Origin of the sequence: Pseudomonas sp. JUb42, from assembly GCF_024807945.1 — a bacterium.
Classification (GTDB): Bacteria; Pseudomonadota; Gammaproteobacteria; order Pseudomonadales; family Pseudomonadaceae; genus Aquipseudomonas.
The window spans coordinates 1-359,966 of sequence record NZ_JANUFD010000008.1; the positions used below are offsets into that span (position 1 = coordinate 1).

Consider the following 359,966-nt stretch of genomic DNA (forward strand, 5'->3'; position numbering starts at 1 on the left):
ACGTTGATAGGTTGGGTGTGTAAGCGCTGTGAGGCGTTGAGCTAACCAATACTAATTGCCCGTGAGGCTTGACCATATAACACCCAAGCAATTTGCTTAAGAAGCGAGTTGCGGTGTATGAAGACGCACAAACCGAAAGTTTGCGGCTTACAAATACCGATATCACATACCTGATTTGCTGAAACGAGACCATCTGGTCACGAGTCAGTACCCGAATTTCTTGACGACCATAGAGCGTTGGAACCACCTGATCCCATCCCGAACTCAGTAGTGAAACGATGCATCGCCGATGGTAGTGTGGGGTTTCCCCATGTGAGAGTAGGTCATCGTCAAGATTAAATTCCGAAACCCCATTTGCGAAAGCAGATGGGGTTTTGTTTTTGCGCGGGAAAAAGACATTTTCGTTTCTATGCACCGCTGGTAGGCATGGCTATTATGCGTGCCTCATTGTCAGGCGATAACTAAATGCTGAGATTGCTCAGGCTTCTCGCTGATGGCGGATTCCATTCCGGGGAGGTCCTGGGGCGGGTTCTGGGTGTCAGTCGCAGTGCCGTCTGGAAGCAGCTGCAACTACTCGAGGGCGAGCTGGGTATCGAGATCCACAAGGTGCGTGGCCGAGGTTACAAACTCGCGCGCCCGGTCTCTTTGCTCGATGCTGAGCGTCTTGCACAGCGCCTTGATGTTCTGGGTTGGTCCGTTCGCGTCCTGGATAGTGTTGACTCTACCAACGCCGAGGCTGCGCGCCTTATCGGTCAGGGTAATGCCATGCCTGCGTTGGTGCTCGCCGAGCGGCAGACCGCAGGGCGGGGGCGGCGGGGTCGCACCTGGGTCAGCCCGTTCGCAGAAAATCTGTATTACAGCCTTGTGCTGCGTATCGATGGTGGTATGCAGCAGTTGGAGGGGCTGAGCCTGGTTGTAGGGCTCGCGGTCATGCACGCACTGCGCGATGCGGGTGTCTCCAAGGCCGGGCTGAAGTGGCCCAATGATGTGCTGGTAGAGGGTCGCAAGATTGCTGGCATTCTCTTGGAGTTGATGGGGGATCCCGCAGATGTCTGCCATTTGGTCATTGGTGTCGGCATCAATGTAAATATGCAGGCGACTGCAGAGGTCGATCAGGCCTGGACTTCCGCTAGCCTTGAGGTGGGTGGCCTGATTGAACGCAATGACCTGGTTGTCAGCCTCAGTGAGAAGCTGGAGAGATACCTTGCGCTGCATAGAGAGCAGGGCTTCGCTGCCATTCAGTCCGAGTGGGAGCAGAACCACTTGTGGCAGGGACGTGCCGTGAGCCTGCATGCCGGGTCCGGGGTAATTGAGGGGAAAGTCTTGGGTATCGATGCAGTGGGGGCGTTGCGCCTTGAGGTGGCGGGCGTGGAAGAGCGATTCAGTGGTGGTGAGCTCAGTCTGAGGCTGCGTGATGATTCTTGAACTCGATTGCGGCAATAGCTTCATCAAGTGGCGTGTTATCGAGGGTGCTGCGGTGCTGGCGGGCGGGGTTGCCGAGTCTGATACGGCGCTGCTTGCTCACCTGGGTGGGTTGTCTCGGCTCAATCTGAGTCGATGCCGACTGGTCAGCGTCCGTACCCACGAAGAAACCGAGCGGCTGATCCAGGTGCTGAAGGAGGCGTTTACCATTGATGTGGTCTGCGCTCTGCCGATGCAGATCCTGGCAGGCGTTGAGAACGGCTACGACGATTACGCAAGGCTGGGGCTGGACCGCTGGCTTGCGCTGGTCGGCGCCTTTAATCATGCCCGCAAGGCCTGTCTGGTGATCGATCTGGGCACGGCGGTGACTTCCGACTTCGTGGATGCCGAGGGGCGCCACCTCGGCGGCTTTATCTGCCCTGGCCTGCCGCTCATGCGCAACCAGCTGCGTACCCACACACGGCGCATTCGCTACGATGACGCGGCGGCTGAGCTGGCTCTGACGAGTCTCTCGCCCGGGCGCTCCACGGCTGAGGCGGTCGAGCGTGGCTGTTCGTTGATGTTGCGCGGCTTCGTCGCAACCCAGGCCGAGATCGCCCGAGAATATTGGGCTGATGATTTCGCTATTTTTATCACTGGCGGCGATGCTGGTCTGGTCGATGGTGTGCTGCCTGGTGCGCTGGTGGTGCCGGATCTTATCTTCATGGGGCTGGCCCTGGCCTGTCCGTTTTCCTGAGGTCTTTATGCGTTGGCTATTTCTGCTGCTGTTGATGCTGAACGGCTTTTATTACGTCTGGCAGCAGCAAGAGGCTCCGCTGCGAGCTAAAGAGATACTGCCGCTGTCGCTGGCTCGATCTGCTCAGCAAGATATTCATTTGCTCAGCGAATCGGATGTCGGGCGTGAGCAGGGCGCTGAGGCTGAGCAGAAATGCCTCTATCTCGGCGGCTTTACTCGCCAGGAGGATGTTCGGACTGTCGAGCAGCGGCTGATCAGTCTGGATATACAGACGCAATTCAAGGCTCTGCAGAGTGCGGGTACTGCGACTTATTGGCTGCGTGTAGGCCCGGAAAGTCGCCGTTTGGTGGATGACGTATTGATCCAGGGGCTGAGCAAAGACTTCCCGCAATTAAAAAACAAAATAATGTCGTGTGAAGGTGTTGCAACTGCAGATTAGTTTGCATAGAATGGCGCCCGCTTCGCAGTGCGGTATAAGTTGTAACAGGCAATGCGAAACAGTCAACAGATGTAACCTCATAATTTTTATGAGAAAAAGGTTGACAGAAGGGCAGTAAGCATTGAGAATGCTGCCTCGCTTAGGAGGGGTTCCCGAGCGGCCAAAGGGATCAGACTGTAAATCTGACGTCTACGACTTCGAAGGTTCGAATCCTTCCCCCTCCACCATATTCAAGCGTGAGCTGTAGGTTGTGCGGGTATAGTTTAGTGGTAGAACCTCAGCCTTCCAAGCTGATGATGCGGGTTCGATTCCCGCTACCCGCTCCAGATTACAGATTGTGCAAAAGTGTTTCGCTCTTGTAGCTCAGTTGGTAGAGCACACCCTTGGTAAGGGTGAGGTCAGCGGTTCGAATCCGCTCAAGAGCTCCATTATCAAAGGCAGATATGAAAATATCTGCCTTTGTTTTAGGCGGTCGATCCGAGTGTCGATCCTCTAGGTTTGGTGGGTTGTCTGGTGTTGCCGGAGTGGTAAATGCGGCAACCCGCTGAATAGATGTTGAAAAATTATTTTCAGGTCAGCATAATGGTCGGCCTGATTTTGCTTTTAGGTCAGTAGCTCAATTGGCAGAGCGACGGTCTCCAAAACCGTAGGTTGGGGGTTCGATTCCCTCCTGACCTGCCAGATTCACTCAGTGTTATCTGGCTTTCTTTTCACAGGATCTTCGTAGATGACTCCCAAAGCTGAAGCCCAAGACTCACGTTTTGACTTGCTGAAATGGCTGCTGGTGGTCGTTCTGGTTGCCGTAGGTGTAGTTGGTAACCAGTACTTCTCTGCGCAGCCGATCCTGTATCGCGTCCTCGTATTGCTTGTCATAGCTGCTGCTGCCGGCTTCATTGGTCTGCAGACTGGCAAGGGCAAGGCTTTCTTCGTTCTGGCGAAAGAAGCGCGCACCGAAATTCGTAAAGTCGTATGGCCCACCCGCCAGGAGACTACTCAGACCACTCTGATCGTAGTCGCTGTTGTGCTGGTGATGGCCTTGCTGTTGTGGGGGCTTGATTCCCTGCTCGGCTGGCTTGTTTCTTTGATTGTTGGCTAAGGGTGTCCCGTGGCTAAGCGTTGGTACGTAGTGCATGCTTATTCGGGTTACGAGAAGCATGTAATGCGCTCGTTGGTCGAGCGCGTGAAGCTGGCTGGCATGGAAGACGGCTTCGGTGAGATTCTGGTCCCTACCGAAGAAGTCGTTGAAATGCGCAACGGCCAAAAGCGTAAGAGCGAGCGGAAGTTTTTCCCTGGCTACGTGCTTGTCCAGATGGACATGAATGAAGGCACCTGGCACTTGGTGAAAGACACGCCTCGCGTCATGGGCTTCATCGGTGGTACTGCCGACAAGCCTGCGCCGATCACCGACAAAGAAGCTGAAGCCATTCTGCGTCGTGTTGCCGATGGTAGCGATAAGCCGAAGCCGAAGACTCTGTTCGAGCCGGGTGAGGTTGTTCGCGTCACAGATGGTCCGTTCGCTGATTTTAACGGCACTGTCGAAGAAGTTAACTACGAGAAGAGCCGCATTCAAGTTGCCGTGCTTATTTTCGGACGCTCTACTCCGGTAGAGCTTGAGTTCAGTCAGGTCGAAAAGGTCTAACTGAGCAAGAATCCCATACCCCGCAGCCCTGGCTGTGGGGTTTTTTCGTCACCGGGATAAACGTGCAAGTAACCGGGGAGCCTTAACTGGCGTTCGAACCCGTAATTGGAGTGCCTCATGGCCAAGAAGATTACCGCTTACATCAAGCTGCAAGTGAAGGCCGCTCAGGCTAACCCAAGCCCGCCAGTCGGTCCTGCTCTGGGTCAGCACGGCGTGAACATCATGGAATTCTGCAAGGCTTTCAACGCCCGTACTCAGGGTCTTGAGCCAGGTCTGCCGACTCCAGTGATCATCACTGTCTACAGCGACCGCAGCTTCACTTTTGAAACCAAAAGCACCCCGGCTTCGGTTCTGCTGAAAAAAGCAGCTGGCCTGACCAGCGGCTCGGCTCGTCCGAACACCGTTAAAGTCGGTACCGTGACCCGTGCTCAGCTGGAAGATATCGCGAAAGTTAAAAACGCGGATCTGACTGCTGCTGACATGGAAGCAGCCGTGCGTACCATCGCCGGTTCTGCTCGTTCCATGGGCCTCAACGTGGAGGGTGTGTAATGGCTAAGCTGACCAAACGTCAAAAGGCAATCGCCGGCAAAATCGAAGCAGGCAAGGCCTACAACTTCGTTGACGCTGCTGCACTGCTGACCGAACTGTCCACCGTTAAATTCAGCGAGTCCGTAGACGTTGCTGTAAACCTCGGTGTTGACCCGCGTAAATCTGACCAGGTTGTTCGTAGCGCTACTGTGCTGCCACACGGCACTGGCAAGACCGTTCGCGTTGCTGTGTTCACCCAGGGCCCAGCTGCTGAGGCCGCTCTGGCTGCCGGCGCTGATCGCGTTGGTATGGACGATCTGGCTGCCGAAATGAAAGCCGGTGACCTGAACTATGACGTCGTTATCGCATCCCCTGATGCAATGCGCGTTGTAGGTCAACTGGGTCAGGTTCTGGGTCCACGTGGCCTGATGCCTAACCCGAAAGTCGGCACTGTTACTCCTGACGTTGCTAACGCCGTCAAGAATGCCAAGGCTGGCCAGGTTCGTTATCGCACCGACAAAAACGGCATCATTCACACTTCCGTTGGCAAAGTCGGTTTCGACGCCGTCAAGCTGAAGGAAAACGTTGAAGCCCTGATCGCTGATCTGAAGCGTATCAAGCCAGCTTCCTCGAAAGGTATCTACGTCAAGCGCGTTACCCTGAGCACCACTATGGGCCCAGGTCTGGTCATCGACCAAGGCTCGCTGGACGCGTAACACAGAACGGTGCGCTTGATTGCGCACCGCTCGAAAGATTGGGGTCCCTGCCTGGCGGGGGCTATCCAAGACCGTAGGCGGCGCAAGCCTTAAACCTCAAGCCTACGCAGATGGTGCTCCCGGTTCCTTACCGAATCAGACACCAAAACGACATCCGGCTCCGGCCAGATGAAACGGTAACAAGCAGGAGTTAAACCCGTGGCAATTAAACTCGAAGACAAGAAGGCCATCGTCGCTGAAGTCAACGAGGCTGCCAAAGTCGCTCTGTCTGCTGTCGTGGCTGATGCCCGTGGCGTGACAGTAGGCGCGATGACCGGACTCCGTAAAGAGGCTCGTGAAGCTGGCGTTTACGTACGTGTCGTACGTAACACCCTGCTCAAGCGCGCCGTTGCTGACACTCAATACAGTGTCCTCAACGATGCGTTCACCGGCCCGACCTTGATCGCGTTCTCCAACGAACATCCAGGCGCTGCTGCCCGTTTGTTCAAAGAGTTCGCCAAAGGTCAGGACAAGTTCGAGATCAAGGCAGCTGCGTTCGAGGGCAAGTTCCTCGCAGCTAATCAGATCGACGTACTGGCAACCTTGCCGACCCGTGACGAAGCAATTTCCCAGCTGATGAGCGTGATTCAAGGCGCTACCAGCAAATTGGCTCGTACTCTGGCGGCAGTTCGCGAACAGAAAGAAGCTGCTGCAGCCTAAGGCCGCACACCTCTTCTCGCGTATTTTTGTTTATTTCGAAGGCCGCATAGGCCCTCACACAATTCAGGAATTAGAGTCATGTCTATCTCTCAAGACGATATCCTCAACGCCGTAGCTGAAATGTCTGTTCTGCAGGTTGTTGAGCTGATCAAAGCTTTCGAAGAAAAATTCGGCGTTTCCGCCGCTGCTGCTTCGGCAGGTCCTGCTGTAGCTGCTGCTGTTGTTGAAGAGCAAACCGAATTCAACGTCATGCTGGTTGAAGCTGGCGAGAAGAAAGTTAACGTGATCAAGGCAGTACGTGAACTGACCGGTCTGGGCCTGAAAGAAGCCAAGGCAGTCGTTGACGGCGCACCAGGCATCGTTCTGGAAGCTGTCGCCAAAGACGCAGCTGACAAGGCTAAAGCAGCCTTGGAAGAAGCAGGCGCTAAAGTCGAGCTGAAATAAGTATCGACTTTGCGTAACCAGCCGAAGCGGTAAGCGGAAGGCTGATGGCTGGTGGCTTTTGCCACCGGCCTTTTTCCGTTCTAGACAGCTGATCAGGTCAGTGTCTTTAACGTGCAGGAACCGCCAAAGAGGCGGCGCAAACCAAGGGGTTTGCACGATTTTCTGGCTGCTCCCGTCGGGAGAAGCCAAACAAGCAGGTGACCAAGCTGGGGAACGCTGATGGCTTACTCATATACTGAGAAAAAACGTATCCGCAAGGACTTTAGCAAGTTGCCGGACGTAATGGATGTGCCGTATCTCCTGGCCATCCAGCTGGATTCGTATCGCGAATTCCTGCAAGCGGGAGCGACCAAAGATCAGTTCCGCGACGTCGGTCTGCATGCAGCCTTCAAATCCGTTTTCCCGATCATCAGCTACTCCGGCAATGCTGCGCTGGAGTATGTAGGTTATCGCTTGGGCGAACCGGCATTTGATGTCAAAGAGTGCGTACTGCGCGGTGTGACTTACGCAGTACCTCTGCGGGTCAAGGTCCGTCTGATCATTTTCGACAAAGAATCGTCGAACAAAGCGATCAAGGACATCAAAGAGCAAGAAGTCTACATGGGTGAAATCCCCCTGATGACTGAAAACGGTACCTTCGTAATCAACGGTACCGAGCGCGTTATCGTCTCCCAGCTGCACCGTTCGCCTGGTGTGTTCTTCGACCACGACCGTGGCAAGACGCACAGCTCCGGCAAGCTGCTGTACTCCGCGCGCATCATTCCTTACCGCGGCTCGTGGCTGGACTTCGAATTCGATCCAAAGGACTGTGTATTCGTCCGTATCGACCGTCGTCGCAAGCTGCCGGCTTCTGTATTGCTGCGCGCGCTCGGCTATACCACTGAAGAAGTGCTTGATGCCTTCTACAGCACCAACGTATTCCACGTTAAGGGCGAGACCCTGAGCCTGGAGCTGGTGCCTCAGCGCCTGCGTGGTGAAATTGCCGTTCTGGATATCCAGGATGAAAACGGCAAGGTGATCGTTGAGCAAGGCCGTCGTATTACTGCGCGCCACATCAACCAGCTGGAAAAGGCTGGCATCAAAGAGCTGCAAGTGCCTCTGGACTACGTCCTGGGCCGCACTACGGCCAAGGTGATCGTGCACCCGGCTACCGGCGAAATCATTGCTGAGTGCAACACCGAGCTGAACACCGAGATCCTGGCCAAGATTGCCAAGGCTCAGGTCGTTCGCCTCGAAACGTTGTACACCAACGATATCGACTGCGGTCCGTTCGTCTCCGACACCCTGAAGATCGACTCCACCAGCAACCAACTGGAAGCGCTGGTCGAGATCTATCGCATGATGCGTCCTGGCGAGCCGCCAACCAAGGATGCTGCCGAGACCCTGTTCAACAACCTGTTCTTCAGTCCTGAGCGCTATGACCTGTCTGCGGTCGGCCGGATGAAGTTCAACCGTCGTATCGGTCGTACCGAGATCGAAGGTTCGGGCGTGTTGTGCAAGGAAGATATCGTTGCCGTCCTCAAGACGCTGGTCGATATCCGTAACGGCAAAGGCATCGTCGACGACATCGACCACTTGGGTAACCGTCGCGTTCGCTGCGTAGGCGAAATGGCTGAGAACCAGTTCCGTGTAGGTCTGGTCCGTGTCGAGCGTGCGGTCAAAGAACGTCTGTCGATGGCGGAAAGCGAAGGCCTGATGCCTCAGGACCTGATCAACGCCAAGCCAGTCGCTGCTGCGGTGAAAGAGTTCTTCGGTTCCAGCCAGCTGTCTCAGTTCATGGACCAGAACAACCCGCTGTCCGAGATCACCCACAAGCGTCGTGTCTCTGCACTCGGCCCTGGTGGTCTGACTCGCGAGCGCGCCGGCTTTGAAGTCCGCGACGTACACCCGACGCACTACGGTCGTGTCTGCCCGATCGAAACGCCGGAAGGTCCGAACATCGGTCTGATCAACTCCCTGGCGGCCTATGCGCGCACCAACCAGTACGGCTTCCTGGAAAGCCCGTACCGCGTGGTGAAGAACGCACTGGTCACCGACGAGATCGTCTTCCTGTCGGCTATTGAAGAAGCTGACCACGTCATCGCTCAGGCTTCGGCCACGATGAACGACAAGAAGGTGCTGATCGACGAGCTGGTAGCCGTACGTCACCTGAACGAGTTCACGGTCAAGGCACCTGACGACGTAACCCTGATGGACGTTTCGCCCAAGCAGGTAGTCTCGGTTGCAGCCTCGCTGATCCCGTTCCTTGAGCACGACGACGCCAACCGTGCGTTGATGGGTTCGAACATGCAGCGTCAAGCGGTCCCGACCCTGCGCGCTGACAAGCCGCTGGTCGGTACTGGTATGGAGCGCAACGTTGCGCGTGACTCCGGCGTTTGCGTCGTGGCTCGCCGTGGCGGTGTGATCGATTCCGTTGATGCCAGCCGTATCGTGGTTCGCGTTGCTGATGATGAAGTAGAGCCGGGCGAAGCAGGTGTAGATATCTACAACCTGACCAAGTACACCCGTTCGAACCAGAACACCTGCATTAACCAGCGTCCGCTGGTGAGCAAAGGTGATCGTATCCAGCGCAGCGACATCATGGCTGACGGTCCGTCGACCGATATGGGTGAGCTGGCTCTGGGCCAGAACATGCGCATCGCGTTCATGGCCTGGAACGGTTTCAACTTCGAAGACTCCATCTGCCTGTCCGAGCGTGTGGTTCAGGAAGATCGCTTCACCACGATCCACATTCAGGAACTGACCTGTGTGGCGCGTGATACCAAGCTTGGGCCTGAGGAAATCACTGCCGACATCCCGAACGTGGGTGAAGCGGCACTGAACAAACTGGACGAAGCCGGTATCGTTTACGTCGGTGCTGAAGTTGGCCCGGGCGACATTCTGGTCGGTAAGGTCACGCCAAAAGGCGAGACCCAACTGACGCCAGAAGAAAAACTGCTGCGCGCCATTTTCGGTGAGAAAGCCAGCGACGTTAAAGACACTTCCCTGCGCGTGCCAACTGGCACCAAAGGTACTGTCATCGACGTTCAGGTCTTCACCCGTGACGGCGTTGAGCGTGACGCTCGTGCACTGTCCATCGAGAAGTCCCAGCTGGACGAGATCCGCAAGGATCTGAACGAAGAGTTCCGTATCGTTGAAGGTGCGACCTTCGAGCGTCTGCGTTCCGCGCTGGTCGGTCGTATCGCCGAAGGTGGTGCTGGCCTGAAGAAAGGTCAGGACATCACCAACGAGATCCTCGACGGTCTGGAACATGGTCAGTGGTTCAAACTGCGCATGGCCGAAGACGCGCTGAACGAGCAACTCGAGAAAGCCCAGGCTTACATCGTTGATCGTCGCCGTCTGCTGGACGACAAGTTCGAAGACAAGAAACGCAAGCTGCAACAGGGCGATGACCTGGCACCGGGCGTTCTGAAAATCGTCAAGGTTTACCTGGCAATCCGTCGTCGCATCCAGCCGGGCGACAAGATGGCCGGTCGTCACGGTAACAAGGGTGTGGTCTCCGTGATCATGCCGGTTGAAGACATGCCGCACGACGCCAACGGTACGCCGGTCGATATCGTACTGAACCCGTTGGGCGTACCTTCGCGTATGAACGTTGGTCAGATCCTCGAGACTCACCTGGGCCTCGCGGCCAAGGGTCTGGGCGAGAAGATCAACCGCATGCTCGAAGAGCAGCGTAAAGTTGCTGACTTGCGCAAGTTCCTGACCGAGATCTACAACGAGATCGGCGGTCGTCAAGAGAACCTGGAAGACCTTAGCGATAAGGAAATCCTGGACCTGGCGAAGAACCTGCGTAACGGCGTGCCGATGGCGACTCCGGTGTTCGACGGCGCCAAGGAAAGCGAAATCAAGGCAATGCTCAAACTGGCTGACATGCCAGAGAGCGGCCAGATGCAGCTGTTCGATGGTCGTACCGGTAACAAGTTTGAGCGTCCGGTCACCGTTGGCTACATGTACATGCTGAAGCTGAACCACTTGGTGGACGACAAGATGCACGCGCGTTCCACTGGTTCTTACAGCCTGGTTACCCAGCAGCCGCTGGGTGGTAAGGCTCAGTTCGGTGGTCAGCGTTTCGGGGAGATGGAGGTGTGGGCGCTGGAAGCATATGGCGCGGCATACACCCTGCAAGAAATGCTCACAGTGAAGTCGGACGATGTGAACGGTCGTACCAAGATGTACAAAAACATCGTGGACGGCGATCACCGTATGGAGCCGGGCATGCCCGAGTCCTTCAACGTGTTGATCAAAGAAATTCGTTCCCTCGGCATCGATATCGATCTGGAAACCGAATAACACGTGACGCGAATGGAAGAGGGCGGTGACGCCCCCTTCCTGCTCCGCCAGGAGGAAAGGCCTTGAAAGACCTACTGAATTTGCTGAAAAACCAGGGTCAAGTCGAAGAGTTCGACGCCATCCGTATCGGATTGGCCTCGCCTGAGATGATCCGTTCGTGGTCGTTCGGTGAAGTTAAAAAGCCGGAAACCATCAACTACCGTACGTTCAAACCTGAGCGTGACGGCCTGTTCTGCGCCAAGATCTTTGGCCCGGTAAAGGATTACGAGTGCCTGTGCGGTAAGTACAAGCGCTTGAAACATCGTGGCGTGATCTGCGAGAAGTGCGGCGTTGAAGTTGCACTGGCCAAGGTTCGTCGCGAGCGCATGGCTCACATCGAGCTGGCTTCGCCTGTAGCCCACATCTGGTTCCTGAAATCGCTGCCGTCCCGTATCGGCTTGCTGATGGACATGACCCTGCGTGATATCGAACGCGTTCTCTACTTCGAGAGCTATGTCGTTATCGATCCGGGCATGACCACTCTGGAAAAAGGTCAGCTGCTCAACGACGAGCAGTACTTCGAAGCGCTGGAAGAGTTCGGCGATGACTTCGATGCCCGCATGGGTGCCGAGGCTGTCCGCGAGCTGTTGCACGCTATCGACCTGGAACACGAGATTGGCCGTCTGCGCGAAGAAATTCCGCAAACCAACTCCGAAACCAAGATCAAGAAGCTGTCCAAGCGCCTGAAGTTGATGGAAGCCTTCCAGGGGTCCGGCAACCTGCCTGAGTGGATGGTGTTGACCGTTCTGCCGGTTCTGCCGCCAGATCTGCGTCCACTGGTCCCTCTGGATGGCGGTCGCTTCGCGACTTCCGACCTCAACGACCTGTATCGTCGAGTGATCAACCGTAACAACCGCTTGAAGCGTCTGCTCGATCTGTCCGCTCCGGACATCATCGTGCGCAACGAAAAGCGTATGTTGCAGGAAGCCGTCGACGCACTGCTCGACAACGGTCGTCGTGGCCGCGCTATCACCGGTTCCAACAAGCGTCCTCTGAAATCCCTGGCTGACATGATCAAGGGTAAGCAAGGTCGTTTCCGTCAGAACTTGCTCGGTAAGCGCGTTGACTACTCCGGTCGTTCGGTAATTACCGTTGGTCCGACCCTGCGTCTGCACCAGTGCGGTCTGCCGAAGAAGATGGCCCTGGAACTGTTCAAGCCGTTCATTTTCGGCAAGCTGGAAATGCGTGGTCTCGCTACCACCATCAAAGCTGCCAAGAAGATGGTCGAGCGCGAGCTGCCAGAGGTTTGGGACGTTCTCGCTGAAGTGATTCGCGAACACCCAGTGCTTCTGAACCGTGCACCTACTCTTCACCGTCTGGGCATCCAGGCGTTTGAACCGGTGCTGATCGAAGGTAAGGCTATCCAGCTGCACCCTCTGGTCTGTGCTGCGTACAACGCCGACTTCGACGGCGACCAGATGGCTGTACACGTACCGCTGACGCTGGAAGCCCAGCTCGAAGCGCGTGCGCTGATGATGTCGACCAACAACATCCTGTCGCCAGCGAACGGTGAGCCGATCATCGTTCCTTCCCAGGACGTTGTATTGGGTCTGTACTACATGACCCGTGAAGCGATCAACGCCAAGGGCGAAGGTCGTGTGTTCGCGGATCTGCAGGAAGTTGACCGTGTATTCCGCGCCGGCGAAGCCGCGCTGCATGCCAAGGTCAAAGTGCGGATCAACGAAACCGTCAACGACCGTGACGGCGGCAGCGTGAGCGGCACCCGTATTGTCGACACTACCGTCGGCCGTGCGCTGCTGTATCAAGTTGTGCCAAAAGGTCTGTCGTACGACGTCGTCAACCAGCCGATGAAGAAAAAGGCGATCTCCAAGCTGATCAACCAGTGCTACCGCGTGGTTGGTCTGAAAGAGACCGTTATCTTCGCTGACCAGTTGATGTACACCGGTTTTGCCTACTCGACGATCTCGGGTGTTTCCATCGGCGTTAACGACTTCGTTATCCCGGATGAGAAAGCTCGCATCATCGACGCCGCTACCGAAGAAGTTAAAGAGATCGAAAGCCAGTACGCATCGGGCCTGGTTACCCAGGGCGAGAAGTACAACAAGGTGATCGACCTCTGGTCGAAGGCGAACGACGAAGTTTCCAAGGCAATGATGTCCAACCTCTCGAAAGAGAAAGTTGTCGATCGCCATGGCGACACCGTTGATCAAGAGTCCTTCAACTCGATGTACATGATGGCCGACTCGGGTGCGCGGGGTTCCGCAGCACAGATTCGCCAGCTGGCCGGTATGCGTGGTCTGATGGCTAAGCCGGACGGTTCCATCATCGAAACGCCGATTACTGCGAACTTCCGTGAAGGTCTGAGCGTACTCCAGTACTTCATCTCGACTCACGGTGCTCGTAAGGGTCTTGCGGATACCGCGTTGAAAACCGCGAACTCCGGTTACCTGACTCGTCGTCTGGTAGACGTGGCGCAAGACCTGGTTGTTACCGAGGTCGATTGCGGCACCGAGCACGGCCTGCTGATGACGCCGCACATTGAAGGCGGTGACGTTGTAGAGCCATTAGGTGAGCGCGTACTGGGTCGAGTAATCGCCCGTGACGTATTCAAGCCAGGCACCGAAGAAATCATCGTTCCTGCCGGCACGCTGGTAGACGAGAAGTGGGTTGAATTCATCGAGCTCAACAGCATCGACGAAGTGATCGTGCGTTCGCCGATCAGCTGCGAAACCCGCTACGGCATCTGCGCCAAGTGCTACGGCCGCGATCTGGCCCGTGGTCACCAGGTGAACATCGGTGAAGCTGTCGGCGTAATCGCTGCACAGTCCATCGGTGAGCCGGGTACCCAGCTGACCATGCGTACGTTCCACATCGGTGGTGCGGCAAGCCGGACCTCCGCTGCTGACAGCGTTCAGGTGAAGAATGGCGGTACCGTCCGTCTGCACAACCTGAAGCACGTAGAGCGTGTTGACGGTCACCTGGTTGCGGTGTCCCGTTCGGGCGAACTGGCAATTGCCGACGACTTCGGTCGTGAGCGCGAGCGCTACAAGCTGCCGTATGGTGCTGTGATTTCCGTGAAGGAAGGCGACAAGGTCGACGCTGGCTCCATCGTGGCCAAGTGGGACCCGCACACCCACCCGATCGTTACCGAAATGAAAGGTACCGTGACCTACGTGGGCATGGAAGAAGGCATCACGATCAAGCGTCAGACAGACGAATTGACCGGTATGACCAACATTGAAGTTCTGGACGCCAAAGACCGTCCTGCTGCCGGCAAGGACATCCGTCCAGCCGTCAAAATGGTGGGTCTGGATGGCAAGGATCTGCTGCTGCCAGGTACTGACGTACCGGCTCAGTACTTCCTGCCAGCCAACGCCCTGGTCGGTGTTGCGGATGGTGCGCAGATCGCGATCGGTGACGTTATCGCTCGTATTCCGCAGGAAACTTCGAAGACCCGTGACATCACCGGTGGTCTGCCGCGTGTTGCCGACCTGTTCGAAGCTCGTCGTCCGAAAGAGGCGTCGATCCTGGCAGAAGTCAGCGGTACCATCGCCTTCGGTAAAGAGACCAAGGGCAAGCGCCGTCTGGTCATTACGCCGAACGACGGTAGCGATCCGTACGAAGAGCTGATTCCGAAGTGGCGTCACCTGAACGTCTTCGAAGGCGAACAGGTTAACCGCGGTGAAGTTATTTCCGACGGCCCTAGCGATCCGCACGACATCCTGCGTCTGTTGGGTGTGAGCGCACTGGCCAAGTACATCGTCAACGAGATTCAGGACGTTTACCGCCTGCAAGGGGTAAAAATCAACGACAAGCACATCGAGACCATTCTGCGTCAGATGCTGCGTAAAGTTGAGATCTCCGAATCCGGCGACTCGAGTTTCATCAAGGGCGACCAGATGGAACTGACACATGTACTGGTAGAAAACGAGCGTCTGAGCGCGGATGATAAATTTATCTCCAAGTTCACTCGCGTACTGCTGGGTATCACCAAGGCATCGTTGTCGACCGAATCGTTCATCTCCGCGGCTTCCTTCCAGGAAACTACCCGCGTACTGACCGAAGCGGCCGTTACCGGCAAGCGTGACTACCTGCGCGGCTTGAAAGAAAACGTGGTCGTGGGTCGTCTGATCCCGGCTGGTACAGGTCTGGCCTATCACAGCGAGCGCAAGCGTCGCCGTGAAATCGACAAGCCGCTGCGCGTAAGCGCCAGCGAAGTCGAAGCCGCCCTGACCGAAGCGTTGAACTCGAGCGGTAATTGAGAATAGAGCCTCGCTCTTTTCCTCTCGGATCTGGTGGTTGATACCGCCAGATCCTTGAAGACAAGATCGGGGCTCTGTCTTGACTGGGGACAGGATCCTCTTTAGACTCTTGTACCCCTAAATTTGGCGGAACTCGCGTTCTGCCATTTTGCTTTTCTTGTAAGACAATAGCGTCGCAAGACAACAGTGGAGCTAGTAGATGGCAACTATCAACCAGCTGGTACGTCAGCCGCGTAAGCGTATCGTCGAGAAATCCGACGTGCCTGCGCTGCAGAACTGCCCGCAACGTCGTGGCGTATGCACTCGTGTGTATACCACCACGCCGAAAAAACCTAACTCGGCACTGCGTAAAGTATGCCGCGTGCGCCTGACCAACGGTTTCGAGGTTTCCTCGTACATCGGCGGTGAAGGCCACAACCTGCAAGAGCACAGCGTGGTACTGATCCGCGGCGGTCGTGTAAAAGACTTGCCAGGTGTTCGTTACCACACCGTTCGCGGCTCTCTGGATACCTCCGGCGTTAAAGGCCGTAACCAGGGTCGTTCGAAGTACGGTACCAAGAAGCCGAAGTAGTCTTCGGTTTCCTGTGACAAAAAGCAGATTTCTATTTTTCTGAGTCGATAAGAGTAAGGTCGGGCGCATCCTCAAGAGGGTGGTGGTCCCGAGCTAACCTGAAGACCGTTTGAGGGCTTATCCATGCCAAGAAGACGCGTAGCAGCCAAGCGCGAAGTGCTTGACGATCCAAAATACGGAAGCCAAATCCTGGCCAAGTTCATGAACCACGTAATGGAAAGCGGCAAGAAAGCCGTTGCCGAGCGTATCGTTTATGGCGCGCTGGACAAGGTTAAAGAACGCAAGAACAGCGACCCCCTGGAAATCTTCGAGAAAGCTCTCGACGCCATCGCTCCGCTGGTCGAAGTGAAGTCGCGCCGTGTAGGCGGTGCTACTTACCAGGTTCCGGTTGAAGTTCGTCCGTCCCGTCGTAATGCTCTGGCAATGCGTTGGCTGGTAGACTTCGCGCGCAAGCGCGGTGAGAAGTCTATGGCTCTGCGTTTGGCTGGCGAACTGTTGGACGCCGCCGAAGGTAAAGGTGCTGCGGTTAAGAAGCGTGAAGACGTGCACCGTATGGCTGAAGCCAACAAGGCTTTCTCGCACTACCGCTTCTAATTTCAGCGTCACTAATTTTGCGAGGGCTTTATGGCTCGTACTACTCCGATTAGCCGCTACCGTAACATCGGTATCGTTGCTCACGTGGATGCTGGTAAAACCACCACCACCGAGCGCGTCCTTTTTTACACTGGCGTAAACCACAAGATGGGCGAGGTGCATGATGGCGCCGCGACCATGGACTGGATGGTGCAGGAGCAAGAGCGTGGTATCACTATCACCTCCGCTGCGACTACCGCTTTCTGGTCGGGTTCTGTAAAGCAGCACAAAGACAGCTACCGCTTCAACATCATCGATACCCCTGGCCACGTTGACTTCACCATTGAAGTAGAACGTTCGCTGCGCGTACTCGACGGTGCTGTCGTAGTGTTCTGCGGTACTTCGGGCGTTGAGCCTCAGTCGGAAACCGTATGGCGTCAAGCCAACAAATACGGCGTTCCACGTCTTGTTTACGTAAACAAGATGGACCGTGCTGGTGCCAACTTCCTGCGCGTGATCGGTCAGATCAAGCAGCGTCTGGGTCACACTCCGGTGCCAATCCAGTTGGCTATCGGTTCGGAAGACAATTTCCAGGGTCAGATCGATCTGATGACCATGGAAGCTGTTTACTGGGACGACGCTGACAAAGGTATGGCTCCACGTCGCGAAGCTATCCCTGCTGAACTGCAGGAACTGGCTGACGAGTGGCGCAGCAACATGGTTGAGGCGGCTGCCGAAGCCAACGAAGAGCTGATGAACAAGTATCTCGAAGGTGAAGAACTCACCAACGAGGAAATCAAGGCCGCTCTGCGTCAGCGTACTATCGCTGGCGAAATCGTCCTGGCTGTTTGCGGTTCTTCCTTCAAGAACAAGGGTGTTCCCCTGGTTCTCGACGCCGTTATCGATTACCTGCCGGCCCCGGTCGACATTCCTGCCATCAAGGGTTCCGACCCGGATGACGAGACTGTTGAAATGGAGCGTCATGCAGACGACTCAGAACCGTTCTCGGCTCTGGCGTTCAAGATCGCTACCGACCCATTCGTGGGTACTCTGACCTTCGCTCGCGTTTACTCGGGCGTGTTGAGCTCCGGCGACGGCGTGATCAACTCGGTCAAAGGCAAGAAAGAGCGCGTGGGTCGTATGGTGCAAATGCACGCCAACACCCGTGAAGAGATCAAGGAAGTACGCGCTGGCGACATCGCGGCCCTGATCGGCATGAAGGACGTCACCACTGGTGATACCCTCTGCTCGCTTGAAAAACCAATCATCCTGGTTCGCATGGACTTCCCGGAGCCGGTTATTTCGGTTGCCGTAGAGCCTAAGACCAAGGACGACCAGGAAAAAATGGGTATCGCTCTGGGCAAACTTGCTCAGGAAGACCCGTCTTTCCGCGTCAAGACTGATGAAGAGACTGGTCAAACGATCATCTCTGGCATGGGCGAGTTGCACCTGGACATCCTGGTTGACCGGATGCGCCGTGAGTTCAACGTCGAAGCCAACATCGGTAAACCACAAGTTTCCTATCGTGAGAAGATCACGAAGGCTTGTGAGATCGAAGGCAAGTTCGTTCGCCAGTCCGGCGGTCGTGGCCAGTTCGGCCATTGCTGGATCCGTTTTGCTCCTGCTGACGAAGGTCAGGAAGGTCTGCAATTCGTGAACGAAGTAGTAGGTGGTGTGGTTCCTAAGGAATACATCCCGGCTATCCAGAAGGGTATCGAAGAACAGATGAAAAACGGCGTTGTTGCCGGTTATCCTCTGATCGGCCTGAAGGCTACCGTTTTCGATGGTTCTTACCACGACGTCGACTCCAACGAGATGGCGTTTAAGGTGGCAGCCTCCATGGCGACCAAGCAACTGGCTACCAAAGGTGGCGGTGTTGTACTTGAGCCGATCATGAAGGTTGAAGTTGTTACACCTGAGGACTACATGGGTGACGTGATGGGTGACCTGAACCGTCGTCGTGGTCTGATCCAGGGTATGGAAGATACGGTTTCTGGCAAAGTGATTCGCGCCGAAGTGCCGTTGGGTGAGATGTTCGGTTATGCGACCGACGTTCGCTCCATGTCCCAGGGTCGCGCGAGCTACTCCATGGAATTCTCCAAATACTCCGAAGCTCCGTCGAACGTCGTCGAAGCTATCGTTAAAAAACAAGGCTGATTCAGCCCTCACTTTAGGCTAGGAGTTCACTGTCGTGGCTAAAGAAAAATTTGAACGTAACAAACCGCACGTCAACGTTGGCACTATCGGTCACGTTGACCACGGTAAAACCACTCTGACCGCTGCTCTGACTCGTGTCTGCTCCGAAGTTTTCGGTTCGGCTAAAGTCGACTTCGACAAAATCGACAGCGCACCAGAAGAAAAAGCTCGCGGTATCACCATCAACACCGCTCACGTTGAATACGATTCGGCCGAGCGTCACTACGCTCACGTTGACTGCCCAGGTCACGCCGACTACGTAAAAAACATGATCACCGGTGCTGCCCAGATGGACGGCGCGATCCTGGTTTGCTCGGCCGCCGATGGTCCGATGCCACAAACCCGTGAGCACATCCTGCTGTCCCGTCAGGTTGGCGTTCCGTACATCGTTGTCTTCCTGAACAAGGCTGACATGGTTGACGACGCTGAGCTGCTGGAACTGGTTGAAATGGAAGTGCGCGATCTGCTGAGCACTTACGACTTCCCAGGCGACGATACCCCGATCATCATCGGTTCGGCTCTGATGGCTCTGAACGGCCAAGACGACAACGAAATGGGTACCACCGCAGTCAAGAAGCTGGTTGAGACTCTGGACAGCTACATCCCGCAACCAGAGCGCGCAATCGACAAGCCGTTCCTGATGCCAATCGAAGACGTGTTCTCGATCTCGGGTCGCGGTACTGTTGTTACCGGTCGTGTTGAGCGCGGTATCATCAAGATCCAGGAAGAAGTAGAAATCGTAGGTCTGCGTGACACTACCAAAACTACTTGCACTGGCGTTGAGATGTTCCGCAAGCTGCTGGACGAAGGCCGTGCTGGTGAGAACTGCGGCGTTCTGCTGCGTGGCACCAAGCGTGACGACGTTGAGCGTGGCCAGGTTCTGGTCAAGCCAGGCACCGTCAAGCCGCACACTCAGTTCGAAGCTGAAATCTACGTTCTGAGCAAAGAAGAAGGCGGTCGTCACACTCCTTTCTTCAAAGGCTACCGTCCACAGTTCTACTTCCGTACTACCGACGTAACTGGTAGCTGCGAACTGCCGGAAGGCGTAGAAATGGTTATGCCAGGTGATAACGTTAAAGTTTCCGTTACCCTGATCAAGCCAATCGCAATGGAAGATGGTCTGCGTTTCGCAATCCGTGAAGGCGGTCGTACCGTCGGCGCTGGCGTCGTAGCCAAAATCATCGCGTAAGCGTTGATTCAAAAAAGAAGCCCCCGCCTAGCGGGGGCTTTTTTATTGGGTTGACACCCTTAAAGCCGGTCTATAGAATTGCGCCTCCTTTAAACGGGCGTATTGCGCTCGGTGGGAACAGCAATCTGGAGTCTGAATCCAATGCAAAACCAGCAAATCCGTATCAGGTTGAAGGCTTTTGACCATCGCCTGATCGACCAATCCACCCAGGAAATCGTGGAAACCGCGAAACGTACTGGTGCTCAGGTGCGTGGTCCAATTCCACTGCCGACCCGTAAAGAGCGGTTCACCGTTCTGGTTTCTCCGCACGTCAACAAAGACGCGCGCGACCAGTACGAGATCCGCACTCATAAGCGCGTTCTGGACATCGTCCAGCCAACGGATAAAACCGTTGATGCTCTTATGAAGCTTGATCTTGCGGCCGGCGTGGAAGTGCAGATCAGCCTCGGCTAAGACTTGGGTCTTAGTCGTGTAACGCTCTGAAATGGGCGGCCATAGCGGGTGAAAGCCCCGTACACTCATGAGGTTTACAACATGACTATTGGTGTAGTCGGTCGTAAATGCGGTATGACCCGTATTTTCACCGAAGAAGGTGTCTCCATTCCGGTTACGGTCATTGAGATCGAGCCGAATCGCGTCACTCAGTTCAAAACCGAAGAAACCGATGGCTATCGTGCAGTGCAAGTCACTGTCGGTGAGCGTCGTGCTTCGCGTGTTACAGCTGCTCAGGCTGGCCACTTCGCTAAGGCGAACGTAGCTGCCGGTCGCACCGTAATGGAATTCCGCCTTGAAGAAGGCGATTACCAAGCGGGCGACCTGATCAGCACTGAAATCTTCGCCGCTGGTCAACTGGTTGATGTAACCGGTCAGTCCAAAGGTAAGGGTTTCCAGGGCACGATCAAGCGCTGGAATTTCCGCGGGCAAGATAATACCCACGGTAACTCCCTGTCCCACCGCGTCCCAGGCTCTATCGGCCAGTGCCAGACTCCTGGTCGTGTATTCAAGGGCAAAAAAATGTCCGGTCATATGGGCGCTGAGCGCGTGACCGTGCAGTCCCTGGAAGTAGTGCGCGTGGACGCTGAACGCAATCTGTTGTTGGTCAAGGGTGCCGTTCCAGGCGCTACTGGCGGCAATCTGGTTGTACGTCCAGCAGCCAAGGCTCGCGGTTAAGGGGAAGCTGACATGCAATTAAATGTAAATGACGCTCAAGCAATCGAAGTTTCCGAACTGACATTTGGCGGCGAATTCAACGAGACGCTGGTTCACCAGGCAGTCGTGGCCTACATGGCTGGCGGTCGTCAGGGTAGCAAGCAGCAAAAGACCCGTTCCGACGTTTCCGGTGGCGGTAAGCGCCCATGGCGTCAGAAGGGTACTGGCCGTGCTCGTGCCGGTACTATCCGTAGCCCAATCTGGCGTGGCGGCGGTACCACTTTCGCAGCTCGTCCACAGGACCACTCTCAGAAGCTCAACAAGAAGATGTATCGCGCAGCTCTGCGCTCCATCCTTGCTGAACTGGTTCGTACTGATCGTCTGGTCGTGGTTCAGGATTTCGCCGTTGAATCGCCGAAAACCAAAGACCTGCTGGGCAAGTTGAACAACATGAGCCTGACCGACGTTCTGATCGTGTCCGACTCCGTTGACCAGAATCTGTACCTGGCTGCTCGTAACCTGCCGCACGTAGATGTACGTGACGTTCAAGGTTCCGATCCAGTTAGTCTGATCGCATACGACAAAGTGTTGATCACTGTGTCGGCCGTGAAGAAATTCGAGGAGCTGCTGGGATGAACCAGGAACGCGTATTTAAAGTTCTGCTTGGCCCGCACGTTTCCGAGAAGGCTACGGTTCTGGCAGACAAGAAAGGCCAGTTCGTTTTCAAGGTTGCAACTGACGCAACCAAGCTGGAAATCAAGAAGGCCGTCGAAAGCCTGTTCAGCGTGAAAGTTGAGCGTGTTACTACCCTGAATGTTCTGGGTAAGAGCAAGCGCACTGCTCGCGGTCTGGGCAAGCGTAATGACTGGAAGAAGGCAGTTATCTCCCTTCAGCCAGGCCAAGATCTCGATTTCAGCAGCAGTGCTGAGTAAGGAAGGGGTGCATCATGGCAATCGTTAAATGCAAACCGACTTCCCCTGGCCGCCGTTTTGTGGTCAAGGTGGTCAACCAGGAGCTGCATAAAGGCGCTCCTCACGCACCGCTGCTCGAGAAGAAATCGAAGTCTGGTGGTCGTAACAACAATGGCCGTATTACTACCCGTCATATCGGTGGTGGTCATAAGCAGCATTATCGTCTGGTCGACTTCCGTCGCAACGACAAGGATGGCATCGCTGCCACCGTCGAGCGTATCGAATACGATCCAAACCGTACTGCTCACATCGCACTGCTGCTGTACGCAGACGGCGAGCGTCGTTACATCATCGCGCCTAAAGGCGTGAGTGCTGGCGACCAGCTGATCGCAGGCGCTCTGGCTCCAATCAAGCCAGGCAACGCTCTGCAACTGCGCAACATCCCAGTGGGTTCTACCATTCACGGCATCGAACTGAAGCCAGGTAAAGGTGCACAGATCGCTCGTTCCGCTGGTGCTTCGGCTCAGCTGATCGCTCGTGAAGGTGTCTACGTTACCCTGCGTCTTCGCTCCGGTGAAATGCGTAAAGTTCTGGCTGAATGCCGTGCAACGCTGGGCGAAGTCTCGAACTCCGAGCACAGCCTGCGTTCGCTGGGTAAAGCTGGTGCCAAACGCTGGCGTGGCGTTCGCCCAACCGTTCGTGGTGTTGCCATGAACCCGGTTGACCACCCACATGGTGGTGGTGAAGGTCGTACCTCTGGTGGTCGTCATCCGGTATCGCCGTGGGGCTTCCCGACTAAGGGCGCGAAGACTCGTGGTAATAAGCGTACCGACAAAATGATCGTCCGTCGTCGCAAGTAAATAGAGGGATACGACAGTGCCACGTTCTCTGAAAAAAGGTCCTTTTATCGATCTTCACCTACTGAAGAAGATCGAAGTGGCGGCGGAAAAGAACGATCGCAAACCGGTGAAAACCTGGTCGCGTCGTTCGATGATCCTGCCACAAATGGTCGGTCTGACCATCGCAGTACACAACGGTCGTCAACACGTCCCCGTTCTCGTGAACGAAGACATGGTCGGCCACAAACTGGGCGAGTTTGCCGGTACCCGCACATATCGTGGGCACGTGGCTGACAAGAAAGCCAAGCGTTAAGGGGTTAGGAAATGGAAGTAGCCGCTAAGTTGTCGGGCGCTCGAATCTCCGCCCAGAAAGCCCGCTTGGTCGCCGACCAGATCCGCGGGAAGAAGGTGGGCGAAGCGCTCAACCTGTTGGCTTTCAGCAGTAAGAAAGCCGCCGAGATCCTGAAAAAAGTGCTGGAGTCGGCCGTAGCCAACGCCGAGCATAACGAAGGCGCAGACGTTGATGACCTCAAGGTCAGCACCGTTTTCGTCAACGAAGGGCGTTCGCTGAAGCGCATCATGCCACGTGCCAAAGGCCGTGCTGATCGCATCGTCAAGCGGTCTTGCCATATCACTGTCAAGGTTGCTGACAAGTAACGGAGTCGAAGAGATGGGTCAGAAAGTACATCCCATTGGCATTCGCCTGGGAATCGTCAAGGAGCACACCTCCGTCTGGTACGCAGACGGTCGGACTTATGCGGACTATTTGTTCGCTGATCTGAAGGTGCGTGAGTATCTCCAAGACAAACTAAAAAGCGCGTCCGTCAGCCGTATCGATATCCATCGTCCGGCTCAGACAGCACGTATCACCATCCACACCGCTCGCCCAGGTATCGTTATCGGGAAGAAAGGTGAAGATGTTGAGAAACTGCGTCAGGACCTGACCAAGCAAATGGGTGTGCCTGTGCACATCAATATCGAAGAGATCCGCAAGCCGGAACTCGACGGTATGCTGGTTGCGCAGAGCGTAGCTCAGCAGCTGGAGCGTCGTGTAATGTTCCGTCGCGCCATGAAGCGCGCTGTACAGAACGCCATGCGCATTGGTGCCAAAGGCATCAAAATCCAAGTGAGCGGTCGTCTCGGCGGTGCTGAAATCGCACGTACTGAATGGTATCGCGAAGGTCGTGTGCCATTGCACACCCTGCGTGCCGACATCGACTATGCCAACTACGAAGCTCACACCACTTATGGTGTGATCGGTGTAAAGGTTTGGATCTTCAAAGGCGAAGTAATTGGTGGTCGCCAAGAAGAACTGAAACCACAAGCACCAGCGCCTCGTAAAAAAGCTGCTAAGTAAGGGGTACGCCAAATGTTGCAACCTAAGCGTACGAAGTTCCGCAAGCAAATGACCGGTCACAACCGTGGCCTGGCACTGCGCGGTAGCAAAGTCAGCTTCGGCGAATTCGCTCTGAAGTCTGTTGCTCGTGGTCGTCTCACCGCTCGTCAGATCGAGTCAGCGCGTCGTGCTCTGACCCGTCACGTAAAACGTGGCGGCAAGATCTGGATCCGTGTATTCCCGGACAAGCCGATCTCCAAAAAACCTCTCGAGGTTCGTATGGGTAAAGGTAAGGGTAACGTGGAATATTGGGTTGCCCAGATTCAGCCAGGTAAAGTCCTGTATGAAATCGAGGGTGTTACTGAAGAGTTGGCGCGTGAGGCTTTCGCCCTGGCTGCTGCAAAGCTGCCACTCGCCACCGCTTTTGTTAAACGGACGGTGATGTGATGAAAGCGAATGAACTTCGTGAAAAATCAGCACAGCAGCTGAACGAGCAACTGCTCGGCTTGCTGCGCGACCAGTTCAATCTGCGTATGCAGAAAGCAACTGGCCAGTTGGGGCAGTCTCACCTGCTCTCGCAAGTTAAGCGTGACATCGCTCGCGTGAAGACTGTGCTCAACCAGCAGGCAGGTAAGTAATCATGGCTGAAGCCGAAAAAACCGTCCGTACGCTGACTGGCCGTGTTGTCAGCGACAAGATGGACAAGACCATCACCGTTCTGATTGAGCGTCGCGTTAAGCACCCAATCTACGGTAAATACGTTAAGCGTTCGACGAAGCTGCACGCGCACGACGAAACCAATCAGTGCCACATCGGCGACAAGGTCACGATCCGTGAAACCCGTCCGCTGGCCAAGACCAAGTCTTGGGCACTGGTTGATATCCTCGAACGTGCCGTGGAAGTCTAAGGACTAGGGGTCGGAGAAATTATATGATTCAGACTCAATCCATGCTCGATGTGGCCGATAACAGCGGCGCTCGCCGCGTTATGTGCATCAAGGTGCTGGGTGGCTCCCATCGTCGTTACGCTGGTATCGGTGACATCATCAAAGTTACCGTCAAGGAAGCAATTCCTCGCGGTAAGGTGAAAAAAGGCCAAGTGATGACTGCTGTTGTAGTCCGCACTCGCCATGGCGTCCGTCGTGCTGACGGCTCCATCATCCGCTTTGATGGCAACGCTGCTGTTCTTCTGAACAACAAGCAAGAGCCGATCGGCACCCGTATCTTTGGGCCAGTGACCCGTGAACTTCGTACTGAGAAGTTCATGAAGATCGTCTCGCTCGCCCCAGAAGTGCTGTAAGGAGATCCGACATGCAAAAGATTCGTCGTGACGACGAGATCATCGTGATCGCCGGCAAAGACAAAGGTAAGCGCGGTAAGGTGCTCAAGGTTCTCGCTAACAACCGTCTGGTTATTAGCGGTCTGAACCTGGTTAAGCGTCATACCAAGCCAAACCCTATGTCGGGCGTGCAGGGCGGTATCGTCGAAAAAGAAGCTCCACTGGACGCTTCTAACGTCGCCATTTTCAACGGCGAAACCAACAAGGCTGACCGCGTTGGTTTCAAAGTAGAAGACGGCAAAAAAATTCGTGTCTTCAAGTCGACCCAAAAAGCGGTTGATGCTTGAACACTGCTAGGTAGATGAGACCATGGCACGACTGAAAGAGATTTACCGGAAGGAAATCGCTCCGAAGCTTAAGGAAGAACTTAAGCTGGCGAACGTGATGGAAGTTCCGCGCGTTACTAAAATCACCCTGAACATGGGTCTGGGCGAAGCGATCGGCGACAAAAAAGTCATCGAGCACGCTGTTGCTGACCTGGAAAAGATCACCGGTCAAAAAGTCGTTGTGACTTACGCTCGGAAATCCATCGCTGGCTTTAAAGTCCGTGAAGGTTGGCCGATCGGCGTCAAAGTGACTCTGCGCCGCGATCGTATGTACGAATTCCTGGATCGTCTGCTGTCGATCTCCCTGCCTCGGGTTCGCGACTTCCGCGGCCTGAATGCCAAGTCCTTCGATGGTCGTGGTAACTACAGCATGGGCGTTAAAGAGCAGATCATCTTCCCGGAAATCGACTACGACAAGATCGATGCTCTCCGCGGTCTGGACATTACCCTGACCACCACTGCCAAGAACGATGATGAAGGCCGCGCTCTGCTGCGTGCTTTCAAATTCCCGTTCCGCAACTGATTGGAGTAGGAAAATGGCCAAGAAGAGCATGAAGAACCGTGAGCTGAAGCGTCAGCTCACCGTTGCCAAGTACGCCACTAAGCGTGCAGCGCTCAAAGCAATCATCGTTGATCTGAACGCAAGTCCAGAAGCACGTTGGGAAGCTACAGTAGCTCTGCAGAAGCAGCCACGTGACGCAAGCGCTTCGCGCATGCGTAACCGCTGCCGCATCACTGGTCGTCCGCACGGCGTTTACCGCAAGTTCGGCCTCGGCCGTAACAAGCTGCGTGAAGCTGCAATGCGTGGTGATGTACCAGGTTTGGTTAAAGCCAGCTGGTAATGCGCGTTTCTCGCTAGATTTCGGCCGGCCGTCTCGACGGTTGGTCGGATTCGAGCCTGAATCTGAATCAAGCCCCTCATGGGGCTTGATTCATTTCTGGGGTAGGTCTAGAATTGCCGGCTCGCCTGAGCCCGTGTTTTTCATTTGCCCGGAATTTCTCGGCGATAAGCTGTAGCCGCAAGGCTAATTATTTTGTATTAGGAGCGTCTAGCCCATGAGTATGCAGGACCCGTTAGCGGACATGCTAACTCGTATCCGTAATGCCCAGATGGCTGAAAAGCCCGTCGTAAGCATGCCATCTTCCACGTTGAAGGTAGCTGTAGCCAAAGTCCTGAAAGACGAAGGTTACATTGCGGGTTATCAGATCAGCAGCGAAGCAAAGCCTTCGTTGTCCATCGAGCTGAAGTACTTCGAAGGCCGTCCGGTCATCGAAGAAGTGAAGCGCGTCAGTCGTCCAGGCTTGCGTCAGTACAAGTCCGTCGATGAGTTGCCAAAAGTTCGTGGCGGCCTCGGTGTGTCTATCGTCTCCACCAACAAAGGTGTGATGACGGATCGTGCTGCGCGCGCTGCCGGTGTCGGCGGCGAAGTGCTTTGCACAGTGTTCTAAGGGGGGATAAGCATGTCACGCGTAGCTAAGAACCCCGTTAAGTTGCCATCCGGCGTCGAAGTCAAACTCGTCGGCCAGCAGCTTTCGGTGAAGGGTACCAAGGGTACTCTGGAACTGAACATCCATTCGTCCGTTGAGATCGTTGAAGAAGCCGGTGAGCTGCGTTTCGCTGCTCGCAATGGCGATCAACAAACTCGCGCAATGGCCGGCACCACTCGTGCACTGGTTAACAACATGGTCCAGGGCGTAAGCCAAGGCTTCGAGCGCAAGCTCCAGCTGGTCGGTGTTGGTTACAAAGCGCAAGCAAAAGGCACAGTGCTGAACCTGGCTCTTGGCTTCTCGCACCCAGTGGATTACGAATTGCCGGAAGGCATCACCGCTGAGACTCCCAACCAGACCGATATCTTCATCCGGGGTATCGACAAGCAGTTGGTTGGTCAAGTGGCCGCTGAGATCCGCGACTTCCGCCGTCCTGAGCCGTACAAAGGCAAAGGTGTGCGTTACGCAGACGAAGTCGTCCGCCGTAAAGAAGCCAAGAAGAAGTAGGGCATAGCAAATGACCGTCAAAAAAGTTACCCGACTGCGTCGCGCTCGCAAAGCACGCCTGAAAATGCACGAACTCGAAGTCGTGCGTCTCTGCGTGTACCGCTCTTCGCAGCACATTTATGCCCAGGTCATTTCGGCCGACGGCAGCAAAGTCCTGGCGAGCGCCTCGACTTTGGACAAAGAACTGCGTGATGGTGCCACTGGCAACATCGACGCGGCCACTAAGGTTGGCCAGCTGGTCGCTACACGTGCGAAAGCCGTGGGCGTCTCGCAAGTGGCTTTCGACCGCTCTGGCTTCAAGTATCACGGTCGCGTCAAGGCGCTGGCTGATGCTGCTCGTGAAGCTGGGCTGGAGTTCTAAGTTATGTCAAATAACGACCAAAAGCGCGACGAAGGCTACATCGAGAAGCTGGTTCAAGTTAACCGCGTAGCCAAAACCGTTAAAGGCGGCCGTATCTTCACTTTCACCGCGTTGACCGTGGTGGGTGATGGTAAGGGTCGTGTAGGTTTCGGCCGCGGCAAGTCCCGCGAAGTGCCAGCTGCTATCCAGAAAGCGATGGAAGCTGCTCGTCGCAACATGATCCAGGTTGATCTGAACGGCACTACCCTGCAGTACGCAATGAAGTCCGCCCATGGCGCTTCGAAGGTGTACATGCAGCCTGCTTCTGAAGGTACCGGTATCATCGCTGGCGGCGCTATGCGTGCTGTCCTCGAAGTTGCTGGCGTTCAGAACGTTCTGGCTAAGTGCTATGGCTCGACTAACCCAGTGAACGTGGTTTACGCCACTTTCAAGGGTTTGAAAGGCATGCAGTCTCCTGAATCCATTGCTGCCAAGCGTGGCAAGCGTGTTGAGGAGATCGTCTGATCATGGCTACCGTTAAAGTAACGCTGATCAAAAGCATGACCGGCCGTATCCCTAACCACAAACTGTGCGTTAAGGGTCTTGGTCTGCGTCGCATCGGTCACACTGTAGAAGTCCTGGATACTCCCGAGAATCGCGGGATGATCAACAAGGCTTACTACATGCTGCGTGTCGAGGGTTAATCGATGAAACTCAATGATCTGAGTCCAGCGCCGGGTTCCCGTCGCGAAAAGCATCGTCCGGGCCGTGGTATCGGTAGCGGTTTGGGTAAGACTGGTGGCCGTGGCCACAAAGGTCAGACCTCCCGCTCCGGTGGCACCATTGCTCCAGGCTTTGAAGGCGGTCAACAGCCGCTGCATCGCCGTCTGCCTAAGTTCGGTTTCGTTTCCCTGAAGGCCATGGATCGCGCAGAAGTGCGTTTGTCCGAGCTGTCTAAAGTGGAAGGCGACATCGTTACTGTGCAGTCCCTGAAAGATGCCAACGTGATCAACCAAAGCGTACAGCGTGTGAAAATCATGCTGTCCGGTGAAGTTACTCGCGCTGTCACTATCAAAGGTATCGGCGCCACCAAAGGTGCGCGTGCGGCTATCGAAGCAGCTGGCGGCAAGTTCGAGGAATAAATGGCTAAGCAAGGTGCTCTCTCAGCGCTCAGCAAAGGCGGGTTGTCCGAGCTCTGGGCTCGACTGCGTTTTCTGTTCCTGGCGATTATCGTCTACCGGATCGGCGCGCATATCCCAGTTCCAGGCATAAACCCGGACCGGCTGGCGGACCTGTTTCGACAGAATGAGGGGACCATTCTTAGCTTGTTCAACATGTTTTCCGGCGGCGCGCTGGAGCGGATGTCGATCTTTGCACTGGGGATCATGCCGTACATTTCGGCATCGATCATCATGCAGTTGATGACCGCTATCAGCCCGCAGCTGGAGCAGTTGAAGAAGGAAGGTGAGGCTGGCCGTCGCAAGATCAGCCAGTACACCCGCTATGGCACCGTTGCCCTGGCACTGGTTCAAGCCACCGGCATGTCCGTTGGCCTGGCCGGTCAGGGTGTCGCGTTTTCTGGTGGTCTCAGTTTCCACTTTGTAGCAGTCACCACCTTCGTGGCGGGCGCACTGTTCATGATGTGGCTGGGCGAGCAGATTACCGAGCGCGGTGTCGGTAACGGTATCTCGATGTTGATTTTTTCGGGTATCGTCGCCGGTCTTCCGAGGGCAATTGGGCAGTCTTTCGAGTCTGCACGTCAGGGCGATATCAACATTTTCGCGTTGGTTGCCATCGGTTTGCTGGCAGTAGCGATCATCGGTTTCGTGGTGTTCATTGAGCGTGGTCAGCGGCGAATAGCCGTTCACTATGCCAAGCGTCAGCAGGGCCGCAAGGTCTTCGCTGCGCAGACCAGCCACTTGCCGCTGAAAGTGAACATGGCTGGGGTAATCCCGGCTATTTTCGCAAGCAGCATCTTGCTGTTCCCGGCTTCGCTGGGTTCCTGGTTTGGTCAGTCTGAAGGTATGGGCTGGTTGCAGGACATCTCGCAGTCGATCGCTCCTGGTCAGCCGTTGAATATTCTGCTGTTTAGTGCAGGGATTATTTTCTTCTGCTTCTTCTATACGGCGTTGATGTTCAATCCGAAAGACGTAGCGGAAAACCTGAAGAAGTCCGGTGCCTTTATTCCGGGTATTCGTCCAGGCGAGCAGTCGGCGCGCTACATTGATGGCGTTCTGACTCGTTTGACCCTGTTCGGTGCTCTTTATATGACGGCCGTGTGCCTGTTGCCTCAGTTCCTTGTGGTTGCAGCAAACGTTCCGTTCTACCTTGGCGGGACCTCGTTGCTGATCGTGGTCGTGGTTGTGATGGACTTCATGTCCCAAGTACAATCGCACCTCGTTTCGCACCAGTACGAATCCCTGATGAAGAAAGCCAACCTGAAGGGCTACGGCAGCGGCATGCTGCGCTGAAGCACCCATAAGGTTCGAGGAGTTGGTGATGAAAGTTCGTGCATCGGTTAAAAAACTGTGCCGCAACTGCAAAATTATTCGCCGCGAAGGTGTTGTTCGAGTAATTTGCAGCGCGGAACCACGTCACAAACAGCGCCAAGGCTGATTGTGAGCTGTGCTTAAGCCCAGCAGCTAGTGCGCTGCTGGGTTGATTATTTGTTACTACAGCGATATTATCTCGCGCCCTATTTCTTGGCTTCCGGGGCGTAGGTAGCTGTCAATTGGAGTCCCACTGAATGGCCCGTATTGCAGGCGTTAACATTCCAGATAACAAGCATACTGTTATCTCGCTGACCTACATTTATGGTGTTGGTCGCACAACTGCACACAAAATCTGTGCAGACACCGGGGTTAACCCGGCGGCAAAGATCAAAGATCTGAGCGACGAGCAGATTGAACAGCTGCGTGGCGAAGTGGCGAAGTTCACCACTGAAGGTGACCTGCGTCGCGAAATCAACATGAAAATCAAGCGCTTGATGGACCTGGGCTGCTACCGCGGTCTGCGTCATCGTCGTGGTCTGCCAGTACGCGGTCAGCGTACCAAGACCAACGCGCGTACTCGCAAAGGTCCGCGTAAGCCGATCCGCAAGTAATCGCACCAGCGCAACGACAGGAATTTAGTCATGGCAAAACCTGCTGCTCGTCCTCGTAAAAAAGTTAAAAAGACGGTGGTTGATGGCATCGCCCACATCCACGCTTCTTTTAACAACACAATCGTCACCATCACCGATCGTCAAGGTAACGCGCTTTCTTGGGCTACCTCCGGCGGCTCGGGTTTCCGTGGTTCGCGCAAATCCACCCCGTTCGCTGCTCAAGTAGCCGCTGAACGTGCTGGCCAAGCTGCGCTGGAGTACGGCCTGAAGAACCTCGACGTTAACGTCAAGGGTCCAGGTCCAGGTCGTGAGTCTGCTGTCCGTGCTTTGAACGGCTGTGGCTATAAGATCGCCAGCATCACCGACGTGACGCCAATCCCGCACAACGGGTGCCGTCCGCCGAAGAAGCGCCGCGTGTAATCCAGGAGACTGTAAGAAATGGCTCGTTACATTGGTCCAAAATGCAAATTGGCTCGTCGCGAAGGCACTGATCTCTTCCTGAAGAGCGGCGTCCGCGCACTTGAATCCAAGTGCAACATCGAAGCAGCTCCAGGTATCCACGGCCAACGCCGCGGTCGCCAGTCCGATTACGGTACTCAGCTGCGTGAAAAACAAAAAGTTCGTCGTATCTACGGCGTCCTTGAACGTCAGTTCAGCGGCTACTACAAAGAAGCTGCCGGCAAGAAAGGCGCAACAGGTGAGAACCTGCTGCAACTTCTGGAATGCCGTCTGGACAACGTCGTCTATCGTATGGGCTTCGGCTCTACTCGTGCAGAATCCCGTCAATTGGTTTCGCACAAGTCGGTCAGCGTTAACGGCAAAACCGTTAACATTCCTTCGTACCAGGTTCGTGCTGGTGACGTGGTAGCTATCCGCGAGAAGGCTAAGAACCAACTGCGCATTGTCCAAGCTCTCGATCTGTGTGCCCAACGTGGCCGCGTAGAATGGGTAGAAGTAGACACTGAAAAGAAATCTGGCGTCTTCAAAAGCGTTCCAGCTCGCAGTGATCTGTCCGCCGACATCAACGAAAGCCTGATTGTCGAGCTCTACTCCAAGTAAGGGCTAGAAAATAGGTGCATCCATGCAGATTTCGGTAAATGAGTTCCTGACACCCCGCCACATTGATGTGCAGGTTGTCAGTCCAACCCGCGCCAAGATCACTCTCGAGCCTCTCGAGCGTGGTTTCGGCCATACCCTGGGCAACGCGCTGCGCCGCATCCTGTTGTCCTCCATGCCCGGCTGTGCAGTAGTCGAGGCCGAGATTGACGGTGTACTCCACGAGTACAGCGCCATCGAAGGTGTACAGGAAGATGTCATTGAAATCCTGTTGAACCTTAAAGGTCTGGCTATCAAGCTGCACGGTCGAGACGAAGTTACGCTGACCTTGTCTAAGAAGGGTTCGGGGGTGGTTACCGCTGCCGATATTCAGCTGGATCATGATGTCGAGATCGTTAACCCCGATCACGTAATCGCTAACCTGGCGTCTAACGGCGCCCTGAACATGAAGCTCACCGTAGCTCGTGGTCGTGGTTATGAACCAGCAGACTCGCGTCAAAGCGATGAAGACGAAAGCCGCAGCATTGGTCGCTTGCAGCTGGATGCTTCGTTCAGCCCGGTTCGCCGTATCGCATACGTGGTGGAAAACGCCCGTGTCGAACAGCGTACCAACCTGGACAAACTGGTTATTGATCTGGAAACCAACGGTACTCTGGATCCTGAAGAGGCTATCCGTCGTGCTGCAACCATCCTGCAACAGCAGTTGGCTGCATTCGTCGACCTCAAAGGTGACAGCGAGCCCGTTGTAATCGAACAGGAAGACGAGATCGATCCGATCCTGCTTCGTCCGGTTGACGATTTGGAACTGACCGTACGTTCGGCCAACTGCCTCAAGGCGGAGAACATTTACTACATCGGCGACCTGATTCAGCGCACCGAAGTAGAACTGTTGAAGACTCCGAACCTGGGCAAGAAATCCTTGACTGAGATCAAGGATGTCCTGGCCTCCCGTGGTCTGTCCCTCGGCATGCGCCTCGACAACTGGCCGCCGGCAAGTCTTAAGAAGGACGACAAGGCTACGGCCTGATCGTCGTAATCACCGAACGTAGTGTTTGGTAAGGAATGAACCATGCGTCATCGTAAAAGTGGTCGTCACCTGAGCCGGACTAGCTCCCACCGTAAGGCCATGTTCCAAAACATGGCGGTGTCGCTGTTCGAGCACGAGCTGATCAAAACTACATTGCCGAAAGCTAAAGAACTGCGTCGCGTTGCTGAGCCGCTGATCACTTTGGCAAAAACAGACAGCCTGGCTAATCGCCGTCTGGCTTTCGACCGTACTCGTTCGAAAGAAATCGTTGGTAAGCTGTTCAACGATCTGGGCAAGCGTTATGCAACCCGTGAGGGTGGCTACCTGCGCATCCTCAAGTGCGGTTTCCGCGCTGGCGACAACGCGCCTATGGCGTACGTCGAGCTGGTTGATCGTCCTGTCGGCGGTGAAGCTGTATCCGCTGAGTAAGACGTCAGTCTGATCAGAAAAAACCGGGCCTAGTGCCCGGTTTTTTTATGTCTGAAATTAAATAAAACTATCAGCTGTTAATAATTAATGAATTTGATGGTGGGTCATGGCTCATTGATACTTCTCCTCAAGCCGTCTTAGCCGGGCCGCACAGGCCAACAGGAGATATCACATGAGTCAGAACAAGATCCTCACCACCGCTGGAGGCGCCCCAGTCGCCGATAACCAGAACTCCCGCTCTGCCGGTCCTCGCGGCCCGTTGCTGCTTGAAGATTTCCACCTGATCGAGAAGCTGGCTCACTTCAACCGCGAAAACATCCCTGAACGCCGTGTGCACGCCAAGGGCTCGGGTGCCTACGGGACCTTCACTGTCAGCCGCGACATCAGCCAGTACTCCAGCGCCAAGCTGTTCGACACTATCGGCAAGCAAACGCCGATCTTCCTGCGCTTCTCCACTGTCGGTGGTGAGCGCGGTTCGGCTGATACCGAGCGCGATCCACGCGGCTTTGCCGTGAAGTTCTACACCGAAGAAGGCAACTGGGACATCGTCGGCAACAACACCCCGGTGTTCTTTATCCGCGATCCGCTGAAATTCCCTGACTTCATTCACACCCAGAAGCGTCAGCCGCAGACCAACCTGAAGAACGCTCAGATGATGTGGGACTTCTGGTCGCATTCGCCTGAGGCACTGCACCAGGTCACCACGCTGTTCTCTGATCGTGGCATCCCTGACGGCTATCGCCACATGCATGGCTTCGGCAGCCACACGTACAGCCTGATCAACGCGGCCGGTGAGCGCTTCTGGGTCAAATGGCACTACAAGACCCTGCAAGGCATCAAGAACCTCAAACCCGCCGATGCCGCACGCATCGCCGGTACTGACCCGGATTACGCCCAGCGCGACCTGTTCGAGGCCATCGAGCGCGGTGACTTCCCGAAATGGCGCGTATGCATCCAGCTGATGACTGAAGCCCAGGCAGCAGCGCACCATGAGAACCCGTTCGACGTGACCAAAACCTGGTCGCAGAAGGAATACCCGCTGATCGAAGTCGGCAAGTTGGAGCTCAACCGCAACCCGCTGAATTACTTCGCTGAAGTCGAGCAGGCGGCGTTTGGCCCGAGCAACATGGTGCCTGGTGTCGGCTTGTCGCCGGATCGCATGCTGCAAGGTCGTGTGTTTGCGTACGCCGATGCCCATCGCTATCGCATAGGCACCAACTACCAGCAACTGCCGGTCAACCTGCCACGTAGCCCGGTCCACAGCTACCAGCGTGACGGTGCCATGCGCTTTGGCGATAACGGCGGCGGCGCTCCAAACTACGAACCGAACAGCTACAGCGATGCGCCGAAACAGGCACCGCAGTACGCCGAGCCGGGCCTGGCCTTGAGTGGTCTGGCTGATCGTTACGATCATCGTGAAGACGGCGATTACTTCAGTCAGGCGGGCAAACTGTTCAACCTGATGAGCGCCGCGCAGAAGGCCGAACTGATCGGCAACATTGCCGGGACCATGGCCAGCGTATCCAGTGATGTGGTGCAGCGTCAGCTACAGTATTTCTTCAGGGCTGATCCTGCTTACGGTCAAGGCATTGCCGATGCTTTGGGTGTAAAACTCGCGTAACTGGAAGTGATAAACAGAACCGCCCTCATTTGGGCGGTTTTTCGCATCCAATGGTCGATTTTCGCCGCTTTTAATCAATATTTTGCCTTTTTTAGAGTGACCTCCAAGAGCGCTTGGTTCAAACTGCAACCTTTCAAGCAGGGAGATGTAGGGCGATGCAAGGTCACCCCGAAGTAATCGATTACCTCAACACGTTGCTGACGGGCGAACTGGCTGCTCGTGACCAATATTTCGTTCACTCGCGCATGTACGAAGATTGGGGTTTCAGCAAGCTCTTCGAGCGCATCAACCACGAGATGGAAGAAGAGGCGCAGCACGCTGACGCCCTGATGCGTCGCATCCTGATGCTCGAAGGTACGCCGCGCATGCGCCCGGACGACCTTGACGTCGGCACCACAGTGCCCGATATGTTCGCTGCCGACCTGCGTCTGGAATACAAGGTTCGTGCTGCGCTGTGTAAAGGCATCGCACTGTGTGAACTGCACAAGGATTACGTCAGCCGCGACATTTTGCGCGTGCAACTGGCCGACACCGAAGAAGATCACACCTACTGGCTGGAAAAGCAGCTGGGCCTGATCAAGTCCATCGGCCTCGAGAATTACCTGCAGTCGCAGTTCTGATTCTTGCGGTTATAAAAAAACGGCGGTTATCGAGAGATAACCGCCGTTTTTGTTTGCAGGGAGTTTCGACTTTTCCTGTGGGAGCGAGGCTTGTCCGCGAAGGCCACCACACGGTATGTCTGAGACACCGCGCCGTGTTTTTCGCGGGCAAGCCCGGCTCCCACAGGGTTGGTCCTGTGAACTACGCCCTGTCCCGTAGCAACAACGGTTTCAGGTAATGACCGGTGTAGGACTGCTCCATCTCCGATACCTGCTCCGGCGTGCCCACCGCGATGATCTGCCCGCCCTTGGAGCCGCCTTCCGGCCCCAGGTCGACCAGCCAGTCCGCAGTCTTGATCACGTCCAGGTTGTGCTCGATCACTACTACTGTGTTGCCGTGGTCGCGCAGGCGATGGAGGACGTCCAGCAGTTGCTGGATATCCGCAAAGTGCAGGCCGGTAGTCGGCTCGTCGAGGATATACAGGGTCTTGCCGGTATCGCGCTTGGACAGCTCGCGGGACAGCTTGACGCGCTGCGCCTCGCCACCGGACAGAGTCGTCGCCGACTGCCCCAGCTTGATGTAGGACAGGCCCACATCCATCAGGGTTTGCAGCTTGCGCGCCAGGGCCGGGACGGCGTCGAAGAACACCCGCGCTTCTTCGATGGTCATTTCCAGCACTTCATGGATGCTCTTGCCCTTGTATTTGATCTCAAGGGTTTCGCGGTTGTAGCGCTTGCTCTTGCACACGTCGCACGGCACGTAGATATCCGGCAGGAAGTGCATCTCCACCTTGATCAGACCATCGCCCTGACAGGCCTCGCAGCGCCCACCCTTGACGTTGAAGGAGAAGCGCCCCGGCCCGTAGCCCCGTGAGCGGGACTCCGGCACGCCGGCGAACAGCTCGCGAATCGGTGTGAACAGCCCGGTGTAGGTCGCCGGGTTGGAGCGCGGCGTACGGCCGATCGGGCTCTGGTCGATATCGACAACCTTGTCCAGATGTTCCAGGCCCTTGATGCTGTCGTGGGTCGCCGCTTCCAGGGTCGTGGCGCCGTTCAGCGCGGTAGCACTGAGGGGGAACAGGGTGTTGTTGATCAGCGTCGACTTGCCCGAACCGGAAACCCCGGTCACGCAGGTCAGCAGGCCAATCGGAATTTCCAGGTCGACATTGCGCAGGTTGTTGCCGCGTGCCCCCTTGAGCGACAGCGACATCTTCTTATTGCGCGGCGTGCGCTTGGCCGGGACCTCGATCTTGACCCGCCCGGACAGGTACTTGCCGGTCAGGGAGTCAGGGTGAGCCATGACCTCGGCAGGTGTACCTTCAGCAACGATGGAGCCGCCGTGTACACCGGCCCCCGGGCCAATATCCACCACGTAGTCAGCCAGACGGATCGCATCCTCGTCGTGCTCCACCACAATCACCGTGTTGCCGATATCGCGCAGGTGTTTGAGGGTGCCGAGCAAGCGATCGTTATCGCGCTGGTGCAGGCCGATGGACGGTTCATCGAGGATATACATGACCCCCACCAGACCCGCACCGATCTGGCTGGCCAGACGAATACGCTGGGCCTCACCGCCGGACAACGTGTCGGCGCTGCGGTCCAGGGTCAGGTAGTCGAGACCGACGTTGACCAGGAACTGCAGACGCTCGCGGATTTCCTTGAGGATCTTGTCGGCGATTTCGCCACGACGGCCGGTCAGTTTCAGCACGCCGAAGTATTCGGTCGCATCGCCAATCGGCATATTGGTCACGGCGGGCAGGGTCTTTTCCCCGACCCAGACGTGCCGCGCCTCCCGACGCAGGCGGGTGCCACGGCAGTCCGGGCACGGCTGGGTGCTGAGGAACTTGGCCAGCTCCTCGCGCACGGTGGCCGACTCGGTCTCCCGGTAGCGCCGCTCCAGATTCGGCACGATCCCTTCGAACGGGTGTGCACGCTTGACGATATCGCCGCGGTCGTTGAGGTAACGGAAATCGACGTTCTGCGTGCCGCTGCCATTGAGCAGGATCTTCTGCGTGTCGGCAGGCAGCTCCTTGAACGGCACTTCGAGGCTGAAATCATAATGCTTGGCCAGGGAGCCGAGCATCTGGAAGTAGTAGACGTTACGCCGGTCCCAGCCGCGAATCGCGCCCTCGGCCAGGGTCAGCTCGGCATTGACCAGACGCTTGATATCGAAGAACTGCTTCACGCCCAGGCCATCGCAGGTCGGGCAAGCGCCGGCCGGGTTGTTGAAGGAGAACAGCTTGGGTTCCAGCTCGCTGATGGCATGGCCGCAGATCGGGCAGGCGAAACGCGCAGAGAAGATGATCTCTTCGCCGGGTTCGTCGTCCATCGGCGCGACCAGGGCAATGCCGTCGGCGAGCTTCAGCGCGGTCTCGAAAGACTCGGCCAGACGCTGCTGCAAGTCATTACGCACCTTGAAGCGGTCCACCACCACATCGATGGAGTGCTTCTTCTGCTTGTCCAGCTTCGGCAGTTCGTCGAGCTCGCACAACCGGCCGTTGACTCGCGCACGCACGAAACCCTGAGCCCGCAGCTCTTCGAACACCGACAGATGCTCGCCCTTGCGCTCGCGGATCACCGGGGCCAGCAGCATCAGCTTGCTGCCCTCCGGCTGTGCCAGCACCAGGTCGACCATCTGACTGACAGTCTGGGCTTCCAGGGGGATGTCGTGATCCGGGCAGCGCGGCTGGCCGACGCGGGCATACAACAGGCGCAGGTAGTCGTAGATCTCGGTGATCGTACCGACAGTGGAACGCGGGTTGTGGGAAGTGGACTTTTGTTCGATGGAAATCGCCGGCGACAGGCCTTCGATGGTGTCGACGTCCGGCTTCTCCATCATCGACAGGAACTGGCGGGCGTAGGCGGAAAGCGACTCGACGTAACGCCGCTGACCTTCGGCATACAAGGTGTCAAAGGCCAGGGAAGACTTGCCGGAACCGGACAGGCCGGTGATCACGATCAGCTTGTCCCGTGGCAGGGTCAGGTCAATGTTCTTCAGGTTGTGGGTGCGGGCCCCACGAATCAGGATCTTGTCCAAGGCTGGCCTCGCTCGGCGGGCGACGAAAACGTGGGAGTATACGGTCAAATACTGGATGGATGCACACTATTGCCACCCAAGATGAAAACTGTGTCATAAACCGGACAATGGGACGCGGCAAAGCGTCGCGTATGTGCCGTGCAACGATGGGACTGGTAGAATCGCCGCCGGTTCACACGAGGTTTATCCATGCACGATCCCCACAGCGAACGCATGAGTGGTGGCGAGACCCGCGCAGCGGGCGGCCTGGCCCTGGTTTTCGCGTTCCGTATGCTCGGCATGTTCATGGTGCTGCCAGTGTTGGCAACCTATGGCATGGATCTGGCGGGCGCGAGCCCCGCACTTATCGGCCTGGCCATTGGTGCCTACGGGCTGACCCAGGCGGTGCTGCAAATTCCATTCGGGATCATTTCCGATCGCATCGGCCGGCGTCCGGTAATTTACCTGGGGCTGATCGTCTTCGCCCTGGGCAGCTTGCTCGCCGCACGTTCCGACAGCATCTGGGGTGTAATCGCCGGTCGCGTCCTGCAAGGCGCCGGTGCGATTTCCGCAGCCGTAATGGCATTGCTCTCCGACCTGACCCGGGAGCAGCACCGCACCAAGGCCATGGCCATGATCGGCATGACCATCGGCGTGTCGTTCGCCATCGCCATGGTGGTCGGCCCCCTGCTGACCCGTGCCTTTGGTCTCTCCGGCCTGTTTATGGCGACGGGCGGCATGGCTCTGTTCGGCATCCTTATCGTCGCCTTCGTCGTGCCCAAGGCCAACGGCCCGCTGCAACACCGCGAATCCGGCGTCGCCCGCCAGGCGCTGGGGCCGACCTTGCGCCATCCGGACCTGCTGCGGCTGGATTTGGGTATCTTCGTATTACACGCCATGCTCATGTCCAGCTTCGTCGCGCTGCCCCTGGCCCTGGTAGAAAAAGCCGGTCTGCCCAAGGAACAGCACTGGTGGGTGTACCTGACGGCGCTGCTGATTTCCTTCTTCGCCATGATCCCTTTCATCATTTATGGTGAGAAAAAGCGGCAGATGAAGCGCGTACTGCTCGGCGCGGTTGCGGTACTGATGCTCACCGAGCTGTATTTCTGGGCCTTTGGCGACAGCCTGCGGGCGTTGGTGATCGGTACGGTGGTGTTCTTCATCGCGTTCAACCTGCTTGAAGCCTCGCTGCCGTCACTCATCAGCAAAGTGTCACCGGCTGGCGGAAAAGGCACTGCCATGGGGGTTTACTCCACCAGCCAGTTCCTCGGCTCGGCGGCAGGCGGTATCCTCGGCGGCTGGCTTTTGCAGCATGGTGGTGTGGGTGTCGTGTTCCTCGGCGGCGCAGTGCTCAGCGCCATTTGGCTCGTTTTTGCTGTTACCATGCGCGAACCTCCGTACGTCACGAGCCTGCGCATGCCGTTGTCGCCCGAGGCGCAACGTGACGCAGGTCTCGTTGAGCGCCTGCTGGCAGTGGCAGGTGTGACAGATGCGGTAGTGGTGGCCGAGGAGGCCGCCATCTATATCAAATTGGACAAAGAACTATTGGATCGCCCGTCCCTCGAACGACTGATCAATCCGTCGTCGCAGACGTGCGAAGCCTAGGAGAACGTTATGGCCCGTGGGGTTAACAAAGTCATATTGGTCGGCACATGCGGCCAGGATCCCGAAGTTCGCTACTTGCCTAACGGTAACGCCGTGACCAACCTGAGTCTGGCGACCAGCGAACAGTGGACTGACAAGCAAACCGGACAGAAGGTCGAGAAGACCGAATGGCACCGTGTCTCGATGTTCGGCAAGGTTGCCGAAATCGCTGGCGAATACCTGCGCAAGGGTTCCCAGGTCTACATCGAAGGCAAGCTGCAGACCCGTGAGTGGGAAAAAGACGGCATCAAGCGCTACACCACTGAAATCGTCGTCGACATGCAAGGCACCATGCAACTGCTGGGCGGCCGTCCACAGGGCGAAGGCGCTCCACAGGGCCAGGGCGGCGGCAACTACGGCAACTCCGCTCCGCGTCCACAGCAGCAGTCGCGCCCGCAACAGTCGGCGCCACAGCAGCAGCCACAGCGCGAATCGCGCCCGGCGCCGCAACAGGCTCCACAGCCTGCGCAGGATTTCGACAGCTTTGATGACGATATTCCGTTCTGATGACTGCCTGAGACTACTCAGCAGGATCCAGATCCGAGCCCCCGCAACGCGGGGGCTTTTTCGTTTCAAATTCAGACAAATCATTCTCGCGACGATGTCCCTGGCACCGCGCTGCCCTGTAGGAGCTGCCGAAGGCTGCGAAGGGTTCTATCAGATACACCGCTTTCACAGCCTTCGGCAGCTCCTACAAAATTGCATTTCAATTGCGGTGTTTACGTCGTGCTTGATTGATGCTGCCACCACACCGCGGCACCCTCGCACTCACCCCGGTCGCACCATTATCCCCGGCCGTACCTGCTCGTCATACTCCTGCTCAGTAATCACCCCCAACGCCAGAGCCGCTGCCTTGGGCGATACTCCCTCCGCTGCCGCCTTGCGCGTGATCTGTGCCACCACGTCGTAGCCCAGCAGCGGATTGAGGGCGGTGGCAATCAACAGCGAGTGATCGATGTTGCTCTGCAGCTTCTCGCGGTCGAGGTCGAGGTCCTTGAGCAGTTTTTCGGTAAAGATCGTCACGCTGTGGCTCAGCACGTCGATGGATTGCAGGAGATTGCTGATCAGCACCGGTTTGGCCACGTTCAGTTCGAACAGGCTCGATGCCCCGGCCATGGTGATGGTGCTGTGATTGCCGATCACTTGCATGGCGGCCTGGGCCAGGACTTCGGCGATGGTGGGGTTGCGTTTGCCGGGCATGATCGATGACGTCAGGCCATCGTCCGGAATCAGCAGTTCGCCAAAGCCACAGCGTGGGCCGGAGCCGAGCAGGCGCACGTCGTTGGCCAGTTTGGTCAGGGACACGGCAATGACGTTGAGCACGCCGGACACCTCGACCAACGCATCATGAGTGCCCATGCCTTCGAACTTGCAGGGATTGGGCGCGAAGGGTTGGCCGGTGAGAACGCTGATGTGTTCGCAGAATTTACTGTCGAAGCCCACCGGCGTATTCAGCCCGGTGCCGACTGCCGTGCCGCCCTGGGGCAGTAACAGCAGGCGCGGCATACAGGCCTTGATCCGGTCGATGCCATGGGCGGCCTGATGGGCGAAGGCGCCGAAGGCCTGGCCCTGGGTCATGGGCACGGCGTCCATCAGATGGGTGCGGCCGATTTTCAGTACGTCGGCCCATTCGTCCGCCTTGTTTTGCAGCTCGTCGCGTAGTTGTTCCATGGCCGGCAACAGGCGGCCGGTCAGTTCGCCCACCGTCGTCAGGTGCATGATGGTGGGGAAGCTGTCGTTGGAGGACTGGGAGCGATTGACGTGATCATTCGGATGCACGGGCGAACGAGTGCCGAGCTCGCATCCGAGGATCTGGTTGGCGCGGTTGGCGATGACTTCGTTGGCATTCATGTTGGTCTGGGTGCCGGAACCCGTCTGCCAGACCGACAGCGGAAAGTGCGCGTCAAAGCGCCCCTCGGCCAGCTCGGTGGCTGCCTGCACGATTGGCCCGAGCAACTGTTCGGGCAATACGCCCAACTGGAAGTTGGCCAGGGCGGCAGCGAGTTTGTGCTGGCCCCAGGCCCGGACCAGGCATTGTGGAAACATCTCGCGACCGGCACCGAAGACCGCCAGCGCCCGCTGGGTCTGTGCGCCCCAGTAGCGGTCGGCCGGGATGGCTACCGGCCCGAACGAATCCATCTCTATTCGATTATTCGACATTGAAAACCTCTGCAATCAGATACCCACAGCTCAGCTTAAAGCGCTGCGCCCGGCGCCCGGCCAAACTGCTCCTGATACTCTTTCTGCGCGGTTTCCTCGGAGAATTCGCCCGCCCATTTCGACACCACTACGGTCGCCACGCTATTGCCGATGGTGTTGCAGGTGGCGATGGCCATGGACATGAAGCGATAGACGCCGAACAGCAACGCCAGGCCTTCGGCAGGCAACACGCCGATGGCGGTCACGGTGGCGGCGAACACTACAAAGCTGCCACCGGATACCGCCGCTGCGCCCTTGGAGGTGACCAGCATGATGGCGACGATGCCCAGTTGATGCTCCCAGCTCAGATGCACGCCGTAGGCGTTGGCGATGAACAGCACGCACATGGACATATAGATCGAGGTGCCATCCAGGTTGAAGGCGTAACCGGTGGGCAGCACCAGGCCGACGCTCTGTTTGGAGCAACCGAACTTCTCCAGTTTTTGCAGCAGGCGTGGCAGGGCGCTTTCCGAAGAGGCGGTGCCAAGCACGATGAAAATCTCGTCCTTGATGTACTTCAAGAAGCGCCACAGGCTGAAGCCTGAGATCCGGCAAACGGCGCCGAGCACGACGAAGATGAAGAACAGGATGCCGACGTAGAACATCAACACCAGGTTGGCCAGGGACATCAGCACCGCAGTGCCATTGCTGCCCACGGCGTAGGCCACCGAACCAAAGGCACCGAGGGGCGCGAACTTCATGATCAGGTTGATGAACTCGAAGAAGCACTCGGAGATCCGGCTCAGGCCGTCTTCGATCACCGCTCGGCGCTCAGGCTTGAGGGCCAGCAGGGCGAAGCCGAACAACACCGAGACCACCAGCACTTGCAGCAACTGACCGCCGGCGAAGGCGCCGACGAAGTTGTCGGGGAAAATGCCGTAGATAAAGTCCAGGGTCGAAGTCGGGCCGTGGCCTTTGGCGACCGCCGCCGCCGAGGCTGCCGCCGTAGCGCTGCTGGGGTGGGCGTCATGCATGCCGGAGCCGATCTGCAACAGATTGCCCCACACCAGGCCGATGGCCAGGGCCACGGTAGACACCACTTCGAAGTAAATCAGCGCCCGCAGACCTACCTTGCCGACGCGCTTTATATCGCCCGCCGAGGCAATGCCATGCACCACGGTGAAGAACACCAGAGGCGCAACGGCAGTCTTGATCAGCTTGAGGAAGATATCGCCGAGGATACGGAATTGTGCCGCCAGTTCCGGCACTAAAAAGCCGAAGGCGATGCCGAGGAACATGGCCGCGATCACCTGAAAAGTGAGGTCGCGGTAAAACGGCTTTTTCTCGATGGAAGCCATGTGTGTACTCTCATTTGTTCTTATGGGGAGTTACAGCAACTGCTTGGCGGGCCCCGGCTTGCCGCGGCCCTGGGTGTTTCAACGCTTTACCGAACCCTCGTTGGCCAGGGCGTAATCGACCATCTGCGGGGCCAGGCCCAGATAATTGGCCGGGTCGGTGAGGCGCTTGAGTTCTTCGATATCCAGTTGCGCGGTGGCTTCGCCCTGGGCCAGCAGGGCGTCGAGCAGGCTGATGCGCTGGTCGTTGGCCATGCGGCACGCGGCATACACCACGTCATGGGCGACCTGACGGCCAAGTGCCGGGGCCAGACCCATCATCACGGCCTCGGCGACGATCAGGCCCTGAGTCATGTCGAGGTTTTCGCGCATGCGCTCGGTGCGTACTTCCAGCCCCGCCAGCATGAATTTGGCCTGGCCGAGGGATGCGGCGCTGAGGGCAAAGGCTTCAGGAATGGCGATCCACTCTGCCTGCCACGGGCCGGTGGAGCGCTCGAAGTCCTGGATCATGGCATCGAGCATCAGCCCGGCCTGCTGGCGCACGCCCTTGGCGGCGGCATACATCAGTTCGCAGGAAATCGGGTTGCGCTTCTGCGGCATGGTGCTGCTGGCGCCACGGCCTTTGACGAAGGGCTCGTACACTTCGCCCAGTTCGCTGGTCATCATCATCATCACGTCCAGCGCGACCTTGCCGAGGGAGCCGGTCACCAGACCGAGGAAGTTCAGGGTCTCGGCCAGGCCATCACGGGCCACATGCCAGGTGGCCTGAGGCACGCCCAGACCCAGTTCGGCCATCAGCGCTTGCTGTACTTCCAAGCCCTTGTCGCCCAGGGAGGCCAGGGTCCCGGCGGCGCCGGCGAACTGGCCGATCTCCACCCGTGGGCGCAACTCGACCAGGCGCTCGGCGTGACGGTCGAACATGCTCAGCCAGACCACGCACTTGTAGCCGAAGGTGATCGGCAGGGCATGTTGCAGATGGGTACGACCGGCCATGGGCGTATCGCGATAACGCTTGGCCAGTTCGGCCAGCAAGCCGCGCACCGCCTGAATATCGCGCTCGACGATGGCCAATGCCGCACGCACCTGCAGGACGACAGCCGTGTCCATGATGTCCTGGGTGGTAGCGCCCCAATGCACGTAGCGGCCCGCTTCGCCGCAGATTTTCGACAGTTGTTCCACCAGAGGCAGGATCGGGTAGCCGACGATTTCGGTCTCGTGCTGCATCAGCTTGAGGTCTAGCGCGTCGAATCGCGCCAGTTCGGCGATTTTCTCAGCCGCCCCGGCAGGAATCACGCCGCAGCGGGCTTCAGCCTTGGCGAGGGCAATTTCGACTTCGATATAACGGCCAATAAGCGCCTCGTCGGAAAACACGGCACGCATTTCGGCAGTGCCGAACATATCGCGGAACAGGACGGAGTCGAAAACGGTACTGGACATGGTAACCTCTATTTGTTGTTTTTAACCGTACATATTAATATATGTTCGGACATATGATTGCCACCGTTCTGGTAAGCTGTCAAATCAACCGGGAGGTACCTGATGGAAGGCGATGGGCTGAAGCGCTACGCACATGTAGCGAAGGATTTGATGGAGTCGATCGGCAGAGGCCGCTATCCGATCGGCTCGTTGCTGCCCACGGAGTTCGAGCTGTGCGCCATCTATCAGGCGAGCCGCCATACCGTCCGCGCGGCGATCAGCCAGCTGGAAGGCCAGGGCATGGTCTCGAGAAGAAAGCGCGTCGGCACCCGGGTCGAAGCCTCCCAGCCGAGCAGCGGCTACACCCAGGCCATCGCCTCGGTGGCGGACCTGGTCAACGTTGCCGAATCCCACGTTCGGGACATTCATGGCGTCCGACATTTCGTCGCGGATATCGCCCTGGCCCGGCGCCTGGGCCTAGAGCCGGGCGGCCATTACTTTTGCGTGTCGAGCATCAAGGTCGACCGCAACGAGCGCGATGCGCCGCTGTGCTGGACCGATGTCTACGCCGACCGGCAATACGACGAAGTCATCCCCCAAGCCCATGAGCATCCCGACGAACTGATCGCCGCACTGATCGGCCGGGCGTTCTCACGGGATATTCATTCGGTCGATCAAGAGGTCAGGCCGGTGCAGTTGTCGGCGGAAATGGCGGCGAGCCTGAACGCCAAGCCGGGGTCGCTGGCGCTCAATATCATTCGTCAGTATCGCGATGGCCAAGGTGGTTTGATTGCGGTTTCGGAGAACTTCTACCCGGCCGACAGGTTCACCCTGACCATGCAGATGAAGCGCGATGGGATGTAAGTTCCGAACTCGAACCCCGTACCAGGGCGTCCCCTCGCACTAATTGCGGGCACCACAAAAATAAATCCCGCAGCAGATCCTGCTGTAAAGGCGGTGCTAAACAGCATGTGCCGAACTGGCCCGCGCCTGTGCCGAAACGGCAATTGCCCGTAAGCAGGCCGTGATTCAACTTTGCCATCAACCGACTAGGTGACGATGGGTGAGGTGAGTTGATGAAAGGCATTGGTTTCAGTCGCAAAATTTTGATCGCCGCAGCCCTGATCGTCATTCTGGCCTTCAGTGCGTTTATTGCTGTCACCGACTACCGGCAGCGCCAGACCTTGCGCGGTGACGTCGACGCCAAGCTGCAGCAGCTGGGCATGTTGACCGCCCACGATATCCGCACCTGGCTGGAAAGCCGTATGCGCCTGATCGAGACCCTGGGCCAGCGCCTCAATGTCGAAGGGACTGACAACGCCAGTCTGCTCAAGACCATCAACCTGCCGGTGTATGCCGAGAACTTTCAGCTGATTTCCTACGGCGGCAGCGACGGTTCGATGTTCTCCCTGCCGGACAGCGTGCGCGCCCCGGACTACGACCCGCGCGTGCGGGTCTGGTACAAGGCGGCGCAAGAGCGCAAGCAGACGGTATTTACCGAACCCTATATCGCCGCATCGTCCGGGAAGATGGTGATGACCGTCGCGACCCCGGTGAAATATCAGGATCGTTTCGGCGTGGCCTGCGCCAACCTGTCCCTGGACGACTTGAGCAAGCTGATCAACACCCTCAATTTCGATGGCCATGGCTACGCCTTTATCGTCAGCGCCGACGGCAAGGTGTTGGTACATCCGGATGGCAAGTTCATCCTCAAGGATCTCAAGGACGTGTTCGGTACGGGCACGCAACTGCCTGCGCCGGGTGTGCGGGAGATCAGCGGCGCCAATGGCTCGCAGTTGGTGTCTTTCACTCATGTCGATGGGCTGGCGTCGGCCGATTGGTACGTGGCGATGGTCATCGACCAACAGGCTGCGTTTTCCATGCTCAGCGAGCTGCGCACTCTGGCAATCACGGCCACCCTGATTGCGGTGGTGATTATCATCCTGCTGCTCGGCGTGCTGATCCGCTGGCTAATGCGCCCGCTGCACGCCATGGGCCAGGCCCTGGAAGACATCGCCAATGGCGAAGGTGACCTGACCCAGCGCTTGCCGATCAATTCCCGGGATGAGTTCGGCGCGCTGGCGCAGTCGTTCAACCGTTTCCTCGAGTTCATTCAGATTTCGATTCGCGATGTGTCGGGCACCAGTTCCGCGCTCAATCAGGTGGCGGCCCAGGTGACCCGTGTGTCGCGCACGTCCATGAGCAATTCCGATGAGCAGGCGCGGCGCACCGAGAGCGTGGTGTCGGCCATTCACCAGTTGGGCGCGGCCTCGTCCGAGATCGCCCGTAATGCGGCGCTGGCGTCCCAGAGTTCGAGCCAGGCGCGAGCGCTGGTCGATGACGGGCAACAAGTGGTCGGCATGACCATCGAAGCGATCAATCGCTTGTCGAAAAACATCGACAAATCGCGCATCACCATCGAAAACCTCGCCACCCAGACTGGCGATATCGGCCAGATTCTCGAGGTCATCACCAGTATTTCCCAGCAGACCAACCTGCTGGCCTTGAACGCCGCCATCGAAGCGGCGCGGGCAGGCGAGGCGGGTCGGGGCTTTGCCGTGGTCGCCGATGAAGTGCGCAACCTGGCGCACCGCACCCAGGACTCGGCGCGGCAGGTGCAGGGGCTGATCGAGCAGTTGCAAGTCGGCGCACAAACCGCCGTGACGACCATGACCGAGAGTCAGCGTGAGAGCGAAACCAGCGTGACCGTGGCCAATCAGGCCGGCGAGCGGTTGAGCAAAGTGGCCCAGCGTATCGGCGAAATCGACGCGATGAACCAGACGGTGGCCGCCGCCACGGAAGAGCAGACCTGCGTGGTGTTGTCAGTCAACGACGACATCGCCCAGATCGACGCCCTGAACCGCCAGGGCATGGCCAACCTGCACTCGACCTTCGACGCCTGCGCCGAGCTTGAGCGCGAGGCCGTGCGCTTGCAGGGGTTGGTGGGGCATTTCAGGATCTGAGCGCACAGGTGTGTGTCGACCCGATTCGCGGGCAAGCCTCGCTCCAACAGATGGCGCTATCCGTTGGAGTGAGGCTTGCCCGCGAAGGCCTTGACGCGTTATGTCGGACACAACGCGTTGCCAGGTTCGCGGGCAAGCCCTGCTCCAACGGGTAGGGCGATCTGTTGGCGTGATCGGGCGGCATCCAACAGTGCGGCTCCCTCCTCAATGCGAATGCCGTGGCGCGCCGCTGCGGGCGATGACTTTCATGTGCAGGGTCGCCGGTTCCAGGCAGCCGCCTGTGGATAACTGGCCCACCAATTGCCGGTAGAGTTCCTGCCAGGGCGTTTGCGACGGCGGGAAGCTGGGCGTCCATTCGCTGCGGCGTTGCGCCAGTTCCTCCTCGTCCACCAATAGGTTTACCGAGCGTGCGTTGAGGTCGACGCGCAGGCGGTCATTGGTGCGCAGCAGCGCAATACCGCCCCCTACGGCGGCTTCCGGGGACATGTTGAGGATCGACGGGCTGGCCGAAGTACCGCTCTGGCGACCGTCGCCAAGGCAGGGCAGGGACTCGATGCCGCGTTTGATCAGGGCCGCAGGCGGGTCCATGTTCACCACTTCGGCGCTGCCGGGATAACCGACCGTGCCGGCGCCGCGAACCACCAGAATGCAGCGCTCGTCGATATCCAGTTCCGGGTCGTTGATGCGCGCGTGGTAATCCTCCGGCCCCTCGAAGACGATGGCCCGTGCTTCGAAGCTGTTCTCGGCGCCGGGTTCGGACAGGTAAGTCTTGCGGAACGCCTCGCCTACCACCGACATCTTCATGATCGCGCTATCGAAGAAATTGCCGCTGAGTACGATAAAGCCCGCGCTGTGTTTGAGCGGCGCGTCGTAGGGCAGGATGACGTCAGCATTGCTGGACAGGGAATTGCGCACGATTTCACCGATGCTCTTGCCGCTGACGGTGGCGCAGTCTTCATGCAGGCGCCCGGCCTTCTGCAGCTCGTGCATCACTGCAGGCACGCCGCCTGCGCGGTGGAAGCCTTCGCCCAGGTATTTGCCGGCTGGCATGCAGTTGACCAACAGCGGCACGTCCATGCCGATGCGTTGCCAGTCATCGAGGCTCAACTCGACGCCCATGTGTCGTGCGATGGCAATCAGGTGTGGCGGGCAGTTGCTTGAAGCGCCCAGTGCCGAGGCCACGGCGATGGCGTTCTCGAAGGCTTCGCGGGTCATGATCTGCGACGGCCGCACGTCTTGCAGCACCAGTTCGCAGATGCGCTTGCCGGTGGCATAAGCCATTTGCCCACGCTCACGATACGGGGCCGGAATGCTGGCGCAGCCGGGCAACGACATGCCCAAAGCCTCCGCCAGAGCGTTCATCGACAGGGCGGTGCCCATCGTGTTGCAGTGACCCACTGAAGGCGAGGCCGCCGTGGTCATTTCCATGAAGCCTTCGTAGTTGATCTCTTCGGCGGCGAGCAGCTTGCGCGCATGCCAGAGCACTGTGCCGGAGCCGATCAGTTCGCCCTTGTGGTGGCCGTCGAGCATCGGCCCGCCAGACAGAACGATGGCGGGCAGGTCGGTGGTGGCCGCAGCCATCAGGCACGCCGGCGTGGTCTTGTCGCAGCCGGTGGTCAGCACCACGCCATCCAGGGGGTAGCCGTGCAGGATTTCCACCAGGCCCAGGTACGCCAGGTTGCGGTCCAGGGCGGCGGTGGGGCGGCGGCTCTGTTCGGCGATCGGGTGGACCGGAAACTCCATCGGGATACCCCCCGCGTCGCGGATGCCGGCCTTGACCCGTTGGGCCAGTTCGATGTGATGGCGGTTGCAGGGCGTCAGGTCGCTGCCGGTCTGGGCGATGCCGATGATCGGCCTGCCGGACTGCAGTTCGTCCCGGGTCAGGCCGTAGTTCATGTAACGCTCGACATAGAGCGCGGTCATGTCGGCGTGGTCAGGGTCATCGAACCATTGCTGGCTGCGCAGGGGGCGTTTTGGGGGCAAGCTCATGATTGATGTCTCTCTTGTATTTATTGTGATTCGGTCGTGGCCGGTGGCGCTTGGGCTCAGCGGGTCAGTACGCCACGGGCAACCAGATTACGCAGCAGGGCGCTGACCCCGAAGGTCCAGGGCGTGGCCGCATCACTGTAGGTTACGTGGTTATGCAGGGCGCCGAGACGCGGACTGCTGATGCGCACCTGATCACCCTGCTTGTGGGTGAAACCGGCGCCAGGATGATCACGGTCTTCGGTAGGGGCGAACAGGGTGCCGAGAAACAGCACGAAACCGTCGGGATACTGGTGGTTGGCGTTGAGGGTTTGCCCGGCGATGTCCTGCGGGTCGCGGCTGATCTGGTCCATGGAGCTGGCGCCGTTGAGCAGATAGCCATCGCTGCCACGCACTTCGAGATCGATCACGCAGTTGCGCACGTCATCAAGGCTGAACTGCTCGTCGAACAGACGAATGAACGGGCCAATGGCGCAGGAGGCATTGTTGTCCTTGGCCTTGCTCAGCAGCAATGCGCTGCGACCTTCGAAGTCGCGCAGGTTGACGTCGTTGCCCAGTGTCGCGCCGTGAATCTGCCCGCGACTGTTGACCGCCAGCACCACTTCCGGCTCCGGGTTGTTCCACTGCGAGCTGGGGTGAATGCCGATATCGGCGGCGCTGCCCACGGCGGACAGGATCGGTGCCTTGGTGAAAATCTCGGCGTCGGGGCCAATGCCCACCTCCAGATACTGCGACCACATGCCTTGTTCGATCAGCAGTGCTTTGAGGCGCATGGCCTGCTCGGAACCCGGTTTGACCGCGCGCAGATTGTCACCGATGACGCTGCGCACCGTGGCACGCACCCCTTCGGCCCTGGCCGCGTCGCCGCCGGCTTTTTCCTCGATGACCCGCTCGATCATGCTCGCGGCGAAGGTCACGCCCGCGGCCTTGATCACTTGCAGATCCAGCGGCGGCAACAGGAAGGGCTTGCTCAGGTCGGCGTGGGCACCGGTATTGGCCAGCAGGTCTTCAGCGCTGCAAATAAAGCGGCCGGGGACTTCACGCACGGCCTTGAGTGGCGAGTCACTTTCCAGCAAGTCGCTCAGGGTGGCGAAATGCGCGGACAGGTCGAACACACCGTCGGCGCGCAACACCACGGGCGACGGCCCGGATACTTCGCCTGGCACCCAGGCACGGCCGATCAGTGTGGCTGACGGGCTGTCGTCGGGCAGGGTGTTTGCGCAGGTCAGTCTTATTGTTGTCATGGTGAAGAATTCCAGGGCCATAAAAGCTGCACGCTAGGTGGGCGCGCGGATAAACTCCAATGGCATATTCTCAATTATTGATAACCTGGCGTTATTGCCGGGCGGGGCGCTCCCATGTCGGACTTGTCGTTCTCCAACTTCTGCAACTGGCTGAAATTCCGGCATCTGGTACTCATCGATACCCTGGGCCGCACCCACAACATGCATCTGGCCGCCCAGCAGATGAACCTCAGCCAGCCCGCCCTGAGCAAGATGCTCAAGGAAATCGAAAGCCTGTTGGGTTTCACCCTTTTCGAACGCCTGCCGCGCAGCATGCTGCCCACGGCTCTGGGCGTGCAGGTGGTGCGTTATGCACAACTGGCGCTGAACGACGCGCGTACTTTCGTCGAGCAAATCAATAACCTCAGTGCCGGTGGCCATGGTCATCTCAAGGTGGGCGGTATCTTTGCCGCGACGGCCGTGGTGCTTCCTCAGGCTATCGTGCAGATCAAGGAGCGCTGGCCGTTGCTGGCCATCGAAGTGGTGGAGCAGACCAGCGACCACCTGATGGAAATGCTCGAAGAGCGCACGCTGGACCTTGCCATCGGCCGCTTCACCGACCAGGCCCAGCAACAACGCTACGACTTTCAGGAACTGGCGCCCGAGCCCTTCTGCATCGTGGTCAACAGCCGCCATCCGCTGTGCGATGCCGGGCCAATGACCCTGCAGCAATTGGTCGACTGGCCATGGATGCTTTATCCCAAGGGCACGCCGATTCGCGGGCGCATGGAGCAGGCGTTTGCCAGTGCCCAAGTGGATGTGCCGAGGAACACCATCGAAACCATTTCCATGCAGACCTTCCTCAAGGTGCTGCAAAGCGGCCCCATGATCGGCATGCTCCCCGACGCCATGGTGGCGCCGCATCTGGAGAGTGGCCTGCTGAAGATTCTCGATACGCCGCTGTACCTGACGCCCCAGTATTACGGGATCCTCACCCGTAAAGGCGAGCGCCTGAACGGCCCGGCGATGGAGTTTGCCGACATTCTTTTGGAGAACGCACGCCTGGCCCGGCAAGAGCAGGAGGGGCGTGGTGTAAGTCAATAACCAGACGTTATCAATTAATCCAAAAATGCCATTGGGATTGAATCGGACGCAGGCTTAGATTACCGGCCAATAACTATAAATGGTCAGGTATTCCCCATGTCCGATTCGTCCGGTCACAACTTCATTGCGGGTCGTCGCAGCGCGGCCGGCTCGGTGATCCTGCACAGCGTCGATGCCCGTACCGGGCACGCCTTCAGCGCTTTTCACCAGGCCACGCCGCAAGAAGTGGATGCCGCCTGCCTCGCTGCTGCCAGCGCCTATCCTGCCTACCGCGGCCTGCCCGCCGCCCGCCGCGCCGAATTTCTTGATGCCATCGCTGACGAACTGGATGCCCTTGGTGATGATTTCATTGCCCTGATCGGCCGGGAGACGGCTCTGCCAGCGGCGCGCCTGCAAGGTGAACGAGCGCGGACCAGCGGCCAGATGCGCTTGTTTGCCGCCACCCTGCGCCGTGGCGACTTCCAGGGTGCGCGGATCGATCAGGCACTGGCGCAGCGGACCCCGCTGCCGCGTGTCGACCTGCGCCAGTGCCGCCTGGGTGTCGGCCCGGTGGCGGTATTTGGCGCCAGTAACTTTCCGTTGGCGTTTTCCACCGCAGGCGGCGATACCGCCGCCGCACTGGCTGCCGGTTGCCCGGTGGTGTTCAAGGCCCACAGCGGGCATATGGCCACGGCCGAGCAGGTTGCTGCGGCGATCATTCGCGCGGCGGAAAAAACCGCCATGCCAGTTGGCGTGTTCAACATGATTTTCGGTGGTGGCGTAGGCGAGGCGCTGGTCAAGCACCCGGCGATCCAGGCGGTCGGTTTTACCGGTTCGCTCAGGGGTGGCCGCGCGCTATGCGATATGGCTGCTGCCCGGCCTCAGCCGATTCCGGTGTTTGCCGAAATGAGCAGCATCAACCCGGTCATCATCCTGCCCGAGGCGCTGGAGGTTCGCGGCGATGACATCGTCAGGGAGCTGAGCGCGTCGGTGGTGCAGGGTGTCGGGCAGTTCTGTACTAATCCGGGCCTGGTCATCGGCCTGCGCTCGCCAGCTTTCGACGGGTTTATCCAACGGCTTGCCGATGCCATGGCCGACCAGCCGACCCAGACCATGCTTAACGCGGGCACCTTGCGCAGTTATCAACAGGGTTGCGCCGCCTTGCTCAAACATTCCGGTGTTCGCCATCTGGCCGGTCAGGCGCAGGAAGGCAGCCAGGCTCAGGCGCAACTGTTCCAGGCCGACGCGAGCCTGCTATTGGACGGCGATGTGCTGCTGCAGGAAGAGATTTTCGGCCCGGCGACCATCGTTATCGAGGCGGCGGATATGCCGCAATTGCTGCAGTGTCTGCACGCCTTGCAGGGGCAACTGACGGCGACCCTGATTGGCGAGGCGGATGAACTTGGCCGCTGCGCCGAGGTGGTCGAAGTGCTGGAGCGCAAGGTCGGCCGGATCCTGATCAATGGTTACCCGACCGGTGTCGAGGTCTGCGAGGCCATGGTTCATGGCGGCCCTTATCCGGCCACATCGGATGCCCGTGGCACCTCGGTGGGCACCCTGGCCATCGATCGTTTTCTGCGCCCGGTGTGCTACCAGAATTTCCCTGATGCGCTATTGCCCGACGCCCTCAAGAACAGCAATCCGCTGGGCCTGACGCGCCTGGTCGATGGCCAGTTGACCGAGAAAACGCTGTAACGCAACGCCGCCTGGCCCCGTGCCCGGCACAGACCCATTCAATAAAAACAATCAGGCATGTAAACGTGCCCAAGGGTTAATCCCATGCAAACAAACGCCGAATACCAAGGCGCCAACGCGCCTGTTCACGACAGCGCCTTCGAGGACCGGACCTATCGCAAGGTCATCCTGCGCATCCTGCCGATCCTGTTGCTGTGCTACATGGCGGCCTATCTGGACCGGGTCAACGTAGGTTTCGCCAAGCTGGACATGCTTAGCGATCTGCAATTCAGCAACACGATCTACGCCTTGGGCGCCAGCGTATTCTTCTGGGGCTATTTCATCTTCGAAGTGCCGAGCAACATGTTGCTGCATCGCTTCGGCGCACGTTTCTGGATCGCCCGCATCATGCTCAGCTGGGCGGTGATCTCCATTGCCGTTGCATTCACCGCGCCTCTGGCGACGCTGTTTCACATCGAAACCAGCAGCATGTTCTACGTCCTGCGCTTTCTGCTCGGCATCTGCGAGGCCGGTTTCTTCCCCGGCGTGATCCTGTACCTCAACTACTGGTTCCCGACCCAACGGCAGAGCCGCGTGATGTCCGGTTTCCTCATGGCCATGCCCGTCAGCCTGACACTGGGCGGCATGGTCTCCGGCTGGCTGATGAGCAGCATGGCCGGGATCCAGGGCATGGCCGGCTGGCAATGGATGCTGATCATCGAGGGTATCCCGTCGGTCATCATGGCGTTCGTGGTCATTGCCTGCCTGTGCGACAACATCGACAAGGCCAAGTGGCTGTCGGCGGCAGAGAAAGCCATGCTCAAGGCCAATCTGCAGACTGACAGCACGGGCAAGGTGACCCGTATCAGCGAAGTCTTCCTCAACCCGCGGGTGTGGCTGCTGGTGCTGATTCTGCTGACTTTCAACACCGGCTTCTATGGCCTGGCGTTCTGGATGCCGTCGATCATCAAAAGCACCGGCATCACCAGTACCGTGCAGATTGGCCTGCTGACCGCGATTCCTTACGGTGTGGCGACGGTGATCATGCTGCTCAATGCCCGGCATTCCAACCGGACCGGCGAGCGTCGCCTGCATGCGGCGATTCCGGCTTTCATCGGTTGTATCGGCCTGATCCTCAGTGCGTTTTTCGCCCATAACCTGGTGCTGTCGGTGCTGTTCCTGACCGTGGCCGCTTCGGGGATTCTCAGCCTCATGCCGATCTTCTGGACCCTGCCGGGCTCGCTGCTGTCGGGCGCCGCTGCTGCGGCCGGGATCGGCATGATTAACGCCATCGGCAACCTGTCCGGGTTTACCGGCTCGATGATCACGGCTGTGGCCGAGAACCTGACCGGCGACATCAATAACGGCACCTACGTGCTGGCGCTGTGCCTGTTGGTCAGCGGCGGGCTGATCCTGGCGATTCCTGGCAGCATGCTGGGCAGGAAAGACGACGCCCGGCCGGTGCTGCCCACTTCTCTGAATATGGAAAAAGCCTGATGAAGAACAAGCGCGTGCTGATCACTGCGGGCGGCCAGGGCATCGGCCTGGCCAGCGTCAAGGCCTTTGTCGCCGCTGGCGCGCAGGTGATCGCCACGGACATCGACATTCGCGCGCTTGAAGCCATCGAAGGGCTGCAGGCCCTGCGTCTGGACGTGACCAGCCCCGAGGACATCATTGCCGCCAGTGAATCGATCGGCGCCATCGATGTGCTGTTCAACTGCGCGGGCTACGTGCATTCGGGCAGCATTCTTGAATGTGACGAGGCGGCCTGGAGCCGTTCTTTTGAGCTCAACGCCACGGCCATGTACCGCATGATCAAGGCGTTTCTGCCGGGCATGCTGACTCGTGGCGGTGGCTCGATCATCAATATGGCGTCGGTGGCGTCCAGCGTAAAAGGCGTGCCCAATCGTTTTGCCTACACTGCCAGCAAGGCTGCGGTGATCGGTCTGACTAAGTCTGTGGCTGCGGACTACATCGGCCAAGGCATTCGCTGTAACGCCATCTGCCCAGGTACGGTAGATTCACCTTCGTTGCGCCAGCGAATTGCCGAACAGGCCGCGCAACAGGGTGTCGATCAAGCGCAGATTTACCAGCAGTTCGTCGGCCGCCAACCCATGGGCCGCCTCGGCAGCGCTGAAGAAATCGCGCAATTGGCTGTTTATCTGGGCTCTGATGCCTCTTCTTACACAACCGGCGCCGTGCACATTATTGATGGCGGCATGAGCATCTGACCCCGGTTTGCCCTTTGACAGGAACAGGAGACCTCCATGAAATTGCTACGTTACGGCGACAAAGGTGCGGAAAAGCCCGGCCTGCTCGATGCCAACGGCCGGATCCGTGATTTGTCCGCCCATGTTGCCGATATTGCCGGTGATGTCCTCACTCCGTCCGGTCTGGCTGCCTTGGCCGCACTGGATCCGGCCAGCCTGCCACTGGTGGCCGGGCAGCCGCGGATCGGTGCCTGTGTAGGGCAGATCGGAAAGTTCGTCTGTATCGGTCTGAACTACGCCGACCATGCCGCCGAAGCCAATATGGAGGTGCCCAAGGAGCCGATCATCTTCAACAAGTGGACCAGCGCCATCAACGGTCCCAACGACGACGTGGAGATACCGCGCGGCTCGGTCAAAACCGACTGGGAAGTCGAGTTGGGCGTGGTGATCGGCAAGGGCGGGCGCAATATCGACGAAGCCAATGCCCTGGAGCATGTGGCCGGTTACTGCGTGATCAACGATGTGTCCGAGCGTGAATGGCAACTGGAACGCGGCGGCACCTGGGACAAAGGCAAGGGCTTCGATACCTTCGGCCCCATCGGCCCTTGGCTGGTGACCCGTGACGAAGTCGCCGACCCGCACAACCTCGACCTGTGGCTGGAAGTGGACGGCCATCGCTATCAGCAGGGCAACACCCGCACGTTGATCTTCAACGTGCCGCAACTGGTGGCCTACCTGAGCCGCTGCATGAGCCTGCAACCGGGCGACGTGATCTCCACCGGCACGCCGCCGGGCGTCGGCATGGGTGTCAAGCCGCAGCCGGTGTTCCTGCGCGCCGGGCAGCGTATGCGCCTGGGGATCGAAGGCTTGGGCGAGCAGCAGCAGTTGACGGTCCAGGCAGACTAAGCGTTCAGCCATTTCTCGTAAGCGGCCGGCCACTCCATCGTGGGGGTGCCCGGCCTGCCCAGACCAAAGCCATGGCCACCACTGGCATAGCGGTGCATCTCCACGGCGACATGGTCATGTTCGCAGGCTGCGGCCATGATCAGGGTGTTGGCCGGGTCGGAGATCGGGTCATCTTCCGCTTGCGCCAGGAACATGCGTGGCGTGCGTGAGGTGACCCGGGTCTGCACCGACCACTTGGCATCCTCGGCCTCAGGGGCATGAGGCCCGACCAGCAGTTTATGGGTCGAGGTCTTGTCGTAGGGCGGCAGCAGGGTGATGATCGGGTAGATCAGGGCGGCGGCATCGGCGACCGCCGGGGTCGAGTCCAGATGATCCCGGGGCGCGTAGGTTGCTTCGCCCGTCGCGGTGACGGCCATGCCGAGCAAATGCCCACCTGCGGAAAAGCCCAGCACACTGACCTGTTTTTCCCGGCTGCGAATAATGCGCAGGGCACGTTGGGCGTCTTGCAGCGAGACCTTGTTGCCGTCTGCCCAGCCTTCACCGGGTAGGCGATAGCTGAGCACATAAGCGGTATAGCCTCGTGCCGTCAGCCACTGCGCAGCGGGCCAGGCTTCCATGCCCATCTCCATGCGTTTATAGCCACCCCCTGCGGCGACCAGTACGGCCTTGCCGTTCGGGCGCTCGGGTTTGAAGACTCGCAGTGACGGGCGAGAAACGTTGGTCAGCGCGCCTTTGGCCGAGACAATTTCATCGCCTGTCGGGCCGCCACCCCCAGGTGGAGTACCTGCCCACAGGAGGATTTTTGCACCTTCGCTGTCAGGGATAATCAGGCTGGCGTTGGCCATGGACATGCGCAGCGCGATCAGCGCGGCGGTCGAGCAGGTGAGGAAATTTCGACGGTTCATACGGCCCCCAGAAAATATTTCGAAATATCTACCATGGAACGGCGGGGTGGGGATGCTTTTCGCGGGTTTGTTCAGCCAAGCGACTGTATCGCAATACACCTTCGCAGGCAGGGCGTTAGCAAATACTGTGGGAGCGAATTCATTCGCGAATTGGCCCTCACATCCCATGCATTTTTATCGTCTGTCATTCCGCTTTCGCGAATGAATTCGCTCCCACAGAGTTGCGGTGATTCAGTAGGATTTACGTTCTTTGATAAGGGCGGTTTAAGCCTCAGGCGCAAATGTTTCATTGGCACCCGCACACTCAATCAACCACTGCTTCAAGATCGCAGCCGCCGGGCGCAACGCGATCTGACGATGGTGGACCAGGTAGTAACCCTTGTTCAGCGGCAAACGCAACTCCAGTGGCTCACACAGCGAGCCGTTTTGCCGCTCGGTCTCGGTCAGCACCGCGCTGCTGAGGATGACTCCCTGACCATGGCGCGCCGTTTCGATGGCCAGGATCGATTGATCGAAATGCTGGCAGGGAATGGCCGCGATCTGCGCTTCGGTCAGCTGCGTGTAGTGCTTGAACCAGGGCTGCCAGTGGGGCAGCAGGGTGGTGTTGAGCAGCGTGGCGCGGACCAGATCCTCGGGGCGCTGCAAGTCGAGTTTGCGCGCGTATTCCGGCGAGCAGTACAGGCGCGCTTCATCCTGGTGGAGCAGGGTCGAGTCGAGGGTCGGATCCTTGCCATCGAAATAGCGGATCGCCAGATCAACCCGATCACGCTCGAAGTCGACCAGTACCGTGGACGCACTCAGGTGCAGGGAAATATCCGGCCTGAAACTGAGGAAGTTACCCATCCGCGAGGCAAACCACTTCGCCGCCAGGGTCGGCGGCATGGACAACCACACCTCATTCACGTTGCGCAGACGCAACTCGTTGCTGGCCTGCTGGATGCGTTGCAGCGCCGGCTGAATCGCCGCCCAGTAGTTCAGCGCATCGAGGGTCGGCTGCACCTGGCGCACCGAGCGGATGAACAGCGACATGCCCAGCCACTCTTCGAGTTTCTGGATCTGCTGGCCGACCGCGCCCGGTGTGACATGCAGCTCATGGGCCGCAGCGCTGAAGCTGTTGTGCTTCATCGCCGCATCGAACGCGAGAAGGGCCTTAAGTGGCGGGAGATGTTTCATGGTGAAGTTTTTCTACGCTATGGAGGTTTTTTAATCGTTTGCCGCGCTCAGTCTCAACCACGTAGATTGCCAGATCAATGCCTATCCAGAGTTTGCCATGAACAAGTTTGCCTATCCTGCCTTTGCCCTGCTCGGGGTGATCTGGGGGACCAATTTCATTTTTACCAAGTGGGCGTCCGAGCTGATTTCGCCCATGCAGATCGTCTTGCTGCGGGTGATCTTCGGTTTCGTCCCGGTGCTGATTCTGGCGCTGTCGCGGCGGGCGTTGCAGTGGTCTCATTTGCGCTATGTCCACCACTTTTTCGTCATGTCACTGCTGGCCACGGCGCTGTATTACCTGGCGTTCGCCAAGGGTGCGGTGCTGCTGCCTTCAGGTATTGCCGGAATGCTCAGCGGCGCGATTCCGCTGTTTGCCTTCCTGACTGCCTTTGTTTTCTTGCGCCAGGAACCGATCAATCGCCTGACGGTGGCAGGGTTGTTGATCGGGTTTGTCGGCGTGCTGCTGATCGCCCGGCCGTGGAGCGCTGCGGGTGACGGCGTTTCGGTGACGGGCGTGCTGTATATGGTGGCGGGGTCGTTCAGCCTGGGCTGCTCGTTCGTCTACGCGCGTAAATTCCTCATGGACAAAAACCTCTCGCCCCTGGCCCTGTGCACCTACCAGATCGGCCTGGCGCTATTGGTGCTGCTGGCGACCACCAACTTTGATGGTATCGAACGCATCACCACTGATCATGTGGCATTGGGCGGCCTGATATTCGGCCTGGGCATCAGCGGCACCGGTGTAGCCTACGTGCTGTATTACTTTCTGGTGCAGCAGTTGGGTGCGCTCAAGGCCGCCGGTGTGACCTACATTCCACCGGTCGTGGCCCTGGCGATTGGCGCCCTGCTGGTTCACGAACCCTTGAAGATTCAGGACGTGCTGGCGCTGGGGTTCATCATCGTCGGGGTCTATGTGCTGCAAACCGGCAAGACCGCGCCCTTGCCCGCGACGGCGGTGGATACATGAGGGTGACCGGGTTTTGATTGCTTGCCCTGGGCAAAGGCACTAGCGTGAGCGTCCGCGCTTTTACCTTCCCCAAGGAGGCGAGGATCAAGGCCGCTTTCGAGCGGCCTTTTTTATTGGCGCAGTGGCTGCGCATTTGTGCTGCAAACAGGCAATCTGTAGGACCGGCTTTAGCCGGGAGGACGCTCTCGCGGCTAAAGCCGCTCCTACGCAGAGAAGCGTTCTACTCAGCCAACCACCCGTCTATACCGCTCTCCCATCTCTCGAATCTGCTCATTCTTTGAAGCCAATAACACCGGCCCGGCCGCCTCCAAAAATCCCGGCGTCGCCGTCTCCAGCGCACGCCCCAGCCACAAGCAGGCGTCGTCGTATCGACCCTGTTCGGCCAATACGGCGGCATGGTTGTACTGCCCGCGAAAGTCCCCGCCCTCAGCTGCCAGCAGATACCAGTGCTGCGCCTGTTCCTCGTTGCGTTCCACCACCACGCCCTCATGGTGAAAGCGCCCCAGCAGGTTCATGGACTTGGCGTGGCCCATGGCGGCGGCCTGTTGGAACAGGGCGTAGGCGGCGCTCATGTCTGGCGCCACACCGCGACCACGGGTCAGCAACTGGCCGTAGTTGTACAACCCCCAATCCAGCCCGAGGTCGGCGGCCTGCCGGTAGTGCTGCGCCGCGCCCGTCAGATCGATCTCGCAACCCCAGCCATTCTCCAGGCAGCGCCCGACCATATTGCCGGCCATGGCATGGCCCTGCCGGGCAGCGATGCGAAACCAGGTCAGGGCCAGTGCCGGATCACGGGCGATGCCGGTGCCGTCGAGCAGCAACTGGCCGAGGGTGGTCTGGGCATCGAGGTCTCCCAGTTCGGCAGCGCGCATGACTGCCTTGGCGTAAGCGCGGGGGTCGTCGTGGATCGAGCGTTGAGTGTTCATGAGTGGCCGTCAGATGGCGCAGGGCGGGGCGAATCCCGGCCTGTATCGGATTTGTAGTATGTCAAAAATATTTGTTACAAATTACTTTGTTTGAGATTGGTTTTCAATTACGATCGCGCCGCATTTACATTTCGGGGAGGAAATTAAATGACTTCAAGAACGGATTCGGCGCTGCTTTCACAGCGTCATTTGCTGGCATCTGCGGTCGGGTTGGCCGTCGCAGCGCAAGCAGGTTTTACCTACGCAGACGACGCTGTGAAAAAGGGCGCCGTAGAACTGGGCGCAACCAGCATTGAAGGTCAGGCCGACGCCACTGGCGGTGGTTACAACCCGGTGGCGCCGGCTTCGGCCAAGTACACCGAGCCACTGCGCGATACCCCGCAGACGATCACCATCATCCCCAAAGAGGTGATCCAGGATCAGAACCTGCTGACCATGCGCGATATCCTCAGCACCGTGCCAGGCATCACTTTTGGTGCCGGTGAAGGTGGCAGCGGCTACGGCGACAGCATCAACCTGCGTGGTTTCTCGGCCAGCAACGACATCTACGTCGATGGCGTGCGCGACAGCGCCCAGTACAGCCGCACCGATCCGTTCAACCTGCAACAAGTGGAAGTGGTCAACGGCGCAAGTTCCGTCTACTCGGGTTCAGGCTCCGTGGGCGGGACCATCAATATCGTGACCAAGCAGCCCGAGCTGCATGACAAGACCACGATCAGCGCCGGTGTCGGTACCGACAACTACAAGCGCATCACCCTGGACAGCAATCAGAAGCTCAACGACACCACCGCGTTTCGTCTGAACCTGATGGCCCACGGCAACGATGCGCCGGGTCGTGACTACGAAGACTACGAGCGCTGGGGTATCGCCCCGTCCATCGCCTTCGGCCTGGGCACCGACACCCGCGTCACCGCCAGCTACGAGCACCAGAAAGACGACAACCTGCCGCAATACGGTGTCCCGATCTACAACGGCAAGCTGCTGCCGGGCGTAGGGACCAGCGATTACTACGGCTACCACAACATGAACAAGCAGGAAATCACCACCGACGCCTTCAGCCTGAAGCTCGAGCATGATTTCAACGACAATGTCTCGGTACGCAACTTCAGCCGCGTGGCCCGTGTCCGTCAGGACCTGCGTGCATCCGGTCCGGAAGGCGCGTCCACCGCCTGCCTGGCCAGCGGTCGTCAGCCAAATGGTGCCGCCTGTGCCGCCGGCCTGGCGCCGGGCTACTTCCAGCCAAGCGGCGGTTCCCTGGGTAACGCTCGGGACACCGAGAACAAGATCTTCACCAACCAGACCGACGTGACCACGCGCTTCGCCACCGGCTTCATCGATCACACTCTGGTGACCGGTGTGGCGCTGACCCGTGAAGAGTACGAGGCCAATACCGGCAACTGGCTGCGTACCGGTTCCGGCGCAACCATCGTTCCGCCACCGGTGAGCATCAGCGACCCTAACTCCTACTGGGCTGGGGCGCACAACTTCGTGCGCAGCGCCCAGGTCAACGGTGAGCTGAACAACCGCGCCGCTTATGCTTTCGATACGCTCAAGTTCAACGAGCAATGGGCGCTCAACGGCGGCGTGCGCTATGAGCGTAACGACGGCAGCTCGGTCACCGACGCCTATGCCACCAACGGTGTGGTAACGCCAGGTTCGCGCTTCCACAACACCGATGACCTGACGTCCTATCGTCTGGCCTTGGTCTACAAGCCGGCGGAAAACGGCAGTGTCTATGTCGCCTACGGCAACACCAAGACGCCGTCCCAGGCCACCGTCAATGGCGGTTGCTATACGGCGGCGCGGGGTACGACTGCGGCGTCCAACAACTGTAATGCTGATCCGGAGAAATCCATCAGCTACGAAATCGGCACCAAGTGGGACTTCTTCAACAATGCCCTGTCCCTCACCGGCTCGGTATTCCGCAACGATCGCACCAACTACAAAGTGGCCAGCAACGACCCGAGCAACCTGACGGGCGAGCAGACCCTTGATGGCCAGGCACGCGTCGATGGCGCTTCCCTGGGGCTGACGGGCGCGATCACGGATAAGTGGAAGGTCTTCGCCAACTACACCTACCTGCACACCGAAGTGCTGCAGAGCGTCAGCGATTTCACCAAGCTGACCACCGGTGTCGATGCGCAGAAGGGCAAGCCGCTGACCTTCACGCCGAAGAACGCTGCGAGCATCTGGACCACCTACGATCTGCCGTACAACTTCCAGGTCGGCTACGGTCTGACCACCCAGAGCAAGCAGTACCTGGCCAGCGCCGATGCCGCACCGACTTCGTCGGGCTACACCGTGCACCGCGCCATGGTGGCCTACAAGGTCAACCGCAACCTGGGCCTGCGTCTGAACGTCAACAACCTGTTCGACAAGGACTACCTGACCCGCATCCGCAACAACGGCTGGGCGACACCGGGCGATGCCCGTGCCGCGGTGCTGTCGGCTGACTACACCTTCTAACCGACGCCGTAACAACACAAAGCCCCTGCGGTTGTAGCCGCAGGGGCTTTGTTGTTAATACCCGTTAGAGCGAGGCTTGCCCGCGAACCAAACGGCGCGGTGTATCAGACAAACCGTGTTTAGCCTTTCGCGGGCAAGCCTCGCTCCAGCGGGATTACGACGCTACGCTACAGCTGCCGTCGGCTTCTCCCCCGCCAACCCCTGAGCCAGCGCCGCCAACACCATCTCGCCCATACGCGTACGGGTCTGCACGGTAGCGCTGGCGCGGTGCGGTTGCAGCACCACGGTTTCCAGCTCGAACAGCTCGGTCGGTACGTTCGGCTCGTCGACGAATACATCCAGGCCAGCCCCGGCAATCGAGCCGGTCTGCAAGGCGGCGACCAGATCCGGTTCGTTGACCAGGCTGCCCCGGGCGACGTTGATCAGGTAACCCTCGGCGCCCAATGCGGCCAGAACCTGGGCATTGATAATGCCCTTGGCCTTGTCGGCAGCGGCGGCGACGATCAGGGCGTCGCTCTGGCGGGCCAGTTCGACCAGGTCCTGAACGAAGGTGTAAGGCACGTCATCCATGGCGCGCAGGTCGGTGTAGCTGATCGGGCAGCCGAAGGCAGCGGCGCGGGTGGCGACGGCGCGGCCCACTCGGCCCAGGCCGACGATGCCGACCCGCATGCCGCTGAACTGCCGCGCCAGGGGAATCGGCGCCAGCGGTGTCGGGCTTTTTGGCCAGGCGCCGCTGCGCACATAACGGTCGGCGGTGTTCAGGCCACGACAGGTGGAAATCAGCAGGCCGATGGCCAGGTCGGCGACGTCTTCGGTCAGGGCACCGATGGTCGCCGTAACATGAATGCCACGGTCGCGGGCATAGGCCAGGTCCACGGCATCGGTGCCGACGCCATTGACCGCAATCACCTTCACTGCGGGCAATTGCTCCATCACCGCACGGGTAATGCCGGTATGGCCGCCGGTCACCACGGCGGTGATGTTGGCGCCGTGCTCACGCAAGTAGGCGGCCTTGTCGGCTTGCTGGAAGTACGGGCGCACGGTGTACAGCTCGTTCAGGCGCGCGTTGATCTCGGGGATCAGGATCGGGCTCAGTTGCAGGACTTCAGCTTTCATTGGTTATCGCTCACAGAGTTCGGGGTCGATCAGCCACGGCCGACAAACGGCATGTTGGTGGCCATGACGGTCATGTTCAGCACGTTGGCCGACAGCGGCAGCCCGGCGATGTAACGCACGGCATCGGCGATGTGTTTGACGTCGATCATCGGCTCCACAGCGATCTCGCCGTTGGCCTGGCGCACGCCCTTGGTCATGCGCACCGACAGCTCGGTGAGGGCGTTGCCGATATCGATCTGGCTGCAGGCGATGTTGAACTCGCGGCCATCCAGGGCCAAGCTCTTGGTGATACCCAATACTGCGTGCTTGCTGGCGGTATAGGGCGAGGTGAACGGGCGCGGGGTGTGGGCGGAAATCGAACCGTTGTTGATGATCCGGCCACCTTGCGGCGACTGCTTGCGCATCAGGCCGAAGGCCGCGCGGCTGCACAGGAAAACGCCGGTGACGTTGGTGTTGATCACGTTCAGCCAGTTTTCCACCGGCAGCTCGTCCACCGGCACGGCAGGGGCGTTGACCCCGGCGTTGTTGAACACCACATCGACGCGGCCATAGACCTCTTCAATGGTAGCGAACAGCGCTTCGACACTGGCCGGGTCACGCACGTCGCTGGACACGGCCAGCACTTCGCCGCCTTGTTCACGGGCCAGAACTTCCAGTTCCTGCAACGGTTCGATGCGGCGGCCGGTGACCACGACCTTGTAGCCATCAGCCAGCAGGCTCAGGGCCACAGCGCGACCGATGCCGCTGCCAGCGCCGGTGACCAGGGCGATTTTCGGGAGGGTGTTGTCAGTCATTGTTCTATCTCCTGCTTATCGTTTGGATGGGTCAGGCGGCGCGACGCCCACCGACACGTACTTCGAGTTGGCCGATACCGGCAATGCCTGCGGTGATCACGTCACCGCTTTGCAGCGAATCCACACCCGGCGGCGTGCCGGTCATGATCAGATCGCCGGGCAGTAGTTGAATGGAACGAGACAGGCGGCTGACAATTTCAGCCACCGTCCAGATCTGGCTTTCCAGGTCCGAGCGCTGGCGCTCCACGCCGTTGACGCTCAACCACAGGGCGCCCTGATTGGGGTGGCCCAATTCACTGGCCGGGCGGATCGGCGTGATCGGTGCCGAGCCGTCGAAAGCCTTGGCCGCTTCCCATGGCTGGCCGACAGCCTTGGCCGCCATTTGCAGATCGCGGCGAGTCATGTCCAGGCCAGCAGCGTAGCCAAAGACATGCTCCAGCGCCTGGGCTTCGTCGATCTCGAAACCGCCTTTACCGATGGCAACCACCAGTTCGATCTCATGGCAGAACTGCTCTGTCTGGCTTGGAAACTCCAGCTCGCCGACGGCATCGATCACCGCTGTGGCGGGCTTCATGAAAAAGGCTGGCATTTCCCGCGGTGCATTCTGCGAATCGCCCCAGTGGTAGTTGCGCCCCAGGCAAAACACCCGAGCAACCGGAAAGCGCGCGGTGCTGTTCTCCACCGGCAGGCTGCGCACGTGCCCAGGTTCAAATACGTAATCAATCATGTTCATTCCTCGGGCGAGTCCAGCCGTCAGTGATCAGCCTACGGGATCGGTGACGAGCAAAGTTGGACAACACGGTGTTCAAATTGGAGTAAAAACGGCGAAGTGCAGAGAAGAAAAAGGCGTACTCGCGTACGCCGTTGCCCATAGGGGGAGGGCATAAGGTCTCACTTGCTTACAACGGATCCGTTACTACGATTTCAGTTCGATGCGGTAGATCTTGCCCAGCAGCAGCGAGTAGGACAGGGTGCCGATCGCCGCCACGCCGCCGATAAACCAGAAGGCGTAGGCAAAGGTCCCGGTGACATGCAGGATCTGGCCGATAACGATGGGCGTGACGATCCCGCCGATGTTGGCTGCCAGGCTGGTGATGCCGCCGGTCAGGCCGATCAGTTCCTTCGGTGCGATTTCCGATACCGCCGCCCATGAGGACGAAGCGATACCCTGGGCGAAGAAGGCGACGGTCAGCAGGGCAATGCACAGCTCGTTAGAGTCAGTGAAGTTGACCAGCATGATCGACATGCCCAGCGCCGAACCCACCACCAATGGCAGCTTGCGCGAGATTGACAGGGAGAAACCGCGACGGATCATCCAGTCGGCAATCACCCCGGCCAGCAGCACGCCGACGGTCGCGCCAATGAACGGCAGGATGGCGAAGATACCGACCTTGACCATGGTCAGGTGGCGTTCTTCGATCAGGTAAGTCGGGAACCAGGTCAGGAAGAAATACAGTGCCGAAGTGCTGGCAAACTTGCCCAGGCAGATGGCCCAGATCTGACGATATTTCATCAGCTCGACGATCTGTGCCCACTTGAATTTGTTCTTGTCCTTGCTGGCCTTGACCAGTGCGCCGCCGTCCTCGATGTAGGCCAGCTCTTCCTTGCTGACTTTCTTGCAGAACATCGGGTCGCGATAGACGTACAGCCAGATGATGCCGAACACCACGCCGACGATCCCGGTGCTGTAAAACACGTGGCGCCAGTCGTAGGTCGTGGCCAGCCACAGCAGTGCACCGGTGAAGAGCGCCGTACCCAGGTACTGGCCGCACACGTAGATACTGCTGGCGGTGCCGCGTTCCTTGGCCGGGAACCACACCGTCACGGCGCGGCTGTTGGCCGGGAAGGCCGGGGCTTCCATGGCGCCGATGGCCAGGCGCAGGCCGAACAGCGAAGCGAAGCCGCCGGCAAAGCCTTGGCACACGGTGACCGCCGACCAGGAGATCAGCGAAGCACCGTAAGTGAAGCGCGAACCGAAGCGGTCGGCGATAAAGCCGGCGGGCACCAGGGCGAAGGCGTAGGTCCAGGCGAAGGCGGAGAAGATCAGGCCCATTTCCACTTTGTCCAGGCCAAGGTCCTTGGCCATGAACGGTGCGGCGATGGAGATGTTCACACGGTCGACATAGTTGATGATGGTAGCGATCAACAACAGCGAGAGCATGAACCAGCGACGACGGGAGGGCAGACGAGCCGGTGCTGCTGCCGCGGGTGCGGCGACACGGGCGTCGATAGCCTGAATGTCAGGATTCGACATGGGTGTTTCCTCATTGTTTTTATTGGTGTCGGAGAAGCCTCTTCAAGTTATCGTACGACCACGCAAATACAACCGAGCGCTTAGAACGTTTTTGGATTTCAAGCCGGACGCGTTGATGTTTGTCCAAGAAATCCGCGACGGGCCGGACCGTGCAGAAATCCGTCAAAAATTGACGAGAGCTTCGTCTTAGAGCCTTCGTAATGTGACAGAGAGAATATTTATTCTTGGACACTGTCAGACCGTGGCGTGAAGATGTTTTCACGGAAAACGTCGTCTGACATGTGACAAGATTGGCCGCCGCTGAAGACTTCTTGACGCGCTTCCCTGGCAAGCGCATCAGATAGCTCGTCATCGACGCGGCGGCTATTCGAACAAGAGGTCCCGAGATGGATTCAGCGATTCAAGTGCCCACCTACGGCATGCAACAGCGCAGCGAGCGCCCCGACTTTTACATTCGCGACAAACACGCCCGCAGCGCCGAGACCGGGCCGCATCGTCACGAGTATTTCCAGATCCAGGTCAACCTGGGTGGCGATACGGTGCAGCATATTGGCGGCGTGGTCCGGCCGTTTCCGCGTAATGCCCTGGCGTTTATCCTGCCGCACAAACTGCACCTGATCCCGCACCCGGACGACGGAAATTTCCTGCTGATCAACTTTGCCCAGACCTTCCTCATGCCGCAGCTGCAATGCGACCCGCTGGACCTGGAAGACGTACCCATTGCCCTGGCGCCGGAGCTGTCGCCGTTTCGTTTTCAGGAGAGCCTGGATTTCATTCTCGATCAGGCCGACTTCGCCGAAATCGAGACCTTGCTGATGCGCATGCGCAGGCTCGATCAACAGCGCCAGTTCGGCACCCGGGAGATTCTCAAGGGTTGCCTGCTGCAACTGATCGGCACCGTTTGCGAGCGTTTTGCCGAGCAGATCAAGGTGCTGGCCGACGACAACGCCGCCGAGCGCAGCCGCCGCGATGCGTTGGCGCGGATGTCGGAATACGTGCGCAAGAACCTCAGCGACCCGGACCTGAGCCTGAAAAAAGCCGCTTCCGCCGCCTTCCTCTCACCCAACTACCTGACCCACTGGCTGCGCAAGGAAGTGGGCAAGACCTTCAGCGAGCTGGTACTGGAACGGCGCATGCACCTGGCCCGCACCCTGCTGCTCAACGACACCAAACCCGTAGGCGAAATCGCCCGGCTGTGCGGTTTTGCCGACGAAGCCTACTTCTCCCGGCGCTTTCGCAACGCCCACGGCATGCCGCCGGGGCAGTTTCGCAAGCAGCGGGATGTGTAACTCCAGCTGAATTGAAAGGTGATTCTGTGGGAGCGAGGCTTGCCCGCGAATTGAACGACGCGGTCGGCCAGGCACACCGCGTCGAGGCTTTCGCGGGCAAGCCTCGCTCCCACAGATCGGGTGCTGGCCGTTAGTGCCGCGCTTCGGCCTGGGTCAGTGAACGCTCAAGCAAGGTTTTGAGCCCTTGCCCCAGGTGCACAACCGAAAACGCCAGATCGCGTTTCGGGCCGCAGTCCTGGTCAGCGGATTCATAGGCAACGGCCAACAAACACCGCAGCATATCGCAGGCCTGGGTGAGGTTTTGTTCGAGGGTTTCTGGGGGATCGGGGACTAGTGTGGACATCGCATTATTTCTCTAAATGGGCCACTCGCTTATCGGTCTCAAGGACAAGCAAGGTGGCGGCTGTGTGCGGGTTGAGACCCGAGAGAAATAAGCAAAGCTCGGCCAGACCGAAGTCTGCCCGCAACAGCCGCCATAGAAGGCTTGCGCTGCGAATTTCTAAAGCCGGGGTCTCAATCCCGACCACTGGTTTTCAGTGGCGGGGCGCAGACTAGTCGGGGAAATTCACAGGCACAATGCGGTCGGGATTGTTTAGGAAACTTCACTCAAGAGAAAGAGACGCGTCCTGCAAATTCGTCACATTTGATGTGGTGCAGATTGTATTTCAATCGCCTGTAGACCCACCCTGACAATGACCCTGGTAGTGGCGTAATCTCGCCCCCGGCACAAGCCGTCCGGGAAACGCCCTTCCATGAACAAGTCGCCGTTGATCTGTTGCACGCTGCTGGCCGCTGCGCTAATCGCGGCCCCGGCAATGGCCTACGAAAGCGAAAACGCTATCCCGCTGGATTTCGGTCTGGAGGCGGGTGGGGCGGTGGAGCAGGGTTTGAGCATCAAGTTCGACGGGCGCGACGTCAGCATTGCGACCCGCCTGACCAACAACGCCAATACCGCGCAGAAGATCGGCTGGTACGCCAATACGCCGCATTTCGCTGTGCTGGGTGAGGGTGAGGAGTACGCGGACAAATCCTTTGCCGATATCAATGCGCGCTTCAATGGGCAGCCGAGCAAGGCGGCGGTCTATCAGCGCGGCTATTTCATGGGCCGGGATATCACCTCCGAGCTGGCCAGGGCCGGGCTGGGGCCGTTGCCGGATTTTCAGGTCGACAGTAAACGCTTGACCGTGCAGGGCCTGCACCCCGAGCAGTGGCAGGGTTATGTCGCCTATGCATGGCATGAGAATTTGCTGCCGGGGGCGTCGGGCAATATCAATGTGAGTTATCGCGCCCTGCCTTTTTTTGCCTTGGCCAGCCTCGACTCGGCGCCTTTCAATCAGATCGTGCAGCAACACTGCGGCGACCCCGACGCCGTCCGCCAGCGTTTACAGCAGGCGGCGGGGGCGATCACCGAGGTCATGGTGGAAAGCTACGAGGTGCCGGTGAGGTTCATGCTGATGCGTGATGTGCCGGTGGAAATTGTTCAGCCGCCGCGTAACTGGCAGCAGGCGCAACCGCTGGTGTCGCTGGTGTGCGGATTGAGCAATCCGGGGTTGCAGGCTTCCCTGTCCGGCACCGTCGCCAACGCCAATCTGAGCCTGTCGGTGTTGGTCATTTCCGCCCTGGCCAACGAGCATTTGCAGCAATGAGGGGCGCTGCTTTCCTGCTTGCCGGCCTGTTGCTGGCTCAAACAGCCGCAGCAGACGTCACGCCCTTTGATTATCAGTTGGGCGCAACCCAAGTGACCGAGGACGGCCAGCAGATACTGATCCATGCCGCGCCGCCGCTCACCATCGCCATTCTGCCGGGCGGGCACAACTGGCCGCTGCTGTCGCTGGGCGAGGACGGGCGGATTTACGCGGGAGGCAAGGTGCTTGATGCCGCGACCGGGCAACTGCTGAAACAGAGCGACGCGACCTTGTTGCTGGCCCATGGCGTCGAGGTCACGGCGTTGTCCGGCGGCTATCGTGTGCGACGTGAGGGGCGGGAGTGTCACCTGACATTGGCGCAGTTGCGCCTTGGTCCAGGCAAGACTGTGCTGCAAAACCTGCAGGACGGCAACCTGATGCTGACGGCCAGCGAAAACGGCCTGTTGGCACTGGTCACGCAGTTTGGTGCGCAGGGTCGGGCCGATAATTACCGGATCGAAAGCATCGATGCGCGGACGTGCAAGGTGACGCTTGGCAAGAATCTGGGCAATCCGGATCTGTTGATCGAGTTGGGGCATTCTGCCAAGGGCGGCTGGTGGTTGACCGGCTCCATCGAGCAGACGCTGTTGCGCTCCAGCGATGGTCAGCAATGGCAGCCGCTGAAGTTGCCTGAGGGATTGTCTTCGCTGATCAGCAGCTATGTGGTCGACAAGGACGAAATCTGGCTGGCGGCGATTCTTCCTGACGATATGCCCAGCCCTTATCTGTTGGTGTATTCGGGGGATGGCGGGCGGCACTGGCGCACTCTGCTTCAGGATGACCCGCTACTGGCCAAAGTCCCGGCGCCATGGCTGGAAGGGCAGAAACGTCGGATTGCGCAGCCTTGAGGCAATTAAAAGAGGTGGAATGATATTCGTGGGACCGACTTAAGCCGGTCCCACAGAAAAACGCGGGTACTTTTTACAGACCCAACTCTGACAACCCCGGATGATCATCCGGCCGACGGCCCAGGGGCCAGTGGTATTTGCGCTCGGATTCCTTGATCGGCATGTCGTTGATGCAGGCAAAACGGTTGGCCATCAGCCCGTTCTCGTCGAACTCCCAGTTCTCGTTGCCGTAGGAGCGGAACCAGTTACCCGAATCGTCGTGCCATTCGTAGGCATAACGCACGGCGATGCGGTTGTCGGTGAAAGCCCACAACTCCTTGATCAGGCGGTAATCCAGTTCCTTGGCCCACTTGCGCGTCAGGAAACCCTTGGCTTCTTCGCGGTTGTTGGCGAACTCGGCGCGGTTGCGCCATTTGGTGTCCAGCGTATAGGCCAGGGAGACTTTTTCCGGGTCGCGGCCGTTCCAGCCGTCTTCGGCCAAGCGCACCTTGAGGATGGCCGATTCGCGGGTAAAGGGTGGCAGCGGTGGACGGGTGGCAGGGGCGGACGTCATGGCAGCGATACCTCGGGCAGGAAAGGTCATGGGTGTTTGGCAATAGCGTTTTGCAACAGCATCCGGGCAACCTCGCGTGCACTATCGGCGGCGCTGTAGTCGCCCATCACGCGGGCCAGGGTGATGGCACCGTCGATCAGGATCAGCAGATGTTTGGCCAGAGCCTCGGGGTCCGTCGCGGGCAGTTGTCGGCACAGTTGCAGGCAGTAATCGAGCAGCTTCTGTTTATGTTCCTTGGCCACCAGGCGCACCGGATCGGCGGGGTCGCCGATTTCACCGGCGGTGTTGATAAAGGCACAGCCGTGGAAGCCTTCGGACTCGAACCAGCCCTTGAGCACGCTGAACATATTGAGGATGCGACCCTCGACTGTTTCAGCCTTGTCGGACTCGCTGCGAAACCAGTTCATCCAGCGAATATCCCGCGCGCTCAGGGCCTGGGCGGCGATGTCTTCCTTGGTGGCGAAGTAGCGGTAGATGCTCTTGCGCGCCACCCCTGACGTGCGCACCAGCAGGTCCATGCCCATGGCGTGGATGCCGTTGCTGTAGATCAGTTGCTCGGCGGTGGCGAGCACCTTGGCTTGTACGGGAGAGGTCGATGTCTTGTTCATGGTGCGAAAGGTAGAACGATCGTTCTACCTCGTCAAGCAGTTTTTGCGCTGGCCTGTGGGAGCGAGGCTTGCCCGCGAAAGGGCCGCTACATCCGGCACATGATCTGTGGCAGAAACTTGGCCTTCGCGAGCAAGCCTCGCTCCCACAAAGTGCTTGCCAGCCTGAGATATTTACAACTTGAACCGCGCCATCTGCGAGGCCAGATGCTCGGCCTTGGCCGACAGTTGCAGGCAGTCCTGACGGCAGTTTTGTACGTCCTGGGCGGTGGACTGGGCCAGGTCGGCGATGCCCTGGACATTACGGTTGATCTCTTCGGTCACAGTGCTTTGCTGCTCGGTGGCGGCAGCGACTTGATGGTTGCGGTCGGTCAGTTCCTCGACGTGCCCGGCAATGGCGTCCAGAGAATCTCCGGTGCGGCGACTGGCTTCCACGCCCGTGCCGGTGGCGGCCTGGCCGGCGCGCATGGAGCTGACCGCCTGATCGGCGCCGTTCTTCAGTTCACCCATCATCTGCTGGATTTCCGTGGTCGCGCTCTGGGTGCGACCGGCCAGGGTGCGCACTTCATCGGCGACCACGGCAAAGCCGCGGCCCATCTCCCCGGCACGGGCAGCTTCGATGGCGGCGTTGAGGGCCAGCAGGTTGGTCTGTTCGGAGATGCTGCGAATCACCGTCAGTACCTGATCGATGGTAGCGATCTGTGTGGCGAGGTTTTCCACCGCTCCGGCGGCGCTGCCGACACTGTCGGACATACCCTGGATATGCCCGATCGACTGGCCGACTACCTGCTTGGCCGACAGCGCTTCCTTGTGGGTATTACGCGAGACGTCGGCGGCGGCGCCGGCATTGCGGGCGATTTCCTGCACGGTCAGGCCCATTTCATGGACGGCGGTGGCGACCATATCGGTCATCTGTTGTTGCTGGATCGCACGGGCCGAGGTGCTGTCGACCACCCGCGCCACGTCCACCACGCTATGGCGCAGTTGTTCGCTGGTTTGCAGGGCGTCGCCGATCAGCAGGCGCAGGCTGGCGATAAAGCGGTTGAACCCACGGGCCAGGTCGCCCAGTTCGTTCTCCCTGTGATCGTCCAGACGCCGGGTGAGGTCGCCTTCGCCGCCGCCGATATCGATCAGCGCGTTGGTCACCTGGCGGATCGGCCGCACGATGCCACGGGCCATCCACACCACGAAGCCGAGGAACACCATTACCACCGCCAGACTGATCGCCGAGATCAGGGTCAGGGCCTGCTTGGCCGGGCCGTAGACTTCGTCCAGCGGCACTTCGCTGACCAGGGTCCAACCCAGGGATTGCACGGGGCTTGCCACGGCGACGTAGGCTTCGCCGCTGCGCAGGAATTCCTGAGCGCTACCGGCGCTGCCGTGGTTCAGCAGGGTCTTGGCGGTGTCTGCGCCGACCAGTTGTTCGAGAGTCTGCCTGTCATTGAAGTCGGCATTGGGATGCACCTTGATCTTGCCGTCGGCGCTGACCAGATACACCTGACCCTGCTTGCCGAAATGGAAGTCGCGGACCATCTGCGACAGCGCCGTCATGCTGAAACCCAGGCCCGCAACCCCGACCACGTTGCCGTTGTGCTCGATGCGCTGGTTGATGAACAGGGTCGGGACCTTGTTGCTCTTGTCGATATCGATCTCCAGCGAGCGGGCCTTGCCGCTGTCCAGGAACGAATAGAACCAGGCGTTCTGCGCCGCGCCGCGCTGCAAGGTGCGGTCCACGCCCTTATTGGTGAAGTAATGGCCGCTGTCCCTGGCGACGATGAACGTGGTGAGTGCGTTGTGCTGTTGCTGGATTTTCGCCAGATAGCGAATGAACGCCGGTTGCTGCCCTGCATCTTCACCGCTGCCTAGCCATTCGCCGACCAGGGTGTTATCGGCGATATCGCTGGCGGCGGTCAGGGGCGCTGCCAGCAGTCGTTCCAGATCATTACGGATGGCCTCGACGCTGGCGGGCATGGCCTGTTGCAGCAGGTAACGGTCGGTGAGTTTGTTCAGGGCAAAGGCATAGATCGCAATCACGATCAGGCTGCTGATCAGCAAGGCCGCACCCATGCTCAAGGAAAGTTGCCACTGAATACTTTTTCGCCACACAGGCATAGGAAACTCCACGGAAAGCTTGCGCTAACACAACCACGGTTAAAGGGGACTGAAGCCTTTCAGCAATAAGCAGGCCATAAAGCTGTTCAAGTGGTCAGCTTTCCGTGCTTTTGAGGTGTGCGGGCCTTGTTATAGAAGGCTTGAACCGTTTGGCGGATTTAGCCGAGGGGTAAAGCGACACATCGAGGTGCACCCGTTTTGGGGCAAATGGCCATCTTGTGAGGGCGAGGCTTGCCCGCGAAGGGGCGTGGGGGAGTGCCTGTTCCTGCCAAACACGAATCGGCCGTCTGAATTGAAACGCGATGACAGCCCGGTGCCAGGAACACGCGGGCAGTTCCCACACACAGCTGCGGCCAATAGCGAACTTGGCACGCAAATAAAGATCAGTTCCTGTGGACCGTTTTTTTGATGGCCCCTGATGAAGGAGGACCCGCGTGTTTTCGAACTTCAAGTCTCTTGTACTGCTCTGCGTCCTGTTCGCTGCAGGCAGTTGCAATCTTCAGGCGGCCGATGCGCCTGCTGCTGCGGCACCGCCTGCATCCGCCCCTGCTGCCGCTGCGCCAGTTGCTGCTCCAGCCCCGGCACCGGCCCCCGCCCCCGCTGTGGAGCCGGCCAAACCGGAAATCCTCGTTCAGGGCGGCCTGCTCGGGGCGATCAGTTCCGGTATCGATACGGTGCAGGACAATCTCGACCTCAATGGCAATGTCATCGATACCTGGCGTCTGCGTGCCGATCTCGCTGCCGATGAGTTGGGCGATCTGGTCAACAAGCCGAGCAAGCGCTCGCCCTGGGGAGTCATTGGGGACTTTATTGCGCTGTCGGTGGTGTGGATCGGCGCCTTTGCCGTGCTGACGACCCTGGGCCACTTGCTGGTGCGCCGGGTAAGCCGTCGGCCCTGGATAGTCAGGCATCCGCGTGTGCAGGCCCTGCTGAGCTACCTGCTGCCCTATACGCTGCCAGCGCTGATCAGCCTGCCGTTGACGCTGTATGTCAGCCATTTCCTGCCGACTTCCATCGGCCGCGCTCTGGCCCTGTGCTTCGCCTACGCCACCAGCAGCGGCATCGTTTCCACTTCGGTGCTGCTGTGCGTGATCGTGATGTTCAACTACGGTCACAAGCGCGCCGCCGTCGGCATGATCCGCCGCTATGCGCCAAGGCCGTTGTTCATGGTGGGCTTTCTCGCGGCTTTGAGCGACGCCCTGACCAGCCCGCAGATTTCCCGCCAGTTGGGCGATAACGTCACCACCAGTGCCGGGGTTTTCGCCGGGTTGTTTGCTTCGGTGCTGTTCTGCCTGCTGATCATCAAGGTGCGCCGCCCCATCGCCCATCTGATCCGCAACCGCTCCCTGAGTACCCGCTTGCGCCGCCCGGCCTTGCAGGAGTCGCTGAAAGTCTTTTCCAACCTCTGGCATTTGCCGATCCTGCTGATGATTCTGGTGTCGGCGGTGCACCTGATCGGCGCCGGGGAGGACAGCCAGAAGGCCCTGCGTTGCGCCTTGCTGACCACGGTGTTGCTGATCAGTACGGTATTTCTCAGTACGGTGTTTCAGCACTTATTCAAGCCGACGGATCAGGCCGAACGTCACGGCAATATCTACAAGACCCGCCTGCTGGACCTGCTTTATGCGCTGCTGCGTATCGTCCTGGCGCTGTCCTTTATCGAAATTCTCGGGCGTATCTGGGGCTTTTCCCTGTTCGAATTTGCCCGGCGCAACACCGTCGGCCGGGTCATCAGCGATTCGCTCAGCAGCATCGGCCTGATCCTGCTGGTTACCTGGCTGTTGTGGGTGGTGCTCGACACGGCGATTCAGCAGGCGCTCAAACCTCCCACCAGCAGCCGCTCGGCGCGCCAGCCGAGCACGCGGACCAAGACCATCCTGCCGCTGCTGCGCAATGCGATCAAAATCGTTCTGGTGGTGATTTGTGCCATTACCACCATGGCCAACCTGGGGATCAACGTCGCGCCGCTGCTGGCCGGTGCCGGGGTGGTCGGTCTGGCCATCGGTTTCGGCTCGCAACAACTGGTGCAGGACGTGATCACCGGGTTGTTCATCATCATTGAGGACACTTTCTCGGTGGGCGACTGGGTGGTGCTCAGTACCGGCCACTCCGGAACGGTGGAGAGCCTGACCATTCGCACCGTGCGTCTGCGTGACGGCAAGGGTTTCGTGCATTCGGTGCCTTTCGGCCAGATCAAGGCGGTGACCAATCAGTCCCGGCAGTTCGCCTATGCGTTCTTCTCGGTGCAGTTCACCTATGACTCGGATATCGACTCGGCCCTGTCGCTGATCCGCGAAACCGGCAACTCCATCACCGAGGACCTGCTGCTCAAGGGCAACTTGCAAGGGCCGCTTGAAGTGTTCGGGGTGGATCGCATGGATCTCAACGGCGTGGTCCTGACCGCGCAGTTCCGAACGTCCTCAGGTGGACAGTACAGTGTAGGAAGGGCCTTCAATGAACGTCTGAAGAAGCTGGTTGATAAGTCAGACGATGTACGGTTCGCCCAGACTTATCCACAGACCGTGCTCAGCCCCTACGGCGGGCCGGGCGCCCAGCCACTACCGGCCGTCGAAGGCCCGCCAGCACCGCCCGCGAACAGTGGGGCGGCAACGGTTGGGGGATAAGCCTTGACGTGTTATGTTTGCAGGCGTTTTTCACCCTGAATTCCGGACCGAGCCTGCTGACTCTATGCGAATGCGCCTTATGCTGTTGGGCGGCGGGAATGCCCTCGGGCAGGCGCTGATTCGCCTGGGTGCCGAGGAAGACATTGGCTTCCTCGCACCGCGTCCGCCGCAAGACGGCTGGGACGCTGCGAGTCTGACGCAACTGCTTGATGACACCCGCCCCGATGCACTGATCAACCTTGCCTACTATTTCGACTGGTTCCAGGCCGAAACAGTGAGCGAGACCCGTCTGGCCAGCCAGGAACGCTCGGTCGAGCGTCTGTCCGAGCTGTGCCAGCACCACAATATCGTCCTCGTGCAGCCCTCCAGCTACCGGGTGTTCGACGGTTCCCGCGCCACTGCCTACAGCGAAAAAGATGAGCCGGTGCCCCTGGGGCTGCGCGGCCAGGCTTTGTGGCGGATCGAGCAAAGCGTGCGTGCGGCCTGCCCGCAACATGTGCTGCTGCGTTTTGGCTGGCTGCTCGATGACAGCGCCGATGGCGTGCTGGGTCGTTTCCTGACCCGTGCCGAGTCTCCCAATGAGCTGCTGATGGCCGATGACCGTCGGGGCAACCCTACGCCCATCGACGACGCGGCCCGGGTGATCATTTCCGTGCTCAAGCAACTGGACTGCGCCGCGCCGCTGTGGGGCACTTACCACTATGCCGGGCACGAAGCGACTACGCCGTTGGCGTTGGGCCAGGCGATCCTGACCGAAGCCCGGGCCTTGCACCCGCTGGCTTTGGAAGCACCGACAGCCCAGGCCCACGCGGCCTTCGCCGACGCCGCTGAAGAGCCCCAGCACGCCGTACTGGCCTGCAAGAAAATTCTCCACACTTTCGGCATCAAGCCGCGCGCCTGGCGTGCGGGTTTGCCCAGCTTATTGGATCGTTACTACCGCCATGTCTAACGCACCTGTTCTGGTTACCGGCGGCGCCGGTTTCATTGGTTCTCATCTGGTCGATGCATTGCTTGCCAAGGGTTACGCCGTGCGCGTGCTCGACGACCTGTCCACCGGCAAGCGCAGCAATCTGCCGTTGGACAATCCCAAGGTCGAGCTGATTGTCGGCGATGTCGCCGATGCCGCCCTGGTCGCTCGTGCCGCTGAAGGCTGCCAGGCCGTGGCCCACCTGGCAGCGGTGGCATCGGTGCAGGCGTCTGTGGATGACCCGGTCAAGACTCACCAAAGCAACTTCATCGGCACCCTTAACGTCTGCGAAGCCATGCGTCAGGCTGGCGCCAAGCGCGTGATCTATGCCTCCAGCGCGGCGGTGTACGGCAACAACGGTGAAGGCCAGGCCATCAGCGAAGACACGCCCAAGGCGCCGTTGACGCCTTACGCTTCGGACAAACTGTCTGGCGAGCACTACCTGAACTTCTACCGTCGCCAGCACGCGCTGGAGCCGGTGATTTTCCGCTTCTTCAATATCTTCGGCCCACGCCAGGACCCGTCGTCGCCTTACTCCGGCGTGATCAGCATCTTCGCCGAGCGTGCCGAGAAGGGCGTGCCGATTGCTGTCTTCGGTGACGGCGAGCAGACCCGCGACTTCTTCTACGTCGGCGATCTGGTCAAGCTGCTGGTGCAGGCACTGGAATTGCCAGTGGCCCCGGAAGATGCGATCAACGTCGGCCTGAACAAGACCACTTCGCTCAATCAGTTGCTCAAGGCCCTGTCCGAGGTGATCGGCCAGTTGCCAGCGGTCAGCTACCAGGCGGCCCGCCCGGGCGATATCCGCCATTCACGAGCCAACAATGCGCGTCTGTGCCAATTGCTGGTGCTTGAAGAGCCGACGCCGCTTGTTGACGGTTTGGCGCGGTTGTTGGGGCGCTAGATCGACCTGTCCCGTTGGAGCGAGGCTTGCCCGCGAAGAGTGATTACGCGGTGCACCTGGCGCACCGCGCCATCCAATTCGCGGGCAAGCCCGGCTCCAACGCATCAGGTTTGACTGCTTACCCACTCCCGCACCCGTCCGTACGGATAATCTTCCAGCCCGGCAAAGCCGCTTATCCCCCGTGCCTTGAGCCTGGTAAACAACGGCACCGTGATGCCGCATAAGAAGCGTGTCAGGCATTCCGCGCTCGGCTGCTCGCCTTTGTAGTCCCAATACTTGGCGATGAACTCGCCGCACAGCGCCTGAAAATCCATTGTGTGCAGGTCGTCCAACGCAGGTGGTGCCGGCAGCCGGGCGACTTTCCCCGCACACACAGAACAATGCCCGCAGCGCTGCGGCGCCTGATGGTCGCCAAAGTAATCGGCCAGCCGCCGGCTCAGGCATTGTTCGCTGGCAAACAACTCAAGCATCGCGTGAATACGCTGTATCTCGCTGTTTTCGTGGCTGCTGAAGTAATCATGCAGTTCGACGCTGAGCGTCTGGGCGTTGAAACCCCCGGTCAGCACGCTGTAGACCTCGGTCATCTGCTTGCTTTCCAGCTCGATCCAGCCCTGCTCCTGAAAGTAATCCAGGGCCTTCACCACGCGCCCGCGTTCGGCCTGATAGCGCTGATACAGCGCGTCGAAGTCCACCGTGGCCCAGGTCCGTGCCCTTTTTGACGTCTCAATCAATGCCTGGACGAACTGCTGACGCTCACCGTCGAAGCGCTGGATCAGCGCATCGGGTTCAAGCAGGAACTTGAAGCGGTACTCGGCGTAATAGGCGTAACGCGGGGCGATCAGGCCGCGCAGTTCCAGTTGCACCAACAGGGTCTTGAGCGGCAACTGGCGCACATTGCTCTGCTCGGACAGCGGCCCGAGGAGGAACTCCCACTGGCCGTGGGGCGCTGCATCGCGCAGTTCATCCAGTACGTGACGGATCCCGGACAGCTCCGGTGTATCGCCGTAGACGAAGTTTTCCAGCACATTGAGGCTGTCGCGATTGGCCAGGACCAGACAGTCTGACGCAGCACCATCACGCCCCGCCCGGCCAATTTCCTGGCTGTAGTTCTCGATGGACTTGGGCAGGTCGAAATGCACGACGTTGCGGATATCGCTCTTGTCGATGCCCATGCCGAAGGCGATGGTGGCGACGATGCAGTTGAGTTGCCCGGCCATGAACTGGCGCTGGATGGCTTCGCGTTGCTCGTTGGGCAGCCCGGCGTGATAGGCACTGGCTTGCAGGCCGTTCTGCTGCAGATGCGCGGCGATAAACTCGGCGGTTTTCTGCAGGGTGACGTAGACGATGGTCGGCTGCCCGGCCTTGGGCGCGAGCCAGTCAACCAGGCGCTGGCGCTTGTCCCGTCCGGCCACGGGTTCCACCAGCAGGTTGAGGTTGGCGCGGTAGAAACCAGTCGTGACCACATCCTGCGGCGCAATGGCAAAGCGCGCCTGCATATCGGCAATCACCTGGGGCGTTGCGGTGGCGGTCAGCAGCAGCGCTTGGGGGATATTGAACTCGCGTTGGTAGTCCGGCAGTTTCAGATAGTCGGGGCGGAAGTTATGCCCCCATTCGGAGATGCAGTGGGCTTCGTCGATGACCAACAGGGAAATCGGCACCTGGGCGATAAAGTGGCGAAAACGCTCGTTCTTCAAGCGCTCCACCGACACCATCAGGATCTTCAATTCCCCCGCCCGGGCCTGGGCCATGACCCGAGCGACATCCTCGCGACTCTGCGCCGAATCGATACTGGCCGCAGCGATGCCGTGACGATGGAGGAACGCCAATTGATCCTGAATCAACGCCAAAAGGGGCGAAATAACCAGGGTCAGATGGGGCAGCATCAAGGCGGGCAACTGATAGCAGAGAGATTTGCCGGATCCCGTAGGGAAAATCGCCGCCGCCGAGCGTCCGGCCAACACGGCACTGATGGCCGCCTCCTGACCGGGGCGAAACTGTGAATAACCGAAGACCTGTTGAAGACGCTGGTACATGGGCTGCCACTCCATTGGCTGCTGTCAGAGCCCAGCACCATAGATCGGTACGCACCCCTGAGAAACCGCCAAAGCGTTACAAAAGAGCAGGCAGGATACAGCGTGATCATATGGCGAAGCCGATTTCGTTGGAGCGAGCCCGTACTTACAGAGCAATAAAAAGGCACCGCGAAGGTGCCTTTTTTGTTTGGACGGGCTGCTATCAGAACTTGTAGCCCACACCCACCATGTAGACCCATGGGTCGATATCCACGTCCACTTTGGTCTTGCCGACGCTCAGGGCCGATGGGCCGTCGACGCTGGCCTTGGTGTCGATATCGACGTACCAGACCGAGGCGTTGAGCATGATGCGATCAGTGAGCATGTAGTCCATGCCGACCTGTCCAGCAAAGCCAACCGAGTCCTTGAGCTTCAGGTTGCTGAAGCCTTCCTGTTTGCGGGTGCCGCTCAGGTCGGTGTCGAAGAACTTGGTGTAGTTCAGGCCGACGCCCACATAAGGCTGGAACTTGGAGGCCGAATCCATTGGGTAGTATTGCAGCGACAGCGTCGGTGGCAGTTGTTTCACGTCTGCCAGCTTGCCATCCAGGCCAGCGCCCAGGCCCTTGACCGAAACGGTGTGGCTGAACGGAGTGGCCGCCAGCAGTTCAACACCAATGTGGTTGGTGATCATGTAGGCGAAAGTCAGGCCCAGTTGAGTGGAGTTATCAACCGTTGCCTTGGTGCCGGAAACCTTGGCCCCGTCCAGCTTCACGTTGCCGCTGTCCTCGTTTGGAACGACCCGTGCAGCGCCTGCGCGGACGATGAAATCACCCGGCTCGTGGGCTTGTGCAACGAGCGGAGTACTGAGGGCAAGCGCGACAAGGGAAGCGCTGAGCAGGGACTTGTTCATGGTGGCTCCAGAGAACGTTTCAAATTGATACGTTCATGTTACGGAGCGGCACAAAGCGGATTTTGACTCAGCTCAATGAAAGGTGTGGCGGCTCAGGAATCCGGCAACTCATAGACCAGAATCTTGTCTGCTTCCATTTCGTACCCGGCAGTCGCCAGCTCACTGCTGGAGGTTTTGACCTTCATCGGCCCCTCGATCCAGTACGGCTGGTACAACTCATCGACCTTCACGCCCAGTTCACTGGTGACATGGACAATCTGGTTCGGCGGCGGTGGCGGCACATGGATGCAGGCACCGAAATATGGCACCAGCAGAAACTCGGTGACGCGACCTTCCTCGCTGACTTCCAGCGGCACGATATAGCCCGGCAGGCGCACCTGCTGGCCGTCCAGCGCCTTGACCATCGGTGCGTCGGGGGCCAACTGGTGGGCGGCCGGTGACGACTCCACCGACAGCGCGTCGGACATCTTCGACAGATCGTGGAGCGGCGTCATCACCGGCGCCACCTTGGGTGCGTCCGGCGGGACCATCTCTTCCCAGGTCAGCAACCGCGTCTGTGCGGCCCATAACGAGGGGCTGGCGATCAGGGCAAGGACGAGCAACAAACGATGTATTCGCTTGCTCTTCATAAGCTATCTCTCGTTATTGGTGTCTGTGGGAGCGAGTTTTGTGGGAGGCATTTATGTGGGAGCGAATTCATTCGCGAAGAGGTCGGTACATTCGACGCATCTTCATCGCCTGGAACACCGCTTTCGCGAATGAATTCGCTCCCACAAATTCGCTTCCATAAATTCCCACAAGTTGGCTCCCACAAAGCCATCAGTTACTTCAGTTGGTTATGTTTTTACAAACGAATCGACAAGCCATCGGCCAGTGACTGGCGATAGGCGCGCCATGCGGGCACCACGCCCATCAGCAAGGCAGCAAGCAGAATGCCGCCAAGCAGCTGCCATTCATAGGCGCTCGGCAGCGATAGCGGCAAATACAGGCCGTAATTGGACTGCACATAACCCTGGGCCACGGCTATCCCGGCATACAGCAAGGCCAGGCCGCTCACCGCGCCTGCCAGGGCCAGGGCAAAGGCTTCAAGGATCAACAGACTGGCGACATGCCAGGGCCGCGCGCCCACCGAACGCAGGATCGCCATCTCGCGGCGACGCTCGTTGAGGCTGGTGAGGATCGCCGTGAGCATGCCGATCAGGCCGGTCAGCACCACGAACAGCGAGATCACGAACAACGCCTGCTCCGCAGTGCCCATCAGGCTCCACAACTCCTGCAAGGCCACGCCCGGCAGAATCGCCAGCATCGGCTCGCCGCGGAATTCATTGATTTCCCGCTGCACTGAGAAGGTCGCGATCTTGCTGTTCAGGCCGAGCATAAAAGCAGTGATGGCGGTGGGCGTCAGGTCCATGTTGCGCGCTTGATCAGCCGATATCCGCTCGTTGCCACGGGCCGGCACACCGTTATGCCAGTCGATATGAATCGCCTCCATGCCGCCGAGGCTGATATGCAGCGTGCGATCCACCGGCGTGCCGGTGCGCTTGAGGATGCCGACCACGGTGAACGGCTTGTCATCGTGCTTGACCAGGCTGATCACCGCCACGCCATGGGACAGCACCAGTTTGTCGCCGAGCTTGTATTTCAAGGCATCGGCCACTTCAGCGCCGAGCACTACTTCGAATGGATCGGTGGCAAACGGCCGACCCTCTGCCAGTTCCAGATGTTGCTGGCGTCCGAACTGGTAGTGCTCGAAGTAGGACTCGTTGGTGCCCATGACCCGATAACCGCGATGGGAGTCGCCCAGGGAAATCGGGATCGCCCATTTCACCTGCTTGTCGTTGGCGAAGTGCTCGAAGCTGTCCCAGCGAATATTGTTGGTGGCATTGCCGATGCGAAACACTGAATACAGCAAAAGGTTGATCGAGCCCGAACGCGCGCCGACGATCAGGTCGGTGCCGCTGATGGTGCTGGCAAAACTGGCGCGGGCTTCTGTCCGTACCCGCTCCACGGCGAGCAACAGGCACACCGACAGGGCAATGGCGAAGGCGGTGAGGAAGGCCGTGAAGCGGCGGTTGGCCAGACTGGCCATGGCCAGGCGCAATAAATACATGTCAAACCTCTGAAGCGACGGCGGCGCGGTTTAGCTCGGCCAGGGACAGATTACGGTCGAACAGCGGTGCCAGGCTCTGGTCATGGCTGACAAACAGCAGGCTGGCTCCGGCTTCGCGGCACTCGGCAAACAACAGGCGGATAAAGGCTTCCCGGGCGTCGGCATCCAACGCAGAGGTAGGCTCATCGGCAATCACCAGCTCCGGTTGGCCGATTAGCGCACGAGCAGCCGCGACCCGCTGCTGCTGGCCGATGGACAGCGAGTCGGCACGGCGCGCCAGCATGGCCGGGTCTGTCAGGCCCAAGTGAGCGAGCAGGGTGGCCGCTGCCTGATCGACGCTGCCATGGCGCGTTACGGCCCGGGCGGCGCGGCTCTTGGAGAAGTGGCAGGGCAGCTCGACGTTTTCCCGTACCGAGAGAAACGGCAGCAGGTTGAACTGCTGGAAAATATAGCCGGTGTGATCGACGCGAAAACGGTCGCGGGCGCCGGCGGCCAGTTGCGTCAGCTCCTGACCGAGCAGGCGGATGCTGCCACGGTCAGGCCGCTGCACGCCGCCCAGCAGGCCGAGCAACGTGGTCTTGCCGCTGCCGCTGGGGCCCTTGAGAAACAGGGTTTCCCCCGGCTCCAGGCGGAATGCCGGAATATCCAGCAACGGCGCCTGACCCGGCCAGGCGAAGCTCAGTTCGGACAGCTCGATAAGGGCCTGATTGCTCATCAGAATTTGAACGAGGCTTTAGCCGGGGTCGCTTCGGCACCGAACTGACCGCGTGGGGAAACCGCCTGCACGAGGATTTTCTGTGTGGCCGGGAAGTCCTTGAAGATCTGGGTCAGGTCCAGCTTGGTGATCACACCGGGCGCATCGCAGACGAAAACATAGTGGCCATGAATTTCGCTGTGCTCGTGATGCTCGCCGGCTTTGGCATCGTCGTCATGGTCGTGATCCTCGACCTTGTCACCGAACAACGGGCTTTCCAGCTTCTGCGACTGCACCGAGCAATGCGCCGCTTCCGGCACGCTGAACAGGGCGTGGGATTTTTGCAGGAACTCACGGGCGGCGACGATCTTGGCCTTGTCTTCCGGCGTACTGGCTTCGTGCTCGAAACCGACGATATTCATCGACGGGCTGTCGAACTCGAATTCCAGGGTCCGGCCGTCCAGCGCCACGTCCAGCCGCCCGACACCGTGCTCATGGGCGCCGAGGCTGCCGTGCTCGTGGGCATCGGCGGCCATCGCGGCGGTCAGGGGCAGAAGGGTCAAGGGCAGGGCGAGCAGCAGACGGCGCATAAAACAGACTCCGGACATAACTGAATGAAAATCGTTATGTGATCTTATAACAATTATCCCGGCCGGTGACTGTGAAATTTAACCCTGCACGTCCCACGGGCACACTCGGCGCATTTGGCTGGCCAAGGTATACACCGGTTGACGTCCGGCGTGAGATGTCCAGCGTAGATGCTCTATCAAGCGATGTTCATCGGGTGTCAGGAAGGCAAAGCCCAGGCGCTTGGCCTCAAGCAGGGTTTCAAGGTGGCGGGTGGATTTGCAGGGTTTCATGTTGAGGCTCCTTGGCATTCTTGTTCAGGAGCTGCCGGGGAGAGGGTGGCAGCTGTACGCGGGTTCGCAGACCGATCATCTAGCAACTCGGCACATCCGAAGATGTCCCACGTACAGCCGCCATAAGGCATTACGTTAATGCTAGATCGTTCAGGCTGCGAAACCCGATCGTTGCTGTGGCAACGACCGGCGCACATTACGCATCCGGGATTGGCGTGGGGAGGTAACAACGGCGATTCAAAACGTAGGAAAGATCTGCGTTGACTGCTTCGCGGACAAGCCTCGCTCCAACAGATCGCCGCTTGCTCGTTGGAGCGAGGCTTGCCCGCGAAAAGAACGACTCGGTATCCCAGGCCAGACACATTCCGCCACGCAAAGCTCCCGCAGCCGCTCAAGGCTCAGACTAGATTTCCAATCTCCAAAAGCCCCTGGAGCAAAGGAATGCCTCCTCTTTACCAAACCCATAAAACCCGCATCGGTCGCTACAGCGAAGAGGGCCGGATTTATCTGCTGACCTCCATAACAAAAAACCGCGAGAGATTTTTCTCTGACTGGCGAGTGGGCAGTCTTCTTGGAAAACAATTCGAACAGGCCACCTACGATAACCTCGCAGGCTCATTGGCCTGGGTCGTGATGCCGGATCATTTTCATTGGCTGGTCGAGCTTAAGACGATGCCCCTGAATGATCTTGTCGCCAGAGTTAAATCCAAAGGGAATCATCTGGTGAATAAAACGTTGGGCCGAAGCGGCAGTATCTGGCAACGCGGCTTTCATGATCGAGCGTTACGTCAGGAAGAGGATTTGAAGGCTGTGGCGCGCTATATCGTACTTAATCCCGTGCGTGCCGGACTGGTTCGGCGGGTAAGCGACTATCCGCTGTGGAACGCGATCTGGGTCTAAACCGAGTCGTTTTCTTCGCGGGCAAGCCGCGCTCCAACGGGTTACCGAGCTTGTTCGCGAAGGCTATTGATCAGGCGTGCAAAAACCATTTCTCCCATGCCATATATATGCCCAAAGCCAAGCACAGAAAATATGAAAAGTAATGTGGAATAAGAAGCCATCTCTTGAGGTTTTTAGGGAGGCTTTTTACTTCGTTCATATCCAGGCAGTCAGTGTTGTGTCGGAATTTGGTAAAGCCAAATATCAAGGTGATGTAAATCAGGCGCTGAGTCCTTGCTGTGACGCCAAAGCCACTCCAGTGTTGTTTGTTTGAGTTAACCATAGGGCAGTTTTTCAGATGATTTTCTATTTCTGGAAGTTTGAAGTAGATCACAAATAGCGTGGTACCTATTTGAATAAAAAACAGAATGAAAATTATTGCGCCAATCCATCGGTAATCAAGCTCGTTCAATTCTGCATTTCCTTGTAAAGGATTTCACCCATTCCGCTTCCGCCCTCAGCTAAACCCATGCCAACTCCCCATCCCCCTGCAGCTCCGCCTACGATTGCGCATCCCAATAGTGCCGCCCCGTGGCGTACTCGTGCTTTCTCGCATATTGCGATTAATATCCTTTGCCCAATTATTCCTCCCGCATAACTTCCTGCCACCCCTCCGACAAACTTCCCCGCCTCCACATACTGCGCCCGCTCACACTGCTCCAGCGACCCCGCCCGGCAAGCCTCCTTGATCTCCAGCGAGGTATTGGCAAAGTCCAGCGCAATCCCTACAAAAGTCCCGTTCTTCAGCGCGTTGGATAAGCGGCTAATCCCTGTTATCCGCTCGGCATACCCGGCAATCTCGCCGTGGTGCATGTAGCTCTTGGTGCTGATGCCGAGTGTGTGCTTGATAGAGTCGCTTTTCCGCAGGCTGGTGCCATATTGCGCTACACCTTGCAGTTGCTGATCCAGCTGCCGGTAGAGATGCTGGCGTTTGGCAATAAAGTCATTGGCGTTCGATACGGCACCTTTGCTTCGATGCTGTTGATACAGACCTTCGATACGCTCAAGGGTCTGTTTGACCTGGCTCAGGTGATGGCTCCAGCCACTGGTGCTGCTGCCTATGCCGATGGATCCATAGGTCAGCAGGCTTTGCAGCAAGTCATAATTTTCGACCAGATGTGTATCTGCCGCTGCGGGGTTGTTTTTCAGGGCCAATTGCACGGTCCTCGCATGTAGCATCAGTCGAGCTTCGTCGAGGGTGCAGGAGTCGGTGATATCAAACTTGCTATCGCTGCCGACAATAACGATCTGCCCGGGTGTGACGAACTCGTCAATTGATAAATGTTGATTCAATCTGTCGAATCGCTTGCGCCCCTCGTTGGATAGATTGATTCGGTTTTTTATACTGTTGTAAGAGGCTGTCTGGTTATTGATGAAAGCATAGGTGCTGGACATATCTGGTCATATTCGTGCGCATGAGGCTTGAGAGCGAAATATAAGCAGCACTGTTAACCCTGTCTTGGTAAGCGTCGTCGTTTTAATGAATTTCGGAAGTTGCCTACAAGTAGCGGTTAATCATTCCTGCAAAAACCTGCCGGTCATGGCAGCATATCCTCCTGTAAAACGGAGAACCCCAGACATGCTACGAATTCGCGGAACCATCGGCGATTTGCCGGTGGATTTGACCCTGGAGCTGGACGACGGTGATTGGGCTCAGTTGGGCGCGCAGTTGCAGGCGGCCAAGCCTGAAGTGGCTGCTGCGACGGCGACGCCGGGCAGGCCTTTGAGTCAGGACGATGTGATCTGGCAGACGGCCAGGGAGCTGCTGCGCCAGGCCGGGCAGATGAGTGGGCCGGATTTGCTCGCGCAACTGGAAGGGCTGACGGGCAATACCGCAGCAGGCAAGCGCCTGTTAGTGAGGTTGCGGCATAGCCCGCAAGTGAAGGTGGAAAGCAGCGCGGATACGCCGGTGTATAGCTGGGTGTAACCTGAAACAGCTCTTGTGGGAGCGAATTCATTCGAGAAGAGACCAATACATTCCCTGGATTTCTATCGTCTGAAATGCCGTCTTCGCGGATGAATCCGCTCCCACAGGTTCGCCGCCTTTTTGGGCGTTTGTTCGGCGATTAATACAACGCCGCAAACAACTTGCGTCGATACGCCGTCACCAACGGATGGTCATTGCCCAGCAGGTCGAACACTTGCAGCAGGGTCTTGTGCGGCAGGCCGTCGGCGTAGCTGCGATTGCGGATAAACAGTTTCAGCAGGCCGTCCAGTGCCGCTTCGTATTGCTGGCGGGACAGGTGCTGAATGGCCAGTTGATGCGCGGCTTCGTCATCCAGCGGGTTCTGCGCCAGGCGCGCCTTGAGGTCGGCGGCATCGGGCAGGCTGGCGGCTTCGGCGAGGAAGGTCAGTTGTGCGCGGGCGCCGGCCAGGTCGGCCTTGTGCTCGTCGCTCTTGACTGCATCGAGCACGGTGCGGGCTTCGCCCAGTTCGCCGCGTTCGGCCAGGCAGCGCGCGTAGAGGATCAGCGCGGCAGCATTGGTGTTGTCTTCGCTGAGGATCTGCTTGAGCAAGGCTTCGGCTTCGGCGAAATGGCTTTCGCTAAAGGCACTCTGGGCCAGTTGCAGCGGATCAACCTCGGCCGGTGGCGGCATAACGACGTGCTGTTCGAGGATCTTGCGGATCTCCGACTCCGGTTGCGCACCGGCAAAGCCATCTATCGGCTGGCCGTCCTTGAACAGCACTACGGTAGGCAGGCTGCGGATGCCGAAGCGGGCGACGATGTCCTGCTCGATATCGCAGTTGACCTTGGCCAGCAGCAATTCGCCCTGATAACTCTCGGTGATTTGCGCCAGCAGCGGCATCAGCACCTTGCAGGGCGCACACCACTCGGCCCAGAAATCCACCAGCACCGGTTGATCGAAGGATTTGTCCAGCACCAGTTGGTCGAAGGTCGCAGTGGTGACGTCGAAGATGTACGGGGTGTCCTGGCTCATCACAAGTCTCGGGAATCTGAATGCCGTCAACTATAAAGGCCGCGAGGCTTTGCTGAAAGCGGCGAATCAGTCAGCGGTCCGTTGCGTGTGATAGAGGCTGACGTCGCGGAACTCATGGGGCTCGGCCAGATCGGGCAGGGTGTGGGCGTGGAGCATGCCCAGGCGCCGGTAGGCCGGGTGGGCAAAGTCGCGGACCCGCGAGTCTGCCACCAGGGCTTCACGGCCACGGCCGAGGAAGGCATCAAGCAGCGGCAGGTTGGCGCGGTCGTAGAGCACGTCGGCGACCAGGATCAGGTCGAAACGGTCGGCTTCGGCGAAGAAGTCTGTCGAATAACCCAGCTCCACCTGATTGAGCGCGGCATTGGCCCGGCACGCAGCAATGGCCAGCGGGTCGAGGTCACAGGCCACCACTTCCAGGGCGCCGGCCTGTTTCGCGGCAATCCCGGCCACGCCCGAACCGGCACCGAAATCCAGCACGCGCTTGCCGGCGACCCACTCGGGCTGCTCGGCGAGAAAGCGCGCCAGGGCCAGGCCACTGGCCCAGCAGAAGCTCCAGTAAGGCGGCTCGTCGAGGATGCGGCGGGTTTCTTCGGGGCTGAAGGCGCGGTCCATGTTGTCGGCGTCGATCAGCCACAGGCGCAGATCAGTACCCGGCAGTGGCGTGTCCACCAGCCGGGCGTCACCGAGCAGTTCGCTCAATGCATGTTGCAGCTCGATCACGGCGCCGTAACGAACTGCAGAGCGCCGAGGGCCTGGGTGTTGGCTTCCTGAATGCGTACCGACGGCAGATGCAGGATCAACTGGCCGGACTGGCTGGCACGACCGCGCAATTCAACGCGAGCGCCAGCCGGGAAGGCTTCGGGGTTGAAGCGCAACTGGAAGGGCAGGGACTGGTTATTGCCGAGCAGTTTGGTGCTCGACAGCAGTTTTTGCGGACGATTGCGCTCATCGATCACCATCAGCGCCAGCTCGACTTCGGCACCCTTTGGCACGCCGAGCAACTGGCCGCTCAACTCGCGCTGATAGGGCAGCAGTGGGCCGGGACCCTCCGGCAACTTGATGGCCTGGGTCGCGGAAGCGGGCTTGGTGGCGGGCTTGGGCGGCTCGGTGCTGCTACAGGCGGCCAGCAGGCCTGCCAGACAGAGCAAAACAAGCGGTCTGAGGGTCATGAACAGCTCCAGCAAAAACAAAATACGAAGGACAGCAGCAACCGCTCGAATGACAGGTATAGGCGATACGCTGATGTATCGCTGTGCTGGGCGTCTATATACCGCAAAGCCGCAGCGTTGTCTCGCCAGCGGGATAGACAGCATCGCGGCTTGTGCTCAAACGGCAACAGCCCCTACCATGACCCACCTTTTTTTTATTGTTGCCTGCCACCATGCACTGTCCCTTCTGCGGTGCCAACGACACCAAAGTCATCGACTCACGCCTCGTCGCCGAGGGTGAGCAAGTCCGTCGCCGTCGCGAATGCCTGGCCTGTGGCGAGCGTTTCACGACCTTCGAAACCGCCGAACTGGTGTTGCCGCGCCTGATCAAGCAGGACGGCAGCCGTCAGCCGTTCGACGAAGAAAAGCTGCGCGCCGGCATGCAGCGGGCGCTGGAGAAGCGTCCGGTCAGTGTCGAGCGCCTGGAAGCGGCGTTGGCTCATATCAAGCACAAGCTGCGCGCTACCGGCGAGCGCGAAGTCAAATCCCTGGTCGTGGGCGAGTTGGTCATGGCCGAGCTGCAAAAGCTCGACGAAGTCGCCTATATCCGTTTCGCCTCGGTTTACCGGCGCTTCCAGGACCTCAACGAATTCCGCGAAGAAATCGACCGTCTGGCCCGCGAGCCGAATAAAGAGTGAGTGCCCGCTTGACTGAACAAAGCGCTTTGGATGTCCACTACATGGCTCGTGCGCTTGAGTTGGCGCGCAAGGGTATTTATTCCACGCATCCCAATCCGCGGGTCGGCTGCGTCATCGTGCGTGAGGGCAAGATCGTCGGCGAAGGCTGGCATGCCCGCGCCGGCGAGCCCCATGCCGAAGTCCACGCCCTGCGTCAGGCCGGCGACAAGGCCCGTGGCGCTACCGCCTACGTGACCCTTGAACCCTGCAGCCATTTTGGCCGCACGCCGCCGTGTGCCGATGCGCTGATAAGCGCTGGCGTGAGCCGGGTGGTCGCGGCCATGCAAGACCCCAATCCCGATGTCGGCGGTCATGGCCTGTTGCGCCTGATGAACGCGGGCATCGCTGTGCAGAGCGGTGTGCTGGAAGCCGAGGCGCGGGCGCTGAACAAAGGCTTTCTCAAACGCATGGAAAAGGGCCTGCCCTACGTGCGAGTCAAACTGGCCATGAGCCTGGACGGGCGCACCGCCATGGCCAGCGGCGAAAGCCAGTGGATCACCGGCCCCGAAGCCCGTGCTGCGGTGCAGCGTTTGCGCGCTCAATCGAGTGTGGTGCTCACCGGTGCCGATACCGTGCTGGCCGACCGAGCCCGCCTGACCGTACGCCCCGATGAGCTGGGCCTGAATGCCGAGCTGACCGCCTTATGCGTCACCCGTCCGCCGCTGCGCGTATTGATCGACGGGCGCCTGCGTGTGCCGTTGACCGCGCCCTTCTTTCAGGAAGGCCGTGCCCTGGTCGTGACCTGCGCCGCGGCATCGGCCCGCGTGCGCTATCACGAGGAAGGCCACGAGATGCTGGCCATGGCCAGTACGGCCGGGCATGTCGACCTGCGCAAACTGTTGGTTGAGCTGGCTTCCCGGGGCGTCAACGACGTGCTGGTCGAGGCCGGGCCGCGACTGGCCGGGGCTTTTACCCGCCTGGGTCTGGTCGATGAGTATCAGATTTTTATTGCGGGCAAGTTCATGGGCTCCTCGGCCCGGCCGCTGCTGGATCTGCCGCTGTCGCATATGAGCGAGGCGAAGGAACTGCAAATCGTTGAAATGCGCGCAGTCGGTAATGACTGGCGAGTCATTGCGGTACCTCGGCCCGCACCCGGCGTATAATTTTCGGCTTTCGCTTATAGCGCTGGCTTTGTTCTCCTGGAGGACCTCATGTTTACCGGCATCATTGAATCCATCGGCAGCATTCGCGCCCTGACCCCCAAAGGCGGCGATGTCCGCGTTTACGTGGAAACCGGCAAGCTCGACCTGGGCGACGTCAAACTGGGCGACAGCATCGCGGTCAACGGCGTCTGCCTGACGGCGGTGGAGCTGCCAGGCGACGGTTTCTGGGCTGATGTCAGCCGCGAAACCCTGGACGTGACCGCGTTCAACGAATTGAAAGCGGGCAGCCGGGTCAACCTGGAAAAAGCCCTGACCCCGACCACGCGCCTGGGCGGCCATTTGGTCAGCGGCCATGTCGACGGCATTGGTGAAGTGATTTCCCGCGAGGAAAACGCCCGCGCCATCCAGTTCCGCATCCGCGCGCCGCGCGAGCTGGCCAAATACATTTCGCACAAGGGCTCGATCACCGTCGACGGCACCAGCCTGACCGTCAACGCGGTCAACGGCGCCGAGTTCGAACTGACCATCGTGCCCCACACCCTGGCCGAGACCATCATGGCCGACTACCGCCCAGGTCGTCAGGTCAACCTTGAAGTGGACCTGTTGGCCCGTTACCTGGAGCGCCTGCTGCTCGGTGACAAGGCTGCCGAACCGACTTCGGGCGGCATTACCGAAAGCTTTCTGGCCGCCAACGGCTACCTCAAATCCTGAATTGAAGGGGGTGCCTTGTGGCGCTCAACAGCATTGAAGAACTGGTAGAAGACATTCGCCAGGGCAAAATGGTCATCCTCATGGATGACGAAGACCGCGAGAACGAAGGCGACCTGATCATGGCCGCCGAATGCGTGCAGGCCGAGCACATCAATTTCATGGCCAAGTACGCCCGTGGCCTGATCTGCATGCCTATGACCCGTGAGCGCTGCGAAAACCTCAAGCTGCCGCTGATGGCTGCGCGCAACGGTTCCGGTTTCGGCACCAAGTTCACCGTGTCCATCGAAGCCGCCGAAGGCGTGACCACCGGTATCTCCGCCGCTGACCGTGCCCGCACTGTGCAAGCCGCTGCTGCCAAGGACGCCAAGGCTGAAGATATCGTCAGCCCCGGGCATATCTTCCCGCTGATGGCTCAGGCCGGCGGCACCCTGTCCCGCGCCGGTCACACTGAAGCCGCGTGCGATCTTGCGCGCATGGCCGGTTTCGAGCCAAGTGGCGTGATCTGCGAAGTGATGAACGATGACGGCACCATGTCCCGTCGCGCCGAGCTGGAAGTCTTTGCCGCCGAACACAACATCAAGATCGGCACCATTGCTGACCTGATTCACTACCGCATGATCCACGAACGTACCGTTCAGCGGATTGCCGAGCAGCCGCTGGACAGCGAACTGGGTCAGTTCAACCTTGTGACCTACCGCGATTCGGTGGAGGGCGACGTCCATCTGGCCCTGACTTTGGGCAAGATCTGCGCTGAAGAGCCGACCCTGGTTCGCGTGCACAACATGGACCCGCTGCGCGACCTGCTGATGGTCAATCAGCCCGGCCGCTGGAGCCTGCGCGCCGCCATGAGTACGGTGGCCGAGGCCGGCAGCGGTGTTGTGCTGCTGCTTGGTCACCCGCTGGATGGCGACGTGCTGCTGGCGCATATTCGCGAAACAGCCGGGCAGACTGTGGTCAAGACGCCGACCACTTACAGCACGGTCGGTGCCGGTTCACAGATCCTGCGTGACCTCGGGGTGCGCAAAATGCGCCTGATGAGTTCACCCATGAAGTTCAATGCGATATCCGGTTTCGATCTGGAAGTTGTAGAATACGTGCCCTCCGAATAAATCCGGCGGGCGCCGGGCTGTGAAAACCTTCGCGTTTTCACAGCAAATGCTGCCTGCTGTTACGATTCGTGGCCTAAAATCCATAAAAACACGCCGAACTGGCGTGTTTGCTCTTTATAAAGACGAGACTCTCGCGAATGACTCTGAAGACCATCGAAGGTAACTTCATCGCTCCCCAAGGTCGCTATGCCCTGGTGGTTGGCCGTTTCAATAGCTTCGTCGTGGAAAGTCTGGTGAGTGGCGCCGTTGACGCCCTCGTCCGCCACGGCGTCAAGGAAAGCGACATCACCATCGTTCGCGCACCGGGTGCCTTCGAGCTGCCGCTGGTCGTGCAGAAAGTCGCCCAGCGCAGCGAATTCGCTGCCATTGTCGCCCTCGGCGCAGTCATTCGTGGCGGTACTCCGCACTTCGAATATGTTGCAGGCGAGTGCGTCAAGGGTATCGCCCAGGTCTCCATGGAGTTCGGCGTACCGGTTGCCTTCGGCGTGCTGACCGTTGATTCCATCGAGCAAGCCATCGAACGTTCCGGCACCAAGGCCGGTAACAAAGGTGCCGAAGCTGCCCTGTCCGCCCTGGAAATGGTCAGCCTGCTGGCGCAGTTGGAGGCCAAGTGATTTCCGACGAAAGCGATCAATTCAACCCGCGTGACCCCAAGTCTCCTGACGCTGCCAAGGGCAAGAGCGCCAAACGTCGCGAAGCGCGGCAGCTGGCAACCCAGGCGCTGTACCAGTGGCACATGGCGAATCACTCCCTGACTGAAATCGAAGCGCAGTTCCGCGTCGACAATGATTTCAAGGATGTCGATGGCGTTTACTTCCGCGAGCTGCTGCACGGTGTGGGCACCAACAAGACCGAGATCGACACCGCTCTCAAGCCTTGCCTGGACCTGACCATCGAAGAGTTGGACCCGGTCGAACTGGCCATCCTGCGCCTGTCCACCTACGAGCTGCTCAAGCGCGTTGATGTGCCGTACCGCGTGGTGATCAACGAAGGCATCGAGCTGGCGAAAGTCTACGGCTCCACTGACGGCCACAAGTTCGTCAACGGCGTGCTGGACAAACTGGCCCCGCGCCTGCGTGAAGCCGAGGTCAAAGCCTACAAGCGCTGAGGTTGGCGCAAGGCTGGAGGCGCGCCGCGAACACGACTTGTGGGAGCGAATTCATTCGCGAAGGCGGTATTTCAGGCGATAGATAAGGTCGTCTGTACGAGCCTTTTCGCGAATGAATTCGCTCCCACATGTTTTGTCGAGCTCATGCGCTGTTTAACGAGATTGAAATGGGCGAGTTCGAACTGATCCGCAACTACTTCGCCGCTGCGCCCTGTGCTCAGACGGGCGAAGGTGTTGCTCTGGGCATTGGCGACGATTGTGCGCTGTTGACCCTGCCGCCCGGCGAGCAACTGGCGGTGTCCACCGATACCCTGGTTGCCGGGGTGCATTTTCCTGAGGTCTGCGATCCTTTCCTGCTGGGCCAACGTGCCCTGGCGGTATCGGCGAGCGATCTGGCGGCCATGGGCGCCGCACCTTCTGCCTTTACCCTGGCCCTGACCTTGCCGTCAGTCGATGCCGGCTGGCTGCAGGAATTTGCCCGTGGCTTGAATGTCATGGCTCAGACCTGTTCGTTGCGCCTGGTCGGCGGCGACACCACGCGCGGCCCCCTCAGCCTGACCCTGACTGTCTTCGGTCACGTTCCTGCCGGTCAGGCCCTGACCCGCAGCGCTGCTCAGGTGGGCGACCTGCTGTGTGTCGGTGGCGATCTCGGCGAGGGTGCGGGTGCCCTGGCACTGGTGTTGAACCAGCGCACGGCCCCGGCAGCCATCAGCGAAACCCTGCTGGCCCGTTACTGGTCGCCACAGCCGCAATTGGCTCTGGGCCAGGCGCTGCGGGGCAAGGCTACGGCGGCGCTGGATATTTCCGACGGGCTGTTGGCCGATTGTGGGCATATCGCGTTGGCCTCCGGCGTGCGCCTGCGCATTGAGCGCGAGCGTCTGCCGCTGTCAGCAGCATTGCTTGGTTTGTTGGAAAAAGACGCCGCACAACGGGCTGCCCTGAGCGGCGGCGATGACTATGTACTAGCGTTCACCTTGCCGCCGGAGTTTTTGTCCGGGTTACTCGATGCCGGTTGGCCGATCCGGGTCATCGGCGCTGTCGAAGCGGGGCAGGGTGTGGTGCTGACCGATGCCGATGGGCAGGACATCACTCCGTTGACGCGGGGTTATCAACATTTTCGGGAGACGCGGTGACAGATCAGCCAAATCAGGTTACGGCCCAGGCCGTGACGCCGTCGGTATGGAGCAATCCCTGGCACTTTCTGGCCTTCGGCTTGGGCTCCGGCACCCTGCCCAAGGCCCCTGGCACCTGGGGCTCGCTGGTCGCGGTGCCGTTCATGCCGCTGTGGCAGATGCTGCCGGGCTGGGGTTACGGCTTGATGCTGGTGCTGACCACGCTGTTCGGCTTCTGGCTGTGCGGCAAGGTGGCAGACGATCTGGGCGTGCATGACCACGAAGGCATCGTCTGGGATGAAATGGTCGGCATGTGGATCACCCTGTGGGACGTGCCTCAGGGCTGGTACTGGCTGTTGGCGGGCTTCTTGATGTTCCGTTTCTTCGACATCCTCAAGCCGTGGCCGATCAGCTGGATCGACCGCCATGTGCACAGTGGGACGGGCATCATGCTCGATGATGTGCTGGCCGGTGTTTTCGCCTGGCTGGGTGTGCAAGCTTTGATCTGGGGAACGCATTTGCTCTAGGAGAGCATCATGAGCAGTCGCAGATGGTGGATGTTGTGCTGGTCGATGTTGTCGACGCTTTTACCCATCTTCCCGGCGACGGCTCAGGAGCATTCGTCTGCGCCCGTGATCAGCGAGATCTTCCTGGTCGGTGAGCCGCGCAGTGACTACACCGACATTGATGGTCGCGGCCTGGGCTGGGACATCCTGCGTCTGGTGTTCGAGCCGCGCGGGATCACGGTAAAAACCAACTCCGCCTCTTATGTGCGAGCCGTCGGGCTGGTCAAGCAGGGCGCGGTGGATGCCTGGGTCGGCTCCTACGCGGCCGAAACCAACGGCGTGCTGTACCCGCGATGGCATTTCGACGCTGATCGCATCTACGCCCTGGGGTTGGCCAACAACCCGGCGCCGAGCCTGATCAACCTGCGTCACTACCGCCTGGCCTGGATACACGGTTATCAGTATCAGCGTTACTTGCCCGGTGTCAGCCGATTCGAAGAAGTGTTGCGGCGCGACAATGTGCTGTCGATGTTGCAGCACTCGCGGGTGGATTTTTATATCGACGCGCAGCCGGAAGTTGATTTTCTGCTCAGCCAGACCCCGAGACCAGACCTTTATCTGGCGACTTATCTGACAGATCTGCCGCTGTTTTTGGTGTTTTCTGACACTGATAAAGGCCGGATCCTACGTACGATCTATGACGAGCGTATGGAGCAATTGATCGTCAGTGGCCAGTTGCGGCCGGTCTTCGAGCGCTGGAAACGCCCTTATCCCTTCGAGGAAGCGGGCATGCAAACCAGAGGTTCGAGCAAATGACCAATCGATCTTATTGATCTGAATGCTCAATAATTCGGCATAAGCGTCTGTAGGAACCTACTGTTACAATGCCGCCCTGTTAATCCACACCCTCATACAGATCAGGAGCACAAGGTGCCCGTCGTATTTGTTGCTGCTTCCAAGCTGCCTACCCCTTTTGCGCAATTCACCATGCATGGCTTTCTTGAGCAGGCAACCGGGCGTGAACATGTCGTTTTGAGCCTCGGCGATATAGCTGACGGTGCGCCCGTGCTCGGTCGCGTGCATTCGGAATGCCTGACCGGCGATGCCCTGTTCAGCCAGCGCTGTGATTGCGGTTCTCAGCTCGAAGCCGCCCTGCGTGCCATTGCGGCTGAAGGTCGTGGTGTATTGCTCTATCTGCGTCAGGAAGGTCGTGGCATTGGCCTGATGAACAAAATCCGCGCCTATGAGCTGCAGGATGGCGGTGCCGACACCGTTGAAGCCAACGAGCGCCTGGGTTTTGCCGCCGATCAGCGTGACTACGCTATCTGCCTGCCGATGCTGCAGCATCTGGGCGTCGAGTCGCTGACATTGATGACCAACAACCCGCGCAAGGTGAAAGCCCTGACGGACATGGGCATCAAGGTCGCCAAGCGCGTACCGCTGCACACCGGCCATAACCCGCACAACAAGCTGTACCTGGCAACCAAGGCCGGCAAGCTTGGCCACATGATGGGCAACGAGCACCAGAGCGAGACCGACAAGGCGTGACCCGCCACAACAGACGCCGCCGTTTGGCTCTGGCCTGGTGGTGGCAGTTGCTGTTGGTTGTGTTGCCGGTCGTAGTCATCAGCCGTTGGTTCGGCGCTTCTCAAGCCCTGGCGCCGTTGCTGGCAATGCCCGCCTTTATCGTCGGGATCAGCTCGATGTTTGTCAGCCTGCGCCCGTTTGGCCGCTACAAACACGCCCTGATCGCTACCGGCAAAGCCCTCGACACCCCTGAAGAAGATGCCGCCTGGCGCAACCTTGATGCTGCCCGCCGCAGGGCGCTGCTGGCTGCCAGTCTGCCTGCATGGATTGCCGCGATAGCGGTGTTTACCGGGTTGGAAACCGTGCCGCTGTGCCTGCTGACACTGTCCAGTGTGGTGTTGTTGTATCTCTACCGGATACCGCGGCAGCTGGCCTGACGTTCATCTGGTAATTCACTCCAGTGGGAGCGGATTTATCCGCGAAGGCGGCGTTGAAGTCGACAAAGATACGTCGAATGTCCTGGCCTCTTCGCGAATGAATTCGCTCCCACAATGCTCCCACCATTGACTCTTGCCTGGTTATTTCAGCCAATCAACGCCAACCGCTCATTGATCGCCGCTTCAATTCCCGCCTCATCCAGCCCGCACTCGGCCAGCATCTGCGCAGGCTTGGCATGTTCGACGTAGGCATCCGGCAAGCCCAGGTGCAGCACAGACTTGAGGATGTTTTCCCGCGCCAGGAACTCGCTGACAGCGGCGCCAGCACCGCCCATGACGGCGTTCTCTTCCAGGGTTACCAGTAGCTCGTGATTGGCAGCAGCTTCGCGGATCAGGGCTTCGTCCAGCGGTTTGACGAAGCGCATGTCGATCACCGTGGCATCCAGTCGCTCGGCGACTTTCAGCGCTTGCGCCAGTTGTACGCCGAATACCAGGATGGCGACGCCCTGGCCGTTGCGGCGAATCACGCCCTTGCCGATTTCCAGCGGCTCCAGACTGCTCTCGATCACCGCGTTTGGGCCGCTGCCGCGTGGGTAGCGCACGGCGGCGGGGCCGACGAAGTGGTAGCCGGTGCTGAGCATGCGGCGCAGTTCGTTTTCATCGCTCGGCGTCATGATCAGCATGCCGGGGATGCAGCGCAGATAAGACAGATCGAAGCTGCCTGCGTGGGTCGGGCCGTCTTCGCCCACCAGACCGGCGCGGTCGATGGCGAACAGCACGTCGAGGTTCTGCACCGCCACGTCATGGATCAACTGATCGTAGCCGCGTTGCAGGAAGGTGGAGTAGATCGCCACCACCGGCTTGCTGCCTTCGCAGGCCATACCGGCGGCCAGGGTCACGGCGTGCTGCTCGGCAATGGCAACGTCGAAATAGCGCGTCGGGAAGCGTTCGCTGAACGCCACCAGATCAGAGCCTTCCTTCATGGCCGGGGTGATGCCGACCAGCCGTTCGTCGGCAGCGGCCATGTCGCAGATCCAGTCGCCGAACACCGCTGAATATTTCGGGCCTACGGCCTTTTTCGGCGCGGCAGCCGGTGCGTTGAGCGGATCGAGTTTGGTAATGGCGTGGTAGCCGATCGGGTCGACTTCGGCCGGGGCGAACCCCTTGCCCTTCTTCGTCACCACATGCAGGAACTGCGGGCCCTTGAGGTCACGCATGTTGCGCAGAGTGGCGATCAGGGTCGGCAGGTCGTGGCCGTCGATCGGGCCGATATAGTTCCAGCCCAGCTCTTCAAACAGGGTGCCGGGGACCAGCATGCCCTTGGCGTATTCTTCGGTGCGCCGGGCAATTTCCCAGGCGCCGGGCAGGCGTGACAGCACTTTCTTGCTGCCTTCGCGCATGCTGGCATAGGTGCGGCTGGAGAGGATCTTGGCCAGGTAGTTGGACAGGCCGCCGACATTGCGCGAAATCGACATGTCATTGTCGTTGAGGATGACCAGCATGTTGGCGTCGACTTCCGGCGCGTGGTTCAACGCCTCGAACGCCATGCCGGCAGTCAGTGCGCCGTCGCCGATGACGGCGATGGCCTTGCGCTCGCTGCCTTGCAGGCGGGCGGCAATGGCCATGCCCAGGGCGGCGCTGATGGACGTGCTGGAATGGCCTACGCCAAAGGTGTCGTACTCACTCTCGCTGCGACGCGGAAAGGCGGCAATGCCGTCCTTCTGGCGCAGGGTCGACATGCGCTCGCGACGACCGGTGAGAATTTTATGCGGGTACGCCTGATGACCCACATCCCAGACCAGGCGGTCGTCGGGGGTATCGAAGACGTAATGCAGGGCGATGGTCAGCTCGATCACACCCAGCCCGGCACCGAAATGCCCGCCGGTCTGACCAACGGTATAGAGCAGCTCCAGGCGCAGTTCATCGGCCAGGGCTTCCAGCTCGGCTTCTCCCAACCGACGCAGCCCGTCCGGCGTTTGCGCACGGTCGAGCAGAGGCGTGGTCGGGCGTTCGCGGGGAATCTCTTTGAACGTCGTGGGCATCAGGCGAATCGTTATAAGTAAAAGAGGCGGCAGTTTACCTGATGCAGCGCGGGCTGCCCATGAAGGTGCGCTTATGGATGTGCGTGACTAACCCTGTGGGAGCGAATTCATTCGCGAAGACAGTATTTCAGACCATGAATTAGCGTCGGCTGTACTGGCTTCTTCGCGAATGAATTCGCGCCCACAGGGTTCATTGTTACGTCTCAAGAGCGCGCTGGATCAGCTACGCCGCTCAACAATAAACCGCGCCAGCGCCCGCAGTGGCTCGGCGGCTGTGTCGAAAGGTCGCAGGGCGTCGAGGGCCTGGTCGCGCAGTTGCAGGGCGTAAGCCTTGGCCGCGTCGAGGCCGAGCAGGGCCGGGTAGGTCGGTTTGTCCCGGGCGATATCGGCACCCTGGCGCTTGCCCAGGGTCGCGGTATCGCTTTCGACGTCGAGGATGTCGTCCTGCACCTGGAAGGCCAGGCCGATGGCCCGGGCGTAGGTCTGCAGGGCCTCGAGCTGGCTTTGATCAGCCTTGCCACTGGCCAGGGCGCCGAGTTTGACGCTGGCTTCAATCAGGGCGCCGGTCTTGTGCCGGTGCATAAAGGCCAGGGCGTCTTGATCAAGCTTGAGGCCGACCGAGCCGAGGTCGATAGCCTGACCACCCACCATACCGGCGGGACCTGCGGCAAAGGCCAGGGCATCGGCCATCTGCAGGCGGGTTTCGGCGTTCTGCGGGCTCAGGCTGGCATTGAGCAGGGCACTGAAGGCCAGGCTTTGCAGGCCGTCACCGGCGAGAATCGCACAGGCTTCGTCGAAGGCTTTATGCGTGGTGGGCTGGCCGCGACGCAGATCGTCGTCGTCCATGGCGGGCAGATCGTCATGCACCAGGGAATAGGCATGGATCAGCTCCACTGCGCAGGCCGCGCCATTGGCTTGCCCAGCATCAGTGCCCAGGGCTTCGCAGGCGGCGTAAACCAGCAACGGGCGCACGCGTTTGCCGCCGTTCATCACGCTGTAGCGCATGGCGGCGTACAGGCGGGTCAATTCAGGACTTGGGGCTTCGAACAGGCTCTCCAGCGCCGCATTGACGCGGGCCTGACTGCGAGCTTGATAGTCAGCGATCATTCGGGTTGTTCCGCATCGAAGGGTTCTTCCGCCAGTTCGCCGTCGCGTTCGAGCAGGATCTGCACTTTCTGTTCGGCCTGGGCCAGCGCGCTCTGACAGTCGCGCGTCAGGCGGATGCCCTGTTCAAAGGCGGTCAGGGAGTCTTCCAGCGACAGCTCGCCGTTTTCCAGACGCTCTACCAGCGTTTGCAGGTCGGCGAGTGACTGTTCGAAATCCAGTGCAGCTTTCTTGCGGGCCATGGCGGGTATTCCGGTAGAGGTTAAACCGGCGCGACACTAGCAGAGCATGGGCTTTGGGGCAAATGACATGGGGGTAGGTTGAGCACCTGTGGGACCGGCTTTAGCCAGGAAGGCGCAGGCAAGAGCGATACATTTCTATCGCCTGCCTTGTCCTCTTCCCGGCTAAAGCCGGTCCCACAATGAGCCTATTTGATACCCAGCCGCCGATCCAGGGAGATCGCCCCCGCACCGCGACTGATGATGATCAGCAGCAAGCCGGCCCAGGACAGGTGGGTCGGCCACGCATCGGGATAGACAAAGACTTCGATAACCAGGGTCATGCCCAGCAAGGCCAATGCCGACAGTCGGCTGAACAGCCCGAGAATCAGCAAGACCGGGAACAGGTGCTCGGCATAGGCCGACAGATGGGCGGCGAGTTCCGGGGAGATCAGTGGCAGGTTGTATTCCGTGCGAAACAGCTCGTAGGTGCTGTCGGTGATGGTCAAAAAGCCCTCGACCTTGGTCCGCCCGGACATGATGAAGATTGCGGCAATCGAGATCCGTGCCACCAGCGCCAGGGTCGAGTCATTGATAAGGCGTTGCAGGCGGTCGGCCACGGTATTCCAGAGGACGAGCAGGCGGGGCGGATTCATGGTGTTCTCCAGGGCTCAGTGAGCGGCAAAGACATCGGCAGCGATCAGGCGGCTGAGCATGTTCATCAAATCAAGGTCGGGCTCTGCCTGGGTGGCGTGTTCAGCCGCGTCTTCCAGGGGCAGATTGGCGGCGCAGGCGTCGAGGAACGCGCATTCGCCCACGCTCAGCGGATACCAGGTAATGAACCCGGTACTGCGGCTGATCAGCGCACCTTCGCCGACCCAGTCCAGTTCGGCAGGCACGTCGGTCTGTTCGCGATTGCAGCGCCAGATGGTGTAGGCCGGCTGAGTGGCAAACCATTTCCAGCGAGCCGTGGCGCGCAATTTGAGCCTTACGCTGGCCAGTAACTCCGGTTCGATGGCCGCAAAGGCAGCGACGTCGAGGGCGAGTTCGTCCTCGGCACCGTGCGCTTCGTTCCACAGCAGGTCGAGGCGCGCGACATTGCCCAGGTAAGGCAGATCCCGAGCGTGCTCGAAGGCATCGAGGAAATCCGGGAAGCCTTTGCCGTAGTTCAGCAAGCGCGCATCGGTGGGCGGCGACAGGCGTACATAGCGCGCCGCAGCGGCTTGCATCCATTCGGTGCCGACCAGGCGTTCCACCGTGGGGAAGTTTGCCAGCAGGGCGTCGCTGGCGCCTTTCATCACGGTGTTGCGATACACCAGAAACCCCGACTGTTCAGTCAGTACCGGCAAGGTTTCGGGGTCCTTGCCATACAGGGCGCTGATAAAGGCGTCCTGAAAACCGGCCAGTGACAGGTTCATTGTGCGGTCTCCAATTGCAGGTGCCGGTGGGTGTCCAGCAGGTTCTGGGCCCGATTGCGTTCGATCATCAGTTCATCGAAGGCAGGGATCTGGTCATCGCGCTCGATCAGCGTCGGCCTTGGACCAATGCGTTTGATCAAGCGCTGATAAAGCGACCAGACCGCGTCGCTGACGGGGCTGTCGTGGGAATCGATCAGCAGGTTCGAGTCGCCAGGGTCAGCGGTGTGACCGGCCAGATGGATTTCCATGACCGCATCGGCGGGGAAAGCATCCAGGTAACTGGCGGCGTTGAAGCTTTGGTTGTGCGCGCTGATAAAGACGTTGTTGACGTCCAGCAGCAGCCCGCAGCCGGTCCTGTTGCTCAGCTCGGTGAGAAAATCGAGCTCGCTCCAGTCATGGCCGTCGAGCCTTAAATAGTGGGTCGGATTTTCAATCGCAATCCGGCGCCCGAGGACGTTCTGGGTGCAATCAATGTTGTCGACGATCCGTTGCAGCGCTTCATGGGAGCGCGGAAACGGCAGCAGATCGGGGTGGTACTGGCCTCGCCAGGTTGACCAGGCCAGGTGTTCCGACATCAGTGCCGGTTGAACGCGATCGGCAAGCGCCTTGAGCCGTTGCAGGTGGGACAGGTCCGGCGGGCAGTCGGCCGCCAGGGACAGGGATACACCGTGCAGGGACAGCGGGTGCCGGCTGCCAATCGCTTCAAGCCAGGCCAGTCGGGGACCGCCGTCAACCATGTAGTTTTCCGGATGGACTTCAAACCACAGGCCGCTGGAGGTGCAGTCGAGTGCGTGCTCGTAATGCTCTGCCTTGAGGCCAAGTCCGGCGCCCATCTTTATGGAAGTTTTCATGATCGACGTGTCCCTTGATGTGGCGGGTTACATGGCTTCCAGAGTACCGTGGCCGTTCGGCGTCTTGATCGAGGTGCAGGTGCCGGCTGGAACGTTTTTCCAGGAGTTGGCCTGATAGTCGGTTTTCGAGGTGCCGGCACACGTGGTGCCTGCGCCTGCTTTGCAATCGTTCTTGCCAGCCATGGAAACGCCGTAGCATTTTTCCATTGCCGCTGGTTTTTCGGCAGCCATGACAGAGCCGGCAGCAACGGAAGACAGGGCGATGGCGATAGCGGCGATATTCATAGTTTTCATGGTGTTTCTCCGAGGATGTAGGTAGTTGGTCAACAGTTCAGCGAATTTGTCGCTGTGCTTGCGATCCGAGAAGTAATTCGTCGTGAAACGCCAACCGGTTACAGCACTCGAAAAAAATTTTTGAAATATCGTGAAAAAATTTGCGCCGGGCAGGGTTTCTCAGTTCACTGCCCACCTTGCGCTCAGTGAGTGCGCGCTCATAACGCGCTTAGTGAGAAGAACAATTAAAAAATTTCTAACTTTTGTGTAACCAGGGCGATTGATGGACCGAACTACACATAACGAATCGTTGCGCAGGCGAGAGATCGATCTTCAGACGCTCTTCCTGTCGGGGCTCAAGGGCAATCAGGCGGACTACGCGCGTTTCCTGCGAGAGTTGAGCACGCACCTGCGTGGTTTTCTCAGGGCACGGCTGCTGCGTCAGCCGGATGAGATAGAGGATCTGCTGCAAGAGATCCTCCTGGCAGTGCATAACGGCCGCCAGACCTATCAATCCGAGCAGCCGTTGACGGCCTGGGTGTTTGCCATTGCGCGCTACAAGCTGGCCGATTTCTATCGTTCCCGCTCGCGGCACGATGGGCTCAACGATTCCATAGATGATACCGAGGAGCTGTTTGCCGAGCCCTGTCTGGAACCGGCTCAGGCGAGTCGCGATCTGGACAAGTTGCTCGAAGAGCTGCCGGACAAGCAACGGCTGCCGATCGTGCACGTCAAGCTCGAGGGGCTTTCCGTGGCGCAGACGGCGCAGTTGACCGGGCTTTCCGAGTCGGCGGTAAAGATTGGCGTGCATCGCGGCCTCAAGGCCCTGGCGGCCATGATCAGAGGTAAATGATGAACACAGACGATCTTATTTCCATGCTCTCGACAGGAGTCGAACCCGTTGATCCCAAGGCGATTGCCAAGCGCTTCAGCCTGGCGATCCTGATTGGCGGTGTGGGCGCGTTGTTGGTGATCCTGCTGCGCTTCGGCGTGCGACCTGATCTGGCCGAAGTGGCGACGACCCCGATTTTCTGGGCCAAGATCGCCTTTCCCTTGAGCCTGATGGTGGGCGCGCTGCTGATGGTGACGCGCCTGTCGCGCCCTGGCATGACGGCTGGCGGCGGCAAGCTCTGGGTGACCCTGGGCGTGGCGGCGATCTGGGTTGGCGCGCTGTATGGCCTGGCCGTGGCGCCGGCCGATGAGCGCGTGGCCATGGTGCTGGGCAAGACCTGGAAGGTCTGTGCCTTCAATATCTCGCTGCTGTCGATACCGGGCTTTATCGCCGTGTTCTGGGCCCTGCGTGGCCTGGCGCCGACTCAACCGAGGCTGGCCGGAGCCTGCGGCGGCCTGCTCGCCAGCTCCCTGGCGACCCTTGCCTACTGCTTGCATTGCCCGGAAATGGCCGTGCCGTTCTGGGGCATCTGGTATCTGCTGGGCATGTTGGTGCCGACCCTGGTCGGCGCTGCCATGGGGCCGCGTTGGTTGCGTTGGTAAGTTACATCTGCAGGTTACATCTGTAGGCGCTTTAGCCTCGAGGGCGCTCTCCCGGCTAAAGCCGGTCCTACAGGCGCTCTCACCATACCGCCGTATCTCAATCTACGCTGCCATCGCCGTTGACGATGGCAAGCTCGCCAATGACTGATTTGCCGCCCCGGTTCGCCCTCCTAGTATCGCAGTGACTGCCTTTTCATCACTGCGAGCCGCGAACCATGAAGAATTTCCGTATCGGCCAGATCGTCCCCAGTTCCAACACCACCATGGAAACCGAAATCCCGGCGATGCTGACGTCGCGCTATCCGCTGTTTCCTGAAGAGCACTTCACCTTTCACTCGGCGCGTATGCGCATGATGAAAGTCAGCCCCGAAGAGCTGAAGAAAATGGACGTGGACAGTGATCGCTGCGCCCTGGAGTTGAGTGATGCGCGGGTCGATGTCATGGCCTATGCCTGTCTGGTCGCGATCATGTGCCAGGGGCCGGGCTATCACAGTGTGTCCCAGGCACGCCTGAGCAAGGCCGTGGAGTCCAATCAGGCACCGACCCCGATTCTTAGTTCGGCTGGCGCGCTGATCGACAGCCTGAATCTGATGCAATACAAGAAAATCGCCATTATCACCCCCTACATGAAGCCCCTGACCCAACAGGTGATCGATTACATCGAAGCCGCCGGAATCGAAGTCACCGACTCAATCAGCCTGGAAGTCTCGGACAACCTCGCCGTCGGCCGCCTCGACCCGATGGATCTGGTCGCCCACGCCGACCGCCTGAATATCGGCCAGGCCGATGGCGTGGTGCTGTCGTGCTGCGTGCAGATGCCTTCGCTGCCTGCCATCCAGGTGGTGCAGGATCGCCTCGACAAGCCGGTGCTGTCGGCCTCGGTGGCCACGGTCTACCAGATCCTCAAGACCCTGGGCCTGGAAGCCAAAGTGCCGAATGCCGGGTATTTGTTGTCGGGCGCGTTCTGAGTTTCATCCGAGCGGGTACTATGACGCTCCGATTTTGCTGAACGAGTGAATAATCCAGGGCCATTGGTGTGGGAGGCAATAACTGCGGGAGCTAATTTTGTGGGAGCGAATTCATTCGCGAAGGCGGCATTTCAGGCGGTAAAGATGCGTCGAATGAGCCGCCCTCTTCGCGAATGAATTCGCTCCCACATTATTCGCTGCCACAGAATTAACCGCCCACAAATATCCCCCATTCATTCGCTCCAGGCCTGGAGCCAACCACCGCATGAAGCTCGACCCCGTCTCGCTGCGCCTGTTCGTCAGTGTCATAGAAAAAGGCACCATCGCTGCTGCCGCCAAGCGTGAGCACATTGCGGCTGCGGCGGTGAGCAAGCGTCTGAGTGAATTGGAGGCATTGCTCGATGCGCAACTGCTGGTGCGCAGTAACAAGGGCATCACGCCAACGGCAGCGGGGGTGTCGTTGTTGTATCTGGCGCGCAGTGCGCTGAATAACCTCAACGATATCGTTGTGCAGATGCGCGACTACGCCCATGGCCTGCGCGGTTCGGTGCAGGTACTGGCCAATATTTCCGCGATCACCCAGTTCATGCCCGCCCTGATCCGCTCGTTCATGGATCGCTACCCGCTGATCGACATCGCCCTGCAGGAGCGCGAAAGCCTGGCGATTACCCAGGCCGTGGCCCAGAACCAGGCCGATATCGGCATCTTCACTCGCCTGCCCCACGGGACGGACGTCGAGGTCTACCGGTTTCGCGAAGACAAACTGGTCCTGCTCGTCCCCGACAATCATCCCTTGGCCGGGCGCGACAGCGTGCGTTTCGAAGAAGCTCTGGATGAGCCATTCGTGGCCCTGCGAAGCGGCACGCACCTGAATTTCCAGCTGATCAAGGCGGCCAACGACGTCGGCCGCTCGCTGAAAATCCGCATGGAAGTGTCCAACTACGACGCCCTGGGCCTGATGGTGCAGGCCGGTATTGGCCTGGGTGTCATGCCGCTTGGCAGTGTCGGCCTGTACAACCTGGCCAATATCCGCACCGTCGACCTCGACGAACCCTGGGCCCGGCGTGAGCTGAGCCTGTGTGTGCGCTCACGGGAAGGGTTATCGAGTGCTGCACGGTTGTTTTTTGACCATTTGCTGAACGATCAGGCGCGTTAAACCGTAGGACCGGCTTCAGCCGGGAGGGCGTCTTTGAAGCGGATTGAAGCTCTCCCGGCTAAAGCCGGTCCTGCCGTCGGGTGTTTGCTGTGCGACGGCACGGTGTTATCAACGCCAGTCATGACTCCAACCCGGCCGGGCAATCAATTGCTCGTAGAGGGTAATGTCCGACGGGTTATCCACTTCTACCCAGCCGCCACGAATGGCCACGGCCGCGATGGGCGTGCCTTTGTCCAGCAGGTGCCGCAAGAGGCTGGTCATGTCCAGCTTGTCGATCTGCTCGGCCGTCAGTCCGGCAAGCAGAGCCCTGACCTGCTGCCAGCCTTCAGGGGTGAATTTGAGCAGGCCCATGTACTGGCCTTCGATCTGCTGACGGTCGACGGTGCGCTCGCCGATGGCCAGCAGTTGGCCGTCGGACTGGCGAAAGCTTTCGGCATCGCTGAGCGGATCGTCGAAGCGTGCCGACCACAGCGACCACCAGTCCAGGTCATAGGTCATGGCCAGCGGCGCGGGAGAGTCGATCAGGCTCTGGATAATATCCGGGCGGTAAACGATATCGCCGTAGCAGACCAGCATGGGTTCGGTTGCCAGCAGGGCGTCGGCGCGCAGCAGGCTGCGGACCATGTTGCTGCCGGCCCAGTGCGGGTTGTACAGGCGGCTGTCGCCGTAGGGCTCAAGCGCTTCGTGGCAATAGCCGCTGACCAGATGCACCTCGCTGACCCCGGCACTGTGTAATGCCGCTATCTGCCACTCAAGCAGCGGCTTGCCTGCCAGTACCGTCAGGGGTTTGGGTTGTGCGGCGGTGATGCTGCCCAAACGGGAACCGCGCCCGGCGGCGAGAATAATGGCTTTCATATCGATTCACTCAAATAACCATCGGCACAGTTGCCGGTCGGGCTCGCTTAAGGAGGCTTCGCGCTCGGGATGCCACATGACTCCGGCGATTTTTTCGCTGACATGCACCAATGCTTCGCAGGCGCCCAGCTCATCAAAGGCCCATGGCCGCAATGTGGCCGGTATGGGAGTGGCCAGGCGGTTGCCGTGGAAGGAATTGACCGAGCGAGGCACAGCGGGCAGGTTCAGCCAGGGCAGGTCGTCCGTCGTCGGAATGAGCAGATGTCGCTGGGCCACATGCATGCTGCGATCGGCTTCGGCCAGTTGCCCGCCAAAGAACAGCTGGATCAATTGCAGCCCCCGGCAGACGCCCAACACCGGCCATTGCCGGGCAATGCAATGGGCCAGCAGCGCCTGCTCAGTGGCGTCACGCAGTGGATCGCTGCCGACATCGTCGCCGCCGCTGAAAATGACTCCTTCAATCCCATGAGCCTGGGCGTAGGCCACGGTCTGTTCGCCAAGATTGGGCAGCAATTGCCAGTGATGGCCCACGCCCAGTTCGGCGAACAGCCGATACCAGTCCCTGGCCAGGCCGTCACGGGGTTCGTGATAGCTGTGGGGTGATGACTGGCGCAGGGTGATGCCGATCTTTCTCATGGGCGCTGGTTTTTCATAGTGGTCGCAGGGTCTTGTCCTGGCAGTCCAGGGCGATGCGCGTGCTGCGCACCAGGCGATTGAACAATTGCTCGCCGCAGCCAATGGCCGCCGGGATGCCGAACTCGGCACAGCGTATCGCCATATGCGAGTTGGCGCCGCCATATTGCGTGACCAGTCCGGCAATGCCCCGGGTGAAGACCCAGTCATAGCCGGGGTCGGCGTTTTCGATGCAGACGATACGGCCTTGCAGCGAGGTCGAGGCCGGTGAGTTCTGGCTCAGTTTCACGCCCGGTGCTTCGATGGCTTTCTGGGTGACGAAGTTGGGCAGGCTGCGATGCAGGGGCACAACGAATACGTCATCTATGCCGCCGATCAAATGCCCTAGCTTGAGCGACACGCCCTGCTCGTAGCTGTTGCGCGCCTGGGTCGCCCGCTCCAGCAGGACCCGGTCGAGATCGTCCATCAATGGCACGCTGAGGGTATCGAGCAGGCCGTCGATATTCAGGAATGACAGGTCTTCCCGCGCGAGGCCAACCTCGCCGCCCCAACTGACCAGCAGTTTCAGGGCGTCGGACAGGTCGCGGGTAAACACCAGCTTGGCGTATTCCCGCGCCTGAATCGCCTGGCTGGCGTAGCTCAGCAATTGCTCCGTGGATATTGGCCAGCCTTGTTCGTCCAGCAACTCTTGCAGGGCCTGACGTTCGCTGGCGTGCAGTTCGAACGCCGCGGTCTGGGCGTCGGAGTCGAACCATTGCACCGGGTCGCTGGTGAACAAATCATTGCGTTCGTCGTAGCGCAACGAGGTGATCTCGTAGGTGCCTGGGCGCAGGTGACCGAATTTTTCCAGGAATTGCGGCAACGACGCCCTCTGGGCGCAGACCGCAGCGTATTCGCCGGTCAACTGCGTGGTGACTGTGGTGATCGATTGCTTCCAGGCTTGCAGACGCTCATCGCTCAGGGCGCCACGACGATTGGCCGAGCGCATCAGGGTTTCGGCGATAAAACCGTGGCGGGCGAGAATAGCGAACTGCAAGGTGCCGTCTTCACGGCATTCATGCAGCAGACGGTTGATGCTTTCCAGGCTGATGCTTTGGGGTTCGGCACTGCGCGCGCGTTGCTGAGCTTCACGGGCATGGATGCGTGCCAGGGCCTCTGGCAGCGACCCCGGCCCCTGGCCTGACACGGCGCGGCAGGTCAGTTCGTCAAGCGCCGCGCGGTAGGTGACGTATTCATCCGCGTCCAGGACATCGTCATAGCGAGTGGCGAAATCGGCGTCGAAGGTGAAGTCCAGGCAGGTGGAGACGATGTCGAACTCCACTTTGTCGTGCCACTCCGGATTGTCCCGCAAGCGGGCCAGCCAGGCGTCGACCAGTTTTTCGCAGAGCGCCGGGGCAAGCCCTGCGGGCAGGAACGAGTTGAAGCTGCAGCGCACATCGATATACGGATGATGGCCCAGGGTCACCATCAACACCTGGCGCGGTGGTGAGTAGTAGCCCATCAACCGGCGCGCCTGACGCCAGGTCGAATCGGTGACCAGCAGCCGATACAGCGAGGCCGCCAGCGGACGCGGGGTGGTGCCGATGATTTCCGCCGGGTTCCAGTCCGGCATCACACCGAGCACGGTGCTTGCGCCATACAACCCGGCCTGTGGTGCCAGGCGTCGGGTCAGAAAGCTGCGCACATGCTCCAGTTGCCGGGCAACGCGGCGTTCGGTGACCGGGTGCCAGGTGTTGCTCAGGGTGATGCGCCGTACCTGCAGCACGTACACCTGCTGATTGCGGCCCACGGCAAATTCAATGTCCAGCGGCACCCGGCCACACAGGGCTTCCAGCTCACGACAGGCATCCAGCACGGCCTGGATGCGCGCCGAACGCACCACCGCGCGTTCGGTATCGCGGTAGACCAACACGGTCTTCTGAATGCCGACGCCACCGGTGATGGTGTCAGTCAGGCCGCTTTCATCATCGTAATTAAGCACGTAGTACGGCGCGCCATGCTCCAGGTCATAGGTCATGACCACGCCACTCATCTGCAAGTCCGTGAGCATCGGCTGGACCAGCACCTGATTGCCGTCGGCCTGATGCCCGGCGAAGGAGGCGATCACCTGATCAATGGCCGCCCTCAGCTCGCCAGCCACCGTTGTCGAAACGTTCAGGCAACTGGTGAAGGCACCGGCCATGGAGCTGGCTGCGCCGTCTTCGTTCTTCGCGCTGCTGCGCACGATCACACTGGCGCCGTGCTCCATTCGGGCAATGGCCGCCAGTACCGATTCCGGGTCCCGCTGCCAGTCGGCGGCGGTGAAGTAATGCAGCGGCAGGATCTTTGAATTGCACAGCAAGGGCTGCAAGCGCTTGAGGGTTTCGGATTTGGTGCCGAACTCGATACTCATGTCTGCGTCTCTTGCTGGTCCACGGCGAGCAAGGCCAGGTGTTTGAGCAAAGGATGAATGATGAAATAGGGCGGTGCCTCGGCCTGCAACGGCGCCTCTGTCAAAGGCTTGAGGCTGGCCGGATCCTGACGCCAGGCGGCCACGACCTGCACCAGCAGATCGGCGCGGATGGCGTTGTCGTAGACGTAGTCCACATCCAGGCCGGCAGGTGGCAGTGGATAAACCTTGCGCGCCAGCACGGGGCCTGTGTCAATGGTTTCATCCAGCAACAGGGCGCTGGCGGCGCATTGGCGTTGTTCAAGGATCTGGTAGTAGATCGTCGTGCTGCCACGGTAGTCCGGTAGCCAGCCGGAATGGATATGCAGCACCGGATAGCGTTCGAGCAGGGTGGCTGGCACCAGCTGGCCGCCGTAGCCGGAGTAGACCAGCAGGTCCGGCGCGGCCTTCTCGACGCAGGCGAGCAGGGCGGGATCGTCCAGGTTGTCGGCGGTGCAGGTCACATGGGGCCAGCCCAGGCGCGCCAGGCAGGTGCTCACGTCCTCCTTGAGGTCCGGCAGAAACAGGCCCTGCGCTTTCGCCGCCTGCCAGGCGCGGGCAGTGTGGGGCGTGCTGTTGGATTGGCCGTAGACCAGCACCTGGTCGGGCACGATGCCAGCGGCATGCAGGGCTTGCAGATAGGCGACCGAGCGGGCGGTTCTGGCGCACAGCAGTACCAGGTGTGATGAGTTCATGGACCCAACTCCGCAATCAATTGCTGTTCGGTGGCGAGAATCCAGGCCAGGTAAGCGGCCTGGCGCGTATCGAGTCGGGCTCGTTGCGAGACCAGGGTATCGTTGAGCTTGAGCAAGGCACTGAGGTAATAAGCGGCACCTGCCGAGCGCCAACCATGAATCATGCATTCAGCCAGCAGCAGGTAGGGTGTCAGCGCCAGGAAGTCGCTGTCGGGCAGGGCCCGGTGGGGCGCAGCCAGTTCATAGCCGGTATGCAGGCGCTTGCTGACTTCGAACTTTTTCAGCAAGCGCGGCAGCCAGTACCGGGCCTGGTCGTCGTCGGCCAGGGGCGTGACACGCAGCGTCAGACAGATTTGCTGCAGCAGGGCGCTTATCTCGTTTGCCGAAGCGTTGGCGCACGCGTTCAGCGCCGGCAGTGCAGGTGCAGGCAGCTCTGCGCAGGCGGCCTGGCGCGAGTCGCGCCAGGCCCGGACAAACGCTTCGCCCTGAAAGCTGGCATAGCGATAGGTCTGCGGATTGCTCAGCAGATCGCCGTCGCTGTAGGGATAGTTCAGGTTCACGAGGCGTACCCACTGATCCGGCGAATCTGCGCCACATAGCCCGGCAGGTCGTCCGGCACCTGGCTGTTGTGCAGCACCAGGTCCGGTGTCACGGGCGGGCGGTATTCGATATCCACCCCCACCACATGAGCCTGTTCGCCACGCAGGGCCGATTGATAGAGGCCCTTGTCATCGCGCTCGATGAGGATGTCGAGCGGCACATCGACAAACACTTCCCGATAGCCGGAAAAGCGCTGGCGATTGTCATCGCTGACGTCCTGAAACATCGACAGGATGCAGCACACGACATCAATGCCCTGGCTGTCCAGCCAGCCACACAATGCCTGGATGCGTTCGGCATTGACCCGGCGCCCGGCCAGGGTATAAGCGTCGGCGCGCAGGTCATGGCGAAACAGCGCCCTGATCTCATCGCCATCGACGAACACGGTCTGTGGCCGTTCCTGTTTCAGACTGGCGTACAGCGCCCGTCCAATAGTGGTTTTGCCAGCCCCGGAGAGGCCGACCAGCCAGATGACCATGGCCTTTATCCTTGCTTGAGTAAGGTTTCGATATTGCACAGCGCCATGACGGCCATCTCAGCGGAAAAGCCGTAGCTGTTGACGAAGTATTTGTGCCGCAAACCCTGGCGAACCTTGGCCTGGGTCGCCCACAACGTCTCATCAGCGAGCAGCGCGGGCAGGCTCCAGCGATCCTGTTCGTCGACATTGATGATCTCTTCGCGCAGCAGAATATCCGGCGAGTCATCGCCGGTGTGGGCATCTTTCTCCGCGCCGGGAACGTTCAGCAGCAAAAGATTCTTGTCCAGGTACAGTGCACCGAACGCTGTACCACCATAGTCGGCCACTACGTAGTCGGCGCAGCGAAACAGGTTCAGGTTGTCATAGACCGTGACGATCACCGCCGTAAAGTCATAGCGCTCGAGAATGGCCAGAACCTCGGGTTCGGCTTCTACCGACAGTGGGTGCGTCTTGACGATGACGTTGTAATCGTTGCACAGCGCAGCCATGGCGTCGGCATATCGGCTGATAGACGACAGGTCCATCCAGGTGGGCAGCCACAGCACAGTCTTTTTTGCCGGGTCCAGGGTCAGCCCCGGCGGCGATACGCCGAGCAGTGCTGGCTCGCGGAAATATTCGTCATAACGCGGGTAGCCCATCTGGAAGGTCACGGCGTCACAGCATTGCTTCAGCCGTTCGGCCTGCCAGGGGCCGAAGCAGAGGATCAGGTCGTAGTCGCTGTTCCAGCTGGAAAAGTTGTGCTTGGCCTTGCCCAGGGCGTACATGAAGCGCACCCGACGATGACCCAGGACGTGGATGATCGGCTGGTCCATGTGGTGATACATGCTCAGGTTGGATACGACGATGTCGTAGCGGTACCCGGACTCGATCACCGTCTCGCTGTCAAAGCAGCGATAGCCTGCTGCATTGGCCAGCGCCCGGGTATTGGCGCGCTCGCTGTCGGTGCCGTGCAAGACAATGTCGAAGGCCTCGCTGCCCAACAGTCGCCACACCGCCTGGTAATGGTTGAATATTTCGGCGGCGTGCACAAAAAAAGCGACCTGTGCGAAATCCTTACTATTCATGAGTTGCTTCCTAGCGAGCAGAGAACTGATTCAGGGCACTGATGACGTAGTCCTGTTCCGCCTCTCCAAGGGTTGGATAGATGGGGAGTGACAGGATGCGCTCGTGCAGGCCCGCAGCGATCATGACCGGGCTCAGCGCCAGCTCTGCGTAAGGTCTGTGCCGGGGAATCGGCAGCGGATAGTGGATATTGGTCTGGATGCCCTGTTGCGCCAGATGCTCTTTCAGCGCGTCGCGCTCAGGGCAATCGACCACGAACAGGTGCCAGGTATGGGCGGCGCGCTCTGTCACCCTCGGCAGGCCGATCAACGGATTATTCACCCGGCTCAGGTAACGCTCGGCCACCCGGCGACGGCGCTCGGTGTCAGCGTCCAGATGCTTGAGCTTGACGTGCAGCATCGCGGCCTGGATTTCGTCCAGTCGGCTGTTGATGCCCGGATAGTCGTGCTGATACTTGATGCTTGAACCGTAGTTGCCCAGGGCCCGTACCAGTCTGGCCAACTCGGCGTCGGCGGTGACCACCGCCCCGGCGTCGCCCAGGGCGCCAAGGTTCTTGCCGGGGTAGAAGCTGAACGCCGCTGCATGTCCCCAGCTCCCGGCTCGCCGGCCGTTCAAGCGTGCGCCATGGGCCTGTGCGCAATCTTCCAGCACCAGCAAGCCATGGCGTTCGGCAATGGCCATCAGTTCGGGCATCGGCGCAAGCTGGCCGTACAGATGCACGGGCAGCAGGACCCGCGTTTTGCTGCCGATAGCTGCCTCGACCGCGACGCAGTCGAGGTTGTGGGTGTGGGGATCGACATCCACCAGAATGGGCGCAAGGCCGGTTTCAACCACCGCCGAAACGGTGGCAATGAAGGTGTTGCTCGGCACTATCACTTCATCGCCGTCCTGCAACTTGCCCTGTTCCTTCCAGGCCCGTAGCACCAACACCAGTGCATCCAGGCCGTTGCCGGTGCCGATGGCGTGGGCAACCTCGCAATACTCGGCGAAGGCTTGCTCGAACCGGGTCAGTTCGACCCCGCCGATATACCAGCCTGAATCGATGACCCTGGCGCAGGCCGCCTTCAACTCATCCGCGTATTCGTGATTGACCGCCTGCAGGTCGAGGAAGGGAATGTTCATCGTCATGCCGTCACCATGGCCAGGAAGGTTGGGTAATCGCGTACGTAGTCGGCTTCGTCGTAGAGATTGTCGGCCAGTACCATGAGCACGCAGTCGGCGGAGAAATCGTACATCTCCCGCCAGATAAAGGATTCGATCAGCAACCCCTGATTGGGGTTATCGAGGCGAATGTCGATTTTTTCCGTGCCGTCATCCAGCATGAAACGGCACGAGCCACGCACGGCAATGGCCACCTGCTTCAAGGACTTGTGGGCGTGATAGCCGCGACGTACACCCTCGCCTGTATCGAACATGTAGTAGACGCGCTTGACCTGAAAGGGAATGTTTTTGCCTTCCTCCAGGGCGATCAGTGAGCCGCGCTCGTCACCATGGGCCTGCAACTGCAAATAATGGACTTTCATGATGTCGTTCCGCTGTAGGGGACCGGCACGTCCTTCGTGAGCCAGGCCACGATAGTGTCGGGTTCGATCGTGTATCCCTTGTAGTAGATCTCTCTGGAGTCAGATGTCTGTGCCTGATAGGGGATGTAGTCCATTTCAACTCCGACAATGGCCGCCAGATTGGAGAAAAACGAAATCGCTCCGGCTTCTTCGGCCATCCAGCACAACGCCCTGGCGCCCCGGGTGGCGAAGATGATGTTGGTCCAGGCCGCACCGGTCGGGCCGATGATGATATCGGCATTGGCCATAATTGCGACCTGGTGATGGATGTCCTGTTCTTCCATGTACACGCAGACGAACCCCAGGGGTTCGAGCCTGGCCAGGATTTCGCTCTGATTGTAGGGGCGCAGGAACCCTTTGCGGCCGAGAAAGACCCGCTTGGGCAGGCTGCCTGGGTCAATGTCGGCGGCCAGGGACAGGGCCTTGCCGCGCAGGAAGTTGATCGACTCAGGCCGGGCAAAACTGTTCTCGGCGATGCTGCGTGATTCGCCCTTGTAGTTGGTAATGCAGTTGTTCGGCGCGCTGACCAACAACAGGTCCGTGACGCAATACGCGGCCACGCTCTTGAGAAACACCACCGGCCGCGCACTACCAATGGCCCCGATCAACGCCTTGATAGCGGGAATGTTCTGGCTGTGCCCGGAGATCAGCAGCGGGTAGTCGTCGTACTCGCCCGGCAGTTCGCCGATGAATTGCAACTGGCTGAGGATTTCCAGCACCCAGTGATAATAGTTGACCTCACTGCCACCCGTGACCAGCAGGCCTTTCTCAATAAGCTCTGCCTGGGGCGCCTGGCGGACCAGCGCCAGGGTCTGGCCGTGATAGAGCAGGTGCGCGCCGCTGTAGTCGGCCGCTGTGCTTTTCGCCGTGACGACCCGTTCGGCGACCAAGCGCCCGCCGGGCAGAATCACCGAGCGGGAGACCGAGCACACCTGACCGTTTATGAAGTGGTAAAGCGCTACTTCCGGCAAAGTAATAGCGGTGGCTGCGACCTCATGGGCGACAAAGCGCGGGCCCTGCACGCTGCCGGGCTGCGCCGGGCGCAAGACCTGCACCTTATGGCTATCGGCTTCATCGAGCCAGCACAACGCAAAACGGCGAACGTCGCGCTGCCGGGAAAAAAACAGCCGATACAGCAGGTCTGAAATCAGCCCCGGCTGCCTACACATCAGGGCATAACCCCAGCGCTCCAGCTGTGCAATCAAACGCTGACGGGGGCTGGCGGCAGTCAATTGATTGTGGAAAATGCTGATCTGTTCTTCACGAATCGCCAATTCATTGACCAGTTGCGGATAAATCTCGCGGTAGTAGTCACTGGCGATAATGATCTGGTCGAAGTGCAGCTGGTGCAGGTGCTGTGGGTTGTGAATGGTCTTGCCGAACAACGCCTGCCCATGTTTTTGCTGGTTGTTATCCAGGAAACCGACCACGTTATAGCGGCCACGACAGCTCTTATAGAAGTTGATCCCGCCCGCGCCGGTACCAAAAATCAGGATGCGTGAGTTTTTTTGATTTGCCGCTACCGCCATACATAACCTCTTGGCACCCGTGCTACCAAGCGTCAAAAAAAAGCCGGATAAGCTTTGCCCGATGCGCCTGGACTCAGGGCAGTGCAGGGATCATGCCGCTCAGGCCAAAGCCGGCAGGTTCTCCCGGGCCCAGCGGCTGACGAGGTGCTTATCCAGGCAATATTCTTTTGAGTAGAGCTGGCGAGAGTCTCTGGTCCCGGCCACGTAATGAATGTAATCGAGGTCAACGCCCACCTTGTCCGCCAGATTGGAGAAGCACGACAGCTCGCCATATTCTTCGGCCATCCAGCACAATGCCCGTGTGCCTTGAGAGGCAAAGAGGATGTTCGTCCATGCCGCCCCCGTCGGCCCGACGACCACCTCGGCATTGGCCATAAGGGCCACTTGCTGGCTGAAGTCCAGCTCTTCCATATACACGGTGGTGAAGCCCAAGGGGCCGAGGAGCGAGAAAATGTCGGCCTGATTATAGGTGCGCAGATTATGTTTTCTGGCCATGAATACCCGCTTGGGCAGGGTGCTGACGTCGATCGCGCTCGCCAATGGCAGCCCTTTGCTGCGCAGGTAGTCGAGGGACTCCTTGCGGATAAAGCCGTCCTCGGTACGGTTCCCGGCAGCGTTTTTCAGATTGGCGATCAGGTTGTTCGGTGCATTGATGAACAGCAGGTCGCCGACTTCATACGAGACCTGTGCGTCGAGAAAAACCAGTGGCCGATCGATATTGAAAGTGGCGAGGTAACGTTTGATCGAGGGGATTTTCTGGCTAAACCCAGAGATCAGGATAGGGTAGTCGGCATAGTGCGCCGGCAACTCGGCAATGAATTGCAGTTGCGAGAGGATTTCCACAATCCAGTGGTAGTAGTTGGTCTCGGTCAATCCGTTGATCAGTACGCCTTTTTCGAGCCGGACCTGCGGGTGCTGAATGATCAGACCATGGCTGTCCGTATGATAGAGCAGATGGCCGTTGCCGTAGTCGGCGTTATCCATGGTCGCCGTCAACACGCGCTCAACTATCAGCTGTTCGCCCAGTTGCTCGTCGCGCAGGACCACCGAACGCGAAACCGAACAGGCCTGAGCGTGCTTGAAGTGGTAGAGGGCGACTTCCGGCAACTGAATATCGACGGGCGCTACCTGTTCGCCGAAAACCCTCGGGCCCTGCACTTTATCCGGCCGGTCTGGCCGGAAAACATGCACTTTGTTGTCGTGCAGCGTATCCAGCCAGCGCAGCGGCAGGCGCTTGAGGACGGGCTTGGCGCTGTTGCCATGCGTCAGCGAAAACAGCCCATGAAAGATAGCAGAGCCCAGACCCGGTTTTTCACACAGGCGCTTATGGCTCAGGCGTATCAGGTGCTGGCGCCACTGTTTAAAACGGCTTGGGGGCTGCGGTGTTTCGGCGTGGGAAAAACCGATTCTCTGCTCATCGACGGCCAGTTCATCGAGCAACTGCTGGTTGATCTCGCGATAGTAATCGCTGGCGATGATGATCTTGTCGAACGCCAGCGTATGGACGGATTGCGGCGCGTGGATGGTTTTGCCAAATAACCGCTGGCCATGTTTTTGCAGGCTGTTATCGAGAAAACCCAGCACCTGATAGCGCTGGCTATAGCTCTTGTAGAAATTGACCCCGCCAGAGCCTGTCCCGAAAATCAGGATGCGCGGTTTATTTCCAGAGCCTGCTGCCATTACGACCTCGTTTCAATCCTTGTTGATGATGTTGCCGCGAATCTGCGCCACCCCTTTGTCATCCAGATCACGGCGGGTCCTGATGGGTTTCAGTTCGCCCTTGATCCGGCTGTTGATGGCGTCAATGCCGGTTTTCTGCACATTGCCATTGGACTTGCCCAGCAAGTAACGCAGTGACAGGCGGAACTGTTCCGACTCATGGGTCACCGGGCGGGTGCCATGCAGGGTGCAGTTATGCCACAGCCCGACATAGCCGGGGCCACCGATCAGCGTTTGATCGATGCACGCAATACTGTTGCCCTGATCATCGCTGTAGACCCACTGGTCGTCATGCCGGTGCTCGAGCCGGTGCGGGAACAGCGTGGCACCCAGTTGATGGGTGCCTGGCATCAGGTGCAGCGGTGAATCATGCTCACTGACGTCGTGCAGGTAGACATACAGGGTCAGAAAAGTCGAAGGATCGAGTTCCACCCGGCCCTGGGGCCAGTCGATGATGTCCTGATGGAAGTCGATGCCACGAAAGTACGTAATGTCGCGAAACGGCTTCTTGATATAAGGCCCGAGGTTCGCCACGTTGACGTCGCGGATTCGCTCCCTTATCCAGTCCGGCAGCCAGGCTTGCGGCACGCCGCACACGGCCTTCTTGATCACCACTTCATAGTCGTCGCCCAGCACATGGTCGAGAACCGCCTTCAACTGTGGGTCCTGCTCGATGAACTGCAACTGCTCCTCGAACTGGCTGAGGAAGTTGAAGGTCTTGGTCGGGTTGGCGTTAAAGTGATTTTCCTGGGCCAGATACTCGGCCTCACTCATGAACAGGTCGCCGTTGAAGGCACGAGCGGCAATCATGTCGCGATACAGAGCCTGGGTTCGCTCGACATCAAGGATCTCGCCGAACAGGTGCGCACCTTGCTCCGTCAGGTTGTTGAGGCAGCTTTGCATGTTTCCACTCGCTCATCGTTGCTGGCAGTGCTTGAATATTCTTATCGGCGGGCGCCGGTGTAAATGAACGTGGATCAAGGAAATATTTAATAGCGCTCGTCGTATTCCCGCCGCTGGCCTGCTGCTTCTGGACAGGGCGATCGGTGATCGTCAATATTTGCCACCGTAATGAAATAAAGCCGTAGAGACCGCCGAGCAATGATCATCATCGCAGGAAAGAACAATATCGCCGTGCACGGTCTGGAACTGGCGCTCAGGCATTTTCCTGCAGAACAACTGGCGGTGGTCTGCAATAGAAATGAACCCGGTGCAGATCACTGGCAACGCTCGTTGCGTCAGGCGGCAGCCCGATGGGGCGTAAAGGAAATCAGTCTTGAGGCGGCCTATGACCTGGCCACCCAGGCTTTTATATCCCTGGAGTTCGATCAACTGGTCGTGCCGTCGCGTTTTTCCATCGCGAACATTTTCAATATCCACTTCTCCAGACTGCCGGAATACAAAGGCATGTATACCTCGGTCTGGCCCATCCTCCATGGCAGGGATGAGGCGGGCGTGACACTGCACCATATAGAGCCTGGCATCGATACCGGCGATATCGTGGACCAGCAGGTATTCCCGATTGCCGACTGGTGGACGTGCCGGGACCTGTACCTGGCGTTTACTCAGCAGGCGAGTGAAGTTCTGGATCGCTGTTTTTTACGCCTGATCAATACTCGGGTTGAGGGTCGACCCCAACCGGCGAACGGATCAAGCTACTTCTCGAAATCGTCCATCGACTACTCGAACCTGCGGATCAACACCCTGGCCACCGCCTGGGAGTGCGTGACGCAGATCAGGGCCTTTGCCTTTCGCGAGTATCAATTCTTGAAGTGGCAAGGCCGCCCTGTGGTATCCGCCACGGTTCTTGCCGACAAGTCTCTGCGTAAACCGGGTTTTGTCCTCGCTGAAAACGACTATTACGCAGACATTGCCACCATTGATTACAACGTTCGCTTTCATTTCGACAAGCTTGCGGACATGCTGGCGGCCTGCGAATGCGCGGATATGCAGGAAGTCATCCGGCTGCAAGGGAATATCGCGGGTTATAACGATGCCAACGACAAGGGCTGGACGCCGCTTATCGTTGCCAGTTATGCCGGCGCCTATGACGTGGTGAACTGGTTATTGAAGAAAGGTGCATCGCCGGTCAGGCCCAATAACAAAGGGACCACACCGTTGATGTACGCGAAGGATGCGTATTTTTCCGGGCGCTGCCGCCGCACGTTTTTCCTATTGCTGAAAAACGCCGCAGAGCTTGAGACATACGACTATGCAGGGAAGAAGTTGTCAGATTATCTGAACGGTGAGCAATACGCACAATTGCTTGCCCCTCGCCAAGGCTGAGTTGATAGTTAGTTTATGGGTGAAGTAGGCCTATGTGGTTCAAACAAAAAGAGCGTGTCTATGTTTTTGGTGCCAGTGTCGGAGGCATCAATTTTTACAAGCGCCATGGGCGGCAATATGAGGTACTCGGCTTTGTCGATAACAGTGCACAAAAGCACGGGCAACTGGTACTGAATAAGCTGATCCACGCACCCGGCGAATTGAGCCAACTCAGTTTCGACAGGATCGTCATTGCCAGTGATTATTATCCGGAGATTTTCCCGCAGTTGATCGGTCTGGGTATCGATGAGAAAAAAATTGATATTCATCACCCGTCCATGGAGGCGAACTCGCTGGGTCAGCGTTTGCGCCATCGCGCCTGGATACTGTTCCAGGAGCTGATTTGCCTGCGTCCGGGGATGCTGTCGGACCTGCTTTATCAGCATTATCTCAAGTGCCGCAGCAGCGTCAAAAAACCGGTAAAGCGCTTCAATCTGCAATGGCTGGACACGACCGATGAGTTCAAGGTGTATGTGTTCCGCCGCGCCTTACCGGGTTCAGTCCAGGGCCCGAGGTATGTCGGCCAGAACGTGGCGCCGGTAAAAGTCACCTTGCCAGAGGTGGCGCTGCATCGCTTTCGCCAGGGCCAGGTGGGCTCGGTTTCGCGATCGGTGCTGTTGCCGGATCAGCGCGTGCTGCAAGAACGAGTTACTACGACCACGCCAGGCAACGCGGATTACTCCGTCGGTGACATGATTTTTCATGGTCGGCGTCTTGCACTGGTAGCTGTTGGCGAGCCGGAGCCTGTCGATAAAGGCATCTTGATCAACGGTATTAGCGAGGGCAATTATTATCACTGGGTCGTGGAAGTGCTGGCGCAATTGCAGTTCGTTGCAGAGTTGCCTGCGCAGTATGCCGATTACCCGATTCTGATTTCCGGCGGTAGCCAAAAAATACCGTCGATCAAGGCCATGATCGACGGGCTCGGTATTACCCGGCCCTTTATCTATCTGCAGACCCACCTCAACTACCGGGTTGATGACCTGCTGTGGATTGATGCCCCCAACAACATGATTCCTAACTTCAAGGCCAGCCACGGTTATCACACCATCGATAATTTTGGTCGGCGCGACTCCATCGAATACCTGCGTGAAAATGCCTTGAGCCTGGTGGCGGGGCTCGACATGACCGACCTGCCCAAGCGGGTATTTCTTGCGCGCAAAGGGTTCCTGCGGCGTTTTAACCAGCAGGACGTCATCGAGCTGCTTGAGCCCTATGGTTTCGCCTGCGTTTACATGGAAGACCTCGATGTTCATCAGCAGGTGGCGATCATGGCCAACGCTGAAGTGGTCGTGGGGCCGACCGGGGCGGCATGGACTAACATCATGTTCGCCTCTGCGGGTACCCAGGCGCTGTGCTGGATGGCTGAGGAGTATGGCGACCTGTCGTGTTTTTCCAACCTCGCGGCCATTGTCGGTGTCGATCTGGAGTTCGTCCGTTATCGCACCGGCGCCCATAACTCCCATGAGCTGTACTACAAGGAATATGTGCTGGACGTCTCTGTGGTCAGGGCTTGGCTGGAGCAGCACGTACCCGGCCGCGACGGCTTGCTATTAGCGAAAGCGACGAACGGCGTGTAGGCTTCGGCAGTCGATGTTGTGTTTTTTCTGGAGTGGCCATGGATCTTCAAGCGAAATCCATTCGTTTACGGCTGATCGAAGCGACAGATGCCGAGTTTGTCCTGGATCTGCGGTTGGACAAGCGCTACAGCGAGTATCTGTCGAGCGTCAATCCAAGTGTCGCGGCACAGCGCGCCTGGATCGAGAGCTACAAGGACGACGAGCGCGCCGGGCGCCAGTTCTACTTCATTATCGAAAACAACAACGGCGTGCCCTGTGGCACCGTGCGTATCTATGACCTGCGCGAGGATTCATTCTGCTGGGGCAGCTGGATCCTCAACGCCGACAAGACCCGTTATGCGGCACTGGAAAGCGCATTTCTGATTTATCAGATCGGCTTCCAGCAAATGGGCTATCACAAGGCCCACTTCGATGTGCGCAAGGGCAATGACCACGTCATCTCCTTCCACGAAAAGATGGGCGCCGTGCGCACCGCAGAAGATGAAGAAAATCTGTACTTCGAGATCAGCGAAGCCGCCGTTGCGCAGTTCCGGGAGCGTTTGTTGAAGAAGCTGTAGGCATTACCCAACGATACTAATAAAAAGGACGTGCCATTTGAATCGCCTTGGCAAGGTGCTGTTCGTTGCCGCTCTGTTGTTGTCTGGCGGCTGCGAGGCGCGAGACAAGACCGCTCCGCCCTCACCCCTCCAGGTTCAGCCAGCGGACCGGGATCGGGTCCGCTTCGATCTGTTCACCCCCGACGCGCCCCTGGCCAGCGGTTGGCGTGTCGCGGTTCAGGCCACCTATAACTCGGTCAACCTGACGGATCCCGGCACCACCCTCACGACGACAAGTCGACGCAATTGCCGGCCGGGCAGCAATGTGGTGTTCGTACCGGTGCCCAGCTTCAGAAAATGCGAAAGCATGGTCATTCGATCTGAATCGATGCAGTTGCCTGCCAGCCAGGTCAGCCTTGCCGGTGAGCGCAGTATCGACGTGGACTTTGCGCCCCTGCTCAAGGTGCGCGGCGCTGAGTATCGGATCGCTTCGCTGAACCTGAGTCTGCTGCCCTGTGCGCAGTGCAAGCCGATCACCCAGGACGTCACCACCGACTGCTATACCGACGAGCGCCAACCGGAAATGCTCACCCGGCAATTCCTGCTCAACTACCGCAAGGGCGTCAGCAGCAATCCCAAGGCTGCGCAGTGTGGGCTGGACAAAGGGGACTGGCCCGCCTGGACAACCCGGCAAAGCGTGCAAGAGCGCATTCGCAGTCACTTCGGTGAAAAAAACGCGATGATCAGCAGTGAGCTGCTCGACAGCTATGGGCTGATTCCCACGCCCGACAAAGGCTGGGTCTACAACCCTACTGCGAACCTGAAAGATTTCTCCTACTTGTGCTTGCGACCTGCTGCCACGACCTATCGGGCTCGCCTGGAAAAATCCACGCAATGGCCCTACGACCCCAACGTCGAGGTCAGCATCACCCTGGATGACCACGGCGGCATCTGCCTGTACGACTTGCGTGGCACCGATACCGGGAAATACACCTCGGATGTGCGGATCGTCTACGTGTTCATCGACGGTCATCTGCGTCAGGTAGTGACCGACGAGCCGAAGGATCTGCGGCGTACCTGGCGTTGGGTGGACGATCAGCCCATGGAGTACATCCAGCGCGAAAACCACACCTCGGTGGCTGGTTCAGACGATGTTCTTTACTGGCATAAAATCGCTGCCCAGTATTGGCCCAAGCAGATGGACTACAAGCCGGACTTCAAGGCGTTTGCCCAACAACAGGCGTTTGCCCAGGCGCTGATCCAGCGCTATCCACCGCAACTGCATGACACCGCGCAAACCTCCGTCAAACCCTGACCGTTGGAGCGAGGCTCGCCCGCGAAGGCAATGCTCCAGGCTCAGGGAATGTGTCTGGTGTACAGACCTCTTCGCGGGCAAGCCTCGCTCCAACGGTTCGAATAAATTTTCTACCTGTGTAACCAATACCCGTGCTCGAGCGAATTAACCCTCGTCAGCCTGACGTGAATTCTTGAGCACACCCCCCATGATTGATAAATCGCAGCGCTTGTTCAGCTTCGTTGCTGGCGAACAGGGTCCCTGGTCGATCCAGAGCAATACCGCCGTGGTGGGGGAGTCTTTACCGGATGCCGCGTGTCTGGCCGTCATCGGCTATACCGAGAGCGTGCCGGAATCGGCCTCGCAGTGGTCCCTGCGGGGCGTCACCAGTAACGAGCGCTACGTCACCCGCGATGAAAAAACCGCCCTGGTTGCCCGGCAAGCTGAGCTGGGCCGTCCTGCAGCGGATCGCGGAGCGTTCATTGCCCTGCGCAAGAATCCGCAATGGTGGGCACTGACCCAGGATGAGCGGCGCAGCATTGTCGAGGAACAGTCACGGCACATCGCCGTGGGCATGAACTACCTGCCGGCCATTGCCCGGCGCCTGTTTCATTGCCGCGATCTGCCCAGCGCTCAGCCCTTCGATTTTCTTACCTGGTTCGAATTTAACGCCGCTGATGCCGGGGCTTTCGACGAGTTGCTGGGGTTGTTGCGCGGCACGTCGGAGTGGCGGTTCGTCGAACGCGAAGTGGATCTGCGCCTGATCCGGGGGCGCTGCGCATGAACACATCCGTCAGAGGCAAACTGATCGCCGGTTTTGGCGCCGTGCTGTTATTGACCGCGCTGCTGACCTGCATTGCGCTGTACAGCGTCAAGCAACTCACTACCCGAAGCGAGGCATTGGTCGACAGCATCTCCCTGGACAGTCAGATCGCTGCGGTGCGCCTGCAGGAAAACGAGTTCGACCGCACCGGCCAGAGCCAGGCCGTGGATGCGTACAACCGGGAAATCGGCAAGCTCGACACCCTCGTCGACAAGGTCCGTATCAGTGCCGGTGAAGACGGTCGCGGCGCCGTCGAGCGCATTCGCACCGTGCGCAAGACCTATGAACAGACCTTCAGCGATTTCGTTGTAGCGCGTAATCAGGCCAGGCGCGCGCAGAGTGAAATGAACCCGGTGATCGAAGATATTGCCAGCAAGCTGAACAAGGTCCTCAACAGCCTGTTCGAGACCCTGGGCAGCAACCCTGCCAGTGGCATCGCGCCGCTGCAGACGGCGGTGGAGCTGCAAGGGCTGATGAGCGCCCTGCGCGACGAGGTACGCAACTACATTGCCAACCCCACCGATCAGGCCCATCAGCATGTGGCGGCCAGCGTCGATCACATCCGCCAGCGCGGCAACGACCTGTGGGAGCTGCTGCCCAGCGATGATCTTCAGCAGCAACTGGTCGATGCCCTGCAGGCCGTGCTGACGTATCAGGACCGGGTTGCCGAGTTTCGCGACAACCTGCTCAAGAGCCAGAAGGCCAAGCAGTTGATGCTCGATCAGGCCGACGAGCTGCAGACCTTGAGCGCGTCCATTTATCAGCAGCATGTTGAAGGCCGCAGCCACGATGTGCGCATGGCTCAGGGCGAGTTGTCCGTGGCTGCCGTGCTGGCCTTGCTGTTGGGGCTGGGTGCGTCATGGCTGATTACCCGGCAGATTGTGCCGCCGCTCAACCGTGCCCTGACCGTGGCCCGGCAGATTGCCGCCGGCGATATCACCGGCAAGCTCGATAGCCATACCAAGGACGAAATCGGCCAGATGATGGGCGCCATGCAGGAAATGGCCGAGCATCTGCGCCAGCTCATCAGCCGCATCGGTGGCGGCGCCCAGCGCCTGACCTCGGCCGCTGCGGCGCTGTCGGTGGTGACCTCACAGAGCAATGCCGGCGCCACTCTGCAACGCGAGCAGACCGCGCACGTCACCCATGCGGTCGCCGATATGGTCGCCAGTGCCCAGCACGTCGCGGAAAACGCCCGGGACACCACCCACGCCACGCACGTCACCGAACAGCAAACCATCGAAGGCAATCGCATCATTGCCCAGGCGCTTGAGCATTTCGACTTGTTGGTGGCCAACGTCGCCCAATGCGGGCAGGCCATGACCCGCCTGCGCCACGACAGCGAGCGCATTGACGGCGTGCTGGGAGTGATTCGTGCCGTAGCTGAACAGACCAACCTGCTGGCGCTCAATGCTGCCATCGAAGCGGCGCGGGCGGGGGAGAGCGGTCGCGGCTTTGCCGTGGTGGCCGACGAAGTGCGCGGCCTGGCCCAGCGTACCCAGCAGTCCACCCAGGAAATCGAAGGCTTGATTCTGTCCTTGCAGGAAGGTGCCAAGGACGCCACGGCGCTGATGCAACAGAGCGAGGATATGAGTAATTCCAGCGTGGAACTTGCCCGTGCGGCCGGGCAGGTGCTGAGCGAGATTCGTGATTCGGTGGCGTCCATCCACAGCATGAACATGAGTATTGCCACGGCGGCCGATCAGCAGACCAGCGTGTCGCGGCAGATCAGCAGCAGCCTGGTGCGGGTGCGGGACATCGCCGACGAATCTGCTGACAATAGCCTGAAAACCACCGAAGCCAGTGACGAGCTGTCACGCCTGAGCGGCGAGCTGACGACGCTGGTGCAGCGCTTCAAGGTGTCCTGACATTTTCTGTGTGGATAGGGGGCGGGCAAGTTCTGTGGGAGCGAATTCATTCGCGAATGGGGCATTTCAGTCGCTGAAAATGCGTTGGATGTACCGGCCTCTTCGCGAATGAATTCGCTCCCACTGAATTCGCTCCCACAACTGCAGAGTTCGCAGCCTCGGGATGGAGTTATTGCGCAGGGGAGTCTTTCGATGCCGTCAGCCTGTCCAATCCCTCGCGCAATCGCGGCAACGCGAAATCAATGAACCTGCGCATCTTCAGCGGCATGAATCCCCGTGACGCATGCACCAGGCTGATCGGCATCGGCTCCGGTTCGAACGTGCGCAGGATGATCCGCAGGCTACCGTTTTCCACCGCATCCGCCACTTGATAATGCAGCAGGCGGGTCACGCCGACACTGCGCACGGCCGCCTGCATCGCTGCTTCAGCGGTGGAGACCAGCAAGCGTGGGCGGATCGGCACTTCTATGTCGTGCGCCCCGGCCGGTAGCGGGAAGCGCCAGCTCATTGCCGGCAGCGGCGTATCGACCTTGACGCAGGGCAAGCCCTCCAGCACCTGCGGGGTCTGGGGTTCGCCATACTTGCCCAGCAATGCCGGGCTTGCGCACATCACCGAGCGCATCACGCCAATCCGGGTTGCCACCATGCTGCTGTCAGGCAACCGGCCGATGCGCACGGCCATGTCGACGTGATCGTCGACCAGATGGATATTGTGATCGGCGAGCACCAGCCGCACGTTGATCTCGGGAAACTGCTCGAGGAAATCCGTCACCACCGGCAACACATGCAACCGCCCGAACAGGACCGGTGCGGTGAGCACCAGCTCGCCCTTGGGCTCCTTGAACTCCCCGGCCGCTTCCCGCTCGGCGTCTTCGACCTGTTCCAGAATGCGTCGTGCTGCGGCGACGTAGGCGACACCTGCGTCAGTGAGAGTCAGTTTACGTGTAGTCCTGATCAGCAGACGAGTACCGATCAATGCCTCAAGGTCCGAGAGTTTGCGGCTGAGCGTGGGCAGCGGAACATGCAGGGCGCGGCTGACCGCCGACAGGCTGCCTTTCTCCGTCACCATGACCAGCAGTGACATGGCCTCGAAGCGATCCATTGAGCTCTTCCATTTTTTGGCAGGATGGTTCTCGATATTAGTGAATTATCTTTATATGTGAAAGGCGGCACTATTTCGGTCAAGGAGCTGATGACAGCTCGAAACCCTTGAAAGGAAATAGACCATGTCCATTAACAAGTTGTTGGCAGCGTCGGTACTGGCGACTGCATTGATCGGCACCAACGCCCAGGCGGCAGCGGCGCAACCGGTGGTCAGCCACCACACCGTCGACGTGCAGGGCGTGAAGATTTTTTACCGTGAAGCCGGTGACCCCAAGGCGCCGACGGTGCTGCTGTTGCACGGTTTCCCGACCTCGTCCTTCATGTATCGCGAGCTGATTCCAAAACTGGCCGACCGTTATCATGTGGTCGCCCCGGACATGCCCGGCTTCGGTTTCTCTGACAGCCCGGATCGCGGGAAATACGCCTACACCTTCGACAACCTGGCAAAAACCATGGACGGCTTTACCGAAGCCCTGGCGCTCAAGCGTTATGCGATTGAAGTCTTCGACTATGGCGCCCCGGTCGGCTGGCGCCTGGCAGTGGCGCATCCGGAACGCATCACGGCGATCATCAGCCAGAACGGCAACGCCTATGAGGAAGGTCTGAGCGAAGGCTGGAACCCGATTCAGCGTTACTGGAAAGACCCGACCGCCGAGAACCGCAACGCCCTGCGCGAGATGCTCAAGCCCGAGTCGATCAAGTGGCAATACACCCACGGCGTGAGCAACCCCGACAGCGTAGCGCCAGAGGCTTACACCCTCGACGCGGCCTTCGTTGCTCGCCCGGGCAATGACGAAATCCAGCTCGATCTGTTCGGCGACTACGCCAATAACGTCAAGCGTTACCCGGAATTCCAGGCCTACTTCCGCAAGTATCAGCCGCCGCTGCTGGCGGTCTGGGGTAAGAACGATCCGTTCTTCCTGCCTGCCGGTGCCGAGGCGTTCAAGCGTGACGATGCCAAGGCAGAAGTGCACTTCTACAACACCGGCCATTTCGCGCTGGAGACCGATGTCGAGGCCATTGGTGGCGAGATTCATCGGTTCCTGGATCGTACTGTCGGCAAGGCGCACTGATACCAACAGGGACGCAGGGTCGCCGGGTGAATTGTGGGGGGGATTGTGGGTGGGATTGTGGGAGCGAATTCGCTCTCATCAAACAACGCGCAACTTACTGAATAGCAAAGACTTTGTGGGAGCGAATTCATTCGCGAAAGCGGTTGCAGGCGATGAAGCTGCATCGAATGTATCGGCTTCTTCGCGAATGAATTCGCTCCCACATTGCCTCCTGCCCCGGTCAGTGTTTGCTGCATGACAGCGCGGCGGCGTAGACGGGGGGGGGGCTCCCACAGAATCCATTTCTACAGAGTTCGCCCCCAACAAAATCGCCCGCCGGGCCGTTATTTACCCGGTTTGACGAAGCGCAGCGTCAACCGATCCGACTCGCCAATCGCCACGTACTTGGCCTTGTCCTGATCCCCCAGTTTCAGCGACGGCGGCAACGTCCAGACACCGCCTGGGTAGTCCTTGGTGTCCTTGGGGTTGGCGTTGATTTCGCTTTGATCCTCAAGCTTGAAACCTGCATCGGTGGCCAGTTTCACCACGTAGTCGGTGGGCAGGTAGCCGCTTTGCTTGATGCTCTCAAGATCGGCGCCGTCCTTGGCACGGTGGTCAACCACGCCGAGCACGCCGCCCGGTTTCAGCACCTTGAAGAACGCAGCGAACATCTGCGGCGCGTCATCAGCCATCACCCAGTTATGCACGTTGCGGAAGGTCAGCACGCGGTCGGCTGAGCCCGGTTTGCCGAACGCTGGCGCCTTGGGGTCGAACTCGACAAAACCGGCCTTGGCATAGTGGGTTGGATCGGCCTTGAATTTCTGCTTCAGGCCATCGGCGGATTTCTTGTAGTAATCACCCGAGGCCGGCGCTTGCAGGGCGGCGATGTAATGGCCGTGGTCCTTGAGCAGCGGCGCAAGAATTTCGCTGTACCAACCGCCGCCGGGGGTGATTTCGATCACGGTCTGGTTATGCTGCAGGCCGAAGAATTTCAGGGTCTGCTCAGGGTGGCGATAGCCATCACGCACGCTGTTTTCCGGCGCGCGCCATGGCCCGGCCAGCACGCTGGCATATTGCTCGTCGGTGATTTTTGCTGCGGCCGGGGCGGCCTGGCTGAGGCTTGGTGCGAGGAGGGTGGCGAAGGTCAACGCCGCTAGCGTACGGTTCATGATCGTCCTGGCAAAAGTGCATGTGCGGCCGACGTTAGCACGGGGCTTCAGGGTGGGGATCACACATTTTCTGCGGTCGTCCAAACCAAAGGTTCTATAGCTCGATGGCAATAAGAGACAGGCTTGCTCTTGAACTACAGGATAGAGTTTGGCGAAAGAACATCTTCTCCAACGGAGCAGGCTATGACGCTCAGTTTCATAAAGATGCACGCCCACGGCGATGACTTCATGGTGGTCGACCGGCGCGGCCAGGTTGACCTGATCACCCCTGAAATAGCCAGACGCCTGGGCGATCGCCATTGCGGCATCGGTTTCAATCAGTTGGCGGTCGTCCTCGATTGCGCGGATGCAGCCGCGCGGCTGGTGTTCTGGAACCCCAACGGCACGCAGCTCAATGCCTGCGGCAGTGCCACCCGTGGCGTGGCCGACCTGTTGATGACTGAGGCCGGTACTTCCTCGGTCGTGCTGCGAACCCACCGCGGCCTGCTGACCTGCCACCGCGAAGCCGATCAACGCATCTCGGTGGATATGGGCAAGCCGCTGCTCGACTGGCAGGACATTCCCTTGGCGGAAGCCACCGACACCCGGCTGCTGCCTCTGCCCGCGACCCCAACGGCGTGCAACATGGGCAATCCGCACTGCACCTATTTCATCGACGACCTGACCACCCTCGATATCGCGGTGATGGGCGCGGAGATCGAGATTCATCCGTTGTTTCCGGAAAAAACCAACGTGCATTTCGTCCAGATCATCGACCGTGGACATATCCGCCTGCGCATCTGGGAGCGCGGTGGCGGCATTCCCATGGGCTCCGGCTCATGCTGCTGCGGCGCAGTGGTCAACGGCATTCGTCGCGGGCTGCTGGATAACACGGTGGAAGTGGAGTGTGACGGCGGCACCCTGAAGGTGAGCTGGGACGGCAGTGGCGGGGTGATCCTCACCGGTTCGGTGGAGCCGATACAGTCCGGGGTCCTGGCCGAGCATTTTTTGCGCGCCTGAAAGCGGAACCAGTCGTGATTCCTGCCAATCGGTCCGCTCATTCCGACGGGCCGGGGAACTCAGGGGGACCTGGCCGGACCAAGCAGTGTCTGCCACCCGGCTGTGCCGCAAGAGTTCATAACCATGCAAACCAACAAGACAAGGACCGTCCTGCTGTCGACTCTGGTCGTCGGCCTGTTGCTGGCAGGGGGGTTGACCTACGCCTTTATGGCCGGTCGCTCGGAAGATGGGTTAATCAGCGGCGAAGAGTTCGCTCCCGATCAGCTCAATGAGGGCGGTCTGGATGATATCGCCACCCTGTCGTTGCCCGATGCGCAGAAGCGCTTGAATTTTCTGATCGCCGATACCCGTGACTCCCTCAATGCGCTCAACCGGCTGAGTAGCCTGACCCTGAAGATCACCCCGGTAAAAGCGACGCCCGTTGATCAAGTGGCGGTCGTGCCAGCCTATGACGAGCTGATCAAACCCTTCACCGGCAAGGATGTCGAAGCGGCTCTGGCTGCACTTGCTCCAGGCGCGGTGGATTTTCGTCAGGTGATCGATGTGCCGGGCTCGGTGGCCAAATGGAACACTCAGGCGCTGGATGCCATCTGGAAACAGGCAGCGGCCGCCAGTAATGAGTCGGTGGAGCGCTACCGCTTCAAGCGGGTTTATTTCCGCGACGGCTCTGAACAGGACTATTCGGCGGTACAGGCCCGAGCGCAGGCCGATGATGAGGAAACCGGTTATTACAGCAGCGATGCCGAACTGAATACGGCCAAGCCCATCGATAAAGTCAGCGTGGAAGTCAGCTATAAAAGCTACCCCGGTTATCACAAGGTCGTGCTGGATAAAGACCACCCGCAAGTTACGGTGGGCAGCGAGCGCTATCGCCTGACGTCGCTGCAGGATAACGCCGCCGCGCTGATGATCTCCACGCCCAGGGCCGACAGCTTTGCCGTGCAGGGGCTGGATGAGTCAGGCAAACGCCTGCGCAGCAGCAGCTCCAACTCCAGCACTCTGCCTTCTGACGAAGAAATGGCCAGCCTGCGCAAGTTGTATGACGCACTGCTCAAAGTAAAAGCCAACTTCAGCCAGTATCGCGACAGCCAGAGCCTGCAGGATGAACTGCAGAAACTTGCGGTCAGCCTTCAGCCCGCTGCAGGCAGCCTGAAGAATATCCAGGCCGAATACCGGTATGACGACACGCCCGCCAGGGTCGAGATAGTGGTCTACGACCCGGTACAAGTCAGCAAGACCGAACTTATGCTGTCCAATCGCGTGCCGGTTCAGGATATTTATATCGCTCACGATCAGAAAACCGATCTGGTCGGCTTCGTCGATGCCAGTGGCGCCTGGAAAATAAAGCCTACTTTTATCGGCATCGACTACCTCGATATCGCCAGCGTTTATCGAGTGGTGACCGGAAAAAGATCGATCAACGACGAAGTGTCCGAGATCCTGGTCAAGTACTACTACTTGCAACCCGGCACCCTCAACTTCAAGGTGCTGCCTTTTGAGGGAATCGAAGAGCAGATCAACGATGACCTGATGTTGGTCCAGCGCAACACCAATGGCCCTTACGGTATCTACAGCATGAAGAAACAGGCCTTCACCGTGCCGATGAAGTTCGTCAACGCGAAGGTGCAAGACAACATTATGGTGGCCCGACTGGGTGACAAAACCTATGAGGCCAAGCCGACTTACGGGGCTTTTACCCTCGACGGCAAGGAAATCCTGCCACCGCGCTTTGGTGGCGTGCGCCAGTACGAAGGCTTCCTGTACACCACCTCAGCTGATGACAAGCGCCATGACCTTTACGACCTGAGCGGCAATAAAATCAACCCGGCCGGTTTCGATGTATTGGGCGATTTCGCGGCCGGGCAGCCGCTGCTGATACAAAACAGCAAGACCCGGGCCTTTGCCTTTATCGACCAACAAGGCAAGAGCCTGCCCTTCAAGTTGCCCTATGACGAGGTGCAGCCGTTCTCCAATGGCATGGCCGTGGTGCGCAAGGGTGAGCGCTATGGCGCTATCGATATGCAGGGTGCGCTGAGCGTTCCGTTGAACTACCTGTCGATCCGTCCGTTTCAGGCGCGTCTGGCGGCTGCTGTACCCGAGGAAGGCTTTGATGGCCTGGTCTTGATCGACAAGCACAACCAACTCGTCAAAAAACTCGGCGGGTACAACACCTACAGCGTGTCGGCCAACAACAATGACGCGCAGTACAGCATCTACGACCCGGAGAAAGAGGGGCGGATATTGGTGTATGACGCTGACGGCCAGCAGATTAACAGCTACGAGATCGAAACCGATTCGAGCAGCGAGGGCGATAGCGACGAAGCCGAGCAGGCTACCGATGCGGTTCGGGCTGAGTGAGGCGCAGGGCTGATATCGCAGGTCATAGGTTGGAGAGAGGCTTGCCCGCGAATGCGTTAACGCCGTGGGTCTGGCATACCGCGTCGCTCACTTCGCGGGCAAGCCTCGCTCCAACAGGACTATGGTTGATCGATGAACCGGTCCTGCATATGCAATTTATAATCTAAGCGCAAGTGCAGTTTCACTTGCGTTTCATCTTCTGATGCTGTTCAGGCTAGTTTCGATTGATCGGGATTATCTACTCATATTTTTTTGGATCCAAAACTAAAGTCCTTCGATGTATAGCCGATAGCCATTATCTAATAAACACAACTAACGCCCCTTAGGGATTTGACTTAGGGCTTTTATTGGAGAAGGACGTGAAGTTATCCCATCGGTTAATTATCCTGGTACTGACGGCCATTCTCGGCCTCGCGATCATCGGCGGCCTGGCCTTGAACACCCTGCACGCCACCATGCAGGACGACAAGCGCAATGAAATCCACACCGTGCTCAGCCTCGCTGCGCAGCAGGTCGGTTATTTCCAGGGTCTGGAAAAAAGCGGCAAGCTCAGCCGCGCCGAAGCACAGGCTAAAGCGGTCGAAGCCCTGACCAATATGCGCAACGGCTCCAACGCCTATGTCTGGGCGCGGGGCATCGACGGCATGGGCTTGGTTCATGCCATCGCCGACAAGGTCGGCAAGATCGATATGGGCAAGGCGGCTAACGGTAAAACCAGTATCCAGAACTACATCGATAATCTCACCACGGCCAAGTTCTATTACTACGATGACTTCACCAAGAACCCCGATACCGGAGAAATGGCACCGAAGATAAATGGTGTCACACAGATACAAGACTGGAACTGGTTTGTCGGCTTCGGCGTGTTTGTTTCTGATATTGAAAAAGCTTACTGGCGGCTGGCATTTAACTTCATCATTATCGGCCTGGTCGTAATAGTTGCTGTAGTGGTCGTTGCCTGGCGTATTTCCCGGAGCATCTACAGCAGCCTGGGTGGCGAGCCGTCCTATGCCGCCAGCGTGGTCGGCAGCATCACCAATGGCGACCTGAGCCAGACGATTGTCCACAGCTCAGGCAAACTCAGCCTGCTTACCAGCGTGGCGCAGATGCAGAAGAACCTGCGGGAAATGATCCACTCCATCCAGCAGGGCGCCGTCGAGCTGGGCCACGCCGCAGTGGGCCTGTCGGGGCAGATGCATCAACTGGACTCGGCGTCCCAGCAAACCTCCGACGCCACCACGGCCACGGCGGCCGCCATCGAAGAAATGTCCGTAACCATTGAGCACATTTCCTACAGTGCCGGAGAAACCGAAAAGAACTCCGCCAGCTCCACCCAACTGGCCGCCGAAGGCGAGCAACTGGTCAACGACGCCGCCAAGGCCATTCAGGATGTGTCGGTCAGAGTCGAGGAGGCCTCGGGCATGATCGAAGGTCTGGTCAAACGCACCCATGAGATCGACAGCATTGCCAGCGTCATCAAAAACATCGCCAGCCAGACCAACCTGCTGGCACTCAACGCTGCCATCGAAGCGGCCCGTGCGGGAGAGCAAGGCCGCGGTTTTGCCGTGGTCGCCGACGAAGTACGCAACCTGGCCCAGCGCACCTCACTGGCCACGGAGGAAATCACCAGCATGATCACCTCCATCCAGAATGACACCGGCTCCGTGGTCATCAGCATGAGCGCCGTCACCCCGCAGGTGCTGCAAGGCGTGCAGATGGCTGAAAAAGCCGCCACCGCCCTGCGTGACATCAACCGTGAAGCGTCGGCCACGCTTGTGCAGGTCCGTGAGGTCGCTACCTCCACCACCGAACAAAGCCTGGCCAGTGCCAGCGTCGCGGAAAATATCGAGCGTATTTCCAATATGGTCGAAGCAACTGCGGAATCGGTAGGGCAGGCCAATAGCAATGTGCAGTCGCTGGAGCGGCTGGCGCAGGAGTTGAAGACGTCGGTTTCTCGGTTTGTGTTGTAGGGCGAGAGCTCTGGCGTGAGATTTGTGGGAGTCGGCTTGCTGGCTCCCACATGATTGTGTGCTGCACGGCAAATATCCACTAACCGGATACCCCCTGTGGGAGCGAGACTTGCCCGCGAAGAGGTCAGTACAACCAACGCACTTTCGGAATCTGAAATATTGCCTTACAAGCAGTAGAGATGATTCACGCTATAGCGTGTGGCCCATCGCGCGGCAGAACAAAAAAATGACAGTCCCGTAATTGCTAGGACCCAAGTCATTTATGAACCGTAATACGTATCGCACACCCTCATCACGGCCAGGCTGTCGCAAATGCCGTCTCCAACAGCGCCTCAGCGCGCGCAACCTCTCGGCACCCTTCGCCTCAGGCTGCGATTCCCGGACAAAATTGCAGGTCGTCAGCGCCATGTACGAGTACATCATCAAGAGCTGGGACGAACTGCCGGACCGGAACAAAAAGGCGCTTGGGTTTGACTTTGTTGTGGGTAGCGAGGGGGAGGAGGCCGCGCTGAATCATATGGCGCGGCTTTTTATTGAGTATGCGCAGCTGTCATTTGGGCGGGCGTTGGTGGCGCGGCGCAGGCGATTGCGGTTGGATGGGGGGGCAAGGGCTATGCCGAGAGGGGGCCGTTTCTCGTCTGGATTAAAAACTGACGATTTCCCAGAGTAGTCATTTCCCGATGAAATAGGTGAAATGGCTTTCTGTTATGCATTAAAAAGCCGGCTTGTGGCCGGCTTCTAGTGGGCAATCTTGGAATATTTTTGGTAAACCGCAATCGCCTGCAAAGGGTGCCCTGAAGGGCGTTGTCTGGACGGGGTCGGTGTATCACCGAACCCGTTGTTGCAGCCGTCGCCGTGTGGGTGGCGGCTGCGTAAAACGTGGCGCGCATGATACGGGTGTTTGTCGTTAATGGACAGTGCTGAAATGTTACAGATCAGGGGAAAGGTGTTTCCTGTCGGCGGTTGAAGGTGGACCACCAGAACACCCAGCCGAGGATGCGCAGTTGTTGTTGCTCCAGTTGCTTGGCATTGAGGTATTCGTCGGGGTATTCGTGGTGGTTGTGGCTGCGCAGGCGCAGGCCGCCAGCGGGGCGGCGGTAGAGGTAGGCGATGCGCAGCATGCCGCTATGTTCCACGGCGTACATTTCGCCGTCGATGAGGCGGGTCTGGCTGCGGTCGACGCCAATCAGGGAGCCATCCTGGATCTTGTCGGCCATGTTGCGACCGGTCATTGGCACGCAGAAGGTGTTGACCATGTCGATGTTCATGGCTTGCAGAATGTATTGCGGCAAGCGGATTTTTTTGCCGGGGACGGGGACTATCACTTCTTCGTCCGGTTGGCGTTGGTGGTTGGGGTCGCGTTCTTTATAGAGGAGGATTTCCGCGTCACCGCGCATCAGGCCTCGGCCTTGATGGTGCAGGTGCACGCTGTCGCCGCCGTGGTTTTCGTTGGCGGATTCGCTGGGATGCTTGGGGCCTTCTCCGGTTTTCAGCCAGCGAGCGTTGACGGTCAGTAGTTCAGCCACCTCGTCCAGACGAGCCAATGGAATGCCGCGCTTGAACCAATTGTTCACGTGTTGCGGCGTGACCTTGCGGTTGGCGGCGAAGTCCGTTGCAGAGAGATGGCACTCCCGCAGGAGGGCACGTAGTCGATCACCTGATGTATTCATGGGGTGGGAGTTTACGAGGCTCTTTGCCCTGTTTAAATAAACATGGCGTTCAAATGTGCGAGGTATCAAGTTGCAGTTTGATGCAATGGACTACAAGGTTTTTACTTGGTTGTAGGAAACTTCTGTAATTGTCTTGCAGGTGGTAAATAGTTGAATTTGATAAGGCGTCGTGTTTTCTGCATGTCACGCGATGTTTAAGGCGCGTATTGTCACGCTGCAAGTTTCAACGGTTGTTTATTGAAAGTGCATTGTTTCCATTTTGCAGGTAATACAAAAGCGCGGTTTGGGGCCGGACGGGAGAGGATAGAAATGAGGTGTGCAGGAGGGACAGCACCTTCGGAGCGCTCATGGCGAGCGGCTCCGAGGGTTTGCAGCAGGTATCAGCCTTTGTAGGCGGCTACCGATTTCATGATCTCGGCGCGGGCTGCATCAGCGTTGCCCCAACCGTCGATCTTCACCCATTTGCCTTTTTCGAGGTCTTTGTAGTTCTCGAAGAAGTGCTTGATCTGTTCCAGCAGCAGTGGCGGCAGGTCGGTGTACTCTTTGACGTCGACATACAGCTGCGACAGTTTGTCGTGCGGTACTGCGATGACCTTGGCATCGCCGCCGCCGTCGTCAGTCATGTTCAGGATGCCGACCGGACGGGCGCGGATCACCGAACCTGGAGTGACCGGGTAAGGGGTCACGACCAGCACGTCGAGGGGGTCGCCGTCGTCGGCCAGGGTGTTGGGGATGAAGCCGTAGTTGGCCGGATAGAACATCGGGGTGGCCATGAAACGATCAACGAACAGGCAATCGGATTCTTTGTCGATTTCGTATTTGATCGGCGCGTGGTTGGCCGGAATTTCGATCGCGACGTAGATGTCGTTCGGCAGGTCTTTACCAGCCGGAATCTTGCTGTAGCTCATTGGGCATTGCCCCCTTAGTTTGACCAGACAGGTTTCGGCTGATTAAGCCAAAAAGTGGGCCGGATTATAGGCATATTCCACGGGCGTTGCCATGCGCGACGTTAGTCCCTAGACGTTGGTAGCGTCGGGGTTGCGGGGCAGTGCGTTCAGGCGGGCCAGGGTGTCTTGGCGATAGAAGGCGCTCAGTTGCGCGTAGACCTTTGGATAAGCGGTCATGAGCAGGTCGGGGGCGCTGAAGAAGTATTCGCTGGTGACGGCGAAGAATTCGGCGGGGTTTTCCGCGGCATAGGGGTCGATGGCGGTTTCGCAATCGGGGTCGTGATCGAGCTGGCGGTTAAGGTCGTCGTAGGCGCTTTGCATGGCGTCGGCCCAGTCGCTGGTGCGCATGTCGCGGTGCAGCGGCGGCAGGCCGTTGGCGTCACCGTTGAGCATGTCGAGCTTGTGCGCCAGTTCGTGGATCACCAGGTTATAGCCGTCCCAGCCGCCGCTGCTGAGCACGCCCGGCCAAGCCAGGATCACCGGACCTTGCAGCCAGGCTTCGCCGCTGTGCTCGCCATCCCACTCGTGTTCGATACCGCTGGTGTCGCGATGGCGCTGAGGGCTGAGGAAGTCGTCCGGGTACAGGACGATCTCGTGAAAGCCCTGATACCAGTTGAGATCACCGAGGTTGAGCAGCGGCAGTTGCGCCTGGGCAGCGAGAAACAGGCGCTGCTCGTCGTCCAGTTCAACGCCAGGCAGTGCGGTGAGTCGTTTGGCGAGAAGGAACAGCACGCTGTTGTCGCGCAGCCAGCCGTCCTGTTCTGCGCTGAGGCCGTCGAGGATCGGCAGGCGTTCGCACACCCGTTGCCACACTTGCGGGGCAACGGGGTGCCTGGTCAGCGTGCGTCGCCGCCGCCAGTCACGCAGCGACCACATGCCTTAGCGGGCGTCGGCGGTGCGGGACATGCGACTGCGGACGAAGCCGATGATCATCGGCAACAGTGAGATGAGAATGATGCCCAGGACCATGAAAGTCAGGTTTTTCTTGATGAACGGGATATTGCCAAAGAAGTAGCCCAGGGTGACCAGCCCGCCGACCCAGAGGATCGAGCCCAGGACGCTGAAACCGAGGAAACGCGGGTAAGACATGCGCCCGACACCGGCGACGAATGGCGCAAAGGTGCGGATGATCGGCAGGAAGCGCGCCAGGGTCACGGTCTTGCCGCCGTGGCGGTCGTAGAACTCGTGGGTACGGGTCAGGTAGTCACGGCGCAAGATTTTCGAGTCGGGGTTGCTGAACAGTTTTTCCCCGGCGGTGCGGCCGATGATGTAGTTGGTGCTGTCACCCAGGACCGCCGCGAGCATCAGCAGGCCTGCAAGTACTATCGGGTCCATGCCGCCACCGGCCGCCACAGCGCCGGCGATAAATAGCAGGGAGTCGCCGGGCAGGAAGGGCGTCACGACCAGGCCTGTCTCGCAGAAGATCACCAGAAACAGGATCGCGTAGACCCAGGTGCCGTATTGATTGACGAGCATATCGAGGTAAACGTCGAGATGCAGGATAAGGTCGAGGGGGTTGAAATCCATGGGGGCACCTGTGTCGATAGCCCATACCGGGCCGTGCGCTGAAAAAGTACTACTGGGAAGTGGGCGACATTATAGAGGGAGACGATGTGAAGAGGTTGTCGGCAATTGCGTAATGGGATGTGAGATTTTTGTGGGAGCGGATTTATCCGCGAAGAGGGTGTTTCCGGCGCCAGAAATGCGTTGGATGTACCGGGATCTTCGCGAATGAATTCGCTCCTACAGAATGTGCTCCACGGAATCAGCCCCGTGATCAGTACTTACGCCTATTCGTTGATCGGCAACACATAGTTCTTGAACTGAGTGTCTTCTTTGAAGCCAATCGATTCATAGACCTTTTGTGCTACTTCGTTGTTGCTGCTGGTGGACACCCGCATGCGCACGGCATGGGATTCCTTGGCCATTTTCTTGGCCTGCTTCATCAGGTGGTCGGCGACCAATTGGCGGCGGGCGTCTTCGGCGACGTAAATGTCGTTGAGGATCCACACGCGCTTGAGCGACAGCGAGGAATAGCTGGGGTACAGCTGGCAAAAGCCCAGCAATTTGTGGTCGTCATCGTCCGGCAGGGCCAGGTAGATCACTGACTCTTCCCGGCGCAGGCGTTTTTCCAGGAAGCTGCGGGAAGAATCAGGGTAAGGCAGTTCGCCATAAAACTCGCGGTATTTGACGAACAGGGGGGTCAGCAAGTCCAGGTGGTCGAGAGTGGCTTGAATGATCCGCATGGTGGGGCCTCAACTTCTCTGTGGGCGTTTGCGCGATGCTGCCCAATGGCTTTAGAAAGCGCAATCTAATGCTTAATCCGATGGCGCCGCGAGCAGGAAATTACCACTACTGCCATTGGCGGGTGTATCAGTGTCCAGTGTTTGCAGTTGCGCCTCATCTTTGAGGTGCACGCCGGAGAGTTGACGGCGACAGGCCTCACGCATCAGATAAAGCAAGCGATGTGCCGCCATGGCATAACTCAGGCCTTCCAGGCGCACATTGGAAATGCAGTTGCGGCTGGCATCGGTCAGGCCGATTTTTGGAGCATAGGTGAAATACAGGCCCAGGCTATCCGGGGAACTGAGGCCGGGGCGTTCGCCAATCAGGATGACCACCATTTTCGCACCGAGCAGTTCGCCGATTTCATCGGCGACGGCGACTCGGCCCTGTTCGACCATGATCACCGGCGACAACGACCAGCCTTCGGCCTGCGCCTGCTCTTCCATGCGCGCGAGAAACGGCAGGCTGTGATTGTGCACGGCCAGGGAGGACAGGCCGTCGGCGACGACGATAGCCAGATCGACACCACCGGGATGAGCCTGGGCGTATTCGCGCAATTGTTCGGCCGAGTCGTCATTGAGGCGACGGCCGAGGTCCGGGCGTTGCAGATAGGTGTCGCGATCACTGGCGGCGCTGTGCAGTAGCAGGCTGTCGCGGCCCTTGGCGGCCAGTTGCTCGCGCAGACCTGTGTGATCAAACGGCAGGTGCACGGCGTCGCGGGCCAGGGCGTGGGCGAGCTGGAAGTCCAGCTGCGCCTGGGTCGGCAGGCTGGTGCCGGTGCGGCCAAGGGCGATGCGCGCCGGGGTCAGGCGGCGCAGTTCCAGCCAGGGATTGGGCGGATTCACGTCGCGCCCGCTCATGCCAGATGCGCCAGTGCGTGGCGGAAGGCCGGTGGCAGACTGTCGCCGAAGCGTACCTGACCATCCGCCTGGGTGAAGATGCCCATGCGTTCCAGCCAGGCTTCGTACTCCGGCGCCGGGCGCAGGCCGAGGGTCTGGCGGGCGTAGAGGGCGTCGTGGAACGAAGTGGTCTGGTAATTGAGCATGATGTCGTCGGAGCCAGGGATGCCCATGATGAAGTTGATCCCGGCCACACCCAGCAGGGTCAGCAGGGTGTCCATGTCGTCCTGATCGGCTTCGGCGTGGTTGGTGTAGCAGATGTCGCAGCCCATGGGCACGCCGAGCAGCTTGCCGCAGAAGTGGTCTTCAAGCCCGGCGCGGATGATCTGTTTGCCGTTATACAAGTATTCCGGGCCGATAAAGCCGACCACGGTGTTGACCAGAAAGGGTTTGAAATGCCGGGCGACACCGTAGGCGCGGGCCTCGCAGGTCTGTTGATCAAGGCCGTGGTGGGCGTTGGCTGATAGCGCGCTGCCCTGGCCGGTCTCGAAATACATCAGGTTCTGCCCCAGAGCGCCGCGATTGAGGCTCAGGCCAGCGTCGTAGCCTTCCTGCAGCAGCTTGAGGTTGATGCCGAAACTGGTGTTGGCCGCCTCGGTGCCGGTGATGGACTGGAACACCAGATCCACCGGCACGCCACGGTTAATCACGTCGATGGAGGTGGTGACGTGGGTCAGCACGCAGGATTGCGTTGGAATGTCGTAGCGCTGGATGATCGCGTCGACCATTTCCAGCAGGGCGACGATGGATGAGGTGCTGTCGGTGGCCGGGTTGATGCCGATCATGGCGTCGCCGTTGCCGTACAGCAGGCCGTCGAGAATGCTCGCGGCGATACCGGAAGGGTCGTCGGTCGGGTGATTGGGTTGCAGGCGCGTCGACAGGCGGCCGCGCAGGCCGATGGTGTTGCGAAAGCGGGTAATGACGCGGATTTTCTGCGACACCAGGATCAGGTCCTGCACCCGCATGATCTTCGACACGGCGGCGGCCATTTCCGGGGTCAGGCCAGGGGCCAGGGCGCGCAGGCTGTGTTCGTCGGCGGCATCGCTGAGCAGCCAGTCACGGAAGCCGCCGACCGTCAGGTGACTGACCGGGGCAAAGGCGACGGCGTCGTGGGTGTCGATGATCAGGCGGGTGACTTCGTCGCTTTCGTAGGGAATCAGCGCTTCGTTGAGGAAATGCTTGAGCGGGATATTGGCCAAAGTCATCTGCGCCGCGACCCGTTCGCCGTCATTGCTGGCGGCAACCCCGGCCAGCATGTCCCCGGAACGCGCCGGGCTGGCCTTGGCCATGACCTGGCTGAGGCTGTCGAAGCGGTAGGTCTGGGCGCCGACAGAATGGGAAAAGCTTGCCATACAGATTCTCCATGACGGCCTGCGGTGAGGCGGGGCCTGGTCTTTGGACAAGGGTAAGCAATTAATACTCCATCGAGGCGTGGGGCGCCAATTGTGGGGCAGGCGGTGATGAATCGAGTGATTCAGGGCGGTGAATGAGGCACCGACGCTCCGTGTTGGTGCGCCCCGTGTGGGAGCGATGCTTGCCCGCGAAGTCGACTTTCGACTCACAGAAATCTATTGAATTTACTGCCCCTTTCGCGGGCAAGCCTCGCTCCCACAGGGCCAGCGTCAGGAATGACAATGGCCCCCGCAGGAGCCATTGGTTTCAAACAACAGGACTTATCAGAAGAAGCCCAGCGGATTGGTGTCGTAGCTCACCAGCAGGTTTTTGGTCTGTTGGTAATGTTCGAGCGCGATCTTGTGGGTTTCGCGACCAACGCCGGACTTCTTGTAGCCACCGAACGCGGCGTGTGCCGGGTACAGGTGGTAGCAGTTGGTCCACACGCGACCGGCCTTGATGGCGCGGCCGACGCGGTAGGCGCGGTTGATGTCGCGGGTCCACAGGCCGGCACCCAGGCCGAACTCGGTGTCGTTGGCGATGGCCACGGCTTCGGCTTCGTCCTTGAAGGTGGTGACGCTGACCACCGGGCCGAAGATTTCTTCCTGGAACACGCGCATCTTGTTGTTGCCTTTGAGCAGCGTCGGCTGGATGTAGTAGCCGGTGGACAAGTCACCTTCCAGTTTCTCGACCTTGCCGCCGGTCAGCAGCTCGGCGCCTTCGCCCTGGGCGATTTCCAGGTAAGAGAGGATCTTGTCGAACTGTTGCTGCGAGGCCTGGGCACCGACCATGGTGTCGGTATCCAGCGGGTCGCCGCGCTTGATTTTCAGGACTTTCTTCATCACCGCTTCCATGAACTGCGGATAGATGGATTCCTGAACCAGTGCGCGAGATGGGCAGGTGCAGACCTCGCCCTGGTTGAAGAAGGCCAGTACCACGCCTTCTGCGGCTTTTTCGATGAACTCGGGTTCAGCGCTCATGATGTCTTCGAAGAAGATGTTCGGCGATTTGCCGCCCAGTTCCACGGTGGACGGGATGATGTTTTCCGCCGCCAGTTTCATGATGTGCGAGCCAACCGGGGTCGAGCCGGTGAAGGCGATCTTGGCGATGCGCTTGCTGCTGGCCAGGGCTTCGCCGGCTTCACGGCCGTAGCCTTGCACGACGTTGAGCACGCCCGGCGGCAGCAGGTCGCCGATCAGTTCCATCAACACGCTGATGCCCAGCGGGGTCTGCTCGGCTGGCTTGAGCACGATGCAGTTGCCAGCAGCCAGGGCCGGCGCGAGTTTCCAGGCGGCCATCAGCAGCGGGAAGTTCCACGGGATGATCTGGCCGACCACGCCCAGTGGTTCGTGGATGTGATAGGCCACGGTGTTGCCGTCGATTTCTGCAGCGCTGCCTTCCTGGGCACGCAATACGCCAGCGAAGTAGCGGAAATGGTCAACGGCCAGGGGGATGTCGGCGTTGAGGGTCTCGCGCACGGCCTTGCCGTTGTCCCAGGTTTCGGTGATGGCCAGCAGTTCCAGATTGGCTTCGATGCGGTCGGCGATTTTCAGCAGGACCAGCGAACGCGCCTGCACGGAGGTCTGGCCCCAGGCTTCGGCTGCGGCATGGGCGGCATCAAGGGCTTTTTCGACGTCTTCGGCAGTGGAGCGAGGAAATTGCGCAATCAGCTTGCCGTTGACCGGAGAGGTGTTCTCGAAGTACTGGCCTTTGACAGGTGCCACGAATTCGCCGCCGATGTAGTTGCCGTACTGGGTCTTGAAGGTAACGAGCGAGCCTTCGGTGCCGGGGTGGGCATAACGCATGTTGATATCTCCTGGTTCTTGTTTTTAAGGGGGATAGCTTTACGGGGGTAGCTTCGAGCTACGGTACGACTACGCGCAATTTGCGCTTGCCAAAGCGTAGAGCAAAGGCCGGGCCACTGCCGGGAAAGGCCATGTTTTCAAGGTTTTTATCCATTGTCGTGGCGGCTTATGAACAGCGTTGTCGCGAGTCTGATACAGCCATGAGTGACACTTTGTACCGTTGCTGGCACAGCCAGTGACTCGCCGGTCAGCGCGCATTGCAATGCGCGGCGTCGTGGAGGATGCTGGGCGGCAACTCCTCGGGAGAATAATAAAAAGTGCACAGCAATCATCTGACCCGCCATGCCCAGCAAGTCCTCACGGTCGCCGAGGGCAAGGCCCATGTGACCGGCCCCGGCAGCGATCCTTCGATTGCCCGCTCCTGGCTGCGTTGCCTGGAGGACTATCACCTCGACCCCGCCCACGCCAATGCGCCCACCGTGCTCGAACATGAGCGCGTGCTGGAAAGTCGCGGGCGCCTGCATCAGGTCCTGCAGATAGCCGGTGGCGAGATGACCAGCCTGCATCAGCAGCTGTCCGGCGGCCATGCGGTGCTGCTCACCGATGCCCGTGGGGTGATCCTCAATTGTGTCACTGCGCCTGCCGAGCGCAGTATTTTCGAGCGCGCCGGGCTGTGGCTGGGTGCTGATTGGAGCGAGGCCTGTGAGGGCACCAATGGCATCGGCACCTGCCTGGTCGAGCGCCAGTCCCTGACCATTCATCGCGACGAACACTTTCGCGGCCGTCATACCGGGCTGACCTGCTCGGCCAGCCCGGTGTTCGACCCTCATGGCGATCTGTTGGCGGTGCTGGATGTGTCGTCGGCGCGCCAGGATGTTTCCCGGCAGAGCCAGTTTCACACCATGGCCCTGGTCAATCTGTCGGCCAAGGTGATTGAAAGCAGTTATTTCCTCAGCCATTGCGATGATCAGTGGCTGCTGCGCTTCCATGTTCAGGCCGAGTCCGTTGGGCTGTTCAGCGAGGGCTTGCTGGCGTTTGACGGCGAAGGGCGGATTACCGCGCTGAACCAGAGTGCGATCAACCTGCTCGGTTTGGGGCGCAGCCATATGCTGGGGCAGTCGGTGGAGCGCTATTTCGACTGTTCGCTGGATCAACTGCTGTCTCGCGCCAGCGCCGAGGCCCTGGCCTGCTGGGCCTTGCGCACTCGCGATGGTCGTGGTTTTTTCGCCTCCCTGCGCGCTCCGGCCGCCACTGCGCCTGCGGCTTATGCGCCGATCCTGGCAAAACCTGCGTTGGTCCCGGTGCGTGCTCCAATCGGCATCTGCCTGGAAGACGCCGCGCTGCAAACCGCTTTTCGCCGTTCGTTGCGGGTGTTCGAGCGTGACGTGCCCTTGTTGGTCAATGGCGAAACCGGTTCCGGCAAGGAGGCTTTCGCCAAGGCCGTGCATCAGGCCAGTCTGCGCAGCGACAAACCCTTCGTCGCGCTCAACTGTGCGGCTATCCCGGAAAGCCTGATCGAAAGCGAGCTGTTCGGTTATCGAGGCGGCAGTTTTACCGGTGCGCGCAAGGAAGGCATGCGCGGCAAGTTGCAGCAGGCCGATGGTGGCACGCTGTTTCTCGACGAGATCGGCGATATGCCACTAGCTTTGCAGACCCGCTTGTTGCGGGTCCTGGAGGAGCGCATGGTGGTGCCCATTGGCGGCGAGGCCCAGGCGGTGGATGTGCGGATCATCAGCGCGACCCACCGCAATCTGTTGGAGCGGGTCGGCGATGGCAGTTTCCGCGAAGACCTTTATTACCGTCTCAATGGCCTGGAAGTCGCTTTGCCACCGTTGCGCGAGCGCAGTGACAAGTCCGGTCTGCTGGATTTCCTGTTGGCCCAGGAGGCGGGCGGGCAGGTGGTCAGCCTCGATGACTCGGCGCGGCAAGCCCTGCTGGCATTTAACTGGCCGGGCAATGTCCGCCAGTTACGCACGGTGTTGCGTACCTTGACGGCCTTGAGCGAGGACGGCCGTATTGGTCTGGATGACTTGCCCGCCACTATCCGTAACGGCAGTGTCGCTGCGCCATGTGCGGCAGCGACTGACCGCCCTCTGGAAGAGGCTGAGCGCAGCGCTTTGCTCGCGATACTGGAGAGCCAGCGCTGGCACATGAGCCATTGCGCCCAGGAACTGGGGATCAGCCGCAATACCTTGTACCGCAAGCTGCGCAAGCACGGCATCGAGCGCTGAGGCGACGATCGGGGAGCGATTTCTGCTAACCTGCGCCCATGTTTTCAGGGGTTGGTCATGCATATTCATATCCTCGGTATTTGTGGCACGTTCATGGGTTCGCTGGCGGTACTCGCCAAAGAGTTGGGCCATAAAGTCACTGGCTCCGACGCCAACGTCTATCCGCCCATGAGCACTCAATTGCAGGCGCAAGGCATTGAGCTGACCCAAGGCTACGATGCCGCACAACTCGATCCGGCACCGGATCTGGTGGTCATTGGCAATGCTTTGTCCCGTGGCAACCCGGCAGTGGAGTACGTGCTGAACAAGGGCCTGCCTTATGTTTCCGGCCCGCAGTGGCTGGCGGACCATGTACTGCAAGGGCGCTGGGTCCTGGCCGTCGCCGGTACCCACGGCAAGACCACCACCAGCAGCATGCTGGCCTGGGTGTTGGAGCACGCGGGCATGAGCCCGGGCTTCCTGATCGGCGGTGTGCCGCAGAACTTTGCGGTCTCGGCGCGTCTGGGTGGCACACCCTTCTTCGTGGTCGAGGCCGACGAGTACGACAGCGCCTTCTTCGACAAGCGCTCCAAGTTCGTCCACTACCGCCCACGCACCGCGATCCTTAATAATCTTGAGTTCGATCATGCCGACATCTTCCCGGATCTTCCGGCGATCGAGCGGCAATTCCATCATTTGGTACGGACTATTCCGAGCGAAGGCCTGGTGATTCATCCGACCACCGAGCCTGCTCTGGCCCGCGTCATTCAAATGGGCTGCTGGACGCCAGTACAGACCACCGGCCAGGGCGGTCAGTGGCAGGCGCGTCTGCTCAGTGAAGACGGCTCGCGTTTCGAAGTGCTGTTCGACGACCAGGTACAGGGCACGGTCGATTGGGATATGACCGGCCAGCATAACGTTGCCAACGCCCTGGCGACCCTGGCGGCGGCGCGGCACGTCGGTGTTGTGGCGGCTCTAGGTATCGAAGCCCTGAGCGCTTTCAAGAGCGTCAAGCGGCGGATGGAAAAGGTCGCCGAGGTGCGCGGCATCACCATTTATGACGACTTCGCCCACCACCCGACGGCTATCGCGACGACGCTGGACGGCTTGCGCAAGAAGATCGGCGACGCGCCACTGATTGCGATCATCGAACCGCGTTCCAACTCCATGAAGCTCGGCGCTCACCGCGATGGCTTGCCGCAAAGCGTGCAGCAGGCTGATCAGGTGGTCTGGTATTCCCCGGCCAATCTGGGCTGGGATCTGGGCGCTACGGCGGCATTGTGTTCAGTGCCTGCGGTGGTCTGTGATTCCCTCGAAGCCATTATTGCCCGAGTGAAAAGCCAGGCGCAGCCGGGCACTCACGTAGTGATCATGAGTAACGGCGGCTTCGGCGGCCTGCACGGCAAACTGGCCGAGGCGCTGCAATGATCGGCATGAACGGCCCCGAGCGCATCACCCTGGCCATGACCGGTGCCTCGGGGGCGCAGTACGGTCTGCGCCTGCTCGATTGCCTGGTGCGGGAGGATCGCGAAGTGCACTTCCTGATCTCCAAGGCGGCGCAACTGGTCATGGCCACTGAGACCGATGTGCGCCTGCCGTCCAAGTCGAGCATGATGCAAGCCTTCCTCACCGAGTACACGGGCGCCGCGCCGGGGCAGATTCGCGTGTATGGCCGCGATGACTGGATGTCGCCGGTGGCCTCCGGTTCCGGTTCGCCTGCGGCCATGGTGGTGGTGCCCTGTTCTACTGGCACCCTGTCGGCGATTGCCACGGGCGCCTGCAATAACCTGATCGAGCGCGCGGCGGATGTCACCCTCAAGGAGCGCCGCCAGTTGATTCTGGTACCGCGCGAGGCGCCGTATTCCAGTATTCATCTGGAGAACATGCTCAAGCTGTCGAATATGGGCGCGGTCATCCTGCCGGCCTCGCCTGGTTTCTATCATCAGCCGCAAACCATCGACGACTTGATCGACTTCGTCGTTGCCCGGGTGCTCAACCTGCTGAATATTCCCCAGGACATGCTGCCGCGCTGGGGCGAGCGTCATTTCGGCACCGATGAATAGGCTACTGCTGGCTGCGTTGATGCTGATGACGGCGGGCTGCGCCAGCGTCAGTACTCTGGACGCCGCAAAACCCGGTGCGCCGGTGGTGTACTCGGGCACGCGCCTGGACCTGTATGTGATGCAGGGCGGATGCTGCGCCAAGGACCGTTTTGGCACTGAGGCGCCACGCTACCCGGCTCTGGATCTGCCTGGCAGTGCCTTGCTTGATACCTTGCTGCTGCCGTTGTCGGTGCTGACGGTGTTGGGGGTGGGGTTTCAGGCGAGTGGGGGGTTGTAACTCACTGTATTGCCGTGCCGAATGTCATGTCAGGCGAATTCTGTGGGAGCGAATTCATTCGCGAAGAGGCCGGTATGTCCGATGCACTTCTATCGTCTGGAATACCGCTTTCGCGAATGAATTCGCTCCCACATTTGCTGCACGAAGCGAATTATTTCCCCAACCTGCGCAACTCATCCGACTCGACAACCCTTACCCCTTCCTGTTCTTCCAACGCCAGTCGCCAAAGTGCCCGGGCCAAATGGCAGGCTTCGATGGCGCCGTATTTGCCGGGGATCAGCTTGGCGATAGGTGCGGCCAGTTGCTCGGCCCAGCGGGTTTCCGTGCGATTGCCGACCAGCAGCGAGGGGCGGGCGATGGTCAGTTGCGGCCAGTCCTGGGCTTCGAGGGCTTTTTCCATCTCGCCCTTGACCTGGCTGTAGAACACGCTGGATTCAGGGTCGGCGTTCACCGCGCTGATCACCAGCAGGTGCCGCGCGCCGAGTTCGCGAGCGCGTTTGCCAAAGGCCACGACCAGATCCAGGTCGATGGCGCGAAAGGCTTCCTGCGAGCCCGCTTGTTTGATGGTGCTGCCCAGGCAGCAGAAGGCGATATCGACCTGGCCGTGCAATTCGGGCAGCAGACTGGCCAGTTCGCCGACGGGGTTTTCCAGATGCGAATGCTCGGCCAGGGGCCTGCGGGTCGGGGCCAGCACGCGGCTGACCGTGGGTTCGCTGAGCAAGCGATCGAGCAGATGTTCACCGGTCAGGCCGGTGGCCCCTGCGAGCAAAATGTATTGCGGCGTCAAGTACATAAACTTTCTCCTTGATCGTTACAGCTTAGGCGCCTTAGTGACTTGCGGTGGTTTTCGCTTCCTTGCGCACCATTGTCGTTGTGTTCAGGGCCCGTTCCGCCTGGGTTTTGCGCAGCAGCTGCCAGTGCGCGATGACCCCTTTGGGCGCCCAGATCTGCGGTTCGGACGCTTCAAAGTTGTCAGCGATCTCGCGCTTGGCCACTTCGGCCCTGGCTTCATTGAACGCTTGTTGCAGGTCATCTGTTTCGACCAGCGCCTTGGCGAATAGTGCGTCGCCAAAGTAAGTGAAGTCCGCTTCCTCGGAGCAGCCGAAGGACACGCGGTCGGCCCGCGAGGCGGTGATCACGGCGGTGCGTTCGTCTTTGAGGGCTGGAATGAAACCGCCGGAGTAGCAGGCCGAGATCACGACGACTTTGTCGCGGTTCTTCAGCGGGGCCATGACCGCTGCCAGATCGTCGGCGGGCAGGTCGGCGAGTTCCAGGCGCGGCTGGTCAAGGACCAGTTGGTGATCGTGGGTGCCGTGGCTGGTCAAGTAGATGAACACCAGGTCTTCCGGACCGGTGCGCATGGCCAGGGTCTGGATGGCGCGGCTGATGTTCTCGCGGGTCGCCATGGGTCGGTCGCCCATGTGATCGCGATGGTTGACCAGGGTGATCTGGCCGGTGGCGCCGAAGCGCGAGGCCAGCAGGTTGTTGACGTAGTCTGCTTCGCGCATGAACACGCTCTGCTTGCCGTCGCCACCGACGACCAGGCTGTATAGCTCGACCGCCGGAGTGGACACCGGGACGGCGGCCAGGGCTTTTTCCAGCAGCGGGCCCTGGGCCAGGATGCCTTCTTCCAGCGGGTCGGGGAGCAATTTGCCAAGGCCATCGCGCACGCGCTGGCCATTGGCCCAGGTGCCGCCTTGCACGCTGCCGTCAGCGCCGATCAGCACGCCCTGGCCGTCGTAGGCATCGTCGTCGAACTCGCCGATATAAAGGCTGCCATCGGCCAGTTGCAGGCGGCCTTCGCCGGAATAACGCCAGTTGTTGAACTGGCCGACGTAATGGCTGCCATCGGCGCCGATCAGCTCGCCCTTGCCGTTGAGTGCGCCGTCCTTGAACTGGCCGACCCAGACGTCGCCGTCGCTGTTTTCGTAACGGCCTTTGCCATTGAGCTGGTTGTTGTGGAAACCGCCAGCGTACTGGTCGCCATCGGCGCTGTTGAAGTTGCCGTTGCCTTCCAGCTGGCCGTTGACGAATTTGCCGCTGAACTGATTGCCGCTGCCGTCGCTGCGCTGGCCTTCGCCATTGGGCTTGCCGTGGGCGAATACACCTTGATACTGGCTGCCGTCTTCGAGCTCGAGGCGACCGAGGCCGTCGTACTGGTCGGCCTTGAACGCGCCCCGGTAGGTCAGGCCGCGTTCCTTGAGGGTGCCTTCGCCATCGCGGCGACCCTGCTTGAAGCCGCCGACATAGCTGCCGGTGCCGGTGGTCAGGGTGCCCTGGCCGTCGAACAGGCCGTTGAGGAAGCCGCCTTTGTAGATGTCACCGTTGCTCGCGTGCCACTCGCCCTGGCCATGCCATTGGCCATTCTGGAACTGCCCGGCATACCAGCTGCCGTTGGGGTAGTCGACCCGGCCCTTGCCTTGCAGCAGGCCATTGACCACGTCACCGCGATAGCGGCCGCCGTCGGGCAGGCGTGCGTCAGGCGGCGATAGCGGTTCGCCATTGCCACAGGCAGCAATCAGAAGGGTCAGAGCGAGTGGAGCAAGCGCGCGCATGTCGGATCCCGAAAAAAGTAATTCAGGCGTGATCGAGCCAGTCGCTCATTCACAGCCGGGGGGGAGTATGCCGCAGCGGGGAAGAGGGACGAAACAGTCAGAACCGACTGTTTCGTGTTTTAAGGGTGTTACACGAAGCACAACGACAGGGGTTCAGCGATGAATGCAGGCTTGTCCTGGCCTTCGATTTCCAGTGTTGTAGTGGCTTTGAGCAGCCATTGGCCGGGCTTTTTCTCGGTGACTTCGGTCAGTTCGACTTTTAGACGAACGCGCGAGTCGACTTTCACCGGTTGGATGAAGCGCACGCTGTCCAGACCGTAATTGACCACCATTTTCAGACCTTCGGGCAGAACCAGCAGATTCTCCATCAGTTGCGGAATCAGCGACAGCGACAGAAAACCGTGGGCGATGGTGCCGCCAAAGGGCGTCTGTGCGGCCTTGACCGGGTCGACGTGGATGAACTGATGGTCGCCGGTGGCCTCGGCAAACAGGTTGATGCGTTCCTGATCGATGGTCAGCCATTCGGAACATCCCAGTTCCTTGCCGATATAGTCCTTGAGCGCTGCTGCAGGTACGTAGGGCATTGATCTCTCCATGGGGTGCGTCTGTTTTTATTGGGACGCCTGCGTAACGGTGCGGGCGATACTCAAGATCAGCATGCGCACGGCAGTTGGTCAAGGTCGCTTGGCTATGCGAATGGCTAACCATAGACAGTGTGCAGCCGTGCTTATAATGGGCCGCGAATTTGTCGGAGTTGTTTTTATGCTGCTACGGGGCCTGACCTGGCTGGTGCTGTTCCAATTGCTGGGCACTGCACTGAACCACCTGTTCTTGTCGATTCTGCCGGGGCCGATCATTGGCCTGGTCTTGCTGCTGGGCTACCTGATGGTGCGCGGCGAGGTCAGTGAGCCCGTCAGCGTCGCGGCAAGCAGCCTGCTGCGTTATCTGCCGCTGCTGCTGGTGCCGCCTGCGGTGGGCATCATGATTTATGCCACGGCCATCGCCGAAAACTTCTGGGCCATCGCCGGTTCGCTGGTGCTGTCCCTGGTGATTTCCCTGACCTTCGTCGGCTGGCTCATGCAAAAACTCATCGATCGTCGGACGCAGCAGCATGAATCTTGACTGGCAGGGCGCCTGGGCGTCGGTGATTCACCATCCTTTGTTCGGTATCGCTCTGACCCTGGGCGCTTATCAATTGGCCATGGCCTGCTACGAGAAAACCCGTTGGGTGTTTTTCCAGCCGGTGCTGGCCTCGATGTCGGTGGTGATCATCATGCTGGTCAGCTGCGGGCTGGATTACGCCGAATACCGTAAGAGCACGGAAATCCTCGGCATTCTGCTGGGCCCGGCGACGGTAGCCTTGGCGGTGCCGCTCTATCTGAATCTGCGGCGCATTCGGCAGCTGTTCTGGCCCATTTTGACTACGCTGGTGGTGGGTGGGGTATTCGCCACGGGCCTGTGCCTGCTGATTGGCTGGCTGCTGGGGGCCAATCACATGATCCTGATGACCATGGCGCCCAAGTCGGTGACGTCGCCCATCGCCATGCTGGTGGCCGAGCAGATGGGCGGTGTCGCAGCGCTGGCGGCGGTGTTCGTCTTGATTACTGGCGTGATCGGCGCGATATTCGGCCCGGCCTTGTTGACCTGGGCCGGTGTGCACAGCCATGCCGCGCGGGGTATGGCGCTGGGCCTGACCGCTCACGCGGTGGGCACTTCCGTGGCCTTGCAGGAAGGTGAGGAGTGTGGCGCCTTTGCCGCCCTGGCGATGAGCCTGATGGGCGTGGCAACGGCGCTGTTCCTGCCATTGACCGTGTCTCTGCTTGTTTAAGGGTTTGAATATGACGCTACCGCTTTTGCCGCTGTTTCCACTCAATGCTGTGTTGTTTCCGGGGTGCGTGCTCGATCTGCAATTGTTCGAGGCGCGCTATCTGGACATGATCGGCCGCTGCATGAAGCAGGGCGAAGGGTTCGGCGTGGTCTGCATCACCGAGGGCAGCGAAGTGGGCGAACTGCCTGCCGGCTTCTCGCAGATCGGTTGTGAAGCCTTGGTCACTGACTTCCAGCAGCAGGACAACGGCCTGCTGGGTATCCGGGTCATGGGCGGCCGCCGTTTTCGTGTGCACAGCGCCGAGGTGCAACGCGACAAGTCGCTGATCGCTCAGGTGCAGTGGCTTGAAGAGCCCGCAGAACAACCACTGCAGGAAGAAGACGCCGACCTGCTGGCGTTGCTGACTGCGTTGGCCGAACACCCCATGGTTGCTGCCCTGAATATGGGTCTCAATGCCAGCGGCCAGCAGTCCCTGAGCAATCAACTGGCCTATCTGCTGCCGTTCAACGAGAACGACAAGGTTGACCTGTTGGGTATCGATGATCCTGAAGAGCGCCTCGACGCCATTCAGGACCTGCTCGACGAGATGCAGGGTGACCTTCAGCCGTGAGCCTCGTATTGATAACGCGCCAGCGCATGGGGCAGTTCCAGCGCGCCGCAGATGGCGAACAGCGCCAATAGCAGCGGCAGGACCAGCCACCAGACCCGAATGGGCATCGCCGGCAGTGAGGTATGCCGCTGGACGATGGCCAGGCTGGTCGCGCAGGTGAAGAACGCCAGCAGCATCCCCGCCAGCACATCAGTCGGCCAATGCACGCCCAGATAGACCCGCGACATGGCGATCGATGCTGCCGGAATGCAGCCCAGCAGCAGCCAGGTCAGGCGCAGGCGCGTCGGTTGGCCGCGTCCGGCCAGTACCGCCAGGCTCATGAACAGCGCGAATGCCGCTGAAGAGTGGCCGCTGGGCATGCTGTAGGTGGTCAGCGGGTCGAGCAGGACTTCCGGGCGGGCGCGGGCGAAGAGCATTTTCATCGCGCCGTTGCACAGGGCCGCGCCTACGGTGGCGCCGGCGGCGAACAGCAGATGGCGCCACTGCCGGGCGATGGCCAGGGCCGCCACCAGCAGGGCGCCGGCGGCGAACTGAGTCCTGAAATCGCCCAGGCGGGTCACGATCACCACGAAGGTTTGTGCGACATCACTGCGGTGTTCCTGCACCAGAGTCATCAGGCCCTGGTCGAATTGCGGCAGGTACGGCCAGCCGAGAAACACCGCCAACAGCAAAATCAGGCTGGTCAGGGCAATCAAGGGCGTGGCGTAGCGTTTATTGCGCAGGCTGGCCTGGATGCTCAGCCCCAGCAGCACCGCCAACCCGCCTGCGACCACTGCCGTCTGCGGCCAGAAACCCTCCGGCAGTGGCAAGCGTACCGCCGCACCGGCGGCCCAGCCGGGAATCAGGTAGACCATCGACCAGCCAGCCGCCGCGACGATGCTGACGGCGATGAAGCGTGGCAACGGCATGTCGAACATGCCCGCGACCATGGGCAGCATGGGCCGCAGCGGGCCGATAAAGCGCCCGACCAGCAGGCTGGCAATACCGTAACGCTGGAAGTAGGTCTCGGCGCCGCCGATCCACTCCGGATGATGGCGAAGGCCGGGCAGGCGGCGGATATTCTGATGGAAATAGCGACCGATAAAGTACGACACGCCGTCACCCAGCAGGCCGCCAAGGAAGCCCAGCAGCAGGACTTCCTGCAATGGCAGCACGCCACTTCCCGCCAGCGCCGCCACGGCGAACAACACCACGGTGCCAGGTACGATGATCCCGGCAATCGCCAGGCATTCGGTAAAGGACACCAGGAAAATCGCCACGGATAGCCACGAAGGGTTGGCCGCCAGCCAGGTGGTGATGCTGTCGAGCCAGGGCCCCATGGATCAGTTTCCTTGAACGGTTAAAAAGTAGTCGCGACCTTCGACCTGACCGCGCCGCAGCGGGTTCCGCGTACAAAAGGCGGCGTGGTCGGCGTCGACGAAGCGGTACATCAGGTGTTCGTCGCGGCCTGCGGGGATGCCCAGGCGGGTGGTCTGGATAATGGCTGTCGGCATGAGCCCGACATCCTCGACGTACAGTCGCTGCAGATCAAAGCGCCGGGCGTCCCAGTCCGGGACCTTCAGGCCCAGGGCCTTGCACAGCAGCGTCTGGCCGGCACACAGGCGTTGCGGCGTACGCATTGCGCCGCTGGCGTCGGGGTTGTTCAGTTGCATCTGCGCCAGGCTGTTGGCATCTGACAGGGCGTCGAGCCAAGGGTAGGCGGATTTGATCAGCACGGCATTGCCCGGTCCTTCGGCGCTGAAGTTCAACGAATCGCCTCCCCGGGAGTAGTACATATAGATGTGGCCGCCGTCGAGAAACAGCGCCCTGCGTTTTTCGGTATAGCCCAGTGAGGCGTGACTGCCACGTTCGGCGCAGTAATAGGCCTCGGTTTCGATGATGCGTGCCGACAGCCACAGCTCGCCGACCTTATGCCGGATGATCTTGCCCAACAGACCCCGGGCAAGGATCTGGGCATCGCGGTTGAAGAACTCATCGGGGAGAGCGTTGGGCATGGCGGGCGCTGCCTGGGCGGACGGGATCGCGATCTTACCAAGGGTCGTCTTAATTGCAGCTGAATCGCGCCGCGACATGCTTTTACAAGTTGTTTCGACCATCCGCCTGTCTGCGCTGTCGTTAGTCACGCTTGACAGCTATAATCCGCCGCTTTCCTCTTTGCCAAGACCTCTGAGACCATGACTGAGTCCGTTCTTGACTACATGACCCGTCTGGGCCGTGCTGCCCGCGAGGCTTCCCGCGTCATCGGCCGTGCCAGCACTGCGCAGAAAAACCGCGCCCTGCTCGCCACCGCTGCCGCCCTGGATGCAGCCCGTGAGCAGTTGTCTGCCGCCAACGAGCAGGACTTGGCCGCCGGTCGCGCCAATGGCCTTGAAGCGGCCATGCTGGAACGCCTGAGCCTGACCCCCGTGCGCATCGACAAGATGATCGAAGGGCTGCGTCAGGTGGCGAACCTGCCGGACCCGATCGGCTCGATCCGCGACATGAATTTCCAGCCCTCCGGTATCCAGGTCGGCAAGATGCGCGTGCCTCTGGGCGTGGTCGGGATCATCTATGAGTCGCGTCCGAACGTAACCATTGATGCAGCGAGCCTGTGCCTGAAGTCGGGCAACGCCACTATCCTGCGTGGCGGCTCCGAGGCGATTCACTCCAATCGCGCCATCGCCGCCTGCATCGAGCGCGGTCTGGCCGACGCCGGCCTGCCGCCTGCGGTGGTGCAAGTAGTCGAGACCACCGATCGCGCGGCGGTCGGCGCGCTGATCACCATGCCCGAATACGTCGACGTTATCGTCCCGCGTGGCGGCAAGGGCCTGATCGAGCGCGTCAGCCGTGATGCCCGCGTGCCGGTGATCAAGCACCTGGACGGTATCTGCCACGTTTACGTCAGCGCCCATGCCGACCTGAGCAGCGCCCAGCGCATCTGCTTCAACGCCAAGACTTACCGCTACGGTATCTGCGGGGCCATGGAGACCCTGCTGGTGGACCAGACCATCGCGCCGGACTTCCTGCCGCAGATGGCCGCCCAGTTCCGCGAAAAAGGCGTCGAACTACGCGGTTGCGAGCGTACCCGGGACATCATCGATGTGATCCCGGCGACTGAAGAGGACTGGCACACCGAGTACCTGGACGCGATCCTGTCGATCCGCATCGTCACCGGTCTCGACCAGGCTATCGAACATATCAATCACTATGGTTCGCACCACAGTGACGCCATTGTCTCCGACCATCAGGCCCAGACTCGCCGTTTCATGGCTGAAGTCGACTCCAGTTCGGTGATGATCAACGCCCCGACCAGCTTTGCCGACGGTTTTGAATACGGCCTGGGTGCCGAGATCGGCATTTCTACTGATAAGCTGCACGCCCGCGGCCCGGTAGGGCTCGAAGGCCTGACCTGCGAGAAGTACATCGTCATCGGCGATGGCCAGCAGTTGCGCGGACAGGAGCCAGCCTGACTTGAGCGAGCCCGGAAAGCCCCGACGCATTGGCATGCTCGGTGGCACCTTTGATCCGGTGCATATCGGACACCTGCGGGGCGCGCTGGAAGTGGCAGCCCTGCTTGAACTCGATGAGTTGCGCCTGACGCCCAGCGCCCGGCCACCTCATCGGGATACCCCCAGCGTTTCGGCGCAGGACCGTCTGGCGATGGTCCAGTGCGCAGTCGCCGGGGTTGCACCGCTGACGGTGGATGATCGCGAACTGCTTCGCGACAAGCCGTCGTACACCATCGACACCCTGGAATCGATGCGGGCCGAGTTGGCCGCAGAGGACCAGTTATTCCTGTTGCTGGGTTGGGACGCCTTTTGCGGGCTGCCGACCTGGCATCGTTGGGAAGCCCTGCTGGAGCACTGCCATATCGTGGTGTTGCAGCGCCCGGACGCCGACAGCGAGTCGCCCGACGCCATGCGCAACCTGCTGGCGGCGCGCGCCGTCAGCGATCCGAAGGCCCTCAAAGGGCCGGGCGGACACATTACATTCGTCTGGCAGACGCCGCTTTCGGTGTCTGCCACCCAGATCCGCCAACTGCTGGCCAGCGGTAAGTCGGTACGTTTTCTGGTGCCAGACGCGGTACTGGCCTACATCGATGCACACGGGCTGTACCGTGCGCCGAACACTGATGGGACGACCTGAGTACGCTTTTTCGACTAGCGTTCAGGCTTTCCACATAAATGAGTTGAATGAGTTTTATATGACAAAGCAAAAAATCTCCGTTTCCGGCGAAGAGCTGGTTGAACTGACCAAAGCAGCCCTGGAAGACGTCAAGGCCCAGGACATCCTGGTCATCGACGTCAAGGACAAGCACAGCCTGACCGACTACATGGTCATCGCTACCGGTACCTCGAATCGCCAGATCAACGCGATGCTCGATAAGGTCCGCGAGAACGTCAAAGCCAAGGGCGCACAGCCTCTGGGCGAAGAAGGCAAGGGCGAAAGCGACTGGGTCCTGCTGGACCTGGGCGACGTCATCGTGCACATGATGACCGCTGCGGCACGTCAGTTTTACGACCTGGAACGCCTGTGGCAGGGTGCTGAGCAGAGCCGTGCAGCCAGCGGTGCGCACCACACTCCTGGTAACGAATAAGGCATACGACCGTGCGACTGCGTCTGATCGCCGTCGGCTCCCGCATGCCCAAATGGGTGGAAGAAGGCTGGCATGAATATGCCAAGCGTCTGCCATCCGAGCTGGCGCTGGACCTGGTGGAAATTCCGCTCAATACCCGTGGCAAGAACGCCGACGTGGCCCGCCTGATCCGTCAGGAAGGCGAAGCCATGCTGGCCAAGGTGCAACCGGGTGAGCGGATCGTCACGCTTGAAGTCAACGGCAAGCCCTGGAGCACCGAGCAGCTGGCGGCGGAACTCGACCGCTGGCGCCTGGATTCGCGTACGGTCAACCTGATGGTCGGCGGCCCCGAAGGGCTGGCGCCGGAAGTCTGTGCCCGCAGTGAACAGCGCTGGTCGTTGTCGCCGCTGACCCTGCCGCATCCGCTGGTACGCATTCTGATCGGCGAACAGATCTATCGTGCCTGGACCGTTCTGTCCGGGCACCCCTATCACAAATAGCCTGCGTACCTCGCCGAAATGTCTCAGCCGATCCGCCTAAAAGACCATGAGAAAGACGCCCGTCTGGTGCGCGGCCGGGTCGTGGTCGGTGCAGTGGCCGTGGTGGTGCTGGTCTGCGTGCTGATTGCGCGGCTGTATTTCCTTCAGGTCATTCAGTACGACTATCACTCCACGCTGTCGGAGAACAATCGGGTGCATGTGCAGCCGATTCCGCCCAGCCGTGGCCTGATCTACGACCGCAACGGCGTGGTGATCGCGGATAACCGGCCCAGTTTCAGCCTGAGCATGACCCGCGAGCGTTCCGGCGACTGGGCGCAGATTCTCGATACCATCGTTGAAGTACTGGAGCTGACCCCGGACGACCGGATCATTTTCGAGAAGCGCATGAAGCAGGGGCGTCGGCCATTCGAGCCGGTGCCGATTCTGTTCGAGCTGACCGAGGAGCAAATCGCCCGCATCGCCGTTAACCAGTTCCGCCTGCCCGGCGTGGAGGTGGTGGCGCAATTGGTTCGGCATTACCCGCAAGGCGCGCATTTCGCGCATTCTGTCGGCTATATGGGGCGAATTGCCGAGAAAGAGCTGAAAAGTCTCGATCCGGTCAATTACAGCGGCACCCACCATATCGGCAAGACCGGTGTCGAACGTTTCTACGAAGACGAGCTGCATGGTCAGGTCGGCTACGAAGAAGTCGAGACCAACGCCCGTGGCCGCGTGCTACGGGTGCTCAAACGGACCGACCCGGTGCCGGGCAAGGACATCGTGCTGAGCCTGGACATCAAGTTGCAGGAAGCCGCCGAGAAAGCGCTGGACGGGCGGCGTGGTGCCATCGTGGCCATGGATCCGGCCACTGGCGAAGTACTGGCCATGGTCAGTGCGCCAAGCTTCGACCCCAACCTGTTCGTCACCGGCATCAGCTTCAAAGCCTACGCCGAACTGCGTGATTCCATCGACCGTCCACTGTTCAACCGCGTGCTGCGCGGCCTGTATCCGCCCGGCTCGACGATCAAGCCGGTGGTGGCGATTGCCGGTCTGGACAGCGGCGTGGTGACGGCCCAGACCCGGGTGTTCGACCCCGGCTACTACATGCTGCCCAACTACGATCACAAATATCGCAATTGGAACCGCACCGGCGATGGCTATGTGGATCTGGACACCGCGATCATGCGGTCCAACGACACCTACTTCTATGATCTGGCCCACAAGCTGGGCATCGACCGTCTGGCCAACTACATGAACAAGTTCGGCATCGGCCAGAAGGTCTCGCTGGATATGTTCGAAGAGTCCCCCGGGCTGATGCCGTCGCGGGACTGGAAGCGCATTACCCGGCGCCAGGCCTGGTTCCCCGGCGAAACTCTGATCCTCGGGATCGGCCAGGGCTATATGCAGGTCACGCCGCTGCAACTGGCCCAGGCCACGACGCTGGTGGCCAACAAGGGCATCTGGAACCGGCCGCATCTGGCCAAGACCATCGACGGTGTGCCGCCGGTTGACCCGAACCCGATGCCCAACGTGGTGCTGCACGACCCGACGTCGTGGGACAAGGTCAATCATGGTATGCAGCAAGTAATGCACGGCGCCCGGGGCACCGCGCGCAAGGCGTCCATCGGTGCGCAATATCGCATTGCCGGCAAGAGCGGTACAGCCCAGGTCGTGGCCATCAAGCAGGGTGAGAAGTACGACCGTTCCAAGGTTCAGGAACGTCATCGCGACCACGCCCTGTTCGTCGGCTTTGCCCCGGCCGATGCGCCGAAAATCGTCGTTGCAGTGATGCTGGAGAACGGCGAGGCCGGTTCCGGCGTCGCTGCACCCGTGGTCCGCCAGGTGATGGATGCCTGGTTGCTGGGCCCGGACGGCTTGCTCAAGCCTGAGTACGCCAGCTCTGCCAATCCGGAGGCTGCGGCCCGTGAAGAGTAATTTCGATCGCATCCTTTCCAGCGATGACGTGATGCGGCGTCGCGCGACTTTCCTGCAGCGCATCCATCTCGATGGCCCGCTGTTGATCCTGCTGCTGACTTTGGCGGCGGGCAGCCTGTTCGTCCTGTACTCGGCCAGCGGCAAGAACTGGGACCTGCTGATCAAGCAGGCCAGCTCGTTCGGTATCGGTCTGGTGGCAATGGTCACCATCGCCCAGCTCGAACCGCGCTTCATGGCGCGCTGGGTGCCGGTCCTGTATGTGATCGGCGTGCTGTTGCTGGTGGTGGTGGACGTAATGGGTCACAACGCCATGGGCGCGACGCGCTGGATCAACATTCCCGGAGTGATCCGCTTCCAGCCCTCGGAATTCCTCAAGATCATCATGCCGGCGACCATTGCCTGGTACCTGTCCAAGCGGACCCTGCCGCCGCATCTCAAGCACGTAGTGCTGAGCCTGGGGCTGATCGGCGTGCCGTTCATCCTGATTGTGCGTCAGCCCGACCTGGGCACTTCGCTGCTGATTCTCGCTTCGGGGACCTTCGTGCTGTTCATGGCCGGCCTGCGCTGGCGCTGGATCATCAGTGTGATCGCCGCTGCGGTGCCGGTGGCCGTGGGCATGTGGTTCTTCATCATGCACGACTACCAGAAGCAACGGATCCTGACTTTCCTCGACCCGGAGAGCGACCCGTTGGGCACCGGCTGGAACATCATCCAGTCCAAGGCAGCCATCGGTTCGGGCGGGGTTTTCGGCAAGGGCTGGCTGCTGGGCACCCAGTCGCACCTGGACTTCCTGCCGGAAAGCCACACCGACTTCATCATCGCGGTACTGGGCGAGGAGTTCGGTCTGGTCGGCATCTGCGCCTTGCTGGTGATCTACGTCATGCTGATAGGCCGTGGCCTGATGATCACCGCCCAGGCCCAGACGCTGTTCGGAAAATTGCTCGCCGGCAGCCTGACCATGACGTTTTTTGTTTACGTTTTCGTCAACATCGGTATGGTCAGTGGCCTGCTGCCGGTGGTGGGCGTGCCCTTGCCCTTCATTAGTTATGGAGGAACTTCGCTGGTGACACTGCTGTCAGCGTTTGGGGTTTTGATGTCGATCCATACACATCGTAAGTGGATCGCACAGGTTTGATTAAGGTGAAGAATTCAATGCGGGAAATGCTCAACCGGGCGGCGCGGTTTGCCCCTCTGGTCGGCCTGGTCGGTATCCTTGGCCCTGCGCAGGACGCAGCGGCCGGGGAATACGAAGGTTCGCCCAAGGTGGCCCAGTTCGTCGGTGAAATGACCCGCGACTACGGCTTTGCCGGCGAACAGCTGATTGATGTGTTCCGCGAGGTCGAGCGCAAGCAGGCGATTCTCGACGCGATCTCCCGTCCTGCCGAGCGGGTCAAGACGTGGAAGGACTACGGCCCGATGTTCCTCACCAGTGCGCGGATTGCCCGCGGCGTGGACTTCTGGCGCCAGCACGAGGCGGCCCTGGCCCGTGCCGAGCAGGAATATGGCGTTCCGGCCCAGGTGATCGTGGCGATTATCGGTGTCGAGACCTTTTTCGGCCGCAATACCGGCAACTATCGGGTGATGGACGCGCTGTCGACCCTGAGCTTCGACTATCCGCCGCGCGCCGACTTCTTCCGCAAGGAGCTTCGCGAGTTCCTGCTGCTGGCCCGTGAGCAACAGGTCGATCCGTTGACCATCAAGGGTTCCTACGCTGGTGCCATGGGCCTGCCGCAGTTCATGCCGAGCAGTTTTCGCGCCTATGCGGTGGATTTCGACGGCGATGGCCACATTAATATCTGGAGCGACCCCGATGACGCCATCGGCAGCGTTGCCAGCTATTTCAAGCAACATGGCTGGGTCGCGGGCGAACCTGTGGTCAGTCGCGCTACCATACGCGGCGACCGTGCCGAAGAGGGCCTGAGCCCCGGTATCGAGCCAGTAAAGACCGTTGGGGAGTTGCGAGCCCTGGGCTGGGCGAGTCATGATGCGCTGCGCGACGACCTGCCGGTCACCGCGTTTCGCCTGGATGGCGACAATGGCCCGGAATACTGGATGGGTCTGAAGAATTTCTACGCGATTACGCGATATAACCGCAGCGTGATGTACGCCATGGCCGTGCATCAGCTCTCTGATTTGCTGGTTCAAGCCCGGGGCGTCAAGTAATGCGATCATTGTCGATTCGCACATCAATCAAGGTTTTGGCCTACGCAGCATTGGGTCTGTTGGTTGTCAGTTGCACCTCCACGACCAGTCGTTCGCCGCAGCAGGGTAATGCCATCCGCTCGAAACCGGGCCTGGATATCAACCGTGCCCACAAGGACGGCGCGCCGTGGTGGGATGTCGATGTCTCGCGTATCCCCGATGCCACGCCAACCCTGCACAACGGCCCGTACAAGGCCAACCCCTATACGGTGCTGGGCAAGACCTATTTCCCGCTGAGCGACTCCAAGCGCTACGTGGCTTCGGGCACGGCGTCCTGGTATGGCACCAAGTTTCATGGCCAGAACACCGCCAATGGCGAGGTGTATGACCTGTATGGCATGAGCGCGGCGCACAAGACCCTGCCGCTGCCCAGTTATGTGCGAGTGACCAACCTGGACAACAACCGCAGCGTGATCCTGCGGGTCAACGACCGTGGTCCGTTCTACTCCGACCGCATCATCGACCTATCCTACGCCGCGGCGAAAAAACTCGGTTATGCCGAAATCGGCACCGCAAGGGTCAAGGTCGAGGGGATCGATCCGCAGGAATGGTGGGCCCAGCGTGGTCAGCCAGCGCCGCTACTGGTTGATCAGCCGCAAGTCACGGCCCAGGCTGCCGCGCCGGCCCTGACCGCCTCGACCGGCACCATTGAGCAGTACACGCCGCCGCCTCAACAGCACGCGGCACCGGCCGTACCCATCCAGATCGACGCAAAAAAAAACGCTTCAGGACCGCAATCTGGTCTGTTAGTCCAGGTGGGCGCTTTCGCCAATCCGGACGCTGCGGAACTCCTGAGGTCGAAATTGAGCGCGATGGTGCAAGCGCCAGTATTCGTGAGTTCAATAGCACGCAATCAGCAGACGCTCTACCGGGTTCGGATGGGGCCAGTCGGCACGCCGGGTGAAGCCCAGCAGCTGCAGAACAGCGTTCGGTCGGCCAATCTGGGCCAGGCCAGCGTGATTCCTGCGGAGTAATTGAAGGTTTTACGGTTGCCTGTCCGACATGAGTTGCCATAAGAGCAAGCGTCACAGGCAACTGTTCACAGGATCGCCTGTCGAACAGGGGGTCTTGTCAGCCGGGGTAATAGCCTGGCGCCGCAGGTCGCGGAGAGCGCCGACGCTTTCACCGACCTGATCAGCTTTGCCCGCGAGGGCATGTTTGCCCATTAGCATTTTCGAGAGACGGATGAACATCACCACCTTTGCAAAACGCCTTTGCCTGCTTGTACCGCTGATCATCACCCCGGCCGCCTGGGCTGCCGAGCAGATGACGCCTTCCGCCCCGCAACTGGCAGCCAAGGCCTATGTGCTGATGGATGCCAACAGCGGCAACGTGCTGGTCGAGAACAACGGTGATCAGCGCCTGGCCCCGGCCAGCCTGACCAAACTGATGACCGCCTACATCGCGACCCTGGAAATCCGTCGTGGCCAGATCGGCGAGAACGATCCGGTGACCATCAGCGAAAACGCCTGGCGTACCGGTGGTTCGCGGATGTTCCTCAAAGTGGGCAGCCAGGTGACCGTCAGCGACTTGCTGCACGGCATCATCATCCAGTCCGGCAACGACGCCAGCGTCGCGGTCTCCGAGCACATCGCCGGTAGCGAAGATGCGTTCGCTGACATGATGAACAAGACGGCCGGCGACCTGGGCATGACCAACAGTCACTTCATGAACCCGACCGGTCTGCCGAACCCTGATCACTACTCGTCGGCGCACGACATGGCGCGTCTGGCCCGGGCGATCATTCACGAAGATCCGGCGCACTACGCCATCTACTCGCAGAAGGAATTCTTCTGGAACGGCATCAAGCAGCCTAACCGCAACCTGCTGCTGTGGCGCGACAAGACCGTGGACGGCCTGAAAACCGGTCACACCGAAGAAGCCGGTTACTGCATGGTGTCCTCGGCTGTACGTGACGGCATGCGCCTGATCGCCGTGGTTTTCGGCACCAACAGCGAACAGGCCCGTGCGGCTGAAACCCAGAAGCTGTTGACCTACGGTTTCCGCTTCTTCGAAACCCAGAGCTTCTACCAGAAGGGCACTGAACTGGCCCAGGCCACCGTCTGGAAAGGTACCGAGCGTCAGGTCAAGGCCGGCCTGGCCGAAGACCTGACCATGACCATGCCTAAAGGCGAGATGAAGAAGCTCACCGCCAGCATGAGCATGAACCCGCAACTGGTCGCGCCTATCGCCAAGGGCGACGTGATCGGTAAAGTGGAAGTGAAAATGGACGACAAGGTGGTACACAGTGCCAACCTGATCGCCCTCGATGGTGTCGAGCAAGGTGGCATTTTCCGCCGCGTGTGGGATAGCATCCGCCTGTTCTTCTACGGCTTGTTCAACTGATTTTATCCAGTAGGCAATGCCGCACCGCGCGCCCGCCCTTATCCAGGGCGGGCGCGTCCGTCTTCACGGCTTGTGAGACCTTTACTGCCATGACAGAGCCAGACGTCAAGTCGCACAAAATCGAGTTTCCCTGCAATGACTACCCGATCAAGGTGATCGGTGATACGACTGTGGGGTTCAAGGACATGGTTATCGAGATCCTTGGCAAGCACGCCAAGCTCGACCTCAATACCATGGCCGAACGCCAGAGCAGCAACGGCAAGTACACCACCGTCCAGTTGCACATCATCGCTACGGGCGAAGACCAACTGCGCGATATCAATAGTGCCCTGCGCGCTACGGGTGTCGTGCATATGGTGCTCTGATGACCGATGCTGTCCTGGGCTTTCGCGAGCTTGGCCTGCTGGACTACGAGCCGACGTGGCAGGCCATGCAGCGTTTTACCAACGAGCGTGGCCGCGAAACTGCGGATGAAATCTGGCTGGTCCAGCACCCGCCGGTCTTCACCCAGGGACAGTCGGGCAAGCCGGAGCATGTTTTGCTGCCTGGCAATATTCCGATAGTACAGGTCGATCGTGGTGGCCAAGTGACCTATCATGGGCCTGGGCAACTGGTTGCGTACCTGATGCTGGATGTAAGACGCTTGGGTTTCGGTGTGCGTGATCTGGTCAGCCGGATTGAACGCAGCCTGATCGGGTTGTTGGCTGATTATGGCGTCAACGCCTTCGCCAAGCCCGATGCACCGGGTGTGTATGTCGATGGAGCGAAAATCGCATCCCTGGGACTGCGGATTCGCAATGGCTGTTCCTTCCACGGGCTGGCACTGAACGTGGATATGGACCTTGAGCCATTTGGACGGATTAATCCCTGCGGCTATGCGGGGCTGGCAATGACCCAGCTGCGCGACCATGCAGGCCCGATTGAATTTGCCGAGGTAAGTGCCCGGCTGCGCGCGCAGCTCGTCAAACACCTCGACTATGCTGAGCAGACGACCCTAACGGGCGGAATCGACTGATATGACTACTGCTACTGATACTGCGCAAAGCGCTGTGCAAACCCTGATCCCGACGCTCGATGTCTCTGACCGTGCGCCCCGCCCGAAAGTCGAGGCCGGTGTAAAGCTGCGCGGTGCCGAGAAGGTTGCGCGTATCCCGGTGAAGATCATTCCGACCGTTGACCTGCCGAAGAAGCCGGACTGGATTCGCGTGCGTATCCCGGTTTCCCCCGAGGTCGACCGCGTCAAGCAACTGCTGCGCAAGCACAAGCTGCACAGCGTCTGTGAAGAAGCGTCCTGCCCGAACCTGGGCGAGTGCTTCTCCGGCGGTACCGCGACTTTCATGATCATGGGCGATATCTGCACCCGTCGCTGCCCGTTCTGCGACGTCGGCCACGGCCGCCCGAAAGCACTGGACGTGGACGAGCCGAAGAACCTGGCCATCGCCATCGCCGACCTCCGCTTGAAATACGTAGTTATCACCTCGGTTGACCGTGACGACCTGCGCGACGGTGGTGCCCAGCACTTCGCCGACTGTATCCGTGAAATCCGCGCGCTGTCGCCTAACGTGCAGCTGGAGACTCTGGTCCCGGATTACCGTGGCCGCATGGACGTCGCCCTGGAAATCACCGCTGCCGAGCCGCCGGATGTGTTCAACCACAACCTGGAAACCGTGCCACGCCTTTACAAGGCTGCGCGTCCGGGTTCGGACTACCAGTGGTCGCTGACCCTGCTGCAACGCTTCAAGCAGATGGTGCCTCACGTACCGACCAAATCCGGACTGATGCTGGGTCTGGGCGAGACCGACGAGGAAGTCATCGAAGTCATGCAGCGCATGCGCGAGCACGACATCGACATGCTGACCCTGGGCCAGTACCTGCAACCGTCGCGCAGCCACTTGCCAGTACAGCGCTTCGTGCACCCGGACACCTTCGCCTGGTTCGCCGAGGAAGGCTACAAGATGGGCTTCAAGAACGTCGCGTCGGGGCCGTTGGTGCGTTCCTCGTACCACGCTGACGAACAGGCCAAGATCGCCAAGGCGATGCTCTGATCCTGATTTGAAGCGATAAAAAAACGGGCCGGATATCACTATCCGGCCCGTTTTTTATTGCCTTGGCTGAGGTGGGACCGGCTTTACCACCTCAAGGCTGACGCAGCTTGTCGAGCAACTCATGTGTCGGATAGCCATCAGCGGGCCAGCCCAGGGACTGCTGGTAGCTGCGGATCGCCTTGCGCGTATTGGCGCCGATAATGCCGTCTGGGGTGCCCGCGTCGTACTGGCGGGCTGACAGCAGGGATTGCAGCTCCATGCGCTCTGTGCGGCTCAGGGGCAGGTCACCGCGTGGCCATTCGCCCTGGATGTAACCACCGCCCTTGAAACGGTCGGCCAGCAGGCTGATTGCCAGCGCATAGGAGGTCGAGTTGTTGTACTTGAGAATGGCGCGGAAGTTATCCAGAACCAGGAACGCGGGGCCTCGGTAGCCTGCGGGCAATACCAGTGCCGCCTGCTGTTGCATCGAGCCGACGGGCAGCGGTGCGCCGTTAGGCAGCTTCAGGCCCAGCTGTTGCCATTCGGCGACGCTCTTGCGGGTCGCGGCGTCGGCCAGGGCATAGTCGAAACCCTGGGCCAGTTGCACCTCAAAGCCCCAGGGCTGGCCAGTTTGCCAGCCGTTGCTCTGCAGATAATGAGCCGTCGAGGCCAGGGCATCGGCCGGCGTGTTCCAGATATCGCGGCGACCGTCGCCGTCGAAGTCCACGGCGTGGGTGTTATAGGTGGTGGGGATGAACTGGGTCTGGCCCATGGCCCCACCCCAGGAGCCGAGCATCTGTTCCGGCTGAATGTCGCCGTGTTGCAGGATCTGCAGGGCGGCGAGCAACTGGTCCTGGGCAAAGGCGCGACGGCGGCCTTCATAGGCCAGGGTCGCCAGGGAACGGATCACGTACTGGGTGCCCTGGAACTGACCGAAGCTGCTTTCCATGCCCCATACCGCCACCAGCGCCTGGCGATCTACGCCATAACGCTGCTCGATGCCTTGCAGCACATCCGCGTACTGCGCGAGCAGGGCCTGGCCCTTGCGTACGCGTACTGGCGAGATGGCGCCGTCGAGGTATTCCCACACTGGACGGGTGAACTCGGGTTGGCTGCGGTCGGCCTTGACCACGCTCATGTCCGGCGTGACTCCTGCGAACGCGCGGTCGAACAGATCGGCACGAATGCCTGCTTTCAGCGCATCCACGCGAAAGCCCGCTTGCCAGTCGGCAAAGCTGATCGTGGGGGTGAAATCGAGGGCGGTATCCGGCGCGCTGTTGGGCATTGGCGTGACCGGCAGAACCGGCAAGGCGGGTTGTGCGGTGGGCAATGTTGGGAGCGGTGTAGCGACGGCGGCGGTGGGTTTTTCAGCGCAGGCGACCAGAACGACGAGGCTGGAAGCAGCGAACAGCTGGCGGATTGGCCAACGACGGGAAAAACAAGAGGGCATGCTGGGGTCCAAGGGATTGCCGATAGGTGCAGACCTTAACACGGCTGCCCGTGGAAAGGGCCCTGAGCGGCGTTTCGTCGCTTTTCAGGCCGCCAGAAAGTCAGAAGCCTCCCAGCTTTTAGACTGGAAGGCTTCGCGGCGGTAGCTGCCTTTGCCCTTGGTGGGTTGTTCCTGTCGGCTGCGGAACAAGGGCTGGGCGACGATGGACTTGGCCTTGTTCGGCCGTTTCTTGGGCTTGCTCATGGCGGATGCTCTCTGTGCAGGTGGGTGATGCGGAGGCAATCATCGGATACAGCAGGGATTGTGTCTAATAGATGTGTGCTATGGCTTTTGTAAACCTTGGGGCGGGTTCTGTAGGAGTGAATTTATTCGCGAAGAGGTCTGCAGAAACGATAAATATGTGGGGGCTGGAATGCCGCTTTCGCGAATGAATTCGCTCCCAAAAGATCGCCTACGGCAGGGACAGGCGTTGCCCGGCCATCAACAGCACCAGGCGGCTCAGGCTGCTCCACGGTGAGCCAGGGGCCTGGCCCTTGATCTGTGCGTCAATCTGCTGGGCGTCCACCAGCAACTGGTTCCAGCGCTTGGCTGAAAGGCGTTGCAGGGCTTTGCTCATCAGCGGTTTGCGCTTGTCCCAGATCGGCGGGCGGGCGGAGCTGAAGGCTTTGTCCAGGGGCACGCCCTGGCTGAACTGCATGGCCAGGTTGGCCAGCACTCGCAGTTCACGGGTCAGGGCCCAGAGAATGACCGGCGTCTCGACCCCTTCGCCACGCAGGCCTTCAAGCATGCGCAGGGCATGCGCCGCTTCGCCGTTGAGCACGGCATCGGTCAGGCCGAAGACGTCAAAGCGCGCGCTGTCGGCCACGGCCGCTTGCACGGTCTCGACGGTAATCTGGCCGTCTTCGGCCATCAGCTTGAGCTTTTCGATTTCCTGGGCGGCGGCCAGCAGGTTGCCTTCGACCCGGGCGGCAATCAGCTCGACCGCGTCCTGGCTGGCCGCCAGGCCGGATTGCGACAGGCGCTGGCGAATCCATTGCGGCAACTGGCCGACATCCACCGGCCAGATCTGCACGAACTGGGTCTGCTCGCCCTCGACCAACGCCTTGCCCCACTTGGTCTTCTGCGCGCTGCCATCGAGTTTCGGCAGGCTGATCAGCAGCAGGGTGTCTTCGGCAGGGCGGGCGCAGTATTCCATCAAGGCGGCGGCACCCTTGTCGCCGGGTTTGCCCGAAGGCAGGCGCAGTTCCAGCAGGCGGCGTTCAGCGAACAGCGACATGCTGGCGCCCGCCTGCAACAGCGTACCCCAGTCGAAACTGGCGTCAGCGCTGAATACCTGGCGTTCGTCGAAGCCCTGTTGGCGGGCGGCGGCGCGGATGGCGTCGGCGGCTTCCTGGCACAGCAAAGGGTCGTCGCCACTGATCACATAGACCGGTGCCAGCGTGCCTTGCAGGTGTTTGCCGAGTTGTGCGGGGGCGAGTTTCATCGGTCAGACGAGGCAGGGGCCGGCGAACCGGCCCCCAAGCCTTACTTGGACGGGATTTCGAGAGGCGACTGCTGTGGCGTCTCGTCGCGAACCTTCTGCGCCTTTTCCAGGGCTTCGGCTTCGGCGCGAGCGACGTCATCGGCGCGCTGTTGCAGGGTCTGCAGGCGCTCAGGCGTCAGCTGTTGCAGCTGGACTACCATTTTCTGTACCAGCTCGTTACGCATTTCGCCACGGATCTGGTTGGCTTCCTGGTCGGAGCCGATCAGGTTGTTGCCGTCATGCACGTAGATTTTTTCCACTTGCACATGGTCGGAGACCAGCAGGCGATCCTTGAAGCCATGGAGCTCGTAGTTCAGTGTCGAGGTCAGGGCGTATTCGGCCGAGCGCGACGAACCCGAGTAGCTGGCGGTGCGCTGGGTTTCCGGCTCGCTGACCAGGATCAGCTTGTATTCGGCGCCGGTGTAGATCTTCACACCACTGCCTTGCAGTACCCGACGCAGCAGGTTGACGGTATCGCCATAGGCGTCACGCGCCGACAGATCCAGCTCCTTGAGCGTGATCTCGGTCGATCCAGTGCCGCGCAGCTGGAAACCACAGGCGCTCAGCACAACGGCGAGGCCGATAACCAGCAAGTTGCGTTTGATCATTTGATGCTCCCCTTGAATCCGTTTGGGCCGGCTTCGCGACCCTTGGCAGTTTGTTCGGCGCCCGGTCGGCCGGGCGCCCGATCCCATCAACTTGCGACGATATTGACCAGCTTGCCAGGGACCACGATCACTTTGCGGATCGTCAGGCCATCGAGAAAGCGCAGGACGTTTTCATTGGTACGAGCAGCCGCTTCGACTTCTTCGCGGCTGGCGCTGGCAGGCATTTCGATCTGGCCGCGCAGCTTGCCGTTGACCTGAATCACCAGTTGCAGGCTGTCCTGAACCAGCGCGGTCTCGTCGAGCACTGGCCAGCCAGCGTCGATGATCGGGTCGGCGTGGCCCAGGGCATTCCACAGTTCGTGGCAGATGTGCGGCGTAATCGGAGCCAGCAGCAGGGCCACGGTTTCCAGGCCTTCCTGCAACAGGGCGCGGTCCTGGGGGGTCGCCTGCGGAGCTTTTTCCAGCACGTTCATCAGCGTCATCACCTGGGCGATGGCGGTGTTGAACTTGTGGTTCTGCCCGACATCCTGACCGGCTTGCTTGACGGCCAGATGAATCGAGCGACGGATCGCTTTCTGCTCATCGTTCAGCGACGCCTTGTCCAGGGCGCCTGGCAGGCCGGCGCTGACGTGGGCCTGGGCCAGACGCCAGACGCGCTTGAGGAAGCGGTGCGAGCCTTCGACGCCGGAGTCGGACCATTCCAGGCTCATGTCAGGCGGCGAGGCGAACATCATGAACAGACGGCAGGTATCAGCGCCGTACTGGTCGATCATCGACTGAGGATCGACACCGTTGTTCTTCGACTTGGCCATCTTCTCAGTGCCGCCGATCTCGACCGGCAGGCCGTCGCTGATCAGTTTGGCGCCGATGATCTTGGCCTTGCTGTCACGCTCCAGCTCGACATCGGCCGGGTTGAACCAGGTCTTGCTGCCATTGGCTTCGAGACGGTAGTAAGTCTCGGCGATGACCATGCCCTGGGTCAGCAGGTTCTTGAACGGCTCGTTCGACGTGACCAGGCCTTCGTCGCGCATCAGCTTGTGGAAGAAGCGCGCATACAGCAGGTGCAGGATCGCGTGTTCGATACCGCCGATGTACTGGTCAACCGGCAGCCAGTGGTTGGCCGCTTTCGGATCGACCATGCCGCCTTCGTAGTGAGGCGAGGCATAGCGGGCGAAATACCAGGATGATTCGACGAAGGTGTCCATGGTGTCGGTTTCACGCTTGGCCGCTGCGCCGCATTTCGGGCAGATGCACTCGTAGAACTCGGGCATGCGCGCCAGGGGCGAGCCAGCGCCGTCCGGCACCACGTCTTCCGGCAGCTTGACCGGCAACTGGTCTTCAGGGACTGGCACGTCGCCACAGCTGTCGCAATGGATGATCGGGATCGGGCAGCCCCAGTAGCGCTGACGGCTGATGCCCCAGTCGCGCAGGCGGAACTGGGTACGGGACTGGCCAAGGTTTTTCTTGATCAGCGCCACTTCCATGGCGTCGAAGGCGCCGGCGAAGTCCAGGCCGTCGAACTCGCCGGAGTTGATCAGTTGGCCGTGCTCGCCATAGGCAGCCTGCCAGGGCGCCGGGTTCTCGTCACCGGCACTGGTGCGCACCACGGACTTGATCGGCAGGTTGTACTTGGTGGCGAACTCGAAATCACGCTCGTCGTGCGCCGGAACCGCCATCACCGCGCCGTCGCCGTAGTGCATGAGCACGTAGTTGGCGACCCATACCGGCAGTTTCTCGCCGGTCAGCGGGTGCTCGACGAACAGCGAAGTCGGCAGGCCTTTCTTTTCCTGGGTGGCGACGTCGGCTTCGGCGACGCTGCCGCTCTTGCATTCATGGATGAACGCTTGCAGCTCAGGATTGTTGGTGGCAGCCAATGTTGCCAGTGGGTGCTCGGCAGCCACTGCAACATAGGTTGCGCCCATCAGGGTGTCCGGGCGGGTCGTGAAGACTTTCAGGGCACCGGCTTCGCCGATTGACGCCTGGTCGTACGGGAACTGGACTTCCATGCCGCGGGACTTGCCGATCCAGTTGCGCTGCATGGTCTTGACCTGTTCAGGCCAGCCCGGCAGTTCGTCGAGGCTCGACAGCAGCTCATCCGCGTAGGCGGTGATCTTGAAGTAGTACATCGGGATTTCGCGTTTTTCGATCACCGCGCCCGAACGCCAGCCGCGGCCATCGATCACTTGCTCGTTGGCCAGGACGGTCTGGTCGACCGGGTCCCAGTTGACGGTGCCGTTCTTGCGATAGATCACGCCTTTTTCGAACAGGCGAGTGAACAGCCATTGTTCCCAGCGGTAGTAATCGGGCTTGCAGGTAGTGACTTCCCGGGACCAGTCGATCGCCAGGCCCAGACTTTTGAGCTGGGTCTTCATGTAGGCGATGTTTTCGTAGGTCCACTTGGCCGGGGCGACGTTGTTCTTCATCGCGGCGTTTTCCGCCGGCATGCCGAAGGCGTCCCAACCCATGGGTTGCAGGACGTTCTTGCCCTGCATGCGCTGGTAGCGCGCGATCACGTCACCGATGGTGTAGTTGCGCACGTGGCCCATGTGTAGCTTGCCGCTGGGGTAAGGAAACATCGACAGGCAGTAGTACGTGTCCTTGCCTGGCTGTTCACTGACTTCAAAAGACTTTTGCTCTTCCCAGAATGTTTGGGCGGCGGCTTCGATTTCGCGGGGCTGATAGAGTTCGTGCATGGCTACTTTTGACTAAAGAATGTTGACCCTTGACCTCTTCATGGCTTCGCCGAGTCTGGTCGGCACCGCTTGCCGGACATTGAAAACTGCCTGTGCGGTGCGTTCGGGCTCAAGTGAGCGGAAGTGGAATGACAGGAAGCGCCGTAGCATACATGAGCGCCGACTATCGAGGGAAACCCTGATTGCTGTTGCAGGCCCTTGCGCCGCCGTCTGTCGCGGCATCACGTGGGTTTTGCAGGCGGCGCTAAGCTCATATGTCGAGGGTATGTCTTATCTTCGGCGAGGTGAGCGGATGACAGAGTGGCAGCGCACAGTAACAAACCCTGAGTTGTACGAAAGCTTGATCAATCGTCTGGGGTTGGCTCTGGAAACAGCGAAAACAGCGTTTCGACTGCGTGATGAGTCGCCCGCTGTCGTGGAATTGCGAGGCTTGAGCCGGGCTGAGTTCGAATTGATCGAGGCCTATCTTGAAAAGGGCGTCATGGCAGCCAGCGACATTGCCAAAGAAAGACCGCGTGAGGCCATGGCGCCACCTGCCATGGCGCAGCGTTCTGCCAAGGTGTTCTGGCTGGCCGATCAACGGCGCGCACAGGCGGCAGCCAAGGCAAAGCGTTACAGTTCGGGTTCCAATCTCAAGCGTTAATCCTTCGCGGGCCGCGAGCCTGCCTGATAAGCATTGTTGCTTAGCGTCAATCCTTCTAGGCTTCGGGCATCCATGGAGATGCCTGATGCCTGTTCGATATTTGCTCAAGACTCTGTTCCTGCCGCCTGGCGGGCTTTTTCTGTTGCTGCTGCTGGCCTTGTTCCTGCACCGGTCACGTCCGCGTCTGGCGGCGTGTTGCTTCGCCCTGGGCCTGGGCGGGCTGTGGCTGATGAGCCTGCCGGTGGTGGTGCAGTGGGCGGCAGGCAAGGTGGAGACGGTCCCGCCGCTGCCCCTGGGTGAGTGGACAACTCTGGCCCAGCGTGCCGATGCCATTGTGGTGCTGGGCTCGGGGCGCGAGCGCAGTGATCCGACCTGGGGCGAAGATATTCCCACGGGCGGGGCGCTGGAAAGGATGCGCTTTGCGGCACGGCTATCTAAGGATTCCGGCCTGCCGATCCTCACTACCGGTGGGCTGCATTACGGCGAGCCACCGAGTGAAGCGGCGATCATGGCCAAGTCCCTGACCAATGATTTCGGCACAACGGTACGCTGGCAGGAAGGCCTTAGCCGCACGACCTGGGAAAACGCCACGATGAGCGCGGCGGTGCTGCAGCCGCAGGGGATCAAACGGGTCATTGTCGTGACCCAGGCTGCGCACATGCGGCGGGCGCTGTGGTGCTTCGAGAAGGCCGGGTTCAGCGTGATCGGCGCGCCGGTGGGTTTCCTGAGTGCCGATAACGGCAGATTGTTCGGCGGCTGGCTGCCTGAAGCGCAGGAGTTGTCCAATAGCGGGCAATTGCTCAATGAGGCGGCGGGGATGGTGGTTTATCCGTTGATTTATCGCTGATAGCTTCGGCTGTTGCTTAGCACATACCGGGTAGGTGGGAGTGAATTCATTCACGAAGCCGGTGTTTCGGGCGATAGAGATGTATCGCCTGTACCAGCCTATTCGCGAAGTGAGTTCGCTCCCACAATTCGCTCCCACAGAAGTTTCCAGGCTTCAGGTGCTTATGCGCAGTTTGACCGGGACCAGAAAGTCTCCCAATCAAACCGTCTTGGCAATCCGGCTCGCCACCAGTGCCCAGGCAAAGATCAGCCCGCTGAGAATCAGCAGCGGCCAGGAGCGCCAGCGCAGGTACGGGGTCAGTTGATGCATGGGCGTGACTTCGCCATAAAGCACGCCTTGTTCGAACTGCGGAATCTGTTCGGTGATCTGCCCGAACGGGTTGATCAGTCCGGTTACGCCGTTGTTGGTGGCACGAATCATCCAGCGTCCGGCCTCCAGAGCACGCATCTGCGCCATCTGCAGGTGTTGCAGCGGGCCGATGGAGGTGCCGAACCAGGTGTCGTTGCTCACAGTCAGCAGCAGGTCGCTGCGCTTGGCCAGGCCTGCGGCAAACTCGGGGTAGACCACTTCGTAGCAAATGAACGGCGCAATCTGATAACCCTTGGCCTGGAGCAGCGCCTGATCGGCGGGCCCGCGGGCGAAGTCGGACATGGGCAGGTCGAAGAAGCTGATCAGGCCGCGCAGCAGGTCCTGCAGAGGCACGTACTCGCCGAAGGGCACCAGTTTCTGCTTCAGATAGGTGCCGTCGCCTTCGCCGACCACAGTGATGCCGTTGTAGTAGCGGTACTCGCCGCGTCCACCTTTCTGGCGGATCGGCACACCGGTAATCAGCGCGGCATGGCGGTCGGCGGCGAAGCGGCCCATGACTGACAGGAAGCCCTCGGCGGACTCCTTGAGCACCGGCACGGCGGTTTCCGGCCAGACGATCAGGTCCACGGGGCGGGCGGTAAAGGTCAGGTCACGGTACAGCGCCAGTTGGGCGTTGAGCTGCTGCGGGTCCCATTTCATGCTCTGGGCGACGTTGCCCTGGATCGCCGCGACTTTCAGCGGCGCGCCGGACGGCGAGGTCCAGGCATGGTTTTTCAGTGCCAGACCCGCTACCCACGGGGCCAGCAGCAAAACCACGCCCGCAGCCAGGAACGATTTGCGCTCGCGCAGACGCCACAGGTTGCACAGCAGGGCGGCGGTCAGGGCCAGGCAGAATGAGATGAACCACATGCCGCCCATGGGCGCCAGGCTCGACAGCGGGCCATCGAGCTGGCTGTAGCCGGAGTAAAGCCAGGGGAAGCCGGTGAGGAACCAGCCGCGAAACATTTCCTGGGCAAACCACAGGGCAGCAAAGGCCAGGGCGTCGGCCAGGGGCGCCTCACTGCGGCGGATCCAGCGCGCCCACAGCCACGCAGGCAACGCGAAGAACCAGGCAATAGAGGCGGTGAACAGCAGCATCAGGAAGCCGGCAAGCAGCACCGGGGCGTCGCCGTAGGTGTGGATGCTGACGTAAATCCAGCTGGTGCCCGCGCCGAACAGGCCGAAACCGTAGCACCAGCCGCGCCACAAGGCCTGGCGCGAACTCAGGTCGCGCAGGCCGAGGTAGAACACGATCAGTGCCACCAGCGCCAATGGCCAGATATTGAACGGGGCCAGGGCCAGGGTGGTCAGGCCACCAGCCGCCATGGCCAGCAGGTTACCGGGCCAGCCGGGGCGGGTGATCCAATGCATGTACTACGTTCCTTGGCAGGATTTAAAGCTTAAGAGCGCGAGATCGGACTCAGGCGCAGCAAGTGAATACGACGGCTGTCAGCGCTCAGGATGCGGAAACGATACGCACCGATTTCGGTGATTTCGTTACGCTTGGGCAAGTGGCCGAAGGCATTCATGACCAGGCCGCCCACGGTGTCGAACTCATCGTCGGAAAATTCGCTGTCGAAGAACTCGTTAAAGTTCTCGATGGGCGTCAGTGCCTTGATCAGGAAGTCGCCGCTGGGCAGTGGCTTGATGTAGCTGTCTTCTTCGACGTCATGTTCGTCTTCGATATCGCCGACGATCTGTTCCAGTACGTCTTCGATGGTCACCAGCCCGGCCACGCCGCCGTATTCGTCAATGACGATGGCCATGTGATTGTGATTGGCGCGGAACTCACGCAGCAAGACATTCAGGCGCTTGGACTCGGGAACGAAAGTCGCCGGGCGCAGCAGCTTCTTGATGTCGTCGCTGTCGCCGTCTGGCTTGAGGATCAGGGGCAGCAGGTCCTTGGCCAGGAGCACGCCGAGCACGTCGTCGTGACTCTCGCCAATCACCGGGTAGCGCGAGTGCGCCGCGTCGATGACCGCCGGCAGGAACTCGCGGGGTGTCTGGCTGGCCTTGATGCTGATCATCTGCGAGCGCGGCACCATGATGTCGCGCACTTGCAGGTCAGCCACCTGGATAGCGCCTTCGACGATGGCGAGGGCTTCGCTGTCCAGCAATTTGTTCTGATGGGCTTCGCGCAGCAGCTCAAGCAGCTCCTGGCGGTTTTTCGGCTCGTGGGCAAAAGCCTGGGTGAGTTTACCCAGCCATGACTTTTGCCCGTTGCTCGATCGGTCTTCGCTCATAGCCCTTACTCGTGGTCCTTGCTTGGTGTTTCTGAATGGGGGTGTTCGTCGCTTTCGTCGTCGGCATAAGGATCCGGATAGCCCAACTCAGCAAGCAACTCTCGTTCCAGCGCTTCCATTTCTTCGGCTTCTTCATCATCGATATGGTCGAAACCCAACAGATGCAGACAACCGTGAATGACCAGATGAGCCCAGTGGGCGTCCAGTGCCTTGCCCTGTTCGGCGGCTTCCCGGGCCACGACGGGCACGCAGATAACCAGATCGCCAAGCAGGGGGATATCCAGCAGATCATCGGGAACGTCGGCGGGGAAGGACAGCACGTTGGTCGCGTAGTCCTTGTGCCGCCAGGTGTTGTTCAGTTCGCGGCCTTCGGCTTCGTCGACCAGGCGAATGGTCAGCTCCGAGTCGGCGCTGCGCGCACGCAGGCCCATTTCGCACCACTGGCGAAACCGGGCTTCGGTGGGGGCGTCAGCGTCGCTGGCGATTTGCAGATCCAGCTCAAGCATCGCGGCGCGTATCCCGGTTGAAACCGTTGGTCTCGTCGCTGACGCGGCCTTCGTAACGCTCGTAGGCTTCGACGATGCGCTGCACCAACGGGTGGCGCACCACGTCCTTGGGCTTGAAGTGGGTGAAACTGATGCCCGGCACGTCCTTGAGCACCTCGATGACATGGTTCAGGCCCGACTTGGTGCCCTTGGGCAAGTCGACCTGGGTGATGTCACCGGTGATCACGGCGGTTGAACCGAAGCCGATACGGGTCAGGAACATTTTCATCTGCTCGACGGTGGTGTTCTGACTCTCGTCGAGAATGATGAAGCTGTTATTAAGGGTACGACCGCGCATGTAGGCCAGGGGCGCAACTTCAATCACCTGCTTCTCGATCAGTTTGGCCACGTATTCGAAGCCGAGCATCTCGTACAGCGCGTCGTAGAGCGGACGCAGGTACGGATCGATTTTCTGCGCCAGGTCGCCGGGCAGGAAGCCGAGCTTTTCGCCCGCTTCGACCGCCGGACGCACCAACAGGATGCGACGGATCTGCTCGCGCTCCAGGGCATCCACCGCACAGGCCACTGCCAGGTAGGTCTTGCCCGTACCCGCAGGGCCGATGCCGAAGTTGATGTCGTTGCCGAGGATTTCCTTCACGTAGCGCTGCTGATTCAGGCCGCGCGGGCGAATCATGCCTTTCTTGGTGCGCAGGGCCACGCCGGGTTCGGCGGCCGGATGGTTATCCAGGCCTTCGACGCCGGATTCCTGCAGGAACAGGTGAACCATGTCCGGAGACAGCTCGGTGCCCTTGGTCTCGCGATAGAGACGACGCAGCAGGTTCTCGGCTGAGGTGGTGTTCTGGCGCGTGCCGATCAGTTCGAATTGATTACCGCGGTTGCGGATTTCAATTTCCAGGCGTTGCTCGATCAAGCGCAGATGCTCGTCGAATTGCCCGCACAGATTGGCGAAGCGATGGGCCTCGAAGGGTTCGAGGATGAAATGATGAGGTTCTATGGGTGCGTTCAAGGTTGTTTTTAGCCGCCCGACGGCAATGGATATGGACCGAAGGATAACCCCGGCAAGGTATGTGGGAAAGCTCTGACTTCTCTAAAACGTGTCAGAGCTTGCCGCTTGCCGGTGTCACATCAGCAGCGAACCGCGCAGGGAGTGGGGTTGCGCGTCATCGATGTGTACGTCGACGAACTCACCGATCAGCTTCGGGTTGTCGCAGCGGAAGTTGACGATGCGGTTGTTTTCCGTGCGGCCCTGCAGTTCGCCAGGGTCTTTCTTCGAGTAGTCGGTGACCAGGATGCGCTGGGTGCTGCCGACCATTTGTCGGCTGATCTCGAAGCCTTGCTGATTCAGACGATGCTGCAAGGCGGCCAGCCGCTCTTTTTTCAGCGATTCCGGAGTGTCGTCCTTCAAATCGGCCGCCGGAGTGCCGGGGCGCGGGCTGTAGACGAAGGAGAACGAGAAGTCGAAACCCACGTCCTGAATCAGCTTCATGGTGTTGTCGAAGTCTTTCTCGGTTTCGCCGGGGAAGCCGACGATGAAGTCCGAACTGATGCTGATGCCCGGCACGGCAGCCCGGAGCTTGCGCAGCTTGGACTTGTACTCGAGGGTCGTGTGGTTGCGCTTCATCGCCGCCAGCACGCGGTCCGAGCCCGACTGCACCGGCAGGTGCAGGTGTTTGACCAGCTCCGGGACTTCGGCGTGGGCCTGGATCAGGCTGTCGGAGAACTCCAGCGGGTGCGAGGTGGTGTAGCGGATACGGTCGATGCCGTCGATGGCGGCCACGACGCGAATCAGGTCGGCCAGGTCAGCCTGGCGGCCGTCGGTGGTGGTGCCGCGGTAGCCGTTGACGTTCTGCCCCAGCAGCGTCACTTCGCGCACGCCGTGTTCGGCCAGGTGAATGACCTCACTGATGACGTCATCGAACGGGCGGCTGACTTCTTCGCCGCGGGTATAAGGCACTACGCAGAAGGTGCAGTACTTGCTGCAGCCTTCCATGACCGAGACATAGGCGCTCGGGCCATCGACCCGGGGCTCGGGCAGGTGGTCGAATTTTTCGATTTCCGGGAACGACACGTCGACCTGGGGCAGGCGCGTGACCCGAGCGGCGTCGATCATTTCCGGCAGGCGGTGCAGGGTCTGCGGGCCGAATACCACGTCCACGTAGGGCGCGCGATCACGAATGGCGGCGCCTTCCTGGCTGGCCACACAACCGCCGACGGCGATGACCATCTCCGGGTTGGCCAGTTTCAGTTCACGCCAGCGGCCCAACTGGGAGTACACCCGGTCCTGGGCGCGCTCGCGGATCGAGCAGGTATTGAGCAGGATGACGTCGGCATCTTCCGCGCGAGCGGTGACTTCCAGGGCTTGATGTTCGCCCAGCAGATCGACCATGCGCGAGCTATCGTACTCGTTCATCTGGCAACCGTGGGTTTCGATATAAAGCTTCTTGGCCATGCTTGATCATCAGGTGATTCAAAGAACCGCGCATTATAGGGACCGCGCTTGCGGGTTCCTAGCGTCGTCTGGCGAATGGGCATATAGTTCGCCTCTTCTTTTTTACCGTGCCGATCAATACCCGCCTGCCATGACCAAACGCGAAGCTCCAATCTACAAGGTGATTTTCCTCAATCAGGGACAAGTGTTCGAGATGTACGCCAAGCAGATCTATCAAAGTGATCTGTGGGGGTTTCTGGAGGTGGAGGAATTCGTCTTCGGCGAGCGCACGACTGTTGTGGTTGATCCCAGCGAAGAAAAGCTCAAGGCGCAGTTCGAAGGCGTCGTGCGCAGCTTCGTGCCCATGCATTCGATCGTGCGCATCGACGAGGTCGAGCGCATGGGCACGCCGAAGATCAGTGAAGCGCGCGTTACCAGCAATGTGATGCCATTCCCCATGCCGATGCCGGAGAAGTAACCGGCCTCAGTTCTGCTGGGGCTGCAGTTGCGGTGCCAGTGCGGGTGCCGCAGCGCCAGGCGCCGGGGCCGTGCTGTTGGGATCAGGCAGGGGCGCGAAGGGCGAACGGCCTTCGGCGGATTGCAGCTCTTGCAGGTAATTGCGGAAAATCTGGCCCAGCACCTGGGTAGCCACTTCCAGCTCGTCACGGCGCATGTGCGATGACACTTCATCCGCGCTGTCCAGCGCATCTTCAGAACCATTGACCGCTGCCATCTTCAGCACGATGTAGGCCTGAATATTGTTGGCCTGCACACCTTCGCCCTTGAAGAACATCAGGCCAAGCTGGTACTGCGCCTGGGCATGGCCCTGCAGCGAGGCTTTCTCAAAGAAATTGAGCGCCTGCGCCAAGTCACGAGGGGCGTGTTTACCGTCGTAGTAAAATTCACCCAACTCGTATTGCGCCTGCGCATCCCCGGCCTTGGCGGCTTCCTGACAGGCAGCCAGCGCCGTCGGCAGGTTGTCCGGCTGGGTATTGAGGGTGCAGCGACCCACCGCTGGGATCAACAACGAGTTGCCACCTGCATTCGCCAGCAGGGGATGAATAAGCAACAGGCAGCCCAATGCAAGGGTGCGGCCGGTGCGGTTCATGGGAATCGACATACCTCTGAAAAGGTGCGGGCGTACCCGTCCAGCTAAACGTGCTGGCTGCGCATTATGAAATAAGCGGGGCCAACCTTACAAAGTCTTTACGGATTTTCTGCTGCGCGGGCTTGAAATGCCTGTTTTCATTGATGATTGGTGACCTGTAGGAGCTGCCGAAGGCTGCGATGCGCTTCTCATGACAGAACGCAATCGCAGCCTTCGGCAGCTCCTACAAGGTTTTCCAGGCTTATTTCAGCGCCGCAAACGCCTTCTCGGCCGCATCGAGGGTCAGTTTCAGTTCGGTTTCGCCGTGGGCGATAGAAGTGAAACCGGCTTCGAACGCGCTCGGCGCCAGGTACACGCCACCTTCGAGCATCAAGTGGAAGAAGCGCTTGAAGCGTTCGGCATCGCTGGTCATGACGTCTTCGAAGGTAACGATGGCGGCGGAGGAGCTGAAATACAGACCGAACATGCCGCCCGCCTGGGTCGTTACGAACGGGATCCCGGCGGCGTCGGCGCGCTCTTGCAGGCCAGCGAGCAGGCGACGGGTGTATTCGCTCAACTCTTCATGGAAGCCCGGACGGCTGATCAGGCGCAGGGTAGTGAGGCCCGCCGCCATGGCCAGGGGGTTGCCCGACAGCGTGCCGGCCTGATAGACCGGGCCCAGCGGGGCGATATGCGACATGATTTCGCGCTTGCCACCAAAGCAGCCCACCGGCATGCCGCCGCCGATGATCTTGCCGAAGGTGCTCAGGTCCGGCGTTACGCCGTAGTAAGCCTGGGCGCCGCCGAGGGCAACGCGAAAACCGGTCATCACTTCGTCGAAGATCAGCACCACGCCGTATTGATCACACAACGCGCGCAGGCCTTGCAGGTAGCCAGGAGCAGGCGGCACGCAGTTCATGTTGCCGGCAACCGGCTCGACGATGATGCAGGCCACATCCTGACCGACTTCGGCCAGCAGGGCGCTAACGGCTTCAAGATCGTTGAACGGTACGGTCAGGGTGTGCTTGGCGAACGCAGCAGGTACGCCCGGCGAGCTCGGCACGCCCAGGGTCAGGGCGCCGGAACCGGCCTTGACCAGCAGGCTGTCGGAGTGACCGTGGTAGCAACCTTCGAACTTGATGATGCTGTCGCGACCGGTGAAACCACGGGCCAGGCGGATGGCGCTCATGGTCGCTTCGGTGCCGGAGCTGACCATGCGCACCATTTCCATCGACGGAACGATGGCGCAGACCAGGTCAGCCATCTCGGTTTCCATGGCCGTCGGCGCGCCGTAGGACAGACCGTGCTCCAACTGATTGCGCACCGCGTCCAGCACTTCCGGATGGCTGTGACCGAGAATCATCGGGCCCCAGGAGCCGACGTAATCGACATAACGCTTGTCGTCTTCATCGGTGACATAGGCGCCGACCGCATGTTTGAAGAACAACGGCGTACCGCCCACGCTCTTGAAAGCGCGAACCGGTGAGTTGACGCCACCGGGGATGTGTTTCTGGGCGTTGGCGAACAGGGTTTCAGAACGGGACATGGTCGGGTCTCTGCTGGTGAACCGGAAAGTCTGGTTACGCCCGGCGGGGCGAGAGGAGGGGCACTATAACAAATGCCGGGGGGCTGCTGCCGGGCGAGAATGCCGCAGGTTGGATTGATAGGAGCGAAGTGGAAGGCCAATATTGCGGTAGTGAGTTGTGGGAGCGAATTCATTCGCGAAGGGGCCAGTACATCCGCCAAATTTGCATCGGTTGAGAAACCGTCTTCGCGAATGAATTCGCTCCCACATAATAGGCTCCATATTTTTGTCATCGTGCCCATAGTGGTGGAAACCTATCGATCCAGATGTCCGAATCCAGCCAGACTTTCGCCGAATGCTGGATTACAGTTCGAGCCATGAACACTCTTGATCCCGAAGTCTGCTACGCCGCCTTTGTCGCCCGCGACCGCCGTTTCGATGGCTGGTTTTTCATGGGGGTGTCATCGACCGGTATCTATTGCCGCCCGATGTGCCCGGTGCGGGCGCCCAAAGCGGTCAATTGCAGCTTCTACCCGAACGCCGCAGCAGCCGAACAGGCCGGTTTCCGCCCATGCCTGCGTTGCCGCCCGGAACTGGCGCCCGGTCATGGCCTGATCGATATGTCCAGTCGCCTGGCCCAGGCAGCGGCGCGGCTGATCGAGGATGGCTATCTCAATGGTCGCAATCTGGTCGCCCTGGCGGCGCGGGTCGGGGTGACGGACCGGCATTTGCGGCGGATCTTCGAGGCCGAGTTCGGTGTTTCCCTGCTCGATTATGTGCAGACCCAGCGGCTCCTGATCGCCAAGCGCCTGCTGACCGACACCGGCCTGTCCATGGCGCAAGTAGCCCTGACTTCGGGGTTTGGCAGCGTGCGGCGCTTCAATGACGTGTTTCAGGCGCAATACGGGCTCAATCCCCTGCGCCTGAAAAAAACTGTGCATGTGCCCGGCGCCGCCACTCTGCGCTTCGAGCTGTCCTACCGGCCGCCCTATGCCTGGCACGGCGTGCTGGCCTTTCTCGCTCATCGCAGCATTGCCGGGGTCGAGCACATTGATGAGCAATGTTACGCCCGCACTCTGGAAGTCGAGCAGGCTGGCAAGCGCGTGACTGGCTGGGTCAGTGTGACTCATGCGCCGCAGCGGCACGCCTTGGTGGTGACGGTTTCGGCCTCGCTGCAAAGTGCAATCGTACAAGTACTGGCGCGTTTGCGGCGTTTGTTCGACACCGGTTGCCGGCCCGATCTGGTGGACGAGCATTTGCATCTGCTGTCCGCCGATTTACCCGGCATGCGCGTGCCGGGGGCGGTGGATGGCTTTGAAATTGCCGTGCGTGCGGTGGCCGGCCAGCAGGTTTCCGTGGCCAGGGCGCGGGTCGTGCTGGGGCGTATCGCGGAGCGCTTCGGTACTCCCGTCGCGGATGCGCCCCATGGTCTGACCCACGCCTTTGCCATGGCCGAGGCGCTGGCTTCACTGGATGCGGAAGAACTGATCACCACCGGCCTGATCCGTATTCGCGCCGAGGCGATCATTGCCGTCGCCCGGGAAGTCGCTGAAGGGCGTGTCGTTCTGGAGCCATTGGTGCCCCTGGAGGAAACCCTGGCGGCCCTGCGGCATATTCGCGGTATCGGCGAGTGGACGGTGCAATACATCGCCATGCGCGCCCTGGGCTGGCCCAATGCCTTTCCCGAGGGGGATGCGGTACTCAAGAAACATCTCGCGTGTGCCTCGGCCGCGCAACTCAATGAACACGCCAGTCAGTGGGCGCCCTGGCGGGCCTATGCCACGGTGCATGTCTGGCGTTTATACGAGGAGGCAAAGCAATGATTCCCGGCTATCTGGTCGCAAGCCCGTTGGGCGACATCGCCCTGCGCGCCGAAGATGACGCCCTGACCGGCGTGTATTTCGTCGGACAGAAGTACTACCCCGAGCTGGTCCTGGTCACCGACGTGCGCCAGGTACCGCGAGTGATCAGCATGGCTCAGGAACAATTGACCGAGTTCTTTGCCGGGCAGCGCCGTGAATTCGAACTGCCCCTGCGCTTTCGCGGTACGCCGTTTCAGGAGCAGGTCTGGCGTGAGCTGGCGCGCATCCCCTACGGCGAGTTGTTGTCCTATGGCGGCATGGCCAAAAAGATGGGCCTGAGCGCCGGGCATTCCCGGGCGGTCGGCACAGCCAATGGCAAGAACCCGATCTCGATCATCGTGCCTTGTCATCGGGTGATTGGTGCCAGTGGCGACCTGACCGGTTATGCCGGTGGCGTCGAGCGCAAGCGCGCCCTGCTGGCGCTGGAGAACAACAACGGTCTGGCTGAGTTGGCCTTCGAGCTGGTCAGCCGCAACTGACCAGCGGGTTCAGGCTTATTTTCTCAGCAGATCATTGAACGCCCTGGCGCGACGGGTGACTTCCTGCGGGGTATCTGCGCCGAACAGGCCATGCACCACGGCCAGCAGATCGGCGCCATGGGCAACCAATTGCGGCGCGTTGTCCAGGGTGATGCCGCCGATCACTGCAATGGGCAGGTGGACCTTGGCCCGCACCTGCTCCAGCAGCTCCAGTGGTACGGCCGGGGCATCGGGTTTGGTTTGGGAGTTGAAGAAGCGTCCGAAGGCGACATAGCTGGCGCCATCGGCCTTGGCCCGTTCAGCCAGCTCCAGTTTGCCGTGACAGGTCGCGCCGACTATCGCTTTGTGCCCGAGCAGCGCCCGGGCATCCGGCAGCGAGCCGTCGGTCTGCCCCAGATGCACGCCCACGCCCAGGCGGGCGGCCAGCTCGGCGTCATCGTTGATGATCAGCTGGGTCTTGTAGCGCTCGCACAACTTGAGCAACTCGCTGGCCTCGCGCAAGCGCCGCGAATCGTCGCCGCTCTTGTCGCGGTATTGCAGCAGGGTGACGCCGCCCTCAAGGGCAGCCTCGACGTAAGACAGGAATTTGCCAGCCAACAATTGGTTGTCGGTAATGGCGTACAGGCCACGCAGTTTCATAAAGGTGCCTCATGACGTGGCGTTACGAGCAGAAATCCAGGGGCAGGCGGCGGGGCACGAACTGCCCTTTGCCCAACTGTTCAGCGTCGCGTAACGTGCGCCAAGTGTAGTCCAGCGCCGTCTCGACGGCGCTGACCAGATCCTGTCCAAGTGCCAGGCGGCCAGCCAGGGCGCTGGCCAGGGTGCAGCCGGAACCGTGGTAGCTGCCGGGCAAACGCTGGCAGGTGAAAGTGCGCGTCGTGCCGTCGCGGCTATACAGGCGGTTATGGATCTCCTGCTCGTCGCCGTGACCGCCGGTGATCAGCAGATGCTCGACGAAAGGCAGCAATTTGGCCGCGCATTCGTCCGCCGAGCCTTGCGGCAGTTCGGCGAGAATCCGTGCTTCGGGCAGGTTGGGCGTGGCGATTTTCGACAGCGGCAGCAGGCGCTCGCGCATGGCATAACCGACTTCGTCCTTGCCCAGACGACCACCGCCACCGGCACGCAGCACCGGGTCGCAGACCAGCGGCAGATGTGGGTGCGCCTGCAACAGTTCGACGACGGTGTCGACCATCTCTAGAGATCCGAGCATGCCCAGCTTCACTGCCGCAACGGTGGAGTCGTTGAGCACGGCATTGGCCTGGGCCAGGACCCACTCGCGATCCAGCACGCGAAAGTCGCTGACGTTAACGGTGTCTTGCACGGTCAAGGCGGTCACTGCCGGAGCGGCATGGCAACCCTGGGCGAGCAGGGCTTCGATATCTGCCTGCAGACCGGCACCACCACTGGGATCGTGGCCGGAAAGGCAGAGGACAACGGGGCGAGAATTATAGATAGTCATGGCGCGCGAGCTTACCACTAAACCTTTTTCCGGGCCGCTGGGGGGCGATGGATTTTTTTTCCGCGAAAAGTGGACGTCGATCATCCATGAAATGTCTTTTTTGTCCGTTGATGTTCTTGAAAGGCCCGTACTAGAGCCTTCCGTTACAAATCAAAACATTACGCTATTCCCGCGTAGAGCGGCTATGCTTGAACTTTCGCGCTTTTCCAGTGGCAAGATGCACATGCTATTACGCTGGGTTAAACAGGTCATGGAGGGGCCTTGGCACAACCAGCCGTTGTTTAAGGTTGTTTGACGCTTATTCCAAAAACAGGAGTCTGCCGATCGTTTCGCTTCACAAGGACAGGAAGACGAACCGCGTTATCAGGCAGGCCAGGCTGGGGCCGTATGCGCTATTTGCTGATAATCCTGGTCGCCTGGCTGCCGTTGCTGGCTGCTGCCGTCGAGTTCGACGAGCACACCCGCACGATGGTGCTGGGCCACGCCGTTCAGGTACTGGAAGATCCAGGCGGTCAGGCATCGATCCAGGACGTCAGCTCGGCTGCCATGGCCGCAGCTTTCCGGCCGTTGCAGGCCGACGCCCTCAACGCGGGCTTCTCCAGCTCAGCGTTCTGGCTGAAAGTCGAGCTGCTGTATCGCCCCCAAAACCTTGCGATTCACCGCGACTGGCTGCTGGATGTGGCCTATCCGCCGCTGGACTACGTCGACTTGTACCTGCCCGACGCTAGCGGGCAGTTGCAACTGGCGGTACGCACCGGCGACATGCTGCCGTTTGCCAGCCGCCAGATCCGGCAGAACAGTTACCTGTTCGCCCTGCCATTGCACCCTGGCGAAGCCATGACCCTGTACCTGCGGGTCGCCGGCCATGGCTCGATCCAGGTGCCGCTCAACCTGTGGTCCAGCCACGCCTTCCTGGAAATGCAGCCGTCGCGCATTTATGTCTGGGGGCTGAGCTATGGCGTGCTGTTCGGGTTGCTGGTCTACAACCTGTTCATCTACTTCGGCGTGCGTGACCGCAGTTACCTGTATTACCTGATGTATATCGCCTCGTTCGGCTTTTATCAGGTCTCGGTAAACGGCACCGGGGTTGAGTTTCTCTGGCCGAACAGCCCATGGTGGACCAACGCGGCGACGCCGTTCCTGGTTTCAGCCTCGGTATTCTTTGCCTGCCAGTTTTCCCGCACCTTCCTGCAGACACCCAGATTGGGAGAATGGGTCGATTGGCTATTGCGCCTGGTAATGGGCGCGGCGGTCGGGGTCATGCTGCTGTCGTTGCTGCCCGATTGCACCATTGCCTTGCGGCTGGTGACTGCGCTGGTGATGTTGTTCGCAGTGGTGATTCTTTCGGCGGGCATCGTCGCCTTGAAAAAGGGCGTATCCCTGGCGCGCTATTTCGTCGTGGCCTGGTCGATCTTTCTGCTGGGCAGTCTGATCCACGGGTTGATGCTGATCGGCTATCTGCCCAATACCGTGTTTACCCTGTACATCTGGCAGATCTGTTCCGCGCTGGAAGTGGCGTTGTTGTCGCTGGCCCTGGCAGCACGGATCAACCTGATGCGCGCGCAACAGGCGCAGACCCTGCTCGAAGCCGGTCAAGCCCTGGAGCAGTTGAACCTGGAGCTGGCCACCAGCAACCGTCTTAAAGACGAATTCCTCGCGACCCTGACCCACGAACTGCGTACCCCCATGAATGGCGTGATCGGCTCCCTCGAATTGATGGAGACGGTGGAACTCAGCGAGGAGCTTGCCCAGTATCAACAGACCGCTGCCGGTTCCGCCCAGGACATGATGGGCATGATCAATGGCATTCTGACCCTGACCGAATTGCAGGCCGGTCGCCTGCATGCCGAGCAGCAGCCTTTCTCTGTGGCGCGGCTGTTCGCCCAGTTGCATCGTCAGTTTCTGCCCGCAGCCCAGGCCAAGGGCCTGGCATTGCTCGTGGCGCGGGAGGCGCAATTACCCGATGACCTGCTCGGCGACGCCGCGAGGTTGCGCCAGTGCCTGGAGTGTCTGCTGGACAATGCGATCAAATTTACCCGCGAAGGCTCGATCCAACTGCGTGCGGGCGCGGAGTACGGGCCCAACGGCGATGCCTGGCTGCTGCTTGACGTGATCGACAGCGGCATCGGTTTTGACTGTAAGCATGCCTCGACCCTCTACCAGTGTTTCTTCCAGGTCGACGGCTCAATGACCCGGGAGCACGGTGGTCTGGGGATAGGCCTGGCCATTTGTCGGCAATTGATCGAATTGCAGGGCGGACAGTTGAGCCATCAATCGATGCCAGGGCAGGGCAGTCGATTTACCCTGCGTTTGCCGTTGAGGTTTGGCCAATATGTGAGTTTGCCCCTCAAGCAGAACGCCATTAACTGAGTTGGCGTTTTTCTGTAGGAGCTGCCGAACGCTGCGAATGGAGGTATCTGACCCACCGCTTTCGCAGCCTTTGGCAGCTCCTACAGGTCATCCTGGGCATCTGGGCCGGATTCAAGCGCCGTGCAACTTCAATAACCCCCTCTACTTCGTCCTGAATGGCACTTTTTAATGCCATCCGCCCATGCTTCACTTCGACTCTTGCCGAATCGCCAGGAGAACCGCCATGAACCTGCATCAATTCGCCGAAACCCACGAAGTCACCAACCAGCCGCCGTCACTGGACGGCCTGAACCTGTGGCGCGCCGATCTGCCGTTGCAGGCCTGGACCCAGCGTTTCGGTGCCGGTTGGGCGAGTTCGCGGATCGATGCCTACGGTGCTCTGGCCGGTGGCCCGTTGATGGAGGCGGGGTTCCTGGCCAATCAGAACAAGCCGGTCTTTGCCAGCCATGACCGCTATGGCCATCGCATCGATCTGATCGAATTTCATCCGGCCTATCACCAGTTGATGAGGGCGGCGGTCGAGCATGGCATCCCGTCCCTGCCCTGGACCGACCCGCAGCCCGGCGCCCATGTTGCTCGCGCCGCCATGAGTTATATGCACAGCCAGGCCGAAGCGGGCAGCGGTTGCCCCCTGACCATGACCTTCGCCAGCGTCCCGGCCCTGCGCCTGCAACCGGACCTGGCCGAGATCTGGCTGCCGAAAATCCTCGCCCGCGAATACGACCCGCGCAATGTCGGCATCGAACACAAAGGCGGCGCGACTATCGGCATGGCCATGACCGAGAAGCAGGGCGGCACCGACGTTCGCGCCAATACCACCAAGGCCTGGCCGGTGGGCGCGGGTGGGCCGGGGCAGGCCTATGAGCTGGTCGGACACAAATGGTTCTGCTCGGCGCCGATGTGCGATGCCTTCCTCACCCTGGCCCAGACCGATAAGGGCCTGACCTGCTTCCTGCTGCCGCGTCATCGCCCCGACGGCAGCCGCAACGAGTTCTATATCCAGCGTTTGAAAAACAAACTGGGCAACTGGTCCAACGCCTCCAGCGAGGTGGAGTTTCGCGGCGCCCTGGCCTGGATGATCGGCGAAGAAGGCCGCGGCGTACCGACCATCATCGAGATGGTGGCCATGACCCGCTTCGACTGCATGATCGGTTCCAGTGCCCTGATGCGCCAGGCTCTGACCCAGGCCACCCACCATTGCGCCCATCGCCAGGTCGGCGGGCGGCTGCTCAGCGAACAGCCCTTGATGCAGAACGTCCTCGCCGACCTGGCCCTGGAAAGCGAAGCGGCCCTGGCCTTGAGCCTGCGCATGGGCCGAGCGCTGGATCATCTGGATGACTCCCACGAAGCACGCTTTACCCGGTTGGTCACGGCGGTGGGCAAGTACTGGATCTGCAAACGGGCGCCCGCCATGATCAACGAAGCCGCCGAGTGCATGGGCGGTGCCGGTTACGTCGAAGACAGCATCCTGCCGAGGCTGTATCGCGAGGCGCCGGTCAACTCGACCTGGGAAGGCTCCGGCAATGTGCAGTGCCTCGACGTGCTGCGCGCCTTGTCCAAGGAGCCCGGCGTGCTCGATGCCTTGTTCGATGAGCTGGGCGACGGCCATGGCGACCGGCGTCTGGCTGCGCATATCGGCCATTTGAAAGCGGCATTCAAGGACACCGGCGATATCCAGTACCGCGCCCGTCAGCTGACTGAAGACATCGCCCTGGCCTTGCAGGCCAAATTGCTGCTGGAGGCGGGGAAGGCCTGCGTCAGCGACGGCTTTATCGCCGGACGTCTGGGTGAGGGTGGGCGGGTATATGGCGCATTGCCACGAGGTGTCGATGTCGAAGCGTTGGTGGCGCGGGCTTTGCCGCAGGTGGCATGATGAGGGCCTGCAAGATCAGACAGGATGCGTAACGTGACCGAAGCTTTTGTTGTCGTTGAAACCGCCGAGCAAGCCGTGGACCGGCTTGCCGAGCTGCATGACCGTGGGACCAAGGCCCTGAGCCAGGCCCTCAAGCGCTATCTGAAAGACCGTGTCGAACCCGATGCCGAGCAGCGTGCGCTGTTTCGTTATCCTGAATTGCGCCTGACCTACGTCGCTCATGGCGAAGTGCCTACGACCACACGGGCCTACGCCAAGGTGCAGTTGCCCGGTACTTACAGCGTCACCGTGACCCACCCCGCAGCCTTCCGCAAATACCTGCTGGAACAGCTGCGCCCGCTGATGAATGATTTCACCGTCACGGTCGAAGTCGGCGTCAGCGAGCAGAATATTCCGTACCCCTACGTGGTTGAGCAGGGCGATGAACTGGCTGGCTCCGGCGTCACGGCTGCCGCCCTGGCCCGGGTTTTCCCAAGCACCGATTTGTCCGCCGCCACCGATGGCATCGCCGACGGTCTGTACGACTGGGCCAACACCGACCCGCTGCCCCTGGCCTTGTTTGACGCCGCGCGGGTGGATTTCTCCCTGCGCCGTCTGGTGCATTACACCGGCAGCGACTGGCGCCATGTGCAGCCGTGGATCCTGCTGACCAACTACCACCGCTACGTCGACCAGTTCATCCTCCACGGCCTTGAACAGTTGCGTGAAGATCCGCGATTTATCCGCATGGTCCTGCCGGGCAACGTCGTGGTCGACAAGAGCATGGACAACGGCGAAGCCCAGGCCATCGTCGCCGGCGTGGTCTGGCACCGCTACCAGATGCCCGCCTATCACCTGATCGCCGAAGACGGTCACGGCGTGACTCTGGTGAACATTGGCGTCGGCCCGTCCAACGCCAAGAACATCACCGACCACCTGGCCGTGCTGCGTCCGCATTGCTGGCTGATGATCGGTCACTGCGGCGGCCTGCGCCAATCCCAGACCATCGGCGACTACGTGCTGGCCCACGCCTACATGCGTCGCGACGGCATTCTTGATCGGGTCCTGCCGCCGAATATCCCGATTCCGGCCCTGGCCGAAGTGCAACTGGCCTTGCAAGAGTCTGCAGCGCAGATCACCGGCGAGCGTGGCGATGAGCTGAAAAAACGCCTGCGTACCGGCACCGTTTTGACTTACGACGACCGCAACTGGGAGCTGCGCTGGGCCCAGGAGCGTCCGCTGATCAATCTGTCCCGCGCCGTGGCCGTGGATATGGAAAGCGGCACCATCGCGGCCCAGGGTTATCGCCTGCGCGTGCCGTATGGCACCTTGCTTTGTGTCTCGGACAAGCCGCTGCACAGCGAAATCAAGCTGCCGGGCTCGGCCAACGCATTCTACGAGCGTGCGGTCAGCCAGCACTTGAAGATCGGTATCGCCGCCCTGGACCTGTTGCGTGCACAGCTGAACTCGTTGCACTCACGCAAACTGCGCAGTTTCGACGAGCCGCCGTTCCGTTGATTGCCAGCTAGAGAGAGGGCCACTACAGTGGCCCTCTTTGTTTGCAATGATCCGAAACGCCCATGTCCCGCATCCAACGCCCCGCTCCCCGTCGCCCTGCTGCCGCCGCCCCTCGTCGCGTTGCCAAGGCCCCGCCTGCCGAACCCCGGCTGATCCTGTTCAACAAACCCTTCGATGTGCTGACGCAATTCAGCGACGGCGAAGGGCGGGCGACACTCAAGGACTTTATCGAGATCCCCGGCATCTACCCGGCCGGGCGTCTGGATCGTGACAGCGAAGGTCTGTTGCTGCTGACCAATGACGGCCAGTTACAGGCGCGGATTGCCGATCCCAGGCACAAACTGGCCAAAACCTATTGGGTGCAGGTCGAGGGCGAGCCCAGCGAACAACAGCTTCAGCAATTGCGCGATGGCGTCGAACTGAACGATGGCCCGACACTGCCCGCCCAGGCGCGACAGTTGGACGAACCCGAGCTGTGGCCGCGTAACCCGCCGGTGCGTTTTCGCAAAAGCGTGCCGACGAGTTGGCTGGAATTGATCATCAAGGAGGGGCGCAACCGTCAGGTGCGGCGTATGACCGCCGCCGTGGGCCTGCCAACGCTGCGGCTGGTGAGGGTCAGGATCGGCGATTGGAGTATCGAAGGACTGGATCAGGGGCAGTGGCGGGAAGTACCGGCGAAACTGTGATCAGTGGCCGGATTCGATCCAGGCGATCACCACGCTTTTGATGACGAAGGCGAACACTCCCAGGCCCAGGGCGAAGAACAGGATAAAAGTGCCGAACTTGCCGGCCTTGGACTTCTTCGCCAGATCCCAGACGATAAAGCCCATGAAGCCGATCAGGACCGTGACCAGGATGGTCATCATCCATTCTTCGAAAACCGCAGGATCCATCACCCATCTCCGCTGGCGAAATGCGCGGCAATTATAGGCGCTTGCGCATAATCGGTGCCTGCGGCTGATGTACGCAGGGTGGGGTATTGAAAATGCCTGATCCGTTGGAGCCGGGCTTGCCCGCTAAGAGGGCGGGACACTCGATACATCTTCATGGCCTGGAATACTGCTTTCGCGGGCAAGCCTCGCTCCCACAAGGCCTTATTTCAATCCTGCCTTGCGCGTTAGGTACGCAAATGCGTCAACGGCAATTCCGTGCTCGCCAGGACTTGATTGAGCACAAAGCTCGAACGTACGCTGGTCACACCCTCGATGCGGGTCAGGTGGCCGAGCAGCAGTTTCTGGTAATGATCCATGTCCGCCACCACCACCTTGAGCTGGTAGTCGGCATCCATGCCGGTGACCAGGCTGCATTCCAGCACCTGGGGCAGGTTGCGGATCTGTTGTTCGAAGTGCTCGAAACGCTCTGGCGTATGCCGGTCCATGCCGATCAGCACGTAGGCCGTCAGGCTCAGGCCAAGCTTCTTGCGATCCAGCAGCGCGACCTGGCGGACAATATAGCCGTCGTCTTCCAGCTGCTTGACCCGCCGCGAGCAGGGCGATGGCGACAGGCCGATACGCTCGGCCAGTTCCTGATTGGAAATGCGGGCATCACGCTGCAATTCCGCCAAAATGCTCAAGTCATATCTGTCGAGTTTGCTCACGAGATTCCCCTTTATTGGTTCGATTGCGCTGAATTATTTATCTTTGGGTAAAAATTGCGCAAGTGCTATTTCATTGAGCAATATTCGCAATCCGCTGCCGCACGCAAAAGCCTATTCTTTTTCACAGAATCACTGCCCGGACACAGCGTCCAGCGCGGCCCGCCGAATCAGGCCAGCCGCAACCGCCAACCCCAAAGAGTTGGGCAGGTTACCGGGCTACATACTGTCCAGAAGACGGCATGAGGTGAGCCGACGCCAGAAGCGTTGAGCCAGGACGAAATTCCCAAAGGGGGCCAGACGTGGCCCCCTTTTTCTTTATCTGTACGCTTTGTTCGTGACACCGCTTGCGGCCTGCTAGAGTGCGGCGAACGACGCACCATTCGTGCAGTCCAACCCCTATCTATTGTCGTTTGGCAGTGAGGCAAGCATGAAATCGGGCATCTGGCAGTTGGCCGGTGTAACTCTCTTGTGTATGAGCGTCGCTGCTCAGGCACTGGCGGACGATCGCGACGATTCCCATCGTCAGGATCAACTGCGTGGCGAGCGTCGCGAGCAGAACAATAACGCGCAGCAACAGCAGCAGCGCCAACAGCAGCAACAACAAAACCAGCAGCAACAGATCCAGCGCCAGCAACAACAGCAGGTGCAGCAGGTCCAGCAAAACCAGGAACGGCAGATTCAGCAGCAACAGAATCAGCAGCGCCAGGTCGAGCGCCAGCAACAGCAGCAAATCCAGCAGAATCAGCAAAACCAGCAGCGCCAGATTCAGGAACAACAGAATCAGCAGCGTCAGGTTGAACGCCAGCAACAGCAGCAGATTCAGCAGAACCAGCGCAATCAACAGCGGCAGATCCAGGAACAGCAGAACCAGCAGCGCCAGAACGAACGCCAGCAGGCGCAGCAACGCCAGAACAATCTGCCGATCCAGGGCGGCCCGCGCGAAGCCTGGCAGACTCAGCCACCGCGCCAGGGCGATTACCGGGATATCCCGCGCAATAACAATAACTACCGGCCCAATGATCATTGGCCAGGACGCCCCGACGGCCATGGCAATGGCTGGGGGCCTGGCCCGCAGTATCGACCGGGTTACGAGATCGACCGGGTGCCGGGCGGCTACTCGCGCATTCCGTATCGCGGCCAGGACTACTTCTATTCAGGCGGCTATTGGTATCGCCCACAGGGCCCACGCTATGTCGTCGTGACCCCGCCCTACGGTGCGCGCGTGCGCAGCCTGCCGTCCTACTCCAGTGAGGTTTGGGTAGGCGGCGCGCTGTTGTTCCTTGCGGCCGGCACCTACTACGCGTATCAGGCCGATACCCAGGATTATGTCGTCGCCGCTCCGCCGCCCGGTGCCGATCAGGGCTACGCCCCAGCGCCGCAGCAAATTCAGCAGCAGCCGGTACAACAGGGGCAGCAGCCGGGGACGCAGTACGATCCCCAGTTCTCCACGGTCAACGGTCAGAGCCAGGAGCAGATGGGCCAGGATCGTTACGAGTGCTACAGCCTGTCGGTGCAACAGACCGGCCTGGACCCGGCCAATGTCACCTATCAGCCGGATCCGAGCCTGATTGACGCCTATCGCCGCTCGATGACCGACTGCCTGCTCAAGCGCGGTTACAGCGTCAACTTCAACTGACGACGGGCTTGATCACCACTTCCTGAGGGTCGGCGTGCACCAGCACTTCGGCCTTCGGGTATTCACGGTTGATCGCTTCGGCGGCGCGGTCGCACAGACCGTGGGCCACCGACAGGGTCAAATCCCCCGGCAACTCCAGATGCAACTGCACGAACCAGTGGTTGCCGGAAATGCGCGTGCGCAAGTCATGGGCGCCGAGTACGCCGGGCACGCTGCGCGCCAGTTCCAGCATACGCGCGCTGACGTCTACGGGCAGTTCTTCATCCATCAGTACCGACACGGTTTCCTTGGCGATGGAGAAGGCGCTCCAGAGGATATAAACAGCGATCCCCAGGCCAAACCAGGCATCCAGTTGCTGCCAGCCAAACCAGGCCAGCACCAGCGCGCACAAGATGCTGATATTGAGCAACAGATCGGAGCGATAGTGCAGGGAATCTGCGCGGATTGCCGCCGATCCTGTTTCCTTGACCACCCGATGTTGCAGGGCCAGCAGGCCTACGGTCAGGGCGATGGAAAACAGGATCACAATGATGCCCAGGCCCGGCGCGGTCAGCGGCTCGGGATGCTGGATGCGCTCGACTGCCTGAAACCCGATCAGGAACGCACTCACCGCAATGAACAGCGCCTGGGCCATGCCCGACAGCGCCTCGGCCTTGCCGTGCCCGTAACGGTGATCGTCGTCAGCGGGGCGCAGGGCATAGTGCACCGCCAACAGATTGAGAAACGAGGCGGCGCCATCAAGCAGCGAGTCGGTCAATCCGGCCAACAGGCTGACGGACCCACTCAGCCACCACGCCACGGCCTTGGCAATGATCAGAATACTGGCGACGGCCAGGGACGACCGGGTTGCAAGGTGCAACAGGCGAGCGTGTTCAGGACTGGTGCTCATGACGCTTCCTTACAAGGCTCAGGCCGAGGGCGACAGACCGAACATGGCCAGTTGTTGCACGCTGCCCTTGTGCTGGATCAGGCGCGGATCGTCCAGCGGCAGGCTGCGGCCCAGCTCGGTTTTGAGGATGGCCTGCAACTTGACGTTATCGACACTGCCGTCGGCATTGATCGCCGGTTGCAGTTTTTGCGGATCAACTTGGGATGTCTGATTGTTGGGGAAATAGATGGCACCGGTGGTGAAGTCGATGCCGAAGGCGATCAGGCCGGGGATGATATAGAACAGCAGGCCGATGGCGTCGAACGCGGCAATCGCCGGGTCGATATGGCCGTCGATCTGGCCACGGCGTTCAGGATAGAAAATGCTGCCGCAAGCGGTCAATTGAGCAAGCAGGGTGGCGACCAGCACGCCGCCGAGGACACGGGATTGAATGCGCATGAAAAGCTCCTGATGAACGAAAGAACGCCAATATACAAGCAAGGTTAAGACTGTGGGTGATTGCCCGTTGTTCAAGTGACTCCGTAGAAGATCTCGACCCGTCTTCGGTACCATGTAGTCGTGTAGCAAACCCTCCAGCTGGGCTGGGAGCAAATCTTGTGGTAGCGAATTCATTCGCGAACAGGCCGGTACATCCGACGAATTTGTATCGTCTGAAATACCGCTTTCGCGAATGAATTCGCTCCCACAGAGTACTTGTGATTCGGTAGGGAACGCGTTGTTTGATAAGCGCCGCCCCTTGCAGCAGTTCTGGGAGTGATCAAGCAGGCCTCGTATACTCTGCGGCCAGCCCTGGAGCCTGCATGATTTCTCTACCCATCGACGCCGTTCTACCGCAGTTGCGTGACGCCCTGGCGACGCGCCATGAAGCCGTGCTCGAAGCGCCCCCCGGCGCCGGCAAGACCACCCGTGTGCCCCTGGCCCTGTTGCACGAGCCCTGGTTGGCCGGGCAAAAGATTCTCATGCTCGAACCCCGGCGCCTGGCGGCCCGGGCGGCGGCTGAGCGGCTGGCGTCGGAGCTGGGTGAGAAGGTCGGGGAAACCGTCGGCTACCGCATTCGCCTTGAAAGCAGAGTAGGCCCGAATACCCGCATCGAAGTGGTCACCGAAGGCATCCTCACTCGCCGATTGCAGGACGACCCCGCACTGGAAGGCGTGGGGTTGCTGATTTTCGATGAGTTTCACGAACGCAGCCTCGATGCCGATCTTGCCCTGGCCCTGAGCCTCAACGGCCGAGAGCTGCTGCGCGATGATCAACCGCTGAAAATCCTGCTGATGTCAGCGACCCTGGAAGGCGAGCGCCTGTCGACCTTGCTCGACGACGCCCCAGTGATCCGCAGCGAAGGCCGCATGTATCCGGTGAGCATGCAGTGGGGGCGGCCGTTTCAGCCGGGAGAATTCATCGAGCCGCGCGTGGTGCAGACCGTCCTCGATGCCTTGAATGATCAGACTGGCAGCCTGTTGGTATTCCTGCCGGGGCAGGCCGAGATCCGCCGGGTCAATCAACAGCTGGCCGAGGCGTTGGGCGAGGGCAGCAATGTCATGCTTTGCCCGCTACATGGCGAACTGGACTTGAACGCGCAACGTGCGGCCATCGAGCCTGCGCCCGTCGGCAAGCGCAAAGTGGTGCTGGCGACCAATATCGCCGAGACCAGCCTGACCATCGACGGTGTGCGCGTGGTGATCGACGCCGGGCTGGCCCGGGTGCCGCGCTTCGACCCTGGCAGTGGCATGACCCGCCTGGATACTCAACGCATCTCCCGCGCCAGCGCAACCCAGCGTGCCGGTCGCGCCGGGCGCCTGGAGCCGGGGGTGTGCTATCGCCTGTGGTCCGAAGGCCAGCATGAGCAACTGGCCGCTTATGGCGCTGCAGAAATCCTGCAGGCCGATCTGGCCGGGCTGGCCCTGCAATTGGCGCGTTGGGGCGTGGCGCCGGGGCAACTGATCTGGCTGGATATCCCGCCCGCAGCCGCTTATGCACAAGCACAGGATCTGCTCGGGCGCCTGGGTGCCCTGAGTGGCAAGCCGGGCGCCGAGCGCAAACTGACTCCCCATGGTCAGGCCATGGCCGAACTGCCAGCCCATCCGCGCATCGCCCATCTGCTGCTGCGCGGTCAGGCGCTGGGGTTGGGCAGTTTGGCCTGTGATGTGGCGGCGCTGTTGGGCGAGCGCGATATCCTGCGCGGCGCCGGTGCCGACCTGCATAGCCGCCTCAATCTGCTGTCCGGCAGCGAACGTGCCGGACGCGGCGGGCAGGGTGGTGTGCAGCGGGCCAAACAACTGGCCCGGCAATACCGCAGCTACTTGCGTGGAGCGGCCAACGAAGCGGTCAGCGATCCGGATCACCCGCGCTGGCTCGGCGCGCTGCTGGCCCTGGCTTATCCCGATCGTGTCGCTCAGCAACGCCGTGAGGGCGGCGCCGAATACCGTCTGGCGAATGGCCGCGCAGCGCTGTTTGGCGAAGTCGATGCGCTGATGAAAGAGCCCTGGCTGGTGGTCGCCGACCTGGGCAGCCGCCAGGGCCAGCGCGAAGAGCGCATCTACCTGGCCGCTGAGTTCGATCCGCTGCTGTTCGAGTCGGTATTGGCTGAGCAGGTGGTCATTCTCGACCAGCTGGATTGGGATGAACGCGAAGGCGTATTGCGCGCCGAACGCCAGCGGCGGGTCGGCGAACTGATCCTCAGCCGCGAACCCTTGCCCGGTCTCGACGACGCCGCCCGAGGCCAGGCACTGCTCGGGCTGGTGCGCCGCAAAGGTCTGGAACTGCTGCCCTGGACCCCGGAACTGCGCCAGTGGCAGGCCCGGGTCGGCCTGCTGCGCCAGCTTGATTTACACAAGCAAGCCAGCAGCGAGTGGCCTGACGTCCGCGACGCTGCGCTGCTCGACAGTCTGGAAAGCTGGCTGCTGCCCTACATTGGCAAAGTCTCGCGCCTGAGCCACTTCGGCAACCTCGACCTGTCCTCGATCCTGCACAACCTGCTGCCCTGGCCGTTGCCGCAACGCCTGGAAGAACAGGCGCCGCACCATATCAGCGTACCGTCCGGGTCTTCGATCCGCCTGGACTACAGCGAACACCCGCCGATCCTCGCCGTACGCCTGCAAGAACTCTTCGGCCTGGCCGATACCCCGTGCATCGCCGGCGGCCGCCAGATCGTCAAGCTGCACCTGCTCTCCCCGGCCCGCCGCCCGGTGCAAGTCACCCAGGACCTGGCCAGCTTCTGGCGCACGACCTATGCCGAGGTGAAGAAGGATTTGAAAGGGCGTTATCCCAAGCATTATTGGCCGGATGATCCGTTGGTGGCGGAGGCGACGGCGCGGATCAAGCCGCGTAAGGCCTGAGGCGGTGGTATGGCAAATATGGGTTTGTTGGAGCGAGGCTTGCCCGCGAAGATGTCAGCACATTCACTACATATACTGCGCTGATACATACCCAATAACCGAAAATCAGTGGAAGCGAATTCATTCGCGAAGTGCGATTTCAGACGATGCAAATGCCTCGGACGTACAGGCCTCTTCGCGAATGAATTCGCTCCCACACGATTTGCCTCCTGCCCCGATTAGTGTTTGCTGCGTGACAGCGCGGCGTCGTAGACGGGCGGGATCTCCCACAGTATTTGCTCCTGCGGTTACGGCGTTCCCGGCAACAAAAACCTTCCAACCAACGGCAAGTGATTGGATATCAACAAGGTGTCCTCACGCCTCACCCTGGCATCAATACGCTTGAGCAGCGGGCTGTAGAACAGGTAATCCAGGGTGCGGTCCGGGCCGTTGACCCGTGGGTCGTTGGGGAAGTGGGTCAGCCACTGTTCGCGGTCTATGCCGCTGGCTTCGTCGTTGCTGGGGATCATCGGGTATTTGTCCCAGAGCAGGTGCAGGTCGCTGTCGGCTGAGTAGCGGCGGCGCTGTTCCGGGGGCAGGCGCTGGTATTGGCTCAGGGGCAATTGGTTGAAGTCGCCGCCGATCAGCCAGGGCGTGCCGTTGCTTTCCAGTTTGTCGAGCAGGCCGACGGTCATCTGGATTTGTTGCAGCGGCGTGTCGTCGTCGAGGGTGAAGGTATTCAGGTGAGTATTGATGACTGCCAGTTCCCGACCGTCGCCTAAAGGCAGGTAGCTGACCAGCAGGGCGCGTTTGGGGCGGAACTGCCGGCTGATGGGGTCGGTGGCGAGGATCGGCAGTTGCAGGCGTTCGGCGTGATTGATGCGGTAGCGGCTCAGGGTCGCCAGTTTCATGCCGACGCTGCCCATGATGTGGCGGTTCGGTACGAAATCGGCCTTCCAGTAGAAAGCTTCGGTGCTGCATGGGTATAGATCGACGACCCGCTCCTGCAAAAGGGCCAACTGGTTCTGGTAGTCGGTGCTCTTGGCACCGTCGTTGACCTCCTGTAGCAGGACGATATCCGGCTGCTCGTCGCGAACGACCCGGGCCACTTCGTCGAGGTTGAAGGCGGTGTCTTCCGGGGTAGGACGCTCATCGGTGCCGCTGCCGTCCGCCAGGTCGTACCAGAATACGTAGCGCTTGCCGCCCAGGTACTGGATGTTCCAGGTCATGACTTTCAGCGCCTGCCCCGGCACCAGGGGCGGCGCCTGCGTCTCGGCACTGCAACTGACCGGCAGTTTTTCGCGATTGGCCGGGTGCCAGGTCAAGCTGTAGATCGCAGCCCCGGACAGGCCGAGTAATAGCAGCACAAGCAGGACGTAACGGGGTAGTCGGGGCATCGGCTCATGGCTGTTCGCGGACTATTAGTGGCTCGAGCATAGCCCAGTCGAGCCGCGATGACAGCCCTCAGGCGTTGGCCGGTGGCTCGGTGATCAGCATGAACAGGCGGAACATCACCACACTGGTGAACAGTTGCAGGAAGCTGCTGGTGCTGTCGATGAGCAGGGTGACCACGGCATTCTGCGGGTCTGGCAGGATCATCAGGCTGAAGCGGCCCAGCAGTACCAGGGGCAGATAGACGCACAACAGGCAGACCAGGATCTGCACGAAATGGCCACGGGTCAGCACCGCGCTCTGGCGCATGGCCGCCAGTGGCGTCAGGCCACGCAGTACCAGCAGGTACTCGGCAAAGGCCAGTTTGATCATGATCCACACGCCGGGCAGGATAAACAGTGACAGCCCGGCCATGATCAGCAAGGTGCTCATGGCCGACAGCAGGGCGAAGGTCGGCCACAGGCGCAGGGCCAGTGCCAGCAGATCGCGTTTGCGCGGCGTGTCGCCGTGGCTGCGGGCGTCGAGAAACAGGATCAGTGCGCCGGTGTAGAGCGGGTAGAACAGCAGGCCGATGATCACTTCATAAACGCTGGCGGCGTTGTCCGACACGTTGCTGTCGAGCACTTCCTTGGTCAGGGCTTCGAGGGCGACCAGTGGCAGGCAAAGCACGATGATGCTGGCCAGGTTGCGCCGGGAAAAATACAGGGCGTCACGAATAACGTTCAGCGGGTTCATGGGCTTCCGGTCAAAGGCTATAAAAAAGCGGCTGGACACTTTAGCCCATGGCCTGTGCCGAACCAAGGACAACGGTCCTTGAGGCTGCGTGTGGCATGGGCCTTCTTAACTTTTTATTTAACCTATTGAAAGGCCCCGCCACGGCCCCATTACCCCGGTGACACAGGGCCATTTTGACCCTGCGACGATTTCCAACGGCAATCTAACGAGGTCGCCATGAATAGCGAAGAGCAAACCCTGATCGATGGTCTTTTCTCGAAACTGAAAAGTGCCGAAGCCGCTTCAGCCCCCCGGGACGCCCAAGCGGAAGCGCGGATCAAGGAGCATCTCAGCCAACAGCCTGCTGCCCCGTATTACATGACCCAGGCGATCCTGGTGCAGGAAGTGGCGGTCAATAAGCTCAACCAGCAGATCCGTGATTTGCAGGCGCAGTTGCAGCAGGCCCGTGCCCAGGCTCAGCCGGCCCCGGCCCAGAGCGGTGGTTTCCTGTCGAGCATCTTTGGTGGCGGTTCATCGCAGCCGCAAGCCCCTGCGCCTCAGCCGTCCTCCGGCGGCTGGCGCGATGGCCCGGCGAGTCCACCGCCTCAAGCCAATTACGCCGCACCACCACCGCAACAGCAGGCTGCGGCCCCGGCTGCACCCTTTGGCAGCGGCTTCCTCGGCGGCGCGCTGAAAACCGCAGCGGGCGTGGCCGGTGGTGTGATGCTAGCCGAAGGTATCAGCAGCCTGTTCCACCACAACAGTCAGCCTCAGGAGATTGTTGAAATCATCGAGCAACAACCGAGTCAGGCCAGCGACGCTGGCTTTGGCAACGGTGGCGGTGGTTGGGGCGACGAGAGCCAGCGGGTCAGCAACAACGACTCGTGGGGCGGCGGCAATGGCGGCGGTTTTGCCGACAGCGGCTACGACAGCAATGATGGCGGCGGTTTCATGGATGATGACGATTCGTTTGTCTGAGTTCCTGATTTCGAGGTAAATCCTTGTGGGAGCGGATTCATCCGCGAAGGCGGCATTCCAGTCGATAGAAATGCATTGGATGTATTGGCCTCTTCGCGAATGAATTCGCTCCCACAACTCGCTCTCGGTGTCTTCCCGATGGCATCATCATTCTCCTGCAACATCCTCAAACTGGCATACTGGGCGTCGATTCCGCTCCGGGATCCTGCTTCATGAGGATGTGCGGTGAAGAAGATTGCGGTATTTGCCGATGTACAAAACCTGTATTACACCGTGCGCCAGGCCCATGGCTGTCACTTCAACTATGCGGCGCTGTGGGCTGATATCAGCCAGCGCGGGCAGATAGTCGAAGCCTATGCCTACGCCATCGACCGTGGCGACAGTAAACAGCAGCAGTTCCAGCAAATCCTTCGCAACCTGGGGTTTATCGTCAAGCTCAAGCCATACATCCAGCGCAGCGACGGCTCGGCCAAGGGCGATTGGGATGTGGGCATCACCATCGATATCATGGACGTCGCGCCTCAGGTCGATGAAGTGGTGCTGGCCTCCGGTGATGGCGATTTCGACATGTTGCTTGAGCGCATCATCGCCAAGCATGGCGTCGAAGCCGTGGCTTATGGCGTGCCCGGCCTCACCGCCAACTCGCTGATCCGCGCCGCCAGTCGTTATGTGCCCATCGAAGGTGCGTTGCTGCTGAAAAACTGACGTTCGCGTCTGTCTTGTATTTGCCTGCCAGGAAGGTTTTACCCCGTGTTGGAACGTATTGCGGTCATCGACTTTGAAACCACGGGCATGTCCCCGAACATGGGCTGCCGGGCGACGGAAATCGCCGTGGTGATCATGGAACAGGGGCGTATCGTCGAGCGTTACCAGAGCCTGATGAATGCCGGTGTGCGCATCCCCGGCTTTATCGAAAGCCTGACCGGCATCAGCAACGCCATGCTGCGCAGCGCACCGCCCGCCGCCCAGGTCATGCAGGAAGTCGCCGAGTTCGTCGGCGCGACGCCTCTGGTGGCGCATAACGCTTCCTTCGACCAGAAGTTCTGGGACGACGAACTGGCCCGCATCCAGCGCCAGCGCGTGCAGGCCTTTGCCTGTTCCATGCTGCTGGCCCGTCGCCTGATGCCGGAAGCACCCAACCACAAGCTCGGCACCCTGACCCGGTTTGCCGGCCTGCCCGATACCGGCAAGGCGCACCGGGCCATGGCCGATGCGGAAATGGCCGCCAACCTGATCGGCCACCTGGCCCTGCAACTGCGCCAGACCCATGGTCTGAGCGAAGTGTCCCATCCGCTGCTGTGTTCGCTGCAGAAGGTCCCGGCGGCGAAGATTCGCGAGACGCTCAAGCGTCATCGTGGTGCCTGAATCACTGCAACACCCGTAGGAGCGGCTTTAGCCGCGAGGGCGCCCTCCCGGCTAAAGCCGGTCCTACAGTCCGTCTTCCTTATAAAAATAACTGTCGATCCGAGTCTTCCATGCCTTCTGCCCGCCGCTTTCCCTTGCTGCTCATCGGTGCCTTTTTTGCCTTGTACGTAATCTGGGGATCGACCTATCTGGTCATCCGCATCGGTATCGAAACCTGGCCGCCCCTGTTGCTGGCCGGTTCGCGTTTCACCATCGCCGGGACCCTGCTGTATGCCGTGCTGCGCTTTCGTGGCGTGCCGTCGCCGACCTGGCAGCAATGGCGTGCGGCGGGGATGATCGGCTTTTTGCTGCTGGTCTGCGGCAATGGCGGCGTCAGCCTGGCCGAGCATGCCGGGGTCGCGTCGGGCGTCGCTGCGCTGTCGGTGGCGGTGGTGCCGCTGTTCACCCTGATCTGCGGGCTGTTCTGGGGCCATCGCAATACCGGTCTGGAATGGGCGGGGATTCTGCTTGGTCTGGTCGGCATGATCCTGCTCAACCTCGGCTCCAATTTGCAGGCCAGCCCCTATGGCGCGGCGCTGGTAATCTTCGCGGCGGCGACCTGGGCTTTCGGTTCGGTGTGGAGCCGCTACCTGCCGTTGCCCGCAGGGCCCATGGCCAGTGCGGCGGAAATGATTGTCGCCGGCGTGGTGATGCTGGCGGGCAGTGCGCTGATAGGCGAGCACATGGAGCATTCGCCGGGCGTCGCCGGCTGGGCGGCGTTGGCCTATCTGGTGGTGTTCGGCTCCATCGTTGCGTTCAGCGCCTACATGTACCTGCTGAAAAACGTACGTCCGGCGGCGGCCACCAGCTATGCCTACGTCAACCCCGTGGTGGCGGTGCTCCTGGGTATTGTCTTCGCCGACGAACACATCGGCATGGCGGAAAGCGTGGCGATGACGGTGATTATCAGTGCCGTGGTGCTGATCGGCCTGCCTCAGTGGCGCAAACCCAAGACCGTCTGAGTCGGGCGGGCGCAGGCTAGACAAGGTAATATGGCGCCCATTGCTTCAATGCGCTGAATTTTCCTGACGGTATTACCATGACTTTCGCCTCCCTCGGCCTGATCGACCCCCTGCTGCGCGCCCTTGATGCGCTCGGCTACCAGACTCCGACTCCTGTTCAGGCCCAGGCCATTCCACCGGTCCTGGCCGGGCGTGACCTGATGGCCGCGGCCCAGACCGGCACCGGCAAGACCGCCGGTTTCGCCCTGCCGCTGCTGCAACGCCTGACCATGGAAGGCCCGAAAGTGGCCGCCAACTCAGTGCGTTCGCTGATCCTGGTGCCGACCCGCGAGTTGGCCGAACAAGTCCACGAAGCCATCCGTCAGTACGCCGAACACCTGCCCCTAAGCACTTACGCCGTGTATGGCGGAGTCAGCATCAACCCGCAGATGATGAAGTTGCGCCGTGGTGTCGATGTGCTGGTCGCGACGCCGGGCCGTTTGCTGGATCTGCATCGGCAGAACGCGGTCAAGTTCAATCAGGTCGAGACTCTGATCCTCGACGAAGCAGACCGCATGCTCGACCTGGGCTTCTCCGAAGAGCTGCGCAGTGTCTATGCCGCGCTGCCGAAGAAGCGCCAGACCCTGCTGTTCTCGGCGACTTTCTCTGACGCCATTCGCCAGTTGGCGACCCTGATGCTCGATAACCCCCTGAGCATCGAGGTCAGCCCGCGCAACGTGGCGGCGGCGTCGGTCAAGCAGTGGGTGGTGACGGTCGACAAGAAGCGCAAGCCCGAGTTGTTCATCCACCTGCTCAAGCGTCTGCGCTGGAGTCAGGTGCTGGTGTTCGCCAAGACCCGTAACGGCGTCGATCAACTGGTCGAACGCCTGCAGGGTCTGGGCATCAACGCCGACGGCATCCATGGCGACAAGCCCCAGGCCACTCGCCAGCGCGCCCTGGATCGCTTCAAGCTGCGTGAAGTGCAGATTCTGGTCGCCACCGACGTCGCCGCCCGCGGCCTGGATATCGACGACCTGCCGACCGTGGTCAACTTCGACCTGCCCATCGTCGCCGAAGACTACGTCCACCGCATTGGCCGTACCGGTCGTGCCGGTCTGACCGGGGAAGCGATTTCCCTGGTGTGTGCCGATGAAGTGGAGCTGTTGGCTGCCATTGAAGTGCTGACCCGTCAGACCTTGCGGCGCGAAGACGAGCAGGGCTTCGAACCCGAGCACCGTGTCCCCGAGACCGATGCCAGCGGGCAGATCCTGAAAAAGCCGAAGAAACCGAAAAAGCCCAAGACCGGCGGTGGCGGCAAGCGCAACCTCGGCAAATGGGTCGACAGCGGCGAAGTCGAACCTCAGGCCCCGGTGGCCAAGCCGGTGCGCAAAGTGCCGGTGTTCAACACCGGGCCGCGTAAGCGTAAGCCTTGATGGAACTGCGCTGAAATATCCGTTAGGTGCGAATCTGTGGGAGCGAATTCATTCGCGAAGAGGCCAGTACATCCAATGCACTTCTATCGCCTGGAATGCCGTCTTCGCGGATGAATCCGCTCCCACAATGATTCCCCCCATTCACGTCATTGTACGTTCGCGCAACCACTCTGCCACACCCAACCCCGCTATTCGCCCACTGGCAAAACACCCGGTCAGCAGATAACCGCCGGTCGGTGCTTCCCAATCGAGCATTTCTCCGGCGCAGAACACGCCCGGCAGGTTTTTCAGCATCAGACGCTCGTCCAGTGCGGCGAAGCTGACGCCTCCGGCGGTGCTGATGGCCTCGTCCAGCGGGCGAGTTCTGATCAGGGTCAGGGGCAGGGCCTTGATCGCCTGGGCCAGGCGCGCCGGGTCGCTGAAGGTGGCGGCGTCGGCCAGTTCGCGCAGCAACGCCGCCTTGATCCCGTCGATGCCTAACTGGCTGTGCAGGTGCTTGGCCATGGAGCGCGAGCCGCGGGGTTTGTGCAGGGCTTTTTCGACGGCGGCCAGGGGCTTGTTCGGCAGCAGGTCGATGCTGACGGTTGACGAGCTGTCACGGTTGATCTGCTCGCGTATCGGCGCCGACAGCGCATAGATCAGGCTGCCTTCGATGCCGGTTTCGGTGACCACGCATTCGCCCAGGCGTAGCGTCTGGCCTTGCAGACCGATGGCGACGTTTTTCAGCGGTGCCCCGGCAAACTTGCTGCGCAGCAGCTCGCTCCAGCCGGTCACTTCGAACCCGCAATTGCTCGGCTGCAACGGTGCGATCTCGACTGCGCGTTGTTGCAGCCACGGTCGCCAGGCGCCATCGGAACCCAGACGTGCCCAACTGGCGCCACCGAGGGCCAGCAGGGTCGCGTCAGGCTTGATTGCCAGTTCGCCATCGGGATGAGCGATACGCAGGCTGCCATTGTCATTCCAGCCCAGCCAGCGATGCCGTGTATGAATATTTACACCGGCTTCGCGCAGGCGTTTGAGCCAGGCACGCAGCAGCGGCGCGGCCTTCATATCAGTCGGGAAGACGCGTCCGGAGCTGCCGACAAAGGTCTGGATGCCCAGCTCATGAATCCACTGGCACAACGCCTCGGCGCCAAAGCTGCGCAGCCACGGCGCAACCTGGGGCGCGCGCTCGGCGTAGCGCGAGAGAAAGGCCGGGTAGGCTTCGGAATGGGTGATATTCATGCCGCCGACCCCGGCCAGCAGGAACTTGCGGCCCACCGAAGGCATGCCATCGTAGACATCCACTTGCAGGCCTGCCTGACTCAAGACCTCGGCCGCCATCAACCCGGCAGGGCCGCCGCCGATAATGGCGATGGAGGGGCGGGGCGTCAGAGCAGGCTGGGACATGGCGGGATGATCGAAGGCAGTGGGGGTGGGGCATTCTACCTGATGGGTGATTTTGGTGTGGGAGCCGCCTTGGTAGCGACCGAGTGCGCAGCGCTCGCAATAGCTTCAGTGATTGATCTGGCCTCATCGCCAGCAAGCCGGCTCCCACAAATATCATTCCATGACAAATTGATGTGGATTATTACAACCCCTCCGACAGCCAAACCCGCTGCGCACTGTGATGCAGTATCCCGTGGCGCCGCGCCAATGCTTCGCGGTCTTTGCTATAGCCGCCGCCAATCACGCCCATGACCGGGATATCCCGGCCCAGGCAATGACGCATCACTGCCTCGTCGCGGGCGGCGACTCCGGCATCGGTCAGGCGCAGGTAGCCCAGGGCATCGTCCTGATGCACATCGACGCCGGCGTCATACAGCACCAGGTCCGGCTGATAGAGCGGCAGCAGGTAATTGAGGGTTTCGTTGACCACCTGCAGATAGTCGGCGTCGCCCATGCCCATGGGCAGCGGGATGTCCCAGTCGCTTGTGGCCTTGCGTGCCGGAAAGTTCTTTTCGCAATGCAGGGATACGGTGATGGCGTCTTCGGTATCGGCGAGGATCCGCGCCGTGCCATCGCCCTGATGCACATCACAATCGAAGATCAGTATCTTGCCGACCCGGCCGCTTTGCAGCAGATAGTGGCTGATAATGGCCAGGTCGTTGAAGATGCAGAAGCCCGCCGGGTAGTCATAGTGGGCATGGTGGGTGCCGCCCGCCAGATGGCAGGCCAGGCCATGTTGCAGGGCCTGCTCGGCGGTCAGCAGCGAGCCGCCCACGGCACGCACCGTACGTCGCGCCAGATCTTCGCTCCAGGGCAGGCCGAGGCGGCGCTGGTCCTCGCGGGACAGGTCGCCGTCCATGTAGCGGCGGATATAGCCGGGGTCATGGGCCAGGGCGAGAATGTCGTCCGGGCAAACCTCTGGACGAAGCAATTGAACATCCGTGGTCAGGCCGCTGTCGATCAAGTGGTCGCGCAGCAAACGGAACTTGTCCATCGGGAAGCGATGGTCGGGCGGGAACGCGGGACTGTAGTCGTCGTGGTAGATCAGTGGCAGGGACATTTGGCGTGCAGGGCAGGGACGAAGGCTGATCTTGCCAGCATTGGCAGACAACGCACAGCCTTTAGCGAAATCACCGCGCTACACTTGCCCGCACACACTCACTGGCCGGTTATGGGAGCAAACCGATGGAGCCGATACTCAGACTCGACAGTGCGCGATTGGTGATGCGCCAGTGGCGGGATGATGATTTACCGGCATTCGCCAAGATGTGTGCCGACCCCCAGGTCATGCGCTACTTTCCGGAGCCTATGACCCGCCTGGAAAGCGCCGCACTGATCGGGCGCATACGCGGGCACTTCGCTGAACTGGGCTTTGGCTTGTGGGCACTGGAGCGCAAGGACTCCGGAGCCTTCATCGGCTTTACCGGGCTCGGCGTAGTGGGCTTCGAGGCACCTTTCGCCCCGGCCGTGGAAATCGGCTGGCGCCTGGCTCGGGAGCATTGGGGCTATGGCTATGCCAGTGAAGCGGCCTGGACTGCGCTGGGTGCCGGTTTCGAGCGCCTGGGGCTGGACGAAATCGTCTCCTTTACCGCGCAAGCCAACGAACCGTCGCAGAAAGTCATGCAGGCCATCGGCATGCAGCGCGATGGCGAAAATGATTTCCAGCACCCGAATGTTCCTGAGGGGCACCCCTTGCGGCCCCATGTGCTGTATCGGATTACTCGCGAACAATGGCTGAACACCCTGCAAGCTTGATCGGGATCGTGGCGCTAAATTCTGTATGATTTCGCCATGAGTTGCGCAGGCACATGCCCCGTCAGAGGCGACCCTGCGCTAAATGTCGATTGCCGCCTGTGCGTGTGCGGCTGAGCGAGGATGGGCCATGAGCCAAGTGTTGGATGATCTGGTTGACCTGTTGGCGCTGGAGTCGATCGAAGAAAACCTGTTCCGCGGTCGCAGCCAGGACCTGGGCTTTCGTCAACTGTTTGGCGGCCAGGTGCTGGGCCAATCGCTGTCGGCGGCCAGTCAGACCGTAGAAGACGAACGCCATGTGCATTCGTTGCACGGTTACTTCCTGCGCCCGGGTGATGCCCAGTTGCCGGTGGTTTATCAGGTTGACCGGGTACGCGATGGCGGCAGTTTCAGCACGCGTCGGGTCAGTGCGATTCAGAAAGGCCAGCCGATCTTTACCTGCAGCGCGTCGTTCCAGTACGACGAGGGCGGGATGGAGCATCAGACGCAAATGCCGCAAGTGGTCGGCCCGGAAAACCTGCCATCGGAGCAGGAACTGTTCCGCCTGCGCGCCGAGCAGATTCCCGAGCGCTTGCGCGACAAGCTGCTGTGCCCCAAGCCCATCGAGTTCCGCCCGGTCACGGTTACCGACCCGTACAACCCGCAGCCCGGCGAACCGGTCAAATATGTGTGGTTCCGCGCCGATGGCAGCCTCGCCGATATCCCGGCCCTGCACAAATACCTGCTGGCCTATGCCTCGGACTTCAATCTGCTGACCACCTCCCTGCTGCCCCACGGCAAGTCGGTCTGGCAGAAGGACATGCAGATCGCCAGCCTCGACCATTCCCTGTGGTTTCACGGTGACCTGCGCGCCGATGACTGGCTGCTTTACGCCATGGACAGCCCCTGGGCGGGCAACTCCCGTGGGTTCTCCCGTGGCAGCGTGTACAACCGCGCCGGGCAACTGGTGGCGTCGGTGAGTCAGGAAGGGCTGATCCGCCATCGCAAGGATTGGGCATGAGCGCGTCCCGGCGCTTGAGTGATATCCGCCACTGGGTGTTCGACATGGACGGCACCCTGACAGTGGCCGCCCATGATTTTCCGGCGATCAAACGGGTGCTGGGCATTGCTCAGGAGGAAGACATTCTCGGTCATCTGGCCGCACTGCCTGCCGAGGAATCGGCCGCCAAACACGCCTGGTTGCTTGATCACGAACGCGAACTGGCGCTGGCCTCGCAACCGGCGCCGGGTGCCGTGGAACTGGTCCGGGACCTGGCCGGACGCGGCTATCGCCTGGGTATCCTGACCCGCAACGCCCGCTCCCTGGCCCATATCACCCTCCAAGCCATCGGCCTGGCCGACTGTTTTGCCGTGGACGACGTGCTGGGCCGCGACGAAGCCCCGCCCAAGCCTGACCCTGGCGGGCTGCTGCATCTGGCGGCGAACTGGCAGGTCGAGCCTGCGAACATGGTCATGATTGGCGACTACCGCTACGACCTCGACTGCGGCCGCGCAGCCGGGGCGTACACCATCCTCGTCAACCTGCCGGAAAATCCCTGGCCGGAGTTGACCGACAGCTATGCGCTGGATTGTCAGGTGTTGCGCACGATGTTGGCTGACACATAAAAGGGATCGCGCCCGTCTTCAATGCGCCAAACACCGAACCATAGGACCGGCTTTAGCCAGGTGGGCGCTCTCGTGGCTGAAGCCGCTCCTACAGGGTTAGTGTGTTTGTTCAGTTGGCCTAGTTTCTCAAGTAGTTGATTATTAAAGTCTTTATCCTCCGTTAAAGCCTCCGGATTGCCCCGCTATAAAACCGACTAATACCAAGTTGTGAATTGCATGAGTGCTGTCAAAAGGATGTCATGGATCCAGGACAGAGAGCGGCTACTCGGATGAGGCTCTCGGATAATCAGACGGTGGACGGATTCGCTCATGAATACTCACGGAATGCTTCGGGCAAGTACTGCGTTGGCTTTGGTTATGGCGGTTTGCCTTGGTGGTTGCAGCAGCGGCGGTGGAGGATCGAAAAGTCACGTGGATTCAGCGTCGCCGACTTCAACGTCGGCAACGGATGGTTCGGGATCCGGCACAGGGTCGGGCTCTGAAACGGCAACTGATGGCGTGGCGGGCAGTGATGGCTCGGGCGGCATCGGGGTCATTCCGGATACTGGCGGCTCAATGGCCGGTGGTGGCGGCACCGGGACTGGGACCGGTACCGGCGGCGGTGGTACGGGTGGCGGCACAGGCGGTGGTGGCAGTACCACTACTCCTACGACGCCCACTACGCCAGTGCGCACCAACGCACGCTTCGCTACCGCCAACACCAGTTCTTCCAGCGGTGATGTACTGGGGCAATTGGGCGATACGGTGGTTGGCATTGGTGGCACCTTGTCGGGCATGTCCCTGGCGGGTAATACCGACCTGACTGGTGGTGCTGGCGGGTTGGTCGCTTCGGTGGGCTTTGCCACCAACAGCCTCGGCAGCGGCCTGACCGACGGCTTGGGTACTCTGGGCACCGACAGCAATGCACTGGGCGTGACCCTGTCCAGCGTCGGCACGGCTACTGGCGATCTTGGCGGCGGCGTTTCCTCACTGGGCAAGGGTGTGTCGGCCTTTGCCGCAAACTCGCAGATTGAACAGGTGCCATTGGTGGGCACAGTGGTTGGCAAGGTCGGCGATGTAGTCGATGGCGTCGGCCAGAAAGTCACCATGCTCGGCGACACCCTCAGCACCGCCACTACCAGCGGGCCTTTGGGTTCGACCACACAAGCTGTTGGCAGCCGTCTGGTGCCGGTGGTGGCCATGCTCGAATCGACCACAACCAAAGTGGGTGATGCCACAGGGCTTGGTGCGCCAGTGAGTGGTGCGCTGCAACAGATTCAAGGTGCGTTGAACAATGCCGGATCGCGGGTGGGTTCTGACCTGAACAACCCGACCATGGTCGGCCTGGGCGGCACGCTGGCCGGGTTGGGTAACGTAGCCGGTGCAGCCGGGGGTTATCTGGCCGCTGGCACCGGCGCACCGCTGCCAATCGGTGGTGGCACCGGCGGTGGCGCAGGTCTGCCGGGTGTACCGGGCGTGCCGGGTATTGGCGGCGTCGGCCTGATAGAAAGCGTCGGCGGCTTGGTGGCCGGTGCAGGTAACGGCCTGAATGCAGGCAGCAGCAACGGCGTGCTCAGCGCGGCAGGCATCAACGGCGGTGCAATCGGCCAGACCGTGGCTTCCCTGGGCACAGTGGTCGGTGGCAGCGGCGTCGCCAATACCTCCATCGCGGCTCCGGTGACCGCCCTGACCACCAGCGTCGGTGCAGCGGTAACGCCAGTGGTCAGCGGCGTCGCCGGTCTGACTCAGCAAGTGGGCGCGGCCACGGGCATCGGCGCACCGGTCAACGGTTTGCTGAGCCAGGTGGGCGGCGCGGTCAATAACATCGGTACCCAGGTGACGGCCAGCAGCAGTAATCCGGTGGCCGGTGCAGTGGGTACAACGGTCAGCAGTGTCGGTAACACCGTGGCGCAAGTCGGCGGTCTGGTTACGGGTGCCGGTGGCGCGGCAACAGGTCTCGGCGGGGTGCTGGGTGTTGTAGGTGGTAGCTTGGGTGGCGGCAGTGGTATCGGCAGTGGTTTGCTGAATAGCCGTAAGTAGGTTCGCTGTAGTTTTGTGGTGAGCGAGTTTTCCTACAGCACCTAAGCTTGTTCAGGCAGGGAGTCGTAATGGCACCCTGCCTTTTTTTTGCTCAAGACCGCTGCTTTTCTGGATCATGGAGTGTCCTTATGCGCGTTTGCCTGCCGATGCTGCTTGCCAGCGTCACCCTCTGCCCTGGCCTGGTTCTGGCCGATACCCTTCCTGCATTTCTCAACAGCAACGATCAGCAGCGCAACCTGCCGCAGCCCAACCTTCCCGCCGATGCCTACCGCCCGGTGACGCCGGCCTTGCAGGTACCAGCGCCTACACCGCCCCAGGCCGCGCCGCTGCTGATGAGCACAAAGGTGACGGTGAACAAGATTCGTATCGAAGGCGGTACGGTGTATCCGTTGGAGGAGCTGGGCGCTGCCTATACCCCGCTGATCGGCCACGAGGCGACGCTGGAGCAATTGATTGAGGCGACCCGTGGCCTGACCCGGCGTTATCAGGACGACGGCTACCTGCTGTCCTACGCCTTCCTGCCACCCCAGGACTTCAAGGACGGGCTGGTGCGGGTGGTGCTGGTGGAAGGCTATGTGCGGGATTATCAGCTTCAGGGCGATGTAGGACGGGTCTCGGCCTACCTGCAGGAACTGGTCGACAAGATTCGTCAGGAACGCCCACTCACCCGCAAGACTTTCGAGCGCTACACCGCCCTGATGAGCCGCGTGCCCGGTGTCACCCTGCAAGCCCAGGTGCCACCGCCCGGCACTACCGACGGCGCCACGACGCTGGTTGCCACGGCGTCGCGCAAGCCCGTCACCAGCAGCCTCAGCCTGACCGATGACAGCCGCAAGGGCCTGCAGGCGTTGTTGGGCGTGAGCAGTAACTCGCAGACCGCCATGGCCGAGCAATTGGCCTTCAGCGGGCTGGTGCCGCCGGGCAAGGATCAGGAACATTACTATCGTCTCGATTACAGCCAGTACCTCAACGCCGAAGGCACGCAACTGAGTCTGTGGGCCGCCCGTTATCGCAGCGACCCCCACACCAATGTCAGCCTCGGTAACGGTATTGAACTGGAGCAGCATCGCGAGAACGACCGCTTCTCCATCGGCATCAGTCACCCGCTGATTGCGGGGCAAAACCAGTGGCTCAGTGCCGGGGTGCGCCTGTACGGGGTCAACGATCGCACTCGCTATCAGGTGATCGGTCTGCCTTTACAGATCGACACGCGGGTCAACAGCCGCGCTGTAGCCTTTGAGGGCGACTGGCGCAAGTCCGACGCCAGTCAGCTGCGCATCCTCAGCGCCGGGGTCTACCAGGGCTTGCATGGCATGGGCGCCAAGGCCGATGACCGTCAATACGACCTCGACTTCTTTCGCGTGCGCCTGTCCGGCGTGCAGAGCGACAAGTTTCTGCAGAACTGGCAGGGCGTGGCGTCGGCGGCGTTGTACTGGAGCAACGACAGCCTGCCGGACAGTGAACGGGCGCAGTTTGGCGGGCAGAATTTCGGGCGCGGTTACTCCACCGATCAGGCTTCGGGTGACAAGGGCTGGGGCGTGGCTTACGAGTTGAACTACAGCTTCAACCGCGACGGCAATTGGCTGAAAGTCGTGCAGCCCTACGTGGTGCTCGATGCGGCCAAGGCCTGGTTCAATACCTTCGAGGTGCCGACCGCAAAGATGTCATCAGCGGCGCTGGGCGTGCGTTTTGGCGACGCGCGGTATTACAACATTGCCCTGGAAGTGGCCAAACCCATGTCCGATATTGCTTTGGACAGCCTGAACCGCAGCCCGAGGCTGACCTTGAGTTTCAGTTATCAGTTGTGAGCAACAAGAGTGACACTTAACGAATGTGGGACCGGCTTTAGCCGGGAAGACAATATGGCAGGCGATAAAAATGTATCGATCCTGCCTGCGTCTTCCCGGCTAAAGCCGGTCCCACAGTTATAATTCAAGAGTGATCAGGGGTTACTGCCCGACCTGATAAACCCGCGGCACGGGAAACAGGTTATTGAGGGTTTCGATCAGGCGGACGTGGTAAATGGGTTTGCGGAAAAGATCGAGGACCTGCAGGCGCAGCATGTCGCTGACATCTTCCATATCGGCGTGGCCGGAAGTAACGATCACTGGCAGGTGCTGACGGGCAGTGTGTTCGCGCAGGCGACGGATCAACGACATGCCGCTTTCTTCGGGCATGCGCAGATCGGTAATCACCAGGGCAATGTCGGGATGCTTGGTCAGTTGTTGCAGCGCCAGCTTGACCGAGGACGCCGTAAAGCAGCAAAAACCCTCACCTTCGAGCAGTTCTGCCAGCTCTTCATTGGCGTCCTCTTCATCGTCAACGAGGAGCAGTTGTTGGCGTGTCGGTTGGACGGGCATCGAGATTACACCTGAGTCTAAGGTTAAACATCAGTGATGGTCAGGATCCTATGCCTGTCAGTGCGGTGGTGATCCTGCCGAAAATTGCAGTGATCTGAGTACCGACGCCAGGCATCAGACCAATCACTACCAAGGCAACCATGGCAACAATTACCACATATTCAATAGCGGACGCACCCTCTTGGTCTTTGATGAATCGCGTGATGCCGTTGCTGATTTTAGTAAAGGACATATCATTTCTCCTTGCGCCTCGTGGCGCCGGTAATTCAAGTGATACGCGCCACTCTCCCCGACGCATCCACAGCATTGACCGCTGAGCTCAAAGCCACAACCGTAATAAAGCATTAATCACAAAGTTATATATCCCCCGCGATTTCTATAAAGGGGGTTACTCATAACGCGGTGGAATAAAAAGCCGATTTTGCCCTCGTATGATGGCGCTTTGAATGGTTTGGTCTATTTTCAAAGCCAGATGGATGGATGTTCATCACGACCGGATTGCAATGCTGGCCAGTCGGGCCGGATTGTCGTGCAGTGGCAAAGGGAGGGCCGTCATGAACACTCGCATTACCATGGGCCTCGCAATCCTGCTGCTAATAGGCGCCTTGCTGGCTGGCTATTGGGGGGTTGTCCTGAGCCGTCAACCCGAGGAGCCCGCCGTGGCCGCTCCGGTTACCCAGACACCACAGGCCACTGTCGCCGCCGTTGCTCCGCCACCCCCTGAAGATCCCCTGCGTCAACCCGTGGTCGTGCTGGTGCGCGATGTTGTCGCCTATGTGCCGATCAAGGCCGAAGACCTGGTGGTAGAGAAGCTGAAAGTGGCGCCCGTCGGCAGCTTTGGCTCTGTCGACGAAGTGCTCAACCGTGTCAGTTGGCGCGACTTGAAGGCCGGGACCTGGCTCAATGCTGAAAGCTTTGCCGCTGGCGGCACCCTGGCCCGAATGATTCGGCCCGGCGAGCGTGCCCTGGGGGTGAGCGTCGATGAGGTGACGACCCTGGGCGGACAGTTGAGTCCGGGGGACTACGTCGACGTACTGCTTTATCTGCCTTCAGACATCGCTAACCCCGATCGCTCCAGCCAGGTTGTCGTCCCGGCGCTGCGAGTATTGAGCATTGGTGAATTGCTGGGGCCTACCAATGACGGTCAGCCGGCACAGAACATCAGCAGCAGCGACCGCCAGCAACTAGAACAGCGTCGGGCAGCGGCGCGTACTGTGGTGCTGGCGGTTCCGGAAAGCCTGGTCACCCGGCTCATGCTGGCCGCGCAAAGCGGCACGCTGCGCCTGGCCGTACGCAGCAGCGATGAGAAGAACCTGGAACATTATTGGGCCAACAATAATGCGGCCGAGCGAGATATTGCCCTGCGCCTGGACACCGAAAAGCGCGGTCTGGTGCCTTATAACAAGCTCAGCATGAGCAGCCCGGTGCCGCTTCCCGCCGCGCCGGGTGCAGCACCAGCAGCACCGCGCCAGGTGCCCGTCATACGTGGCGCCCAGGCGGCGCAGCAACCGACTCCGACTCCCTGATTACGCAAGGATTGCCTTTGATGAGTAGCCGTTTCGTACCTGTTGTGACGTCGTTGGTATGGGCTGTAGTGGTAGCGGGAACAGGGATGAGCTCGGCCTCGGCGGCCACGGCCGGGTGTGCCGGGTTGTCAGCCCTGCCTGGCGCGATCGAAGTGGGGCAGGGGATACAGCAGAATATCAATTCGCCTGTGGCGATTACCCGGCTGGCCATTGGCGACCCGAAGATCGCTGATGTGGTCGCCGCTGGAGACAGGAATGTCCTGCTCACAGGCGTGGGGCCCGGCGCTACGACCCTGATGGTTTGGACCGACTGCTCGCCATCACCCCGGCAAAGCATGGTTTTCGTGCGCGGCAAGGCGACCCGCGATATCACTCAGGCGGCCGATGACCCATCGCTTCCCAGCCAGGTCCAGACCGATATCCGCTTTGTCGAGGTCAGCCGCACCAAGCTGAAGGAGGCCAGTACCTCAATTTTCGGTCGCGGCTCAAACAACTTTCTGTTCGGTTCGCCAGGGACTGTGCCAGGTACCACGGTTACACCGGGCACGGTGGGCAAAACGCTGTCCAATATTCCGTTGAATAATGAAAGCTTCAACATCATCTGGGGCGGCGGCAGCAGCAAGGTGCTGGGCATGCTTAACGCCATGGAAGGCAGCGGTTTTGCCTACACCCTGGCGCGGCCCAGCCTGGTGGCGTTGAGCGGGCAGAGCGCGAGCTTTTTGGCCGGTGGCGAGTTCCCGGTGCCGGTGCCTAATGGTACGGGCGATCAGATCACCATTCAGTACAAGGAATATGGTGTGCGCCTGACCCTGACCCCGACCGTGGTCGGTCATGGTCGGATTCTGCTCAAGGTCGCGCCCGAGGTCAGTGAACTGGACTTTACCGCCGGCATCGTTCTGGCCGGAACTTCGGTGCCAGCGTTGAACATCCGCCGCACCGATACCAGCATTGCTCTGGCCGATGGTGAAAGCTTCGTCATCAGCGGCCTGATCAACACGCGCAATACCGCGCAGATCAACAAATTTCCCGGTCTGGGTGATATCCCGATCCTCGGTGCCATGTTCCGTAACTCACAGGTCAACAATGACGAGCGCGAGTTGCTGATGATCGTCACCCCGCACCTGGTCCAGCCGCTGGCCGCCAATGCCCAGTTGCCATCGCTGCCGGGCGAAGCGCTGCGCAATTACGATCCGAGCTTCCTGCGTCTGTACTTCCTGGAAAACGGCAATTTCGAGCGCCGTAACGGGTTATCCCAATGAGTCAGAGCCTGAGCCAGACCTTTCTGGCAATCACCCGCAACAGCACCGACCTTGAATGGTTGCAGGGTGCCCTGGCGCCTTTGGGCCAGGTCGTCAGCGCCGGTGCTGGCACCCTTGACGAACTGTTGGCGCTGATCGACGTGACCTTCGCCAGCCTGGTCTTTGTCGGCCTGGACCGCGAGCATCTGATGAACCAGAGCGCTCTGATCGAAGGGGCGCTGGAGGCCAAGCCGATGCTGGCCATCGTCGCGCTGGGCGATGGCATGGACAACCAGTTGGTGCTCAACGCCATGCGTGCCGGAGCACGGGATTTCGTCGCCTACGGTTCACGCTCCAGTGAAGTGGCTGGCTTGGTGCGGCGCCTTAGCAAACGTCTGCCGCCGGTGGCGCCGAACCCGAACATGGGCGGGCTGTCGGTGCTCTACGGCGCCCAGACCGGCGGTGATGGTGCGCTGATAGCCACCCACCTGGCCCTGGTGGTGCAGAAGACCGGGCAGCGCGTGCTGCTGATGGACCTGGGCCTGTCCCGAGGCGACAGTCTGGCGATGATGGGGCTGGAGTCGTCGTTCAGTTTCGGCGACGCCCTGCGTCATTTGCGCAGGCTTGATGCGACCCTGATCGATAGCGCCTTTACCACAACCGATGCCGGGCTGCGCATCCTGGCCTACACCGCCGACGATGACTCCTTGGTGCAGTCCAGCGCCGCCGAGCTGTACATGCTGCTCAGCTCGCTGCGACAACACTTCCAGCACGTCATCGTCAATCTGGTCGGCCAGCCCGACAGCGACGCCTTGCGCACTTTCGTCAGCCACTGCGACCAGTTGTTCTGGTACACCGACCAGAGCGTCATGGAGTGTCGGCGCAATCTGGCGGTGCTCAATCTGTGGCGGGAAAAAGGCATGAAACTGCAACACGCGAGCATGTTGATCGACCGCTACCTGCGTTCGGTGGCGCCGAATATCGAAACGCTGGAAAAAACCTTCGGCCTGCCCATCGCGGCTGTGCTGCCGTTTCACCCGGAGCTGCGCATGAACGCCAAGAATCAAGGGGTCACGCTGTTCGATCTGGCTGCCCGGGATTCTCTGAGCACCGGTCTGCGTCAGCTTGGCGAGAAACTGGCCAGTCACTCGACCGCCCAGGACAAGCCCGTCGCGAACTGGCTCCAACGGCTATGGAGGAACAGGTAATGCCGGAAAAACTCTTTGGGGTCTCCTCACGCGCTGGTCAGGACGACGAAGGGCAGGGGCTCAAGCTTGTGATGCATCGCTACATCATCGATGCCATTGAAGAGAGCGGCCGCAATATGCTCGAGGGCTCGCGACCGGCCCTGGCGCAGTTCGTCATGGATCGGGTGGCTGATTATGTCGCGCGCATGCGCCTGGCGATTTCCCGTTATGAAATGGAGCGCCTGGGCGAAGAACTGGTGGACGAACTCACCGGCTACGGCCCGCTGGAAGTATTGCTGCGCGATACCACGGTGACGGAAATCCTTGTTAACGGGCCAAGCAAGGTCTTCGTCGAGCGCAACGGCGTGCTGCACCACACTGACCTGCGCTTTATCGACTCCAACCACGTCGAACGGGTCATGCAGCGCATTCTGGCGCCCATGGGGCGGCGTCTGGATGAGTCATCGCCCATGGTCGATGCGCGCCTGCCCGACGGCAGCCGGGTCAATGCGATCATCCCGCCGATTGCCCTGGACGGACCATGCCTGTCGATACGGAAATTTCGCAAGGACATGCTCAAGAGCGCGGATCTGGTGGCTATGCAGACCATCGATCAGATGATCTTCGACTTCTTTGCCGACGCGGTAGGCAAGCGTTGCAATATCCTGGTCAGTGGCGGTACCGGTACCGGCAAGACCACCATGCTGAACGTCCTCAGCCAGTTGATCAGCCCGCAACAACGCTTGGTCACGATCGAAGACGTGGCCGAGCTGCAACTGAGTCACCCCCACGTGGTGCGCCTGGAAACCCGCCCCCCGAATGCCGAAGGCCATGGCGAAGTCCGCGCCAGCGACCTGATTCGCAACGCCCTGCGGATGCGTCCGGACCGCATCATCCTCGGCGAGATCCGTGGCGTGGAAGTGCTGGACGTATTGACCGCGATGAACACCGGCCATGATGGCTCCATGAGTACTGTGCACGCCAACAACGCCCAGGATGCTCTGCTGCGTCTGGAGACTCTGGTCGGCCTGACCGGGCGGCAGATTGCGACCAGTACTTTGCGGCAGATGATCTGCGCGGCCCTTGACGTGATTATCCAGCTGGCGCGCATGCCTGACGGTCGTCGTTGTGTGAGCGAAGTAGTGGAAGTGGTGGGCATTCGCGATGACGTCTACGTGACCAACACGCTGTTCCGTCTGGACAAGCGCAATAACGTTGGCTTTCAACGCGAAGCCATGCACGCAGCGGGCGAAAAGCTGCGTTCGCCGGATTACTGAGTTGACCGAGGAGATCGCGCTATGAGCAACGGCGTGCTGCTGCTCGGAATGACATTCGTGCTGTTGCTGAGTGGATCGATCTATCTGTTCCGTCACGCCATGACCGCCGGGGCCCGCGAGCGGGTGTTACAGCGTCTGAGTGAGGGGCAGCCGCAGCGTATAGCGCATCAGCCAGGTTGGCAGTACTTGGAGCGTGTTTTCTTGCAGGCTGGGCTGGGGCGGCCTTCGGGGCGCATCAAGTGGGTCATATTGGCCTGGATCCTGAGTATGGTGGTGGGTCACCAATACTGGGACTGGCTGGGTCTGACCATATTTTCCGTGGCGACACCGCTGGCGCTGCGCATTTTCATTTCCTGGCGGTATCGCAAGCGGGTGCGGCGCATGATCGAGCAATTGCCGCAGATGCTCGATTACACCGTGCGTAGCCTGAAGTCCGGCCGCACCCTGGTCGATGCGGTATTGCATGGCATCGAGGCGGCCAACGAGCCGCTCAAGGAAGGCATGAGCCGTATTCCACGCAGTGTGCAACTGGGCGTCAGCCTGCCGGATGCGGTGCAGGATTTTGCCGACCTGTACGAGTGCGACGAATTTCGCCTGTTTTCCCTTGGCCTGCGGGTCAATCATCGCTATGGCGGCAATGCCAGCGAACTGATGGAGAACCTGATCCGGCTGATTCGCGACCGGGAACAGGCCGCGCGCCAGTTGCGGGCAATGACCGGTGAAACACGCATGACGGCTATGGTCCTGGGCGCTTTGCCGGTCCTGATGACGGGCTACTTCATGACCGTCAATCCCAGTTACCTGATGCACATGTGGGAGGACAGCACAGGCCAGACGATGCTGATAGTGGCATTTGCCATGCAGACAGTGGGCTCACTGCTGTTGTGGCGCATGTTGCGGAGTATTTGAGATGGTCGTGTTTATCAGTGTCGTAATGCTTTTTCTGGCCGCACTGCTATTGATTTCCGGCCTGGCGCGGCAACGGCGTACCGAGCGCCTGGTGACCCAGCGCTTGCACGGCATAGTGATCCGCGAGAGTCGTCTGGGCAGTTGGTTGCGGCTTTTGGGCGACACCCCGATTGGCCAGCGATCCATCAGCCTGGACAGTGAAACCCAGATCCTTCTCAACCGCGTGGGTTGGCGGCGCGCCAGTAAACGCTCGCTGTTCGCGGCCTGTCAGGTCGGCGTTCCGCTGGGTGGGATGATTTTCGGCATTGTGCTTCAGGTGCTGTTCTTCGACGACGAAATTCCGGTGTTCATCCTGCCTGTATGCGGGATGGGCATCGGATACCTGTTGCCCAAGCGAATTCTCGTTGCCGTCGCCGCCAATCGACAGAAGCGCGTTGTGATCGAAATCTCCACGTTCATACCGCTGCTGCGCATCCTGTTCGAATCCGGCATGGCTGTGGAACAGGCCTTGCGGGTACTCAGCAATGAGGGCAAGGACTTGTTGCCAGTACTGTCCTCGGAAATCCAGGTGGTACTCAGTCGTGTCGATTCGGGTCTGGAGTTGGGAGAGGAACTGGGCAAGACCGCGCAACTGCTGGAAGTGGATGAATTCAGCGATACCTGTGTGATTCTCAATCAATTAATCCATCAGGGCGGCGGGGCGATGAAGTCGCTGCTGTCGCTTAAGCAGTTGCTGGATGACCGGCGTATGACTCGTCTGCAGGAGTACATCTCCAAGCTGTCGGCAAAGATGTCGGTGGTGATGATGGTGCTGCTGTTTCCTGCGTTATTGATCGTTCTGGCCGGGCCGGGCTTTACCGCCATCAGCAAGGCATTTGGAGGTTCGTAGTGGTATCTATCAAGAGCGTCATAGTGTTAGCCGGGTTGTTGGCTCTGGGAGGCTGCGCCAGTGACGGCAGTGCGCCCTGGCTGGCTGCCGCTGGCAGTTGCAGCAAGCTTGCCGCTGATGACGAAATGAAGCTGAACCTGGCCCAGGACATGGCCGGTGAAGGGCGTCTTCATGCCGCCCTGGCCAATCTTGAAGGCTTGCCGGATAGCGTCGATGTGCGTTTGCGCAAGGCGCAGATATTGCGCCAGTTGGGGAGCAGCGACGCGCAACCGCTATACCGCAGCCTGCTCGCCACCTGTCGTCGCGACGAGGGCGAGCATGGTCTGGGGCAACTGGCGGCGGCGCGAGGTGATAATGACGAGGCCCTGATTCATTTGCTGGCCGCAGTGAAGTTGGCGCCGACCAACGAAAAGATCCGCAATGATCTGGGGGTGGTTTACCTCAACCAGCTCAAGCTCGAGCAGGCGCGCTTCCAGTTTCTTACCGCCATGGAGCTCAAGCAGTCCGACTCCCTGGCCGCCGAGAATCTGCTGACTATGCTGCTGTATCAGGATAACTGGAGCCAGGCAGCCGAATGGGTCACCCGTAATGGCCTGAGCCCGGACCAGTTCAACGATGCCAGGGCCCGGGCCGAGGCCTTGAAGAAACCCGTCGCTGTACGGCCAGCCGTAGTTGAGCCTGTCGCCGCCGTGGCCGGGCAGAGCACGCTCAAATGAGCAGGGAGAGGGTTATGAAAATGGCAGTGATGGGCATCGTCAGTCTGATGGCATTGGCGCAGGGCGTCTGGGCCGCCGAGAAAGGTGACTCGCCCTGGCAGGAGCAGACGCAGAGTTGGCTGCAATTGCAGTCTCAGGGCCGACAGGCGTCACCGACGCCGCAAGCCGCCACCCCGGCGGAGCGCGAGCAGAGCATGCAGCGTTGGCTCGACAGCTATAAGCATGAGATTCCGGATTTCTTCGAGCAGAAAAAAGGCGGCAAGACGGGGTCTGATGGCTGAGTCGGGGTTGGCAGCAGATCCCGCCTGGTCTTTGGCGCCGTGCTGTCGTACGGCAAGTCCTCTAATTTACCGTCACTCGCTGCCGCGCCGAAGGGTTGCCCGGTGACAGGGCCAGCGCCAGTTGCGTGCGGTTATGCATATGGGTCAGGCGCAGCACCTGCGACACATATAGCTTCACGGTGTTTTCGGTAATGCCCAGCTCGCAAGCGATCTGGTAGTTGGTCTGGCCCTTGCCGACCAGTTTGGCGACGTCCAGCTGGCGCGGTGACAACTGATCGAAAATCGCCGGAATCTCGACCTCGGCCTCGTGCTCGCCCGATTGCGTAATGACCACCCGGGTGCGTTTCTTGTCCAGATCCTGATACAGATCATCGATGGAGGCCGCCAGGTTTTGCAGTTTCTCGTTGAGCTGGCCCAGGTTATTCAAGCCCTTTTGCCGCTCTTGCAGCTCGATCTCCTGACGCTGGATGCCTTTGAGCACGTCCTCCAGATCGACCGGCTTTTGATAGTAGTCTGCGATACCGGCGCGCAGGGCCTTGATCACGTCCTGTTTTTCCGCGCGGCCGGTGAGCATGATGGATTCGAAGACCCGCTGTTTACCCGCCAGCAGCTTCATGGCTTCAACCAGTTCGATGCCGTTCAATTCGGGCATGTCCAGGTCACACAGCACGATGCCGATTTCGGCGTCCTCACGAAACCGCTGCAGGGCTTCCCGGCTTGAACTGCATGGGACGCAGCGGTAACCGCTGCTTTCGAGGAAATCGGTGAGTTCCTCAACGATCATGATCTCGTCGTCGACGACCAGTATTTTCACAGTCGAATGCATGTTCACGCAGTACTCCATGTTTGCGAGGTACAACTGACCGGGGTGCGGGGTAGCGGGCACCCTTCGCCATACGCCGAGTCGCAATCCATTACTCTTTGTATCGGGTTAAACGTAGTCGCACTTTACTACTATGTACATAGCACGGTCCTACGATTGCGACTGGCGGATCAGCAGGTCTGCGAGGATAAAACCGGCAAACAGGAAGGGTGCGAATGGATATTTTTTTGACGTGGGGTCATTCAAAAGACGGTATCGCCCGGCAAGTCCCTGACCGATAAAGGGCCAGACTTTCTGACGCAGTGCCAGCCACAGCAAGGTGACGACGGCGGCGCCGATAAAGCTGCCCAGTACATGCAGGTGATCGGTCAACAGCGCGAGGGCTGCCATCAGTTTGACGTCCCCGGCGCCCATTCGCCCCAGTGCGTAGCCAGGCAGGGTGAACAGCACCGCCAGCAACAATGCCCAGCCACCCTCACTGGCTGGCGCGCCAAGCCAGGTCTGGCCTTGCAGCAGCAGGTAGATCAGCGCCAGGGCGGCGACGCCGAGGGTCAGGGTATTGGCGATCTGTCGTTGCCGGGCATCTTGTTCGGCACAAATTGCCATCCATATGAGTAGGAAAAGTAATTCCATCTAGTAAAAAACATCCTGTTTTCTGGAGAGGACCTATGCTCATTATCGGTAGGCACTGTCAGGGTAGACGTCGGCATGCAATCAACCCCACGGAATTTCTCTGCTCATCGACAGAAAGGCGCTGCCGCAATCGAATTTGCGGCGGTATTCATCGCTTTTTTTGCGGTTTTTTACGGGCTGGTCAGTTACTGCCTGCCTTTGTTGATGATGCAGTCATTCAATGCGGCCGCCAGCGAGGCGGTTCGCCGTAGTGTGGCCTTGAGTCCGAGCATACCGAACTATCAGACCTTGATCATAAGCCAGGCCAGGAGCGTGCTGACCACCCAGTTGAACTGGCTGCCTACGGCTTTGGCTTTTAATCTCACCACCGATGCCGATGTCAGCTATAGCCCTGCGGGCGTACTGACGGTGAAAATCAATTACCCCACCAGCAGGATCAATCAGGTCATTCCCTTCCTGGTTTTGCCGGGAATTGGCCAGGTGCCGAACCTCCCAGCCACGTTGTCCGCACAGGCGAGCATGCAACTTGTCCCTTAATAAAGTGATGCTGAACCGTCTGCTGGGACGTAGCGAGTCACCGGCAACCAACCCTGCGGATCTGGCGAAAGTCGAGCCTGCACAGATCAGCGCCGAGCTGTACATGGTGCTGGACAACGATGGCCGTGTGCTCAATGCCAGTGCGCAACTGCGTAGCCGATTGGGCATGCCGACGCCCATTGTTTCCGCCCAGCGCCTGATCACCTACCTGATGCCCAATAGCGCCATGGTCGTCGAGGGTGTGCCGGAGGACTGGATCGGCCACATGCTCGATATCGACTTCAAGGCTTCGACCGCCAATACCCTGCACACCCGTGGCTGGATCCAGCACCATGACGGCGGCTGGCTCCTGCAATTGCTCGATATCAGCGACCTGATGGAAGAGGCCAGCGTCGCCCGCAGCCGTCAGCAGTGCCTGCGTTTTGCCGGGCAGGTGGCCGAGCAGATTCGCGTGTGCAATTTCGACCGGCTGGGCCAGGTGGTCTCCGAGCAACTGGAAGAGCTGGGTCAGCGCTGGAATGTGCCGTGCATGGCGCTGGTCTTGCCCGAAGCCAGCGGTATCGGCTGGCGGGTCTTCGCCCAGTACCACGCCCATACCGCCCCCGAACTGTGGCAACCGGGCCAACGGCTGGGCACCGAGCTGGATCTGTTCGACGGTGGTCAGCCCCACCAACTGACCTTCGGCAACAATCCGCATCTGGCACCGATGCAGACCATCTTCGGCAATGCCGATGGCTTCCTGCTGCCCCACAGCCGCGAAGGCGTGGCGAAGGCATGGTTGTTGTTCGGTTTCTACAATGCCGCCAGGCAAGCCCCGGATCTTGGCGAGCGCGAGTGGCTGAATCTGTGTTCGGCCATCGGCGGGCCAGTGTTGTTTCGCCAGTCCGAACACCAACACCGTCACCATATCGAGCGCCTGAGCGTCCTGCAGGACCTGCTCGGCACCGGTTGGTGGGAGTGGTTGCCCAACGACGAGGTGCAACTGGCGCCGCAATTGCTCGATAGCCTGGGCCTGCATGGGCGGCTTGATCGTCTGTCGCGGCCGGACTGGCTGGCGATGATCCACCCGGCTGATCGCGAAGAGTTGAACAGCCGCCTGCTCGAGCTGCGGGAAAACGACACCCCGCTGTTGCTCTGCGTGCGCCTGCGCAGCCTTGACCCGGACCAGGCGCCCGTGTGGTTTCGTATTCAGGGCCAGTCGCTGATCAGTGGTCAGAGCCGTCGGGTGCTGGGTTTCATGCTCGATGTCAGCGATATCAAGAACCAGGAAACCGAAGCCGCCGCTGCTCACGCGCGGCTGGACAACCTGATCGCCAGCTCCCCGGCGGTTATTTACGTGCAGCGCTACGATCAAGGCAGCCTGGAGCCGACCTTTTTCAGCGCCAGCCTGACGCCAGTGCTGGGCTGGAAACTGGCCGATTGCGTTGACGGCCAGTTGGCCGAATACATTCATCCGGATGACCGTGATATCTGGTTCGAGCGCACCCGCCTGTTGCTGCGTGAAGGCTTCGTCAGCCGTCGTTACCGCCTGCGCGGGCGCGACGGCGTCTATCATTGGTTGCTCGACGAAGCGCGCCTGCTGCGCGATGACCTGGGCATTCCGGTGGAAGCTGTCGGCCTGTGGCTGGATGTAACAGAGGCGACCCTGGCCGCCGAACGGGTCCGCGAGAGCGAAGAGCGCTACCGGATCCTGGTGGAAGACTCCCCGGCGATGATCTGCCGCTACAGCCCGGAGTTGATCCTCAGTTTTGGCAACCGGCCATTGGCCAATTATCTGGAGTGCACCACCGAGCAACTGGCCGGGGTCAACCTGGGTGACTGGTTCTCGGCCGAGCAGCGCGAAGACTTTCTTCAGCGCATCGCCCAACTGACGCCGGAGTCGCCCATGAGTACGGCGGAAATCTGCCTGGAGTTACCGGGTCGCGAACATGCCTGGTGGGTCTGGGCTGACCGCGGTGTGTTTGATGAACAAGGCAAACTGGTAGAGATCCAGGCCGTCGGGCGGGATAACACCGACGTGCGTCGCTCACGCATGCAGCTTAACCAGAGTGCAAAAATGGCGACCCTGGGCGAGATGGCCACCGGCCTGGCCCATGAGATCAATCAGCCGCTTAACGTCATGCGCATGGCTGTGGTCAACGTGCTCAAGCGCCTGAACAACGGCATTGTCGACCCGGAATATCTGATCGAAAAACTTAACCGTATCGATGCCCAGGTGCAGCGTGCCGGCAAGGTCGTCGACCATATGCGCGTGTTTGGTCGCCGTTCCGAGGTTCAAGAGCAATTATTCAACCCCAACGATTCGGTCGAAGGCACCCTGGGAATGCTCGCCGAGGGCATGAAAGGCAAGGGTGTCGAGTTGCGCGTGGGCGAGCTGGGCGAGCCGGTGCAGGTCCGCGGCCATGGCGATCAACTGGAACAGGTGATCATCAACCTGATGGTCAACGCCCGTGATGCGTTGCTGTCACGCAAGGAAGGCAATCCCGAGCTGCAACCCTGGATCAGCCTGCAAACCGGGCGGGACACGCAGAACTTCTTTATCTATGTGGAAGATAACGGCGGCGGCATCGACCCACGGCTATTGGAAAAGATCTTCGAACCCTTCTTCACCACCAAACCATCGGGTATCGGCACCGGCCTGGGCTTGTCGGTGAGCTATGGCATCGTCCAGCAAATGGGCGGTTTGCTGAGCGTCAGCAATTCCGGCGAGGGCGCGCGGTTTCAGATCAGTTTGCCGATCAGTCAGGGGTGATCAGGGATACAGTTAGTCCTGTAGGAGCGCTTGGTGAGAGCAGTTGTGGGAGCGAATTCATTCGCGAAAGCGGCATTCCAGGCGACGAATACTCATCGAAAGTAACGGCCTCTTCGCGAATGAATTCGCTCCCACAAAAGTGTCATTTGATTCAGTCCGCTATGCAGTGTTTGAAGGCCCGGCCGCAGATCCTTCGTCAGCCATGAAATTCACGGCTAAATCACCAGCGTCGCCTGGCCAATATTGCAGCTCATATTGGCGCCCAGATTGACCGGGTTGAGGGTCACTCCCAGACTGGTCAGCAGCGGGTCAAGTACACCGGTCAGCAGCGGCGACAGGGTGCTGTTGATGGTGCTGTCCAGGCTGCTGGTGATGGTGCCCAGCAGGGATTCCGCGCCACTCATGAGCGAACCCAGCACATTGTTGGTGGGCGGCGAATACATGTGCACCTGTACCCCGGCGATGGTCCCTGCCAGCAGGCTGCTGGGCAGTGTGGCGTTCGCTGTCAGGGGGAAGAACGGATCGGTATTGACCTCCGGCAGTTGGCTGGGGGTTGATGGCGCGGTGTAGGTAAAGTTGGTGGACGTGCTCTGCACCTGGCCGATCGGGCTGTTGACGCTTATGCCCAAGCCGCCGCCAGTGAATGATGTCCGTGGGCCACATGTCCCTATTCCCAGAATTTTTTTGCATACCGAGCTACCAATATCCAGAACCGGGAGCGGAAGGGCGACGACAGCATTGGGGTCAGTGCTGGCGGGGAAGGCTGCCGCTGAACTGATTTGACCGATTTTCAGGTTCAGCAGTGCGCTATCGGTATGAGTCGTCAGGGTCTTGTTGGTATTGCTGGTACAGGTATAGCCGGTGACGTAACTCTGGGCGCTGGAGGTGGAAATACTTACGTCGATCTGCGGGCCGGCGCTGCCCGTTGTCAGCCACTTGAAGTCATACATCGTGCAGCCCGCACCCACCAGACAGGCAACCGATTCGATGGTGGCGGCCAGATTCAGACTCAGAACACTATTGATCACTGGCGTCAGGGGTGTAAGGAGGTTGGTCGCGGCGTTTAGCAGCGGCGTGATGACGCCGAGCACCGGCAAGTTGATCGACAGTAACGCCCGGGTCTGAGCGGTACGTACGAAAATCCGGTTGGCCCCCGTAGGGTTGCTCGGGTCAATCTTGCTCGGGTCGCCAATGGCCGAGATCTGCGGCGTCTGGATCACCTGAACCCTGGCGGTGACCTGAGCCACGCCAGGCACATTCAACTGCACGGCGGACATCAAGCCATTTTTCTTGTTGGCGACCTGCACCAGGCCCTGGACCAGGTCGAATACGCGCATATTGGTATTCAAGGCCGCCAGATTGCTGCCGCTTTGTACCTGCAACAAATCCCCCAGGGCGATGGTGGTTGAGCCGGCTGCGGTCTTGATGGCATTCAGGCTGGAAATAGTGGCCGTAGCCGCCAGGGTATTGTTGGGGTCGAGGACGCTGATTGCGCTCTGGATCAACTGGCTGACCGAGATATTGGTAGTGAGCAACTGGGTGTAGTCGCCGACCTTGAGATTCAAGTCGGTACTGAGCCGGGTCAGGTAGCTCAGCAGGTTCAGGTTAGTGTCCACCAAGCCCTGCCAACCGGCGACGCTGAGGTTCAGGCTGCCGCCGAGCAGGCCGCCGATCAATGGGTTGAGGACGGCAGCGTTGGCCGAGCTGAGCGTCATGGCCGCGCTGCGCAGGGTCAGTTGCACCAGAGGTGCAGCAGGTTGCGCAACTGCGGTGGCTTTCATCGAAATGATCGGCTCGATGGGGGTACTGGAAAAATACGATGCAACGCCTGAGGCAATGCTTCGGGGCACGGGATGCGTGACGACTACCTGAATGGCTTCGTACTTGCTCGCGTCGGTATTGAACGTGCGCATCCCGCTGGCATCGACTGACAGGTTGCCGCAAAGAGTCGTCATTGTGCGGCCATCGTTGCCCTGGACGAAATCATTGCGAATGCCGCTTTGCGTCGCAAAGGCGACGGCACTGGCCGTGGTGGCAGGCAGACAATTGCCATGACGGCCCGCCGCTTCCAGTGCGGCCATATCGGCGACCCGTTGCAGGCTGCGCCGCTCCATGTACAAGCGTCCGCTATCGAGCACGACGAGCATACATAGCAGCGCCAGGGCCAGGGTTCCGGCCGCCATCAATCCGATGGCGCCACGCTGTTGCAGATGATTCAGGGGGGACATCCAGCACTCCTTAAGTCTCGCCTAACTCCTCACCTGTGAGCAGGAGTGTAGTAAAGAGATTGATAGGGTGCTGGCTAAATGACAGATGGGCCGGGGTTTTGCCGTAGTACCGTAGGACCGGCTTTAGCCGGGGAGGCGCCCTCGCGGCTAAAGTTGCTCCTACAGCCTGACTCTGCATGGCTATCGCGGCGGATACTGGCTCAGGATCTTCGCCACCGTGGTGCGGATCGCCGTATCGCGCGCCACCGGATCTGGGTTGTCGTTGAGGATCTGCTCGGTGCTGCCACGCCACACCAGTTTGCCGTCCTTGCCGTCGAGCAAATCGATCTGCAGGGTGGTCACCTTGTATTCGACGCTGCGGGTTTCGCTAGTGACCGGCGGATAGCCCCAGTAGCCGCCCCAAGGACCGCCCCAGCCTCCACCGTATTGGCTGCTGACCAGTTGCTGGCGGTTCTCCACGACCACCCAGGTCTGTACTTTTAGGTCTGGCGTCGTACCGGCCGCAGCCATGCGCAGGCCACGTTGATCCAGCTGCCCGGCCACGGCCTGGCGGATGCGCTGTTCGGTCAGGTCGCTTTGCAGGCGCGGGTCATTGGGCTGGAATTGCACGCCGGGCTCTTTCCAGCTCCAGCTGCGATAGCCGCCGAAGTCGCGCTGGGTGTCGAAGTCGCGGTTGACCCGTGTGGTGTCGCAGGCACTGAGCAGCAGGGCAACACCCAGTACGGCAAGGTAGCGGAACATGGCAGTTCTCCGAAAAGTCAGGCTGGGGGATAAGTGCTCAGGGCGCCTTGTACGGCGTCGCGCAGGGCTTTGCCGCGTTGTGCCTGGTCGCCAGCGACAGCGGCTTCGGCACGGGCGCTCCAGACGGGTTGGCCACTGCGGCCATCGAACAGGCTGACAGTGACGACGATCACTTGCTCCTGATAAGTGCGTACCACCGGCACCGTGGCATAACCGCCGTAGCCATTGCGGTAGCCGCCGTAGTACGGGTCATAGTCGTCGTCCCTGACCTGACGCAGACGGGTTTCCGGATGCAGTTCGGCACTGACATACAGGTCGGCGCCCTGGGGATTACGCCCGGGGCGCAACCCGCGTTGGTCCAGGCCATTGCTGACGGCTTCGGCGATCTGCGCGGGGTCGGCCCAGGTCGAGCCGACGGGCAACTGGCCGTTTAGCCAGGCCCAGTCGCGATAACGCCCATAGTCCCGAGGGGCCGCTGGATAGGCGCTCAGGTCCAGGGTATTGGCGGCCTGGGCCGGGGCGGGCGGTAGAGGACTGGAACTGGCGACGTACGGGTTTTCACTCTGGCAGGCGGCCAGGCCCAGGGTCAGGACGAGTGTGGCGAGGCGGGATTTCATGATGGTCTCCTTGGGCCTCTCTTTTTAATGAAGGTAAAGCGAACTCGTTGGAGCGAGGCCTGCCCGCGAAGGCATTTAAAAGGTGTCGAATATGTATCTGGCTCACGGGCCCTTCGCGGGCAAGCCTCGCTCCAACAAGCGTTGTACTTGTCTCTCTAAATCGGGCGACACACCCAATGCAGATAACGCCCCAACCCGGCATAGGCCGGATGGCGGCGGTGGGCCAGTTCCATTTCCAGCAGGTCCGCCAGATCGGCCTTGGCCTGGAACTCCACCGGCATATAGTCGTGGAACACGCGCACACCACTACGGGTTTGGACTTGCCACAGCGGCTCAAGTTGCGCCGCCAGATCACGCGGATCAAGGGGTTGTTGCGGGGTCAGGCTCTGCTTTTCCCCGGCCATGTCATTTTTGCGCATCTTGCGGAAATGACCCTTGAGCAGGTTGCGGTAGATCAGCGCGTCACGGTTGTAGAAAGCCAGGGACAGCCAGCCATCGCGACGGGTCAGTTGATGCAGCACCGGCAGGATCGCGTGGGGCTCGGCCAGCCATTCCAGCACGGCGTGGCACAGCACCAGATCGTAGGGCTCGGTCAGTTGGCCGAGCAGCTCCTGCCAGGGCGCCTGAATGAAGGTTGCGCTCTGCCCGGCGTCGGCGAAGCGCTGGCGGGCGCCTTCGAGCATGGGTTCGGCAGGCTCGGCCAGGGTCACCTGATGACCGCGTTCAGCCAGCCACAACGACATATGGCCCAGCCCGGCACCGATATCCAGTACCCGCAGCGGGCGGTTGGGCAGGGCTTCGAGCAGGTCGGCCTGGAGTACCGCCAGGCGAATCGCGCCTTTTGCGCCGCCGTAGATTTTCTCGGCAAAGCGCGTCGCCAACTGGTCGAAATGACGGTCACTCATTTGGCGAACCGCCGTTCACTGTCGGCGAGCTTGCTGCGCACCACTTCGTCCATATTCAGCCCAAGTTCGCTGCACATCAGCAGCAGATAGAGGACGATGTCGCCGATTTCCTGCCCGGCATGAGCCAATTGATCAGGCGGCAACTGCTGGGACTGTTCCGGGGTCAACCACTGGAAAATCTCTACCAGCTCGGCCATTTCGACGCTGGCGGCCATGGCCAGGTTCTTGGGGCTGTGAAATTGCCGCCAGTCGTTCTGGTCGCGAATACGGTGCAGGCGTTGGGTGAGTTCTTCGAGATTCATGCGGGAGGCTCCTTGAGGCGCATAGCTTCAAGGGGAACCGGTCGCGAAGCAAGCCTGGTTTGTGCCGCTTGCCGACCGGTTCAGGCGCTATTCAGACGCCGTACATTCACTCAGAGCGGAGTGAACAGGGCCTTCTGGCCTTCAGGGGAGGTGAAGATAGCGTCGCCGTTATGGCCGACCCCCGGCACTACGACCAGGTGCTGGCTGGTCCCCTCGGGATGACGCTTCTGCAAATACTCGAAGTAGTTCTGGCCACGGTTCAGCCGTGACGAACCCTGGGCTTCGGCGCCGCAGGACTTGTCCAGCGCCGGATGGTTGGGATCAGTGTCCAGCTGGCCGAGCAGGTAGGTGATATCGCGCTTAACATAGTTCTGCTCGATAACCGCCGGGGTTTGTTGGCCGGCGTAGAACGGCAGTTTGTTCAGGCCGTATTTCCAGTCGTTGAAGCTCGGGCAGGTCGCCGCCGTCACTGGCAACGGCCGCTGGGCGTCGAGATAGGCATAGGACGAGGAATTGGCGATCACATAGCGCAGGTGGATGCCTTCCTTTTTCAGCAGGGCATCTTCACGGCCGCCGAGAATCGCATAACGCTGCACCACCTGGGCGCCGCTGGAGTGACCGGCGATCACGATTTCCTTGAGGTTGGGGAACAGCTTGCTGTCGCTCAGGCGTTTGAGGATATGGTCCAGTACCACGAACGAACTGATCGGCTTGGGCCCGACCGCGGTGTCACCCGCCATCCAGTTGTTTTCGTGCCAGTGCAGGATTTTTTCCGGCAGGTGGTGGGCAACGATGTCTTTTTCATCGAGGAACTGTGGCGAGATCAGCAGGGTTTTCTGCCGCTGCTTGGACTGGTTGGCCGCGCGCTCGATGCTGCGCAAGTAGGTCGGTGCGTTGCGCAGGCGGCCGTGGATGACGATGACCACGCGCTGAATCTGCGGCTTGGGTTTGACCCACTCCTGACTCAGGCCCAGGGTGGCCTCGACGCCATTGATCACCAGTCGATCAGGGCTGATCGATTGGACCGCGTGGTCCTCGGCGTGAGCCGTGGCGCTCAGAAGGGTGCCCAACATCAGGACCAAAAGCGGTTTCATCATTGATCAAAGGCTCTTTGCGGCGAACGTGTCGCACTGATTGATTTGACCCTGGGCAAAACCGGTTTTGAACCAGCGCACCCGTTGGGCCGACGTCCCGTGAGTAAACGAGTCAGGCACAACCCTACCCTGACTTTGTTGCTGTAACCGGTCATCACCAATGGCGTTGGCCGCGGTCAGGGCCTCTTCAATATCACCCGGCTCCAGCCAGTTCAAACGCTTTTGTGCATGCCATGCCCAGACCCCGGCCAGGCAATCGGCCTGCAGTTCCTGGCGCACCAGTAAACCATTGCTGCCTTCCATGCGCTGGCCCTGTTGCCGGGCCGTCTGAATTTTGGCTGAAATACCCAGTAACGTCTGCACATGATGGCCTACTTCGTGGGCAATTACATAGGCTTGCGCGAAGTCACCGGCTGCCTTGAAGCGCTGGGACATTTCCCGGAAGAAATCCAGGTCCAGATAAACCTGCTGATCGGCCGGGCAATAGAAGGGGCCGCTCGCCGAAGACGCCAAGCCACAGGCTGACTGTACCCGGCCACGAAACAGCACGAGCGTCGGGTCTTTGTACTGGCGGCCGCTCTGGGCAAAGATCGCCCGCCAGGTGTCTTCGGTGTCGCCGAGGATAGCCCGGACAAAGTCCGTCTGCGGATCGTTGGCGGCCGGTGCCTGTCGGGTTTGCGGGCTGACGCTGGTGGACTGCTGCTCCATCTGCCCGGCCAGTTGCCCGAGAATCTGCATCGGGTCCTGGCCGGTCAACAGCCCGAACGCGACGATCAACACCACCCCGCCCAGGCTCAGGCCCTTGCCGCCGATCCTGAAACCACCGCCGCCACCGCCACTTGCGCCGTCCTGAGCATCGACTACGTTGTCGCTGCGCCGACCTTTTTTCCAGAGCATGGGGGAGTCCTTTCGGGAGGGATGTAAGAGAGTGTTGCTCTTAGACAGGCTTGGCGCCAGTTTGATCGTCGGGGGAGGTAATTGTCGGACCGGCTAAAGCCGGTCCCATAGGGGAAAGCTTACTTATGCTCGCTTTTCACCGAGTTGATAAACGCCTGCATCGCCGAAGACTGGATGCGGTGGCGCCGGGTAATCAGGCCGTACGGTGGCAGGCGTGCTTCGAACTTGATCGGCAGCACGGCCAGTAGATCGCGGCCTGCATAGTCTTCCACCACCGACACCGGAGTGACGCCGAGCATGTCGGTCTGCTGGATCAGCGACAGCAGGGTCATGATCGAGGTGGTTTCGACGATGCTGTTGGGGATATCGACCCGGGCGTTATGGAACACCTGATTGATGATCGCGCGCATGGGGCTTGGGTGCTGTTGCAGCACCCAGGTCATGTTCTGTAATCCGGCCCAGCCCAGATCGCTGGCCTTGGCCAGAGGATGGTGGGCGCCGGCAATCACACACAGTTCTTCTTCACCGAGGCCGTCGAACAGCAGTTCTTCGGCACGCACGCCTCCGGGAATACGGCCCAGAACCACATCAAGCTGGTCCTGCAACAACGCCTGCACCAGTACATCACTGGTATCGACCTGAATGCTCATGGACAGGCGCGGATGGCTTTTCTTCAGGTCGGCGATGGTGCGGGTCAGCAGCCCCGAGGCCAGGGCCGGGATGGCGCCGACCGTAACCCGGCCCAGGTTGCCGGATTCCAGGGCCACCAGTTCTTCGCGCATGCCGCTCAGTTCGGCGAACACCATGCGCGCGTAATAGATGACGGTTTCACCGAAGGGCGTGGCGCGCATGCCCCGTGGCAGCCGTTCGAACAGCTCGACGCCGAGCAAATCCTCGGCTTCATGGAGCATCTTGGTCGCTGCCGGTTGAGTCATGCCGATATTGTCGGCGGCCCGGCGCAGCGAGCCCAGCTCCTGCAACGCCAGCATCAACCGCAACTGGCGCAGGCGCAGGCGGCTGTGGATCACGTTGGCGTCGGGAATTCGGGTCATGGAAGCAGGCTCGCAGTAAAGACTGGCGCGAGACTGACAAGAAATATCAGCCGTTGCCAGTCCTTTGCCCCTTATAAGATCGATTTTGGTTTCGCCGGATGGCGCGCCCGCCAGCCAATGGCATGCTGGATGGCGCCAGAGATCAGCGGCCAGAACAGCATGATCAGCGCCGCCGTAGTCAAGCTGCCCACCAAGGGATTGGACCAGAAGATGCCCAGTTGCCCGTCAGAAAACAGCATCGACTGGCGAAAGGCGTCTTCGGCCTTGTCTCCCAGCACCGCCGCCAGCACCAAAGGCGCAATCGGGTAGCCGAGTTTCTTGAACAGATAACCCAGGGCGCCGAACCCCAGCATCAGGCCGACATCGAACAGCGAGTTATGCACCGAGTAGGCACCAATGGCGCAGACCATGATGATGATCGGCGCAATGATCGAGAACGGGATGCGCAGGATCGAGGCGAACAGCGGCACCGTTGCCAACACCACCAGCAGGCTGACCACATTGCCCAGGTACATACTGGCAATCAGGCCCCAGACAAAATCATGTTGTTCGACAAACAGCGTCGGTCCGGGGTGCAGGCCCCAGATCATCAGGCCGCCGAGCATCACCGCCGCCGTGGCCGAGCCAGGAATGCCCAGGGTCAGCATTGGCAGCAGGGCGCTGGTGCCCGCAGCGTGGTCGGCGGTTTCCGGGGCGATGACGCCTTCGATTTCACCCTTGCCGAAATTATCGCGGTTCTTCGAGAAGCGCCGGGCCAGGCTGTAGCCCATGAACGATGCCGCCGTCGGGCCGCCGGGCGTAATACCCATCCAGCAACCGACCAGGGTGCTGCGCACGATGGTCAGCCAGTAACGCGGCAGTTTCGCCCAGGTGCGCAGGATCACCATCGGCGTGATGCGCGCATGCTCGCCGCGGAACACCAGTCCTTCTTCCACTGTGCAGAGAATCTCGCCGATGCCAAACAGGCCGATCACCGCCACCTCGAAACTGATGCCGGTCATTAGGATCGGTTGGTCGAAGGTCAGGCGCAGGTTGCCGGACACGGTGTCCATGCCCACCGCCGCCATGGCGAAGCCGATCATCATCGACACCACGGTCTTGAGCGGCGGGTTCTTGCTCATGCCAATAAAGGTGCAGAACGCCAACAGATACACCGCGAAGAATTCCGGTGAACTGAATGACATGGCGAATTCGGCGATACGTGTCGACAGAAAGGTCAGCAGCAGAACACCGGCCAGGGCGCCGATCAGCGCCGAGCTGAATGCGGCGGTCAGGGCTTCGGCGGCGCGGCCTTCACGGGCCATGGGGTAGCCATCAAAGGTGGTCGCCACCGAGGACGGCTCACCGGGGATATTGAACAGGATCGAGGTGATCGACCCGCCAAACAGCGCGCCCCAGTACATGCACGACAGCAGGATGATGGCCGAGACTGGCGACATGGTGAAGGTCAGCGGCAGCAACAGTGCCACGCCATTGGGCGCGCCCAGGCCCGGCAGCACGCCGACCAGAATGCCCAGCAGCACGCCGATCACCATCAGGCCGATATGGCCGGGCGTGAGGATCAGGTTCATGCCTTGCAGCAGGGAATCGAATTCGCTCATTGCAAGGTTCTCCCGGCCAAGGCCAGCCAGTCGCCGAGGGGGCCGGCATCCAGCGGCACCTTGAACCACAGGGCGAAGATCAGGTAACTGGCCAGTACTGCGCCGCCGGACACCGAACAGATCATCAGCTTGCCGTAAGGCTTGGCCCTGATCCGGTCGCGCCACATGAACCAGGCGATAAATACCGCCGAAGCCAGGTAGATGCCGACAAAGGGCATCGCCGCGACAAACAGGGCAATCGGGATAAACACCGACAACACCTGGCGAAATTGCCCACGGCTGATGAAGGCTACGCTCAGCGCACGCCAGCGAATCAGGGTCAGTACGCAATTACCGAGGCTGGCGCAGCTCAACAGCAGGCCGATGTAAAACGGGAAATAGCCCGGTTCAGGCCCGGCGTCGCCCCAGCCGATGCCTTGGTCAAGGCTGCCGTACATCACCACGACGCCGATCAGCAGGGTGAACAGGGCCAGGGCGAACTCGACCCAGCGGGTCGCGACCAGCGCGGATGTTGCAGAAGAATGGGACATGGTGGTTCACCTCCAAGCGAGCGGCTGCCGGACCAATACCCGGCAGCGGGCTGAATCAGTCACGCAGCCAGCCGGCATCCTTGAACACCGGGGTGACCCGGGCAGTGTCCTGCTCGATATACGCGGTCAGTTGATCGCCTTCGAGGAAGGTCGGCACCAGGGCGTTTTGCGTAACGTAAGCCTTGAATTCCGGCGCCTGGGAGACCTTGCGCATCAGCTCGATATAGAACGCGCGCTGCTCGGCGGTGACATTGCCGGGCATGAACACGGTGCGCGGGAAGCGGTATTGCTCCACGCCCAGCCCCTGTTCGTGGCAGGTGGGGACATCGGCCCAGGCTTTGTCACCGGCGACTTTCTCGCTGTAGCCCATGCGCTCCTTGCTGAATACGCACAGCGGCTGGACCTGATCACCACGCCACTGACTGATGCTTTCGCTGGGATTATTGACGTTGGCGGCGATATGTTTGCCCGCCAACTGAGTCGCCGCTTCACTGCCGCTCTTGAACGGGATGTACACCAGCTTGCTGCCGGTGGTCTTGTTCAGCAGCAGGGTCAGGGTCTGGTCAACATCCTTGGACTGGCTGCCGCCCATGCGCAGTTTCGACGGGTCGGCCTTGACGGCCTCATAGAAGCCCTTGGCGTCTTTCCAGGGCGCGTTCTTGTAGGTCCAGAGGATGAAGTCATCCTCGGCCACGGCGGCGACGGGGGTCAGCTCCTGCCATTGATAGCCGAGCTTGGATACCAGGGGCAGCAGATAGATGTTGTTGGTGCCGATCACCAGTTTGTCGGCATCGCCTGCGGACATCTTCAGATCAAGAAAAGCCTCGGCGCCGTTGCCGCCGCCCTTGTTCAACACCACGGTGTTGACGTCCAGCAGCTTGTGGGTGGTGATGATCGACTGGATCAGGCGGCCCAGTTGATCGGTGCCGCCACCAGGTCCGCCAGCGACGACGATCTCGACATTCTTGTCCGGTTGCCAGGCAGCACTGGCCAGGGCGGGGAGGGTGGCTGCGGCAAGCAGGGTGCAACCGAGTAAAAAGCGCGAGGTACGGCGAAAGGGCGCTGTGCGCATGGTGGGGCCTCTCTTTTGTTGTAATTGTTTTTTGAGTGATGTGTCCGACATGGGTGTCGGCAAATCTTGAGGCGAGTGTGGGAAGGTGCGGCGCTGGCGTCTAGTCAAAACATCACATACGCCGATAACCTCAGGTTATGGCAGGAGGCGTCATGCATCACTAAAGACGAGTGGCTGTGGGAGCAAGGCCTGGCCGCCAATGACGCACCGCGATATGCCAGTAATTTCATGTTGTCCCGTTCGCGGGCAAGCCGCGCTCCCACAGGCATGGCGATTTGAATAAAGGGGAGGTGCTATGCACTGCGGTTATCAGCGTATGTGTATTTTTGATTAGACGGTTATCACCCGCATCCCGATAGTGAGCGCCATGACGCCGCACCGACCGGTATCAACAACAAGAACAATAAATAGAGGTAAGCACCATGGCTCGTTCCAGTGCCCCCGCGCAGCTGTCGCCTATCGAAATCGACCCTGCCACAGCCGGTCCGCTAGCCGCGACGGCGCGCGCCACCACTGTGCGCTGGCGGATCTTCGCAATCATCTTTCTGCTAACCATGGTCAACCTGATCGACCGGGTTTCGCTGTCCATCGCCATGCCGACCATTGGCAAGGAATTCTCGCTGTCGCCGAGCATGCAGGGCCTGATTCTCAGCAGTTTCTTCTGGGCCTACGCACTGTTGCAGATCCCCGGCGGCTGGCTGATCGACCGCTTCGGCCCGCGCCGGGTAATTACCTGGTCCACAGGCTTGTGGGGCACCTTTCAAGTGTTGGCCGGTTTTGCTACCGGTGGCGCGTCGCTGCTGTTTGCACGGATGTTTCTCGGGGCTGCCGAGGCGCCGCTGTTTCCTTCCGGCGGCAAACTGATTTCCCTGTGGCTGGCCCCCAGCGAGCGCAGTCGCGGTGCAGTGATGATGGACAGCGGCAGCCCGTTGGGCGTGGCGCTGGGCGGCTTGATCATCGCTTATCTGATTGCCACCCTCGACTCCTGGCGCATGGCGTTCGTGATTGCCGGTCTGGCGACGTTGGTCTTGGGCTGGGTGTCGTGGCGCTACCTGCGTGACGACCCTTCGGTGCATCCGCTGGTCAACCCGGCTGAGCTGGCGAAGATCAATGCCGGTCGCGCCACGCCTGCTGCAGAGGCCGCCCGGGCGCCGGTCAAGGGCCTGGGCATCGCTGCCCGCTCGCTGACAGGGCTGCTGCTGGGGCGTTCCAGCTGGGCAATGGTCTATTTTGGCCTGCTGACCTGGGGCCCGAGTTATCTGGCCCAAGCCCGTGGTTTCGATATCAAGGGTATCGGCGCAGCCACCTTCGTGATCTTTATCTGCGGCGCCCTGGGTTCGTTGACTGGTGGTTTTCTCTGTGACGGCCTGATCCGCAAGGGCGTGCGCCGGGGCCTGGCGGTCAAGGGCCTGCTGACCTTCTCCGGGTTGATTGCCCTCGGAGCGCTGTTGCTGCTGCCGACCCTGAGCAACCCGATTGCCGCCGTGGCGCTGCTGGCCATGACCGCCTTCTTCCTGATGTGGGGCAGCCTCTACTGGAGCTTCCCGGCCCTGCTCGCAGCACCGGCCCGGGTTGGCCTGATTGGCGGCGTGATGAACCTGGCGGGCAGCATTGGCGGCATCTTCGTACCGATTCTGGTCGGGGTGATCCTGCAGTTCTTCGGCGGCTTTGGTGCAGTGCTGGCGTTCTTCGCCATCTGCGCGGCGCTGTTTGTCATGGCCACGCTGTTCATCAGCCTGGACGGTCAGCGTGAGGTGGCCGATGTCTGAGTTGTGGAACGGGCCCATTGTCGATGCCCATCATCATTTCTGGGACCCACAGCGCAATTACCATCCCTGGCTGGCCGAGGGCGTGAATATCCCGTTTCGCTACGGTGACTACTCGGCGATCAAGCGTCGCTACCTGCCGCCGGAATATTTTGCCGATGCCGGCGAGCATCAGGTGGTGCAGACCGTTTATGTCGAAACCGAATGGGACCCCAGTGACCCTATCGGTGAGACACGTTTCGTCGAGCAACTGATCGCCCGCTACGGCGTGCCCAATGCCATCGTCGCCCAGGCCTGGCTGGACCATCCTGATGCCATCGACGTGCTCGCTGCCCAGGCCGGGTTCAAGGCGGTGCGCAGCGTGCGGCATAAGCCCGGCGGCCCGACTTCACCTGCGCAGGTCGGCAGCGAGCGCAGCCTGATGAGTGACGAACACTGGCGGCGCAGCTTCGCCGCGCTGCGAGGATTGGGTCTGCATTTCGATTTGCAGACTCCGTGGTGGAACCTGCCGGAAGCCGAACTTCTGGCGCAGGATTTCCCCGACACGACGATCATTCTCAACCATGCCGGGCTGCCGTCGGACCGCAGCGAGCAGGGCCTGGCCGGCTGGCACGCGGCGATGGCGCGGTTGGCTGAACAGCCCAATGTGGCGGTGAAAATCTCCGGCCTGGGCCAGCACTGCAAGCCCTGGCGCGCCGAGGACAACGCCTGGATCGTTCGCGAGATCATCGCCATGTTCGGCGCGCACAGAGCGATGTTCGCCAGCAACTTTCCGGTGGACAGCCTGTGCGGCTCGTTCGATGACATTTACAGCGGCTTCAAGCACATCGTCCGCGACTTGCCTCGCGCCGATCAGCAGCGGCTGTTCTACAGCAATGCGCGACGTATCTACCGTTGCGAGCCTTCAGCCAGCGCGCAGACGCGGCCTGAACCTATGAGGAATCAAGCATGAGCAAGACCCGAATTGCGATGGTACTGGGCGACCCGGCCGGCATCGGCCCTGAGCTGATTGCCAGGCTGTTGTCCGAACCCCTTGTGCGTAGTCAGGCCTCGGTGATCCTGATCGCCGACGAGAGTGAAATGCGTCGAGGCATGGATATCGCCGGCAAGGAATTCCCTTATCGCCGCGTGGCGTCTCTGGACAACCTCGACTTCAGTGACGATACCCCGCTGTTCTACGATTTTCGCGGCGATGCCACCGGTGAGTTTGCCCGCAGCGAAGCCAGTGTGATTGGCGGGCGCTATTGCCTGGACACCCTGAAAATTGCTGTCGAGCTGACCGCCGCCAAGACCACCGACGCCGTGCTGTTCGGGCCGCTGAACAAGACCTCGCTGCATATGGCCGGCATGGCCCATAACGATGAACTGCACTGGTTCGCCGAACTGCTCGGCTTCGACGGGCCATTCTGCGAATTCAACGTACTGGACAACCTGTGGACCTCCCGGGTGACCTCCCATGTCGCCCTGTCGGCGGTGCCAGGCATGCTCAGTCACGACCGCGTGGTCGAAGCCATTCGCCTGATCGACACTGCCCTCAAACGTAATGGTCTGGAGCGTCCGCGCATCGGCGTCTGCGGCCTCAATCCGCATAACGGCGACAACGGCTCGTTCGGCCGCGAAGAACTGGACATCATCGGCCCGGCCGTCAAGACCGCTATCGCCCAAGGCATTGCCGCCGACGGGCCGTATCCGGGGGACACCATCTTCCTTAAGGTGCAGGGCGATGCCAGCGCCTTCGACGCAGTGGTGACCATGTACCACGACCAGGGTCAGATCGCGATCAAGCTCATGGGCTTCTCCCGTGGCGTGACGGTGCAGGGCGGCCTGCCGATCCCTATCACCACCCCGGCCCACGGCACCGCTTTCGATATCGCCGGGCAGGGCAAGGCCAACGTCGGCGCGATTCGCCAGGCGTTCGAGATTGCCTGCCGGATGGGGCGGAGCAGCTACTGACTCAAAGGGTTTGCCTGTATGTGTGTGTGACTCGCAGTTTTGCCGCAGAACGGTTTGTATAACGTCTGCGGCTTTTTTTTGCCTGCACTGGTGCTTTGGATCGCGAACCCAGAGCAACTGCAGGAGCGAATTCATTCGCGAAGAGGTCAGTCCATCCGATAGATATTAGTCGCCAGGAATATCGCTTTCGCGAATGAATTCGCTCCCACAATCCCCCCGCAATGTTCGCGTTCCGGATATCTACATATAACTCTATTCGTACTCATGACCTTCGACCGATCACCTGTAGCTATCACTGGATACGCATAAGTGATTAGCGGCGCTTATCGGTAACTGGCTAAATCTCCCCATCGACTCGTCGACAAACAACTACAAAAAGCCCGTCCTGCCTTATGCAGGACATACCGGCACCAAGGAACACCTCCATGGCAAATCCTGTCTCTGCTCAGGCTCTTGACCGAGCCATCTCCAAAAGCCGCCTGCGGCTGCTGCCCTTCCTGATTCTCATGTACATCCTGGCCTTCATCGACCGTTCCAACGTCGGTTTTGCCAAGGCTGCGCTGTTGGCCGATACCGGCCTTGGGGATGCGGCATTCGCCTTTGGCGCCAGTATCTTCTTCATCGGTTATGCCTTCTTCGAAGTGCCCAGCAACTACATGCTGCACAAGCTGGGCGCCAAGGTCTGGCTGTGCCGCATCATGGTTACCTGGGGGCTGGTGTCGGCGGCGATGATGTTCGCCCGCGACGCCAATACCTTCTATGTCCTGCGCTTCCTGCTGGGTGTGGCCGAGGCCGGTTTCTTCCCTGGCATCATCCTGTACCTCACCTACTGGTTCCCGGCGCAGAGCCGTGGCCAGGCCCTGGGCATGTTCTATTTCGGCCTGCCGCTGGCACTGGTCCTGGGCAGCCCGCTGTCGGGCTGGCTGCTGGAATTCCATGGCGTGTTCGGCCTGAAGAACTGGCAGTGGCTGTTCGTGGTCGAGGGGCTGATGGCCTCGGTGGTAGGTATTGCTGCGTACTTCTATCTGGTCAATCGTCCAGCCCAGGCCAGTTGGTTGAGTGACGAAGAAAAGCACGCGCTGCAAACCGCCCTGGCTGAAGAAGACGCGAAGAAAAAAGACAGCAGCCCCCACGGTTTCCTCAGCGCCCTGCGTAACCCGCAAGTGCTGAAGTTCTGCCTGGCCTACTTCACCGTACAAATGAGTGTGTATGGCGTGGTGTTCTACCTTCCGACCCGCATTGCCGGGCTGCTGGATGGCCATATCGGCCTGAACGTCGGCCTGATCACGGCGATCCCGTGGATCTGTGCACTGATCGTCACCCGTGTGATCACCCGCTACGCCGACCGCACCGGCCAGCATCGCCGTCTGGCGGTGTGCATGCTGACCATGGCCGCCTTGGGCATCGCCGCCTCGGCCCTGGGTACGAGCATGGTGCCGGTAGTCCTGGCGTTTTGCTTCGCCGCAGCCGGTTTCGTCGCCGTCCAGCCGCTGTTCTGGACCATCCCCACCAGCTACCTCAGCGGCGCCGCCGCAGCCGGCGGGATTGCCCTGATCAACTCCATCGGCAACCTCGGCGGCTTCGCGGCGCCGAACCTGAAAACCATCATGGAAAGCCAGTTTGCCGATCCCCGTGCCGGCATGTTCGCCCTGGCTGCGGTCGGCATCATCGGCGCCATCCTGCTCTCGCGGCTGCATCGCCAGAGCCCGAACACCCCTTCATCCCAGCACGAACCGGTACAGGTCGGCTGATAACCATCAAGCAGTAGCAAGGAAACTGTCCTTATGAAAATCAAAGCGATCCGTACCCGCGTCTTCGAATGGAAAGGCAAGGTCGTGCCACCGCAAGCGCACTTCTGCACCAACGCCAGCGACATCCTGTTCGAACGTGGCGATGCCATGGGCTCCTTCCGTTTCCACGGCTGGCTGGTGGTGGAAGTCGAGACCGACAGCGGCATCGTCGGCGTCGGCAACTGCGCCCTGGCGCCGCGCGTGGCCAAGGAAATCATCGACACCTACCTGGCACCCATCGCCATCGGTGAAGACCCGTTCGACAACGAATACATCTGGCAGAAAATGTACCGCCAGAGCCACGCCTGGGGCCGCAAGGGCATCGGCATGGCCGCCATCTCGGCTATCGATATCGCGATCTGGGACATCATGGGCAAGGCCGTCAACAAGCCGGTGTTCAAGCTGCTGGGTGGTCGTACCAAAGAGAAGATCTGGACCTACGCCTCCAAGCTCTACGCCAACGACAACCTCGACCTGTTCCTGGAAGAAGCCCAGGGCTACCTGAACCAGGGCTTCACCGCGCTGAAAATGCGCTTCGGTTATGGCCCCAAAGACGGCCCGGCGGGCATGCGGCGCAATATCGAGCAAGTGCGCGCCCTGCGTGAACTGGCCGGCCCGGACGTGGACATCATGCTCGAGTGCTACATGGGCTGGACCCTGGAGTATGCCCGCCGCATGCTGCCGAAACTGGCCGAGTTCGAGCCGCGCTGGCTGGAAGAACCGGTGATTGCCGACGATATCGAAGGCTACATCGAACTGAAGAAGATGGGGATCATGCCGATCTCCGGCGGCGAGCATGAATTCACTTCCTACGGCTTCAAGGACCTGCTGGAGCGTCGCGCCGTCGACGTGATCCAGTACGACACCAACCGCGTCGGCGGCATCACCGCTGCGCGCAAGATCAACGCCATGGCCGAAGCCTGGTCGGTGCCGGTCATCCCCCATGCTGGGCAGATGCACAACTACCACCTGACCATGTCCACCACAGCCTCGCCTATGGCCGAGTTCTTCCCGGTGTTCGACGTCGAAGTCGGCAACGAGTTGTTCTATTACGTGTTCAAGGGCGAGCCGCAGCCGGTCAATGGTTATATCCAGCTGGACGACAACAAACCGGGCCTTGGTCTGGAAATCTCCGACGAATACCTGAGCGACTTCAACATTATCGAGTGATCGAGAGCCTGGGGAATATCTGCCAATTTGTGGGAGACCTGTGGGAGCGGATTCATCCGCGAAGAGGGTGGTGTGTCCGATGGCGGGTTGCCGTCAGGTATACCGTTTTCGCGAATGAATTCGCTCCCACAATTGGCGCTCACATTTGGCCCACAGTTCTCTCCCGCAAAATTCCAGGAGGCCGTTCATGCGCCTGATTCAATTTGAAAACACCCAAGGCCAACGCCAGGTCGGCGTCGTCAGCGGCGAGCGCCTTGAGGTTGTGCGCAACACTCTAAGCACCCGCGAACTGGCCCTGGCGGCCATTCGCAGCCAACGCAGCCTGCAGGACGAAATCGCCAGCCGTGGCACCGAGCCCGGCCCGGACTACGCCGCGCTGCGACAAAACCGTCAGATCCTGCCACCCTTGGACCACGAAGACCCGGCTCACTGCCTGATCAGCGGCACCGGCCTGACTCACTTGGGCAGCGCCGCAGCCCGCGACAAGATGCATCAGCATGACGGTGAGGTCGAAGCGGGCATGACCGACACCATGAAAATCTTCAAATGGGGCATCGAAGGTGGCAAGCCTGCAGCGGGCCAGGTCGGCGCGCAGCCGGAGTGGTTCTACAAGGGCGACGGCAGCATCGTCGTGCGGCCGGGGGCTGACTTCCCGGTGCCAGCCTTTGCCGAGGATGCCGGTGAAGAGCCGGAGCTGACCGGCCTCTATGTGATCGGCGACGACGGCCAGCCCTATCGGCTCGGTTATGCCTTGGGCAACGAGTTCTCCGACCATGTCATGGAGCGGCGCAATTACCTGTACCTGGCCCATTCCAAGTTGCGCTTCTGCGCCTACGGCCCGGAACTGCGGGTGGGCGAGCTGCCGCGTCATCTGTCCGGCATGAGCCGGGTGCTGCGCGACGGCCAGGTGCTGTGGGAAAAGGAATTCCTCAGCGGCGAAGACAATATGTGCCACAGCCTGGCCAACCTTGAGTACCACCATTTCAAGTACAGCCAGTTCCTGCGCCCCGGCGACGTGCATATCCACTACTTCGGCACCGCAACCCTGTCCTTTGCCGACGGCATCAAGGCCCGCCCCGGCGACCGCTTCCAGATCAGCCTCGACGCGTTTGGCGCGGCGCTGGAGAACGGCATTGGCGAAGGTGAACGGCCTTTGGCGATTGGCCAGATCAAGGCGCTTTAGGAGCGGGACGGAGTGGCAACAAATTCTGTGGGAGCGGATTTATCCGCGAAGAGGCCGATAGGGACGATGCCTCTTTATCGTCAGAAATACTGCTTTCGCGGATGAATCTGCTCCCACAAAGAATCCTGCCATTCAGTTAGTTATCTGTTTGATCAGAGGTACTGTTGATGTCTTCACCCTTGGGCCACAACTTCATTGGCGGCCAGCGCAGTGCCTTGGGCGCGATCCAGCTGCACAGCCTCGACGCTACAACGGGCGAAGCCTTGCCCCATGCCTTCTTCCAGGCCACCGAGGCCGAAGTCGACAGCGCGGCCAAGGCTGCCGCTGCGGCGTATCCGTTGTACCGCAACCTCAGCGCCGAGCGTCGTGCCGAATTTCTCGACGCCATAGCCGACGAACTGGACGCTCTGGGCGATGATTTCGTCGCTCTGGTCTGCCGCGAAACCGCCTTGCCGAGTGGCCGCATTCAGGGTGAGCGCGGCCGTACCAGCGGGCAGATGCGCCTGTTTGCCAAGGTATTGCGTCGGGGCGATTTCTACGGTGCGCGCATCGACCGTGCCTTGCCCGAGCGCGTGCCGCTGCCACGTCCGGACCTGCGTCAATATCGCATCGGCGTTGGCCCGGTGGCGGTGTTCGGCGCCAGCAACTTTCCCCTGGCGTTCTCCACCGCTGGCGGCGATACCGCGTCGGCCCTGGCCGGCGGCTGCCCGGTGATCGTCAAAGCCCACAGCAGCCACATGGCCACCGCCGAACGCGTCGCCGAAGCGGTGATTCGCGCCGCCGAGCGCACAGGCATGCCTCAGGGCGTGTTCAGCATGGTCTTCGGCAATGGCGTCGGTGAATGGCTGGTCAAGCATCCACTGATTCAGGCCGTTGGCTTCACCGGTTCCCTGCGCGGCGGTAACGCCCTGAGCAAAATGGCCGCCGAGCGCCCGCAGCCGATCCCGGTATTTGCCGAGATGTCGAGCATCAACCCGGTGTTCGTTCTGCCGGATGCCCTGCGCAGCCGGGGCGAGCGCATTGCCGCCGAGTTGTCCGGTTCGGTCACCCTGGGCTGCGGTCAGTTCTGCACTAACCCGGGCCTGGTCATTGGCCTGCGCTCGGCTGAATTCAGTCTGTTTGTCGAGCAGTTGAGCGCGCAGATGAATGACCAGCACCCGCAAACCATGCTCAATAGCGGTGCCCTGGTCAGCTATGGCAAAGGTCTGGAACATCTGCACGGTCACGCGGGCGTCCGCCATCTGGCCGGCCAGCCGCAGCAAGGCAAGCAGGCCCAACCGCAATTATTCAAGGCCGATATCAGCCTGCTGCTCAATGGCGACGAACTGTTGCAGGAAGAAGTCTTCGGCCCGACTACCATCGTCATCGAAGCCGAGGACGAAACCCAACTGCGCGCTGCGCTTGGCGGCCTGCGCGGGCAACTGACGGCGACTGTGATCGGCGAAGCGGACGAACTGACCGCCCATGGCTGGTTGCTGGATGCCTTGCAGGAAAAGGTCGGCCGCGTGCTGCTGAACGGCTACCCCACCGGGGTGGAAGTCTGCGACGCCATGGTCCATGGCGGCCCGTACCCGGCTACTTCGGACTCACGGGGCACCTCGGTCGGCACCCTGGCCATCGACCGCTTCCTGCGCCCGGTGTGTCTACAGAACTACGCAGACGCGCTGCTGCCCCCGGCCTTGCAGAATGCCAACCCGCTGGGGATTCGCCGGTTGGTGGATGGTGAACTGACGGATCGGGCTATTTGATAGTGGCAGGAGCCAGCTTGTTGGCGAGAGGGCTGTGAGGCTCGCTCATTGCCTTGCGAACAAGTTGGATCCTGCTAACCTCTGTCTGGTTTTAATCTGCAATGACCATGAAGTAGAATATAAACGAAGAAAGTACAGCAACACTTTCGTAGGCGTAAGCCGCTAAAAGTTGGATGCGTAACTTTTTCGGTATTTTCTTTTCTTCATCTTTGCCTAAAAAGCCGTTTCGGTGTAGCCGACGAGCCATAAGGATTGTGACTACAATCATATTCAGTCTCATTTGCCGTCCGATGAAACCGGAGCCCCATACTGTACGGTTCCATTCGACAGACTCGTTGCCGTCCAAATGATGCTCTAACTCACTCAACTTTCCGTATTGAAAATAGCCTGTGAAGCCGAAGCTTATGAAAATATTCAGAGCGATAATCATACCTATCGTAAACTCCGTATCTGTCATTATTTCGGTCTCCACTCGTAAAGCTTCTCACCTGCCGTCTCGCCGAGACCTTCACCCACTTTTCCGCCTATGTACCCTCCCGCGATGCCGCCAATGATGCCGCAGGCCAGAGCGCCCCAGCCCACTGACGGTATCGTAAAAACCGCAACACATGTCGATACGGCGCTTGCAGCCCCCCAACTGCCACCTTTCATGCCAAAACCCACACCCAGCGCCAATTTACCCCCCTCCACATATGCCGCCTTCTCACACTTCTCCTCCCGCCCCACCGAACACGCCTCTTTCAACTCCAACCCAGACGCCACGACATTCAACCCGATGCCAACTGCGGTGCCGTGCTTCAGCAACTTTGCCGTGCGCGCTATACCTTCCATACGTCTGGCGTAATCGCGCATCTCGCCGGTATGCAGGTAGCTTTTGGTGGAGATGCCGAGCATTTTTTTGATCGAGCCTCTGTTCTGCAGTCCGCTTCCCCAGCGGGCAACGCCTTTGAGTTGTTCGTCGAGGCGGGCAAACAGCACCTGACGTTGGTTGATGAACTCCTGGCGGGCGATGGGTGTGCCTCGGGTGAGCGATAGCTTGTGCAGCTTCTGGATGTCGTCGAGGGTTTTTTCGATGGCGGTCAGGTGGTTGCTCCAACTGCCGGAAACGGCGCCGATGCCCAGTGAAGCGTGGCCCAGCATACGTTGCAGGACATCGTAGTGCTTCAGCGCCAGGCCATCGGAGCCCAGGGAGTTATGGCTGATCTGATGGCTGACATGCTGCGCCATGCGCATGAACTCGGCCTCTTCGAGGGTACAGGAGGGTGTGCTGCTATCCGGCACGATGACCATTTCCCCCGGCATGACCACGCGATTACGGATATGGATATTCAGCGTATCGAATTTATTGCTGGCGCCCAGTCGGGATTTGATCGTGTTATCGCCCTGCATTTTATCGTTGATGAACGAATAAGCCCTGCTCATATCTTGTACTCCCTGTAAGTGGAAGTGCGAGGTTATGAAAGCCAAGAGGGGCTGGCGATAGTGCTGGCGGGATTTGTCGGCTTTTCCGAAAGTGCCTACGAACTAAAGTTATATTTCCTACAAATTTATTAGAGGAATAATATTCAGTAATACACGTCGACTGTAATTGCGAGAAAAAGTAGACATAAATACCACCTGCATGACCTGCCAAATCTCTAACTTGCGCGCCATCGTTGCCAAAGCAACGAGCGGATTTGACGATTCGTTGCTGTAATCGCGTAGCGCTGTTGAGTCTTTGTTCAAACACTGTGTTTGCACGATAGTTTCATGGCAGCTGTGTGTGGGAGATCTTCGGATCTGCCGGTTCCTACAGCCCGGTTCGTCAACCCGCACACAGTTGCCACCCAATCCGTTTGACGAGGATGAAGGTGGTATCGATTTTCTGTAGGAGTACGTTATGAACCAACTTAACCCATCCGACCGCTACCTCCCCCTTACCCAATCCGGCCAAGACTCTCCCATCCTGCTGCTCGATACCCAGGCGCCCCTGACCGAGCTGCATGCCTATACCAGCCTGCGATTCAGCCTGGCCGCGCACTTTCTCGATGGCCTGGCTTGCGCCGATGGCGATGAACATGATTGGAGTGCTATTGCCGGGACGTTACATTTGCTGATGCAGGAGGCGTGTGCGGTGGATCGGGTTATTGAGCAGCGGTTGTGGCGCGGTTGTGAGGCAGGCATTGCGCCGGATCTTGCGCTTTAGCTGCATTCTGTGGGACCGGATTTAGCCGGGAAGGCGTATTCCCGGCTAAAGCCTGTCCCACAGTTAGCTCTTTTCAGCGTCTGACCAACAACACCCCGGATTCCATATGGTGGGTATACGGAAACTGGTCGAACAGGGCGCAGCGCTCGACACGGTGGGTATCGTGCAGTTGCGCAATATTGGCCGCCAGGGTCTCCGGGTTGCAGGAGATGTACAGGATATTGTCGAAGCGCCGGGTCAGTTCGCAGGTGTCCGGGTCCATGCCGGCGCGGGGCGGGTCGACGAAGACGCTGCCGAAGTCGTAGCTTTTCAGGTCTACACCTTCCAGGCGGCGGAAGGGGCGTACTTCGTTGAGGGCCTGGGTCAGCTCTTCGGCGGACAGGCGCACCAAGGCGACGTTATCCACCGCGTTGTCGGCCAGGTTGCTCAGGGCGGCGTTGACCGAGGTCTTGCTGATTTCCGTCGCCAGCACTTTGCGCACACGCGTCGCCAGCGGCAGGGTGAAGTTACCGTTGCCGCAGTACAGCTCCAGCAGGTCATCCGTGCGCTCGCCCAGGGCTTCAAACGCCCAGTTGAGCATCTTCTGGTTCACAGTGCCGTTGGGCTGGGTGAAGGCGCCTTCGGGCTGACGGTAGCTGTAGGTGCGACCGGCGACTTCAAGCTTTTCGGTCACGTAATCACGACCAATCACCACACGCTGTCCCTTGGAGCGGCCGATCAGACTGACGTCGAGGTCGGCGGCCAGCACTTGGGCGGCGGCTTTCCAGGCATCGTCCAGCGGGCGGTGATAGCACATAGTGATCATCGCATCACCGGCCAGGGTGGTGAGGAAGTCCACCTGGAACAGCTTGTGATTGAGGATCGGGTCGGCTTCCCAACGGTCGCGCAACACCGGCATCAGCGCGTTGATGCGCTGGCTGGCGATGGGCAGGCCGTCGAGCAGGATCGGCGTTTTGTTATCGCCGGGGGCGAACATCGCGTAGTGACGCTTCTGCGCCTCGCGCCACAGGCGGAATTCGGCGCGCAGGCGGTAGTGCTCGCGGGGTGAGTCGAAAATCTGCGGCTCGGGCGCGTCGAACGGCGCCAGCAGCTCGCGCAGGCGGATGGCTTTGTCTTCGAGCTGACGGTCGTAGCTCGCGGGGTCGAAGGGAACACTCATGCGTTGAACCAGCCCAGCTTGATCACGAACAGGATCGACAGGATCACCAGGGCCGAATTGAGCTCACGCGCTCGGCCGGAGAGGATCTTGATCGCGGTCCAGGAAATGAAGCCAAAGGCGATGCCGTTGGCGATGGAATAGGTGAACGGCATCGCCAGGGCGGTGATGACCACCGGGGCGGCGACGCTGATGTCGTCCCAGTCGATTTCCGCCAGGCCCGAGGTCATCAGCACGGCGACGAACAGCAGCGCCGGGGCCGTGGCGAAGGCCGGTACGCTGCTGGCCAGGGGCGCGAAGAACAGCGCCAGCAGGAACAGGACGGCGACGACGATGGCGGTCAGGCCGGTGCGGCCCCCGGCGCTTACGCCCGCAGCGGATTCGATATAGCTGGTGGTCGTAGACGTGCCCAGCAGGGAACCGGCCATGGCGGCGGTGCTGTCGGCGATCAGGGCGCGGCCCATTTTCGGCATGTGGCCGTTCTTGTCCATCAACCCGGCGCGCTTGGCGACGCCGATCAGGGTGCCGGAGTTGTCGAACAGGTCGACGAACAGGAAGGCGAAGATCACGCTGACCAGACCGATATCCAGGGCGCCCTTGATATCAAGTTGCAGGAAGGTCGGGGCCAGGGATGGCGGCATCGACATGATCCCGCCGAACGGGCTGAAGCCCAGGACGATGGAAACGATGGTCACGGCGAGGATGCCGATCAGCACGGCGCCGCGCACCTGGAGTTTTTCCAGGGCGACGATCAGGAAGAAGCCGAGGATCGCCAGCACCGGTGCCGGTTTGGCCAGGTCACCGAGGCCGACCATGGTGGCCGGGTTGCTCACCACGATTTCCGCGTTATGCAGGGCAATCAGCGCCAGGAACAGGCCGATACCGGCAGCAATGGCCGAGCGCAGGGGCAGGGGGATGCTGTTGATGATCCATTCGCGGATGCGCAAGATCGACAGGATGAAGAACATCACCGCCGAGATGAACACCGCGCCCAGGGCCACTTGCCAGGTATGGCCCATGTGCAGGACCACGGTGTAGGTAAAGAAGGCGTTGAGGCCCATGCCCGGTGCCAGGGCGATCGGGTAGTTGGCGATCAGGCCCATGACCGTGGAGCCGATGGCCGCAGCCAGGCAGGTGGCGACGAACAGCGCGCCCTTGTCCATGCCGGTGGCGCCGAGGATGCTCGGGTTGACGAACAGGATGTAGGCCATGGCCAGGAACGTGGTCACGCCCGCGAGAATCTCGGTGCGCACGTTGGTGTTGTGTGCCTTGAGTTGAAACAGCCGCTCCAGCATGTCTGGCTCCCCTGGACGCCATGGCGTCGTGAATGAATCGACTCCAACAGCAAAGCACAGGTCGCCGGGGCGGTCTGGGCATTTTCCGTGGGTCAGAAAAAGCCGCGCATGATACCAGTAGCGCGAGGCGATGGCTGCGGCGGATCATCAGTTGTCTGCACGCCAGTGCCAATCCCGCGACGGCGCTGTCAAGATCGCAAAACCGTCAATGTCGCCAGAGTGCAAACACAGGTCGCACTGGTGCGTTTCGCGCCCCTTGCCGCTGCGTAATTTGAGGCCACGCAGCAACATCCGCATTGCCGCTGATTGAAAGCTCACTGCCACACGAACGAGCCAAAAAATAACGAGCCGACCCGAGGGAGCACGCATGAAGAGATTTATTCGTCATATCAGTTGTGGTGTTTTGATGTTGAGCAGCACTGCGCTGCTGGCGGCAGAACCGGCCAAGTGCCAGAACGTACGTATGGGCGTGGTCAACTGGACCGACGTGATCGCTACCAGCGCCATGGCTGAAGTCCTGCTCAAGAAACTGGGCTACGAGGTCAAGCAGACCAGCGCCGCCCAGCAGATCGTTTTCGGCGGCCTGCGTGATGATCGCCTGGACGTGTTCCTCGGTTACTGGAAACCGGCGATGGACAAGAACATTGCCCCTTTCCTGGAAGCCAAGCAGGTCAAGGTTCTGGAAAAACCAAGTCTGGCCGACGCCCAGGCAACCCTGGCAGTGCCTGACTACGTGGCTGCTGGCGGGCTGAAAACTTTCGCTGATATCGCCAAGTTCAAAGACAAACTCGGCGGCAAGATTTACGGGATCGAGCCCGGTACCGGTGCCAACGGCAATATCAAAGGCATGATCGACAAGAACCAGTTCGGCCTCGGCGGTTTCCAACTGGTCGAGTCGGGTGAGGCCGGCATGCTGGCTGCAGTGCAGCGCGCGATCAAGCGCGGTGAGTGGGTAGTCTTTGTGGGCTGGACCCCGCATCCGATGAACATCAATATGAAGATCGAGTACCTGACCGGCAGTGAAGATGTGTTCGGTCCGAACGAAGGCGCAGCGACCGTTTCGGTGGTTACCGCCCCTGACTACGCCACCCGTTGCCCGAACGTCAGCCAGTTGATGACCAACCTGACGTTCACCGCCGCCCAGGAAAGCGCCATGATGGTGCCGATCATGGACCGCAAGGCGCCGGATGACGTTGCCAAGCAATGGCTCAAGGATCACCCTGAAGATCTGACGCGCTGGTTGGCTGGTGTGACTACTTTTGATGGTAAGGATGCTGCGCCGGTTGTGACGGCGGCGATCAAGTAAGGTTTTTCGAGACCAATGTGGCCCTGTGGATATGTCTGCAGGGCCACTGCTCGTCCCAGGTAATGCATAATTTACTGAGCCACTGAAATTCTTGTGGGAGCGAATTCATTCGCGAAGAGGCCATCAGAATCGGCGCATTTTTTCGCCTGAAATGCCGCCTTCGCGAATGAATTCGCTCCCACGAAGGCGTATCAGGGACATTGCGGCAGGCAGGAGCGCTGAATGACTCATCATCCATACCCCCTTTCCCCCGAACTGACCGAGTTCGTTCGTCACAGCCTGACCTTTACCGTTACCGAACCTGGCATCAGCGGCCAGCGCGACGCCTATTCGCGTATGTGCCGAGCCTATACACCGCCGCGCCCGCAGGGTTTGCAGGTCGAGGATTTCACCCTGGCCGGGGTCAAGGTGCGGCGTTACCGTCCCGATGACTGGCCTGACAACGAAGCTGCGCCTTGCGTGCTGTATCTGCACGGCGGCGGCTGGGTGGTCGGCGATCTCGACTCCCATGATTTCGTCACTGCCGCCCTGGCCGCTGACCTCGGTGCCGTGGTCATTGCCGTGGATTATCGCCTGGCGCCGGAGCACCCTTTCCCTGCGGCATTCGACGATTGCCTGGCCGTCTGGCGCGGTCTGCGTGAGCAAGCGCACAACCTCGGCATCGACCCGGTGCGCATGGCGGTGGCGGGGGACAGTGCTGGTGGCAATCTGGCCGCCGCGCTCTGTCTGGCCTTGCGCGATGCCGGGGAACCACAGCCGCTGGGCCAGGCCCTGATCTATCCGGGGCTGGGCGGTGCGGCGAGCCTGCCGTCACGTCATGAGTGCTTTGACGCGCCGTTGCTCAGCAGCGCGGAGGTGGATGAATATCTGGGCTTGTATCTGAGCGAACCGGAGCACTGGCGCTCAGCCTATGCCCGGCCGCTGCTGGCCGAGGACTTCAGCCACCTGGCCCCGGCGTTTATCGCGGTGGCGCAGTTTGATCCGTTGCGTGATGACGGCATTGCCTATGAACAGGCGTTGCGCACGGCGGGCGTGCGGGCGCGGCTGGAGCTGGGCATGGGGCTGATCCACGGCTGCCTGCGCGCCCGTGAGGCAGCAGAGGTGGATGAGCTGTATGAGCGGCTGGTGGGGGCTTTGCGGGATTTTCTTTGGTAATCAGCAGAGCGCGTTGGAGCGAGACTTGCCCGCGAAGAACGATAATGCGGTGAATCAGCCCCACTGCGGTGACTGATTCGCGGGCAAGTCTCGCTCCAACGGTTGCTGAGCGCCCTCAGGCCGTTTGTTTTTCCGCCTCTTCAACGATATCGCGCATCCGGTCACGTTTGGCCAGGCCGGGGAACAGTTTCATCCAGATCCCGGTGACTGCCAGGGTGCCGACGCCGCCGAGCACGACGGCCGGAACCGTGCCGAACCAGTGGGCGGTCATGCCGGATTCGAACTCGCCGAGCTGGTTGGAGGCGCCGATAAACAGGCCGTTCACCGCGCTGACCCGGCCGCGCATTTCGTCCGGGGTTTCCAGTTGCACGAACGAGGCGCGGATCACCATGCTGATCATGTCGGCGCCGCCAAGCACCGCCAGTACGACCAGGGAAAACCAGAACGAGGTCGACAGACCGAAGGCGATGGTCGCCACGCCGAACACGCCTACCGCCGTAAACATCACCCGCCCGACATGCCGATCCACGCTATAGCGCGCCAGCCACAGGGACATGCCCAGGGCGCCGATGGCCGGTGCCGAACGCAGCATGCCCAGGCCCCAGGGGCCGGTCAGCAGGATGTCCTTGGCGAATACTGGCAACAGCGCGGTGGCGCCGCCCAGCAATACGGCAAACAGGTCCAGGGAAATGGCACCGAGAATATCCGGACGGCTGCGGATGAAGTGAATCCCCGCCATCAGTGATTCCAGGGTGGCCTTGTTCTTGTTCAGCGGCGTCTGCCGGGCAGGCAGCGTCAGCATCAACGAGCAGGCAATCACATACAGGCCGACGGTCAGGCCGTAGACCCAGTTGCTGCCGAAAGCGTAGAGAAAACCGCCCAGCGCCGGGGCGATGATGGTGGCTGATTGCTGGGCCGACTGTGCCGATGCCACGGCCCGGGGAAACAGGCTCGCCGGGACGATGCTCGGCAGCAAGGCCTGGGTGGTGGGCATCTCGAACGAGCGGGCCATGCCGAAGATGAACGACAGGATAAAGATCATTTCCCGGGTGACGCTGTTGGTCATGCTGCTGACGAACAGGACCAGGGCAATCAGCGCCTGTGCCGACTGGCAGATCGCCGAGACGATACGCCGGTCATAGCGGTCGGCCACATGCCCGGTATGCAGCATGAACAGCACGCGGGGAGCGAATTGAACCAGTCCGACCAGACCCAGGTCCATCACATTGCCGGTCAGTTGATAGAGGTTCCAGCCAATGGCGACGGTAAGCATCTGAAAACCGCTGGCGGTAAAGATGCGGGCAAACCAGAACGCGACGAACGGACGATGGTGGCGCAACAACACGGGCGCTTGGGTCGGCATGAGCAACAGCAGCCTGAGGTGAAGGAGGGGGGAGGGGAGAATATCATTTTGTAACAATAAATTGCGTGAAAAACCTGTCAGCTTTAGACCCGAAAGTATGGTTTCAAGCACCGAATGTATGGTCGTCGGCCTTCGCGGAAAGTGTTTTCATGGCCCCGGATTCAAGCCGTTTGCGGGGGTGAGACAACCTGCCACGCGGCAAACGACCACATAACTGCCGGGAGGAAATAGGACTACGCTTTTAGCGTTGATTGATCTGCATCAATACGCCAGCAGGCGTGCTGTGTAGTCGATTTTCAGCGTTTCCCGGTTTGCGCAACGCACTCGAATAATTCCTACACGCATGCCGTCACCGTGCCGGTCACCTGATAGATAGAGGAATTCCTATGTTCGGCCTAGATGCCCTCGAGCTCGCCCGAATCCAGTTCGCGTTTACTGTGTCCTTCCACATCCTGTTTCCTGCCATCACCATCGGTCTGGCCAGCTATCTGGCGGTACTCGAAGGCCTCTGGCTCAAGACCAACAACGGCGTTTATCGCGACCTGTATCATTTCTGGTCGAAGATTTTTGCCGTCAACTTCGGCATGGGCGTGGTCTCGGGTCTGGTGATGGCCTATCAGTTCGGCACCAACTGGAGCCGCTTCTCCGACTTTGCCGGGGCGGTAACCGGGCCTTTGCTGACCTACGAGGTACTGACCGCGTTCTTCCTCGAAGCCGGGTTCCTCGGGGTGATGCTGTTCGGCTGGAACCGCGTCGGGCGCAACATGCACTTCTTCGCGACGGTGATGGTGGCCATTGGCACCCTGGTCTCAACCTTCTGGATTCTTGCTTCCAACAGCTGGATGCAGACGCCTCAGGGCTTTGAAATCGTCGATGGCCGGGTGATTCCGGTGGACTGGCTGGCGGTGATCTTCAACCCGTCGTTCCCCTACCGCCTGGCCCACATGGCTACGGCAGCCTTCGTGGCCACGGCGTTCTTCGTCGGTTCCTCGGCGGCCTGGCACCTGCTGCGCGGTCGCGATACGCCACCGGTACGCAAGATGCTGTCGATGGCCATGTGGATGGCCCTGATCGTCGCACCGGCCCAGGCCGTGATCGGCGACTTCCATGGCCTCAACACCCTTGAACATCAACCGGCGAAAATCGCGGCCATCGAAGGCCACTGGGAAAACGTCGGTAACGAGCCGACCCCGCTGATTCTGTTCGGTTTGCCGGACATGAAGGAAGAGCGCACCAAGTACGCCCTGGAAATTCCTTATCTGGGCAGCATGATCCTGACCCACAGCCTGACCAAGCAGGTCCCGGCGCTCAAGGAGTTCAAGCCTGAAGACCGGCCCAATTCGACGGCGGTGTTCTGGTCATTTCGGGTCATGGTTGGCCTGGGTTTCCTGATGATTTTTACCGGCCTGTGGAGCCTGTGGCTGCGCAAGCGCGGCACGCTGTACAGCTCGCGAGCCTTCCTTTATCTGGCGTTGTGGATGGGGCCCTCGGGGCTGATCGCCCTGCTGGCCGGCTGGATCACTACGGAAATGGGCCGCCAGCCCTGGGTCGTCTACGGCCTGTTGCGCACGGCGGACGGTTCGTCCGGGCATAGCGTGGCGCAGATGGGCATCACCCTGGTGCTGTTCGTGGTGGTGTACTTCCTGCTGTTCGGCACCGGCTTCGGCTACATGATGCGCCTGGTCCGCAAGGGTCCGGTCAGTCACGAGGGTGATGCGCCGAAACAAGGTGGTCCTGGTCAGCAACGTACACCGGCACGTCCTCTGTCTGCGGCTGATGACAGCAATGGCGATCACTCTCACAGCCTGAACAAGGGGAATTGAATCATGGGTATTGATCTTCCGCTGATCTGGGCCGTGATCATCATCTTCGGCGTCATGATGTACGTGGTGATGGACGGCTTCGACCTTGGCATCGGCATTCTCTTTCCTTTCATGAAGGATGAATCCGACCGCGACGTGATGATGAACACCGTGGCACCGGTCTGGGACGGCAACGAGACCTGGCTGGTGCTGGGTGGCGCAGGACTGTTCGGGGCTTTCCCGCTGGCCTATTCGGTGGTGCTGTCGGCGCTGTACCTGCCGCTGATCCTGATGCTGATCGGCCTGATCTTTCGCGGCGTGGCCTTTGAGTTTCGTTTCAAGGCTACGGCTGAGAAGCGCCACCTGTGGGACAAGGCCTTTATTGGCGGCTCTCTGGCGGCGACCTTCTTCCAGGGCGTGGCGCTGGGTGCCTTTATCGATGGCATTCCGGTGGTCAATCGCCAGTTTGCCGGAGGCTCGCTGGACTGGCTGACACCGTTCAGCGTGTTCTGCGGCCTGGCGCTGATCGTCGCCTACGCCTTGCTCGGCTGCACCTGGCTGATCATGAAGACCGAAGGCGGCCTGCAGAAGGCCATGCATGACCTGGCCCGTCCTCTGGCCCTGGCGCTGCTGGCGGTGACCGGCGTCGTAAGCATCTGGACGCCCCTGGCCCATGCCGACATCGCCCATCGCTGGTTCAGCCTGCCGAACCTGTTCTGGTTCCTGCCGGTGCCGATTCTGGTGCTGGTCACCCTGGTGGCTTTCTTCAAGGCCGTGGCGCGTAATGCCAACTACATGCCGTTCCTGCTAACCCTGGTACTGATCTTCCTCGGCTACAGCGGCCTGGGCATCAGCCTGTGGCCGAATATCGTACCGCCGTCGATCTCCATCTGGGACGCCTCATCGCCGCCACAAAGCCAGGGTTTCATGCTGGTGGGGACGCTGTTCATCATCCCGTTCATCCTCGGCTACACCTTCTGGAGCTACTACGTGTTCCGCGGGAAAGTCACGCCGGCGGACGGGTATCACTAGGCATCAGCGGGTAACGAGGAACCTGTAGGCGCTGCCGAAGGCTGCGAAATGGTTGTGAAGTCATTCGCAGCCTTCGGCAGCTCCTACAAAATCGCGTTGATTCAGAACAGAGGAGAACTACCCCATGTCCAGCAAACCCACGCTCGACGACCAGCAGGACCCGGCCCGCAACAAACCGTTCTGGCAGCGCCTGGGCTGGCTGCTGGCAATTTGGGCGGGCAGTGTCCTGACGCTGTTTATCTTCGCCAGCCTCATGCGCCTGTTCATGAGTGCGGCCGGGCTGACCACGCACTGACGCTTATTTGCGCGCCTTGAGAATGACGAACTTGGGCGTGGCCGCGACCAGTTCGACGCCGCGGAACAGCCGCGCCAGCTTGGCGTGATAGCCAAGGTGGCGGTTGCCGACGATATAGAGCGAGCCACCGGTAACCAATGCGGCCCGGGCCTGCAGGAACATGCGCCAGGCGATGAAATCCCCCACCACCTGTTGCTGGTGGAACGGTGGGTTGCACAGCACCACATCCAGAGAATCGGTGGGCTGACCCTCCAGGCCGTCGGCGGCACGAATCGTTACCTCGCGTTCACCGAGTGTTGCCTGCCAGTTTTCCCGAGCCGACTGCACAGCCATAAAAGACTCGTCGACCAGGGTGTACTGAGCGTCCGGGTTGTCCAGGGCACTGGCGATCGCCAATACGCCATTGCCGCAACCCAGGTCCGCGACCCTGGCCGTGCCCAGGTCTTTGGGCAGGTAGGGCAGGAACGCACGGGTGCCGATATCCAGTCCTTCACGGCAGAACACATTGGCGTGGTTGACCAGTTCGATGGCCGGTTCGTCGAGCTTGTAACGCGTAGGGTAGGGCGAGGACAGGATTTCTGCCGCTTGCGGCTCAGCGAACAGCAGGCGGGCTTTTTTCACCGCCAGGGACGCCTGCACCGGGCCGACATATTCTTCTAAAAGCTCACCGGCCGAGCGCGGCAGGTGCTTGACCATGGCCGCAGCAATGACTTTGGCGCCGGGCGCCAGTTGGCCTTGCAGGCGGATCAATTGTTCTTCCAGCAGGGCCAGGGTCTTGGGGATACGGATCAGCACCCAGTCAAAAGGCCCGGTCAGGGGCTCGCTGGCGGGAATCACCGGGACGGCGTCGTAGGCCATGCCGTTGCGCGCCAGGTTCTTTTCCAGGGCTTGCACTGCCAGGAACGAATCGCTGCTGCTGACCACATTGGCATGGGGCATCAGGCTCGCCGCCAACGCACCGAAGCTGTCGTTGAGCACCAATACTTTGCTTTGCAGGCTCAGGCCCTGTTCGGCCACGTAATTGAGCAGGTATTCGTCGGCTGCGTCGAACGCCTGCAATGGCTCGTCCTGTTGCTCGGGTTGGCGGATAAGATCGAGCTGGGCGAAAGGACTGATAAGCAAGGGCATGGGCAAAAAGGACTCTGGGCAATCGACGGGGATCTGCGCAGCCCGAAAAACTCGTGGCTCGCTCAAACCGGCGATTTTACGTCCTTTTTGCCCGTTGGCACCTTGAGATTTAGGCGGCGTTCAGAACATGCCCTCTGAAATGGCCTGCACTACGGCTGCGGTTTTATTGGGCACGCCCAGTTTTTGTACGGCACTGGCGATATGAAAATGAACGGTGCGCTCCTTGATGCGCAGAATCATGGCGATATCGGCTGCGGTCTTGCCAACGGCCGACCATTTCAGGGTTTCTATTTCCCTGTGCGTGAGTGTGTGGCGTGAGCATTGATAAGCCGGGTCCAAGTCCAAGGCGTCCATTGAGCGTCTCCCTGCTATAAGCCGGTCCCTTGTTCAGTGTAGAGAGCGCCACCGCGCAAACAGCGGCGGCACAATCTGGCCGGACAGATGGACAATTAACGTTACAGGCCCGCATTTAACGGCCGATGGTAAAACCCAAGTGCGAGCGGGCGCGCCGGGGATTGTCCGCCTGACAAGCTGAATTGCCGCGATAACGGCAAGAGCCAAATGCTCTAAAAAACTCGCGCAGACCGCTGCCACAGGATGTCCTTACCCATTGCCGGTGTTTATCGACGTCACTTTGCAGGACACTTGCACAGAGAGTTTGCCCTTATAGACGAGGCGTCAGGAGTACCCATGACCGCCAGCGACGAAAAATTCACCCGCCAGACCCTGTTGGCCGTCACACCGCTGACGCCCAGCCTGTTCACCCTGCGCACCACCCGTGACGCGGGCTTTCGTTTCCGTGCCGGACAGTTTGCCCGCCTGGGTGTGACCAAGGCCGATGGCAGTACCGTATGGCGCGCTTACTCAGTGGTCTCATCGCCCCATGACGAGTTTCTCGAGTTCTTTTCCATCGTGGTGCCGGACGGCGAGTTCACCAGCGAACTGAGCCGCCTGCGTGAAGGCGACACGCTATTGGTCGAAAAACAGGCAACGGGCTTCCTGACCCTGGATCGCTTCGTCGACGGCCGTGATTTGTGGATGTTGTCTACGGGGACGGGGGTTGCGCCGTTTCTGTCGATCCTGCAGGACTTCGAGGTCTGGGAGCGCTTCGAACGGGTCATTCTGGTGTACAGCGTGCGCGAGGCCGGCGAACTGGCTTATCAGGAATTGATTGCCGAGCTGATGAGCCGGGATTACCTGGCCGAATATGCCGACAAGTTCCTGTTTATCCCCATTGTCACCCGGGAAGAACACCCGGGCGCGCTGCACGGGCGCATTACCCAACTGATCGAGAACGGCGAACTGGAACAGGCGGCGGGCTTGCCCCTGACGCCGGAGCACTCGCGCCTGATGCTGTGTGGCAACCCGCAGATGATCGACGACACCCGCAAGCTGCTCAAACAGCGTGATCTGAACCTCAGTCTCAGCCGACGACCGGGCCAGGTTGCGGTGGAGAATTATTGGTAACGACGCTGGCAGGGCGAGTGTTCTGTTCTTTAAGCAGATCACGGATCTCACCCAGCAGTACCTCTTCCTTGCTCGGCACTGGCGGCAGGCTCGGCGCCTTGGCTTCTTCGCGTTTGAGGCGGTTGATCGCCTTGACGCCCATGAAGATGGCGAAGGCAACGATGATGAAGTCGATCACGGTCTGGATGAATTTGCCGTAGGCCAGCACCACAGCCGGTGCAGCGCCTTCTGCCGGGCGCAGGACTACGGACAGGTTGCTGAAGTCCACGCCGCCGATCAGCAGCCCCAGGGGCGGCATGATTACATCGCCGACGAACGACGAAACGATCTTGCCGAATGCCGCGCCAATGATGATACCGACGGCCATATCGACCACGTTACCTTTGACGGCAAAGGCCTTGAACTCGCTTAGTACGCTCATGGGTAGGTTCCTTGTTACAGATGAATTTATCCGGGCAGTTTAATCCAGCCCTTCATGTATATAGCAGTGCTCATGCAATCGACCGACGTCTGCTGCATAGGTTTTATTGGTTTTTGAAAAAAATACCGCGGCCGTGCTGCGTTATGATTGCTCCCTTTTTCTGACGGGGGTTGCCATGGCCAAGGCCAAACGCTTGTACGGCTGCACCGAGTGCGGCGCGACATTTCCCAAGTGGGCGGGCCAGTGCAGCGAGTGCGGCGCCTGGAACACTCTGGTCGAAACCGTGCTGGAAAGCGGCGCGGCGGCAGCTCCCAGCGGCCGCACTGGCTGGACCGGGCAACAGGCGCAGATCAAGACTCTGGCTGAAGTCAGCGTCGAGGAAATCCCGCGTTTCTCCACCCATTCAACCGAACTGGACCGGGTCCTGGGCGGCGGTTTGGTGGATGGCTCGGTGGTGCTGATCGGCGGTGATCCGGGGATCGGCAAGTCGACGATTCTCTTGCAGACCCTGTGCAACATGGCCGCAACCATGCCGGCGCTGTACGTCACGGGGGAAGAGTCCCAGCAGCAGGTGGCCATGCGCGCCCGTCGTCTGGGGCTGCCCCAGGACAAGCTCAAGGTCATGACCGAGACCTGCATCGAAAGCATTATTGCCACGGCGCGGGTTGAACAGCCCAAGGTCATGGTGATCGACTCGATCCAGACCATTTTCACCGAGCAACTGCAATCGGCTCCCGGCGGTGTCTCGCAGGTGCGGGAAAGTGCGGCGCTGCTGGTGCGTTATGCCAAGCAGAGCGGCACGGCAATCTTCCTGGTCGGTCACGTCACCAAGGAAGGCGCTTTGGCCGGGCCTCGGGTGCTGGAACATATGGTCGATACCGTGCTGTATTTCGAAGGCGAGTCCGATGGCCGCCTGCGTTTGCTGCGGGCGGTGAAGAACCGTTTCGGTGCGGTCAACGAGCTGGGCGTATTCGGCATGACTGACCGGGGGCTGAAAGAAGTCTCCAACCCTTCGGCGATTTTTCTCACTCGTGCACAGGAAGAAGTACCGGGCAGCGTGGTCATGGCCACTTGGGAAGGCACCCGACCCATGCTGGTGGAAGTGCAGGCTTTGGTCGATGACAGCCATCTGGCCAACCCGCGCCGAGTGACGCTGGGTCTTGATCAGAATCGTTTGGCCATGCTCCTTGCGGTCCTGCACCGCCATGGCGGTATTCCTACCCACGATCAGGACGTGTTTCTCAACGTGGTCGGCGGGGTCAAAGTGCTGGAGACCGCATCCGACCTCGCCCTGATGGCCGCGATCATGTCCAGCCTGCGCAATCGCCCGCTGCCACACGACCTGCTGGTGTTTGGTGAAATCGGTCTGTCGGGGGAGGTACGGCCGGTGCCCAGTGGTCAGGAGCGGCTCAAGGAGGCCGCCAAGCACGGTTTCAAGCGAGCCATCGTGCCCAAGGCCAATGCCCCGAAAGAGGCGCCGACGGGTTTGCAGGTCATTGCCGTGACACGCCTGGAACAGGCGCTGGATGCCTTGTTCGAGTAGTGGCGTATAGGCTGCTGCTCAAATTTCGATCAGTGCCGCCATCTCGCGTTCCAGTTCCTGCGGGTCGGCCAGGTTCAGTTCGATCAGGCGGCGCAGGTGGCTGATCGATTCCAGGCCGATATGCAGGCAAACGAAGCCCAGGTGATTCTTGTTGGCGTCGACGTGGGTCAGGTTCACGTCCATCTTCACCACGGCATCGGGGCTGAGCTGGATGTCCACGGCGAACGGCTGGCCCGGATCACATTCCCATGGCGTCGGCCGCTCGATCAGCAAGCCCTTGAGGGACAGGTCGAGCAACTGCACCTGCCACGTCTTCGAACCCTGGCTGAGCTTGGTCTTGGCATCGAAATCGATACGTTTGAAACGTCGGCGATCTTCTTGTGGTTCGGTCATCTCAGTGGCGTCTCTTCGAGTCTTGTGGCTATACGGTAGCAGAGTGGCCTGAAAGCCCGTGCTTTGATCAGGGACAATCTTCACGACAATAGCGCTGATAAGCGTTTACGAACAGTTTCAAGTCGGCTTTTTTGCAGTGGATGCAGGACTGGTCTTGCTGTTCTGTCGGATATTTCTAGACGTTCGTGGGGGTGGCCCTTTCCTCTGAGACACAGCTAAACTGCTCTTGTTGTCTTCTAGTCCTCTGAGCTGGAATAAAAAATGAAAAATAATAATAGTCTGCTGCGCCATGTGCCTTGGCTGATTGTCGCAATTGTCGGGGCATGCGCCCTTGGGGTCGTGGCCTTGCGCCGCGGAGAGGCGATTAACGCCTTGTGGATAGTTGTCGCGGCTGTGGCGATCTATCTGGTTGCCTACCGCTACTACAGCCTGTTCATCGCCAACCACGTCATGCAACTGGACCCGACCCGGGCCACGCCTGCGGTAGTCAACAACGATGGTCTGGACTATGTGCCGACCAACAAACACATTCTTTTCGGTCACCACTTTGCCGCCATTGCCGGTGCAGGCCCGCTGGTCGGTCCGGTGCTGGCGGCGCAAATGGGTTACCTGCCAGGCACCCTCTGGCTGATTGCCGGCGTGGTGCTGGCCGGGGCCGTGCAGGATTTCATGATCCTGTTCCTCTCCACCCGCCGCAACGGTCGCTCCCTGGGCGACATGGTCCGCGAGGAAATGGGCCGCATTCCCGGCACCATCGCCTTGTTCGGCTGCTTCCTGATCATGATCATCATCCTCGCGGTGCTGGCGCTGATTGTGGTCAAGGCCCTGGCCGAGAGCCCTTGGGGCATGTTCACGGTGCTGGCGACCATACCGGTGGCGATGTTCATGGGCATCTACATGCGCTACATCCGCCCCGGCCGCATCGGCGAGATCTCGGTGATTGGCGTGGTTCTGCTGCTGGCCTCGATCTGGATGGGTGGGCAGATTGCCGCCAACCCGGCGTGGGCGCCGATGTTCACCTTCACCGGCGTGCAGATCACCTGGATGCTGGTGGGCTACGGTTTCGTTGCCGCCATGCTGCCGGTCTGGCTGCTGCTGGCACCGCGTGACTACCTGTCGACCTTCCTGAAAATCGGCACCATCGTGGCCCTGGCCATCGGCATCCTGATTCTGGCGCCCGAGCTGAAAATGCCAGCCCTGACCCAGTTCACCGACGGTACTGGCCCGGTCTGGAAAGGCGCGCTGTTTCCTTTCCTGTTCATCACCATTGCCTGCGGTGCGGTGTCGGGTTTCCACGCACTGATTTCCTCGGGTACTACACCCAAACTGCTGGATAACGAGAAGAACGCCCGTTACATCGGTTACGGCGGCATGCTCATGGAGTCCTTCGTAGCCATCATGGCCATGGTTGCCGCTTCGGTGATCGAGCCAGGCGTGTACTTCGCCATGAACAGCCCGGCTGCCGTGGTCGGTGGTGACGTGGTTGCCGTGGCCCAGACCATCAGCGGCTGGGGCTTTGCCATTACCCCCGACATGCTCACTGCCGTGGCCCATGACATCGGTGAAAACACCGTACTGGCCCGTGCTGGCGGTGCGCCGACCCTGGCGGTCGGTATCGCGCAGATCCTGCACCAGGCCCTGCCGGGGCAGAACACCATGGCGTTCTGGTACCACTTTGCGATCTTGTTCGAAGCGCTGTTCATTCTGACGGCGGTTGACGCCGGTACCCGAGCCGGTCGCTTCATGCTGCAAGACCTGCTGGGCAGCTTCGTGCCGGCGCTGAAACGCACCGAGTCGTGGACCGCCAACGCCATCGGCACCGGTGGCTGCGTGGCCCTTTGGGGTTACCTGCTGTACCAGGGCGTGATCGATCCACTGGGCGGCATCAACACCCTGTGGCCGCTGTTCGGCATCTCCAACCAGATGCTGGCGGGGATCGCCCTGATGCTGGCCACTGTCGTGCTGATCAAAATGAAACGCCAGCGCTACATCTGGGTGACCATGCTGCCGGCTTCCTGGCTGCTGATCTGCACCGTGACCGCCGGCTTCATCAAGCTGTTCGACCCGAGCCCGGCCGTTGGCTTCCTCGCCCTGGCGAAGAAATACAGCACCGCCGCCGACGCCGGTCAGATCATTGCTCCGGCCAAGACCATGGACCAGATGCAGCATGTGATCTTCAACGCCTACACCAACGCGACCCTGACTGTTCTGTTCCTGTTCGTGGTCCTGAGCATTCTGTTCTACGCCATCAAGGTCGGTGTCGCGGCCTGGGGCAAGAAAGAGCGTACCGACAAGGAAGCGCCATTCCAGGCACAACCGGTGCAACACTCGTGATGAGCGGAGGATCAGCCCATGTTCAATGACCTGAGTCGCCTGGGCAAATACCTGGGCCAGGCTGCCCGCCTGATGGTCGGCATGCCGGACTACGACACTTACGTCGAGCACATGCAGGCCACCCATCCGGACAAACCGGTGATGAGCTACGAGATGTTCTTTCGCGAGCGTCAAGAGGCTCGGTATGGTGGCAAGGGCGGGCCGAAGTGCTGCTAACGGCCTGATGGATCGCTACAAGGTTTAAACCAGCGCGCCACTCATCGTGGCGCGTTGTCGTTTCAGAGCGACCCCTGTAGGAGGCTTTAAGCCGCGGGCAGTAAGTCCTCGCGGCTAAAACGCTCTTACAGTCGGTCTACAACTCGATTTGAAGGCAGGAGTCGGCATGAGTGTTGCGCAACCCATCCCCGTTACCGTTCTGAGTGGCTTTCTCGGGGCAGGCAAGACCACCTTGTTGCGTCATCTGCTCAAGGAAGAACACGGCCTGAAAATCGCCGTGATTGAAAATGAATTCAGTGACGCCGGTATCGATACCCAATTGCTTGGCGCCGAGCCGGTGCAGGTCATGACCCTGTCCAACGGCTGCGTGTGCTGCACCATCCACACCGATCTGACCAAGGCGTTGTTCCTGTTGCTGGAGCGTCTGGACAGCGGCGAAATTGCCTTCGACCGGCTGGTGATCGAGTGCACCGGCCTGGCTGATCCGGCCCCCGTGGCCCAGACTTTCTTTATCGATGAGGAGCTGCGCGAGCGTTATATCCTCGACGGCATCATTACTCTGGTGGACGCGGCCCACGCCGACACCCACCTGGCCCAGACCATCGCCCAGGCGCAGATCGGCTTTGCCGACCGCCTGCTGGTGAGCAAGCGCGATCTGGTAGACGATGCCGCGTTTGAAGCGCTGAGCGAGCGCCTGACCCGAATCAACCGCCGTGCGCCGATCCGTGTGGTTGAACACGGCAAGATCGATCTGGCTGAACTGCTGGATGTGCGCGGCTTCAATCTGAACGCTGATCTTGGCGGCGGTTTCAGCCTGCGCCCGGTCAAGCCTGCGGGCAATGGCATCGACCGTATCAGCAGCCTCGTGCTACGCAGTGAACAGCCGCTGGATATCGACAAGCTCAGCGAATTTATGAACGCGTTGCTGGAAGATCACGGCAAGCAGTTGCTGCGCTACAAGGGCGTGCTGAACATTGCCGGGGAAGATCGCAAGCTGGTGTTCCAGGGCGTGCTCAAGCTGTACGGCTTCGACTGGGACACTGAATGGGCCGAGGGTGAGCTGCGCGAAAGCGTGATTGTGTTCATTGCCGATGACTTGCCGGAAGAGAAAATCCGTGCGGGGTTTGAGGCGATGACCCGGTCATGACTGGACTATAGGATCGGCTTTAGCCGCGAGAATGTCCTCCTGGCTAAAGCCGGTCTTATAGGGTTTTCTCACAAGCCAATAAAAAGCCCGCCACTCATGAGAATGGCGGGCTTTTTCGTGACGGTTGAAACGGGGCTGATTAAGCGCCGTATACCGGCAGTTTGGCGCAGATAGCTTTGACTTTCGCACGAACGGCGTCGATCACCGCTTCGTTGTTCAGGTCAGCCAGGATGTCGCAGATCCAGCCAGCCAGTTCCTTGCACTCTGCTTCCTTGAAGCCGCGAGTGGTGACAGCCGGGGTGCCGAAGCGCAGGCCGGAGGTCACGAACGGGGAGCGTGGGTCGTTCGGTACGGAGTTCTTGTTCACGGTGATGAATGCCTTGCCCAGAGCGGCGTCGGCATCTTTACCGGAGATGTCCTGCTTGATCAGCGAGAGCAGGAACAGGTGGTTCTCGGTGCCGCCGGAAACCACGTCGAAACCGCGCTCAATGAACACGCCGGCCATGGCCTTGGCGTTTTTCACCACTTGTTGCTGGTAGACCTTGAACTCAGGCTGCAGTGCTTCCTTGAAGCAGATGGCCTTGGCGGCGATCACGTGCTCCAGCGGGCCGCCCTGGGCGCCCGGGAATACCGCGGAGTTCAGTTTCTTCTCGATGTCGGCGTTGGCGCGAGCCAGGATCAGGCCGCCGCGAGGACCGCGCAGGGTCTTGTGCGTGGTGGTGGTCACGACGTCAGCGAATGGCACCGGGTTCGGGTAGACACCAGCGGCAACCAGACCGGCCACGTGAGCCATGTCGACGAACAGGTAAGCACCGACCTTGTCAGCGATTTCGCGGAAGCGCGGGAAGTCGAGGATCTGCGAGTAGGCCGAGAAACCGGCAACGATCATTTTTGGCTTGTGCTCGACTGCCAGGCGCTCAACTTCGTCGTAGTCGATCAGGCCGTTGCCGTCGATGCCGTACTGGATGGCGTTGTACAGCTTGCCCGACGAGCTGACGCTGGCGCCGTGGGTCAGGTGACCACCGTGAGCCAGGCTCATGCCCAGGATGGTGTCACCCGCTTGCAGCAGAGCCAGGTAGACAGCGCTGTTGGCTTGGGAACCGGCGTGTGGCTGGACGTTAGCGTAGTCGGCACCGAACAGCTCTTTAGCGCGGTCAATGGCCAGTTGCTCAACCACGTCGACATATTCGCAGCCGCCGTAGTAACGCTTGCCTGGGTAGCCTTCGGCGTATTTGTTGGTCAGAACCGAGCCCTGAGCTTCCATGACCGCAGGGCTGGTGTAGTTTTCCGAGGCGATCAGCTCGATGTGCTCTTCCTGGCGCTGAGCTTCTTGCTCCATGGCGGCATACAGGTCGGAGTCGTACTTGGCGATAGTCAAATTACGGCTGAACATAGCGTTCCTCGGGGTCTGGCAGGGGAAAAGGAGGGCATTCTAACGCATCGGGTTTTATCTGGCATATGAAAGGCAGTCATGTTGATCAGTTGCGAGCTTCAAGCTTCAAGCGACAAGAAGGCGCGGCCTCAGGCTCACTTGCCGCTTGAGGCTTAAAGCTTGCAGCTGTCTCTAGTCAAACATGAACAACGCATCATTGCTGAATTGTGCTTCAAAGCGATTCGGCGGCATCGGTCGGCCGAACAGGTAACCTTGCACTTCGTCGCAGCCGTGTTCACGCAGGAAGTCCAGTTGCTCGTGGGTCTCGACCCCTTCGGCGATCACCGCGAGGTTGAGGCTGTGGGCCATGGCGATAATGGCTCGGGCAATCTGGGCGTCCTGTTCGCCGGAGGGCAGGCCGTCGACGAAGGTGCGGTCGATCTTCAGCACGTCGATGGGGAACTGCTTGAGGTAGTTGAGCGACGAATAGCCGGTGCCGAAGTCGTCCACGGCGATGCTAAGGCCCAGGTACTTTAGGCCGTCGAGGATCTGCATGGCTTCGCTGACTTCGCGCATCAGGATACTTTCGGTCAGTTCCAGCTCCAGGCAGGCCGGGGGCAGGCCGGTTTCCTTGAGGATATTGGCGATGCGCGTGCCCAGTTGGCCGTCGGAGAACTGCCGCGCCGAGATATTCACCGACACCTTCGGCACCCGCACTTTGGCCTGATGCCAGGCCTTGAGCTGGCGGCAGGCTTCGGTCAGTACCCAGTCGCCGACTTCCACCACCAGACCGAGTTCTTCGAGCACTGGAATGAACTCGATGGGCGAGACCAGCCCTCGCCGCGGGTGGCGCCAGCGCAGCAAGGCTTCGGCACCGGTCAGGCGTTTGCCGTCGCCGCTGAACTGCGGCTGATAGAACAGGGTGAATTCCTTCTGCTCCAGGGCATGGCGCAGATCGCTTTCCAGCTCCAGACGTTCCAGAGCCGAAGCGTTCATGTCGGCCTGATAGAACTGGAAGTTGTTCTTGCCGCGTTCCTTGGCGTGATACATCGCCGTGTCGGCGTTCTTCATCAGTTGGCTCAGCTCTTTGCCATCCTGCGGGCTGAGGGCGATGCCGATACTGGCGGTGACGAAGAACTCGCGGCCTTCCAGCACGAAGGGCGTGACCAGACTGTTGAGAATCTGTTCGGCCACATGAATGGCTCGGGTCAGGGCGATCTGCCGCGTGGCGCCGGGTTGCAACAGTAGGGTGAATTCGTCGCCACCCATGCGCGCCACGGTGTCGTCATCGTCGACGCATTCGAGCAGGCGCGTGGCCATTTCCTTGAGCATGCGGTCGCCGGCGGCGTGGCCCAGGGAGTCGTTGATCGGTTTGAAACGGTCCAGATCGAGGAACATCAGCACCACCCAGGCCTGCTGCCGCTCGGCCTGTTGCAGGGCCGAATGCAGGCGGTCCTGGAACAGGGTGCGGTTGGGCAGGTGAGTCAGGGCGTCGTAGTAAGCCAGGCGGTGGATGCGCTGTTCGCTGGCCTTGCGCTCGCTGATATCGGTGAAGAAGCACACGTAGCTGGCCAGGTCGCCTTCTTCGTCGAACACCGCCGTGATGCCTACCCATGCCGGATAGTGCTCGCCGCTGCGGCGCTTGAGCCAGACCTCGCCCTCCCAGCTGCCGCGCTGATGCAGCTGCTTGAGGATGTATTGAAGATGGGCTTCCTGCTGCTCGTCGGCGGTGAGCATGGTCGGCAACTGGTCGAGGACCTGAGCCACCGCATAACCGCTGACGCGGCTGAAGGCGTCGTTGGCCTGAACGATGTAGCCGGCCGGATCGGTGATCAGGATCGCCGAGGTGGAGTGCTCGAATACCGTGGCGGCCATGCGCAGATCTTTCTCGGCGCGGCGCTGCTGGCTGATATCGCGGCCGACGCCGAGGATACCTTCGAAGGTGTCGTTTTCGTCCCAGACCAGCACCAGACGCAGCTCGATGGGGATCTTGCGACCATCGGCACGCAGGCAGTCGAACAGGAACAGTTGGGTCGGGATCTCATGACGCAATTTGGCCAGTTCTTCCGGCTTGCCCAGGGCCTTGCCGATGCGCTCGATCAGGGCGTAGACCCCGGCCAGTTGCTGCGGGTTGGCAACCGTGGAGTTCCAGCCGTGCTCGAAGATCCACTCGGCGTCATAGCCCAACACGCTGGTGACCGACGGGCTGACGTAGTTGGGTTGCAGGCGGCTGTCGGTGGAGAAAATCACGTCACTGATGCTTTCGGCGAGCATGCGGTAGCGCTGTTCGCTGTCACGCAGGGACTCGCTGGCTTCCAGCTGTTCGGTGATGTCCTTGGCGACGCCAATGATGCGCGTGACCTGGTCGTTGCGATCCCGTGACAGGGCCTGTTCGCGGATATCGAAGCGGCGCCAGTTGTTATGCACATCGCGGAAACGCAGCTGGCAGTGCAGCAGTTCGCTGTGGCCATGGTGGCGCTGGCGCAGGCGCATGTCCTGATAGCGCTCGGCGTCATCCGGGTGCAGCAGGATCTCCCAGAAGTATTCGCCCATGCGGTGCAGCTCGGTGCGGCTGTAGCCCAGGGTCTGACCGAGATTATGGTTGCTGTAGATCATCCGCTGTGTCAGGACATCCTGCACATACAGGTGATCAGGCACGGTACGCACCACATCGGACCAAAAACCCTCGCGCTCGACCAAAGACAGTTCAACCTGCTTGCGGCTGGTGATGTCACCAATGCTCAAAATGACCGAATGACGGTCTTCCTGATCGGCGGGCAGGCGCACCACCAGCCACAGATGCTGATCGGCGCCATTTTCGTGGCTCAGGCGCACTTCCAGTTCCAACTGGTCGCGCGAATCCAGTACGGCATGAATCAGCAGCTCGCCGACGCTCTGGCGTGAGCGCGGGTTGCCGAAGATCAGCTTCTCCCAGGCCTCGTCACTGGACTCGACCTTGAGCAGGCTCAGGGCAACCTGGTTGACCTCGGTAATGCGCACGCTCTGCAACAGGCCCTTGAGCTGGCCGGGCTGGCGTTCCAGCAAGCGGGTCAGGTCATCGCTGCTGCGCAGTTGCAGGGTGTCCAGATAGTGGCGCAGCCCGGACATGTCGAGTACGCAGATGGCGATACCGACGCCGTCGAAGATGTTCTGGTAGCGCTTCTGGCTCTCATGCAGCTGACGCTGGCGGCGACGCAGGCTGAGCAGGGCCAGCAGCGGCACGATGGAGCAGGCCAGGGCGATCAGGCACTTTATGAACAAAGGGGCCAGCAGGTCCTCACGGGCCTTGTTGGCGTCGAACAGGCCCCGCAGTTGCCAGTCACTGTTGGTCAGCACCTCGAGCAACACGCTTTCCGGGCGATCATCGGGTACGACCTGTGGGCCGGTGATGGTGATGCCGTTGGTGTCGCGGAAGATGACCTTTTGCGTGGTGCGGTTTTCCAGACGCCAGAGGGGCTGGAAGTCCTGGCTGGTCTGGCGGGTCAGGGTTTTCAGGGTGTCCGGGGCCATCCGCAAGGCCCAATAGCCTGGCGTCAACTCGCCGGGCTGGCGTACCAGCAGATAGAGTTGTGAGCTGTCTTCGGAGTTGTCGTAGTAATAAGGCCGCCCCAGCGCCTGCTGGAACGAGCGCTTGAGGAAATCGCCGTCATTGGTGCCTTCGAGGCTGTCGCGGGCAATGTCGCCCGCTGCGTTGAGCCAGGCGACGCTGCGGATGCCGGGCAGGGCCTGGCGCAACATGTCCAGCAGCATGGTCTGCTGACCCATGCCCTGGGCCTTCTGTCGGGAGTCGTCGAGCAGGTTCAGGGCGACCTGAGCGCTGAGGGCCATATTCAGGCTCAGGCGGTCGGCCAACTGCACGCTGTAGTCGACGCTGCGCTGACGCTGGCGCTCCTGGGTCAGGTGAAACTGCTCGATCAGTTGCCACAAAAGCAGCGCGAGCATCAGCAGCACCAGTGCCGCCAGCCCACCCTTCAGTGAGCCACGCCAAGGCGTCGCTGTCGCGCCATTGTTCGTGCGCGAAGGAGATGTATGTTTAGGTGTAGGCAAACCTGGACCCTGACTACTGGATAGAAGCAGCGAATGCGCAGCGCACTATAAGCCGGACGGCCAAATGGCGCCTAGCATGCCCGGAGTTGTGGCTAAGTGCCAGTCCCGTAAATCCGGGGCCGTTTGCCCTGTCGGCGCCATTCGGGTAGCTTTGCCCGACGTACGGCCAAATCCTGCACGCATAACAGCATTGCTTGCAAACATTGATCCAGCTCCTGCCTTTCATGCCTTTCGATAATGCTTCGAACAGGATTGATTCAAGGCCGGGAACTGCCGGACAGCAAGCGCCGTCGCAAAAAAAGCTTTTTTCGGGATCGACGACTAAGCTCGCATCCTATTTATCTGTCACAAACCCAGGTTTTCATTCCATGGCTCAATACGTCTTTACCATGCATCGGCTGAGCAAAGTTGTGCCGCCGAAGCGGGAAATCCTCAAGAACATCTCCCTGTCGTTCTTCCCCGGCGCCAAGATCGGTGTACTGGGCCTCAACGGTTCGGGTAAATCCACGCTGCTGAAAATCATGGCGGGCGTCGACACCGAGTTCGACGGCGAAGCGCGTCCGATGCCGGACCTCAATGTCGGCTACCTGCCGCAAGAGCCGCAACTGGACCCGAACAAGACCGTGCGCGAGGTGGTCGAGGAAGCAGTCAGCGTGATCAAGGACGCCCAGGCTCGCCTGGACGAGGTCTATGCCGCCTACGCCGAGCCGGATGCCGATTTCGACAAGCTGGCTGCCGAACAGGCCAAGCTCGAAGCCATCCTGCAGGCCTCTGACGGTCACAACCTCGACCGTCAACTGGAAGTCGCCGCCGACGCCCTGCGCCTGCCAGCCTGGGACGCCAAGGTCGAGCACCTGTCCGGTGGTGAGAAGCGCCGTGTGGCCTTGTGCCGCCTGCTGCTGTCGGCCCCTGACATGCTGCTGCTCGACGAACCAACCAACCACCTGGATGCCGATTCGGTGGCCTGGCTTGAGCACTTCCTGCACGACTTCCCGGGCACCGTGGTTGCGATCACGCACGACCGTTACTTCCTCGACAACGTCGCCGGCTGGATTCTGGAACTCGACCGCGGCGCCGGTATTCCTTACGAGGGCAACTATTCGGGTTGGCTGGAAGCCAAGTCCGATCGTCTGGCCCAGGAATCCAAGCAGCAGTCGGCCCATGAAAAGGCCATGAAGGAAGAGCTGGAGTGGGTACGCAAGGGCGCCAAGGCGCGTCAGTCGAAGTCCAAGGCGCGTCTGCAACGCTTCGAAGAAATGCAGTCCCAGGAATTCCAGAAACGCAGCGAAACCAACGAAATCTACATTCCGGCCGGTCCGCGCCTGGGTGACAAGGTTATCGAGTTCAAGAACGTCAGCAAGGGTTACGGCGATCGGGTGCTGATCGACAACCTGTCGTTCGCCATGCCCAAAGGCGCCATCGTCGGCGTGATCGGCGGTAACGGCGCCGGTAAATCGACCCTGTTCCGCATGTTGATGGGCAAGGAAACACCGGATTCGGGCAGTATCGAAATCGGTGAAACCGTGCAACTGGCCTGCGTCGATCAGAGCCGTGATGACCTGGACGGCAGCAAGACGGTGTTCCAGCAGATTTCCGACGGCTCGGACCAGATCCGCATCGGCAACTATGAAATTCCTTCGCGTACCTACGTCGGTCGCTTCAATTTCAAGGGCGGCGACCAGCAAAAGTTCGTCAAGGACCTCTCCGGTGGTGAGCGTGGCCGCCTGCACCTGGCGTTGACCCTGAAGGAGGGTGGTAACGTCCTGCTGCTCGACGAACCGTCCAACGACCTCGACGTCGAAACCCTGCGTTCCCTGGAAGAAGCCCTGCTGGACTTCCCGGGCGCCGCCATTGTGATCTCCCACGATCGGTGGTTCCTTGACCGCGTGGCAACCCACATCCTGGCGTACGAAGACGACTCGCAGGCGATCTTCTTCGAAGGCAACTACACCGAGTACGAAGCCGATCGCAAGAAACGCCTCGGCGAAGCCGCTGCCCAGCCGCATCGGGTACGGCACAAGAAGTTGGCTTGATTCAAAAGGTCTGAACTGAATGTGGGAGCGGATGAATCTGCTCCCACAATCTGTATCCGGGCTACCGTGGCTTATAGGCCCGCCCCGCATCCTGAGTCTTCTGCTGTTCCCAGCGTCGTTCCCGGTCGTTGTAGATGCTCCCGGCATCGGGTCGGTCTTTACTGAGCACTTCCCCCTGGCACTGACGGAAACCGTCATCCCAGCCGCCTGCATATACCTTGTCCTTCAAGTATCGCGGTACATCCTTCTTGTACAGGCCATTGGCGCCTGCTGCATCGCGGCCACTGCCGCAACCATCCTGAAAACCATCGGCGAAGGCAGGGGGATAGCCCTCGGCGATCAGCTGTTCATGGGTAGACTGGCAACCTGCCAGTAAAACCGCCCACAACAGTACAGCCCAACGCGCGTTCATGATGAATTCCTCTGCATATGGAGGAAGTCTAGAAGCCTTACTGTCAGAGGGCTGTAAAAGCGTTGTTATAAATTCGTTATCAGTAGTGGTACCACTTCACTTCCAACATCACTTCATTCTCAGGCGAAGCCAGTTGGCTGAATTCGCGCTGGGCGCTCAGGCGCAGGCCGAGGTTGCGCGACAGCTCCCACTGCTGATTGAGGCTGACCGTGCGGCGCACTTCGCCATTGGTGAAATAGTCGCCCTTGGCTTCCAGGCTCAGGTTGCCCAACGGGTTGCGCCACAGCACGCCGGTATTGAACCCGGCAGCGGGGGAGATCAGTGCAGCGAAGTCGTTGTTGTGCTCGACCCGCACGGTGCCGAGGGCAAAGCCGAGCATGTCGTCGGTCAATTGCCAGGTGCCACCTGCGCCACCGTTGACGTGGCTGACCAGGCTTTCATCACCATGCTTGCCCAGCACTCGCTCCAGACCGCCTGCCACCTGCCATGACCAGGGTTGCAGCAGCTCGTTGCGCGGAGTCAGGGAGCGAATGGTGGCCAGGTCCAGTTGTTGCAGCTGCCAGTGATTGCCTTCGTACTGGCGCAGCTTGAGTTGCAGGATCTCGATCTGCGCGCCCAGGGGGAAACCGTAAGCGTTGTCATTGAGGTCGTGATAGGCCATGCGCAGGCCGTATTCGCCGAAGGCCTTATCGCCACGGGTGCCGAGACCGGCTTGCCAGGTGCGCGATTCATGGCCGTCTTCCGGCAGGCCGGGGCGTTGGATATCCAGTTCCGGCGGCGGGTTCTTGCTGATGGCGCCGAGCAGTTCGAAGCTGCGTTGAGCGCGCCCGGCGTCACGTTCTTCGCCGTTGGCGCGGTAGCGTTCCAGGCGATAGGCCGCGTCCTGGATCAGCGCACGGCGCTCGGAGGGTACGGCCAGGTAGTCGGCGTCCTTGAGCTGGCGCTGGTCGGCGCTGACTTTAAGCACCCAGTCCTGCTCGTCATGGCTCAGGGGCTTGGCTCGCTCCAACAGCTCACGTTCGCGAGACGGACGGTAATCGATTTTCTCCACCAGGCCCGAGGCCTTGACCGCTTTTACGGTGTCGGTAGGAATGGCCGTCAGGGGGAATTGTTTCAGCAGATCAAGGCCGGGGCGGGCGACTTGCAGCAGCTCCAGCAGGCGATAGGAGCAGTTTTCGTCGAAGAAGAAGTAGCCGAAGCGAATCTGTTTCAGCTCCCAGACATGCTCGACCATGCGCCCGGTTTCTTCGGCGGTCAGGTTCAGGTGGTATTCCCACAGGTCGCGGTTTTCCAGGCTGCGGTATTCCGAAAGCTTTTCCTGATACGGAACCAGGGCGAACAGGCCGGGATAGCCGCCCATCAGGCCCTTCCAGGCATACAGAATGCTGTTGTCGGAGCCTTCGATATAGGCGCCGAAATTGATCGCGTAGCTGAGCAGGGCGGTGTGGTTGGTTTTCACATCAGCCTGGTCGATGCGCAGCAGGGTGTGGCCGAACATCGACGACGGGCTGTTCAGATAGGCCGCCGGGAACACCAGTACGGCGCTGTCCGGGGCCACATCGCTGAACCACTGCTTGAAGGCCTTGCAGTCCACGGCGGGCAGGTCGCTCAGTTGCAACTGGTCACGCAACCAGCGCGTGCGTGCCGGGTAGACGCATTGGGCGTGCTTGTCCGGGTCATCGCCCGTGTGTAATGGCTTGTAGATCGCTGCCAGGGTTGCGCTCAACTCCGCCTTGGGATCGTGAGCGCCATCGGCGGCGAGAAAGAATTTCGGGTCATCGACATAGCTGCGCCAGCCGCCGAGTTTGCCGGTCTCGTAGTGGCCCAGGGATATCCAGAACGGCGCATTGGCCAGTTGCTGCAAATGTTCAGCGCCCACATTCGGCGCGGCTTGTGCGGTGGCGGAAAACGGGGCGCAGGCACACAGCGCCAGGTACACAAGGCGTTTGAGCATAGAGGGCAACTAGTCAAAGGGACGAAACCGGCCCCTCAGAGCGAGGGGCCGGCGGATCGAACAGAGCGAGCTTATGCCTGGGTAGCGTACTTGGCCAGGGTCGGATCGTTCTTCAGTACGTTGAGCGTATTGGTGTGAACGTCTTCAGCCGTGTCGTCAGCCTTGCTGAAGATCTGGGTGAAGTGTTCGTGGGTGACAGCGGCGAAGTGCGCACGGTCTTCCGGTGCAACGCCCAGGACGACGGCGTAGGTGGTCAGGGCTTCGCCCTTGCCTACGGCCATGTCTTTGGAAAGCTCGTCCATCATGCCGTTCATGGCAATCCAGGACTTGCCGCCATAGGTCAGTGCGCTGTTGGTGGAGCAGCCGTTGGTGCCCGAGGTCATGCCGAAAGTGGCGTTACCCGAGGTGCCGTTGGTGGTCGATGCGAGGAAATGTGCCGGTGTGCCGCGTTGGCCTTCGAACAGCATGTTGCCCCAGCCGCAATCCGGGCCGCCTGGCGCCTGGGCCATGGCATTGAGGGAAACAGCGGTAAAGAGCGTACCCAGAAGAATCCGTTTCATAGCGTTATTCTCTATTTATGTTCAACCAAGGGAGGTTTTCGTATCGATACGAATGGGTTTATCGACCACCCGCGCAAGTTGGAGTTTAGGCCGTCGCCAAGGGTTCCGTGATCTATTGCAAATTGTTGACGGCAGTGCGTGTCGGTCCACACTTATTGGTTGAATGAGGTGCGTTGAAATCCATGGGATTTTTCCTGCCTTGCAAGTCACGCGCAGCGAGCGCCAGAATGCGCCAACTGCCCCGCCTGATTTAAGGATGTCCGATGCCCGATCCTGTTGCTGCCAGCCTGCGTATTGCGCCTGAAGCGCTGACCCGCCCTTTTTCCGCTGAACAGTTCAGCTTCACGACGACCAATGATCTGGAACCCTTTCGTGGCGTGCTCGGCCAGGAGCGAGCCGTAGAAGCCCTGCAATTCGGCGTGGCCATGCCGCGTCCCGGTTACAACGTGTTTGTCATGGGCGAGCCCGGCACTGGCCGGTTCTCCTTCGTCAAACGCTACCTCAAGGCCGAAGGCAAGCGCATGCAGACGCCTTCGGACTGGGTCTACGTCAACCATTTTGACGAGCCCCGCGAACCCCGCGCCCTGGAACTGCCTCCGGGCAGCGCCGCCGCTTTTATTACCGATATCGGTGGCTTGATCGACAACCTGCTGTCGACTTTTCCGGCAGTGTTCGAGCACCCGTCCTACCAGCAGAAGAAAAGCGGCATCGATCGCGCCTTCAACCAGCGCTACGACCGTGCTCTTGATGTGATCGAGCGTCTGGCGCTGGAAAAAGACATCGCCCTGTATCGCGATAACACCAACATTGCGTTCACCCCGATGGCTGAAGGCAAGGCGCTGGACGAGGCGGAATTCGCCCAGTTGCCGGAAGCCGACCGCGAGCGTTTCCATGACGATATCGCCGGTCTGGAAGAGCGCCTCAACGAAGAATTGGCCAGTCTGCCGCAGTGGAAGCGTGAATCCAGCAACCAGCTGCGTCAGCTCAACGAAGAAACCATCACCCTGGCCTTGCAGCCACTGCTGGCGCCTTTGTCGGAAAAGTACGCGGAAAATGCTGCTGTCTGCGCCTATCTCCAGGCCATGCAGGTCTATCTGCTGAAAACCGTAGTCGAGCAACTGGTCGACGACAGCAAGACTGACGCCCAGGCGCGCAAGCTGCTGGAGGAGCAGTACTGCCCGAGCCTGGTGGTTGGCCATGGGGCCAATGGTGGGGCGCCGGTGGTATTCGAGCCGCACCCGACCTACGACAACCTGTTTGGCCGCATCGAGTACAGCACCGATCAGGGCGCGCTCTACACCACTTACCGGCAGTTGCGCCCAGGCGCCCTGCACCGCGCCAACGGCGGTTTCCTGGTACTGGAAGCGGAGAAGATGCTCAGCGAACCGTTCGTCTGGGATGCGCTCAAGCGCGCCCTGCAATCGCGCAAGCTGAAAATGGAGTCGCCACTGGGGGAGCTGGGCCGTCTGGCGACCGTAACGCTGACGCCGCAAGTCATTCCGTTACAGGTCAAGGTCATCATTATTGGTGCCCGTTCCCTGTACTACACCCTGCAAGACCTGGATCCGGACTTCCAGGAGATGTTCCGCGTGCTGGTGGACTTCGACGAAGACATTCCCATGGTCGACGAAAGCCTGGAGCAGTTCGCCCAGCTGATGAAGACCCGCACTTCGGAAGAGGGCATGGCGCCCCTGACTGCCGATGCGGTGGCGCGTCTGGCGACCTACAGTGCGCGTCTGGCCGAGCATCAGGGGCGGCTCTCGGCGCGTATCGGTGATCTGTTCCAACTGGTCAGCGAGGCTGATTTCATTCGCCAGCTGGCCAACGACGAACAGACCGATGTCGGCCATATAGAGCGGGCACTGAAGGCCAAGGCCACCCGTACCGGGCGGGTTTCGGCGCGGATTCTCGACGATATGCTGGCCGGGATCATCCTGATCGACACCGATGGCGCGGCCGTGGGCAAGTGCAACGGCCTGACCGTGCTGGAAGTCGGTGATTCGGCCTTTGGCGTGCCGGCGCGGATTTCCGCGACCGTCTATCCCGGTGGCAGCGGCATCGTCGACATTGAGCGTGAGGTTAACCTCGGTCAGCCGATTCACTCCAAGGGCGTGATGATCCTCACCGGTTATCTGGGCAGCCGTTACGCTCAGGAATTCCCTCTGGCGATCTCGGCCAGTATTGCCCTGGAGCAGTCCTACGGTTATGTGGATGGCGACAGTGCATCCCTGGGCGAGGCTTGCACGCTGATTTCGGCTCTGTCGAAAACCCCGCTCAAGCAGTGCTTTGCCATTACCGGTTCGATCAACCAGTTCGGCGAAGTGCAGGCAGTGGGTGGGGTCAACGAGAAGATCGAAGGCTTCTTCCGCTTGTGCGAGGCCCGTGGCCTGACCGGCGAGCAAGGCGCAATCATTCCGCAGGCCAACGTCGCTACCCTGATGCTCGACGAGCGGGTGTTGCAGGCGGTACGTGCCGGGCAGTTCCACGTCTATGCGGTGCGCCAGGCTGACGAAGCCCTGAGCCTGTTGGTTGGCGAGCCTGCGGGTGCGCCGGACGAGAACGGCGAGTTCCCGGAAGGCAGCGTCAACGCTCGCGTGGTCGAGCGTCTGCGTGATATCGCCGAAATGCTCAGCGATGAAGAACTCAAGGAAGAACTGGAGAAGGAAGCCGTTCAGGCCCAGGGTGAAGTGGCGGTAGCCTCCAAACTCAAGGCTCGTCGTCGGCGCTGACCCGCTCGGGAGTACAGGCACCGTCGTGGGGCAAGCCCCGGCGGTGCCATTCATCCGCTGCACTTTGGGTTTTGCGTTTTTCTTCTATTCTGTCTGCTACCACAGTGGTCAAAAGGATTGACGCACCGCTCCAGCAGGACGGAGGGTGAATACTGTATTCATCGAGGAGCTCGCCATGACGCGCAGTCTCTGTCTTACCCGTCAATGCCTGGGGCTGATCACCCGCATTGAATGTGCGATTCGCCCCCTCTCTGGCGACAACGGCATGTGGACCTTGCTGTTTGCGGCTGGCATGGCAGGGGAGCAGCCTTCCGCGATCAAGACGCAAGGCCCTTTTGATGGCGAACCCGCTGCAGAGTCCGTGCTCTGCGCGATTGCCGAAAGTCTTTCAATGCATGGTTATCAACAAGCGCCGGATGTACCAATCTGGAGTCTGCACCTGCAAGGTGAGTTGCGCAGGCTCAATGGTGAGCGGTCACGGGTGCAGCGCTCGTCCCTGTATTGATCTGTCACCTGTGAAGGCTATGTGGGACCGGCTTTAGCCGGGAAGGCGTCGTATTGCTCGTAGAGGTGCAGGGCATTCAAAGGCCTTTTCCCGGCTAAAGCCGGTCCCACAAGTATTGCAATTCAGAACGTAAATTACGGCTGGTATACTCACGCGCAATTTCCTCACGTGTGAGTTTCAATGGAACGCTTTCTCGAAAACGCGATGTACGCCTCGCGCTGGCTGCTGGCCCCCATCTACTTCGGCTTGTCCCTGGGCCTGCTGGCATTGATGCTGAAGTTCTTTCAGGAAGTATTTCACGTCCTGCCCAACATCTTCTCCATGGCCGAGTCGGACCTGATCCTGGTGCTACTGTCCATGGTCGACATGTCCCTGGTCGGTGGCCTGTTGGTCATGGTGATGATGTCCGGCTACGAAAACTTTGTGTCCCAGCTGGATATCGATGAGCACAAGGAAAAGCTCAGCTGGCTGGGCAAGATGGACTCGTCTTCGCTGAAGATGAAGGTCGCCGCTTCAATCGTGGCTATCTCGTCGATCCACCTGCTGCGGGTGTTCATGGACGCGCGCAACATCGAGACACAGTATTTGATGTGGTACGTGATCATTCACATGACCTTCGTGATCTCGGCCGTGCTCATGGGCGTGCTGGACAAACTGACCAAGCATTGATTGCGCAGCATCATGTGCTAGGCTGCTCGCCCTTTTGTTTGGGGCGCTTGCGGGCAATGTGCCAGACGAGCGCTCCCTATGCGGAGCAGTGTTATGTCCGAAGTCAATCTGTCCACCGACGAAACCCGCGTCAGCTACGGTATCGGCCGTCAGCTGGGTGATCAACTGCGTGACAACCCGCCACCGGGTGTCAATCTGGAAGCGATCCTGGCTGGCCTGACCGATGCATTCGGTGGCGAGCCAAGCCGCGTCAGCCCGGAAGCCATGTCCGCCAGCTTCAAGGTCATCCGCGAAATCATGCAGGCCGAAGCTGCAGTCAAGGCTGAAGCCGCTGCTGGCGCCGGTCTGGCTTACCTGGCCGAGAACGGCAAGCGCGAAGGCGTGACCACTCTGGCCTCGGGTCTGCAATTTGAAGTACTGACCGCTGGTGAAGGCGCCAAGCCATCCCGCGAAGACCAGGTGCGCACCCACTACCACGGCACCCTGATCGACGGCACCGTGTTCGACAGCTCCTACGAGCGTGGCGAGCCTGCTGAATTTCCGGTCGGTGGCGTGATCGCCGGCTGGACCGAAGCGCTGCAACTGATGAACGCCGGTAGTAAATGGCGTCTGCACGTACCGAGCGAGCTGGCTTACGGCGCTCAAGGCGTGGGCAGCATTCCACCGCACAGCGTGCTGGTGTTTGATGTCGAGTTGCTGGACGTTCTGTAAGTAACCTCTGCTCGACGCTCTGCCACTGCCGGACGAATTATCGTTCGGCAGTGGGCGGGGTGGGTTTTACGGCCATGTTCAATGCAACTCGATGGTCGGGCGCAAGGCTCTGGCATAGCAGAACAGGAACAGGTTTCGCACCATCTCTTTGAGAATCACCGGTTCGCACGAACTCAGGCTGTCGACATCCAGGTCGCCCTGATCACGCAGCTCATCCAACGCTTCTTCTTCCAGCACTGCACAGACTTGTCCGGTTTCCCGATGGAGGATTCGCAGGTAAGGGTGCGGGCGATCCAGCCAGGCATCAATCAGATAGGTCATGTCTCATCTCCTTGTTTGAGGGTTTAATGAGAATAGTTCCTATCAATCCAATCGCAAAGTTCTATTTGAGATTAATTCGCATTTTGTTACGAGCGGTTGATGTGGGGCAATAAAAAGCCCGTCACATGGACGGGCTCTTGTGCGGCATTGATCGTGGATCAGTGCGTACGGGCGACCGCGAACTCGCTCAGTTCGACCAGGGCATCGCGGTATTCGCTTGGCGGCAGGGCCTCCAGGCAAGCGATGGCACGGCTGGCGTAGTCGCGAGCCAGCTGCGCGGTGTAATCCAGCGCACCAGCGGCCTCGACTGCATTGCGGATGCTTTCCAGGTCTTCCAGGCCACCTTTCTGAATGGCTTGACGCACCAGAGCAGCTTGTTCCGGGGTGCCTTCGCGCATGGTGTAGATCAGCGGCAGGGTCGGCTTGCCTTCGGCCAGGTCGTCACCGACGTTCTTGCCCAGGGTCTCGGCATCACCGCGATAGTCGAGCAGGTCGTCGACCAGTTGGAAAGCCACGCCCAGGTGGTCGCCAAAGGTGCGCAGGGCTTCGGTCTGCTCAGGCGAGGCCTGGGCCAGGGCGGCGGCGCTGTGGGTCGAGGCTTCGAAGAGCATCGCAGTCTTGCCGCGAATGACTTCCATATAGGTTTCTTCGGTGGTGCTGGCGTCGCGCACTTTCGACAATTGCAGCACTTCGCCTTCAGCGATCACGCGGGTGGCCTTGGAGAGGATCTTCATGACCGGCATGGAGCCCAGTTCGACCATCATCTCGAAGGAGCGCGAATAGAGGAAGTCACCGACCAGTACGCTGGGCGCGTTGCCCCACAGGGCATTGGCGGTGGAGCGACCGCGACGCATGCCGGACATGTCGACCACGTCGTCATGCAGCAGGGTGGCGGTGTGCAGGAATTCGATGGTAGCAGCCAGCAGGCGCAGGTCATCGCCTTCGCGACCCAGGGCTTTGCCGCACAGGAGCACCAGCAGCGGGCGCAGGCGTTTGCCGCCGGCCGAAGTGATGTAGTCGCCGATTTTCGAGACCAGCGGTACCCGCGACGTCAGCTGCTTCTTGATGATCAGGTCGACGGCGCTAAAATCGTCCGCCACCGCGCGGTAGAAGGCTTGGGGTTGCATCAGCGACAGGTGCTCCAGAATGGTTGCGCCGCATGCTAGGTCGCGGGTCAGAGCGTGTCAAGGTATGACAGAGTCGCTATTGCAAGGCGTTGCAGCCTTGCGTACAATCGCGCACCCTAACTTTCCTGGGCAGCACCTGCCTTACGCAATTGCTAGCGGGCCGTTCCAGCCCCATGCAGCCATGCCAGCCGATACTCTACTTATAAAGAGCTGGGTGAGCAGGATTTTCGGAGATATACCCATGTACGCAGTAATTGTTACCGGTGGCAAGCAGTACAAAGTCGCCCCAGGTGAATACCTGAAAATCGAAAAACTGGAAGTCGCCACTGGCGAATCCGTGACTTTTGACCGTGTGTTGCTCGTTGCTGATGGCGACGCAGTCAACATCGGTGCTCCAGTTGTTGCTGGCGCTACCGTCGTGGCTGAAGTGATCTCCCAAGGTCGCCACGATAAAGTCCGCATCATCAAGTTTCGTCGTCGTAAGCACCACATGAAGCGTATGGGCCACCGCCAGTGGTTCACCGAGATCAAAATCACCGGTATCCAGGCCTGAATTTCAGCCTGATACCCTAATAGGAGTATTGAACTCATGGCACACAAAAAAGCTGGTGGTAGTACCCGTAACGGTCGCGACTCAGAAGCCAAGCGCCTTGGCGTGAAGATGTACGGCGGTCAGACCATCATCCCGGGCAACATCATCGTGCGTCAGCGCGGTACCCAATTCCACGCTGGCTACGGCGTTGGCATGGGCAAGGATCACACCCTGTTCGCGAAAGTGGAAGGCGTGATCAAGTTCCAGGTTAAAGGCGCCTTCGGTCGCCGCTACGTGAGCATCGTGCCAGCGACTGAAGTCGCAGCATAATCTCGCTTAGCTGGAAAAGCCCTGTCTCGCGACGGGGCTTTTTCGTTTTTAGAAGTCGGTGAGTCTCTTGCAAAGCTGTTTGTGCGAGCTGTTGTGATGGTTCTTCTGGAATCGCTGGTTTTTGATCGGTCTCGCAACGCTCATCTTTGCAAGAGCCTTATGTGTTCAGTGTTGTTCTGCTCGCCGTAATGGCGGGAGGCGTGTGTTATGAAGTTTGTTGATGAAGTTTCCATTCGAGTGAAGGCCGGTGACGGCGGCAACGGTTGCATGAGCTTCCGTCGCGAAAAATTCATCGAAAACGGTGGTCCCAACGGTGGTGATGGTGGTGATGGCGGCTCGATCTATATGGTCGCCGACGAAAACCTCAATACCCTGGTTGACTACCGCTATACCCGTCACTTTGATGCCGAACGCGGTTCCAATGGCGGCAGCACTGACTGCACCGGGCGCAAGGGTGAGGATCTGGAGTTGCGCGTGCCGGTCGGTACTACCGTTATCGATGCGGGCACCCAGGAAATCATCGGCGACCTGACCAAGGCCGGTCAGCGCCTGTTGGTGGCTCATGGTGGCTGGCATGGTCTGGGTAACACCCGTTTCAAATCCAGTACCAACCGCGCGCCACGCCAGACCACTCCAGGCAAGCCGGGCGATCAGCGTGACCTGAAGCTGGAATTGAAGGTATTGGCTGACGTCGGCCTGCTCGGTTTGCCGAATGCCGGCAAAAGTACCTTTATCCGCTCGGTTTCCGCTGCCAAGCCGAAAGTGGCTGATTACCCGTTCACTACCCTGGTGCCGAACCTGGGTGTGGTCAGTGTCGATCGTTGGAAAAGCTTCGTCATTGCCGATATCCCGGGGCTGATTGAAGGTGCTTCCGATGGTGCTGGCCTGGGCATACGCTTCCTCAAGCATTTGGCGCGTACCCGTCTGTTGCTGCACCTCGTCGACATGGCGCCGCTGGACGAAAGCAGTGCGCCGGACGCCGCTGAAGTCATCGTCAACGAGCTGATCCGCTTCAGTCCGTCTCTGGCCGAGCGTGATCGCTGGCTGGTGCTGAACAAGTGCGATCAGATCCTTGAAGAAGAGCACGAAGAGCGCAAGCAGGAGATCATCGAGCGTCTGAACTGGACCGGTCCGGTCTACGTGATCTCGGCCATCGCCAAAGAAGGCACCGAGCAGCTCAGCCGCGACATCATGCGCTACCTAGAAGATCGTCTTGATCGCCTGACCAACGACCCGGCCTACGCCGAAGAGCTGGCAGACCTCGATCAGCGCATCGAAGACGAAGCCCGCGCCCAGTTGCAGGCGCTGGATGATCAGCGTGCCCTGCGTCGCAGCGGCGTGAAGAGCGTCCACGATATCGGCGACGATGATTGGGACGAAGAAGATGTGGATGATGAAGACGGTCCGGAAATCATTTACGTCCGTGATTGATTGAGTGCAGTAAACTAAGCGCCGCTCTTGAGCGGCGTTTTTGTATCTCGAATTTGGACTCTCTGGTTAAGGTTGAAAGATCATGCGCAGCAAGGTGACAGGTGCCCAGCGTTGGGTTGTGAAGATCGGAAGTGCGCTGCTGACGGCGGACGGCAAGGGTCTTGACCGCAACGCGATGGGTGTTTGGGTCGAGCAGATGGTGGCGTTGTGTGAGGCAGACGTCGAACTGGTGCTGGTGTCTTCCGGGGCTGTGGCAGCCGGTATGAGCCGTTTGGGCTGGACGGCGCGACCCAGTGCCATGCATGAGCTGCAAGCCGCTGCCGCGATCGGTCAGATGGGTCTGGTGCAGGCCTGGGAGTCGAGCTTTGCCGAGCATGATCGGCATACTGCGCAGATTCTCCTGACCCATGACGATTTGTCTGACCGCAAGCGCTACCTGAATGCCCGCAGCACCCTGCGCACCCTGGTCGAGTTGGGCGTTGTGCCGGTGATCAACGAAAACGACACCGTTGTCACTGACGAGATCCGTTTCGGTGACAACGACACCCTGGCCGCCTTGGTGGCGAACCTGGTCGAGGCCGACCTGCTGGTCATTCTCACCGACCGCGACGGCATGTTCGATGCCGATCCGCGCAATAACCCTGACGCTCAGTTGATCTACGAAGCGCGTGCCGACGATCCGGCGCTGGATGCTGTGGCGGGCGGCACCGGCGGTGCTCTGGGGCGTGGCGGCATGCAGACCAAACTGCGTGCAGCGCGCCTGGCGGCGCGTTCGGGTGCGCACACTGTCATTGTTGGTGGGCGTATCGATCAGGTGCTGGCGCGGCTCAAGGCCGGCGAGCGCCTGGGAACGCTGCTGTCGCCTGAGCGGGAAATGCTCGCGGCGCGCAAGCAGTGGCTGGCCGGGCACCTGCAGACCCGCGGCACCCTGGTGCTGGACGATGGTGCGGTCAAGGCGCTGGTGCGTGATAGCAAGAGCCTGCTGCCGGTCGGCGTGAAGCTGGTTCAGGGCAGCTTCCGGCGCGGCGAGATGGTGGTGTGCGTAGCGGCCGACGGTCGCGAGATCGCCCGCGGCCTGAGCAACTACAGTGCCCTTGAGGCGCAGAAGATCATTGGCCAGTCGTCCGAGGCGATTGTCCGCGTGTTGGGTTATATGGCTGAGCCTGAACTGGTTCACCGGGATAACCTGATCCTGGTTTAAGTCCTGTCTGGATAAGGAAGTGCTATGCGCATCATGAAGGGATTGTTGGCGGCGCTATTGGTTTTGCCAGCGCTGGCTTCGGCGGAAGAGATTGGTCAGGTGTCGACGGTGTTCAAGTTCGTTGGCCCCAACGACCGCATTGTGGTCGAGGCCTTTGATGATCCGAAGGTGGAGGGAGTGACCTGCTATCTGTCCCGGGCCAAGACCGGCGGCCTCAAAGGTGGTCTCGGCCTGGCCGAAGACCGTGCCGAGGCATCGATTGCCTGTCGCCAGGTCGGGACCATCCATTTTCGCGAAGAGCTGAAGGATGGCGAAGAGGTGTTCAAGGAGCGCACGTCGCTGGTGTTCAAGACCATGCAGGTGGTGCGTTTCCTCGACAAGAAGCGCAATACCCTGGTGTATCTGGTCTATAGCGACCGGGTCATTGAGGGTAGCCCGCAGAATGCTGTGACAGCGATCCCGATCCTGCCTTGGGCGCCTGCTCCGGCACCATAGTTGTTTGTTATGGGCATGGGCTGACATAGTGGGGGCGGATTCATCCGCGAAGGCGGCAGTCAGGCGCCAGAGATGCGATGAGTGTGCTGGCCTCTTCGCGAATGAATTCGCTCCCACAATTCGCTCCTCAAATGGCTCCCGCAATTTGCCCTCACAGAATTTCTCCCATCTGGTTTTCGCCAAATCGCAGACAATAAAAAACCGACCCTTGGGTCGGTTTTTTAACAAGCAGATCGCTTAGGCTGCAGCAGCAAGGTTCAGAGCCTTGATGTGGCCATTCAGGCGGCCTTTATGACGAGCAGCTTTGTTCTTGTGGATGATGCCTTTATCGGCCATACGGTCGAGAACAGGCACAGCCAGAACGTAAGCAGCTTGTGCTTTTTCAGCGTCTTTTGCGTCGATGGCTTTCACTACGTTCTTGATGTAGGTACGGACCATGGAACGCAGGCTGGCGTTGTGGCTGCGACGCTTCTCAGCCTGTTTTGCACGTTTTTTGGCGGAAGGTGTGTTGGCCACCGTCGAGCTCCTCGAAAGACTTTTTAGGGAATAGCAAACAAAATAGGCCGCGAATCATGCCGATGAGTTGACAGCTTGTCAAGGGCAGTTCTTGTGTTCCGCTGAATGGTCGCCAAGTGTTATCGGATATTTATTTCCGGCGTACGACCTGTAAACTCGCGGACTTTGGCTCTGTCGCTTTTGCGGCGCGGAGTATCGCATAAAAGGAAGTCGGCATGGCCGATCCTTTTGCCAGGAAGCACATTCTTTCGATGAACCTACTCAAATCATTGGCCGCCGTCAGCTCTATCACCATGCTTTCCCGGGTGCTGGGCTTTATTCGCGACACCATCATTGCGCGTACTTTCGGCGCGGGAATGGCCACGGACGCTTTTTTCATCGCCTTTAAATTGCCCAATCTGCTGCGGCGCATCTTTGCCGAGGGCGCTTTTTCTCAGGCGTTCGTACCGATCCTGGCGGAATACAAGAGCCAGCAGGGGGAGGAGGCGACCCGTACCTTTGTTGCTTATGTCACCGGGCTGTTGACGTTGGTCCTGGCCCTGGTCACGGCGCTGGGCATCATCGCTGCACCCTGGGTGATCTGGGCCACGGCGCCGGGCTTTGCCGATACGCCGGAAAAATTCGCCCTGACCAGCGATCTGCTGCGGGTGACTTTTCCTTATATATTGCTGATCTCCCTGTCCTCCCTGGCCGGGGCGATCCTCAATACCTGGAACCGCTTTTCGGTCCCGGCGTTCGTGCCGACCCTGCTCAATGTCAGCATGATTGTCTTTGCCCTGTTCCTGACTCCGTATTTCAATCCGCCGGTCATGGCGCTGGGTTGGGCGGTGCTGGTCGGTGGTCTGATGCAGTTGCTGTATCAACTGCCGCACCTGAAAAAAATCGGCATGCTGGTGCTGCCACGCCTGAATCTGCGTGACAGTGGCGTCTGGCGGGTGATGAAACAAATGCTGCCAGCGATTCTCGGCGTTTCGGTCAGTCAGATTTCTCTGATTATCAACACGATTTTTGCCTCGTTTCTTGTAGCCGGTTCGGTGTCCTGGATGTACTACGCCGACCGCTTGATGGAGTTGCCATCCGGCGTGCTCGGTGTGGCACTGGGGACGATTCTGCTGCCGATCCTGGCCAAGACCTACGCCAGCAAGGATCGCCACGAATATTCGCGGATCCTCGACTGGGGCCTGCGCCTGTGTTTTGTGTTGGTGCTGCCTTGCACCCTGGCGCTGGGGATTCTGGCCAAACCTTTGACCGTTTCTCTGTTCCAGTACGGCCAATTTGATGCCCACGATGCGCTCATGACCCAGCGCGCATTGGTCGCTTACTCAGTGGGTCTGCTGGGCATCATCATGATCAAGGTGCTGGCGCCGGGCTTCTATGCGCAACAAAATATTCGCACCCCGGTGAAAATCGCCATCTTCACCCTCATTGTTACTCAGTTGCTCAACCTGGTTTTCATCGGTCCGCTGCAGCATGCCGGCCTTGCCCTGGCGATCAGTGGCGGTGCCTGCATCAATGCCGGGCTGCTGCTCTGGCAATTGCTGCGCCAGGGCCTGTTCCAGCCGCAACCGGGCTGGGCCAAGTACCTGTTCAAGCTGGTGCTGGCCGTGGCGGTGATGTCCGGCGTGTTGTTGGGCCTGATGCAGGTGATGCCGGCCTGGGACGAAGGACATATGCTTGAACGCTTTATTCGCCTGGGTGGCCTGGTCGCGGCCGGGCTGGTGGCGTATTTCGGCATGCTTTTGCTGCTGGGTTTTCGCCTGAAGGACTTCGCCCGCAAGGCGATCCTGTAGATTTGTAGTAAGGGTGGTCGTCGGTTTTTCGCATTGCGAGCCGATTGCCGTGGTTTTGCCTTGGTCTGTCGCCTGTCGTCCAAGGCTGTGTGTGGTTATAATCGCCCACTTTATGAGCAAGAAGCGCGTTATGCAGCTGGTCCGAGGCCTCCACAATCTGCGCCCCCAGCATCGGGGCTGTGTCGCCACTATTGGCAACTTCGACGGTGTTCACCGTGGCCACCAGGCTATCCTGGCGCGTCTGCGTGAGCGTGCGGTTGAGTTGGGCCTGCCCAGTTGCGTGGTGATTTTCGAGCCGCAGCCGCGCGAGTTTTTCGCTCCCGAGACCGCTCCGGCGCGTCTGGCCAGGCTGCGCGACAAGCTTGAACTGCTGGCGGCCGAGGGCGTCGATCAGGTGCTGTGCCTGTCGTTCAACGAGCGTCTGAGCAAGCTCAGCGCCGCCGAGTTCGTCGATACGGTACTGATCGAAGGCCTCGACGTTCGCCATCTGGAAGTCGGCGACGATTTCCGTTTCGGCTGTGATCGCCTGGGTGATTTCGACTTTTTGCAACAGGTCGGCAACGCCCAGGGCTTCAGCGTCGAGGCCGCCCAGACCGTCGAGATCGACGGCGTGCGGGTTAGCAGCACGCAGATTCGCAATGCCCTGGCAGTGGCCGATTTTGCCTTGGCTGAACGCCTGCTCGGGCGTCCGTATCAGATTACCGGTCGCGTGCTGCACGGGCAGAAACTCGCCCGACAGCTGGGTACGCCCACGGCCAACGTACAACTCAAGCGCCGTCGCGTGCCGATGACCGGGGTTTACCTTGTCAGTACGCTGATCGACGGCACGGCATGGCCGGGTGTCGCCAATATTGGCGTGCGCCCGACCGTGGCAGGTGATGGCAGTGCCCACCTGGAAGTGCATCTGCTGGACTTTGCCGGTGATCTTTATGGCCGGCGTTTGACGGTGGTATTCCACCAGAAGCTGCGTGATGAGCAGCGTTTCGCCTCACTGGAGGCGCTGAAGACGGCGATCAATGCGGATGTCGCCGCCGCCCGTGCCCATTGGCATGGCCAACCCGACGGATGTGTATGAAAAATAGTCGAGCGAAGGTCAGGCAAGGCGCGCACAGGCGAGAAAGCGGAGTTTACGCCAGTAAATGAGCATTTCGAGACTGTACGCAACGCCGCCTGAGCGAGCGCAGACATTTTTCATGCATATCCTTACCAAGAGCCTGAAATGACCGATTACAAAGCCACGCTAAACCTTCCGGACACCGCCTTCCCAATGAAGGCCGGCCTGCCCCAGCGCGAGCCGCAAATCTTGCAGCGCTGGGACAGCATTGGCCTGTACCAGAAGCTGCGCGAAATTGGCAAGGATCGTCCAAAGTTCGTGCTGCACGACGGTCCTCCTTACGCCAACGGCAATATTCACATCGGTCATGCGGTCAACAAGATCCTCAAGGACATGATCGTGCGCTCGAAAACCCTGTCGGGTTTCGATGCGCCTTATGTTCCGGGCTGGGACTGCCATGGTCTGCCGATCGAGCACAAGGTCGAAGTCACCCATGGCAAAAACCTGGGTGCCGACAAGACTCGCGAGCTGTGCCGCGCGTATGCGGCTGAGCAGGTTGGCGGGCAGAAGACTGAATTCATCCGTCTGGGTGTGCTGGGCGACTGGGACAACCCTTACCTGACCATGAACTTCGCCAACGAGGCCGGGGAAATCCGTGCCCTGGCGGAAATGGTCAAGGGCGGTTTCGTGTTCAAGGGCCTCAAGCCAGTGAACTGGTGCTTTGACTGCGGTTCGGCCCTGGCCGAAGCGGAAGTCGAATACGCCGACAAGAAATCCTCGACCATCGATGTGGCCTTTGCCATCGCTGACGAAGCCAAGCTGGCCGAAGCCTTTGGCCTGCCAGCATTGGGCAAGCCTGCCTCCATCGTGATCTGGACCACCACCCCGTGGACCATTCCGGCCAACCAGGCGCTGAACGTTCACCCTGAGTTCAACTACGCCCTGGTCGACGTCGGCGACAAGCTGCTGGTGCTGGCCGAAGAGCTGGTTGAAGCCTGTCTGGCTCGTTACAAGCTGCAAGGTTCGGTCATTGCCCTGACCACCGGTAAAGCGCTGGAGCTGATCAATTTTCGTCACCCGTTCTATGACCGCCTGTCGCCCGTCTATCTGGCTGACTACGTCGAACTGGGCGCCGGTACTGGCGTGGTGCACAGCGCCCCGGCCTATGGCGTAGACGACTTCAACAGTTGCAAACGCTACGGCATGACCAACGACGACATCCTCAGCCCGGTGCAGAGCAATGGCGTCTACGCCGAGTCTCTGGAGTTCTTCGGCGGCCAGTTCATCTTCAAGGCCAACCAGAGCATCATCGACAAGCTGGCCGAAGTTGGCAGCCTGATGGACACCGAGACCATCACCCACAGCTACATGCACTGCTGGCGTCACAAGTCGCCGCTGATCTACCGCGCCACCGCGCAGTGGTTCGTTGGCATGGACAAGCAGCCGACCACCGGCGAGACCCTGCGCAAGCGTGCGGTCAAGGCCATCGAAGACACCAGGTTCGTTCCGGCCTGGGGCCAGGCGCGCCTGCATTCGATGATCGCCAACCGTCCGGACTGGTGCATCTCCCGTCAGCGCAACTGGGGCGTGCCGATCCCGTTCTTCCTGAACAAGGAAAGCGGCGAGCTGCACCCACGCACCGTCGAGCTGATGGAAGAAGTCGCCCAGCGCGTCGAAAAAGAGGGCATCGAGGCCTGGTTCAAGCTGGACTCGGCCGAACTGCTCGGCGATGAAGCGGCGCAGTACGACAAGATCTCCGACACCCTGGACGTCTGGTTCGACTCCGGCACCACGCACTGGCATGTCCTGCGCGGTTCGCACCCTATGGGTCACGAGAGCGGTCCGCGTGCCGACCTGTACCTGGAAGGTTCCGACCAGCACCGCGGCTGGTTCCACTCGTCGCTGCTGACCGGCTGCGCCATCGATGACCACGCCCCGTACCGTGAACTGCTGACCCATGGCTTCACTGTGGACGAGAACGGTCGCAAGATGTCCAAGTCTCTGGGCAACGTGATCGCGCCGCAGAAGGTCAACGACACCCTGGGTGCCGACATCATGCGTCTGTGGGTTTCGGCTACCGACTACTCCGGCGAGATGGCGGTTTCCGAGACCATCCTGCAACGCAGTGCCGACGCCTACCGGCGTATCCGCAACACTGCGCGCTTCCTGCTTTCCAACCTCAGCGGCTTCAATCCGGCGACCGATCTGTTGCCCAATGACGAGATGCTGGCTCTGGATCGCTGGGCAGTGGACCGCGCGCTGCTGCTGCAACGCGAGCTGGAAGAGCACTACAGCGAATACCGTTTCTGGAACGTCTACTCCAAGGTCCATAACTTCTGCGTGCAGGAGCTGGGCGGCTTCTACCTGGACATCATTAAGGACCGTCAGTATACCACCGGTGCCAACAGCACCGCGCGGCGTTCCTGCCAGACCGCGCTGTTCCATATCTCCGAGGCGCTGGTGCGCTGGATCGCACCGATCCTGGCCTTCACCGCTGACGAGCTGTGGCAGTACCTGCCGGGCGAGCGCAACGAGTCGGTCATGCTCAACACCTGGTATCAGGGCCTGAGCGAGATGCCCGAAGGCTTCGAGCTGGACCGCGCCTACTGGGAGCGGATCATGGCGGTCAAAGTCGCGGTCAACAAGGAAATGGAAAACATGCGGGCAGCCAAGGCCATTGGCGGCAACCTGCAGGCCGAAGTGACCCTGTTCGCCGAAGAGTCCCTGGTGGCGGATCTGTCGAAGCTGAGCAACGAGCTGCGCTTCGTGCTGATCACCTCCACCGCCAGCGTTGCCCCTCTGGCCAGCGCTCCGGCCGATGCCGTGGTCACCGAAGTGGCCGGCCTCAAGCTCAAGGTGGTCAAGTCCGGTCACGCCAAGTGCGCCCGTTGCTGGCATCACCGTGAGGACGTCGGGGTCAATCCTGAGCATCCGGAAATCTGCGGTCGTTGCGTAGACAACATCAGCGGCAATGGCGAGGTTCGTCACTATGCCTAAAGCCACTGGCGCCGGCCGTCTCGGCTGGCTTGTCCTGAGCGTGCTGGTGCTGATCATCGATCAGCTCAGCAAGGCTCATTTCGAGAACGCCCTGAGCCTGTACCAGCAGATCGTGGTCATCCCTGACCTGTTCAGCTGGACCCTGGCCTACAACACAGGCGCAGCCTTCAGCTTCCTGGCCGACAGCTCCGGCTGGCAGCGCTGGCTGTTTGCCTTGATCGCCGTGGTGGTCAGCCTGGTGCTGATCATCTGGCTCAAGCGCCTGGGCCGTAACGAAACCTGGCTGGCAGTCGCCCTGGCACTGGTGCTGGGCGGCGCGCTGGGCAACCTGTATGACCGTATCGTGCTCGGCCATGTGATCGACTTCGTACTGGTGCACTGGCAGGACCGCTGGCGCTTCCCGGCCTTCAACTTTGCCGACAGCGCCATTACCGTTGGTGCAATCATGCTGGCGCTGGATATGTTCAAAACCAGGAAAACCGGAGAGACCGCCAATGGCTGAATCGTCAGTGACCGAGCAACGCATCGGCCAGAACACTCAGGTCACGCTGCACTTCGCGCTGCGCCTGGAAAACGGCGATACCGTGGACAGCACCTTCGACAAGGCTCCGGCCACGTTCAAGGTCGGTGATGGCAGCCTGCTGCCTGGTTTTGAGGCCGCGTTGTTCGGCTTCAAGGCCGGCGACAAGCGCACGCTTGAAGTCCTTGCGGAAAACGCCTTTGGTCAGCCCAACCCGCAGAACGTGCAGATAATGCCGCGTTCGCAGTTCCAGGGCATGGAGCTGTCGGAAGGTTTGCTGGTGATCTTCAACGATGCGGCCAATACTGAGTTGCCGGGCGTGGTCAAAGCGTTCGACGAGGCTCAGGTGACCATCGATTTCAATCACCCGCTGGCGGGCAAGACCCTGACATTCGAAGTGGAAATCTTCGAGGTCAAGGCGCTCTGATTGTCTGATGCGTTGCTGGCCCCGCCTTTGGTGGGGCCTTTTCGTTTCTGTTTACCTGCTCGTAACACGAGGCACAGCATGCAAATCAAACTCGCCAACCCCCGCGGCTTCTGCGCTGGAGTGGACCGCGCGATCGAAATCGTCAATCGGGCGCTGGAAGTGTTTGGGCCGCCGATCTATGTGCGTCATGAAGTGGTTCATAACAAATTCGTCGTCGAAGACCTGCGCGCCCGCGGGGCGATTTTCGTCGAAGAGCTGGACCAGGTGCCGGACGACGTCATCGTCATCTTCAGTGCCCACGGCGTTTCCCAGGCCGTGCGTACAGAAGCGGCTGGTCGTGGCCTCAAGGTGTTCGATGCGACCTGTCCGCTGGTGACCAAGGTGCATATCGAAGTCGCTCGCTACAGTCGCGACGGCCGCGAGTGCATCCTGATCGGCCACGAAGGCCATCCGGAAGTCGAAGGCACCATGGGCCAGTACGACGCCAGTAATGGTGGTGCGATCTATCTGGTCGAAGACGAGGAAGATGTCGCCAATCTTCAGGTGAATAACCCTGAATCCCTGGCGTTCGTGACCCAGACCACCCTGTCCATGGATGACACCAGCCGGGTCATCGACGCTCTGCGTACGCGCTTCCCGAGTATTGGCGGACCGCGCAAGGACGATATCTGCTACGCCACGCAAAACCGCCAGGACGCAGTCAAGCAACTGGCCAACGAGTGTGATGTGGTGTTGGTGGTGGGCAGCCCGAACAGCTCCAACTCCAACCGTCTGCGCGAGCTGGCCGAGCGCATGGCGACGCCGGCCTACCTGATCGATGGCGCCGAAGACATGCAGCGTAGCTGGTTCGACGGTGTCGAGCGTATCGGTATCACGGCCGGTGCCTCGGCGCCGGAAGTGTTGGTGCGGGGCGTGATTCAGCAGTTGCAGGCCTGGGGAGCCGTCGGCGCCGATGAACTGGCCGGTCGTGCCGAGAACATCACCTTCTCGATGCCCAAGGAACTGCGGGTCAAATCCCTGCTTTGAGCTGAGTCAGCCGCAGAGCGCCTGGTTGCTCTTGCTGTCATCGACACGTACCCGGCCATTGGACGCCACTATCACCTGATAGTGGCTGCGCGGCTGATCGCGCATGCACATGTACAGCGAACCATTGCCAATTTGCAGCGGCATGCCCTGGGCGCTGAAACCAATGCTATTCATGATCTTGCTGTTGCCGACAATCCGCGGCTTGCCGTTGCGCGCGCGTTCGGCCAGCAGCGATTGTTCGTCGTCGTTGTCCGGGCGTATCTGCCAGCCCCGGCTCCAGTCAGCATCAATGGCTTCGACCCACATCGTCTGACTTCGTAACAGCGCCTCAGTCCTTGCGCTGCGCAGGCTGTGGGAAAGTTGCAGCGCAGCATCCCGATGGCGCTGTGCCTCGATCATTCCGGAGAAGCCGGGGTAGGCAATGCTGGCGAGTATGCCGACCAGGGTCAGCCCTATCAGCAGTTCAATCAGCCCGAAACCCTTCTGACATGTCATGGCGCACTCCTTTGCGCAGTGATCAGGTGCACAAGCAGACACCTCCCTGCGCCTGTGCGCGAGTGAAAAACCGTTACACATTGCGCCAGCGAACCTCAAAGTTCTCGGCTTCAATTGCAACGCCAAAGGCTCAAGGAGGAGCTGAACGATGTGTAAGGGTGCGTTGCGTCACCAAAGCGGGATAAGCCTGATCGAGGTGCTGATTACCGGATTGGTACTGACTGTCGGGCTGCTGGGGGCTGCAGCGGTTCAGCTCAAGGCCTTGCAGTATGCCGATGCCGCGCGCATGGACGCCCAGGCGGGCCTGATCGCCTATGACATCCTTGACCGCATCCGCGCCAATGTAGACGGCAACCCCCATCGTGCGGCAGCGATCTTCGCCAGTTACGCGCTGGCTTCTCTGGATCAGGCGCCATCCAGCGGTAATCCGGGCAACGCCCGTGATCAGGATCTGTTCGACTTCAAAAGCAATATCCATGCGTTCGCAGGTAAAGACGCTGAAGCCAGCATCGTTCTCCATGCCCCCTCGATGATCGTCAATCTGCAATGGAGCGATCGCCGCGCAGCAGGACAGGAGGGAGCGTTAAGGGCATTCACCCTGGAGAGCGCCGTTGATAGCCATCTGGTGCTTACACCATGAAGGGCTTCAGTCTGATTGAAATCATGCTCGCCCTGGCATTGGGCCTGATCCTGTCTCTCGGTTTGACACGCTTGCTGCTGGCCACTCAGAGCAGCTATCTGGCCCAGGATGCCGCCATGCGCATGCAGGAAGATGCCCGCTTCCTGTTGCAGAAACTGGCGCAGGAAATCCGCATGGCCGGGATGTATGGCTGCACTGCTTTTGAAGTGACGGCCAGCGTGCCCGAGCTTTTCCGACAGCCGCTGCGTTGGGAGCCGCAAAGACAAACCCTGAGTCTGATCACCGCTGATGCAGGCAACCCGGACTGGACAGCAGTCTCCGACTGCCAGACAGCGGCCAAGCTGTACGTGGGCAAGGTCACCCGACCAGAGCAAGTCAGCTTCTACCTGCGCCAGCTAAACTACAGATTCACCGGTAATGAAATACAACTGGAAGGCCAGGGGCTGGTGCAGAACGTCAAGGCGTTCAGCGTCTCCTTTGGCCTGGCCGGTACGCCGATGCACTACAGCCCGGAACTGCCCGCCGCGCGTGCGGCAGACCTGCGCAGTGTGCGCCTGAGCCTGACCTTGACCGACCCGCAACAGCGCACAGCCGATCAGACCTGGCATCTGGCTGTAGCCCTGCGCAATGGCTGGCGCACATGAGCCGCGCCGCGCAACGCGGGCTGGTCTTGCCGACCAGCCTGATATTCCTGCTGATGCTGCTTCTACTGAGCGGCGCCAGCCTGCAAACCGCGTCCCTGCAAGAGAAGATCGTCGCCAGTCAGCACCTGGGCAATCGATCCCTGCAGAAAGCCGAAGCGGTGCTGCGCAGTGCTGAGTCTTCATTGCGCGTGCCCGGCGACATGTTGCCCGACTGCCTCTACTGCCTGCCGCCGCCCGAGTCGTTCAAGGTCGATCGTGCCGGAGCACAAGGCGGCTCCGGCTTGCCCTGGCTGGCCACGGCGGGCGGCTATTACCTGATCCAGAAGCTGGGCCAGAGCGACGTACCCGTCAGTCGCCCACCCAATTGCCCTGCGTCCGGCCCAATGACCCTGCATCGCATTACCGCCGTGGCGGTGCAGGGGAGGTCACGGACGGTACTTGAGACGATTTATGCTGACTGCCGGATCATGTGGCGGCAGTTGCAATAGGGGATGTGGGAGCAGGCTTGCCTGCGAATAGGGTCTATGAATGGCGTCTACCTGATATAGCGCTTTCGCAGCCTTCGGCAGCTCCTACAAAAAGCCCATTCCAATTCAGGTAGATGTGTTTGCCAGGAGGCTATTCGATGAAATCCAGAATCACCGGCTTCACCTTGTTCGAGCTACTGATCGCCATGGCCATAGTCGCGATTCTGACCAGCATCGCCTACCCGGCCTACAACGAATACGTCCGGCGCGCCCATCGCGCGGATATCAGCGGGTTGCTCAGCGATATCGCCCATCAACTGGAGCGCTTCTATTCACGCCATGGGCAATACGCCGACGTGCCAGGGCCACCGCCCTTCAAACCGGAGATTCCTGCTGATAACGGCGTTTACGCTATCGAGGCCGAGCGGGGTGATGGTCAGCGATTTGTGTTAAGCGCTTCACCGCTGGCGGGTGGCAAGATGGCGGGAGATCGCTGTGGGCGGTTTGTGCTCGATCATCTGGGGCGCAGGGATAATCGCGAGAGCAGCACTGATACGGCGTTTTGTTGGGGACGCAGCTGAAATGCGCTCCCGTCGGCGCAAACTACATGTAATTTACTGAATCACTGGCAGCTTTTGTGGGAGCGAATTTATTCGCGAAAGCGGTATGTCAGGCGCAAAGCATGTATCGACTGTAACGGCCTCTTCGCGAATGAATTCGCTCCCACAATTCGCTCCCACAGAGTTCCTTATCACACCATCTTGCGGTTACTTCCAGCAGTCCGTGGTGGCGGGCGATGGGTTCCGAGCTCCTGCCTGATCGACACTCATGTTGCCGCAGCTATCAGTGGTCTGGCTGCCTTGTGGAGCGACCTGCACGGTGTAGGTCGTGGCTGTGCCAGTTACGCTGAGGGTGTACTTGTTCGTAGGCGAGTTGGTATTGGTAATGCCGATAGCCGCAGCAGAGGTCCCAACTGGATAGCTGTTGTTTTGCGCGTAATACCGCTCCATCCGCGCTGTGGCGTCGGCAAGCATGGCGATACCTTCCGAGCGATAGCTCTTCTGTACGTACTTGACGTAACTGGGGTAGGCGATGGCGGTGAGGATGCCGACCACGGCGACGGCAATCATCAACTCAATCAGGGTGAAGCCACGTTGTTTGTGCATAAGAACTCTCATTATTGGCTCCAGGGCATGACGCGCCAGCTTTGCCGACCATCGAATTTGTTACCCAGACTTACACCCATCAACGAGCCATCGGCACTGACGTTGGAGCCGTTGACTGCGCCTGCGACGTTGGTGTTGGAGTTGGACATAAAGGCCAGACCGCCCGCTACGGTGGCGTAAGCGCTGACCACGCCGCCGTTGAGTTTATCGGCGTCGGTGATGGTACCGGTACGGCTGAAGTTGAACACACTGAAGGTGGTTGCCCCACCGGTATTCGGGTCCAGGCCATAGCTCCAGCCGGTGATCCCCGGGGTGCAGACGTCCGTGCTTGGGGTTCGGGTCGATACGAACAGCACGCTGGGCGTCAGGTTCATCGCGTCGACCAAGCGTTCACCGAGGTAGGTCGTACCGACTGCGAAGTCCAGATACCAGCCGTATTTGCTGGTCCAGTCCACGTTATTGGCACTGACCGTACGTACCGTCTGAATGGTTGAGCTGAAGGTGCTCGTACTTTGTGCAGTAATAGTCTGCGCCTGCAGGTTGGCACGATTCAGGGTTGGCGCACTGTTACTGGCCTGCTTGTCCCAGATGCCATAGAGCGTTTGCAGATCAGTACTGGTCTTGTCGGCCGAGGTGAAATAACGGCCTGTGCCGAAAATGACCAATATCCCGGTCCCGGTCGGATGGCGTATGACCACAGGTGGCGCGGTGATCGACTGTACCGCTGCGTTATTGGCGTCGCTGACGGTGGCTTTGTAAAGTGGGGTATTGCTGAACGAGACAACCCAGCTGCTGGTGCTGGTAGCGTTCAAGTCAAAACGCCAAAGATTGCCGTTCAGGTCACCGGCATAGACATAGTCGGCTATGCCATCTGAGTCAAAGTCCAACACTACAGGGGAAGACAGGCCGTTATCAACTGCAACCGACGTGGTGAGTTTTTTGATCAGTGCGCCAGTCGCGGCATTGATGACCAGTAGCGAAGCGTTGCCGTTACTGCCGTTGTAGCCATTGCCGATGATTACGCCCCATTGGTCCGAGTGCAGTTTGGTGACCACTGGTATGGAGAAGGTGGAACCAACATCAGTATCAGCGGTGTATTCCCATAGCAGGCTGATGCTGTCCGGGTCGGTGACATCGAGAGCGAAGATTTCCCGCCCACCCGCACCCAGGGTACCGACCAGAATAGTATGCCAGGCACCGCCGAAGTAAATATCGGAAATGACGGGTGAGCCATCGACGAAGAAGCGGTGCAGCGAGGAGTCGGTGTTATAGGTCTTGGCGGTCAGGGCGCTGAGGTTGGGAAATACCGCCGACGGCACAAAGGCAAATTTCTCCACCCCGGTGGCGGTGTCGAAACCATGCAGCATCCCATCGTTGGCACCCACATAGACCTGGCCACGCCGCGTAGCCTGGGTATTTTTGAATGTCTGGTAATCGCCAGGCGAGCCGCCCAATGCCTCTGCGATCGCCGGAATATATTTGGCTGTGGTAACCACGGCTGGGCCCGAGTTGACGATATCGCCTATCAGGGACGCGCGTTTGCGGAACGTGGAGGTCTCTTTACTGGTGTCACCACGCAGAAAATCCACCTGGTCCGTAGTCAGGGGAGTGGTAAGGGTGGGGGTTTTGCTATTCACGTTGCTGTAGTTGAAGGGCTGCAACGCCGTGCCAGCGTTGTTGGCCATCGTGATGTTTCGTGAGCCCCAGGCGGGCATCTGCGCGGCTGCCGACCAGTTGACGGTCGAGGTAGTCGAGGTAGTCGTTGTGGTAACGGTGGTCTTGGTCAGATCCCCGCTCCAATAAGCGACGTTCATGCTGTTGACGTAGGTCGCGTTGGAGTTATTGACGCCCAACTGCGGTGATACAGCGGGCGCTGCCACCGAGCTGTTTTTTTGCAGGATCTGGTTGAAGGCTGCCGCCAACTGGGTTTTCAGGTTTGAAGCGCTGGTGACCAAAAAGTAGTTGTTCGGGGTGCCTGACTTGGCCGAATCCCATTGGCCCGAAACAGGGGTACTACCGGTGACGTTGCTGCTATCACCGAAACCACCCCATTTGGCTGCGTACCACAGTGGGTTTTGCAGGTTGGTAATGAGGGTTGCAGACGATGGGGTGAAAGTGCGGGTATGGCTGGAGCCCAACCCAGGCAGAGAAGAGCCGGCGCAGGTTGCACTAACGCTACTGGTGTTGGTAGAGGGGTTGGCGCAGGAGCCCGGCAATTGGCTGCCGGGGGTGTCCAGAACGTAATTCCTGAGGCCTGTGCCACCGCCGGTAACCTCCAGATAAATACCGTCAGCGGTTGTGCCGGAAATGGTGTAGCCCATGTGCGACTCGTTGCCCGCTGACGCATAGACTGTCTGGCTTACTACCGTCAGGGTGTTTGCCGCAGTGACCGACACGGTATAGAGCACGATGGCGTCCATATCGTAGTCGCAGCTTTGCTCACAGTCGTCGTATACCACACGGAAAACCGCCTGGGCACGACCCCCATTGACGGTTGAGTCCGACGGCTGGCCGGGCATGTTGTACATCGAGTCGACATAAAAACCGGTCAGTTGCTCGGTAGACGTGGTGTTGGTCACCTTGCCAAACGGCACCAGCGTAATGGTGCCGCCGCCGACCGGCATCTGGATGCGCGGCAGGGTTGAAGACAGAGCGATGGATAAGGTCTGCACCTTCTGGTTGCCAGGCGTCGTGATCGGATTGGTATTGCCAAAGTAAGCCACGGCTGCGGCGTTATAAGTACCTTGCTTGGTTGGCTCTTCCGGCAAGCCGCGGATGGTGCCGAAGCTGGCGGCACTCTTGGCGGTTGGTGCAGTATCGTATGTAGACGTAGTCTGGCCGATGTTAATGTTCTTGGTGCCGCCGACATCGTTACTCCAAATGGTACCGCCCAAGGATGCCGCGTTGAAATCGCTCAAGGCGGTGGTGGCCGACGTGCCGCCGGTAATGGTGAAACTACTGCCGGGCAGGTCCGAATCGTAGTTGGGGTTTACGTCGCTGACCAAGGTCTGGAAGGGTTTCGAGCAGGACGGATAAGTCGGCGGCGAAGCATTGGCATTCGGGGTGCTTGAGTACGGGTTGCTCCATGTGCTTAGACTGGTAAGCCCCAGGCCCGTGTCGATACTGCCGGCGGCATAACCTGCGGTCGGGGAGGTGGAGCCGCTGAAATAACGCAGCGTCTCGAACATCATCTCGGCCAGGGGGTTACCCCAGTTATTACAGTTGCCATTGGTCATGCCGGTAGAGCCGGTATCGTTGCACTTGGCATTGGCCAGCAACAGACTGTCGAGGCTGCCTATCAGACTCCCCTTTGTGTAGGTGGTTGTACCACCGGAGACTGTCTTGGTACCAAAGATCCCGGTGGTTGGATCGACCTCTGTACCAAAACTGCTCATGGCCTTGCGTAGAACGCCGCCTTGCATGTTGTTGTTATAGGTGCCTGTCATCAGGCCGAAATACATCTGGTTGCCTTCACCGTAATCGTGAAGGATGCCCGTAGGTTTGTACTGATTGTTTGCATAGGCCTTGCAGTTGGTTTCCAGATTCGGAAGCTTGCAGACCTCTACGCGCACATTGTAATTGGTTGGGGTGACGCCAACGTTGTTACCGCTGGTGTTGGTGGCCGTTGTACTGCCTTCTGTACCATCCCGGGATACCCAACCGAAGACCCGGACATTCTGGACGTTGGATAGCACGCGCAGCAGAGGTGGGTTGCTGGATACGTTAGGGTCTTGCGTGTTGGAACGATCGCTGTTGTTGGCAAACAGGGCGTAGTAACTGGCGCCGGGGTTACTGGCGATAGGGGTATAGTCGGTGAGCAGATAGCCGTTTGCCTTGATCAGGTCTGCAGTGGTTGACGCGCCTATGTACTCTTTACCCCAGGTGTGCGCATCCGTGGTGATAAAGGCACGCTCCAGTATGGTTTGCGTGGCGGTGTCTACGGTTCGATACCCCCCGTACAGCACTTTACGCAGGGCATCAGCTCGGGAAGTGGTCACGTAATTGAGGAAGTTGCCGCTCCAGCTACCGGGGCATTTCCATATTGGTACATCGGCAGTGCCGGCATTGGTGGCGAGCACTGAAGGAGAGAAGTAGCCGCTGCCGTAGCTGTAGCACTTTGCCGAATCGAAATAGCCGAGGTAGATAATGGACGGTTTAAAGTGAAGTTCCAAAGAACCATCACCATCCAGATCAGACGCATCATTATAAGCCGGAAAAAACAGCTTATGGTCCCGCGCCACCACCAGCATATTCAGCGGCGGCACCGCATTGTTGACGAACAGCGGCACTTGCGCCGGAACCTGGCTGATCGCATGCGCCGCCAGTGGAGCAAGACCAAGCAGCAGGGGCAGGGCCGTGAAAAAACGACGGATAGCTATTGAAGGTTTCATGGTCGGCCCATTCGTGCTGCTGTTCATTGCTGCGGTGGATAGTAGTGAGCGTATACCGAGCGCTTGATCACCCGCCGCGTCGTGGTATCGCTGGTGCACAGTACGGTAGAAGCGCAGGAATTCACTTCGAAATACAGCACGCCGCAACCGGTCAGGGCGCAACTGTTCATGCTCTTGTCCAGCTTGCCGATTTGCACGACATACCACTGGATCTTGGTGTCATAGCCACTGACCGTGGCAACGTTAGTGGCATAGGTGGAAGTAAAGCGCGTCGGCGTGTCTTTCGTGAGATCGGCGGTCAGTTCCGACACCATCCAGGGCATGCACACATCCGTGGTGCAGGCGCGTACGACTGAGGGGGCGACTGTACCGTTGACCCGGGTAATACTCAGCTCGCCAATGCGTAAACCGGCTTCGGCGGCCTCTTCAAGGACTTTCTCCTGCTTGAGATTACCGGTAATGCGCGATTCCAGAGCCACGCCACGCATGCTGGAAATGCCCAGCACGGTGATGATCAACAGGAACACCAGCGCCACGATCAACGTGACCCCGGACTGTGAGAATGCCATGGGCCTGCGAGGCCGGAGTGCGGAGGTGATCATGGCAGCTGATTCCTGAGCATGACCGTGCCCTGCACGATCTGATAAAGCTTGGTGGTGTCATTCAGGGTCGTACCGTAGCGGCTGTTCCATTCGGTGAGAGCGGCCGGTACGGTGGTCGTGTCACGAATCGTTGCGCCACCGATGCTTTGCATCAACGCGGAATAACGCACTGCGCCGACGATCTGGGTCGGGCTGGTGGCAAAGGTGGTGAGGGATTTATCGGTCCCTGAGCCATAGTCGAAACGGATGTCGCTGATACCCGTCACCAGAGGCTGTGCGCCTGCGCTGGTGGTGCAGATCAGCGAGTTGGTCGTGGTATCCAGGGTTAACTTTTCAACGATCACCGGATTGACCTGGCCATAAGGTTTCAAAATCAGGTTCGCATTTGCCACCGCTGTGCCTTGGCAGCCGGTATCAGCGGTATTCGCCGCCTGGTATTGAATGCATAGCGAGGTCTGGGAAATGGCCACTACCGCCGCACCAACAGGGAAATTGCAACCGGCTACCACTGCGGTACTGGCCGCGATGGAATCGATGGGCAGGCTGCGATAACCCGCCTTGGACAGCTCCTGACTGAGTACTGTGAGAGCGAAACGTCCGTTCTCCTGATTGCCGACCTGGTTCTGTTGAAACAGGTAGCTCTTCTGGTTATTGATAAAGATTTCGGTAATACCCAGGATCAGGAAGGTGCCAATCAACATGGCGACCATCAGCTCGATCAGCGACAGGCCTCGCTGCTGGCGCGGTACGGTCAGCTTCATTACAGGCGCGTCCTGATGGTGTAGGTGCAAGTGGTTCCCTGTGTACCGTCCAGGCAGTCACCACCTTTGACCACGGTCCATGCCAGGCTTATTTCGACTTCCTTGCCAGCAGCGGATCCGCCGCAAGCGCTGGCGGTGACATCTCCGGGCGCCGCGCTCCAGCAGATATAGAAGTTGCTGGTCTGCAGGGTGCTGGAGCCGGGCAAAACTTTCGCTGCCTGGGCCGCCCAGCAGCCCAGGCGGCTGCTGACGCTGGCAGGGGTCGGCACGCAGCTGCTCGGGGCAGTGGGGAATGCAGCGCCCGGGGCTTTCTGGAAACTCTTCACGCTGATGCCAGAGTCGTTGTTACTGGCGCGCATCAGGTCCACCAGATCATCAGCCAGCATGATCGCGGTATTTCGCTGTGCCGAATCCTGGGTGTAGGGGATGGTCTTGCTTTGCAGCCCTGCCAGCCCGAGCACGCCGATCACGATGACCAGCAGGCTGACCAGCACTTCGATCATGCTGAAGCCGGCTGACTTCTTATTGAGGGATGTGATCATCAGTTGCACTCCCCTGAAGCAGGTGCCGTCTTGCTCGGCGGGGTGATCCGGCCACTGGCTTGTACGCCAACATACTGGGTTGCAATCGTTGTGTCCGATGTCGAAGTGAACCTGAAGCAGGCGGCGGCCGATGAGTTACCGGTCGGGGTGAATGTCAGCGCGCCGACGCCGGACGCGATGGTAACGCCCTGGGCCAGACCCGAAGTGCCGATCTGGCGCAGAGTGGCAGCGGCTGTCTTCACTGAGATGTCGTTGTTCCATGACGCGCTGCTGGAGTTCGCAGCAGCAATAGTGATGCTTCTGGACTGAGTCACCGCCTCACTACGGGCATACTGCAACAGGTCATAAAGTTCGTTGGCTGCCGAGTTGACGTTCTGCCGACGGATCAGCGAGCCGAAGCTGGGCACGGCAATGGCAGCGAAGATGCCGACGATCGCCACGGCGACGAGCAGCTCTACCAAAGTGAAACCCGCTTGTCGGGTGGCCAGTGCGGTTGAATTCCGACGGCTACATAGCGTCTTCAATTGCCTGACGTAAGTGTCGAAATTCATGTAGGAATTTTCCGTAATACACGCGAGGATTATCTTGATGTTAACGACGAAAAAAGTCCTTTGGTAATGGATATCCGGGCAAATGGCCAGACAGGCGGCATTTTGCCTTTAGGTGATCGTTGATTGATTGCGTTGGCCCTGGGTTTACTGCGAGTGGACGAACCTGACTCGATCCAGCGATTGATTTGCGTCAGCCCCCCTCGCAAATTTCCCCGCTCATCGCGCCAGCGACCCGGCGAAAGGGCTAGACTGCGCCCCTCCATTTTTCTTCAGTCGGATGAATCATGACCAAACCTGGGCAGGTAGTGATCGTGGGCGGTGGTGTCATCGGGTTATTGACGGCCTTCAACCTGGCTGCGCATGTCGAGCAGGTCGTGCTGCTGGACCGTTCTGCGGTAGGGCAGGAGTCGTCATGGGCCGGTGGTGGAATCGTTTCGCCACTTTACCCTTGGCGTTACAGCCAGGCCGTGACGGCCCTCGCGCACTGGTCTCAGGATTTTTACCCACAACTGGCCGAGCGCCTGTTCAAGAGCACTGGCGTCGATCCCGAGGTGCATACCACCGGGCTGTACTGGCTCGATCTGGATGACGAGGCGCAGGCGCTGCAATGGGCGGCTCGTGAGCAAAGGCCGCTGAGCAGCGTGTCGATCGACACCGTGCAGCAGGCCGTACCGGTGCTGGGCGAAGGTTATTCACGGGCTATTTATATGGCCAATGTCGCCAACGTGCGCAATCCACGACTGGTGAAGTCGCTCAAGGCTGCGCTTGTCGCGCTGCCCAATGTGACGATTCATGAGCAGTGTGAGGTGCAGGGTTTTGTCCGTGATGGCGATACGGTGCTGGGCGTGACCACGATCGATGGCGATGTGTTGGGCGACCAAGTGATCCTGACCGCTGGCGCCTGGAGCGGTGAGTTGCTCAAGACCCTCGGTCTTGAGCTGCCGGTCGAGCCGGTCAAAGGTCAGATGATCCTGTACAAGTGCGCGGCGGATTTTCTGCCGAGCATGGTCCTGGCCAAGGGCCGTTATGCGATTCCGCGTCGCGACGGGCATATCCTGGTGGGCAGTACCCTAGAGCATGAAGGCTTCGACAAGACCCCGACGGACGCTGCGCTGGAAAGTCTCAAGGCGTCGGCGGTTGAGCTGATTCCGGCCCTGGCTGATGCCGAAGTCGTTGGCCATTGGGCAGGCCTGCGCCCCGGCTCGCCGGATGGCATTCCCTTCATCGGGCCGCTGGCGGGGTTCGAGGGTTTGTGGCTGAACTGCGGGCATTACCGTAATGGCCTGGTTCTGGCGCCGGCGTCCTGCCAGTTGCTGGTGGATCTGCTGTTGGGGCGTGAGCCGATTATTGATGCGCGGCCCTATAACCCAAGCAGCCGCATCTTGTAGGTGTCCATTGTCGAGTGGATCTGTGGGAGCGAATTCATTCGCGAAAGCGGTTCATCGTCTGGAACACCGTCTTCGCGAATGAATTCGCTCCCACAGAATTCGCTTTCACAGAGTAGAGAGCCTGTCAGAGGCGGGTCTCAATCCAGCCCCAACTTCTTCAACCGATAACGCATCGACCTGAACGTCAGGTTCAGCCGCTGTGCGGCGGCGGTGCGGTTCCAGCGGGTTTCTTCCAGGGCCTGCAGGATCAGCTTGCGCTCGATGCTTTCCAGATAGTCTTCCAGATTGTCGATATCGGCTAGGTTGTGCTCGCCCTGTTCGGCCGTGTGGCTGGTTTCGGCCAGGCGCAGGTCGCTGGCGTCGATTTGGTCGTTTTCGCACAGGGTGTAGGCCCGTTCGAGCATGTTCTCCAGTTCCCGCACGTTGCCGGGGAAGCGGTAGCCCTTGAGGGTTTCCAGGGCCTGGGGATGCAGTTGGGCCACGGGCTGCCCGGAGTTATCGGCCAGGCGCTGCAACACGCTGCTCGACAGCTGCTCGATATCTTCGCGGCGTTCGCGCAACGAGGGTACGCGCAGTTCGATGACGTTCAGCCGATAGTACAAGTCCTGGCGGAAGCGCCCGGCGGCCACTTCGGCGCTCAGGTCCTTATGGGTGGCGCAGAGAATTCGTACGTCGACGACGGTTTCCTGCTGACCACCAATGCTGCGTATGGACTTCTCCTGAATCGCCCGCAGCAGCTTGACCTGCATGGCCAGGGGCAAATCCGCCACCTCATCGAGAAACAGCGTGCCGCCATTGGCCGCCTGAAACAGCCCAGGCTTGTCTTCGTGGGCGCCGGTAAAGCTGCCCTTGCGATGGCCGAAGAACTCGCTTTCCATCAGTTCTGTAGGAATGGCGCCGCAGTTGACGGGAATAAACAGATGGTCGACACGCGGGCCTTGTTCGTGGATAAGCCGCGCGACCAGTTCCTTGCCGCTGCCCGATTCGCCGCTGATATAGATCGGCGCCTGGCTACGGGCCAGCTTGCCGATCTGTTTGCGCAACGCGCGCATCGGCGGTGAGTCGCCAAGCAGGCGGCTGTCGATGCTGCGTTCGGTATTGGCGCCCACCGGGTGCAGGCGCAGGGCGCTGCCGACCAGTTCGCGCAGACGGCCCAGGTCCACCGGCTTGGTGACGAAGTCGAATGCCCCGGCCTTGAGGGCGTGAATGGCGGTGTCGAGGTTGCCGTGGGCGGTGATCATGGCCACCGGCACTTGCGGGTGGCGCTGCTGGATATGCTGCACCAGTTCCAGGCCGTTACCGTCAGGCAGACGCATGTCGGTCAGGCACAGGTCGAACGCTTCCCGCGCCAGCCAGTCATGGGCCTCGCGCACGTTGCGCGCGCTGCGGGTATCGAGCTTCATGCGCCCCAGGGTGATCTCCAGGAGTTCGCGAATGTCCGGCTCGTCGTCGACTATCAGGATTTTTTGCCGTTGGCTCATGTTCAACTCAATTTGAACGGATGGGCGAAGGTGATGCGCAGGCAACTGCCGCCACCTTCCCGGAATGTGTAGTCCAGATTGGCCTGGTTGCTTTCGCAGAGTTCACGCGAAAGATACAGGCCCAAACCGGTGCCTTTGCTTTCGGTGGTGAAAAAAGGCTCAAAAATCTTGCTCAGATGCTCGCTGGCCACGCCCGCGCCGTCATCGAGTACTTCCAGCACCGGCAGCTCGCTTAGTGGAGCATGAAACAGCCTGATCCACACCTGAGCCAGATCATGGCGCTTGCCACTGTGATGCAGGCCATTGTCCACCAGATTACTCATGATCTGGTTGAGCTGTTCCGGATCCATGCGTGTGGTCAGGCTGCCGGGGCCGATATCGGTGTGCAAGCGCCTGTTGGCCGGAGCCGAGCCGCGAAAGCTGTCGACGAATTCTTCCAGCCAGGTTTTCAGATCAAGCAGTTGCGGGGCCGATTCGTTGCGGCGGGACAGTTGCAGGACGTTTTCAATGACGATATTCACGCGTCGCGATTGATCTTGAATGATCTGACCCAGACGTTGATCAGGCGCGGTCAACTCTTCTGACTCGTTGAGCAATTGTGCGGCATGGCTGATCGCCCCCAGAGGGTTACGAATTTCATGGGCGATACCGGCGGTCAGGCGACCGAGTGCGGCCAGCTTGAGTTGCTGGGCCTGATGGGCGATTTGCGAAAGGTCTTCGAGAAAGATCAGGGTCTGGCGCTGATCGCCACGATTGAGTGGAACGAAGCTGGGTTGCAGGATCGGCCCTGACAACGAGGTGGTAATGTTGCGCGGCGCCAGGATCGGGTTGATCAGCCACTGGCGCAGGCGTTCGACCAGCAGCGGTGAATAGTTATCGATGGTTTCGCCGATCAAATGCTCGTGGCCGAGCAGGCTCAGGGCGCTCTGATTGGCCAGCAGCACCTGACGCCGGGCATTGAGCACGAGGATGCCGGTGCGCATGCGTTGCAGGATCAGGGCATTGAGTTCTTCAAGATTATCGACATCGTCTGCGCGCTGCTGGGCCAGGGCTTCGGTGAGATGCAGGCGCCGGGTCAGGGCCTGGACCAGCAAGGCAGCGGCAAAACACAGGGCGCCGAGAGAACCGGCCTGCACGTAGTAAGTGGAGGAGGTCGCGGTACTGGCGGTGCTGAAGCTTATATAAAAGGTCAGGTAGATGATGCCGATGGCGGAAATGGCGGCAATCAGCAAGCCGATGCGACCACGCAGCAAGACATTACTGATGGCGACCGAGGCAATCAGCAGGTTGCCGATGCCGCTGGGCGGGCCGCCGCCGGCATAAAACAGCGCCGACAGCATCAGCGCGTCGGCCATGGCCAGGCTGAATACCTGGGCCTGGTGGACAGGCCGATCCAGCAGCGCCACGACCATGATGTTGAACACCAGATACAGCCAGCAGCCCGCGCGGAACAGGTCCTGGTTGGCCATTTGCAGCAGCTGCGAGTCGAGGCTGGTCGTTGCCAGCACCACCAGCATGGTGCCGATGGTCAGGCGATACAGGTTGTACAGCCGCAGCACGCGTTGGGCCAGGGCACTGCCGAGTGACAGGGTCTCAGTGGTCACGTGCTGCCGGGCCTTGCAGCCTATGGGTCTCGCTGCAATACCACTGCTGCTCCTGGCTCAGGGCTCGGTCACGGGGCAGATGCACGCCGCAATGGGCACAGCGAACCATTGGCGTGGCGGCGATTTCGGGAGGCTCGGGTTTAGTGCGTGGGGCAGGGGGGTTGATCAGGCGTTTGATGAACCATACGGCTGCCGCGATCAACGCGACCCACATAATTAAGCGAACCATGACTACCAGCTTAGTGAACGAAGACTTGCCAGTGTAGCCAAGGAGCCATCAGCGGGACAGAGGGATTGCAACAGGATGTCCCACATAAAGGAAGTTGCAAATTGTGGGAGCGGATTTATCCGCGAATGCGGTATTTCAGACAATGAATTTCGATTGGTTGGACTGGCCTCTTCGCGAATGAATTCGCTCCCACAAGATTTCCCCTGCCAGGTGTTTGCCGCGCGACGGCTCCCACAGAATTCGCCTCCACCAACCTTGCCTCCATAAAAAAACGCATGACCCGGATAGGTCATGCGTTTTTGAGTGCAGCGATTAAGCCGGGTATCAGTCAAAAACACCCAGCGTCATATAGCTGAACCAGGAGCGGCTCTTGCTGTTGCCTTCGGCTTCGTGGTTCTGCTCGTCCACTTCGGACTGATTCTCTGGCAGCAGGTCAGCCGGGATAGCGTCCTTGGCGTCCTGGTATTGCTTCATCACGTCCTGGTTGGCGCGGGTTTCACCCGGCGGCAGCGGCGGATTGCTTTCGATCAGGCCCAGGGTTGCGCGGGTCAGCCACGAACGGTTGTCGACATCGGCAACGCGCGGGGTGAACTTGCCATCTTCCAGTTGCGGGTGATTCGGGAAGTTGGTCTTGAGCACTTCCAGGCTGGTCGCGGCCAGGTCGTCCAGATGCAGGCGCTGGTAGGACTCGACCATGACTGCCAGGCCGTCACCGACCGATGGCGTTTCCTGGAAGTTTTCCACTACATAGCGACCACGGTTGGCAGCGGCTACATAAGCCTGACGGGTCAGGTAGTAGTCGGCCACATGGATTTCGTAGGAAGCCAGCAGGTTGCGCAGATAAATCATGCGCTGCTTGGCGTCCGGCGCGTAGCGGCTGTTCGGGAAGCGGCTGGTCAGCTGGGCGAACTCGTTGAACGAATCGCGGGCAGCACCCGGGTCACGCTTGGTCTGGTCCAGCGGCAGGAAGCGCGCCAGCAGGCCAACGTCCTGGTCGAACGAGGTCAGCCCTTTCATATAGTAGGCGTAGTCGACGTTCGAGTGCTGGGGGTGCAGACGGATGAAGCGCTCGGCCGCAGCCTTGGCAGCTTCCGGCTCCCCGTTCTTGTAGTTGGAATAAATCAGTTCCAGCTGTGCCTGATCGGCATAACGGCCGAACGGATAGCGCGACTCCAGGGCCTTGAGCTTTTCAGTGGCACTGTTGAAGCTGCTATTACCCAGGTCGGCCTGCGCCTGCTGGTACAGCTCGACTTCGCTGAGGTTTTCGTCGATGACTTCTTTCTTCGACGAACAGGCCGCGGTGAGTGCGAGGATGGCGATCAGCAGCAGGTGTTTCACTTGCATGGCGGCTTGCGTCCCTATAACGGTCGCTGTCTTGGGCGTGACCGTCCTGTTATGATGAGCGCCCCGTGGAACCCCCGGGGCAAAAGACGCCGTATTTAACCACAAGCGTGCAGCTGAAACCTAGGCTGACACCGCCTTCTAGTCTGAGCATGTCCGAGAATATAGAACTCCGCGCAGAGGTGCCGTCCGAATTGGGCGGTCAACGCCTCGATCAAGTCGCCGCACAATTATTCGCAGAGCACTCGCGCTCGCGCCTTTCCGCCTGGATCAAGGACGGTCGTCTGACTGTCGATGGAGGTGTATTGCGCCCGCGTGACATCGTGCACGGCGGCGCCATCCTGCAACTTATCGCGGAGCAGGAAGCTCAGGGCGAGTGGGTTGCCCAGGATATCGAGCTGGATATCGTCTACGAAGACGACCAGATCCTGGTCATCAACAAGCCGGCCGGCCTGGTCGTGCATCCGGCTGCCGGGCATGCCGACGGCACCCTGTTGAATGCCCTGCTGCACCATGTGCCGGATATCGTCAATGTGCCCCGCGCCGGTATCGTCCATCGCCTGGACAAGGACACCACCGGTTTGATGGTGGTGGCCAAGACCATTCAGGCCCAGACCCAGCTGGTCGCGCAATTGCAGAAACGCAGCGTCAGCCGCATCTACGAGTGCATCGTGATCGGCGTGGTGACTTCTGGCGGCAAGATCGACGCGCCTATCGGTCGTCACGGTCAGCAGCGCCAGCGCATGGCGGTGATGGAAGGCGGCAAGCCGGCTGTCAGCCATTACCGTGTGCTTGAGCGTTTCCGCTCCCACACTCATGTGCGGGTCAAGCTGGAAACCGGCCGTACCCACCAGATTCGTGTGCACATGGCCCACGTCAACTATCCCCTGGTGGGTGATCCGGCCTATGGCGGCCGCTTCCGTATTCCGCCGGCGGCCAGTGTGACCATGGTCGATTCGCTGAAACATTTCCCGCGTCAGGCGCTGCATGCGCGTTTCCTGGAACTGGATCATCCGACCACCGGTCAGCGCATGAGCTGGGAATCGCCGCTGCCTGACGATTTCGTCTGGCTGCTGTCGCTGCTCAAACAGGACCGTGAGGCGTTCATCGGGTGAATGACTGGCTGATTCCTGACTGGCCTGCTCCGGCAGCCGTCAAGTCGTGCATCACCACCCGGACGGGCGGCGTCAGCGTCGCGCCGTTCGACAGCTTCAATCTGGGTGATCATGTCGAGGATCAGCCTGAATTTGTCGCCGCCAACCGCCTGAGTCTGACTTCGCAGCTGCATGTGCAGCCTGCCTGGTTGCGCCAGGTCCACGGCGTAACCGTGGTCCAGGCCGATCCGTCGGTCGTCGTCGAGGCCGACGGCAGTTGGACCGCAACCCCCGGTATTGCCTGCACCATCATGACCGCCGATTGCCTGCCTGCGTTGTTCTGCAACCGCGCCGGTACTCGCGTTGCTGCGGCACATGCCGGTTGGCGCGGGCTGGCCGCTGGCGTGCTGGAAGCCGCCGCCGACAGTTTGCAGGTCGAGGCCAGTGAAATTCTGGTCTGGCTGGGCCCGGCCATTGGCCAACCTTCTTTTGAAGTGGGCGGCGAAGTCTTCGAGACCTTTGTCTCGCAGCATCCGCAGACCGCTGAAGCCTTTATCCCCAGCGTCAATGCCGGGCGGTTCATGGCTGATATCTATGCCCTGGCGCGCCTGCGTCTGGCGGCCCATGGCGTAACTGCTGTCTATGGCGGTGGTCTGGATACTTTCAACGACCCGCGCTTTTATTCCTACCGCCGTGCCGCTCGCACCGGTCGTTTTGCCTCTCTTATCTGGCTCGAACAGGCCTGATTGCTTCAGGCCAGCTAAGCTCGCTTCACTGGTACGCTGACTTGCGTCAACTAATCCGTGCTTGAATCTCACAGAATCGGCCGCATCTAACGGGCTATCTGGCAGGTTTTCTTTACAGGTGTGTCCATCGCTCCGGCCTGCTCAATAGGAAGGTGACCAATGCGTATTGACCGTTTGACAAGCAAGCTGCAACTGGCTTTATCCGATTCCCAATCCCTGGCGGTGGGCCATGATCATCCCGCCATTGAGCCCGCACATTTGATGCAGGCCCTGCTCGATCAGCAGGGCGGCACCATCAAGCCGCTGCTGTTGCAGGTCGGCTTTGATGTCAACAGCCTGCGCAAGGAGTTGACCAAAGAACTCGATCAGATGCCGAAAATCCAGAACCCTACCGGTGACGTGAATATGTCCCAGGATCTGGCGCGCCTGCTCAACCAGGCTGACCGTCTGGCGCAGCAGAAGGGCGATCAGTTCATTTCCAGCGAGCTGGTACTGCTCGCGGCCATGGACGAAAACAGCAAGCTCGGCAAATTGCTGCTCGGCCAGGGCGTGAGCAAGAAAGCCCTGGAAAACGCCATCAGCAACCTGCGCGGCGGCGAGGCGGTGAATGACGCCAATGTCGAGGAGTCGCGCAAGGCCCTGGATAAATACACTGTCGACCTGACCAAGCGCGCCGAAGAAGGCAAGCTTGACCCGGTGATCGGCCGCGACGACGAAATTCGCCGGACCATCCAGGTGCTGCAACGCCGCACCAAGAACAACCCGGTACTGATCGGCGAACCCGGCGTGGGTAAGACCGCCATTGCCGAGGGCCTGGCCCAGCGCATCATTAATGGAGAAGTGCCGGACGGCCTCAAGGGTAAGCGTTTGCTGTCTCTGGATATGGGCTCGTTGATCGCCGGCGCCAAGTTCCGCGGCGAGTTCGAAGAGCGCCTCAAATCCCTGCTCAACGAGCTGTCCAAGCAGGAAGGCCAGATCATCCTGTTCATCGACGAACTGCACACCATGGTCGGCGCCGGTAAAGGCGAGGGCTCCATGGACGCAGGCAATATGCTCAAGCCTGCGCTGGCTCGCGGCGAGCTGCATTGCGTCGGCGCGACTACCCTCAACGAATACCGTCAATATATAGAGAAGGATGCGGCCCTCGAGCGGCGCTTCCAGAAAGTCCAGGTCGACGAGCCGAGCGAAGAGGACACCATCGCCATCCTGCGTGGCCTCAAGGAACGTTACGAGGTCCACCATAAAGTGGCGATCACTGACGGCGCGATCATCGCGGCGGCCAAGCTCAGCCATCGCTATATCACCGACCGCCAGTTGCCGGACAAAGCTATCGACCTGATCGACGAAGCGGCCAGCCGTATTCGCATGGAAATCGACTCCAAGCCGGAAGTGCTTGATCGTCTGGAGCGTCGTCTGATTCAGCTCAAGGTTGAATCCCAGGCGCTGAAGAAAGAAAGCGACGAGGCGGCGAAGAAACGTCTGGAGAAGCTCCAGGAAGAAATCGTACGCCTTGAGCGGGAATATGCCGACCTGGAAGAAATCTGGACTTCGGAAAAAGCCGAAGTCACCGGCTCCGCGCAGATCCAGCAGAAAATCGAACAGTCCCGTCAGGAACTGGAGGCGGCCCGCCGTCGTGGCGACCTGAACCGCATGGCCGAGTTGCAGTACGGGGTCATCCCGGACCTGGAGCGCAGCCTGCAGATGGTCGATCAGCACGGCAAGCCGGAGAACCAGTTGCTGCGCAGTAAGGTCACCGAGGAAGAAATCGCCGAAGTGGTGTCCAAGTGGACCGGTATTCCGGTATCGAAGATGCTCGAAGGCGAGCGCGACAAGCTGCTGAAAATGGAAAGCCTGCTGCACCAGCGAGTGATTGGTCAGAACGAGGCGGTGGTGGCGGTGGCCAACGCGGTGCGGCGTTCCCGTGCCGGGCTGTCCGATCCGAACCGGCCAAGCGGCTCGTTCCTGTTCCTCGGCCCGACCGGCGTCGGCAAGACCGAGCTGTGCAAGGCCCTGGCCGAGTTCCTCTTTGATACTGAAGAGGCCATGGTGCGTATCGATATGTCCGAGTTCATGGAGAAACACTCCGTGGCTCGTCTGATCGGGGCGCCGCCGGGCTACGTCGGTTATGAAGAAGGCGGTTACCTGACCGAAGCGGTACGGCGCAAGCCTTACTCGGTGATCCTGCTCGACGAAGTCGAAAAGGCCCACCCGGATGTGTTCAACATCCTGCTGCAGGTACTGGAAGACGGCCGCCTGACCGACAGCCATGGTCGTACGGTGGACTTCCGCAATACCGTGATCGTCATGACCTCGAACCTGGGCTCGGCGCAGATTCAGGAACTGGTCGGTGATCGTGAAGCGCAGCGCGCGGCGGTCATGGATGCCGTGGGTTCGCACTTCCGTCCGGAGTTCGTCAACCGTATCGACGAAGTGGTGGTGTTCGAGCCGCTGGGGCGCGAGCAGATTGCCGGTATCACCGAGATCCAGCTGGGCCGCCTGCGCAGCCGCCTGACCGAGCGCGACCTGAGCATGACCCTGAGCCAGGAGGCCATGGATATGCTGATTGCCATCGGCTACGACCCGGTCTATGGCGCGCGGCCGTTGAAGCGTGCAATCCAGCGCTGGATCGAGAACCCGCTGGCGCAACTGATCCTGTCGGGCAACTTCGAGCCGGGTAGCAGCATTACCGGTACCGTGGTCGACGACGAGATTGTGTTTGCTTGAGGGGCTGAGCTGGAATGAGCTCTTGTGGGAGCCGCCTTGGTGGCGATCGAGTGCGAAGCGGTTGCAATGGCGTCGGTGCCTGATCCGACGCCATCGCCAGCAAGCCGGCTCCCACAATTCTGCGCTTGCAGGGCTATCTATATAGACGCACCGCGCGAACCCCTCGATTTCGCACCCCTGATCGGCGATCTGAAAAAAAATCGCAAATCATTGTCTTAAAAGCAATTTAGAGGGTTGACAGGTGTTTTTGAAAATGTAGAATAGCGCGCCTCAGAGACGTGAACGTAGCGATACGGACAAGGCGAAGAGGCTGAATTAATTCAGAAACAATGAGTTAGCTCAGCGCAGTAGATGTACCGGTTACAGCTGAAATCTAATAGTTCCGCGATAGCTCAGTTGGTAGAGCAAGTGACTGTTAATCACTGGGTCCCTGGTTCGAGTCCAGGTCGTGGAGCCAGATTTCTCAAGTAACTGTATCGGGGTATAGCGCAGTCCGGTAGCGCGCCTGCTTTGGGAGCAGGATGTCAGGAGTTCGAATCCCCTTACCCCGACCATTTTTGGGTCGTTAGCTCAGTTGGTAGAGCAGTTGGCTTTTAACCAATTGGTCGTAGGTTCGAATCCCACACGACCCACCATTTTTGGCTTCAGGTTGTCGCCTGAAGCCGAATCTTAAAGATCTGATGCAGTATGGTCGGGTCGCAGGCAGCTTTTTGAGGTGCCTTGATTTACCGGGGTATAGCGCAGTCCGGTAGCGCGCCTGCTTTGGGAGCAGGATGTCAGGAGTTCGAATCCCCTTACCCCGACCATCTTTATCCAGCGTTAGCGTCAGATTATTTAGACTGGCAGATCATATTCAGTCGAAATCGCGGTTTCTGTGTTCTGAAGTGCTCGTAACACTCAGGCAAGCAGCCGTCTGCCGCGAAACATAGCGCTGGGTGTCGATGATGTCAAATTGGAATGTGCCCTGTCTCGAAGCCAAAAGCTTAGAGACTGGGCATTTTCATTTCTGTATGTCAGCCTCTCCCCGCCGGATTACCTCAGATTCTTCCGTAGGAGCATCAGCTGGGTCGGTTGACCCAGGCGATCCCCTCGAAACTACCTTTTGTAGCTTTCAACTGCTCCGATATCGAGCTGCGACTGTCTAGAAGCAACTGAGCATCTGCGTCCGCTCCTCGATGCCTTAGCCAATCCAGAAATTTCCCAACAAACGCAATCTCATCTGTGGATAGCGGCTCTTCGATATCTGCGGCCATTGTCCGTTTCGGATGCAATAACGCCTGCATCGGAGATTTCATTGGCAGTCCCGTGCTGTTTGAGCCTGGTAGCGCCAATGCACGATGTGCTGGACCGGCTTCAGATATTACCTGCCAGCCTCGCTCATCTGGCGGCATTGTCCTGTCGATTTTGAGAAGTGGTAGGGAGCCTCTACGCATTTGTCGAAGCCCTGGAGCTCGATGTTGCTCCCTGTTTTCATGACGCGACATGTAGTACTCAAATCCAGGAGGGAGAAAGCGTTCGTTCATCACCAGTCTCATCATTTCGTAGTCTGGCTCGATGTACTCCATCGTCGTGGCCAGGTTCGAATGATTGAGTAAGGTCTTCGTCACGTGGATATTGCGGTCAGGTTGTTTCATCAGGTCCGTGGCAATCGTGTGACGAAATCGATGAGGTGTCATTCGCACACCTATTGCGAGCGTCAATTTCTTATACATTGCCTCGACTTGATCCACGTTCATGACCGTTCCCCTGTAGTAGGTGGAGAATCGATTGACGTTGAACAACTGATCGGCCTTCGAAAAACTTTGAGTTTTGGCAGCTTTGATCAGTGTCTGCAGGTGGGGTTGTAGCCCGTCGGGAATCGGGATCATGAATTCCCGATGGGTTTTCTCTGTCTCTGCTCGGACCCGTATGAGGCGATGCTTGAGATCGATATCCCCCATCCGGACGTTCAGCAGGGCGTTGAGCCGTATACCTGTGTAGTAGAACGTCTCGTAGACAATCAGCCAGAACCAGGCTGGCGTGATCGAAGAGCGCTTGCAGGTTTGCTCTTCTTCCTCCTTCAACAGCCTCAATCGGCTGCGCGCTTGCTCGATCGCGTCTTCAATCACGGTCTTTTTCTTTCGTCGTGGGGGAATGACCGCAGTCTTATTGAACGGGTTTTTAGCCAGAGTGACGACTTCCTCCTCAATGGCATACTTGAAAATGGTCCGCAAATGGGACGAGTAAGTGTTCCAGCTCCGCTTGGACAGACCGCGATCCAGCTCTTGCTTGCGCCAGGCGAGTACGTCGCGGTGAGTGATCAGCTCCGCCAGGCAATTGCCAAACTTCCGGATGAAGGCGCGGGTCGATGAATGATATGTGCTTGCTGAAGCAGGACGCAGATCGTGGACCGAAATGTATTCTTGGGTTAGGTCAAGGACGGTGGTCATAACGCCGGACTCCCACTGTCATCGCTACTACCCATGAGTGCCAGAATGGCGTTGTCATAAGGTACTTCACTGAACACATCCGTCGGATCGGTGAGTAAATACCCCCTTAGTTCGCGAGTTTTGCGTGGTCCCTTGACCTGGCAGGTCCAGATATTGAGTTGATCCGGAGTTTTGCGATGGCGTTTCTTCTTCTCGAAGGCGCGTTGCACCAACTGCCAGGCCTCCAGTTGGCGTTCCCGGGAAACCGCTTCGATATCAGGATGCTCCAGGGCATAACGCTTAAAAATATCCGGACTGACCAGAAAAGCAGTCCCGGCAACGGTGTGGACCCTTGCTTTGGCGTCGTTGATGATAATTTTGTGAGAGATAACCCCTGTCTTGAGCCAGGCCAAAAACTTAGATCCGTAATCACCAGCGCTAGCATTATCCTGAGAGTCCTCAAGGGGCAGGTCTATAGGAGGTGGTGGTCTCTGCTGTCGCAGCATTCGAGGTGGTGATGTTTCCAGGTTTTCTACTGAAGCTTGGGTGGGGGTGCTATGAACTATTGCTGTGGTTGCCACTGGGTTGGGTGCAACCGAAGTGTCTTCGAAGAGGGAAAGCAAGTCATCCATATGGTCGGAGTCGCTCTGCAATAATGGTTGCGGAGCATTTTGTACAATTTGTAACGATTTCGATATTAAAATGCTATCACTCGAGTCATTAGTTAGTGCGCTGTTCTCCATTTCCTGTGCCGGTGGATCCTCCGGTACAGGCTCTGCCTGCTCAATCGTTACGGTACCTCCATAGCTTTCTGGCCGCTCCCCAGCGTCAGGCCAGATGAGTGCCGGTGAGACCTTCAATACGGTAAATGTTTTAAGCCAGCCATGACCATTGTCAATCGTAACGCTCCAGATCGCTTTGTCCTTGGCATTGGTTTGAATGATCGCTTGGTCCTGCAGCATGTTGAACATCGGCGCATTCGAGCTTGGTATGTGCTCAATGCCCTGAGCCAGCAGAGAGACTCTGAGCTGATCTACTGCAGGCTTGCTCACCAACCACAGCGCATCCTGGGTTAACCACCCGTCAGAAGGTCCGTCCTCGTGGTTCAGCTTGAATTTTTCTTTGACCAGCATCCTCAAGCCATCGACCAACTGTCTCTGTAGAGACTGCTTGGGTGCCGCCATTGCGCGTTCGGTGTTCCCCCCGAGCTCCTGAGCAACCGATGCCTGGTCAGCTTGGGTCACGATCTCACCGATGATGTCTGCATATTCGTGCTGACCAGCCAGCGTGAACAGTAGCTGTGCCCAAAGCTCAGGAAATCCACTGAGCCAGTCCAGTGCCTCCGCCGGCAAAACTTGAGAGTAGATGAGGGAAGAGGCTGCGCTATGTAGTTTGTAATTTCGGCCTTTCACATACTTGAAGCGGTAAGGTTGAGCGATCGGTCCATACCAGGGGTGCCAGGTCTTGCCGTTCTGTAGTTCAACAGTAACGTCGACGGCGATCTTTCCCAGGTCGTGGATAAGCGCGCCGTAGGCCGCAGCTGCAGACCACGCCTCTGCCTGTGCGGCTTGTGATTCAGGCGGCGCGCCGATGGGCAAAAGGTATGTCTGACGAATCTTGAGTGCGTAAGCGACAATCTCAAGACCGTGATCCAGCATGCCGCCTAAATATGCATGGTGATGGTTTTCAGAAGCGGGCAGGTGTTGGACCAGCGCAGCGTATTTTTCAAGAGGGGTGAGGTAGAGGTTTCCGAACTGCTTACGAGAAAGAGAGGTTCGTTGCCAAATATTTTCCAGCAGGGTGCGTCGGCGAGGTGTGCCGAGCAGGTTGCTTGCTGACTCGGGGGCAGTGAAGCCACCATCTATCGATTGGGCCGGAGGGGCAGTGGCAGGTTTTCGCTTAAAAATTGAAAGCATGGTATCGCCCACGGAAAGATTCATGAGCCGGGTTTTCCGCTACGCGGGGGAATGCAACAAGGGGATATCGATATTAGGCGAGGGAAGGTTTGCGGGGCAAAAAGCCATTACGATCGCTCAAGTCAAAACCGCAAATGTAAGGCTCACAATCAGAAGCGTTGAGTACGAGGACGATTCCTCCCCGTACAAACGGCCTGTAGAGCCCTGAACACGGGCCTATAGCTGGATTGGCATAGGTTGAACCCACACCATGTCACCACAATGAGGTTGAGAACCTATTGACTATAAATTTCAGCATGCTAACCCGCTGGTCGAAATAGTTTTCGCTGGCAATTGACCAGATCCTCGCAGCTGCGTTAACTGTATGGATGTACAGTTAATACAAGGCATGCGTCATGAGCGTCAAAATCCTTGGGCCATTGAAACCTGGAGGGGTGCGACTCCCGTTTTATTCCTTCAAGGTCCCGGCTGGCTTCCCGTCTCCACGGTGCAACGATCACAAATGCTGGCCTCAACCTCGGTAATTAATCAGCAAGGAAAATCGTCATGCACCAGCACGGGGAAGCGTTACGCGCCACTGCCGCCAAGTGGCGGAAAGCCAACCCGGACCATCGCGGCGGCATTGTGCTGATATGGCAGGGCGCGGTGTACGGGTGGAAGGATTCATTGCGTCACGCGAGTGACGAGAGCCCAGGCGTATACGCGGTGAACGACACTGGTCACATCTTCATTGCCGAAGGCGGCGATGAATACAACGGTGCTAAATGTTGGGTAGCAGCTGACCTAAACTACCAGTAGGAAAATCCCGCACCAGGTCATCCAGCTGCACCCTAAGCCCCGCCGTAAAACGTGGGGCCGAGGACTTAGAGAGACCCAAATTAACGGTTACCACCGCCTGACTTACTACCCAAGAGAGGGATAGCTTATGAGCGACATCTCTTCAAAACTTCAGCATTCGCCTTGATGGTCACGCTAGCAGGCCATGCCTTCGCTGCTACGGATAACGACGACTTCGTTGAGGACGCTTCTGCAAAAGGTGTGGCAGAAGTGGAGGCTGGTAAGCTTGCGCAGGAGAAAGGCAGCTCTGCCGACGTCAAGAGCTTTGCTGACACGATGATCAGGCATCACACCGCAGCGAACGCCAAACTCAAATCGATTGCTGATTCCAAAAAGCTGAAAGTGTCTGACGACGCTCAGCTCATGGACAAGGCCAAATCGATGATTCTGGAATTGCGCAGCTCGAAGTCGTTCGATCAGGCTTATGCCAATAACCAGGTAAAAGCTCACGGGGCCACGATCAAGATTTTTGAGGACGAGGCCGCTAATGGTAAAGATCCTGAACTCAAAGCTTTTGCGGCTGAAACGTTGCCTAAGCTGAAAGAGCACCTTGCTCATGCGCAGGCATTGGCCAAAGCTCACGGTGGGGACGCTGCCAACTAATGCTTAGGCGCGCCGGGCTAAGCCCGGCGATCCCAGACCGCCCACGGTCTCGGAAAATTCGCACCAGGTACACAAAAGCCCCGACCTAAAAATCGGGGCTAGGCGTATAGAAGGGCGCTAGTTTGAGCGTCGTGACCAAGAGCGAACAAAATTGGCCGAAAAAACAACCTCACCTGACGGACTTACGTTCACCTATCGACGACGTCCAGGTGATCAATTCATCCTCAGATTTCCGGATGGAATGCGAGCTTTGATCAGTGTGACGGCAGCTGCAAATCATCGCAGCATGCACTCTGAAATTATCAGGCGCTTGAACTTTAGTTTTTCGCAAGATGACCATGTAATTTCATCGAGCAGTTGCCGGGGTTCGTCGCCCTGCAGCGTGCCCGCCTGGATCGCTAGTTGCTGGCATAGCAATGCCGACTGCGCAGAGCGCTTGACCGATTCCAAGGTATCCAGGGCCAACATCAGGGTCATGGCAGATTCCCGGGCCTTGCATGCATTCGAGGGGGGTGAGCCGGCAGTTTATAAGCTCGCGTGGCAACCGACACAACAGTTTTAAGCACCGTATCCAATGCACTGCACCGCACGCTGGTCGTTAAGTGCTGCCGGAGACTAGGCCTATGAGACGACGATGTGCTATTTCTTAAGGGACACAGGTGATGCATTTTCGCAGTGACTTTATATGGAGTTTGAGTCGATGGCTGCTTCTGCGTATTTCGATCAGGTACAAAAACTGTATATTGCCTACTTCGGGCGGCCAGCCGACCCTGTGGGTCTAGCGTATTGGGCAGCCAGCGTGGATGCCGCTAATGGTAATTTCAGCGCAGCGATTGCGGGCTTTTCTTCTTCTAATGAGTCCAATGCTTTATACGCTGGCACTAGCACCTCACAGAAAGTCTCGGCGATTTACTTGGCGATATTCAATCGAAACCCTGAACCAGCTGGCTTGAGCTACTGGGTTGGATTGATCGATTCTGGCACTGTGAGTTCGGCGCAGGCGGCATACACCATCCTTAACTCAGCGGGTGTGGGGGATTCCAGCGCAGTAGCCAATAAGCTCGCCGCAGCCAACGCCTTCACTGCCCAGATCGATACAATGGATGAAACGGTAGGTTATGTCGGCCAAACTGCCGCTGCGTATGGTCGGGCATTCCTAAATGGCGTTGATGCCACCCCTGCCTCATTGAGCACTGCGACTGCGTTTAGCAATCTGACTAACACTGTAGCGATTGCAACCAATACTACGACTGCCACTCCACCCACAACGCCGACTGGCCCGGGGCAGACATTCACGTTGACGGCAGGGGTTGATATCGTTAATGGCACGGCACTGGATGACTCCATTGTCTCTACCGTCGCAGGCGGTTTCGCGTCCGGGGACTCTATCGACGGCGGTGCGGGCACCGATACTCTGACGGTGAGCGGTTCGGGAAAGATCAGTAGTGCTGGTGTGACCGTGACGGGCGTGGAGTCGGCCACGTTCACCTCCCTCAGCGATGTCAGCCTGAACACCACCACCTGGATCGGTCTGACCAGCTTGACGACTCAGAGCAATGCCGGGGCGAGCACGATTACTGCGGGTGCAGGCACGGCTATTGTTTCGAGCGCGTTGAACCAAGGCGCCAGTAATATTACGATCAATGGCGGCTCTAATGTATCGGTGAGTTCGTCAGCAGGCACTGGCGGGGCGATTACAATTGGAAGCACCACTCAGGCAACCGGGGCGGTGAAGGTCGATGCGACCAGTGGGTCCACATCAGGTAGTATGGGGCCGATTACCATAACCGGCGGTAGCGTCATCAATGTCACCCAGTCTGCCGGTAATGCTTTAAATACCACCGTGACGATGGGGACAATCACTGTCAATGGCAAGGCAGGGACCACGTCGGTCAACGTGAACAACGCCGCTAGGGCCAATGCCGACGTGGGTACTGCTGGAGTAGACAACAATGCAGTTGCCGTCTACGATATTAACAGTGGTAGTGCAGGCACTAAAGTAGGCACTATTACCAACATATCAGTAAAAAATTATACGGTAGTAGGTATACAGGACAATGTCCTAAGCAACCTCTCTCTTACCGGTGGTTCGGGCAATATCATCATCGATAATAGTTCGTCTATTCCCAGCGCCAGCATCACCCGCACCCTGAACCTGACGGCGGACGGTCTGACCGGGGGTACACTCGATGATGCTGATCTCTACACGACGCTTAATGTCACGACAACCGGTGCCAACTCAACTTTGGCTAATATAACCTTCGGTGGTCTGAGTAACCTCATTGTGTCCGGCACCAAAAACCTGACCCTCATTTCGACCGCAGGAGCAACAGCACTGAACGCGGTTACAGTCAGTGGCGCGGCCGGGCTTACGGCTAATTTCGGCAGTACTTCAACGCTTAAATCCGTAGATGCCAGCGCCAGTAGCGGTGCGGTTACGTTGACCATCGATGGCACAAAAGCTAGCTACAGCGGTGGTTCAGGTGTGGATACGCTGACCCTGACTAATAGCGCTGCGCCAACCAAAGTCATTAGCGGCGGGGCTGGTAGTAATGATGTGCTAAGCCTAACAGCAATATCAGCGGCTGCTTTGAGTAATGCTGCGCTGATTTCCGGGTTTGAACAGGTGACTTTGACCGGCGCTACCAACCAGACGGTGGACGTCAGCAATTTTGTCGGTGCGATGAGCTTCTCGACATTGGGCGGCAATGGGCTGACGCTGAACAAGTTGGTAACCGGAAACTCGCTGATACTTACCGGCGCCGGTACGGCTTATACGCTTAATGGCGACGGTTTTGCCGCAGGTAGCAATGACACCTTGAACCTTACGCTTACTAGTAAGACGGGGGCAGCGGTGGCTTTTGCGAGTACGGGTATAACTACGACCAGTGTCGAGACTATCTCGATCAGTACGTTCGATGGGCAAGGTACACCATCTGGTACTTTTAACGATTCGGTGACGTTGTTAGGTAATGCGCTCAAGACGATAACGGTGTCCGGGAATGCAGGCCTGGCCCTTACGGCGTCCAGCACAGGATTGACTTCGGTAGACGCTAGTGGGATTACGTCAGGTGGCTTTACCTGGACGTCCGGGGCCACAAGCGGTCCGAGCCTTACGGTCAAAGGTAGTGCGAGCGGTACCAACACGGTTGATTTGCACTTGGCCAATGCTACGGCAACATATCTCGGCGGCAGCGGCGCCGACACCATTACCGGCTCAGTAAAAGCGGACAGCTTTACCCTCGGCGCCGGCGCAAACGTGGTCAAGTTTGCGCCGGCCCAGTTTACGGCTACTGACACCAATTCCTTGATCTTAGCCGCTGACGCCATTACAGATTGGAGTACCGGAGGTGGGATAAATACGATCGACTTTACGGCAAGCTTGGCTAAGGTCGATCATTCCGCCGCTGCTGTATCAGGAACTGCGAGCATCACCAATGGTTTGGCAACATTTTTTTCCGATGCCACGACATTAACCGCAAAATTGGCCGCCGTCGTTAATGCTGTAAACACCGATGCCGCTGGTACCGCCGTAATGTTCACTGATGGCGCCAATAGCTATCTGTTTGTAGTTGGAGATGCAACAGCAGGTGTTCAGTCGGGGGATGCACTGATCAAAATTGTAGGTGTTGTGGCGACGGGGCTAACAATCAATGCGGGAGGAGATCTCACCGGTTTTATATAATAGTAACGGCACCATGGTCCGGTTACTAGAGATAGTGAAGCCGGGCTGTGGAGTTATAAGGGTTTTTATACGGGAGCTTCAGTGGGAATTAAGTTTTGTTTGTGATGATATAATAAATATCACACAAGAGTTAGGGGTCTGCCTAGTAGCTGGGCTCTGCCGTTAGTAAGTTTTCCTCGTGCTGCATAAAAGCTTAATAAGCCTTGAATTTTTCACTTGGCCTTCGGTAGGCAATTATTAAGATCATGTCATCATTCAGTTTTCAAACAGCGCCGACAGTTAATAGTCACATGATGCAAAGTGCGACGGTGTAGCTTTCATAAATTGTTTGCTAATTTTGTGCAGGTTTCGGTTTTAGGAATAGGCCATTTGCCCTTGTATCTTCGTAAACGAAGACCGACGGGCGACGTCGATCGAAGCGACTCATTCTGTTCCAGCGAACGCTACTTATACCTAGCCCGACGGCTGCCAACTTTGCCAATTCGAGTGTTTCGAATAAATCGTTCTCCCTCAAACTCATCCCTTTGACGACCATGATCGCGCAGAGCCAGGAGTCGAGTTCCGACATATTGGCTTTTTCCACAACAGCAACGTATTTCATCCCGTTGAACACGTAATGCACTTCAAAGAATTCGGTTAGACTCGCTGTAGTTTGCATTTTTACTCAAGTTGCCTCAGTGATCATGGGAGTGCTTAATAAGCATGCCTATGCACACTCATGCGCTAGGGTATTTGGGATAGAATGGCTCTTATGCTACCTAAATAGCGAGCCATTCAATGCCTGTAACCCCCAATTTCTCTACCAGCAGCTTGTAGAGTTTTGTCATTTTGTCAGCGCCGTATCTAGGTCCCAGACTAAACTCTATACCGCCGGTTGCCCACTGCCATGCGTCAGCATTGTTCATGGAATCGGACCGAATATAGAAGGCTTTGTAGGCTCTGTGGAGGAGGTAATCGATTCTAAAATGTCCACTTGCTGCATGCTGCCGCCCCTTTAACTCGTTGATGATCAATGATTGTTGAGCTATAAAATGATTCCGCTTCAGCGGATGAGATGCTTGTCCATGACTTTTTAGCGGGGCGAAAAAGGCATCCCTCTACTGAGCGAGCCCTGCGTTTGTAGGCGAGCCTTGGCCGACTTGGGCGGATTTTCCTGTTGTTTTTCCCGATTCGCAGCTGTCCAGCATTTAGCACTGGGCGTCGACATCAGGTATGGCTGCGGCGTGGAGAACATCGAGCAGTCTGGCGATGGCGTAACAGTCTGCGCCGGCGGTCAAGGGATAAATCTTGGCATTGGCGACGCTATGAATCTTGGCTGGAACTCGCGGCCACCGTGCGTGGAACCGCACCGTAAGGCTTGCTCGACAGCTACTTTACGGAGCGACACCCGCTATGTCCGCAGGTGCTTGGCTGGTCGCGCGCCCAAGTGACACTCATGAGACCACGCTCGGCTTCGCGCGCTCTCACGGCTATCTGACCGGGTCAACGCACTGGATCACACTCGAAGTTTCGGCTGGGCTCAGCGCATCCCAAAGGGCAGGGGGCGCTGAATCAAGCAAGCGTGCTGAGACCTCTTGTTCAGATTTACTGAGCAGACCTACTTTACTGGTCCCGGCCAAGGCCACATCATATTCACCGAATGGTTAAGCAGACTGTTGCCGCTGACCGAAAATTGACCCAGGTGTTCAACTGCTTCTGCTCACTTTAGGAGGAGAACTCGAGGTGATCAGTATGGAAATGTCGGGGAAAACTCTCGACGCCCTGTCTCGCTAGGTAGCGCGGCACATACGCACCAAATTAGCAGGACAGGGTGTGGTTCACAGTCTAGCTTTACCGCTGCGAACGACTAAGCAACGAAATTTTGGCCATTATTCGGACTTAGCGATGATTTCCGGCTAATGCGATGATGGTGGTACTCGCGGGCTTTGCCAGTAGGCGCAGGGCACTTTCGCCCTCGGGAATTGCGATCGAGACCACATGGAGATGAGTAATTCTGGCAATAAAGCCGCCTATCAGTGTTGCGTTATTTACCCTGATCTTGAGCGAGAGGTTCAATCCCTAAGGCAGTAGAGCTTCGTTTTAGCTGCCACTGTAAAAGCCTGTTTCGCTGCTGGATATAAAGGCGAGACTAGCGTTCTTGATTTCATTCAATCTAAGCTCAAGCCAGACGCCGAAATTGTAGTGGTCAACTGATCCCGGACACGACGTTAAGTCTTTTTTCGGATTGAGCTGGTGCCAGTCCGTTATTGAACTGGTGTGGCCGAATCCAGTTATAGCGATGCATCAAATAATGACTGATATCGCGCTGAGCCTCTTGGGCCGTCGTGTAGTCCACGGTCGGTATCCACTCAGTCTTCAGGCTCCGAAAAACACGTTCCATCGGCGAGTTGTCGTAGCAATTACCTCGGCGACTCATGCTCTGATTGATGCGGTATCGCCAGAGTCGCTGGCGAAAGTGGCGACTGCCGTATTGCGAGCCCTGGTCGGAGTGAAACAGCAGGCCTTGAGGCTTGCCGCGCTGCTCATAGGCCATGTCGAGCGCCTTGATCACCAAGTCCGAATCCGGTTTGTTCGACAACGCCCAACCCACCACCCGGCGCGCGAAGAGATCCATGACCACGGCCAGGTAATGCCATTTCCCTTGTACCCAGATGTAAGTGATGTCGCCACACCAGACTTGATTGGGCGCGGGCACATCGAACTTTTGATTCAGAATATTCTGAATATCAGGCCGCTCCACCGTTGCCTTTTTATAAGCATGCGAGCCCGGTTGTTTGCTGATCAATCCCAGTTCTCGCATCAGGCCACGCACCTTGAACCGACCGATTTGTTCGCCATCCTCCTGCATCATCGACACGATACTGCGACTGCCGGCAGCGCCTCGACTTTGCCCGAACAATTCATTGACCCGGCTGCGTAAACGAACCCGCTCAGGGTCTGGAGCCCGGCGTCGCATGCAATGGTCGTAGTAGCACGAGCGAGGTATCTCGAACACTTCGCACAGCAACTCGATTGGCTCACAAGCACTCAGCTGATCAATCAGCGCATGCGCTCGTGCTCTTCCGACATCAAGAGCGCGGTGGCTTTTTTTAAAATGGATTTCTCCCGCTCAAGACGGGCAATTCGGGCTTCCAGCTCCTGAATTTTCTGCTGTTCAGGCGTCAGGGCTTTGCTGTGAGGCGTGACGCCATTGCGCTCCTGCTGAAGCTGGTTGACCCAGCGACGCAGCGCAGACTCGACCACCCCAAGCGAGCGGGAGGCTTCGATATGGCTATAGCCTTGATCGAGCACGAGGCCTGCGGCCTCACGTTTGAATTCAGTGGAAAAGGTACGGCGTTGCTTGGTCATCAGACACCTCTATCTGGCGAGCATTCTCGCTTAAATGGGTGTCCGGTTTCATTAGACCACTACAAATTGAGCCGACGGTATAAGGGAAAATCGCGCGCCAGGTCATCCAGTTGCACCCCAAGCCCTGGCCTCAGAGCCGGGAGTCGAGGACGTAGAAGAGAATCGCGGATTTTCGCGTCCGCGAAAAAAACGGGAAATAACCCATGCCTACTAAAGCCCCTATAAAACCGCTGGGCGAGCATGCGTTAGATGCCGAGCCCCGAGCAAGCCAATGGCTTGCCGATGGCTTGCCGATGGCAACAAGGCTCGCGAGGAGGGCCAGATGGTCAAAGCAGAGCGTTGTTTTCTTAAAGCGCAGTTCCGGACGGATCGTGCTAACCTGCTTTCCAGGCGGGCCGTGAGTTCAGGTCCAAAACACTAGTAAATCACCCTGACAACCAAGCAACCGCCGCATCCTTTACGGCAAGCGAATCGAACGCCTCGAACGAAACTATGCAAAATTGACGTGAGGCAGAGATCGCGAATCTTCACGTCAGATGGAGGACGTTATCGCTCCCACTCCAGGTTACATTTCCGGTATAGCCGACCAGTTGGATGACCGTGGTATCGGTTGCCCCCAGAGTCCCGCTAGCGGTAGCGACGATAAAAGTGTCCCCGCCAAACCTGTCGAGCGCGAAGGACTGTGCCGTCGAGTTAGCTGAAAGCAGTGATTCTAGGTTTGAGATCGTCCCCGCTGTAGTGCCATGAGTCCCTAACGCTCCGACGAGGTATTGCGTTTGAAAGTGCCCCGAAATTGATAACACGGCGATGTTGTCGCCTGCAGCTGCATGATTAACCACCAGATTGGGTGTAGTGGGCGAGCTTGAATACCCTGCATTGACTCCTATGGCGATCACGCCGTTTGAGTATCCACCTAGATCTGCGGTGTTGAACCCGGTGCCGAACATAACCCGGCTGGCACCGATACCACTGTCTACAAAGCTATTGTTTCCATTTCCTAACGTGATGTTGGTCGTTCCGGAAGTCGACGCGTCCACGATGGTATTGTCGCCATTCCCCAACGTAACTACGGTATTGGCCGCCGAGATTCGGATGTAATTGGCCGCATTGTCGGTAGCGCCTGACAGAGATGTAACTGCGTTACCTAGGGTCAGTAGTTGGCTTGAGTTTGTCCCAAGAGCCACGTTACCAGTTAACGTCAGGCTGGTCAGGGCGGAGTCTGTGATGGCGTCGATTTTACTCAGGTTGGTGGTGCCAGCCAGGGTCAGATTGGTAATGTGGTTGTCGGCATCCGTAAAGCCACCGGTCAGCGTCACTGCGTTTAGGGCGATCGTCAGCGTTGTGGCCCCCGTTGGGTCGTGCAGAGTGACGGCGCCGCCGGTGCCCGCCAGGCTGAGCGCAGTCGCGCCGGTGAGATGATTGTCGGTAATGTCCAGGCTGCCCCAGCCACTCGTGATCTGGATCGAGGAGGCCTGGCTGTCTATTGTCAGCGCCACGCTGCCGCCACGCAGGTAGTCGGTGTTGGTGCCCGAAGAATGGAGTGTGAAGTGGCTCAGGCCGGCGAAGCGTGGGTCTAACGCAACTCCGGAAATGCCGACGTTGCCGGCAGTGGTCAGGTTGACAGTGGCGACCCCGGTCAAATCCAGGCCGCTCGGCCAACTGGTTTGGTTGCCAGAGGTGTCGGTGATGTTGAGCGTGTTTCCGGCCCCATGCAGGCTGTCATTGGCGGTCAGGGTCGGCGAGATACCACCCAGCGTCGCGGTGTAGACCAGCGTGCTGTCCGTGGTCGTGAAGCTGTCGGTGCCGGAGGTGAAGACAGTAGCGGGCGCAGGCGGGGTGGTGACCACTGGCGGCGCCGGGCGTACACCTGTGGCATCAGCCACCGAGTTGTTCAGCGCGCTGTTCGCAATGCTCACAGAGCCCGGTGTTGCGTCTATACCGGCCAAATAAGCACGCCCATAAGCCGCTGGCTGGGCGCCGTTGTAACCGGCGATTTCCGCTGCTGTATCAACCTGGGCGGTAAAGATATTGGCCATGGCCAGCTTGTTGGCGACTGAAGCGGCGTCACCGGCGCCGGCCTGGTTCATGATTTCCCATGCGGCCTGGGCCTGGGTGACTGCACCGCTGTCGAGCTGATTGATCCAGTAGCTCAGGCCGGTACTTTCCGGCAGACGGTTGAACAGGTTGAGATAGATGGCGCTGATTTTCTGCGCGCTGGGCAGGCCGCCAAATAGGTTAGTGGACTCGCTCGACGCGGAGAAGCCAGTAATGGCGACAGTCATGTTGCCGCCTGGAGCGTTCACCTGACTGGCCCAGTAATTCAAGCCCGTTGGGTCGGCGGGTCGGCCAAAGTAGGCGATGTAAAGTTTTTGGACCAGGTCGAGATAATCTGAGGTTGCCATCCTGTGACTCCTGGTGTGAGTTATTAAGTTGAGGGTAAGACGCTAGCAACCTTAGGATTAGCTTGCAAGCGCCTGGCCTGTCAGCTGACAAGTCAGCTCCTGCAACCATTTATCTTCGCGAGAATGCTGGTAAGCGACATAATTACCCGACAGGAAACCGAGCCGTGAATTTTGCTCCTTGTGTCAAATTTTGGATTCTGAATTCAGCGGTAAGGTCGCGCACTGACCGGACGTTATTACGTGGAGCGCTTGCTGCCCAAGCTAAAGCGTCACCAGTCTGCCATCAAACGGGTCGAGGGGCTTATCCACCGTTACCCCACGACATCCGTATTCGCCGTGCGTTTTCTCTACGAAATGCGTCTGGCGGGGCCTATGGTGGTGATAGGTGCAAGCGGCCTCGCGACGTTGCGTTTCACACTAATCAATGTGCTGGGCGCGGCGATCTGGGCCAGCCTCTTCGTTAGCGCTGGGTACTGGGCTGGTGAAGCATTACAGCATGTCCTTGGCGACCTGAAACCTTATCGCCTGCCAACCTTCGCCACGGTTATAGCATTGGTCATCCTTACGGCAATGGTGCGGTATCTAAGGAGCCTAGCTAAGACATCGTAGTGCTGACGCAGAGCGAGAATTCGAGTACTGATTCGATAACGACAACTCTTCATTAAAACTGTAAAAGGGAGGAAAATCCCGCACCGGGTCATCTAGCCTCGCCGTCAAACGCGGGGGCGAGGACTTAGAGGGGCGCCCATTTTCGCGTCCGCGAAAAATAGGGAGTGACACTATGAACCCAACGTTTGACCAACCCCGTGCCGAGGCTTTGAAGGCGATAAGCGAGTCAATTGAAGCGTTGCGTAATGCACCAGATCTAGATGCGTTGCGAGATCAACAACGTGTAGCTAGAAACACCCTCTTGAAAGCCTGGCCCGAGCTTATCGGTGACGATGAGCATAGCGACTGGCTCAATAAACTTGATGTAGCTGTTCGTGATGGCGAACGCGTATTTTGGGAGAAAAATCCCGATCCTGCTCAAGCCCAGCTATCAAACTGGGCCAAGGCAGCCGCAAGTCAGCGGAAGCAAGATCGACTGATCATGTGGAAACTGCCACAATTCTCTGATCACTTGATTGTCGGTGAGGATCGTCAACGATTACTATTAGCCTCGGGCTTCGGTGCTGGTCGAGCGTAATGCCGAGGGCATTGAGTAAGAATCTAATCTCATCGGGACTAAGCATAAGTCGTTCGCATGACGAAAAGGAACAATCGATGCGCAAGATTAATGGTTTAAAACATTCAGCACTGTTGCTACTGGTAATTAACTTGTCGGCGTGCGAGACAATGGCGAATGCTGTCCCGACCATCCCGGACTTGATCTATAGTAATAAGTTTATGGGGGGGCAGCATTCAGATGGTTTATGATAAGTTTGGAAAGCCCGACAAGGTCATCAAAACTGCTGATGGCCAATCCTCGGCAAGCTGGTTCATGGAAAAACAGTATACTTTTACAGATACGGCAAACACCGTAAGCGCTGGTCCTGCAGGTGGCGTAATGCTCACGCCGATATCTAATACTAAATATTATGATAAGAAATGTACAATCGTAGTGACGTTTGATAGTAAAAATATAGTTACTGGTTATAAAACCATAAAAAACTCACCTGGTAGCTGTACCCAATTCGGGGTGTAGACCTGTTTAAAGCACCAGAATAATTTGGTTATGGTGAAAATCTGAGCCGCTGCAACGTCGAGAGCGGCCCAAGCCGATCAGCCCAAGCAAGTGGGATATTAGGATGAGAGATGCCATGGATTCGTCTCTACAACAGCTTGTGCGACTGGTACTGCCGATGGGAGCTCCAGGGAGATGTGCTTGGCTGCAAAGCATGTCAAATTGCGAGTCAGCATCTCAGCTGGACCGGCCAATTTTGCATGCATTCGATTGCGAGCTTCCCGCACAGAAGCTGTAATATTCACGGCGCGAACTCGCTGCTCTGATGGCCGGAGTGCCTCCCCAGCGGTCAACATAGGAAGATCCACCTAAGAGTACTTCGCCTGCCCTAAAGGCCATCAAGGCGACGAAAAGACCATCGAAAACGATCAACCCTATTTCAAATGCTGAGAGCAAATACAGACCACTGGAATGAAGGATGGACTGAACGGGACCTAACTTTACTCCGCTTGCGGTTTGGAGATGAGTCGCGTGCCCAAGCTGATTGGCTAGGAAAATCCCGCACCCGGTCATCCAGCCTCGCTGTCGCACGCGGGGCCAAGTCAGTAGAGGGATGCCCATTTTCGCGTCCGCGAAATACTCAGAAAATGACCAGTGAGCAGATTTCGTAACAAGCCTCTTAGCGAATGTTAGATTTTAACGGAGTGAAACAAATGAAAATTACGAAAAAAGTTCTAACGGTGCTGTTCTCGATCAGTGTCTTGGCAGGATGTGCATTGAGCAGTAATGATGCACACATCGTTAAGCAAACTGATCTTCTTGATGATCATCTTTTAAATATCGAAGGTGATAAAAAAGACGTTGCCAATGGTTTTAAGCCGGCATCGGTCCTAGAAATCGACGCGGAGATGGAAAAGGTACCAGTTAAGAGCCCTGAGTATTTACAGTTGCTGCAGAAGAAACTTATTGTTACTCAGGAGTATGGAAAGGTGGTTCATGAGCGGCTCAAAAAGGCGCAGGCAGAGCGAGCCAAGTATCCGCCGAATCAAACCCGTCCTCAGCCAGCAGAACAAGAGCAGCGCATGTGTTCTGTGAACAATGGATCCGCGACATATCTTGTGCCCTGCTAGTAAAAGATCCGACGGTGACCGTATACATACTTTTAGGCGTGGTGGTGGTTTTAGTGCTGGTCAGTGCACTCTGTCTGAATATAGTCTGGAAAGCAGTTAAGATCAACGATAGCGCTGAAAAGCAGCGTCACTATCTCCTGCGGGCACTCAAGGCTCGTGGGCTGTGGGATGACTACCAACTCGCTATGCGCGATGCGTGGGAACTGTGGGGCCGCGACGAGCGAGCGGGTAGATAGGAGGTTCACCGTTGATTATGTGCTCAGAAAATTTGAGGAAATCTTATGATTGATGCTTACGAAAAAGACCGCCGCTTGGCCGAATGGGAGTCGACCTGCTCAGGTATGGGTTGTCATTGGAAGCCGCAGAGCCGTAAGCGGATGGCGAACACATCTAACAAACTCCAGCATTAAAGGCGATAGTGTCCCCGGATAAAAGGTGGAACCCATCGCCCTAAGCAATGGTGTCAGAAAGGCGTGTTTGCCGGAGACGTATCCTTAAGGTGCCAAACGCCTCAGTCTCCATGGTGGCGGCCATAAGCCACCATTCAAGTTTTGGTTCCGCTGGCAGATGACCTGATACAGCCAACCAGTTCGTATAGTTCTGTAGGAGTTTTAATGAACCTTCAATCCTTGCGTATAGCTCCTCGGGCAAGCGCCGCATTCGGCATTATCACGCTATTTCTTTTGATGTTGAGCGCGTTTGCGTTCGAGCAAATCACAGACCTTCGCTCTACCCAGCAGGATCTTGAGACAGATTGGCTGCCCAGCATCCAAACCTCTGATGACATCCAGATTGCTCTGTTGCACACCCGCCTGGAAGGGATCCGCCTGCTAGCCTCCGCCGATCCGAAAGTCGTCGCGGAAATTACAGAAGCGATCAGACAAAACCGCGATCAACTCAATCGCCTAACCGATTACTATCGAGAGCATCTAATTTCAGGAGTAGCGGAAAAAGCTAGCTTTGATGATGCGTCCGCACTGATGAAGCAGTACCTAAATGGCTTGGATAATCTCGTCCGTCTAGCGCATACAGACAAAGATGCAGCGATTAGATTTGCTAATGGAGAACAGGCAGATAATGCTCGCTCCTACCAAGTCAAGCTCACCGCACTGCGCGACCTCAACTCTGTTGGAGTGAAGGATTCCGGCCAGCACTCTACAGCCGTTTACAAACACAGCTTAAGTACGATGAGCTTGATCGTTATCCTGTCGTTGACTGTCACCATATTTCTCGCTTGGAGGCTTACAAAAAGTCTTTCTAATCCTATTGGCCAATGCCTGATCGTCGCAGAAGCGATCGCCAAAGGCGAGCTTAACGGCGCGATTATCGTATCTGGTAGAGACGAAGCTGCTGGTCTTATGAATGCGCTTAAGCAGATGCAGGAAAATTTGAGGCAAACGATTCAAGGGATTGTACATTCATCTACCCAGCTCACATCCTCGGCGACCGATATGCACTCTGTTACAGAAAAAGCCGGTGTCACTCAGGAAAGGCAAAACAACCAGATAGACCAAGCAGCTACAGCCGTAACTCAAATGAGCGCGGCCGTTGAAGAGGTAGCCCGCAATGCGACGTCAACATCCGAGTCAGCACGTCAGTCGAGCGCTGCTGCAAAGGCAGGCAACGAAAAGGTTACCCAAACACTCACTGCTATGCAGCAACTGACCGCACAAGTGGAAAATACTTCAGGGCAGGTGCAGAACGTTGCCACTCAAGCCCAAGACATTGCCAAAGTCGTCAGCGTCATTCGGGCGATAGCCGAGCAGACTAACCTACTGGCCCTAAACGCTGCGATTGAAGCAGCAAGAGCGGGCGAGCAAGGCCGGGGGTTCGCAGTCGTTGCTGACGAAGTCCGTGCATTGGCACATCGAACGCAAGAGTCAACCAAAGAAATCGAACAAATGATCGCGACAATTCAGGAAGGTACTGAAGGCGCTGTCCACTCAATGCAACAGAGTACGTCACAAGCTCACGATACCTATGGTATCGCTCAGGATGCCGGGAAAGCACTTGAAGAAATTATGGCTGCAGTGCAGTTAATCGAAGAGCGCAATCTTCAAATTGCCACTGCTTCAGAAGAGCAAGCCTATGTTGCAAGAGAGGTTGACCGCAACCTGGTAAGTATACGAGACCTGGCAGGTGAGACAGAGCAAGGGACACGTCAAACACTTCACGCGAGCCAGCAGATGTCGGGACTTGCAGTTAGCTTAGAGCGTTTGGTAAAACAATTCAAACTATAGCGCTTACGTTTGAGGAAGGTTTCAGATAGGTGCGTATAGCGCTAAGTTTCCCCTTTGCTTGCCGCCACCATCAGACGAATTCAGAGCCTAGGTTTTTGTATTCTCCTGGGATTTTCAGGTGATACCCCACACGCATGGATTCGGAGGCGGAACAGGGCTGATGGCAAGCCTTAAACGCCTTCTGCCTTCACTACCAAAGGCGCAGATTGATAGCGTCGCAAGATCCATGTTGAGATACGAATATGACCCACCCTGAGCTGTGCTGGAAACTCAAATTCAGCAGAGACCCCTTTCGCAGGAGCGGCAGCAACAAGTCGCATGGAGCGTTCGGGACCGGCGGTAAGATCTGCTGACCGAGATGGCATGCCCATGAAGTGCTTGGGCTGTGTATTCTCATGGATTCGATGGGCTCTTCTCAGTGACACGAAGGTTGAATCTTGGGAATCTGACGAGCGAGTCGTAAACTGGCACCATGTACACAAAAGCGCCGACCTAAAAACCGGAGCCAGGCATATAGAAGGGCGCTATTTTCATGTCGTGACAAGAGCGGACAAAATTGGCTAAAAAAATAAGCTCCCCCGATGACGAACATATTTTGACCTATCGACGACGCCCAAGTGATCCATACATCCTCAGATTTCCGGATGGAATGCGAGCGTTGATCAGTGTGGCGGCAGCTGCAAATCATCGCAGCATGCAGTCTGAAATTATCAAAAGCTTGAACTATAGTTTTTCGCAGGACGACTATGTGACCGTGAGCAGCTTTGAAGCGTGGGCAGCATCCGTCAAGCAGCAGATGGTCGAGCTGAGCATGCCCAGCTTCGACGCTGGTTTCGCACTTGAAGAAAATGAGCAGTGGTTTGCTGAGCAGTATGAGGCCGGCGCCGGTGCCGGGATCACCGCTGATGAGTGGTTCAATCATCACCACACAGCGAATAGGAAATTCCCGGTGAGCGCGTTGAGCAGCTACAAGAGCCAGATCCATCTGATACGGCAGATTCACGAAGCCAACCATTACATCAGCAAAGCAGAGGAGCTGGACCAACCTCATCTATGGCTCTCGCCAGTTGATCGCGACAAAGCAGCACGCTTTGCTGGGACTGCTGCTAAATCGTAAGGATTCGGTGGAGATGGAGGGCTGTCCCCGCGCAGGGCTCTCGTTTGAAAAAGAATGAGCTTCCGGTCAAAACCTGCGCCTGTTGCCAGCTGCCTTTCACGTGGCGCAAAAAGTGGGCTGACTGCTGGAATGAAGTCCGATACTGTTCGGAGCGATGCCGCCGAAGCAGAGTAAAGCATTAGTATGAGCGTTCACCGAGGCAACCAAGAAGCCGCCGCATCCGTTACCTAAAACTGCTGATCCGTAGGAAAATCCGATGAGCCTTACTGCAGAACGGGTCAGTGACCAAGTGGCCGAAATGATCGACTCGATTCTCGGCAGTGTGAGTTACTCCTTGGCCCAGCGCAGTACAGATATGACCCTAATGTTCATCAACGATGTTAGTGATGCTGTGCTGATGAGCACAGAGCGGTATTTTAAAATGAGCTTGGCCGTAAGTCAGGCTTTGGCCGACTGGCAATGCGGTCATGATGACTGCTAATCGGTTACTTAAAAGTTTAGGAAAATCGACCACCCGCAAAATTCTGCGTTCGGGAGGGCACATGCTCCAGCCACCCACCAAACGGTATCCGTCGGTCGGCACGACGACGGGGCAGGTAGTATTTATCGAACAAAGCCTCAAACGCATGCTCTACCTAAAATAACATTCAGAAAATGTGACCATGTTACCCATAATTTTACTCGTCGAAGACGATGATACCTTAAGAATGCTGACGTCAGACGCATTAACCTTGCTTGACGCACAAGTGCTTGAGTGTTCAGGCGCAGACGAAGCGTTAACGATACTAGAGTCAGGAATCCTAGTTAATTTACTTTTTACGGATATCCGAATGCCGGGACGACTAGATGGTTTGGAGCTTGCGAATTTAGTTTCCATGCGCTGGCCTCTACTGCCAATAATTGTTACGTCGGGTAATAGGCTGTCAACTGATATACTGCCGTCAGGGGCTGCATTTATTCCTAAACCATGGACTCTGGGTGTACTGTTCGAAACCGTGCGGCCGCTCCTTGGAAGTGGGTAGGCTGAATCCTTAAGATACGGTTTACGTACAAACATGGCGGTGAAATTGTCTATAAATTTCTTATACAAAATCTCGCCTTGGGGGTTATGAGCCAGAAACTGCTCTATTGCGTCTAGCGCTAAAAATTCGTATCCATGCCAGTGAGTTGTTCGAGGAAAAGAGTCGTGAAAGCAATTTTTGCAGCGCTCGCTATTGTCGCCTGCACCGGCACGGCGTCGGCAACGACCCAATATGATTATGACTACTGGACAGTCGGCGCCGCTAAGCCTGCGTGGATGCCCAAAAGCATCAAGTCCGACGATCAGAAGACCTACATTCAGTTCCCTGGCGCGAACCTGCTCGCCGCGCCTAAGCCGGGTGAAGCCAGTCGCGCACCTTCGCTGGTGATAATGAAGACGGCTCAGGGCGATACCAATCCCTGTAGTTACAGCGTTGTCGATGATCGTTATGAGGTCAATTGCGTAATTGAGAAAGCGGTGCTGATCGGGGCGATCGGTGATGAAAATGCCCGTGTGCTGGTCCTGCATAGGCCGGTACGAGCCGCCGACTCTAAATGACACGGAAAATCGTAGCAAGTAATCGATTCGGGGGCTTTGACACACTTTGGGCCGATATCAGCATGTCCAACGTCTACTGGCACAGCCTTTATCGTCGAGTTTCGATATCATCAGTCTGAGTTGGAAACATCCCATCTCGGGCTTGCTCAAGGCTATCGATGAAGCGTCGCAGCGCAGGGTTGCTGTCGTTTGTTCGATAGATGAATGAAACGTAGTGGCGCATATTCAAGTCGGGATGTTCCAGGAGCACCACGCCTTCCGGGCAGATGTGGGTCGCCACATCGGAAACGATCGAGTAACCCATGCCGGCCGCAACGAGCCCCAGGATGGTGAGCACGTCACTCCCAATCTCGACCTTGCGAGGCGTGTGGCCCACGGAGTGGCATTGATAGGTCAGGAAATCGTTATAGGCAGGTGCGACGTCCGGAGGAAACCAGACGGCTGGTTCGTCTCCGAGGTCGGAGAGCCTTTGCGGCACCGACGCCGCGTGCTGACTATGCCGCGGTAGCGCGAGCCTCAACTTGCATTCGAACATGCGGATCTCCTGAAGGCTCGGGGTCGCTAATTCGTCCTTGGGTGGGTACCGCCAAGCGAGAAAGCCTCCGTCCAGCTCACCTTCGATGATCCGGCTCACTTGCCGGGTTGAAAGAGCGGGATCCAGCATCACGGCAATGTCGGGATACTCGCCCGTGAACAGCCGTATCGATTCCAGGATTTTGGGGTGCCAACCAAAATTGGGCGTGATCCCGATACGCAATGTTCCCTTTGTGCCTTTGGCGATGTGTGTGACCCGATGCTTTGCTGCAGTCAGCGCCGCCAGTATTGCACGGGCGTCCGTCGCAAATTCTTGTCCTGCAATGGTCGGGCTCACCCCTCGTGCGCCGCGTTCGAACAACGCAGCCCCCAAATCTTCTTCAAGGTCCTTGATTTGTCGACTCAGCGCGGGTTGAGCGATGTGAAGTTTGCGAGCCGCCTCGGCAACGCTTCCATGTTCAACCACGGCCAAAAAATAGCGGATGTGGCGAATTTCGACCATTTCTATCTATACCTCCAAAGCATGGCAAGTATTTTTTATAGGTATTTTTCAGTATACCCACAAACCTCTACGATGCTGCTCCACAACTCTAATAAAAGGTGACGTCATGGATATCAACAGTCAGGAGGCCACGCTCAATGGCAAGACACTGCGTCGCACAGTCATTGCGGCGACCATCGGCAACGTTCTTGAGATCTACGATTTCGTTATTTTCGCGATCTTCGCTGTTCCCATATCGAAAGCATTCTTTCCAGCCGGCGACGACTTCGCCGCATTGATGTTCACCTTCATGACCTTCGCAGCGGGTTTTCTGGTTCGTCCGTTAGGGGCACTGGTCTTGGGCAGGTATGCCGACCGGGCCGGGCGCAAAAAGGCGCTGAGTTACACGTTGTTATTGATGGCGTTCGGGACCCTCGTTCCAGCGATCTGCCCGTCGTACGGGTCGATCGGTCTTGCCGCACCCCTGATCCTGATCCTCGGCAGGCTGATTCAAGGTTTCTCGGCGGGAGGAGAAATCGGCAGTAACGTGGCCATGCTCGTGGAGAACGCGCCCGGCAACAGTCGAGCGTTGTTCGGCTCTTTTCAGCAAATGGCACAAGGCGGAGGCGTGCTGTTGGGCGGGCTGGTTGGCTCAGGCATCACGCTTGTATTTGGTGAGAAAGGAATCGTCGACGAATACTGGAGAATTGCCTTTCTCGTGGGCCTGCTGATCGGCCCTGTTGGCTGGTACATCCGCCGCGCCATTCCAGAAACCCTAGAGTTCGAACGCACCTCAGCCGAGGGGCAGATTTACGGGACATTTTTCGCAGGCCTTCACGCCAACTCCGGCCGTATTCTTATCGGTATTGCCGTCATGGTGTTCTGGACCGTCGCTGCGCAAGTCTCAAATTACTTCACGACTTACGCCGTCCGGGAATTGAACATGTCCGTCATGGCCACGTATGCCGGGCAAATTGCTTCGGGTATCACACTGGTCATCGTTTGTCCGTTGGTCGGCCTGCTGGCGAACCGCACCGGTCCGTACAAACCCATGGCGTGGGGCGCAGGTCTGGCAGGTGTCCTGGCCTATCCGTTGTTCATCCTGTTGGCATCGAACCCGACGTTCACGACGCTCGTGGCAGTGCAAACCGTGATTTCCATTTTTCTGGGACTGTACGCGTCTTGTGCGCCTCTGGTGATGTCCAACATCTTCCCTACACAGTACCGGGCGACTGGAATAGGAACGTCATACGCTCTCGGCGTGATGATCTTCGGCGGACTGACACCCATGATTGTCACCACCCTGATCCAGTTCAGTGGGAACAAACTCATCATCGGTTTTTACCTGACGGCAGCGGCGTTGATCAGTTTGACGCTCATTGGGTTTCTCGCTCGCTCGAAAACCAGGCTGATCACTGCATAGCGCCGTTCATCACCTTTCATTACGCACGTTATCTACGGTGACGTGCGCTCAGTATTAGAGGTCAAGACATGGACAATCTCCATCAGCAGACTCGAAACGGTCACCCTCACACCCGCGATATCGCGTCACTGCGGCGTTACCTCCACGAACATCCTGAACTGCGTTTTGAAGAGGCCAATACCTCCGCGCTGGTGGCGAAAATGCTCCGCGATTATGGCATTTCGGTGCAAGAGGGTGTGGGTGGGTATGGTGTGGTGGGGACATTGAAAAAGGGGCGTTCGGAGCGAGCCATAGCGTTACGGGCAGACATGGATGCGCTTCCCTTGCAGGAATTGAATACCTTTTCGCACATCTCAAAGCATCCCGGAAAGATGCATGCCTGCGGCCACGACGGACACACCGCCATGCTGCTGGGCGCCGCTCGACGACTCAGCCAAGACGTCGACTTCGATGGGACCGTCCACTTCATATTCCAGCCTGCCGAGGAAGGGGGCGCGGGGGCCCGGCGTATGATCGAGGATGGACTGTTCGACCGATTCCCGGCGGATGCGATCTTTGGTGTCCACAATTGGCCAGGGTTGCCGGCAGGTGTGTTCGGTGTTCGTCCGGGCCCGATCATGGCTTCGAGCAACAGTTTTACCGCGACCCTGACCGGCAGAGGCGCCCATGCCGCTCAACCCCATAGAGGTGCTGATCCTGTCGTTGCAGCCGCCCAACTGACACTGGCGTGGCAAACCATCCTCACGCGAAATGTCGATGCGAATCATCCGGCGGTGTTGTCCATCACGCAGATTCATACCGGCACGGCCAATAACATCATTCCCGAGACAGCGACGATTTCGGGCACGGTCAGAACATTCGACGCGACGACGCTCGACCTCATTGATGACCGAATGTCCACGATTGCGCGTGCCACCGGCGACATGTTTGGACTCGACGTGTTATTTGCGCTCGAACGGCTGTATCCCGCGACGATCAATCACGAACGGGAAACCACTCAAGCCGTGGCAGCGATGGTTTCTGCAGTGGGTCAACCTAACGTTGACCGCCACGTGACGCCCTCTTTTGCGTCTGAAGACTTTTCATACTTTTTGCAGTGCAAGCCCGGGTGCTATGCGTTCCTGGGCAACGGTTTGCTGGCGTCGCAAACAACGGCAGACAATGACGATAAAGCGCATTCGCGCGAACTGCACAGCCCTTTTTATGATTTCAATGACGGCATCCTTGACGCCGGCATCGCTTATTGGATGTCCCTGGTCAGACAACTTTTGCCACTTTAAGTGATCGCGAGGTGTACAAGATGAAATAAACGATCCAGAGTCAGTCAACTGTCGCCTCCTCCCCCTCAGCAGGGTTGGTCACTCATGTAGCCAGATTATTACTTCCGCAACGCTAAAACGTAAGTCGTAGTACCTGCCGTTGGAAAATGTGTTCACAACCGCGGGATGTTGCGTCCTGCAGTGGGTAATGCTGTCGGAAAAATATGCTCTTCAATAATAGGAATCAAAGTCGGAGCGTAGTGATAAAAATAACTTCTTTAGCTGTCGCTATCTCAATGATCGCGACAGGCCAGAAAGTGTTGGCCGCTGGATTTGTCGATGACAGTAAGGCTTCTATCAGTTCGCGAACGCTTTACTATGAATACGACCAGGGCGGTGTGGGCGGCAGCTGCCAATGCGAGTGCCCCGGTACCAGTGGCAATATCCAGCACGCTTCCCGAGGTTAGCGGGATACGTGCGAGCGCCGCTTCTGCGAAGTGTGCAGTGAACGGGTGAGCCGTTTTCTGATAATGCTTTGCGGCAACGTCCCAGTGATCGGGATTCTCAAATTCGCGCATCGCGCTGTCCTCAATAGTCATATAACTTTAGAAGTCCCATGATTCGGTATTTTCTACCAGGTACTAAACAAAGAGGAGCAAATGATGCCCAACGACAGCCGTATTTCACGAATTCTACATATCCTGATGCACGTGGAGCAGCGCGGGACCTGCAACCTCTGAACGGATTGCCGCGATTCTTGGAACGAACGCGGTGGTTGTTCGTAGAGCGTTGTCTAGTTTGTGGGTGCAGGCTACGTGAGCTCGGCAAAGGGGCATGGTAGAGGCTGGCTGATCACCTGTGTATTGAGTAAGTCAGTCTACTGGACATTTATAGAGCGGTGGGGAAGCCCTCGTTGTTTGCCATCGGCAATGAGCGTCCCAAGCCCCAAGGCATGCTGCTTCACTCAGATCAGGTCTCGCAGTATAGTGGTCGCCAGTTTCGCCAACGGCTCTGGCGGTACCGAATACGTCAAAGCATGAGTCGTCGAGGTTATTGTTACCACAACTCTCCGATGGAGAGTGTTTTCCGGAGTCTGCAAACAGAATGGATAATGACCGTTGGCTACATGACGGCCCAAGAGGCTCGACGCGACATCAGTCATTATCTCATGCATCGCTGCAACTGGCTTAGTCCACATCAGTTCAGTAACGGGCTGCCACCAGCTCAGCCCGGAAAGAGACTTAACGTCGTGTCCGGGATTACTTGACCACTACAGTTGCACTCGTGCATGAACGGTATACAGGTGCTGATGTGGTAAACAAGGCTTGCGAACGGCGCGTCGACATTTTTATAATGCGTGAACGCAGCTGAAAAAGACTTTATCTTACATTATTTTGGTTAAAGGAGATAAGCGGTGGCTGTTTATGCTCTTATTGCCTGGCATAACCGGTGGAAAATTCTGAATGGAGCAGTGCAGTGCCGAGCATGCGGTACTGTGCAGCAGGAAATGAATAAAGGAGTGCCATTTCAACACCAAAAATCGTGTCCAAATGCCGGCTATGGACGGCCTTGGAGTGATTTGGATCAGGTGATTGCTAAGGTTAACCATAGTGCTGAATTTCCATGTCGGCATTGATGCCCGCACATCGGGCTAGGTAGCCTGTGTCGACAACATGACTCTTGCCATACGTGGCTGAGCATCTAAGCTATTAGCTTTTATTGGAGAAGGGGGATCTCATGAACTCGCTGCTGTGGTTTAACCAGCCGATGTTCAGTCGTCTGAAGAATGCTATAAGAGCATTGGAGCATGAGCATGACCAAACTATACGAGCAGTCCATAAAACTCATCTGCATCATCTCATCGTAGCGTTGACAGCTACTCTAGAGCTCAACGAGTCACAGAGCGAAATGCTAATGCAGCTAATTAAAGCTGTGCGTCCGTAGGCCCACTGGTTAAGAATTTACCCTGCAGGACGCGAGAGGATCTCTGTTACCGCGCTCATAGGCTTGAGGGTTGCTGCTTCCCAGAGCGAAAGTGACCTTGGGAACCAGCTTCAAGAACACTAGAAATTCCCGCACCAGGTCATCCAAGTGCACCCAAACCCCGGTCTCAACTGGGGCCAGGTCAGTAGAAGGGCGCCCGTTTTCGTGTACGCGAAAAATCAGGGAAATGAACCATGACAAACGAAAAAAAATCATGGGCTGGCAGGTATAGTTCGACGACGGCAGCTGTCTAGCTGCGGAAGGTCTCCGATATCAACGGCAATCCGACCTCGGGCGCTGGGTGACGCCATTGTTTGCGGGTGGTGAGGCTGTCGACCTGGCCCCGACTAGGCCGCCGACTGATCAAGGAAAATCCCGCTCGGTTGCCCCCTAAGACCCACCTCCATCTACAACCGAAACGTGCTTTGCATTGCTCGCGCCAATAACTCTACGGCCTCGTTTCCACTGGATGCAGCGCTGCGCACAAGCACGATGTCGTAGTCCGGAATAACCGGCATTCCTTCCAGGATCTGCATATGCCTGGTGACTTTGCCCCGGTCGATCAGGCTAACGGCCAAACCCGCCTCTACACACGCCTTGACCGCCTGACTCGAGTGGCTTTCGAGCACGATGCGCGAACGCCTACCTGTCATCCTCAGCGATTCGGTCATGGCCTCGCGATAACAGCATTGCACGGCGTGGACGGCCAAAGGCAATGGATCATCGAGCGCCACAGAGGTACTCACCGGACCGACCCACACCGGCGTGGTCGACATCAACACCTTGGTGTCCGGGCCGATATCCCCCTTGGGCTGTGCTATCACAGCCGCCTGTAATGTGCCGCGCTGGACCCATTCTCTTAGCGTAGGACTCGGCCCTGTCTTGAGCTCCACCACCACGTTCGGCCAGGCGCAGGTGAAGCTCGGCAAAGTTTCTCGGATGACGTGGGTCACGTATTCTTCAGGGACCCCCAATGTGATGCGCCCGGCGACGTTAGTACCGTGGAGATCAGCCAACGCCTGATCATGGGTGCGTAACAGCGTAGCAGTTGAGGTCAGTAGGCGCCGGCCCAGTTCAGTTAGGGAACTTGACTGGTTATCGCGATTGAGTAGTCGACCACCCGCCACGCCCTCAAGGCGCTGAATATGAACGCTGACCGCTGCCGGGCTTCTATGCAGATGCTCGGCTGCCGCGTTGAACTTTCCGTAGCGCACCACTGCGTGAAAGGTGCGCAATAAGTCGATATATAAAATTGCAGTCATAATTCAATCCTGTTGAATAACCACTAGCGTATATATTGATTTATTAGATTGCGCTCGTTCCGTAGGCTTTGGGAATGAGCGAACCCATTGCAATTCAACACGACGAAATAATGCGTCGACGGTGGCATCAGGCACTGCCTCTGCTTTTGCTCGAGGCGGTTCTTTTACTGGCCTGGAGCTCGGGATTCATCGGCGCACGCTTATCCATTGATTACGCCCCAGCTTTGCTGGTGGCATTCTGGCGCTGCGTGGTGATTTGCCTTCTCCTATTGCCCTTGGTTTATAGATCGCTACTTAAAACGCCGTTGCGCGTCCTGGTGAGGCAAGCAGGAATCGGACTGCTGGCAATGGCAGGGTATCTGACCGGGTTAACGCAAGGGATCACACTCGGAGTTCCGGCTGGGCTCGCGGCCCTATGCGCGGACTTGCTGCCGCTGGGCATGGCGCTGCTGTCGGCGGTGTTTCTTCGCGAGCGCTTGGTGCGTCAGGTCTGGCTGGGGCTGATAGTCGGGCTGGCTGGCGTGCTGTGGGTCAGCCATAGCGCCCTAGGGCTGGGCATAGCGCCGTTGTGGGCCTGCACCTTGCCGGTAGCGGGCATGCTGTCGCTTGCGATAGCGACGTTGTGGCAGAGACGCACGAGCCCTTCACAATCAATGAGCCTTCTGCCCAACCTCTGGCTGCAGTGCTTCGTCTCCAGTTTCGCCTTTGCCGCCATCGCGGGCAGCCAAGGCAGCCTGACTCCGGCTCCCACTATGGGCTTCGTGATAAGCGTATTATGGACAGGCCTTTCCACCCTCGGCGGCTACGGGCTATATTGGATCTGCCTGCACCGAAGCAGCGAGACCCGCGTTACCAGCGTGCTGTACCTGAGCCCGCCGATCACCTTGCTCTGGGCCTGGGCGATGTTCGATGAACCGCTTTTCTGGCAGATGGGGGCCGGGATGGCGGATTTCCGCGATAGGCATCTGGCTCGTGATGCGTGCCGAAGTCCGGCAAACCTTCGAGGTATTCCCGCGGTTCAGTCCCGAGCGCTTGCACTAGCAGTTCAACCGACCCTAGAGATGCTGCCCGTCAGCACATCCCAATGGGCAGAGGGCGCTGAATCAAGCAAACGTGCCGAGACCTCTTGGTCAGTTTTACTGAACAGACCTACTTTACTGGTCCCGGCCAAGGGCACCTCATATTTCGCCGAAATAAAGCCGCCTCTCAGGATTGCGTTATTTACCCTAATCTTGAGCGAGAGGTTCAATCTCTAAGGCAGCAGAGTCTGGTTTCAGCTGCCATTATAAAAGTCTGTTTCGCTTCTGGTTATCAAGGCGAGACCAGCGTTCTTGGTTTCATTCAATGGAAGCTCAAGCCAGGCGCCGAAATTGAGCCAACGGGTTAAGGGAAAATCCTGCGCGGCTGGGGGGCATCGTTCGGAGAATCATTTACCACATCAACGCATCGCCGGCCTTTCGGCCCTTGCCGATTTCGCCTATATTTGCACTGGTCACAAAATTGCCCCTAGGTATGGAGGCGCATCCTAGGCCGTTTGGTAGTCCCCATCGTACGATTCCTTATTACCCATTAACATCTCGTCCTGGTGAATTTCAATGACCTCTGAGCTGGATGAGATTGCCTCTCTTCGGGCTGAAAACGAAAGGATTCGATCCAGGTTATTTGAGATGGAAAGCCTGCGGGCCTGTGAAGTTCATGCTCTCAGGAACAGTGAGCATGTCCGACATGCCTTGGCAGCTGGGGGAATCATCGGAACCTGGAACTGGCACCCCACTAGAGACAGCTTCACCGTTGATCTCGGTTTTACAGAAGCATTCGGGATCGACTCCAGCTTCGTTGACATGGAAGTACCCATCAATAGGGTTCTTGAGAATGTGCATCCCGAGGACAGGCCCGGTTTAGATGCTGCGATCACAGAGGCGGTAGTGAGCGGTGGTTCGTACAGGCATCAGTATCGAGTCAAACGTGCCGACGGTCGTTACTACTGGCTGGACGCGAACGGGCGCGTGGACTCTGATACAGATGGCAAGCCTGTCAGTTTTTCTGGATTTGTGATTGACATCACTGATCAACGAGCTGTAGAGGAGCGGCTACGTATCAGTGAAGCGCTGACCCGAGAAAGCGTGCAACGCGTACAGCTGGCTCTCGCAGCCGGTGCCATTATCGGCTCCTGGTTCTGGGATCTCCGAACAGACAGCTTTACAGTCGATGATGCGTTCGCAGAAGCGTTCGGCTTTGATTCTGAATTGGGTAGAGAAGGAATTCCTCTTGCCCAAATTATAGCGACCGTGCATCCGGAAGACCGCAATGGCCTAACTGAGGCCATTGACGAGGCTATCGCGAGGGGCGGTAAGTACGCTCACCAGTATCGAGTCAGGCGTAAAGATGGGAACTACTACTGGCTCGAAGCGAATGGCCGAGTTGAATCTGCACCAGATGGTACCCCATTGAGTTTTCCTGGTGTCCTTATCGATGTTGAAGGAAGACGTGCAGTTGAAGCGGAACGTGACCAAGCCATTTTCGAATTGCGTGCTCTTAATGAGACCTTAGAGCAACGCGTTGCCGAGAGGTCTGCCGACCTCCTTGATGCTCAAGAGAAGCTACGACAGTCTCAAAAGATGGAAGCGGTAGGACAATTGACCGGTGGTCTGGCGCATGACTTCAACAATTTACTTGCCGGTATTTCTGGATCCCTTGAATTGATGCAGATTCGCATGCTGCAAGGTCGATACAGCGATGCTGAGCGCTATATCGCAGCAGCGCAGGGCGCATCGAAGCGCGCCGCAGCCCTGACTCACCGGCTGCTAGCATTCTCGCGGCGGCAAACCCTTGACCCACGGCCCACCAACGTAAATAGCTTAGTAAACGGTATGCAGGAAATGATACAGCGCACTGTCGGGCCCGCTATTGGCTTGGAGGTGATCGCAGCGTCCGGGCTCTGGGCTACATTGGTGGACGCCTCTCAACTCGAGAATGCGCTATTAAATTTATGCATTAACGCTCGTGACGCACTGCCTGATGGTGGTCGCATCACTGTCGAGACAGCCAACAAGCAGCTTGATGCAAGTGAAGCTCAACAACACCAGATTACCGTAGGAGAGTACCTTTCGCTGAGCGTTACCGACAACGGATCAGGTATGTCGCCAGCGGTTGTAGCGCGAGCATTTGAACCCTTTTTTACGACTAAACCTATAGGTGAAGGTACTGGTCTTGGTTTGTCCATGATCTATGGGTTCGCACAGCAGTCAGGTGGGCAGGTAAGAATCAGTTCTCAGATCGGCCTGGGCACTACAGTGAGTCTCTACCTACCTCGTCACTACGGAGAAGTTGTTAACGAGACTGATTCGACCCAGCAAGGCCTGATGCGACGCAGCGAGCAGGGTGAAACGGTGCTGGTTGTAGATGATGAGCCTACCGTACGGATGCTTGTCTCGGATGTGCTTGAAGAACTGGGATACGTAGCGATTGAAGTCGGCGATAGCGCGGCAGGTTTAAAGGTGCTCCAGTCGAATACGCGAATTGATCTACTGGTCACTGATGTAGGCTTGCCTGGCGGACTAAATGGTCGCCAATTAGCCGACGCGGCTCGTGTTTCCAGGCCTGATTTAAAAGTGCTGTTTATCACTGGTTATGCTGAGCATTCGATCCTTGGAGATGGTCAACTGGCCCCAGGTATGGCCGTGCTAACGAAACCGTTTTCCATTGAGACCATAAGCCTTCGCATGCGCGCCATGCTTGAGAGCGGCGGCTGAAATTAACGGCTTTTTCAGTAGTTGTCGGACAGATCACAAGCAAGTCAAATGGTGCCCGTAGCAGCGGCGAAAAGTGATAAATTTCATTTGCTCGATTTGTCAGGCACGCATATCCGCCTCAATGCCACTAGATTCGGAGACGCCTCGCAGATCCCTGTTCACAACTGAGAGTGGCTCGGGAGTTACTGCCGTAGGCTGAAAACGTTTAACTACCACTCTACCAACAGCGGACTGACTGTTTGAAAGAGTGCATCTAACGTCCAAGGTTTTGGCAGGAGCATTGCTTGGGAGGAGGTAAGACATCGCCGGACAAAATGTTACCTGAGGTGACGACTATATGCAGCGCAGGCCACCGCTCAAAGACGATCTTAGCCAGCTGCAAACCATCAAGCTGACCAGGCATGCGGATATTGGTAAGCACCAAGTCCACCCGCCGCTCCTGCTCAAGAATGCTGAGCGCGTCATTTGCGCTTGGGCAGGCAACTACCTGGACAGTATGCGTCCGGGTAACACGCTTTGCGTGATTGATTCGGCTACCACCTATGCGGCAGTAACTGATTGATTTCACTCGCCCGCTGCGTCGGCAGGCGCGTGAGAACTTCCTTCAGATAGAAAGTCGTATTCGACCAAAGGAGGTAAGCGCCCGGCCAAGTCACCTACCGAACTCCAGCATTAATGATGGTGGTATCAGACGCGGTTTCCTTGGCTGCTTTAACGTCCATCATGCTATTCAGGCAAAGTTGAAAGAATTTCCGGCATCTAAAACCGTTCAGTAGATTTTCTCAACTTTAGAGCTTAAACTGCCCTACCAGCGCACTAAACGAAATAGCCAGCCGCGATAACTCGTGACTTGATGCGCTGGTTTGGTTGGCCCCAGCAGCCGTCTGGGTAGACATATCTTGGATGTTCACCAGGTTGCGGTCTACTTCACGGGCTACCTGAGCCTGTTCCTCGGCAGCGCTGGCAATCACCAAGTTTCGCTCGTTGATCTGGTTAACGCCTTCGCTGATTCGTCCCAGAGCTAGCCCCGCTTCCGTCGCCAGCTCCTGGGTGCTTTGCACAAGAGTCCTACTTTTACCCATGGCCTGTACCGCTTCGTCGGCTCCGTTACGAACCCGATCAATCATGGCTTCAATTTCACCCGTTGAAGATTGCGTACGATGGGCCAACGCTCGAACTTCATCGGCCACAACTGCAAAACCTCGGCCTTGCTCACCCGCCCTTGCGGCCTCGATCGCAGCGTTCAGAGCTAACAGATTGGTCTGCTCGGCAATGCCACGAATGACCTCCAGAACCTTGGTAATGTCATGGATCTGTCCAGCCAAGGCTTCCACGCGCTGGGTGGAGTCTGTAATTTCAACGGTTACAGTGTTGATGGCTGCCACCGCCTGCTGCACCTGCTCTTGGCCCTTTGAGGCGTCCTCAGCTGTCTGAGTGGATATCAGCGAAGTGCTAGCCGCATTACGCGCGACTTCTTCAACGGCAGCAGTCATCTCATTGACGGCAGTGGCCGCTTGCTGGATTTCGTCGTTTTGTGTCACCAGCCCGCGCGTACTGTTCTCAGTGACGGCCGTCAATTCCTCTGCTGCAGAGGCCAGTTGGTCTGACGCATTGGCGATCTGCTGCACAGTACCTTTAAGGTTGCTTTGCATGTCCGAGAGCGATTGCAAGAGCTGTCCCGTTTCATCAGTACCTTGAACTTCGATGGAGTGGGTCAAATCGCCCTTTGCGACCCGGCCCGCTCCTTCCACAGATCGATAAATGGGACGAGTAATAATGGCCGTCACAATCATGCCGAGCGCTATCGCGCAAACAATGGCGATCAGGCATCCAATAATCAGGATCCAGGTGACCTGGGAATTTGTGGTCGCTGCGGCTTGAGAAGTTTCGTTAGCTTGGCGAGCGTTTGACTCGCTCATGATTTTTATTTCGCTGACAACTTTTTTGTACGCCGGTGTGACGCTGTCGACAGCGATTTTTCTGGCCAGTCCTACATCAGCGTTAGTGAGTGCCGCAAAACCAGAGTCTATCGCCGAAATGTAAACGGGCCAATCACGTTCAAAATCATCGCCAGCCGCACGTTCATCAGGCTCCAAGGGAGTGGCCCGATAAGTCTTGAACGAGGATTGAGCTTCGGCTTGGTTATCGCGATAAGATTGGATAGCAGCATTGATATCGTCTTTGCTCGCATTTACAGCCGTCAGCACGATAGCCTTGAAAAAGTCACGGTTGGTGGCAATGGCATTTGCCTTGAGCAGGTCGGTTTTCTGAATTGAAACCAGATTGTTGCTGACGATGTCCTGCATTTGCCCGTGAAGCTTGGCAATACCGGACTGGCCGAGGGCTGCCACGACGACAGTGATCAATGCACACAAACCGAATGCGATTAGCAGCTTGGGCTTCAGTTTAAGATTTGTCAGCCGGGACATGGGCGGTACTCGACGATAGTTTTAGAATTAAATCCTTCACATTATCGGCCTAGTGGTAGCTAACTTGAAATCAATGCGACCGCTGGACGGTGTAGGCGTAGGCCGAAATCACGTTGCACGACTCAGGTAAATACCCACTGATGCGGCAAGAGTTGATCTACCTCGCTGACTCGCTGCGTAGGCAACCGTGTCAGCACCTCCTTGAGGTAAGCATACGCATCATGCGAGATAGAGCAGTTACTGTCGCATCACTTGATGCTTGTCTGATCTGAGCTAGGTTTTTGTCCGCTAGGGATTGACCTTCAAAAACGGCTGTACTTACTGAAAAAGGACGTCTAGAGACCACGGCTTCGCGAGGAACATGGCATCTTTTGGCAAGACATCGCTTGGCAGTCGATTGCCGGAAGTAACAACGGCACCGCCGTTTCCTGGCGTAGTCGCCAACGGTATTCATCGCTCATTTCCTTGGCGTGTCGCTCGACTTCGTACAGCCCACCAATCGAGTGAAGCGCCTGCTCCGCCAATTGGCTTTTATTGGCTACATGCAAGTTAAAGAACTTACGACGTGCGCGGCCATGCAGCCGATATCGGTAATGCCCAGCTCAAAGCTGGCTTTGTAGCCGGCAAAGTCATCACAGACCATCTTGCCGTTCCAGGTGCCCAAGAAATTACGCGCATGTTCGCCAGCACGACTGGGGCTGAAGTCATAGACCACGGCTTTTAAGGCCGAGAACGGCGTAGTGCTGTAGGCCCAGACATAAGCGCGGTGAGTTTTCCTCTCGCCGGGCGCCAGCATTTGTACCGGCGTTTCATCGGCGTGAACCACGCGCTGGGCCAGCACCGCTTCGCGCAGCGCATCGACCAGGGGCTAGAGCTGCACGCCGGTTTGACCCACCCACTGCGGCAGTGTCGAGCGCGGTATGGCCAGGCCGGCACGGCCGAAGATCTTTTCCTGTCGATACAACGGTAGATGGTCGGCGAACTTCGCCACCATCACATGCGCCAGCAGGTCGGCAGTAGGGATGCCCTTGCCGATCACCTGCGCCGGTATCGGGGCTTGGATCAGTGTTTCGCACTGCCGGCAGGCCCATTTCCCGCGAACGTGCTGTTCGACGGTAAAAACGCCCGGTGTGTATTCCAGCTTTTCGCCGACGTCTTCACCGATGCGCCGAAGCTGGCAGCCGCACGCGCACTGGGTGTTGTCCGGCTAGTGATATATCACAGTGCGTGGGAACTGCACTGGTAACGGCGCGCGCTTGGGTTGCTGGCGTGGCTCTGTCTGTGCAGGAGCGGGATGAAGAGTTTTTAACTCGGCCTCGATGGCTTCGAGGTCGGTATTGAGCAGGTCGTCTAGCAAGCTGCCTTGCGCCGGGCTGATCTGCTCGCTGCGCTTGGCGAAGTTGTGGCGTTTAAGGATGGCGATCTCGTGAGTGATCTGCTCGATGATCGTTTCATCACGATGGATCTTTCGGCTCTGGGTGTCGATCTTGAACATCAACTGCGCAGCGAATGCATGCAGTTGGTCGGGAGTCATTTGATCGAGATTGGGCGAGGAAGTCATGCCGTGGATTTTACCAAAGTAGATCGCTTGCGGCAGTAGGTCAAGGCGCTAATTACAGCTTCTTAAAGCAGTGTGATTGCACCGCATGCTCCAACGCGTTGCCAAGGTAGACCGAGTACCAATGCCTGAAGCTGTTCGGTACCCAACTGCATTTCGCTGCCTTGTCGAAGGACAGACCAATGAAATTTACATTGGTTCAAGCGCCGTGCAGCTAGCCAAACGCCAATGCCGTCAGCAGCCTCATGGCCAAGCACGTCATGCCAGTAATTGGGGTTATTCGTCGAGGCCTAAATGCCGGGAAGGGACTGGGCAGCCGTTCGGTGGCCGACTGGTGCCCGAGCAGCTG

At 59.3% G+C, this 359,966-nt stretch carries 339 protein-coding genes, 8 tRNA genes, 2 rRNA genes and 11 pseudogenes; 215 read left to right on the forward strand and 145 right to left on the reverse strand.

Annotated features, from left to right (window positions below; all coding sequences use genetic code 11):
- From M2401_RS16645 to bfr, 51 genes are all read left to right on the forward strand, one after another.
- Positions 1-76 (forward strand): 23S ribosomal RNA (locus M2401_RS16645); the annotation flags it as partial.
- A 143-nt stretch (positions 77-219) separates the two neighbouring features.
- Positions 220-335, forward strand: a 5S ribosomal RNA gene (gene rrf / locus M2401_RS16650).
- A 130-nt stretch (positions 336-465) separates the two neighbouring features.
- Positions 466-1,425, forward strand: coding sequence for a bifunctional biotin--[acetyl-CoA-carboxylase] ligase/biotin operon repressor BirA (birA, locus tag M2401_RS16655; RefSeq protein WP_259104489.1), 960 nt, complete (start codon positions 466-468; stop codon positions 1,423-1,425).
- A complete protein-coding gene (locus tag M2401_RS16660) occupies positions 1,415-2,158 on the forward strand; it encodes a pantothenate kinase (protein WP_259104492.1) in 744 nt (247 codons plus the stop codon). Before birA ends, M2401_RS16660 begins: the two co-directional genes overlap by 11 nt.
- A gap of 7 nt (positions 2,159-2,165) precedes the next feature.
- Complete coding sequence (locus tag M2401_RS16665; RefSeq protein WP_259104493.1) at positions 2,166-2,597, forward strand: hypothetical protein; 432 nt, start codon at positions 2,166-2,168, stop codon at positions 2,595-2,597.
- 142 nt (positions 2,598-2,739) lie between these two features.
- Positions 2,740-2,824 (forward strand) — tRNA-Tyr (locus M2401_RS16670).
- 25 nt (positions 2,825-2,849) lie between these two features.
- Positions 2,850-2,923: transfer RNA gene (locus tag M2401_RS16675), tRNA-Gly, on the forward strand.
- A 26-nt stretch (positions 2,924-2,949) separates the two neighbouring features.
- Positions 2,950-3,025 (forward strand) — tRNA-Thr (locus tag M2401_RS16680).
- Between the two features lie 177 nt (positions 3,026-3,202).
- Positions 3,203-3,278: transfer RNA gene (locus M2401_RS16685), tRNA-Trp, on the forward strand.
- Between the two features lie 46 nt (positions 3,279-3,324).
- Positions 3,325-3,693, forward strand: coding sequence for a preprotein translocase subunit SecE (secE, locus tag M2401_RS16690; protein WP_259104495.1), 369 nt, complete (start codon positions 3,325-3,327; stop codon positions 3,691-3,693).
- Positions 3,694-3,702: 9 nt separating this feature from the next.
- The gene (gene nusG / locus M2401_RS16695; RefSeq protein WP_003186097.1) at positions 3,703-4,236 is read left to right on the forward strand and encodes a transcription termination/antitermination protein NusG; all 534 of its coding nucleotides are present in this window, start codon (positions 3,703-3,705) and stop codon (positions 4,234-4,236) included.
- Positions 4,237-4,353: 117 nt separating this feature from the next.
- Positions 4,354-4,785: a 50S ribosomal protein L11 gene (gene rplK / locus M2401_RS16700; RefSeq protein ID WP_062384456.1), complete on the forward strand. Its 432-nt coding sequence runs from the start codon at positions 4,354-4,356 to the stop codon at positions 4,783-4,785.
- Complete coding sequence (rplA, locus tag M2401_RS16705) at positions 4,785-5,480, forward strand: 50S ribosomal protein L1 (protein WP_099227161.1); 696 nt, start codon at positions 4,785-4,787, stop codon at positions 5,478-5,480. The genes rplK and rplA overlap by 1 nt, the downstream gene beginning before the upstream one ends.
- 198 nt (positions 5,481-5,678) lie before the next feature.
- A complete protein-coding gene (gene rplJ / locus M2401_RS16710) occupies positions 5,679-6,179 on the forward strand; it encodes a 50S ribosomal protein L10 (RefSeq protein WP_259104497.1) in 501 nt (166 codons plus the stop codon).
- Between the two features lie 78 nt (positions 6,180-6,257).
- Positions 6,258-6,623, forward strand: coding sequence for a 50S ribosomal protein L7/L12 (rplL, locus tag M2401_RS16715; protein ID WP_259104498.1), 366 nt, complete (start codon positions 6,258-6,260; stop codon positions 6,621-6,623).
- 219 nt (positions 6,624-6,842) lie between these two features.
- On the forward strand, positions 6,843-10,916 hold the full coding sequence (gene rpoB, locus M2401_RS16720; protein ID WP_259104499.1) for a DNA-directed RNA polymerase subunit beta: 4,074 nt from the start codon (positions 6,843-6,845) through the stop codon (positions 10,914-10,916).
- 62 nt (positions 10,917-10,978) lie between these two features.
- Entirely contained in the window at positions 10,979-15,178 is a 4,200-nt protein-coding gene (gene rpoC, locus M2401_RS16725; RefSeq protein WP_259104500.1) for a DNA-directed RNA polymerase subunit beta', read from the forward strand.
- 199 nt (positions 15,179-15,377) lie between these two features.
- Complete coding sequence (gene rpsL / locus M2401_RS16730) at positions 15,378-15,749, forward strand: 30S ribosomal protein S12 (RefSeq protein WP_002555494.1); 372 nt, start codon at positions 15,378-15,380, stop codon at positions 15,747-15,749.
- A gap of 123 nt (positions 15,750-15,872) precedes the next feature.
- The gene (rpsG, locus tag M2401_RS16735; protein WP_010490886.1) at positions 15,873-16,343 is read left to right on the forward strand and encodes a 30S ribosomal protein S7; all 471 of its coding nucleotides are present in this window, start codon (positions 15,873-15,875) and stop codon (positions 16,341-16,343) included.
- 30 nt (positions 16,344-16,373) lie between these two features.
- Positions 16,374-18,479 (forward strand): elongation factor G, encoded by a 2,106-nt coding sequence (gene fusA, locus M2401_RS16740; protein WP_259104505.1) that lies wholly within the window; start codon positions 16,374-16,376, stop codon positions 18,477-18,479.
- A gap of 34 nt (positions 18,480-18,513) precedes the next feature.
- A complete protein-coding gene (gene tuf / locus M2401_RS16745) occupies positions 18,514-19,707 on the forward strand; it encodes an elongation factor Tu (protein WP_259104506.1) in 1,194 nt (397 codons plus the stop codon).
- A 141-nt stretch (positions 19,708-19,848) separates the two neighbouring features.
- Entirely contained in the window at positions 19,849-20,160 is a 312-nt protein-coding gene (gene rpsJ, locus M2401_RS16750; RefSeq protein WP_003186070.1) for a 30S ribosomal protein S10, read from the forward strand.
- Positions 20,161-20,241: 81 nt separating this feature from the next.
- Positions 20,242-20,877, forward strand: coding sequence for a 50S ribosomal protein L3 (gene rplC / locus M2401_RS16755; RefSeq protein ID WP_259104507.1), 636 nt, complete (start codon positions 20,242-20,244; stop codon positions 20,875-20,877).
- Between the two features lie 12 nt (positions 20,878-20,889).
- Positions 20,890-21,492: a 50S ribosomal protein L4 gene (rplD, locus tag M2401_RS16760; RefSeq protein WP_259104508.1), complete on the forward strand. Its 603-nt coding sequence runs from the start codon at positions 20,890-20,892 to the stop codon at positions 21,490-21,492.
- The gene (gene rplW, locus M2401_RS16765) at positions 21,489-21,788 is read left to right on the forward strand and encodes a 50S ribosomal protein L23 (protein ID WP_002555488.1); all 300 of its coding nucleotides are present in this window, start codon (positions 21,489-21,491) and stop codon (positions 21,786-21,788) included. The genes rplD and rplW overlap by 4 nt, the downstream gene beginning before the upstream one ends.
- Positions 21,789-21,802: 14 nt before the next feature.
- A complete protein-coding gene (gene rplB, locus M2401_RS16770; protein WP_259104511.1) occupies positions 21,803-22,627 on the forward strand; it encodes a 50S ribosomal protein L2 in 825 nt (274 codons plus the stop codon).
- Between the two features lie 16 nt (positions 22,628-22,643).
- A complete protein-coding gene (gene rpsS, locus M2401_RS16775; protein ID WP_002555486.1) occupies positions 22,644-22,919 on the forward strand; it encodes a 30S ribosomal protein S19 in 276 nt (91 codons plus the stop codon).
- 11 nt (positions 22,920-22,930) lie between these two features.
- Positions 22,931-23,263 carry a 50S ribosomal protein L22 gene (gene rplV / locus M2401_RS16780; RefSeq protein WP_002555485.1) on the forward strand — a complete coding sequence of 111 codons (333 nt, stop codon included), beginning with the start codon at positions 22,931-22,933 and terminating at the stop codon, positions 23,261-23,263.
- A gap of 13 nt (positions 23,264-23,276) precedes the next feature.
- A complete protein-coding gene (gene rpsC, locus M2401_RS16785) occupies positions 23,277-23,963 on the forward strand; it encodes a 30S ribosomal protein S3 (RefSeq protein WP_003176422.1) in 687 nt (228 codons plus the stop codon).
- 12 nt (positions 23,964-23,975) lie between these two features.
- Positions 23,976-24,389, forward strand: a complete 414-nt coding sequence (rplP, locus tag M2401_RS16790; RefSeq protein WP_025215754.1) for a 50S ribosomal protein L16 — start codon at positions 23,976-23,978, stop codon at positions 24,387-24,389.
- On the forward strand, positions 24,389-24,580 hold the full coding sequence (gene rpmC, locus M2401_RS16795; RefSeq protein WP_002555481.1) for a 50S ribosomal protein L29: 192 nt from the start codon (positions 24,389-24,391) through the stop codon (positions 24,578-24,580). The genes rplP and rpmC overlap by 1 nt, the downstream gene beginning before the upstream one ends.
- A gap of 2 nt (positions 24,581-24,582) precedes the next feature.
- Positions 24,583-24,849 (forward strand): 30S ribosomal protein S17, encoded by a 267-nt coding sequence (gene rpsQ, locus M2401_RS16800; protein ID WP_003444370.1) that lies wholly within the window; start codon positions 24,583-24,585, stop codon positions 24,847-24,849.
- A gap of 23 nt (positions 24,850-24,872) precedes the next feature.
- Entirely contained in the window at positions 24,873-25,241 is a 369-nt protein-coding gene (gene rplN / locus M2401_RS16805; protein ID WP_002555479.1) for a 50S ribosomal protein L14, read from the forward strand.
- Between the two features lie 11 nt (positions 25,242-25,252).
- Positions 25,253-25,567: a 50S ribosomal protein L24 gene (gene rplX / locus M2401_RS16810; protein ID WP_008081905.1), complete on the forward strand. Its 315-nt coding sequence runs from the start codon at positions 25,253-25,255 to the stop codon at positions 25,565-25,567.
- Positions 25,568-25,589: 22 nt separating this feature from the next.
- Positions 25,590-26,129, forward strand: coding sequence for a 50S ribosomal protein L5 (rplE, locus tag M2401_RS16815; RefSeq protein ID WP_004883677.1), 540 nt, complete (start codon positions 25,590-25,592; stop codon positions 26,127-26,129).
- 13 nt (positions 26,130-26,142) lie between these two features.
- Positions 26,143-26,448, forward strand: a complete 306-nt coding sequence (gene rpsN, locus M2401_RS16820; RefSeq protein ID WP_027898304.1) for a 30S ribosomal protein S14 — start codon at positions 26,143-26,145, stop codon at positions 26,446-26,448.
- A 214-nt stretch (positions 26,449-26,662) separates the two neighbouring features.
- Positions 26,663-27,055, forward strand: coding sequence for a 30S ribosomal protein S8 (gene rpsH / locus M2401_RS16825; protein ID WP_259104517.1), 393 nt, complete (start codon positions 26,663-26,665; stop codon positions 27,053-27,055).
- 12 nt (positions 27,056-27,067) lie between these two features.
- On the forward strand, positions 27,068-27,601 hold the full coding sequence (gene rplF / locus M2401_RS16830) for a 50S ribosomal protein L6 (RefSeq protein ID WP_259104518.1): 534 nt from the start codon (positions 27,068-27,070) through the stop codon (positions 27,599-27,601).
- Between the two features lie 10 nt (positions 27,602-27,611).
- Positions 27,612-27,962 (forward strand): 50S ribosomal protein L18, encoded by a 351-nt coding sequence (rplR, locus tag M2401_RS16835; RefSeq protein WP_259104520.1) that lies wholly within the window; start codon positions 27,612-27,614, stop codon positions 27,960-27,962.
- 3 nt (positions 27,963-27,965) lie between these two features.
- Positions 27,966-28,466, forward strand: a complete 501-nt coding sequence (gene rpsE / locus M2401_RS16840; RefSeq protein ID WP_259104522.1) for a 30S ribosomal protein S5 — start codon at positions 27,966-27,968, stop codon at positions 28,464-28,466.
- A gap of 2 nt (positions 28,467-28,468) precedes the next feature.
- Positions 28,469-28,645, forward strand: coding sequence for a 50S ribosomal protein L30 (gene rpmD / locus M2401_RS16845; protein ID WP_003186033.1), 177 nt, complete (start codon positions 28,469-28,471; stop codon positions 28,643-28,645).
- A 3-nt stretch (positions 28,646-28,648) separates the two neighbouring features.
- Positions 28,649-29,083 (forward strand): 50S ribosomal protein L15, encoded by a 435-nt coding sequence (gene rplO, locus M2401_RS16850; RefSeq protein ID WP_259104527.1) that lies wholly within the window; start codon positions 28,649-28,651, stop codon positions 29,081-29,083.
- Positions 29,084-30,412 (forward strand): preprotein translocase subunit SecY, encoded by a 1,329-nt coding sequence (gene secY, locus M2401_RS16855; RefSeq protein WP_259104528.1) that lies wholly within the window; start codon positions 29,084-29,086, stop codon positions 30,410-30,412. It begins immediately after the preceding gene.
- 28 nt (positions 30,413-30,440) lie between these two features.
- Entirely contained in the window at positions 30,441-30,557 is a 117-nt protein-coding gene (rpmJ, locus tag M2401_RS16860) for a 50S ribosomal protein L36 (protein ID WP_002555468.1), read from the forward strand.
- Positions 30,558-30,687: 130 nt separating this feature from the next.
- Entirely contained in the window at positions 30,688-31,044 is a 357-nt protein-coding gene (gene rpsM / locus M2401_RS16865; protein WP_259104533.1) for a 30S ribosomal protein S13, read from the forward strand.
- A gap of 30 nt (positions 31,045-31,074) precedes the next feature.
- Positions 31,075-31,464 (forward strand): 30S ribosomal protein S11, encoded by a 390-nt coding sequence (gene rpsK, locus M2401_RS16870; protein ID WP_002555466.1) that lies wholly within the window; start codon positions 31,075-31,077, stop codon positions 31,462-31,464.
- Between the two features lie 18 nt (positions 31,465-31,482).
- On the forward strand, positions 31,483-32,103 hold the full coding sequence (gene rpsD / locus M2401_RS16875; RefSeq protein ID WP_259104538.1) for a 30S ribosomal protein S4: 621 nt from the start codon (positions 31,483-31,485) through the stop codon (positions 32,101-32,103).
- Between the two features lie 22 nt (positions 32,104-32,125).
- Positions 32,126-33,127: a DNA-directed RNA polymerase subunit alpha gene (locus M2401_RS16880; protein WP_259104539.1), complete on the forward strand. Its 1,002-nt coding sequence runs from the start codon at positions 32,126-32,128 to the stop codon at positions 33,125-33,127.
- 42 nt (positions 33,128-33,169) lie between these two features.
- The gene (gene rplQ / locus M2401_RS16885) at positions 33,170-33,556 is read left to right on the forward strand and encodes a 50S ribosomal protein L17 (RefSeq protein ID WP_259104541.1); all 387 of its coding nucleotides are present in this window, start codon (positions 33,170-33,172) and stop codon (positions 33,554-33,556) included.
- A 172-nt stretch (positions 33,557-33,728) separates the two neighbouring features.
- Positions 33,729-35,177, forward strand: coding sequence for a catalase (locus M2401_RS16890; RefSeq protein ID WP_259104543.1), 1,449 nt, complete (start codon positions 33,729-33,731; stop codon positions 35,175-35,177).
- 155 nt (positions 35,178-35,332) lie between these two features.
- On the forward strand, positions 35,333-35,797 hold the full coding sequence (gene bfr / locus M2401_RS16895) for a bacterioferritin (RefSeq protein WP_259104545.1): 465 nt from the start codon (positions 35,333-35,335) through the stop codon (positions 35,795-35,797).
- 181 nt (positions 35,798-35,978) lie between these two features.
- Here the strand turns inward: bfr and uvrA are convergent, their stop codons facing one another.
- On the reverse strand, positions 35,979-38,813 hold the full coding sequence (gene uvrA, locus M2401_RS16900; protein ID WP_259104546.1) for an excinuclease ABC subunit UvrA: 2,835 nt from the start codon (positions 38,811-38,813) through the stop codon (positions 35,979-35,981).
- 189 nt (positions 38,814-39,002) lie between these two features.
- On the opposite strand from uvrA, the gene M2401_RS16905 reads away from it, so the two are divergent.
- Positions 39,003-40,397 carry an MFS transporter gene (locus tag M2401_RS16905; protein ID WP_259104548.1) on the forward strand — a complete coding sequence of 465 codons (1,395 nt, stop codon included), beginning with the start codon at positions 39,003-39,005 and terminating at the stop codon, positions 40,395-40,397.
- A gap of 9 nt (positions 40,398-40,406) precedes the next feature.
- A complete protein-coding gene (locus M2401_RS16910; RefSeq protein ID WP_259104550.1) occupies positions 40,407-40,943 on the forward strand; it encodes a single-stranded DNA-binding protein in 537 nt (178 codons plus the stop codon).
- Positions 40,944-41,204: 261 nt separating this feature from the next.
- Here the strand turns inward: M2401_RS16910 and M2401_RS16915 are convergent, their stop codons facing one another.
- The 3 genes from M2401_RS16915 to M2401_RS16925 all read right to left on the reverse strand — a co-directional run bounded on the left by M2401_RS16915 (position 41,205) and on the right by M2401_RS16925 (position 45,367).
- The gene (locus tag M2401_RS16915) at positions 41,205-42,596 is read right to left on the reverse strand and encodes a lyase family protein (RefSeq protein ID WP_259104551.1); all 1,392 of its coding nucleotides are present in this window, start codon (positions 42,594-42,596) and stop codon (positions 41,205-41,207) included.
- Positions 42,597-42,631: 35 nt separating this feature from the next.
- On the reverse strand, positions 42,632-43,933 hold the full coding sequence (dctA, locus tag M2401_RS16920; protein WP_259104553.1) for a C4-dicarboxylate transporter DctA: 1,302 nt from the start codon (positions 43,931-43,933) through the stop codon (positions 42,632-42,634).
- A gap of 78 nt (positions 43,934-44,011) precedes the next feature.
- The gene (locus M2401_RS16925) at positions 44,012-45,367 is read right to left on the reverse strand and encodes an adenylosuccinate lyase family protein (protein WP_259104554.1); all 1,356 of its coding nucleotides are present in this window, start codon (positions 45,365-45,367) and stop codon (positions 44,012-44,014) included.
- A 102-nt stretch (positions 45,368-45,469) separates the two neighbouring features.
- Between M2401_RS16925 and M2401_RS16930 the strand changes: the two genes are divergently transcribed.
- From M2401_RS16930 to M2401_RS34560, 3 genes and pseudogenes are all read left to right on the forward strand, one after another.
- Positions 45,470-46,210, forward strand: a complete 741-nt coding sequence (locus M2401_RS16930; RefSeq protein WP_259104556.1) for a GntR family transcriptional regulator — start codon at positions 45,470-45,472, stop codon at positions 46,208-46,210.
- 212 nt (positions 46,211-46,422) lie between these two features.
- Positions 46,423-47,442, forward strand: a pseudogene (locus tag M2401_RS34555) (cache domain-containing protein); the annotation flags it as partial.
- A 102-nt stretch (positions 47,443-47,544) separates the two neighbouring features.
- Entirely contained in the window at positions 47,545-48,309 is a 765-nt protein-coding gene (locus M2401_RS34560) for a methyl-accepting chemotaxis protein (protein WP_409033944.1), read from the forward strand.
- 204 nt (positions 48,310-48,513) lie between these two features.
- Here the strand turns inward: M2401_RS34560 and M2401_RS16940 are convergent, their stop codons facing one another.
- Together M2401_RS16940 and M2401_RS16945 are read right to left on the reverse strand one after the other, a co-directional pair.
- A complete protein-coding gene (locus M2401_RS16940; protein ID WP_259104559.1) occupies positions 48,514-50,298 on the reverse strand; it encodes an IlvD/Edd family dehydratase in 1,785 nt (594 codons plus the stop codon).
- 56 nt (positions 50,299-50,354) lie between these two features.
- On the reverse strand, positions 50,355-51,539 hold the full coding sequence (locus M2401_RS16945; protein ID WP_259104561.1) for a fumarylacetoacetate hydrolase family protein: 1,185 nt from the start codon (positions 51,537-51,539) through the stop codon (positions 50,355-50,357).
- A gap of 114 nt (positions 51,540-51,653) precedes the next feature.
- Between M2401_RS16945 and M2401_RS16950 the strand changes: the two genes are divergently transcribed.
- The 5 genes from M2401_RS16950 to M2401_RS16970 all read left to right on the forward strand — a co-directional run bounded on the left by M2401_RS16950 (position 51,654) and on the right by M2401_RS16970 (position 57,391).
- Complete coding sequence (locus M2401_RS16950) at positions 51,654-52,622, forward strand: LysR family transcriptional regulator (RefSeq protein WP_259104562.1); 969 nt, start codon at positions 51,654-51,656, stop codon at positions 52,620-52,622.
- Between the two features lie 96 nt (positions 52,623-52,718).
- Positions 52,719-54,296, forward strand: coding sequence for an aldehyde dehydrogenase (NADP(+)) (locus M2401_RS16955; protein WP_259104564.1), 1,578 nt, complete (start codon positions 52,719-52,721; stop codon positions 54,294-54,296).
- An 84-nt stretch (positions 54,297-54,380) separates the two neighbouring features.
- Positions 54,381-55,772 carry an MFS transporter gene (locus tag M2401_RS16960; protein ID WP_259104565.1) on the forward strand — a complete coding sequence of 464 codons (1,392 nt, stop codon included), beginning with the start codon at positions 54,381-54,383 and terminating at the stop codon, positions 55,770-55,772.
- Complete coding sequence (locus tag M2401_RS16965) at positions 55,772-56,506, forward strand: SDR family oxidoreductase (RefSeq protein ID WP_259104567.1); 735 nt, start codon at positions 55,772-55,774, stop codon at positions 56,504-56,506. Before M2401_RS16960 ends, M2401_RS16965 begins: the two co-directional genes overlap by 1 nt.
- A 36-nt stretch (positions 56,507-56,542) precedes the next feature.
- Positions 56,543-57,391 carry an ureidoglycolate lyase gene (locus M2401_RS16970; RefSeq protein WP_259104569.1) on the forward strand — a complete coding sequence of 283 codons (849 nt, stop codon included), beginning with the start codon at positions 56,543-56,545 and terminating at the stop codon, positions 57,389-57,391.
- Here the strand turns inward: M2401_RS16970 and M2401_RS16975 are convergent.
- Together M2401_RS16975 and M2401_RS16980 are read right to left on the reverse strand one after the other, a co-directional pair.
- Positions 57,388-58,296 (reverse strand): alpha/beta hydrolase, encoded by a 909-nt coding sequence (locus M2401_RS16975; RefSeq protein WP_259104570.1) that lies wholly within the window; start codon positions 58,294-58,296, stop codon positions 57,388-57,390. The two genes, M2401_RS16970 and M2401_RS16975, sit on opposite strands and share 4 nt — an antisense overlap.
- Positions 58,297-58,560: 264 nt before the next feature.
- Entirely contained in the window at positions 58,561-59,469 is a 909-nt protein-coding gene (locus M2401_RS16980; protein ID WP_259104572.1) for a LysR substrate-binding domain-containing protein, read from the reverse strand.
- A gap of 97 nt (positions 59,470-59,566) precedes the next feature.
- Between M2401_RS16980 and M2401_RS16985 the strand changes: the two genes are divergently transcribed.
- Positions 59,567-60,475, forward strand: coding sequence for a DMT family transporter (locus M2401_RS16985; protein ID WP_259104573.1), 909 nt, complete (start codon positions 59,567-59,569; stop codon positions 60,473-60,475).
- 224 nt (positions 60,476-60,699) lie between these two features.
- Here M2401_RS16985 and M2401_RS16990 read toward each other — a convergent pair whose 3' ends face one another.
- Entirely contained in the window at positions 60,700-61,401 is a 702-nt protein-coding gene (locus M2401_RS16990) for a tetratricopeptide repeat protein (RefSeq protein ID WP_259104574.1), read from the reverse strand.
- Between the two features lie 147 nt (positions 61,402-61,548).
- Here M2401_RS16990 and M2401_RS16995 point away from each other — a divergent pair, with 147 nt between their 5' ends.
- Positions 61,549-63,867 (forward strand): TonB-dependent siderophore receptor, encoded by a 2,319-nt coding sequence (locus M2401_RS16995; protein WP_259104575.1) that lies wholly within the window; start codon positions 61,549-61,551, stop codon positions 63,865-63,867.
- Positions 63,868-64,029: 162 nt separating this feature from the next.
- On the opposite strand, the gene M2401_RS17000 is transcribed toward M2401_RS16995, so the two are convergent.
- From M2401_RS17000 to M2401_RS17015, 4 genes are all read right to left on the reverse strand, one after another.
- Complete coding sequence (locus M2401_RS17000) at positions 64,030-64,983, reverse strand: 2-hydroxyacid dehydrogenase (RefSeq protein WP_259104576.1); 954 nt, start codon at positions 64,981-64,983, stop codon at positions 64,030-64,032.
- A gap of 29 nt (positions 64,984-65,012) precedes the next feature.
- Entirely contained in the window at positions 65,013-65,777 is a 765-nt protein-coding gene (locus M2401_RS17005) for an SDR family oxidoreductase (RefSeq protein ID WP_259104577.1), read from the reverse strand.
- Positions 65,778-65,808: 31 nt separating this feature from the next.
- Entirely contained in the window at positions 65,809-66,510 is a 702-nt protein-coding gene (locus M2401_RS17010) for a fumarylacetoacetate hydrolase family protein (RefSeq protein WP_259104578.1), read from the reverse strand.
- A gap of 183 nt (positions 66,511-66,693) precedes the next feature.
- The gene (locus M2401_RS17015; protein ID WP_409033940.1) at positions 66,694-68,031 is read right to left on the reverse strand and encodes an MFS transporter; all 1,338 of its coding nucleotides are present in this window, start codon (positions 68,029-68,031) and stop codon (positions 66,694-66,696) included.
- A 386-nt stretch (positions 68,032-68,417) separates the two neighbouring features.
- Here M2401_RS17015 and M2401_RS17020 point away from each other — a divergent pair, with 386 nt between their 5' ends.
- A complete protein-coding gene (locus tag M2401_RS17020; RefSeq protein ID WP_259104579.1) occupies positions 68,418-69,320 on the forward strand; it encodes an AraC family transcriptional regulator in 903 nt (300 codons plus the stop codon).
- A 130-nt stretch (positions 69,321-69,450) separates the two neighbouring features.
- On the opposite strand, the gene M2401_RS17025 is transcribed toward M2401_RS17020, so the two are convergent.
- Complete coding sequence (locus M2401_RS17025) at positions 69,451-69,663, reverse strand: DUF6124 family protein (RefSeq protein WP_259104580.1); 213 nt, start codon at positions 69,661-69,663, stop codon at positions 69,451-69,453.
- A gap of 409 nt (positions 69,664-70,072) precedes the next feature.
- Between M2401_RS17025 and M2401_RS17030 the strand changes: the two genes are divergently transcribed.
- Both M2401_RS17030 and M2401_RS17035 read left to right on the forward strand, forming a co-directional pair.
- Entirely contained in the window at positions 70,073-70,966 is an 894-nt protein-coding gene (locus M2401_RS17030) for a DUF4424 domain-containing protein (protein ID WP_259104581.1), read from the forward strand.
- Positions 70,963-71,853 (forward strand): hypothetical protein, encoded by an 891-nt coding sequence (locus tag M2401_RS17035; RefSeq protein ID WP_259104582.1) that lies wholly within the window; start codon positions 70,963-70,965, stop codon positions 71,851-71,853. Before M2401_RS17030 ends, M2401_RS17035 begins: the two co-directional genes overlap by 4 nt.
- Positions 71,854-71,926: 73 nt before the next feature.
- Here the strand turns inward: M2401_RS17035 and M2401_RS17040 are convergent, their stop codons facing one another.
- The 4 genes and pseudogenes from M2401_RS17040 to M2401_RS34570 form a co-directional block, all read right to left on the reverse strand.
- Positions 71,927-72,406: a nuclear transport factor 2 family protein gene (locus M2401_RS17040; protein WP_259104583.1), complete on the reverse strand. Its 480-nt coding sequence runs from the start codon at positions 72,404-72,406 to the stop codon at positions 71,927-71,929.
- A gap of 26 nt (positions 72,407-72,432) precedes the next feature.
- Entirely contained in the window at positions 72,433-73,014 is a 582-nt protein-coding gene (locus tag M2401_RS17045; RefSeq protein WP_259104584.1) for a TetR/AcrR family transcriptional regulator, read from the reverse strand.
- Positions 73,015-73,185: 171 nt separating this feature from the next.
- On the reverse strand, positions 73,186-73,923 hold the full coding sequence (locus M2401_RS34565; protein ID WP_409033945.1) for a methyl-accepting chemotaxis protein: 738 nt from the start codon (positions 73,921-73,923) through the stop codon (positions 73,186-73,188).
- 120 nt (positions 73,924-74,043) lie between these two features.
- A pseudogene (locus M2401_RS34570) lies at positions 74,044-75,123 on the reverse strand (cache domain-containing protein); the annotation flags it as partial.
- Positions 75,124-75,557: 434 nt separating this feature from the next.
- On the opposite strand from M2401_RS34570, the gene M2401_RS17055 reads away from it, so the two are divergent.
- The 3 genes from M2401_RS17055 (at position 75,558) to M2401_RS17065 (ending at position 79,618) form a co-directional block, all read left to right on the forward strand.
- Complete coding sequence (locus M2401_RS17055; RefSeq protein WP_259104587.1) at positions 75,558-77,747, forward strand: mechanosensitive ion channel family protein; 2,190 nt, start codon at positions 75,558-75,560, stop codon at positions 77,745-77,747.
- Between the two features lie 64 nt (positions 77,748-77,811).
- A complete protein-coding gene (locus M2401_RS17060) occupies positions 77,812-78,696 on the forward strand; it encodes an NAD(P)-dependent oxidoreductase (RefSeq protein ID WP_259104588.1) in 885 nt (294 codons plus the stop codon).
- On the forward strand, positions 78,689-79,618 hold the full coding sequence (locus M2401_RS17065; protein ID WP_259104590.1) for an NAD-dependent epimerase/dehydratase family protein: 930 nt from the start codon (positions 78,689-78,691) through the stop codon (positions 79,616-79,618). The genes M2401_RS17060 and M2401_RS17065 overlap by 8 nt, the downstream gene beginning before the upstream one ends.
- 104 nt (positions 79,619-79,722) lie before the next feature.
- Here M2401_RS17065 and M2401_RS17070 read toward each other — a convergent pair whose 3' ends face one another.
- The 7 genes from M2401_RS17070 to M2401_RS17100 form a co-directional block, all read right to left on the reverse strand.
- On the reverse strand, positions 79,723-81,651 hold the full coding sequence (locus M2401_RS17070; RefSeq protein WP_259104591.1) for an ATP-dependent DNA helicase RecQ: 1,929 nt from the start codon (positions 81,649-81,651) through the stop codon (positions 79,723-79,725).
- 202 nt (positions 81,652-81,853) lie between these two features.
- The gene (locus tag M2401_RS17075) at positions 81,854-82,540 is read right to left on the reverse strand and encodes an OmpW family protein (protein ID WP_259104593.1); all 687 of its coding nucleotides are present in this window, start codon (positions 82,538-82,540) and stop codon (positions 81,854-81,856) included.
- 92 nt (positions 82,541-82,632) lie between these two features.
- Positions 82,633-83,169, reverse strand: coding sequence for a DUF3299 domain-containing protein (locus tag M2401_RS17080; protein WP_259104595.1), 537 nt, complete (start codon positions 83,167-83,169; stop codon positions 82,633-82,635).
- Between the two features lie 215 nt (positions 83,170-83,384).
- The gene (locus M2401_RS17085; RefSeq protein ID WP_259104596.1) at positions 83,385-84,650 is read right to left on the reverse strand and encodes an ABC transporter permease; all 1,266 of its coding nucleotides are present in this window, start codon (positions 84,648-84,650) and stop codon (positions 83,385-83,387) included.
- 1 nt (position 84,651) lies between these two features.
- Positions 84,652-85,365 carry an ABC transporter ATP-binding protein gene (locus M2401_RS17090; RefSeq protein WP_259104598.1) on the reverse strand — a complete coding sequence of 238 codons (714 nt, stop codon included), beginning with the start codon at positions 85,363-85,365 and terminating at the stop codon, positions 84,652-84,654.
- The gene (locus M2401_RS17095) at positions 85,365-85,934 is read right to left on the reverse strand and encodes a DUF2796 domain-containing protein (RefSeq protein WP_259104599.1); all 570 of its coding nucleotides are present in this window, start codon (positions 85,932-85,934) and stop codon (positions 85,365-85,367) included. Before M2401_RS17095 ends, M2401_RS17090 begins: the two co-directional genes overlap by 1 nt.
- 78 nt (positions 85,935-86,012) lie before the next feature.
- Positions 86,013-86,204: a hypothetical protein gene (locus tag M2401_RS17100; RefSeq protein WP_259104601.1), complete on the reverse strand. Its 192-nt coding sequence runs from the start codon at positions 86,202-86,204 to the stop codon at positions 86,013-86,015.
- Between the two features lie 441 nt (positions 86,205-86,645).
- On the opposite strand from M2401_RS17100, the gene M2401_RS17105 reads away from it, so the two are divergent.
- A complete protein-coding gene (locus M2401_RS17105; RefSeq protein ID WP_259104602.1) occupies positions 86,646-87,104 on the forward strand; it encodes an REP-associated tyrosine transposase in 459 nt (152 codons plus the stop codon).
- Positions 87,105-87,174: 70 nt separating this feature from the next.
- On the opposite strand, the gene M2401_RS17110 is transcribed toward M2401_RS17105, so the two are convergent.
- A complete protein-coding gene (locus M2401_RS17110) occupies positions 87,175-87,555 on the reverse strand; it encodes a hypothetical protein (RefSeq protein ID WP_259104603.1) in 381 nt (126 codons plus the stop codon).
- Positions 87,552-88,538 carry a hypothetical protein gene (locus M2401_RS17115; RefSeq protein ID WP_259104604.1) on the reverse strand — a complete coding sequence of 329 codons (987 nt, stop codon included), beginning with the start codon at positions 88,536-88,538 and terminating at the stop codon, positions 87,552-87,554. The genes M2401_RS17110 and M2401_RS17115 overlap by 4 nt, the downstream gene beginning before the upstream one ends.
- Positions 88,539-88,722: 184 nt before the next feature.
- Here M2401_RS17115 and M2401_RS17120 point away from each other — a divergent pair, with 184 nt between their 5' ends.
- The gene (locus tag M2401_RS17120) at positions 88,723-89,070 is read left to right on the forward strand and encodes a hypothetical protein (protein WP_259104605.1); all 348 of its coding nucleotides are present in this window, start codon (positions 88,723-88,725) and stop codon (positions 89,068-89,070) included.
- 139 nt (positions 89,071-89,209) lie between these two features.
- Here the strand turns inward: M2401_RS17120 and trxA are convergent, their stop codons facing one another.
- The 3 genes from trxA to M2401_RS17135 all read right to left on the reverse strand — a co-directional run bounded on the left by trxA (position 89,210) and on the right by M2401_RS17135 (position 91,251).
- Positions 89,210-90,082 (reverse strand): thioredoxin, encoded by an 873-nt coding sequence (trxA, locus tag M2401_RS17125; protein ID WP_259104606.1) that lies wholly within the window; start codon positions 90,080-90,082, stop codon positions 89,210-89,212.
- 66 nt (positions 90,083-90,148) lie between these two features.
- Positions 90,149-90,802 (reverse strand): methyltransferase, encoded by a 654-nt coding sequence (locus M2401_RS17130; protein ID WP_259104607.1) that lies wholly within the window; start codon positions 90,800-90,802, stop codon positions 90,149-90,151.
- Positions 90,799-91,251 carry a YbaY family lipoprotein gene (locus M2401_RS17135; RefSeq protein ID WP_259104608.1) on the reverse strand — a complete coding sequence of 151 codons (453 nt, stop codon included), beginning with the start codon at positions 91,249-91,251 and terminating at the stop codon, positions 90,799-90,801. Before M2401_RS17135 ends, M2401_RS17130 begins: the two co-directional genes overlap by 4 nt.
- Positions 91,252-91,463: 212 nt before the next feature.
- Between M2401_RS17135 and nrdR the strand changes: the two genes are divergently transcribed.
- The 11 genes from nrdR (at position 91,464) to M2401_RS17190 (ending at position 99,580) form a co-directional block, all read left to right on the forward strand.
- Positions 91,464-91,928, forward strand: coding sequence for a transcriptional regulator NrdR (gene nrdR, locus M2401_RS17140; protein ID WP_259104609.1), 465 nt, complete (start codon positions 91,464-91,466; stop codon positions 91,926-91,928).
- A gap of 41 nt (positions 91,929-91,969) precedes the next feature.
- Entirely contained in the window at positions 91,970-93,070 is a 1,101-nt protein-coding gene (gene ribD, locus M2401_RS17145; protein WP_259104928.1) for a bifunctional diaminohydroxyphosphoribosylaminopyrimidine deaminase/5-amino-6-(5-phosphoribosylamino)uracil reductase RibD, read from the forward strand.
- 48 nt (positions 93,071-93,118) lie between these two features.
- Complete coding sequence (locus M2401_RS17150; RefSeq protein WP_259104610.1) at positions 93,119-93,781, forward strand: riboflavin synthase; 663 nt, start codon at positions 93,119-93,121, stop codon at positions 93,779-93,781.
- Positions 93,782-93,798: 17 nt separating this feature from the next.
- A complete protein-coding gene (gene ribBA / locus M2401_RS17155; RefSeq protein WP_259104611.1) occupies positions 93,799-94,890 on the forward strand; it encodes a bifunctional 3,4-dihydroxy-2-butanone-4-phosphate synthase/GTP cyclohydrolase II in 1,092 nt (363 codons plus the stop codon).
- A gap of 137 nt (positions 94,891-95,027) precedes the next feature.
- Entirely contained in the window at positions 95,028-95,504 is a 477-nt protein-coding gene (gene ribE / locus M2401_RS17160; RefSeq protein WP_259104612.1) for a 6,7-dimethyl-8-ribityllumazine synthase, read from the forward strand.
- Positions 95,501-95,998 carry a transcription antitermination factor NusB gene (gene nusB / locus M2401_RS17165; RefSeq protein ID WP_259104613.1) on the forward strand — a complete coding sequence of 166 codons (498 nt, stop codon included), beginning with the start codon at positions 95,501-95,503 and terminating at the stop codon, positions 95,996-95,998. The genes ribE and nusB overlap by 4 nt, the downstream gene beginning before the upstream one ends.
- A gap of 167 nt (positions 95,999-96,165) precedes the next feature.
- Positions 96,166-97,131: a thiamine-phosphate kinase gene (gene thiL / locus M2401_RS17170; RefSeq protein ID WP_259104614.1), complete on the forward strand. Its 966-nt coding sequence runs from the start codon at positions 96,166-96,168 to the stop codon at positions 97,129-97,131.
- Positions 97,128-97,637 carry a phosphatidylglycerophosphatase A gene (locus M2401_RS17175; protein WP_259104615.1) on the forward strand — a complete coding sequence of 170 codons (510 nt, stop codon included), beginning with the start codon at positions 97,128-97,130 and terminating at the stop codon, positions 97,635-97,637. Before thiL ends, M2401_RS17175 begins: the two co-directional genes overlap by 4 nt.
- Positions 97,638-97,646: 9 nt before the next feature.
- The gene (locus M2401_RS17180) at positions 97,647-98,432 is read left to right on the forward strand and encodes a transporter substrate-binding domain-containing protein (RefSeq protein ID WP_259104616.1); all 786 of its coding nucleotides are present in this window, start codon (positions 97,647-97,649) and stop codon (positions 98,430-98,432) included.
- A 114-nt stretch (positions 98,433-98,546) separates the two neighbouring features.
- Positions 98,547-99,164: a GTP cyclohydrolase II gene (gene ribA, locus M2401_RS17185; protein ID WP_259104617.1), complete on the forward strand. Its 618-nt coding sequence runs from the start codon at positions 98,547-98,549 to the stop codon at positions 99,162-99,164.
- On the forward strand, positions 99,161-99,580 hold the full coding sequence (locus M2401_RS17190; protein WP_259104618.1) for an MFS transporter: 420 nt from the start codon (positions 99,161-99,163) through the stop codon (positions 99,578-99,580). Before ribA ends, M2401_RS17190 begins: the two co-directional genes overlap by 4 nt.
- A gap of 146 nt (positions 99,581-99,726) precedes the next feature.
- On the opposite strand, the gene dxs is transcribed toward M2401_RS17190, so the two are convergent.
- The 7 genes from dxs to M2401_RS17225 all read right to left on the reverse strand — a co-directional run bounded on the left by dxs (position 99,727) and on the right by M2401_RS17225 (position 105,507).
- Positions 99,727-101,622: a 1-deoxy-D-xylulose-5-phosphate synthase gene (gene dxs, locus M2401_RS17195; protein WP_259104619.1), complete on the reverse strand. Its 1,896-nt coding sequence runs from the start codon at positions 101,620-101,622 to the stop codon at positions 99,727-99,729.
- Between the two features lie 219 nt (positions 101,623-101,841).
- The gene (locus tag M2401_RS17200) at positions 101,842-102,729 is read right to left on the reverse strand and encodes a polyprenyl synthetase family protein (RefSeq protein WP_259104620.1); all 888 of its coding nucleotides are present in this window, start codon (positions 102,727-102,729) and stop codon (positions 101,842-101,844) included.
- Positions 102,726-102,968 carry an exodeoxyribonuclease VII small subunit gene (locus M2401_RS17205; protein WP_259104622.1) on the reverse strand — a complete coding sequence of 81 codons (243 nt, stop codon included), beginning with the start codon at positions 102,966-102,968 and terminating at the stop codon, positions 102,726-102,728. The genes M2401_RS17200 and M2401_RS17205 overlap by 4 nt, the downstream gene beginning before the upstream one ends.
- Positions 102,969-103,153: 185 nt before the next feature.
- Positions 103,154-103,600 carry a DoxX family protein gene (locus M2401_RS17210; RefSeq protein WP_259104623.1) on the reverse strand — a complete coding sequence of 149 codons (447 nt, stop codon included), beginning with the start codon at positions 103,598-103,600 and terminating at the stop codon, positions 103,154-103,156.
- Between the two features lie 15 nt (positions 103,601-103,615).
- Positions 103,616-104,362, reverse strand: coding sequence for a DNA-binding domain-containing protein (locus tag M2401_RS17215; RefSeq protein WP_259104625.1), 747 nt, complete (start codon positions 104,360-104,362; stop codon positions 103,616-103,618).
- A complete protein-coding gene (locus M2401_RS17220) occupies positions 104,359-105,195 on the reverse strand; it encodes a DUF692 domain-containing protein (RefSeq protein WP_409033946.1) in 837 nt (278 codons plus the stop codon). Before M2401_RS17220 ends, M2401_RS17215 begins: the two co-directional genes overlap by 4 nt.
- Before the next feature lie 45 nt (positions 105,196-105,240).
- Positions 105,241-105,507, reverse strand: coding sequence for a DUF2282 domain-containing protein (locus M2401_RS17225; RefSeq protein ID WP_073163725.1), 267 nt, complete (start codon positions 105,505-105,507; stop codon positions 105,241-105,243).
- A 262-nt stretch (positions 105,508-105,769) separates the two neighbouring features.
- Here M2401_RS17225 and M2401_RS17230 point away from each other — a divergent pair, with 262 nt between their 5' ends.
- The 4 genes from M2401_RS17230 to M2401_RS17245 all read left to right on the forward strand — a co-directional run bounded on the left by M2401_RS17230 (position 105,770) and on the right by M2401_RS17245 (position 109,104).
- Positions 105,770-106,339 carry a sigma-70 family RNA polymerase sigma factor gene (locus tag M2401_RS17230; RefSeq protein ID WP_259104629.1) on the forward strand — a complete coding sequence of 190 codons (570 nt, stop codon included), beginning with the start codon at positions 105,770-105,772 and terminating at the stop codon, positions 106,337-106,339.
- Positions 106,339-106,980, forward strand: a complete 642-nt coding sequence (locus M2401_RS17235; protein ID WP_259104930.1) for a DUF1109 domain-containing protein — start codon at positions 106,339-106,341, stop codon at positions 106,978-106,980. Before M2401_RS17230 ends, M2401_RS17235 begins: the two co-directional genes overlap by 1 nt.
- Before the next feature lie 215 nt (positions 106,981-107,195).
- Positions 107,196-107,948, forward strand: a complete 753-nt coding sequence (locus M2401_RS17240; protein ID WP_310504129.1) for an Asp/Glu racemase — start codon at positions 107,196-107,198, stop codon at positions 107,946-107,948.
- 265 nt (positions 107,949-108,213) lie between these two features.
- On the forward strand, positions 108,214-109,104 hold the full coding sequence (locus tag M2401_RS17245; protein ID WP_259104630.1) for a LysR family transcriptional regulator: 891 nt from the start codon (positions 108,214-108,216) through the stop codon (positions 109,102-109,104).
- 108 nt (positions 109,105-109,212) lie between these two features.
- Here M2401_RS17245 and M2401_RS17250 read toward each other — a convergent pair whose 3' ends face one another.
- The 12 genes from M2401_RS17250 to M2401_RS17305 all read right to left on the reverse strand — a co-directional run bounded on the left by M2401_RS17250 (position 109,213) and on the right by M2401_RS17305 (position 121,568).
- Positions 109,213-109,959: a phosphocholine cytidylyltransferase family protein gene (locus tag M2401_RS17250; RefSeq protein ID WP_259104632.1), complete on the reverse strand. Its 747-nt coding sequence runs from the start codon at positions 109,957-109,959 to the stop codon at positions 109,213-109,215.
- A 6-nt stretch (positions 109,960-109,965) separates the two neighbouring features.
- The gene (locus M2401_RS17255) at positions 109,966-110,595 is read right to left on the reverse strand and encodes a gamma-glutamyl-gamma-aminobutyrate hydrolase family protein (RefSeq protein ID WP_259104633.1); all 630 of its coding nucleotides are present in this window, start codon (positions 110,593-110,595) and stop codon (positions 109,966-109,968) included.
- A gap of 13 nt (positions 110,596-110,608) precedes the next feature.
- A complete protein-coding gene (locus M2401_RS17260; protein WP_259104635.1) occupies positions 110,609-112,984 on the reverse strand; it encodes a PEP-utilizing enzyme in 2,376 nt (791 codons plus the stop codon).
- A complete protein-coding gene (locus tag M2401_RS17265) occupies positions 112,981-113,715 on the reverse strand; it encodes a formyltransferase family protein (protein WP_259104636.1) in 735 nt (244 codons plus the stop codon). Before M2401_RS17265 ends, M2401_RS17260 begins: the two co-directional genes overlap by 4 nt.
- Positions 113,712-114,275 carry a hypothetical protein gene (locus M2401_RS17270; protein ID WP_259104638.1) on the reverse strand — a complete coding sequence of 188 codons (564 nt, stop codon included), beginning with the start codon at positions 114,273-114,275 and terminating at the stop codon, positions 113,712-113,714. The genes M2401_RS17265 and M2401_RS17270 overlap by 4 nt, the downstream gene beginning before the upstream one ends.
- Positions 114,272-114,793: an adenylyl-sulfate kinase gene (locus M2401_RS17275; protein ID WP_259104639.1), complete on the reverse strand. Its 522-nt coding sequence runs from the start codon at positions 114,791-114,793 to the stop codon at positions 114,272-114,274. The genes M2401_RS17270 and M2401_RS17275 overlap by 4 nt, the downstream gene beginning before the upstream one ends.
- A 5-nt stretch (positions 114,794-114,798) precedes the next feature.
- Complete coding sequence (locus tag M2401_RS17280) at positions 114,799-115,857, reverse strand: CDP-glycerol glycerophosphotransferase family protein (protein ID WP_259104641.1); 1,059 nt, start codon at positions 115,855-115,857, stop codon at positions 114,799-114,801.
- A 10-nt stretch (positions 115,858-115,867) separates the two neighbouring features.
- Positions 115,868-116,977: a DegT/DnrJ/EryC1/StrS family aminotransferase gene (locus tag M2401_RS17285; protein ID WP_409033947.1), complete on the reverse strand. Its 1,110-nt coding sequence runs from the start codon at positions 116,975-116,977 to the stop codon at positions 115,868-115,870.
- 2 nt (positions 116,978-116,979) lie between these two features.
- Positions 116,980-117,378 (reverse strand): FdtA/QdtA family cupin domain-containing protein, encoded by a 399-nt coding sequence (locus tag M2401_RS17290; protein WP_259104644.1) that lies wholly within the window; start codon positions 117,376-117,378, stop codon positions 116,980-116,982.
- On the reverse strand, positions 117,375-118,946 hold the full coding sequence (locus tag M2401_RS17295) for a glycosyltransferase family 61 protein (RefSeq protein ID WP_259104645.1): 1,572 nt from the start codon (positions 118,944-118,946) through the stop codon (positions 117,375-117,377). The genes M2401_RS17290 and M2401_RS17295 overlap by 4 nt, the downstream gene beginning before the upstream one ends.
- A gap of 99 nt (positions 118,947-119,045) precedes the next feature.
- A complete protein-coding gene (locus tag M2401_RS17300) occupies positions 119,046-120,626 on the reverse strand; it encodes a glycosyltransferase family 61 protein (RefSeq protein WP_259104647.1) in 1,581 nt (526 codons plus the stop codon).
- Positions 120,627-120,638: 12 nt separating this feature from the next.
- Positions 120,639-121,568 carry a phytanoyl-CoA dioxygenase family protein gene (locus tag M2401_RS17305; protein ID WP_259104649.1) on the reverse strand — a complete coding sequence of 310 codons (930 nt, stop codon included), beginning with the start codon at positions 121,566-121,568 and terminating at the stop codon, positions 120,639-120,641.
- Between the two features lie 198 nt (positions 121,569-121,766).
- Between M2401_RS17305 and M2401_RS17310 the strand changes: the two genes are divergently transcribed.
- The 7 genes and pseudogenes from M2401_RS17310 to M2401_RS34580 all read left to right on the forward strand — a co-directional run bounded on the left by M2401_RS17310 (position 121,767) and on the right by M2401_RS34580 (position 129,091).
- Positions 121,767-122,951, forward strand: coding sequence for a formyltransferase family protein (locus M2401_RS17310; RefSeq protein ID WP_259104650.1), 1,185 nt, complete (start codon positions 121,767-121,769; stop codon positions 122,949-122,951).
- A gap of 32 nt (positions 122,952-122,983) precedes the next feature.
- Positions 122,984-124,570 carry a DUF563 domain-containing protein gene (locus M2401_RS17315; protein WP_259104652.1) on the forward strand — a complete coding sequence of 529 codons (1,587 nt, stop codon included), beginning with the start codon at positions 122,984-122,986 and terminating at the stop codon, positions 124,568-124,570.
- Between the two features lie 38 nt (positions 124,571-124,608).
- Positions 124,609-125,127 (forward strand): GNAT family N-acetyltransferase, encoded by a 519-nt coding sequence (locus tag M2401_RS17320; protein ID WP_259104653.1) that lies wholly within the window; start codon positions 124,609-124,611, stop codon positions 125,125-125,127.
- 37 nt (positions 125,128-125,164) lie between these two features.
- A complete protein-coding gene (locus M2401_RS17325; protein ID WP_259104655.1) occupies positions 125,165-126,421 on the forward strand; it encodes a hypothetical protein in 1,257 nt (418 codons plus the stop codon).
- A gap of 187 nt (positions 126,422-126,608) precedes the next feature.
- Complete coding sequence (locus tag M2401_RS17330; RefSeq protein WP_259104656.1) at positions 126,609-127,184, forward strand: chlorite dismutase family protein; 576 nt, start codon at positions 126,609-126,611, stop codon at positions 127,182-127,184.
- Positions 127,181-128,233, forward strand: a pseudogene (locus tag M2401_RS34575) (methyl-accepting chemotaxis protein); the annotation flags it as partial. The gene M2401_RS17330 and the pseudogene M2401_RS34575, both read left to right, overlap by 4 nt.
- Positions 128,225-129,091, forward strand: coding sequence for a methyl-accepting chemotaxis protein (locus M2401_RS34580; protein WP_409033948.1), 867 nt, complete (start codon positions 128,225-128,227; stop codon positions 129,089-129,091). The pseudogene M2401_RS34575 and the gene M2401_RS34580, both read left to right, overlap by 9 nt.
- Before the next feature lie 169 nt (positions 129,092-129,260).
- On the opposite strand, the gene M2401_RS17340 is transcribed toward M2401_RS34580, so the two are convergent.
- On the reverse strand, positions 129,261-130,193 hold the full coding sequence (locus M2401_RS17340) for a LysR family transcriptional regulator (RefSeq protein ID WP_259104660.1): 933 nt from the start codon (positions 130,191-130,193) through the stop codon (positions 129,261-129,263).
- 124 nt (positions 130,194-130,317) lie between these two features.
- On the opposite strand from M2401_RS17340, the gene M2401_RS17345 reads away from it, so the two are divergent.
- Entirely contained in the window at positions 130,318-131,268 is a 951-nt protein-coding gene (locus M2401_RS17345; RefSeq protein ID WP_259104662.1) for an alpha/beta fold hydrolase, read from the forward strand.
- Positions 131,269-131,591: 323 nt separating this feature from the next.
- On the opposite strand, the gene M2401_RS17350 is transcribed toward M2401_RS17345, so the two are convergent.
- Positions 131,592-132,416, reverse strand: a complete 825-nt coding sequence (locus tag M2401_RS17350) for a class I SAM-dependent methyltransferase (RefSeq protein ID WP_259104663.1) — start codon at positions 132,414-132,416, stop codon at positions 131,592-131,594.
- A 183-nt stretch (positions 132,417-132,599) separates the two neighbouring features.
- Here M2401_RS17350 and dapF point away from each other — a divergent pair, with 183 nt between their 5' ends.
- From dapF to M2401_RS17370, 4 genes are all read left to right on the forward strand, one after another.
- Positions 132,600-133,415 carry a diaminopimelate epimerase gene (gene dapF, locus M2401_RS17355; RefSeq protein WP_259104665.1) on the forward strand — a complete coding sequence of 272 codons (816 nt, stop codon included), beginning with the start codon at positions 132,600-132,602 and terminating at the stop codon, positions 133,413-133,415.
- Between the two features lie 123 nt (positions 133,416-133,538).
- Entirely contained in the window at positions 133,539-135,773 is a 2,235-nt protein-coding gene (locus tag M2401_RS17360) for a WG repeat-containing protein (RefSeq protein ID WP_259104667.1), read from the forward strand.
- Positions 135,774-136,132: 359 nt separating this feature from the next.
- Positions 136,133-137,743: a methyl-accepting chemotaxis protein gene (locus M2401_RS17365; protein ID WP_259104668.1), complete on the forward strand. Its 1,611-nt coding sequence runs from the start codon at positions 136,133-136,135 to the stop codon at positions 137,741-137,743.
- A 406-nt stretch (positions 137,744-138,149) separates the two neighbouring features.
- A complete protein-coding gene (locus M2401_RS17370) occupies positions 138,150-138,413 on the forward strand; it encodes a hypothetical protein (protein ID WP_259104670.1) in 264 nt (87 codons plus the stop codon).
- A 265-nt stretch (positions 138,414-138,678) separates the two neighbouring features.
- Here M2401_RS17370 and M2401_RS17375 read toward each other — a convergent pair whose 3' ends face one another.
- From M2401_RS17375 to M2401_RS17410, 8 genes are all read right to left on the reverse strand, one after another.
- Complete coding sequence (locus M2401_RS17375) at positions 138,679-139,413, reverse strand: XRE family transcriptional regulator (protein WP_259104671.1); 735 nt, start codon at positions 139,411-139,413, stop codon at positions 138,679-138,681.
- A 380-nt stretch (positions 139,414-139,793) separates the two neighbouring features.
- Positions 139,794-140,321 (reverse strand): inorganic diphosphatase, encoded by a 528-nt coding sequence (ppa, locus tag M2401_RS17380; protein ID WP_259104673.1) that lies wholly within the window; start codon positions 140,319-140,321, stop codon positions 139,794-139,796.
- 108 nt (positions 140,322-140,429) lie between these two features.
- Positions 140,430-141,236, reverse strand: coding sequence for a zinc-dependent peptidase (locus tag M2401_RS17385; RefSeq protein ID WP_259104675.1), 807 nt, complete (start codon positions 141,234-141,236; stop codon positions 140,430-140,432).
- A 3-nt stretch (positions 141,237-141,239) separates the two neighbouring features.
- A complete protein-coding gene (locus M2401_RS17390) occupies positions 141,240-141,887 on the reverse strand; it encodes a DedA family protein (RefSeq protein WP_259104676.1) in 648 nt (215 codons plus the stop codon).
- A gap of 263 nt (positions 141,888-142,150) precedes the next feature.
- On the reverse strand, positions 142,151-142,606 hold the full coding sequence (locus M2401_RS17395; protein ID WP_259104677.1) for an N-acetyltransferase: 456 nt from the start codon (positions 142,604-142,606) through the stop codon (positions 142,151-142,153).
- Between the two features lie 72 nt (positions 142,607-142,678).
- Positions 142,679-143,506, reverse strand: a complete 828-nt coding sequence (gene eutC / locus M2401_RS17400) for an ethanolamine ammonia-lyase subunit EutC (protein ID WP_259104679.1) — start codon at positions 143,504-143,506, stop codon at positions 142,679-142,681.
- The gene (locus tag M2401_RS17405) at positions 143,503-144,897 is read right to left on the reverse strand and encodes an ethanolamine ammonia-lyase subunit EutB (RefSeq protein ID WP_259104680.1); all 1,395 of its coding nucleotides are present in this window, start codon (positions 144,895-144,897) and stop codon (positions 143,503-143,505) included. The genes eutC and M2401_RS17405 overlap by 4 nt, the downstream gene beginning before the upstream one ends.
- Positions 144,898-145,221: 324 nt before the next feature.
- Entirely contained in the window at positions 145,222-146,742 is a 1,521-nt protein-coding gene (locus M2401_RS17410; protein ID WP_259104681.1) for an aldehyde dehydrogenase family protein, read from the reverse strand.
- Positions 146,743-147,059: 317 nt separating this feature from the next.
- Between M2401_RS17410 and M2401_RS17415 the strand changes: the two genes are divergently transcribed.
- From M2401_RS17415 to M2401_RS17430, 4 genes are read left to right on the forward strand one after another with little or no spacing between them, the layout of a single operon-like run.
- Positions 147,060-148,973 carry a sigma-54-dependent Fis family transcriptional regulator gene (locus M2401_RS17415; RefSeq protein WP_259104682.1) on the forward strand — a complete coding sequence of 638 codons (1,914 nt, stop codon included), beginning with the start codon at positions 147,060-147,062 and terminating at the stop codon, positions 148,971-148,973.
- A gap of 57 nt (positions 148,974-149,030) precedes the next feature.
- Positions 149,031-150,380, forward strand: a complete 1,350-nt coding sequence (gene mpl / locus M2401_RS17420) for a UDP-N-acetylmuramate:L-alanyl-gamma-D-glutamyl-meso-diaminopimelate ligase (RefSeq protein WP_259104683.1) — start codon at positions 149,031-149,033, stop codon at positions 150,378-150,380.
- Between the two features lie 5 nt (positions 150,381-150,385).
- Positions 150,386-151,015: a flavin prenyltransferase UbiX gene (gene ubiX / locus M2401_RS17425; protein ID WP_259104934.1), complete on the forward strand. Its 630-nt coding sequence runs from the start codon at positions 150,386-150,388 to the stop codon at positions 151,013-151,015.
- Entirely contained in the window at positions 151,008-151,292 is a 285-nt protein-coding gene (locus M2401_RS17430; RefSeq protein WP_259104684.1) for a YceK/YidQ family lipoprotein, read from the forward strand. The genes ubiX and M2401_RS17430 overlap by 8 nt, the downstream gene beginning before the upstream one ends.
- Before the next feature lie 151 nt (positions 151,293-151,443).
- Here the strand turns inward: M2401_RS17430 and M2401_RS17435 are convergent, their stop codons facing one another.
- From M2401_RS17435 to M2401_RS17445, 3 genes are all read right to left on the reverse strand, one after another.
- A complete protein-coding gene (locus M2401_RS17435; RefSeq protein ID WP_259104685.1) occupies positions 151,444-152,085 on the reverse strand; it encodes an oxidoreductase in 642 nt (213 codons plus the stop codon).
- Positions 152,086-152,119: 34 nt separating this feature from the next.
- Positions 152,120-153,847, reverse strand: a complete 1,728-nt coding sequence (locus M2401_RS17440) for a C13 family peptidase (protein ID WP_259104686.1) — start codon at positions 153,845-153,847, stop codon at positions 152,120-152,122.
- A 128-nt stretch (positions 153,848-153,975) separates the two neighbouring features.
- Positions 153,976-154,431, reverse strand: coding sequence for a MaoC family dehydratase (locus tag M2401_RS17445; protein ID WP_259104687.1), 456 nt, complete (start codon positions 154,429-154,431; stop codon positions 153,976-153,978).
- 178 nt (positions 154,432-154,609) lie between these two features.
- Here M2401_RS17445 and M2401_RS17450 point away from each other — a divergent pair, with 178 nt between their 5' ends.
- The 3 genes from M2401_RS17450 to M2401_RS17460 are packed head-to-tail and all read left to right on the forward strand — an operon-like array spanning position 154,610 to position 156,285.
- Positions 154,610-154,969, forward strand: coding sequence for a CidA/LrgA family protein (locus M2401_RS17450; protein ID WP_259104688.1), 360 nt, complete (start codon positions 154,610-154,612; stop codon positions 154,967-154,969).
- On the forward strand, positions 154,959-155,675 hold the full coding sequence (locus M2401_RS17455) for an LrgB family protein (RefSeq protein WP_259104689.1): 717 nt from the start codon (positions 154,959-154,961) through the stop codon (positions 155,673-155,675). Before M2401_RS17450 ends, M2401_RS17455 begins: the two co-directional genes overlap by 11 nt.
- A gap of 10 nt (positions 155,676-155,685) precedes the next feature.
- Complete coding sequence (locus M2401_RS17460; RefSeq protein WP_259104690.1) at positions 155,686-156,285, forward strand: LON peptidase substrate-binding domain-containing protein; 600 nt, start codon at positions 155,686-155,688, stop codon at positions 156,283-156,285.
- Here M2401_RS17460 and M2401_RS17465 read toward each other — a convergent pair.
- Both M2401_RS17465 and M2401_RS17470 read right to left on the reverse strand, forming a co-directional pair.
- Complete coding sequence (locus tag M2401_RS17465) at positions 156,276-157,604, reverse strand: bifunctional DedA family/phosphatase PAP2 family protein (protein WP_259104691.1); 1,329 nt, start codon at positions 157,602-157,604, stop codon at positions 156,276-156,278. The genes M2401_RS17460 and M2401_RS17465 overlap by 10 nt on opposite strands.
- 3 nt (positions 157,605-157,607) lie before the next feature.
- Positions 157,608-158,279: a DNA-3-methyladenine glycosylase gene (locus M2401_RS17470; protein ID WP_259104692.1), complete on the reverse strand. Its 672-nt coding sequence runs from the start codon at positions 158,277-158,279 to the stop codon at positions 157,608-157,610.
- Positions 158,280-158,459: 180 nt separating this feature from the next.
- Here M2401_RS17470 and M2401_RS17475 point away from each other — a divergent pair, with 180 nt between their 5' ends.
- The 12 genes from M2401_RS17475 (at position 158,460) to lipA (ending at position 169,847) form a co-directional block, all read left to right on the forward strand.
- Positions 158,460-159,734 (forward strand): glutamate-5-semialdehyde dehydrogenase, encoded by a 1,275-nt coding sequence (locus M2401_RS17475; RefSeq protein ID WP_259104693.1) that lies wholly within the window; start codon positions 158,460-158,462, stop codon positions 159,732-159,734.
- Positions 159,700-160,410, forward strand: a complete 711-nt coding sequence (nadD, locus tag M2401_RS17480) for a nicotinate-nucleotide adenylyltransferase (protein ID WP_259104694.1) — start codon at positions 159,700-159,702, stop codon at positions 160,408-160,410. Before M2401_RS17475 ends, nadD begins: the two co-directional genes overlap by 35 nt.
- A 58-nt stretch (positions 160,411-160,468) precedes the next feature.
- Positions 160,469-160,861: a ribosome silencing factor gene (gene rsfS, locus M2401_RS17485; RefSeq protein ID WP_081569285.1), complete on the forward strand. Its 393-nt coding sequence runs from the start codon at positions 160,469-160,471 to the stop codon at positions 160,859-160,861.
- 11 nt (positions 160,862-160,872) lie between these two features.
- Positions 160,873-161,340: a 23S rRNA (pseudouridine(1915)-N(3))-methyltransferase RlmH gene (gene rlmH / locus M2401_RS17490; protein ID WP_259104695.1), complete on the forward strand. Its 468-nt coding sequence runs from the start codon at positions 160,873-160,875 to the stop codon at positions 161,338-161,340.
- 18 nt (positions 161,341-161,358) lie between these two features.
- Complete coding sequence (mrdA, locus tag M2401_RS17495; protein ID WP_259104696.1) at positions 161,359-163,254, forward strand: penicillin-binding protein 2; 1,896 nt, start codon at positions 161,359-161,361, stop codon at positions 163,252-163,254.
- Between the two features lie 31 nt (positions 163,255-163,285).
- A complete protein-coding gene (gene rodA, locus M2401_RS17500; protein WP_259104935.1) occupies positions 163,286-164,389 on the forward strand; it encodes a rod shape-determining protein RodA in 1,104 nt (367 codons plus the stop codon).
- Between the two features lie 26 nt (positions 164,390-164,415).
- Positions 164,416-165,417, forward strand: coding sequence for a lytic murein transglycosylase B (gene mltB / locus M2401_RS17505; protein WP_409033949.1), 1,002 nt, complete (start codon positions 164,416-164,418; stop codon positions 165,415-165,417).
- On the forward strand, positions 165,417-166,430 hold the full coding sequence (locus tag M2401_RS17510) for a septal ring lytic transglycosylase RlpA family protein (protein ID WP_259104697.1): 1,014 nt from the start codon (positions 165,417-165,419) through the stop codon (positions 166,428-166,430). Before mltB ends, M2401_RS17510 begins: the two co-directional genes overlap by 1 nt.
- Positions 166,431-166,641: 211 nt before the next feature.
- On the forward strand, positions 166,642-167,802 hold the full coding sequence (locus M2401_RS17515; RefSeq protein ID WP_259104698.1) for a D-alanyl-D-alanine carboxypeptidase family protein: 1,161 nt from the start codon (positions 166,642-166,644) through the stop codon (positions 167,800-167,802).
- Between the two features lie 89 nt (positions 167,803-167,891).
- A complete protein-coding gene (locus M2401_RS17520) occupies positions 167,892-168,167 on the forward strand; it encodes a DUF493 domain-containing protein (protein WP_259104699.1) in 276 nt (91 codons plus the stop codon).
- Positions 168,167-168,817, forward strand: coding sequence for a lipoyl(octanoyl) transferase LipB (gene lipB, locus M2401_RS17525; RefSeq protein WP_259104700.1), 651 nt, complete (start codon positions 168,167-168,169; stop codon positions 168,815-168,817). The genes M2401_RS17520 and lipB overlap by 1 nt, the downstream gene beginning before the upstream one ends.
- Before the next feature lies 1 nt (position 168,818).
- Positions 168,819-169,847: a lipoyl synthase gene (gene lipA / locus M2401_RS17530; RefSeq protein WP_259104701.1), complete on the forward strand. Its 1,029-nt coding sequence runs from the start codon at positions 168,819-168,821 to the stop codon at positions 169,845-169,847.
- Positions 169,848-169,938: 91 nt separating this feature from the next.
- Here the strand turns inward: lipA and M2401_RS17535 are convergent, their stop codons facing one another.
- From M2401_RS17535 to leuS, 5 genes are all read right to left on the reverse strand, one after another.
- Complete coding sequence (locus M2401_RS17535) at positions 169,939-171,276, reverse strand: lytic murein transglycosylase (protein WP_259104702.1); 1,338 nt, start codon at positions 171,274-171,276, stop codon at positions 169,939-169,941.
- A gap of 84 nt (positions 171,277-171,360) precedes the next feature.
- Complete coding sequence (arfA, locus tag M2401_RS17540) at positions 171,361-171,519, reverse strand: alternative ribosome rescue factor ArfA (RefSeq protein WP_259104703.1); 159 nt, start codon at positions 171,517-171,519, stop codon at positions 171,361-171,363.
- Positions 171,520-171,727: 208 nt separating this feature from the next.
- The gene (gene holA / locus M2401_RS17545) at positions 171,728-172,759 is read right to left on the reverse strand and encodes a DNA polymerase III subunit delta (protein ID WP_259104704.1); all 1,032 of its coding nucleotides are present in this window, start codon (positions 172,757-172,759) and stop codon (positions 171,728-171,730) included.
- Positions 172,760-172,800: 41 nt separating this feature from the next.
- Positions 172,801-173,406, reverse strand: a complete 606-nt coding sequence (gene lptE / locus M2401_RS17550) for an LPS assembly lipoprotein LptE (RefSeq protein WP_259104706.1) — start codon at positions 173,404-173,406, stop codon at positions 172,801-172,803.
- Positions 173,407-173,492: 86 nt separating this feature from the next.
- Positions 173,493-176,099, reverse strand: a complete 2,607-nt coding sequence (gene leuS / locus M2401_RS17555; RefSeq protein ID WP_259104708.1) for a leucine--tRNA ligase — start codon at positions 176,097-176,099, stop codon at positions 173,493-173,495.
- A 292-nt stretch (positions 176,100-176,391) separates the two neighbouring features.
- Between leuS and M2401_RS17560 the strand changes: the two genes are divergently transcribed.
- Together M2401_RS17560 and M2401_RS17565 are read left to right on the forward strand one after the other, a co-directional pair.
- Positions 176,392-176,742, forward strand: coding sequence for a hypothetical protein (locus tag M2401_RS17560; RefSeq protein ID WP_259104939.1), 351 nt, complete (start codon positions 176,392-176,394; stop codon positions 176,740-176,742).
- 85 nt (positions 176,743-176,827) lie between these two features.
- Complete coding sequence (locus tag M2401_RS17565) at positions 176,828-177,589, forward strand: YdcF family protein (RefSeq protein WP_259104709.1); 762 nt, start codon at positions 176,828-176,830, stop codon at positions 177,587-177,589.
- 198 nt (positions 177,590-177,787) lie between these two features.
- Here the strand turns inward: M2401_RS17565 and lnt are convergent, their stop codons facing one another.
- From lnt to miaB, 5 genes are all read right to left on the reverse strand, one after another.
- A complete protein-coding gene (lnt, locus tag M2401_RS17570; RefSeq protein ID WP_259104711.1) occupies positions 177,788-179,308 on the reverse strand; it encodes an apolipoprotein N-acyltransferase in 1,521 nt (506 codons plus the stop codon).
- A gap of 29 nt (positions 179,309-179,337) precedes the next feature.
- Positions 179,338-180,180, reverse strand: coding sequence for an HlyC/CorC family transporter (locus tag M2401_RS17575; protein ID WP_259104713.1), 843 nt, complete (start codon positions 180,178-180,180; stop codon positions 179,338-179,340).
- A 5-nt stretch (positions 180,181-180,185) separates the two neighbouring features.
- The gene (gene ybeY / locus M2401_RS17580; RefSeq protein ID WP_259104715.1) at positions 180,186-180,686 is read right to left on the reverse strand and encodes an rRNA maturation RNase YbeY; all 501 of its coding nucleotides are present in this window, start codon (positions 180,684-180,686) and stop codon (positions 180,186-180,188) included.
- Positions 180,679-181,692, reverse strand: a complete 1,014-nt coding sequence (locus M2401_RS17585; protein ID WP_259104717.1) for a PhoH family protein — start codon at positions 181,690-181,692, stop codon at positions 180,679-180,681. The genes ybeY and M2401_RS17585 overlap by 8 nt, the downstream gene beginning before the upstream one ends.
- Positions 181,693-181,806: 114 nt before the next feature.
- On the reverse strand, positions 181,807-183,135 hold the full coding sequence (gene miaB / locus M2401_RS17590) for a tRNA (N6-isopentenyl adenosine(37)-C2)-methylthiotransferase MiaB (RefSeq protein WP_259104719.1): 1,329 nt from the start codon (positions 183,133-183,135) through the stop codon (positions 181,807-181,809).
- 130 nt (positions 183,136-183,265) lie between these two features.
- Here miaB and M2401_RS17595 point away from each other — a divergent pair, with 130 nt between their 5' ends.
- Complete coding sequence (locus tag M2401_RS17595) at positions 183,266-183,592, forward strand: DUF1820 family protein (RefSeq protein ID WP_259104721.1); 327 nt, start codon at positions 183,266-183,268, stop codon at positions 183,590-183,592.
- 84 nt (positions 183,593-183,676) lie between these two features.
- Here M2401_RS17595 and M2401_RS17600 read toward each other — a convergent pair.
- A pseudogene (locus tag M2401_RS17600) lies at positions 183,677-184,222 on the reverse strand (tetratricopeptide repeat protein); the annotation flags it as partial.
- Between the two features lie 241 nt (positions 184,223-184,463).
- A complete protein-coding gene (gene hemL, locus M2401_RS17605; protein ID WP_259104722.1) occupies positions 184,464-185,747 on the reverse strand; it encodes a glutamate-1-semialdehyde 2,1-aminomutase in 1,284 nt (427 codons plus the stop codon).
- 356 nt (positions 185,748-186,103) lie between these two features.
- Here hemL and M2401_RS17610 point away from each other — a divergent pair, with 356 nt between their 5' ends.
- Together M2401_RS17610 and M2401_RS17615 are read left to right on the forward strand one after the other, a co-directional pair.
- Positions 186,104-187,549 carry an AlkA N-terminal domain-containing protein gene (locus M2401_RS17610; RefSeq protein ID WP_259104724.1) on the forward strand — a complete coding sequence of 482 codons (1,446 nt, stop codon included), beginning with the start codon at positions 186,104-186,106 and terminating at the stop codon, positions 187,547-187,549.
- On the forward strand, positions 187,546-188,067 hold the full coding sequence (locus M2401_RS17615) for a methylated-DNA--[protein]-cysteine S-methyltransferase (RefSeq protein ID WP_259104725.1): 522 nt from the start codon (positions 187,546-187,548) through the stop codon (positions 188,065-188,067). Before M2401_RS17610 ends, M2401_RS17615 begins: the two co-directional genes overlap by 4 nt.
- Before the next feature lie 15 nt (positions 188,068-188,082).
- On the opposite strand, the gene thiE is transcribed toward M2401_RS17615, so the two are convergent.
- Both thiE and M2401_RS17625 read right to left on the reverse strand, forming a co-directional pair.
- A complete protein-coding gene (thiE, locus tag M2401_RS17620; protein WP_259104726.1) occupies positions 188,083-188,706 on the reverse strand; it encodes a thiamine phosphate synthase in 624 nt (207 codons plus the stop codon).
- Between the two features lie 22 nt (positions 188,707-188,728).
- Positions 188,729-189,526 (reverse strand): hydroxymethylpyrimidine/phosphomethylpyrimidine kinase, encoded by a 798-nt coding sequence (locus M2401_RS17625; RefSeq protein WP_259104727.1) that lies wholly within the window; start codon positions 189,524-189,526, stop codon positions 188,729-188,731.
- Here M2401_RS17625 and M2401_RS17630 point away from each other — a divergent pair.
- From M2401_RS17630 to M2401_RS17650, 5 genes are all read left to right on the forward strand, one after another.
- The gene (locus M2401_RS17630; protein ID WP_259104728.1) at positions 189,525-189,821 is read left to right on the forward strand and encodes a hypothetical protein; all 297 of its coding nucleotides are present in this window, start codon (positions 189,525-189,527) and stop codon (positions 189,819-189,821) included. The two genes, M2401_RS17625 and M2401_RS17630, sit on opposite strands and share 2 nt — an antisense overlap.
- Before the next feature lie 92 nt (positions 189,822-189,913).
- A complete protein-coding gene (locus M2401_RS17635; RefSeq protein ID WP_259104729.1) occupies positions 189,914-191,896 on the forward strand; it encodes a hybrid sensor histidine kinase/response regulator in 1,983 nt (660 codons plus the stop codon).
- A 223-nt stretch (positions 191,897-192,119) separates the two neighbouring features.
- A complete protein-coding gene (locus tag M2401_RS17640) occupies positions 192,120-193,769 on the forward strand; it encodes an acyl-CoA dehydrogenase family protein (protein WP_259104730.1) in 1,650 nt (549 codons plus the stop codon).
- Between the two features lie 24 nt (positions 193,770-193,793).
- Entirely contained in the window at positions 193,794-195,266 is a 1,473-nt protein-coding gene (gene amn, locus M2401_RS17645; RefSeq protein WP_259104731.1) for an AMP nucleosidase, read from the forward strand.
- A gap of 62 nt (positions 195,267-195,328) precedes the next feature.
- Positions 195,329-195,952, forward strand: coding sequence for a pseudouridine synthase (locus M2401_RS17650; protein ID WP_259104732.1), 624 nt, complete (start codon positions 195,329-195,331; stop codon positions 195,950-195,952).
- Here the strand turns inward: M2401_RS17650 and M2401_RS17655 are convergent, their stop codons facing one another.
- The 3 genes from M2401_RS17655 to M2401_RS34335 all read right to left on the reverse strand — a co-directional run bounded on the left by M2401_RS17655 (position 195,953) and on the right by M2401_RS34335 (position 197,815).
- Positions 195,953-196,159, reverse strand: coding sequence for a DUF2788 domain-containing protein (locus M2401_RS17655; RefSeq protein ID WP_259104734.1), 207 nt, complete (start codon positions 196,157-196,159; stop codon positions 195,953-195,955). It abuts the gene before it with no gap.
- Positions 196,160-196,383: 224 nt separating this feature from the next.
- Positions 196,384-196,863 carry an Lrp/AsnC family transcriptional regulator gene (locus tag M2401_RS17660; RefSeq protein ID WP_259104736.1) on the reverse strand — a complete coding sequence of 160 codons (480 nt, stop codon included), beginning with the start codon at positions 196,861-196,863 and terminating at the stop codon, positions 196,384-196,386.
- A 400-nt stretch (positions 196,864-197,263) separates the two neighbouring features.
- Positions 197,264-197,815 carry a hypothetical protein gene (locus M2401_RS34335; RefSeq protein WP_310504135.1) on the reverse strand — a complete coding sequence of 184 codons (552 nt, stop codon included), beginning with the start codon at positions 197,813-197,815 and terminating at the stop codon, positions 197,264-197,266.
- A gap of 33 nt (positions 197,816-197,848) precedes the next feature.
- Here M2401_RS34335 and M2401_RS34340 point away from each other — a divergent pair, with 33 nt between their 5' ends.
- Complete coding sequence (locus tag M2401_RS34340; protein WP_310504136.1) at positions 197,849-198,499, forward strand: DUF6515 family protein; 651 nt, start codon at positions 197,849-197,851, stop codon at positions 198,497-198,499.
- On the opposite strand, the gene M2401_RS17670 is transcribed toward M2401_RS34340, so the two are convergent.
- Positions 198,492-199,388, reverse strand: a complete 897-nt coding sequence (locus M2401_RS17670) for a cation diffusion facilitator family transporter (protein ID WP_259104739.1) — start codon at positions 199,386-199,388, stop codon at positions 198,492-198,494. The two genes, M2401_RS34340 and M2401_RS17670, sit on opposite strands and share 8 nt — an antisense overlap.
- A gap of 18 nt (positions 199,389-199,406) precedes the next feature.
- Positions 199,407-199,826 (reverse strand): polyribonucleotide nucleotidyltransferase, encoded by a 420-nt coding sequence (locus tag M2401_RS17675; protein ID WP_259104740.1) that lies wholly within the window; start codon positions 199,824-199,826, stop codon positions 199,407-199,409.
- Positions 199,827-200,188: 362 nt separating this feature from the next.
- Between M2401_RS17675 and hrpB the strand changes: the two genes are divergently transcribed.
- Positions 200,189-202,723, forward strand: coding sequence for an ATP-dependent helicase HrpB (hrpB, locus tag M2401_RS17680; RefSeq protein ID WP_259104741.1), 2,535 nt, complete (start codon positions 200,189-200,191; stop codon positions 202,721-202,723).
- 287 nt (positions 202,724-203,010) lie between these two features.
- Here the strand turns inward: hrpB and M2401_RS17685 are convergent, their stop codons facing one another.
- Both M2401_RS17685 and M2401_RS17690 read right to left on the reverse strand, forming a co-directional pair.
- Positions 203,011-204,099 carry an endonuclease/exonuclease/phosphatase family protein gene (locus M2401_RS17685; RefSeq protein WP_259104743.1) on the reverse strand — a complete coding sequence of 363 codons (1,089 nt, stop codon included), beginning with the start codon at positions 204,097-204,099 and terminating at the stop codon, positions 203,011-203,013.
- 67 nt (positions 204,100-204,166) lie between these two features.
- Positions 204,167-204,829, reverse strand: coding sequence for a YciC family protein (locus M2401_RS17690; RefSeq protein ID WP_259104744.1), 663 nt, complete (start codon positions 204,827-204,829; stop codon positions 204,167-204,169).
- Positions 204,830-205,045: 216 nt separating this feature from the next.
- Here M2401_RS17690 and M2401_RS17695 point away from each other — a divergent pair, with 216 nt between their 5' ends.
- The 5 genes from M2401_RS17695 to M2401_RS17715 all read left to right on the forward strand — a co-directional run bounded on the left by M2401_RS17695 (position 205,046) and on the right by M2401_RS17715 (position 209,564).
- Positions 205,046-205,786: a DUF2076 domain-containing protein gene (locus tag M2401_RS17695; RefSeq protein WP_259104745.1), complete on the forward strand. Its 741-nt coding sequence runs from the start codon at positions 205,046-205,048 to the stop codon at positions 205,784-205,786.
- A 225-nt stretch (positions 205,787-206,011) separates the two neighbouring features.
- Positions 206,012-206,491 carry an NYN domain-containing protein gene (locus M2401_RS17700; protein ID WP_259104746.1) on the forward strand — a complete coding sequence of 160 codons (480 nt, stop codon included), beginning with the start codon at positions 206,012-206,014 and terminating at the stop codon, positions 206,489-206,491.
- A gap of 48 nt (positions 206,492-206,539) precedes the next feature.
- Positions 206,540-207,151: a PolC-type DNA polymerase III gene (locus tag M2401_RS17705; protein WP_259104940.1), complete on the forward strand. Its 612-nt coding sequence runs from the start codon at positions 206,540-206,542 to the stop codon at positions 207,149-207,151.
- Between the two features lie 110 nt (positions 207,152-207,261).
- Positions 207,262-208,152, forward strand: a complete 891-nt coding sequence (gene yedA, locus M2401_RS17710) for a drug/metabolite exporter YedA (RefSeq protein WP_259104747.1) — start codon at positions 207,262-207,264, stop codon at positions 208,150-208,152.
- 77 nt (positions 208,153-208,229) lie between these two features.
- Positions 208,230-209,564: a DEAD/DEAH box helicase gene (locus M2401_RS17715; RefSeq protein WP_259104748.1), complete on the forward strand. Its 1,335-nt coding sequence runs from the start codon at positions 208,230-208,232 to the stop codon at positions 209,562-209,564.
- A gap of 141 nt (positions 209,565-209,705) precedes the next feature.
- On the opposite strand, the gene M2401_RS17720 is transcribed toward M2401_RS17715, so the two are convergent.
- Together M2401_RS17720 and M2401_RS17725 are read right to left on the reverse strand one after the other, a co-directional pair.
- Positions 209,706-210,953, reverse strand: a complete 1,248-nt coding sequence (locus tag M2401_RS17720; protein WP_259104749.1) for a TIGR03862 family flavoprotein — start codon at positions 210,951-210,953, stop codon at positions 209,706-209,708.
- A gap of 181 nt (positions 210,954-211,134) precedes the next feature.
- A complete protein-coding gene (locus M2401_RS17725; protein WP_259104750.1) occupies positions 211,135-212,052 on the reverse strand; it encodes a histone deacetylase in 918 nt (305 codons plus the stop codon).
- 125 nt (positions 212,053-212,177) lie between these two features.
- On the opposite strand from M2401_RS17725, the gene M2401_RS17730 reads away from it, so the two are divergent.
- From M2401_RS17730 to M2401_RS17750, 5 genes are all read left to right on the forward strand, one after another.
- Positions 212,178-212,747 (forward strand): GNAT family N-acetyltransferase, encoded by a 570-nt coding sequence (locus tag M2401_RS17730; RefSeq protein ID WP_259104751.1) that lies wholly within the window; start codon positions 212,178-212,180, stop codon positions 212,745-212,747.
- A gap of 127 nt (positions 212,748-212,874) precedes the next feature.
- Entirely contained in the window at positions 212,875-213,744 is an 870-nt protein-coding gene (tesB, locus tag M2401_RS17735) for an acyl-CoA thioesterase II (protein ID WP_259104753.1), read from the forward strand.
- Positions 213,741-214,349, forward strand: a complete 609-nt coding sequence (locus M2401_RS17740; RefSeq protein WP_259104756.1) for an HAD family hydrolase — start codon at positions 213,741-213,743, stop codon at positions 214,347-214,349. Before tesB ends, M2401_RS17740 begins: the two co-directional genes overlap by 4 nt.
- Positions 214,350-214,847: 498 nt before the next feature.
- Positions 214,848-216,368, forward strand: a complete 1,521-nt coding sequence (locus M2401_RS17745; RefSeq protein WP_310504130.1) for a collagen-like triple helix repeat-containing protein — start codon at positions 214,848-214,850, stop codon at positions 216,366-216,368.
- A 128-nt stretch (positions 216,369-216,496) separates the two neighbouring features.
- Positions 216,497-218,176 carry a ShlB/FhaC/HecB family hemolysin secretion/activation protein gene (locus tag M2401_RS17750; RefSeq protein ID WP_259104758.1) on the forward strand — a complete coding sequence of 560 codons (1,680 nt, stop codon included), beginning with the start codon at positions 216,497-216,499 and terminating at the stop codon, positions 218,174-218,176.
- 141 nt (positions 218,177-218,317) lie between these two features.
- Here M2401_RS17750 and M2401_RS17755 read toward each other — a convergent pair whose 3' ends face one another.
- On the reverse strand, positions 218,318-218,728 hold the full coding sequence (locus M2401_RS17755; RefSeq protein WP_259104759.1) for a response regulator: 411 nt from the start codon (positions 218,726-218,728) through the stop codon (positions 218,318-218,320).
- 40 nt (positions 218,729-218,768) lie between these two features.
- The gene (locus M2401_RS17760) at positions 218,769-218,960 is read right to left on the reverse strand and encodes a Flp family type IVb pilin (protein ID WP_259104760.1); all 192 of its coding nucleotides are present in this window, start codon (positions 218,958-218,960) and stop codon (positions 218,769-218,771) included.
- A gap of 322 nt (positions 218,961-219,282) precedes the next feature.
- Here M2401_RS17760 and cpaB point away from each other — a divergent pair, with 322 nt between their 5' ends.
- The 8 genes from cpaB to M2401_RS17800 are packed head-to-tail and all read left to right on the forward strand — an operon-like array spanning position 219,283 to position 226,751.
- Complete coding sequence (gene cpaB / locus M2401_RS17765) at positions 219,283-220,254, forward strand: Flp pilus assembly protein CpaB (protein ID WP_259104761.1); 972 nt, start codon at positions 219,283-219,285, stop codon at positions 220,252-220,254.
- 20 nt (positions 220,255-220,274) lie between these two features.
- Positions 220,275-221,513, forward strand: coding sequence for a type II and III secretion system protein family protein (locus tag M2401_RS17770; protein WP_310504131.1), 1,239 nt, complete (start codon positions 220,275-220,277; stop codon positions 221,511-221,513).
- Positions 221,510-222,700, forward strand: a complete 1,191-nt coding sequence (locus M2401_RS17775; RefSeq protein ID WP_259104762.1) for a pilus assembly protein — start codon at positions 221,510-221,512, stop codon at positions 222,698-222,700. The genes M2401_RS17770 and M2401_RS17775 overlap by 4 nt, the downstream gene beginning before the upstream one ends.
- Positions 222,700-223,956 carry a CpaF family protein gene (locus M2401_RS17780; RefSeq protein WP_259104763.1) on the forward strand — a complete coding sequence of 419 codons (1,257 nt, stop codon included), beginning with the start codon at positions 222,700-222,702 and terminating at the stop codon, positions 223,954-223,956. Before M2401_RS17775 ends, M2401_RS17780 begins: the two co-directional genes overlap by 1 nt.
- Positions 223,957-223,977: 21 nt before the next feature.
- The gene (locus tag M2401_RS17785) at positions 223,978-224,865 is read left to right on the forward strand and encodes a type II secretion system F family protein (RefSeq protein ID WP_259104764.1); all 888 of its coding nucleotides are present in this window, start codon (positions 223,978-223,980) and stop codon (positions 224,863-224,865) included.
- Between the two features lies 1 nt (position 224,866).
- The gene (locus tag M2401_RS17790; protein ID WP_259104766.1) at positions 224,867-225,754 is read left to right on the forward strand and encodes a type II secretion system F family protein; all 888 of its coding nucleotides are present in this window, start codon (positions 224,867-224,869) and stop codon (positions 225,752-225,754) included.
- Between the two features lie 8 nt (positions 225,755-225,762).
- Complete coding sequence (locus tag M2401_RS17795) at positions 225,763-226,470, forward strand: hypothetical protein (protein WP_259104942.1); 708 nt, start codon at positions 225,763-225,765, stop codon at positions 226,468-226,470.
- A gap of 14 nt (positions 226,471-226,484) precedes the next feature.
- Positions 226,485-226,751, forward strand: a complete 267-nt coding sequence (locus M2401_RS17800) for a DUF3613 domain-containing protein (protein WP_259104767.1) — start codon at positions 226,485-226,487, stop codon at positions 226,749-226,751.
- 61 nt (positions 226,752-226,812) lie between these two features.
- On the opposite strand, the gene M2401_RS17805 is transcribed toward M2401_RS17800, so the two are convergent.
- Entirely contained in the window at positions 226,813-227,577 is a 765-nt protein-coding gene (locus M2401_RS17805; RefSeq protein WP_310504137.1) for a response regulator transcription factor, read from the reverse strand.
- 147 nt (positions 227,578-227,724) lie between these two features.
- Positions 227,725-228,207 carry a prepilin peptidase gene (locus tag M2401_RS17810; RefSeq protein WP_259104768.1) on the reverse strand — a complete coding sequence of 161 codons (483 nt, stop codon included), beginning with the start codon at positions 228,205-228,207 and terminating at the stop codon, positions 227,725-227,727.
- A gap of 75 nt (positions 228,208-228,282) precedes the next feature.
- On the opposite strand from M2401_RS17810, the gene M2401_RS17815 reads away from it, so the two are divergent.
- Positions 228,283-228,744 carry a TadE/TadG family type IV pilus assembly protein gene (locus M2401_RS17815; protein WP_259104770.1) on the forward strand — a complete coding sequence of 154 codons (462 nt, stop codon included), beginning with the start codon at positions 228,283-228,285 and terminating at the stop codon, positions 228,742-228,744.
- Positions 228,734-231,496 carry a PAS domain-containing sensor histidine kinase gene (locus M2401_RS17820; protein WP_259104771.1) on the forward strand — a complete coding sequence of 921 codons (2,763 nt, stop codon included), beginning with the start codon at positions 228,734-228,736 and terminating at the stop codon, positions 231,494-231,496. Before M2401_RS17815 ends, M2401_RS17820 begins: the two co-directional genes overlap by 11 nt.
- A gap of 215 nt (positions 231,497-231,711) precedes the next feature.
- On the opposite strand, the gene M2401_RS17825 is transcribed toward M2401_RS17820, so the two are convergent.
- From M2401_RS17825 to M2401_RS17875, 11 genes are all read right to left on the reverse strand, one after another.
- On the reverse strand, positions 231,712-233,724 hold the full coding sequence (locus M2401_RS17825; protein ID WP_259104773.1) for a TadG family pilus assembly protein: 2,013 nt from the start codon (positions 233,722-233,724) through the stop codon (positions 231,712-231,714).
- A 180-nt stretch (positions 233,725-233,904) separates the two neighbouring features.
- Complete coding sequence (locus M2401_RS17830) at positions 233,905-234,465, reverse strand: DUF4136 domain-containing protein (protein ID WP_259104774.1); 561 nt, start codon at positions 234,463-234,465, stop codon at positions 233,905-233,907.
- A gap of 17 nt (positions 234,466-234,482) precedes the next feature.
- Positions 234,483-235,082: a DUF4136 domain-containing protein gene (locus M2401_RS17835; protein WP_259104776.1), complete on the reverse strand. Its 600-nt coding sequence runs from the start codon at positions 235,080-235,082 to the stop codon at positions 234,483-234,485.
- Positions 235,083-235,237: 155 nt separating this feature from the next.
- On the reverse strand, positions 235,238-235,987 hold the full coding sequence (locus M2401_RS17840) for a methyltransferase domain-containing protein (RefSeq protein WP_259104778.1): 750 nt from the start codon (positions 235,985-235,987) through the stop codon (positions 235,238-235,240).
- Positions 235,984-236,289, reverse strand: a complete 306-nt coding sequence (locus M2401_RS17845; RefSeq protein ID WP_259104780.1) for a nucleotide pyrophosphohydrolase — start codon at positions 236,287-236,289, stop codon at positions 235,984-235,986. The genes M2401_RS17840 and M2401_RS17845 overlap by 4 nt, the downstream gene beginning before the upstream one ends.
- Before the next feature lie 110 nt (positions 236,290-236,399).
- A complete protein-coding gene (locus M2401_RS17850) occupies positions 236,400-237,386 on the reverse strand; it encodes an alpha/beta hydrolase (RefSeq protein WP_259104782.1) in 987 nt (328 codons plus the stop codon).
- Positions 237,387-237,389: 3 nt separating this feature from the next.
- Positions 237,390-238,280: a neutral zinc metallopeptidase gene (locus M2401_RS17855; RefSeq protein ID WP_259104783.1), complete on the reverse strand. Its 891-nt coding sequence runs from the start codon at positions 238,278-238,280 to the stop codon at positions 237,390-237,392.
- A gap of 119 nt (positions 238,281-238,399) precedes the next feature.
- Positions 238,400-239,332, reverse strand: a complete 933-nt coding sequence (locus M2401_RS17860; protein ID WP_259104784.1) for a LysR family transcriptional regulator — start codon at positions 239,330-239,332, stop codon at positions 238,400-238,402.
- Between the two features lie 71 nt (positions 239,333-239,403).
- Positions 239,404-240,933 (reverse strand): tripartite tricarboxylate transporter permease, encoded by a 1,530-nt coding sequence (locus M2401_RS17865; RefSeq protein WP_259104785.1) that lies wholly within the window; start codon positions 240,931-240,933, stop codon positions 239,404-239,406.
- On the reverse strand, positions 240,930-241,463 hold the full coding sequence (locus M2401_RS17870; protein WP_259104786.1) for a tripartite tricarboxylate transporter TctB family protein: 534 nt from the start codon (positions 241,461-241,463) through the stop codon (positions 240,930-240,932). Before M2401_RS17870 ends, M2401_RS17865 begins: the two co-directional genes overlap by 4 nt.
- Positions 241,464-241,518: 55 nt before the next feature.
- Positions 241,519-242,535, reverse strand: coding sequence for a tripartite tricarboxylate transporter substrate binding protein (locus M2401_RS17875; RefSeq protein WP_259104787.1), 1,017 nt, complete (start codon positions 242,533-242,535; stop codon positions 241,519-241,521).
- A 422-nt stretch (positions 242,536-242,957) separates the two neighbouring features.
- Between M2401_RS17875 and M2401_RS17880 the strand changes: the two genes are divergently transcribed.
- The 7 genes from M2401_RS17880 (at position 242,958) to M2401_RS17910 (ending at position 252,145) form a co-directional block, all read left to right on the forward strand.
- A complete protein-coding gene (locus M2401_RS17880) occupies positions 242,958-244,304 on the forward strand; it encodes an MFS transporter (RefSeq protein WP_259104788.1) in 1,347 nt (448 codons plus the stop codon).
- Positions 244,297-245,253: an amidohydrolase gene (locus tag M2401_RS17885; protein WP_259104789.1), complete on the forward strand. Its 957-nt coding sequence runs from the start codon at positions 244,297-244,299 to the stop codon at positions 245,251-245,253. Before M2401_RS17880 ends, M2401_RS17885 begins: the two co-directional genes overlap by 8 nt.
- The gene (locus M2401_RS17890) at positions 245,250-246,254 is read left to right on the forward strand and encodes a 4-hydroxythreonine-4-phosphate dehydrogenase PdxA (protein ID WP_259104790.1); all 1,005 of its coding nucleotides are present in this window, start codon (positions 245,250-245,252) and stop codon (positions 246,252-246,254) included. The genes M2401_RS17885 and M2401_RS17890 overlap by 4 nt, the downstream gene beginning before the upstream one ends.
- Before the next feature lie 425 nt (positions 246,255-246,679).
- Positions 246,680-248,005 (forward strand): MFS transporter, encoded by a 1,326-nt coding sequence (locus tag M2401_RS17895; protein WP_259104792.1) that lies wholly within the window; start codon positions 246,680-246,682, stop codon positions 248,003-248,005.
- Positions 248,006-248,038: 33 nt separating this feature from the next.
- The gene (locus tag M2401_RS17900) at positions 248,039-249,214 is read left to right on the forward strand and encodes an L-rhamnonate dehydratase (RefSeq protein ID WP_259104794.1); all 1,176 of its coding nucleotides are present in this window, start codon (positions 248,039-248,041) and stop codon (positions 249,212-249,214) included.
- Between the two features lie 187 nt (positions 249,215-249,401).
- Positions 249,402-250,397 carry an AraD1 family protein gene (gene araD1, locus M2401_RS17905; protein ID WP_259104795.1) on the forward strand — a complete coding sequence of 332 codons (996 nt, stop codon included), beginning with the start codon at positions 249,402-249,404 and terminating at the stop codon, positions 250,395-250,397.
- A 167-nt stretch (positions 250,398-250,564) separates the two neighbouring features.
- Positions 250,565-252,145 (forward strand): aldehyde dehydrogenase (NADP(+)), encoded by a 1,581-nt coding sequence (locus tag M2401_RS17910; RefSeq protein ID WP_259104797.1) that lies wholly within the window; start codon positions 250,565-250,567, stop codon positions 252,143-252,145.
- A 91-nt stretch (positions 252,146-252,236) separates the two neighbouring features.
- Here M2401_RS17910 and M2401_RS17915 read toward each other — a convergent pair whose 3' ends face one another.
- Entirely contained in the window at positions 252,237-252,602 is a 366-nt protein-coding gene (locus M2401_RS17915; RefSeq protein WP_259104798.1) for a hypothetical protein, read from the reverse strand.
- A complete protein-coding gene (locus tag M2401_RS17920; RefSeq protein ID WP_259104800.1) occupies positions 252,602-253,567 on the reverse strand; it encodes a hypothetical protein in 966 nt (321 codons plus the stop codon). The genes M2401_RS17915 and M2401_RS17920 overlap by 1 nt, the downstream gene beginning before the upstream one ends.
- Before the next feature lie 457 nt (positions 253,568-254,024).
- Here M2401_RS17920 and M2401_RS17925 point away from each other — a divergent pair, with 457 nt between their 5' ends.
- On the forward strand, positions 254,025-254,330 hold the full coding sequence (locus M2401_RS17925) for a hypothetical protein (RefSeq protein WP_259104801.1): 306 nt from the start codon (positions 254,025-254,027) through the stop codon (positions 254,328-254,330).
- Between the two features lie 73 nt (positions 254,331-254,403).
- Here M2401_RS17925 and trmA read toward each other — a convergent pair whose 3' ends face one another.
- Positions 254,404-255,489 (reverse strand): tRNA (uridine(54)-C5)-methyltransferase TrmA, encoded by a 1,086-nt coding sequence (gene trmA, locus M2401_RS17930; RefSeq protein ID WP_259104804.1) that lies wholly within the window; start codon positions 255,487-255,489, stop codon positions 254,404-254,406.
- Entirely contained in the window at positions 255,486-256,781 is a 1,296-nt protein-coding gene (locus tag M2401_RS17935) for an NCS2 family permease (RefSeq protein ID WP_259104807.1), read from the reverse strand. Before M2401_RS17935 ends, trmA begins: the two co-directional genes overlap by 4 nt.
- Positions 256,782-257,148: 367 nt before the next feature.
- On the opposite strand from M2401_RS17935, the gene M2401_RS17940 reads away from it, so the two are divergent.
- Entirely contained in the window at positions 257,149-258,087 is a 939-nt protein-coding gene (locus M2401_RS17940; protein ID WP_259104808.1) for a choline ABC transporter substrate-binding protein, read from the forward strand.
- Between the two features lie 222 nt (positions 258,088-258,309).
- Entirely contained in the window at positions 258,310-259,242 is a 933-nt protein-coding gene (locus M2401_RS17945) for an alpha/beta hydrolase (RefSeq protein ID WP_259104811.1), read from the forward strand.
- 115 nt (positions 259,243-259,357) lie between these two features.
- On the opposite strand, the gene M2401_RS17950 is transcribed toward M2401_RS17945, so the two are convergent.
- Positions 259,358-260,605: an MFS transporter gene (locus tag M2401_RS17950; protein WP_259104813.1), complete on the reverse strand. Its 1,248-nt coding sequence runs from the start codon at positions 260,603-260,605 to the stop codon at positions 259,358-259,360.
- A 386-nt stretch (positions 260,606-260,991) separates the two neighbouring features.
- Here M2401_RS17950 and M2401_RS17955 point away from each other — a divergent pair, with 386 nt between their 5' ends.
- From M2401_RS17955 to M2401_RS17965, 3 genes are all read left to right on the forward strand, one after another.
- Entirely contained in the window at positions 260,992-262,428 is a 1,437-nt protein-coding gene (locus M2401_RS17955; protein ID WP_259104814.1) for a cytochrome ubiquinol oxidase subunit I, read from the forward strand.
- A 3-nt stretch (positions 262,429-262,431) separates the two neighbouring features.
- Positions 262,432-263,439 (forward strand): cytochrome d ubiquinol oxidase subunit II, encoded by a 1,008-nt coding sequence (gene cydB, locus M2401_RS17960; protein ID WP_259104816.1) that lies wholly within the window; start codon positions 262,432-262,434, stop codon positions 263,437-263,439.
- Between the two features lie 124 nt (positions 263,440-263,563).
- Positions 263,564-263,734 carry a DUF2474 domain-containing protein gene (locus M2401_RS17965; protein WP_259104817.1) on the forward strand — a complete coding sequence of 57 codons (171 nt, stop codon included), beginning with the start codon at positions 263,564-263,566 and terminating at the stop codon, positions 263,732-263,734.
- Positions 263,735-263,737: 3 nt separating this feature from the next.
- Here the strand turns inward: M2401_RS17965 and M2401_RS17970 are convergent, their stop codons facing one another.
- Positions 263,738-264,862 carry a class I SAM-dependent methyltransferase gene (locus M2401_RS17970; RefSeq protein ID WP_259104819.1) on the reverse strand — a complete coding sequence of 375 codons (1,125 nt, stop codon included), beginning with the start codon at positions 264,860-264,862 and terminating at the stop codon, positions 263,738-263,740.
- A gap of 120 nt (positions 264,863-264,982) precedes the next feature.
- Positions 264,983-265,216 (reverse strand): helix-turn-helix domain-containing protein, encoded by a 234-nt coding sequence (locus tag M2401_RS17975; RefSeq protein WP_259104820.1) that lies wholly within the window; start codon positions 265,214-265,216, stop codon positions 264,983-264,985.
- 336 nt (positions 265,217-265,552) lie between these two features.
- On the opposite strand from M2401_RS17975, the gene M2401_RS17980 reads away from it, so the two are divergent.
- A complete protein-coding gene (locus tag M2401_RS17980) occupies positions 265,553-266,329 on the forward strand; it encodes a ferredoxin--NADP reductase (RefSeq protein WP_259104821.1) in 777 nt (258 codons plus the stop codon).
- On the opposite strand, the gene mscL is transcribed toward M2401_RS17980, so the two are convergent.
- Positions 266,286-266,750 carry a large-conductance mechanosensitive channel protein MscL gene (mscL, locus tag M2401_RS17985; protein WP_259104822.1) on the reverse strand — a complete coding sequence of 155 codons (465 nt, stop codon included), beginning with the start codon at positions 266,748-266,750 and terminating at the stop codon, positions 266,286-266,288. The genes M2401_RS17980 and mscL overlap by 44 nt on opposite strands.
- A gap of 175 nt (positions 266,751-266,925) precedes the next feature.
- Between mscL and radA the strand changes: the two genes are divergently transcribed.
- Positions 266,926-268,293 carry a DNA repair protein RadA gene (gene radA, locus M2401_RS17990; protein WP_259104823.1) on the forward strand — a complete coding sequence of 456 codons (1,368 nt, stop codon included), beginning with the start codon at positions 266,926-266,928 and terminating at the stop codon, positions 268,291-268,293.
- Positions 268,294-268,311: 18 nt separating this feature from the next.
- Here the strand turns inward: radA and M2401_RS17995 are convergent, their stop codons facing one another.
- Entirely contained in the window at positions 268,312-268,686 is a 375-nt protein-coding gene (locus M2401_RS17995) for a PilZ domain-containing protein (RefSeq protein WP_259104824.1), read from the reverse strand.
- A gap of 261 nt (positions 268,687-268,947) precedes the next feature.
- Between M2401_RS17995 and M2401_RS18000 the strand changes: the two genes are divergently transcribed.
- The 3 genes from M2401_RS18000 to yjiA all read left to right on the forward strand — a co-directional run bounded on the left by M2401_RS18000 (position 268,948) and on the right by yjiA (position 272,383).
- Complete coding sequence (locus tag M2401_RS18000; RefSeq protein WP_259104826.1) at positions 268,948-271,020, forward strand: carbon starvation CstA family protein; 2,073 nt, start codon at positions 268,948-268,950, stop codon at positions 271,018-271,020.
- Between the two features lie 18 nt (positions 271,021-271,038).
- Positions 271,039-271,236 carry a YbdD/YjiX family protein gene (locus M2401_RS18005; protein ID WP_259103250.1) on the forward strand — a complete coding sequence of 66 codons (198 nt, stop codon included), beginning with the start codon at positions 271,039-271,041 and terminating at the stop codon, positions 271,234-271,236.
- A 166-nt stretch (positions 271,237-271,402) separates the two neighbouring features.
- Positions 271,403-272,383 carry a GTPase gene (gene yjiA / locus M2401_RS18010; RefSeq protein WP_259104827.1) on the forward strand — a complete coding sequence of 327 codons (981 nt, stop codon included), beginning with the start codon at positions 271,403-271,405 and terminating at the stop codon, positions 272,381-272,383.
- Positions 272,384-272,522: 139 nt separating this feature from the next.
- On the opposite strand, the gene glyA is transcribed toward yjiA, so the two are convergent.
- Both glyA and M2401_RS18020 read right to left on the reverse strand, forming a co-directional pair.
- Positions 272,523-273,776, reverse strand: a complete 1,254-nt coding sequence (glyA, locus tag M2401_RS18015; RefSeq protein WP_259104828.1) for a serine hydroxymethyltransferase — start codon at positions 273,774-273,776, stop codon at positions 272,523-272,525.
- A gap of 171 nt (positions 273,777-273,947) precedes the next feature.
- Positions 273,948-277,697, reverse strand: coding sequence for a bifunctional diguanylate cyclase/phosphodiesterase (locus M2401_RS18020; RefSeq protein ID WP_259104829.1), 3,750 nt, complete (start codon positions 277,695-277,697; stop codon positions 273,948-273,950).
- 473 nt (positions 277,698-278,170) lie between these two features.
- On the opposite strand from M2401_RS18020, the gene ettA reads away from it, so the two are divergent.
- Positions 278,171-279,835 (forward strand): energy-dependent translational throttle protein EttA, encoded by a 1,665-nt coding sequence (gene ettA / locus M2401_RS18025; RefSeq protein ID WP_259104831.1) that lies wholly within the window; start codon positions 278,171-278,173, stop codon positions 279,833-279,835.
- Positions 279,836-279,896: 61 nt separating this feature from the next.
- Here the strand turns inward: ettA and M2401_RS18030 are convergent, their stop codons facing one another.
- The 3 genes from M2401_RS18030 to M2401_RS18040 form a co-directional block, all read right to left on the reverse strand.
- A complete protein-coding gene (locus M2401_RS18030; RefSeq protein ID WP_259104832.1) occupies positions 279,897-280,247 on the reverse strand; it encodes a hypothetical protein in 351 nt (116 codons plus the stop codon).
- A 79-nt stretch (positions 280,248-280,326) separates the two neighbouring features.
- Positions 280,327-282,201 (reverse strand): DUF4105 domain-containing protein, encoded by a 1,875-nt coding sequence (locus M2401_RS18035; protein WP_259104833.1) that lies wholly within the window; start codon positions 282,199-282,201, stop codon positions 280,327-280,329.
- A gap of 71 nt (positions 282,202-282,272) precedes the next feature.
- A complete protein-coding gene (locus M2401_RS18040) occupies positions 282,273-282,761 on the reverse strand; it encodes a DUF3015 domain-containing protein (protein WP_259104834.1) in 489 nt (162 codons plus the stop codon).
- A 263-nt stretch (positions 282,762-283,024) separates the two neighbouring features.
- On the opposite strand from M2401_RS18040, the gene M2401_RS18045 reads away from it, so the two are divergent.
- The 4 genes from M2401_RS18045 (at position 283,025) to M2401_RS18060 (ending at position 287,375) form a co-directional block, all read left to right on the forward strand.
- Entirely contained in the window at positions 283,025-285,490 is a 2,466-nt protein-coding gene (locus tag M2401_RS18045; RefSeq protein WP_259104835.1) for a Lon protease family protein, read from the forward strand.
- 175 nt (positions 285,491-285,665) lie between these two features.
- Positions 285,666-285,995: a hypothetical protein gene (locus tag M2401_RS18050; protein WP_259104836.1), complete on the forward strand. Its 330-nt coding sequence runs from the start codon at positions 285,666-285,668 to the stop codon at positions 285,993-285,995.
- A gap of 180 nt (positions 285,996-286,175) precedes the next feature.
- The gene (locus M2401_RS18055; protein ID WP_259104837.1) at positions 286,176-286,664 is read left to right on the forward strand and encodes a TIGR00645 family protein; all 489 of its coding nucleotides are present in this window, start codon (positions 286,176-286,178) and stop codon (positions 286,662-286,664) included.
- Between the two features lie 93 nt (positions 286,665-286,757).
- Entirely contained in the window at positions 286,758-287,375 is a 618-nt protein-coding gene (locus tag M2401_RS18060; protein WP_259104838.1) for an FKBP-type peptidyl-prolyl cis-trans isomerase, read from the forward strand.
- A 78-nt stretch (positions 287,376-287,453) separates the two neighbouring features.
- On the opposite strand, the gene M2401_RS18065 is transcribed toward M2401_RS18060, so the two are convergent.
- Positions 287,454-287,696, reverse strand: a complete 243-nt coding sequence (locus tag M2401_RS18065) for a hypothetical protein (protein ID WP_259104839.1) — start codon at positions 287,694-287,696, stop codon at positions 287,454-287,456.
- A 158-nt stretch (positions 287,697-287,854) separates the two neighbouring features.
- Entirely contained in the window at positions 287,855-288,823 is a 969-nt protein-coding gene (locus M2401_RS18070) for a polyprenyl synthetase family protein (RefSeq protein WP_259104840.1), read from the reverse strand.
- A gap of 241 nt (positions 288,824-289,064) precedes the next feature.
- On the opposite strand from M2401_RS18070, the gene rplU reads away from it, so the two are divergent.
- The 5 genes from rplU (at position 289,065) to M2401_RS18095 (ending at position 292,812) form a co-directional block, all read left to right on the forward strand.
- On the forward strand, positions 289,065-289,376 hold the full coding sequence (gene rplU / locus M2401_RS18075) for a 50S ribosomal protein L21 (RefSeq protein WP_259104841.1): 312 nt from the start codon (positions 289,065-289,067) through the stop codon (positions 289,374-289,376).
- 36 nt (positions 289,377-289,412) lie between these two features.
- Positions 289,413-289,685 carry a 50S ribosomal protein L27 gene (rpmA, locus tag M2401_RS18080; protein WP_259104842.1) on the forward strand — a complete coding sequence of 91 codons (273 nt, stop codon included), beginning with the start codon at positions 289,413-289,415 and terminating at the stop codon, positions 289,683-289,685.
- Between the two features lie 207 nt (positions 289,686-289,892).
- Positions 289,893-291,116 carry an Obg family GTPase CgtA gene (cgtA, locus tag M2401_RS18085; RefSeq protein ID WP_259104843.1) on the forward strand — a complete coding sequence of 408 codons (1,224 nt, stop codon included), beginning with the start codon at positions 289,893-289,895 and terminating at the stop codon, positions 291,114-291,116.
- A gap of 82 nt (positions 291,117-291,198) precedes the next feature.
- A complete protein-coding gene (gene proB / locus M2401_RS18090) occupies positions 291,199-292,317 on the forward strand; it encodes a glutamate 5-kinase (RefSeq protein WP_259104844.1) in 1,119 nt (372 codons plus the stop codon).
- A gap of 24 nt (positions 292,318-292,341) precedes the next feature.
- On the forward strand, positions 292,342-292,812 hold the full coding sequence (locus M2401_RS18095) for a CreA family protein (protein WP_259104845.1): 471 nt from the start codon (positions 292,342-292,344) through the stop codon (positions 292,810-292,812).
- A 237-nt stretch (positions 292,813-293,049) separates the two neighbouring features.
- Here the strand turns inward: M2401_RS18095 and rpsT are convergent, their stop codons facing one another.
- Positions 293,050-293,328, reverse strand: coding sequence for a 30S ribosomal protein S20 (gene rpsT / locus M2401_RS18100; RefSeq protein ID WP_259104846.1), 279 nt, complete (start codon positions 293,326-293,328; stop codon positions 293,050-293,052).
- 251 nt (positions 293,329-293,579) lie between these two features.
- On the opposite strand from rpsT, the gene murJ reads away from it, so the two are divergent.
- The 6 genes from murJ (at position 293,580) to ispH (ending at position 301,142) form a co-directional block, all read left to right on the forward strand.
- The gene (gene murJ / locus M2401_RS18105; RefSeq protein WP_259104944.1) at positions 293,580-295,118 is read left to right on the forward strand and encodes a murein biosynthesis integral membrane protein MurJ; all 1,539 of its coding nucleotides are present in this window, start codon (positions 293,580-293,582) and stop codon (positions 295,116-295,118) included.
- A 130-nt stretch (positions 295,119-295,248) separates the two neighbouring features.
- The gene (ribF, locus tag M2401_RS18110; protein ID WP_259104847.1) at positions 295,249-296,193 is read left to right on the forward strand and encodes a bifunctional riboflavin kinase/FAD synthetase; all 945 of its coding nucleotides are present in this window, start codon (positions 295,249-295,251) and stop codon (positions 296,191-296,193) included.
- Positions 296,194-296,337: 144 nt separating this feature from the next.
- Positions 296,338-299,169, forward strand: a complete 2,832-nt coding sequence (gene ileS / locus M2401_RS18115; RefSeq protein ID WP_259104848.1) for an isoleucine--tRNA ligase — start codon at positions 296,338-296,340, stop codon at positions 299,167-299,169.
- Positions 299,162-299,671: a signal peptidase II gene (gene lspA, locus M2401_RS18120; RefSeq protein ID WP_259104849.1), complete on the forward strand. Its 510-nt coding sequence runs from the start codon at positions 299,162-299,164 to the stop codon at positions 299,669-299,671. The genes ileS and lspA overlap by 8 nt, the downstream gene beginning before the upstream one ends.
- On the forward strand, positions 299,664-300,116 hold the full coding sequence (locus tag M2401_RS18125) for a peptidylprolyl isomerase (protein ID WP_259104850.1): 453 nt from the start codon (positions 299,664-299,666) through the stop codon (positions 300,114-300,116). Before lspA ends, M2401_RS18125 begins: the two co-directional genes overlap by 8 nt.
- 78 nt (positions 300,117-300,194) lie before the next feature.
- A complete protein-coding gene (gene ispH, locus M2401_RS18130; protein WP_259104852.1) occupies positions 300,195-301,142 on the forward strand; it encodes a 4-hydroxy-3-methylbut-2-enyl diphosphate reductase in 948 nt (315 codons plus the stop codon).
- Positions 301,143-301,148: 6 nt separating this feature from the next.
- Here ispH and M2401_RS18135 read toward each other — a convergent pair whose 3' ends face one another.
- Positions 301,149-301,637 (reverse strand): GspH/FimT family pseudopilin, encoded by a 489-nt coding sequence (locus tag M2401_RS18135; protein ID WP_259104854.1) that lies wholly within the window; start codon positions 301,635-301,637, stop codon positions 301,149-301,151.
- A 148-nt stretch (positions 301,638-301,785) separates the two neighbouring features.
- Between M2401_RS18135 and pilV (M2401_RS18140) the strand changes: the two genes are divergently transcribed.
- The 4 genes from pilV (M2401_RS18140) (at position 301,786) to M2401_RS18160 (ending at position 303,969) form a co-directional block, all read left to right on the forward strand.
- A complete protein-coding gene (gene pilV / locus M2401_RS18140) occupies positions 301,786-302,277 on the forward strand; it encodes a type IV pilus modification protein PilV (protein WP_259104856.1) in 492 nt (163 codons plus the stop codon).
- Entirely contained in the window at positions 302,274-302,921 is a 648-nt protein-coding gene (locus tag M2401_RS18145; protein ID WP_259104858.1) for a PilW family protein, read from the forward strand. Before pilV (M2401_RS18140) ends, M2401_RS18145 begins: the two co-directional genes overlap by 4 nt.
- Positions 302,918-303,409 (forward strand): pilus assembly protein PilX, encoded by a 492-nt coding sequence (locus M2401_RS18150; protein WP_259104860.1) that lies wholly within the window; start codon positions 302,918-302,920, stop codon positions 303,407-303,409. The genes M2401_RS18145 and M2401_RS18150 overlap by 4 nt, the downstream gene beginning before the upstream one ends.
- Positions 303,410-303,546: 137 nt before the next feature.
- Positions 303,547-303,969 (forward strand): type IV pilin protein, encoded by a 423-nt coding sequence (locus M2401_RS18160; RefSeq protein ID WP_310504132.1) that lies wholly within the window; start codon positions 303,547-303,549, stop codon positions 303,967-303,969.
- A 186-nt stretch (positions 303,970-304,155) separates the two neighbouring features.
- Here the strand turns inward: M2401_RS18160 and M2401_RS18165 are convergent, their stop codons facing one another.
- From M2401_RS18165 to M2401_RS18190, 6 genes are read right to left on the reverse strand one after another with little or no spacing between them, the layout of a single operon-like run.
- A complete protein-coding gene (locus tag M2401_RS18165) occupies positions 304,156-304,554 on the reverse strand; it encodes a type IV pilin protein (protein ID WP_259104868.1) in 399 nt (132 codons plus the stop codon).
- Between the two features lie 11 nt (positions 304,555-304,565).
- Positions 304,566-308,945, reverse strand: a complete 4,380-nt coding sequence (locus tag M2401_RS18170; protein WP_259104869.1) for a pilus assembly protein — start codon at positions 308,943-308,945, stop codon at positions 304,566-304,568.
- A 23-nt stretch (positions 308,946-308,968) separates the two neighbouring features.
- Positions 308,969-309,514, reverse strand: a complete 546-nt coding sequence (locus M2401_RS18175) for a PilX N-terminal domain-containing pilus assembly protein (RefSeq protein ID WP_259104870.1) — start codon at positions 309,512-309,514, stop codon at positions 308,969-308,971.
- 29 nt (positions 309,515-309,543) lie between these two features.
- Positions 309,544-310,308, reverse strand: coding sequence for a prepilin-type N-terminal cleavage/methylation domain-containing protein (locus tag M2401_RS18180; RefSeq protein ID WP_259104871.1), 765 nt, complete (start codon positions 310,306-310,308; stop codon positions 309,544-309,546).
- The gene (gene pilV / locus M2401_RS18185) at positions 310,308-310,850 is read right to left on the reverse strand and encodes a type IV pilus modification protein PilV (RefSeq protein ID WP_310504133.1); all 543 of its coding nucleotides are present in this window, start codon (positions 310,848-310,850) and stop codon (positions 310,308-310,310) included. Before pilV (M2401_RS18185) ends, M2401_RS18180 begins: the two co-directional genes overlap by 1 nt.
- Positions 310,850-311,401: a prepilin-type N-terminal cleavage/methylation domain-containing protein gene (locus M2401_RS18190; RefSeq protein ID WP_259104872.1), complete on the reverse strand. Its 552-nt coding sequence runs from the start codon at positions 311,399-311,401 to the stop codon at positions 310,850-310,852. The genes pilV (M2401_RS18185) and M2401_RS18190 overlap by 1 nt, the downstream gene beginning before the upstream one ends.
- A 284-nt stretch (positions 311,402-311,685) precedes the next feature.
- Here M2401_RS18190 and thiO point away from each other — a divergent pair, with 284 nt between their 5' ends.
- Complete coding sequence (gene thiO / locus M2401_RS18195) at positions 311,686-312,789, forward strand: glycine oxidase ThiO (RefSeq protein WP_259104873.1); 1,104 nt, start codon at positions 311,686-311,688, stop codon at positions 312,787-312,789.
- 137 nt (positions 312,790-312,926) lie between these two features.
- Here the strand turns inward: thiO and M2401_RS18200 are convergent, their stop codons facing one another.
- From M2401_RS18200 to M2401_RS18215, 4 genes are all read right to left on the reverse strand, one after another.
- Positions 312,927-314,270 (reverse strand): sigma-54 dependent transcriptional regulator, encoded by a 1,344-nt coding sequence (locus M2401_RS18200; RefSeq protein ID WP_259104874.1) that lies wholly within the window; start codon positions 314,268-314,270, stop codon positions 312,927-312,929.
- 2 nt (positions 314,271-314,272) lie between these two features.
- On the reverse strand, positions 314,273-315,874 hold the full coding sequence (locus M2401_RS18205; RefSeq protein ID WP_259104875.1) for a PAS domain-containing sensor histidine kinase: 1,602 nt from the start codon (positions 315,872-315,874) through the stop codon (positions 314,273-314,275).
- The gene (locus M2401_RS18210; RefSeq protein WP_259104876.1) at positions 315,864-316,103 is read right to left on the reverse strand and encodes a PP0621 family protein; all 240 of its coding nucleotides are present in this window, start codon (positions 316,101-316,103) and stop codon (positions 315,864-315,866) included. Before M2401_RS18210 ends, M2401_RS18205 begins: the two co-directional genes overlap by 11 nt.
- Before the next feature lie 324 nt (positions 316,104-316,427).
- Positions 316,428-317,447: an outer membrane protein assembly factor BamD gene (locus M2401_RS18215; RefSeq protein ID WP_259104877.1), complete on the reverse strand. Its 1,020-nt coding sequence runs from the start codon at positions 317,445-317,447 to the stop codon at positions 316,428-316,430.
- 149 nt (positions 317,448-317,596) lie between these two features.
- On the opposite strand from M2401_RS18215, the gene rluD reads away from it, so the two are divergent.
- The 7 genes from rluD to M2401_RS18250 all read left to right on the forward strand — a co-directional run bounded on the left by rluD (position 317,597) and on the right by M2401_RS18250 (position 322,814).
- Positions 317,597-318,559 carry a 23S rRNA pseudouridine(1911/1915/1917) synthase RluD gene (gene rluD / locus M2401_RS18220; RefSeq protein ID WP_259104878.1) on the forward strand — a complete coding sequence of 321 codons (963 nt, stop codon included), beginning with the start codon at positions 317,597-317,599 and terminating at the stop codon, positions 318,557-318,559.
- Positions 318,556-319,284: a peptidoglycan editing factor PgeF gene (gene pgeF / locus M2401_RS18225; protein WP_259104879.1), complete on the forward strand. Its 729-nt coding sequence runs from the start codon at positions 318,556-318,558 to the stop codon at positions 319,282-319,284. Before rluD ends, pgeF begins: the two co-directional genes overlap by 4 nt.
- 159 nt (positions 319,285-319,443) lie before the next feature.
- Positions 319,444-322,008: an ATP-dependent chaperone ClpB gene (clpB, locus tag M2401_RS18230; RefSeq protein ID WP_259104880.1), complete on the forward strand. Its 2,565-nt coding sequence runs from the start codon at positions 319,444-319,446 to the stop codon at positions 322,006-322,008.
- A gap of 381 nt (positions 322,009-322,389) precedes the next feature.
- A tRNA-Asn gene (locus M2401_RS18235) sits at positions 322,390-322,465 on the forward strand.
- A 20-nt stretch (positions 322,466-322,485) separates the two neighbouring features.
- A tRNA-Pro gene (locus M2401_RS18240) sits at positions 322,486-322,562 on the forward strand.
- Between the two features lie 5 nt (positions 322,563-322,567).
- Positions 322,568-322,643, forward strand: a tRNA-Lys gene (locus M2401_RS18245).
- 94 nt (positions 322,644-322,737) lie between these two features.
- Positions 322,738-322,814: transfer RNA gene (locus M2401_RS18250), tRNA-Pro, on the forward strand.
- Positions 322,815-323,066: 252 nt separating this feature from the next.
- Here the strand turns inward: M2401_RS18250 and xerC are convergent.
- Entirely contained in the window at positions 323,067-324,437 is a 1,371-nt protein-coding gene (gene xerC, locus M2401_RS18255) for a tyrosine recombinase XerC (RefSeq protein WP_259104881.1), read from the reverse strand.
- Positions 324,434-326,344: a MobH family relaxase gene (mobH, locus tag M2401_RS18260; RefSeq protein WP_259104947.1), complete on the reverse strand. Its 1,911-nt coding sequence runs from the start codon at positions 326,342-326,344 to the stop codon at positions 324,434-324,436. The genes xerC and mobH overlap by 4 nt, the downstream gene beginning before the upstream one ends.
- Before the next feature lie 383 nt (positions 326,345-326,727).
- Here mobH and M2401_RS18265 point away from each other — a divergent pair.
- From M2401_RS18265 to M2401_RS18275, 3 genes and pseudogenes are all read left to right on the forward strand, one after another.
- Positions 326,728-326,817: pseudogene (locus tag M2401_RS18265) on the forward strand (peptidase S24); the annotation flags it as partial.
- 61 nt (positions 326,818-326,878) lie between these two features.
- On the forward strand, positions 326,879-327,130 hold the full coding sequence (locus M2401_RS18270) for a hypothetical protein (RefSeq protein WP_259104882.1): 252 nt from the start codon (positions 326,879-326,881) through the stop codon (positions 327,128-327,130).
- Positions 327,131-327,295: 165 nt separating this feature from the next.
- On the forward strand, positions 327,296-327,772 hold the full coding sequence (locus M2401_RS18275) for a DUF4142 domain-containing protein (RefSeq protein ID WP_259104883.1): 477 nt from the start codon (positions 327,296-327,298) through the stop codon (positions 327,770-327,772).
- A 276-nt stretch (positions 327,773-328,048) separates the two neighbouring features.
- Here M2401_RS18275 and M2401_RS18280 read toward each other — a convergent pair whose 3' ends face one another.
- Positions 328,049-328,249, reverse strand: a complete 201-nt coding sequence (locus M2401_RS18280) for a hypothetical protein (protein WP_259104884.1) — start codon at positions 328,247-328,249, stop codon at positions 328,049-328,051.
- 223 nt (positions 328,250-328,472) lie between these two features.
- On the opposite strand from M2401_RS18280, the gene M2401_RS18285 reads away from it, so the two are divergent.
- Positions 328,473-331,457 (forward strand): DUF4214 domain-containing protein, encoded by a 2,985-nt coding sequence (locus M2401_RS18285; RefSeq protein ID WP_259104885.1) that lies wholly within the window; start codon positions 328,473-328,475, stop codon positions 331,455-331,457.
- A gap of 331 nt (positions 331,458-331,788) precedes the next feature.
- On the opposite strand, the gene M2401_RS18290 is transcribed toward M2401_RS18285, so the two are convergent.
- From M2401_RS18290 to M2401_RS18300, 4 genes are all read right to left on the reverse strand, one after another.
- On the reverse strand, positions 331,789-332,115 hold the full coding sequence (locus tag M2401_RS18290) for a hypothetical protein (protein WP_259104886.1): 327 nt from the start codon (positions 332,113-332,115) through the stop codon (positions 331,789-331,791).
- A gap of 100 nt (positions 332,116-332,215) precedes the next feature.
- Positions 332,216-332,470: a DUF6555 family protein gene (locus tag M2401_RS34345; RefSeq protein WP_310504134.1), complete on the reverse strand. Its 255-nt coding sequence runs from the start codon at positions 332,468-332,470 to the stop codon at positions 332,216-332,218.
- 1,172 nt (positions 332,471-333,642) lie between these two features.
- Positions 333,643-334,805 (reverse strand): IS3 family transposase gene (locus M2401_RS18295; protein ID WP_259104887.1). Its coding sequence is split into 2 segments (ribosomal slippage): positions 333,643-334,541 and positions 334,541-334,805, totalling 1,164 coding nucleotides; the frame shifts between segments, so codons are not numbered across the junction.
- Between the two features lie 527 nt (positions 334,806-335,332).
- On the reverse strand, positions 335,333-337,207 hold the full coding sequence (locus M2401_RS18300) for a DUF4214 domain-containing protein (RefSeq protein WP_259104888.1): 1,875 nt from the start codon (positions 337,205-337,207) through the stop codon (positions 335,333-335,335).
- Positions 337,208-337,432: 225 nt separating this feature from the next.
- Between M2401_RS18300 and M2401_RS18305 the strand changes: the two are divergent.
- The 11 genes and pseudogenes from M2401_RS18305 to M2401_RS18350 all read left to right on the forward strand — a co-directional run.
- Positions 337,433-337,816: pseudogene (locus M2401_RS18305) on the forward strand (DedA family protein); the annotation flags it as partial.
- Positions 337,817-337,988: 172 nt separating this feature from the next.
- Entirely contained in the window at positions 337,989-338,393 is a 405-nt protein-coding gene (locus M2401_RS18310; protein ID WP_259104889.1) for a hypothetical protein, read from the forward strand.
- A gap of 77 nt (positions 338,394-338,470) precedes the next feature.
- A complete protein-coding gene (locus tag M2401_RS18315) occupies positions 338,471-338,623 on the forward strand; it encodes a hypothetical protein (RefSeq protein ID WP_259104890.1) in 153 nt (50 codons plus the stop codon).
- 960 nt (positions 338,624-339,583) lie between these two features.
- Positions 339,584-340,000, forward strand: coding sequence for a hypothetical protein (locus M2401_RS18320; RefSeq protein WP_259104902.1), 417 nt, complete (start codon positions 339,584-339,586; stop codon positions 339,998-340,000).
- 614 nt (positions 340,001-340,614) lie between these two features.
- Positions 340,615-341,385: pseudogene (locus tag M2401_RS34585) on the forward strand (MCP four helix bundle domain-containing protein); the annotation flags it as partial.
- 66 nt (positions 341,386-341,451) lie between these two features.
- A complete protein-coding gene (locus M2401_RS34590; protein ID WP_409033950.1) occupies positions 341,452-342,240 on the forward strand; it encodes a methyl-accepting chemotaxis protein in 789 nt (262 codons plus the stop codon).
- A 556-nt stretch (positions 342,241-342,796) separates the two neighbouring features.
- Positions 342,797-343,357: an Arc family DNA-binding protein gene (locus M2401_RS18330; RefSeq protein WP_259104906.1), complete on the forward strand. Its 561-nt coding sequence runs from the start codon at positions 342,797-342,799 to the stop codon at positions 343,355-343,357.
- Between the two features lie 44 nt (positions 343,358-343,401).
- Positions 343,402-343,539, forward strand: coding sequence for a DUF2256 domain-containing protein (locus tag M2401_RS18335; RefSeq protein WP_259104908.1), 138 nt, complete (start codon positions 343,402-343,404; stop codon positions 343,537-343,539).
- Positions 343,540-343,613: 74 nt separating this feature from the next.
- Positions 343,614-343,838: a hypothetical protein gene (locus M2401_RS18340; RefSeq protein WP_259104910.1), complete on the forward strand. Its 225-nt coding sequence runs from the start codon at positions 343,614-343,616 to the stop codon at positions 343,836-343,838.
- Between the two features lie 181 nt (positions 343,839-344,019).
- Positions 344,020-344,379, forward strand: a complete 360-nt coding sequence (locus M2401_RS18345; RefSeq protein ID WP_259104911.1) for a response regulator — start codon at positions 344,020-344,022, stop codon at positions 344,377-344,379.
- 164 nt (positions 344,380-344,543) lie between these two features.
- Entirely contained in the window at positions 344,544-344,936 is a 393-nt protein-coding gene (locus M2401_RS18350) for a hypothetical protein (protein ID WP_259104913.1), read from the forward strand.
- A gap of 88 nt (positions 344,937-345,024) precedes the next feature.
- On the opposite strand, the gene M2401_RS18355 is transcribed toward M2401_RS18350, so the two are convergent.
- Positions 345,025-345,972 (reverse strand): LysR family transcriptional regulator, encoded by a 948-nt coding sequence (locus M2401_RS18355; RefSeq protein WP_259104915.1) that lies wholly within the window; start codon positions 345,970-345,972, stop codon positions 345,025-345,027.
- Positions 345,973-346,078: 106 nt separating this feature from the next.
- Here M2401_RS18355 and M2401_RS18360 point away from each other — a divergent pair, with 106 nt between their 5' ends.
- Together M2401_RS18360 and M2401_RS18365 are read left to right on the forward strand one after the other, a co-directional pair.
- Positions 346,079-347,374, forward strand: coding sequence for an MFS transporter (locus tag M2401_RS18360; RefSeq protein ID WP_259104917.1), 1,296 nt, complete (start codon positions 346,079-346,081; stop codon positions 347,372-347,374).
- A gap of 68 nt (positions 347,375-347,442) precedes the next feature.
- Positions 347,443-348,654 carry a M20 aminoacylase family protein gene (locus M2401_RS18365; RefSeq protein ID WP_259104918.1) on the forward strand — a complete coding sequence of 404 codons (1,212 nt, stop codon included), beginning with the start codon at positions 347,443-347,445 and terminating at the stop codon, positions 348,652-348,654.
- A gap of 272 nt (positions 348,655-348,926) precedes the next feature.
- Here M2401_RS18365 and M2401_RS18370 read toward each other — a convergent pair whose 3' ends face one another.
- Positions 348,927-349,232 carry a hypothetical protein gene (locus tag M2401_RS18370; RefSeq protein ID WP_259104920.1) on the reverse strand — a complete coding sequence of 102 codons (306 nt, stop codon included), beginning with the start codon at positions 349,230-349,232 and terminating at the stop codon, positions 348,927-348,929.
- 332 nt (positions 349,233-349,564) lie between these two features.
- Here M2401_RS18370 and M2401_RS18375 point away from each other — a divergent pair.
- Positions 349,565-349,900: pseudogene (locus M2401_RS18375) on the forward strand (integrase core domain-containing protein); the annotation flags it as partial.
- A gap of 1,123 nt (positions 349,901-351,023) precedes the next feature.
- Here the strand turns inward: M2401_RS18375 and M2401_RS18380 are convergent.
- Positions 351,024-351,878 carry a LysR family transcriptional regulator gene (locus M2401_RS18380; protein ID WP_259104922.1) on the reverse strand — a complete coding sequence of 285 codons (855 nt, stop codon included), beginning with the start codon at positions 351,876-351,878 and terminating at the stop codon, positions 351,024-351,026.
- 74 nt (positions 351,879-351,952) lie between these two features.
- Here M2401_RS18380 and M2401_RS18385 point away from each other — a divergent pair.
- A pseudogene (locus M2401_RS18385) lies at positions 351,953-352,919 on the forward strand (DMT family transporter).
- 554 nt (positions 352,920-353,473) lie between these two features.
- On the forward strand, positions 353,474-355,630 hold the full coding sequence (locus M2401_RS18390) for a PAS domain-containing protein (protein ID WP_409033941.1): 2,157 nt from the start codon (positions 353,474-353,476) through the stop codon (positions 355,628-355,630).
- A 253-nt stretch (positions 355,631-355,883) separates the two neighbouring features.
- On the opposite strand, the gene M2401_RS34595 is transcribed toward M2401_RS18390, so the two are convergent.
- From M2401_RS34595 to tnpB, 5 genes and pseudogenes are all read right to left on the reverse strand, one after another.
- Positions 355,884-356,198: a response regulator gene (locus M2401_RS34595; RefSeq protein WP_409033942.1), complete on the reverse strand. Its 315-nt coding sequence runs from the start codon at positions 356,196-356,198 to the stop codon at positions 355,884-355,886.
- Between the two features lie 220 nt (positions 356,199-356,418).
- The gene (locus tag M2401_RS34600; protein WP_409033951.1) at positions 356,419-357,282 is read right to left on the reverse strand and encodes a methyl-accepting chemotaxis protein; all 864 of its coding nucleotides are present in this window, start codon (positions 357,280-357,282) and stop codon (positions 356,419-356,421) included.
- Positions 357,277-358,059 (reverse strand): annotated as a pseudogene (locus tag M2401_RS34605) (MCP four helix bundle domain-containing protein); the annotation flags it as partial. The pseudogene M2401_RS34605 and the gene M2401_RS34600, both read right to left, overlap by 6 nt.
- Before the next feature lie 122 nt (positions 358,060-358,181).
- A pseudogene (gene tnpC, locus M2401_RS18405) lies at positions 358,182-359,620 on the reverse strand (IS66 family transposase).
- 62 nt (positions 359,621-359,682) lie between these two features.
- Positions 359,683-359,874, reverse strand: a complete 192-nt coding sequence (gene tnpB / locus M2401_RS34610) for an IS66 family insertion sequence element accessory protein TnpB (RefSeq protein ID WP_409033943.1) — start codon at positions 359,872-359,874, stop codon at positions 359,683-359,685.
- Positions 359,875-359,966 lie beyond the last annotated feature (92 nt).

Excerpts from the sequence above, each read along its gene's own strand:
- rpmC (WP_002555481.1), top strand. The coding sequence starts at position 24,389 with ATGAAAGCGAATGAACTTCGTGAAAAATCAGCACAGCAGCTGAACGAG.
- M2401_RS17775 (WP_259104762.1), top strand. The coding sequence starts at position 221,510 with ATGAGTCAGAGCCTGAGCCAGACCTTTCTGGCAATCACCCGCAACAGC.
- M2401_RS18210 (WP_259104876.1), bottom strand. The coding sequence starts at position 316,103 with ATGGTTCGCTTAATTATGTGGGTCGCGTTGATCGCGGCAGCCGTATGG.
- dapF (WP_259104665.1), top strand. The coding sequence starts at position 132,600 with ATGACGCTCAGTTTCATAAAGATGCACGCCCACGGCGATGACTTCATG.
- rplP (WP_025215754.1), top strand. The coding sequence starts at position 23,976 with ATGTTGCAACCTAAGCGTACGAAGTTCCGCAAGCAAATGACCGGTCAC.
- M2401_RS17895 (WP_259104792.1), top strand. The coding sequence starts at position 246,680 with ATGGCAAATCCTGTCTCTGCTCAGGCTCTTGACCGAGCCATCTCCAAA.
- M2401_RS17460 (WP_259104690.1), top strand. The coding sequence starts at position 155,686 with ATGACGCTACCGCTTTTGCCGCTGTTTCCACTCAATGCTGTGTTGTTT.
- murJ (WP_259104944.1), top strand. The coding sequence starts at position 293,580 with ATGAACCTACTCAAATCATTGGCCGCCGTCAGCTCTATCACCATGCTT.
- M2401_RS17995 (WP_259104824.1), bottom strand. The coding sequence starts at position 268,686 with ATGACCGAACCACAAGAAGATCGCCGACGTTTCAAACGTATCGATTTC.
- M2401_RS17885 (WP_259104789.1), top strand. The coding sequence starts at position 244,297 with ATGTCTGAGTTGTGGAACGGGCCCATTGTCGATGCCCATCATCATTTC.
- rpmJ (WP_002555468.1), top strand. The coding sequence starts at position 30,441 with ATGAAAGTTCGTGCATCGGTTAAAAAACTGTGCCGCAACTGCAAAATT.
- M2401_RS17370 (WP_259104670.1), top strand. The coding sequence starts at position 138,150 with ATGTACGAGTACATCATCAAGAGCTGGGACGAACTGCCGGACCGGAAC.
- M2401_RS18045 (WP_259104835.1), top strand. The coding sequence starts at position 283,025 with ATGCCCGATCCTGTTGCTGCCAGCCTGCGTATTGCGCCTGAAGCGCTG.
- M2401_RS16910 (WP_259104550.1), top strand. The coding sequence starts at position 40,407 with ATGGCCCGTGGGGTTAACAAAGTCATATTGGTCGGCACATGCGGCCAG.
- trmA (WP_259104804.1), bottom strand. The coding sequence starts at position 255,489 with ATGAGTGTTCCCTTCGACCCCGCGAGCTACGACCGTCAGCTCGAAGAC.
- M2401_RS16950 (WP_259104562.1), top strand. The coding sequence starts at position 51,654 with ATGTCGGACTTGTCGTTCTCCAACTTCTGCAACTGGCTGAAATTCCGG.
- M2401_RS18070 (WP_259104840.1), bottom strand. The coding sequence starts at position 288,823 with ATGCAACCCCAAGCCTTCTACCGCGCGGTGGCGGACGATTTTAGCGCC.
- M2401_RS17265 (WP_259104636.1), bottom strand. The coding sequence starts at position 113,715 with ATGAACTCATCACACCTGGTACTGCTGTGCGCCAGAACCGCCCGCTCG.
- M2401_RS16915 (WP_259104551.1), bottom strand. The coding sequence starts at position 42,596 with ATGTCGAATAATCGAATAGAGATGGATTCGTTCGGGCCGGTAGCCATC.
- eutC (WP_259104679.1), bottom strand. The coding sequence starts at position 143,506 with ATGAGCGGGCGCGACGTGAATCCGCCCAATCCCTGGCTGGAACTGCGC.
- M2401_RS17345 (WP_259104662.1), top strand. The coding sequence starts at position 130,318 with ATGTCCATTAACAAGTTGTTGGCAGCGTCGGTACTGGCGACTGCATTG.
- M2401_RS17260 (WP_259104635.1), bottom strand. The coding sequence starts at position 112,984 with ATGAGTATCGAGTTCGGCACCAAATCCGAAACCCTCAAGCGCTTGCAG.
- M2401_RS18000 (WP_259104826.1), top strand. The coding sequence starts at position 268,948 with ATGAAAAATAATAATAGTCTGCTGCGCCATGTGCCTTGGCTGATTGTC.
- M2401_RS18190 (WP_259104872.1), bottom strand. The coding sequence starts at position 311,401 with ATGAATTTCGACACTTACGTCAGGCAATTGAAGACGCTATGTAGCCGT.
- lspA (WP_259104849.1), top strand. The coding sequence starts at position 299,162 with ATGCCTAAAGCCACTGGCGCCGGCCGTCTCGGCTGGCTTGTCCTGAGC.
- lptE (WP_259104706.1), bottom strand. The coding sequence starts at position 173,406 with ATGATCAAACGCAACTTGCTGGTTATCGGCCTCGCCGTTGTGCTGAGC.
- arfA (WP_259104703.1), bottom strand. The coding sequence starts at position 171,519 with ATGAGCAAGCCCAAGAAACGGCCGAACAAGGCCAAGTCCATCGTCGCC.
- M2401_RS17410 (WP_259104681.1), bottom strand. The coding sequence starts at position 146,742 with ATGCGTTATGCCCACCCCGGCACCGAAGGCTCGCTCGTTACCTTCAAG.
- M2401_RS17865 (WP_259104785.1), bottom strand. The coding sequence starts at position 240,933 with ATGAGCGAATTCGATTCCCTGCTGCAAGGCATGAACCTGATCCTCACG.
- M2401_RS18065 (WP_259104839.1), bottom strand. The coding sequence starts at position 287,696 with ATGACCTATCTGATTGATGCCTGGCTGGATCGCCCGCACCCTTACCTG.
- yjiA (WP_259104827.1), top strand. The coding sequence starts at position 271,403 with ATGAGTGTTGCGCAACCCATCCCCGTTACCGTTCTGAGTGGCTTTCTC.
- M2401_RS17800 (WP_259104767.1), top strand. The coding sequence starts at position 226,485 with ATGAAAATGGCAGTGATGGGCATCGTCAGTCTGATGGCATTGGCGCAG.
- clpB (WP_259104880.1), top strand. The coding sequence starts at position 319,444 with ATGCGTATTGACCGTTTGACAAGCAAGCTGCAACTGGCTTTATCCGAT.
- glyA (WP_259104828.1), bottom strand. The coding sequence starts at position 273,776 with ATGTTCAGCCGTAATTTGACTATCGCCAAGTACGACTCCGACCTGTAT.
- M2401_RS17685 (WP_259104743.1), bottom strand. The coding sequence starts at position 204,099 with ATGCCCCGACTACCCCGTTACGTCCTGCTTGTGCTGCTATTACTCGGC.
- dctA (WP_259104553.1), bottom strand. The coding sequence starts at position 43,933 with ATGGCTTCCATCGAGAAAAAGCCGTTTTACCGCGACCTCACTTTTCAG.
- M2401_RS17035 (WP_259104582.1), top strand. The coding sequence starts at position 70,963 with ATGAGGGGCGCTGCTTTCCTGCTTGCCGGCCTGTTGCTGGCTCAAACA.
- ribF (WP_259104847.1), top strand. The coding sequence starts at position 295,249 with ATGCAGCTGGTCCGAGGCCTCCACAATCTGCGCCCCCAGCATCGGGGC.
- M2401_RS17760 (WP_259104760.1), bottom strand. The coding sequence starts at position 218,960 with ATGTCCTTTACTAAAATCAGCAACGGCATCACGCGATTCATCAAAGAC.
- M2401_RS17455 (WP_259104689.1), top strand. The coding sequence starts at position 154,959 with ATGAATCTTGACTGGCAGGGCGCCTGGGCGTCGGTGATTCACCATCCT.
- M2401_RS17725 (WP_259104750.1), bottom strand. The coding sequence starts at position 212,052 with ATGTCCCTGCCACTGATCTACCACGACGACTACAGTCCCGCGTTCCCG.
- rpsK (WP_002555466.1), top strand. The coding sequence starts at position 31,075 with ATGGCAAAACCTGCTGCTCGTCCTCGTAAAAAAGTTAAAAAGACGGTG.
- M2401_RS34560 (WP_409033944.1), top strand. The coding sequence starts at position 47,545 with ATGAGCAATTCCGATGAGCAGGCGCGGCGCACCGAGAGCGTGGTGTCG.
- rplU (WP_259104841.1), top strand. The coding sequence starts at position 289,065 with ATGTACGCAGTAATTGTTACCGGTGGCAAGCAGTACAAAGTCGCCCCA.
- rpsC (WP_003176422.1), top strand. The coding sequence starts at position 23,277 with ATGGGTCAGAAAGTACATCCCATTGGCATTCGCCTGGGAATCGTCAAG.
- M2401_RS17635 (WP_259104729.1), top strand. The coding sequence starts at position 189,914 with ATGCGCTATTTGCTGATAATCCTGGTCGCCTGGCTGCCGTTGCTGGCT.
- M2401_RS18125 (WP_259104850.1), top strand. The coding sequence starts at position 299,664 with ATGGCTGAATCGTCAGTGACCGAGCAACGCATCGGCCAGAACACTCAG.
- M2401_RS17655 (WP_259104734.1), bottom strand. The coding sequence starts at position 196,159 with ATGGATCCTGCGGTTTTCGAAGAATGGATGATGACCATCCTGGTCACG.
- M2401_RS17875 (WP_259104787.1), bottom strand. The coding sequence starts at position 242,535 with ATGCGCACAGCGCCCTTTCGCCGTACCTCGCGCTTTTTACTCGGTTGC.
- rpsN (WP_027898304.1), top strand. The coding sequence starts at position 26,143 with ATGGCCAAGAAGAGCATGAAGAACCGTGAGCTGAAGCGTCAGCTCACC.
- M2401_RS17785 (WP_259104764.1), top strand. The coding sequence starts at position 223,978 with ATGAGCAACGGCGTGCTGCTGCTCGGAATGACATTCGTGCTGTTGCTG.
- M2401_RS17450 (WP_259104688.1), top strand. The coding sequence starts at position 154,610 with ATGCTGCTACGGGGCCTGACCTGGCTGGTGCTGTTCCAATTGCTGGGC.
- M2401_RS18040 (WP_259104834.1), bottom strand. The coding sequence starts at position 282,761 with ATGAAACGGATTCTTCTGGGTACGCTCTTTACCGCTGTTTCCCTCAAT.
- M2401_RS16940 (WP_259104559.1), bottom strand. The coding sequence starts at position 50,298 with ATGAGCTTGCCCCCAAAACGCCCCCTGCGCAGCCAGCAATGGTTCGAT.
- ybeY (WP_259104715.1), bottom strand. The coding sequence starts at position 180,686 with ATGCTTGAGCTGGATCTGCAAATCGCCAGCGACGCTGACGCCCCCACC.
- M2401_RS17085 (WP_259104596.1), bottom strand. The coding sequence starts at position 84,650 with ATGTATTTATTGCGCCTGGCCATGGCCAGTCTGGCCAACCGCCGCTTC.
- M2401_RS17780 (WP_259104763.1), top strand. The coding sequence starts at position 222,700 with ATGCCGGAAAAACTCTTTGGGGTCTCCTCACGCGCTGGTCAGGACGAC.
- M2401_RS17220 (WP_409033946.1), bottom strand. The coding sequence starts at position 105,195 with ATGGGCGCCGGACTTGGCCTCAAGGCAGAGCATTACGAGCACGCACTC.
- M2401_RS17390 (WP_259104676.1), bottom strand. The coding sequence starts at position 141,887 with ATGGATTTCAACCCCCTCGACCTTATCCTGCATCTCGACGTTTACCTC.
- ribE (WP_259104612.1), top strand. The coding sequence starts at position 95,028 with ATGACTCTGAAGACCATCGAAGGTAACTTCATCGCTCCCCAAGGTCGC.
- M2401_RS18290 (WP_259104886.1), bottom strand. The coding sequence starts at position 332,115 with ATGCAAACTACAGCGAGTCTAACCGAATTCTTTGAAGTGCATTACGTG.
- trxA (WP_259104606.1), bottom strand. The coding sequence starts at position 90,082 with ATGAGCCAGGACACCCCGTACATCTTCGACGTCACCACTGCGACCTTC.
- M2401_RS17320 (WP_259104653.1), top strand. The coding sequence starts at position 124,609 with ATGGATCTTCAAGCGAAATCCATTCGTTTACGGCTGATCGAAGCGACA.
- M2401_RS17915 (WP_259104798.1), bottom strand. The coding sequence starts at position 252,602 with ATGACAGATACGGAGTTTACGATAGGTATGATTATCGCTCTGAATATT.
- M2401_RS17825 (WP_259104773.1), bottom strand. The coding sequence starts at position 233,724 with ATGTCCCCCCTGAATCATCTGCAACAGCGTGGCGCCATCGGATTGATG.
- lipB (WP_259104700.1), top strand. The coding sequence starts at position 168,167 with ATGACCGATGCTGTCCTGGGCTTTCGCGAGCTTGGCCTGCTGGACTAC.
- M2401_RS17465 (WP_259104691.1), bottom strand. The coding sequence starts at position 157,604 with ATGGGGCCCTGGCTCGACAGCATCACCACCTGGCTGGCGGCCAACCCT.
- M2401_RS18200 (WP_259104874.1), bottom strand. The coding sequence starts at position 314,270 with ATGAGCCAACGGCAAAAAATCCTGATAGTCGACGACGAGCCGGACATT.
- M2401_RS17970 (WP_259104819.1), bottom strand. The coding sequence starts at position 264,862 with ATGCCCTTGCTTATCAGTCCTTTCGCCCAGCTCGATCTTATCCGCCAA.
- M2401_RS18365 (WP_259104918.1), top strand. The coding sequence starts at position 347,443 with ATGGACAATCTCCATCAGCAGACTCGAAACGGTCACCCTCACACCCGC.
- M2401_RS18020 (WP_259104829.1), bottom strand. The coding sequence starts at position 277,697 with ATGCTCGCGCTGCTTTTGTGGCAACTGATCGAGCAGTTTCACCTGACC.
- M2401_RS17100 (WP_259104601.1), bottom strand. The coding sequence starts at position 86,204 with ATGAAACCCTGCAAATCCACCCGCCACCTTGAAACCCTGCTTGAGGCC.
- araD1 (WP_259104795.1), top strand. The coding sequence starts at position 249,402 with ATGCGCCTGATTCAATTTGAAAACACCCAAGGCCAACGCCAGGTCGGC.
- M2401_RS16990 (WP_259104574.1), bottom strand. The coding sequence starts at position 61,401 with ATGAACACTCAACGCTCGATCCACGACGACCCCCGCGCTTACGCCAAG.
- M2401_RS17235 (WP_259104930.1), top strand. The coding sequence starts at position 106,339 with ATGAACACAGACGATCTTATTTCCATGCTCTCGACAGGAGTCGAACCC.
- M2401_RS17860 (WP_259104784.1), bottom strand. The coding sequence starts at position 239,332 with ATGACCCGAATTCCCGACGCCAACGTGATCCACAGCCGCCTGCGCCTG.
- rpsM (WP_259104533.1), top strand. The coding sequence starts at position 30,688 with ATGGCCCGTATTGCAGGCGTTAACATTCCAGATAACAAGCATACTGTT.
- M2401_RS16665 (WP_259104493.1), top strand. The coding sequence starts at position 2,166 with ATGCGTTGGCTATTTCTGCTGCTGTTGATGCTGAACGGCTTTTATTAC.
- M2401_RS16905 (WP_259104548.1), top strand. The coding sequence starts at position 39,003 with ATGCACGATCCCCACAGCGAACGCATGAGTGGTGGCGAGACCCGCGCA.
- M2401_RS17285 (WP_409033947.1), bottom strand. The coding sequence starts at position 116,977 with ATGAACATTCCCTTCCTCGACCTGCAGGCGGTCAATCACGAATACGCG.
- M2401_RS17790 (WP_259104766.1), top strand. The coding sequence starts at position 224,867 with ATGGTCGTGTTTATCAGTGTCGTAATGCTTTTTCTGGCCGCACTGCTA.
- M2401_RS17300 (WP_259104647.1), bottom strand. The coding sequence starts at position 120,626 with ATGGCAGCAGGCTCTGGAAATAAACCGCGCATCCTGATTTTCGGGACA.
- M2401_RS17730 (WP_259104751.1), top strand. The coding sequence starts at position 212,178 with ATGGAGCCGATACTCAGACTCGACAGTGCGCGATTGGTGATGCGCCAG.
- M2401_RS17690 (WP_259104744.1), bottom strand. The coding sequence starts at position 204,829 with ATGAACCCGCTGAACGTTATTCGTGACGCCCTGTATTTTTCCCGGCGC.
- nadD (WP_259104694.1), top strand. The coding sequence starts at position 159,700 with ATGGCCAGCAGTTGCGCGGACAGGAGCCAGCCTGACTTGAGCGAGCCC.
- M2401_RS17440 (WP_259104686.1), bottom strand. The coding sequence starts at position 153,847 with ATGCGCGCGCTTGCTCCACTCGCTCTGACCCTTCTGATTGCTGCCTGT.
- M2401_RS17215 (WP_259104625.1), bottom strand. The coding sequence starts at position 104,362 with ATGAACCTGTCACTGGCCGGTTTTCAGGACGCCTTTATCAGCGCCCTG.
- miaB (WP_259104719.1), bottom strand. The coding sequence starts at position 183,135 with ATGGCCAAGAAGCTTTATATCGAAACCCACGGTTGCCAGATGAACGAG.
- M2401_RS18380 (WP_259104922.1), bottom strand. The coding sequence starts at position 351,878 with ATGACTGCAATTTTATATATCGACTTATTGCGCACCTTTCACGCAGTG.
- rplC (WP_259104507.1), top strand. The coding sequence starts at position 20,242 with ATGACTATTGGTGTAGTCGGTCGTAAATGCGGTATGACCCGTATTTTC.
- M2401_RS17810 (WP_259104768.1), bottom strand. The coding sequence starts at position 228,207 with ATGGAATTACTTTTCCTACTCATATGGATGGCAATTTGTGCCGAACAA.
- rpsE (WP_259104522.1), top strand. The coding sequence starts at position 27,966 with ATGTCAAATAACGACCAAAAGCGCGACGAAGGCTACATCGAGAAGCTG.
- pilV (WP_310504133.1), bottom strand. The coding sequence starts at position 310,850 with ATGATCACATCCCTCAATAAGAAGTCAGCCGGCTTCAGCATGATCGAA.
- M2401_RS17900 (WP_259104794.1), top strand. The coding sequence starts at position 248,039 with ATGAAAATCAAAGCGATCCGTACCCGCGTCTTCGAATGGAAAGGCAAG.
- hemL (WP_259104722.1), bottom strand. The coding sequence starts at position 185,747 with ATGTCCCGTTCTGAAACCCTGTTCGCCAACGCCCAGAAACACATCCCC.
- M2401_RS17640 (WP_259104730.1), top strand. The coding sequence starts at position 192,120 with ATGAACCTGCATCAATTCGCCGAAACCCACGAAGTCACCAACCAGCCG.
- ettA (WP_259104831.1), top strand. The coding sequence starts at position 278,171 with ATGGCTCAATACGTCTTTACCATGCATCGGCTGAGCAAAGTTGTGCCG.
- M2401_RS18300 (WP_259104888.1), bottom strand. The coding sequence starts at position 337,207 with ATGGCAACCTCAGATTATCTCGACCTGGTCCAAAAACTTTACATCGCC.
- M2401_RS17565 (WP_259104709.1), top strand. The coding sequence starts at position 176,828 with ATGCCTGTTCGATATTTGCTCAAGACTCTGTTCCTGCCGCCTGGCGGG.
- rpsG (WP_010490886.1), top strand. The coding sequence starts at position 15,873 with ATGCCAAGAAGACGCGTAGCAGCCAAGCGCGAAGTGCTTGACGATCCA.
- rplB (WP_259104511.1), top strand. The coding sequence starts at position 21,803 with ATGGCAATCGTTAAATGCAAACCGACTTCCCCTGGCCGCCGTTTTGTG.
- M2401_RS17475 (WP_259104693.1), top strand. The coding sequence starts at position 158,460 with ATGACTGAGTCCGTTCTTGACTACATGACCCGTCTGGGCCGTGCTGCC.
- M2401_RS17405 (WP_259104680.1), bottom strand. The coding sequence starts at position 144,897 with ATGGCAAGCTTTTCCCATTCTGTCGGCGCCCAGACCTACCGCTTCGAC.
- M2401_RS17255 (WP_259104633.1), bottom strand. The coding sequence starts at position 110,595 with ATGAGAAAGATCGGCATCACCCTGCGCCAGTCATCACCCCACAGCTAT.
- rluD (WP_259104878.1), top strand. The coding sequence starts at position 317,597 with ATGTCCGAGAATATAGAACTCCGCGCAGAGGTGCCGTCCGAATTGGGC.
- rpmA (WP_259104842.1), top strand. The coding sequence starts at position 289,413 with ATGGCACACAAAAAAGCTGGTGGTAGTACCCGTAACGGTCGCGACTCA.
- M2401_RS17595 (WP_259104721.1), top strand. The coding sequence starts at position 183,266 with ATGACCAAACGCGAAGCTCCAATCTACAAGGTGATTTTCCTCAATCAG.
- M2401_RS17670 (WP_259104739.1), bottom strand. The coding sequence starts at position 199,388 with ATGAGCACCAGTCCTGAACACGCTCGCCTGTTGCACCTTGCAACCCGG.
- M2401_RS16945 (WP_259104561.1), bottom strand. The coding sequence starts at position 51,539 with ATGACAACAATAAGACTGACCTGCGCAAACACCCTGCCCGACGACAGC.
- rodA (WP_259104935.1), top strand. The coding sequence starts at position 163,286 with ATGCGGCGTCGCGCGACTTTCCTGCAGCGCATCCATCTCGATGGCCCG.
- M2401_RS17105 (WP_259104602.1), top strand. The coding sequence starts at position 86,646 with ATGCCTCCTCTTTACCAAACCCATAAAACCCGCATCGGTCGCTACAGC.
- M2401_RS17095 (WP_259104599.1), bottom strand. The coding sequence starts at position 85,934 with ATGCGCCGTCTGCTGCTCGCCCTGCCCTTGACCCTTCTGCCCCTGACC.
- M2401_RS18310 (WP_259104889.1), top strand. The coding sequence starts at position 337,989 with ATGAACCCAACGTTTGACCAACCCCGTGCCGAGGCTTTGAAGGCGATA.
- M2401_RS18280 (WP_259104884.1), bottom strand. The coding sequence starts at position 328,249 with ATGACCCTGATGTTGGCCCTGGATACCTTGGAATCGGTCAAGCGCTCT.
- nrdR (WP_259104609.1), top strand. The coding sequence starts at position 91,464 with ATGCACTGTCCCTTCTGCGGTGCCAACGACACCAAAGTCATCGACTCA.
- M2401_RS17975 (WP_259104820.1), bottom strand. The coding sequence starts at position 265,216 with ATGGACGCCTTGGACTTGGACCCGGCTTATCAATGCTCACGCCACACA.
- M2401_RS17610 (WP_259104724.1), top strand. The coding sequence starts at position 186,104 with ATGAACACTCTTGATCCCGAAGTCTGCTACGCCGCCTTTGTCGCCCGC.
- M2401_RS17890 (WP_259104790.1), top strand. The coding sequence starts at position 245,250 with ATGAGCAAGACCCGAATTGCGATGGTACTGGGCGACCCGGCCGGCATC.
- rplA (WP_099227161.1), top strand. The coding sequence starts at position 4,785 with ATGGCTAAGCTGACCAAACGTCAAAAGGCAATCGCCGGCAAAATCGAA.
- M2401_RS16890 (WP_259104543.1), top strand. The coding sequence starts at position 33,729 with ATGAGTCAGAACAAGATCCTCACCACCGCTGGAGGCGCCCCAGTCGCC.
- M2401_RS17225 (WP_073163725.1), bottom strand. The coding sequence starts at position 105,507 with ATGAAAACTATGAATATCGCCGCTATCGCCATCGCCCTGTCTTCCGTT.
- M2401_RS17040 (WP_259104583.1), bottom strand. The coding sequence starts at position 72,406 with ATGACGTCCGCCCCTGCCACCCGTCCACCGCTGCCACCCTTTACCCGC.
- M2401_RS17815 (WP_259104770.1), top strand. The coding sequence starts at position 228,283 with ATGCAATCAACCCCACGGAATTTCTCTGCTCATCGACAGAAAGGCGCT.
- rpsD (WP_259104538.1), top strand. The coding sequence starts at position 31,483 with ATGGCTCGTTACATTGGTCCAAAATGCAAATTGGCTCGTCGCGAAGGC.
- M2401_RS18345 (WP_259104911.1), top strand. The coding sequence starts at position 344,020 with ATGTTACCCATAATTTTACTCGTCGAAGACGATGATACCTTAAGAATG.
- M2401_RS17230 (WP_259104629.1), top strand. The coding sequence starts at position 105,770 with ATGGACCGAACTACACATAACGAATCGTTGCGCAGGCGAGAGATCGAT.
- yedA (WP_259104747.1), top strand. The coding sequence starts at position 207,262 with ATGCCTTCTGCCCGCCGCTTTCCCTTGCTGCTCATCGGTGCCTTTTTT.
- M2401_RS18005 (WP_259103250.1), top strand. The coding sequence starts at position 271,039 with ATGTTCAATGACCTGAGTCGCCTGGGCAAATACCTGGGCCAGGCTGCC.
- M2401_RS17695 (WP_259104745.1), top strand. The coding sequence starts at position 205,046 with ATGAATAGCGAAGAGCAAACCCTGATCGATGGTCTTTTCTCGAAACTG.
- M2401_RS18390 (WP_409033941.1), top strand. The coding sequence starts at position 353,474 with ATGACCTCTGAGCTGGATGAGATTGCCTCTCTTCGGGCTGAAAACGAA.
- radA (WP_259104823.1), top strand. The coding sequence starts at position 266,926 with ATGGCCAAGGCCAAACGCTTGTACGGCTGCACCGAGTGCGGCGCGACA.
- M2401_RS16960 (WP_259104565.1), top strand. The coding sequence starts at position 54,381 with ATGCAAACAAACGCCGAATACCAAGGCGCCAACGCGCCTGTTCACGAC.
- M2401_RS17940 (WP_259104808.1), top strand. The coding sequence starts at position 257,149 with ATGAAGAGATTTATTCGTCATATCAGTTGTGGTGTTTTGATGTTGAGC.
- M2401_RS17870 (WP_259104786.1), bottom strand. The coding sequence starts at position 241,463 with ATGTCCCATTCTTCTGCAACATCCGCGCTGGTCGCGACCCGCTGGGTC.
- mscL (WP_259104822.1), bottom strand. The coding sequence starts at position 266,750 with ATGAGCGTACTAAGCGAGTTCAAGGCCTTTGCCGTCAAAGGTAACGTG.
- M2401_RS18215 (WP_259104877.1), bottom strand. The coding sequence starts at position 317,447 with ATGCAAGTGAAACACCTGCTGCTGATCGCCATCCTCGCACTCACCGCG.
- M2401_RS17075 (WP_259104593.1), bottom strand. The coding sequence starts at position 82,540 with ATGAACAAGTCCCTGCTCAGCGCTTCCCTTGTCGCGCTTGCCCTCAGT.
- M2401_RS17720 (WP_259104749.1), bottom strand. The coding sequence starts at position 210,953 with ATGTCCCAGCCTGCTCTGACGCCCCGCCCCTCCATCGCCATTATCGGC.
- M2401_RS17615 (WP_259104725.1), top strand. The coding sequence starts at position 187,546 with ATGATTCCCGGCTATCTGGTCGCAAGCCCGTTGGGCGACATCGCCCTG.
- M2401_RS17715 (WP_259104748.1), top strand. The coding sequence starts at position 208,230 with ATGACTTTCGCCTCCCTCGGCCTGATCGACCCCCTGCTGCGCGCCCTT.
- M2401_RS17135 (WP_259104608.1), bottom strand. The coding sequence starts at position 91,251 with ATGACCCTCAGACCGCTTGTTTTGCTCTGTCTGGCAGGCCTGCTGGCC.
- rplW (WP_002555488.1), top strand. The coding sequence starts at position 21,489 with ATGAACCAGGAACGCGTATTTAAAGTTCTGCTTGGCCCGCACGTTTCC.
- M2401_RS18055 (WP_259104837.1), top strand. The coding sequence starts at position 286,176 with ATGGAACGCTTTCTCGAAAACGCGATGTACGCCTCGCGCTGGCTGCTG.
- rplQ (WP_259104541.1), top strand. The coding sequence starts at position 33,170 with ATGCGTCATCGTAAAAGTGGTCGTCACCTGAGCCGGACTAGCTCCCAC.
- rplK (WP_062384456.1), top strand. The coding sequence starts at position 4,354 with ATGGCCAAGAAGATTACCGCTTACATCAAGCTGCAAGTGAAGGCCGCT.
- M2401_RS17275 (WP_259104639.1), bottom strand. The coding sequence starts at position 114,793 with ATGGTCATCTGGCTGGTCGGCCTCTCCGGGGCTGGCAAAACCACTATT.
- M2401_RS17010 (WP_259104578.1), bottom strand. The coding sequence starts at position 66,510 with ATGAACATGATTGATTACGTATTTGAACCTGGGCACGTGCGCAGCCTG.
- M2401_RS17750 (WP_259104758.1), top strand. The coding sequence starts at position 216,497 with ATGCGCGTTTGCCTGCCGATGCTGCTTGCCAGCGTCACCCTCTGCCCT.
- M2401_RS17350 (WP_259104663.1), bottom strand. The coding sequence starts at position 132,416 with ATGAACCGTACGCTAGCGGCGTTGACCTTCGCCACCCTCCTCGCACCA.
- rplR (WP_259104520.1), top strand. The coding sequence starts at position 27,612 with ATGACCGTCAAAAAAGTTACCCGACTGCGTCGCGCTCGCAAAGCACGC.
- M2401_RS17310 (WP_259104650.1), top strand. The coding sequence starts at position 121,767 with ATGATCATCATCGCAGGAAAGAACAATATCGCCGTGCACGGTCTGGAA.
- thiO (WP_259104873.1), top strand. The coding sequence starts at position 311,686 with ATGACCAAACCTGGGCAGGTAGTGATCGTGGGCGGTGGTGTCATCGGG.
- M2401_RS17535 (WP_259104702.1), bottom strand. The coding sequence starts at position 171,276 with ATGCCCTCTTGTTTTTCCCGTCGTTGGCCAATCCGCCAGCTGTTCGCT.
- M2401_RS17925 (WP_259104801.1), top strand. The coding sequence starts at position 254,025 with ATGAACCAACTTAACCCATCCGACCGCTACCTCCCCCTTACCCAATCC.
- M2401_RS17845 (WP_259104780.1), bottom strand. The coding sequence starts at position 236,289 with ATGAATCTCGAAGAACTCACCCAACGCCTGCACCGTATTCGCGACCAG.
- M2401_RS17830 (WP_259104774.1), bottom strand. The coding sequence starts at position 234,465 with ATGTTCCGCTACCTTGCCGTACTGGGTGTTGCCCTGCTGCTCAGTGCC.
- rpsQ (WP_003444370.1), top strand. The coding sequence starts at position 24,583 with ATGGCTGAAGCCGAAAAAACCGTCCGTACGCTGACTGGCCGTGTTGTC.
- M2401_RS17375 (WP_259104671.1), bottom strand. The coding sequence starts at position 139,413 with ATGAATACATCAGGTGATCGACTACGTGCCCTCCTGCGGGAGTGCCAT.
- M2401_RS34590 (WP_409033950.1), top strand. The coding sequence starts at position 341,452 with ATGCACTCTGTTACAGAAAAAGCCGGTGTCACTCAGGAAAGGCAAAAC.
- M2401_RS17805 (WP_310504137.1), bottom strand. The coding sequence starts at position 227,577 with ATGCATTCGACTGTGAAAATACTGGTCGTCGACGACGAGATCATGATC.
- rplL (WP_259104498.1), top strand. The coding sequence starts at position 6,258 with ATGTCTATCTCTCAAGACGATATCCTCAACGCCGTAGCTGAAATGTCT.
- M2401_RS17280 (WP_259104641.1), bottom strand. The coding sequence starts at position 115,857 with ATGAATAGTAAGGATTTCGCACAGGTCGCTTTTTTTGTGCACGCCGCC.
- M2401_RS18145 (WP_259104858.1), top strand. The coding sequence starts at position 302,274 with ATGAAGGGCTTCAGTCTGATTGAAATCATGCTCGCCCTGGCATTGGGC.
- M2401_RS18030 (WP_259104832.1), bottom strand. The coding sequence starts at position 280,247 with ATGAACGCGCGTTGGGCTGTACTGTTGTGGGCGGTTTTACTGGCAGGT.
- M2401_RS18285 (WP_259104885.1), top strand. The coding sequence starts at position 328,473 with ATGGCTGCTTCTGCGTATTTCGATCAGGTACAAAAACTGTATATTGCC.
- M2401_RS18275 (WP_259104883.1), top strand. The coding sequence starts at position 327,296 with ATGGTCACGCTAGCAGGCCATGCCTTCGCTGCTACGGATAACGACGAC.
- M2401_RS18270 (WP_259104882.1), top strand. The coding sequence starts at position 326,879 with ATGCACCAGCACGGGGAAGCGTTACGCGCCACTGCCGCCAAGTGGCGG.
- M2401_RS17855 (WP_259104783.1), bottom strand. The coding sequence starts at position 238,280 with ATGCTCTGGAAAAAAGGTCGGCGCAGCGACAACGTAGTCGATGCTCAG.
- M2401_RS18340 (WP_259104910.1), top strand. The coding sequence starts at position 343,614 with ATGAGCCTTACTGCAGAACGGGTCAGTGACCAAGTGGCCGAAATGATC.
- M2401_RS17060 (WP_259104588.1), top strand. The coding sequence starts at position 77,812 with ATGCGAATGCGCCTTATGCTGTTGGGCGGCGGGAATGCCCTCGGGCAG.
- M2401_RS16980 (WP_259104572.1), bottom strand. The coding sequence starts at position 59,469 with ATGAAACATCTCCCGCCACTTAAGGCCCTTCTCGCGTTCGATGCGGCG.
- M2401_RS17980 (WP_259104821.1), top strand. The coding sequence starts at position 265,553 with ATGACCGCCAGCGACGAAAAATTCACCCGCCAGACCCTGTTGGCCGTC.
- M2401_RS16930 (WP_259104556.1), top strand. The coding sequence starts at position 45,470 with ATGGAAGGCGATGGGCTGAAGCGCTACGCACATGTAGCGAAGGATTTG.
- birA (WP_259104489.1), top strand. The coding sequence starts at position 466 with ATGCTGAGATTGCTCAGGCTTCTCGCTGATGGCGGATTCCATTCCGGG.
- M2401_RS17240 (WP_310504129.1), top strand. The coding sequence starts at position 107,196 with ATGAAGAATTTCCGTATCGGCCAGATCGTCCCCAGTTCCAACACCACC.
- M2401_RS17210 (WP_259104623.1), bottom strand. The coding sequence starts at position 103,600 with ATGAATCCGCCCCGCCTGCTCGTCCTCTGGAATACCGTGGCCGACCGC.
- M2401_RS17180 (WP_259104616.1), top strand. The coding sequence starts at position 97,647 with ATGAGCAGTCGCAGATGGTGGATGTTGTGCTGGTCGATGTTGTCGACG.
- M2401_RS18135 (WP_259104854.1), bottom strand. The coding sequence starts at position 301,637 with ATGACATGTCAGAAGGGTTTCGGGCTGATTGAACTGCTGATAGGGCTG.
- M2401_RS18160 (WP_310504132.1), top strand. The coding sequence starts at position 303,547 with ATGAAATCCAGAATCACCGGCTTCACCTTGTTCGAGCTACTGATCGCC.
- ppa (WP_259104673.1), bottom strand. The coding sequence starts at position 140,321 with ATGAGCTACAGCAAGATTCCGGCTGGTAAAGACCTGCCGAACGACATC.
- M2401_RS17290 (WP_259104644.1), bottom strand. The coding sequence starts at position 117,378 with ATGAAAGTCCATTATTTGCAGTTGCAGGCCCATGGTGACGAGCGCGGC.
- lnt (WP_259104711.1), bottom strand. The coding sequence starts at position 179,308 with ATGCATTGGATCACCCGCCCCGGCTGGCCCGGTAACCTGCTGGCCATG.
- M2401_RS18315 (WP_259104890.1), top strand. The coding sequence starts at position 338,471 with ATGCGCAAGATTAATGGTTTAAAACATTCAGCACTGTTGCTACTGGTA.
- M2401_RS18320 (WP_259104902.1), top strand. The coding sequence starts at position 339,584 with ATGAAAATTACGAAAAAAGTTCTAACGGTGCTGTTCTCGATCAGTGTC.
- lipA (WP_259104701.1), top strand. The coding sequence starts at position 168,819 with ATGACTACTGCTACTGATACTGCGCAAAGCGCTGTGCAAACCCTGATC.
- proB (WP_259104844.1), top strand. The coding sequence starts at position 291,199 with ATGCGCAGCAAGGTGACAGGTGCCCAGCGTTGGGTTGTGAAGATCGGA.
- cydB (WP_259104816.1), top strand. The coding sequence starts at position 262,432 with ATGGGTATTGATCTTCCGCTGATCTGGGCCGTGATCATCATCTTCGGC.
- M2401_RS17360 (WP_259104667.1), top strand. The coding sequence starts at position 133,539 with ATGCAAACCAACAAGACAAGGACCGTCCTGCTGTCGACTCTGGTCGTC.
- M2401_RS17515 (WP_259104698.1), top strand. The coding sequence starts at position 166,642 with ATGAACATCACCACCTTTGCAAAACGCCTTTGCCTGCTTGTACCGCTG.
- M2401_RS18180 (WP_259104871.1), bottom strand. The coding sequence starts at position 310,308 with ATGAAGCTGACCGTACCGCGCCAGCAGCGAGGCCTGTCGCTGATCGAG.
- M2401_RS17650 (WP_259104732.1), top strand. The coding sequence starts at position 195,329 with ATGTCCCGCATCCAACGCCCCGCTCCCCGTCGCCCTGCTGCCGCCGCC.
- M2401_RS17020 (WP_259104579.1), top strand. The coding sequence starts at position 68,418 with ATGGATTCAGCGATTCAAGTGCCCACCTACGGCATGCAACAGCGCAGC.
- holA (WP_259104704.1), bottom strand. The coding sequence starts at position 172,759 with ATGAAACTCGCCCCCGCACAACTCGGCAAACACCTGCAAGGCACGCTG.
- thiL (WP_259104614.1), top strand. The coding sequence starts at position 96,166 with ATGGGCGAGTTCGAACTGATCCGCAACTACTTCGCCGCTGCGCCCTGT.
- M2401_RS17945 (WP_259104811.1), top strand. The coding sequence starts at position 258,310 with ATGACTCATCATCCATACCCCCTTTCCCCCGAACTGACCGAGTTCGTT.
- rpsJ (WP_003186070.1), top strand. The coding sequence starts at position 19,849 with ATGCAAAACCAGCAAATCCGTATCAGGTTGAAGGCTTTTGACCATCGC.
- M2401_RS18370 (WP_259104920.1), bottom strand. The coding sequence starts at position 349,232 with ATGACTATTGAGGACAGCGCGATGCGCGAATTTGAGAATCCCGATCAC.
- M2401_RS17385 (WP_259104675.1), bottom strand. The coding sequence starts at position 141,236 with ATGTGGTCGCTGCGTGACTGGCGGCGGCGACGCACGCTGACCAGGCAC.
- M2401_RS16880 (WP_259104539.1), top strand. The coding sequence starts at position 32,126 with ATGCAGATTTCGGTAAATGAGTTCCTGACACCCCGCCACATTGATGTG.
- rplD (WP_259104508.1), top strand. The coding sequence starts at position 20,890 with ATGCAATTAAATGTAAATGACGCTCAAGCAATCGAAGTTTCCGAACTG.
- M2401_RS17625 (WP_259104727.1), bottom strand. The coding sequence starts at position 189,526 with ATGACTATCTATAATTCTCGCCCCGTTGTCCTCTGCCTTTCCGGCCAC.
- M2401_RS17005 (WP_259104577.1), bottom strand. The coding sequence starts at position 65,777 with ATGACTGACAACACCCTCCCGAAAATCGCCCTGGTCACCGGCGCTGGC.
- M2401_RS17770 (WP_310504131.1), top strand. The coding sequence starts at position 220,275 with ATGAGTAGCCGTTTCGTACCTGTTGTGACGTCGTTGGTATGGGCTGTA.
- M2401_RS16955 (WP_259104564.1), top strand. The coding sequence starts at position 52,719 with ATGTCCGATTCGTCCGGTCACAACTTCATTGCGGGTCGTCGCAGCGCG.
- M2401_RS17840 (WP_259104778.1), bottom strand. The coding sequence starts at position 235,987 with ATGAGTGACCGTCATTTCGACCAGTTGGCGACGCGCTTTGCCGAGAAA.
- leuS (WP_259104708.1), bottom strand. The coding sequence starts at position 176,099 with ATGCACGAACTCTATCAGCCCCGCGAAATCGAAGCCGCCGCCCAAACA.
- M2401_RS17305 (WP_259104649.1), bottom strand. The coding sequence starts at position 121,568 with ATGCAAAGCTGCCTCAACAACCTGACGGAGCAAGGTGCGCACCTGTTC.
- xerC (WP_259104881.1), bottom strand. The coding sequence starts at position 324,437 with ATGACCACCGTCCTTGACCTAACCCAAGAATACATTTCGGTCCACGAT.
- M2401_RS17950 (WP_259104813.1), bottom strand. The coding sequence starts at position 260,605 with ATGCCGACCCAAGCGCCCGTGTTGTTGCGCCACCATCGTCCGTTCGTC.
- M2401_RS34565 (WP_409033945.1), bottom strand. The coding sequence starts at position 73,923 with ATGACCGATATGGTCGCCACCGCCGTCCATGAAATGGGCCTGACCGTG.
- mltB (WP_409033949.1), top strand. The coding sequence starts at position 164,416 with ATGCTCAACCGGGCGGCGCGGTTTGCCCCTCTGGTCGGCCTGGTCGGT.
- M2401_RS17520 (WP_259104699.1), top strand. The coding sequence starts at position 167,892 with ATGACAGAGCCAGACGTCAAGTCGCACAAAATCGAGTTTCCCTGCAAT.
- M2401_RS17120 (WP_259104605.1), top strand. The coding sequence starts at position 88,723 with ATGCTACGAATTCGCGGAACCATCGGCGATTTGCCGGTGGATTTGACC.
- ribD (WP_259104928.1), top strand. The coding sequence starts at position 91,970 with ATGGCTCGTGCGCTTGAGTTGGCGCGCAAGGGTATTTATTCCACGCAT.
- mpl (WP_259104683.1), top strand. The coding sequence starts at position 149,031 with ATGCATATTCATATCCTCGGTATTTGTGGCACGTTCATGGGTTCGCTG.
- cpaB (WP_259104761.1), top strand. The coding sequence starts at position 219,283 with ATGAACACTCGCATTACCATGGGCCTCGCAATCCTGCTGCTAATAGGC.
- M2401_RS17030 (WP_259104581.1), top strand. The coding sequence starts at position 70,073 with ATGAACAAGTCGCCGTTGATCTGTTGCACGCTGCTGGCCGCTGCGCTA.
- rpoB (WP_259104499.1), top strand. The coding sequence starts at position 6,843 with ATGGCTTACTCATATACTGAGAAAAAACGTATCCGCAAGGACTTTAGC.
- M2401_RS18060 (WP_259104838.1), top strand. The coding sequence starts at position 286,758 with ATGTCCGAAGTCAATCTGTCCACCGACGAAACCCGCGTCAGCTACGGT.
- rplE (WP_004883677.1), top strand. The coding sequence starts at position 25,590 with ATGGCACGACTGAAAGAGATTTACCGGAAGGAAATCGCTCCGAAGCTT.
- M2401_RS17910 (WP_259104797.1), top strand. The coding sequence starts at position 250,565 with ATGTCTTCACCCTTGGGCCACAACTTCATTGGCGGCCAGCGCAGTGCC.
- M2401_RS17000 (WP_259104576.1), bottom strand. The coding sequence starts at position 64,983 with ATGAAAGCTGAAGTCCTGCAACTGAGCCCGATCCTGATCCCCGAGATC.
- rplV (WP_002555485.1), top strand. The coding sequence starts at position 22,931 with ATGGAAGTAGCCGCTAAGTTGTCGGGCGCTCGAATCTCCGCCCAGAAA.
- dxs (WP_259104619.1), bottom strand. The coding sequence starts at position 101,622 with ATGCCCACGACGTTCAAAGAGATTCCCCGCGAACGCCCGACCACGCCT.
- rplX (WP_008081905.1), top strand. The coding sequence starts at position 25,253 with ATGCAAAAGATTCGTCGTGACGACGAGATCATCGTGATCGCCGGCAAA.
- M2401_RS17560 (WP_259104939.1), top strand. The coding sequence starts at position 176,392 with ATGACAGAGTGGCAGCGCACAGTAACAAACCCTGAGTTGTACGAAAGC.
- M2401_RS17150 (WP_259104610.1), top strand. The coding sequence starts at position 93,119 with ATGTTTACCGGCATCATTGAATCCATCGGCAGCATTCGCGCCCTGACC.
- rsfS (WP_081569285.1), top strand. The coding sequence starts at position 160,469 with ATGACAAAGCAAAAAATCTCCGTTTCCGGCGAAGAGCTGGTTGAACTG.
- M2401_RS16660 (WP_259104492.1), top strand. The coding sequence starts at position 1,415 with ATGATTCTTGAACTCGATTGCGGCAATAGCTTCATCAAGTGGCGTGTT.
- M2401_RS17920 (WP_259104800.1), bottom strand. The coding sequence starts at position 253,567 with ATGAGCAGGGCTTATTCGTTCATCAACGATAAAATGCAGGGCGATAAC.
- hrpB (WP_259104741.1), top strand. The coding sequence starts at position 200,189 with ATGATTTCTCTACCCATCGACGCCGTTCTACCGCAGTTGCGTGACGCC.
- rplO (WP_259104527.1), top strand. The coding sequence starts at position 28,649 with ATGAAACTCAATGATCTGAGTCCAGCGCCGGGTTCCCGTCGCGAAAAG.
- amn (WP_259104731.1), top strand. The coding sequence starts at position 193,794 with ATGCGTAACGTGACCGAAGCTTTTGTTGTCGTTGAAACCGCCGAGCAA.
- M2401_RS17630 (WP_259104728.1), top strand. The coding sequence starts at position 189,525 with ATGGCGCGCGAGCTTACCACTAAACCTTTTTCCGGGCCGCTGGGGGGC.
- M2401_RS17205 (WP_259104622.1), bottom strand. The coding sequence starts at position 102,968 with ATGGCCCGCAAGAAAGCTGCACTGGATTTCGAACAGTCACTCGCCGAC.
- M2401_RS17445 (WP_259104687.1), bottom strand. The coding sequence starts at position 154,431 with ATGCCCTACGTACCTGCAGCAGCGCTCAAGGACTATATCGGCAAGGAA.
- M2401_RS17965 (WP_259104817.1), top strand. The coding sequence starts at position 263,564 with ATGTCCAGCAAACCCACGCTCGACGACCAGCAGGACCCGGCCCGCAAC.
- tesB (WP_259104753.1), top strand. The coding sequence starts at position 212,875 with ATGAGCCAAGTGTTGGATGATCTGGTTGACCTGTTGGCGCTGGAGTCG.
- M2401_RS16975 (WP_259104570.1), bottom strand. The coding sequence starts at position 58,296 with ATGAACCGTCGAAATTTCCTCACCTGCTCGACCGCCGCGCTGATCGCG.
- M2401_RS17470 (WP_259104692.1), bottom strand. The coding sequence starts at position 158,279 with ATGCCCAACGCTCTCCCCGATGAGTTCTTCAACCGCGATGCCCAGATC.
- rpsL (WP_002555494.1), top strand. The coding sequence starts at position 15,378 with ATGGCAACTATCAACCAGCTGGTACGTCAGCCGCGTAAGCGTATCGTC.
- M2401_RS18355 (WP_259104915.1), bottom strand. The coding sequence starts at position 345,972 with ATGGTCGAAATTCGCCACATCCGCTATTTTTTGGCCGTGGTTGAACAT.
- ispH (WP_259104852.1), top strand. The coding sequence starts at position 300,195 with ATGCAAATCAAACTCGCCAACCCCCGCGGCTTCTGCGCTGGAGTGGAC.
- M2401_RS17850 (WP_259104782.1), bottom strand. The coding sequence starts at position 237,386 with ATGATGAAACCGCTTTTGGTCCTGATGTTGGGCACCCTTCTGAGCGCC.
- M2401_RS34580 (WP_409033948.1), top strand. The coding sequence starts at position 128,225 with ATGGCCGAGCATCTGCGCCAGCTCATCAGCCGCATCGGTGGCGGCGCC.
- secE (WP_259104495.1), top strand. The coding sequence starts at position 3,325 with ATGACTCCCAAAGCTGAAGCCCAAGACTCACGTTTTGACTTGCTGAAA.
- M2401_RS17015 (WP_409033940.1), bottom strand. The coding sequence starts at position 68,031 with ATGTCGAATCCTGACATTCAGGCTATCGACGCCCGTGTCGCCGCACCC.
- M2401_RS16925 (WP_259104554.1), bottom strand. The coding sequence starts at position 45,367 with ATGTCCAGTACCGTTTTCGACTCCGTCCTGTTCCGCGATATGTTCGGC.
- secY (WP_259104528.1), top strand. The coding sequence starts at position 29,084 with ATGGCTAAGCAAGGTGCTCTCTCAGCGCTCAGCAAAGGCGGGTTGTCC.
- ubiX (WP_259104934.1), top strand. The coding sequence starts at position 150,386 with ATGAACGGCCCCGAGCGCATCACCCTGGCCATGACCGGTGCCTCGGGG.
- M2401_RS18165 (WP_259104868.1), bottom strand. The coding sequence starts at position 304,554 with ATGCACAAACAACGTGGCTTCACCCTGATTGAGTTGATGATTGCCGTC.
- M2401_RS17315 (WP_259104652.1), top strand. The coding sequence starts at position 122,984 with ATGTGGTTCAAACAAAAAGAGCGTGTCTATGTTTTTGGTGCCAGTGTC.
- M2401_RS18050 (WP_259104836.1), top strand. The coding sequence starts at position 285,666 with ATGACGCGCAGTCTCTGTCTTACCCGTCAATGCCTGGGGCTGATCACC.
- M2401_RS17090 (WP_259104598.1), bottom strand. The coding sequence starts at position 85,365 with ATGAGCAATCAGGCCCTTATCGAGCTGTCCGAACTGAGCTTCGCCTGG.
- M2401_RS17045 (WP_259104584.1), bottom strand. The coding sequence starts at position 73,014 with ATGAACAAGACATCGACCTCTCCCGTACAAGCCAAGGTGCTCGCCACC.
- mrdA (WP_259104696.1), top strand. The coding sequence starts at position 161,359 with ATGTCTCAGCCGATCCGCCTAAAAGACCATGAGAAAGACGCCCGTCTG.
- rplF (WP_259104518.1), top strand. The coding sequence starts at position 27,068 with ATGTCACGCGTAGCTAAGAACCCCGTTAAGTTGCCATCCGGCGTCGAA.
- M2401_RS17430 (WP_259104684.1), top strand. The coding sequence starts at position 151,008 with ATGAATAGGCTACTGCTGGCTGCGTTGATGCTGATGACGGCGGGCTGC.
- M2401_RS17295 (WP_259104645.1), bottom strand. The coding sequence starts at position 118,946 with ATGGCGGTAGCGGCAAATCAAAAAAACTCACGCATCCTGATTTTTGGT.
- M2401_RS18035 (WP_259104833.1), bottom strand. The coding sequence starts at position 282,201 with ATGCTCAAACGCCTTGTGTACCTGGCGCTGTGTGCCTGCGCCCCGTTT.
- M2401_RS18175 (WP_259104870.1), bottom strand. The coding sequence starts at position 309,514 with ATGGCATTCTCACAGTCCGGGGTCACGTTGATCGTGGCGCTGGTGTTC.
- M2401_RS16965 (WP_259104567.1), top strand. The coding sequence starts at position 55,772 with ATGAAGAACAAGCGCGTGCTGATCACTGCGGGCGGCCAGGGCATCGGC.
- M2401_RS17245 (WP_259104630.1), top strand. The coding sequence starts at position 108,214 with ATGAAGCTCGACCCCGTCTCGCTGCGCCTGTTCGTCAGTGTCATAGAA.
- M2401_RS17070 (WP_259104591.1), bottom strand. The coding sequence starts at position 81,651 with ATGTACCAGCGTCTTCAACAGGTCTTCGGTTATTCACAGTTTCGCCCC.
- M2401_RS16995 (WP_259104575.1), top strand. The coding sequence starts at position 61,549 with ATGACTTCAAGAACGGATTCGGCGCTGCTTTCACAGCGTCATTTGCTG.
- M2401_RS16985 (WP_259104573.1), top strand. The coding sequence starts at position 59,567 with ATGAACAAGTTTGCCTATCCTGCCTTTGCCCTGCTCGGGGTGATCTGG.
- thiE (WP_259104726.1), bottom strand. The coding sequence starts at position 188,706 with ATGAAACTGCGTGGCCTGTACGCCATTACCGACAACCAATTGTTGGCT.
- M2401_RS17880 (WP_259104788.1), top strand. The coding sequence starts at position 242,958 with ATGGCTCGTTCCAGTGCCCCCGCGCAGCTGTCGCCTATCGAAATCGAC.
- cgtA (WP_259104843.1), top strand. The coding sequence starts at position 289,893 with ATGAAGTTTGTTGATGAAGTTTCCATTCGAGTGAAGGCCGGTGACGGC.
- M2401_RS17340 (WP_259104660.1), bottom strand. The coding sequence starts at position 130,193 with ATGGATCGCTTCGAGGCCATGTCACTGCTGGTCATGGTGACGGAGAAA.
- rplN (WP_002555479.1), top strand. The coding sequence starts at position 24,873 with ATGATTCAGACTCAATCCATGCTCGATGTGGCCGATAACAGCGGCGCT.
- M2401_RS17025 (WP_259104580.1), bottom strand. The coding sequence starts at position 69,663 with ATGTCCACACTAGTCCCCGATCCCCCAGAAACCCTCGAACAAAACCTC.
- M2401_RS17065 (WP_259104590.1), top strand. The coding sequence starts at position 78,689 with ATGTCTAACGCACCTGTTCTGGTTACCGGCGGCGCCGGTTTCATTGGT.
- M2401_RS18095 (WP_259104845.1), top strand. The coding sequence starts at position 292,342 with ATGCGCATCATGAAGGGATTGTTGGCGGCGCTATTGGTTTTGCCAGCG.
- ileS (WP_259104848.1), top strand. The coding sequence starts at position 296,338 with ATGACCGATTACAAAGCCACGCTAAACCTTCCGGACACCGCCTTCCCA.
- bfr (WP_259104545.1), top strand. The coding sequence starts at position 35,333 with ATGCAAGGTCACCCCGAAGTAATCGATTACCTCAACACGTTGCTGACG.
- rpmD (WP_003186033.1), top strand. The coding sequence starts at position 28,469 with ATGGCTACCGTTAAAGTAACGCTGATCAAAAGCATGACCGGCCGTATC.
- pilV (WP_259104856.1), top strand. The coding sequence starts at position 301,786 with ATGTGTAAGGGTGCGTTGCGTCACCAAAGCGGGATAAGCCTGATCGAG.
- M2401_RS17955 (WP_259104814.1), top strand. The coding sequence starts at position 260,992 with ATGTTCGGCCTAGATGCCCTCGAGCTCGCCCGAATCCAGTTCGCGTTT.
- M2401_RS16970 (WP_259104569.1), top strand. The coding sequence starts at position 56,543 with ATGAAATTGCTACGTTACGGCGACAAAGGTGCGGAAAAGCCCGGCCTG.
- M2401_RS17935 (WP_259104807.1), bottom strand. The coding sequence starts at position 256,781 with ATGCTGGAGCGGCTGTTTCAACTCAAGGCACACAACACCAACGTGCGC.
- M2401_RS18150 (WP_259104860.1), top strand. The coding sequence starts at position 302,918 with ATGAGCCGCGCCGCGCAACGCGGGCTGGTCTTGCCGACCAGCCTGATA.
- M2401_RS18170 (WP_259104869.1), bottom strand. The coding sequence starts at position 308,945 with ATGAAACCTTCAATAGCTATCCGTCGTTTTTTCACGGCCCTGCCCCTG.
- M2401_RS18360 (WP_259104917.1), top strand. The coding sequence starts at position 346,079 with ATGGATATCAACAGTCAGGAGGCCACGCTCAATGGCAAGACACTGCGT.
- M2401_RS17835 (WP_259104776.1), bottom strand. The coding sequence starts at position 235,082 with ATGAAATCCCGCCTCGCCACACTCGTCCTGACCCTGGGCCTGGCCGCC.
- M2401_RS17200 (WP_259104620.1), bottom strand. The coding sequence starts at position 102,729 with ATGATCGCTGACTATCAAGCTCGCAGTCAGGCCCGCGTCAATGCGGCG.
- rpsH (WP_259104517.1), top strand. The coding sequence starts at position 26,663 with ATGAGTATGCAGGACCCGTTAGCGGACATGCTAACTCGTATCCGTAAT.
- M2401_RS17395 (WP_259104677.1), bottom strand. The coding sequence starts at position 142,606 with ATGCGGATCATTCAAGCCACTCTCGACCACCTGGACTTGCTGACCCCC.
- M2401_RS17755 (WP_259104759.1), bottom strand. The coding sequence starts at position 218,728 with ATGCCCGTCCAACCGACACGCCAACAACTGCTCCTCGTTGACGATGAA.
- M2401_RS34600 (WP_409033951.1), bottom strand. The coding sequence starts at position 357,282 with ATGCAAAGCAACCTTAAAGGTACTGTGCAGCAGATCGCCAATGCGTCA.
- M2401_RS17675 (WP_259104740.1), bottom strand. The coding sequence starts at position 199,826 with ATGCGCATTCAATCCCGTGTCCTCGGCGGCGTGCTGGTCGCCACCCTG.
- M2401_RS17115 (WP_259104604.1), bottom strand. The coding sequence starts at position 88,538 with ATGTCCAGCACCTATGCTTTCATCAATAACCAGACAGCCTCTTACAAC.
- M2401_RS17250 (WP_259104632.1), bottom strand. The coding sequence starts at position 109,959 with ATGAAAGCCATTATTCTCGCCGCCGGGCGCGGTTCCCGTTTGGGCAGC.
- M2401_RS17080 (WP_259104595.1), bottom strand. The coding sequence starts at position 83,169 with ATGAAGAGCAAGCGAATACATCGTTTGTTGCTCGTCCTTGCCCTGATC.
- M2401_RS17435 (WP_259104685.1), bottom strand. The coding sequence starts at position 152,085 with ATGTACTTGACGCCGCAATACATTTTGCTCGCAGGGGCCACCGGCCTG.
- M2401_RS17510 (WP_259104697.1), top strand. The coding sequence starts at position 165,417 with ATGCGATCATTGTCGATTCGCACATCAATCAAGGTTTTGGCCTACGCA.
- M2401_RS17740 (WP_259104756.1), top strand. The coding sequence starts at position 213,741 with ATGAGCGCGTCCCGGCGCTTGAGTGATATCCGCCACTGGGTGTTCGAC.
- M2401_RS17575 (WP_259104713.1), bottom strand. The coding sequence starts at position 180,180 with ATGAGCGAAGACCGATCGAGCAACGGGCAAAAGTCATGGCTGGGTAAA.
- M2401_RS17330 (WP_259104656.1), top strand. The coding sequence starts at position 126,609 with ATGATTGATAAATCGCAGCGCTTGTTCAGCTTCGTTGCTGGCGAACAG.
- fusA (WP_259104505.1), top strand. The coding sequence starts at position 16,374 with ATGGCTCGTACTACTCCGATTAGCCGCTACCGTAACATCGGTATCGTT.